This window comes from Bradyrhizobium barranii subsp. barranii (assembly GCF_017565645.3).
Taxonomy (GTDB): domain Bacteria; phylum Pseudomonadota; class Alphaproteobacteria; order Rhizobiales; family Xanthobacteraceae; genus Bradyrhizobium; species Bradyrhizobium barranii.
Genome location: NZ_CP086136.1, coordinates 7,789,545 through 8,239,942 on the forward strand (window position 1 = coordinate 7,789,545; position 450,398 = coordinate 8,239,942).

443 protein-coding genes, 1 tRNA gene, 2 other RNA genes and 21 pseudogenes (2 of these 467 cut by a window edge) are annotated in these 450,398 nt (G+C 62.8%); 212 read left to right on the plus strand and 255 right to left on the minus strand.

Going from position 1 to position 450,398, the window contains the following annotated elements; genetic code table 11:
* A protein-coding gene (locus J4G43_RS37935; RefSeq protein WP_208088043.1) for a hypothetical protein crosses the window boundary here: on the plus strand, nt 1–19 show its end. 356 nt of this gene lie to the left of the window's left edge; 19 of the gene's 375 nt are visible here — the last part of the coding sequence; its start codon lies beyond the left edge, outside the window; the stop codon is at nt 17–19.
* Between the two features lie 2,908 nt (nt 20–2,927).
* Here the strand turns inward: J4G43_RS37935 and J4G43_RS37940 are convergent.
* Nucleotides 2,928–4,196: an IS256 family transposase gene (locus J4G43_RS37940; RefSeq protein WP_038952271.1), complete on the minus strand. Its 1,269-nt coding sequence runs from the start codon at nt 4,194–4,196 to the stop codon at nt 2,928–2,930.
* 194 nt (nt 4,197–4,390) lie between these two features.
* Here J4G43_RS37940 and J4G43_RS37945 point away from each other — a divergent pair, with 194 nt between their 5' ends.
* Complete coding sequence (locus tag J4G43_RS37945; RefSeq protein ID WP_208089623.1) at nt 4,391–4,582, plus strand: hypothetical protein; 192 nt, start codon at nt 4,391–4,393, stop codon at nt 4,580–4,582.
* A gap of 931 nt (nt 4,583–5,513) precedes the next feature.
* A complete protein-coding gene (locus tag J4G43_RS37950; protein WP_208088044.1) occupies nt 5,514–5,744 on the plus strand; it encodes a hypothetical protein in 231 nt (76 codons plus the stop codon).
* Between the two features lie 1,395 nt (nt 5,745–7,139).
* Here J4G43_RS37950 and J4G43_RS37955 read toward each other — a convergent pair.
* The 4 genes from J4G43_RS37955 to J4G43_RS37970 all read right to left on the minus strand — a co-directional run bounded on the left by J4G43_RS37955 (nt 7,140) and on the right by J4G43_RS37970 (nt 9,148).
* Nucleotides 7,140–7,673 (minus strand): hypothetical protein, encoded by a 534-nt coding sequence (locus J4G43_RS37955; protein ID WP_208088045.1) that lies wholly within the window; start codon nt 7,671–7,673, stop codon nt 7,140–7,142.
* Nucleotides 7,670–7,906 (minus strand): helix-turn-helix transcriptional regulator, encoded by a 237-nt coding sequence (locus J4G43_RS37960; RefSeq protein ID WP_208088046.1) that lies wholly within the window; start codon nt 7,904–7,906, stop codon nt 7,670–7,672. Before J4G43_RS37960 ends, J4G43_RS37955 begins: the two co-directional genes overlap by 4 nt.
* A 500-nt stretch (nt 7,907–8,406) precedes the next feature.
* A complete protein-coding gene (locus J4G43_RS37965) occupies nt 8,407–8,853 on the minus strand; it encodes a hypothetical protein (RefSeq protein WP_208088047.1) in 447 nt (148 codons plus the stop codon).
* Nucleotides 8,825–9,148 (minus strand): hypothetical protein, encoded by a 324-nt coding sequence (locus J4G43_RS37970; RefSeq protein ID WP_208088048.1) that lies wholly within the window; start codon nt 9,146–9,148, stop codon nt 8,825–8,827. Before J4G43_RS37970 ends, J4G43_RS37965 begins: the two co-directional genes overlap by 29 nt.
* Nucleotides 9,149–9,926: 778 nt before the next feature.
* Here J4G43_RS37970 and J4G43_RS37975 point away from each other — a divergent pair.
* Nucleotides 9,927–10,227: pseudogene (locus J4G43_RS37975) on the plus strand (hypothetical protein).
* 590 nt (nt 10,228–10,817) lie between these two features.
* On the opposite strand, the gene J4G43_RS37980 reads toward J4G43_RS37975, so the two are convergent.
* Both J4G43_RS37980 and J4G43_RS37985 read right to left on the minus strand, forming a co-directional pair.
* The gene (locus tag J4G43_RS37980; protein ID WP_208088049.1) at nt 10,818–11,279 is read right to left on the minus strand and encodes a hypothetical protein; all 462 of its coding nucleotides are present in this window, start codon (nt 11,277–11,279) and stop codon (nt 10,818–10,820) included.
* Entirely contained in the window at nt 11,246–11,800 is a 555-nt protein-coding gene (locus tag J4G43_RS37985) for a hypothetical protein (protein WP_208088050.1), read from the minus strand. The genes J4G43_RS37980 and J4G43_RS37985 overlap by 34 nt, the downstream gene beginning before the upstream one ends.
* 152 nt (nt 11,801–11,952) lie before the next feature.
* Between J4G43_RS37985 and J4G43_RS37990 the strand changes: the two genes are divergently transcribed.
* The 14 genes and pseudogenes from J4G43_RS37990 to J4G43_RS38050 all read left to right on the plus strand — a co-directional run bounded on the left by J4G43_RS37990 (nt 11,953) and on the right by J4G43_RS38050 (nt 21,944).
* Entirely contained in the window at nt 11,953–12,114 is a 162-nt protein-coding gene (locus J4G43_RS37990; protein ID WP_208088051.1) for a hypothetical protein, read from the plus strand.
* 1 nt (nt 12,115) lies between these two features.
* Nucleotides 12,116–12,469, plus strand: a complete 354-nt coding sequence (locus J4G43_RS37995) for a hypothetical protein (protein WP_208088052.1) — start codon at nt 12,116–12,118, stop codon at nt 12,467–12,469.
* A gap of 50 nt (nt 12,470–12,519) precedes the next feature.
* Complete coding sequence (locus tag J4G43_RS38000; protein WP_208088053.1) at nt 12,520–12,714, plus strand: hypothetical protein; 195 nt, start codon at nt 12,520–12,522, stop codon at nt 12,712–12,714.
* A gap of 464 nt (nt 12,715–13,178) precedes the next feature.
* The gene (locus tag J4G43_RS55415; RefSeq protein WP_256461580.1) at nt 13,179–13,301 is read left to right on the plus strand and encodes a hypothetical protein; all 123 of its coding nucleotides are present in this window, start codon (nt 13,179–13,181) and stop codon (nt 13,299–13,301) included.
* Between the two features lie 84 nt (nt 13,302–13,385).
* The gene (gene tnpA / locus J4G43_RS56130; RefSeq protein WP_018273743.1) at nt 13,386–13,808 is read left to right on the plus strand and encodes an IS66-like element accessory protein TnpA; all 423 of its coding nucleotides are present in this window, start codon (nt 13,386–13,388) and stop codon (nt 13,806–13,808) included.
* Complete coding sequence (gene tnpB / locus J4G43_RS38010) at nt 13,805–14,161, plus strand: IS66 family insertion sequence element accessory protein TnpB (RefSeq protein WP_018273742.1); 357 nt, start codon at nt 13,805–13,807, stop codon at nt 14,159–14,161. Before tnpA ends, tnpB begins: the two co-directional genes overlap by 4 nt.
* 50 nt (nt 14,162–14,211) lie before the next feature.
* The gene (tnpC, locus tag J4G43_RS38015; protein WP_035681142.1) at nt 14,212–15,762 is read left to right on the plus strand and encodes an IS66 family transposase; all 1,551 of its coding nucleotides are present in this window, start codon (nt 14,212–14,214) and stop codon (nt 15,760–15,762) included.
* The gene (locus tag J4G43_RS38020; RefSeq protein ID WP_063712394.1) at nt 15,759–16,409 is read left to right on the plus strand and encodes a UPF0149 family protein; all 651 of its coding nucleotides are present in this window, start codon (nt 15,759–15,761) and stop codon (nt 16,407–16,409) included. Before tnpC ends, J4G43_RS38020 begins: the two co-directional genes overlap by 4 nt.
* A 49-nt stretch (nt 16,410–16,458) precedes the next feature.
* A pseudogene (locus J4G43_RS38025) lies at nt 16,459–17,616 on the plus strand (IS256 family transposase); the annotation flags it as partial.
* Nucleotides 17,617–17,917: 301 nt separating this feature from the next.
* Complete coding sequence (locus tag J4G43_RS38030) at nt 17,918–18,358, plus strand: hypothetical protein (protein ID WP_208088054.1); 441 nt, start codon at nt 17,918–17,920, stop codon at nt 18,356–18,358.
* Nucleotides 18,355–18,621 (plus strand): hypothetical protein, encoded by a 267-nt coding sequence (locus tag J4G43_RS38035; protein WP_208088055.1) that lies wholly within the window; start codon nt 18,355–18,357, stop codon nt 18,619–18,621. Before J4G43_RS38030 ends, J4G43_RS38035 begins: the two co-directional genes overlap by 4 nt.
* A 1,403-nt stretch (nt 18,622–20,024) precedes the next feature.
* The gene (locus J4G43_RS38040; protein WP_208088056.1) at nt 20,025–20,243 is read left to right on the plus strand and encodes a hypothetical protein; all 219 of its coding nucleotides are present in this window, start codon (nt 20,025–20,027) and stop codon (nt 20,241–20,243) included.
* Nucleotides 20,244–20,421: 178 nt separating this feature from the next.
* Entirely contained in the window at nt 20,422–20,646 is a 225-nt protein-coding gene (locus tag J4G43_RS38045) for a DUF3551 domain-containing protein (RefSeq protein WP_321576354.1), read from the plus strand.
* Between the two features lie 1,124 nt (nt 20,647–21,770).
* Nucleotides 21,771–21,944 (plus strand): hypothetical protein, encoded by a 174-nt coding sequence (locus tag J4G43_RS38050; RefSeq protein ID WP_155256390.1) that lies wholly within the window; start codon nt 21,771–21,773, stop codon nt 21,942–21,944.
* 36 nt (nt 21,945–21,980) lie between these two features.
* On the opposite strand, the gene J4G43_RS38055 is transcribed toward J4G43_RS38050, so the two are convergent.
* On the minus strand, nt 21,981–22,190 hold the full coding sequence (locus J4G43_RS38055) for a cold-shock protein (RefSeq protein ID WP_135217327.1): 210 nt from the start codon (nt 22,188–22,190) through the stop codon (nt 21,981–21,983).
* 437 nt (nt 22,191–22,627) lie between these two features.
* On the opposite strand from J4G43_RS38055, the gene J4G43_RS38060 reads away from it, so the two are divergent.
* Complete coding sequence (locus tag J4G43_RS38060; protein WP_208088058.1) at nt 22,628–23,227, plus strand: TVP38/TMEM64 family protein; 600 nt, start codon at nt 22,628–22,630, stop codon at nt 23,225–23,227.
* Between the two features lie 340 nt (nt 23,228–23,567).
* On the opposite strand, the gene J4G43_RS38065 is transcribed toward J4G43_RS38060, so the two are convergent.
* Together J4G43_RS38065 and J4G43_RS38070 are read right to left on the minus strand one after the other, a co-directional pair.
* Complete coding sequence (locus J4G43_RS38065) at nt 23,568–23,795, minus strand: hypothetical protein (RefSeq protein WP_208088059.1); 228 nt, start codon at nt 23,793–23,795, stop codon at nt 23,568–23,570.
* Nucleotides 23,796–23,928: 133 nt separating this feature from the next.
* Nucleotides 23,929–24,186: a hypothetical protein gene (locus J4G43_RS38070; RefSeq protein WP_208088060.1), complete on the minus strand. Its 258-nt coding sequence runs from the start codon at nt 24,184–24,186 to the stop codon at nt 23,929–23,931.
* Nucleotides 24,187–24,489: 303 nt separating this feature from the next.
* Here J4G43_RS38070 and J4G43_RS38075 point away from each other — a divergent pair, with 303 nt between their 5' ends.
* The 4 genes from J4G43_RS38075 (at nt 24,490) to J4G43_RS38090 (ending at nt 27,634) form a co-directional block, all read left to right on the plus strand.
* On the plus strand, nt 24,490–24,843 hold the full coding sequence (locus tag J4G43_RS38075) for a hypothetical protein (protein WP_208088061.1): 354 nt from the start codon (nt 24,490–24,492) through the stop codon (nt 24,841–24,843).
* A gap of 26 nt (nt 24,844–24,869) precedes the next feature.
* On the plus strand, nt 24,870–25,172 hold the full coding sequence (locus J4G43_RS38080; RefSeq protein ID WP_208089624.1) for a hypothetical protein: 303 nt from the start codon (nt 24,870–24,872) through the stop codon (nt 25,170–25,172).
* A complete protein-coding gene (locus tag J4G43_RS38085) occupies nt 25,169–25,465 on the plus strand; it encodes a hypothetical protein (protein ID WP_135217349.1) in 297 nt (98 codons plus the stop codon). Before J4G43_RS38080 ends, J4G43_RS38085 begins: the two co-directional genes overlap by 4 nt.
* A gap of 1,383 nt (nt 25,466–26,848) precedes the next feature.
* Nucleotides 26,849–27,634, plus strand: a complete 786-nt coding sequence (locus tag J4G43_RS38090; RefSeq protein WP_208088062.1) for a hypothetical protein — start codon at nt 26,849–26,851, stop codon at nt 27,632–27,634.
* Between the two features lie 86 nt (nt 27,635–27,720).
* Here J4G43_RS38090 and J4G43_RS38095 read toward each other — a convergent pair whose 3' ends face one another.
* Nucleotides 27,721–28,107, minus strand: a complete 387-nt coding sequence (locus tag J4G43_RS38095) for a hypothetical protein (RefSeq protein ID WP_208088063.1) — start codon at nt 28,105–28,107, stop codon at nt 27,721–27,723.
* A gap of 565 nt (nt 28,108–28,672) precedes the next feature.
* The gene (locus J4G43_RS38100) at nt 28,673–29,710 is read right to left on the minus strand and encodes an IS110 family RNA-guided transposase (protein WP_038381005.1); all 1,038 of its coding nucleotides are present in this window, start codon (nt 29,708–29,710) and stop codon (nt 28,673–28,675) included.
* Between the two features lie 177 nt (nt 29,711–29,887).
* Here J4G43_RS38100 and J4G43_RS38105 point away from each other — a divergent pair, with 177 nt between their 5' ends.
* Both J4G43_RS38105 and J4G43_RS38110 read left to right on the plus strand, forming a co-directional pair.
* A complete protein-coding gene (locus J4G43_RS38105) occupies nt 29,888–31,444 on the plus strand; it encodes an ISL3 family transposase (RefSeq protein ID WP_208088064.1) in 1,557 nt (518 codons plus the stop codon).
* Between the two features lie 105 nt (nt 31,445–31,549).
* Entirely contained in the window at nt 31,550–32,581 is a 1,032-nt protein-coding gene (locus J4G43_RS38110) for an IS110 family RNA-guided transposase (protein WP_208088065.1), read from the plus strand.
* Nucleotides 32,582–32,733: 152 nt separating this feature from the next.
* Here J4G43_RS38110 and J4G43_RS38115 read toward each other — a convergent pair whose 3' ends face one another.
* The 3 genes from J4G43_RS38115 to J4G43_RS38125 form a co-directional block, all read right to left on the minus strand.
* Nucleotides 32,734–32,982: a hypothetical protein gene (locus J4G43_RS38115; RefSeq protein ID WP_208089625.1), complete on the minus strand. Its 249-nt coding sequence runs from the start codon at nt 32,980–32,982 to the stop codon at nt 32,734–32,736.
* Between the two features lie 539 nt (nt 32,983–33,521).
* Complete coding sequence (locus J4G43_RS38120; protein ID WP_208088066.1) at nt 33,522–34,766, minus strand: IS110 family RNA-guided transposase; 1,245 nt, start codon at nt 34,764–34,766, stop codon at nt 33,522–33,524.
* 663 nt (nt 34,767–35,429) lie between these two features.
* On the minus strand, nt 35,430–36,539 hold the full coding sequence (locus J4G43_RS38125; RefSeq protein ID WP_208088067.1) for an IS110 family RNA-guided transposase: 1,110 nt from the start codon (nt 36,537–36,539) through the stop codon (nt 35,430–35,432).
* 932 nt (nt 36,540–37,471) lie between these two features.
* On the opposite strand from J4G43_RS38125, the gene J4G43_RS38130 reads away from it, so the two are divergent.
* Nucleotides 37,472–38,494 (plus strand): tyrosine-type recombinase/integrase, encoded by a 1,023-nt coding sequence (locus J4G43_RS38130; protein WP_225005351.1) that lies wholly within the window; start codon nt 37,472–37,474, stop codon nt 38,492–38,494.
* Between the two features lie 61 nt (nt 38,495–38,555).
* Here J4G43_RS38130 and J4G43_RS38135 read toward each other — a convergent pair.
* From J4G43_RS38135 to J4G43_RS38170, 9 genes and pseudogenes are all read right to left on the minus strand, one after another.
* A tRNA-Lys gene (locus tag J4G43_RS38135) sits at nt 38,556–38,631 on the minus strand.
* A gap of 180 nt (nt 38,632–38,811) precedes the next feature.
* On the minus strand, nt 38,812–39,420 hold the full coding sequence (locus J4G43_RS38140; protein WP_208088069.1) for a Spy/CpxP family protein refolding chaperone: 609 nt from the start codon (nt 39,418–39,420) through the stop codon (nt 38,812–38,814).
* A 199-nt stretch (nt 39,421–39,619) separates the two neighbouring features.
* Nucleotides 39,620–40,633 (minus strand): TRAP transporter substrate-binding protein, encoded by a 1,014-nt coding sequence (locus J4G43_RS38145; protein WP_208088070.1) that lies wholly within the window; start codon nt 40,631–40,633, stop codon nt 39,620–39,622.
* A gap of 222 nt (nt 40,634–40,855) precedes the next feature.
* Nucleotides 40,856–41,317, minus strand: a complete 462-nt coding sequence (locus J4G43_RS38150; protein WP_249814686.1) for a hypothetical protein — start codon at nt 41,315–41,317, stop codon at nt 40,856–40,858.
* A 93-nt stretch (nt 41,318–41,410) separates the two neighbouring features.
* Nucleotides 41,411–41,857 (minus strand): annotated as a pseudogene (locus J4G43_RS56135) (hypothetical protein); the annotation flags it as partial.
* A pseudogene (locus J4G43_RS38155) lies at nt 41,778–44,459 on the minus strand (beta strand repeat-containing protein); the annotation flags it as partial. The pseudogenes J4G43_RS56135 and J4G43_RS38155, both read right to left, overlap by 80 nt.
* Nucleotides 44,460–44,632: 173 nt before the next feature.
* Nucleotides 44,633–46,195, minus strand: a complete 1,563-nt coding sequence (locus J4G43_RS38160) for a 2-isopropylmalate synthase (protein WP_208088072.1) — start codon at nt 46,193–46,195, stop codon at nt 44,633–44,635.
* A 375-nt stretch (nt 46,196–46,570) separates the two neighbouring features.
* A complete protein-coding gene (locus J4G43_RS38165) occupies nt 46,571–47,902 on the minus strand; it encodes a hypothetical protein (RefSeq protein ID WP_208088073.1) in 1,332 nt (443 codons plus the stop codon).
* Between the two features lie 490 nt (nt 47,903–48,392).
* Nucleotides 48,393–48,638 carry a hypothetical protein gene (locus J4G43_RS38170; RefSeq protein ID WP_208088074.1) on the minus strand — a complete coding sequence of 82 codons (246 nt, stop codon included), beginning with the start codon at nt 48,636–48,638 and terminating at the stop codon, nt 48,393–48,395.
* Between the two features lie 305 nt (nt 48,639–48,943).
* Here J4G43_RS38170 and J4G43_RS38175 point away from each other — a divergent pair, with 305 nt between their 5' ends.
* Nucleotides 48,944–50,161 (plus strand): SMP-30/gluconolactonase/LRE family protein, encoded by a 1,218-nt coding sequence (locus J4G43_RS38175; protein WP_208088075.1) that lies wholly within the window; start codon nt 48,944–48,946, stop codon nt 50,159–50,161.
* A gap of 87 nt (nt 50,162–50,248) precedes the next feature.
* Here the strand turns inward: J4G43_RS38175 and J4G43_RS38180 are convergent, their stop codons facing one another.
* Nucleotides 50,249–52,138, minus strand: coding sequence for a peroxidase family protein (locus J4G43_RS38180; RefSeq protein WP_208088076.1), 1,890 nt, complete (start codon nt 52,136–52,138; stop codon nt 50,249–50,251).
* A 225-nt stretch (nt 52,139–52,363) separates the two neighbouring features.
* Here J4G43_RS38180 and J4G43_RS38185 point away from each other — a divergent pair, with 225 nt between their 5' ends.
* The 7 genes from J4G43_RS38185 (at nt 52,364) to J4G43_RS38215 (ending at nt 60,432) form a co-directional block, all read left to right on the plus strand.
* Entirely contained in the window at nt 52,364–53,464 is a 1,101-nt protein-coding gene (locus tag J4G43_RS38185; RefSeq protein ID WP_208088077.1) for an NAD(P)/FAD-dependent oxidoreductase, read from the plus strand.
* Nucleotides 53,465–53,762: 298 nt separating this feature from the next.
* Nucleotides 53,763–54,977 carry an ABC transporter substrate-binding protein gene (locus J4G43_RS38190; RefSeq protein WP_049826257.1) on the plus strand — a complete coding sequence of 405 codons (1,215 nt, stop codon included), beginning with the start codon at nt 53,763–53,765 and terminating at the stop codon, nt 54,975–54,977.
* Between the two features lie 102 nt (nt 54,978–55,079).
* Nucleotides 55,080–55,955 (plus strand): branched-chain amino acid ABC transporter permease, encoded by an 876-nt coding sequence (locus J4G43_RS38195; protein WP_063981675.1) that lies wholly within the window; start codon nt 55,080–55,082, stop codon nt 55,953–55,955.
* Nucleotide 55,956: 1 nt separating this feature from the next.
* Entirely contained in the window at nt 55,957–56,883 is a 927-nt protein-coding gene (locus J4G43_RS38200; protein WP_014493139.1) for a branched-chain amino acid ABC transporter permease, read from the plus strand.
* Nucleotides 56,883–58,361: an ATP-binding cassette domain-containing protein gene (locus J4G43_RS38205; protein ID WP_208088079.1), complete on the plus strand. Its 1,479-nt coding sequence runs from the start codon at nt 56,883–56,885 to the stop codon at nt 58,359–58,361. The genes J4G43_RS38200 and J4G43_RS38205 overlap by 1 nt, the downstream gene beginning before the upstream one ends.
* A 40-nt stretch (nt 58,362–58,401) precedes the next feature.
* Nucleotides 58,402–59,637 (plus strand): ABC transporter substrate-binding protein, encoded by a 1,236-nt coding sequence (locus tag J4G43_RS38210; RefSeq protein ID WP_208088080.1) that lies wholly within the window; start codon nt 58,402–58,404, stop codon nt 59,635–59,637.
* A 186-nt stretch (nt 59,638–59,823) separates the two neighbouring features.
* Nucleotides 59,824–60,432: a methyltransferase family protein gene (locus tag J4G43_RS38215; RefSeq protein WP_208088081.1), complete on the plus strand. Its 609-nt coding sequence runs from the start codon at nt 59,824–59,826 to the stop codon at nt 60,430–60,432.
* Here J4G43_RS38215 and istB read toward each other — a convergent pair.
* Complete coding sequence (gene istB / locus J4G43_RS38220; RefSeq protein ID WP_038952109.1) at nt 60,386–61,153, minus strand: IS21-like element IS1631 family helper ATPase IstB; 768 nt, start codon at nt 61,151–61,153, stop codon at nt 60,386–60,388. The two genes, J4G43_RS38215 and istB, sit on opposite strands and share 47 nt — an antisense overlap.
* A gap of 4 nt (nt 61,154–61,157) precedes the next feature.
* Nucleotides 61,158–62,915, minus strand: a complete 1,758-nt coding sequence (gene istA, locus J4G43_RS38225; protein WP_100214066.1) for an IS21-like element IS1631 family transposase — start codon at nt 62,913–62,915, stop codon at nt 61,158–61,160.
* A gap of 119 nt (nt 62,916–63,034) precedes the next feature.
* On the opposite strand from istA, the gene J4G43_RS38230 reads away from it, so the two are divergent.
* Both J4G43_RS38230 and J4G43_RS38235 read left to right on the plus strand, forming a co-directional pair.
* The gene (locus J4G43_RS38230) at nt 63,035–63,589 is read left to right on the plus strand and encodes a methyltransferase (protein ID WP_208088082.1); all 555 of its coding nucleotides are present in this window, start codon (nt 63,035–63,037) and stop codon (nt 63,587–63,589) included.
* A 161-nt stretch (nt 63,590–63,750) separates the two neighbouring features.
* Entirely contained in the window at nt 63,751–65,061 is a 1,311-nt protein-coding gene (locus J4G43_RS38235; protein ID WP_208088083.1) for an ABC transporter substrate-binding protein, read from the plus strand.
* A gap of 204 nt (nt 65,062–65,265) precedes the next feature.
* Here the strand turns inward: J4G43_RS38235 and J4G43_RS38240 are convergent, their stop codons facing one another.
* The 9 genes and pseudogenes from J4G43_RS38240 to J4G43_RS38280 all read right to left on the minus strand — a co-directional run bounded on the left by J4G43_RS38240 (nt 65,266) and on the right by J4G43_RS38280 (nt 74,238).
* Entirely contained in the window at nt 65,266–66,435 is a 1,170-nt protein-coding gene (locus J4G43_RS38240; RefSeq protein ID WP_028154373.1) for a Gfo/Idh/MocA family protein, read from the minus strand.
* Nucleotides 66,436–66,485: 50 nt separating this feature from the next.
* Entirely contained in the window at nt 66,486–66,800 is a 315-nt protein-coding gene (locus J4G43_RS38245; RefSeq protein ID WP_208088084.1) for a septal ring lytic transglycosylase RlpA family protein, read from the minus strand.
* A 102-nt stretch (nt 66,801–66,902) separates the two neighbouring features.
* Nucleotides 66,903–67,745, minus strand: a complete 843-nt coding sequence (locus J4G43_RS38250; protein ID WP_208088085.1) for a CmcJ/NvfI family oxidoreductase — start codon at nt 67,743–67,745, stop codon at nt 66,903–66,905.
* A gap of 365 nt (nt 67,746–68,110) precedes the next feature.
* Nucleotides 68,111–69,048 (minus strand): annotated as a pseudogene (locus J4G43_RS38255) (ABC transporter substrate-binding protein).
* Entirely contained in the window at nt 69,045–70,145 is a 1,101-nt protein-coding gene (locus J4G43_RS38260; RefSeq protein ID WP_208088086.1) for an LLM class flavin-dependent oxidoreductase, read from the minus strand. The pseudogene J4G43_RS38255 and the gene J4G43_RS38260 overlap by 4 nt, the downstream one beginning before the upstream one ends.
* 29 nt (nt 70,146–70,174) lie before the next feature.
* Complete coding sequence (locus tag J4G43_RS38265) at nt 70,175–71,347, minus strand: acyl-CoA dehydrogenase family protein (protein ID WP_208088087.1); 1,173 nt, start codon at nt 71,345–71,347, stop codon at nt 70,175–70,177.
* Nucleotides 71,341–72,141 carry an ABC transporter ATP-binding protein gene (locus tag J4G43_RS38270; RefSeq protein ID WP_208088088.1) on the minus strand — a complete coding sequence of 267 codons (801 nt, stop codon included), beginning with the start codon at nt 72,139–72,141 and terminating at the stop codon, nt 71,341–71,343. The genes J4G43_RS38265 and J4G43_RS38270 overlap by 7 nt, the downstream gene beginning before the upstream one ends.
* Nucleotides 72,135–73,157 (minus strand): ABC transporter permease, encoded by a 1,023-nt coding sequence (locus J4G43_RS38275; protein WP_063981662.1) that lies wholly within the window; start codon nt 73,155–73,157, stop codon nt 72,135–72,137. Before J4G43_RS38275 ends, J4G43_RS38270 begins: the two co-directional genes overlap by 7 nt.
* Nucleotides 73,135–74,238 (minus strand): ABC transporter substrate-binding protein, encoded by a 1,104-nt coding sequence (locus J4G43_RS38280; protein WP_208088089.1) that lies wholly within the window; start codon nt 74,236–74,238, stop codon nt 73,135–73,137. The genes J4G43_RS38275 and J4G43_RS38280 overlap by 23 nt, the downstream gene beginning before the upstream one ends.
* A 475-nt stretch (nt 74,239–74,713) precedes the next feature.
* Between J4G43_RS38280 and J4G43_RS38285 the strand changes: the two genes are divergently transcribed.
* Entirely contained in the window at nt 74,714–75,694 is a 981-nt protein-coding gene (locus tag J4G43_RS38285) for an ABC transporter substrate-binding protein (RefSeq protein ID WP_208088090.1), read from the plus strand.
* A gap of 128 nt (nt 75,695–75,822) precedes the next feature.
* Here J4G43_RS38285 and J4G43_RS38290 read toward each other — a convergent pair whose 3' ends face one another.
* Nucleotides 75,823–76,317 carry a hypothetical protein gene (locus tag J4G43_RS38290; RefSeq protein WP_208088091.1) on the minus strand — a complete coding sequence of 165 codons (495 nt, stop codon included), beginning with the start codon at nt 76,315–76,317 and terminating at the stop codon, nt 75,823–75,825.
* A 338-nt stretch (nt 76,318–76,655) separates the two neighbouring features.
* Between J4G43_RS38290 and glgC the strand changes: the two genes are divergently transcribed.
* The 4 genes from glgC to J4G43_RS38310 all read left to right on the plus strand — a co-directional run bounded on the left by glgC (nt 76,656) and on the right by J4G43_RS38310 (nt 80,769).
* Nucleotides 76,656–77,918 carry a glucose-1-phosphate adenylyltransferase gene (glgC, locus tag J4G43_RS38295; RefSeq protein ID WP_085401567.1) on the plus strand — a complete coding sequence of 421 codons (1,263 nt, stop codon included), beginning with the start codon at nt 76,656–76,658 and terminating at the stop codon, nt 77,916–77,918.
* Nucleotides 77,915–79,375, plus strand: coding sequence for a glycogen synthase GlgA (gene glgA / locus J4G43_RS38300; RefSeq protein WP_208088092.1), 1,461 nt, complete (start codon nt 77,915–77,917; stop codon nt 79,373–79,375). Before glgC ends, glgA begins: the two co-directional genes overlap by 4 nt.
* A gap of 136 nt (nt 79,376–79,511) precedes the next feature.
* Nucleotides 79,512–79,772 (plus strand): SemiSWEET transporter, encoded by a 261-nt coding sequence (locus J4G43_RS38305; protein ID WP_085401565.1) that lies wholly within the window; start codon nt 79,512–79,514, stop codon nt 79,770–79,772.
* A 313-nt stretch (nt 79,773–80,085) separates the two neighbouring features.
* Nucleotides 80,086–80,769, plus strand: coding sequence for a nucleoside deaminase (locus J4G43_RS38310; protein WP_208088093.1), 684 nt, complete (start codon nt 80,086–80,088; stop codon nt 80,767–80,769).
* Nucleotides 80,770–80,793: 24 nt separating this feature from the next.
* On the opposite strand, the gene J4G43_RS38315 is transcribed toward J4G43_RS38310, so the two are convergent.
* On the minus strand, nt 80,794–81,564 hold the full coding sequence (locus J4G43_RS38315) for a phosphorylase family protein (protein WP_208088094.1): 771 nt from the start codon (nt 81,562–81,564) through the stop codon (nt 80,794–80,796).
* 516 nt (nt 81,565–82,080) lie between these two features.
* The gene (locus J4G43_RS38320; RefSeq protein WP_208088096.1) at nt 82,081–82,875 is read right to left on the minus strand and encodes a DODA-type extradiol aromatic ring-opening family dioxygenase; all 795 of its coding nucleotides are present in this window, start codon (nt 82,873–82,875) and stop codon (nt 82,081–82,083) included.
* Nucleotides 82,876–83,036: 161 nt separating this feature from the next.
* On the opposite strand from J4G43_RS38320, the gene J4G43_RS38325 reads away from it, so the two are divergent.
* Complete coding sequence (locus J4G43_RS38325; RefSeq protein ID WP_014493109.1) at nt 83,037–83,216, plus strand: hypothetical protein; 180 nt, start codon at nt 83,037–83,039, stop codon at nt 83,214–83,216.
* 7 nt (nt 83,217–83,223) lie between these two features.
* On the opposite strand, the gene J4G43_RS38330 is transcribed toward J4G43_RS38325, so the two are convergent.
* Nucleotides 83,224–84,696 (minus strand): carboxylesterase/lipase family protein, encoded by a 1,473-nt coding sequence (locus tag J4G43_RS38330; RefSeq protein ID WP_208088097.1) that lies wholly within the window; start codon nt 84,694–84,696, stop codon nt 83,224–83,226.
* Nucleotides 84,697–84,777: 81 nt separating this feature from the next.
* The gene (locus J4G43_RS38335; RefSeq protein WP_063979742.1) at nt 84,778–85,026 is read right to left on the minus strand and encodes a hypothetical protein; all 249 of its coding nucleotides are present in this window, start codon (nt 85,024–85,026) and stop codon (nt 84,778–84,780) included.
* A 190-nt stretch (nt 85,027–85,216) separates the two neighbouring features.
* Here J4G43_RS38335 and J4G43_RS38340 point away from each other — a divergent pair, with 190 nt between their 5' ends.
* From J4G43_RS38340 to J4G43_RS38350, 3 genes are all read left to right on the plus strand, one after another.
* On the plus strand, nt 85,217–87,907 hold the full coding sequence (locus J4G43_RS38340) for a flavin-containing monooxygenase (RefSeq protein ID WP_208088098.1): 2,691 nt from the start codon (nt 85,217–85,219) through the stop codon (nt 87,905–87,907).
* Between the two features lie 133 nt (nt 87,908–88,040).
* The gene (locus J4G43_RS38345; protein WP_208088099.1) at nt 88,041–88,313 is read left to right on the plus strand and encodes a hypothetical protein; all 273 of its coding nucleotides are present in this window, start codon (nt 88,041–88,043) and stop codon (nt 88,311–88,313) included.
* 111 nt (nt 88,314–88,424) lie between these two features.
* A complete protein-coding gene (locus J4G43_RS38350; RefSeq protein ID WP_208088100.1) occupies nt 88,425–88,730 on the plus strand; it encodes a hypothetical protein in 306 nt (101 codons plus the stop codon).
* 314 nt (nt 88,731–89,044) lie between these two features.
* On the opposite strand, the gene J4G43_RS38355 is transcribed toward J4G43_RS38350, so the two are convergent.
* The 11 genes from J4G43_RS38355 to J4G43_RS38405 all read right to left on the minus strand — a co-directional run bounded on the left by J4G43_RS38355 (nt 89,045) and on the right by J4G43_RS38405 (nt 103,533).
* Complete coding sequence (locus tag J4G43_RS38355) at nt 89,045–89,200, minus strand: hypothetical protein (protein WP_166343542.1); 156 nt, start codon at nt 89,198–89,200, stop codon at nt 89,045–89,047.
* Nucleotides 89,201–89,315: 115 nt separating this feature from the next.
* A complete protein-coding gene (locus J4G43_RS38360) occupies nt 89,316–89,831 on the minus strand; it encodes a septal ring lytic transglycosylase RlpA family protein (RefSeq protein ID WP_085401556.1) in 516 nt (171 codons plus the stop codon).
* Between the two features lie 152 nt (nt 89,832–89,983).
* Entirely contained in the window at nt 89,984–90,151 is a 168-nt protein-coding gene (locus J4G43_RS38365; RefSeq protein ID WP_208088101.1) for a hypothetical protein, read from the minus strand.
* 30 nt (nt 90,152–90,181) lie between these two features.
* Nucleotides 90,182–91,432: a DUF1501 domain-containing protein gene (locus J4G43_RS38370; protein ID WP_208088102.1), complete on the minus strand. Its 1,251-nt coding sequence runs from the start codon at nt 91,430–91,432 to the stop codon at nt 90,182–90,184.
* Nucleotides 91,433–91,434: 2 nt separating this feature from the next.
* On the minus strand, nt 91,435–92,916 hold the full coding sequence (locus tag J4G43_RS38375) for a DUF1800 domain-containing protein (RefSeq protein ID WP_208088103.1): 1,482 nt from the start codon (nt 92,914–92,916) through the stop codon (nt 91,435–91,437).
* 185 nt (nt 92,917–93,101) lie between these two features.
* On the minus strand, nt 93,102–95,114 hold the full coding sequence (locus tag J4G43_RS38380) for a serine hydrolase (RefSeq protein ID WP_225005355.1): 2,013 nt from the start codon (nt 95,112–95,114) through the stop codon (nt 93,102–93,104).
* Between the two features lie 62 nt (nt 95,115–95,176).
* Nucleotides 95,177–97,696 (minus strand): M56 family metallopeptidase, encoded by a 2,520-nt coding sequence (locus J4G43_RS38385; RefSeq protein ID WP_208088104.1) that lies wholly within the window; start codon nt 97,694–97,696, stop codon nt 95,177–95,179.
* On the minus strand, nt 97,693–98,085 hold the full coding sequence (locus J4G43_RS38390) for a BlaI/MecI/CopY family transcriptional regulator (protein ID WP_014493096.1): 393 nt from the start codon (nt 98,083–98,085) through the stop codon (nt 97,693–97,695). Before J4G43_RS38390 ends, J4G43_RS38385 begins: the two co-directional genes overlap by 4 nt.
* A 201-nt stretch (nt 98,086–98,286) precedes the next feature.
* The gene (locus tag J4G43_RS38395) at nt 98,287–99,882 is read right to left on the minus strand and encodes an NAD-dependent malic enzyme (protein WP_210387727.1); all 1,596 of its coding nucleotides are present in this window, start codon (nt 99,880–99,882) and stop codon (nt 98,287–98,289) included.
* Between the two features lie 219 nt (nt 99,883–100,101).
* On the minus strand, nt 100,102–101,100 hold the full coding sequence (locus tag J4G43_RS38400; protein WP_208088106.1) for a tripartite tricarboxylate transporter substrate-binding protein: 999 nt from the start codon (nt 101,098–101,100) through the stop codon (nt 100,102–100,104).
* A gap of 99 nt (nt 101,101–101,199) precedes the next feature.
* Complete coding sequence (locus J4G43_RS38405; protein WP_208088107.1) at nt 101,200–103,533, minus strand: mechanosensitive ion channel domain-containing protein; 2,334 nt, start codon at nt 103,531–103,533, stop codon at nt 101,200–101,202.
* Between the two features lie 722 nt (nt 103,534–104,255).
* On the opposite strand from J4G43_RS38405, the gene J4G43_RS38410 reads away from it, so the two are divergent.
* Entirely contained in the window at nt 104,256–105,140 is an 885-nt protein-coding gene (locus J4G43_RS38410; RefSeq protein WP_208088108.1) for an MBL fold metallo-hydrolase, read from the plus strand.
* 143 nt (nt 105,141–105,283) lie between these two features.
* On the opposite strand, the gene J4G43_RS38415 is transcribed toward J4G43_RS38410, so the two are convergent.
* From J4G43_RS38415 to J4G43_RS38460, 10 genes are all read right to left on the minus strand, one after another.
* A complete protein-coding gene (locus J4G43_RS38415) occupies nt 105,284–105,538 on the minus strand; it encodes a DUF3551 domain-containing protein (RefSeq protein ID WP_071910559.1) in 255 nt (84 codons plus the stop codon).
* Between the two features lie 13 nt (nt 105,539–105,551).
* Entirely contained in the window at nt 105,552–106,589 is a 1,038-nt protein-coding gene (locus tag J4G43_RS38420) for a patatin-like phospholipase family protein (protein WP_208088109.1), read from the minus strand.
* Nucleotides 106,586–107,515 (minus strand): polyphosphate kinase 2 family protein, encoded by a 930-nt coding sequence (locus tag J4G43_RS38425; protein WP_208088110.1) that lies wholly within the window; start codon nt 107,513–107,515, stop codon nt 106,586–106,588. Before J4G43_RS38425 ends, J4G43_RS38420 begins: the two co-directional genes overlap by 4 nt.
* The gene (locus tag J4G43_RS38430; RefSeq protein ID WP_208088111.1) at nt 107,475–108,494 is read right to left on the minus strand and encodes a branched-chain amino acid ABC transporter permease; all 1,020 of its coding nucleotides are present in this window, start codon (nt 108,492–108,494) and stop codon (nt 107,475–107,477) included. Before J4G43_RS38430 ends, J4G43_RS38425 begins: the two co-directional genes overlap by 41 nt.
* Nucleotides 108,491–109,372, minus strand: a complete 882-nt coding sequence (locus J4G43_RS38435) for a branched-chain amino acid ABC transporter permease (RefSeq protein WP_063981643.1) — start codon at nt 109,370–109,372, stop codon at nt 108,491–108,493. The genes J4G43_RS38430 and J4G43_RS38435 overlap by 4 nt, the downstream gene beginning before the upstream one ends.
* 13 nt (nt 109,373–109,385) lie before the next feature.
* Nucleotides 109,386–110,090 (minus strand): ABC transporter ATP-binding protein, encoded by a 705-nt coding sequence (locus tag J4G43_RS38440; protein ID WP_208088112.1) that lies wholly within the window; start codon nt 110,088–110,090, stop codon nt 109,386–109,388.
* Nucleotides 110,091–110,093: 3 nt separating this feature from the next.
* Nucleotides 110,094–110,861 carry an ABC transporter ATP-binding protein gene (locus J4G43_RS38445; RefSeq protein ID WP_028150401.1) on the minus strand — a complete coding sequence of 256 codons (768 nt, stop codon included), beginning with the start codon at nt 110,859–110,861 and terminating at the stop codon, nt 110,094–110,096.
* 15 nt (nt 110,862–110,876) lie between these two features.
* Nucleotides 110,877–112,190 (minus strand): ABC transporter substrate-binding protein, encoded by a 1,314-nt coding sequence (locus tag J4G43_RS38450; protein ID WP_208088113.1) that lies wholly within the window; start codon nt 112,188–112,190, stop codon nt 110,877–110,879.
* A 95-nt stretch (nt 112,191–112,285) separates the two neighbouring features.
* Nucleotides 112,286–112,990, minus strand: a complete 705-nt coding sequence (locus tag J4G43_RS38455; protein WP_208088114.1) for an NUDIX hydrolase — start codon at nt 112,988–112,990, stop codon at nt 112,286–112,288.
* A gap of 29 nt (nt 112,991–113,019) precedes the next feature.
* Nucleotides 113,020–114,045, minus strand: coding sequence for an ABC transporter substrate-binding protein (locus tag J4G43_RS38460; protein WP_071910550.1), 1,026 nt, complete (start codon nt 114,043–114,045; stop codon nt 113,020–113,022).
* A 139-nt stretch (nt 114,046–114,184) separates the two neighbouring features.
* On the opposite strand from J4G43_RS38460, the gene J4G43_RS38465 reads away from it, so the two are divergent.
* Nucleotides 114,185–114,634: a cupin domain-containing protein gene (locus J4G43_RS38465; RefSeq protein WP_015684397.1), complete on the plus strand. Its 450-nt coding sequence runs from the start codon at nt 114,185–114,187 to the stop codon at nt 114,632–114,634.
* Between the two features lie 57 nt (nt 114,635–114,691).
* Here J4G43_RS38465 and J4G43_RS38470 read toward each other — a convergent pair whose 3' ends face one another.
* The 6 genes from J4G43_RS38470 to J4G43_RS38495 form a co-directional block, all read right to left on the minus strand.
* Nucleotides 114,692–115,465, minus strand: coding sequence for an anti-sigma factor family protein (locus J4G43_RS38470; protein WP_208088115.1), 774 nt, complete (start codon nt 115,463–115,465; stop codon nt 114,692–114,694).
* On the minus strand, nt 115,462–115,971 hold the full coding sequence (locus J4G43_RS38475) for a sigma-70 family RNA polymerase sigma factor (protein ID WP_210387729.1): 510 nt from the start codon (nt 115,969–115,971) through the stop codon (nt 115,462–115,464). Before J4G43_RS38475 ends, J4G43_RS38470 begins: the two co-directional genes overlap by 4 nt.
* A gap of 49 nt (nt 115,972–116,020) precedes the next feature.
* Entirely contained in the window at nt 116,021–117,490 is a 1,470-nt protein-coding gene (locus tag J4G43_RS38480; RefSeq protein WP_063981637.1) for a YncE family protein, read from the minus strand.
* A gap of 9 nt (nt 117,491–117,499) precedes the next feature.
* Complete coding sequence (locus tag J4G43_RS38485) at nt 117,500–118,036, minus strand: DUF305 domain-containing protein (protein ID WP_063981636.1); 537 nt, start codon at nt 118,034–118,036, stop codon at nt 117,500–117,502.
* A gap of 102 nt (nt 118,037–118,138) precedes the next feature.
* Nucleotides 118,139–118,924 carry an ABC transporter permease gene (locus J4G43_RS38490; RefSeq protein ID WP_014493076.1) on the minus strand — a complete coding sequence of 262 codons (786 nt, stop codon included), beginning with the start codon at nt 118,922–118,924 and terminating at the stop codon, nt 118,139–118,141.
* Nucleotides 118,924–119,742 carry an ABC transporter ATP-binding protein gene (locus tag J4G43_RS38495; protein ID WP_014493075.1) on the minus strand — a complete coding sequence of 273 codons (819 nt, stop codon included), beginning with the start codon at nt 119,740–119,742 and terminating at the stop codon, nt 118,924–118,926. The genes J4G43_RS38490 and J4G43_RS38495 overlap by 1 nt, the downstream gene beginning before the upstream one ends.
* A 140-nt stretch (nt 119,743–119,882) precedes the next feature.
* On the opposite strand from J4G43_RS38495, the gene J4G43_RS38500 reads away from it, so the two are divergent.
* Entirely contained in the window at nt 119,883–120,665 is a 783-nt protein-coding gene (locus J4G43_RS38500; RefSeq protein ID WP_208088116.1) for an ATP-binding cassette domain-containing protein, read from the plus strand.
* Nucleotides 120,662–122,221, plus strand: coding sequence for a glycine betaine ABC transporter substrate-binding protein (locus J4G43_RS38505; protein ID WP_208088117.1), 1,560 nt, complete (start codon nt 120,662–120,664; stop codon nt 122,219–122,221). Before J4G43_RS38500 ends, J4G43_RS38505 begins: the two co-directional genes overlap by 4 nt.
* 128 nt (nt 122,222–122,349) lie before the next feature.
* On the opposite strand, the gene J4G43_RS38510 is transcribed toward J4G43_RS38505, so the two are convergent.
* Both J4G43_RS38510 and J4G43_RS38515 read right to left on the minus strand, forming a co-directional pair.
* On the minus strand, nt 122,350–124,065 hold the full coding sequence (locus J4G43_RS38510; RefSeq protein ID WP_071910536.1) for a sulfatase-like hydrolase/transferase: 1,716 nt from the start codon (nt 124,063–124,065) through the stop codon (nt 122,350–122,352).
* A gap of 303 nt (nt 124,066–124,368) precedes the next feature.
* Entirely contained in the window at nt 124,369–125,034 is a 666-nt protein-coding gene (locus J4G43_RS38515; protein WP_225005357.1) for a TetR/AcrR family transcriptional regulator, read from the minus strand.
* Nucleotides 125,035–125,140: 106 nt separating this feature from the next.
* Here J4G43_RS38515 and J4G43_RS38520 point away from each other — a divergent pair, with 106 nt between their 5' ends.
* The gene (locus tag J4G43_RS38520; RefSeq protein ID WP_208088119.1) at nt 125,141–125,761 is read left to right on the plus strand and encodes a hypothetical protein; all 621 of its coding nucleotides are present in this window, start codon (nt 125,141–125,143) and stop codon (nt 125,759–125,761) included.
* 7 nt (nt 125,762–125,768) lie between these two features.
* On the opposite strand, the gene J4G43_RS38525 is transcribed toward J4G43_RS38520, so the two are convergent.
* Nucleotides 125,769–126,620 carry an SDR family oxidoreductase gene (locus tag J4G43_RS38525; RefSeq protein ID WP_085399722.1) on the minus strand — a complete coding sequence of 284 codons (852 nt, stop codon included), beginning with the start codon at nt 126,618–126,620 and terminating at the stop codon, nt 125,769–125,771.
* A gap of 155 nt (nt 126,621–126,775) precedes the next feature.
* Here J4G43_RS38525 and J4G43_RS38530 point away from each other — a divergent pair, with 155 nt between their 5' ends.
* Complete coding sequence (locus J4G43_RS38530; protein ID WP_208088120.1) at nt 126,776–126,928, plus strand: hypothetical protein; 153 nt, start codon at nt 126,776–126,778, stop codon at nt 126,926–126,928.
* A gap of 164 nt (nt 126,929–127,092) precedes the next feature.
* Here the strand turns inward: J4G43_RS38530 and ilvC are convergent, their stop codons facing one another.
* The 8 genes from ilvC to miaA all read right to left on the minus strand — a co-directional run bounded on the left by ilvC (nt 127,093) and on the right by miaA (nt 135,082).
* The gene (gene ilvC, locus J4G43_RS38535) at nt 127,093–128,112 is read right to left on the minus strand and encodes a ketol-acid reductoisomerase (RefSeq protein ID WP_208088121.1); all 1,020 of its coding nucleotides are present in this window, start codon (nt 128,110–128,112) and stop codon (nt 127,093–127,095) included.
* 132 nt (nt 128,113–128,244) lie between these two features.
* Nucleotides 128,245–128,847 carry a LysE family translocator gene (locus J4G43_RS38540; protein ID WP_208088122.1) on the minus strand — a complete coding sequence of 201 codons (603 nt, stop codon included), beginning with the start codon at nt 128,845–128,847 and terminating at the stop codon, nt 128,245–128,247.
* Nucleotides 128,848–128,854: 7 nt separating this feature from the next.
* Nucleotides 128,855–129,730 (minus strand): EamA family transporter, encoded by an 876-nt coding sequence (locus J4G43_RS38545; RefSeq protein WP_208088123.1) that lies wholly within the window; start codon nt 129,728–129,730, stop codon nt 128,855–128,857.
* 49 nt (nt 129,731–129,779) lie between these two features.
* Nucleotides 129,780–130,475: a class I SAM-dependent methyltransferase gene (locus J4G43_RS38550; protein WP_208088124.1), complete on the minus strand. Its 696-nt coding sequence runs from the start codon at nt 130,473–130,475 to the stop codon at nt 129,780–129,782.
* 3 nt (nt 130,476–130,478) lie between these two features.
* Nucleotides 130,479–131,021: an acetolactate synthase small subunit gene (ilvN, locus tag J4G43_RS38555; protein ID WP_014493064.1), complete on the minus strand. Its 543-nt coding sequence runs from the start codon at nt 131,019–131,021 to the stop codon at nt 130,479–130,481.
* A 23-nt stretch (nt 131,022–131,044) separates the two neighbouring features.
* Nucleotides 131,045–132,016, minus strand: a complete 972-nt coding sequence (locus J4G43_RS38560; RefSeq protein WP_208088125.1) for a threonine dehydratase — start codon at nt 132,014–132,016, stop codon at nt 131,045–131,047.
* Between the two features lie 4 nt (nt 132,017–132,020).
* Complete coding sequence (locus J4G43_RS38565; protein ID WP_208088126.1) at nt 132,021–133,796, minus strand: acetolactate synthase 3 large subunit; 1,776 nt, start codon at nt 133,794–133,796, stop codon at nt 132,021–132,023.
* Nucleotides 133,797–134,125: 329 nt separating this feature from the next.
* Nucleotides 134,126–135,082, minus strand: a complete 957-nt coding sequence (gene miaA, locus J4G43_RS38570; RefSeq protein WP_208088127.1) for a tRNA (adenosine(37)-N6)-dimethylallyltransferase MiaA — start codon at nt 135,080–135,082, stop codon at nt 134,126–134,128.
* Between the two features lie 11 nt (nt 135,083–135,093).
* On the opposite strand from miaA, the gene serB reads away from it, so the two are divergent.
* The gene (gene serB / locus J4G43_RS38575; protein WP_085399727.1) at nt 135,094–135,999 is read left to right on the plus strand and encodes a phosphoserine phosphatase SerB; all 906 of its coding nucleotides are present in this window, start codon (nt 135,094–135,096) and stop codon (nt 135,997–135,999) included.
* 144 nt (nt 136,000–136,143) lie between these two features.
* Here the strand turns inward: serB and J4G43_RS38580 are convergent, their stop codons facing one another.
* The 12 genes from J4G43_RS38580 to J4G43_RS38635 form a co-directional block, all read right to left on the minus strand.
* Nucleotides 136,144–137,649 carry a Do family serine endopeptidase gene (locus J4G43_RS38580; RefSeq protein WP_166101647.1) on the minus strand — a complete coding sequence of 502 codons (1,506 nt, stop codon included), beginning with the start codon at nt 137,647–137,649 and terminating at the stop codon, nt 136,144–136,146.
* A 157-nt stretch (nt 137,650–137,806) separates the two neighbouring features.
* Nucleotides 137,807–138,013 (minus strand): DUF2065 domain-containing protein, encoded by a 207-nt coding sequence (locus tag J4G43_RS38585; protein WP_025038031.1) that lies wholly within the window; start codon nt 138,011–138,013, stop codon nt 137,807–137,809.
* Nucleotides 138,014–138,084: 71 nt separating this feature from the next.
* The gene (gene hflC, locus J4G43_RS38590) at nt 138,085–138,981 is read right to left on the minus strand and encodes a protease modulator HflC (protein ID WP_063981620.1); all 897 of its coding nucleotides are present in this window, start codon (nt 138,979–138,981) and stop codon (nt 138,085–138,087) included.
* Nucleotides 138,978–140,114: an FtsH protease activity modulator HflK gene (gene hflK, locus J4G43_RS38595; protein ID WP_063981619.1), complete on the minus strand. Its 1,137-nt coding sequence runs from the start codon at nt 140,112–140,114 to the stop codon at nt 138,978–138,980. Before hflK ends, hflC begins: the two co-directional genes overlap by 4 nt.
* Nucleotides 140,115–140,268: 154 nt before the next feature.
* Nucleotides 140,269–140,778, minus strand: a complete 510-nt coding sequence (locus tag J4G43_RS38600; protein WP_085399728.1) for a dihydrofolate reductase — start codon at nt 140,776–140,778, stop codon at nt 140,269–140,271.
* Complete coding sequence (locus J4G43_RS38605; protein ID WP_208088128.1) at nt 140,778–141,263, minus strand: GNAT family N-acetyltransferase; 486 nt, start codon at nt 141,261–141,263, stop codon at nt 140,778–140,780. Before J4G43_RS38605 ends, J4G43_RS38600 begins: the two co-directional genes overlap by 1 nt.
* Before the next feature lie 5 nt (nt 141,264–141,268).
* Nucleotides 141,269–142,063: a thymidylate synthase gene (locus J4G43_RS38610; protein WP_208088129.1), complete on the minus strand. Its 795-nt coding sequence runs from the start codon at nt 142,061–142,063 to the stop codon at nt 141,269–141,271.
* Between the two features lie 170 nt (nt 142,064–142,233).
* Nucleotides 142,234–143,214 carry a tripartite tricarboxylate transporter substrate binding protein BugD gene (locus J4G43_RS38615; RefSeq protein ID WP_208088130.1) on the minus strand — a complete coding sequence of 327 codons (981 nt, stop codon included), beginning with the start codon at nt 143,212–143,214 and terminating at the stop codon, nt 142,234–142,236.
* Nucleotides 143,215–143,349: 135 nt separating this feature from the next.
* The gene (locus J4G43_RS38620) at nt 143,350–144,864 is read right to left on the minus strand and encodes a tripartite tricarboxylate transporter permease (RefSeq protein WP_028147708.1); all 1,515 of its coding nucleotides are present in this window, start codon (nt 144,862–144,864) and stop codon (nt 143,350–143,352) included.
* A gap of 7 nt (nt 144,865–144,871) precedes the next feature.
* Nucleotides 144,872–145,633, minus strand: coding sequence for a tripartite tricarboxylate transporter TctB family protein (locus J4G43_RS38625; protein WP_208088131.1), 762 nt, complete (start codon nt 145,631–145,633; stop codon nt 144,872–144,874).
* A 95-nt stretch (nt 145,634–145,728) separates the two neighbouring features.
* Nucleotides 145,729–146,259 (minus strand): chromate transporter, encoded by a 531-nt coding sequence (locus tag J4G43_RS38630; protein WP_208088132.1) that lies wholly within the window; start codon nt 146,257–146,259, stop codon nt 145,729–145,731.
* A complete protein-coding gene (locus J4G43_RS38635) occupies nt 146,256–146,861 on the minus strand; it encodes a chromate transporter (protein WP_208088133.1) in 606 nt (201 codons plus the stop codon). Before J4G43_RS38635 ends, J4G43_RS38630 begins: the two co-directional genes overlap by 4 nt.
* Nucleotides 146,862–146,957: 96 nt before the next feature.
* Here J4G43_RS38635 and ssrA point away from each other — a divergent pair.
* The 7 genes from ssrA to feoB all read left to right on the plus strand — a co-directional run bounded on the left by ssrA (nt 146,958) and on the right by feoB (nt 152,498).
* Nucleotides 146,958–147,323: a transfer-messenger RNA gene (gene ssrA / locus J4G43_RS38640) on the plus strand.
* A gap of 114 nt (nt 147,324–147,437) precedes the next feature.
* Nucleotides 147,438–147,956, plus strand: coding sequence for an SspB family protein (locus J4G43_RS38645; protein WP_028147704.1), 519 nt, complete (start codon nt 147,438–147,440; stop codon nt 147,954–147,956).
* Between the two features lie 89 nt (nt 147,957–148,045).
* On the plus strand, nt 148,046–149,494 hold the full coding sequence (fumC, locus tag J4G43_RS38650; RefSeq protein WP_208089529.1) for a class II fumarate hydratase: 1,449 nt from the start codon (nt 148,046–148,048) through the stop codon (nt 149,492–149,494).
* 278 nt (nt 149,495–149,772) lie between these two features.
* Nucleotides 149,773–149,961, plus strand: coding sequence for a DUF4169 family protein (locus J4G43_RS38655; RefSeq protein WP_208088134.1), 189 nt, complete (start codon nt 149,773–149,775; stop codon nt 149,959–149,961).
* Nucleotides 149,958–150,212 (plus strand): ribbon-helix-helix domain-containing protein, encoded by a 255-nt coding sequence (locus J4G43_RS38660; protein ID WP_014493044.1) that lies wholly within the window; start codon nt 149,958–149,960, stop codon nt 150,210–150,212. Before J4G43_RS38655 ends, J4G43_RS38660 begins: the two co-directional genes overlap by 4 nt.
* Before the next feature lie 115 nt (nt 150,213–150,327).
* Nucleotides 150,328–150,603 carry a FeoA family protein gene (locus J4G43_RS38665; protein ID WP_208088135.1) on the plus strand — a complete coding sequence of 92 codons (276 nt, stop codon included), beginning with the start codon at nt 150,328–150,330 and terminating at the stop codon, nt 150,601–150,603.
* A gap of 23 nt (nt 150,604–150,626) precedes the next feature.
* A complete protein-coding gene (feoB, locus tag J4G43_RS38670) occupies nt 150,627–152,498 on the plus strand; it encodes a ferrous iron transporter B (protein ID WP_208088136.1) in 1,872 nt (623 codons plus the stop codon).
* 362 nt (nt 152,499–152,860) lie between these two features.
* Here the strand turns inward: feoB and J4G43_RS38675 are convergent, their stop codons facing one another.
* The 3 genes and pseudogenes from J4G43_RS38675 to J4G43_RS38685 all read right to left on the minus strand — a co-directional run bounded on the left by J4G43_RS38675 (nt 152,861) and on the right by J4G43_RS38685 (nt 154,325).
* Nucleotides 152,861–153,010 (minus strand): hypothetical protein, encoded by a 150-nt coding sequence (locus J4G43_RS38675; protein ID WP_208089626.1) that lies wholly within the window; start codon nt 153,008–153,010, stop codon nt 152,861–152,863.
* A 138-nt stretch (nt 153,011–153,148) separates the two neighbouring features.
* Nucleotides 153,149–153,894 (minus strand): annotated as a pseudogene (locus J4G43_RS38680) (outer membrane protein).
* Between the two features lie 164 nt (nt 153,895–154,058).
* A complete protein-coding gene (locus tag J4G43_RS38685) occupies nt 154,059–154,325 on the minus strand; it encodes a hypothetical protein (protein WP_063981607.1) in 267 nt (88 codons plus the stop codon).
* A 397-nt stretch (nt 154,326–154,722) separates the two neighbouring features.
* Here J4G43_RS38685 and J4G43_RS38690 point away from each other — a divergent pair, with 397 nt between their 5' ends.
* From J4G43_RS38690 to J4G43_RS38700, 3 genes are all read left to right on the plus strand, one after another.
* The gene (locus J4G43_RS38690; RefSeq protein ID WP_063981606.1) at nt 154,723–156,237 is read left to right on the plus strand and encodes an ATPase domain-containing protein; all 1,515 of its coding nucleotides are present in this window, start codon (nt 154,723–154,725) and stop codon (nt 156,235–156,237) included.
* A complete protein-coding gene (locus J4G43_RS38695) occupies nt 156,234–157,940 on the plus strand; it encodes an ATP-binding protein (RefSeq protein ID WP_208088137.1) in 1,707 nt (568 codons plus the stop codon). Before J4G43_RS38690 ends, J4G43_RS38695 begins: the two co-directional genes overlap by 4 nt.
* Before the next feature lie 64 nt (nt 157,941–158,004).
* Nucleotides 158,005–158,502 carry a GNAT family N-acetyltransferase gene (locus J4G43_RS38700; RefSeq protein WP_208088138.1) on the plus strand — a complete coding sequence of 166 codons (498 nt, stop codon included), beginning with the start codon at nt 158,005–158,007 and terminating at the stop codon, nt 158,500–158,502.
* A gap of 116 nt (nt 158,503–158,618) precedes the next feature.
* Here the strand turns inward: J4G43_RS38700 and J4G43_RS38705 are convergent, their stop codons facing one another.
* From J4G43_RS38705 to J4G43_RS38715, 3 genes are all read right to left on the minus strand, one after another.
* Nucleotides 158,619–159,110 carry a YkgB family protein gene (locus tag J4G43_RS38705; protein WP_208088139.1) on the minus strand — a complete coding sequence of 164 codons (492 nt, stop codon included), beginning with the start codon at nt 159,108–159,110 and terminating at the stop codon, nt 158,619–158,621.
* 399 nt (nt 159,111–159,509) lie between these two features.
* Nucleotides 159,510–159,938, minus strand: a complete 429-nt coding sequence (locus J4G43_RS38710; RefSeq protein WP_063981602.1) for a universal stress protein — start codon at nt 159,936–159,938, stop codon at nt 159,510–159,512.
* 193 nt (nt 159,939–160,131) lie between these two features.
* Nucleotides 160,132–160,674 (minus strand): TetR/AcrR family transcriptional regulator, encoded by a 543-nt coding sequence (locus J4G43_RS38715; RefSeq protein ID WP_249814689.1) that lies wholly within the window; start codon nt 160,672–160,674, stop codon nt 160,132–160,134.
* Nucleotides 160,675–160,824: 150 nt separating this feature from the next.
* Between J4G43_RS38715 and J4G43_RS38720 the strand changes: the two genes are divergently transcribed.
* Both J4G43_RS38720 and J4G43_RS38725 read left to right on the plus strand, forming a co-directional pair.
* Nucleotides 160,825–161,562, plus strand: coding sequence for a 3-oxoacyl-ACP reductase family protein (locus tag J4G43_RS38720; RefSeq protein ID WP_208088141.1), 738 nt, complete (start codon nt 160,825–160,827; stop codon nt 161,560–161,562).
* A gap of 381 nt (nt 161,563–161,943) precedes the next feature.
* A complete protein-coding gene (locus J4G43_RS38725) occupies nt 161,944–163,269 on the plus strand; it encodes an MFS transporter (protein ID WP_063981599.1) in 1,326 nt (441 codons plus the stop codon).
* A 16-nt stretch (nt 163,270–163,285) separates the two neighbouring features.
* Here J4G43_RS38725 and J4G43_RS38730 read toward each other — a convergent pair whose 3' ends face one another.
* From J4G43_RS38730 to J4G43_RS38745, 4 genes are all read right to left on the minus strand, one after another.
* The gene (locus tag J4G43_RS38730; RefSeq protein ID WP_208088142.1) at nt 163,286–163,519 is read right to left on the minus strand and encodes a hypothetical protein; all 234 of its coding nucleotides are present in this window, start codon (nt 163,517–163,519) and stop codon (nt 163,286–163,288) included.
* A 20-nt stretch (nt 163,520–163,539) separates the two neighbouring features.
* Complete coding sequence (locus J4G43_RS38735; RefSeq protein WP_208088143.1) at nt 163,540–164,658, minus strand: DUF2336 domain-containing protein; 1,119 nt, start codon at nt 164,656–164,658, stop codon at nt 163,540–163,542.
* Between the two features lie 199 nt (nt 164,659–164,857).
* The gene (locus tag J4G43_RS38740; RefSeq protein ID WP_208088144.1) at nt 164,858–168,502 is read right to left on the minus strand and encodes an AsmA family protein; all 3,645 of its coding nucleotides are present in this window, start codon (nt 168,500–168,502) and stop codon (nt 164,858–164,860) included.
* A gap of 132 nt (nt 168,503–168,634) precedes the next feature.
* Nucleotides 168,635–169,864 (minus strand): cytochrome P450, encoded by a 1,230-nt coding sequence (locus J4G43_RS38745; protein ID WP_208088145.1) that lies wholly within the window; start codon nt 169,862–169,864, stop codon nt 168,635–168,637.
* Between the two features lie 129 nt (nt 169,865–169,993).
* Between J4G43_RS38745 and J4G43_RS38750 the strand changes: the two genes are divergently transcribed.
* From J4G43_RS38750 to J4G43_RS38765, 4 genes and pseudogenes are all read left to right on the plus strand, one after another.
* A complete protein-coding gene (locus J4G43_RS38750; RefSeq protein ID WP_166101723.1) occupies nt 169,994–170,605 on the plus strand; it encodes a TetR/AcrR family transcriptional regulator in 612 nt (203 codons plus the stop codon).
* A gap of 311 nt (nt 170,606–170,916) precedes the next feature.
* The gene (locus J4G43_RS38755; protein WP_071910478.1) at nt 170,917–171,207 is read left to right on the plus strand and encodes a hypothetical protein; all 291 of its coding nucleotides are present in this window, start codon (nt 170,917–170,919) and stop codon (nt 171,205–171,207) included.
* A gap of 129 nt (nt 171,208–171,336) precedes the next feature.
* A complete protein-coding gene (locus tag J4G43_RS38760) occupies nt 171,337–172,542 on the plus strand; it encodes an NAD(P)/FAD-dependent oxidoreductase (RefSeq protein WP_208088146.1) in 1,206 nt (401 codons plus the stop codon).
* Between the two features lie 92 nt (nt 172,543–172,634).
* A pseudogene (locus J4G43_RS38765) lies at nt 172,635–173,550 on the plus strand (MBL fold metallo-hydrolase).
* 94 nt (nt 173,551–173,644) lie between these two features.
* On the opposite strand, the gene J4G43_RS38770 reads toward J4G43_RS38765, so the two are convergent.
* From J4G43_RS38770 to J4G43_RS38785, 4 genes and pseudogenes are all read right to left on the minus strand, one after another.
* Nucleotides 173,645–174,187 (minus strand): hypothetical protein, encoded by a 543-nt coding sequence (locus tag J4G43_RS38770; RefSeq protein WP_208088147.1) that lies wholly within the window; start codon nt 174,185–174,187, stop codon nt 173,645–173,647.
* 292 nt (nt 174,188–174,479) lie between these two features.
* Nucleotides 174,480–177,064: pseudogene (locus tag J4G43_RS38775) on the minus strand (EAL domain-containing protein).
* Nucleotides 177,065–177,220: 156 nt separating this feature from the next.
* Entirely contained in the window at nt 177,221–178,522 is a 1,302-nt protein-coding gene (locus J4G43_RS38780) for an MFS transporter (protein WP_208088148.1), read from the minus strand.
* 230 nt (nt 178,523–178,752) lie between these two features.
* Nucleotides 178,753–181,176, minus strand: coding sequence for a bifunctional diguanylate cyclase/phosphodiesterase (locus tag J4G43_RS38785; protein ID WP_208088149.1), 2,424 nt, complete (start codon nt 181,174–181,176; stop codon nt 178,753–178,755).
* Nucleotides 181,177–181,463: 287 nt separating this feature from the next.
* On the opposite strand from J4G43_RS38785, the gene J4G43_RS38790 reads away from it, so the two are divergent.
* Entirely contained in the window at nt 181,464–182,630 is a 1,167-nt protein-coding gene (locus tag J4G43_RS38790; RefSeq protein WP_208088150.1) for an ABC transporter substrate-binding protein, read from the plus strand.
* Nucleotides 182,631–182,785: 155 nt separating this feature from the next.
* On the opposite strand, the gene J4G43_RS38795 is transcribed toward J4G43_RS38790, so the two are convergent.
* From J4G43_RS38795 to J4G43_RS38805, 3 genes are read right to left on the minus strand one after another with little or no spacing between them, the layout of a single operon-like run.
* Nucleotides 182,786–183,763, minus strand: coding sequence for a hydroxyacid dehydrogenase (locus J4G43_RS38795; protein WP_208088151.1), 978 nt, complete (start codon nt 183,761–183,763; stop codon nt 182,786–182,788).
* Between the two features lie 12 nt (nt 183,764–183,775).
* Nucleotides 183,776–185,629: a TRAP transporter large permease gene (locus J4G43_RS38800; RefSeq protein WP_208089530.1), complete on the minus strand. Its 1,854-nt coding sequence runs from the start codon at nt 185,627–185,629 to the stop codon at nt 183,776–183,778.
* 22 nt (nt 185,630–185,651) lie between these two features.
* Nucleotides 185,652–186,683, minus strand: a complete 1,032-nt coding sequence (locus J4G43_RS38805) for a TRAP transporter substrate-binding protein (RefSeq protein WP_208088152.1) — start codon at nt 186,681–186,683, stop codon at nt 185,652–185,654.
* A 428-nt stretch (nt 186,684–187,111) separates the two neighbouring features.
* On the opposite strand from J4G43_RS38805, the gene J4G43_RS38810 reads away from it, so the two are divergent.
* Both J4G43_RS38810 and J4G43_RS38815 read left to right on the plus strand, forming a co-directional pair.
* Complete coding sequence (locus tag J4G43_RS38810) at nt 187,112–188,602, plus strand: caspase family protein (protein WP_208088153.1); 1,491 nt, start codon at nt 187,112–187,114, stop codon at nt 188,600–188,602.
* Nucleotides 188,603–188,925: 323 nt separating this feature from the next.
* Complete coding sequence (locus J4G43_RS38815; RefSeq protein WP_208088154.1) at nt 188,926–190,593, plus strand: SulP family inorganic anion transporter; 1,668 nt, start codon at nt 188,926–188,928, stop codon at nt 190,591–190,593.
* A gap of 234 nt (nt 190,594–190,827) precedes the next feature.
* Here the strand turns inward: J4G43_RS38815 and J4G43_RS38820 are convergent, their stop codons facing one another.
* Nucleotides 190,828–191,001 carry a hypothetical protein gene (locus J4G43_RS38820; RefSeq protein WP_161495774.1) on the minus strand — a complete coding sequence of 58 codons (174 nt, stop codon included), beginning with the start codon at nt 190,999–191,001 and terminating at the stop codon, nt 190,828–190,830.
* Between the two features lie 120 nt (nt 191,002–191,121).
* Here J4G43_RS38820 and J4G43_RS38825 point away from each other — a divergent pair, with 120 nt between their 5' ends.
* The 4 genes from J4G43_RS38825 to J4G43_RS38840 all read left to right on the plus strand — a co-directional run bounded on the left by J4G43_RS38825 (nt 191,122) and on the right by J4G43_RS38840 (nt 195,512).
* Nucleotides 191,122–192,435, plus strand: a complete 1,314-nt coding sequence (locus tag J4G43_RS38825; RefSeq protein ID WP_063981582.1) for an ABC transporter substrate-binding protein — start codon at nt 191,122–191,124, stop codon at nt 192,433–192,435.
* A gap of 149 nt (nt 192,436–192,584) precedes the next feature.
* Nucleotides 192,585–193,514: a carbohydrate ABC transporter permease gene (locus tag J4G43_RS38830; RefSeq protein ID WP_063981581.1), complete on the plus strand. Its 930-nt coding sequence runs from the start codon at nt 192,585–192,587 to the stop codon at nt 193,512–193,514.
* 3 nt (nt 193,515–193,517) lie between these two features.
* Nucleotides 193,518–194,369, plus strand: coding sequence for a carbohydrate ABC transporter permease (locus tag J4G43_RS38835; RefSeq protein ID WP_085399493.1), 852 nt, complete (start codon nt 193,518–193,520; stop codon nt 194,367–194,369).
* A 51-nt stretch (nt 194,370–194,420) separates the two neighbouring features.
* A complete protein-coding gene (locus J4G43_RS38840; RefSeq protein ID WP_208088155.1) occupies nt 194,421–195,512 on the plus strand; it encodes an ABC transporter ATP-binding protein in 1,092 nt (363 codons plus the stop codon).
* A 128-nt stretch (nt 195,513–195,640) separates the two neighbouring features.
* On the opposite strand, the gene J4G43_RS38845 is transcribed toward J4G43_RS38840, so the two are convergent.
* The 3 genes from J4G43_RS38845 to J4G43_RS38855 form a co-directional block, all read right to left on the minus strand.
* Complete coding sequence (locus J4G43_RS38845; RefSeq protein WP_208089531.1) at nt 195,641–196,000, minus strand: hypothetical protein; 360 nt, start codon at nt 195,998–196,000, stop codon at nt 195,641–195,643.
* A 118-nt stretch (nt 196,001–196,118) separates the two neighbouring features.
* Nucleotides 196,119–197,465, minus strand: coding sequence for a Spy/CpxP family protein refolding chaperone (locus J4G43_RS38850; RefSeq protein ID WP_208088156.1), 1,347 nt, complete (start codon nt 197,463–197,465; stop codon nt 196,119–196,121).
* A gap of 104 nt (nt 197,466–197,569) precedes the next feature.
* A complete protein-coding gene (locus J4G43_RS38855; protein WP_208088157.1) occupies nt 197,570–198,994 on the minus strand; it encodes an FAD-binding oxidoreductase in 1,425 nt (474 codons plus the stop codon).
* Nucleotides 198,995–199,078: 84 nt separating this feature from the next.
* On the opposite strand from J4G43_RS38855, the gene J4G43_RS38860 reads away from it, so the two are divergent.
* Entirely contained in the window at nt 199,079–199,573 is a 495-nt protein-coding gene (locus J4G43_RS38860; RefSeq protein ID WP_028147665.1) for a thioesterase family protein, read from the plus strand.
* A gap of 61 nt (nt 199,574–199,634) precedes the next feature.
* On the opposite strand, the gene J4G43_RS38865 is transcribed toward J4G43_RS38860, so the two are convergent.
* Nucleotides 199,635–199,808, minus strand: coding sequence for a DUF1328 domain-containing protein (locus tag J4G43_RS38865; RefSeq protein WP_008556598.1), 174 nt, complete (start codon nt 199,806–199,808; stop codon nt 199,635–199,637).
* A 237-nt stretch (nt 199,809–200,045) separates the two neighbouring features.
* Between J4G43_RS38865 and J4G43_RS38870 the strand changes: the two genes are divergently transcribed.
* From J4G43_RS38870 to J4G43_RS38905, 8 genes are all read left to right on the plus strand, one after another.
* The gene (locus J4G43_RS38870; RefSeq protein ID WP_208088158.1) at nt 200,046–202,658 is read left to right on the plus strand and encodes an ATP-dependent helicase; all 2,613 of its coding nucleotides are present in this window, start codon (nt 200,046–200,048) and stop codon (nt 202,656–202,658) included.
* An 8-nt stretch (nt 202,659–202,666) separates the two neighbouring features.
* Nucleotides 202,667–202,954 (plus strand): type II toxin-antitoxin system HicB family antitoxin, encoded by a 288-nt coding sequence (locus tag J4G43_RS38875; RefSeq protein ID WP_208088159.1) that lies wholly within the window; start codon nt 202,667–202,669, stop codon nt 202,952–202,954.
* A gap of 88 nt (nt 202,955–203,042) precedes the next feature.
* Nucleotides 203,043–203,459: a hypothetical protein gene (locus J4G43_RS38880; protein ID WP_208088160.1), complete on the plus strand. Its 417-nt coding sequence runs from the start codon at nt 203,043–203,045 to the stop codon at nt 203,457–203,459.
* Nucleotides 203,459–204,121, plus strand: coding sequence for an OmpA family protein (locus J4G43_RS38885; protein WP_063981574.1), 663 nt, complete (start codon nt 203,459–203,461; stop codon nt 204,119–204,121). Before J4G43_RS38880 ends, J4G43_RS38885 begins: the two co-directional genes overlap by 1 nt.
* A 151-nt stretch (nt 204,122–204,272) precedes the next feature.
* Nucleotides 204,273–204,809 carry an Mpo1 family 2-hydroxy fatty acid dioxygenase gene (locus J4G43_RS38890; RefSeq protein ID WP_208088161.1) on the plus strand — a complete coding sequence of 179 codons (537 nt, stop codon included), beginning with the start codon at nt 204,273–204,275 and terminating at the stop codon, nt 204,807–204,809.
* Nucleotides 204,810–204,838: 29 nt separating this feature from the next.
* Nucleotides 204,839–205,870: an NAD-dependent epimerase/dehydratase family protein gene (locus J4G43_RS38895; RefSeq protein ID WP_208088162.1), complete on the plus strand. Its 1,032-nt coding sequence runs from the start codon at nt 204,839–204,841 to the stop codon at nt 205,868–205,870.
* Between the two features lie 28 nt (nt 205,871–205,898).
* Nucleotides 205,899–206,525, plus strand: a complete 627-nt coding sequence (locus J4G43_RS38900; RefSeq protein WP_063981571.1) for a methyltransferase family protein — start codon at nt 205,899–205,901, stop codon at nt 206,523–206,525.
* 235 nt (nt 206,526–206,760) lie between these two features.
* Nucleotides 206,761–207,138, plus strand: coding sequence for a hypothetical protein (locus J4G43_RS38905; RefSeq protein ID WP_208088163.1), 378 nt, complete (start codon nt 206,761–206,763; stop codon nt 207,136–207,138).
* A 524-nt stretch (nt 207,139–207,662) separates the two neighbouring features.
* Here the strand turns inward: J4G43_RS38905 and J4G43_RS38910 are convergent.
* From J4G43_RS38910 to J4G43_RS38920, 3 genes are all read right to left on the minus strand, one after another.
* The gene (locus J4G43_RS38910; protein WP_071910441.1) at nt 207,663–207,869 is read right to left on the minus strand and encodes a DUF2934 domain-containing protein; all 207 of its coding nucleotides are present in this window, start codon (nt 207,867–207,869) and stop codon (nt 207,663–207,665) included.
* A gap of 293 nt (nt 207,870–208,162) precedes the next feature.
* Nucleotides 208,163–208,369, minus strand: coding sequence for a hypothetical protein (locus J4G43_RS38915; protein WP_028147657.1), 207 nt, complete (start codon nt 208,367–208,369; stop codon nt 208,163–208,165).
* 323 nt (nt 208,370–208,692) lie between these two features.
* Entirely contained in the window at nt 208,693–209,256 is a 564-nt protein-coding gene (locus J4G43_RS38920; protein WP_225005361.1) for a hypothetical protein, read from the minus strand.
* Nucleotides 209,257–209,664: 408 nt separating this feature from the next.
* On the opposite strand from J4G43_RS38920, the gene J4G43_RS38925 reads away from it, so the two are divergent.
* Complete coding sequence (locus J4G43_RS38925; protein ID WP_408581380.1) at nt 209,665–210,786, plus strand: PQQ-dependent sugar dehydrogenase; 1,122 nt, start codon at nt 209,665–209,667, stop codon at nt 210,784–210,786.
* Between the two features lie 3 nt (nt 210,787–210,789).
* Here J4G43_RS38925 and J4G43_RS38930 read toward each other — a convergent pair whose 3' ends face one another.
* A complete protein-coding gene (locus tag J4G43_RS38930) occupies nt 210,790–211,614 on the minus strand; it encodes an aspartate dehydrogenase (RefSeq protein ID WP_208088164.1) in 825 nt (274 codons plus the stop codon).
* 38 nt (nt 211,615–211,652) lie between these two features.
* Nucleotides 211,653–212,570 (minus strand): LysR family transcriptional regulator, encoded by a 918-nt coding sequence (locus J4G43_RS38935; RefSeq protein ID WP_208088165.1) that lies wholly within the window; start codon nt 212,568–212,570, stop codon nt 211,653–211,655.
* A 155-nt stretch (nt 212,571–212,725) separates the two neighbouring features.
* On the opposite strand from J4G43_RS38935, the gene J4G43_RS38940 reads away from it, so the two are divergent.
* Together J4G43_RS38940 and J4G43_RS38945 are read left to right on the plus strand one after the other, a co-directional pair.
* Nucleotides 212,726–214,024 carry an MFS transporter gene (locus tag J4G43_RS38940; RefSeq protein WP_208088166.1) on the plus strand — a complete coding sequence of 433 codons (1,299 nt, stop codon included), beginning with the start codon at nt 212,726–212,728 and terminating at the stop codon, nt 214,022–214,024.
* Nucleotides 214,025–214,045: 21 nt separating this feature from the next.
* Entirely contained in the window at nt 214,046–215,119 is a 1,074-nt protein-coding gene (locus J4G43_RS38945) for a tartrate dehydrogenase (RefSeq protein WP_208088167.1), read from the plus strand.
* Between the two features lie 55 nt (nt 215,120–215,174).
* Here J4G43_RS38945 and J4G43_RS38950 read toward each other — a convergent pair whose 3' ends face one another.
* The 4 genes from J4G43_RS38950 to J4G43_RS38965 form a co-directional block, all read right to left on the minus strand.
* Nucleotides 215,175–216,122, minus strand: coding sequence for a LysM peptidoglycan-binding domain-containing protein (locus tag J4G43_RS38950; protein WP_208088168.1), 948 nt, complete (start codon nt 216,120–216,122; stop codon nt 215,175–215,177).
* Between the two features lie 141 nt (nt 216,123–216,263).
* On the minus strand, nt 216,264–216,590 hold the full coding sequence (locus J4G43_RS38955) for a hypothetical protein (RefSeq protein ID WP_225005363.1): 327 nt from the start codon (nt 216,588–216,590) through the stop codon (nt 216,264–216,266).
* A gap of 117 nt (nt 216,591–216,707) precedes the next feature.
* The gene (locus tag J4G43_RS38960; RefSeq protein ID WP_208088169.1) at nt 216,708–216,962 is read right to left on the minus strand and encodes a hypothetical protein; all 255 of its coding nucleotides are present in this window, start codon (nt 216,960–216,962) and stop codon (nt 216,708–216,710) included.
* Nucleotides 216,963–217,024: 62 nt separating this feature from the next.
* Nucleotides 217,025–217,888, minus strand: a complete 864-nt coding sequence (locus J4G43_RS38965) for a DUF3313 domain-containing protein (protein ID WP_166353343.1) — start codon at nt 217,886–217,888, stop codon at nt 217,025–217,027.
* 172 nt (nt 217,889–218,060) lie between these two features.
* On the opposite strand from J4G43_RS38965, the gene J4G43_RS38970 reads away from it, so the two are divergent.
* On the plus strand, nt 218,061–218,738 hold the full coding sequence (locus tag J4G43_RS38970) for a TetR/AcrR family transcriptional regulator (RefSeq protein ID WP_208088170.1): 678 nt from the start codon (nt 218,061–218,063) through the stop codon (nt 218,736–218,738).
* A 9-nt stretch (nt 218,739–218,747) separates the two neighbouring features.
* Here the strand turns inward: J4G43_RS38970 and J4G43_RS38975 are convergent, their stop codons facing one another.
* Nucleotides 218,748–219,227 (minus strand): MarR family winged helix-turn-helix transcriptional regulator, encoded by a 480-nt coding sequence (locus J4G43_RS38975; RefSeq protein WP_208088171.1) that lies wholly within the window; start codon nt 219,225–219,227, stop codon nt 218,748–218,750.
* Nucleotides 219,228–219,331: 104 nt separating this feature from the next.
* Between J4G43_RS38975 and J4G43_RS38980 the strand changes: the two genes are divergently transcribed.
* A complete protein-coding gene (locus J4G43_RS38980) occupies nt 219,332–220,540 on the plus strand; it encodes an ABC transporter substrate-binding protein (RefSeq protein ID WP_208088172.1) in 1,209 nt (402 codons plus the stop codon).
* A gap of 16 nt (nt 220,541–220,556) precedes the next feature.
* On the plus strand, nt 220,557–221,735 hold the full coding sequence (locus tag J4G43_RS38985) for a cytochrome P450 (protein WP_208088173.1): 1,179 nt from the start codon (nt 220,557–220,559) through the stop codon (nt 221,733–221,735).
* A gap of 35 nt (nt 221,736–221,770) precedes the next feature.
* Here the strand turns inward: J4G43_RS38985 and J4G43_RS38990 are convergent, their stop codons facing one another.
* Entirely contained in the window at nt 221,771–222,499 is a 729-nt protein-coding gene (locus J4G43_RS38990) for a hypothetical protein (RefSeq protein ID WP_166101856.1), read from the minus strand.
* Nucleotides 222,500–222,787: 288 nt separating this feature from the next.
* Here J4G43_RS38990 and J4G43_RS38995 point away from each other — a divergent pair, with 288 nt between their 5' ends.
* On the plus strand, nt 222,788–223,711 hold the full coding sequence (locus tag J4G43_RS38995; RefSeq protein ID WP_208088174.1) for an ABC transporter ATP-binding protein: 924 nt from the start codon (nt 222,788–222,790) through the stop codon (nt 223,709–223,711).
* The gene (locus tag J4G43_RS39000; RefSeq protein ID WP_166343707.1) at nt 223,708–224,469 is read left to right on the plus strand and encodes an ABC transporter permease; all 762 of its coding nucleotides are present in this window, start codon (nt 223,708–223,710) and stop codon (nt 224,467–224,469) included. The genes J4G43_RS38995 and J4G43_RS39000 overlap by 4 nt, the downstream gene beginning before the upstream one ends.
* A 108-nt stretch (nt 224,470–224,577) precedes the next feature.
* On the opposite strand, the gene J4G43_RS39005 is transcribed toward J4G43_RS39000, so the two are convergent.
* Nucleotides 224,578–224,901, minus strand: coding sequence for a hypothetical protein (locus tag J4G43_RS39005; RefSeq protein WP_208088175.1), 324 nt, complete (start codon nt 224,899–224,901; stop codon nt 224,578–224,580).
* Between the two features lie 315 nt (nt 224,902–225,216).
* Between J4G43_RS39005 and J4G43_RS39010 the strand changes: the two genes are divergently transcribed.
* The gene (locus J4G43_RS39010; RefSeq protein WP_208088176.1) at nt 225,217–226,008 is read left to right on the plus strand and encodes a L,D-transpeptidase; all 792 of its coding nucleotides are present in this window, start codon (nt 225,217–225,219) and stop codon (nt 226,006–226,008) included.
* A 2-nt stretch (nt 226,009–226,010) separates the two neighbouring features.
* On the opposite strand, the gene J4G43_RS39015 is transcribed toward J4G43_RS39010, so the two are convergent.
* Nucleotides 226,011–227,273, minus strand: a complete 1,263-nt coding sequence (locus J4G43_RS39015; protein WP_208088177.1) for a hypothetical protein — start codon at nt 227,271–227,273, stop codon at nt 226,011–226,013.
* 142 nt (nt 227,274–227,415) lie between these two features.
* Between J4G43_RS39015 and J4G43_RS39020 the strand changes: the two genes are divergently transcribed.
* Complete coding sequence (locus J4G43_RS39020; protein ID WP_208088178.1) at nt 227,416–228,399, plus strand: glycerophosphodiester phosphodiesterase; 984 nt, start codon at nt 227,416–227,418, stop codon at nt 228,397–228,399.
* A gap of 134 nt (nt 228,400–228,533) precedes the next feature.
* Here the strand turns inward: J4G43_RS39020 and J4G43_RS39025 are convergent, their stop codons facing one another.
* Nucleotides 228,534–230,816 carry a spermidine synthase gene (locus J4G43_RS39025; protein ID WP_208088179.1) on the minus strand — a complete coding sequence of 761 codons (2,283 nt, stop codon included), beginning with the start codon at nt 230,814–230,816 and terminating at the stop codon, nt 228,534–228,536.
* A 178-nt stretch (nt 230,817–230,994) separates the two neighbouring features.
* On the opposite strand from J4G43_RS39025, the gene J4G43_RS39030 reads away from it, so the two are divergent.
* Nucleotides 230,995–232,605 (plus strand): phytoene desaturase family protein, encoded by a 1,611-nt coding sequence (locus J4G43_RS39030; protein WP_208088180.1) that lies wholly within the window; start codon nt 230,995–230,997, stop codon nt 232,603–232,605.
* 296 nt (nt 232,606–232,901) lie between these two features.
* Here the strand turns inward: J4G43_RS39030 and J4G43_RS39035 are convergent, their stop codons facing one another.
* Nucleotides 232,902–233,057: a Flp family type IVb pilin gene (locus J4G43_RS39035; RefSeq protein WP_094183922.1), complete on the minus strand. Its 156-nt coding sequence runs from the start codon at nt 233,055–233,057 to the stop codon at nt 232,902–232,904.
* Between the two features lie 163 nt (nt 233,058–233,220).
* Here J4G43_RS39035 and J4G43_RS39040 point away from each other — a divergent pair, with 163 nt between their 5' ends.
* A complete protein-coding gene (locus tag J4G43_RS39040; protein WP_208088181.1) occupies nt 233,221–234,108 on the plus strand; it encodes a 50S ribosomal protein L11 methyltransferase in 888 nt (295 codons plus the stop codon).
* 72 nt (nt 234,109–234,180) lie between these two features.
* On the opposite strand, the gene J4G43_RS39045 is transcribed toward J4G43_RS39040, so the two are convergent.
* Entirely contained in the window at nt 234,181–234,360 is a 180-nt protein-coding gene (locus tag J4G43_RS39045) for a hypothetical protein (protein ID WP_028147633.1), read from the minus strand.
* A 185-nt stretch (nt 234,361–234,545) separates the two neighbouring features.
* On the opposite strand from J4G43_RS39045, the gene J4G43_RS39050 reads away from it, so the two are divergent.
* Nucleotides 234,546–236,375 carry an aminopeptidase P family protein gene (locus J4G43_RS39050; RefSeq protein WP_208088182.1) on the plus strand — a complete coding sequence of 610 codons (1,830 nt, stop codon included), beginning with the start codon at nt 234,546–234,548 and terminating at the stop codon, nt 236,373–236,375.
* A 336-nt stretch (nt 236,376–236,711) separates the two neighbouring features.
* Nucleotides 236,712–237,992, plus strand: a complete 1,281-nt coding sequence (locus tag J4G43_RS39055; RefSeq protein ID WP_208088183.1) for a multidrug effflux MFS transporter — start codon at nt 236,712–236,714, stop codon at nt 237,990–237,992.
* Between the two features lie 227 nt (nt 237,993–238,219).
* Here J4G43_RS39055 and ligA read toward each other — a convergent pair whose 3' ends face one another.
* The 19 genes from ligA to rsmH all read right to left on the minus strand — a co-directional run bounded on the left by ligA (nt 238,220) and on the right by rsmH (nt 264,350).
* The gene (ligA, locus tag J4G43_RS39060) at nt 238,220–240,373 is read right to left on the minus strand and encodes an NAD-dependent DNA ligase LigA (protein WP_085399285.1); all 2,154 of its coding nucleotides are present in this window, start codon (nt 240,371–240,373) and stop codon (nt 238,220–238,222) included.
* Between the two features lie 154 nt (nt 240,374–240,527).
* The gene (recN, locus tag J4G43_RS39065; RefSeq protein WP_208088184.1) at nt 240,528–242,198 is read right to left on the minus strand and encodes a DNA repair protein RecN; all 1,671 of its coding nucleotides are present in this window, start codon (nt 242,196–242,198) and stop codon (nt 240,528–240,530) included.
* A 23-nt stretch (nt 242,199–242,221) separates the two neighbouring features.
* Nucleotides 242,222–243,109, minus strand: coding sequence for an outer membrane protein assembly factor BamD (locus tag J4G43_RS39070; protein ID WP_028147628.1), 888 nt, complete (start codon nt 243,107–243,109; stop codon nt 242,222–242,224).
* A gap of 262 nt (nt 243,110–243,371) precedes the next feature.
* Complete coding sequence (gene lpxC / locus J4G43_RS39075) at nt 243,372–244,334, minus strand: UDP-3-O-acyl-N-acetylglucosamine deacetylase (RefSeq protein WP_208088185.1); 963 nt, start codon at nt 244,332–244,334, stop codon at nt 243,372–243,374.
* A 364-nt stretch (nt 244,335–244,698) separates the two neighbouring features.
* The gene (gene ftsZ / locus J4G43_RS39080; RefSeq protein ID WP_071910402.1) at nt 244,699–246,495 is read right to left on the minus strand and encodes a cell division protein FtsZ; all 1,797 of its coding nucleotides are present in this window, start codon (nt 246,493–246,495) and stop codon (nt 244,699–244,701) included.
* A gap of 87 nt (nt 246,496–246,582) precedes the next feature.
* Nucleotides 246,583–247,905: a cell division protein FtsA gene (gene ftsA / locus J4G43_RS39085; protein WP_071910400.1), complete on the minus strand. Its 1,323-nt coding sequence runs from the start codon at nt 247,903–247,905 to the stop codon at nt 246,583–246,585.
* The gene (locus tag J4G43_RS39090; RefSeq protein ID WP_208088186.1) at nt 247,902–248,930 is read right to left on the minus strand and encodes a cell division protein FtsQ/DivIB; all 1,029 of its coding nucleotides are present in this window, start codon (nt 248,928–248,930) and stop codon (nt 247,902–247,904) included. The genes ftsA and J4G43_RS39090 overlap by 4 nt, the downstream gene beginning before the upstream one ends.
* 350 nt (nt 248,931–249,280) lie before the next feature.
* On the minus strand, nt 249,281–250,267 hold the full coding sequence (locus tag J4G43_RS39095; protein WP_071917205.1) for a D-alanine--D-alanine ligase family protein: 987 nt from the start codon (nt 250,265–250,267) through the stop codon (nt 249,281–249,283).
* A gap of 22 nt (nt 250,268–250,289) precedes the next feature.
* Nucleotides 250,290–251,210, minus strand: a complete 921-nt coding sequence (murB, locus tag J4G43_RS39100; RefSeq protein ID WP_208088187.1) for a UDP-N-acetylmuramate dehydrogenase — start codon at nt 251,208–251,210, stop codon at nt 250,290–250,292.
* 274 nt (nt 251,211–251,484) lie between these two features.
* Nucleotides 251,485–252,888, minus strand: a complete 1,404-nt coding sequence (murC, locus tag J4G43_RS39105) for a UDP-N-acetylmuramate--L-alanine ligase (RefSeq protein WP_208088188.1) — start codon at nt 252,886–252,888, stop codon at nt 251,485–251,487.
* Between the two features lie 122 nt (nt 252,889–253,010).
* Nucleotides 253,011–254,111, minus strand: coding sequence for an undecaprenyldiphospho-muramoylpentapeptide beta-N-acetylglucosaminyltransferase (gene murG / locus J4G43_RS39110; protein ID WP_208088189.1), 1,101 nt, complete (start codon nt 254,109–254,111; stop codon nt 253,011–253,013).
* A gap of 114 nt (nt 254,112–254,225) precedes the next feature.
* The gene (gene ftsW, locus J4G43_RS39115; protein WP_208088190.1) at nt 254,226–255,377 is read right to left on the minus strand and encodes a putative lipid II flippase FtsW; all 1,152 of its coding nucleotides are present in this window, start codon (nt 255,375–255,377) and stop codon (nt 254,226–254,228) included.
* A 236-nt stretch (nt 255,378–255,613) separates the two neighbouring features.
* Entirely contained in the window at nt 255,614–257,014 is a 1,401-nt protein-coding gene (gene murD, locus J4G43_RS39120; RefSeq protein WP_208088191.1) for a UDP-N-acetylmuramoyl-L-alanine--D-glutamate ligase, read from the minus strand.
* 7 nt (nt 257,015–257,021) lie between these two features.
* Nucleotides 257,022–258,125, minus strand: a complete 1,104-nt coding sequence (gene mraY, locus J4G43_RS39125) for a phospho-N-acetylmuramoyl-pentapeptide-transferase (RefSeq protein ID WP_028156369.1) — start codon at nt 258,123–258,125, stop codon at nt 257,022–257,024.
* A 161-nt stretch (nt 258,126–258,286) separates the two neighbouring features.
* Nucleotides 258,287–259,666: a UDP-N-acetylmuramoyl-tripeptide--D-alanyl-D-alanine ligase gene (locus J4G43_RS39130; RefSeq protein ID WP_208088192.1), complete on the minus strand. Its 1,380-nt coding sequence runs from the start codon at nt 259,664–259,666 to the stop codon at nt 258,287–258,289.
* A complete protein-coding gene (locus tag J4G43_RS39135) occupies nt 259,663–261,135 on the minus strand; it encodes a UDP-N-acetylmuramoyl-L-alanyl-D-glutamate--2,6-diaminopimelate ligase (RefSeq protein WP_208088193.1) in 1,473 nt (490 codons plus the stop codon). The genes J4G43_RS39130 and J4G43_RS39135 overlap by 4 nt, the downstream gene beginning before the upstream one ends.
* Before the next feature lie 84 nt (nt 261,136–261,219).
* Complete coding sequence (locus J4G43_RS39140; protein ID WP_208088194.1) at nt 261,220–262,968, minus strand: peptidoglycan D,D-transpeptidase FtsI family protein; 1,749 nt, start codon at nt 262,966–262,968, stop codon at nt 261,220–261,222.
* The gene (gene ftsL, locus J4G43_RS39145; RefSeq protein WP_014492951.1) at nt 262,965–263,357 is read right to left on the minus strand and encodes a cell division protein FtsL; all 393 of its coding nucleotides are present in this window, start codon (nt 263,355–263,357) and stop codon (nt 262,965–262,967) included. Before ftsL ends, J4G43_RS39140 begins: the two co-directional genes overlap by 4 nt.
* Before the next feature lie 3 nt (nt 263,358–263,360).
* Nucleotides 263,361–264,350 carry a 16S rRNA (cytosine(1402)-N(4))-methyltransferase RsmH gene (rsmH, locus tag J4G43_RS39150; RefSeq protein WP_208088195.1) on the minus strand — a complete coding sequence of 330 codons (990 nt, stop codon included), beginning with the start codon at nt 264,348–264,350 and terminating at the stop codon, nt 263,361–263,363.
* 430 nt (nt 264,351–264,780) lie between these two features.
* On the opposite strand from rsmH, the gene J4G43_RS39155 reads away from it, so the two are divergent.
* Nucleotides 264,781–265,644, plus strand: a complete 864-nt coding sequence (locus J4G43_RS39155) for an N-acetylmuramoyl-L-alanine amidase (protein WP_208088196.1) — start codon at nt 264,781–264,783, stop codon at nt 265,642–265,644.
* A gap of 106 nt (nt 265,645–265,750) precedes the next feature.
* Here the strand turns inward: J4G43_RS39155 and J4G43_RS39160 are convergent, their stop codons facing one another.
* The 3 genes from J4G43_RS39160 to J4G43_RS39170 all read right to left on the minus strand — a co-directional run bounded on the left by J4G43_RS39160 (nt 265,751) and on the right by J4G43_RS39170 (nt 267,784).
* The gene (locus J4G43_RS39160; RefSeq protein WP_408581382.1) at nt 265,751–266,986 is read right to left on the minus strand and encodes an RNA polymerase sigma factor; all 1,236 of its coding nucleotides are present in this window, start codon (nt 266,984–266,986) and stop codon (nt 265,751–265,753) included.
* The gene (locus tag J4G43_RS39165; protein WP_208088197.1) at nt 266,983–267,333 is read right to left on the minus strand and encodes a YciI family protein; all 351 of its coding nucleotides are present in this window, start codon (nt 267,331–267,333) and stop codon (nt 266,983–266,985) included. Before J4G43_RS39165 ends, J4G43_RS39160 begins: the two co-directional genes overlap by 4 nt.
* Nucleotides 267,334–267,433: 100 nt before the next feature.
* Complete coding sequence (locus tag J4G43_RS39170) at nt 267,434–267,784, minus strand: YciI family protein (protein WP_063981532.1); 351 nt, start codon at nt 267,782–267,784, stop codon at nt 267,434–267,436.
* Between the two features lie 149 nt (nt 267,785–267,933).
* Between J4G43_RS39170 and rnpB the strand changes: the two genes are divergently transcribed.
* Nucleotides 267,934–268,411, plus strand: an RNA gene (gene rnpB, locus J4G43_RS39175) — RNase P RNA component class A.
* Nucleotides 268,412–268,577: 166 nt separating this feature from the next.
* On the opposite strand, the gene J4G43_RS39180 is transcribed toward rnpB, so the two are convergent.
* Both J4G43_RS39180 and J4G43_RS39185 read right to left on the minus strand, forming a co-directional pair.
* Nucleotides 268,578–269,291 carry an alpha/beta fold hydrolase gene (locus tag J4G43_RS39180; protein ID WP_208088198.1) on the minus strand — a complete coding sequence of 238 codons (714 nt, stop codon included), beginning with the start codon at nt 269,289–269,291 and terminating at the stop codon, nt 268,578–268,580.
* A gap of 72 nt (nt 269,292–269,363) precedes the next feature.
* Nucleotides 269,364–269,792, minus strand: coding sequence for a DUF983 domain-containing protein (locus tag J4G43_RS39185; protein ID WP_249814691.1), 429 nt, complete (start codon nt 269,790–269,792; stop codon nt 269,364–269,366).
* 79 nt (nt 269,793–269,871) lie between these two features.
* Between J4G43_RS39185 and J4G43_RS39190 the strand changes: the two genes are divergently transcribed.
* Entirely contained in the window at nt 269,872–271,242 is a 1,371-nt protein-coding gene (locus J4G43_RS39190; protein WP_208088200.1) for an aminotransferase-like domain-containing protein, read from the plus strand.
* 7 nt (nt 271,243–271,249) lie between these two features.
* On the opposite strand, the gene J4G43_RS39195 is transcribed toward J4G43_RS39190, so the two are convergent.
* The gene (locus J4G43_RS39195; protein ID WP_208088201.1) at nt 271,250–271,510 is read right to left on the minus strand and encodes a hypothetical protein; all 261 of its coding nucleotides are present in this window, start codon (nt 271,508–271,510) and stop codon (nt 271,250–271,252) included.
* A gap of 231 nt (nt 271,511–271,741) precedes the next feature.
* Between J4G43_RS39195 and J4G43_RS39200 the strand changes: the two genes are divergently transcribed.
* Complete coding sequence (locus J4G43_RS39200) at nt 271,742–272,485, plus strand: sulfite exporter TauE/SafE family protein (RefSeq protein ID WP_208088202.1); 744 nt, start codon at nt 271,742–271,744, stop codon at nt 272,483–272,485.
* Here the strand turns inward: J4G43_RS39200 and J4G43_RS39205 are convergent.
* From J4G43_RS39205 to J4G43_RS39225, 5 genes and pseudogenes are all read right to left on the minus strand, one after another.
* Nucleotides 272,482–273,762 carry an O-antigen ligase family protein gene (locus J4G43_RS39205; RefSeq protein WP_208088203.1) on the minus strand — a complete coding sequence of 427 codons (1,281 nt, stop codon included), beginning with the start codon at nt 273,760–273,762 and terminating at the stop codon, nt 272,482–272,484. The two genes, J4G43_RS39200 and J4G43_RS39205, sit on opposite strands and share 4 nt — an antisense overlap.
* Nucleotides 273,763–273,852: 90 nt before the next feature.
* A complete protein-coding gene (locus tag J4G43_RS39210) occupies nt 273,853–275,259 on the minus strand; it encodes an MATE family efflux transporter (RefSeq protein ID WP_208088204.1) in 1,407 nt (468 codons plus the stop codon).
* A 57-nt stretch (nt 275,260–275,316) separates the two neighbouring features.
* Nucleotides 275,317–277,114: pseudogene (locus J4G43_RS39215) on the minus strand (ABC transporter ATP-binding protein).
* Between the two features lie 487 nt (nt 277,115–277,601).
* On the minus strand, nt 277,602–279,185 hold the full coding sequence (locus tag J4G43_RS39220) for a DHA2 family efflux MFS transporter permease subunit (protein ID WP_208088205.1): 1,584 nt from the start codon (nt 279,183–279,185) through the stop codon (nt 277,602–277,604).
* Between the two features lie 29 nt (nt 279,186–279,214).
* Nucleotides 279,215–280,525 carry an HlyD family secretion protein gene (locus J4G43_RS39225; RefSeq protein ID WP_208088206.1) on the minus strand — a complete coding sequence of 437 codons (1,311 nt, stop codon included), beginning with the start codon at nt 280,523–280,525 and terminating at the stop codon, nt 279,215–279,217.
* A 199-nt stretch (nt 280,526–280,724) separates the two neighbouring features.
* On the opposite strand from J4G43_RS39225, the gene J4G43_RS39230 reads away from it, so the two are divergent.
* Both J4G43_RS39230 and J4G43_RS39235 read left to right on the plus strand, forming a co-directional pair.
* Entirely contained in the window at nt 280,725–281,360 is a 636-nt protein-coding gene (locus tag J4G43_RS39230) for a TetR/AcrR family transcriptional regulator (protein WP_208088207.1), read from the plus strand.
* A gap of 54 nt (nt 281,361–281,414) precedes the next feature.
* Nucleotides 281,415–281,750, plus strand: a complete 336-nt coding sequence (locus J4G43_RS39235; protein WP_208088208.1) for a DUF6665 family protein — start codon at nt 281,415–281,417, stop codon at nt 281,748–281,750.
* Nucleotides 281,751–281,766: 16 nt separating this feature from the next.
* Here J4G43_RS39235 and J4G43_RS39240 read toward each other — a convergent pair whose 3' ends face one another.
* The 4 genes from J4G43_RS39240 to J4G43_RS39255 form a co-directional block, all read right to left on the minus strand.
* Nucleotides 281,767–282,354 carry a histidine phosphatase family protein gene (locus J4G43_RS39240; protein WP_208088209.1) on the minus strand — a complete coding sequence of 196 codons (588 nt, stop codon included), beginning with the start codon at nt 282,352–282,354 and terminating at the stop codon, nt 281,767–281,769.
* A 1-nt stretch (nt 282,355) separates the two neighbouring features.
* The gene (locus J4G43_RS39245; protein ID WP_208088210.1) at nt 282,356–283,561 is read right to left on the minus strand and encodes an extensin-like domain-containing protein; all 1,206 of its coding nucleotides are present in this window, start codon (nt 283,559–283,561) and stop codon (nt 282,356–282,358) included.
* 341 nt (nt 283,562–283,902) lie between these two features.
* Nucleotides 283,903–284,235, minus strand: a complete 333-nt coding sequence (locus J4G43_RS39250) for a hypothetical protein (protein ID WP_208088211.1) — start codon at nt 284,233–284,235, stop codon at nt 283,903–283,905.
* A gap of 149 nt (nt 284,236–284,384) precedes the next feature.
* Nucleotides 284,385–285,269, minus strand: coding sequence for a DUF2147 domain-containing protein (locus J4G43_RS39255; protein ID WP_208088212.1), 885 nt, complete (start codon nt 285,267–285,269; stop codon nt 284,385–284,387).
* Nucleotides 285,270–285,460: 191 nt separating this feature from the next.
* On the opposite strand from J4G43_RS39255, the gene J4G43_RS39260 reads away from it, so the two are divergent.
* Both J4G43_RS39260 and J4G43_RS39265 read left to right on the plus strand, forming a co-directional pair.
* Entirely contained in the window at nt 285,461–286,222 is a 762-nt protein-coding gene (locus tag J4G43_RS39260; protein ID WP_208088213.1) for a DUF2147 domain-containing protein, read from the plus strand.
* Between the two features lie 314 nt (nt 286,223–286,536).
* Nucleotides 286,537–288,000 (plus strand): FecR domain-containing protein, encoded by a 1,464-nt coding sequence (locus J4G43_RS39265; protein ID WP_208089535.1) that lies wholly within the window; start codon nt 286,537–286,539, stop codon nt 287,998–288,000.
* A 303-nt stretch (nt 288,001–288,303) separates the two neighbouring features.
* Here the strand turns inward: J4G43_RS39265 and J4G43_RS39270 are convergent, their stop codons facing one another.
* The gene (locus J4G43_RS39270) at nt 288,304–288,867 is read right to left on the minus strand and encodes an NUDIX hydrolase (protein WP_208088214.1); all 564 of its coding nucleotides are present in this window, start codon (nt 288,865–288,867) and stop codon (nt 288,304–288,306) included.
* Nucleotides 288,868–288,934: 67 nt separating this feature from the next.
* Nucleotides 288,935–289,798, minus strand: coding sequence for an archaetidylserine decarboxylase (gene asd, locus J4G43_RS39275; protein ID WP_039153070.1), 864 nt, complete (start codon nt 289,796–289,798; stop codon nt 288,935–288,937).
* 35 nt (nt 289,799–289,833) lie between these two features.
* Between asd and J4G43_RS39280 the strand changes: the two genes are divergently transcribed.
* The gene (locus tag J4G43_RS39280) at nt 289,834–291,498 is read left to right on the plus strand and encodes an aminotransferase class III-fold pyridoxal phosphate-dependent enzyme (RefSeq protein WP_208088215.1); all 1,665 of its coding nucleotides are present in this window, start codon (nt 289,834–289,836) and stop codon (nt 291,496–291,498) included.
* A gap of 376 nt (nt 291,499–291,874) precedes the next feature.
* Here the strand turns inward: J4G43_RS39280 and J4G43_RS39285 are convergent, their stop codons facing one another.
* The 3 genes from J4G43_RS39285 to J4G43_RS39295 form a co-directional block, all read right to left on the minus strand.
* Complete coding sequence (locus J4G43_RS39285) at nt 291,875–292,534, minus strand: hypothetical protein (RefSeq protein ID WP_208088216.1); 660 nt, start codon at nt 292,532–292,534, stop codon at nt 291,875–291,877.
* Nucleotides 292,535–292,771: 237 nt separating this feature from the next.
* Complete coding sequence (locus tag J4G43_RS39290) at nt 292,772–293,461, minus strand: class I SAM-dependent methyltransferase (RefSeq protein ID WP_208088217.1); 690 nt, start codon at nt 293,459–293,461, stop codon at nt 292,772–292,774.
* Nucleotides 293,462–293,496: 35 nt separating this feature from the next.
* Nucleotides 293,497–294,549 (minus strand): glycosyltransferase family 4 protein, encoded by a 1,053-nt coding sequence (locus tag J4G43_RS39295; RefSeq protein ID WP_085405124.1) that lies wholly within the window; start codon nt 294,547–294,549, stop codon nt 293,497–293,499.
* Nucleotides 294,550–294,824: 275 nt separating this feature from the next.
* On the opposite strand from J4G43_RS39295, the gene J4G43_RS39300 reads away from it, so the two are divergent.
* The 3 genes from J4G43_RS39300 (at nt 294,825) to J4G43_RS39310 (ending at nt 296,604) form a co-directional block, all read left to right on the plus strand.
* Nucleotides 294,825–295,532, plus strand: a complete 708-nt coding sequence (locus tag J4G43_RS39300; protein ID WP_208088218.1) for a L,D-transpeptidase — start codon at nt 294,825–294,827, stop codon at nt 295,530–295,532.
* A gap of 110 nt (nt 295,533–295,642) precedes the next feature.
* Entirely contained in the window at nt 295,643–296,065 is a 423-nt protein-coding gene (locus J4G43_RS39305) for a c-type cytochrome (RefSeq protein WP_208088219.1), read from the plus strand.
* A 206-nt stretch (nt 296,066–296,271) separates the two neighbouring features.
* Entirely contained in the window at nt 296,272–296,604 is a 333-nt protein-coding gene (locus J4G43_RS39310) for a GIY-YIG nuclease family protein (protein WP_208088220.1), read from the plus strand.
* A 129-nt stretch (nt 296,605–296,733) separates the two neighbouring features.
* On the opposite strand, the gene J4G43_RS39315 is transcribed toward J4G43_RS39310, so the two are convergent.
* Together J4G43_RS39315 and J4G43_RS39320 are read right to left on the minus strand one after the other, a co-directional pair.
* A complete protein-coding gene (locus J4G43_RS39315) occupies nt 296,734–297,003 on the minus strand; it encodes a hypothetical protein (RefSeq protein ID WP_208088221.1) in 270 nt (89 codons plus the stop codon).
* Nucleotides 296,996–297,790 (minus strand): DUF899 domain-containing protein, encoded by a 795-nt coding sequence (locus tag J4G43_RS39320; RefSeq protein ID WP_208088222.1) that lies wholly within the window; start codon nt 297,788–297,790, stop codon nt 296,996–296,998. Before J4G43_RS39320 ends, J4G43_RS39315 begins: the two co-directional genes overlap by 8 nt.
* 150 nt (nt 297,791–297,940) lie before the next feature.
* On the opposite strand from J4G43_RS39320, the gene J4G43_RS39325 reads away from it, so the two are divergent.
* The 8 genes from J4G43_RS39325 (at nt 297,941) to J4G43_RS39360 (ending at nt 306,477) form a co-directional block, all read left to right on the plus strand.
* Nucleotides 297,941–299,161 carry a hypothetical protein gene (locus tag J4G43_RS39325; protein WP_014492918.1) on the plus strand — a complete coding sequence of 407 codons (1,221 nt, stop codon included), beginning with the start codon at nt 297,941–297,943 and terminating at the stop codon, nt 299,159–299,161.
* A gap of 28 nt (nt 299,162–299,189) precedes the next feature.
* Nucleotides 299,190–299,828, plus strand: coding sequence for a Vgb family protein (locus J4G43_RS39330; RefSeq protein WP_085405315.1), 639 nt, complete (start codon nt 299,190–299,192; stop codon nt 299,826–299,828).
* 137 nt (nt 299,829–299,965) lie between these two features.
* Complete coding sequence (locus J4G43_RS39335) at nt 299,966–301,534, plus strand: DUF4403 family protein (protein ID WP_208088223.1); 1,569 nt, start codon at nt 299,966–299,968, stop codon at nt 301,532–301,534.
* A 129-nt stretch (nt 301,535–301,663) separates the two neighbouring features.
* Nucleotides 301,664–302,788 (plus strand): ABC transporter ATP-binding protein, encoded by a 1,125-nt coding sequence (locus J4G43_RS39340; protein ID WP_208088224.1) that lies wholly within the window; start codon nt 301,664–301,666, stop codon nt 302,786–302,788.
* Nucleotides 302,789–302,844: 56 nt separating this feature from the next.
* The gene (locus J4G43_RS39345) at nt 302,845–303,864 is read left to right on the plus strand and encodes an ABC transporter substrate-binding protein (protein WP_208088225.1); all 1,020 of its coding nucleotides are present in this window, start codon (nt 302,845–302,847) and stop codon (nt 303,862–303,864) included.
* Between the two features lie 22 nt (nt 303,865–303,886).
* Nucleotides 303,887–305,149, plus strand: a complete 1,263-nt coding sequence (locus J4G43_RS39350) for an ABC transporter permease (protein WP_208088226.1) — start codon at nt 303,887–303,889, stop codon at nt 305,147–305,149.
* Nucleotides 305,146–305,976, plus strand: a complete 831-nt coding sequence (locus J4G43_RS39355) for an ABC transporter permease (RefSeq protein ID WP_208088227.1) — start codon at nt 305,146–305,148, stop codon at nt 305,974–305,976. The genes J4G43_RS39350 and J4G43_RS39355 overlap by 4 nt, the downstream gene beginning before the upstream one ends.
* Before the next feature lie 252 nt (nt 305,977–306,228).
* Nucleotides 306,229–306,477, plus strand: a complete 249-nt coding sequence (locus tag J4G43_RS39360) for a hypothetical protein (protein ID WP_208088228.1) — start codon at nt 306,229–306,231, stop codon at nt 306,475–306,477.
* A gap of 755 nt (nt 306,478–307,232) precedes the next feature.
* Here the strand turns inward: J4G43_RS39360 and J4G43_RS39365 are convergent.
* Nucleotides 307,233–308,453 carry a hypothetical protein gene (locus tag J4G43_RS39365; protein ID WP_208088229.1) on the minus strand — a complete coding sequence of 407 codons (1,221 nt, stop codon included), beginning with the start codon at nt 308,451–308,453 and terminating at the stop codon, nt 307,233–307,235.
* A 134-nt stretch (nt 308,454–308,587) separates the two neighbouring features.
* Entirely contained in the window at nt 308,588–308,875 is a 288-nt protein-coding gene (locus J4G43_RS39370; RefSeq protein WP_208088230.1) for a hypothetical protein, read from the minus strand.
* Nucleotides 308,876–309,159: 284 nt separating this feature from the next.
* Between J4G43_RS39370 and J4G43_RS39375 the strand changes: the two are divergent.
* Nucleotides 309,160–309,393: pseudogene (locus J4G43_RS39375) on the plus strand (SOS response-associated peptidase family protein); the annotation flags it as partial.
* 170 nt (nt 309,394–309,563) lie between these two features.
* A pseudogene (locus J4G43_RS39380) lies at nt 309,564–310,773 on the plus strand (ABC transporter substrate-binding protein).
* A 371-nt stretch (nt 310,774–311,144) separates the two neighbouring features.
* Here J4G43_RS39380 and J4G43_RS39385 read toward each other — a convergent pair.
* The 7 genes from J4G43_RS39385 to J4G43_RS39415 all read right to left on the minus strand — a co-directional run bounded on the left by J4G43_RS39385 (nt 311,145) and on the right by J4G43_RS39415 (nt 320,546).
* Nucleotides 311,145–313,256: a TniQ family protein gene (locus J4G43_RS39385; protein WP_208088231.1), complete on the minus strand. Its 2,112-nt coding sequence runs from the start codon at nt 313,254–313,256 to the stop codon at nt 311,145–311,147.
* A gap of 14 nt (nt 313,257–313,270) precedes the next feature.
* Nucleotides 313,271–314,347, minus strand: a complete 1,077-nt coding sequence (locus J4G43_RS39390) for a TniB family NTP-binding protein (RefSeq protein ID WP_038935068.1) — start codon at nt 314,345–314,347, stop codon at nt 313,271–313,273.
* A gap of 1 nt (nt 314,348) precedes the next feature.
* Nucleotides 314,349–316,670, minus strand: coding sequence for an integrase catalytic domain-containing protein (locus tag J4G43_RS39395; RefSeq protein WP_208088232.1), 2,322 nt, complete (start codon nt 316,668–316,670; stop codon nt 314,349–314,351).
* Nucleotides 316,660–317,400 carry a TnsA endonuclease N-terminal domain-containing protein gene (locus tag J4G43_RS39400; protein WP_208088233.1) on the minus strand — a complete coding sequence of 247 codons (741 nt, stop codon included), beginning with the start codon at nt 317,398–317,400 and terminating at the stop codon, nt 316,660–316,662. Before J4G43_RS39400 ends, J4G43_RS39395 begins: the two co-directional genes overlap by 11 nt.
* 921 nt (nt 317,401–318,321) lie before the next feature.
* Nucleotides 318,322–318,846 (minus strand): DDE-type integrase/transposase/recombinase, encoded by a 525-nt coding sequence (locus J4G43_RS39405; protein WP_208088234.1) that lies wholly within the window; start codon nt 318,844–318,846, stop codon nt 318,322–318,324.
* A 543-nt stretch (nt 318,847–319,389) separates the two neighbouring features.
* Nucleotides 319,390–320,028, minus strand: a complete 639-nt coding sequence (locus tag J4G43_RS39410) for a hypothetical protein (protein WP_208088235.1) — start codon at nt 320,026–320,028, stop codon at nt 319,390–319,392.
* Nucleotides 320,029–320,072: 44 nt separating this feature from the next.
* Nucleotides 320,073–320,546 (minus strand): hypothetical protein, encoded by a 474-nt coding sequence (locus J4G43_RS39415; protein ID WP_208088236.1) that lies wholly within the window; start codon nt 320,544–320,546, stop codon nt 320,073–320,075.
* 394 nt (nt 320,547–320,940) lie between these two features.
* Between J4G43_RS39415 and J4G43_RS39420 the strand changes: the two genes are divergently transcribed.
* From J4G43_RS39420 to J4G43_RS39440, 5 genes and pseudogenes are all read left to right on the plus strand, one after another.
* The gene (locus J4G43_RS39420) at nt 320,941–321,132 is read left to right on the plus strand and encodes a hypothetical protein (protein WP_208088237.1); all 192 of its coding nucleotides are present in this window, start codon (nt 320,941–320,943) and stop codon (nt 321,130–321,132) included.
* Nucleotides 321,133–321,459: 327 nt separating this feature from the next.
* Entirely contained in the window at nt 321,460–321,738 is a 279-nt protein-coding gene (locus J4G43_RS39425) for a hypothetical protein (RefSeq protein WP_208088238.1), read from the plus strand.
* Between the two features lie 128 nt (nt 321,739–321,866).
* Nucleotides 321,867–322,628, plus strand: a complete 762-nt coding sequence (locus J4G43_RS39430) for a hypothetical protein (RefSeq protein ID WP_208088239.1) — start codon at nt 321,867–321,869, stop codon at nt 322,626–322,628.
* 112 nt (nt 322,629–322,740) lie between these two features.
* Nucleotides 322,741–322,978: pseudogene (locus tag J4G43_RS39435) on the plus strand (hypothetical protein).
* Between the two features lie 79 nt (nt 322,979–323,057).
* Complete coding sequence (locus J4G43_RS39440; RefSeq protein ID WP_157788389.1) at nt 323,058–323,222, plus strand: hypothetical protein; 165 nt, start codon at nt 323,058–323,060, stop codon at nt 323,220–323,222.
* Nucleotides 323,223–324,161: 939 nt separating this feature from the next.
* On the opposite strand, the gene J4G43_RS39445 is transcribed toward J4G43_RS39440, so the two are convergent.
* The 3 genes from J4G43_RS39445 to J4G43_RS55420 form a co-directional block, all read right to left on the minus strand.
* Nucleotides 324,162–324,407 carry a hypothetical protein gene (locus tag J4G43_RS39445; RefSeq protein ID WP_208088240.1) on the minus strand — a complete coding sequence of 82 codons (246 nt, stop codon included), beginning with the start codon at nt 324,405–324,407 and terminating at the stop codon, nt 324,162–324,164.
* Between the two features lie 891 nt (nt 324,408–325,298).
* Nucleotides 325,299–325,514 carry a hypothetical protein gene (locus J4G43_RS39450; RefSeq protein WP_208088241.1) on the minus strand — a complete coding sequence of 72 codons (216 nt, stop codon included), beginning with the start codon at nt 325,512–325,514 and terminating at the stop codon, nt 325,299–325,301.
* A gap of 135 nt (nt 325,515–325,649) precedes the next feature.
* Nucleotides 325,650–325,778 (minus strand): hypothetical protein, encoded by a 129-nt coding sequence (locus tag J4G43_RS55420; RefSeq protein WP_256461336.1) that lies wholly within the window; start codon nt 325,776–325,778, stop codon nt 325,650–325,652.
* A 186-nt stretch (nt 325,779–325,964) separates the two neighbouring features.
* On the opposite strand from J4G43_RS55420, the gene J4G43_RS39455 reads away from it, so the two are divergent.
* The 5 genes from J4G43_RS39455 (at nt 325,965) to J4G43_RS39475 (ending at nt 330,808) form a co-directional block, all read left to right on the plus strand.
* Entirely contained in the window at nt 325,965–327,233 is a 1,269-nt protein-coding gene (locus tag J4G43_RS39455; protein ID WP_208083632.1) for an IS256 family transposase, read from the plus strand.
* Nucleotides 327,234–327,614: 381 nt separating this feature from the next.
* Nucleotides 327,615–327,881 (plus strand): hypothetical protein, encoded by a 267-nt coding sequence (locus tag J4G43_RS39460; protein ID WP_208088242.1) that lies wholly within the window; start codon nt 327,615–327,617, stop codon nt 327,879–327,881.
* 485 nt (nt 327,882–328,366) lie between these two features.
* On the plus strand, nt 328,367–329,041 hold the full coding sequence (locus J4G43_RS39465; RefSeq protein ID WP_208088243.1) for an AbiTii domain-containing protein: 675 nt from the start codon (nt 328,367–328,369) through the stop codon (nt 329,039–329,041).
* Between the two features lie 75 nt (nt 329,042–329,116).
* Nucleotides 329,117–329,380 (plus strand): hypothetical protein, encoded by a 264-nt coding sequence (locus J4G43_RS39470; protein WP_157789278.1) that lies wholly within the window; start codon nt 329,117–329,119, stop codon nt 329,378–329,380.
* 159 nt (nt 329,381–329,539) lie between these two features.
* A complete protein-coding gene (locus J4G43_RS39475; RefSeq protein ID WP_208083632.1) occupies nt 329,540–330,808 on the plus strand; it encodes an IS256 family transposase in 1,269 nt (422 codons plus the stop codon).
* A gap of 10 nt (nt 330,809–330,818) precedes the next feature.
* Here J4G43_RS39475 and J4G43_RS39480 read toward each other — a convergent pair whose 3' ends face one another.
* Both J4G43_RS39480 and J4G43_RS39485 read right to left on the minus strand, forming a co-directional pair.
* Nucleotides 330,819–331,070 carry a DUF6894 family protein gene (locus J4G43_RS39480; RefSeq protein WP_208088244.1) on the minus strand — a complete coding sequence of 84 codons (252 nt, stop codon included), beginning with the start codon at nt 331,068–331,070 and terminating at the stop codon, nt 330,819–330,821.
* Between the two features lie 112 nt (nt 331,071–331,182).
* Complete coding sequence (locus tag J4G43_RS39485; RefSeq protein WP_208088245.1) at nt 331,183–331,326, minus strand: hypothetical protein; 144 nt, start codon at nt 331,324–331,326, stop codon at nt 331,183–331,185.
* 128 nt (nt 331,327–331,454) lie between these two features.
* Between J4G43_RS39485 and J4G43_RS39490 the strand changes: the two genes are divergently transcribed.
* Entirely contained in the window at nt 331,455–331,760 is a 306-nt protein-coding gene (locus tag J4G43_RS39490; RefSeq protein ID WP_208088246.1) for a hypothetical protein, read from the plus strand.
* Nucleotides 331,761–331,789: 29 nt separating this feature from the next.
* Here the strand turns inward: J4G43_RS39490 and J4G43_RS39495 are convergent, their stop codons facing one another.
* Nucleotides 331,790–331,996, minus strand: a complete 207-nt coding sequence (locus J4G43_RS39495) for a cold-shock protein (RefSeq protein ID WP_097668860.1) — start codon at nt 331,994–331,996, stop codon at nt 331,790–331,792.
* A 318-nt stretch (nt 331,997–332,314) separates the two neighbouring features.
* Here J4G43_RS39495 and J4G43_RS39500 point away from each other — a divergent pair, with 318 nt between their 5' ends.
* A complete protein-coding gene (locus J4G43_RS39500) occupies nt 332,315–332,521 on the plus strand; it encodes a hypothetical protein (protein ID WP_208088247.1) in 207 nt (68 codons plus the stop codon).
* Nucleotides 332,522–332,687: 166 nt separating this feature from the next.
* Here the strand turns inward: J4G43_RS39500 and J4G43_RS39505 are convergent, their stop codons facing one another.
* A complete protein-coding gene (locus J4G43_RS39505) occupies nt 332,688–334,031 on the minus strand; it encodes an IS1380 family transposase (protein WP_208088248.1) in 1,344 nt (447 codons plus the stop codon).
* A gap of 569 nt (nt 334,032–334,600) precedes the next feature.
* Between J4G43_RS39505 and J4G43_RS39510 the strand changes: the two genes are divergently transcribed.
* Entirely contained in the window at nt 334,601–334,807 is a 207-nt protein-coding gene (locus J4G43_RS39510) for a hypothetical protein (RefSeq protein ID WP_038937278.1), read from the plus strand.
* 64 nt (nt 334,808–334,871) lie between these two features.
* Here the strand turns inward: J4G43_RS39510 and J4G43_RS39515 are convergent, their stop codons facing one another.
* Entirely contained in the window at nt 334,872–335,075 is a 204-nt protein-coding gene (locus J4G43_RS39515) for a CsbD family protein (RefSeq protein WP_028154667.1), read from the minus strand.
* A gap of 247 nt (nt 335,076–335,322) precedes the next feature.
* On the opposite strand from J4G43_RS39515, the gene J4G43_RS39520 reads away from it, so the two are divergent.
* The 6 genes from J4G43_RS39520 to J4G43_RS39545 all read left to right on the plus strand — a co-directional run bounded on the left by J4G43_RS39520 (nt 335,323) and on the right by J4G43_RS39545 (nt 338,519).
* The gene (locus J4G43_RS39520; protein ID WP_208088249.1) at nt 335,323–335,625 is read left to right on the plus strand and encodes a hypothetical protein; all 303 of its coding nucleotides are present in this window, start codon (nt 335,323–335,325) and stop codon (nt 335,623–335,625) included.
* A 335-nt stretch (nt 335,626–335,960) separates the two neighbouring features.
* Nucleotides 335,961–336,626, plus strand: coding sequence for a hypothetical protein (locus tag J4G43_RS39525; RefSeq protein WP_208088250.1), 666 nt, complete (start codon nt 335,961–335,963; stop codon nt 336,624–336,626).
* A gap of 112 nt (nt 336,627–336,738) precedes the next feature.
* Nucleotides 336,739–337,482, plus strand: coding sequence for a hypothetical protein (locus J4G43_RS55715; protein WP_321576289.1), 744 nt, complete (start codon nt 336,739–336,741; stop codon nt 337,480–337,482).
* Nucleotides 337,483–337,561: 79 nt separating this feature from the next.
* Nucleotides 337,562–337,795, plus strand: coding sequence for a hypothetical protein (locus J4G43_RS39535; protein ID WP_038937285.1), 234 nt, complete (start codon nt 337,562–337,564; stop codon nt 337,793–337,795).
* 205 nt (nt 337,796–338,000) lie between these two features.
* On the plus strand, nt 338,001–338,231 hold the full coding sequence (locus J4G43_RS39540) for a DUF6894 family protein (RefSeq protein ID WP_051664540.1): 231 nt from the start codon (nt 338,001–338,003) through the stop codon (nt 338,229–338,231).
* Nucleotides 338,232–338,300: 69 nt separating this feature from the next.
* Nucleotides 338,301–338,519, plus strand: a complete 219-nt coding sequence (locus J4G43_RS39545) for a hypothetical protein (protein WP_075019321.1) — start codon at nt 338,301–338,303, stop codon at nt 338,517–338,519.
* A gap of 62 nt (nt 338,520–338,581) precedes the next feature.
* Here the strand turns inward: J4G43_RS39545 and J4G43_RS39550 are convergent, their stop codons facing one another.
* The 4 genes from J4G43_RS39550 to J4G43_RS39565 all read right to left on the minus strand — a co-directional run bounded on the left by J4G43_RS39550 (nt 338,582) and on the right by J4G43_RS39565 (nt 343,338).
* Complete coding sequence (locus J4G43_RS39550; protein ID WP_038937287.1) at nt 338,582–338,812, minus strand: DUF6894 family protein; 231 nt, start codon at nt 338,810–338,812, stop codon at nt 338,582–338,584.
* A gap of 2,399 nt (nt 338,813–341,211) precedes the next feature.
* Nucleotides 341,212–342,375 (minus strand): sensor histidine kinase, encoded by a 1,164-nt coding sequence (locus J4G43_RS39555; RefSeq protein ID WP_051664538.1) that lies wholly within the window; start codon nt 342,373–342,375, stop codon nt 341,212–341,214.
* A gap of 448 nt (nt 342,376–342,823) precedes the next feature.
* Nucleotides 342,824–343,066: a DUF6894 family protein gene (locus J4G43_RS39560; protein ID WP_208088251.1), complete on the minus strand. Its 243-nt coding sequence runs from the start codon at nt 343,064–343,066 to the stop codon at nt 342,824–342,826.
* Complete coding sequence (locus J4G43_RS39565) at nt 343,066–343,338, minus strand: hypothetical protein (protein WP_224517054.1); 273 nt, start codon at nt 343,336–343,338, stop codon at nt 343,066–343,068. The genes J4G43_RS39560 and J4G43_RS39565 overlap by 1 nt, the downstream gene beginning before the upstream one ends.
* A gap of 306 nt (nt 343,339–343,644) precedes the next feature.
* On the opposite strand from J4G43_RS39565, the gene J4G43_RS39570 reads away from it, so the two are divergent.
* Together J4G43_RS39570 and J4G43_RS39575 are read left to right on the plus strand one after the other, a co-directional pair.
* Entirely contained in the window at nt 343,645–343,899 is a 255-nt protein-coding gene (locus J4G43_RS39570; protein WP_039147110.1) for a hypothetical protein, read from the plus strand.
* A 453-nt stretch (nt 343,900–344,352) separates the two neighbouring features.
* Complete coding sequence (locus tag J4G43_RS39575) at nt 344,353–344,682, plus strand: hypothetical protein (protein ID WP_038937292.1); 330 nt, start codon at nt 344,353–344,355, stop codon at nt 344,680–344,682.
* A 242-nt stretch (nt 344,683–344,924) separates the two neighbouring features.
* On the opposite strand, the gene J4G43_RS39580 is transcribed toward J4G43_RS39575, so the two are convergent.
* Nucleotides 344,925–345,155, minus strand: coding sequence for a DUF6894 family protein (locus J4G43_RS39580; protein WP_039147108.1), 231 nt, complete (start codon nt 345,153–345,155; stop codon nt 344,925–344,927).
* Nucleotides 345,156–345,448: 293 nt separating this feature from the next.
* Between J4G43_RS39580 and J4G43_RS56140 the strand changes: the two genes are divergently transcribed.
* The 5 genes from J4G43_RS56140 to J4G43_RS55725 all read left to right on the plus strand — a co-directional run bounded on the left by J4G43_RS56140 (nt 345,449) and on the right by J4G43_RS55725 (nt 348,443).
* On the plus strand, nt 345,449–345,736 hold the full coding sequence (locus J4G43_RS56140) for a LuxR C-terminal-related transcriptional regulator (RefSeq protein WP_038937295.1): 288 nt from the start codon (nt 345,449–345,451) through the stop codon (nt 345,734–345,736).
* Nucleotides 345,737–345,839: 103 nt separating this feature from the next.
* Entirely contained in the window at nt 345,840–346,217 is a 378-nt protein-coding gene (locus J4G43_RS39585; RefSeq protein ID WP_038937296.1) for a hypothetical protein, read from the plus strand.
* A 264-nt stretch (nt 346,218–346,481) separates the two neighbouring features.
* Complete coding sequence (locus tag J4G43_RS39590; protein WP_152620958.1) at nt 346,482–346,928, plus strand: hypothetical protein; 447 nt, start codon at nt 346,482–346,484, stop codon at nt 346,926–346,928.
* Nucleotides 346,929–347,926: 998 nt separating this feature from the next.
* The gene (locus J4G43_RS55720; RefSeq protein WP_306326979.1) at nt 347,927–348,142 is read left to right on the plus strand and encodes a hypothetical protein; all 216 of its coding nucleotides are present in this window, start codon (nt 347,927–347,929) and stop codon (nt 348,140–348,142) included.
* Nucleotides 348,087–348,443 (plus strand): ATP-dependent DNA ligase, encoded by a 357-nt coding sequence (locus J4G43_RS55725; protein WP_310473575.1) that lies wholly within the window; start codon nt 348,087–348,089, stop codon nt 348,441–348,443. The genes J4G43_RS55720 and J4G43_RS55725 overlap by 56 nt, the downstream gene beginning before the upstream one ends.
* Before the next feature lie 265 nt (nt 348,444–348,708).
* Here J4G43_RS55725 and J4G43_RS39600 read toward each other — a convergent pair whose 3' ends face one another.
* Nucleotides 348,709–348,990 (minus strand): hypothetical protein, encoded by a 282-nt coding sequence (locus tag J4G43_RS39600; protein WP_038937297.1) that lies wholly within the window; start codon nt 348,988–348,990, stop codon nt 348,709–348,711.
* Between the two features lie 275 nt (nt 348,991–349,265).
* Between J4G43_RS39600 and J4G43_RS39605 the strand changes: the two genes are divergently transcribed.
* From J4G43_RS39605 to J4G43_RS39620, 4 genes are all read left to right on the plus strand, one after another.
* A complete protein-coding gene (locus tag J4G43_RS39605; protein WP_039148842.1) occupies nt 349,266–349,724 on the plus strand; it encodes an Hsp20 family protein in 459 nt (152 codons plus the stop codon).
* Nucleotides 349,725–349,795: 71 nt separating this feature from the next.
* The gene (locus J4G43_RS39610; RefSeq protein ID WP_039148846.1) at nt 349,796–350,119 is read left to right on the plus strand and encodes a hypothetical protein; all 324 of its coding nucleotides are present in this window, start codon (nt 349,796–349,798) and stop codon (nt 350,117–350,119) included.
* A 14-nt stretch (nt 350,120–350,133) separates the two neighbouring features.
* Nucleotides 350,134–350,361 (plus strand): hypothetical protein, encoded by a 228-nt coding sequence (locus tag J4G43_RS39615; RefSeq protein WP_166350999.1) that lies wholly within the window; start codon nt 350,134–350,136, stop codon nt 350,359–350,361.
* Nucleotides 350,362–350,491: 130 nt separating this feature from the next.
* On the plus strand, nt 350,492–350,701 hold the full coding sequence (locus J4G43_RS39620; RefSeq protein WP_028156208.1) for a hypothetical protein: 210 nt from the start codon (nt 350,492–350,494) through the stop codon (nt 350,699–350,701).
* 718 nt (nt 350,702–351,419) lie between these two features.
* Here J4G43_RS39620 and J4G43_RS55730 read toward each other — a convergent pair.
* Both J4G43_RS55730 and J4G43_RS39630 read right to left on the minus strand, forming a co-directional pair.
* Nucleotides 351,420–351,602, minus strand: coding sequence for a pyridoxamine 5'-phosphate oxidase family protein (locus J4G43_RS55730; protein ID WP_321576290.1), 183 nt, complete (start codon nt 351,600–351,602; stop codon nt 351,420–351,422).
* Nucleotides 351,535–351,852 (minus strand): pyridoxamine 5'-phosphate oxidase family protein, encoded by a 318-nt coding sequence (locus J4G43_RS39630; protein ID WP_321576291.1) that lies wholly within the window; start codon nt 351,850–351,852, stop codon nt 351,535–351,537. The genes J4G43_RS55730 and J4G43_RS39630 overlap by 68 nt, the downstream gene beginning before the upstream one ends.
* A 217-nt stretch (nt 351,853–352,069) precedes the next feature.
* On the opposite strand from J4G43_RS39630, the gene J4G43_RS39635 reads away from it, so the two are divergent.
* From J4G43_RS39635 to J4G43_RS39650, 4 genes are all read left to right on the plus strand, one after another.
* A complete protein-coding gene (locus J4G43_RS39635) occupies nt 352,070–352,288 on the plus strand; it encodes a hypothetical protein (protein ID WP_038937325.1) in 219 nt (72 codons plus the stop codon).
* Between the two features lie 568 nt (nt 352,289–352,856).
* A complete protein-coding gene (locus J4G43_RS39640; RefSeq protein WP_038937326.1) occupies nt 352,857–353,060 on the plus strand; it encodes a hypothetical protein in 204 nt (67 codons plus the stop codon).
* A gap of 662 nt (nt 353,061–353,722) precedes the next feature.
* Entirely contained in the window at nt 353,723–354,766 is a 1,044-nt protein-coding gene (locus tag J4G43_RS39645; RefSeq protein ID WP_063701408.1) for an AI-2E family transporter, read from the plus strand.
* A gap of 568 nt (nt 354,767–355,334) precedes the next feature.
* The gene (locus J4G43_RS39650; RefSeq protein ID WP_038937328.1) at nt 355,335–355,856 is read left to right on the plus strand and encodes a YciE/YciF ferroxidase family protein; all 522 of its coding nucleotides are present in this window, start codon (nt 355,335–355,337) and stop codon (nt 355,854–355,856) included.
* Here the strand turns inward: J4G43_RS39650 and J4G43_RS39655 are convergent.
* Nucleotides 355,853–356,424, minus strand: a pseudogene (locus J4G43_RS39655) (cupin). The gene J4G43_RS39650 and the pseudogene J4G43_RS39655 sit on opposite strands and share 4 nt — an antisense overlap.
* Nucleotides 356,411–356,959 (minus strand): phosphatase PAP2 family protein, encoded by a 549-nt coding sequence (locus tag J4G43_RS39660; RefSeq protein WP_321576292.1) that lies wholly within the window; start codon nt 356,957–356,959, stop codon nt 356,411–356,413. Before J4G43_RS39660 ends, J4G43_RS39655 begins: the two are co-directional and overlap by 14 nt.
* A 346-nt stretch (nt 356,960–357,305) precedes the next feature.
* Here J4G43_RS39660 and J4G43_RS39665 point away from each other — a divergent pair, with 346 nt between their 5' ends.
* From J4G43_RS39665 to J4G43_RS39675, 3 genes are all read left to right on the plus strand, one after another.
* On the plus strand, nt 357,306–358,436 hold the full coding sequence (locus J4G43_RS39665) for a YihY/virulence factor BrkB family protein (protein ID WP_038937331.1): 1,131 nt from the start codon (nt 357,306–357,308) through the stop codon (nt 358,434–358,436).
* Nucleotides 358,433–359,038: an MOSC domain-containing protein gene (locus tag J4G43_RS39670; RefSeq protein ID WP_224517050.1), complete on the plus strand. Its 606-nt coding sequence runs from the start codon at nt 358,433–358,435 to the stop codon at nt 359,036–359,038. The genes J4G43_RS39665 and J4G43_RS39670 overlap by 4 nt, the downstream gene beginning before the upstream one ends.
* A gap of 293 nt (nt 359,039–359,331) precedes the next feature.
* Nucleotides 359,332–359,511, plus strand: a complete 180-nt coding sequence (locus J4G43_RS39675) for a hypothetical protein (RefSeq protein WP_208088252.1) — start codon at nt 359,332–359,334, stop codon at nt 359,509–359,511.
* A gap of 652 nt (nt 359,512–360,163) precedes the next feature.
* On the opposite strand, the gene J4G43_RS39680 is transcribed toward J4G43_RS39675, so the two are convergent.
* The 3 genes from J4G43_RS39680 to J4G43_RS39690 all read right to left on the minus strand — a co-directional run bounded on the left by J4G43_RS39680 (nt 360,164) and on the right by J4G43_RS39690 (nt 363,729).
* On the minus strand, nt 360,164–360,367 hold the full coding sequence (locus J4G43_RS39680; protein ID WP_039147083.1) for a cold-shock protein: 204 nt from the start codon (nt 360,365–360,367) through the stop codon (nt 360,164–360,166).
* A gap of 1,888 nt (nt 360,368–362,255) precedes the next feature.
* Entirely contained in the window at nt 362,256–362,750 is a 495-nt protein-coding gene (locus J4G43_RS39685) for a DUF4142 domain-containing protein (RefSeq protein WP_039147080.1), read from the minus strand.
* Nucleotides 362,751–363,516: 766 nt separating this feature from the next.
* Nucleotides 363,517–363,729: a hypothetical protein gene (locus J4G43_RS39690; RefSeq protein WP_038936861.1), complete on the minus strand. Its 213-nt coding sequence runs from the start codon at nt 363,727–363,729 to the stop codon at nt 363,517–363,519.
* A gap of 62 nt (nt 363,730–363,791) precedes the next feature.
* Here J4G43_RS39690 and J4G43_RS39695 point away from each other — a divergent pair, with 62 nt between their 5' ends.
* The 3 genes from J4G43_RS39695 to J4G43_RS39705 all read left to right on the plus strand — a co-directional run bounded on the left by J4G43_RS39695 (nt 363,792) and on the right by J4G43_RS39705 (nt 365,609).
* On the plus strand, nt 363,792–364,385 hold the full coding sequence (locus J4G43_RS39695) for a carbohydrate porin (RefSeq protein WP_223153907.1): 594 nt from the start codon (nt 363,792–363,794) through the stop codon (nt 364,383–364,385).
* The gene (locus J4G43_RS39700) at nt 364,382–365,068 is read left to right on the plus strand and encodes an AAA family ATPase (RefSeq protein WP_208089627.1); all 687 of its coding nucleotides are present in this window, start codon (nt 364,382–364,384) and stop codon (nt 365,066–365,068) included. Before J4G43_RS39695 ends, J4G43_RS39700 begins: the two co-directional genes overlap by 4 nt.
* A gap of 286 nt (nt 365,069–365,354) precedes the next feature.
* Nucleotides 365,355–365,609 (plus strand): DUF2934 domain-containing protein, encoded by a 255-nt coding sequence (locus J4G43_RS39705; RefSeq protein WP_038936860.1) that lies wholly within the window; start codon nt 365,355–365,357, stop codon nt 365,607–365,609.
* Between the two features lie 1,191 nt (nt 365,610–366,800).
* On the opposite strand, the gene J4G43_RS39710 is transcribed toward J4G43_RS39705, so the two are convergent.
* Nucleotides 366,801–367,331 (minus strand): DUF1003 domain-containing protein, encoded by a 531-nt coding sequence (locus J4G43_RS39710; RefSeq protein WP_208088253.1) that lies wholly within the window; start codon nt 367,329–367,331, stop codon nt 366,801–366,803.
* A pseudogene (locus J4G43_RS39715) lies at nt 367,328–367,809 on the minus strand (low affinity iron permease family protein). Before J4G43_RS39715 ends, J4G43_RS39710 begins: the two are co-directional and overlap by 4 nt.
* 204 nt (nt 367,810–368,013) lie before the next feature.
* Here J4G43_RS39715 and J4G43_RS39720 point away from each other — a divergent pair.
* On the plus strand, nt 368,014–369,399 hold the full coding sequence (locus J4G43_RS39720) for a carbohydrate porin (protein ID WP_208088254.1): 1,386 nt from the start codon (nt 368,014–368,016) through the stop codon (nt 369,397–369,399).
* 628 nt (nt 369,400–370,027) lie between these two features.
* On the opposite strand, the gene J4G43_RS39725 is transcribed toward J4G43_RS39720, so the two are convergent.
* Together J4G43_RS39725 and J4G43_RS39730 are read right to left on the minus strand one after the other, a co-directional pair.
* The gene (locus tag J4G43_RS39725) at nt 370,028–370,891 is read right to left on the minus strand and encodes a nitroreductase family protein (RefSeq protein ID WP_038936854.1); all 864 of its coding nucleotides are present in this window, start codon (nt 370,889–370,891) and stop codon (nt 370,028–370,030) included.
* Nucleotides 370,892–371,308: 417 nt separating this feature from the next.
* The gene (locus J4G43_RS39730) at nt 371,309–371,470 is read right to left on the minus strand and encodes a hypothetical protein (RefSeq protein ID WP_175627452.1); all 162 of its coding nucleotides are present in this window, start codon (nt 371,468–371,470) and stop codon (nt 371,309–371,311) included.
* Nucleotides 371,471–371,498: 28 nt separating this feature from the next.
* On the opposite strand from J4G43_RS39730, the pseudogene J4G43_RS39735 reads away from it, so the two are divergent.
* A pseudogene (locus J4G43_RS39735) lies at nt 371,499–371,588 on the plus strand (3-oxoacyl-ACP reductase); the annotation flags it as partial.
* Nucleotides 371,589–371,923: 335 nt separating this feature from the next.
* Here the strand turns inward: J4G43_RS39735 and J4G43_RS39740 are convergent.
* Together J4G43_RS39740 and ligD are read right to left on the minus strand one after the other, a co-directional pair.
* Nucleotides 371,924–375,070, minus strand: coding sequence for a GAF domain-containing protein (locus J4G43_RS39740; protein WP_225005365.1), 3,147 nt, complete (start codon nt 375,068–375,070; stop codon nt 371,924–371,926).
* A gap of 164 nt (nt 375,071–375,234) precedes the next feature.
* On the minus strand, nt 375,235–376,152 hold the full coding sequence (ligD, locus tag J4G43_RS39745; protein WP_039147073.1) for a non-homologous end-joining DNA ligase: 918 nt from the start codon (nt 376,150–376,152) through the stop codon (nt 375,235–375,237).
* Between the two features lie 110 nt (nt 376,153–376,262).
* Between ligD and J4G43_RS39750 the strand changes: the two genes are divergently transcribed.
* Complete coding sequence (locus J4G43_RS39750) at nt 376,263–376,448, plus strand: DUF3606 domain-containing protein (RefSeq protein ID WP_038936849.1); 186 nt, start codon at nt 376,263–376,265, stop codon at nt 376,446–376,448.
* 436 nt (nt 376,449–376,884) lie between these two features.
* The gene (locus tag J4G43_RS39755) at nt 376,885–377,145 is read left to right on the plus strand and encodes a hypothetical protein (RefSeq protein WP_038936848.1); all 261 of its coding nucleotides are present in this window, start codon (nt 376,885–376,887) and stop codon (nt 377,143–377,145) included.
* Between the two features lie 113 nt (nt 377,146–377,258).
* Here J4G43_RS39755 and J4G43_RS39760 read toward each other — a convergent pair whose 3' ends face one another.
* The 4 genes from J4G43_RS39760 to ku all read right to left on the minus strand — a co-directional run bounded on the left by J4G43_RS39760 (nt 377,259) and on the right by ku (nt 379,399).
* Nucleotides 377,259–377,486, minus strand: coding sequence for a hypothetical protein (locus J4G43_RS39760; protein ID WP_038936846.1), 228 nt, complete (start codon nt 377,484–377,486; stop codon nt 377,259–377,261).
* Between the two features lie 77 nt (nt 377,487–377,563).
* Entirely contained in the window at nt 377,564–378,166 is a 603-nt protein-coding gene (locus J4G43_RS39765; protein ID WP_039147069.1) for a cell envelope integrity/translocation protein TolA, read from the minus strand.
* A gap of 31 nt (nt 378,167–378,197) precedes the next feature.
* Nucleotides 378,198–378,425 (minus strand): hypothetical protein, encoded by a 228-nt coding sequence (locus J4G43_RS39770; RefSeq protein ID WP_038936844.1) that lies wholly within the window; start codon nt 378,423–378,425, stop codon nt 378,198–378,200.
* Nucleotides 378,426–378,469: 44 nt separating this feature from the next.
* A complete protein-coding gene (gene ku, locus J4G43_RS39775) occupies nt 378,470–379,399 on the minus strand; it encodes a non-homologous end joining protein Ku (RefSeq protein WP_208088255.1) in 930 nt (309 codons plus the stop codon).
* Between the two features lie 331 nt (nt 379,400–379,730).
* Between ku and J4G43_RS39780 the strand changes: the two genes are divergently transcribed.
* Nucleotides 379,731–379,958 (plus strand): response regulator, encoded by a 228-nt coding sequence (locus J4G43_RS39780; RefSeq protein WP_208088256.1) that lies wholly within the window; start codon nt 379,731–379,733, stop codon nt 379,956–379,958.
* Nucleotides 379,959–380,255: 297 nt separating this feature from the next.
* On the opposite strand, the gene J4G43_RS39785 is transcribed toward J4G43_RS39780, so the two are convergent.
* The 4 genes from J4G43_RS39785 to J4G43_RS39800 form a co-directional block, all read right to left on the minus strand.
* Entirely contained in the window at nt 380,256–380,723 is a 468-nt protein-coding gene (locus tag J4G43_RS39785) for a hypothetical protein (protein ID WP_038936841.1), read from the minus strand.
* A 138-nt stretch (nt 380,724–380,861) separates the two neighbouring features.
* On the minus strand, nt 380,862–381,275 hold the full coding sequence (locus J4G43_RS39790; protein WP_225005366.1) for a PRC-barrel domain-containing protein: 414 nt from the start codon (nt 381,273–381,275) through the stop codon (nt 380,862–380,864).
* A gap of 139 nt (nt 381,276–381,414) precedes the next feature.
* Complete coding sequence (locus tag J4G43_RS39795; protein WP_208088257.1) at nt 381,415–381,636, minus strand: hypothetical protein; 222 nt, start codon at nt 381,634–381,636, stop codon at nt 381,415–381,417.
* A gap of 114 nt (nt 381,637–381,750) precedes the next feature.
* Nucleotides 381,751–382,785, minus strand: coding sequence for a glycosyltransferase family 4 protein (locus J4G43_RS39800; RefSeq protein WP_208088258.1), 1,035 nt, complete (start codon nt 382,783–382,785; stop codon nt 381,751–381,753).
* Nucleotides 382,786–383,822: 1,037 nt separating this feature from the next.
* Between J4G43_RS39800 and J4G43_RS39805 the strand changes: the two genes are divergently transcribed.
* Nucleotides 383,823–386,168: a response regulator transcription factor gene (locus tag J4G43_RS39805; RefSeq protein ID WP_208088259.1), complete on the plus strand. Its 2,346-nt coding sequence runs from the start codon at nt 383,823–383,825 to the stop codon at nt 386,166–386,168.
* On the opposite strand, the gene J4G43_RS39810 is transcribed toward J4G43_RS39805, so the two are convergent.
* Both J4G43_RS39810 and J4G43_RS39815 read right to left on the minus strand, forming a co-directional pair.
* Nucleotides 386,150–386,635, minus strand: a complete 486-nt coding sequence (locus tag J4G43_RS39810; protein ID WP_228411335.1) for a ribonuclease toxin HepT-like protein — start codon at nt 386,633–386,635, stop codon at nt 386,150–386,152. The two genes, J4G43_RS39805 and J4G43_RS39810, sit on opposite strands and share 19 nt — an antisense overlap.
* A gap of 59 nt (nt 386,636–386,694) precedes the next feature.
* Nucleotides 386,695–386,877, minus strand: coding sequence for a hypothetical protein (locus J4G43_RS39815; protein WP_249795787.1), 183 nt, complete (start codon nt 386,875–386,877; stop codon nt 386,695–386,697).
* Nucleotides 386,878–387,279: 402 nt separating this feature from the next.
* On the opposite strand from J4G43_RS39815, the pseudogene J4G43_RS39820 reads away from it, so the two are divergent.
* Both J4G43_RS39820 and J4G43_RS39825 read left to right on the plus strand, forming a co-directional pair.
* Nucleotides 387,280–387,526, plus strand: a pseudogene (locus J4G43_RS39820) (FitA-like ribbon-helix-helix domain-containing protein).
* Nucleotides 387,523–387,618 (plus strand): annotated as a pseudogene (locus J4G43_RS39825) (VapC toxin family PIN domain ribonuclease); the annotation flags it as partial. The pseudogenes J4G43_RS39820 and J4G43_RS39825, both read left to right, overlap by 4 nt.
* Nucleotides 387,619–387,659: 41 nt before the next feature.
* Here J4G43_RS39825 and J4G43_RS39830 read toward each other — a convergent pair.
* The gene (locus J4G43_RS39830) at nt 387,660–388,127 is read right to left on the minus strand and encodes a metallophosphoesterase family protein (protein WP_038936834.1); all 468 of its coding nucleotides are present in this window, start codon (nt 388,125–388,127) and stop codon (nt 387,660–387,662) included.
* A gap of 310 nt (nt 388,128–388,437) precedes the next feature.
* Here J4G43_RS39830 and J4G43_RS39840 point away from each other — a divergent pair, with 310 nt between their 5' ends.
* The 4 genes from J4G43_RS39840 (at nt 388,438) to J4G43_RS39855 (ending at nt 389,796) form a co-directional block, all read left to right on the plus strand.
* A complete protein-coding gene (locus tag J4G43_RS39840) occupies nt 388,438–388,704 on the plus strand; it encodes a hypothetical protein (protein WP_038936832.1) in 267 nt (88 codons plus the stop codon).
* Nucleotides 388,705–388,892: 188 nt separating this feature from the next.
* Nucleotides 388,893–389,111, plus strand: coding sequence for a hypothetical protein (locus tag J4G43_RS39845; protein WP_038936831.1), 219 nt, complete (start codon nt 388,893–388,895; stop codon nt 389,109–389,111).
* Nucleotides 389,108–389,317, plus strand: coding sequence for a hypothetical protein (locus J4G43_RS39850; RefSeq protein ID WP_041959927.1), 210 nt, complete (start codon nt 389,108–389,110; stop codon nt 389,315–389,317). Before J4G43_RS39845 ends, J4G43_RS39850 begins: the two co-directional genes overlap by 4 nt.
* A 176-nt stretch (nt 389,318–389,493) precedes the next feature.
* Nucleotides 389,494–389,796, plus strand: a complete 303-nt coding sequence (locus J4G43_RS39855) for a hypothetical protein (protein WP_028154436.1) — start codon at nt 389,494–389,496, stop codon at nt 389,794–389,796.
* 206 nt (nt 389,797–390,002) lie between these two features.
* Here the strand turns inward: J4G43_RS39855 and J4G43_RS39860 are convergent, their stop codons facing one another.
* Nucleotides 390,003–390,455, minus strand: coding sequence for a PPC domain-containing DNA-binding protein (locus tag J4G43_RS39860; protein WP_038936829.1), 453 nt, complete (start codon nt 390,453–390,455; stop codon nt 390,003–390,005).
* A 5-nt stretch (nt 390,456–390,460) separates the two neighbouring features.
* Nucleotides 390,461–391,021: a type 1 glutamine amidotransferase domain-containing protein gene (locus J4G43_RS39865; protein ID WP_039147055.1), complete on the minus strand. Its 561-nt coding sequence runs from the start codon at nt 391,019–391,021 to the stop codon at nt 390,461–390,463.
* A 156-nt stretch (nt 391,022–391,177) separates the two neighbouring features.
* Here J4G43_RS39865 and J4G43_RS39870 point away from each other — a divergent pair.
* A pseudogene (locus tag J4G43_RS39870) lies at nt 391,178–391,255 on the plus strand (SDR family NAD(P)-dependent oxidoreductase); the annotation flags it as partial.
* 528 nt (nt 391,256–391,783) lie between these two features.
* Here the strand turns inward: J4G43_RS39870 and J4G43_RS39875 are convergent.
* Nucleotides 391,784–391,987: a CsbD family protein gene (locus J4G43_RS39875; protein WP_028154667.1), complete on the minus strand. Its 204-nt coding sequence runs from the start codon at nt 391,985–391,987 to the stop codon at nt 391,784–391,786.
* Nucleotides 391,988–393,030: 1,043 nt separating this feature from the next.
* Between J4G43_RS39875 and J4G43_RS39880 the strand changes: the two genes are divergently transcribed.
* A complete protein-coding gene (locus J4G43_RS39880; RefSeq protein WP_041959923.1) occupies nt 393,031–393,288 on the plus strand; it encodes a hypothetical protein in 258 nt (85 codons plus the stop codon).
* A 577-nt stretch (nt 393,289–393,865) separates the two neighbouring features.
* Here J4G43_RS39880 and J4G43_RS39885 read toward each other — a convergent pair.
* Entirely contained in the window at nt 393,866–394,051 is a 186-nt protein-coding gene (locus tag J4G43_RS39885) for a hypothetical protein (RefSeq protein WP_038936825.1), read from the minus strand.
* 1,550 nt (nt 394,052–395,601) lie between these two features.
* Complete coding sequence (locus J4G43_RS39895; RefSeq protein ID WP_160300709.1) at nt 395,602–396,333, minus strand: hypothetical protein; 732 nt, start codon at nt 396,331–396,333, stop codon at nt 395,602–395,604.
* Between the two features lie 193 nt (nt 396,334–396,526).
* Here J4G43_RS39895 and J4G43_RS39900 point away from each other — a divergent pair, with 193 nt between their 5' ends.
* Complete coding sequence (locus J4G43_RS39900) at nt 396,527–396,787, plus strand: cysteine hydrolase family protein (RefSeq protein WP_408581449.1); 261 nt, start codon at nt 396,527–396,529, stop codon at nt 396,785–396,787.
* 91 nt (nt 396,788–396,878) lie between these two features.
* Nucleotides 396,879–397,334 (plus strand): hypothetical protein, encoded by a 456-nt coding sequence (locus J4G43_RS39905; RefSeq protein ID WP_063777775.1) that lies wholly within the window; start codon nt 396,879–396,881, stop codon nt 397,332–397,334.
* Nucleotides 397,335–397,338: 4 nt separating this feature from the next.
* Here the strand turns inward: J4G43_RS39905 and J4G43_RS39910 are convergent, their stop codons facing one another.
* Entirely contained in the window at nt 397,339–397,563 is a 225-nt protein-coding gene (locus J4G43_RS39910) for a hypothetical protein (protein ID WP_039147044.1), read from the minus strand.
* Between the two features lie 389 nt (nt 397,564–397,952).
* On the minus strand, nt 397,953–398,234 hold the full coding sequence (locus J4G43_RS39915) for a hypothetical protein (RefSeq protein ID WP_148311916.1): 282 nt from the start codon (nt 398,232–398,234) through the stop codon (nt 397,953–397,955).
* Nucleotides 398,235–398,414: 180 nt separating this feature from the next.
* Between J4G43_RS39915 and J4G43_RS39920 the strand changes: the two genes are divergently transcribed.
* Nucleotides 398,415–398,723 (plus strand): hypothetical protein, encoded by a 309-nt coding sequence (locus tag J4G43_RS39920; RefSeq protein ID WP_408581385.1) that lies wholly within the window; start codon nt 398,415–398,417, stop codon nt 398,721–398,723.
* Between the two features lie 19 nt (nt 398,724–398,742).
* On the opposite strand, the gene J4G43_RS39925 is transcribed toward J4G43_RS39920, so the two are convergent.
* Nucleotides 398,743–399,366 (minus strand): AMP-binding protein, encoded by a 624-nt coding sequence (locus J4G43_RS39925; protein WP_208089628.1) that lies wholly within the window; start codon nt 399,364–399,366, stop codon nt 398,743–398,745.
* A 92-nt stretch (nt 399,367–399,458) separates the two neighbouring features.
* Nucleotides 399,459–399,686: pseudogene (locus tag J4G43_RS39930) on the minus strand (ABC transporter substrate-binding protein); the annotation flags it as partial.
* A 59-nt stretch (nt 399,687–399,745) separates the two neighbouring features.
* On the opposite strand from J4G43_RS39930, the gene J4G43_RS56145 reads away from it, so the two are divergent.
* Nucleotides 399,746–399,928 carry a helix-turn-helix domain-containing protein gene (locus J4G43_RS56145; RefSeq protein WP_408581450.1) on the plus strand — a complete coding sequence of 61 codons (183 nt, stop codon included), beginning with the start codon at nt 399,746–399,748 and terminating at the stop codon, nt 399,926–399,928.
* Nucleotides 399,929–400,332: 404 nt separating this feature from the next.
* Here J4G43_RS56145 and J4G43_RS39935 read toward each other — a convergent pair whose 3' ends face one another.
* Nucleotides 400,333–400,503, minus strand: a complete 171-nt coding sequence (locus J4G43_RS39935) for a hypothetical protein (RefSeq protein ID WP_166350983.1) — start codon at nt 400,501–400,503, stop codon at nt 400,333–400,335.
* Between the two features lie 542 nt (nt 400,504–401,045).
* On the opposite strand from J4G43_RS39935, the gene J4G43_RS39940 reads away from it, so the two are divergent.
* Nucleotides 401,046–401,246 (plus strand): hypothetical protein, encoded by a 201-nt coding sequence (locus J4G43_RS39940; RefSeq protein ID WP_148311915.1) that lies wholly within the window; start codon nt 401,046–401,048, stop codon nt 401,244–401,246.
* Nucleotides 401,247–401,350: 104 nt separating this feature from the next.
* On the opposite strand, the gene J4G43_RS39945 is transcribed toward J4G43_RS39940, so the two are convergent.
* The gene (locus J4G43_RS39945) at nt 401,351–401,866 is read right to left on the minus strand and encodes a phasin family protein (protein ID WP_038936820.1); all 516 of its coding nucleotides are present in this window, start codon (nt 401,864–401,866) and stop codon (nt 401,351–401,353) included.
* A gap of 422 nt (nt 401,867–402,288) precedes the next feature.
* Between J4G43_RS39945 and J4G43_RS39950 the strand changes: the two genes are divergently transcribed.
* Both J4G43_RS39950 and J4G43_RS39955 read left to right on the plus strand, forming a co-directional pair.
* Entirely contained in the window at nt 402,289–402,495 is a 207-nt protein-coding gene (locus J4G43_RS39950) for a response regulator transcription factor (RefSeq protein WP_232208671.1), read from the plus strand.
* 41 nt (nt 402,496–402,536) lie between these two features.
* Nucleotides 402,537–402,833 (plus strand): hypothetical protein, encoded by a 297-nt coding sequence (locus J4G43_RS39955; protein ID WP_080588753.1) that lies wholly within the window; start codon nt 402,537–402,539, stop codon nt 402,831–402,833.
* Here J4G43_RS39955 and J4G43_RS39960 read toward each other — a convergent pair.
* Nucleotides 402,762–405,290, minus strand: a complete 2,529-nt coding sequence (locus tag J4G43_RS39960) for an excinuclease ABC subunit UvrA (protein WP_208088260.1) — start codon at nt 405,288–405,290, stop codon at nt 402,762–402,764. The genes J4G43_RS39955 and J4G43_RS39960 overlap by 72 nt on opposite strands.
* A gap of 189 nt (nt 405,291–405,479) precedes the next feature.
* Between J4G43_RS39960 and J4G43_RS39965 the strand changes: the two genes are divergently transcribed.
* The 7 genes from J4G43_RS39965 to J4G43_RS39995 all read left to right on the plus strand — a co-directional run bounded on the left by J4G43_RS39965 (nt 405,480) and on the right by J4G43_RS39995 (nt 410,862).
* A complete protein-coding gene (locus J4G43_RS39965) occupies nt 405,480–406,505 on the plus strand; it encodes an aldo/keto reductase (RefSeq protein ID WP_038936817.1) in 1,026 nt (341 codons plus the stop codon).
* On the plus strand, nt 406,502–408,283 hold the full coding sequence (locus J4G43_RS39970) for a thiamine pyrophosphate-requiring protein (protein WP_039147039.1): 1,782 nt from the start codon (nt 406,502–406,504) through the stop codon (nt 408,281–408,283). The genes J4G43_RS39965 and J4G43_RS39970 overlap by 4 nt, the downstream gene beginning before the upstream one ends.
* Before the next feature lie 444 nt (nt 408,284–408,727).
* Nucleotides 408,728–409,048: a PepSY domain-containing protein gene (locus tag J4G43_RS39975; RefSeq protein ID WP_039147037.1), complete on the plus strand. Its 321-nt coding sequence runs from the start codon at nt 408,728–408,730 to the stop codon at nt 409,046–409,048.
* Nucleotides 409,049–409,085: 37 nt separating this feature from the next.
* Nucleotides 409,086–409,706 carry a general stress protein gene (locus J4G43_RS39980; RefSeq protein ID WP_038936815.1) on the plus strand — a complete coding sequence of 207 codons (621 nt, stop codon included), beginning with the start codon at nt 409,086–409,088 and terminating at the stop codon, nt 409,704–409,706.
* Between the two features lie 73 nt (nt 409,707–409,779).
* The gene (locus tag J4G43_RS39985) at nt 409,780–410,244 is read left to right on the plus strand and encodes a YidB family protein (protein WP_038936814.1); all 465 of its coding nucleotides are present in this window, start codon (nt 409,780–409,782) and stop codon (nt 410,242–410,244) included.
* Between the two features lie 9 nt (nt 410,245–410,253).
* Entirely contained in the window at nt 410,254–410,517 is a 264-nt protein-coding gene (locus J4G43_RS39990) for a GlsB/YeaQ/YmgE family stress response membrane protein (RefSeq protein WP_039147035.1), read from the plus strand.
* 63 nt (nt 410,518–410,580) lie between these two features.
* The gene (locus J4G43_RS39995) at nt 410,581–410,862 is read left to right on the plus strand and encodes a hypothetical protein (RefSeq protein WP_041959914.1); all 282 of its coding nucleotides are present in this window, start codon (nt 410,581–410,583) and stop codon (nt 410,860–410,862) included.
* Between the two features lie 396 nt (nt 410,863–411,258).
* Here the strand turns inward: J4G43_RS39995 and J4G43_RS40000 are convergent, their stop codons facing one another.
* The 4 genes from J4G43_RS40000 to J4G43_RS40015 form a co-directional block, all read right to left on the minus strand.
* A complete protein-coding gene (locus J4G43_RS40000; protein ID WP_041959912.1) occupies nt 411,259–412,254 on the minus strand; it encodes a L,D-transpeptidase family protein in 996 nt (331 codons plus the stop codon).
* Nucleotides 412,255–412,266: 12 nt separating this feature from the next.
* Nucleotides 412,267–413,343: a glycosyltransferase family 4 protein gene (locus J4G43_RS40005; RefSeq protein WP_208088261.1), complete on the minus strand. Its 1,077-nt coding sequence runs from the start codon at nt 413,341–413,343 to the stop codon at nt 412,267–412,269.
* A 140-nt stretch (nt 413,344–413,483) separates the two neighbouring features.
* Nucleotides 413,484–413,693, minus strand: coding sequence for a hypothetical protein (locus J4G43_RS40010; RefSeq protein ID WP_080703855.1), 210 nt, complete (start codon nt 413,691–413,693; stop codon nt 413,484–413,486).
* 375 nt (nt 413,694–414,068) lie between these two features.
* Complete coding sequence (locus J4G43_RS40015; protein ID WP_155794972.1) at nt 414,069–414,221, minus strand: hypothetical protein; 153 nt, start codon at nt 414,219–414,221, stop codon at nt 414,069–414,071.
* A gap of 818 nt (nt 414,222–415,039) precedes the next feature.
* Between J4G43_RS40015 and J4G43_RS40020 the strand changes: the two genes are divergently transcribed.
* The 3 genes from J4G43_RS40020 to J4G43_RS40030 all read left to right on the plus strand — a co-directional run bounded on the left by J4G43_RS40020 (nt 415,040) and on the right by J4G43_RS40030 (nt 417,031).
* Nucleotides 415,040–415,477 carry a YybH family protein gene (locus J4G43_RS40020; RefSeq protein WP_038936809.1) on the plus strand — a complete coding sequence of 146 codons (438 nt, stop codon included), beginning with the start codon at nt 415,040–415,042 and terminating at the stop codon, nt 415,475–415,477.
* A gap of 852 nt (nt 415,478–416,329) precedes the next feature.
* The gene (locus J4G43_RS40025; protein WP_039147026.1) at nt 416,330–416,599 is read left to right on the plus strand and encodes a hypothetical protein; all 270 of its coding nucleotides are present in this window, start codon (nt 416,330–416,332) and stop codon (nt 416,597–416,599) included.
* A 159-nt stretch (nt 416,600–416,758) separates the two neighbouring features.
* Nucleotides 416,759–417,031, plus strand: a complete 273-nt coding sequence (locus tag J4G43_RS40030) for a hypothetical protein (protein ID WP_039147023.1) — start codon at nt 416,759–416,761, stop codon at nt 417,029–417,031.
* Nucleotides 417,032–417,439: 408 nt separating this feature from the next.
* Here the strand turns inward: J4G43_RS40030 and J4G43_RS40035 are convergent, their stop codons facing one another.
* From J4G43_RS40035 to J4G43_RS40045, 3 genes are all read right to left on the minus strand, one after another.
* Nucleotides 417,440–417,592, minus strand: a complete 153-nt coding sequence (locus J4G43_RS40035; protein ID WP_157788456.1) for a hypothetical protein — start codon at nt 417,590–417,592, stop codon at nt 417,440–417,442.
* A 286-nt stretch (nt 417,593–417,878) separates the two neighbouring features.
* Nucleotides 417,879–418,076 carry a hypothetical protein gene (locus tag J4G43_RS40040; RefSeq protein WP_080588752.1) on the minus strand — a complete coding sequence of 66 codons (198 nt, stop codon included), beginning with the start codon at nt 418,074–418,076 and terminating at the stop codon, nt 417,879–417,881.
* Nucleotides 418,077–418,264: 188 nt separating this feature from the next.
* Nucleotides 418,265–418,444 carry a hypothetical protein gene (locus J4G43_RS40045; RefSeq protein WP_038936801.1) on the minus strand — a complete coding sequence of 60 codons (180 nt, stop codon included), beginning with the start codon at nt 418,442–418,444 and terminating at the stop codon, nt 418,265–418,267.
* 538 nt (nt 418,445–418,982) lie between these two features.
* Here J4G43_RS40045 and J4G43_RS40055 point away from each other — a divergent pair.
* A complete protein-coding gene (locus J4G43_RS40055) occupies nt 418,983–419,693 on the plus strand; it encodes a Crp/Fnr family transcriptional regulator (RefSeq protein ID WP_039156768.1) in 711 nt (236 codons plus the stop codon).
* A gap of 67 nt (nt 419,694–419,760) precedes the next feature.
* On the opposite strand, the gene J4G43_RS40060 is transcribed toward J4G43_RS40055, so the two are convergent.
* On the minus strand, nt 419,761–420,009 hold the full coding sequence (locus J4G43_RS40060) for a DUF6894 family protein (protein WP_049803215.1): 249 nt from the start codon (nt 420,007–420,009) through the stop codon (nt 419,761–419,763).
* Nucleotides 420,010–420,883: 874 nt separating this feature from the next.
* On the opposite strand from J4G43_RS40060, the gene J4G43_RS40065 reads away from it, so the two are divergent.
* Genes J4G43_RS40065 through J4G43_RS40080 form a run of 4 tightly spaced genes read left to right on the plus strand, consistent with a single transcriptional unit; the run spans nt 420,884 to nt 423,691 of the window.
* The gene (locus J4G43_RS40065) at nt 420,884–421,846 is read left to right on the plus strand and encodes a hypothetical protein (RefSeq protein WP_039147015.1); all 963 of its coding nucleotides are present in this window, start codon (nt 420,884–420,886) and stop codon (nt 421,844–421,846) included.
* Nucleotides 421,847–421,857: 11 nt separating this feature from the next.
* Nucleotides 421,858–422,538, plus strand: coding sequence for a hypothetical protein (locus tag J4G43_RS40070; protein ID WP_039147013.1), 681 nt, complete (start codon nt 421,858–421,860; stop codon nt 422,536–422,538).
* Nucleotides 422,535–422,951 (plus strand): phage holin family protein, encoded by a 417-nt coding sequence (locus J4G43_RS40075; RefSeq protein WP_038937498.1) that lies wholly within the window; start codon nt 422,535–422,537, stop codon nt 422,949–422,951. The genes J4G43_RS40070 and J4G43_RS40075 overlap by 4 nt, the downstream gene beginning before the upstream one ends.
* The gene (locus J4G43_RS40080) at nt 422,948–423,691 is read left to right on the plus strand and encodes a hypothetical protein (protein WP_039147009.1); all 744 of its coding nucleotides are present in this window, start codon (nt 422,948–422,950) and stop codon (nt 423,689–423,691) included. Before J4G43_RS40075 ends, J4G43_RS40080 begins: the two co-directional genes overlap by 4 nt.
* Before the next feature lie 43 nt (nt 423,692–423,734).
* On the opposite strand, the gene J4G43_RS40085 is transcribed toward J4G43_RS40080, so the two are convergent.
* The 4 genes from J4G43_RS40085 to J4G43_RS40100 form a co-directional block, all read right to left on the minus strand.
* The gene (locus J4G43_RS40085; protein ID WP_038935031.1) at nt 423,735–423,998 is read right to left on the minus strand and encodes a GlsB/YeaQ/YmgE family stress response membrane protein; all 264 of its coding nucleotides are present in this window, start codon (nt 423,996–423,998) and stop codon (nt 423,735–423,737) included.
* 34 nt (nt 423,999–424,032) lie between these two features.
* A complete protein-coding gene (locus J4G43_RS40090) occupies nt 424,033–424,485 on the minus strand; it encodes a YidB family protein (RefSeq protein WP_208088262.1) in 453 nt (150 codons plus the stop codon).
* Between the two features lie 897 nt (nt 424,486–425,382).
* Nucleotides 425,383–425,505 carry a hypothetical protein gene (locus tag J4G43_RS55425; protein ID WP_256461343.1) on the minus strand — a complete coding sequence of 41 codons (123 nt, stop codon included), beginning with the start codon at nt 425,503–425,505 and terminating at the stop codon, nt 425,383–425,385.
* A gap of 202 nt (nt 425,506–425,707) precedes the next feature.
* Nucleotides 425,708–426,451 (minus strand): SDR family NAD(P)-dependent oxidoreductase, encoded by a 744-nt coding sequence (locus J4G43_RS40100; protein WP_244433023.1) that lies wholly within the window; start codon nt 426,449–426,451, stop codon nt 425,708–425,710.
* Between the two features lie 137 nt (nt 426,452–426,588).
* Here J4G43_RS40100 and J4G43_RS40105 point away from each other — a divergent pair, with 137 nt between their 5' ends.
* From J4G43_RS40105 to J4G43_RS40135, 7 genes are all read left to right on the plus strand, one after another.
* On the plus strand, nt 426,589–427,767 hold the full coding sequence (locus J4G43_RS40105; protein ID WP_041959905.1) for a zinc-dependent alcohol dehydrogenase: 1,179 nt from the start codon (nt 426,589–426,591) through the stop codon (nt 427,765–427,767).
* A 26-nt stretch (nt 427,768–427,793) separates the two neighbouring features.
* Complete coding sequence (locus J4G43_RS40110) at nt 427,794–429,062, plus strand: hypothetical protein (protein WP_321576293.1); 1,269 nt, start codon at nt 427,794–427,796, stop codon at nt 429,060–429,062.
* Between the two features lie 202 nt (nt 429,063–429,264).
* A complete protein-coding gene (locus J4G43_RS40115; protein WP_038935022.1) occupies nt 429,265–429,477 on the plus strand; it encodes a hypothetical protein in 213 nt (70 codons plus the stop codon).
* 104 nt (nt 429,478–429,581) lie between these two features.
* Nucleotides 429,582–430,070, plus strand: coding sequence for a YciE/YciF ferroxidase family protein (locus J4G43_RS40120; protein WP_208088264.1), 489 nt, complete (start codon nt 429,582–429,584; stop codon nt 430,068–430,070).
* Nucleotides 430,071–430,162: 92 nt separating this feature from the next.
* Nucleotides 430,163–430,336, plus strand: a complete 174-nt coding sequence (locus J4G43_RS40125; protein ID WP_166350969.1) for a hypothetical protein — start codon at nt 430,163–430,165, stop codon at nt 430,334–430,336.
* Between the two features lie 30 nt (nt 430,337–430,366).
* Nucleotides 430,367–430,708 (plus strand): SemiSWEET family sugar transporter, encoded by a 342-nt coding sequence (locus J4G43_RS40130; protein WP_080588637.1) that lies wholly within the window; start codon nt 430,367–430,369, stop codon nt 430,706–430,708.
* Complete coding sequence (locus J4G43_RS40135; RefSeq protein ID WP_208088265.1) at nt 430,705–431,568, plus strand: transglutaminase family protein; 864 nt, start codon at nt 430,705–430,707, stop codon at nt 431,566–431,568. Before J4G43_RS40130 ends, J4G43_RS40135 begins: the two co-directional genes overlap by 4 nt.
* A 246-nt stretch (nt 431,569–431,814) precedes the next feature.
* On the opposite strand, the gene J4G43_RS40140 is transcribed toward J4G43_RS40135, so the two are convergent.
* The 3 genes from J4G43_RS40140 to J4G43_RS40155 form a co-directional block, all read right to left on the minus strand.
* Entirely contained in the window at nt 431,815–432,213 is a 399-nt protein-coding gene (locus J4G43_RS40140; RefSeq protein ID WP_049802973.1) for a cupin domain-containing protein, read from the minus strand.
* A 129-nt stretch (nt 432,214–432,342) separates the two neighbouring features.
* Nucleotides 432,343–432,927 (minus strand): phosphatase PAP2 family protein, encoded by a 585-nt coding sequence (locus J4G43_RS40145; protein WP_041959903.1) that lies wholly within the window; start codon nt 432,925–432,927, stop codon nt 432,343–432,345.
* A gap of 760 nt (nt 432,928–433,687) precedes the next feature.
* A complete protein-coding gene (locus tag J4G43_RS40155) occupies nt 433,688–433,849 on the minus strand; it encodes a DUF2934 domain-containing protein (protein ID WP_071910726.1) in 162 nt (53 codons plus the stop codon).
* A 442-nt stretch (nt 433,850–434,291) separates the two neighbouring features.
* Here J4G43_RS40155 and J4G43_RS40160 point away from each other — a divergent pair, with 442 nt between their 5' ends.
* The 3 genes from J4G43_RS40160 (at nt 434,292) to J4G43_RS40170 (ending at nt 436,801) form a co-directional block, all read left to right on the plus strand.
* Nucleotides 434,292–434,519: a hypothetical protein gene (locus J4G43_RS40160; RefSeq protein ID WP_041959901.1), complete on the plus strand. Its 228-nt coding sequence runs from the start codon at nt 434,292–434,294 to the stop codon at nt 434,517–434,519.
* 369 nt (nt 434,520–434,888) lie between these two features.
* Nucleotides 434,889–435,680, plus strand: a complete 792-nt coding sequence (locus J4G43_RS40165; RefSeq protein WP_041959899.1) for an alpha/beta fold hydrolase — start codon at nt 434,889–434,891, stop codon at nt 435,678–435,680.
* A 29-nt stretch (nt 435,681–435,709) separates the two neighbouring features.
* Complete coding sequence (locus J4G43_RS40170; RefSeq protein ID WP_208089537.1) at nt 435,710–436,801, plus strand: sensor histidine kinase; 1,092 nt, start codon at nt 435,710–435,712, stop codon at nt 436,799–436,801.
* A gap of 14 nt (nt 436,802–436,815) precedes the next feature.
* On the opposite strand, the gene J4G43_RS40175 is transcribed toward J4G43_RS40170, so the two are convergent.
* The 10 genes and pseudogenes from J4G43_RS40175 to J4G43_RS40220 all read right to left on the minus strand — a co-directional run bounded on the left by J4G43_RS40175 (nt 436,816) and on the right by J4G43_RS40220 (nt 445,637).
* Nucleotides 436,816–437,991: an extracellular catalytic domain type 1 short-chain-length polyhydroxyalkanoate depolymerase gene (locus J4G43_RS40175; protein ID WP_208088266.1), complete on the minus strand. Its 1,176-nt coding sequence runs from the start codon at nt 437,989–437,991 to the stop codon at nt 436,816–436,818.
* Between the two features lie 5 nt (nt 437,992–437,996).
* On the minus strand, nt 437,997–438,416 hold the full coding sequence (locus J4G43_RS40180) for a CopG family transcriptional regulator (RefSeq protein ID WP_208088267.1): 420 nt from the start codon (nt 438,414–438,416) through the stop codon (nt 437,997–437,999).
* Between the two features lie 562 nt (nt 438,417–438,978).
* Nucleotides 438,979–440,709, minus strand: a complete 1,731-nt coding sequence (locus J4G43_RS40185; protein WP_208088268.1) for an FAD-binding protein — start codon at nt 440,707–440,709, stop codon at nt 438,979–438,981.
* 9 nt (nt 440,710–440,718) lie between these two features.
* The gene (locus J4G43_RS40190) at nt 440,719–441,048 is read right to left on the minus strand and encodes a hypothetical protein (protein ID WP_208089629.1); all 330 of its coding nucleotides are present in this window, start codon (nt 441,046–441,048) and stop codon (nt 440,719–440,721) included.
* A gap of 46 nt (nt 441,049–441,094) precedes the next feature.
* Nucleotides 441,095–441,535: pseudogene (locus J4G43_RS56150) on the minus strand (sugar phosphate isomerase/epimerase family protein); the annotation flags it as partial.
* On the minus strand, nt 441,535–442,191 hold the full coding sequence (locus J4G43_RS40200; protein ID WP_208088269.1) for a hypothetical protein: 657 nt from the start codon (nt 442,189–442,191) through the stop codon (nt 441,535–441,537). The gene J4G43_RS40200 and the pseudogene J4G43_RS56150, both read right to left, overlap by 1 nt.
* Before the next feature lie 13 nt (nt 442,192–442,204).
* Nucleotides 442,205–442,699 carry a type II 3-dehydroquinate dehydratase gene (locus tag J4G43_RS40205; RefSeq protein ID WP_208088270.1) on the minus strand — a complete coding sequence of 165 codons (495 nt, stop codon included), beginning with the start codon at nt 442,697–442,699 and terminating at the stop codon, nt 442,205–442,207.
* A gap of 30 nt (nt 442,700–442,729) precedes the next feature.
* Nucleotides 442,730–444,010: a TRAP transporter large permease gene (locus J4G43_RS40210; RefSeq protein ID WP_071915796.1), complete on the minus strand. Its 1,281-nt coding sequence runs from the start codon at nt 444,008–444,010 to the stop codon at nt 442,730–442,732.
* A 22-nt stretch (nt 444,011–444,032) separates the two neighbouring features.
* Complete coding sequence (locus J4G43_RS40215; protein WP_071915797.1) at nt 444,033–444,542, minus strand: TRAP transporter small permease; 510 nt, start codon at nt 444,540–444,542, stop codon at nt 444,033–444,035.
* Between the two features lie 75 nt (nt 444,543–444,617).
* Nucleotides 444,618–445,637, minus strand: a complete 1,020-nt coding sequence (locus J4G43_RS40220; protein WP_208088271.1) for a TRAP transporter substrate-binding protein — start codon at nt 445,635–445,637, stop codon at nt 444,618–444,620.
* A gap of 227 nt (nt 445,638–445,864) precedes the next feature.
* Between J4G43_RS40220 and J4G43_RS40225 the strand changes: the two genes are divergently transcribed.
* The 3 genes from J4G43_RS40225 to J4G43_RS40235 are packed head-to-tail and all read left to right on the plus strand — an operon-like array spanning nt 445,865 to nt 448,619.
* The gene (locus J4G43_RS40225; RefSeq protein ID WP_135217137.1) at nt 445,865–446,524 is read left to right on the plus strand and encodes a GntR family transcriptional regulator; all 660 of its coding nucleotides are present in this window, start codon (nt 445,865–445,867) and stop codon (nt 446,522–446,524) included.
* Nucleotides 446,525–446,574: 50 nt separating this feature from the next.
* Nucleotides 446,575–447,747: a M24 family metallopeptidase gene (locus J4G43_RS40230; RefSeq protein WP_208088272.1), complete on the plus strand. Its 1,173-nt coding sequence runs from the start codon at nt 446,575–446,577 to the stop codon at nt 447,745–447,747.
* Entirely contained in the window at nt 447,744–448,619 is an 876-nt protein-coding gene (locus tag J4G43_RS40235; protein WP_071915801.1) for an SMP-30/gluconolactonase/LRE family protein, read from the plus strand. The genes J4G43_RS40230 and J4G43_RS40235 overlap by 4 nt, the downstream gene beginning before the upstream one ends.
* 12 nt (nt 448,620–448,631) lie before the next feature.
* On the opposite strand, the pseudogene J4G43_RS40240 reads toward J4G43_RS40235, so the two are convergent.
* Nucleotides 448,632–448,931 (minus strand): annotated as a pseudogene (locus tag J4G43_RS40240) (hypothetical protein); the annotation flags it as partial.
* A 282-nt stretch (nt 448,932–449,213) separates the two neighbouring features.
* Between J4G43_RS40240 and J4G43_RS40245 the strand changes: the two are divergent.
* From J4G43_RS40245 to J4G43_RS40255, 3 genes are all read left to right on the plus strand, one after another.
* Nucleotides 449,214–449,669 carry a hypothetical protein gene (locus tag J4G43_RS40245; protein ID WP_155795335.1) on the plus strand — a complete coding sequence of 152 codons (456 nt, stop codon included), beginning with the start codon at nt 449,214–449,216 and terminating at the stop codon, nt 449,667–449,669.
* Nucleotides 449,670–449,817: 148 nt separating this feature from the next.
* Nucleotides 449,818–450,288 carry a hypothetical protein gene (locus J4G43_RS40250; protein WP_225005373.1) on the plus strand — a complete coding sequence of 157 codons (471 nt, stop codon included), beginning with the start codon at nt 449,818–449,820 and terminating at the stop codon, nt 450,286–450,288.
* A 38-nt stretch (nt 450,289–450,326) separates the two neighbouring features.
* On the plus strand, nt 450,327–450,398 hold the 5' end (the start) of the coding sequence (locus J4G43_RS40255; RefSeq protein WP_223154068.1) for a hypothetical protein. Its footprint extends 144 nt past the window's final position; 72 of the gene's 216 nt are visible here — the first part of the coding sequence; its start codon is at nt 450,327–450,329; its stop codon lies beyond the right edge, outside the window.

The following is a 450,398-nucleotide window of genomic DNA, read 5'->3' on the forward strand; positions in this document are numbered from 1 at the left end:
AGCCGGTTTGTCGGAATAGCCACGGCGCGTCTGCCGGAATGACGACCGTAACAAACCCCTAAGCTATTGAAAAGCTTGGTGGGCGTACCAGGGCTCGAACCTGGGACCCGCTGATTAAGAGTCTCATTTTTCAGAAGCACTCACAAACACTTAGCTGTAAAACGCGGCCGAAACAGTACTAGCGAAATCAATAGGTTACAGACGAAGTGTAAATGGCTCGGCCCCTTCTCCATCACCTGCGACCCCTGCGTCCCGAACGCAGTGAATATTTTCTAAGCTCTTGATTTTTATGGGTATGGGAGTGGTTTCCGCCACGTTTTGTTCACGCCTGTTTGGGCCATTTCATTGCGAAATCATTGCGGCGTTTCTCATCTATTCTGCCTGTCGTCTCACAGCAGCCTCATCTCAGCTTCCTCGTCCCAATCGAGATCGCAAAGACCTCAGCTTGGAACGTCGAGGAGCGTCCGCATCTAGATAGGAACGTCTCCTCTAGGCTCGCGTTCGCGTTGCCATCGATACTCTGCTTCGGAAGCTAACATGCAGAGGGAATTTTGGATTGTGATAGGGGCTTTGTCCTCAATCGCTCTGATCGCGAGTATCTGCAACGCGGCGCTGCCGAAAGCTTCGCTCGGTTACAGAGTCCTGCCGAGGTCGGATACGTCAGTGCTCTTGGTGTCGGAGAACAGTCCATATATGCGGAACGAGCGCTAAGGCGCGCTGCCATTTGCGCGTGAGCAGGCTGCCTATTGACCAAAAGCTTGTGCGGTTGACTTAGGCGCGATGCGCAAGCCGCGGCGGCGGGCTCTAGCGCCTATCCTCTCGCCACGTCGAATGATGCCGCCCTCACCCGCCGCCGCTCCGACTATGCGCATGAACAGACCTGGCCCATCTACTTCACCGATGTCCGCGTGGGGACCATTGGCGTGCGCGCCGGCGTACCGTCCAGTCCGATCAATGGGGGATGGTCGTTCGGATTTTATCCCGGCATGGATCATCCAGGCTCCCGCGGCATCGCCGACAATGCGATTGCCGAAAAATTCCCATCTCAGCGGCCCGCAGCGTTCCGTAAGCACGCCACGGGCCTAGCCGGAGCGAGGCCAAGGGAAGTCTGCCTCGCCTTGGCTATGGCTATGTTACGCTTAACTCGTCCAGCCGGCACCTGTTCAATCAGGCCACTGCGAAATTCAACTTAGGCCGCGAGGGGTCAAAGGCCGCAAGCCACCAACTCCACCGGGATGAGTCGGCAAACCTGCGGTGTTTCTGCCGCCCAAGCCGATCGCGCAAGCTATCCAGTTGGCGCAGTTGACGTCTCAAGAGCGGCTTATATCCTTTTCAAGCACGCTTATTGCTACGATTTAACTAGCTGATCCGGCCTGGGTGGGCGATGGGTTACGCCCATCACCACTCGAAAGATCCCCGGCAGCTCATGCCGAACTTCGAAATCACCGAAGAGTGCAGCGCCCTGAACTGAAGAAAAAATGACCGAGGACGTACGAACCGACAAAGCCGAGCGGGCCCCAAAGCCCCTCCCCAGCTTCGACCCTCAAATAGCAAAAGGCGGTCGCTGGTTTGTCGCCGTGACAACCGGTGTTGGTCCGATTTCCCACATCGGGGACTTCGCGACGGAAGCAGACGCCAAGAACTGGATTTCGACCAACTCGAAATACTGGCCCGGCAAACCGCGGCAGAGGCGCGGCCGTCGGTGCTGCGCCAGCTTGAGCTGGGGCGGGTGCTCGGGACAACTCGTGCCGCTTTGGAATTTGTCTGACTCAAATTCGCTAATAAGGTTGGGAAAACGACCGAAGGAATGACGTCCGAGACTGCGCGCGAATGGTTTCCCGATCGCGCCGTTATCAACGTCACGAAAGACCAGCTCATGTCGATGCCAGAGTTCAAGTACTAAGTAACTCTGTCGAAAGGCCTGTGGTGACGGTCGCCAGCTAGGCACGCGATGGAAGCGCTGATCCTGAAATGTCTAGGTTCGGTGCTGGTAGAGAACAGGTTCGCCTCAGTGGAGAGCCCGGAAGCTTCCTATTCAGCCGCGGGGCCGCCAGATGGCTGCGGAACCGGAGAGCCCCCCGGAGTTACGGGCTGCTCCGCGTGCTCCCACCCCGCCGCAAGCTGCATGATCTGCTTGAAATTTAGGATCGACTGCGACAGTTGGCCCTTTCGGACTATTATCGCCACATCGCGATCTTCGGGCAGCAACGCCATCGCTCTCGCGACCGCAGTCGCATCACGCCGTGGTTGGCCAGGACTACAATCTCTTCCGGGTCTAAGACTGCGGGCATTGTCCGTCCCCATGCTGGCCGCAAGCCAGCAACCAGCCGTTGATGATTTCCCACTTGTCTCGCCCCCTCGCATGAAATTTCAGGAGCGGGGAGCGCTTGTCCTGTAATTCGCAAAAGAAACTCAAAGTATCGCGGGCGGTGACCGCCCCACGATCGATTGGCCGAGCCTGAAGCCAACGCCGCCATTCGCGAATAATCAGCAGCTTGCGTTGGGTTTGATAAGTCGACGCGCGTCTCCGCCCCATCAGGCAGGCCCCCGGAAGGTCTGTAAGTCGCGCTGGCTTTGATAGAAGGCTCTATTCGAGAGCGTTAGATAGGCATCCAGACGGTTACCGGGCATCCGCCGTGCCGATGGCACCATCGAACCCTCAATGTGAACGAGAGACCTTAAAGTACTCTAAATCAGGATATGACGCCGTCGGATTTCGACAGACTATGCGCGCCCTAGGACACCTCCGAAATCGAGTGGCCGAGGCGCAGCGACGCGGCTTCTCGATGCAACCGTCCCTTCGACCGTCATGCTGCACGTGCGGACGAAACTCAATTAGCTAGTTTTAGGAACGTGGGGCGCCAAGCGTCGCTTAGTCAGAGCGGCTCAACGATGAGCTATGGCTGATTTTGGGTGACGCGGCCTGATCAGGCGGCGTGGCTTTCAGTGTTCGGAATGACTTCGATTCCGTCGATGAACTTTACACCGGCGATGACTTTCGGCAACTGGTTCGTGCTCTTCAATCGCCGCCAGGTCTTCGATGCGGCGTCGATGAGCTTGAACACCATCAGCTTCGCAGTTTGTTGCGACAGCGATCCCTTGGTCCGCACCGTTCGGTGGCGCACCGTGGCGAAGACGCTCTCGATCGGGTTCGAGCTGCGTAGGTGGATCCAGTGCTCAGCAGGGAAGTCGAAGAAGGCGAGCAGCGCATGGCGATCCTTGATCAGGCACTCCACCGCACGTCCGTATTTGACGTGGTATTTCTCGACGAAGACGTCGATCGCGGTTTCAGCTTCGGCCCGGTGTGGGGCCAGATAGATGTTCCGCAGGTCGTTCTTCATGGGGCCCTGCACGGATTTGGCGACCTTGTCGAGTACGTTGCTCACTTTATGGCACCAGCATCGTTGGTGCCGCGTGCCGGGAAAGGCCTCGTCCAGTGCCTTCCAGAAGCCGAGGGCGCCGTCGCCGATGGCGAGTTGCGGGGCAATCCGTAACCCGCGTTGCCGCAGGTCGATCAGGAGTTCGCGCCAGCTCTGCGCGCTCTCGCGCACGCCGACCTGGAAGCCGATCAGCTCCTTCTTGCCTTCCGGCGTGGTGCCAATCAGCACCAGCATGCATTCGCTGTGATCTTCCATGCGGGCCTGCAGGTACACGCCATCGGCCCAGATGTAGACATAGCGACGCGCCGACAGATCGCGTCTCTGCCAGCGTTCGTACTCGACCTGCCAATCGGCCTTCAGGCCGGCGATCACCGAAGGCGACAGGTTCGGCGCATCCTTGCCGAGCAGCGCCGAGAGTGCCTCCTGGAAGTCGCCGGTCGAGATGCCGCGCAAATAGAGGACCGGGATCAAGGCATCCAGGCTCTTCGTCCGCCGCGCCCATAGCGGCAGGATTGCCGAACTGAAGCGGAGGCGGTCGCCTGGCCCGCTCGCTCCGCGGTCGCGGACCTTGGGACGAGCGACCTCCACCGGACCGATGCCGGTCGCAATCTCGCGCACCGGACCGTGCCCATGTCGGACCAGGCGCGCTCGACCGTCGGGCAGCGTCAGATTGGCCGTGCTGGCCAGAAACGCGCCAACCTCGATCTCGATCGCCCTGGCAAGCAGGTCCCGCGCGCCGGCACGAACGATATCGGTCAGTGGATCATCAACCGCGGACGGCTGACGGAAAGCAAGAACATTGGTAGTCTCGGTCATGGCGTATCGCTCTCCTCGAGAGGTTCTGGCAGGCTCGTCACCCGCCTCGATACGCCGCCTTCCTCACACCGTCATCACCCAGATTCCGCCATAGCTCCTCAACGATGATGCTTGCTGTTGCACTACTAAATCATTTGCCATCGATGTCCTGTGAAGGCGCGCGGCTACATCGCCGTCGTGCGGTGGTTGGATAAGTGCGCGACTTGCGCAGCACGCGCCACGTGTTAGACCGCGCCCTCACATCGAAGCAGCGCGTCTTGGCAAAAAAGAAAAAAATAATTCGCCGCGAGTGGACGAAGAACGATATCGAACTTAAGGCGCACTCCAAACTGCGGACGCCGGTCGCGAAGATTGCGAAGGAAAATGAGCGACTGTTGGTGCGCTAAATGAGAAGCTCTGAATGAGCTCACCAAATTCCGATATTGTTTTAACGCTCACATCTGCGCGATAAGGCGCAGACTGCAACGTCCGTCAGGGGCGCCGGAGAGCTTTCGCGGTCTTGGGTTGAGGGCTCGCCTACGCCAACCCCGGCGAGCCCCATCTCAGTGAGGAAAACTGACGTACTTGGTTATCCCAAAGTGTGAGCTAGATGACATTGCGCCGCGGCAAAGTTGCTGTAGGTTGCCGTTCACCGGGGCTGGCTCCATATTTCACTTAGATCTTTTCACCCGGATTTTTTTGACAATACGCGGGCGGCAGCCTGCCCCCCAGGCTGCGGCCTTTGTGCCTTTACCGGGGCGACAATGGCTATTTCAGTCAACGATCGAGACACACTTCGCCTGATCAGTGCTTTCCAAGAGATCAATAATCGTCGTACACGCCGCGCAATTCTCTTGCTCCTCGAAGAGCTCGCCCAGAAAGAAGATTCAAGCAGGCGCGCCTCCAAGGGAGACCATTAGCGGTCATGTGGTGGTTCTTGGCTGCTTCGCTCTGGTCATCCTGGGAGCCGCAGCGCTGCTGTACTCTACGTTCGCGGTCTTGCCGGAAGATGATCGGCACTTTCCCTTCGATGACTGACAAAAAATCCCGCCCGACGCTGCCGCCGGCGGGAGTTGGCTTAAGACCGCGACCGGGGTTACCCGGATTATCCTTGGGACGGCACTTGCCGCTGTGGCGGCGCTGGCGTGCCGTGCCCACGCTGCAACGTGCCGCTGGAGGGGCAACCGCCTCAGATGCCCGAGGGATTTAGGACAGTGTTCGACAAGGACAGCTGGCGACATTGAGGCGCGCGAACGACGCACCCTTGTGATTTAATTTGACGACGTGATTAATGAGTTTTAATATGCATTAAATTTCGCGATTATATGGAGGCAAACCATGAAAATCGCGTTCGGTGCTCTGCCGACGACAGCTTTGGCCTTCACCCTGATGATTTCTGCGCCGCCTGCGCTGGCCTGCAATGGCAATGGCAACTGCGAAAACGCGCCCGGCCATAACAAGTACAACGTGAGCGGAGCTCCTGGGCCGATTGCGGGCGCTGGCTTACCGATGCTCGCCATTGGCTATGGCGTCTACTGGCTCGTTAAGCGCCGTCGTAAGGTTGACTGACATATATGGTCTCTGGAGACTGCTTCCCGAGGAAAAGCCTGCCATACCTGATATTTTGGTGGGTACTTCAATCGGTCGCAACGGTCTGCAGGCCAAACCCGAATAGCGCGATGGCTAGTCTGCCATAATCAGCAACACCCCGCGGGCGAGGCGCTGGATTGTGATCCCATATTCAAATGAGTGGGTTGCGCTTGGTTCATCGCGAATGTCGAGGCAATTGCCGCGTGGCGAATTCTTCGCGGGGCTATTCGCTCTCGGTTGTGTAAGTGGCCTCGCATCAAGCATCATCCAATCAGTCAACCGGCATGGATGGGCGGAGGCGCTTTTCAATACCTTCGGGATTAGCATAATTGTGTGGATCTCGTGTGCCGCCGGCGTATCTCTTGTTCTTCAAGACCGAACACTTCGGGTGCGTCCGTCGGACCTCGCCATGGGGGCAGGTTTTGTCTGCCTGGTCGTTCTTCCGATCGGAGCCCTGAGCTGGCTCGCGGTAACCGCTCTAAGTCTCTACGTCATTCTCTCCACCAATGTCGCCTCATCTCGACGGGGCGCTTTCATACTACTGGCTACCACCGTGCCCATGCTTTGGAGCCGATTGCTGTTTCAGTTTTTTGCCAACCTAATCTTGCAAATCGACGCTTCACTCGTTGGCTGGATATTGGGCACTCACCAAACCGGGGACATCGTGGAATTCGCTGACGGGTCCGGAGTTCTTGTAATCTGGCCAGCTTGTTCTTCGCTCGCGAATGTGTCTCTTGCAGTCCTGTGTTGGGTTACCGTGAGCCAATTGGTGGGTCCCAGAAATTCCGCTTACGATCTGCTGTGGTGCCTTTTGGCCTGCATTTCAGTAATAGCAGTGAACGTCGCGCGGATAAGTTTGATGGGCCTGAGCCAATGGCATTTCGCTACAGTCCACGGCGCATGGGGAGATGCGGTCGGCAACACAATCATACTCGTCTTGATTGTCGGCTTCAGTGTTCTCGGGGTGAGGCGTGAACTATTCCGGCGCATTTAGATGGTCCATCGCTGCCGTGCTTTTGCTGGTCATTGGATGGAAGATCGCAAACCAGCCCGAAACTCAACCTCATTTGAACGACAACCTTATCAAATTCTTTGAACGGAACCACTTCACCGTCGTCGTGACCGACGGGGTGGTGAATTACACACCGATCATCCGGGCGACCAGAGCCTCGTGCCATCTGCAGGTTGCAACACTTAGTCCTAACGGCTCGGACCGGGATCTCATTCGGCACCTTGCTGTAGGTTTTGATCGTTCATTCGTCGTCTTCCGCGGCACGGTGTACGCCACACAGCCAGTATTATGGACGGTGCTAGATTACTTTTGGTCCCGATTTCTTCGCGAGCTTGGATTGACTGAGCACATTACTTCCATCCTCAGCGTCGCCTTGAACTCATCGTGCAATGCCGAACAACTGCCGTGGGGTGAGCTTCAACGTGTGCATGGATGAGCAATGCTAGTGTGACGAACAGGGCCCGCAAATACTTGACCAGCTTGTCGGTTGCGGCGGGCGTCTCCCTGCGCTTGTCCTGGCTGGCCTCGACGTCCTCTTTCCGGTACGCCGCGAAGGGCATGTTGCCGGCCGTCTGGCAAAACCGATCCAGAACGCTCCGCTTGTCCGCTTGCGTGAGCGGATCGAAGCCCTTGAACTTATTCGAGCGATAATACTTATCGACCAGCCAATAGAAGGTCTTTTCCCGCGGAAGCGTGGGGGGCGCCGACGCTTTCCCCTCGATCGCCTCCAGCGCCTCGAAGTAGGCCTTCATAAACGCCGGGGTGATGCGTCCGTCGCTGTCCTCAAACGTCTCCCTGATCCGGATTTTCCGGTGTCCAGGCTTGCGAACGTAATAGCGATCGTTACCGTTCGGGTCCGGATCATAGACGCAGTATTTCAGCCGCGTCTTGATCACGCGACGAATCCATCGAATGGATTTTTCGAATAGGACCCGTCGCGGAGCCGCTCCCACGCCTCCAAGACTTCTCCCGTGTCCCAGAGAACGACGCCGTCGATCTTGCGGCCCTTGGGCATGCGGCCACTGTCGCACCATCCTTGAAACGTGGTCGTCGACACGCCCAATGACGCCGCAGCCTCATCGCGACGTAGCGCGAAGCGAGGTACGGACATCAGACGGTGGCGCGACATGCTGTAAGGCTCCATGGGCGCTCGGCCGACCAAGCCACAAGCGCGTTCGTGGATCGCATCTCTGCGAAACCGAGGCCCATGAAAGACGGGAATCTGTTTCGCGCTTAACCCTGGTCTGGGGAATGCAGTCGTTAGAAACTCTAAGTGAACAATGGCGAAGCAAGGGCAGAGCGCCGATGAGGGCGTCGACACACTCGCGTCGAGACAGAGCATAGTGTCGGATAGTGAGCGGAAAGTGAGCGGATAGCGAACTCGCCGGGACGTGACCGACGGTGGCGACGAGCCGAGCCGAACGATTTTCCTCATATGACCAAAGACCGTCAGGGTCGCGCAAGGTGACGCGGAAGGTCCTACGTTTCAAGGGATTGCGGGGTGGTTCCCCACGATTTACCGGCAAGAACTGGGGCGCCGCCTCGCGCAAGCACCTGCAGAAAAGCCCGGCGCTGAGGCCGCACCTTGAAACAGCCCGCTTGACGTGCAGCGAGCATGCCTGCATCATATCAATCCAAAGGCGTAAGTTTGTGGACCCTCAAATGGTCTGGGTCATAATCGGCTGCACGTTGCTGATTATCGTCTGCCTCGGCGGCGGCCGGCGGCTCGGCCAGATCATCTTGGGCGCGCTGGCCCTGATCGTGGCCGTCCTTGTGCTTGCATCGGACTGGATCAGGCAGATACCGCCGATAACGATAATCGAGCTGCTGATCGTGGCTGTCGGGTTCATCACGTTCAGGATCTTGCGCCGCCGCAAGGTCAATCTCGACCTCGCCAACATGCGGCGACACGACCAGACTAGGCAGACCGACGAGCCGTAAGCGGCAAACTTCCTCGACGCCGACGGGAAGCGAGCTCGTCGATGTCGTGCTGATATAATGCGCGGGCCTGTTTTCCACACCCACGACGCGCAGTGGCTCGCGCTCTCTAATTTTGGTCTTCGCGGTCGTTGTCATCTGTCCCGGCCTTCGATCGACGCTTCTCGAACAGACGCTTGATTTGATAAGCGGCCTCGATCAGAGGCGGCGTCAACGAGAAGAATGCACCTAGCGCGACGGCGATGATGGTATGCCGGATCGAGACCAGATCCTCTTCGGCGAAATGGTGGCTGTTACGGTCGGCCGGTGCAGGAGCAAGACCCGCAGAGCTCGGGCCGTCAGGCTTCCTCGGTCTCCGGGGCGGCGTCATCCCAACCACAAAAAGTACGTTGATCAGCAGCCACATGCCGATGATGAGGAAAAAGATCTTCATGAAAAACCAGCGCAAAAGCCAAAATAAGAGCTAAGCCCGCTCCTTCAGGCCGCGCAAGTTGTACTTTCGCAATTGACGCGATTTAGTAAACCGCGCCAGCGCCTAAACGGTCGTCGATTCCACCCGGGTAGGCAAGTTAAAGGCCGTAGGCGCTGCCCTTGAGCAGCTCCTACGGCCGACGTCGCGACGTTCCGCACGATCGACGCGGCACGAGGAAGAATACCACGCGGACGGTGCCCGACCCTTGGACCGCCATTAGAATGTGGCTGGCCCGACGCCGGGCCAGCGGAGGGGCCCCTGCCTACCCCTTCCCTGCAGCCGGGGCCGTCTCTCCGCCATCTGTAGTATCGGAGTAAGCGTATGCGTTCCTCGCCGTCCATCGTGCCGACCGATCGTCTCGGTGCATCCGGACCTTTGAGGCACGGCAAGCGTTGACGCTCCGAACACCAGGGCAGGATCGTGAACCTGGAGCGTCGGACGTGAGTATAGTCCCTCTGGAATTTGAAAGACGGTTCGCGCAGCGGTGGGCGGCCAGATTTCAACGGCCCATCTCACCAGTACAGCAAGTGCGTCAGCCCCCCAGCGAAGGTTGGCAGGTCGTCAATAGCTCGAAGCGAAATAAATCACCTGCCAAGAAGAGGCGTCAGCGCATGCAGAGCCCGCAGGCTCAATAGCCGGCGGGACATTCGTCGTTCACCGTCCGAGCGGTCGGCGGTGCGTCATCGGCCGCTGCCGGTCGCGGTTCCTGTGCGTTCGGCGCCAGCGGTTCGATGGCGGCATGCCTCGGAGCTGCCCGTTGCCAGACGCGCAAGCACGCCGGCCGACGGCTCAAGATCACCTTCGGCGAGATGCGAGAGATGGGTGTGCGCGGCGTCCTGGTCTATTGCCATTGTGGCCATCACGTCGCTCTGGACGCCGTCCGCTGGCCGGACGATGTAAGGCTCTCGGATCTCGAGCCGCGGTTCGTCTGTCGGGGCTGCGGTGGCCGCGGCGCCGAGGTTCGGCCAGACTTTGAGCGCGGAACCAGCAGCTTGCAATCGTGGGCCGTGGCAGCCCCAGCACCCGGCCGGGGGACGTAATGATGCTGGGGCCTCCGGACAGGCTCTTGCCTCGTGGGACCGAGACCGTCACCGCAGAACAAAAGTCGCCCGCACCCGGCATGTTCCCAGCCAAGTCCTCATTTCTGCTGCCTCGCAGTTTCGCTGACCCATGGTGGTATCTGGCTTGTAGGAACGGCGGCCTTCCGGACTAGTTGCCCCTGACGCCGAACCAGGGTTTTCGCCATGGGTTTTTGGAACATTACCTGCTCGGTCATCATCGCGATCGTAGCCTGCGGCTCTGCCGCACTTGCGGGGGATGGTGGTCGTGCAGCTGGAGTGGCTGGGGCAAGCCGTCCTGGTGGTGCTAAGCAACGCCTCTTAATCATCCGCCGCCCGCTTCCAATAGAAGGGCCTGCGTCTAACGGCACCGTTGGCGTTGGGGCGTCAAGCTCCAAGCTCAACTCGCGGATCGACAGCAAGATGTAAGAACGCGGGCCAACCGCGATAATTCGGTCAGAAATCAGGGATTTGTCGCGGCCGAATATCCATCAATAGATGCCGTCAGCCTCGCTCGACCTCACCCATGAAAAAGCCCGGCGGTGAGGCCGGGCCGTATTCTTCAAGGGGGGCTATCGCGATAGTGCTTCAGCCTGCGCCTCCGCATCGAGTTCGGCGCGGTTGGGATGGAGGGCGTGGAAAAGCTGACCCCTCCGCTGCTCCACGGATTTGGCGAGCTCGACGATTTTATGGCCAAGCGTCGAGAACATGGTGCCATCGTCGAGGTTAAGTGTATCGGCGACCCGAGCGGTGATGTTCCCATAGTCGACGAGGGCCGTAACATCGTCCTCCATGTCGCCGATGATCTCGTACGGGGTCCGGTCGTCCGAGGTGTCCACCCCTCCCTCCAGCTCCTGAATCACTCGCAGGATCTCGCCCTTGTCGATGCCGCCCTCGGAGGTGTCCGCCTCGTCGAGTGTTTGCGCATCCGGCACCGCCTTGGCGGCCTTCGCGGGCTCGGCGGCAGCCTCCGAAGGCTCGAGGTTGGCTCTCAGCTTCTCTATCCGGTCCAGGAGGTCGTGAACGCTGAACAACAGTATCGACGTCTCCTGCTCTGGGAGACGGTAGTAGTCGGAATCGTCCTCGCAGAGCCGGAGATTCTGCGCTGATCGGATTGCGATGTGGCCCACCACCTGAATGTCGGTAAGGCTTCGGTCGATCCCTTCGAGGTGCTCTTGATGTTGATCGCTGATGCCGACCTCCCGACTTGCTCAGCCAAGAGTTCTTCCGCGCTCGCGAGAACGGCGTACAGAGTTTCAGGTTCTTCGAATGTATTGTCGGGCTTGCCGTAGGGAGAAAGCTTCCCGCTTTTCACCCCGTTTACGTAAGCCACCAACGCCAGCAGGCCTTGCAGCGTCGTTGGAGCGGTGGATGTCAGATCGTCTCGGGTCTTTCCTTCGCGGTTAAGGCACTTCTTTTCTATCTTGGGGTCCGGACCGAGGGTCCCGGGGGCCGTCTTGAGTCCCTGGTAAAGCTCCCTCATCGCCTTCTGATGCTTCTCTATCGCGGCGTACACCGGGTCCGTTGTGGTATTCTGCTTCTTAGCTTTAGCCATGGCATCACCATTGGTTGGAGTCAGCAGTCCGCGGGTGCTTCCAACACCCGCGGACTGCGCTATCACTATGGACAACTAGCACATGTTGTGCTATTCAAAGGCAGATGTCAATCACTTGTGCAGGGTGGTCGATGCTTCTAGAAGCTGACGTCATGAGCGATGATGAGAAAAAAGATATCCGCATTCCCGTCATGATGTCTGCCAGCGAGGTGGCGGCCATTGATGCGTGGCGACGCAAGCAGGAAGACCTGCCCGGCCGTTCCGAGGCCATCCGACGGTTGGTCGAGACGGGGCTGAAGTCGAAGGGAAAATAGAATGTCCAAGGCAACTTTGCTTGGAGTTATAGCTATCACCTTCTTGGCGATGAACGCTACTCGGGCCGCGGACTCGCTCAAGATTACTTGCACTGGCGATATGTTGGAACCCGGAGGGGTCAAGAAATCACCTGCTACTACGTTGACCGCGATTTTGAGTCCCGCAAATAGAGCGACGAAGGTGTCCATTGATTTTGGCCAAGACACCATTAGCCCGCGTGTGTTGAGTAACAATCCGCTTCAACTCAAGTTTCGCACCAAGGACTTCACTGGTGAATATTTCCACTACAGTGGCGATATGTTTCTTGTTTACAGATCAGGAAACCTCGCGCGATTGAACTGCACACCGCGCTGACCGCTTGGCGCGATGCCGTTCGCTTCATGAGCCTCGAGGACGGTAGCTCGATGACTGAACCCATGACCGAAGACCCCATCACACATCCCGAAGAGATCCGTGGAGGTTTTGAGCTGCGTTTGGGCGAGAAGATCAGCCTCAAAGGCCAAGGGCGAATTACGCCAGCAGGAATTGTTTCCGCGGGCATTATCACCGTTGCAATCCTGGTCGCCACGGCTGCCCTAGTCAGAGCGGCTCGACGATGATGCTTGCTGTTGTGCGGACGCCGGTCGCGAAGATTGCGAAGGAAAATGAAGCGCACTGTCGGTGCGCTTCGTGAGAAGAGCCCGCCAGATTCCGATATTGTTTTAACGCTCGCATCCGCGCGATCAGGTGCAGACTTCTGCGTCCGTCAGGGCCGCCGGAGAGCTTTCGCGGTCTTGGGTTGAGGGCTCGCCTTCGCCAGCCCCGGCGAGCCCCATCTCAGTCAGGAAAACTGACAAACTTAGTTATCCTAAAGTGTGACCTAGATGACATTGCGCAGCGGCAAAGCTGCTGTAGGTTGCCGTTCACCGGGGCTGGCTCCATATTTCACTTAGATCTTTTCACCCGGCATTTTTGACGCGGCGCGGGGAGCTATGGCGGAATCTGGGTGATGACGGTGTGAGGAAGGCGGCGTATCGAGGCGGGTGACGAGCCTGCCAGAACCTCTCGAGGAGAGCGATACGCCATGACCGAGACTACCAATGTTCTTGCTTTCCGTCAGCCGTCCGCGGTTGATGATCCACTGACCGATATCGTTCGTGCCGGCGCGCGGGACCTGCTTGCCAGGGCGATCGAGATCGAGGGATAGCGGTACGACGACCCCACCTCGTTTAGGTGGACGGGATGAGCGAGACTCGCGCGTGGATTTGACAACGCGAGGGACGCTCGTTCCATGCATCAAGACAGACATCAAGACGGGCATGATGCCGCCTCCTATCAGCGGATCGAGGTGATCACAGGGGAGAGGCGACGGCGCAGTTGGAGCGATGCGGAGAAGGCGCGGATCGTGGCCGAGAGTGCCGATCCGGAGACGAGCATTTCCGAGGTGGCTCGACGCAACGGGGTGAACCGGGGACTGCTCAGTGTGTGGCGGCGCCAGGCGCGGCTCGCGTCGAGCGAAGCGCCGCAGTTCGTGCAAGTCAGGCTCGAGGCCGCCGTCGAGGCGCAGCCGAACGCGATCGATAAGGCGCATGTTCTGACGGATCCGGCCGAGCGGATCGAGGTGATGATCGCGGGCGCGACGGTGCGCGTGCCCGTCGGCGTCGACGCCGCGACGCTGGAGCGCGTGCTGGCGGCGGTGAGATCGACGCGATGATCTCTTTCGGTCCAATGGTCCGTGTGTTCGTCGCGACGCAGCCGATTGACTTTCGTAAAGGCGTTCATGGCCTTGTCGCGCTGGTAGCGGAGGGATTAGGCGGCAAGCCCTACAGCGGTGACGTTTATGTCTTCCGATCGAAGCGATCGGATCGTTTGAAGCTACTGGTTTTTGACGGCTCGGGAATGGTTCTAGCGACGAAGTGGCTGGAGAATGGGGGCTTTGCCTGGCCACCTGTTCGCGAGGGTACGATGCCGGTGACGGGGGCGCAACTGGCGATGCTGATTGAAGGTCTTGCGGAGTGGTCGCGTGTGGTCCCGAAGGTGACGAAGCGGCCGACGAAGGTTGCCTGAAGCGTCTTGTTTTGCTGGCGATTGCGAGTGCGTTCGTGTAGCTCTGCGATATGGCGCTTCGCCCCGAAGATCTCCCCTCTGACCCTGCGGCTCTTGCCGAGATGGTGCTGGCTTTCGAAGGCGAGAACGATGATCTGCGCGCAGAGATCGCCACGTTGAAGAGCCTGATCTTCGGCGCACGATCGGAGCGCGCGGCGATCGTCTGCGCCGAACAGATCGCGTTTGATCTGGAACGGACCGCCGGCTCACAGCTCCCGGCCAATGACGACAAACCGGACGCGCCGCGGCCGGAGCGGCGCAAAGCGAAGCGCAACATCGGCGCGCTGCCGGCGCATCTGCCTCGGGTCGAGCGGGTGATCGAGCCGGCGTCCACGCTGTGCCCGTGCTGCACGGGTCAGATGCATCGGATCGGCGAGGAGAGCAGCGAAGCGCTCGATCGGGTTCCCGCGTGGCTGCGTGTGCTCCGCACGATCCGTCCAAAATACGCCTGCCGCTCCTGTGAGGGCCCGATTGTCCAGGCCCCGGCACCGGCGCGGCTCGTCGAGGGCGGCATGGCAACGACGGCGCTGATCGCGCATATCGCCGCGGCCAAATATGCCTGGCAATCGACGCTCTATCGCCAGACGCAGATCCTGGCGGGTCAGGGTGTCGTCGTCGACCGTCAGACGCTGGCGCGCTGGATGGGGAGCGCGGCGTGGCTGGTCAGGGGCCTCTACGATCTGCAACTGAAGACTATGCACGGCTTCGAGCGGCTGTTCTGCGACGAGACGCCGATGCCAGTGCTCGATCCGGGACGCGGCCGCACGAGGATCTGCCAGTTCTGGGCGCACGCGACGGACGATCGGGCGTGGAAGGGGCCGGCGCCGCCGGCGGTCGCCTACGTGTTCGCAGGTGGTCGCGGCAAAAAGGAGATCGTGGCGCAGTTAGCCGGCTTCGAAGGCGTGCTGCAAGTCGACGGCTATGCCGCCTACGCCTCGCTGGCGGGCGATGCGATGATGTCGGGCCAGATCCAGCTGGCGTATTGTCTCGTTCACGCGCGCCGCAACTTCGTGAGGGTGCACAAGACGACGAACTCACCCTTCGCCGCGGAGGTCATCGAGCGCATTGCGGCCGTCTACGCGATCGAGGAGAGGATCCGCGGTCTCGATGCTGGGGAACGCCGCGCGACGCGACAGGCCGAGACGAAGCCGCTGATGGAGGCGTTGAGGGCCCGTCTGATCGCGGTGAAGGACGGGATCTCCCGCCGCTCGACGCTCATCAAGGCGATCGACTACATGCTCGAACGCTGGCAGGGCCTGACGACGTTCCTGGATGACGGGCGGCTCGAGCCGGACACCAACACGGTCGAACGATCGATCAGGCCAATTGCGATCGGAAAAAAGAACTCGTTGTTCAGTGGTGACGAAGGCGGGGGCGAGACCTGGGCGATACTCGCTTCGCTTCTTAACACAGCGAAATTGAATGGCCTCGACCCCGAGGCGTATCTCGTCGACGTTCTCGATCGCATGGTGAGCGGCGCCACGAAGACCAACCAGCTTCACGAACTTCTGGCCTGGAACTGGAAGGCCGCACGCGAAGCCGAAAAGCGGGCCGTGGCATGACGAAGCCGAAGCAAGGGCGGGGAACGCGAAAAGCACGCAAGACGACGATGGCGGACTATGCCATGTCGTTCGAACGGCTCGGGCAATGGATCAGCAAGCGCGCCAGGTCGCCGACGCTTCGGCATCCGCGGGCGACGTCGCTCTCCATGCTCGATGGCGCGGTGGCCGCGGTCGTCGCCGGGCCGGTCTCGATGGCGTCCGAGGAATGGGTGTGCCCGCTCCTCGGCGTAGATCCCGACGCCTTCAATCACGACACCGAGGAGTTCTCGGCAATCGCCGCCACGCTGATGCGCCACAACGCTATCAGCGAGACGCTGTCGACGAGACCGGAGAGCTTCGAGCCGCTGTTCGTGCGATCACCGGACGGCGAAGTCGACCCGCAGCCCTGGTGCATGGGCTTCTACGCCGTCATGAAGCTTCGGCTTCTCGTCTGGTCGCGGCTTCTCCCCCCGAATGGAACCGAACACCTTATGCTGCGGCCGATCTTGGTCCATTGCATCGACGACGCCGGTCGACCCTTGCTACCCCCGGCCCGGCGCACGCTGGGAACGCAGCCCATCATCCAAAACGCCTGGCGCAACATTCCAGCAACCGTCGAGGCCCTCCGGCAGTTCTGGATGCCTATACGCTTCAAGCGCGGTGCGTAGGCCGTCCGCACCAAGTCCGTGGCTCCGTGGGCCTCTCGTACCGTTTACGATCGAGGTTGGCGCGTTTCTGGCCAGCACGGCCAATCTGACGCTGCCCGACGGTCGAGCGCGCCTGGTCCGACATGGGCACGGTCCGGTGCGCGAGATTGCGACCGGCATCGGTCCGGTGGAGGTCGCTCGTCCCAAGGTCCGCGACCGCGGAGCGAGCGGGCCAGGCGACCGCCTCCGCTTCAGTTCGGCAATCCTGCCGCTATGGGCGCGGCGGACGAAGAGCCTGGATGCCTTGATCCCGGTCCTCTATTTGCGCGGCATCTCGACCGGCGACTTCCAGGAGGCGCTCTCGGCGCTGCTCGGCAAGGATGCGCCGAACCTGTCGCCTTCGGTGATCGCCGGCCTGAAGGCCGATTGGCAGGTCGAGTACGAACGCTGGCAGAGACGCGATCTGTCGGCGCGTCGCTATGTCTACATCTGGGCCGATGGCGTGTACCTGCAGGCCCGCATGGAAGATCACAGCGAATGCATGCTGGTGCTGATTGGCACCACGCCGGAAGGCAAGAAGGAGCTGATCGGCTTCCAGGTCGGCGTGCGCGAGAGCGCGCAGAGCTGGCGCGAACTCCTGATCGACCTGCGGCAACGCGGGTTACGGATTGCCCCGCAACTCGCCATCGGCGACGGCGCCCTCGGCTTCTGGAAGGCACTGGACGAGGCCTTTCCCGGCACGCGGCACCAACGATGCTGGTGCCATAAAGTGAGCAACGTACTCGACAAGGTCGCCAAATCCGTGCAGGGCCCCATGAAGAACGACCTGCGGAACATCTATCTGGCCCCACACCGGGCCGAAGCTGAAACCGCGATCGACGTCTTCGTCGAGAAATACCACGTCAAATACGGACGTGCGGTGGAGTGCCTGATCAAGGATCGCCATGCGCTGCTCGCCTTCTTCGACTTCCCTGCTGAGCACTGGATCCACCTACGCAGCTCGAACCCGATCGAGAGCGTCTTCGCCACGGTGCGCCACCGAACGGTGCGGACCAAGGGATCGCTGTCGCAACAAACTGCGAAGCTGATGGTGTTCAAGCTCATCGACGCCGCATCGAAGACCTGGCGGCGATTGAAGAGCACGAACCAGTTGCCGAAAGTCATCGCCGGTGTAAAGTTCATCGACGGAATCGAAGTCATTCCGAACACTGAAAGCCACGCCGCCTGATCAGGCCGCGTCACCCAAAATCAGCCATAGCTCCGGCGCGGGCCGCCGCGAGCTGATCGCTGCGGCCTTCGTCTTGAACGCGACAAGCGAACCGGCTGCCCATTTACTCCAGAGGATCAAACCTCGATACGCTCGCGCAACGCGCCAGCGAGCCCACCGAAGTGCGCCCACGGGGCGGGGATCAGTCGCACGAGGCGTGGCGCCATAGCCTGCTGTTGACCAATCCCTTGCGCTCGCTCGAGACCGACCCGCGAGCCCCAGCGGCTGGCCATGCCGCTCGGTCGTCGACTATCTTCCAGCTATGACCGATACCGCCCTCACCCGCCGCCGTAGCGAAAACTCGCACCAAGAAACTTGGCACATCTACTTTGGGGTGCATGTCGGCACGATCGGTACCCGCGCCGGCGTTCCAAAAGACGTAGACCAATGGGGCTGGCATCTCGGCTTCTACCCTGGCACCGAACCGGGCACACACCAGAGTGGATCAGCCGAGAGCTACCCGGCCGCGCGCGCCGAATTCGAACGCGCCTGGCTTCAGCTCGAGCCGACATTGACTGAAGAGAACTTCGAAACCTGGCGCCGCAGCCGCGACTGGCATGCTTGGAAATACCGTATCTCGGGCAACGGTTGTAGGATGCCGACGCAGAACACGAGTGGCTGGTCGAAGTGCTTTTGCGGTGAACAAACTCCGATCGCCTGCGAAGCACATATCTACTCCGCTCACCGAGGCATCGGCGCATGAAGCATTCCCAAGAACGCCCCTATGCGGACCCGGAGGCGGCCGCACGCAAGCTTGTCGAGCTCGCGGCCAGCGTCGAGCCGGTCCAGGACGGCCGCATCTATATCGAGAGGATCAACGAGCGGTTCCTGTTCGAGCTCGGCGGGAAGGGCAGCGAGTTTGGCGCCAGCATTAAGCACGCGGTAGAGAATGGCTGGCTCGAAATACAAGAAAGTGGGACATATGTGCGGCTAATGTCGGCGGGCGAGAATTTGCTCGCGCGCTGATACTAACCAGAGACGTTCTTTTGGAACGTCTGATGTCACCGACACTTCACGTAAGATGGCAAATTATCACCAGATTGATTGAAGAAGTTTTTTAGCGCTCCGAGAGGCTCTCAATGCACAGTGATCGCGTAGTTATCTTTGTTCGCCAGATGACCGAGCTAGCCTCCCAATTATCCGAGCTAGAATACCTTAGAAATCAAGTCGCCGAGGCGCAGCGACGCGATCCCGCCGTGACCATCGGGCATAGTTCTCCAAATCCCATAGCCAAGGTACGAACGAACCTCATCCACTAGAGAGTCCGCAGCAATAAGAGTAGCGTGGGCCGGCGGCATAGCAGCGTCGTTGTTGACGCCACCTACACTCAATGCTTCCGCTTAAGCCTTTCGAACAATTCCTGCACTTCCGGACTCAACTGCTCCGGTGCGGGTTTGAGCAGCGCGTTCCGCATGGGGGCCGAGAGCCCCGGGCCCATCTTGACCTTGGCCAGTGCGAGCGTCTTTGCACGTCGTTCCCCGAGGGCGAGAATTATCAGCCCAGCGACCATCGGGATGACGCCGAGGGGTTCTCCATCGTCATCCGAAACGCACAATAGCAAACCGGCAATGAGTATAGCTGCCCCGAGTATGCGCATCGTCTACCAATTATCGTAATGACGAACCGTATTCGGTTTACAGTGCCACGACAAGCGGAGGGGAGCCGCGGTCCTGCGCGGCGGCGGGGAGGAAACGTTCCTCGCTATTCGACACGCCGGCGGGAGAGCTATTCGTCTCTCAGCCACCGGCGCCTATGGACAGAGCCTTGGATGGTGATGGGGGCAACAAGTCCGCTGTCGGTTGGTTGCGAAGGTTCAATCCGGCGGCCGCAAGTGGGTTGCGTCGCACAATGGGAAAAGCCGCAGCGTGGTTCCAGCCCCACTGCGGCATTCCCGGACAAACTAAAAAATCGGTGATCAAATCGCGCCGGTGTTCCTTCAGTCGAACACCCCGTTCCAAAAATGGAGTCCGGACAACTACCGGCTTGCGGTTTTCTCCGCATTGAAATCTAGAGACGAGCATGGCACGGCTTAGGTTCCAGCCCCGCAATGCTCCCGGCTGCCGCTCCAATTGGGGATTAGAGCGCCGGGAGTGTGCTAGGGCCTCCGGTGCGAACCGGCGGTCCCGTCAGTCGCCTTTCCATTCGCCTCAACGTCTATAGCAACGGTACCGTGGCTTACAATCCTAAGGCGAATTCGAGAACGTTGTCGCAACCATCGCCGCGTTGACACTGTTGGGTGTCGCAGAACATTCTCTCCGAGAACTGAGCGTTTTTTCCGGGCGAGTGTCAGAGCTTCATCGCCGAACGAATCCGTCACAACGGGCCTAGAGTGAAGCCGGTTCGCCGCAACCGCCATTGGGCGAGGCTCTATGTCTGACGACGGCGCACTCAAGAAGGAAATCGACGCTCATCAGCAGCAGATGACAGAGGCTGAACGTAAACTTTTGGTCGGCCTCGAAGAGTTCATCAAGGGCAAGGTCGCGCTAGGCGTGCCCAGAGAGCGCGCCTACGCCATAGTTGCGGAGATACTCCCGTACGCTCGAGAGGTCAGAACACGCGATCTACGCCGCGCGTTTAGGGTCGTCTAAGGCTTCCCGGGAGAGCTAGGCCCGCCAGCGTGACCAGCGGGCTGGTAGCGATCGTCAGGCGCAGTCGCGACCTCCGCGGGGTACGATCGAAGTACTGGCTCGTGGAGCTTCGCGCTTTGTCAATGTCCGAAAGGAGGTTCCAATGCGTACTCCGGCCTTGGCGATTTTGGCAATCGGGATGGCATCAACAGAGCCGGCGGCAGCTCAGACGTATAATCCGGCCTATCCGGTTTGCCTGCACGTTTACCGCGCGGGGGCCAACTATTACGATTGCAGCTACACATCGCTGCCTCAGTGCAATGCTTCGGCATCGGGCCGCGCCGCAAAGTGCGCCATAAATCCATACTTCGCGGGCGTGGAAAACCCCGCAGCTTATCGGCGGCACGGCCGCCGCGCCTACTAGGACAGTTGCGAGAGACGCCCAGCCCGCCATCGTGAATCGGCGGCCCTTTGCTTTTCCACACCCACGACGCGCCGTAGCTCGCGCGCGTAGCCTGCGGGAGTTGACTTGAAGGTTTAGCGACCGGGCTCCGATCGCAGGTGAGATCCTGATAACGGAATTAGACTTCACCGTGGCAGGCGCTGTTCAGCCGCGCCAGCGTGCGACAGACGGCCCTTATTTGCCCTTCCCTTCGCGTCGATGTCGCTCCGCTGGGTGCATAGCGGGGCCGCTTGATTGAGCGCAAGGCACGATATTCAGCCGCCTCAAGCTCCCTCTCGGTCCACGCACCGCGCACCGGCGGCGTTAGCAAATTCTCCGCAAAGCTGTCGCGCATAACGCTAGAAGCACCTGACGCGAATTGTGTCGACTCCCCGGTGAAAAGGATGTCTAGTCGCTCGCATCACCGCCCCGCCCATGGCCTCCGTCGGTGATGAGAACGCCAGTTGCGCTCCCGCCCAATCAAACAGGGGGCACCGTATGAAGCGGAACAGTAGAGTTCTCCGTTCCTGTAACCACAAACTCGAAATAGTTTTGCTCGTCGCTTTGCTGAGTATGATCACTTGGCTTTGGCTCGCCATCTGATCGCAATGTGGTGCATCCTCATCACCGTGGAGCCCCGCGGTGATGGGCCTCAACGGTTCATGCCCCGGAACCGTTATAGGTTCCATCAAATTAGGGACACCTCGCAGACGTCCCTATGGGAAAGGCCGCAGCGCGGTTCCAGCCCCCCACTGCGGCCATCCCGGACAAATTAGAAAATGGTGCTTAAATCTCACCGGTGTTCTCACAGTAGAACACCCCGTTCCGTAAACGGAATCCGTAATACTACCTGAAGGCGATATTCCAGCCATTGTCACTTGAGAGCGAACATGGCACACTTCGCTTTCCAGCCCCAATGCTCCAGGCTGCCGATTCAATTGCGGATCAGAGCGCCGGGAGTGCCTAGGCCCGCCAGCGTATGCCGGCGGGCCTTGTCGTTTTAACGCTCAGCCGGCGGCGATGCGTCGCGAGCCGTTGCCGATCGCGCTCCCGATCCACCGGGCGCCCTCTTTGACCCATGGCGATATATCGGACATACTCGCGCTATGGTTGCTTTGGATGAGATCGAACGAAACGCAGCACAGGCGCAATTAAAACGCCTGGAAGGCCTCGTTGAGGATATACGCAAGGCGCTTGGTGGCCCGAGCAATGCCAGCGAGAAGGTGGCATGGCTCAGGGAATTGCTCGCCGTTCAAGGGTATCGCGTCGACGGCCACTAGGCCCGCCCGCGTGAACCGGCGGGCCATGATCGCGAGTTAGCCAACCCTTAGATTCTCCGCGCTGCTCTTGCCACGCTTCCGATCTACCTGGACCTCATAAGAAATCTTTTGTCCCTCGGCGAGACCAGAGAGACCGGCGCGCTCTACTGCGCTGATGTGCACGAAAACATCCTGGCCGCCGTCATCAGGCTGGATGAAGCCAAATCCCTTCGTCGCGTTAAACCACTTAACGACACCTATAGCCACGTCGTTTCTCCCCATGAATTCGAAACGTGAAAGGATGGGATTACGAATCTGGCGAAACAAAGGGGGGTGCTATACGAGGGCGGCGGCCCAACCATGTTTGCACGGATCGGAGTTATACGCGCATTGAAGCGCCGCCCTTAGACGCGCCTCAACTTTCCGGCTTCGCTTTCCAGCCGCTCGGCCGCGTTTCGATAGTTTTGGGCCATCTCTTCCAGAGCTTCCCGGCCGAGACCCGGAAGGCAGAGCTTCGCTTGCTCCAGACACAGCCGCTACATGGCGCGAAAATATGCGCTCGATTCTCGTCTGCTCACGTGCAATATGACCTAATTCAGCACATATCCAATAGCGGGAAACTGGAACTCAGCGCAACCTGAAAATCGGCTCGCCAGCGTGAACCGGCCGGTCTCGGAGATCCTGAGCGTGCAGCTTTTAAAAGAATGAACTCGCCCATCTTAGACACGATCAGCGCATGGTTTCAAAATCTCGGCAGTCTTACACCGGGTTCGGCAATGGCAGTCGGCCTCGTATTTCTGGCAATGGCCTTTATCGTGCTCCCCCGTACGCCGCTGATTTGTGCCGCCGGTGCCGCCTTTGGCTGGAAAGTCGCCGGGATCATCCTGTTGAGCGGAACCATTGGCGCCATCATGGCCTTCCTGACGTCCCGCTATATCGCATCGAACTGGTTTCGAAAAAGGCTCGAGGGGAAGCCTAATTTCGGCGTCATTGCACAAGCAGTAGATGAGGAAGGTTGGCGCATTATCGCGCTAATGCGGCTGGGTGTGCCCCTTCCAGGCGCGGTCCAGAACTACCTGTTCGGTCTGACGAGGATTGACATCTCAACCTACTCGATCTCAACCTTCGTTTTCACTGCGCCGCAAGTCTTCCTGTATTCCTTTCTGGGCGCGACTGGCCGAGCCTCGCTTCTCGACGAAAATCTAGGCATCTCGCTGATCGCTATGGCGCTGATCATCGCAATTGTGGCCCTGATAGCATGGCGGGTACGAGTTTTACTGTCGCGGCGAGCGCCGCTGGCCTAGACATGCGAGCGCTCGAAACATATTCAACGGCGCCGCAGCTTAAGTTGAGAAAGAGCCCGCCGGAGCGAACCGGCGGGCCTTTTGCTTTTAGCCTCAGCCGGCGGCGATGCGACGCGAGCCGCTGGCAGTCGTGCTTACCCTGCGACAGCCGGCCCTCATTTGCCCTTCCCTTCGCGTCGATTTTCAGCCGCGCTGGGTGGCGGCCCGCTTCCATGGCGCGATAAAAACGCTGGAATCTCCGGTTTTGTCGCGGCGGAATATCCTGTCCGTCGGCCTCCATGAAAAAGCCCGGCGCGAGGCCGGGCTTATGGTTCTATGGCAGCGTTCTGTGGTGGCGCCGCTACTGCGCCATTTCCTTGGGCTCAGCCCGCAGCAGATCATCCTCAAGCTTGCTCGTGCGCGCTAGAATGTCGTGAAGACAGAAAGACAGCGCTTCGTGGGCCTCTTCATAGGCTTGGCGGAACGGCTCACCCAAGCCATCCAGTACTCGAATGCTGACGATTGTCATTTGACGGAGTTCGTACAGTGCATCGCCGGCCTCTGCGGCCGCAGCGGGACGGTTCTTCATGCCGCCGCCCTCCCGATTTGCTCAGCCAGAAACCTTTCGGCGATGGCGAGGACATCGTGGAGCGACTCATCAAAGCAGTTGTCGTGCCTGCCGTCGACACGATCCCTCCCGTCCGACACGCTGTTGACATACGTCACGAGCGCCAGCAGGCCATGCATGGTATCGGCACCGTGGAGACCAGGCGGTCCGTAGCCCTTATTTCTCGGTTACCGTACTTATCCGCCTTCTTTGGATCGGGACTGAGGGTGCCGGGAACGAGTACGCGGAGCACCTCGGCAAACTCCCGCATTGCCCGACGATGTTTCTCGATCGCGGCGTACACCGGATCGGTGATGTTGTTTTCAGACGTGTTTAAGGGTGGCGTGCTAAGATGCGAAACAGCCTTGGTCATTTTGAAAACCCTTCTGTGATCGAGGTCAGGCCTGCCGCCGTGCTTCCAACACGACGGCAGGCCGCTTGTTTTCCAAGCTCAATTAGCGTAGTACGCTTATTATGAAGCCGTCAACTAAAAACGTAGTACGGAAACGTCCTGGCCGGCCGGCCACCGGACAGGACCCGGTGACGGCTATCCGCCTGTCCTCGGAGTTACGGAAGAGCGTCGATGCCTGGGCAGCCAAGCAAGAAGACCTCCCCGGCCGCTCCGAGGCCATCCGCCGGCTTGTGGAGCTGGGGCTGAAGGCAAAGGGAAAATAAAATGTCCAAGGCAACTTTGCTTGGAGTTATAGCTATCACCTTCTTAGCGATGAACGCTGCTCGGGCCGCGGACTCGCTCAAGATTACTTGCACTGGCGATATGTTCGAGCCGGGAGGGGTCAAGAAATCACCTGCTACTACGTTGACCGCGATTTTGAGTCCCGCAAATAAAGCGACGAAGGTGTCCATTGATTTTGGCCAAGACACCATTAGCCCGCTTGTGCTGAGTAACAATCCGCTTCAACTCAAGTTTCGCACCAAGGACTTCACTGGCGAATATTTCCACTACAGTGGCGATATGTTTCTTATTTACAGATCGGGAAACCTCGCGCGATTGAGCTGCACACCGCGCTGACCGCTTGGCGCGATGCCGTTCGCTTCATGAGCCTCAAGGACGGAAGCACGATGACTGAACCGTGCCCGAAGACCTCATCACGCATCCCGAAGAGATCCGTGGAGGTTTTGAGTTACCTTTGGGCGACAAGATCAGCCTCAAAGGCCAAGGGCGAATTACGCCAGCGGGAATTGTTTCCGCGGGCATTATCACTGTTGATCCGTGATCTGGCAACCGAACCCAAGAAGCGAGACCTGTTCACCAAGCTGGCCGAGCATCTGACAATCCTGGCCGACGAGGTTGAACGCGCCATTGCCGCCGCAGGACCTGACCTGAAGCGGAAGGAATGACCGAACGAGGCTGGGGTCGGCGTTTCGATGACCCGATCAGGATCGGCGATCGCGTACTGGTGACGCTGCTCGACGCCGGCGAGTACATCGCCGCGCTGCCGAAGAAAGAGTACGCCGTACCGGAATGGCAAGCCGCGATGCAGGCGCTGATCCTGGTGGCTGAAAGCGGCGGCCCGACGATGTTTGCCCGCATCGGCGTCGTGCGAGCATTGAACCGCCACTACGTCCCGGAGTTTAACCCGAAGGGAAAGAGCCCCCATTGGGGCCAGCGCAAGTTGAAGAGGGATCAATGACCGTCTGGATTTACGACCAAGGCAAAGAGTGATCTGTGACGCGTGGTCCCAATGGAAAAAACCGCAGCGTGGTTCCAGCCCCCACTGCGGCATTCCCGGATAGCTATAAAAAATCTCTCGGTACTTAAATCTCGCCGGTGTTCTCACAGTAGAACACCCCGTTCCGAAAATGCACCGTATGATTACCGGAGTCCGCTGTTTTACCCGTTGTCGTTAAGGGGCGAACATGGCACGGCTTGCTTTCCAGCCCCTCAATGCTCCCGGCTGCCGCTCCAATTGCGGATTAGAGCGCCGGGAGTGCTGGTGCGGCCGAAGTCTAAGGTCCGATCCTCTCAGCCGGGCACCAAGGCGAGCAACCTACCCCAACACCCGCCCCACCTTCGCATTCTTCACCACCACACCGGATCGTGCCTTAACCCGAATGCGTACGGCACCGGCCCGTTACATGGGTATGATCGAAGGTAGTACGGCTGCGCGTAAGCGCAGGAGGAGACTAGGTAGGGGCGATAGTGGAAGCCCACATATGACCGATCAACGTTTCGGTAGCGCGCAATGTGTCGGCGACGCGGGGCAAAATCAACAGTTCTGCAACACCCTGATCTTTGGCTGATCATCTGCTGCTGCGCTGCTGCGGACGTCGTCAGTAGTGCCGTCGATGCCAATGACATTACACCTACGATAAGCGCCACCCCAATCCAGCTTCTCATAAGAACTCCTCAATCAGTCCACCGTGCAGTGTGGCCTGGCGGCGGCTCGCCCGAGTTCGCAAGCCTACTAGGCTTCCTTACTCAAGCCAACACGCGGCGCGTCTCCCAGCGGCCTGAAAGCACAGTGATCGCGTAGATGATTTTGTTCGTCGCATGGCCGAGCTCGCTTCCCAGCTGTCCGAGCTGGAATGCCCAGGGTGTCCACCTTCCGCTGGGTCGAGGGACGGAGGGCCGGTAGGCTTCACTGGTCTGCCCACAAACACTTTGGGGGTTGGAATGGCTTGGATTTTTACGTTTCTCTACGTCCTTTTTTGTGAGCCCGTCAGCTTGGGCCGCAAGCAGCGTGACCTTTGAAAGCCTCATCGGCCTTTGGCCAAAGTGATCGTTCTGCTAACGGACACGTCCGATGGCTGATTAGTGACAGGCCATCGCGCCGCCGCTGATCAATCGCGACAATGCCCTTTTAGCTATCACGGCGCCTGCGCTACTCGGCTTTTATCGGCTTCCGGGCCCAGCTCTGCGCCCCTAAAAGGGGCCTTCTCCTCGCCAGCGCGCTCGGAGGGCACTTTTTCAGCACTTTATCGCGCGCAGGTGATAAATTTGTTCGAGGGCGAGACAGTCAAGCTTTAGCACAGCGCGGCGCCGCCCCTGGGCGCCGCAATACGGAGAGCACCAAGTGGCTTCCACGCTGGACGACGGGATCGCGGAACGGCAGATCGCGGAAGAGCTTTCGAACCTGGAGCGCGCAGCGGAGGTCAGTCCCTCGGACCAGCCGACCACCATGGAAACATCTCGCGCCCAACCGGCAACGAACCATCAATTGGCGAAGCGGCGCTCTGTGGCTTTAATCTGTTCTCTGTTGGCAGCATCCGGTGTTGCTGCTTGGTGGTGGTCGTCCTCCGCTCATCCGGCGATGACGGCCCCCTCGGACCCTGCAGCGACGCTGAGCCCCCGAGAAGCCGCGGGGCGAAAAGACGCATCGCAGTCTGCCATCGCCCTGGTTTCCGACTTGGCGCAGCAGTTCCAGTCGATGACGCGCGATCTCGCTGCCTTGAAGCAAGCGGTCGAACAGCTCAAGGTGACTCAAGAGCAATTGGTCAACGACAATGTAAATGTCGCGAGCCAACTCAAGGCGAGCCAGGAAGAAACGGCACGCAACAAAGGTATCGTCGACGAGATCAAGGCGATGCAGATCCAGATGAGGCGCGAAAGCCAGACGCTCATCGATCGCATCAACGCAAGCCAAGAACAGCTCGCCCGCATCACTGCCAACGCTTCCGCGCCAAACATGATCGAAGAGACTAGATCGATCCCGCAAGAGCCAAGGGTCGTGACAGAAGTACCATTGCCGCGTCCGCGGCAGCCGGCCAAGGTCGCCCAGGCACCAAAGCCGGCGCCAACCCCGGCCCGGCCGCAACCCAAAAAGCCGCAATCGTCGTTGTCCTGGCCATGGCCGCGCTAATGCCGCGACCGCCCCCCAACTCGAGAATGAAAGGGCGGATCGAAACTGCGGCCTCTGAGCAGAAGCTCAGCAAGACGGATCTAAAGCTATGGCGTCGGGCGTCGTTTGACCGAGACTTTGCTCGGTCGGCCGGTCTTCCGCGTGGCCGCTTTGGCGGCAATCGACTTCGCCGTCACGTTCTCGCCCGCCAGGATCTTCGTCTCGAACCGTCGACGCACGGGCACCTGCAGCGACGGGCTCGATACCGCCACGAGAACTCGCCAGTTGCGCACCTTCTTGGTGATGTCCGGGCGATCGCCGTAGCGTTTCCACACCCGGATCATCTCCGCGACTTCCGCGGGATCGTGCCGATCGAACTGATGGCGAGCGAGACGACCGAACTTGGTATTGCTCGGCGTGTTGTCCCGGATCTCTGCGAGTCGGCGGCCAAGCTCAAGTTTTTGAGCAACGCCCCGCCCGCTTGCCTCTTTCAAGGCCTGCCTGGCAGCCTCTGTCGCCCGCCTCTTCGCCTCGCGGATCTCCTCTTTGCTCGGAGGCGGCGGCGGCGAGGCAGGAGGCGGCGAAGCTTGTGCTTTAGTATCCGCTCCAACGCGGCCGTCGCCTCGCTCACGTAGAAATATTCCAGCGCCCTCATCTGTTCAAAGACGCTGAGCAGCGGGATTTGGTCGAAAGCTTCGATGAGCGCGAGACCGCGATCCTCGAATGGCCCGATCGCTCTGGAAACGGCTCGCAAGTTCATCTCGGAGAGCGCTGTCATTCGGCCTGCAATTTTGGCTCTTCTCTATTCGGCCGGATTTAGTCAAGGGCTTGATTGGGTGCCTCCTTGGGTTCGGTACCGCTCGCGGGGCCGTGCTTCTCTTCGGGATCAGCCGTATGGCTCTCCCAGCATGGGATCAGTAGAACGAGACGGAACAATCTGACTCGCGTGCTGATCGCAAGGACGCGACCGTACAAGAGCCCAAAGCGAACTCATCTCGTCCATCGTCCCGCGAGGGACCTCCTCCCGCTAAACAACGGGTGCGTGGGCCGCGCGTCGCACTATTGTGCCGCGGGCGTGGCCTCCCGTGTCCAGCGGAATTCCGTTCCGTCGCTCCACATGCGGTGCATGATGACGGCGAGCCGCCGCGCCAAAGCGACGATCGCCTTCTGCTGCCCGCGTCGTTTGGCGATCTGCATGGCCCACGCCTTGAGCCAGGACCATTTCTGCACCCGCGTCAGCATGACCTGTGCGGCCTCATAGAGTAGCGCTCGCATGGCTTCATCACCGCACAGCGAAATCCGGCCGATGCGGTGGCTTTCGCCGGACTGGTTGAGAACTGGCGTCAATCCAAGGGACGGCCCGACGGCTTTCGAACTCTTGAAGCGGGCGGGAACGTCGATCGTGCTGATAAAGGCCAGCGACGTGACGGGGCCGACACCAGGGATCGTCATCAACCGACGACAGACCTCGCTTTCCCGGGCAAGTAGAAGCACTTTGCGATGCAGTTGTGTGAACTGTTCGCGTAAAACGCGTCGGGCGACGAGAAGCGGTTCCATGAGTTCGGCCAGCTCCGGCTGACCGCCGACGAGTTCGTGGATACGTTGTTCAAAGCCGATCACCCCCACAATTCCGACCTTCAAGCCGAAGTTGCGTAACAGCCCACGAATGTCATTCTCGATGGCAATGGCCTTCTCCTGAAGCAGCTTGCGACCGGCAAGCAGGACCCGTCGCTTTTGGCTGATCAGGGTCTTGACGTGGACAGGCCGGAACAAGCCGACGCGCATCATCTGCGCAATGCCACGCGCATCATTGCGGTCGCTCTTGTTCACCTGCGCCTTGAGGAACGCCTTGGCATGTCGCGTCTCGATGCAGATTACCGGCAGGCCAGCCTCCGCCAGCCCGCTGAACAGCCATTGCGACAGCGGTCCAGCCTCGAGCCCAATCCGATCAAACCGCCAAATCGGATCGTTGAGTGCAGCAAGAAGATCGTCCGGGTGACTCACCAACTTCGCTTCCCGGCAAATGCGGCCCGTTTCGTCGACAATGCACAGGGACGTCTCTTTGACCGACACGTCCAGTCCAGCGTAATGTTTCATGCTGCGCTTCTCCGTCTGATGCTTGTGGCTGTTCGAAAACAGACCACGTTTATCATCAACCTGAAGCGCAGCACCCTGCTAACGCGGGGCTCAGCAACAGGCCGAATACCCCATCTGACTCACTTTTGATGCAGTTTGGGGGATGCGTGGCGCTTTGATTGGAGGAGAATCAACGCCATGCAGCAAGCACTCCACCGCTCCAGTCTGGTGCCGCGTGGGTTTGTTGTAGAGAGTGCGTACTACGAAGGTGATAAGGCCGTGATTGAGATCCGGGCGTCCGGAAGCGTCGGTCTGTGTCCCTTGTGCGGAACAGTTTCTCGGCGTGTCCATAGCCGGTATCGGCGACGCGTGACTGACCTCCCGCTTTCGGGGCGGATCGTACAGCTCCTGGTGGTCGCCCGCCGCTTCCGCTGCGACGCCGTCCTGTGCGGGCGCCAAATCTTTACTGAGCGCTTCGACGAAGGGGTGCTGGCTCCATCAGCGCGACGCACGGCGAGGCTGGACTCCATTGTCCATCACCTCGGTCTGGCTCTTGGCGGACGACCGGCGGCAGGCTTCGCAAAACGGCTGATGCTGCCGGTGAGCAAGGATACGCTCCTTCGCGTGGTTCGACGCCGTAGCCGTCCGCCGGCTGACCCGCTCAGGATTATCGGCATTGATGATTGGGCCTGGCGGCGCAATCACCGATACGCCAGCATCATCTGCAACCTGGAAAGGCGCCGGGTGGTCACCCTGCTGCCGGACCGTGAGCCCTCGACCGCCCAGGCCTGGCTCGCCGCCCATCCCACGATCGCGATCGTCGCCCGCGACCGCGGCGGAGGATATGGCGAAGCCGCAGCAAAGGCCCTGCCGCACGCGGTACAGGTCGCAGATCGTTGGCATTTGATGGAGAACGCCAGCCGGGCCTACCTCGATGCCGTCCGAAAATCGATGCGCCAGATCCGCAGCGCAATCGGAGCAACTACGATCAATCCCGAGCTGCTAACAGCTGCGGAGCGTCTCCAATATGAGGGCTATCTCCGGCGCGAGGAGGCTAACGCGACCATCTTGAGCCTGTCGAAAGGTGGGACGCCGATCAAGCAGATAGTGCGCCAGACGGGCCACAGCAGGGGGCTGGTGCGACAGGTGATCCGCGGCGAACGCCATGATGTCTTCCGGACCCGGGAGAGCTCTCTCGATCAGCACCTGCCATGGCTCGACGACCAATGGGCAGCCGGTTGCCGAAACGGCGCTGAACTTTGGCGCCGCTTACGGGCGCGCGGTTTCCGAGGCTCCCTTCGTGTTGTCGGCGAGTGGACGACTCGTAGACGGCGGGCCGAAAAGACTGATGTCGAAACCCTTCATCGGATTCCATCGGCCAGAACGATCGCTCGTCTCATGACCGTCGGACGGGATACGCTATCGAAGGCAGAGACGGTGACCGTCGCTGCGGTAGAAGCTGGCGTGCCACCCTTGGTCGAGGCACGCGAGATCATCGCCGAATTCCACCTGATGATCCGACGCAAGACCGAGGCGGGCCTCGTCCCATGGATCGAGCGCGCTCGCGCCAGTCTTGTTGCATCGTTCGCCCGCGGCGTAACGAACGATGAAGCGGCGGTTCGGGCGGCGATCACCTCGCCCTGGTCCAACGGACAGACTGAGGGGCAGATCACGCGCCTCAAGCTCGTCAGACGCCAAATGTACGGCCGTGGCAAAATCGATCTGCTTCAAGCCAGACTAATCGGCGCAGAATAAACCCAGCTGCACCAAAACTGATGGTGTGGAACGGCCCTTCGAACCGGCTTTAAAAGTGCCTAACGTGGTCGCGTAGAGAGGGCGCCACAAAGGAAGGACCATTCCATGGAGACGATTATCACGGTGGGTTTGGATTTGGCCAAATCGATCTTTCAAGTTCACGGCATCGCCGAAAACGGGAAAGTCCTGGTCCGTCGCACATTGCGGCGATCGCAGGTTCTGCCCTTCTTTCGGAGCCTTCCAGCTTGCTTGGTAGGGATGGAGGCCTGCGGGACGGCCCATTACTGGGCGAACGCGATCAGCGAATTCGGCCACACCGTCCGCTTGATGCCGCCTGCCTATGTGAAAGCTTACGTCAAGCGAAACAAGACCGACGCAGCCGATGCAGAGGCGATCTGCGAAGCCGTGTCGCGCCCGACAATGCGCTTCGTGCCCGTCAAATCACCTGAGGAGCAAGCTGCCGGGATGGTTTTGAAGACCCGAGAGTTACTTGTTCGTCAGCGAAGCCAGACTGCGAATGCTATGCGTGCCCACATGGCGGAGCTCGGGATCATTGCCGCGACCGGCATGACCAGCATTGCCAAGCTCGTTGCCGTACTGCGCGACGATCAAGACAGACGCCTCCCTGCTTCGGCTCGAGCCGCGCTTCTGGAGATGGCCGAGCAAATCGAAAGCCTGACAACACGGATCGATATGCTCGACACCAAAATTGTCGCGGCCGTGAAGGCCGATGATGCCGCCCGTCGTCTGACGACCATTCCTGGCGTAGGCCCTATTATCGCCGCGACTGTTCGCGCCGTCGTCCAGGATCCGGCAGCCTTCCGAACAGGGCGGGATTTGGCCGCCTGGATCGGCATCACCCCAAGGGCGAACTCCAGCGGAGGGAAAGAGCGGCTCGGCAAGATCTCGAAGCAGGGCAACAAGCAGTTGCGAACTTTACTGATTGTTGGTGCGACGTCGATCCTCAAGCAGGCCCGCAGAGGCGTGAAGCTACCTGCCTGGGTCGTATCCATAATTGCGCGCCGTCCCTATAAGGTGGCCGCAGTGGCACTTGCGAACAAGATGGCGCGCATCATATGGGCGCTTCTCGTCAAGGGCGGAACCTATCAATCACCGACGACGCCGGTGACGGCTTAATCCACAATTCCCAGCGCCTTGGCGTTGGGATAAAGCGGCAAGGTGCCAAAGCGTGATGAACCCGAGGGGCGATACCCCGATGCCGATCAGACCGTCTGACGCAGTGCGCGACTGAGCGCGTAAAATTGATTAGGCGACCGGCATCGCGGATCTCATCGTGGCCAGCGGTCAATGACCGTGCGGATAGGCCGGACATATGACTGCACCGTCCGACGGTGATACACGCTGAAAAATACCTTGCTAACCGGGCCGTTCCACATATGCGTCAGAGCCACATTTACAGGCCGATTGACACTATGCGGCGTCTTGCGCGCATTGTTCGGGGACATTTTGAGCTTGTTGAGCGGTATGAAAACTTCCGTTCCGCTCGCGGGAATGATTTCAACTGATTTGACCGACATGATCATTCTTCCTTTTGCTTCCATGGGTGCAGCGCGCACTCCGCGCCTGCGCCCCTGCCCGTCGGCGAGACCGGGGGTAGCAAGTGCCAGGGCGACCCGAGCGGAGGGGACTCCCCACCTTTTGCAAGAGCCATTTTCTCGCAAGTTCGGCCAAACATTTGCAGCTTCCCGTTCTCACCTTTTGGGCAGGGTGAAGAGCGCAACATCGCGCTCGAAGCCCTGCCTCGCGGCGAGCAGCGGGTGTGCAAGCGGAGCGAGTGCCTTCGCGGGGAACCGGCTGCAGGGAGCGTGGATATCTGTCGCCGATCGCGTCAGTCAGAAGCGACCGAAGCTGGGCGGAAAGCACTCCGCAGCGCGCTGAGGGCGGAGCCCTAAGCCTTCGCCGCGCGAGCGCAGCGACGCGCAAAACAACGCCGGCACGGCGACAACACTCATAAGTGCCATCGCTCGCTGATGTGAAGAACGACTGGTTACATCCGGGCCTGTCGTCGTCGCGACGCTACGCAATTTGGAAGGTTCGCGTCTCGCCGACGGCAGGATCAGGCCGCCGCGGACTGCGGCGGTCGGCCGTTGTCGAAGAGTTCGCCGGTCCTGAGCATGGCACAAGCAACGCCAATCAACCTGCTGCCGATTGATCGGAGCGCGCGGGCATGGGAATGTCCACGCTTGCGTAAGGCGGCATATCGATTGCGTGTTTGGAAGTCATGCAGCACCGCAACGCGTGCCCAATGATAGACAGCGGTCCTCAGACGGTGCGGACAAGACTGCCTCATGACCACGACAATTTGCTTACCGCTGCGTCTCGTGACGGGCACGACGCCCGATAATCCCCGAAGCGCCTGAGCGTCTCGACGAACGATCGCATCGTGTCCTTCGGACAGAAGTGCCGCGAGGACGATCGTTCCGATTCCAGGCATCGACCGCAAGATCTTGGGATCGGCGTGAGGCGCGATGCCGGTCGCTGATGGAAGTTCGGCCACCGCCGAACACAGGCGCTCGAGTTCCTTCATGGCGAGCTTCATCTGCTGCATAACCAGCCGCAGACGGCCTAGAATGAGCTCGCAATGCGCCACGCAGGCTTCCGTGACACCGGATGCAACAGATATCGGTGTGCTGCGGAGATGATTGAGCAAGGTGTCCGCAGTCCACCTCTTTACCCTGCTCTCCTTAAGGCGCCTTGCGATCGTCGACGTCCTCACGGCCCGCGCCCTCGTCGGTGTGGGGATCAGATCCCAAAGATCCAAAATCCACTGCTGCGACCAGTCTTCCGCGAGCTCGAGCATTTGCGGGAAATAGCGCCAGAGCTGATGACGAAAGCGGTTGGCCAGGCGATTGCGTTCGGCGGACAAGTCCTCCATCATGCGCGACCACTCACGTAGCTGAATGATCGTCGGATGCACTGGCTCCAGGAATCGATAGAAACGGCTATCGGTCCGCAGAGCATCAGCGAGCACGAAAGCGTCGAGCCGATCATCCTTGGCGCCTGCCATGGTGAAGCGATCTCGAAATCGATCAAGCTGCTTTGGATTTAGCGCATGAACCAGGAAACCCGAATCCATCAGGCTCTCGACGACGGGCCCGTGCGGGACCTCGATGCCAATCGCGATCCGGCCTGGCTCGGCACCCGTCGTGCGCTGAATCCAGTCTGCCAGTTCAGCCAACCCGTCACCGCTATGTTGGAACGAACGATGGCCGAGTTTTGCTCCTTGGGCATCCAAAGCGTAAGCGTAGTGTGTCGCCGATGCCCAATCGACACCCACGTAGGCAGCTATGTCTTCATTCATTCCCTTCCCTCCTTCGCAGTCGGGCAGCTGCGATCTTCGCCGGCCCTGTTCTGGCGCTCAAAGGCGCAACTCCCCACGGGGCGTCGAACGCAGCTCATCCGTCGGGGCACTCGTCCCCTCTGGGCGCTCACGGCGCAGGATCGCCAGGTGGCTCCCAACGAATCAGCCCGTAGGCCAACGATAGCCCCGTGAGGAGCATTTTGATTGGAACAGGGATCGCCCGCCCGCAAGGGCCGCTCGCAAGAGCGGGTCTGCACGGGCGCATGTGAGCCGTTCGAGAGATTGCAGACCTTTTGAAAGCACGGAAGACCGGGGAGACCGCTCGGGTCGGCGCCGGCGCCAGCCGGCGCTTTACCCTGGCACGCGCGAGGGGCGGAGCCCATTCCATGTCCTTTTGCAAGGAGAAAGACGCGGAGCGTCCATCACCGCACGAGAGGTGCGGCGTTGAGCACGATCAAGGTGATGCTGTCAGGTCGGGAGCAGAACGACGATGGCGACGGTCGATCAATCTTCCATTCGCGGGTCGAGACCGCATGACCGTTTTCCGTCGCAGGCCTACCTCGGACTTAGAACGGGCGTCGGGGTGAACCGGCCCAATGGGCTCTCGAGGGTTGCCTTGACCGAGTGTCCCGCTCCCGGCCAAACAGGCCGGCGCGAATTTGACTACGTTGTCGCCGGCTTCACCTCTCGGCCGATCGCCCAGATAAAGCCGCAGAGCTCTCGCGCGATTGCTGCCACGACGACGGTAGGCTTCTTTCCAGCGGCGCTCAGCGTCCGATATCGTTTGCAGAGCCGGAGCTGCGCCTTCCATGCAATATCCCGGACTGCTTTTGGAAGACGTACGATCACTTCAGCCTTCTCTTTCGCGACACGAGGCGGATAACGATAGCTCCAGGCGGCCTCGACGAGCATGCGCCGAGCCTCGGTGTTGCCAGTCTTAGTAATACCGCCACGACGGATCCGTTCACCACTCGACTGCTCCGAAGGCATCGGGCCGAGATAAGCCATCAAATGGCGAGCACTCTCGAAGCGGGCCAGATCACCGATCGCCGCGACAAACGTTGCAAATGAGATAAAATCAAGCCCTCGCAACGCGCTTAGCGCTTCCACGAGAGGTCCCATCGTCCAATCGGCAGCTATGGCGCTGATGCGGCCGACGAGTTGGTCGCGCCGTTCCAGGGTTGTCAAAACTGCTTCTAGATAGTCCTGGAAGACAATCTGGTGCGCGGGCTGATCGAATGTCTGGCCTGCAAGCCACGAGCGGTGTCGTTGAGTCCAGTGTTTGCCGGTATCGTAGGCGCGGCCGTGGCGCAGCAAAAATGCCAGCAATTGCTGTCGCGCCCGCATGAGGTGCATCGATGCGTCTATCCGAGCCCGGATGAGATCACGCATGGCCTCATGTCCCTCGTCTGGGACCCATACCCGCGTGAGGTCGCCAGAGCGGTGCAAAATTGCCAGCTTCTGGGAGTCGCGGCGATCAGTCTTGATCCGTTCCCTCGGCTTGCGCGGGATCATGGATGTTGCGGCGACAGTGCAACCGTGTCCCAGCGTGTTCAGCTGGCGATAGATGACATAGCCGCAAAAGCCAGCTTCGTAACAGAACTCCAGTCGATGGCCGTCCTTGGGCAAGCGTTTGCTCAGCTTGGATAGCGCTGCCGGCGTGTTTGGTACGGCTCCGATGAAATTGACCGCTCCTTCGCGTCCGTCTTCTGCCACCGTTACCGAAATGCTGACTTTGTGAACGTCGAGCCCTACGTAAAGAACCTTCTGCATCTGCACCCTCCGATGTCGAGCCGCCGCGCCTTCATACGCGGCGGCGGCTCGACTGTGACGGAGACCGGTGGCGCCGCTATGCTGGCGCTAAAGGACATACGGACTTAGATCTCAAGCGTCGGAATGTTGAGCAAGTCAACGCAGGCGAGAACAAGAGCAAGAGTGAGAGAATCAAAAGAGGCACCCGCAGGAGGGTCAGCATAGCGCCGACGCGGTACGCGGCGGGACCCGGGACCGAGTGCAGTCGCGAGACCGGTTAACAAGGCACCCGCGCGACGGGCAGTGATAGCGGTGCCGCGAAGCGGCAGCCCTTCGTGCGAGTGCCTCCGGCGAGCGACACATTATATTTGCTTGCGCGAGGGATCGAAGCCGGATGGCCGAGACGCGGACGCGGCTCGGTTCACGAGAGCCAGATGCGGCGACAGCCGCACGCGTACGAAATCAGGATCAAATAAGACAGCCGCGGAGAGTGAGCCGATCCAAGATTCCATCTTGGGCCCTCGAAAGATTTCGTCGCATCTCAAGACAATGTGAGCCGCCTGATCGAGTTTGATTCCTCTTGCGTGATCGCATTCCTACAAGGCGGCAGCTTGATCTCCGTGCCGGTGCTTGCAGTTGCGCCAGCCGACGAAAGTGCGATCTTCCAATTGCCTTGGCACGGTGCTGTCACGACTGGATAATTCTGATGGATTCTGTTAGGGGGAATATTGGCCAGCGCCTGGTGTCGCGCGACCAAGCTGCCTCATACTGTGGTCTGTCCGTTAGCACCTTCTCAAACTGGGCAAGGATCGGAAGACTACCTTCCGCACTTTCTGGCACATCGCGATGGGACTTGAAAGCGATTGATCTCGCGTTAGACTCGCTGAGCGGATTACCCATCACTCAAACTTCCGACGATGCAGCATCCGCCCTGGACGAGTGGAGAGCGAAGCGTGCGCGTCAATCTCGAAGGCATACATAAAGTAAAGGTGACGCTCTCAAGCGGCGAGCCAAAGACGTACTATTACGCCTATCGCGGCGGTCCCCAGATCAAAGCAGAGCCAGGCACGCCAGACTTTATCCAGCAATACCAAGAGGCGCATTCGAACTTATGGCAGCCTCGGGCCGGCACCTTCGTGTCAGTCATCGCACGATACAAAGCGGCACCGGAATTCACCAAGATCGCGGCGTCCACCCGCCGTGACTATTTGAGGTACATCAAGCTCATTGAGGATGAATTCGCTGACCTGCCGATCGCCGCTCTCGCCGATCACAGGATTCGCGGCGACTTCAAAGGCTGGCGCGACAAATTCGCCAACACGCCGCGCAAGGCTGATCTCGCCTGGACGGTGTTGGCGCGCATTCTGTCCTTCGCGAAAGATCGCGGCATTATCACCAGCAATCCTTGCGAGCGTGGTGGTCGGCTCTACGTCGCAGACCGCCGAGACAAGATCTGGACCGAGCAGGACATTGCCGCAGTTCTATCAGTTGCATCTGAAGAGATCAGGTTGGCGCTGATCTTGGCTTTATGGAGCGGTCAACGACAAGGCGACCTTTTGCGCTTACCTTGGTCAGCCTACGAGAGCCCTCATATTCGTCTCCGCCAGTCGAAAGGCGGGCGCCGCGTAGTGATGCCTGCCGGCACTCCCTTGAGAGCTCTGCTCGACACCACGCAGCGTCGGGGACCTCTTATCCTGACGAACACGCTCGGCCGGCCCTGGACTTCCGACGGCTTTCGAACATCGTGGGCAAAGGCCTGCGAACGGGCGGGCATTGGCGACCTGACGTTTCACGATTTGAGGGGCACCGCAGTGGTTCGGCTGGCGATCGCTGGCGCCAGCGTACCGCAGATCGCGGCCGTGACCGGCCACTCGTTGAAGGACGTCGAGAGCATTCTGGATGCGCACTATCTTGGTCGCGACATTCAGCTTGCAGAAGCTGCGGTACTCAAGCTCGAAGCGAGAACAGAACTGTAAAACGACCTGTAAAACGAGGTCGCCTACTCTACCAAGCCAGATGCTAAGTGCTTGATTTATATGGTGGGCGCACCAGGGTTCGAACCTGGGACCCGCTGATTAAGAGTCAGCTGCTCTACCAACTGAGCTATGCGCCCGAAAGGCGGTCAATGCCTTGCGAGGCCGGTCGTTTAGCAAAGCGATCCGGGTATGGCAAGCGATGTGGCGCATGTTTTCCAAGGTTCTTCCACAGGCCCGAAAATGCGAAAAGCCGCTGGATTCCAGCGGCTTCGCCAAGGCCAATCCCGGGGTTAATTCCTCGGGAAATACGGGGTGGCTCAGAGCCGGCCCTCGCGATCCCGGTCCGGGCCGCCGTCACGGTCGAAACGGTCGCCGTGGAAGCGGTCCATGCCGCGCTCCATCATGCGGTCCATGCCCCGTTCCATGAAGTGTCGGGACGGGCCGTCCCCACCGCCCCCGAACGGGCCACGGTGGCGGGTCAGCACGGCAAGGCGCCGCTTCTGGCCCTCGTCGAGCGTCTTGTAGAGCGGATCGGCGACATCGGCGATCTTCTTCAGGGCGGCGGAGGTCGCGCCCATGTCCTCGGCGCGCTGGCGCAGGCGGGCGACCGGATCCTCGGGCTTGTCGGCGTTCTTGCTGGCGTCACCCGGGCCGGCATTCATCCGCGCGTTGGCGCGGTCGATGCGCAGCTTGGCGAAGTCGCGCACGGCAGCCTCGACCGGCGGCCACAGCTTCTCCTGGTCGGCGTTGAGCTTCAGCCCGGCATGGACGGCGGCGATCCGCGCGTCGACGAAGGCGGCACGGTCCTCCGGGTTCATGCGGACGTGGCGGAAGTGCTCCATCCACGGGCGATGAAATTGGGCATAGACCGCGCCCGAGCCGGCGATGCTGAGCACGGCGATGGCGGCGATGGTGAACTTCCTCATACGGACCTCCTCTGGAAGGATGCCGGTGAGGATGAGCGCCGGACGGCTGACGCGCAACTTACAACTTGGACAGAGAGAGCGTTCTTACGAAGATGTAACTCCCCTGAATGTCCATTCAGATGCAGACTGAAATGTTTTGCAACAAAAAGGGCCTCCGCGCAGGCTGCACGGAAGCCCCTTCATTGATGGTCGATCCTGATCAGTTCGTCGTGCTCTTCGATTCCTTGAGGAACTCGTCGATTAGCGGCTGGCCGACGCGGCCTGCGGCGTCCTTGTAGACCGGCTCCATCGCCTTGCGCATCGCCTCGTCCTGCTGCGGCGTGAGCTTGATGATCTCGCTCTTGCCGCTCTTCTTGATCTCGGCCAGCGCGTCGTCGTTCTCCTTCTGCGACTGCGCGTTGTTGAAGTCGGTCGCCTCCTTCATCGCCTTCGACAGCTGGTCGCGGATGTCGGCCGGCAGATCGTCCCAGAACTTCTTGTTCACGATCACGACGTAGCCGATGTAGCCGTGATTGGTCTCGGTGATGTACTTCTGCACCTCGTGCATCTTCTGCGTATAGATGTTCGACCAGGTGTTCTCCTGCCCGTCGACGACACCTGTCTGCAGCGCCTGATAGACTTCCGAGAACGCCATCACCTGCGGCAGCGAGCCGAGCGACTTGAACTGGGCCTGCAGCACGCGCGAGGACTGGATGCGGAACTTGACCCCCTGGTAGTCGGCGGGCGTAACCAGCTTCTTGTTCGCGCTCATCTGCTTGAAGCCGTTGTCCCAATAGGCAAGGCCGGTGATACCCTTGGAGTCCAGCAGCTTGAGCAGCCGGAGGCCGAGCGGGCCTTCCGTCACCTTCCGCAGCGTCTTCAGGTCCGGAAGGATGTAAGGCAGATCGAACACCTCGAATTCGCGGATGCCGAGCGGGCCGAACTTCGAGTTGGACGGCGCCAGCATCTGCACACTGCCGAGCTGGAGCGCCTCGAGCTCTTCCTTGTCCTTGTAGAGCGTCGAGTTCGGGTAGACTTCGATCTTGACCTTGCCGCCGGTGTACTTCTCGGCAAGCTCCTTGAACTTCTCCGACGCCTTGCCCTTCGGCGTGTCGGTGGCGACGACGTGACTGAACTTGATGATGATCGGCGATTGGGCCGATGCCGGCCCGGTCAGGGCCAACGCCCCGGTCAAGACCGCAACCGATGCCGCAGCCCAAATGAAATTCCGCATGCTTCCTCCCGCACGTTTTTTGGTGGGGCACGAACCGTCGCCCCCAAAGCCCTAGATTCAAGACTTGAAGGCAGGATTATAGGGAAGCGGACACAGGCGCCATTGCCCCTTAGCAGGGGGCGGCTTGCAAAAATGCGGTATCCGGAGGCGAAATCTGCCGGACTGGCTCACGCAGGGCGATGCAAGGAAACCCTGCCATCGCCGTTGCCGCGTCTCGCAACCTCAGCCGTGCAGCGCCGGCGCGAGCTGGGCCTGCTGCGCGACCGCCGGATCGGTGATCAGGGTGCCGCCGTGCCCGTCCGAGGACAGCGCGAAGTCGGCCGCGCTGTACTGACCGAGCAAGTGCAGCGTCGCGACATGGGTGCCGTCGGAGACTGTCAGCGTGCCGCCGGTGTTGTCGTTGTTCTGCGCATAGGCCATCGAGGTCAGACCGTCGCTGAACAGGATGTCGCCGAGATCGAGACTGTCATGGTCCTGCCAGCCGGAGATCGTTCCCGTGAAGGCCGACGCCTGGGCCAGCACCAGCGAGGCATTGGGACCGGCGAAGATCACATCGTCGATCGTGCCGCCCGCGTGGACAAAGGCGAGCGCGCCCGAGCCGATCGTGGTGTCATCCGCACTGCCGCCGGCCTGCACGTGCTGCGTGCCGGACAGGACCGTCGTGCCGGTTGCGCTGCCATACACATATTGCACGCCGCCGTTGACGATGGTGGCGCTGGCGGCGCCCCAATCGACCTGGACTCCGCCGGCATTGATCGTGGTGCCGGTCGCCGTGCCGTCGGCGTAGACGCTCTGCTGGCCGCCGGCGTTGACCGTCGTCATCGACGCGTTGCCGTGGAGATACTGGAGGGCGCCATTGCTGATCGTGGTCTGGACCACCGTGCCGCCATAGACCGACTGGACGCCGCCATCCCATAGTGGTGTTGATCGCGGTTCCACCCAGATAGACGTCCTGCCCGCCGCCATGGATCGTCGTGTCCGAGGCCGTGCCGCCGCTCTCGACGGCCTGCAGGCCCGAATTGATCGTCGTGAGGCTCGCCGACCCGAACACGTACTGACCGCCACCGCTGATCGTCGTGATGATCGTGAAGCCCCAATCGATCTGGATGCCGCCGGCATTGATGGTGGATCCGGTCGCACTGCCGTCGATGTAGACGTTCTGCTCACCCCCGGCATTGACGATGGTGTTGAAAGCATTGTTGTGAACGTGCTGGAAGCCGCCATTCGCGACCGTGGTCTGGATCGCGACGCCGAAGACGTTCTGGGTGCCGCCGTCCACGGTGGTGTTGGTCGCGATACCACCGCCAAGGATATCCTGGTCGCCGCCGGCCTCGATCGTCGTGCCGTCGGCCGCGCCGCCGATCTGGATGTACTGATTGCCCGAGATCACGGAGTTCGAGGCCAGACCGAACACCAGCTGCGCGGCGCCCGCGGCAATCACCATTCCATTGGCCGAGCCCTCCAGCACGACCGCCGCGCCGCTCTCGACCTGGATGTCGGAATAGCCCGACGCGTCCTTGATCCGCCAGACGCCGCTCTGGACGTCGAGCTTCTCGACATTGACGACGGTGCCAAGGAGCGAACCGGAGCCACTTCCCGACAGCACCAGCGTGTCGACGCCGTCGCCGCCGTCGATCGTGCCGGTGACGATCGAAGCAGTGGCGAGATTGATGCTGTCGTCGCCTGCGCCCATCGAGACGTCGCCGATGATGGAGCCGCTGTTGGTGAGCGTATCGTTGCCACCGTCGGTGGCGATGCTGCCGAAAATGCCGCCCGTGTTGGTGACCGTGTCGCCGAAGGTGCCGACGATCGAGATCGCCTCGCCGTTGTTGCCGCGGATCGTGCCGTCGTTGATGATGGTCATGACGCCGAAGGCGCTACCGTCATTGCTGTCGTCCACGGTGATCGCGCGCTGATCGCTGATGATCAGGCCGCCCACCTCGTTGTGGAGGAAGCCGCCGCCGATCGCGAGCGCCTCGTTGAGGCCGTTGGCGCCGCTGGTCAGGCCGACCGCCGCGATCGTCCCGAAATTGTCGATCGAGACCAGACCGTCGACATCCACGCCGTCGGCGTCAGCACCGCCGACCGCCGTGCCGGTGATGGTGCCGCGGTTGGTCACTGTTGTCGTCGTGTTAGCCGCGCTGTCCATGTTGATGCCGGAGCCGCTGCGGCCGATGATCGTGCCGTCGTTGTTGACGGTGATCGGCTGGTCGCCGGTGATGGCGTGGCGGGCGCCGTCGATGATTCCGCCGGCGTAGTTGTTGACCACGCCACCGGTGTTGACCGACTGGAAGTCGATCGCGTCGTTGCCGGACGAGGCCGCCGAGGCATTGTGGCTGACGATCTGACCGTAATTGTTGATGGTGGCGTTGGCGCCGGGCCGGATCGCGTCGGCATCGGCCGCCGAAATCACGCCGCCCGCCGCATTGTTGATGACGGTATTGGCGCCGCTCGAATTGATGTCGTCGAGATCGAGCGCCTGGCCGGCATTGCTGCCGGTCCCGGTCGACGAGATCGTGCCCTCGTTGTTGACGGTGAAGGTGCCGCTCTTGCCCGAGACCAGGTTCGAGATCTTCACAGCGTCCTTGGTCGCGGTGATGGTGGCGCCGGCCTTGTTGTTGATGGTGAGGCTGCCGCTGGTCGAACCGCTGGTGGCGATCGCGCGGCTGGTGCCGGTGATGGTGCCGGAATTGTCGATCAGCGCGCCGGGCGAGGTGCTGCCGCCGATCCAGGTAACCGGGGTCGAGCCCGACAGGGTCGCGCCGGCGAGGACGGTCAGATGATCGTTGTTCGCCAGCGTGATCGGGTTCGACGAGTTGCCGGAGACGAGAGTGCCGTCGTCATTGGCGATGGTGCCGGTCGCCGTCGCGGTGCCGATCGTAACCGCCGCGCCCGGATTGCTGGCGCTGGTGAGCGTGAGCGTAAAATTCTCGTCGGGCTCCGCGGTGGTGTCGCCGGAGATCGTGATGGTGATGGTCGCCGAGGACGCACCGTCGGCGAAGCTGCCGCTGAAGGTCGAGGCCGGCAGCGTGCCGCCGAAATCGGCCGCATCGGTGGTGCCGGCGGCGAAGCTGCCGGAGAAGCTGAGCACGCCGGTGGTGCCGCCGGTGCGCGCAATGGTGAAAGTCATGGTCTTTGTGCCGCTCTGCCCCTCGGCAACCGACACGCTCGGCGACGAGAACGAGATCGTCTGCGTGGCGGGAGCCGCGACGGTGAAGGCGGCGGTCGGGAACGGCGCGTCGGGCGTGGTGCCGTCGGTGCTCTGGTCGCCGCTGCCGTTCTGGGTCGCCCAATTGGCGGTGTTGCCGATCGCGGCGAGGTAGTCGGCGAAGCTGGCGAAGCCCGAGCGCGGGCCGTTATAGCCGACGATGTCGAGGCCGCCGGTGAAGCCGACCGCGGTCTGGCCGGCGACGAGGCCGGTGCCGGTCAGCGTGCCGTCACTGGTCGCATAGCCAACATTGGAGATCGCGGCGAGAAAGGTCGGCGCGGTCGAGCTGCCGACATAGGCGTAGACGACCTCGCTGTCGTTGGACAGGCCGGTATTGTTGGCGTTGGTGAAGGTGGCCGAGCCGGCGCTGGTGCCGAACGTGCCCTTGCCAATGTTGTTGATGTCGATGACGGTCCCAGCGGGAATCGCGCCGGTCGCGGTCCAGGCGATCGTGCTTTCGGCGTCGCTGCCGGTTGCGAAGGCGGAGCCGTTCCAGTTGCTGTCGGTGAAATTGATGACAGTGCCCTGCGGGATGTCGGTCAGGGCGACAAAGGACAAATTATCGTTGCCGTCACCGTTGAAACCGGTGAAGGCGATCGAACCAGCGGAAAGGGGCATTCCAAATTCTCCAGCAGCAAGGGCGCGCGACGCTGCCGGTTAATGGAATGTTAACATGACATGTTAATAACATATTTATTGCGATGCACCCCCACATGACGGGATCGTGTGCCAAACGAAAAACGCGGCGCCGAGGGCGCCGCGTTTGCCGATGAACTGGAGAGGATGAAGCGTCAGCTCGCCGCTGCCGTCGTCACCGTATCGCGCTGGCGCTTCATGACGATCTTGTTGAGCGCGCCGAGATAGGCCTTGGCCGAGGCCACCAGCGTATCCGGATCCGCTGCGCGTGCCGTCATGGAACGGCCGTCATGGGACAGCCGCACCGAGACTTCGGCCTGCGCGTCGGTGCCTTCGGTCACCGCATGGACCTGATACAGCTCGAGCTTTGCCTCATGCGGCACCAGCGCCTTGATGCAGTTGAAGACCGCGTCGACCGGCCCGTTTCCTTCGGCTTCCTCGATCCTGATCTGGCCGTCGACGTCGAGCTTCATGGTCGCGCGCTGCGGGCCGTGGGTGCCGGCGATCACGGTCAGCGAGGTCAGCTTGATGCGGTCGTGGGAGGCCGCCATCTCCTCGTCGACCAGCGCCTCGATGTCCTCGTCGTAGATGTCCTTCTTGCGGTCGGCCAGTGCCTTCATCCGCGTGAACGCATCCTCCAGCTGGTTGGCGCCGAGCTTGTAGCCCATCTCCTCCAGCTTGTGCACGAAGGCGTGGCGGCCGGAATGCTTGCCGAGCACCAGCGACGACTGCTTCAACCCGACCATCTCGGGCCGCATGATCTCGTAGGTCGAGGCGTCCTTCAGCACGCCATCCTGATGGATGCCGCTCTCATGGGCGAAGGCGTTGCGGCCGACGATCGCCTTGTTGTACTGGACCGGGAACGAGGTTGCGGCCGACACGACCTTCGAGGCGCGCGTCAGCTGCGTGGTGTCGATCTTGTTCCACCACGGAAACACGTCGTTGCGGACGTTGATGGCCATCACGACTTCCTCGAGGGAAGCGTTGCCAGCCCGCTCGCCGATGCCGTTGACGGTGCACTCGATCTGCCGCGCGCCGCCGGCAATGCCGGCCAGCGAATTCGCCACGGCCATCCCGAGGTCGTTATGGCAATGAACCGAGAATACCGCCTTGTCGGAGTTCGGCACGCGCTCGATCAGCGTGCGCATGAAACGGGCATATTCCTCGGGCGTGGTGTAGCCGACGGTATCGGGGATATTGACGGTGGTCGCGCCGGCCTTGATCACGGCCTCGACGATGCGGCAGAGATAGTCCATCTCGCTGCGGGTGGCGTCCTCGGCCGACCATTCGACGTCGTCGATCTGGTTGCGGGCGCGGGTCACGTTGGCGATCGAGAGCTCCATCACCTGCTCCGGCGTCATGTTCAGCTTGACGCGCATGTGCAGCGGCGAGGTCGCGATCACGGTGTGGACGCGGCCGCGCCTGGCGAATTTCACCGCTTCGGCGCAGCGGTCGATGTCCTTCGGGTTGGCACGCGACAGGCCGGCGATCACCGAGTTCTTGGAGCGGCGGGCGATCTCGCTGACGGCCTGGAAGTCGCCTTCGGAGGTGATCGGGAAACCGGCCTCGATGACGTCGACGCCCATGTCGTCGAGCATCTCGGCGATCTCGATCTTCTCCTCGAACGTCATGGTGGCGCCGGGGCACTGCTCGCCGTCGCGCAGCGTGGTGTCGAAAATGATGACGCGGTCCTTATCGGACTTGTTCAGGGGGGCCATTGCAAAATTCCTTTATGAGCTTTTTGCGCCGTCAGCCTGCTGGGCGCTTGAGGTGTCCGGTGATCTCGACCAACCCCTGAGCGCCCAGGCGCATGGCGCCCAGCCGGCCCTCAGGGGCAAGTAAGAAGAAGGCCGCCAATCAGGAGGGTGGGCAGCAGCGCGGCCGGGATCGTGGCGGCGGCCAGAGCCACCTCCCCCGAAATCCCATCGATTTGGCCGCGAATCAGCATTGCCAGACCCTTTTGAGCCCTCAAATCCTCGGTCAAAACCGTTGACGGTTGGTTGCCGGGAGGCTCGATGCGCTGTTTCTAGACGAGAAATGGTTGCAACCGCAACGCCAAAAGATGGTCAGAACGATTGACCTGGTTTCCCCGGCTATTGCCGGGGCGGCGGCACGAGGTCGAGCAACCGCTTGCGGACGCTCGCTTCCAGAGGCGCGTTGCAGACCGGCCGATTGTAGAAACCGCTGCTGCGACACAAGGTGGGCGTCGGACCGCGAAGATCGCCGGCCTGGCAGGCGAGGCAAATTCGGAACGCCGCCGCCTCGAGCTGGAGCGAATAGTCGAGCGTCGATGCAGCCGGCTCGGACGGCTGGAAGAGCTGGCTGCCCTTGATGTTCTGGAACCAGGTGTCGATGTGGGCCTTTACCTTCGCAGGATTGGCGACGTCGTCCATGTTGAAGCGATTGTCGAGCAGCCCGATCGAGGCGCGCGGCGTGCGCGCCGCTGAGTGGCACGACAGGCAGGATGAGCGGATATTGTCGGCAGGTCCGTTGGCGCGCCCCATGAAGCCCATGGTGAGACGCTGGTCCCAGCCATAGGTCACGTTCCGCAAATCGGGATTGATCCAGCTCTCACGGATCGCGCCGTCGTAGACACCGGGGTCGTTGCCCCATTGCAGCGATACCGGCACGAGATTGTCGAACAGCGCGTCGCCCTTCGCCGGGCCGCGCCAGACAAACGTCCCGAACACCCATCCGGTGTCCAGCGACCGGCCAGTCTTCGCTGAATCCTTCACTGAAATATCGACCTGAAGCAGGCGCACCGACCGGATCGTGCGGGTGCTGGGATCCTGACCGCCGGAGCCAGCGCCCAAATTGTCGATAAAGGCGTCGTATTCCGGTGCGCCCTGGAGGTAGGCGACTTCGTCGGGTGAGGCATCGGTGAACAGAAATTTGACGGAGACAGTGTCATTCGGAAATTTCATCGCGACCGGGAAGGACGGATTGCAGGGCTCGGCGAAGACCTCCCCGAACACTGCTGCTCCCGGCTTGTTGTAGAAGCCGACCGCCCAGACCTGGGAACCTCGTGTGTTGGTCTTGGACAGATCGCCGGGATCGGGGCCACGTTCCTTGGTCAGCCCCATCAACGGCTCGCGCCCGGAGTTTCCGTAGTCGAGCCATTGCGAGATCCACCACTCCTCCTGACCGGTGCCGACGAGCCTGCGATCCGCGATCTTGAAGGACGTCTTCGCGGTGTTGAGCACGGCATTCATGTAGTCAGCCGGCTTGGTGCGAAAATCGACCGATTCCCAAGGCTGCGGATCGTTGGGATTGGGGCGCACCGGCGGATAGTCGACTCGCCACTTGGCCGCGGCAACCGTGCCATTCGCCTTCATTGTACTCGCCGAAAAGCTCTGACACTCATCGGCCTGGCACGACGAGCCCGCGATCATGGCCAGAACGACGACAACCCCTGCCGCTCTCATGACGGCCTCCTTTGCGCCTGCCGGTGAATCCAGTCGAACCAGAACTAGGCGCAATGCGGCATCAGGTGTGTTAACTGGTTCACACAACCTGGGCGAATTGCACGAGCAAATCGCCGCATGTCGCGCGAGGTGGCACTGCACGCGCGCTTTCGCCGGCTGCCCGCTTTGGCAACATGATGGCCCGCGTCGCCCCCGGTCTATATCCGACGCCGGTCGTCGTGAGGCAGCCGGTTTTTGTGCCGGCACCGGTCGTGAGGGAGACGATCTGCTTCAGCGTCCGGCAACAACGACCGTCGTTGCGGCCGCCCCGGCGCCGGTCGTGGCGCCCGCTCCGGTCGTCAACAACACGTGCAACCGCCTGGTGACGGAATATCGGCAAGCCGGCGTCGTGGCGTTCAAGGACGTCTGGGAGGTGGACTCGATGCGCAGACACGCCTCTGCGCTCCGAGCCACTCGGGACAGACTGATCGGCCGTCAGGCAATCTGGCCTCTATCCCACTCGGCGGGCGCGCGCCCGGCTTTCCCAACGGTCCAGCATCTGGCCGAGCTCGCCGGTGGCGACGGGGGCGGCCTCGTTGGTGTTGGCGGGTGCGGCGGCGCGGAGCCAGCCCGGCTCGGTATATTCGCGCCAGCGGCGCGCCTCCGCGCGTCGTTTGCGGGAGGCGAGATCGCGGGTGAAATAGCCGGCGGCGAACGCGATGGCGAGCGCAATGACCAGTGCGACAACGGCTAACACAATGAACTCCGGCTGATACCCCGGAAACGTTCTGCCATCATCGCGCGTGAGGTCAAGGCTTGACAGGTCCTAAAAACCGCACCGGTTGACCGCGCAAAGCCCGACGACAGGCCCCGAACGACGAGACCGGGACCAATTGCCGCTTCTGCCCTCGCCTCGCCGCAATGCCGCCGCGTTCCAGCCTTCCCAAGCCTGCCATCGCGCGGAGGATGCGTACCTGCCCCTCGCAACCGGCCGCGGACCGGACTAACCTCCGCCCGCTCGGCCGGATCAACCGGCCAGCCGAACATAACCGGGAGGACGCGATGAAACGCCCAGAGCAGCGTGACCAGGATGCTGCGCTTTCACGACGAACACTCGTGCGGGGACTTGCGCTCGGCGCTGCGGCGACCGTAGCCGGCCCCGCGCTGGCCCAGACCGGACCTGCCGCCCCGCCAACGACGATCACCACCCCGCCGCGCGATTTCGGCCCCAACGGCGCGCCGACGACTTATTTCTCGGACCCCGACATCATCACCGTCGATCCGTCCTTCGACGATCTGGCGCAGCCCAACACCGCGATCAAGCGCCTCTACACCGGCTTGTTGTGGGCCGAGGGCCCGGCCTGGAGCGCGCAGGGCCGGTATCTCCTCTGGAGCGACATCCCCAACAACCGGCAGATGCGCTGGACCGAGGACGACGGCCGCGTCAGCGTGTTCCGCGCACCCTCCAACAATTCCAACGGCAACTCGTTCGACTTCCAGGGCCGGCAGCTTTCCTGCGAACATCTGACCCGACGGGTGACGCGGTACGAACATGACGGCACGGCCACGGTGCTCGCGGACTCCTATCAGGGCAAGCGCCTGAACTCGCCGAACGACGTCGCCGCGCATCCCGACGGCAGCTACTGGTTCACCGACCCGCCCTATGGCGGCCAGCTCTATGAAGGCGAACCCGACGTCGCCGGCGGCCCGAGCAATGCAGGCGGCAAGCTCAATCCGCGGATCGGACAGCCGGCCGGCTTCGTGCCGGGCAAGCGCGAGCTGCCCACCAACTGCTATCGCATCGATCCAAGTGGCCGCATCGACCTCGTCGTCACCGAGGAGCAGGTGCCCGATCCCAACGGCCTGTGCTTCTCACCGGACTACAAGAAGCTCTACGTCGCCTCGACCGGCAAGGGACCGGGCGACACCGGGCCCGGCGGCAAGGGCGAGATCTTCGTGTTCGACGTCGGCGCCGACAACAAGCTCTCCAACGCGAAGAAGTTCAGCGACTGCGTGATCGACGGGGTGAAGTGCGGGCCCGACGGCCTGCGCTGCGACGTCAACGGCAATGTCTGGTCCTCCAGCAACGCCGGGCGCGCCGTCGGCTATAGCGGTGTGACGGTGTGGTCGCCGGCGGGCAAGCTGCTCGGCCGCATCCGCCTGCCGGAAGTGTGCGGCAACGTCTGCTTCGGCGGCCCCAAGCGCAACCGCCTGTTCATGGCCGCGAGCCAGTCGCTCTACGCGGTGTACACGGCGACGCAAGGCGCCGGCCCAGGCTGACGCGGGACGAGCAGGATCACGACACGGCGCCGGCGTGCCCCGCCGGCGCCGAATGATGCTGTATTGCTCGTTTGAAGCGACCCAGCATTATCCCCATTCGTGAAGATGCATCTCATGCGGCTTTACGCCCAGCAGGTCGATGGTCTCGGAGCCGACCTGCAACAGCGTTCCGCCATGATGGTCAGATGATTTCGTGACGTGAACGTCGTTCGAAAATTGCAGTTTGTCCTGTTTGGGATCGAAGTCGGTGATGACCGCGGTGTTGTGCTTACCTGCGAGATGACCAAGGTCGAATTCGAATGTGTCGGCACCGGCACCTCCGGTCATGGTCATGCGGCCGGCCGCGGCGACCAGCGTGTCATCCAGATCTCCGCCGGTCAGGGTATCCCTGCCGGGAGATCCGACCACAAGCTGCGCCATGCCTGCTGCAGCCTTTTCTCCGGTCGGGTCTACGCCGCCCAGCGTGCCGCTGTGCCGCTCGGTGGCGACGAAGGCATCGCTCTGCATCGCAGTGGTATCGGTGTCGCGCAGAATGAGGTCCGACAGCGTGGTGTTCTTTATCTCATTTAGGGTCTGCTTATCGAAGCCCTGGTTCTCGAAGTAGTAGCGATCGCCGTCGCGCAAAGCGGCGAACTGGTCGGCGATGATTATGCCGAAGGTGGGCCCGATGACGGCTCCTGGCGCATGATCCTCAGCCAATCCGCCGGCCCACAAATCGACGGCATCGATCGAACCATAGGCTTTCTCGAACGCTGCTGCCGTCGCCGGATCAGAGCTGAACTGATCGAAGCTGGTGTAAGGCGCAAGCCCCAGCGCCTCCCGGGTTTGGTTCAGTGTACCCAGCCCAAGATCATGGCCGCGTTGGATATTGATCGCTGCCAGATCCATGCCGTCCGGAGGATCGAACAGGAGGTTTCGCAAGCCATCGACAATGTGAGCGTCCAGCGGGTTGGCCAGGTCCCCCGACAGATGCCGCAGCAGGCCATCCGCACCAGTCGCCTTGAAAGTCGCCGTGTCTTCGAAGAACGATTGCGCCAGCGTCTGCTCCGACGTAAAGGCACCCAGATTGCTGGTCGCACTGATCTCGTCGGAGACGATGGAATGACCGAAGCGAAAGGCCGCACCGGCAAACTCTTCGGTGATCCGCGCGTCCGCCGTGCGGTCATAGCCTTGGTACGGCTTGATGGCGTCCTCGCCCAACAGATGCGGCAGGAACTCGTTGTAGGTGATGTTGACCATCTCGGCCGTGGTGATGGCCTTGGCCGTCTCGTATAGCTTGTCGCCGCTCCAGTTCGGATGGTCCTCGTGCAGTCGATCGACCTGGTAATTGTGCTCGCGCACAAACAAGACTTGCAAGGCGGTCAGGTCGGGATTCTCCTGCGCCCGGACGTCACCGGCCGCAAAGACGTTGCCGTGCTCGGTCTCGACGATCGGGAGATTGTCTCCCGCCGACACCTTCATATGGCCGTCGGCCGTTCGCAGGCTCGCTGCGGTGGCGGCGTCGGAACCGTAGATCTGCGATCCGTCCAGCCAACCCGTCACCGTATTGATCGCGGCTGCCGGATGCCCGGTGCCCCCCGTCGCAGGATCGATCGCCACCCGCGTCAACGCGATCATGCTGCCGGGCGGCAGAAACTCATCATCAGCCGGGACCTTGATCGAGATATCATCCGTGCCTGTGCCCTCCTTCTGCAGATCCAGATCGTGATCGATGAACTGGCCCCACGCATACATCATGCCTGACAGCGCGACGCCGGCGTCATCCACCAGATGCGGGCCTTCCTCGCCATCGCCAATATCCGTCTGCGCCACGACAATGTTGCTGATCTCGCGCGGATTCGGACCTGGCGTCATTTCATTGACCCCATCGACGAAATTTGCCGGCCCCAGCCGAGCAAAGTCGGTGTCGGCCTGGTTCAAGGTGGGATCCGCACGATTGTTGTTGGAGCCGTCGATGCTGCGGAATCTGAGCGCCATGGTTTACCCTCCCCGTAGAGTGTTCGCCCCAGCGCCTGCTCCATTGGCGGCTTGCGGCATGACGCTTTTGTGATTCTTTATGACGCTCGCATGATCGTTGAGTGACGACATTCGATATACGACAGAATTGCACCTCTAGCGGCGAAGCGGCAATCTTCGCCTGAACGATCGTGCCGAACAGGCGATGTTGCGCACATCAGCGCAGCACTATCCAAGGAACAAGCCATGCGCGTCATCATCTGCGGCGGCGGCGTGATCGGGGCCTGCACCGCCTTGTTTCTCCGGCGCCACGGCATCGAGGTCATCGTGGTCGAACGGACCGAGGTCGCGGCCGCCGCCTCCGGCAAGGCCGGCGGCTTTCTGGCGCGTGACTGGTGCGCCGGCTCGCCGCTCGACGCACTCGCGCGGCGGAGCTTTGCGCTTCACGCGCAGCTGGCGCAGGAGATCGCGGGCGATTGGGGCTATCGCCCGATGACCGCGTATAGCGGCTTTGTTGCGTCCGACGGCGATCCGCGCCGGAATGCACCATCCGCGCTCGGCTGGCTCGCCAACGGCGTCGTCATCGCGCAGCGCATCGGTACGACTGAGACGACTGCGATCGTTCATCCCCGCAAATTTACGTCGGCCATGATGAACGCGGCAGTCGCGCAAGGCGCCGAGCTTCGCGTCGGCCGCATCACGGGCATCGTGCGCGATGCGAATGGCACGACCGCGAAGGGTGTCGAGGTCGAAGGCAGCCTCGTTGAGGCGGATGCCGTCGTGATCGCGATGGGGCCATGGTCGCTGCTCGCCGCGCAATGGATGCGCCTGCCCGCTGTCTATGGCCAGCGCAGCCCGAGCATCGTGTACGATCTCGGCCCCAACGTGCCGGCCGATGCGTTGTTCCTGGAGTATGACGAGGACGGCAGCGCCGTGTCGATCGAGGTCTTTCCACGCGCCGATGGCAGCACGCATATCACCGCACTCTCTGACATCGCGCCGCTGCCGCTCGATCCGGCAGCCGTGACGCCAGACGTCGATGCGATCGCGCGCCTGCAAATCATGTGTGAACGGCTGTCGCCATTGTTTCGTCCCGAAAAGATCATCGCGCAGCAGGCCTGCTTCCGACCGGTGACTGAGGACGGCTTGCCGTTGATCGGCAAGGTGCCGCAGAGCGAAGGCCTCTATGTTGCGACCGGGCACAATGTCTGGGGCATCCTCAATGCGCCCGCCACCGGCGAAGCGCTGGCGCAGCTGATCGCCAAGGATGCGACGCGTGTAGACTTGTCGCCATTCGATCCGGCCCGATTGAGGCCGCTCGATCCATCACTGCTGCAAGCGCGCTGAACCGGCATCGCTGCTCGTCTTGTAGGCTACCGCCCGCTCCAAGGCTTCGACTCCAAGGCTTCGACGCTCACGCATGCCCGCCGGCAGAATCTGCATGCCTGCGCGCGTCATGAGTGTCTCGCACCTATCCTGCCCGCAATTTGCGCAGCGCTAGACTTTAGTCCGTCTCTACCAGCCCTGAACGCGGTTTCACTTGCCGAGAATGCCGTCGCCGTTATAGTTGCGACATAATGGCTCACAAGAGGCCTGTTCAAAGGGAGAGAACAACATGAAAAAACGACTCTCTGTTGCATTGCGAATGGCGCTCGGTGCGGCCGCAACAGGCGCGATGATGGCAGCGTCAGGCGCGGCACTTGCAGCCGATCCCCTCAAAATCGGCGTGATCGCGGAAGCGCAGGCGATCGCCGGCGCCTCCATTCCACAGGCGGCGCAGCTTGCCGCCGACGAGATCAACGCCAATGGCGGCGTCGACGGCCGCAAGATCGAGATCATCTCTTACGACAATCACTCTTCGTCGGCCGATTCAGTGCGTGCGTTCCAGCGCGCGGTGAACGAGGACAAGGTCAACGCGGTCATCGCCAGCTATATCAGCGAGGTCGTGCTGGCGCTGGAACCCTGGGCCTCGCGGCTGAAGACGCCGTTCGTTACGCCGGGCGCCGCCTCCAACGAGATCAGCAAGAGCGTCCACGCTGATTACGAGAAGAACAAGTACACCTTCCACGGCTATCTGACCTCCGCCGCGCTGGCGCTCTCGGTCTGCGACGGCGCCAAGGACCTGCTCGTCGACAGGATGCACATGAAGACCGCGGTCATCATGAGCGAGGACGCCGCCTGGACCAAGCCGCTCGACATCGGCTACGAGGAATGCCTGCCCAAGATCGGGCTGAAGGTGCTCGACCACATCCGCTTCTCGCCCGATACGACCGACTTCACGCCGATCTTCAACAAGATCGAGGGCTCCAAGCCCGATGTGATCATCACCGGCATCTCCCATGTGGGCGTGCAGCCGACGGTGCAGTGGAAGAACCAGCAGGTGCCGATCCCGATGTTCGGCATCTCCTCGCAGGCAACCAACGAGACCTTCGGCAAGGACACCAACCAGGCGGCCGAAGGCGTGCTCTATCAGGGCGTCTCCGGGCCCGGCGTCGCGGTGACGCCGAAATCGGTGCCGTTCGCGGAGAACTTCAAGAAGAAGTTCGGCAATTATCCCTCCTATGCCGGCTACACCGCCTATGACGAGGTCTACTACATCGCCGACGCGGTGAAGCGCGCCGGCTCGAGCGACGCCGACAAACTCGTCGCCGCGCTCGAGAAGACCGACTGGGAAGGCACGATCGGTCGCGTCCAGTTCTACGGCAAGGACGATCCGTTCACCCACTCGATCAAATATGGCAAGGGCCTGATCACCGGGCTGATGCTGCAATGGCAGGACGGCAAGCAGAGCGCGGTCTGGCCCAAGGACGTCGCCAAGGTCGACGTCAAGTTCCCGAGCTTCATCAAGCTCAGCAACTAGCAGGACATGCTCCCGGGACCACCTCCCGGGAGCTTCCACATGCGGCTCTCCGCAGCACCTTTCCTCAAAGCGGCAGCTCGGCTGCCACCCGGCCAATCATAGATGCGAGCTTTCCAGATATTGATCGATGGCTTTGCCATCAGCGCTCTCTACGCTCTCGGTGCCACCGGCTTCACCCTGATCTTCGGCGTCTCCGGCGTGCTCAACCTCTCCCACGGTGCCATCATGGTGGCCGCAGCGGTGGCGGCCTGGGCCGCTGCCAGCATCCTCAACGTCGGCACCTATGCCGGTGCGTTGATCGGGGTCGCCGTCGCCCTCCTCACCGCCTTTGCGACCTATTTCGCGGTGGTGAAGCCCATTCAGGACTCCCGGCGCATTCCCAACGAGGAGAAGGAGATCTTCGTCCTCACGGGAACGCTGCTCTGGGGCATCATGATCCAGGAGCTGATCGCCTATTTCTTCACCAACAACGCCAAGACCGTGCTGCCGATCGTCGAGGGCGTCGTCGAGATCCTCGGCGTCCGCACACCGAAGAACGAGATCTTCACAGCCATCGTGTGCTGCCTCGTCATCGCACTGCTGTGGCTGCTCGTGAACCGCACCCGCACCGGCAAGGCGGTGCTGGCGGCGTCGATGAACCCGCGCGGCGTGACGCTACTCGGCCTCGAGCTCACCAACATCTACATCGTGGTGTGGGGAATCTACGGCATCCTCGCCGGCATCGCCGGCGTGCTGCTCGGGATGTTCCTGGGCGTCAGCTCCTACAGCGTCGGACCGCTGACCGCGAGCGCGTTCTCGATCGTGGTGCTCGGCGGACTCGGCAGCGTCTCCGGCTCGCTGATCGCGGCCTTCGTGGTCGGTTATCTCGAGACGCTGACGGCCTATCTGGTCTCGCCGGCCTACCGCACCATTCCGGCGCTGCTGCTGCTCGTGTTCGTGATGTATATCCGGCCCCAGGGCCTTCTGGGGAGGCGCTGAGATGTCCACCTTCTTCACCTCCCGCCTGTTCTTCATCTCGGTCGCGCTCGTCATCATCGCGGCGACGCTGCCGCTTTACGTCTCCGGCTACGTGCTCGGCCTGCTCACCGTCGCGTTCTATTTCGGCGTGTTCGCGATGGCCTGGGACCTGCTGTTCGGTTTCGCGGGCGAGGTCAATTTCGGGCCCACTTTCCTCATCGGCGTCGGCGCCTACACCGCCGGCATTCTCAACGCCCAGTTCGGCTGGTCGGTTTATCTCTGCATCGTGCTGGGGGCGCTGGCCTCCGTCATCGCTGGCCTCGTGCTAGCGTTGCCCGCGCTCCGGGTCCGCGGACCGTATTTCGGGCTGACCACGCTGGTCGCGGTGTTGATGTTGCAGAATTTCATCGTGGTGTTCGCCGATCTCACCGGCGGCGAGATCGGCCTGACCATCCCCGACGTCATCACCATCAACGCCGGCGCCAATTACTGGATCGCGCTCGGCTTCATGACGATCTCGGCGGCGATCCTCTACGGCCTGTCGCAATCGCCGATTGGCCTCGTGCTCCAGGCCAGCGGCCAGGATCCGGTGCAGGCCGGCGCGCTCGGCTTCAACATCGTCAAGCACAAGCTCGCCGCCTTCATCGTCAGCGCGTTCTTCTCTGGCTTATCCGGAGCACTGCTGGTGTTCTATTTCGGCACCGCCTCGGTCGGCACCGTCGTGGACGTCGCGGTCGGCGTGAACGTGATCGTCTCGGCCGTGCTCGGCGGCCGGCGCACCGTGCTTGGCGCGGCGCTCGGCGCGATCTTCCTGATCGTCGCCGGTGAATTCTTAAGGCCGACCGGCGAGCTCGCGACCTTCATCGTCTCGGCGGTTGCGCTGCTCGTCGTGCTGTTCTTCCCCGGCGGCTTCCTCGGAGCGGCCCTCTCGCGTGAGGCGCGCTCGTGATGGATATGATCGCAAACCGGCCCGTGCTCGACGTCCGCGGCCTGACAAAACGGTTTGGTGGTTTGACGGCGGTGAAGAACCTCGGCTTCGAGGTCAACGCCGGCGAGATTTTTGGCCTGATCGGGCCGAACGGCTCCGGCAAGTCGACCGCGATGAAGAGCGTGATGGGCATCGAACGCCCGACATCGGGCGAAGTCATCTTCGAGGGCGAGAACGTCGCCGGCCTGCCCGCGCACAAGATCGCACGCAAAGGCTTTGGCATGGTGTTCCAGCACTCGCGGCCGCTCAACCGGCAGACGGTGCTGGAGAACATCATGGTCGCGCTGCTGCCGGACAGCCTGTTCATGCTGTTCCCGGACAAGGCGCTGGTCGAGCGCGCCAAATGGATCGCCGACCGCGTCGGGTTGGGCAGCGTGATGAACCGCCGACCGCCGACGCTGCCCTTCGCCGATCTGCGCCGGCTGGAGCTTGCGAAAGCGATCGCGCGTGACCCGAAGGTCGTGCTGGTGGACGAACCCTTTGCCGGGCTGACGCGGGCGGAGGTCGACGTCTTCTCCGACCTGATCCGCAGCTTTCGCGACGAGGGCCGCGCCGTGATGCTGGTCGACCACAACGTCAAGAGCGTCGCCGCGCTGGTCGACCGCGTGCTCGCGATGTATCTCGGCGAGGAGATCGTCACCGGCAAGGCCGACGACGTTATGAAGAACGAGACGGTGCGCCGGGTCTATCTCGGCGGCGCCATCGAGACCCATGCGCGGCCCGAGACCAGCTTCAAGGACAAGGTGCCGCTGCTCCAGGTCGAGAATGTCAGCGTATTCTACGGCAAGGCGCAGGCGCTGGAGAACGTCTCGATCCACGTCCACGAGGGCGAGTTCGTCTCCGTCGTCGGCCTCAACGGCGCCGGCAAGACCACGCTGTTCAACACCATCTCCGGCTTCCTGCCCTATAGCGGCGAGATCGTGCGCGGCGGCGACAGACTGCGCGGCACGAGCCCGGCGAAGATCGCGCGCAGCGGGCTCGTGCAATGCCCGGAATCCCGCGAGCTGTTCGGCGAGATGAGCGTGCGCGAAAACCTCGATCTCCGCGGCCAGCATCTCTCCGACGACAAGCGCGCCGCGCAGCTCGCCTGGCTGTTCGAGCTGTTCCCGATCCTGAAGGAGCGCCAGGGCCAGATGGCACAAACGCTCTCCGGCGGCGAGCAGCAGATGCTCGCGATCGGCCGCGCGTTGATGATGCAGCCGCAGATCCTGATCCTGGACGAGCCGACGCTGGGTCTCGCTCCCGTCATCCTCGAGCAATTGTCCAAGGCGCTCACGAAGCTGCGGCAGACCACCGCGATCACGGTGCTGCTCGGCGAGCAGAACGTCACCTTCGCGCTGCCGCATGCCGACCGCGTCTATGTGCTGGAGCACGCCCGCATCGTCTGGGAGGGCGATCCCGGCCGCTTCGCGAGCGAAGCCGGCGCCGATTTTCTTTAAGTCCGTCAACATCAATAAAAACATAGAAAGGGAAACGACTATGCGACCTTCAATCCTCGGCAGCAGCCTCCTCACCTCCGCGCTGGCGCTGTGCCTCGCCGCCCCCGCCTACGCGCAGTCGAACGATCCGATCAAGATCGGTGTCATCGCCGAGGTGCAGTCGATCGCGGGCGCTGCGACCCCGGGCGGCGCGCAGATCGCTGCCGACGAGATCAACGCCAAGGGCGGCATTCTCGGCCGCAAGGTCGAGATCGTCACCTATGACAACAAGAGCTCGTCGGCCGACTCGGTGCGAGCCTTCCAGCGCGCGGTGAGCGAGGACAAGGTCTCCGCCGTGATCGCGAGCTATATCTCCGAAGTCGTTCTCGCGCTCGAGCCCTGGGCGGCGCGGCTGAAAATGCCGCTGATCACACCCGGCGCCGCCTCGAACGAGATCACCAAGGCGATCCACAACGACTACGAGAAGAACAAGTACACCTTCCACGGCTATCTGACTTCGGCCGCGCAAGCCCAGCTCGTCTGCGACGCCGCCAAGGATCTCCTGGTCGACAAGCTCAAGATCAAGACCGTCGCGATCATGAGCGAGGACGCGGCCTGGACCAAGCCGCTCGACGTCGGCTACGAGGCCTGCCTGCCCAAGGCGGGCCTGAAGGTCGTGGAGCATGTGCGCTTCTCGCCCGATACCACCGACTTCACGCCGATCTTCAACAACATCGAGGGAAAAAAGCCTGACGTGATCGTGACCGGGATCTCGCATGTCGGCGTGCAGCCGACGGTGCAGTGGAAGAACCAGCAGGTGCCGATCCCGATGTTCGGCATCAGCGCGCAGGCGCTGAGCCCGACCTTCTGGAAGGACACCAATGGCGCCGCAGACGGCGTGCCGTCGCTGGCAGTGGCAACGCCCGATGTTGCCGTGACCGCCAAGACAAAACCGTTCGCGGCCGCGTTCAAGGCCAAGTTCGGCACGCCGCCGGCCTATACCGGCTACACCGCCTATGACGAGGTCTACTTCATCACCGAAGCGATCAAGCGCGCAGGCTCGACCGATCCCGACAAGATGGTCGCTGAACTGGAGAAGACCGACTACGAGGGCACGATCGGCCGCATCCAGTTCTACGGCAAGGACGACGAGTTCACCCACGGCATCAAGTCCGGTCCTACGACCGTGTCCGGCCTCGTCTTTCAGTGGCAGGACAGCAAGCAGGTCGTGGTCTGGCCCGAGAAGATCGCGGAAGGCAAGCTGAAGTTTCCGAGCTTCGTGAAGCTGTCGCAGTAACCGGCTCGTCCCGGCATCAGGCCCACCGCTCATTCGCGAGCGGTGGGCTTTTCTTTGCCTTCAAGACTCTTTGTCCTTCAGCAAGCATGCTGCGCCGCGACCGGCCCGTAGCGACCTTGGGTCACGTTGACGTTTTGCCGCAACCTCCGCCATGTACCCCACCGGTGATGAAGCGGAGCATCTCAGATGGACGCAGGCATCTCTCCCGGACAAGCTCCCGCACCTCAAGATTTTGCCCAGATATTCAGGCTGATCGGTGGGTACCGCATTTCGCAGGCCCTGCGCGTTGCCGTCGAGCTTGGCATTCCGGATCACCTGGCGGCAGGCCCGCGCCATTGCGACGATCTCGCGACAACGACCGGAAGCCATGCTCCGACCCTTTACCGGCTGCTTCGCTTCCTGGCCGGTGCCGGCCTGCTCGACGAGACGTCTCCGAAGCAGTTTGCGCTGACACCGCTTGGGTCTACCCTCCGCGCCGATATCCCGGCTTCGATCTGTCCGGTGGTGCGGCTATGGCTGAGCGAGTCGCACTGGCAATCCTGGAGCCATCTTCTGCACTCTGTACAGACCGGCCAGCATGCCTTCGATCACGCACACGGGACCGGGGTCTTCGACTATTTGCGCGAGGACGCCGAGCTATCTGCGATTTTCAACGCGACGATGACAACCAGCTCCCCGCGGGTCACTTCAAATTCCTCCGGGTGTGGTCAGTCAAATTCCTCCACCCGCGAGGCAGGACAAGGGACTGTTAGTTTGAGTTTGTTTCCCGGGCAAGAGCTTCAGCGGCTTCTTTGAGCCGATAGCTGCGTCCGTCGAACTCAAGCAGATGGCAATGATGCATAAGGCGATCGAGGATCGTCGTGCTCATAGTGTTGTCCCCAAGGTATGCCCCCCAATCCTGCACGACGCGATTGGAGGTGACGATGACGCTGCGGCGCAGTTTGTAACGCTGATGGATCAGGGTCTGCAGCAAAGTGCCGGCGTCGTCGGGGATGGCGCGTGCGAGGAATAGATCGTCCAGCACGAGGAGATCGCAGTCGATGATGGTTCGCAGCCGGACCTCGCGTTGTGCCGGAGAGTTCAGGGCGTAGCGGTGGAAGAAGTCGTCGGTCTCAAGATACTGGACCTTGTGGCTTTGCAGGATCGCCTGATAGGCAATCGCCTTGGCGATGTGCGACTTCCCGGTGCCAGGTTTGCCAACAAGCAGAGCGTTCTCGCCAGCGGCAATGAACGCCAGGGTGTGGAGCTGGAAGCAGGTCTGACGTGGCAGTTTGGGATTGAAGGACCAGTCGAACTCGGCGAGCGTCAGCTTTTCGTCGAGCCCGGATTGCTGGTATCGCCGCTCGATAAGACGGGACTGACGACGGTCCAGTTCATCCTGCAGGATAAGGGAGAAGGTCTCGAGGAAGGGCTGGTTGGCGCCCTGCGCCTGGAGCACGCGCGTCTGCAGCGTGTCGCGGACACCCGACAGGCGCAGCTGTCGTAGGCAACGCTCAATTTCCGGCATGGTCATCATGTGGCTAGGTCTCCAGTTTAAGGTGAGAAGGTGCAGCGGGAGCGCTCGTGGCGCCGGAGTTGGCCGGGGTTGCGCAGGCGACACGAGCGCGGATTGCCGTGGCGTGATCGTCGTGAGCCTCGGCCTGCCGACCATTGTCGTCGGCGTCGCGCCGCACAGCGCGGCTGAAGAGGTCGCCGTATTCCGCGGGGGTACGGATCAGCGGATGATCCTGGGTGAGCGGCGATGCCGGCTGTGGCGTCACTCCAACCTGCTCGATCGCCTGTTCGAACAACCGCTCGACGGTCGCACGCACGTGCTTGTAGCGGTAGATGCGGTTGTCGATGGCGTGCGCGCAGGCCTGCTCGACCAGCCGCGCCGGATACTTCCGGCCCAGCCCGACAATGCCCCACATCGCGCGCTGTCCGGGGCGCCCTTCGGTGTCGAACACCTGCTGGCACAAGGCCCTGGTCTGCGGTCCGATGCGCTCGGCGCTCGCCAGCAGCACGGCGGTTTGCCGCGACGGGTTGAACGGCCGTTCGCTGGTCGGCAGGACGACAGAACCGGGGTGCGCCATCCGGGAATGAACACGCAGCAGCGCACGGGTGTGGCGATCACGGATCTCGATCGTGGTGGTGTAGATGCGCACGACGACCTGGCTGCCGATCGGCGCGGGCCGCGCGGCGTAATAGCTGTTGTCGACGCGTACGGTGGTGTCGTCGCAGACAGTCCGGACGACTTCGGTGAAGATGCGGAAGGGAGCGACAGGCAGCGGCCGCAGGTGCGGCTTCTCTTCCTGGAACATCGCCTCGACCTGACGGCGCGTGCTGCCGTGGATGCGTTTGGAAGCCCAGTTCTCCTCCCAGTGCCTCAAGAACTCGTTTTGCGCCTCCAGCGTCTCGAAGCGCCGTCCGGCCAGCGCAGTGCCCTGGGTATGTTGAATCGCATTCTCGACGCATCCTTTCCGATTTGGATCGGCCACGCGCGCGGGATCGGCGACCACGGCGTAATGAGCCAGCATCGCGCTGTAAATCGGGTTGAGCTGGGGCTCGTACAAATCCGGCTTGAGGACGCCTTCCTTCAGGTTGTCGAGCACGACATAGCTGGGGACCCCGCCAAAATACCGGAACGCCTCTTCGTGGAGCTGCGCCCAGACTTGTTGGCTGGACTTCCAGACTACCCGCCGGAAGCTGCGCCGCGAGTAGCGTAGCGTCATCACGAACAGGCGGGGACGACGGTACCGCCCGCTCTTCGGATCAACCGTCGGCGCGCCCTCGCCATAGTCGACCTGAGCTTCCTCGCCGGGGAGGAACTCAAGACGATCAAACTGCTCAGGATCAGCGTGCCGCAACCGGCGCACAAACCGCTTGACACTCTGGTAGCTGGACGGAAAGCCAAATTGATCAACCAGGTCCTGGTAAATCGCCTGCGCGTTCCGCTTCAGCCGGACCTGTTCTTCGATCCACGTCCGATGCGCTTCGCAAGCCGAACGGGCCAGGCTGCTGGTGACCGTCGCTTCCGATGTCCCAAAAGCCGGTGGTCGGGGTGGAGGAATTTGGCCGTCCGCGCTCACCGAGCCGGTGGTCACTTCCCCGGGGGAATTTGCCTCCGCACCGGCCCGCAGCGCCTGATAACGCCGGATCGTCTTGCGATCGACACCCGTCAGCCGGTGAATCTCGCGCTGGCTGGTGTTGCGATCAAGTAATGTAAGTACGGTGCTTTGCAGATGTCGCTTCAAGACGTTCAACTCCCCGGCCCCTTGCTGGCTAAAGGGGTCGAACATAAACGTCCTGCCTGACCGGCTACTGCTGTTCAGCGGCGCTGACGGCGATCATCAGGTGGGGGAGTTTCAAGTGACCATACCCGGGGGATTTTGACCGACCCACGGGGAGCTCCGCCCGGTTGGCCAGCGCGCTGCTCAAGCACTACGATTTTCACGGGATAAGCCGCATCGTCGACGTAGGCGGCGGACATGGCTTCACGCTCACAACGATTCTGGCCGATCACCCGACCATGCAAGGCGTGCTGTTCGACCTTCCCGATGTCGTAGCCGGTGCTTCTCTGGAGGCGATTGGAGGCAGGAACCGATGTGAGATCATCGGCGGGAGCTTCTTCGAAGCCATTCCGGCAGACGCAGACGCCTACATCCTGAAGCAGATCATCCATGACTGGGACGACGATCAATCGCTGGCGATCCTGCAAAATGTTCGCGCGGCAATGTCAGGACATGCTCGGGTTCTGCTGATCGAACGACGGATCGAGCCAGATCATCGCGACGCCATGCGCGTACTCCATATCGACATGGAGATGCTGGTCAATGTCTCCGGCATGGAGCGCACCGACGCCGAATATCGATCCCTGCTGGAGCAGGCCGGATTCCGATTGGCGAGGGTAGTGCCGTTGCTCGACGGTGCAGGCTTTGCGGTATTCGAGGCCATGCGCTCCGACACGAACTGAGATCGGGCAGATCGCTCGATGCAGTCCGTCTTCGCAGTTGCGTTCTGCGCCATGCCCCGCCTATCGACCTTTCGCCATGTTGACTTTCCATCGTCCCGCTCCCCATAATTCGTAAAAAAATAACAAGACCAATCAACAGACGGGTTTTGAGGGAGGATAGGATGCCGACATCACGCAGGCAGTTGCTGAAGAGCTCGGCGGCTGCCGCCGCCGCACTCAGCCTCGATTGGACCCGGGCCCAGGCGCAAGCCGAGAATTTGCGCATCGGCCTGATCTACGACCTCACCGGCCCGTTCGCGGCGGGCGGCTCGGTCGCCTCGTCAATCGGCGCGCAGATCGCGATCGATCTCGTCAACGAAAAAGGCGGTGTCGGCGGCAAGACCAAGATTGCTCCGGTCGCCGCGGATTCCCAGAGCAAACCCGACGTTGCGATCAACGAGGCCGAACGCCTGATCAGTCAGGAGAAGATCGACATCATCAACGGCGTCTATGCGAGCTCGCATGCGGTGCCGCTCGCGGCCAAGGTCGAGCAGCAGAAGAAGATCCTCTGGATCACGACCGCGGTCTCGACCGCCGTGTTCAAGGACAAGAATCTGCAATACGTGTTTCGCGCGCAGATCCATTCCGACCAGTATGGCCAGGCCTTCGCGAGCTTCCTCGCCGAGCATGCGCAAGGCAAGCTCGGTATGGATCCGAAGGACGTCAAGGTCGCGCTGATCCACGAGGACGGCCCGTATGGCGTCGGCGTCGCGGCGGCCGACGAGGCCTACGCCAAGCAGGCCGGCATCCAGGTGGTGCTGCGCGAGGGCTACTCCGCCTCGGCGCCCGACCTCTCGGTGCTCGTTACGAAAATCAAGCGCGCCAAGGCCGACGTGATCTCGCATGCCGGTTACAACCCCGACATCACCCTGTTCCTGCGCCAGGCGCGCGAGAGCGGATTGCGCTTCAAGATGCTGTTCGGCGCCGGCGCCGGCTACAGCCAGCTCGACAAGCTGCGCGCCACCTTCGGCGCCGACATCGACAATTTCTGCAACATCGATCCGGTCCCCGCGCAATTGCTCGATCCCGCAAAGCTCGCGCCGGGCATCGGCGATCTGACCAACGCCATGGTCACGCGCTACAAGGCCAAGACCGGTGCAACCGAAGTGCCGCCGCATTGCTCGATGGGCTTCAACCAGACCTGGGTGCTGCTCAACAACGTGCTGCCGGTCGCCAAGGAGAAATACGGCAGCTTCGATCCCGAGGCCATCCGCAAGGCCGCGCTCGACGTCGACATTCCCGCCGGCGGCACCATCCAGGGCTACGGCGTCAAATTCTTCCCGCCGGGCACGCCGCTGTCCGGCCAGAACGAACGCTCGACGCCGGTCGTGATGCAGAACGCCGGCGAGCGCATCTCGGTGGTGTGGCCGACGAACATCCGCACGCAGGACCCGGTGTTTCCGCTGCCGAAGGGTTCGACCTACGGGGCGTGAGGTGATGCGGACGGTCTCTTCCCCTCTCCCCTTGTAGGAGAGGGTGGCTCGCCGCGTAACGGCGAGGCGGGTGAGGGGTTATCTCCGCAAGCAAATCTCTTACGTTCGAACTCGCGGAGAGAGACCCCTCATCCGGCGCTCCGCGCCACCTTCTCCCACAAGGGGAGAAGGGATGGCAGCGTGCCTGCGGTCTCTTCAGCGGCCCTACAACACCACCCGCCGTCCCTCCTCCGCGGCCCAGTAGCCCGCGTAGTTCACCTTGATCGTCTCATACGCCAGCGCGAGGTCCGACAGCGGCTGCCGTCCGCTCGCCGCGCATTCCATGAAGTCCTGGATCTCCTGCAAGTACCCGCGCGTCCACTCCTCCTCGAGGCAGACATATTGCCAGCCGGTTTTGCGGTCGACCTTCTCGGTGATGTAGACGCTGGCGAGCTTCTCCTCGCTGGTCTGGTAGCTCATCAGATGCGTGTTCGGGGTGATGTTGGCGAACAGCGAACCGCCCGAGGTGTAGGTCTCGATCAGATTGCGGACGCCGCCCATGATCATGTCGCCGGAAAACACGGTCGCCTTGGTGCCGTCGGAGAAGGTCGCCGTCAGCGTGCCCCAATCTTCGACATCGACCGGATTGGCCTTGATGTAGGTGCGCTCCTCGGGCTTCAGGACGGCCGTGACGTTGCCGACATCGCCGGTGACGCTGGCGACGCGGATGGTTTCGCCGCGCGCCTTGGCCTCCACCTGCTTGAGATAAAGCACGGCCGAGAGCGGATGGCAGCCCATGCGGATCAGCGAGCCGCCGCCGGTCATCGCCCATTGCGCGGCATGCGCGGCGTGCGAGCCGGAATGACTCTCCTCGCCCTTCATGAACAGGATCTTGTCTTTGGTCGCCCTGATGATCTCCGCGGTCTTGGTCACCGCGGGCGCGTAGATCCAATCCTCCGCATACATGAAAAGCTTTCCGGTGCGCTCGATTGCGGCGCGGGTCGCGTCCATCTCCTCCAGCACCCGCTCATACATCAGCGCCTTCGGTACATGCTTGCCGATCGGCTGCGCGTCGCCTGCCCGGCCGAAATAGCCGGCGAACGGCTTTTCGCAGATCACGTGCTTGCCGGCCTGCATGCTGGCGACGATCATGTCGGCATGGAGATTGGGCGGGGTGCAGATGTCGATGACATCGAGCTCGCGGTCCGCGATCAGTTCGGCGAAGCTGCGATAGACCCGCGGAATCCCGTGGCGGCCGGCGAATTCAACGACATGATCGCCGCGCGCCGCGACCGCCGCGACCTCGACATCCACACCATAGACGCGGCGGAACGCATACATGTGCAGCTCCGACACGAAGCCGCAGCCGACAAGCCCCACCCGAATCCTGGCCATAGCACCCCCCTTAGCCTTGCGTTGGGCGGCACTATAGCGCGACGGCCAGCCTATTCCACCGAGACCCGCACCACGCCGGCGCTCATCATGCCGAGCGCTTTGGCCGCCGGCACCGAGAGATCGACGATCCGGCCGCGGATAAACGGGCCGCGATCATTGACGCGGCACTGAATCGACCGGCCACCGTAGGACACCGTCAGCACGCTGCCGAACGCGCGCGTGCGGTGAGCGCAGGTCAGTTCGCCGCCCTTACCGGCTTTTCCGTAACCGTAGTATGAGGCAAGCCCGCTTTCGGCTTGCGCGACAGAAAATGCAGAAAGCGAAAAAGTGGCCAGACTGAAGATAAGCGTCGTCTGCGTTCGCACGGCACCGCTCCCGGTTGCCCTGCCCGGCGCTGCAAACGTCGATTTGTTCCGGTAAGTTCCAGGAACACTGCCGGGCGCGCCCGGCAGTGCCATCACACATTGTTACTGTTTATGGAACACCAGCGTGCGGACCTCGATGCTTTCGCGCGGCGCCGCGTCGGCCGGCGTGGTCGGATCGACGAAGGCCGTATGCGGTCCGAACCGGGTCCGGCCGTCTGCGGAATCATAGCACTTGAGCAGCAGCGCCTCGTCCGGCGTCATCTCCGGAAAATAGAACCAGCGGTGGTTCGGATTGTATTTCACCGAATAGGTCTCGCCGCGGCGATTGGGATAGATCAGATCGGAGGCGACGAGATCGTCGGGCGCGATCGTCCTGCCGTCGGCCATCGCCAGCGGTGAATCGCGCAAGGGTCCGCGGATCGGCCGCCACAGGTTGATCACCTGCACCCGCCCTTTCAACAGCGCGTCGGCTTCGTCGGGCAGATGCTCGCGCACGCGGTTGGCGCCGGAGATGGCGGTCTGGTCGACGTGGACGCGGGTCGCAGGCTGGCGCGGGCCGCCGTCACGAATGTCCGCGGCGCCGTCGACGCGCCTACGCACGGTGTGATCGAAAATGAAGACGCGATCAGCCTTCAGCGTCGCCCGCAAAAAGGCCTCGACGGCGGGATAATAGACCGCCCGTATTTCCTCGTCGTTGTAAAAATCCTTCACCTGCGTCGGGTGACGCACCAGCGCAAAGCCCTCGCGATCGAGCGAGAAATTGTCCGCGATCAGGCGCGCGTCGAAGATCGGGACCTGATGCGGCTCCGGCAACGACGTGCTCTTGGGCTCGCCGGGCGGCGGCTCGAAAGCATAGGTGCGCGGCTTGCCGGAAACCGGCGCGAGGTAGTTGAGTTCAGCAGTGACGAAGGGAAGCGATTCGATTTTTGTTTCTTGCAGGCCCATGGCCGGTCTCCCGATGTGGTCGTCTGAATGATTTTTGCGGGGATGCGGCGCGGTGCAAGGGAGGCGGTGCAAATAGCAATGAGGGTGTTGTCGTCAGTTCGAAATGCAGAAGGAATGTTTCGAGGAAGGCGATTGCGCTGGAAACGTCCTCCTTTTCTCACGATCCCTTGAAGCGCCCGTGAGAGCGTTCTTCCTTCTCCCCTTGTGGGAGAAGGTGGCGCGAAGCGCCGGATGAGGGGTATCTATCCGCGAGCTCCATCGCGAGAGGTGGTACGCGGAGAGAGACCCCTCACCCGTCTCGCCGCTACGCGGCGAGCCACCCTCTCCCACCACCCTCTCCCACAAGGGGAGAGGGAAAGCGCGCACTACAGCCCCGCCTTCGCAATCGCGTCCGCAAACGAGCGATCCACGATCTCGGCCGCATCGAGCTTCTGCTTGATCAGGCCCCAGCGGAAATAGAGGTCGATCGTGCTCTGCTCGTCCGCGATCACGCCGTCGTTGATCGGCGCGATGCGGATCTTTGCGCGCGACAGCCAGTTCTGCGGCACGGCCGTCGGGATGTTCATCAGCTTGCCCCAGGTCGCGGCATAGCTGTCGACGTTGCTCAGCGACCACGCCCGCGCCGCCGTGAGGCGCCGGATGAAGTCCGTCAGCTCCGCGCGCTTGTCGCGGATCGCGTCGGGCCGTGCGACCTGGAAGCTCAGCCCCGGCGTCAGGCCCTCAGAGGTGATGACGCGGCGCGATTTGAACAGCACCTCTTCCTGGCTGACATAGGGCTCCCACGTCGACCACGCATCGACCGAGCCTTGCGTGTAGGCGATCTTGGCATCGGACGGCGCCAGGAACGCGATCTGCACGTCGGACGCAGCCCAGCCGTTCTTCTCGAGCGCAGCGAGGATCAATTGATGGCCGATCGAGCCGCGCCCCGTCGCGATCTTCTTGCCGCGCAGATCGGCAAAACTCCTGATCGGCGAATTCTCGGGCACGAGGATCGCGAGTCCCTCGCGGGTCTGACGGATCGCGGCGATCGCCTTCACCGGCGCGCCGGAGGCGGCGGCGAAGGTGAAGGGTGCATCGCCCACGATACCGGTCTCGATCGCGCCGGCGCTGAGCGCTTCCAGCAGCGGTGCCGCCGCCGGAAACTCCTTCCACTCGATCTTGTAAGCACGTCCTTGAGCACGCCCGCCGCTTCCATCACGGCCTGCGAATTGCCCTTCTGGTCGCCAACGCGCAAGGTGGTTTGCGCCGCCGCGAGCTCCAACGAGCCGAACAGCAGCGCACCGGCCAGCATGAGGCGGATCATTCCGCCGCCTCGCCGCGAACAGCCTGGCGCTTGGCGACCAGCTCGCGCGTCAGCGGGATCAGCTCGCGGCCATATTCGATGGCGTCGATCAGGGGATCGAAGCCGCGGATCAGGAAGTGGCTGATACCGAGATCGTAATAGTCGCCGAACACTTCGGCGACTTGCTCGGGCGTACCGACCAGCGCGGTGGTGTTGCTGTTGGCGCCGGTGAGCTTTGCGATCTCGGTCCAGAGCCGCTTGTCAATGCGGCTGCCCTGGTCGGCGAGCGCGAGCAGGCGCCGCGCGCCGGCCGTGGCATGGCCGTCGGCGGGCTTGCGGTAGCCGGTCTTGTCCTGGAGCGCGGTGGCGCGTGCCAGAATCTCTTCCGCCTTCTCCCAAGCCTGCTTCTCGGTCGGGGCAATGATCGGCCGCACCGAGAGGCTGAAACGCGGCGTCGGCCGTCCCTGACGAACCGCCGCGTTGTGGACGCGGGAGGTGACGTCGCGCACCTGGGCATAGGATTCACCCCACAGCGCAAAGGTGTCGGCATGCTTGCCGGCGACCTCGATCGCCGCATCCGAAGCGCCGCCGAAATAAGTCCGGATGCCCTCGGGGCGATACGGCTTCACCTGCGAGAACGCATTCTCGACCTGGTAGTACCTGCCTTTGTAGGTGAACGGCTTGTCGCTGGTCCATTCCAGCTTGAGGACGTCGAGGAACTCGGAGGTGCGGGCGTAGCGCTCGTCCTTGTCGTCGAGCGTGTTGCCATCCTGCCGAAGCTCGGTCGCATTGCCGCCGGTGATGACATGCAGCGCGACGCGGCCGCGGGAAAACTGGTCGAGCACGGCGAACTGGCGCGCCAGCAGCGTCGGCGCAGTGAAGCCCGGCCGCTGCGCGATCAGCACATTGAGGCGGTCGGTGACGCCCAGCACGTGCTGGGCGATCTGGAGCGCATCCGGCGTCGTCGAATGAAACGCCAGCAGGGCGCGGTCGAAGCCGGCATTTTCGTGCGCCTTGGCCACCGTCTCGATATGGGTGGGGTTGAGGACCGGCCCCTCGCGGACGACGGTCTCGGACGAATTGTTGTTGCTGATGAAGCCGATGAACTCGATCGACATGATCGTCTCCCTGTTTGTTTTCCTGAAAGCTAGAGGCCCAATGCGGCGCGGCCGAGGCCGGTGCGGGTGGCATCGTCCTGCGGCGTGTGCACACGGCCGCACAGCACGTCGCGATAGTGCCGCTCCAGCGGATTGGCGCGGGACAGGCCGTGATTGCCAGTCAGAGACAAGGCATCCTCGACCACGGCGACGGCGTTGTTGGTCACCGTCAGCTTGATGACGTTGGATTCACCGGTGGAGAGATCGACCCCGTCATCGAAGTCGCGGGCGAACGTCTCGATCAGCCGCGCATTGACCGCGAGCCTGGCCTCGATGGCACCGAGGATCTCCTGCGCGCGCGGCAAGGTGGCAAGCGGCGCGCCGAGGCTGGCGGGCACGCGCTGCTTCAGGAACTGGACGAACCAGTCGCGCGCGGCGCGGGCAATGCCGTCATAGATCGCCGCGACGAACACCGTGTGGACGGTCGCCTGCGCAATGTCGGGCACACGCCACTCCTGGGGATTGCGGACATCGACCTCGGCATCGAGCGGGATCACGACGTCGTCGAAGATGACATCATGGCTGCCGCTGGCGCGCAGGCCGTGATGATCCCAGGTCTCGACGATGCGGGTGCCCGGCAGTCCCGCCGGCACCAGGAACTGGCCGACGCGCGGCTCGGCTTCGTCGGTCCGCGCCCAGACCAGATACCATTTCAGGATCGGCGACCCCGTCGAATAGATCTTGTGACCGGTCAGGCGCCAGCCGGCCTCGGTGCGCCGCGCGATCGTCGCCGGCAGGCCGCCGCGCGCGGGCGAGCCGAGCTCGGGCTCGACGCGGAGCGCGTTGACGAGCGCGAGGCCCTCGACGCTCTCACGCGCAAGCTTGCGCGAGAGCTTCGCCGGCCAGGTCGGGCTGCGCCCCATCACCAGATGGTTGATGTAGTGCATCGACAGCACCAGCGCGGTCGAGGAATCGGCCTTGCCGATGATACCGATGACCTGCGCGGCATATCGTGCGCCCGCTCCGGCCCCGCCATGAACGGTCGGCACCGTCAGCGAAAGCAGGCCCGCCTCGGAGAGCTCGCGAAAATTCGCGAACGGAAAGCTGCCGGCGCGATCATGCTCGGCGGCGCGCGCAGCAAAGCCTTCGGCCAGCGCCTCGGCGCGCGCGATGTAGTCGGGCTCGCTATGGGCCGCCCGGCCCTTGGCTACGGACGTTACCATGTGGCATCTAATCCCAAGAGACCTAAGATCTGGCGGCGCAGATCCGCCAGATATGGATCGCCGCGATGGCGCGGATAGGGCCGGTCGACACGGATGTCGGCCTTCACCCGCGCCGGGCGGTCGCTGAACACGATGACGCGGTTGGCGAGCACCAGCGCCTCCTCGGCGTCGTGCGTCACCAGCAGCGTGGTAAAGCCCTTGCGCTGCCAGAGCGAGACGAGCTCGGCCTGCATGGTGATGCGGGTCAGCGAGTCGAGCTTGCCGAGCGGCTCGTCGAGGATCAGGATTTTTGGATCATTCACGAGCGCGCGGGCGAGCGCGACGCGCTGCGCCATGCCGCCGGAGAGCTGATGCGGATAGGCATTGCGGAACGACGACAGCCCAACGAGATCGAGCGCGTCATCCACGCGCTGCCGCTGGCTCTTCAAAATGCCCTGGGCCTCGAGGCCCAGGGCGACGTTGTCCCAGACCGACCGCCAGGGAAACAGGGTCGGATCCTGGAACACGACCACGCGCGAGGGATGCGGGCGGGTGATGCGCACCTCGTCCTCGCGGAGCGTTCCGGCCTTGGGCTTGTCGAGGCCGGCGACGAGCCGGAGCAAGGTCGACTTGCCGCAGCCGGAGGGGCCGAGCAGCGCGACGAACTCGCCCGGCTCCACGGAGATGCTGACGTCGCTGAGAACAGGCAGCTCAGTGCCGTCGATGTCGAAGGCGTGGCTGACCTGCTCGATGTCGAGCGCGGCGCCGGCGGCCGGCGGAGGCGCGATTTCGGCCAGTGCGGTTGCGGCTACCATTTCACGGTCCCCTTCTGCCAGACCAGCAGGCGATCGCGGATGGCGAACAGCAGCGTGATGGCGCCGGAGCAGAGCAGCGACATCACGATCAGCGCCGCATACATGTTGGCGTAGGCGGCCCAGCCCTGCGCCCATTGCAGGTACCAGCCGAGCCCGGCCTTCACGCCGATCATCTCGGCCACGACCAGCACGGCGAAGGACGAGCCGAGGCCCATGAACAGGCCGACGAAGACGTGCGGGAGCGCCGCAGGGATCGCGACCTTCAGCACCAGGAAGGACGGCTTTGCGCCGAGCGTGCGTGCGACGTCGTAATAGGCGTTGCTGACGCTCGCGACGCCAGACCAGGTCAAGACGGTGACCGGGAAGCCGGTCGCCAGAGCGATCAGGAAGGTCGAGGCGCTCCAGCTCGACGGGAACGTGAAGAATGCGATCGGCAGCCAGGCGGTCGCCGGCAGCGGGCCGATGAAGCGTAGCACCGGATGCACCCAATAGCCGACCGCGCGCGACCAGCCGATCGAGACGCCGGTCAGGAAGCCGACCGTGGCGCCGATCAGATAGCCGCCAAGCTGGAGCTTGACCGAGGCGAAGACGCTGTCGAGCAGCTTTGGCAGATCGTCGGTATAGACCTCGATGATCGACTGCGGCGGCGGGAAGAACGGCAGCGGCAGCCAGGCGAATTTTGCGGTGGCAACTTCCCACAGCGTCAGGAATGCGCCGAGCGCCACGAGCCAGGGCGCGCGCTGGCGCAAGGCCTTACCGGCGGAGCCGAGGTAGTCGGCGCCGACGGTGCCGAACAAAGCGATTGCGGCAACGATGAAGGCGGCGATGCCGAGCGAGTGCGTCCGCGACCAGTCGCCGACATCCTCCCACCACAGGCAGGACAGGCCGAACGCGATCCACGCGACGCTGGCGAGAATGCCGACGCCGGATTCCCGAACCCAGCTCGCAAGAACCGGCGCGCGCGAGAGGCGCGGCGCGCCGGAGGCGAGGCCGTCAGACAGCGAATACGTCGACATAGATGCGCTCCGCGAATTTGGCGGTATCGGTGCTCTGCTTGAAGACCTGGACGCTCTTCAAATCGTCGGCATAGGACTTCAGCTCGCGCTTCAACACCTCACCCACGGGATGATGATGGTGGGTGTGGTAGCGCACCATGCCCTCGATATCGGCGAGCGACGCCGTCTTCGGCGCATAAGGCTGGAACGACTTCGCCGTTACGGTCGGGTTCTGCACGGTGAACATCGCGGCATCGAGCAGCGCCTGCGTCAGGGCGCGCGCGACCTGCGGCTCCTCGCGCACCAGGCTGCCGCGCAGGCCGAGGATGCAGCAGCTCTTGTCGCGATATTCGCCGTCGAGATTGGAGGCGACTTCCTTGTACTGAGTGTCCTTGAGCCAGAGATAGCCCAGCGGATCGGAGGACAGGAAGGCCTGCACCTCGCCCTTCTCGACGGCGACGTTGAGCAGGTTGCCGGGATAGGCGCGCCAGTCGACATCCTTGACCGGGTCGATACCGAGCTTGGCGAGCTGAATGGAGAAGAAGTTCTTGTCGGGGCCACCGAGGTCGCCGACCGCGACGATCTTGCCCTTGAGGTCGGCGAGCTTGCTCACGTTGGAGTCGGCGCGGGTCAGGACGCGCATGCAGCCGCCATGGGTGCCGGCGGCGATCTTGACGTCAAAGCCCTGCTCCAGCGGCTTCAGCCAGCGCAGCGCCATGCCGAGCCCCGCATCGCTCTTTCCCGTCGCGATCGCCTCGAGCAGCTGATCGGTCGAGCCGGAATAGTTGATGAGCTCGATGTCGAGATTGTGCTTCTGGAAGAAGCCGTGCTCGATGGCGACGGGCACCGGGGCGAGACAGACCGCGCCGGCGTTCCAGGAGAGTTTCAGCTTGCGCGGCGCGCCGGTGAGGACGGGGCCATCCGCGGCCGTCCGGCACAGCGGAAACTCAGAGAGATCGACACCGGGCGCGATCGCCTGCGGCGCAAAGGCCTGGGCTGCACCAAAGGCACCAAGCGGCGCGGCGAATGCCGCCGCAAGCCCCGCCTGCAGCAAATGGCGCCGGTCGAGGCCAGATCCGCTGCGCTTGTTGTCGTCGCCCATCAGTCCCCGCTCCTGCGCTGGCACAGCTCCGCCATTCACGCAACGCCTCGCGTTGCGCATGTTCCATGTGGAGCCGCGTTGAGAGAATAATTTCGCCGGCGCTTCCCGCGCCGCTTTGATGCGATGCGCAAATCATGCGGCGCGCCCGCCGCATCGTCAATGAAATGGAATTTCGAATGTGACGCGAAGCGAGGTCATTCTCTCCATCAGCGCATGGGACAGCGATGAAACGATTTTCGTTGCTGCATCATCCTGCAAGGATGCGCCGCGACTCCGCAGCCTGCATCATTCTTGCGCATCACCCGCCGCGCACGCGGTGCGTCCTCGAAAGCGGCGTTACGCTGAAACGTCATTGCCCGACGCATCTGCAATACGGATAGCCATTTCATTGACTGCGCATTGCGCCGTCATAGACTTGATCGTCTCGCTGCATCGCTCGCTCACGCGTCGTGGGCAAAGCAACAAGACAGGCCACATGAGCATCAACTTCGACGACCATTCCATCACACGCCGGCTCGCAGCATCGCTGTTCGCCGCAGCCATCACCTTGTCGACGGCTGCTGCCTCGTTCGCGGCCGACACCGTCGTGCTGCGCGTCGGCGACCAGAAGGGCGGCAACCGCTCGCTGCTCGAAATCTCCGGCTATGCGAAGGACCTGCCCTACAAGATCGAATGGTCGGAATTCCCTGCCGCCGCTCCGATCCTGGAGGCGCTGAACGCCGGCGCGCTCGACGTCGGCTACACCGGCGATCTCTCCTTCCTCTCGGTCTATGCGGCCGGCGCGCCGATCAAGGCGATCGGCGGCACCAGGTCGGATGCGAAGACGCAAGCGATCCTCATGCGCCAGGATTCGCCGATCAAGTCGGCCGCCGACCTCAAGGGCAAACGCCTCGCCGGCACGCGCGGCGGCTGGGGCCAGTTCCTGATCGACGCGACGCTGGAGAAAGCGCAGATCAAGCTGGAGGACGCGACCTTCGCGCCGCTCGGCCCGGTCGACGCCAAGATCGCACTCGTCGCCGGCTCGATCGATGCCTGGGCGGTGTGGGAGCCCTACGTCTCGTTCGCGACGCTGAAGGACAAGGCCCGCGTAATTGCCGACGGCGAAGGCCTAACACCCACCATCACCTTCATCGTGGCCTCCGACAACGCCATCGCCACCAAGCGCGCGGCGGTGCAGGACCTCGTGCAGCGGCTGAACAAGGCGCGGCTATGGTCGCTGGATCACATCAGTGAATACGCAAAGAGCACGGCCGAGCTGACCAAACTGCCGGAGGACGTGCTGCTGTCGGCCTACACCGCGCAGCGCACCAGCCCGATCGTGATCGACCAGAACGTGGTGAGGGAGGTGCAGGAAGCCTCCGACCGCTCGACGCGCTACGGCATCCTGCCGAAGACGCTCGATGTGAGCAAAGCCGTCGACCGCAGCTTTACAGCCGCGGCCGCGGGGTCAAACTAGCGCGGGGCGCGGCGGGATGCGCAAGTCCAGTCTCAAGGCCGGCCCGTTGCATCTCGCCGCGATCGTGCTCGCGCATTTCGCCTGCATGAGCCTGATCGTGTGGCTCTCGCTCTAACCGCGCAGGGTCCTTACCAATATCCGCGATCATAGGCCCGGTACGGCCGGTAGTAGCCGTAGCGAGGGCCGTAGTATGGACGATAGGCTCGATAGCCGTAGTAGCTGGGACGCGCGTAGTAGCCGCCATACCCATAGCTCGGCCCGTAGCCGCCGTAATAGGCCGGCGCATAGCCATAGGACGGAGCGTAGCCATAGCCGTAGCCCGAGCCATAACCATAACCACCATAACCGCCGTAATACGGGCCGCCGCCATAGTAACCATAGGGCGCGCTGCTCGCGATGGCACCGCCGATGATGGCTCCGGCGAGGAGGCCTCCTGCGCCCCATCCCCAGCCTCCTCCGCCCCAGCCACGGCCGCGCCAATACACCGGGGTGACATCGTCACCGACGGCGGCCTTCATGGTCGCGACGTTGGTCGGCAGCGGAGCCGCTGCCGCCTGCTCGATTTGGCCGGCCATCACCGCGCCCGCCAACGAACAGGCAATTGCCGTTTTCCAGATACTCATCGTCTTGCTCCCTGTCTGACGTTTTGCTTGGAAAAGGATCGCAAGGCCATGATCGGGCATCCTTGCCCCAAGTCAAAGCCTCCGAAAGTCACAGCCTGCACTGCGTGCACCGCACAAGAATACAAGCGCATGCCTCGATTGTGGTCCGGCCAACGCCAGCGCCCGCACGAACATGACACCGGTGCGACGGAGCCACAGGCCACAGCAAAGCATTAAGCTTCCCGGGCGTTCGCAACCAACAAGCACCTTCCCGATTTACTATTCGTACCGTTACTATCGGTTCCAATGTGCGCGGCCGGGAGGCTTCTCGCAAAGCGCCAGAGTTGTGGGAGGATGACATGAGTGCCGCGAGACCCGAGCCGCTTGCCCGTCAGGCGCTGGCGTTCGTCCTGGCCGGCGGACGCGGCAGCCGGCTTCTGGAACTGACCGACCGGCGCGCCAAGCCCGCGGTCTATTTCGGCGGCAAGTCCCGCATCATCGATTTCGCGCTGTCCAATGCGGTCAATTCCGGCATCCGCCGGATCGCGGTCGCGACCCAGTACAAGGCGCACAGCCTGATCCGGCACCTTCAGATGGGCTGGAACTTCTTCCGCCCCGAACGCAACGAGAGCTTTGACATCCTCCCGGCCAGTCAGCGCGTCTCGGAGAACATGTGGTATGTCGGCACGGCGGATGCGATCTATCAGAACATCGACATCATCGAGTCGCACAACGCACGCTTCATCGTCGTGCTCGCCGGCGATCACATCTACAAGATGGACTACGAGGTGATGCTGCGCCAGCATGTCGACAGCGGCGCCGACGTCACCGTCGGCTGCCTCGAGATGCCGCGCGCGGAATCTTCCGGCTTCGGCATCATGCATGTCGACGAGAACGGCTGGATCCAGCAGTTCCTGGAGAAGCCGGCCGATCCGCCGCCGATGCCGGGCAAGCCAGACGTCTCGCTCGCCAGCATGGGCATCTACGTGTTCGATACGAAATTCCTGTTCGACCAGCTCAAGCGCGACGCCGAGGATACGAACTCCAGTCACGATTTCGGCAAGGACATCATCCCCTATATCGTCAAGAACGGCCGCGCCATCGCGCATCAATTCTCGACCTCGTGCGTACGCTCGGGCAGCGATCCCCGCGCCTACTGGCGCGATGCCGGCACGGTCGATGCCTATTGGGCGGCCAATATCGACCTCACCGACGTCGTGCCGGAGCTCGACCTGTTCGACCGCGCCTGGCCGATCTGGTCCTATGCGGAGATCACGCCGCCCGCCAAGTTCGTCCATGACGAGGAGAGCCGGCGCGGCCAGGCCGTGAGCTCGCTGGTCTCGGGCGGCTGCATCATCTCCGGCGCCTCGCTGCGCCGCTCGCTGCTGTTCACCGGCGTGCGCGTCAACTCCTACGCCACTGTCGAGAACGCCGTGATCATGCCCTACGTAAACGTCGCTCGCGGCGCTCGCTTGAAGAACGTCGTGATCGACCGCGGCGTCGAAATCCCCGAGGGGCTCGTCGTCGGCGAGGACCCGGAGCTCGACGCCAAGCGCTTCCGCACCACCGAGCAGGGCATCTCGCTCATCACCCAGACAATGCTCGACAGGCTCAATACATGACGCCTGTTCGCGTCCTCGCGGTCGCCTCCGAAGTCTACCCGATCGTCAAGACCGGCGGCCTCGCGGATGTCGCCGGCGCACTGCCGCTTGCTCTGAAGGCGCACGGCGTCGAGATGCGCACGCTGATGCCGGGCTATCCCGACGTGATGCGGATGCTGGGGGGAGCCGGCGAAATCCGGCGCTGGCCGGATTATTTCGGCGGCCCCGGACGCCTGCTCGCGGGCTCGCATAACGGGCTCGATCTGTTCGTGCTCGACGTGCCGCATCTCTATGCGCGGCCGGGCGATCCCTACGTCACTCCCGAGGGCGTCGACTGGCCCGACAATGGCCTGCGCTTCGCCGCGCTGTCACGTATCGCCGCCGACATCGGCCACGGCCTCGTCCCCGCGTTCGTGCCCGATGTGGTGCACGCCCACGACTGGCAGGCGGGGCTTGCGCCCGCGTATCTGCACTATGACAACCGTCCGCGCCCCGGCACCGTGATGACCATCCACAACATGGCCTATCAGGGCAAGTTCGATCGCACGCTGACAAGCGCGATCGGCCTGCCCGCGGCGGCGGCGTTCGACGTTCACGGCCTCGAATATTTCGGCGGCATCAGCTTCCTCAAGGCGGGGCTTCAACTCGCCGATCGCATCACCACGGTATCGCCGACCTATGCGCAGGAGATCCAGAGCGATGAAGGCGGCATGGGGCTCGGCGGCCTGCTGCGCGAACGCGCCGATGTGCTGAGCGGCATCCTCAACGGCATCGACACCGACGTGTGGAATCCGCAAACCGATCCGCACATCGCCTACCGCTTCGGCGCGGAGGATCTCACGTTCCGCGCCGCGAACAAGGCGGTGCTTCAGCAACAGTTCAGTCTCGATTCCTCGGACGAGGCACCGTTGCTCGGCGTCATCAGCCGCCTGTCCTGGCAGAAAGGGCTCGATCTCCTGCTCGAGGCCATTCCGACCATTTTGGGCGACGGCATGCAGCTCGCGCTGCTCGGCAGCGGCGATCGCGATCTCCAGGATCGCTATCAGGCCGTCGCCCGCGCGAACCCCGGGCGGATCGGCGTCGTGATCGGCTATGACGAGATTCTGGCGCACCTGATCCAGGCCGGATCGGACGCGCTCATCGTACCCTCGCGGTTCGAGCCGTGCGGCCTGACCCAACTCTACGCGCTGCGCTACGGCGCTGTCCCGATCGTGTCGCGCGTCGGCGGCCTCGAAGACACCATCGTCGATATCGGCGAGGCCAACACATCGGACCGCGACCCGACCGGCTTCAAATTCGCGCCCGTCACCGTGGAGGCCCTCACCGGCACGCTGCGCAAGGCCAACACCGCCTTCCACAACAAGGCGACCTGGCGCCGGCTGCAATTGAGCGGCCTTGCGACCGACGTCTCCTGGCGCAACCGCGCCGGCGACTATGCCGTGCTCTATCGCGATCTCATGGCGGCGCGCCGGACGTAGCGTTTTCGAGCGGAGTAGATACCGGTTCGCGTAAAGAAAACGCGTCAAAACAAGAATCCAGAGCCCCGTTCCGATTTCATCGGAACGGAAAAGGCTCTAGCCATGATGACCACCGAATCCATGCTATAGAGCCGGCATGGACCCTTTCGCGATCAAGCTGATCGGCTTTGCCGCCGCAACCTGCACCACCGTCGCGTACGCGCCGCAGTTCATCAAGGTCTGGAAGACCCGCTCGGCGCGCGACATTTCGCTCGGCATGTTCCTGGTCATGGTGCTGGGCCTGGCGCTCTGGCTCATCTACGGCCTGCTCTCTGGCGACGCCCCGCTGGTCGCGGCCAACGCCATCACCATGGTGCTCGCCGGCGGTATCCTGTTCATGAAGCTGAAGTATGGGTGAGGTTGAAGCTGCGTAGGACGGATTGGCGCGTGTACCCATAAAATCCGGGATGTCCATTTTTGAGGGACCCCGGAGCCGACACCGACAATCGATCATCGTGTGGTCCGTGCGGTACCTGAAAGGTAACGGTCCTTGATCCAGATCAAGTCAGACTGTTTGTAGCCCGCTGCTTAATTGCCAATATGCCAGGCCGCAGGAGCCGCCTCCGTTAGCGGCGCCGGAAACATTCTTCGTCGCTACGACGCCGCCGTAATATGAAGGGGCAGCGACAGACGTATCTCAACACCGATCTCGCGTTCCCAAGGGGGCGCCTATGAGTAGATCAGAAGCTGACGTCCAAGATCTGCGAATGATGGAAAGATGCCTCGAACTCGCTCGGCAAGGGGTGAAGCAAGGAGAGCTGCCATTCGGCGCCGTAATCGCGTTTCGAGGACAGGTCATCGCAGAAGCGACCAACCACGTTTCATCGGAATGCGACGTGACCCGACACGCGGAACTCGTGGCTCTTTCAGAGGCGCAGAAGATTCTAAGACAAAAGCGTTTGCCGGATTGCACCTTGTATTCAATCGTCGAACCTTGCCCAATGTGTTCTTTCCCGGCACGGGAGGCGCGGATTGGTCGCGTGGTGTTCGCCATTTCATCTCCGATCATGGGCGGATTTTCGAGATGGGACGTTCTGTCGGACAACAATCTGTCGAGCAAATTGCCGGAGGTCTTCGGACCTGCGCCGGAAATCGTCTCTGGCTTGCTATCCCAAAGGGCCGAGCAGGTTTGGCGCGACTGGAACCCGCTCGCCTGGCGATTTATGAGACGACGAGGCTGCTTCGGACGAGCGGCCGAGCAGACTTCGTGCCACGCGGGCGCGCCTCGGCCAACGTTTTCCTGGAACGCGCTGGCGGATATTTTGGCCGCGCCGGCTCTTTCGGTGAGTAACGTCTTCCTGCGCCGGCGTGCAGATTCAAACACCATCTCGGACCTGGACAAGCCTGGAGTCTGAGATCGGGAGCGCGCTGCTGCAGGATCAGGCGCGTGTGGCTATCGTTTCAAGTGCACGCGTCGGAATGGGGACTCGGTCTCGTGAACACAGGTGCGGGAAACCAAAGTGAGCTCCGAGCCGTCGCTTGGCGCTGCGCAAAGCCATCACCGCCATGACAGAGTCAACGGCGAGCCGGCCAAGACCAGGGAGTTGCCCCGGGTCTTGAACAAGCGAACGTCCAATCTTGCGCAGTTCAGGCTTACCTGCTGGCCCGATATCTATGAGCGCTGCCCTCGGAAGTTTTCGATGAGCGGGGTTTAGAACAACACGACAGACGGCAAAGGGAATTCTGAGTTCGGAAGCAATTCGAGCGACGATCTGCGACTCCATATCGGCGGCAACCGCCCCGGTGATGCCATGGAAATCCCGTCTCTCTTCAAGACTTGTCATCGGGGAAGCGACACCAGCTATCGCAGAGTAGCTGGCACCCGGGATCATCCGAATGAGTTCCTCGGCCCAGGGGAGGTCAGCTGGATAAGCTTCATCTTTCGCGGCAAATACCGACGAGGCGATGACGATGTGACCTGGTCGGAGCTTCGGATCTAGCCCGCCGCACACCCCGAAACTTATAATGCCGCGCGCGCCATGTCTGATGGCGTCACGCAAGTAAAAGGCGGTCCGGTCACCTTCAGCGATCATCGCTGGCACGCCGGCTATTCTGGCCTCGATCGCAAGTCCAACTACGGCGACGACCGCCTTCACGTCACAGCGGGGGGCGCCAGTCTGAGCGTCGTTGACCGTGACATGCAGCGTCATCAGAGGCGTCGATAATCCCAAAACCGAAGTATTTCCAGACTCGGACAATCAAGAGTAAGCCGGCACTAGCACTGTCCGTCTAGACAAAATCGACAGGCCTCCCGATTGGAAGCCAGTTGTTGGAGAACTGTGCCTCGGACACCACAGCTGCCGCCTGATCGCGGCGGAGACTCGCACCTTCAATGGCGCAACGAACCCAAAGCGGACTCCTCGCAAATACCGTGAATCGCTGTGCTTCAGCGAGAGCGATGCCATGATCGAATTTTGCCGCTGTTTTGCCCGACGTGTCAAACCCGTCGAAATACCGCTCGCGTATCCTGCCCGGCAAAAGTACTCTGCTAAGCCATTCTATTTGCTGGGCCGTTCTACTGTGCATGGGGTTGTTTTCGACATTTTTAGTCGGAACCCCGTAGGGTGGATTAGCCCGCGGCTGCGCGAAGCGCAGTCCGCCAGCGTAATCCACCACCTTCATTGCGGCTCGATGGTGGATTACGCTGCGCTAATCCACCCTAAGATTCATCCAAACACATACGACGCCATCGCGACGTTCGCGACCTCGTCGACGAAGACGCGCTTGCCAACGTCGCTGCCGGCGGCACCTGCCGCCACCATCAGCGGCAACAGATGGTCCTCGCGGGGATGCGCGAGGCGCGCGCTCGGCGCGTTCTCCCAGTCGACCAGCATCGCGTTGCGGCGCGCCGCATCCGGGTTGCTGATCGCCTCGTTCAGATAGGCCTCGAAATCATACGAGACCGGCTTCGACTCCGGCCGGTTGAAGCCGCGCATGTTGTGATAGGTGAGCCCGCTGCCGACGATCAGGATGCCTTCGTCGCGGAGTGATGCGATCGCCTGTCCGACCTTGATGTGCTCGGCCGCATCGTAGCTCGACTTCAGCGACAGCAGCACGATCGGCATGTCCGCGTTCGGATACATCAGGCCGAGCGGCACGAAGGTGCCGTGATCGAAACCCTGATTGGGATCCTCCCGGCAATCGAGGCCCGCGTGCTCGAGCAGCGCCCTCACCTCCGCGGCGAGCTCGGGCTTGCCCGGCGCCGGATATTTGAGGTGATAGGTATGCTCGGGGAAACCGGAATAGTCGTACACCATCGGCGGATGCGCCGAGGTCGACACGGTGAAAGCGTCGGCCTCCCAATGACCGCTGATGACGAGCACGGCCTTGGGCCTCTCGGGAAGAAGCTGCGGCAGCCGGCCGAACTCCGCGGCCGTCTTGGCATATTGCACCCGCCGGTCCTCCATGAAGGGCCAGGGGCCGCCGCCATGCGACAGGAAGAGGGTTGGAAATCGCGTCATGGATGCCGGCTCGTCTCGTTTACAACATGCGCGTGCGAGCTGCCCGCGCGAACGGCGGCGAGCATAGGCAAACCGGTATGGTTAGCAAGTCGTTAACGATTTGCCGCCCACAATCCGGCCGTGGCCGAAGGGAGTCGGCCTGAAGACAAGCGGGACGTGAGATGAAGAAGTTTGCGCTGGGGGACGTCGTCAACAGTGACAAGGGCCGCCGCGGCGTCGTTCGCGCCGCCTACAGGTCCAAGGACGGCCAGCAGTTCTACGCCGTCGAGAAGGACGGCGCGATGGACCACCTGGAAGAACACCGGCTGAGCCCGGCGCCGCGCGTCGAACTCGCGGCCTAAGCCCAACTCATTTTCTGCTCTCACTTGCAAGCCGGTCCAGGCGATCCGACCAGGGGTCGTCTCCGCTCGCGATGCGATCGTTCGTGATCAGCAGCAGGCGATCGCGGCCTGCGGCCGCGTCCCAATGCGGCAGATCCGGGCCGTTGGGATTGCCAGTCTTCGCAAAGTTGATCCAGTAACCGCGCATGCGGTTCGCGACCTCGCGATCCCCCCATGTGAGCGGTCCCGCGCCGGGCACGCCTTCCGCGCCGAAGATGAATTGCAACTCGCGCCCGTGCCCTTCGTCGGGATTTGTGCGCCGGGCCTCGGTCACGTAGGCGAAGCGATAGCGAAACGTAGGCGCACCGGTTGCCGCATGGAGGCGGGCAAGCAGCCTTACCGGCTCGGAGAAAACCTTGTCGGTGTAGAATCTGGCTGCGCGCTCCGATGGTCTGGCGATATCAGGGTAGAGCTGGCGCAACTCATCGCTGCTCTCGCCCGAGGACGCCAGCGTCTCCTTGATCTCCCGCTCGCCGTCGAAACGCGTCTCGTCGTCATTCGAGCCGATCATAAGTGGAATGCGGCTTTCATGTCCTGCTGCAAATCCCGCGGCCACGTCTTCGCGCACCAGGATTCCATCCATCGCGGGCGCGAAGCTGCGCTCGGATTTGGCGAGCAGTCTTTGTTCGGCCGCAAGCAGCCGCGCCGGCGCGGCGACGCGCAAATCCGCCTGCTGCCCCAGCGCCGCCACGAATTGCCGGCCCATGGTCTCCGCCTCCTGCACCGGGCGCAGGCGCGCGCGGCCGGGCAGCGATTGCAGAATGGCTTTCTGGAACAGGTCGCGCGATTGCGCACACAGCATCAGCAGCGCGATCGACGTCGCGCCTGCGCCGCCGCCGAACAGGGTGACGTTGTTCGGATCGCCGCCGAAGGCGGCGATGTTGTCGTGCACCCAATGCAGCGCCGCGATCTGGTCCATCAGGCCGTAATTTCCGGAGCCGCCTTCCGACAGCGCGGGATGAGTGAGCCAGCCGAGCGCGCCGAGACGATAATTCACGGTGACCACGATGAGGCCGGCTTGCGCGAGCTTTGCACCGTCGAACAGCGGATCGTTCGCGGTACCGCTGACGAAGCCGCCGTCATGGATGAAGACCATCACCGGCAGCGGGCCGTCGACGCCGAAGGGACGGAATACGTTGAGCGTGAGGCAGTCCTCGCTCGTATCAGGCTGCGAGGGCTGAAGGCACGGCGCGCCGTACTCATAGGCGGTGCGCATCTCGGGGTTCTCGGCCGTTGCCTGCGGTGGGCGCCAGCGCAGTGCGCCGACCGGAGCCGCCGCGTAGACCAGCCCCTTGAACGACGCCACCTCGCCCTCGACCGCACCGAGCATCTGTCCTTCACGCGTCAGCGCGAACGGAAACTGCCCGACCGCCTGAGCGACGGCCGCACCGTCCCAGCAAAGGAGTGAAGACGCCACAACGAGCGCAAACTGGAGTCGCATCCTGGGGGATCTCGATGCGCCAAAAGGTTCCTCGACAGGTTACGTCTGCGGCCCGCGGTGAGGCAAGCTCGGCGGCGCCGGCTAGCCGCCCTTGGCGACGATCTCCGCCAGCGCGCGGCGTGCGACGATGCCGAGCTCACCAAGCGTGGAATGGCCTGATTGCGCCGCCTCGATCAGGCGCTCGGCGATGAACCTGCGGCTGTCGTGATCGCCGCCGTGCGGCAATTGGCGGCACGTCTGCTCCAGGACGACGTCCATGTTGGCTTTCGTCCGCTCGCTCAACTCTGTCATGACGTCCGGTTGGTACGCGTGGCTTGTAACCGCAAGCATACACAGAAGGATGTGGTCTGATTAGCCCGGACAATCCCGGCGGTTGTGCATCGCGGTGCGTGTATCGCGGCAACCTTCGCGCGGTCACGATGGTGCCGCAAACGACTACCGAAGATTGTACCTGTCCTGATGACAAGCCAAGCCTGCGGCGATAGCCTGCCGGCAAAACAAAAGACACGGGAGGAATACCATGCCAGACGCAATGGTCGCCGCACGTGAGTCCAAAGCGGCGAGTGGAACAGCCCAACAAGTCGACGTTGCCGTGGTCGGCGCCGGATTTGCCGGCCTTTATCTTCTCCATCGCCTGCGCAAGTCCGGCCTCACGGCGGTCGCCCTCGAGGAAGCCGGCGATGTCGGCGGCACCTGGTACTGGAACCGCTATCCCGGCGCCCGCTGCGATATCCAGACCATCGACTACAGCTACACTTTCGATCCCGAGCTCGATAACGCGTGGACCTGGTCGGAGAAATACGCGACCCAGCCCGAGATCCTGCGCTATCTCGGCTTCGTTGCCGACCGCTACGATCTGCGCCGCGACATCCGCTTCAAGACCAAGGTCACCGAAGCCAAGTGGGATGAAGCGACTGAGCGCTGGCAGCTCACCACGAGCAGCGGCACGCCGGTCTCCTGCCGCCACTACATCATGGCTACAGGCTGCCTCTCCGCGCCGAAGCCGCCGGAGATCGACGGCGTCAAGGATTTCGAGGGCAAAGTCTATTTCACCGGGCGCTGGCCGCATGACGGCGTCGATCTCGCCGGCAAGCGCGTCGCCGTGATCGGCACAGGCTCGTCGGCCATCCAGTCGATCCCGCTGATCGCCGAGCAGGCCGCGCATCTGACCGTGTTCCAGCGCACGCCAAACTTCGCGCTGCCGGCGCATAACGGCCCCTCGCCATCCGATCGCATGGATATTTTCCAGAGCGACCGCGCGGCCTATCGCGAGCAGGCGCGACAGTCGATGACCGGCGTGCCCTATCCGCAGCAGACCGTCGTGAGCTGGCAATTGAGCGATGCCGAGCGTCGTGAGCGGTTCGAACGTGCCTGGGCCGCCGGCGACCTCGTCCACATCCTGACGCAGCTCTGGGCCGACCAGGGCGTCGACTTCAACGGCAATGCGCTGATCGGCGAGCTGATCCGCGAGAAGATCGGCGCTGCCGTGAAGGATCCGGAGACGGCGGCGGCGCTGATGCCGCACGACCATCCCTTCGGCGCAAAGCGCCCCTGCCTCGATACCAATTACTACGCGACCTACAATCGGCCGAACGTCACGCTGGTCAATCTGCGCCAGGAGCCGATCAAGGCGATCACCGCGAACAGCATCACGACGGCCAGGCGCAGCGTCGATGTCGACGTCATCGTGTTCGCGACCGGCTTCGACGCCATGACCGGCGCGATCCGCGCCGTGCATCCGATCACCGGACGCGGCGGCAAGTCGCTGACCGATGTCTGGGCGCAGGGGCCGCAGACCTATCTCGGGGTCACGGTCGAAGGGTTCCCCAACTTCTTCATGATCACCGGGCCCGGCAGCCCGTCGGTGCTGTCGAACATGGCGGTGTCGATCGAGCAGCATGTCGACTGGGTCGTCGACCGCATCGCTGCGCTGCGCTACGCCGGCTTCACCACGATCGAGCCGACCGAGACCGCGCAGGCCGGCTGGGGCCGGCACATGACGGACTGTTCGATGGTGACCCTGCACCGGCTCGCCAACACCTGGTACACGGGCGCCAACGTCCCCGGCAAGGTGCAGGGCCTGATGCCTTACACCGGCGGCGTCGGCCCCTATCGCAGCATTTGCGACGAGGTCACGGCCCGCGGCATGCTCGGCTTCAAGCTGACCGGCCCCAACGGCGCCGCGCAATGCAACGACGGCGAGGTGGTATGCCTGCAGCCGGATGTGCGGCTGGTGCTGAACCTGCTGGCATCGCTGAACCTGCCGCCGATCGAGTCGATGGGCGCGCTCGGCGCACGCGCCTTCGTCAACGAGTTCAACAAGGGCCGGCCCGCGGGACGGCTGATCGGCGATATCGTCGACGGCACGCTGCCCGGCACGGACGGCCCGCTGCCTTACCGGATCTACAAGCCGGCAACGCCGGGGCCGCATCCGGTCGTGGTCTATTTCCACGGCGGCGGCTGGGTGCTCGGCGACGAGCAATCGGACGAGCCGCTCTGCCGCGATCTGGTGCGGCGGACCGGCATGATGTTCGTCAGCGTCGGCTATCGCCACGCGCCCGAGCATCGTTTCCCGACCGCGGCCGAGGACGGCTATGCGGCAACACGCTGGATCGCCGAGCACGCGACAGAGCTTGGCGGCAGGCCGGGCCCGGTGCTGGTCGCGGGCTGGAGCGCCGGCGGCAACATCGCCGCCGTCACCTGCCAGCTTGCGCGCGATCGCGGCGGGCCTGAGATCGCCGGCCAGCTCCTGGTCTGCCCGGTCACCGACTGCACCTTCGACCGGCCCTCCTACAACGACAACGCGACCGGCTATTTCCTGACGCGCTCGCTGATGTACTGGTTCTGGGACCTCTACTGCTCACCGGCCGACCGCACCGATCCGCGCGTCTCGCCGCTGCGCGGCAACGTCGCCGGTCTGCCGCCGGCCTTGGTCGTCACCTGTGAATTCGACCCGTTGCGCGACGAGGGCATCGCCTATGCCGAGGCAATGGCGGCCGCCGGCGTCCCGGTCGAGCAACTCAGGGCGCGCGGCCATTTCCACTCGTCCTTTGCGATGGTCGACGTGGTGATCACCGGTGTAGCAGGCCGGGTGCAGATGGCCGAAGCCCTGCGGCGCTTCGCCGGGCTTCCGCCGGAAGTCGGCCGCGGCGATGAGGATAGCCACGCTCATGCCAGCCCGGGCCACAGAATCGCGGCGGCCGCGAGCTGATTTGCGACAAGGCGGCCGGGAACCTTTTCCCGGCTGCTGCGTTAAGCGCTTGGCATTAAGATGCAGTGATAGGTGTGGGCCCCGGCACGCAGATCCGCGTGTTGGGGCAATTTTTGTTGCGTGAGGCGGGACGATGGGAGACGTGGTTGCGGATTCAAAGGTCGATTTCGGAGCGCCTGCAACCCTGCATAAATGGCCGTCGCTTGCGAACCAGCGCCGACCGGACAGGGATTCTTATCCGATAAGCGAAGGTACACTCGACCAGTGCATATCGGCCTTCATGGAGAAGCCGGCCACGACCAGGCATCTCTATGAGATTCACACGATTGCGCAGCCGCCGCTGGTCACCGATATCCTCTCGCCCGAGCACGTCATCGAGCTATCGCGGTTGAGAGAATTTCTCTGATTGCGTGCAGACGCGGAAGCTGCACGCGCGCGACAAGCTTTTCATTAGGCAGGAACCTTCTACCGGATTTTCCCGTTAACCGGGATCGAAAGTCGAGACGAGAGCCCCAAGATGCTTGAAGCCGGCGTACCATCCGCGGTCGTGCCCTATGGCGCAGACCAGACCCTGTTCGTGGTGATTGATCGCCGCGACAAGGCGACTGAAATCCACATCGAACGAAGCGATCTTGAAGCCACCATCGGCGAGCTCGTCGCCGGCTGCTTCAACGATCCGATCAAGGTGATCTCGTTCAACACGCTCGAGCACTGGATGAAGGACATCTCGACCGAAATCGCCGGCGAGATCAAGGCGCGCTGCGACATCGATGGCGTCCGGCTTCCCGACTATCTCAGCGACTTCGTCGAGAGTCATACCTGACCGCGCCCCGTCCTCGTCGATACGCTCCAAATCGCAAGCAAAATAAAGCGCCGCGGAAGCGGCGCTTTTCGTGTGGCAGCATTATTGTGTGAGCATGATCTTATCGGAAAACCACTCCACGCTTTGCCGGATCAGTGGTGCCAGAACAACGCCAGCAGCAGAACGATCGGCAGCGGCACGCCAAGCAGCCAAAGCAAAGCACCTCGTCCAAAACCCATGACTTCCTCCTCCACATTCATCATTGACATGACGCCAGAGACGAACAGAAGTTCCGCGCCTCGCAGCAAGGGGCGAATGCGTTCAGTGCATGGTTATCAGGCGCGCCGGTACCTGCCGGCGATGACCTCGATTTCGCGGCGACGTTCGCCGGCGAAGGTCAGGAGCTTTTCGATCGTCAGCGTATCCGTGATCCGTTTGGCGAGCCGCTCGGCGCGCGCGGCCTGATCTTCGAGATACTGGATCGTGTTCAAACGCCGCCTCCCCCGAGGACCCCAAATTGGAGCCCCGACTTGTTTGGGCAGCCATGGTGCGTCAGGGCGACTAACACTCGGTTAAGCGGGGCGGCTCAAGTCAATGAATCGCGTTCTATCGCACCACGTCGAGCCGGACATTGGTGATGCCCTTGTCGACCATGCCGAGCGCCTCGGCCGCGGACGGCGAGATATCGACCACGCGTCCGCGAACATAAGGCCCGCGGTCGTTGACCCGGACGGTCACGAAGCGGCCTGAGGAGACGTCGGTGACGCGCAGCTTCGTGCCGAACGGCAGGCTGGGATGCGCCGCGGTCAATTCGTTCTTGTCGAACCTCTCGCCGCTCGCGGTCTCCGTGTCCGAATAGAAGCTGGCAACGCCGTGCGAAGCGGTTTGCTTTGCGTCACGGTCGGGGACGCGTACCCGGCTGATCGGACGCGGATGCAAGGCCGCTACCCTATGGGGCCGCTGGACCGCAGCCTGCCGATTGGTGCCAAGATCGGCCTTCTGGCGGCCGACCGGCGATTGTGCGCAGGCGGCGAGCGATGCGGCACCGACGATGGCGAGCAGCAACCGGCATGAGCTTGCGAGGGAAATTCGGGCACTTTCGGCACGTGCAATGCGAGACATGGTACGCCCTCCGAACTGCCCGGAGTTTCGGCGGGCAATGAGGGCAGAACCTTGGCTGAAGGAAAGCAGGCTTAGGGCCACGACCGTTTCGCGCCGGCTGTGGCGATTCCACCACAGTGGCGTGTCCTAAGTCGAGCCAGACTCGCGAAAAACTAACCCGATACAACGCGCCAGACGATCGAGCGCGTCTCCGGCTGCGCGTCGCTCGCCTCGGTGTCACCCTGCAGGAGCCGCATCGGCTCGCGCCGATAGAGCCGCCGCCAGCCGGTTTTCAGGCTGGCGAGAAAGTCGAGTTCCCGTTGCGTCAGTGTGCACATCATGGACCCGATCCGGTTGCGAAGGCCGCGCCGTCAGCCGACGAGGCCTCCCATCGGCTTGACGTCAGCACTGCCGGGGAAGACCGCATCCGCCAGCACCTTCTCCTCGACGCGCAGATGATCCCTGAGCAGACCCTTCAGCACGGCGCGGAGATCGGTGGTCGGCTTGAGGTCGCGATCCTCGAACAGTTGCGCGGACTTCAGTCCCGGCCAGTCCGCGATCACGCGGCCGCCGGTGAGCGCGCCGCCAATGAGGAAGGCGACCGTGCCCGTGCCGTGATCCGTGCCCTGCGTGCCATTGATGCGCGCGGTGCGCCCGAACTCGGTGACGACGGCGACGACCGTCTCGCCCCACACCTCGCCCATGTTGCTCTCGATCGCGGCAAACGCACCGTCGAGCGCGCCGAGCAGATTGTAGAGCTGGCCTGACGCTGCGCCTTCCGCGATGTGCGTATCCCAGCCGACGAAGCCCATCGCGCCGACGCGCGGGCCGTCGGGCTTGGCGAGATAGCGCGCGGCGGTGCCGGCGGCTTCGGCGAAATAGGCGCGCACGCGCGCGATGCCGGGCGGCATCAATGTCGGATCGTCCGACATCGGATCGCCCGTGCCGGGCGCGCCGCCGAGCGAGGCGAGCTTCATGCGTGCCTGGAGCACGGTCGCAAGCTTTGGATCGGTGTGCTGGTAGAGATCGAGCAGGCGGTTCTGCGTGTCCTCGCTCGCCGGCAACAGTTTTTGCGGCACCCATGTCATGACGGGCGCCGAGCCGCGCACCACCAGCGGCGTCACCGAGCCGATGCCGAGCGCACGGCTGCCGCGCGGATCGACGCGCCCACCCGACTCCGTCGCGAGCAGCGCGCGGTTGAGCCATCCCGATGCGGTGGCACCGGGCTTGGTGAACCCGCTCTCCAGCACGTCCTGGCCGTCGAAATGCGAGCGTTCGCGGTAGGGCGTCGCGGCGGCATGGACGATTGCGGCCTTGCCGGTCTTGTAGAGCCGGTGCAGGTTCGGCATCGCCGGGTTGAGCGCGAAGAAGGAATCGAGCGGCAATGCCGGCGGCTTGCCGTCCAGCACCAGCGCGCGATCGCCGCGCAGGCCGACCCAGTCGGGATCGCCCACCGGCGCGACCGCACCGAGACCATCGAGCGCGCCACGCAGGACGACGACGAGAAGGCGCGGATCGCGCCCTTCGGCGCGTGCGATCCGCGGCATCTGGCTCCACGCGAACAGCGCACCGGAGCCGACCAGAAGTTCGCGCCGCGTGGGCAAATGATTGTCGAAGCCCATGCTCACCTCCTCTGAAAATCTGCCGACATGAACAGCAGCGCCAGCGCCTGCTGGCGGCTCTCGGCGCGGCCGACCGCCTGCTTCACTTCGGGCGCGATCTGCGATGCGAAGACGTCCTCGATGATCCCCTGCGGATCAGCAGTGGCCGCCACGCGCTCGGCAAAATTGTTGGCGATGTCGAGCCGCCGACCGATGCCATCGATCCAGCTTGCCTCGTCATCCGGATAGCCCTTGGGCGCCGACGGCCGCCACAGCCCTTCGCCGAGCAGCTCCTGGCCCGCCGTGAAACGCGTGGGGTCGACGACCGTAATCCCCGTCGCGCGCACCATGCCAACGCCCCATTCGCTCGGACGCTTCAGTTTTGACGGCGACCCGCGCCACGCGTCGTCCGACGAGACCATCGTAATCGCGACCTGCTTGAGATCGCCCTCGGTGTCGCGGAACGTCTTCGCCATTTGTTCGACGAGTGGCGGAGGCGGCTCGTCGGCCACGAAATGCCGTGCGAGCTTGGTTGCGACATGGGTCGCGGTCGCCGGATGCGCAGCGAGGTCGCGCAGCACGGCGCGGCCCTGCTCGGCGTCCTCCTGCTCGTAACGCTTGCCGAGCACCGTCTGCCCGCCGGGCTCGTGGAGCCGCGGGTTGAAGGTGAATTCGCCGCCGTGCTCCGGATTGTCTCCAGGAGGAACAAGCGTCCATCCCGTCAACACATTGGCGAAGCTGATCACGTCGTCCTGAGTGTAGCCGGTCCGCACACCCAGCGTGTGCAATTCTATGATCTCACGCGCAATGTTTTCGTTGAGGCCGCGGCTGCGGTTGATGCCGGCGATCGAGTTCGCGCCCATCGAGCCCAGATTGTCGAGATAGAACAGCATCGCCGGGTGGCCTTCGACCGCCAGCAGAAGATCGACGAAGTGGCCGAGCGCATTTGCGCGAATGGCCTCGCGTTCGTAAGCACCCGACATGCTCTGGATCTTGTAGGCCGAGATGCAGAAATGGTTGGACCAGAACCACACCAGCCGCTCGGCGAAGCCGATGTCGGCGGCGAGCGCGGCTTCGGTGCGCAGCTTGGCTTCCTGCAAGTAGATCGGACGGCCGGGATCGGGAACGGCGTCGGCTGCCTGCTTGGCCGCCATCTCGGCAGCATCCTTCTCCTGGCCCTGTGCTGGCGCTTGCCCCTCGGTCTGCGCCTGAGCCTGAGCCTGGTCACCCGGAGCAGTTGGCACCGCAGCCACCTGCTGCTTCTTGGCCTGTTGCTGCGCCTGCTTGGCGCGCGCGGCTCGCCGTGCATTGGCATCGGCCACTGTGCGATAGGCCTTCGCACTGGTGGGAAGGCTGGCGGCGGCGCTCAATGCGAGCGGCCGATCGAGCTCTGCGATCAACGCGCCGCGCGGGTCGGTCCCGACAGCCGCGAGTGATCCCGGTCGCGGCCCCATCCCGAACCGATGAAGCGCCAGCACCGCTTCAGCCTTTGCAGAATTGCTCATGGCGAACGCCCAATTCTCCGAGCCACCCGACGGCAGCGCGATGTTGCCGCGTGCGGACTACGAACCGTAATGCTACAGACCGTAGCACTAGAGATCGGCTTGCGCAAGCCGGGATTGAAAACGCCGCTGCACTATCTCGGTAGAACAAGCGCGCATCCGCTGCCCGGCGGACGCGCGTGAGAGGCCTAGAAATTCGGCCCGAGCGCGATCTTCGCCGCGTGCTGCTCCCAAGGCCCAGGATTCAAGATGAGCCCAGAGACTTTGCCCGCGGCGTCCCTGACGAAAGCGATCCGGGTACGATCTTCGTCGGCTGCGGTGAATTCGTTGCTTGATGTCGCCACGAACGAGGTCGCCTTGCCCTTCTCGAATTCGAGGACCGGCCAGACCCCCGTCGCTCCCGCGACGAGCTTGCCTTCCGCGACGCGAACCTGAAGCCGGACCGAATTGACACGGCGGTCGGCTCTCACGACACTGAGGTCGTTCACGCCGTCTTGCCCCTTGTGGACGAGCCTCATCTTGATCGTCGAGTTGGCTGGCCCTCGCAGCTTGGCCAGGACATCGGCGAGCGCGAGGCCTCTCAGCGGCGCGCCGTCAATTTCAGTGATGAGGTCACCCGCCGTCACACCGGCCTTGGTTGCGGGGCCGCCGCCAGGGTTCGGCTTGTTGATCCTCAGCCCCTCCTGTTCCATGGCGACGAAATTCCCGATTCCAAGCCATCCGGTCTTGCCATCGGCCAGGCCCTGCCTGTCACGCGAGCTCACCGTGGCGCCGAAGTCATAGGTCCCGGCATAATCGGCGAGCGCTTCCGGGCTCAGGGTCACCGGCGCAGCCGGCGGGACGGCGGTCGACTCGGGAATCGTCAATGCGCCATAGACGAGGTGATTGATCCCCGAATACAGCACCGCCTGGCGCGCTTTGCTGCCGGGCGTCGCCTGGACCATCTGTACGCCGATCAATTGCTCGGCCGGATCGATCCAGAAATACGTGCTCCAATGTCCAGCCCAGGAAAAGCTTCCAACCGCTCCCGGTATCCAGCTTTGGACCGGATCGGCGCGGATGGCGAAGCCAAGCCCGAAGGTTGTTCCCGCGCGGGCGCCAACCTCGTCACCTCCGAAGATGGTGACACCCGATGGCAGTGCGTTCGTCGTCATCTGCTTCACCGCATGCGGGCTGAGCACGCGCACGCCATCGAGCTCGCCGCCATTGAGCAGCATCTGGCAAAAGCGGAGATAGTCGGGCGCGGTCGATACGAGTCCGCCGTCGCCGGAAAACAACTTTGGCGGCGTCGTGACATCCCAGATCGGCGGCCGTTCCGGCATGGGAAAATCGACCAGCCGATCGAGCTTCTCCTTCGGTACAAAGAAGCCGGTGTCGACCATATGCAGCGGCCCAAAGATGCGGCTCTCCAGGAACTGATCGAAGGGCTGACCGGACGCCACTTCAACGACCCGGCTCAGCACTTCGGCGCTCCAGCCATATTCATGGACCTCGCCGGGCTCGTGCGCGAGCGGCAGGCGGGCCAGGCTCGACACGAATTCCGCCAACGTCGTGTCGCGTCTCCGCACGGCCCTCAAGGCGTAGAGCCCATGGATCGTCCGGATCCCGAAGTCGGCGCTTGCGTCGGCAAGGCCCCGTTCCGGGTAGGCAAAATCGAGCTCCGGATAGATCAGGCCAGACGTATGGCGCAACAGATCGCGAACCGTCATCGCACGTTTTGCTGGTTTTGGCAGACCGAGCCCGTACTCCATTTCGCCTGTCGCCGGGTCCGCCTTCTGGAAAGCGACCCGCATGTTCGCAAGCTCCGGCAGATATTGCGAGACGGGCGCGTCGAGGTCGAGCTTGCCCTCATCCACCAGAATCATGGCGGCGACACTGGCCACCGGCTTGGACATCGAGGCGATCCAGAAGATGGAATTCGTCTTCATCGGGACGGTCTTGGCGCGGTCCTGAAATCCGATGGCCTGCAAATAGGCGAGCTTGCCGCCCTTCGCGATTGCGACGACCGCGCCGGGCAAAAGGCCGTCCGACGGCGAGAAAGAATCGAAGCGCGCCTGATACCACGGCGCGATCCGCGCCAGACGCGCGGCCGAGAATCCCAGGCTTTTTGCATCGCCCGGCGTCGCGAGGTCATCGGCGAACGCGGTCCCCAACAGGCACAGTCCAACGGGAATCGCCCACATCGATGCGACGAGTCTCATTCCGCAGTCTCCGCAGAAGCACAATAAGTCTGAGCAGGCACTCCTGCGGCAGATGTGAACCGCTAGAAATTGGGTCCGAGCGCGATCTTCGTGATCGTGCCGTTCCTGACGCCGATGCGCCATTCCGCCGAGCCGTTGGCGAACTGGGCGACATAGATGTCGCTGTCGAGCGCGGTGACGCCACGGAACGAAACCGCGCGCAATGCGCCGAGCCGCGCCAGGATCGCCTGGTCGAACGGAAGCTGCTGACGCGTGATGTCGGCCACCTCCGACGTCATGCGCTCGTAGTCCGGCTGGCCCTTGCCGACGCCATCGATGTAGCGGCGCAGCATCTCCTCGCCATTGGCGATCGGAACGGCGCGGCGCGCCGCGCGCCCCGGCCGCGCGCCGATGTTCGACGCTTCGACATTGTGGAAGCGGGTCTGCCGCCCCGGCAGCAGGACCTCGAGGCACCGCCCAGACTTGTCTGCAATCACCCAGGGATTGTTCACGGTGGTCGTGGACGCCCAGGACACGTTGGGCCTGACGGTGCTCTGCATCCTGCGATTGCCATCGGCGTCGAGATTGAAGACCTGGATGTCGTCGCCCATCTCGTTATAGACCATGATCCTGATCGGCGAAGTGCCGGCGTGGCCACGCACGCGCGCTTCCTCCGAGCAAGGCACGATACCGCCGAGCTCGTCATTGCCGTCGGGCCGGAAGATCACGTCGCCGGCCTTGCCGTCGGGCTCGATCATCAGGCGGAATTCGGCCGTGCCGTTCTCGAACTTCGCGCCATAGATGTCATAGCCGCCAGGGCCGACGCCGCGGAAGAAGATCGATTCCACCACGCCGAGCGCCTGGAAGGCCTCGCGCATTTCATTGAGCTGCCGGTGGACCTTGGCCGCGAGCGGCGCGCTCATGCGATCGTAGTTCGGCGTTCCGGCGCGCAGGTCTTCGATCCCGCGCAAGATCATCTCCTTGCCGCCCGCGACCGGGACTTGCTCCCTGAACCTGTCAGGAACTTCCGCAAGGCGGCGCGTGAAGTCCGCCTCGACCGCCTGCGCCACCGCCGCATCGACGCGAGGCGCGAGGCGAGCGCCGAACATCGCGCTCTGCACCAGCACGCGTGCAACCTTCGACTGCTCGTCGCGCAGGAAGATCAAGAGATGGTCGCCGCGGAAGGAGAAGGCGTCAGCGCCCTCGGCGAGGACCTGCGTTGCGCCCTGTCCCGTCTCACGCAACCAGAGATCATCGCCGTCACGCCGCAGCGTGAGCACGCGGTTCGGCGCGATCCTGTACCAGCCGACATATTGATCGAGCGATGCGGGATCGACGGCCGCGGTCGGCATCTCGGCGACGCGAACCGCGCGGATATCGCGGCCGTTCATGCGCAGCGTCAGCTCGGAGGAGCGGCGCTCCGCATCGAGCGGGAACGTGATCTCGCCGGACGAGGCCGCGTAGGCCGCGGTGCCGTCACTGCCAACCGTCAGGCGCAGCCTGCGCTGTCCGGTGAGCTGGCCGTAGAGGTCGTCGCCCTCGCGGAAGATGGCGAACACCGAGGCAGGACCCATGGCGTAGAAATTGACGAAGGGGCGGTAATGCTGGGCCGGCACCTCGCCGGTATCCGCGGCGACGGGCACGGGATCCGGGGTGCGATAGGCGATCATGCCGGCGGACACGATCACAGCCGGAATGATCGCGGCTGCGATCCACAGCCGCTTGCGCCAGCCGACCGCGACGGGCATGGCGGCGGCCGCGATGATGCGCTCGACGCGTGCGCGCACGGTCGATACCCGCGCCATTGCGAGCTCCACCGGCCGCGGATTTACGCTGGTTGCAACATCGAGCAGGATTTCGGCATAGGACCAGCGGTCGTCGATGACTTCGATCGCCTCGGCGTCGCTGATGATCTCGGCGAGCTCGGCAAGGCGCACGAGCTGCCACCACGAGAACGGACTGAACCAGAACATTGCACGGTTGAGCGAGGCGAGCAGCAGGACATAGAAATCGCGATTGGCGACGTGCGCGCCCTCATGCGCAAGCACCGCGAGGCGCCTCTTCGCATCCCAGCCGGAGAACTGCGGCGGCACCAGAATGGTCGAGCCGAACGTGACGGGACCGCCGACCTCGCGGCTGACGCGCACGTCGGCGTCGATCAGCTGCGGGCCGCTCATCGGCCTTGCCGCGCGTGCCAGACGCCAGGTCAGGCAGAGACCGATGGCCAGCCGCAGCAGCAACGCGCCGGCGACGCCGGCATAGACGATGGTGGCGACCAGCCACCAATTGATCGATACAGCAGCTTTTGCCGGCGCCACGACAGCCGCGCCCGGCGGAATCGGCAGCGCCGGTTGCGGGGCCTCCAGCATCGAGATGTCGGCCGGCAGGAAATCATCCGGCACGGATACCGGCAGAGGCATCCGGGTGATCGTCAGCGTCGGCCAATGCATCACGAAGGGCATCGCCAGCGATGCCAGCAGCACGACGACCCACGCCGTCATGTGAACGTGCGGATTGCGCACGCGAAACAGGTTGAGACCGAACCAGACGACGCCTCCCAGCACGAAGGAGCGTAGCGCCGCCTCAGCCAGAGTTGCGATCATTCTTTCTTCACTCCCCTCGCCTTCTTCGCCTTGGCCACCTGGTCGGCCAGTGTACGCAGCTGCTGCTGGTCGAGCATCGCATTGTCCACCATGCCGACGAGGACTTCCTCCATCGAGCCGTTGCAGAACCAGTCGACGATACGCTGCACCGCCTTGGCCGCGACCCGCGCGCGCTCTTCTGCAGCGTGGTAGACATAGGTGCGTCCGTCCACGGTGTGCCGAGCATAGCCCTTTTCTTCCAGCCGGCGCAGCACCGTGCGGACGGTCGATTCCTTCAGACGCCGCGACAGCCGCTCGCGCACGACCTCGGCCGTAACGGGACCATGGGCCCAAACCAATTGCATGACCTCGTGCTCGAGGTCGCCCAGTTCGGGCAAACGATCGTCCATGGCATTTGACCTTGCGGATTGAGATTTCTTGTAACGCTACAGATCGTCGCATATGCGGCCGCGCCGCGCAACGGCGATTCCACCTGAAATGGTGTTGCTATGCCGTCATGCCCGGGCTTGTCCCGGGCATCCACGTTCTTCGTCCCGCGCGGCAAAGCGTGGATGGCCGGGACAAGCCCGGCCATGACGATGTGGAGGCAGTCAGTACTTCGGCTCGTACATCTGGGACTGGATCAGGCCCTTCACGTCGTTGGGTGCGGGTCCGTCGGCGAGACCGCGCTGGTAGGCGACGTCTGCCACCGCAACGGCGATGCGGGCCGAGACCTCGCGAATGCGAGGGAGCGCCGGATAGAGGCTGCCCTGCGCGAGGTCCTCCTTGCCGACGCAATCAGCGAGCGTATGGGCGGCCGCCATGAACATCTCGTCCGTCACCAGGCGCGAGCGGCTGGCGATGACGCCGAGGCCGACGCCGGGGAAGATGTAAGAGTTGTTGCCCTGGCGCGGCACGAAGGTGCGGCCGTTGAGCGTCACCGGATCATAGGGACTGCCGCAGGCGAACAGTGCGCGGCCCTCGGTATAGCGGTAGGCATCCTCGGCCGAGCATTCCGCCTTCGAGGTCGGGTTGGAGAGCGCGAACACGATCGGCTGCTCGTTGAGCGCGGCCATCGCCTTGAGCACCTCGGGCGTGAAGGCGCCGCCGACCGCGGCGACACCGATGATCGCCGTCGGCTTCAGCGTCTTGATCGCGGAGAGGAACTCGGCGATCGGCGCCTGGCCGGCATGGGCATAGCGCAGCTTATGGCCCGAGAGGCCGTCACGGCCGCCGACGACGAGGCCGCGGGAATCCACCAGCCAGTTGCGCCGGAGAGCTTCCGCCTCGGAAATCCCCTCCGCCATCATGGCGGAGACGACGAGATCGGCGATGCCGGTTGCCGCCTCGCCCGCACCGAGGAACAGGATGCGCTGATCCCTGAGCTTGCCGCCATTGACGCGCAGCGCCGAGAACAGGCCGGCGAGTGCCACGGCCGCGGTGCCCTGGATGTCGTCGTTGAAGACGCAGGCCTCGTCCCGATATTTGTGCAGCAGCTTGAACGCCGAGTGATTGGCGAAATCCTCGAACTGGATCAGCACGCCCGGAAACGTCTTTCGCGCGGCCTGCATGAACTCGTCAACGAAGCTATCATAGGCCTCGCCGGTGAGCCGCCGCTCGCGCAAACCGAGATAATAGGGATCGTTCAAGAGCTCTTCGTTGTTGGTGCCGACGTCGAGCACGATCGGCAGGCAATGCTCGGGATGCACGCCGGCGCAGGCGGAATAGAGCGAGAGCTTTCCGACCGGGATGCCCATGCCATTGGCGCCGAGATCGCCCAGCCCGAGGATGCGTTCGCCATCGGTCACGACGATCAGCTTGGCCGGATAGGGCCAGTTCTTCAGGATCTCGGCGATCTGGCCGCGATCGCGCGATGAGATGAACATACCGCGCGGCCGCTGGAAGATCAGGCCGTATTTCTGGCAGGCGAGCCCGACCGTCGGCGTGTAGATGATCGGCTGGATCTCGTCGATATTGTCGACGACGACGCGGAAGAACAGCGCCTCGTTGCGGTCATGCAGCGCATTCAGCGCGACGTATTTTTCAAGGTCCGTCGGCAGCGTGCGCAGATTGGTCAGCACGCGCTCGACCTGGGTCTCCATCGTCAGCACGCAAGGCGGCAGCAGGCCGCGCAGGCCGAGCGCGTCGCGCTCCGCTTCCGTGAAGGCGGTGCCCTTGTTGAGCAAGGGATCGCGCAGCAGCGTCATGCCGTGAGCGGGGTCGGATGATGTCGAATGGGCGCTGACCCGAGCAGGTCTATTCACGAATTCCCCCAGGGAGTTTCTTATTGAAGGGCAAGCATTGTCGGCCAGTGCTCACCTGAGATCAAGGACGTAGAGACTCAAGGCTCGATTGTGATCTCGCACCGCAGCGAGATTTCGCGAAAAGCCGGCATTTGCGCGCGAGAAGAGGTCAACGCAGCAGGACTACTCGGGCTTGATGTCGGCGGCCTTCACGATCGGCCACCATTTCTCGGTCTCCGCCTTCTGGAATGCGCCGAGCGCCGAAGGCGATTGCTGGTCGGCAGGCGGAATCTCCTGCCCCAATTCGGCGAAACGCTGCTTGACAACGGGATCGGCAAGCACCGCGACGATGGCCGCGTTGAGCTTTGTGACGATCTCCTTCGGCGTGTTCTTCGGTGCCCAGATGCCGTGCCAGTAGGAGATGTAGAGACCGGGCAGGCCCGCCTCGTCGACGGTCGGGATATCAGGCGCGGACGCGAGCCGCGTCGGCGACGTCACTGCGAACGCCTTGATCGCGCCGTTCTTGTATTGCGGCAGCGAGTTCGAGGCCTGATCGAACATGATGTCGATCTGGCCTGCGACGAGATCGATCATGGCGGGTCCGGCGCCGCGATAAGGCACGAACTGGAAATCGGTGCCGGTCTTCTCCTTGAAGAAGACGCCTGCGACGTGCGCGCCCGTGCCGGCACCAGCCGTGCCAGCAGTCGCCTTGCCGGGGCTGGCCTTCAGCCACGCAATCATCTCTTTCAGATTGTTGGCCTCGAGCGACTTCCGGCCGACGATCAGCTGCGTTCCCATCGCGATCGTCGCGACCGGCTCGAAATCGGCGATCACATCATAGGGCAGCTTGAAGATCGCGCCGTTCAGCACATGCGTGCCCCAATGGCCGATCGTGATCATCGTGCCGTCAGGCGTCGCGCGCGCGACGCGGGCGCCCGCAATGCTGCCGGAGGCACCGGCCACGTTCTCGACCACGACGGTTGTGTGCAGCTGAGCGGCGATCCGCTCGGACAGGATCCGCGCCAGCGTGTCGGTCGGGCCGCCCGCCGCGAACGGCACCACGAGGGTGATCGGGCGCGACGGGAACGGCTGGGCGCCCGCCGGTACGGCCCACGCCGCGGATCTGATCAACGCGCAAATGACGATCACATGACCGCGTAGTCCGGCCCACAGCCCCTGCATTCCATCCACCCTTTTTCATCGCCCGCATGTTGTCAGCGGGCTGGGGCCGGAGTGAACGCTGCCGGGCGGGCAGAGGCAAGCTGGAAATTATGCCGAGCGCTAACCAGCCGCCCGCCGCGGGGCCAGATTGGCGGCGCCATCAGCCGGCGGCGCGATCTGCATCAGGATGGTCTGGACCGGGGACGCGACCTCGATGCCGTTCTGCTGGAAACGCAGCTTCATGCGGCGGTTGAATTCGCGCTGGACCGGCCAGCGGCCGGCCTCCGTGCAGCGGATCTGGCCGACGATCGACACCATGGCACCATCGACCTTGTCGATGCCCCACAGTTCGAGGTCGCCGCGAATTGCCGCGCGAAACTCCGGCTCGCGGCGCATCTCCTCGACGATGTCCTTGAGGATCTGGCCGGCGCGGTCGGTGTCTTCCTTGTAGGCGACATTGACGCTGACGGATGCATTGCCGGCGCCGCGGCTGGCATTGGTGATGGTCGTGACCGCGCTGAACGGCACGATGTGCACGGCGCCGTCGCCGGCGCGCAGACGAATGGTGCGGATCGAGACGTTCTCGACCACGCCGGTCAGCCCCGAGACGCTGACGCTATCGCCGACCTGGACCGTGTTCTCCAGCAGCAGGAACAGGCCGGTGATGAGATCCTGCACCAGCTTCTGCGAGCCGAAGCCGATGGCGATGCCGACGATGCCGGCGCCGGCCAGCAGCGGCGCGACATTGACGCCGATCTCGCTCAGCGCGGTAAGGCCGACGACGGTGGCGATCAGGCAGAGCAGCGCCGTTCGCAGCATCGGCTGGAAGGTGCGCAGGCGCGCCGCGCGGGCGTAGTGCCCGTCGCGTGACAGCGTATTGATCTGGCGGTCCAGCAGCGCGTTGCTGGCTTCCCAGATGGCGGCAGCAATGAGCACGGCGATGCCGATGGTCGCCACCGCCGAAATCAGCCGGCCGCCGATCTGGCCTCCATAGAACCAGACGATGGCGTCGACGCCCCAGACTTCGAGCACGGCCACGAAGCCGATGAACGCGATCATGCTGGATACGATCTTGCGCAGCAGCGGCAGATAGCGGTTGGCGCGGATCTCGAGGCCCGGAAAGCGCTGGAGGATCTCCGGCTTGATGCGGAAGCCGCGGTCGATCAGGCTCAGCGTCACCATGATGGCGACGCGCGTGATCAGCGCGACCACGACGGTGCCGACGAAATATTGCAGCAGCAGCGAATAGCCATTGCGGATGTTGAGCGCCCAGACCGCCCACAGCGCGAGGTCGAGCGCGATGGCGAGATAGTGCCAGCCGCCGGCAATGCGGTTGCGCAGTCGCGCCGCGATCCCCTGCCGCTCCGCCGGCGCGCGGATGGCTTCGGCGACCTGGCGGCGGCATTGCAGGATGATGACGACGACGAAGAGATGCACGACCAGCAACACCATGCGCAGCAGCGCGGCATAGCCGGCACGATGCAGGCCGAGCAGCAGCGCCACATTGGCGAAGGCGATGCCGGAGACGCCGACGCCGACGATGCGCCGCGCCCAGATCTCGATATAGGCCGCAGTTTCTGCCCGAACCGGAACCAGGCCAAACGGCCCCGCCAGCGCGCGGACGACGCAGATGAGCCCGCGCGAGAACGCGTAGGCATTGACGACGGCGAGGATCACGAGGCGAACGGTTGCGGGATCGCCGATCTCCGTGCCGAGCAGTGCGGTTGCGACGCCGATGAAGACGAACACGGGGAGCAGCTCGAGCAGGAGACGCCCGAGCACGAAGGGCAGCCGCAGCAGCAATTGCCAGACACGTGCGAGACTGTGGCGGCGCTTGTGCAGTTCGGGCGCAGGCGTGACATCGGCGACCGATGACGGCGGATCGGCGAAGGGCAGCACCTGCGCCGGCAGGCGCGCGGTTTGCGGGACGCGTCCTTCCAGGAAGGCAACGGGCCGCCGGATCGCGCGGAAGATCACCCACTCCGCTGCAATGGCGCAGCCGAGCACCAGCGCGAGCTTCCACGCGATCTCGATCAGGAGGTTGTAGGCGACGGGATCGTTGGCGGTCCGTACGATCCAGTAATAGAAGGCGGGGAAATGCGTCAGCGTCCGCGCCACGTCGGCGATCTCGCGCGAGATCTCGCCGATCTCTTCCGACACCGTGAGCAGGAGCTGTGCGCCAAGGCCGTCGGCCGAGAGCGGGATCGGCGATTTCTGCTCGGGCGCGGCGGGCACGGGCTGCTGCTGACCGGGCACATTCGCGATCACGCGCAGCGTATCGATCATCTGCGCACGTTTTTTGTCGTCCTGGAGCGTCTCCAGCGCCCGCTTGGCTTCCTCCGGCGACAGTGCGGCGGCCCTATTGGCGGCCGGCGGCTCGGCGCGAACGGTGGAAAGAGATGAGATCGCGATGAAGAGAGCGGCGAGGAACGCCGGGGCAAGCTTGTGCGACACGAGGATTCCCTGGAAAAGCGCATGCGCCGGCGGAGTCGGGACTGTCGCCGCCGAAGCAGTGCGTCATGTCGTATCGACGCTATTCGCCCCGGCGCTGTGTCGGAAGTTGGCCAACGAGGCGACATTCTCTTGGCATTTGCCGCAATGCAGGAACGGGAACCGTCGGCTCCGCGCGGCCGGACATCAACCGAGTGCGATACGCACAACAAAATCCTCCCGTCATTCCGGGAGTCGGCCCGGAATGACGGCGAGGAGGAGGAGAAAGCAGGATGTCAAAGCGCCTGTCATAGCGGCCGCATCACGGCCATCCGACACGATCGGTGTGATGCAAAATACAGCGCCGGGTAGGTAGGGGCTTTGCCTCACTGATGCAGCCCGCTAAACCTTTACCCGGCGTGCCGTTCGCGGTTTCTGCCGCTATGCGATAGTCCGAACGAGCTCCATCGCACTTAACGCGGCTGGATCTGCGGAGGTGGTGTCATAGACCTCCCCTTGCTCTTGAGGTGGACGACGCGTCGCTTGTTTGCGACCAACAGCATGCTCCTCCCGTGACATAAAACTGTCAAGCAGGATCAATGGTGCCGGTATCACATTTGAGGACGTGTTCCCTCCCACCGCGACAGATTGATCGCAGTGGATCAGGGAATAAATTCCCTCCCGCCGCGTTTGTGTCAGAGAGTCCATTCGCCTTCCGCATTCCATCCATTTCCAGAAAGCCAGACATGAAAGCATTACTTTGCATCCCCGCTGTTGCGGCCCTCCTGACTGGATCAGCCTTCGCGCAGACCCCGCCGCAGACCTCGACCAAGAAGGTCGACGGCACCGAGAACGTCTACGTCTTCCGCTATGGCGGTCATCAGTCGATGTTCATCGTGACGCCGCAGGGCGTGATCGCGACCGACCCGATCTCGTATTTGCGTCCGGCAAAGCCCTATATCGACGCCATCAAGGCCGTCACCGACAAGCCGATCAAATACGTCGTCTACAGCCACCACCATTACGATCACATCGCCGGCGGCCAGCCCTTCAAGGATCTCGGTGCCACCTTCATCGCGCACCGGCGGACCAAGGAGCGCCTGCTCGAGCTGAAGAAGCAGAATTCGCTGCTCGCCGATGTCGTGATGCCGGACCAGGTGATCGGCGACAAGAAGAGCATCACGCTCGGCGGCACCACGCTGGAGCTGAACTATGTCGGCCGCAACCATTCCGACAATTCGCTGGTGATGCGGCTGCCGAAGGAGAAGATCGTCTTCGTCGTCGACTTCGCGCCGATCGAGTCCGTGCAGTTCCGCAACATTCCCGACAACGCCTCGCCGGTCGAGTATATCGCCTCGCTGAAGAAGCTGGCGTCGCTCGACTGGGAGCGGATGATCCCCGGCCATCCCTATGCCGGCGGGCGCTTCGGCACCAAGAAGGACGTCGAGGACGACATCGCCTACATGGAGGACCTCTCCGCCGAGGTGAAGAAGGCCGCCGATGCCGGCAAATGCTTCGACACCGCGATGAAGGAAGTGAAGCTGCCGAAATACGAGAAATGGGCGAATTACGAGACCGCCCTTCCCGCCAATGTCGAGCGCTTCTGCTACTGGTGGGGCCGCGGGTATTGAGGGTCGGCTTGCTCAGACGCGACGAGCTTCGCTCGCGCTGAGATCGTAGGGTGGGCAAAGGCGCTCTTGCGCCGTGCTCACCACCTCTCGCCGGATGAAGATTGGTGGGCACGCTTTGCTTTGCCCACCCTACGGGATCGCCGCTAGCGAACGCGCCGCCCTGTCCTCGCCGACGGCGCCTGCGCGAAATACGGATTCGTCAGACATGTCGCCGGACGCCCCTGCGCGCTTGCCTGGCACTGGGCGAACGAGGAGAAAATGCAGTCCATCCGCTCGCCCTCCAACTCGCCGAAGACGTGCAGGCAGACCGGCGCATCGCCCCCATAGGTCTGGGCGCGCGCGGAACCGGCGATCAAGAGCGCGGCGAACAGGGAAACGACGACAGCAGGCTTGTACACGACAACCTCGAAATCAGAGAAACATTTCAGTCAAATCAACCGTCGACGCGCTGCCGATCCAGTCAAAGTTTTGCGTCAGCCAGATTCGCGCGGCCTCGCGCCCCTCGTCACGCAGGCGGCACAAGAGGCTCCATTCGGGATGGAACTGCGTGGCCGTTCCGAGCTGCGACATCAATTGGTCGTTTCCAATCCAGTGCATGAACATGCGACTGTGCGTGTTGCGATCGAGCTCGCCATTATCGATCAGCCGGGTCGCGAAGGCAATCGCGCGCATCTCACGCATCAGTGACGAATTGAAGCTGATCTCGTTGATGCGATGGAGAACGTCGGCGGCGCTCGCCGGCAGTTCGTCACGCCGGATCGCGGTCACCTGCACGATGATGACGTCTTGGCTACCTTTTCGATAGATCAGCGGAAAGATCGCGGGATTTCCGAGATAGCCGCCATCCCAATAATGCTCGCCGTCGATCTCGACCGCCTGGAAATATGGCGGCAGACAGGCCGAGGCGAGCACGGTCTCCGCGCTGAGCAGCGGCGTCTGGAACACCTTGATCTTGCCGGTACGGACATTGGTGGCGTTGAGAAATAGCTGTGGTGCGTCCGGCGATGAATTGAGCCGATCGAAATCGACCACGCGTAGCAGCAACGACCGGAGCGGATTGAAGTGGAGGGGGTTGAGCAGGTTCGGCGGCACCGTGTGCGTCAGCGTGTGGATGAAAGCATGGACAGGGTGATATTCCGGCGGCAGCTTGAGGGCCTGGATCAACTGGTTGAGTGGCGAGAACAGGTCATAGACCTGATCCATCCGCGAGACCTCGTACCAGAACGCATGCAGGTTCTGCCGCGCCCCCTCGGCTCCGCCGATGGCCATGCCTGAGGCCAGCACCACCGCATTCATCGCGCCCGCGCTTGTAGCGCTGATCGCCTCGATGGCGAGCCTGCCGTCCTCGAGCACGTGGTCCAGCACGCCCCAGACGAAGGCGCCGTGCGCGCCGCCGCCCTGAAGCGCGAAGTTGACGTTCTTCTGGTTGCTGGTCTCACGGGCGGTCACTTTGCGGGCTTCCTGCCTCCCTTCCCCTCGCTCTCCAGCGCTTTGCGCACTTCGGCGAACTCACGCAGCGAGGCCTTGTCGGCGCGGGGGAAGCGCAGGTCCAGCTTTTCGAGCGCCGCGACGATCGCCGAGCCGATCACGACGCGCGCGAACCATTTGTGGTCGGCCGGCACGACATACCAGGGCGCGTGCGACGTTGCCGTTTGCCGGACGATATCCTGATAGACCGCCTGGTAGCGCGGCCACAGCGCGCGCTCCTTGATGTCGTCCATCGAGAACTTCCACTGCTTGGCCGGTTCCTCGAGCCGCTCAAGGAAGCGCTCGCGCTGCTCCTCCTTGGATAGATTGAGGAAGAATTTCAGAACCACCGTGCCGTTGCGGCTGAGATGGCGCTCGAAAGCGGAGATGTCCTCGAATCGCTCCTTCCAGATGTTCTTGGTGACGAGCCCTTGCGGCAGCTTCTGCCTGGCAAGAATCTCCGGATGCACCCGCGTGACCAGGCACTCCTCGTAATGGGAGCGGTTGAAGATGCCGATATGGCCGCGCTCGGGCAGCGCGATCGCGTGGCGCCAGAGGAAATCGTGATCGAGCTCCTTGGTGCTCGGCGCCTTGAAAGCATGGACCTCGCAGCCCTGCGGGTTGATGCCCTCGAAGATCGCCTTGATCGCAGAATCCTTGCCGGCGGCGTCCATGGCCTGGAGCACGATCAGCACCGACCAGCGGTCCTGGGCGTAGAGCTTCTCCTGAAACTCGATCATCCGCTTCTTGTTGGCGTCGAGAATCTCCTGCGCCTTCTCCTTGTCGAGATCGCCCTTCTCGTTGGTCTTGTAATCCTTGAGGTGAAACTTGCCCGATCCGTCGTAACGGAACGGCGTGATGTAGCTGTCAAGTTCCTGGGCGAGCGATTTGGACGGCTTCTTGCTCATGAGCGCGGGGCACCTTGCGTTGCGGCTTCAATCGGTCGAGCAGGCTACCAAGGATGCCCTTGGGAAGGAATATGATGAAAAGGACCAGCAGCACGCCATAGACGAGGTTGTCCCAGCCGACCGCCTTGGTGCCGAAGCCGATCCGTAAGGTCTCTGCGAGCAGGATGGTGATGACCGCGCCGACGGTCGGCCCGAGCGAGACGAACAGGCCACCGACGATGGCCGCGAACACCATCTGGAGCGACACCGCGATGCCGCTGACCGTGTCGGGCGTGATGAACATCTGGTACTGGACGTAGATCGAGCCCGCCAGCGCCGTCATCAATGCGCTGATCAGCGTAATCTTCAGCTTCTCCGCGGTGACGTTGACGCCGGCGGCGGCCGCGGCATCCTCGTCCTCCGAGATCGTCTCCAGCGCGTAGCGGCTCATGCTGCGGTCGATCAAGTGCCAGACGACAATGCCCGCCAGCCACACGCCAAGCGCGATCAGGTACCAGGTCGTCTTGTCGTCGAATTGCAGCGCAAGCAGCTTGTTGCCCGACGCGCGGTTCGGCGTATAGCCAAGCGAGCCGCCGGTATAGTCGCGCGTGGCCGTGATGACCTGGAGCACGATGCCGGAGAGCGCCAGCGTCACCAGCACGAAATAGTGCCCGGTGATGCGGAAGCGGAAGCAGGGATAGCCGACGATCAGCGCCAGCACCCCGGCCGCGGCCATGCCGACGGGAATGCCGATCCAGGGCGACACGCCGAGATGATTCCAGAGCAGCGCCGTGACATAGGCGCCGATCCCCATGAAGCCGCCATGGCCGAGCGAGACCAGACCGAACCGTCCCATCATCGACCAGGACGTGTAGGCGAACGACCAGATCAGGATCAGCACCAGGATGTGCAGATGATAGGGATCGCGATAGACGAAGGGCAGCGCGACCAGCGCCGCCAGCCCCACCGCCCATGCCGCAAGCCGCCCCTGCCCCATCATCGGCGCCTCGCAAGCAGGCCCGCGGGCCGGATGAACATCATGACGATGAAGAAGGCGAAGGCGAGCACGTAACCCCATTCGAGGTCGGAGAACAGGCCGCCGAGCGATATGATCTCGGCGAACACAAAGGCGGCGATGAAGCCGCCGATGAAATTGCCGAGCCCCCCGAGCACGCAGATCAGGAAGGTGATCGGTCCGAAGGAGAGGCCGACGAAGGGATGCACGTCATATTGCAGCACCAGCAGGCAAGCGGCGAGCCCAGCCAGCGCGCCGCCGAGCGCGGAGGTAATGAGATACATTCTCTTCGTGTCGACGCCCATCAGCGCCATGATCTGCCGATCCTGGGAGATGGCGCGGATCGCGGTGCCGGTGAAGGTGCGGGTCATGAACAGGTACACTGCGACCATGCCGACCAGCGCGGCCAGAAAGGATAGCAGCCGCGCGTAGCTGAAATTCATGTCGCCGAAGGCGAGCACCGGCAGGCGGATGCCGAGATTGCGGAAGTCGATGCCGAAGGCGACGGTGGCAAAGCTCTGGAGCACGAACAGCACCCCGCCTGTCGCAAGCAGCTGGTTGATCGGCGGCGCGGTGAGCAGCGGCGCGATCACGAGGTAGTGCAGCGCGGCGCCGAGGATCGCGACGAGCAAAATGGTGAACGGCGCTGCGATGAAGTAGCTGAGGCCGTAATACTGCACGATGAAATACATGGCGTACATGCCGATCATCACCAGCTCTGCGTAGCAGATCCAGGTCACGTCGATGACGCCAAAGATCAAATTGAGCCCGAGCGCGAGCAGTGCCAGCACGCCGCCGAGCAGGATGCCGTTGATCACGGCCTCCAGCAGATAGATGTCGAAAATGCCCAAAAAAGCTTGCATGCCTGCATGAACCTCATACCCCGAGATACGCTTCCTTGACCGTGTCACTCGCCAGCATCTCGGCCGAGGTGCCGGACGCCCGGATCGTGCCCGCCTCGATCAGATAAGCGCGATCAACCACTTTCAGCACCTGCTGCACGTTCTGCTCGACGATCAGCACCGTCAGGCCACGGGCGCGGATCCGCTTCACCAGCTCGAACACCTGCTGCACCACGACTGGCGCCAGCCCCGCCGACGGCTCGTCGAGCAGCAGGAGTTTTGGATTCGACATCAGCGCGCGGCCGATCGCGCACATCTGCTGCTCGCCGCCGGACATGGTGCCGGCCATCTGGTGGCGGCGTTCCCTCAGGCGCGGAAACAGGTCGAACACGACATCCAGCCGCTCGGCATAGTGGCCGCGCGCCTCCTTCATGAAGGCGCCCATCTTGAGATTGTCGTCGACCGTGAGCTGCGGAAACAGCCGCCGGTTCTCCGGCACATGGGCGATCCCGAGGCTGACGATCTTGTGCGGCGGCGTCGCCACGACGTCGACGCCCTCCATCCTGATCGACCCGCGCGTGGGACGGATCAGGCCGGAGATGACGCGCATCAGGGTGGTCTTGCCGGCGCCGTTCGGACCGATGACGCCGACGGCCTCGCCGGCCTTCACGTCGAGATTGACGTCGAACAGCGCCTGGAATGTGCCGTAACCCGCGCTGACCGAACGAAGCTCCAGCATCGTCTAGCCTCCCGAGCGGCGGCGCGCTTCCGCCGCCGCGGCCTGCGTGGTCTCGGCATCGGTGCCGAGATAGACCTCGATGACGCGCGGGTCGCCGGCAACCGCGCTCGGCAACCCTTCCGAGATCTTCTCGCCATGGTCGAGCACCATCACGCGGTCGACGACGCGCATCAGCACGCCCATGATGTGCTCGACCCAGATGATGGTGATGCCGAGCTCGTCACGGATGTTGCGCAGCATGTCCGCCGCCTGGTCCATCTCGGTCTCGTCGAGACCGCCGAGGCTCTCGTCGGCGAGCAGCAGTTTTGGCGCGGTGGCAAGCGCTTTCGCCAATTCGAGCTTCTTCAGGCCGGCCGCCCCGAGTCCATCGACGCTGGCATGGCGATCGGTCGGCAAGCCCACCATCGCAAGTGACCGCTCGGCCGCCTCCTCCGCCCTGGCACGACTGTGGCGGCCCTGGCCGTAGAACCCGGCCAGCGCGACATTCTCGAAGATTGTCAGGCGTCGGAACGGCCGCGGAATCTGGAAGGTGCGGCCGATGCCGCTGTTGATGATCCGGTGCGGCGCAAGGCCCGCGATCTCGGCGCCGCCGAACAGGATCGAGCCGGATGTCGGCGCCAGCGTGCCGGAGAGCATATTGAAGATCGTGCTCTTGCCCGAGCCGTTGGGGCCGATCAGGCCGAGGATCTCGCCCTGATCAACCCGAAACGACACGTTGTTGACGGCGGTGAAGCCACCAAACCGCTTCACCAGCCCGCTGACTTCCAACACCGCCCTGCTCCGCCGCTACTGGTTGCTGTAGGTGGTGCCCTTCGGCAGCGGCAGCACGGCCTCGCGCTGCGCCTGACTCTTGGGCCACACCACAGAGGATTTGTCGTCGATGTACTGGATCACGACCGGGAATGAGCGCTCGTTCTGCCCGGCCATCGGCGTGCCCTCGCCGTAGAACTTGACGCCGAAGCCCAGCATGGTCCCGCCTTCGGGGATGTCGGTGTCGAGCGCGGCCTTGCGCAGCGCGTCGGGATCGACGCCGCCATACTTCTTGATCGCGCGCGGCAGCACATCACTCATGAACACGTAAGTGTTGGACGCGCCGATGCCGACATGCGCCGAGCGGATGGCAACGCCGGGCCTGATCTTGTCGAACTCCTCGCCGACCATCTTGATCACGGGCGGGAGCTTGGGATCCATGGTCTTCTGGTTGGCGAGCCAGATCGAGATTGGGTCGGTGTTGAAGATGTAGGTGGCGTCAGCCCCCATCCCCTCTTTCAGCTTCTCGTAGACGCCGTAGCCGGCACCATGGCCCATCAGCGCGCCGAACTTCAGCCCCTGCTCGCGAGCCTGGCGCAGCAGCAGCGTGATGTCAGGGTTGTAGCCGGTGTGGAAAATGACATCGGGCTTGGCACGCTTCAGCTTGGTCACCAGCGCGGAGAGATCGGGCGCAGTCGCCGAATAGCCTTCCTTCATCACGACGTTGAAGCCCGCCTTCTTCGCGCCGGCCTCATTGCCCCTGGAGACGTCGACGCCATAGGCGCCATCCTCGTGGATGATGGCGACGCGCAGGTCCTTCGGCTCCTTGTCGAACTTCGCCTTGGCATTCTGCGCGATGAAATCCATCGTCATCATGCCGAACTGGTCGCCGCTCGCCTGCGGGCGGAACACGTATTTGTAGCCCTTGTCGTTGAACACGGCCGACGAGATGCAGGTCGTCATCCACATGAACTTCTTGAGCTGCTCGACGCGGGCGGCGACCGGCACGCATTGTGCCGAGGAGAAGAAGCCGAGCACCATGTCCACCTTCTCCTGCTCGAGCAGGCGGACGGATTCGTTGATGGCGATGTCGGGCTTGCTCTGCGCGTCGGCGGCGTAGACCGCCTCGATCTTGTAGCCTTCGACGCCGGTCTTGGCGAAATGGTCGAGAATAATTTTTGCGCCGATATAGCCGAGCTCAGATCCACCGCCCGCGAGAGGCCCGGTCAGGTCGAAAACAACGCCGATCTTGATCTTCTTCTCTTGAGCCTGGGCCGAAGCCATCAAGCCCGTCGCTGATATCGCGACCAACAGCCCACGTACCAAGCGGGCAGCCATGCGCAGGCGCATCAAAACCTCCCTGGACGATTGTGCATTGCAGTCTTGTTGCTTTTGCTTTTTGGCCCATCACATGGGCTGGGGGCAGCGATGTCAAGCCTCGCGCTTCAGCGCGACGCGAACTGCTGCTCGATAAAGGCCGTGACAAATCGCGGCATGGTCGGCGTGAGATCACTCATCCCGCGCACGAGATGAATGGCCGACAACTCCGGATCGGCTTCGCGGGCGAGATTGGCCTCGATCCGGGCCCGGGCCACGTCACCCGGCATGTCCAGGTTGATAATCTGAATCATTGCAATCGACGGACCGGTGACGACGCAGTGCCAGTCCGGCTGGGCCCGGTAGTCGGCCGCGGTCAAGCCGGTCTCTTCCCCGAGTTCGCGGATGACACTGCCGGGAATGTCGAGCGCGCCATCACTGACGTCGTCGAGATCGGGCGTGCCCGAGGGGAAATAGATGCGGCCCGCATTGGCGGTGTGCTGCGCCATCTCGCCCATAATGAAGGCGCCGTCGGAGGCGCGCAGCGCGCCCATGCCAAAACCGTTGAACACCGCCTTGTCGGGAAAGCCCCAGTCGCGCCAGGCGAGGAAGCTCGCGAAATCCGTCTCGAAATAGGTGGCGGCGAGATGGCCGTCCGTGAACACGGCATCGCGCCCGAGCAGGACGCGGCCGTTCCACATCTTCGGCCGCTCGCGCTGCTTCTCGGCGAAATGCGCAGCAATTTCGGCGCGGCGCTCTTCGGCGAACGGCCAGGCGATCGGCCGCACGGCAAGATCAAGCGTCGTGACGCGATGAATGACCAATGACGTCATGACAGCTGATTACAATGCCTTCGCGTCAGTTATTTGGCGTTCCCTGTGGTCTTCTTGGCCTGATCGACGTACTTGTTGGTAAAGGTCTTGCTGACGTCGATCTTGGCGGCGGCCACCTCGGGCGAGCCGACGCTGAACACCGCGAGCACGGCGTCTGCGCCCTTCGGGTCCATCTTGCCGGTTTCGGAGAACATCGGGATCGTGTTCTTCAGCGCGGCGAGATAAAGCTCCTTGTTCTTGCCGACCATCTCGTCCGGCATCTTCGCCATGATCTCCTCCGGCGAATGCGAATGGATCCAGCCGATCGTGGCCAGCATTGCGTTGGTGAGCGCCTGCGTTTCCTTCTCGTGGCCGTTGATCCAGGCCACGGTCGAGTACAGCGCGCCGCCCGGATATTCGCCGCCGAACGTCTCGAGCGTGTCCTTCTGGGTCCGGGTGTCGCTGAGGATGCGCAGATCCTTGTGGCTGCCCTGGAGCACGGTGACGGAGGGATCGAGCATCACGGCGGCGTCAATCTGCCCCTGCTCCATCGCGGCCACGGCGGTGGCGCCGAGGCCGACGCCGATCACGGCGGTGCCGGCGGGATCGAGCCCGTTCTTCTTGAGCAAATATTTGAGGAAGAAGTCGGTCGAGGAGCCCGGTGCGCTGACGCCGACCTTCTTGCCGGCGAGATCCTTGATCGACTTGATTTCGTTCGTGTGCGACGGCGAGACCACCAGCACGAGGCCGGGATAACGGTCATAGACCACGAAGGCTTGAAGCTCTTGCTTCTTGGCGGCGAGGTTGACGCAATGGTCGAAATAGCCGGAGACCACGTCGGCGCTGCCGCCGAGCACGGCCTTCAGCGCGTCCGAGCCGCCCTTGAGGTCCACGAGCTCGACATTGAGGCCCGCCTTCTCGTATTCGCCGAGTTGCTTGGCCAGCACCGTCGGCAGATAGCACAGGCAGGCGCCGCCTCCGATCGCGATGGTCACCTTGCTTTGCGCCGCGGCAAGACCGGTGGTGAGCGTCAGCGCGAGCAGCGCGCCGGCGAGCCTGGCAATCGTGTTCTTCATTGGTTTCCTCCATTCGGCCGGCGGCACCATAGAGCAGCGGGACTGGCTTGAGAAGCACTGCCAAAGTGCGACTCGCCATCAGCCTTTCGGCACAATAGCATGGGTCCACAAGAACAATTCTTGATGGGGAGGATCATCCATGAATCGCCTTGCAATCGGCCTGTCGATCGCCGCCGCTTTTGCCGCCGGATGCGGCGCAAACCAACTGCTCCGGCCGGCGCTGGCCGCGGAGAACGTCACCGCGCAGATCATCCATACCGGCGAGATGGAAGGCGACGCGCTCGGGCCCGCCAACAATGTCGGCTACCGTTCCAAGATGTTTGCCAGCGCCGACGGCGCCACCATCTCGATCCAGGTCGGCAATGTGCCCAAGCACATGCATCCCAACACCAACGAGATCCAGTACATCCTGGACGGGACCGGGACGATCTGGCTCGGCGACAAGGAGGTGACGGTGAAACCTGGCGACCTCGTCATCATCCCCAAGGGCACGCCGCATGGCGGCACCAAGCCGATCAGCGGTCAGGTCAAGGCCATCGCGATCAAGACGCCGCCGCAGGCGCCCGATGACACCAAGCTGCTGGATTAAGCTTTCGCAATATTGGGGCTCGCGCCAACGCGCGGGCCCGTTCCGTGAATCCCGGCGCTAGATCGGGCGCGTCTGCTTCCGGATCTCGTTCGCGATCGGCTTGAGGGTGTCTCCCGGAAGCTGGCCGACGAGCGTGTAACCCATGCCGCCATCCGCCCACACGAAGCCCGCGACATCGCCGGTCGATTGCGGCATCATCGGCGTATCCAGATTGCGGTTGCTCATCGGACGCGTCAGCACGACAAGCCGGTCGCCGCGATCGTCATCGTACATGAACATCGCGGCCGGGCCGTGCGACGTCGCAACCAAGCGACCGCCCATCAGCCGATAGCCTGAGACAGAGAGGTCCGGCACCTTGACCGGCTGTTTCAGCCGATTCGATACCCATCGCGTGAGCTCGGCACTGTCGGACGCGCGTATCTCGACCGGCCGCACGCCGTCCGGTGCGTAAACGCCATACGAATAGGCCGCCTCCTGTGCCAGCGCAGACAGTCCGTTCGAGCCCTCCTGCAAGACGCCGCGCATGGTCCATCCGCCGAGACCGCCGATGCCGAGAAGCAACATCGCAGCGATCGCCCACCACGCCCGCATGGGAGACCGCCTCCGGCTTTCGATGATGTGCGACAGATTCAGCTCGGCCGGCAACAGCTCGTCGGCGATCGACGCAAATGCCCCGCGCAGCTGCTCGCGCTGGGTGGCGAAGGCCGCAACGCGCGCGGCGACATCCTGATGATCGTCCAGATAGGATGCGACCTCCGCGCGCCGCTCAGGCTCGAGCGCCTGGTCGACATAGGCGTGGAGATCATCCTCGGTGATCGGCCGGCGGTTCATTTCACGCCCCGCAATGCCACGACGTTCCCTGGAGCCACGCCCTCCATCTCCTGCAATAGCCTCTCCCGCGCGCGCGACAGGCGTGACATCACGGTCCCGACCGGGATCTTCAGCACTCCCGCGGCGTCCGCGTAGGATAGATCCTCAACCGCAACAAGCAACAACACGGCACGCTGCTCTTCCGGCAGTCTCGCAAGCTTTTTCAGGACATCCTGATAGATCAGCCTGTGCTCCTGCGCGGCGGCACTGACGAGCTCACGCTCGCCTGCATCGTCGATCGGCATATGCCTGCCCCGCGCCGTCGCCTGACGGAATTGCGTGACCGCCAGATTGTGGAGGATGCTGAACAGCCAGGCGCGCACGCTGCCGTCGCGCCGCTGATGCCAATGGCTGACGGCACGCTCCAGGCAATCCTGAACCAGATCATCGGCAGCCACGCGATCGCGCAAAAGCGCGCGCGCGTAGCGGCGGAGCGCGGGGATAAGCGGCTCGACCTGAACCAGCATGTCCTTCACGAGCCGCTCCACCTGCCCTTTGCCGACGTCGGACGGCGCGTCATCGCGCCTCGATCTGGACCGCCTCACCAGGCATGGCCGCGTCACCGGCCGCAATCACCAGGTACCGCCTTGCTTCAGCGGCGGACTGGTCGACGATCTGCCGGATCGGACCGGCCACATTGACGATGGCAGATCCAGCCGGATTGGTCATGAACGCCGCCAACGGCTGCAACGGGCCACTGCCGTCGCCATGCTCCGCCAGGGCAAGCACATATTTCTGCTTGGGCTGAAGTCCCGTCACCGAAGCCTGCAAGATCTGAATCAGGCCCTGATCGAACAGCGACACGCTGGTCGGCGCCGTGCCGTCCTTCGCACCGTCCTTCGACGCAAGCGTGAGATGAGCGACTTGGCCGGCAACGCCGAGGGCCTGCAAATTCTGGCGGTCATCAGGGTTAGGCGCAGCATTTGGAACATACGCGATTGCCTGCGGCGCCTGGCCGATCGGAACGTTCCCGACCACCTTATTGGTCGCCGTGTCGATGGCCGCGAGTGCGTCCGCGTTCTCCAGCCCCACATAGATGCGCGTGCCATCGCCGGACGGCCAGACGCCGTGCGGCAGATTGCCGACCGGGATCGTCGCGACCTGCGAGAAATCGTCGGTGCGGAACACTTTTACTTCGTTCAGGCCACCGATGGTGACGTAGGCGAACGTGCCCTTGGCGGTGTGCGCGAAATTGACGTGGTTGGTGATCGGCCCGGTATCGATCGTCTTGATCGCGTTGAACGGTGGCCTGGCGTTGAACACCTGTGTCCGGCCGACGTCCTTCAGCGTGAACCACACCTGGTTTCCATCCGGCGTCGCCGCGATGTTCGGGCAGAATGGGCTCTCCTGCTTCACCGTGGCGATGATCTTGTGCTCGGCCACCGAGACGACGTCGGTCTCGGGATTGAACGACGAGCAGATGTAGCCGTATTTGCCGTCGGGTGAGAAAATCTGCATGCCCGGCCCGTTCGGGGTCGTGATGCGAGTCTTCTCCTTGAAGCTGATCGGATCGATGACGGAGACGTAGTTCTCGCCGCGAACGGTGACCCACACTTCCTTGCCGTCCGGCGTGAAGAACGCCTCGTGCGGCGATCGTCCGACGTAAGTGATATGCTTGACCGCGTTGGTCGCGGTGTCGATGAAGCTCACCGAATTGGAACCGATCGACACCACGGCGAGCGTCTTGTGATCGGGCGAAAAGCCCATACCGTGCACGAGCACCTGCCCCTTGTAGAGCGGGCTGAAATTGCCTGGCTGCGGGTCGCCCAGCCGGATCACGCCAAGCAGCTTGTTATCGACGGGATCGGTGACCGAGACCGTATTCGAGAACTGCTCTGCGGCGTACACACGGTCGTGGTGGCTGATCGGAATATCGGGGCCGGACAGCGCGCCCGGCGCCTGCCCCGCCCTCGCGACCGAACCCGTCGCAAGCATCGTGGCCGCCAGGAAAATGCTCTTCATCATGGTGCTTCGTGACGTGGTCATCTGCGACTCCTACTTCTTCATTCCCGTGGACATATCCATCTGCATGCCCGGATGATGATGGACGGTTGTGTTGGGAGCGGAGGGCGGTTGGGTCGGGGCGGGCGTGGTGTCTGTCGCCGGCTCGCCGATCGCGAGCTTCATGGCCGCGATCTCCTGCATCTGGTCGACGATGATTTCCTGGGCGATGCGCCGCAGCTGCTCGTTCTTGCCATAGCGCAATTCGATGACCGCCATCTCGATCGCGCCCTGATGATGCGGACTCATCATTGCGACGAAGTCGCGATCGATGTCGCCGGTCGGCTTGGCCGCCATGTCGTTCATCATCTTGGTCATCGCCGCTTCGTTTTCTTCCAAAAACGCACGCTCCTCCGTGCTCACCGCGGCCGGCGGGGCGGCCGGATGGGATTCATGCGCGAACACGAGCAGCGGGAGTGCGGACGCGACCAGAATTGGCGCGGCAAGGAACGCCGTACCGAGGCCGGGCCTGGGCCATCGGCATCTGCCTGCGAACACCGCTACGGCGCGGCGGAACTGTGAGGGGGGCATCCTGAACTCCCATGCAGGTGGTTGCATGGGGGTATGACGTATGGCCGGGCGTTCTATTCCGGGCGGTCAATCACATAAACGTCAGCAGCCAAACGAGGCGGACTACCCCCGCCCGTCCACGGTCGGGCGCCAGACCAGCAGCCTGCGCTCAACCAGCGTCACCCCGAAGTCGATCAGGATGACGAAGGCCGACAACACGAACATGCCGGCGAACACACCGGCAACGTCGAAGATGCCTTCGGCCTGCTGGATCAGATAGCCGAGCCCCGCCGCCGATCCCAGATATTCGCCGACGACTGCGCCGACCACGGCGAAGCCGACCGAGGTGTGCAGCGAGGAGAACATCCACGACAGCGCCGACGGCCAATAGACATGCTGCATCAGCTGCCGCTCGCTCATGCCGAGCATGCGGCCATTGTCGAGCACGGTGCGGCTGACCTCCTTGACGCCCTGATAGACGTTGAAGAACACGATGAAGAACACCAGCGTCACGCCGAGCGCGACCTTGGACCAGATGCCGAGGCCCAGCCACAGCGCGAAGATCGGCGCAAGCACGACGCGGGGCAGCGCGTTGACCATCTTGACGTAAGGGTCGAACACCGCAGCAACCAGCGGCTGGCGCGCGAACCAGAAGCCGACCAGCACGCCGCCGAGCGATCCGATCACGAACGCCAGAATCGATTCCGTCAACGTGATGCCGAGATGCTTCCAGATCACGCCGGACGAGAACCATTTGACGATCTGGCTGAACACGTCGACCGGGTTGGAGAAGAAGAACGGCGGCAACAGGATTTTTCCGAACACCGGCACGGTCGCAAAGAGCTGCCACAGTACGAGGCAGACGACAGCGACCAGGACTTGCAGCGCAAGCAGCGTCACGCGCGACATCAGATCGCCTCCGCCGCTTGGGTCGATTGCGCGTAGCCCTTCATCACCTCGTCCTTGAGCACGCTCCAGATCTCGCGGTGGAGCGCATGGAACTCCTTGTCCAGCCGCACCTCGAAAATATCGCGCGGGCGCGGCAAGCTCACGCGCCAGTCGCCGATGATGCGCGAGGACGGCCCCGCCGACATAATCACGACGCGATCGGCGAGTGCGATCGCCTCTTCGAGATCATGGGTGACAAACAGCACGGCCTTGCGGTCGGCATTCCAGAGGTCCAGCAGCAGATTGCCCATGACCTGGCGGGTCTGCGCATCGAGCGGCCCGAACGGCTCGTCCATCAGGAGTATCTTTGGGTCGCGGATCAGCACCTGCGCCAGTGCCACGCGCTTGCGCTGGCCGCCGGAGAGCATGTGCGGATAGCGGTTGGCAAAGGCGCCGAGGCCGACGGAAGTCAGCCATTTTTGCGCGCGTTGCAGTGCCTCGGCGCGGGGCGTGCCCGCGATCTCGAGCCCGATCGCGACATTGTCGAGCGCGGTCTTCCAGGGGAACAGCGCATCGGCCTGGAACAGGTAGCCGGCATCCCGGTTCAGCCCCGCGAGCGGCCGGTCGAATATCTTGATGCTGCCGGCGGCGGGCTTGAGCAGGCCGGCCGCGACGTTGAGCAGCGTCGATTTCCCGCAGCCGGTCGGCCCGACGATGGCGACGAACTCGCCCTGCGCGACCGAAAGATGGGCCTTCTCCACCGCCGTATAGACCCGGTCGTCCCCCAGCCGGAACGCGACCTTGGCGTCTTCCAGCGCCACTGCCGTGGGCGTCGTCATGTGTTCCCTCCGAACTTGGCCCGATGCCTTAGCCGCTCGCGCGGCCAAGTTCAATCGAGCCGCCAAGCGTGCTACGCATGGGTCCTGCCGTGCTCTTACCCTCCCCTGGAGGGGGAGGGTAAGAGAGTGAGCCCCGCCCAATGTCTTCCAGGCCGATGATTGGCTATTCCCACGTCAGCAAGAACTTCGGCTCACTCAAGGCCGTCGACGACGTGTCGCTCGACATCGCCGAGGGCGAATTTCTGGCCATCGTCGGCGGCTCCGGCTCCGGCAAGACCACGCTGCTGCGGCTCGCCAACCGGCTGATCGAGGCCGATGCCGGCACGATCACGGTCGAGGGCGAGGATGTGCAAGCCGTCGATCCGGTCGCGCTGCGGCGCCGGATCGGCTACGTCTTCCAGAGCGGCGGGCTGTTTCCGCATCTGAGCGTCGCCGACAATATCGGAATCACGCCAAGGCTGCTGGGCGCACCGGCAGCGGACATCACCGCGCGGGTCGACGAGCTGCTCGAGCTCGTGCAACTCGACCGTCGCGCGCATCGCGATCGCCTGCCCGAGGCGCTCTCCGGCGGCCAGCGCCAGCGCGTCGGGGTGGCGCGAGCGCTCGCGGCACGGCCCCGCATCGTGCTGATGGACGAGCCGTTCGGCGCGCTCGATCCCCTCACCCGCGATGCGCTCGGCGAGGATTTTCGCGAACTGCATCGCAAGCTCGGCCTGACCACGGTCATGATCACCCATGACATGACGGAGGCGATCCTGCTCGCCGACCGCATCGCGGTGATGCGCAGCGGACAGCTGCTGGCGCAGGGCACGCCCGCGGAGCTCTCGAACAGCGGCGACGCCTATGTGCTGGAGCTGCTGCGCACGCCGCGACGCCAGGTCGAGCGGCTGAACGCGCTACTGCCACAGAGCGGTGCGGCATGAGCCTGTTCGCTGATCCGCGCTGGGGCGAGGCGCTGTCGCATCTGCCCGACTATCTCGGCAACCATGTGCGTGTCAGCCTCGCCGCGCTCGCGCTTGGCCTCGCCATCAGCCTGCCGCTGGCGATCCTGACGCGCAACCGACCGGCGCCGCGCGCCATCCTGCTCGCGCTCGCAAGCATCGTGCAGACGGTGCCCGGCTTGGCGCTGCTCGCGCTGTTCTATCCGCTGCTGCTGCTGGCCGCGTCCGTGACACTCGCCTGGTTCGGAATCTCCTTCTCCGCTTTCGGCTTCCTGCCGGCGATGCTGGCGCTCGCGCTCTATTCGATGCTGCCGGTGCTGCGCAACGGCATCACAGGCCTCAACGGCATCGATCCTGCGCTGATCGAAGCCGCCAAAGGCGTCGGCATGACCGCGCGGCAGTCGCTCATCATGGTCGAGTTGCCGCTGGCGCTGCCGGTGATGATGGCCGGCATCCGCACCGCGGCGGTGTGGGTGATCGGCACCGCGACCCTGTCGACGCCGATCGGGCAGACCAGCCTCGGCAATTACATTTTTGCCGGGCTTCAGACCCAGAACTGGGTGTTCGTTCTGTTCGGCTGCTTTGCCTCGGCCTTGCTCGCGCTCGCCGTCGATCAGCTGCTCGGCCTGATCGAGAGCGGCTTGCGCCACCGCAGCCGCCTGCCTGCCGCGCTCGGCGGCATCGGGATCGCGGCGCTGGTCCTCGCAACGCTGGTGCCGACGATGGGACGCTCGTCGCAGAGCTATGTCGTCGGCGCCAAGACGTTCGCCGAGCAATATGTGCTGTCGGCCCTGCTGAGGGATCGCCTCCAGGCCGCCGGTCTCCCCGCGACCGCGCGGTCGGGTCTCGGCTCCAGCGTGATCTTCGAGGCGCTCAAGGCCGGCGACATTGATCTCTATGTCGATTATTCCGGCACGCTGTGGGCCAACCAGCTGCACCGCACGGACATCAAGCCGCGCGCGGAGTTGTTGGCGGAGCTCAAGACAGCGCTCGCAAAGGACCATATCACCCTGCTCGGCGAGCTTGGCTTCGAGAACGCCTATGCGCTGGTGATGCCGAAGAAGCGCGCCGAAGCGCTCGGCATCCGCACCATCGCCGATCTCGCCGCGCATGCACCGGCGCTGTCCATCGCCGGCGACTACGAATTCTTCTCGCGCCCCGAATGGGCAGCGCTGCAAAAATCCTATGCCCTCTCGTTCCGCGCCCAGCGCCAGATGCAGCCGGATTTCATGTATGCGGCCGTCGGCAGCGGCGAGGTCGACGTGATCGCCGGCTACACCAGCGACGGACTGATCGCGAAATACGATCTGGTCGTGCTGGACGATCCCAGGCACGCGATCCCGCCCTACGACGCGATCCTGCTGCTGGCGCCGAAGCGGGCCGGCGATGAGCGACTACAGGCCGCGCTCAAGCCGCTGCTTGGCAAGATCGACATCGCCACAATGCGCGAGGCCAATTTGCGCGCCGGCGGCAACGACGCGAATTCATCGCCGGATGCGGTGGCGAAGTGGCTTTGGGAGAAGGTGGGCAAGCGGTAGGCCCGGATTTCGTAGGGTGGGCAAAGGCGCGTAAGCGCCGTGCCCACCGTCTCTCAACACGCGCAACAGGATGGTGGGCACGCTTCGCTTTGCCACCCTACGATCTGGGTCTTGCGTAGCGATCAGCGCTACAGCCCCCGGATGATCCCGGCATTGATCAGCAGCCGGTTGAGCCGCCGCGCCTCCGCACCGTCCTTGCAGCCGTAGAAGATGCCTTTGCAGCGGAGCATGATCTGCTTCTGTTCGGCAAAGGAGGGATCGAGCGGAATGCCGGCGGCTTCCTGAATCACCAGCGGGAGATAAGGGCCGTCGACCGTGTCCATCACGGCCTCGCTCTTCACCGGCTCGAAATTGATGGCGTCGATCGCGTAATAGGTCGCGTAGAGACGCGGGTCGTAAGCGTCGAGCTTCTTGCCGAGGGCGCCCTCGTCGAGCCCGGGCTCGAGGAGGTTCGGCGCAAACTCGGGCTGGTGATCGCCGTAGCGCACGATCAGGAAGGGCTCGCCGGGAAAATTTTTCTTCAGCCCCGCCACAAACGCTCTGTACTGCTCGGCGCTCATCGCCTGCCGGCGCAGATATTCGTCGATGGACGCCACATTATTGCCCGGCGCGCGCCAGTTCGGCAGCAGATCGGGGCGGAAGCGCGTCTCCCAGGGGAAATGATTGGCGCCGAGATAGATGAAGGTGAACAGCGGCTTGTTCGGCGGCTGCTGGCCCATCAGCTGGAGCGCCTTGTCGTAGAAAAAGGAGTCCGGCTCGACGTCCTTAGCGCCGAGATCCTTCGAGTCGAGGAAGCGTTCGACGCCCGTCGTCACCTGAAAGCTGCGCGCGCCCATGAAGCCGCCATAGGCGGGATAGAGCGATAACGTGTCATAGCCGCAGCGGCGCAGCGCCAGCGGGAGGCCCCGCTCGACGCGGTTTGAGGCGATGCGCGTCACGAAATAGGCGAAGCGGCCGAACGAGCGCGAGGAGAGGCCAGCGAGCACGTTGTATTCGGTGAACCAGCTCGGCCCGCCATTGCTCTCGGCAAGGAACGTGCGCTGCTTGCCGTCAAAGGATTTGAAATGATCGCCATAGCGCGGCGGCACCTTGATGCCCTGGGCGGCGCGGATGTCGAAGCTAGATTCATCATGGACCATGATAATGTTCGGCCGGCGGCCCGCGGGGTGGCAGGCATCCACCAGCGGCATGTTGAGCCGTTCGTTGGTCGAGGCCGCCGACTCCATGAAGCCGTATTGCGCGAAATCGGAGACCGCGCTGACGCCGGAGCGGAAGAATTTCGAGAGATAGCCGTCGTCGTAATAGCCGCGCCAGGCCTCGTCTGGATGATAGAGCGAATAGCCGACCAGTGCGGCAAGACAGGCGAGCGTGGACGCGAACGCCGGCAGGCGGCGGATGCGAAACGGATCGAGCCACCACAGCGCATACATCAGCGGCAGCGTGACGAGGCCGGCCCCGATCACCGACCAGCGCAAGTTCGGGAAGATCGTGAACAGGAACGCCACGGTGTCGCGGTCGATCATCATCAGGTCGATGAAGTTGACCGTCATCTGCACGACGTCGTGCTTGAGACGCGACAGCAGCACCAGCACGACGACCATGGTCAGCGACAGCGCACCCGACAGTGCCGGCCGCCGCAAGAGCGTGATCCAGAAGAAATTGAGGATGCCCCAGGCGAGCACGAACGAAAGCCGCGAACCGAAATCGGTCTCGGTCTCGTACATGAGCGCGAGGGCGGCAAGATGCGGCGCGGCAACCGCAAGCAGGCGCCAGATGCCGAGCGCGGCAACGCTCGCCAGCACGGCGGTGGTGGCAGAAGGACCTGGATTCGGCGCGGACGCCATCGACGGCACGCAACTTCTGGTCCGGCGCGATGAATACCCAGCCGTCGGGCCGGCCTGCGGCGTTCGGCGCAGCCGGAAGCCTGCACCGTGTCATAAAACTGTAATTGAATGGTCACGGACAAGCAACGCGTGTCGCGGTCCGACCTTCGCTTAATGTTAGCAGGCGGCGAACAGCCGCACGGCCAACTCCATCCCCTCACCCTGAGGAGCCTGCGAAGCAGGCGTCTCGAAGGGCGAGGCCCGAGTGGGCCTGCATGGTTCGAGACGGCGCTACGCGCCTCGTCGCCATGAGGGTCAGTCAGTTCAGGAGCCGCGGCCCGACTTCGCGATCCCCGCGATGAAGAGGTCGATCACCCCTTCCGCCATCCGCTCGGTCTCGCCCTCCTCCACCCCCCAGCGCGGAAAGTGGCCGTCGAGGTTCATCCGGGCAAAGCCGTAGACCAGGGCGCGGCCGGCGATCTGGATGCGCTTGAGGTCGGCCGACCGCAGCAGGCCCTGCTCCGCCGCGTCTGCCAGCATCCGTTCGGTTAGAGCGATCAGTTCGGCATTGTCGCGTGTCAGCTCCGCGGAGCTGCCGTGGGCGAAATAGCGCCCCGTGGAGATGATCTCGAAATGCGCGGGGTTGCGCATCGCCCAGCGCAGGTAGGCAAGCCCGAAGGCGCGGAAGCGGCCGAGCGGGTCGGTGGCCGGCGCCTGGCCCAGCGCCACCTCGATCTCGGCACGAAAGCGCCGCTGCGCCTCCCCGGCCACCGCCGCCATCAGCGCGTCGCGGTTGGGGAAGTGCCGGAACGGCGCCCCCGGCGAAACCGCGGCCCGGCGTGCGGCCTCGCGCACCGAGACTTCGGCATCCTCCGCCGCCAGTTGCAACGCAGCATCGATCAGCACGCGGCGGAGGTCACCGTGATGATAGGGCCGGGCTTCCGGCGTTTGGCGGCGGGCGCGCGGCTTGGACGGCTGTCGGGCAGGCATGGCGCTTCCTAGCATCACCTCAACGTGAATGTAAGCATCGATTACACCGTTGACGACTTCGCCAGCCTGAAATGTAATCGATGCTTACATTAGGGAGGAGACCGCCATGTCACAACGTCAGAACTGGTTCGAGGGCTGGCGGCTGCTCGCCGTTCTCACCCTGAGCCTCATCGCGCTCAGCCTGTGGATCGCGTCGATGCGGCAGTTCGAGGTCGAGGGCGTGCGGATGGTGATCCGTTTCACGGCGCGAAGCTCGCTGCTGCTGTTCTGCCTTGCCTTCAGTGCAGCGGCGCTCGCCCGGCTGTGGCCGAACGCCTGGACCCGCTGGCAGCGCCGCAACCGTCGCTATCTGGGCTTAAGCTTTGCGGCCTCCCACGCCATCCACGCGGTTGCGATCGTTGCGTTCGCCAGAATGGACCCGGCCGGCTTTGCGGTGGCGACTTCGGCCGCGTCCTACATCTTCGGCGGCATCGGCTATGCATTCATCATCGCCATGAGCGCGACCTCGTTCGACCGCACCGCCGCGCTGCTCGGACCGCAGGCCTGGCGCGTGCTGCACCTCGTGGGCGGCTATTACCTCTGGTTCCAGTTCATGGTGTCGTTCGGCAAGCGCGTGCAGGCGATGCCGCTCTATGCCGCCTTCCTCATTCCGTTGTTCGCCGTGATGGCGCTGCGGCTGATCGCGATGGCCGCCCACCCCCGCCGACGGACGGCCGAAGCGAGCTGAACGTCGATCAGCCCTGCGGCAGGAACCCCAGGCGCTTTGCGATGATGCGATCAACCGTCCGTTTCGGCAGCAATGCGCCGACCAGATGGCGCAACGGATCCGGCGTGATCTGGTAGCGCACCTTGGGGCTCGCGGCGGTCAGCGCCTCGAACACGATTTCGGCGATCCGCTCGGCCGGCAGGCCCTTCGCACCGAGGTCCATCATGAACGCCATGACCTTGTTCAGCGCCGGCAGATAGGGCGAGTTCTGGTAGACGGAGAGATCGATCTCTTCGGCCTTGCTCCAGATCGGCGTCTTCACTGCGCCCGGGGCGACGATGATGACGTCGATCCCGAACAGCATCAGCTCACGCCGCAGGCTCTCCGACAGGCCTTCGATGGCGTGCTTGGAGGTGCAGTAAGGCGCCGACAGCGGATTGCCGTTCTTGCCGGCGACCGAGCTGATCATCACGATCCGCCCCTTCGGCCCCTTCAGCGATGGGTCCGCGCCGAGCAGCGGCCCAAAGGCTTGCGTCGCGATGACCGGGCCGATGACGTTGATGTCCATCTGGCGGCGGAAATCGTCGACCGACAATTCCAGGACCGGCCCCGCGACCGCAATGCCGGCATTGTTGACGAGCCCCGCCAGCGTGTCGCCAGCCAGCGCCTCGCGAACCTGGCGCGCAGCGGCGAGCACGGCGGCCTCGTCGGTAACGTCGAACAGGAGCGGCGTGAAGTTCGCGCCGAACTCACCCCTGAGCCGGTCGGCGTCGGCCTGCTTGCGGACGCTGCCGAAGACGCGGTAGCCGCGCCCGATCAGAAATTTCGCAATGGCCCAGCCGATGCCGGTGGACGCGCCGGTGACGACGACAGATCGCATAGACCCCTCCCCCTCAAGTTCCCGCGATCACGGAGAGAAGGATGTGTCAGCGCAATGCCACCCAACGCTCAAAGGGACGTCGCGGGTGTCGATTCTTAAGATGAAGCGGCGCGCGAGCTTCGCGCCATGAGATTGATTGCGCCCTGAAGATGCAGATGAAGATCCGAATCCTCGATCTTGAAGACGCTGGGCTTTTGGCGATCGCGAGCTTCTGGAAAGGTTCTGAAACGACGCGAGACCAAGAATGTGGTTTAAGCGTCAGTTCTTCGCGCTCAGAGGGCATGTCAGCTCGCGAAGAATTTGAATGAAGCGGCAATGCTTCGCGCGAGATGAAAGGAGCGAGACCGCCGTTCGCGATCTCGCTCCGATGTAGTCGAGAAGGTTTAAAATTTGGTTTGGCGAGCGAAGCTTGTGTTTCGCTCGTCATTCCGGGGCGCGACGAAGTCGCGAACCCGGAATGACGGCGCACCCGTCAGTTCTTGCTCTTGTCGACCAGCGCGCCCTTCTTGATCCAGGGCATCATGTCGCGCAGTTTCGCGCCGACTTCCTCGATCGGGTGCGCGGCGAGCTTGGCGCGGGTCGCCTTGAACGAGGTCTGGTTGACCTTGTTCTCGAGCATCCAGTCGCGGGCGAACTTGCCGCCCTGGATGTCGGCGAGAACGCGCTTCATCTCGGCCTTGGTCTCCGCGGTGACGATGCGCGGACCGGTGACGTACTCGCCGTACTCCGCGGTGTTGGAGATCGAGTAGTTCATGTTGGCGATGCCGCCTTCATAGATCAGGTCGACGATCAGCTTCACTTCGTGCAGGCACTCGAAATAGGCCATCTCCGGGGCGTAACCGGCTTCGACCAGGGTCTCGTAGCCGGCCTTGATCAGCTCGACCAAGCCGCCACAGAGCACGACCTGCTCGCCGAACAGGTCGGTCTCGCACTCTTCCTTGAAGGTGGTCTCGATGATGCCGGCACGACCGCCGCCGACGGCGGAGGCGTAGGAGAGGCCGAGGTCATGGGCGTTGCCCGAGACGTCCTTGGCGATCGCGATCAGGCAGGGCACGCCGCCGCCGCGCTGATATTCCGAACGCACCGTGTGGCCGGGGCCCTTCGGCGCGATCATGAGCACGTCGAGGTCGGCGCGCGGGTCGAGCAGGTTGAAGTGGACGTTGAGGCCGTGCGCGAACACGAGGGCGGCGCCCTTCTTCATGTTGTCGTGCAGGTGCTCACGATAAATGTCGCCCTGGAGCTCGTCCGGGGTCAGCATCATGACGAGGTCGGCCCATTTGGCGGCGTCGGCGACTTCCATCACCTTGAAGCCGGCGGCTTCCGCCTTCTTGACCGAGCCCGAGTCCTTGCGCAGCGCAATGGCGACGTCCTTGACGCCGGAGTCCTTGAGGTTGAGCGCATGGGCGTGGCCCTGGCTGCCATAGCCGACGATGGCGACCTTCTTGCCCTTGATCAGGTTCAGGTCGGCGTCGCGATCGTAATAAACACGCATAGTCGTTTCCTCGTTCAGGGCCAGAATCGGCCGATAGTCAGTGTCCGAAGGGTGAAATTTGCGGATTTCGGGGGCTGTCTAGAGCATTTTCAGCCCCTAGGGAAACCCGTTTCTGCATGGAAATCCGCGACATCATGCATCCATGAAAACGGGGTAGAGGGAGGCGAGCAGCAGGAGCGCCATCACGATATTGAAGGCGCGGACCAGCCGCTCCGAGGTCAGTACCGGTCGTAGTGCAGTGCCGAACAGGGCCCAGACCACCGTCGAGACCGTGCCAACGAGCAGGCTGATCAGGGTCTGGATCGCGATGTTCAGGGGGAATTGGGCGATGGCCGCATAGGCGGTGATGGTGCCGATCACGATCACCCAGCCCTTGGCGTTGATCCACTGGAACATCGCCGCGCCCCAGAAGGTCATCGGGCCACGGCCGTCCTCCTCGCCCGGCTTGGCCGGACCCGAGAAGGCGATCACCGCGGCGAGGTAAATCAAGTAGGCGGCGCCGGCATATTTCAGGATGGCCTGGAGGATCGGATAGGCCAGAAACACCGTGCCGAGCCCGAGGCCGACGGCGCCGACCATGAAGGCGAAGCCGATCGTGATGCCAGCGATATGCGGGATGGTGCGGCGGAAGCCGTAAGTCAGTCCCGACGACAGCAGCATGATGTTGTTCGGCCCCGGCGTGAAGAACATCACGAGGGCGAAGATGATGAAGGCATAGAGCAGCGACTGGGACATGCTCACCTCACGCGGTCTTCGGCAGCGGCTGCGGGCGTCTCGCCAGCACCATCACCGCGATGCCGCCGATGACCGTCAGCATCCCGGCCAGCCGCAACGGGCCGAACTTCTCGCCAAACACGATGCTGGAAGCAGCCGAGCCGACGAACGGCACCAGCAGCGCGAACGGCACCACTTGAGCGGCTGGATAATCCCGCAGCAGCCGGCCCCACAGCCAATAGGCGATGCTGGTCGAGATGGCGCCGATCGCCAGCAGGCAGACGAGGCCAGTCGGCGACATATGGATCAGCGACTGGAAGGTTGGCGCCGGCCCGTTGACGACCAGCGCCAGCGCGAACAGCGGCACGGCGGCGGTGAGGCAGAGCCAGGCGAACAGGTCGAACATCGGCGCGCCACGGGCGCCGCGCAGCAGGACATTGCCGACGGCAAAGCAAATCGGGGCGATCATCAGCACCGCGAAGGCACCAACGCTGAAATCGTAACCGACGGTACCGCAGATCAAGAGCAGGCCGACTGCGGCGACGACGATGCCAAGCGTCTGCACCGGCGTCGGCCGCTCGCCAAATGCGATCGCGGCAAAGCCGATGGTGAACAGCGCCTGGCTCTGCACGACGACGCTGGTGAGCCCCACCGGCACACCGTGGGCGATGCCATAGGCCTGGCTCAGGAACTGGCCGAGGAACAGCGTGAAGCTGATCGCGATCAGCAGCGACCAGGCGATCTTCGGCTTGGGAATGAACAGGCACGGCACCGCGGCAATGGTGAAGCGCATCGCCGTCATCAGCTCCGGCGAAAATTCGTCGAGCGCGATCCGGCTCGCCACGAAGGCAAGCCCCCAGATGACCGCCACCAGAATGGCGATGAGGATATCGGCCGGCTTCATTGTTGTTCTCGGTTCTGCTTTGTCGTGCAGCCCTGTTTGTTGTTCTGTTCTAGCCTTGCTCGCCGGCTTTCGGTTTCCGCAGCAGATAAGTGCCGTGCATGGGCGCGTGGTAGTCGACCGAGACCAGCGTGAAGCCGACATCGGTCAGCATCCGCTCCATCACCCAGCCGAAGGTGGAATATTCGTCGCGCATGTGCGTGACGACGCTTTCGCGCGAAAAATCGTGGTTCTTGATATGGAAGTCGGCCCATTGCTCGACGTCGCGCTCGATGGCGTCGGGCATCGAGGCGTAGACGATGTCGCGCAGATAGAAGCTCGCGCCCGGCTTCAGTGCACGGTAGATCCGCGACATCGCCACCGCCTTCCAGAAATCCGGCAGATGGTGCAGCGTGAACTCGCTGACGATCAGATCGTAGGATTCCGGGCGGGAGGCGAAGCTGAGCAAGCCGGCCGACTGTGTGCGCACGGGCGCCTTGCGGTCGCGGGCGTAGATCTCGGCGAGCGCCAGCATCGCCGGCGAGATATCGATGGCGTCCACCTCGGCACCCATCAACGCCGCTTCGGTCGCGAGCACGCCGTTGCCACAGCCGATATCCGCGATGCGCCAGCCGCGCTGTACCCCGAGCATTTTCAGCGCGGCGCGCGCCCGCAGATCGGCATCGTCATGGGCGTCGTAGATCGAAGCCACTGCGGGCTCGATCCCCATCCGGTTGCGCTCGTTATAGTACCAGTCGCGCGCCAGCATGGCTCACATCCCCTCAGGCCCGCGGCCAATCGCGGCAACGCCGGTGCGCGACACCTCGACAAGGCCGAGCGGGCGCATCAGGTCGATAAACTGGTTGATCTTGTCCGTATTGCCTGTGATCTCGAACACAAAGCTCTCGGTGGTGGCGTCGATCACGCGGGCGCGGAACGCATCCGCCAGCCGCAGCGCCTCGACGCGATGCTCGCCCTGCCCGCGCACCTTCACCATCGCAAGCTCGCGCTCGATCGAGCGCTTGGTCAGGGTCATGTCGACAACGCGATAGACCGGGATCATGCGGTCAAGCTGGTGCTTGATCTGCTCGATCACCATCGGCGTGCCCGTGGTGACGATGGTGATGCGCGACAGGTGCTTCTGGCTCTCGGTCTCCGAGACGGTGAGACTTTCGATGTTGTAGCCGCGCCCGGAGAACAGCCCGATGACGCGCGCGAGCACGCCCGGCTCGTTCTGCACGAGCACCGAGAGCGTATGCGTCTCGTTGGGATCGTGGCGATCCTCGATGAAATAGGCGGATGCCGGCTGGTTCATGGTCGTCCCCTCTTGTCTCTCCGTCACGCCATCGCTGGCGCCTCTGCCCCGACCCAACTGCGGAACAGATCGAAATCGATATTGCCGCCGGACAGCACGAGACCGACGCGCTTGCCTGACAGTTTAGCTTTCTCCTGAAGCGCCGCAGCGAGCGCGGCGGCGCCGGCGCCTTCAGCGAGATTGTGCGTGTCGGTCCAGTAGGCGCGGATCGCGTCGGCGACCTCGTCGTCGGAAACCTGCACGATGCGCGCGGCACCCTTGCGGATCAGCGCGAACGCGTCTGCATCGGGAATGCGCGTTGCCATGCCGTCGGCCAGCGTGTTGCTGGTCTTCGTCGTCACGACCTTGCCGGCCGCGAACGACAGCGCGTAGGACGGCGCTTCGGTCGACTGCACGCCGACGATCTCGGTCTTCAGGCCGAGCAGGTCACGCGCCATGATGCAGCCGGAGATGCCAGAGCCCTGCCCGATCGGCACATAGAGAACATCGAGATCCGGCGCCGTCCGGAACAGTTCGAGCGCATAAGTGGCGACGCCGAGCACGAGATCCGGATGAAACGACGGCACCATGTGCAGGCCGGTAAATTGGGCGCGCCGCTGCGCCTCTTCGGCGGCCGCCTGAAAGTCCTCGCCATGCTCGACGAGCTCGGCGCCAAACGCCTTCATCGCCCGGTTCTTCTCGACCGAGTTGCCGCGCGGCACGTAGATCACGGCCGGCACGCCGTGGCGGCTCGCGGCAAAGGCCAGGCTCTGGCCGTGATTGCCGCGCGTCGCCGAGATGATGCCGGGTGTGTTCGGCCGCTCGCGCTTCAGTCGTTCGAGATAGACGAGACCGCCGCGCACCTTGAAGGCGCCGATCGGCGTATGGTTCTCGTGCTTGACGATGACCTGCGTCCCGAGGCGCTCGGCGAGCAGCGGCCAGCCGCGTGCCGCCGTCGCCGGCACCGCCTGCCCCACGATCGCATGTGCGCGCTCGAGCTCCGTCAGGTCGAACATGACGTCACACCAGCGCCTTGCCGCCGGCGAACGCCTTTGCCGTGGCCTCGTCGTTCGCCTGCTCGGGCAACAGCATCTCGTTGTGCGCCTTGCCGGAGGGGATCATCGGGAAGCAGTTTTCGAGCGCCGCGACGCGGCAATCGAACAGCACCGGGCGCTTGACCGAGATCATCTCCTGGATGGCGCCGTCGAGATCAGAGGGCTTGTGCACCTGGATGCCGACGCCGCCATAGGCTTCCGCGAGCTTGACGAAATCCGGCAACGCCTCCGAATAGGAATGCGACAGCCGGTTGCCGTGCAGCAGCTGCTGCCATTGCCGCACCATGCCCATGTACTGGTTGTTCAGGATGAAGATCTTGATCGGCAGTTCGTACTGCACCGCCGTCGACATCTCCTGCATCGTCATCTGCACCGAGGCATCGCCCGCGATGTCGATGACGAGGCTGTCCGGGTGCGCCACCTGCACGCCGACCGCCGCCGGCAGGCCATAGCCCATCGTGCCGAGCCCGCCCGACGTCATCCAGCGATGCGGCTCCTCGAAGCCGAAGAACTGCGCCGCCCACATCTGGTGCTGGCCGACTTCCGTCGTGATGTAGGTGTCCTTGCCGCGCGTCGCCTCGAACAGGCTCTGGATCGCGTGTTGCGGCAGGATCACGTCGTTGCTCTTCTTGTAATAGAGCGAGTTGCGGGCGCGCCATTGCGCGATCTGCTGCCACCACGCCTTGATGTCGGGCTTCTTCGCCTCCGCCTTGAACACCTGGAGGATATCGCCGAGGATGTTGCCGCAGTCACCAATGATCGGCACGTCGACCCGGATGTTCTTGTTGATCGAGGACGGGTCGATGTCGATATGGATCTTCTTCGAGCCCGGCGAGAACGCATCGACGCGACCGGTGATGCGGTCGTCGAAGCGCGCGCCGACGCACAGCATGACGTCGCAATCATGCATGGTCATGTTGGCTTCATAGGTGCCGTGCATGCCGAGCATGCCGAGCCAGTTCTTGCCCGACGCCGGATAGGCACCCAGGCCCATCAGCGTTGAGGTGATCGGGAAGCCGGTGACCTCGACCAGCTCGCGCAGGAGCTTGGTCGCCTCGGGGCCGGAATTGATGACGCCGCCACCGCTGTAGATCACGGGGCGCTTGGCATTGGCGAGCAGCGACACGGCCTTGCGGATCTGCGTCGCGTCGCCCTTCACGCGCGGCGCGTAGGAGCGGTGCACGTCCGACTTGCGCGGCGGATGATAGGTACCGGTCGCGAACTGCACGTCCTTGGGCACGTCGACGAGCACCGGGCCGGGACGGCCGGAGGTCGCGACATAGAAGGCCTCGTGCAGCACCTTGGCGAGATCGTTGACGTCGCGCACCAGCCAATTGTGCTTGGTGCAGGGCCGCGTGATGCCGACCGTGTCGCACTCCTGGAACGCGTCGTTGCCGATCAGATGCGTCGGCACCTGGCCGGAGATGCAGACCAGCGGGATCGAGTCCATCTGCGCGTCGGTCAGCGGCGTCACCATGTTGGTGGCGCCGGGACCGGAGGTCACCAGTGCAACGCCCGGCTTGCCGGTCGAGCGCGCATAGCCCTCGGCGGCGTGGCCCGCGCCCTGCTCGTGGCGGACCAGGATGTGCTGGACCTCGCTCTGCTGGAAGATCTCGTCATAGATCGGAAGCACGGCGCCACCGGGATAGCCGAAAATGTCGGTCACGCCATGATCGATAAGCGCGCGAACGATCATCGCGGCGCCGGTCATCTGGTTCGGATCGTGGCTCTTGTCGCTCATTGTCTTGCTCCGGATGCGCTGTTGTCAGCGGCTTCGTTCGTGTCGGGTTCGGGAAATAAAAAAGGCCCCGAAGAGGGCCCATGCACACCGCCTGTCTTGTGGATGGCAGCTAGCCACCCCCGGCGGTGTGCCTGGGTACGACGGCGATAAGGAGTTTGGTAATAATGTTGCGCATGGCGGACGCTCGACTTCCCAAAGGTTGCGCGAAACATAACGGTCAAAGCCCGGATGTCAAGGCAATGCGACCGTTCCCGCGCGATTTTGGCAATGTAGCGGTGTTCCCAGGGTTCGGCGAGAGGTAAATTCGGGAACCCGGGTACAAAAGCGCGTCAGCGGTGGTCCCGCTCCGCCTTCACGATGGCAGCGAGCCACCCCCTCGCCTCCTCCGGCTTGACCCATTCGAATTCGGGCAATTGGTGCCGGAACCAGGTGAACTGCCGCTTGGCGTAGTGGCGGGTATCGGCGCGACCGATCATGGCGGCATCGTCCAGGCCGATCTCACCGCGCAGATGCCGGATCAGGGCCGGCACGCCATGGGCTTTCATCGCCGGCAGCAGCGGATCGAGATGTCTGGCGGCGAGCCGCTCAACCTCCCTCAACGCGCCGGCACCGAGCATGGCATCGAAACGGGCATCGATGCGGGCATAGAGCTCGTCGCGCTCGGGTGCGAGAAACGCCGCGTGAAAACTATCCTTGGGCAGCAGCGGCGGCTGGCCTTCATGGTGCCAGTCGAGCAGCGAACGGCCCGTCGCTTCGATCACTTCGAGCGCGCGCGCGATCCGGGTGCGGTCGCGCAGGTTTAATCGTTCCGCGGCGCGCGGATCACGGCGTGCAAGTTCCTCATGCAGCGCCTCGACGCCGTTCCGCTCCAGCCGCGCGCGCACGTCCTCACGTATTTCGGCGGGAATAGGCGGCACCACGGAGAGGCCCGCCGTCAGCGCCTTGAAATAAAGGCCCGTGCCGCCGATGAAGATCGGCAGGCGGCCTTCGGCTTTCGCCTCTTCCAGCGCCTTCGTCGCGTCGACCACCCATGCGCCGGCCGAGAAATTCACGGCCGCATCGACGTGGCCGTAGAGACGGTGCGGCGCGCGTCCTTCCTCGCCATGTGTAGGGCGCGCGGTGATGATGCGGAGGTCGCGATAGACCTGCATGGAATCGGCATTGATGACGATTCCGCCCGTACTCAGGGCAAGCTCGAGCGCCAGCGCCGACTTGCCGCTGGCGGTCGGGCCTGCGATAAGCACGGCCTTGCCAACATGTCTTCTGCTGACTTGTCCCTCGCTCACGAAAACCTCAAATGTCCCTCGTCGCCACGCTGATCTGCAATCCCGACAATCCCGCGCTCGACAGCACCATCGTCGACGGCGCCCGCGCCGTGCTGCCCCAGGCGCAACCTGCGCACTGGCTGTTCGACGGGGTTGCGGTCGACATTCCCTTCGGCGCGCAGGATAACCTCCAGGGCGACCGTCACGCCATCGAACAGCGGTTGCGCGAGCTTCGCGGCGACCTTCCCATCGACATCGTGGTGCAGCCAGTCGGCTTCCGGCGCAAGAAGCTTTTTCTCGCCGACATGGATTCCACCATGATCGGCCAGGAATGCATCGACGAGCTCGCCGATCTGGTCGGGATGAAGGCCCACGTGGCGGCCATCACGGAACGCGCGATGCGCGGCGAGATCGAGTTCGAGCCGGCGCTGCGCGAGCGCGTCGCGCTGCTGAAGGACCTTCCCGCCAGCGTGGTCGACGAGGTGCTGGCCAAGCGCATCACGTTGACGCCGGGCGGCCGCGAACTGGTCGCGACCATGCGCGCCCATGGCGCCTATACCTGTCTCGTCTCCGGCGGCTTCACGCTGTTCACGCGCGCGGTCGCCGCCAAGATCGGCTTCCAGGAGAACCGCGCCAACGAGCTCGTCGTCCGCGACGGCAAGTTCACCGGCGAGGTCAAGGAGCCGATTTTGGGCCGCGCGGCAAAGCTCGCGACGCTGGTGGACCTGATGGAGTCGTTCGATCTCGACGACATCGACTCGGTCGTGGTCGGCGATGGCGCCAACGATCTCGCGATGATCCAGGCGGCGGGCCTGGGCGTGGCGTATCACGCCAAGCCAGCGGTCGCGGCTGCGGCTGCCGCGCGGATCGACCATGGCGATCTCACCGCGCTGCTCTATGCTCAGGGGTATCGGCGGGACGAGTTCGTGGAGGCTTAGCCTCTCCCGTCGTCAGCACTTGCGGCACGCCCAGCGGCCGTAGGGTGGGCAAAGGCGCTTGCGCCGTGCCCACCACTCTTGTCGCGATGGTGGAAAGATGGTGGGCACGCTTCGCTTTGCCCACCCTACTGGATTGTGCGGCGACTACTGCACGCTCAACGCCACAAACCGCAGCTCGCCGTCGGCGTTGGAGACGAGCAGCAGCACAGACTTCTTGCCGTCCTTCTTGAGCTGGTCGACCCGCTTCTGGATGTCGGCGCCGCTGGAGACGGCCTCCTGCGCGACCTCGACGATGACGTCGCCGGCGGAGAGGCGCTTCTCGGCAGCATCCGAATTGGCGTCGACATTGGTGACGACCACGCCCTTGACGCTGTCCTTGATCTTGTAGCGCGTGCGCAAATCCTTGCTGAGCGCGGCAAGATCGAGACCGAGCGCCTTCTGCGTCACCGGCTTCTCGGGCGCCGGCTCGTCGGTCTTGACCGCGGCCTGCACCTTGTCGGGATCCTGGAGACGGCCGAGCGTGACCTTCTTGGTCTCCTCCTGGCCCTTGCGGATGATGACGACATCGACTTCCTTGCCGACCGCCGTGTCGGCGACGACGCGGGAGAGATCCTTGGGGTCCTTGACGTCCTTGCCGTCGAACTTGACGACGACGTCGCCGGGCTCGATGCCGGCGGGCTTGGCCGGGCCCTTGTCATCGACGCCGGCGACCAGCGCGCCGCGCGCGGGCTTGATGTTGAGGCTCTCGGCGATCTCGTCGGTGACGCTCTGGATGCGCACGCCGAGCCAGCCGCGGCGCAGTTCGCCGAACTGGCGGAGCTGGTCGACCACGGCGACAACCGTCTTCGAGGGCACGGCAAAGCCGATGCCGATCGAGCCGCCGGAGGGCGAGATGATCAGCGTGTTGACGCCGATGACGTCGCCATCGAGGTTGAACAGCGGACCGCCGGAATTGCCGCGGTTGATGGAAGCGTCGGTCTGGATATAGCTGTCATACGGCCCCGAGGAGATGTCGCGGTTCTTGGCCGAGACAATACCGGCCGTCACCGTGCCGCCGAGGCTGAACGGATTGCCGATCGCGATCACCCAGTCGCCGAGGCGCAGCTTGTCGGAGTCGCCGAACTTTACGGCCACCAGCGGCTTCGGCGGCTTGATCTTCAGCACGGCGAGGTCGGTCTTCTTGTCGACGCCAACCAGGTCGGCCTTGATCTTGGTGCCGTCGTTGAGGATGACGTTGATCTCGTCGGCGTCCGCGATGACGTGGTTGTTGGTGACGACGACGCCAGCGGTGTCGATGATGAAGCCGGAGCCGAGCGAGTTGGTCTTGCGGGGCGGGTTGTCACCGCGCTCACCGCCCTTGCCGCCGCCGCCGGGGCCGCGGCGGTTCTTGAAGAAGTCGTCGAAGAACTCCTCGAAGGGCGAGCCGGGCGGCAGTTGCGGCATGGTGTTGCTGCCGCCGCCGCCGCCCTTGGCTTCGACGGTCTGCGAGGTCGAGATGTTGACGACCGCGTCGATCACCTTCTCGGCGACGTCGGCGATCCCGTCCGGGCCACGCGCAAGGGCCGGCGTGCCGAACGCGCTGAATGCACTGACGGCGAGCGCGGCCAGCCCTAAGCGCAAGCGGGTCGGGGCAATGGTGGCAGCGGTCATTGGTATCTCCAGAGAAAAGGATCAGGCCCCAAGGATTCGCCTCCAAGACTGCGCTCGAACGGGGGGACGGCGCAAGCGCCGAGCTTAACGGGCCTCAAGACCCGGATAATACGGCGAAAACCAGTCTCTCGCCTTCACTTTGGCGTTGGCGTGACGCCTAAATCGGACGGCGCATAACCCAGATCAAGACCAGGCCGGCCACGGCCGAACCGATCCCAACCGCCCGCAGGATATTGTCCGGCGTGGCGATGGCGCTTTTCATGGCCTTGCGCATCCAGTTGGGACTTGCCGCGAACATCAAGCCTTCCAGCACGAACAGGATGCCTAAGCCGATGAGGAAGTCGGCGAACGCAATGGACCTCATCGGAATGGAACCTCCCGTTGTGCTGTTCTTGTCTGGACGAAGGGCGGCAGAACTGCCGCCCTCTGTCTAGCTCACGGCTTCGCCGGCGTCTCGGTCGCCGTCTTGCCGGACGGGTTACCAAAGAACCGGAAGAAATCCGAGTCCGGCCGCAGCAGGAAGCGGGTGTCGTTCGCGCGCAGCCCGTTCTCATAGGCTGTCATCGACCGGTAGAAGGCGAAGAAGTCGGCGTCCTTGCCGTAGGCTTCCGCGAACAGGCGGTTGCGCTCGGCGTCGCCGACGCCGCGGATCTGCTCGGCCTGCGATTTGGCTTCCGCCTCGATCACGGTCGCCTCGCGGTCGGCCTTGGAGCGGATCTCCTGTGCCTTCTGGCCGCCCTGCGCACGGAACTCGGCGGCTTCGCGCTCGCGCTCGGTCTTCATGCGCTGGTAGACCGCCTGGCTGTTCTGCTCCGGCAGGTCGGCGCGGCGGATCCGGACGTCGACGACCTGGATACCGTAGCCGTCGGCCTCGCGATCGAGCTGGTCGCGGATGCGCTGCATCAGCTTCTCGCGGTCGTCGCGCACCACGTTGATGAAGGTGACCTCGCCGAGCACGCGGCGCAGCGCCGCGTTCAGGAGCGTGGTGAGCTGGATGTTGGCAGCCTGGATCGAGCCGACGCTCTGGTAGAAGCGCAGCGCGTCCTTGATGCGGTAACGCGCGAAGGCGTCGACCACGAGCCGCTTCTGGTCGGACGCGATCGCTTCCTGCGACGGGTTCTCCAGATCGAGGATCCGCTTGTCGATGTTGATCACCGAATTCCACGGCGCCTTGAAGTGCAGGCCGGGCGCGGTGACGACGTCGACGGGACGGCCGAACTGCAGCACGATGGTCTGCTCGGTCTGTTGCACCGTGAACAGCGACATGTAGCCGACGATCACGACGAGCAGGAGGGCGAGCAGCGTGACGATACCTGTGACCGGAGACCTCATCGGTTGCCTCCACTCGACTGCTGACCGGTGGTAGGCGGCCGCTTGGTTGTCAACTCACTGAGCGGCAGATAGGGCACGACGCCCTGGCCCGAGGGGCCGCCGTCATAGACGAGCTTGTCGGCGCCGCCGAGCACGCGCTCCATCGTCTCCAGATAGATCCGTTCACGCGTCACGTCGGGCGCCTTCTTGTATTCCTCGTAAACCTTCAGGAAGCGCGAGCTCTGGCCCTTGGCCTCGGCGACCGTCTGCTCCCTGTAGCCTTCGGCGGCCTGCGTGATCTGCGCCGCACGTCCGCGTGCCTGCGGCACGACCTGGTTGGCGTAGGTCTGCGCCTCGTTCTGCAACTGCTCGAGATTGGCGCGCGCCGCCTGGACGTCGCGGAACGCGTCGATCACCTGCGCCGGCGGGTCGACCTTCTGCATCTGCACCTGGCTGATGAGAATACCGGCGCCGTAGCTGTCCAAAGTCCTCTGGATCAGCTCCTGCACGCCCTGTTCGGTAACGTTGCGCGCCCCGGTCAGGATCGGCTGGATCTGCGAGCGGCCGATCACCTCGCGCATCGCGCTCTCGGAGACCGCCTTCACGGTGCCTTCGGGATTCTGGATGTTGAAGAGGAAGTCGCCGACGCCGTCCGGCTTGATGCGCCAGAGCACGGTGAAGTCGACGTCGACGATATTCTCGTCGCCGGTCAGCATCAGGCTCTCTTCCGGCACGTCACGAATGGAGCGGCCGCGCCGTGCCGGATCGTCGATCAGCGTCATGCCGATTGAGATCGTGTTGACGCGCAACGCCTTCGGCAGCAGCACGGTTTCGATCGGATAGGGCAGATGATAGTTCAGACCCGGCTGCACGGTGCGGACATGCTTGCCGAAGCGCAGCACGACGCCGAGCTCTTCGGATTGCACCCGGAAGAAGCCCGACAGCAGCCAGAACGCGATGATGAGCAGGACGATCAGCGTGATGCCGATGCCGGAGAAATAGCCGCCCGGCATGATCTGCTGGAGGCGGTCCTGGCCGCGCCGCAGAAGGTCTTCCAGATCCGGCGGCCTTGGCCCGACCGGTTGCGGGCCGTTGCCCCATGGTCCCTTCGGACCCGAGCCCCATGGGCCACCGCCCTGATTCTTCCACGGCATTCGACGCTCTCCTCGGCAGGGTGAAAATCGCCCCCGCCCGCTTTGTCCGGTCCGGCTTTATAGGGGACAGGCAAGTCCCTTACAACGCGGCCCGGGCTGTCCTTCGAGCTATGCTCGGGCACGAAAAAGTCAATGTAAACATTGACGAATGCGGTTAATTGCCCGCCCGCCGACGATATGTCACATAGGAGTAGTCGGCGCTGTCGTCGGGTCCGGCAGGATGCCGGATGCGCCCAACCTCATCCCACTCTGCCTTGTCGATGTCGAAATGCGTGTCGCCTTCGGGACGCGCATGCACTTCGGTGATTTCGAGGCGATCGGCGCGATCGAGCCATTGCCGATAGATCTCGGCGCCACCGATCACCGCGATCTCGGCGACCGAACGCCGCAGGGCGTCGCCAAGCGCAACCGCGCCCGCATCGGCAGCCGATGTCGTGACGATGGCGCCATTGGCGCGATAATCCGCATCGCGCGTGATGACGATGTTGGTACGGCCAGGAAGCGGCCGGCGCAGGGTTTCGAAGGTCTTGCGGCCCATGATCACGGGCTTGCCGATCGTGAGCGCCTTGAAGCGCGCCATGTCGGATTTCAATCGCCACGGGAATCCGTTGCCGGCGCCGATGACGCCGTTCTCCGCGATCGCGACGACGAAGATGATCTCCATCAGGACGCGCTCCCCGCAAGTCGTGTCAGCGCGGGGCCGGTGACGCGGCACAGCGTCCAGTCGTCCATCATGACGGCGCCGAGCGATTTGTAGAACGCGATCGACGGCGCGTTCCAGTCGAGCACCGCCCATTGCAGCCGCGACCAGCCGTTGTCGACGCATTCCTTGGCGAGATGGACCAGCAGCGCCTTGCCGAGGCCCCTGCCCCGATGCGACGGCCGCACATACAAATCTTCGAGATAGATGCCGTGGCGGCCGCTGAAGGTGGAGAAATTGAGAAACCACACCGCGAAGCCGACCGGCTCGCCGTTCCACTCGGCGACCGCACAAAAGAGCCGCGGATCGTTGCCGAACAGCGCCTCCGCAATCATCGCCTCGGTCGCCTCGACTTCGTGCGAAAGCTTTTCGTATTCGGCAAGCTCGCGGATGAGAGCAAGAACCAGCCCGGCTTCACCGGCGCGCACACGGCGGATGGTCAACGACATCAGCGCTAGACCGCGACTTCCGCCTTGATGTGCGGATGCGGATCGTAGCCGACGAGCTCGAAATCCTCGTAACGGAAGGAGAAGATGTCCTTCACATCAGGATTGATCCGCATCACCGGCAGCGTCCGCGGCGCGCGCGTGAGCTGGAGCTTCGCCTGCTCCAGGTGATTGGAATAGAGATGGGTGTCGCCGAGCGAGTGGACGAAGTCGCCGGGCTTCAATCCCGTGACCTGCGCCACCATCATGGTGAGCAGCGCGTAGGACGCGATGTTGAAGGGCACGCCGAGGAAGACGTCGGCCGAGCGCTGATAGAGCTGGCAGGACAATTTGCCGTTGGCGACATAGAACTGGAACAGCAGGTGGCAGGGCGGCAGCGCCATCTTTTCGACGTCGGCGGGATTCCAGGCGGTGACGATCAGCCGGCGCGAATCCGGGGTGCGCTTGATCATGTCGATGACATTGGCGATCTGGTCGATGCTGCGCCCGTCGGCCGTGGGCCAGGAACGCCATTGATGGCCATAGACCGGTCCGAGATCGCCATTGGCATCGGCCCACTCGTCCCAGATGGTGACGCCGTTGTCGCGCAGATATTTGATGTTGGTGTCGCCCTTCAGGAACCACAACAGCTCATGCACGATCGCCTTCAGCGGCAGCCGCTTGGTGGTCAGCATCGGGAAGCCGGCAGACAGGTTAAAGCGCATCTGATGGCCGAACACCGACAGCGTGCCGGTGCCGGTCCGGTCGGTCTTCTCGGCGCCGTCTGAAAGAATCCGCTCGAGCAGGTCCTGATACTGGTGCATGTGCCATTGAGCCTTTGGGGAGGCGGCGAACTTAACGGCGCGCCCCGCGCTACGACAGCAGCGATTCGCTGTTTAAGCCCATTATACCCCGAAAAGTGACTGTTCCCGGTGCAAACAACAAGGGGCGGAACTTGCGTCCCGCCCCTCGCCTATCGGCTTGAAAGTGCTCGTTAAGTTGCCGGCTTGAGCACCGGGGTCCACTTCGCGATCTCGTTCTTGACGAGGATCGCCAGCGCCTCCGGCGTCCGGTCCTTGGGCCCCGGAATGACGCTGCCGAGCTCGAGCAGGCGCTTCTTCACGGTCTCGTCGTCGAGCGCCTTGATGGCGGCGGCATTCAGGCTCGCAATGATCGCGGGCGAAGTTCCCTTCGGCGCGAACATCGCGTTCCAGGCCTGGGCCTGGAATGCAGGCAGGCCGGCCTCCGCCGTCGTCGGCACGTTCGGCAGCGACGGATTGCGCTCGGCCGTCGCGATCGCATAGGCCTTGATGGTGCCGGCATTGATCTGCGGCACCGCATTGACGATCTGGTCGCACATGTAATCGACCTGTCCGGCGACCAGCGCATTCATCGCGGGGCCCGTGCCGTTGAAGGGCACGCCGACCGGCTTGACGTCGAGGATCGAGTGCAGGAGCTCGCAGGAGACGTGCGAGACCGAGCCGACGCCGGCATGCGCGGCGTTGACCTTCTCGGCGTTCGCTTTCACGTAGGCGACGAACTCCTTGAGGTCTTTCGGCGGAAAGTCCTTGCGCGCCAGGATCAGGATCGGCGTGCCCGCGAGCAGCGCGACCGGCTCAAAATCCTTTTCCGGGTGGTAGGCGAGTTTCGGATAGAGCGGCACGGAGGCGGCATGCGTGCCCATATGCCCGGTAATGAGCGTATAGCCGTCATTGGCCGCGCGCGCAGCGCGCGTGGTCGCGGTGGTGCCGCCGGCGCCGACCACGTTCTCGATGATGATGCTCTGTCCGAGCGTCTGCGCCATGTGCCCGGTGACGATGCGCGAAATCACGTCGGTCGGTCCGCCGGCCGCGAACGGCACGATCATGGTGATGCTGCGCGTCGGATAGGTCTGCGCCTCCGCCGGTGCGACAAAGCCGCACAACGATGCGAACGCCGCAGCGCATGCGCCCGCAAGCGCGCGAATGGAAGTCATCTCGATCCCCTCGGACGTAAAACAAAAATGCCGGCCACAGGGCCGGCATTTTCATTTCACGAAGCGGTCACACAAGTCGATTCGACTTCCGAATGCGGCGTGCGGACGCAGGGCGCCGCGACGACGCAGGCGCGGTCAGTTCTCGGATTCGGTGAACACCTCGTCGCGTTTGGCGCGCAGCACGGGCAGGACCGTGAGGATCAGCAGAAACGCCGCGATCGCCAGCAGCACCGCCGACAACGGACGCGTCAGGAACACGCTCCAGTCGCCGCGCGAGATCAGCAGCGCACGACGCAGGTTCTCTTCCATCAGCGGTCCGAGCACCATGCCGAGCAGCAGCGGCGCCGGCTCGAAATCGTGCTTGATCAGCCAGTAGCCGACCAGACCGAAGACGCCCGCGAGGATGACGTCGACCGGTGCGTTGTTCACCGAGTAGATGCCGATCGCGCAGAAGATCACGATCGAGGGGAACATCAGCCGGTAAGGCACGCGCAGCAGCCGCACCCAGATTCCGACGAGCGGCAGGTTGATGATGATCAGCATCAGATTGCCGATCCACATCGAGGCGATCATGCCCCAGACCAGATCCGGCTGCTTCTGCATGACCTGCGGGCCCGGCACGATGCCGTGGATGGTCATCGCGCCGACCATCAGCGCCATCACCGCGTTCGGCGGGATGCCGAGCGTCAGCAGCGGAATGAACGAGGTCTGCGCCGCGGCGTTGTTGGCGCTTTCCGGCCCCGCCACGCCCTCGATCGCGCCGCGGCCGAACCGCGACGGGTTCTTGGCGAGCTTCTTCTCGAGCGTATAGGCGGCAAACGACGCGATGACCGCGCCGCCGCCCGGCAGAATGCCGAGGATCGAGCCGAGCACCGTGCCGCGCAGGATCGCCGGCGCCGAGTCGGTCAGGTCTTTCCTGGTCGGCATCAGGCCGGTGATCTTCTGCTGCACGAGATCGCGATTCATCTCGGCGCCGGCGTCGAGATTGCGGATGATCTCGGCGAAGCCGAATACACCCATCGCCACCGTCGCGAAGCCGAGGCCGTCGGCGAGCTCCGGAATGTTGAAGGCCATGCGCGAGGCGCCGGTCTCGATGTCCGAGCCGACGATCGAGAGCAGCAGGCCGAACACGATCATCGCGATCGCCTTCAGCACCGAGCCTTTGGCCAGCACCACCGCGAAGATCAGGCCGAGCACCATCAGCGAGAAATACTCGGCCGGACCGAACGCCAGTGCGAGCTTCGTGAGCGGCGCGCCGAGGACGGCGATCAAGACGGTCGCAACGCAGCCGGCGAAGAACGAGCCGATCGCGGCGATCGCCAGCGCCGGGCCGGCGCGGCCCTGCTTGGCCATCTGGTGGCCGTCGATGGCGGTGACGACCGATGTCGCCTCACCGGGTATGTTGACCAGGATCGACGTGGTCGAGCCGCCGTACTGGGCGCCATAATAGATGCCGGCGAGCATGATCAGCGCGCCGACCGGCGGCAGGCCGAAAGTGATCGGCAGCAGCATCGCGACCGTCGCGATGGTGCCGATGCCCGGCAACACCCCGACCAGCGTGCCCACGAGGGCACCGATCAGGCACATCAGCAAGTTGATCGGAGAGAACGCGACGGCAAAACCGTGAGCGAGGTTGGCAAAGAGCTCCATTACACCCTCACTGAACCAGGAAACGCGGGAACATCGGCATCGGCAACCCGAGCACGTACGGGAACAGGATTGCGCAGCCGAGCGTCAGGCAGGCGCCGACGATGGCGGCCTCCAGCCAGCGCGTCTCATGCGAGCCCAGCGCTGCAATCATGAAGCTCACGAAGGCCGTGACCACGAGGCCGAGCGGCCGGATCGCCAGCGCGAAAAACAGGATCGCGACCATCACGAACAGAGGCCCGCGCCAGGAATAATGGGCCATCGCCGGCCCATCGGTCAAAAGACCGGTCAAGGCGATGGCGGCCGACAAGGCCACCAGCAATCCACCGAACATCCGCGGTGCCGTGCCGGCGCCGAAGGAGAAGCCGCGCATGCCCTGCAGATCGCTCGACGCCCACAGCGCGAACAGGGCGAGCGCCATCAGGATGACGCCGCCGACATAGTCCTGCGCCGACCGGATCGTCATGAACAGCGTGAGGATCGCCACCGCAAACAGCGGATAGGAATAGATCAGCGCCAGCAGCACATCGGATGACGCCTTCTTGGTGCCGCCACCGAACGATCCGAATATGGCACTCGGCGCGCCGGCGAGCAGCGCCGTCGCATGGCCGGTTACGACCTGCAATGGGCCGCGCCCGGCACCCCAGCCAAAGATCGTCCCGATTGACCAGATGAATTCGAAAATCTGCGGCGCTATCGCCAGCAGGCAGAAGCCGATCGCCACCGAGGTGTTTCGGGTGGCAGTCGCCGAGTGGCCCATCGTGTCGGCCATGCTTGTCTCCTCCGCGACTTCTAAGTCACGAGCACTGTTGTTCTAATCGGCTGGAAAAGGATCCCCCCGCCCGGATCACTGCCTAGCGATTTTCATCACACAATGCCAGCAAAACCAAACAGGCCACCGGCGAGCAAAAGCCAGAGTGGATTGATGCGCGAGATGGATGCGACCACCGCAACCATAGCGGTCAGAAGCAGCGCAGCAACGGTGCGATCGGTCGACTGGGCCAGGATCAGGGCGCTGGCTGCCATCAATCCAATCGACAGCGGAACCAGTGCAGTCTGAATCAGGGCGGGCCAGCGCGATTGGCTGGGCCGGCTCAGCAGACGGCTGACATAATAGGCAAGCAACGCCGTCGGCAGGCACATCGCCAGCGTTGCCGCCAGCGCGCCGGGGATGCCGGCGACGGCATAACCGATTAACGTGACGATAAGTACGTTCGGACCTGGCGAGAGCTGCGCGATCGCATAGGCGTCGGCGAACTGCTTCTCGGTCATCCAGTGATGCACGTCGACCGCGATGCGGTGCATCTCCGGCACCGCCGCCGCAGCGCCGCCGACTGCGAACAGCGACATTAGACCAAAGGTGGAGATCAGCGCCCAGATCGGGTTTTCGCTGTTCATGCTGCTACCTTCCGCCGCATCAAATATGTGACGCCGATACTGACGGGGATCGCGACCAGCAGCACCGCCTGGAGTGGCAGGCGGAGCACGCCGATCGCAACGAACACGCCGAGCATGAGAATGAGCACGACGACGTCCATCCGCTTGAGCAATGGCATCATCATGCGGAAGACCACCGCGATCAGCAGCCCGACCGCCGCGCAGGAGATGCCCGCGAGGATCCGGCGCAGCACCTCCACATCGCCGAACCGGGCGTAGATGATCGCAAGCACGGTCATGATCACCGTCGGCGGCAGCAACAGCCCGGTAAAGGCGGCAACGCCGCCGGCGATGCCGCGCAACCGCGACCCGAACACCATCGACAGGTTGACGATGTTGGGCCCGGGCAGGAAATGGCAGAGCGCAAAGGTCTCGTTGAACTCGTCCGCCGTCATCCAGCGGTGCTGATCGACGATGGCGTGGCGGGCAAACACCAGGACCCCGCCGAAGCCGGCCAGCGACATCCGGGCGAAGGCCAGGAACAGCGCGACGAGGCCGGGCGGAGGAGCGTGGGCGGCTGGATGGTCCGGCTCTTGGGCGGCCGGTGCTGAATCCATGGACATGTCAGGAGCTTAGAACGCTGGCCGTCCCAGGGCCAAGATCATACCGAGGCCCGCCCGGGACCTATCCAAAGGGAACCGTGGGATCGCCGCTCGAAACACCTGTCATTTGAAACCTTTGCCCCCTATATTGGGGGTGCCGGTTCGCCGGCTATGGAAATAAACGGTCGTCGCAATAAACCATTCGGACCCGGGGGCGGTACCCGGCGCCTCCACCAAAGCCCACCAGCGGGCTCACCCAGAGCGGGTTTTGGCGGGGGCGAAATAGGATCGACGAGGGCGTAAAGGGCGTGCTTTTTCCCGGTATTGTTCCGCCGTTATCGGGCTACTGCAATAGTTGCCAACGACAACTTTGCTCCGGTTGCTCAGGCTGCGTAACGCAGTTTGAAAGACCATCTTAAAGTCCTAACGGGTTAAGCTCCGTTAGGCGGGGTTCGGAGGCACCTGGCAACAGAAGCCTCCACTTACCTCTTATTTCCTTCCCGGCGGGGACTCCTGCTGACCCGTCAGGCGCGGTACTATTGCGGCTTGGCGAGTCGGGCCGGCAGGGCCCAACTCCTGGAATGCAACAGGACCACCATGGCGACCGATCATATCCGATACGATGTGCTGGCCCGCGACGCGCTGCGCGGCGTGCTGCGGAAGGTGCTGACCGATGCCGCGTCCCATGGACTGCCGGGCGAGCACCATTTCTTCATCACTTTCGTGTCGAAGGCCGAGGGCGTGAAGCTGTCGTCGCGGCTCCTGGCGCAATACCCGGAAGAGATGACGATCATCCTCCAGCACCAGTTCTGGGATCTGACCGTGCTCGAGGACCGCTTCGAGGTCGGCCTGTCCTTCGGCGGCATTCCGGAGCGGCTGATCGTGCCGTTCAGCGCGATCAAGAGCTTCCTCGATCCGTCCGTGAAGTTCGGCCTCCAGTTCGACACCTCCGATGTCGCCGAGGTGTCGCCCGAGACATTGCCGGCCGCTCCCGCGCCGTCGGCCGTCGCGGTGCCCGCGCCTGCCAGCGAGCCGGCGGAAAGCGCCGAGGAGCCGACCGCCCCGAACCAGGGCGGCGCCGAGGTGGTGCGGCTCGATCGTTTCCGCAAGAAATGATCTAGGTTGGACCCGAAACGGTCGCGCCCGGCCAAACTGCCGATATAGAAGAGCACATGAAGAGGCTGCACGGCATTCCGTGCCGCAGAATGGATGTGCTCATGGCCAAGACCGCTCGCTCGAAGACTGCTCGCTCGAAGACTGCCCGCCCCGCCAGCCGCACCGAGACCGACAGTTTCGGTCCCATCGAGGTCCCCGCCGATCGCTATTGGGGGGCGCAGACCGAACGCTCGCGCCAGAATTTCCGCATCGGCATCGACCGCATGCCGATCGAACTCGTGCATGCGCTCGGCATCGTCAAGCTTGCCGCCGCACAATCCAACCTCGCGCTCGGCCTGCTCGACCAGCGCCGAGCCAACGCCATCATCCGCGCCGCGCGCGAGGTGATCGAGGGCAAGCTGGACGATCATTTCCCGCTTGTCGTGTGGCAGACCGGCTCGGGCACGCAGAGCAACATGAACCTCAACGAGGTCATCGCCAACCGCGCCAATGAGCTGCTCGGCGGCGAGCTCGGCGCCAAGAAGCCGGTGCATCCCAACGATCACGTCAACATGAGCCAGTCGTCGAACGACTCGTTCCCGACCGCGATGCACATCGCGGCCGCAAGCCGCATCAATGCCGATCTCGTCCCTGCCCTCGGCGAGCTGTTGCGCGCACTCCGCAAGAAGGAGAAAGAGTTCGCAAAAATCGTCAAGATCGGGCGGACACACACCCAGGATGCGACGCCGTTGACGCTCGGCCAGGAATTTTCCGGCTACGCCGCGCAGGTCGAAAGCGGCATCGCCCGCCTCAAGGTGGCGGTGAAGGACCTCTATCCGCTGGCCCAGGGCGGCACCGCCGTCGGCACCGGCCTCAACTCCAAGCCGCGCTTCGCAAGGCTGTTCGCAAAGCACGTTACCGGGATTACGAAGCTGCCCTTCACCAGCGCCGCCAACAAATTCGAGGCGCTGGCCTCGAACGACGCCTATGTGCTGGCGCACGGCGCCATCAATTCCGTCGCGACAGGCCTGTTCAAGATCGCCAATGACATCCGCCTGCTCGGATCGGGCCCGCGCTCGGGCCTCGGCGAGCTGATCCTGCCGGAGAACGAGCCGGGCTCCTCGATCATGCCCGGCAAGGTCAACCCGACGCAGTGCGAGGCGATAACGATGGTGTGCTGCCAGGTGTTCGGCAATCACACCGCGATCACAGTCGCCGGCAGCCAGGGCCATTTCGAGCTCAACGTCTACAAGCCCGTGCTCGCCTACAACATGCTGCACTCGATCCGGCTGATGGCGGACGCCGCGCGCTCCTTCACCGAACATTGCGTCAGCGGCATCCGCGCCGACGAAAAGCGCATCAGGGAGCTGATGCAGCGCTCGCTGATGCTGGTGACCGCGCTCGCCCCGAAGATCGGCTACGACAACGCCGCCAAGGTGGCGAAGACCGCGCATTCCAACGGCACCACGCTGAAGGAGGAGGCGCTGCGGCTCGGCTTCGTCTCGGCCGACGAGTTCGACCGGCTGGTGCAGCCGGAGAAAATGACGCGGCCTGGATGAATTCCGAATTCCGATAGTCATCCGTAATGATACGGTGCCCTGGGGCTCATAAATATAAGGCCTAAGGGCCGGGATTTGATTACCGTCAATGTTGTGGCGAGGCGGCGTGCTACGCAGGCCTCTCTGCCCTTTGACGGGGCTAATTCATCGTTTGATGGCCCGAGGGGCCAATTGACGAGGACGAGCGAATGGCGATCAAGTCTCATAGGGCGCAACACGGCACCCAGTTTCTGAATGTTTCATCCTGCCAGAAGAGGAGCGGATGATGGAGACGCGGCATGGGGAACGTCATCAACCTGAATCGTTTCAGGAAGCGCGCCGAGCGGGAAGCCACGGCGAAGCAGGCGGACGTCAACCGGGCGAAGTTCGGCCGCACGAAGGCGGAGCGGTCGGCGGAGGAGACGCGCGCGGACCAGGCGAAGGCGCGTCTGGACCAGCATCAGATCGATCGCGAGGATCAGTCATGAAGTCGCCCGTCGTGAAACGGTCGATCGTGGTCGCCGGCCACAAGACCAGCGTCAGCCTGGAAGAGGCGTTCTGGAACGGCATGAAGGAGATCTCGGGCCTGCGCAACATGACGCTGTCCGAGCTGGTCGGCGAGATCGACGGCAACCGCCAGCAGGGCAATCTGTCCTCGGCGATCCGCCTGTTCGTCCTCGACTACTTCAAGAGCCGCGCCATGGCCGCCATCCAGCCGGAAAAGGTCCCGGCCCAGTAGCCGTTGGGCGTCCCCCAACGGCGCCTCACGGTTCTGCACTTTAAAATCACTCTAAGGTGCAGTTTCAGCCGACCCGCGCGCTTGACCTCACTGCCCTGCGTTGAAAATACAGGGCATGACCGACACCAATGACACGCGTTCGCGGATGCCGCTGGGCCTGGCCCAGCGCGGCTATATCGGCGTCATCCAACATCTTTCCGCCAGGGATGCGGGCTCGGCGCTCTCGGACATCGAGCTCGAGAGCCGGCTGATCGAGCTCGGCTTCGTCGAGGGCGCCCGGGTCGAGGTCCTGCACAAGGGCCTGGTCGGGCGCGACCCGATCGCCGTCCGTGTCGACAACATCACGATCGCGGTCCGCCGTCGTGAAGCCATGGCCATCATTGTCGCCTAGATAGCGACCGGAAATCTGATCCCATGGAAGCTCCTCTGCTGCATCTCGCCCTGGTGGGCACGCCGAATAGCGGCAAGACATCGCTGTTCAACGCGCTGACCGGCAGCCGACAGAAGGTCGCGAACTATCCCGGCGTCACCGTCGAGCGCAAGGAAGGCTTCTTCGTCACGCCCCTGGGACGCCAGGTCTCGGTGGTCGACCTGCCCGGCACCTACTCGCTGCGCGGCCGCAGCCCGGACGAGGAGATCACCCGCGACTTCGTGCTCGGCAAGGCGTCCGGCGAGACCGTACCCGACCTCGTGCTGTGCGTGGCCGACTCGACCAATCTGCGCCTGACCATCCGCCTGCTGCTGGAGCTGAAGCGCACCGGCCGGCCGATGATCCTCGTGCTCAACATGTTCGACATCGCGACCCGCCGCGGCATTACGGTCGACGTGGAGCGGCTCGCCAAGGAGCTCGGCGTGCCCGTGGTCACCTCGATCGCGGTGCGCAAGAGCGGCACGGCCGATCTGTTGGCGCTGACGGACGAGATCTCGGCGAAACTCGCCGCGGAGCCGCGGGAGAACAGCTGGCGCGCGCTCAGCGTCGCCGAGCTGCGAGCCACCCAGCGCGAGGCCGACCGCATCATCGCCGACTGCGTCAGCCTGCCTGCTAGACCCGACACCTGGACCGCGCGGATCGATGCCGTGGTGCTGCATCCGGTCGGCGGGCTCCTCGTGCTCGCGCTGATCCTGTTCGTGATGTTTCAGGCGGTGTTCGCCTGGGCGCAGCCGCTGATGGACCTGCTCAACAACGGTTTCGACGCGCTCGGCGAATTCGTGCACGCCACCCTGCCCGCCGGCCTGCTGCAGAGCTTCCTTCAGAACGGCGTGATCTCAGGCGTCGGCAGCGTCATCGTGTTCCTGCCGCAGATCATCATCATCTTCCTGTTCATCCTGCTGCTGGAAGACTTCGGCTACATGGCGCGCGCCGCGTTCCTGATGGACCGCATCATGGGCGGCGCCGGCCTGCACGGCCGCGCCTTCATTCCGCTGCTGTCGAGCTTTGCCTGCGCCATTCCCGGCATCATGGCGACGCGCGTGATCGACAACAAGCGCGACCGGCTGACCACGATCCTGATCGCGCCGCTAATGACCTGCTCGGCGCGCATTCCCGTCTACACGCTGATCATCTCCGCCTTCATTCCGGCCAGGGACGTCTGGGGCTTCATCAACCTCCAGGGCCTCGTGATGTTCGGCCTCTACGCCGCCGGCATCACCAGCGCGCTTGCGGTCTCGTTCCTGATCAAATTCTTCATGCTGCGCGACTATGCGCCTGCGCCGTTCATGCTGGAGCTGCCGGACTACAAGATGCCGCGGCTGAAATCGATCGCGATCGGCGTCTACACGCGGGCAAAAATGTTCCTGCACCGCGCCGGCACCACGATCTTCTCGATGATGGTGCTGATCTGGTTTCTGGCCTCGTTCCCGCAGCCGCCCGCGGGCGCCACCGAACCCGCGATCGACTTCAGCCTCGCCGCGATCATCGGCAAGGCGCTCGAGCCGCTGCTCGCCCCCGTCGGCTTCAACTGGCAGATCGCGGTCGCGCTGATCCCGGGCATGGCGGCGCGCGAGGTCGCGGTCGCAGCGCTCGGCACCGTCTACGCGATCGAAGGCGGCAAGGAAGCCGCCGAGCAGATCGGCCAGGTGCTGGCGACGAAATGGTCGCTTGCGACCGCGCTGTCGATGCTGGCCTGGTACATCTTCGCCCCGCAATGCGCATCCACGCTCGCAGTGATCCGGCGCGAGACCGGAAGCTGGACCTGGATGGCCGTGACGTTCTTCTACATGCTCGTGCTGGCTTATGCCGCGAGCCTTCTGACCTACAACGTCGCGGTCGCACTCGGCGCGGGGTAGCGCCCTCTCTAAACTAAAATTGCGAAAACAACCCCATGCACAGTAGACGGGGGTTGTCGGGCTCGTGACCGGTGACGTCAGTGAAGTCGTTGATGCATCCGAGGAAACAGACGTAGCCCGGATGGAGCGCAGCGAAGTCCGGGAAAGCGCATCCGGTGCGAGGATTCCCGGATTGCGCTTCGCTCCATCCGGGCTACGGACTACGGCGTGCCGGTTGCGCCGTCGGGCAAAACAGGAGCATGATGGCATCCTCCCGGGATTGCCATCTCGACTGCGCCACCACACGACTGGACGCGTTCGGTCCGAACCAAAATCAACAAATCAAATGGAGGCGGCGCGAGGCCGCCTCCGGTGCCTCATCATTACTGGCAAACATACATGATGCCGTTGCCGCCCTTGACGAGCGCGCCTGGCGTGCAGCCGATGCCGTTGCGCGCGGCGTAATCGGACCAGCCACTGTAGCCATAGGTCCAGGGGCCATCATCGGCTTCATCGACAACAACCAGCGTCACGTCGTCCTGCTCGACAGGAAGCAGCTCTCCGCGCTCGACCGCAGGAATCGATGCCGGACATCCGCGCGCTTTCTTTCGCTCCCCATGAAAAAGGCCCCGGTCGATGCCGGGGCCTAAGTTCACTGGGAGGACTTTGGATCAATAGCGCGGCGCGCCGTAACCGCCGAAGCGATAGTTCACGCGAACCGTGACCATGTCGATATCCTGAGTGACTCCGCTGCCGGTGAGGGTGAACCCACCGGGTGTGACCACGCCTGCGAAGGAGGTGTTGTCACGCCCCATCCAGAGGTGGTCGTATTCGACACCGACCGTCCAGTTCGGGGTGAAGCCATACTCCCAGCCGACACCCAGAGCACCGCCCCAGCGCGTGTGACCCGCCGAGGCGAGGCCGACGCCGGTGACATTGTTGAAGATGTCAAAGCGATTGCGCGTCACGGCGGCGCCGCCCTTCACGTAGAGCAATGAGGCGTTCCATGCCCAACCGAGCTGAGCCGTGAACAGCCCGATCGCATCGGTCTTGCCCGTGGTCGAGATCAACGGATCGATCAAACTGACGCGTGTGTTCTTGATCTCGGCCCAATCACCCTGGGCTTCCAGGCCGAGCACGAACTGATTGGTCTGCCAGCGATACCCGATCTGTCCGCCGACGAGGCCTCCGGAGCGATCGGCGCAACCACTTGCGACGTTGCCTGCGGGCGTTATCAAATCCACGCAACCGTGGCTCTGCCCCCAGCCTCCGTTGGCGCCGATATAAATCCGGTCCAATTGTAAACCGCCATCATCGGTGCCGGCGGCGGCGCCTTGACGGCCATATCGGCCGCCATGGCCGGAGGCGCCATGCTCAGCGCCGCGAAGCCGATCGCCGCGATCGAAAGCTTTTTCATCGTCTCATCCCCTTTGCTCAAATCTCGTCCGTCATAAAAGCGAGCCCTTATGCAGGCTGGCGTGCATAAGTGCTGCGAACAGCCTGAAGTCTATGCGCGAGGGGATTCCTGGCCCGTACCAAAATGGCAACACTCAAACGCCATCGCTGTGCACAGAAGAGTGCTTAGTCAGTCTTTGAAGTGCCGTGCGCTCCAGCACCGTCCTGTTCGTCAGCAAGCCACGCGCCGATGCCGGAGGATGGGATCACCCGCTTCGGCAGGTGCGGGTTGATCGTGCCTGCAAAGACGGAAAGTCCCTCATCGCGCTTGGCGCGCGCAAACAGCTTGGCTTCATGCTCAGTCGCGAAGGTCTTCGTCTCGCGCGGACTTCGTTGTCTCGGCAGAACGCCTCGCCGTTGCACTTCGAAGGTGACGTACCAGGTCGGACTCATTGCGCACACCAACATGTCACCAGTCCCTGGACTCGCGTTGTGGTGCGGCTGTCATCCGCCTGTTTGATTCAGATCAAGCAGCGACTTGACTGCGAACGCTTGACGCGCCGGGTCGCGAACTGAGGGTCGGTTGACCCGTCGGGCAACACAGGAGCACGATGGCATCATCGGCTTCAGTGACATCCGGCTCCCGACCTTCTCCGTCCCGCGAATGGCGATGCGATACCGTCTTCGGGCTGGATCGGCGCCGTGATCAGGGCCGACCGCCACCCCATCAGCAGGGAACCCGGCGCCGATCTGAGAGTTCGTTCCAAGGCCGTTCGGCTTAACCGGGCGCGAGCCCTGGGACTCGCGCAGGGGCGGTGGCGCCCTTCTCTCGAAGCGTCAAAGGGGATCAATGAGCAGTCCATCCAGCACTGTTACGGACAGTGCGCCCCGAGAGCTGTCCAGAATATCGACCGGCAGCGCCGGGCTGGACGACATCCTGGGTGGCGGCTTCGACGCCAACCGGATGTATCTCTACGAGGGGCAGCCCGGCACGGGCAAGACCACCATCGCGCTTCAGTTCCTGCTGAGGGGGGTGCGGGACGGAGAGCGCGTGCTCTATATTTCGCTGTCCGAAACCAAGCGCGAGCTGGACGTCGTGGCGCAGCGGCACGGCTGGACGCTGGACGGCATCGACATCTTCGAACTGGTTCCGCCGGAGACGACGCTCGATCCGGAGCGCGAGCTCACGGTGTTTCATCCCGCCGAAATGGAGCTGAGCGAGACGACCGGCCTGATCTTCAGGGAAGTCGAGCGGGTCAATCCCAACCGCGTCGTGCTCGACAGCCTGTCCGAACTGCGCCTGCTTGCCCAGAACCCGCTTCGTTACAGGCGCCAGGTGCTGGCCCTGAAACATTTTTTCACCAACCGCAATTGCACAGTGGTCCTGCTCGACGATCTTTCGTCATCTCAGGACGATTTGCAGCTCCATTCCATTGCGCACGGCGTGGTGATGCTCGAACAGGTCGCGATCGATTACGGCGCCGAGCGGCGCCGGCTCCGCGTGATCAAGATGCGCGGCATCCGGTTTCGCGGCGGGTTTCACGATTTCACGATCGAGCGAGGCGGCCTGCAGATATTCCCCCGCCTGGTGGCGGCCGAACATCACAAGACCTTCGTCGGCGACTTCACCCCGAGCGGCAACGCCGAGCTCGACCAGCTCCTGGGAGGCGGCCTCGAGCGCGGCACCAATGCGCTGCTCATCGGCGCCGCCGGCGTCGGCAAATCATCGGTTGCGCTCACCTACGCGATCGCGGCGGCCGAACGTGGCGAGCACGCGGTGTTCTTCGCGTTCGATGAAGGCCGCGGCACGGTCGAAGCGCGCGCCCGGACACTTGGCCTGCACCTGCAAGAACACGTCGATTCGGGGCTTGTCCGGTTTCAGCAGATCGATCCCGCCGAGCTGTCGCCGGGTGAGTTCGCCGCAAACGTGCGAAAGAGCGTCGAGGCCGACAATGCCCGTCTCGTCATCATCGACAGTCTGAACGGCTATCTGGCCGCGATGCCCGACGAGCGATTTCTCATCCTGCAGATGCACGAACTCTTGAGCTACCTGGGGCAGCAGGGTGTGCTGACCATCCTGGTCCTCGCCCAGCATGGCCTCGTCGGTCCGATGGATACGCCTCTCGACATCAGCTATCTCAGCGATTCCGTGGTCATGCTGCGCTATTTCGAGGTCGGCGGAACGGTGCGGCGCGCTCTGTCTGTCGTCAAGAAGCGCAGCGGCCGACACGAGCATACCATCCGGGAATTTCGGCTTAGCAGCGCCGGCATCACGCTCGGCCCGCCCCTGAGGGAGTTCAGCGGCATCTTTTCCGGCAATCCGCATTATACCGGGGCACCTAAGCCCGAAGGGTCGGTTGAATGAGCGTTGAGCGAGATCACCATGTTCTCGTCTTTGCTCCGATCGGGCGCGACGGACTTGCCTCCGTTGAGTTGTTTCGGAGTTCGCACCTGGAAGCGACCAGCTGCCGCAGTCTGCCCGAACTCGTCAGCGAGATGGCAGCCGGCGTCGGCGCCGTTTTCCTTGCCGAGGAAGCTCTGTTCGGGAAAGACACCTCGCCGCTGGCACAATGGATCGAGAGCCAGCCGCCCTGGTCCGACCTGCCCTTCGTCGTCCTGACCAGCCATCGCGAGCAGCCGGCCGTCCTCGCCTGGCGCCGCAGCATTGTCGCGCTTCTCCGTAACGTCTCGCTGCTCGAGCGGCCGGTTCAGCCAATGACGCTGACCAGCGCCGTTCAATCGGCACTGCGCGCGCGGCGGCGCCAATATGAAATCCGGGCCCTGTTTGCGGCGCGCGAACAGGCGGCTCAGGAGCTCGAGACGCTGGTGGTCGAGCGCACGCGGGCCCTTGCGGAAGCCGTCGAGCAACTGCGCGTCGAGATCGACGAGCGGGCCCGGGTCGAGGAGACGCTTCGGCAAGCCCAGAAGATCGAAGCCATCGGACAGCTGACCGGCGGGGTGGCGCACGACTTCAACAATCTGCTGATGGTGATCTCCGGCGGCCTCGACATGCTCGACCGTCAGACCGATCCAGACCGTCGCCGCCGGCTCATGGACGGGATGGTCCAGGCCGCCCAGCGCGGGGCCAGCCTGACCAGGCAGCTTCTCGCGTTCTCCCGCCGGCAGACGCTCCGGCCGGAGCCCGTCGATGTCGCCTCGCAGATGGGCGGCATGCGCGAACTGCTCGATCGAAGCCTGAGAGGCGACGTCCATGTCGAGTTCGATTTTCCGGACACGCTCTGGCCGGTGGAGGTCGATCCCGGCGAGCTCGAACTCGTGATCCTCAATCTCGCCGTCAACGCGCGCGACGCCATGCCCAATGGCGGCACGATCCTCGTGCGCGGGGAAAATCTGCCCGATCTGAATGACGAGCAGATCGCCGGGGACTATGTGCGCCTGTCCGTCGTCGATACCGGTGTCGGCATGAGTCCGGAGATCCTGTCACGCGTTTTCGAGCCGTTCTTCACGACCAAGGAGGTCGGCAAGGGCTCGGGGCTCGGGCTTGCCCAGGTTCATGGATTCGCGACGCAGTCGCGGGGGACGGTCCGCATTCGATCGGAAGTCGGCCGAGGCACCAGCATCGAACTCTATTTGCCGCGATCGCTCAGCATTCCTTCCAGGGAGCGACACCTGATCGATCTCAACGTGGTGCGGCCGAAGAAGAGCAATCACGGCCGAATCCTTCTGGTCGAGGACGATGACGAGGTTGCCGCGCTGGTGAGCGAGATGCTGGGCCAGCTCGGTTACGAGGTCACGCACGCGGCGAGTGGCGCGGCCGCGCTCGGTGCCCTGGCCGACGGCCGCGCCGTCGACCTCGTCTTTTCCGATATCATGATGCCCGGCGGCATGAATGGGGTCGAGCTGGCGCGGGAAATCAAGAGAAGGCGAAGCGACATCCCCGTGCTTCTGACCAGCGGATACTCCGAAGCCGCAGTTCAAGACGCCGAATTGGCGGGTCTGCAGATTCTGCCGAAACCCTACCATATCGACGAGCTGGCCGCGGCGCTCAGCGCGGCCAAGTCAGAACCCGGGCGCGACATGGAGTCCAAGCGGTCCAGCCGCTGCTAATGGCGTGCGGTGTCGCATCGCGAAAGCGATCGACGACCGGCCTCCAAAGCGGCTATCAGTCTCCATGGACCGCTTCAGCACCGACAGATTGACCGCCGAGAGGCTTCGCGAAGACCACCTCGACGACCTCGTCACGCTGCATCTCGATGCCGAGGTGTCCCGCTATCTCGGCGGCGTGCGTGCACCCGAGGTCACCAAGACCTATCTCGCGACCAACATGGCGCATTGGGACCAGCACGGTTTTGGGCTGTGGGTACTGCGAACGAAGGACGGCGCCTTCGCCGGGCGAGCGGGCATCCGGCACATCCTCGTGGACGACATCGACGAGATCGAGATTGCCTACGCATTCAAGCGCGAGTTCTGGGGCCGCGGATTTGCGAGCGAGGTCGCAATCGCGCTGACGGAAATTGGGCTGTCGCACCACGAACTGCCGTCTCTCATCGGCCTTGTCTATGTCAGCAACGGCGCATCCCGCCGCGTGCTGGAGAAGGCCAATTACATCCTCGAGAAGAGCACGACGCGTCATGGCAATGATGTCGTGATTTACCGCGCTCGGCGGTGAGATGCGTCTCGCAGGATGGGTAGAGCGAAGCGAAACCCATCCTTGCTTCCGGGCGCGTTGAAGCGTGATGGGTTTCGCTGTGCTCTCCCCGTCCTACGGGCTATCGCAAAGCCGCTTTAGGCTCCGCCGGTGCGGAGCCGGACAACCGATTGCGGCAACGAGGCGAGAAACAACACCGCGCAAACACACAGCAGGACGATGTCCTTGAACAGGAACTCGCCGGCCAGATTCCACGCCATCGGATCGGTTGACAGGCTCCATGTGACGACGCCCGGCGTCGTGAAGAAGAACGACCACGTGATCGCGAAGGTCATCATGCCCATGAACGAACCCAGCGCCGACAAGACCGGACTGAAGCTGCCGGCCACGAGCAGCGCCGCGATCACGAATTCGGCGACACCGAGAACATAGGCCTCTCCCCTCAGGCCGAATACCGACAGCCAGGAGATGAACGGGCTGTGGCTGATGAACTGGGCGATACCCTGTGCGGATTGCAGTGTGAATTTCTGCATTCCAAACGATACGAATATGACCACCATGACCCAGCGCAGAATGGCGAGCGGACGATAAGAGCCTCCACCATTCTCCGCGACGTTGAATCCCATCATGCGACGATTTCTCCCCGGATTGCGCATCCATCTGTTGGCGAACGAAGCGTCCGCTACGGGCTATTCGGAGGGGAGCGTCTGTCGTTACATCCGCGGCGGGGTTCCACGATCACAGCTGCGTGCAACGCGCGTGTTCGCGCCGCGGTCGAGACTCGCGCATTTCGGATCGACAGGCTCTAGCCGTCGCCGCAATTGCGGTGACAGTGCATTCAATTGATGCGCACGGGGTCCCCTGCTTCGAGTTAAGTGCACTGTCACCGGCTACCCGGGTGCCGGGCCGACAAGGCCTGACCGGCAGGTAAGGCCCGCAGATGACGAAAGCAGACAAGGCGGTTTATGCGGCCGTTGAGTTTTCTAGTCCTCGCGGCGAGCGAGAACTCTGTCAGCAGATCCGCACATTCACGGACAAATCAGTACGGGAGTTTTCGCCTGTGCCAGCACCTTGTTTGTCACGCTACCGATGAGAAGCATGGAGAGTCCGCTGCGGCCATGGGATGACATCACGATGAGATCGCAACCTTTATTCTCGGCTGCTGCGATGATGGCTTGATGGGGTTGCCCGTTCTCCACTTGAATCGGTTCGCAGGAAACGCCGGCCTCCTTGGCCGCATTTGCCGCGCGATCCAACGCGCTCGTGGCCTGTTCCTTGCGCAGCTCGGCATATGTTGCGACTGCTTCACGGAACCGCCCTGTCATTTCTGAAAACGGCTCCACAACGAAGATTAGAGATACCTTGGCTCCAAGGGATTTCGCCAGCGCCAACCCATGCGCCACGCCGTGCTCCGCTAGCTCCGACCCATCTGTCGGAATGAGAATATGCCGGTACATGCTTCACCTCCCGCCTGTCTGGACGTATCGCTGCCTTCCGAAGGTAAGCTGGGCCCGCGTTTCGGATACGGTCTTGAGATAGATCAATCTCTCGGCCCAGCTCGTAGGATGGATAGAGCGGAGCGAAACCCATCAACACGCCTGGATGGAACGATGGGTCTCGCTGCGCTCTACCCATCGTACAGGCCGCGAGCTACCGCTCGCCCGGCCACATCGCCATGGCCGCCTTCGCTACGCCTCTCAACTCCTCAGGCGTCGCGTCGTCCTTGGCCTGGATCGCCATGCCTTCGAAGACGCTGAGGTAGAACCGGCTCAGCGCATCGATGTCGGTTGCGGCAGGCAGTTCGCCGCTCGCGACCGCAGCCTCCAGCCGCCCGCGCAAATTGCCGAGCATGTCGAGCCGGGCCTTCTTGATCTCGCGGGCAATCGTTGCCGGCCATTCGTCGCTGACGGCGCCCAGCACGGCCATGCAGCCGGCCGGCGCTCTCCGGGATTTCGGCAGGGTCTCGGCCGCCCGGATCAGCAGATTCTCGATGCCGGCGCGCGCGGTCGCGCCTTCCGCAAGCCGGTCCCAGACCGGCTGGCCCTGGGTCTCGACGTAATGCTCGATCGCGGCAAGGTAGAGTGCCTCCTTGCTTTCGAAGGCCGCATAGAGGCTGGGCGAGCTGACGCCCATGGCGTCGCAGAGGTCATGCATGGAGGCTGCCGCAAAGCCCTTGCGCCAAAACAGCAGCATGGCGGCCTCCAACGCCGCGTCGCGATCAAATTCCCGTGGCCGACCTGCCATCGCCCGTCTTTCTGTAATGATCAACACATAATTCACTTGACCGCGGCAATCAAGACTCCACATATTCTGTGTCGATCATTACAGAATTGGAGAGATCACATGACACTGGCAGGAAAACGGGCCCTGGTGACGGGCGCAAGCAGGGGTATCGGTGCAGGCATTGCAAAAGCGCTGGCCGCGGAAGGCGCCGATGTCGCGATTACTTACGAGAAGTCTGCGGAGAGCGCCGCCAAGGTCGTGGACGCGATCAAGGCGACGGGCCGGAAAGCCGTAGCGATCCAGGCCGACAGCGCCGATGTCGCCGCCGTTCAGGCTTCGGTCGACAAGACCGTCAAGGAGCTGGGCGGGCTCGATATTCTCGTCAACAACGCCGGCATTCTGCGACTGGGCGGCCTCAACGACATCTCGCTCGCCGACATCGACGCGCTGCTGAACGTCAACGTGCGTTCGCCGATCGCCGCGAGCAAGGCCGCGCTGCCGCACCTTGGCAAGGGCGGCCGCATCATCACCATCGGCAGCTATTTTGCGGACCGCGTGCCCTCGCCGGCGCTCGGCGTGTACGCGGCGTCGAAGTCGGCGCTAACCGCATTCACCAAGGCGCTGGCGCGGGAGCTTGGCCCGAGGGACGTCACGGTCAACCTCGTGGCACCGGGCTCGATCGACACCGACATGAATCCGGCGCACGGCCCGACCGCGGAGACGCTGAAACAGTTCATGGCACTGGGCCGGTATGGTGCGACGGATGACATCGCGAATGCCGTGGCATTCCTGGCGAGCGCGAAGGCAAAATACATCACCGGCTCGACCTTGACCGTCGACGGCGGCGCGAATGCCTAGACATTCTGGCGCTTCGCGTTCGTCCAACAGGAGGTTGAGAAGCTGGCCATGACTGCGATCGAGCTTCCGCCGACGCGGAAAGGCGCGAGCTTCAAACGCGATGCCGCCAAGGCGAGGATCAAGTCGGCCAGGACGGCGATGGCAAAATAAGATGATGTTCGCGATCATCATGGCGGGCGGCCGATGCCTCGGCCGCCCCCGAGCGTTAGATGGAGCGTGTCGCGTGCTTCGTCTCTCGTCCAGCTTCGAGCATGACAGCACGACTGTCACTTTGGCTTGAACGTCAAAATGCCGTTTGCACTCATCGTTCGCACCCGTCATTGTTTCGCAACGCCGCCCAGATGTTGAGCGGGTTCCGGTGATCAAGCGGGAGGCCTTGCCATGCAAGACGTCGAGAAGCGTGTCATTGGCAAGGTTATGTGGCGGCTTATACCGTTCCTGATCGTCTGCTATTTCGTGGCCTATCTTGACCGCGTCAATGTCGGCTTTGCCAAGCTGCACATGAACCAGGCGCTGGGTTTAAGTGAAGCGGCGTTCGGACTGGGCGCGGGCTTGTTCTTCGTCGGGTATTTCCTGTTTGAAGTCCCCTCCAACATCTTCCTGGAACGAGTCGGCGCGCGCGTCTGGATCGCCCGCATCATGATTACGTGGGGGATCGTCTCGGCGGCCTTCGCATTCATCCCATCGATATCGGCAGCAACGGGAATACCGACGACGGGCGTCTTCTACTCTCTTCGGTTGCTGCTCGGCGCCTGCGAGGCGGGATTCTTTCCGGGCATCATCTTCTATCTGACCCTGTGGTTCCCGGCGGTTTACCGGGCTCGGGTCATCAGCCTGTTCATGCTGGCGATCCCGATTTCGTCCATCATCGGGTCGCCCATCTCCGGACTTCTGCTCGGCGTGACCGGTTGGGGATTGGAAGGCTGGCAGTGGCTGTTCATTCTCGAGGCGCTGCCGTCGGTCGTGGTAGGCATCTGCGTCCTGCTCTATCTGACCGATTTTCCGCGCCAGGCCCGCTGGCTGCAACAAGACGAGATTGCCTGGCTGGAAGACGTGCAGGCCACCGAGAAGCGAAACAAGGAGAAGGTCGAACACCTGTCATTGGGTCAGGCGCTCACCGATTACCGCATTTTGTTGTGCGCTCTGGTGTACTTCTGCCTGAATGCTGCAAGTTACGGCGTGGCGTTCTTCCTGCCGACCATCATCAAGGGTTTTGGCGTCAGCGATACCCAGACCGGCTTGCTCGCAGCGCTGCCCTTTATTTTCGGGGCCGCGGGCATGGTGCTGCTTGGTCGTCATTCCGATCGGACCATGGAACGAAAGGGTCACGTCGCCGCGGCACTGTTGATGGCAGCGGTGGGCATCGGAGTGGCAGGTCTCGTTTCCAACTCCGTCCTTGTCATGGCATTGCTTTGCTTCGCACAGATCGGCGTCTCCGCGGTCCCCCCGATGTTTTGGCCGCTGCCGGCGAGCTTTCTAACGGGAGCATCGGCTGCCGCCGGCATCGCCGCGATCAACTCGCTTGGAAATCTTTCCGGTTTCGCCGGTCCTTACGCAATGGGCTACCTGAAGGATTTAACCGGCAGTTTTACCGCAGGTCTTCTGTTGCTGGCGGGTTGCGCGCTGGTGGGCGCAGTCGTTGTCGTGCTGCTACGCATCGATGCAAGGCGCGAGCAAGTGTCCGGCGAAATCGCGATGGCGCACTAGACGCTGGTGATCATCGCTACCTGAAATAGCCGAGCACGAGATCGATATCCGCGCTGCCGGCAACCGTGCCGTTGAGCTCGGCGTCGATGACGCGGCGGCAGGCCGCTATCGCGGCGTGATCGCCGAGATCGTTGGCGGCTTCCAGCACGAGCCAGGCGGCGTCGACGGAAGCCTTCTCGGGAGCCGAACCGCCGGCATCGACGGGCGGGCTCTTGTTCTTGCGAATTGCGGTGCCGAATTGAGGCAACATGGCAAATACTCCCCTCTGGCTCAGTGCACCTGGAGTTCGGGCTGACGGCCCGTATCGGCACCCGCGCCGGTCTTGCGCGACTGGTAGAACTTCAGAATGCTGCGCGACGTCTCGATCTTGAGCTTGCCGAACTCGCGCTCGCTGTCATGAAGCTCGCGCGCCGTGATCAGATGATCCTTGGCGCCGAGGAACAGCAGCGACATGGTCGTGTCCCACGAGAAGTCGAGCGCCTTGCACAGCACCAGAAGTATCTCGCGATTGCGGTCCATCATCGCGCGCTCGATCACGTCGACCGGAAGCGACGACAACAGCGACAGACCGATCTGCACCTCGTCGAAACGGTGCTGGCGCGCATAGTTCGAGATCGAGTCCTGGTTGAGGTTGCCCTGGCGGTACTGCGTCGTCACCACGCGCTTGGCGACGAAATAGCTGCGCGAGGACGGACCGAACTTGGACTGCAGATCGCCGGTGACGTCGGTCACCGAGCTCTGGATCTGCGCCATCATCTCGGGCCGCTCGTGCTCGAGGCGGCGGCGGACGTCTTCCGACGCCTTGGAAATGAGCTGCTGGAAGATGTGGCGCGGCACGTCCTTGCGCAGGCCGAGCTGCTCGGCGAGGATCGAGTCGCCCTCCGCGCGCCGGACCATGTGCAGCAGGCCCGAGCCCGAGAAGCGCGCGCCCTCGTTCGTTGCGACGGAGGTCACGACCGCCTGGTCGCCGCGCTTGACCAGCACGTCGGTGACGGCTTCGCCGATCGACTTGCGCTGGGCGATCGCAAGCAGATGCGCCTGGCCCTTGGTCATGGCGCTCTGGACCAGCATCTTCTCGTCGATACGAGCGGAGTCGCGCAGCACGGGACCGGCCACGTCGATCTCGTCGTCGAGGGCGAGCTTTTCGATGACATTGAGCGGAGCGTGGTCGCAGGCCGACATCAGCTCGGAGAGCTGCGCCCGCGCGGCGACCTCGATCTCGTCGGCGAGCCGCCCGATGACCTCGCCGAACATGCTGATCTCGTCGTCGCTGTAGCGGCCGGTGATCAGGATGTCGGTCGCATGCCACAACGCCTTCGCCCGGCTCTCGTCGGTGCCGCGCGCGATCGCGTCGTCCAGATCCTGCAGAAGCGATTTCGCCCCGTTCATCTCGTTACCCCAGTTCTTGGTTAGCCATCCTGCTTGTGCTGGCAGGACGCCGAATTCCTCTGGGAACCGACACTAGAGATCAAACGCGAGAATCCAGTAAAGTCGGCAGATCAGTTTTGCCGAGCAAAATTCGTTAAAATGTGCGGGAATGGGTTTACCGGCGGGCAAGGGCCAGCGCTTGCCGAACAGGCTGCCGCGTTCACGGATTCGACGGCGTCAGCACCAGCGGTGGCTTCGGCTTGGGTTTTGCGGGCGGCGGGCCCGGCGCCGGCCTCACCTCGATCGGCGGCGGCAGCGGGGCGATCTGCTGGCTCGCGAGCGGCGGGCTTGTAAGTGGAGGACTTGGCGCTGCAGGGGCGGCCAGCGGCGCCTTCGGCGTCGGCGCGGCCTTTGGCTTCGGCGGCGCGCGGCGCGGATCGCGGCCGGGCAACGGCACGTCGGTCAGCGACGGCTCGGGCACCGGATCGGGCGAGACCAGCGTCGGCAGCGCCGCGGTCGCCGGCGGCGGCTCGCCGCGCTCGATCGCATCCAGCCGGCGCGTCTCGCGATCGATCGTGCGCACCGCGAGCCATGACGACAGCGGCGCGAGATCGACGGTGCGGTTGAGCCTGTCGGGGGGACCCGCCGCGAACAACTGGATCTCCGGCGGCGCGCCCGAAAGTCCGGTCATGATCGGCGTCAGGCTGGCGCGGATGTCGGCCTGGTCGGCGGGAATGTCGTAGCCGCCCGAGACAATGGCCCGCGCGTTCTTGGCCTCCAGCGGTGTCGCGCCGACGCGCAGGCGCCCGTCGCGGATCGTGAACGGGATCTGCGCCGAGGCGACCGCGATCGCACCAGCCGACAGCGCGGGCTCGACGAGCTGCCGCAGCCTGTTGTCGTCGGCGACCTGGCCGCCGTCGCTGGCGCGGATGGCGATCTCAAAGGCACGCGGATTGAGGCCGCTGATTTCCGCGGCCTCGAGCGTCACCGTGCCATTGCCGGCGAGCGCACCGGTCAACGCCGCAACGCTGCGGCCCTGGCTGGTCAGGGCCATCTGCACCGAGGCGCGTCCCTTGGGCAATGCGAGATCGCGGTAGCGCAGCGCCGCCGCATCGACATTGCGCAGCTCGATACGCGCGTTCAGCGCAACGCCATTGGCACCGTTGCGCGCGTCGAAGCTCGCCGACATCTCACCGCCGCCGACCCCGCCCTTGAGCGCGTCGAGCGCGAGCGACTGGCCGTCGCTACGGATCGTGCCGCCGACGGGGCGCAGCTCGATGCCGTCAGGCAAGGTGCCGCGTAAAGCCTGGAAGGCGATGCGGCCACGCCAACCGCCGAGCAGCCCCGCACTCAGGGGATCGCCGGCATCACGTCCGGCGGCGCCGATGGCCATTGCGAACGCCGGCGCAAGATCGAGCGCGTCGAGGCCGATTTCGCCATCGACGCTCTTCTCCTGATCGAGCGTCACCGCGAGATGCCCGCGCAGATGCGAGCCGGCCGCGCTGCTGTCGAGATCGTCGAAGGTCAGGCGGTTGCCGGAGAGGCCGACGCGCGAGGACAGGTTGACGCTCTGCACCGATCTGTCGGTTGGACTGGTCCCGAACAGCGGCGCCAGATTGGCATTGCGCACGCGCAAATTCACGCTGGCCTTCGGCTGGGACGAATTGGGGTCCGACAATTCGATGCTGCCTTGCGCATCCGCATCCAGCCCGCCGCCACTGAGCTTTGCGTTCAACTGCAACGGCCGGCGCCACGCGCCGCTCAACCGGCCTTCGAACTGCGAGGGGCCCTCGCCCGCGGCGGCGACGCGATCGAGGCCCAGCAGCGCCAGCAATGCGCCCGCCTTCGGCGTCGAAATTTTCGAGTCCAGCGTGAAGTCGCTGTTGCGCAAGCGGTCGATGTCGATGCCGTTGACCGCCGCGACCGGCGTCTGCCCGGCCAGCGTCGCGGTGGCCTTGAGCTGCGGCGCATCGAGATCGAGCACGGCGCGCGCGTCGTTGCGATCGGCATGGTCGGCGTTCTTGTCGAGGCTGAGGTCGAGCTTCAACCGCGTCGCACCGGGCAATGACGGGATGGCGTCGAACCGTGCGCGCACCGAAGGCGCAATCGGCTCGAGCAGGGCGGTGAGCTCACGCAGCGAATTGGCCGAGGATTTCAGCGCGAGCTTGCCGGTGGCGTGAACGCGGTCGAAGCTGCCGCTCGCTTCGGTGGTCACGCCGCTCGCCTGACCAAACCGCAACTGTTCCAGCGACAGCGCCGCCGGGCCGTAGCCGAGTTTTGCCGTGAACGGCCGCAGCTCCTGTCCGGCCGACATCGCGCGGCCGACATCGAGCGCGAGCCTGGCTTCCTCCGGCCATTCGCCCTGCGGCCCCGCGAGCGCGCGCACGAAGCTTGCGGCGGCATCGAGGTCGAGACGGTCGGCCTTGAGCTCGGCGTCGATCCGCGAGCCCTTGCTCGCGCCGGTCTGGACGAAGGCGATGCGGCCCTCCACCGCGCCGCCCTCGATCTCGGCCTTCAACCTGTCGACGGCGAGATGGTTGGCGGCGATGGTCACGTCGCCAGCAAGGCGCAGCGGCCGCGTGCTGCGGCGGTTGATCTCGCTGCGACCCTGGAGCCACGCCACCAGCGTATCGGGATCGGACGACTCGACGCTGAGACGGCCGCTAAAACTGTCGGCGCCGGGCGTTGCGCCGTTGAGCGAGAGCTGCGTCATGCCGGGTGCGCGCAGCTCGAGCCGCTGGAAAGTCCAGGACCTTCCGTCGGTCTGAAGCTCCGCCGTGATGTTCTGGAGCGGACGCCCGCCCAGCATGATCTGGTCGGAGTTGAACTCGATCTGCGCCGGCATCGGCGCCTGTGGGATCGCCGCAAGGCCCGCGCGCAGCGCCGGCAGGACGCGCTGCGGCTCGGCATCGTCCTTGCCCGCCAGCTTGTCGGCATCGACCTGGCGCGCCGACAGCACCGCGCGCAGCAGCGGCGAGGCGCCGAACCTGACATCGCCGACACCGCCAAACTTGAGCGCATTGTCCTCGGCGCCGAAGCTCGCATCGATCTGATCGAATTTGGCGCCGGCCGGATCGGCCTTGAGCTTTGCCGTGAGCTTCCAGGGTGTCGGCCCCGCCGTGCCCGCCTTCTTGACCGGGGGCACGGCGAGCGTCAGCGCGCCGTCAAATTTCGGCAGGCGGTTGTCGAAGGCGAGCACGCCTTCGAGATCGGCCAAGATCGCACGCTCGCCGGGATCGATGTTGAGGTGGAGACGGGTGGCGCTGCCGTCGGCGCTCGGCCCGGAGGAGACGCGGAACGGATAGCGCACCCCAGTGGCGGTGAAACTGCCGTCGCCGCGGACCGAGCCGGCCAGCGAGCGCACGTCGCCGGAAAAGGTGATGTCGTTCAATTCCAGCGTCGAGCGGCTGGCGGCATCGTGCAGGGCGATGCGGCCGGTGAGGTTCAGGCGTTCGATCGCAAGCGAGGCCAGATTGAAGGTGCCGCTCGCGGTGGACGGCAAATCGACCCGCCCCTTGGCATCCAGGCCGAGATCCACCGCCATGCCGTTGACGGTCAGCTCGGTGGCGCGCCATTCGCCGCGCATCAGCGAGCTCAGGCTGAACTCGACGTCGAGCTTGTCGGCGCGCAGGCGGCCGAGATCGTTGTTGCCGCCGAAGGTCACCGAGCGCAGCCGCAGCGTCGGCGCCGGCAGCAGCCGCGCATCCAGCTCGCCCGCCACCCGCACCGGCACGCCCATGATCGTGCCCGCCTCCGCCTCGAACTGGGGCCTGAACTGGTTCCAGTCGATGAAGTAAGGCCCGATCAGCGCGGTCAGCAGCGCAATGATGAAGGCAATCGCCAATCCGAGCAGCGTCGTCTGCACGGGTCTCCCCTCGGCCAAACCGGCCCGGGCCAAACCTGAGGGCCTCAGGCGCGCCGGAACAGCCCCTTATATAAAGGGAAGTGTGGCGAAGTCACAGCGACTGTTGCGCGCGGAGGTTAACGCCGCCGGCCATCACCAGCTTGCCGGCAGGCGTTTCAGGCCGCGCAGCACGAAGGTCGGCCGCCATTCCGGGTTCTCGACGTCGTCGATGCGCAGATCCGGCAGCCGCCGCAACAGCGTCGCGATGGCGATTTCGGCCTCGATGCGCGCCAATTGGGCGCCCAGGCAGAAATGGATGCCGCCGCCGAACGACAGCGGCTTGACGTTGGGCCGGGTGACGTCGAGCTGGTCGGGGCGATCAGGGTAGACCGCCGGATCGCGGTTGGCCGAGCCGAGCAGGCACAGCACGGTCTCACCCTTCGGGATACTCTTGCCGCCGAGATCCGCAATGTCCTCCAGCGCCACGCGCCCGGTCATCTGCACCGAGGAATCGTAGCGCAAGAATTCCTCGATCGCGTTGACCATCAACTCGGGCCGCGCCTTCAGGAGCGCGAGCTGATCCGGATTGCGGTGCAGCGCGAGCAGGCCGTTTCCGATCAGATTGACGGTGGTCTCGTGGCCGGCGCCGAACAGCAGGATGATGTTGGCGGTCAATTCCTCGTTGGTGAGCTTGTGGCCGTCTTCCTCGGCCTGCACCAGCTGGGTGGTGAGATCGTCGCCGGGATTGCGGCGGCGCAGCTCGAACAGCTGCTGGAAATACATCTGCGCCATCCGGTTGCCGGCGTTGCCCTTCGCGATCTCCTCCGGCGTCAGCGGCACGGGGTCGAGCAGCCGCCCGCCATCGCGCGAGCTGTTGTAGAAGGTCTCGCGATGATCCTCGGGGATTCCGAGCATGTCGCAGATGATGGTGACAGGCAGGCGGAAGGCGAAATCCTCGATCAGGTCCATGTGGCCGCGCTCGATCACGGCATCGATGGCCTGGTCGACGATCTCCTGGATCCGCGGCCGCATGTCCTCGACGCGGCGGGCGGTGAAGGCTTTCACGACGAGGCCGCGCAGGCGGGTGTGGTCGGGCGGATCGGATTGCAGCATCCAGTGGCTCATGCTGCGGAATACCGGCTCGTCCATGATGGCAGGGCTGTAGCGGCGCTTGGAGCGCTCGACAAAGTCCTTGCCGAAGCGCTTGTCGCGCATCACCAAGCTGACGTCGGCGTGGCGGCTGGCGACGAACTGGCCGAAAGGCGTCACATGGATCGGCTCGATCGTGCGCAGCCGGTCGTAATGCGGATAGGGATCGCGGATGAAGTCCGGCGACAGCGGATTGAACAGCGGTCCGCCTGCGGGTTGCACTTGCTCGTTCATGGTGACCTCAATCGGTTGCCGCATGACACGAATACGCCGGCAGTCCCCTTGCGCGCGGCGTAACCATCCCCAGGATTATAAACTCGATACATTGTTGTATCGAGTTGCATTCTGCCCTAACCTGCGCCGATGTCAAGGCTGAGAACCAGGCCGACCAGGGACGACACGCGCGACAAACTGTTCGAGGCAGCCGCGCGCGTGTTCGAGGCGGACGGCATCGGCGGCGCCAGCATCGAGGCGATCGCGGCCGCCGCGGGCTTCACCCGCGGCGCATTCTATTCCAACTTCAAGAGCAAAGACGAATTGATCATCGCCATGCTCGAGGATCATGTCGAGCAGTCGATCCGGCGCAACCTCGACATCCTCGCGCAGCACGACAATCTCGACGATTTCATCGCGGCGCTGAAGACGATGGATCGCAGCCGGCAAGACCCGCTCGGCCGCTCGCCCCTCCTGCACATGGAGATGATCCTGTTCGTCGCGCGCGCCGAGAAACGCCGCCCGGAGCTTGCCAAGCGGCTGCGCGCGCGGCGCAAGCTGGTGGCCGACATCGTCGAGGCCACGTTGAAGAGCAACGGCAGGAACGATACGCTGAATCCGCCGTGGATGGCCTCCGTCGTGCTGGCGCTGGAAGACGGCTTTCGCCTGCACCGCCTGATCGATCCGGAGACGACGCCGGCCGACAGTTTTCTGCGCGCGATCACGGATTTAAGGCGCAGGACCGGATTGTCGTCGAACTAGCCTGGATCGCCGATATCAGGCCCACGACCGGACCGTCATCCGACCGGCGTTGAATTCTCCGACAACTCCCCGCCCGCCCCAATCGTGCGTTTTTGAAAACGTGCGCCTGCTTGCAGCAGGATCGGACAAGGCATGGCCGCTTCGGGAAATACGCCGGGCCTCCGCGCCGCTGACCGGCTAGGCGCCGGGCGATTGGCGCAGGCGCGTGGGTTAGCAGCAATCTCTCGACAGGGACGGCAATCGCTCTGGCGCAGTCGACGATCCGGTTGGCTAAACATCGCAACGTCACATCATGGGGACGGAGACAAACGATGGACAGGAAACGGCTTGCAATCGCGCCACGGCGGAAGGCCGTCTCGACGGCGCTCATGTACGGGCTTTCACTGACCGTGCGTTTCACCTCGCCGACGGCCGATGAGGCGCCGCCACAGATCGCACAAGACGCCAAGGTCTCGACGTCGATCCTGATCGATCGGGGCTGGACCAACAAACCTGCGCTGCCGGTCGCCCTGCGCGGCTGGCCATCGGGCCCGCGAAGTTGCCGCGCTGGATGTGAAGGCCCTGCGCTGCTGTCCTCGCTGCCGAACTGCACCGCGCCGTAAGGGCCCGGCGGTCTCCGTCTCACCTCTTCGCGTCATCATCGCTCGCAACAGGCACTGCTCGCATCGAGCGGCGGCGACGGCGCGCGTTTCGAACCAACAACCCCAGAACCAAATCCAGGAGTGAACCACATGCGACTGCTCATCATTGGCGCCGGCTTCGCCGGCATGTACGCCGCCCTCTCCGCCGCCCGCCTGCGCGACATTCAGGGCGTCTCGCCGGAAGAGCTCGAGATCGCGCTGATCGCACCCGAGCCGACGCTGGTGGTCCGCCCTCGGCTCTATGAGCCGAATCCGGAAACCCTGACGGCGCCGTTGCTCGATGTCCTCAAGGCGATCGACGTCGATTACATCCAGGGGAGCGCTGAGACTGTCAACACCGAGGCGCTGACGGTGCAGATCTCGACTCCCAAAGGCACCCGCAAGACCCTGTCCTACGACCGCCTGGTGATCGCTACCGGCAGCCGCCTCTTCCGACCCAACATTCCCGGCCTTGCCGAGCACGGCTTCAGCGTCGACTCGCTCGACGATGCGGTTGCCCTCGACAAGCATCTGCATGGCCTCGCCGACCGGCCGGCCGTCAATGGACGTGACACGGTCGTGGTCGCCGGCGGCGGCTTCACCGGCATCGAGGCGGCGACCGAGCTGCCCGCGCGCCTGCGCGCCATCTTCGGCCAAAACGCCAGAACGCGCGTGATCATCGTCGAGCGTAACGGCGCAATCGCTCCCGACATGGGCGAAGGCTCCCGCCCGGTCATCGAGCAAGCGCTGCGCAAGCTCGGCGTGGAGACAAGGCTCGGCACCGGCGTTGCCTCGCTCGACAAATCCGGCGTGACGCTGTCGACCGGCGAACACATCGAAACCGAGACGGTGGTCTGGGCAGCCGGTATTCGCGCCGCGCCCCTGACAGCGCAGATTCCCGCCGAGCGCGACAATTTCGGCCGGCTGCTGGTGGACCGCGATCTGCGCGTGCCCGGCATCGCGGGCGTCTTCGCCACCGGCGATGCCGCGCGGGCCGCATGCGACGACGAGGGCAATTACGCGCTGATGTCGTGCCAGCACGCCACGCGGATGGGCGCGTTTGCCGGCAACAATGCGGCAGCCGAACTCCTGCGCGTCCCGACCAGGCCGTATCACCAGAAGGCCTACGTCACCTGCCTCGATCTCGGCGAAGCCGGCGCGCTGTTCACGCGCGGCTGGGAGCGCAAGGTCGAGATGGTCGGCGACGTCGCCAAGAAGACCAAGCAGGAGATCAACACGGTCTGGATCTACCCGCCCCGCGCCGAGCGTGCCGCAGCGCTCGCGTCGGCCGATCCGGAGCGTGTGACGAGCCTCTAGAAGCACGAAACGATCACGGCCGCACCTCCCTGGCTGCGCGGCCTGCTCAACCAAGTCCAGCCGGGAGCCCTACCTTGAAACAGGAGACCAACATGAACCTGCACAACACCTCATACCCCGCGACATCGAAGCCGGAAGAGCTCGTTCCGTCGCGCTACGCGCTGAAGGTCGGCGAGATCGACGTGCTGGTGGTCAGCGACGGCGTGCTGCCGCTGCCAACCACGATGCTGGCGCACAATGCCGACCCGGCCGTCCGGGCGACCTGGCTGCACGACATGTTCCTGCCGCAGGACGCTTTCGACTGGGCGTTGAATGTGGTCGTGGTGCGCAGCGGGGACAAGACCATCTTGATCGACGCCGGACTGGGGTCCGACCCGGATCTGCACTTGCCGCGCGCCGGCCAGTTGATCAGGCGACTGGAAGCAGCCGGCATCGACCTTTCGTCCGTGACCGATCTGGTGCTGACTCACTTGCACATGGATCATTGGGGGACTGCTCGTCGATGGGGTGAAGGAGCGGCTGCGCAAAGACCTGCGGATCCACGTGGCGGCCGCCGAGGTCAAATTCTGGGAGGCGCCCGATTTCTCCCACACCGCCATGCCGCCGGGCTTTCCGGACGCGCTTCGGGCGACCGCCAAACGGTTCGTCAAGGAGTACGGAAGTCAGTTGCGGCAGTTCGACGAGCAGCACGAGGTTGCGCCGGGCGTCGTCGTTCGTCGCACCGGCGGTCACACCCCCGGACACAGCGTGGTTCGCGTGGCATCCGGCGGCGACGGGCTGACGTTCGCCGGCGACGCCGTGTTTGCCGTCGGATTCGATCAACCCGACTGGCACAACGGTTTCGAACACGACCCCGAGGAGGCGGCGCGCGTTCGGGTCGGTCTGTTGCGAGAGATTGCCGCGAGCGGCGAGATGCTGGTGGCGACCCACATGCCGTTCCCGTCCGTCGGCCATGTGGCGGTCGCCGGCGACGCCTTTCGCTGGGTGCCGGTGTTCTGGGATTACTGATCGCTCGCTGAGCCAACGTGAGACCAGGGCGCGCATTCATGGCGGGCCCTGGTTTCGATGCGGCGAACCGAGTCAGCGCGGCGCGCCGCCGATATCAGATCCGATCGTTGATCAGGACGCCGGACAACGACGGATCGTTCGCATTGGTCGTATCGCCTGCTTTCGTCGCGCTATAGGTCGAGTCCGCAAGCGAGCTTTTCAGCTGCTGGAGAAACTGTTGCAGCAGCTCCGCCGTCGAATTGCCGCTTGACGAGTCGTCCGGAGGCTCGCCGGATGGCGGTGGCCCGTCCGGCGGCGGTCCACCCGCTCCGTGCGGTCCATGCGAGAGCGCCGCCTTGAAAATTCCTTGCAGCTCGGTGGCCTGCTCGTCCGTCAGCTTGCCGGCCGACACTTGCTGCTGGATGAGGCCATTAATCTTCGACGCGAAGGCGTCGGGCGAAGATGTCCCGCCGCCGGATTGATCGCTTGCGCCGGTTGACTGCAACGCGGAGCCGATGCTGCTGAGCGCGGCCGACAGCGCCGACTGATCGGACGCATCGATCGCGCCGGAACCGACTTCCGTTTGCAGTTCGTCTTGCAGCAGTTGCAACGGTGATGAGCGGTGGTGATGGGAGGAGAGCGCAGAAATCGAGGTCATGGTGGCTTTCCGTGCTTTTGGCGGACCCGAGGTGACGTTGCCCCGAGTCCCATCCAGTCCTGAGTTCGCCCTGGCAGTTGGATTTGCCCGGTTGCGCGGTGGTAGGAACGGGAGCTGGCGCGGAGCATTTGGCAGAGCGCCGCTCCGGTTGCTCGGTATTGCCGATCGGCAATTGGAAATATCCAGAAACAGAAATCCGACCAGCGGATCATCGGCTGGGGCTGGGGACGGGGCTGGAGCTACCCGTTGAAAGGGATGACTGCCGGATTGTGCGCGAACGCCCTGGAGCCGACTATGCCGACCGCTTCACCGCGTCGCGACCGGCCGGCGTAACATCGAGCCGCCCCAGCATCGCCCTCGCCTGCTCGGCGCAGTGCTCGATCAGCCAGCGCTCGAACGCGACCGGCGGCAGCGCGGGCGCGTAGAGGAAGCCCTGGACGACGTCGCAGCCGAGCTCGGCCAGCGTCTTGCGCTGGCCTTCGGTCTCGACGCCTTCGGCGACGACGGTCATGCCGAGGCCCTGTCCGACGCGCACCACGGCGGTGGCAACCGCGAGCGCGCCCGCGTCTCTCTCGATGTCGCGCATGAAACTGCGGTCGATCTTCAGCTCGCGGATCGGCAGATGCGCGAGCCGGCTGAGGCTGGAATAGCCGGTGCCGAAATCGTCCACGGAAAGCCCGACGCCGAGCTCGCGGATCGCGTTCATTGTCTCCAGCGCGGCAACGCTGTCCCGCATGAACGTGCCCTCGGTGATCTCGAGCATCAGCGCATCCGGCGGCAGATCGTATTCGGCGAGGATGTCCTTGAGCCGCGCCGCCAGCGTAACGTTGCGGAAATTGATCGGCGACAGGTTCACCGACACGCTGGGAATGTTGAGCCCGGCGCGGCGCCAGTCCGCCATCTGCCGGCAGGCCTCACGCACCGACCACAGGCCGATCTGCTCGATCAGGCCGCACTCTTCGGCGAGCGGGATGAACTTCGCCGGCGAGACGTCGCCGAGCACGGCATCATGCCAGCGCGCCAATGCCTCGACGCCGTGGACGGCACCGTCGCAACTGCTGATCTGCGGCTGGTAGCTGAGGTCAGCGCGCCCTCGGCGATGGCGCGGCGCAGCGCTGCGATCAGCGCCAGGCGCTGCTCGGTGAGCCCGTTCATTTCGGCGCTGAAGATGCGATGGGTGGAGCGGCCGGCCTGCTTGGCCATGTACATGGCCGCATCCGCCTGCTGCATCAAGGTGTCGATGTCGGTCGCATGGTCGGGATAGAGGCTGATGCCGATGCTCGCCGACATCTGCAGCTGCCTCGAGCCGAGCCGCAGCGGCGCGGCGAGCGCCTCCGTGAGCCCGGCCGCGACGCGTTCGGCGCTCTCGGCGTTGCGCTGCGGCAGCAGGATGACGAACTCGTCGCCGCCGAGCCGTCCCAGCATGTCCTCAGGGCCGATCTGCTCGCGCAGGCGCTGCGCGAGCTGGATCAGCAGCTCATCGCCGGCGGCGTGGCCGAACGTGTCGTTGACGTCCTTGAAATGATCGACGTCGAGGAAGGCCAGCGCGACGTGGCTGCCGGTCGGGCAGGCATCGATGGCCGTGGTGATCAGGTGCCGCAGTTGCGCGCGGTTCGGCAGCCCGGTGAGAATGTCGTGATAGGCGAGCCGCGCGATCTCCGCCCGCGCTTCCTTGCGCTCGATCGCGAAGGCGCCGAGGTCGACGCAGGCGTTGACGATGCGGCGGTGCCAGTTGCTCGGCGCGCGCGGTTCACGGAAATAGAAGGCGAAGGTGGCGATGACCCGGCCGTCCTTGGCCTTGATCGGTGTCGACCAACAGGCGCGCAGGCCCACTTCGAGCGGACGCGTCTTGTAGGGCTGCCAGCGCGGATCGGTGTCGAGATCTTCGGCCAGCACCGGTTCACCGTAGAAGGCCGCGGTGCCGCAGGATCCGACATTCGGACCGATCGCGATGCCGTCCAGCGCACGCGAATAGTCCTCGGGCAGGCTGGGGCCGCCGAGCGGATGGACGAGGCCTGCGGCATCGACGTGAAGCAACGAGCAAACCACGTCGGGCGCGATCTCCTCGACCCGGCGGCACAGCCTGTCGGCGATATCGGTGATCGGAACCTCGTCGGCCAGCGCACTCATGATGAGCTGCTGGAGCGAGCGCAGCTGCCTGGTCTCGGTGATGTCCTCGAGCAGCGCGAAGATGTGCCTGGCACGGCCCTTCTTGTCGCGGAAGACGTCGATACGGGCGCAGACCCAGATCTCCTCGCCGTCCTTGTTGTAGACCAGCGTCTCGATTTCGCCGCGGCCGCCGCCGGTCATCAGGCGCTTGACGAGCTTCGCGACGGCCTTCCGATCGGTGTGGCGGCCGGCGATCAGCGCGCCTGCGCGGCGGCCCTCGGCCTCCTCGCTGGTGTAGCCAAACAGCGTCGCGAAGGTCGAATTGACGTAGACGATGTTCTGCTCGGTGTCGGTGATGAGCACCGCGCGGTTGGTCTGGTCGGAGACGGCGTGGAGAAGCCCGATTCTGACGCGGCGCTCGGCCTCCGCGGTGACATCACGCGCGAACACGACGTGATGGTTGACGCCGCCACGCGTGACGGATGACAGCGAGATGGCCGCCCGGATCCGGGTGCCGTCGCGCCGCACGAGGCTGATCTCGTCGCGGAACTCCGCGACCGGATCGGCCTGAAGGCATTTGAGCGTGAGAAGTTCGGCGTCGCGGCCGAGCGCCTCGGCGCGCGCGAGTTTCCAGATCCGCTCTGCACCGGCATTGAAATGCGTGATGCGACGCGCGCTGTCGACGATGACGATGCCGCCGTCGGCGCATTCGAGCGCAGCCAGCAGCACGTCCGGAATTTCTGTCATGGGACAATCGGCGGCAGACATCGTTGGACCCGGATGCATCGGGAAGATGGCAAGGGGGGCCGAGGCTAGCGCCGCGATGGTGTCCAAGACGTTTTTGCAACCGGGTCGCGTCCGGCCAAGACGCGACATGATTAACGGCTCGCGAAAGCTGCGAAGACAATCCGATGCATTCGGAACCTATTCGGCCGCGCTTGTGGGCTTGAGCTTGTGCAGCCGGCCGGCCACCGCCCGCACCTTGCGGGGAGCGGCCTGCCAGACCGAGAGCGCCGACAGTCCACTCACGACCATGGCGATGGCGAAGGCGAGCGTGTAGTCGCCGGTGCGATCATAGAGAAAACCCGTGAGCCAGGGACCCGCCGCGCCGCCGGCCAGGGCCGCCAGCATGATCGTTCCAAAAATGCTGCCCTGGTGCCTGCCCTGGAAGATCTCGAACACCACCGCGCCCATGATCGAGGTGAGGCCGTAGCCGAGCGCGCCTTGCGCGAACACCATGACATAGACCAGCCACAGCGACGGCTGGAATTTCAGCGCCATCAGCGCCGCGAAACAGATCGCAAAGCCTGCGCAGCTGATCGCCCATACCCATTCCCGCCCGATCCGGTCGGAGACGTGGCCGAGCAGGATCTGGCCGGGAATGCCGAGCAGGCTGACGATGCCGAGCGCCCATACCGCGACACCGGGGCTGAAGCCGATGTCGAGCAGGAATTTGGTCTGGTGCACCTGCACCGCGTACCAGATGTACAAGCCGCTGAAATAGCCGAGCGCGATCCACCAGAAGCGCGCGGTCGCAACCGCCCGCTTGAGCGTCCAGTCGGTGCCGACCCAGACGGGATCGACGATGTTGGAGACCGGTGTCGCCGCGCCCGCCGCCGGCGTGGCATCGCCGTCCGGCTGGAGGCCGATGTCTTCGGGCCGCTTGTGCAGGAACAGATTGATCGGCGCCAGCACGACGAGGATGAGCAGTCCCATCGCGGTACAGGCGGTGCGCCAGCCGGTCTCTTCGATCATGTGCTGCACCCAGGGCAGCAGCGTCACCGAGCCGATGCCGACGCCGGCAAAGGCAACCCCGATGGCGAAGCCGCGCTTGCGGATGAACCAGTTCGGCAGGAACAGCGATTGGCCGGAATAGCCGAGACACACCGAGCCGGCGCCGACCATGACGCCGATGGTCACGTAGAGATGCCAGGGCGTGCTGGTGAGCGGCGCGAGCAGCAGTCCGCCGCCCATCAGCACGACACCGAGCTCCATCACCGCGCGCGGGCCGGCGCGATCCATCAGGCGGCCGATTAGCGGGCTGACGATGCCCGACACGACGAAGCCGAAGGAGAACGCGCCGGCAGTGACGCCGCGTTCCCAGCCGAATTCGGAGATGATGGGAGGAAAGAACAGCGAAAACGCGGTGCGCGCGTTGACGCCGATCGCCATGGTCACGAAGGTCACCGCGACCACGACCCAGCCGTAGAAGAACGGAAGCCGCATGTTGTGCTTATTTCATCCCTAGATGGTGCTACCGACCATCCAGGGCCGCCTGGGTCAAGTGATTTTCGCGAATGTGTTTCTTGGCGGGTCGCAGAAGTTGCCACATCGTCATGGCCGGGCTTGTCCCGGCCATCCACGTCTTCGCTACGCGGAACAATGAACGTGGATGCCCGGGACAAGCCCGGGCATGACGACCTCACGTATATGTTCAAATGTTGCGAGGCTCGCGCTCAGGCAGCGTCGCGCTGCGAAGCCCGGACGGGCGCGTCGAACTCGATCTGGTCGACCGGCTGCGGGAACAGATAGCCTTGCGCAAAATTGACGCCGAGCGCCGTCAGCCGCTCGAACTCCTCAGCTGTCTCGACGCCTTCGGCGGTGACCGACATATCGAGTCCGCGTGCGAGCGTCACGATCGAGGCGATGATCGCGGAGCTGCGCGGCTGATGCGTGAGGTTGCGGATGAAGGATTTGTCGATCTTGATCTTGTCGAACGGGAACGTGGTCAGATAGCTCAGCGAGGAATAGCCGGTGCCGAAATCGTCGAGCGCGAGCTCGATGCCGATGTGCTTCAGCCGCTCCATGAAGGCGAGGTTCTCGACGCCGCGTTCGAGCAGCACGGACTCGGTGATCTCGATCTCCAGCAGCTGCGGCGCCAGGCCGGAATCTGCCAGCGCCGCGCAGATCGTCTCGAACAGCTCGGCTTCCTTGAACTGGATCGGTGACAGGTTCACCGCAACCATGAGATCGCATGGCCAGGCGGCGGCGTCCGCACAGGCGCGCCGCAGCACGAATTCGCCGAGCGGCACGATCAGCCCGGTTTCCTCGGCAAGCCCGATGAACTGGTCCGGCGGGATCAGGCCGCGGCTCGGATGCCGCCAGCGCACCAGCGCCTCGAAGCCGCGACGGCCACCGCTGGCGACGTCCATAAAGGGCTGATAGTGCACTTCGAGCTGGCACTGCGCGATGGCATCGCGCAAATCGCCTTCCAGCGTATTGCGGGCCTCGAGCTCGGCCGACATCGCCTCGTCGTAGATGGTGAAGCAGTTGCGGCCGGCCGATTTCGAGCGGTAGAGCGCGAGGTCCGCCTTCTTCAGCAACTGCTCCTGGTCGCTGCCGTGGTCCGGTGCGATCGCGATGCCGATGCTGGTGCCGATCTCGACGCGATGGCCCGGCAGCAGGAACGGCTCGGCCACCAGCTTCGCGATCCGCGCGGCGAGCTCGGTCGCGCAGGTCCGCTGATCGTCGCAAGCCTCCTGGATGATGGCGAACTCGTCGCCGCCGAGCCGCGCCAGCACGTCGGTGGCGCGCAGCGCAGATCTCAGCCGCAGCGCCACCTGGCGCAGCAGCGCATCGCCCGCACCGTGGCCGAGCGAGTCGTTGACGTTCTTGAAGCGGTCGAGATCGAGCATCAGGATCGCGAACGGCAGGCCCCGCACGCTCAACTGGCTGTTCATCATGTCGAGCCGGGTCAGGAAGAAGGCGCGGTTCGGCAGCCCGGTCAGGATATCAGTCTGGGCGAGCTCCAGCACCCGCCGGTTCGCCAGCGACAGCCGCCGCGAGTTGCGGCTTGCGAGCATGAGATAGGTTGCGAGCGACAGCGTCAGCAGCATGCCGACGACGATGACGGCAACGGCGCGGTCGTAGGCCGTCTCCAGCGAACCGCCGGCCGTTGGCATGGCGCGCACCTGCCAGTCGGTATCCCCGATCTTGAGGCTGCCCGACCAGTGCAGCGCCCGGGCGACGTCCCCCATCGACTGCGGCGACGTGGCGGCCGACGAATAGTCCGGCAGGGTTTGTTCCAGGCTGACGATCTGTCCCGTGAAGGGCGGATAGACGTTCACGCTGATTGCGGGGCTTGCTCCCGTGGTCACGCGAATGGACTGGATCAGCAGCGGCAGGTCGAAGACGCCGACGACGAAGCCCGCCAGATTGCGGCGCCGGTCCGCCACCGCCTCGCGCGAGGTTCCCTTGGCGTAGACGGGAATGGCAACGAGCACGTCGGGCTGCCGGCCGCCCTCCTTCGGTTCGTAGAGGCGCGTGCGAATGGCGGCGACGCGGTCGTTGTCGCGCGCGCGCTCGAGGGCTGCGCGGCGCTCTGGAACGGTCGCGTAATCCATGCCGTAGACCGACGACGTCTTCGGCTGGGTCGAGTAGAACACCGGGAAATATTCATCGGCTTGCGGCGCGGTCGCGAAGGTCTCGCCCTGGAGCGACTTGATGCGATAGCCGGACACGCCGTCCGTGGCCGCGGCGGCCTCGTATTCGGCGCGCTCCTTGCGGTTGACGCGCGGCAGCCAGGAGATGCGCAGCATGCCGGGATGACGTTCAAACAGCCGGGAGCTGAACGTCTCGAATTCGCTGCGGGTGATTTCCTCGTTGGTCGATTCGAACAGCGTACGCAGCGCGACGAGCCTGGAGATGTACTCGCTCATGCCGTTCTGCATGACGATGGCTTCGGTTTCCGCGGCGTTCTCGAACTCGATCCTGTTGACGCGGTCTTCCCATCGCGCCACGGCGGCGGCGCCGACGAGCGAGAACAGAAGACCGACGCCGACTGCGACGAGCGCAGGACGATAGAGTCCGAGCAGCGGCGCGGCGCGCCACCATCCGATCCTACGTTCCCGATCCTGATCGTTCTGACCCCGACCGCCCATCTTGATCCCGCAAGTCCCCCTCGGCGCGGCAACCCACTTCTGGTTGAGCTGCCGGAACTGCTATCGGACAAGGATCGGGGTTAAGAACCGCACAATTTCAGAACCGGGTCGTCGCAGATTGCGCGGCTTAGTTAACGATTGGCCTGCAAGCAGGGCCCATTGTGGGAGTAATTTGCCGGTTTTCCCCGGACTCTTACGGAGCACCGTTACATCGGGGGTTAGCGAGCTGTTCAGGGCGACGGGACTATCGTTTCCGGCAGGTATTCCCTTATCCGGCAAACATCCTCATGACACGATCGCGATCAGCGGCCTGCGTCGCTCTGGCCGTCGCGCTACTCGCCGCGGCCAATCCTGCAGCGAAAGGCGACGAGGTCGGCGTCAGCGACGATACAATCCTGTTCGGCCAGGCCGCCGCGCTCGAAGGCCCCTCCTCCGCGCTCGGACAGCGCATGCGGCAAGGCATCGTCGCGGCATTCACCGAGATCAACGAAAAGGGCGGCGTCCACGGCCGCAGGCTCCAGCTCATCAGCCGCGATGACGGCTACGATCCCGACCGCTCGGTGGCGCAGACGCTGCGGCTGATCGAGGACGACAAGGTGTTCGCGCTGATCGGCGCGGTGGGCACGCCGACCGCGATGGCGACGATACCGATCACCAGTACCAGGAACATTCCCTTCATCGGTCCGTTCAGCGGTGCCGAATTCCTGCGCGACCTCGAGCTTGCGAACGTCGTCAACATTCGCGCAAGCTATGGCGCTGAAGCGGAGGCCTGGGTCAAGCACCTCACCGAGGATCGCCACTTCACCCGCATCGGCATCTTCTACCAGGACGATTCCTTCGGACGCGACGGCCTTGCCGGTGTGAAGAACGCGCTTGCCAAGCGCGGCCTCGAGCTCGCCGCCGAAGGCACCTTCGAGCGCAACACCCGCGCGGTCGGCTCGGCCTGGCGCATGATCAAGCGCGCCGAGCCCGAGGCCATCGTCATGGTCGGCACCTACGGTCCCTGCGCCGAATTCATCAAGCTCGCGCATCGCAGCGGCTTCCATCCGACCTTCGTCAATATCTCCTTCGTCGGCGCCAATGCGCTCGCCCGAGAGCTCGGCCCCGACGGCGAAGGCGTCATCGTCTCGCAGGTCGTGCCGTTTCCCTGGGATCGCTCGCAAAAGCTCGTCGCCGACTACCAGGCGGCGCAGAGGGCGTTCGACCCGACGCTGACACCGGACTTCGTGTCGCTCGAAGGCTATCTCTCCGGCCGCCTCGCGGCCGCGGCGCTGGAGAAGGCCGGGCCGCAGCCGACCCGCGCGAGCCTCCTGCGCGCCATCAACGACGTCGGCCGCTTCGACATCAGCGGCAGCATCGTCACCGTCGGCGCGCGCATGACCGACGCGCCGCCGAAGGTGTTCTTGACCGTGATCCAGAAGGACGGAACGTTCAGGGCGGTGGATCGGCTTTAGCTGCAGCAGGAGGTCGTCATGCCCGGGCTTGTCCCGGGCATCCACGTTCTTGGCATCGCAGGCAAAGGCGTGGATGGCCGGGTCAAGCCCGGCCATGACGATGCGGAAGCTTTGGTGCGCACAGCGACTGTATAACTTGCGTTAGCTCCGCAGCTTCAAGGCCGGCGCGTCCAGCACTCCGCGTTCACTGCGCCTTGCGGGACCTCGCCTTTGACGATCGCCTCGACCTGCCGCACCGTTTCCAGCGACTGGTATTCGATCGCCTGTGGCGTCAGCCCGCCGACATGTGGCGTGACGACAACGTTGGGAAGCCTCGCCAGCTCCGGGCTCGGCATCTGATCGGGCGCGCGGCCGACATCCATCGCCGCGCCGGCGATGCGGTTCTCGCGCAGCGCCCTCGCCAGCGCGGCCTCGTCGACGAGATTGCCGCGCGAGAGATTGATGAACACTGCATGCTTCTGCATGCGCGCCAGCGCCGCCTCGCCGATCAATTTCTCGGTCTGCTCGTTGGCGATGGCGAGGCAGACGACGTAGTCGGAGGCACCAAGAAGCTCGTCGAGACTGACCTGCCGGATCGAACCGTCGCTGACATCAGCGAAGGGATCGGAGACCAGCACCTCCATGCGCATCACCTTGGCGATTTCGGCGAGATAGCGCCCGATGCTGCCATAGCCGATGATGCCGATCCGGCTGCCGGCGAGCTGGCGGCCCATCCGCGCCTCGACCTTGCGGCCGGCCTGGTAATCCGCCGTCGCCCGGGACACGCCGCGGGAGAGATCGACCATGTAGCCGATCGCAAGCTCGGCCACCGCCTGCACGAAGCCGGGCCCGGCGCGGGTCACGAGCACGCCGGCGTTCGAGGCCGCTTCCACATCGACGTTGCGGATGTCGACGGCGCAGCGGACGAAGGCACGCAGGCGCGGCAGTTGCGCGAAGATCTCGCCGCGCCCTTCCGTCATGCGATCGGCGACGATGATGTCCGCATCTTTCGCCGCACGCACGAGGGTAACCGCGTCCAGCGTATCGTCGCTCTCGTGCAGCATCACCTCGGCGGCTGCCCGCAGGCCGTTCAGGCTGCGGTCGCCGTAGTAATTGCGACGCATCTCCGGCGTATGGGCGAGCAACACTTTCAAGACAGGACTCCCTTAGTAGCCGAATGCCCGCGGCAGCGCGGTCGAGAGCCATGGCACGAAGGCTATGACGAGCAGGCAGAGGAACAACAGGCCGAGATAGCCCATGATCGGCTTCACCGTCTGCTCGATCGGCACGTTGCCGATCAGGCAGGCGCCGTAGAGTCCGAGCCCGAGCGGCGGCGCGAACAGGCCGATGCCCATTGCGATGACCAGCACGACGCCGAAATGCAGGGGATCGACACCGAGCTGCACGGCCACCGGCAGCAGCAGCGGCCCGAAGATGATCAACGCGGCCGCGCCTTCCAACACCGAGCCCATCACGATCAGCACGCCGATCGCGAGCAGGATGAACAGCCACGTCCCTGATGTCTTGGACAATCCCAACATGAAGTCGCCGACCGCGTGCGGCACCTGCTGCAGGGTCAGCGTGAACGCCAGCGACTGCGCGGCGGCGACGATGAACAGCACGAGCCCCGCACGCGTCGCGCCCTGCACGAAGCTGTGTGCGGCCGACTTAAAGGTGAGCTCGCGGAACACGACGCTGCCGACGACGAGCGCATAGGCCACGGCAAACGCGGAGATCTCCGTCGCCGTCGCAAAGCCGCTCTTGAAGCCGAAGAAGATCATGAAGATCAGGCCGAACGAGGCGATCGCGCCGCTCCAAAGGCCAGACACCGGCATCTGCGGCGCAACGTCCTCGGTATCCGCCGGCCGCTTGCCGAAGATGATGGACACCGCGATCAGGACCAGCGCCATCAGCGCCGCCGGCAGGAGGCCAGCGACGAACAGGCCGCCGATCGACAGGTTCGCGACGAAACCCAGGATGATCAAATTGATGCAGGGCGGAATGGTTTCCGCCATCACCGCGGATGCGGCAAGCAACGCCACCGCGCCGCCCGGATTCTGCTTCGAGCGGCGTGCGGCCGGGATCAGCACCGAGCCGACCGCGGCGACGTCGGCCATCTTCGAACCGGATATGCCTGAGAACAGCACCATCGACGCCACCATCACGACGTTGAGCCCGCCGCGCATACGGCCGACACCGCGTTGCAACAGCTCGATCAGGCGCACCGACATGCCGTTGGCTTCCATGAGGTAGCCGACGAGGATGAAGAAGGGGATCGCGAGCAGCACGAAATTGTCGATGCCGCGCGCCATCTGCTGGGCGAAGATCACGCCGGGCAGCGCGCCCTCGACCCAGATGAAGATCAGCGCGGCCAGCGCCAGCGCGAACCCGATCGGCAATCCGCCGAACAGGGTTGCGAAGAAGCCGATAAACATCAGCGTACCCGCTGACGGCACCGTGGACGGCGACAGATAATCCCAGGCGAGATAGAGGCCGCTGACGATGACGACCGCAACGAGGCCCCTGACGATGTCAGGCAGCGGCCGCGCGCAGAGCTGGTCGATCGCGAACACCGTCATGAACAGCGCGCCGATGCCCATCGGGTAGAAGGTCAGCTCCAGCGGCAGGCCGGACCCGGTGGTCTGGCCTGAAGTCAATGATCCCAGCTTGATCGCGTTGTAGGCGACATAGCCGGAGATCAGCACGACCAGAAGCGCGCTCGCGGCATCCACCAGCGTGCGCAGCCGCACCGGCAGCAGATCGCGGAAGAAGGACACGCCGACATTCTCGCCGCGCGCCAGCGCGCTCGCCGCGCCGAAGAAGGCCGAGCCGACCATCAATCCGCGCGCGACGTCGTCAGACCATTCGACCGGCGCATTGAAGCAGAAGCGCAGCAGCACCGACGCGCAGACGACCACGAGATCGGCGGCCAGGAGGATCGCCGCGATCGCGTCGCTGAGGCGAAGCAGCAGCGTAACGCTCCCATGGCGGCCGCCTGAGAGGGGCACGGCGGCTGTCATGGTCAGTTCAGATTTGGTCATCTCAAGCTTGCGTCGCGCGGATGATGTCGATGACCGGCTTGGACTCCGGCCGCGCCTTGATGAAGTTCTCGTGCTGCGGCGCGACGCGCTTCTTGAAGGCTTCGCGGTCGCATTCGGCCACCGTCACGCCCTTCTCGGTCAAAGCCGTCAGCGCCTCCTTCTCGACGGCAAGCCCGTGGGCGCGCGTGTCGGCCGCGGCCTTCTTGGCGGCATCGAGGAAACCCTCGCGCAGCTTCGGATCCATGCGGTTGTAGGTCACGTCGCTGAAGTAGATCGCAAGCGGCGAGAAATTGTGCTGCGTCAGCGCGTAGAATTTTGCCGTTTCGAAGAACTTGCTGGCCAGGATCGTCGGCGGATCGTGCTCCAGCCCGTCGAGCACGCCGGCCTGGAGCGCCGTGTAGATCTCGCCGAAGGCCAGGGGCGTCGCGGCGGCGCCCATCAGGCGCAGGCATTCCGTGATCACCGGATTCGGCAGCGTCCTGATCTTGAGGCCGGCGAGATCCTCCGGCGTCTTCACCGGCTTCCTCGCGAGCACGCTGCGTGAGCCGAAATTATAGGCCCAGGCGATGATGCGGATGTTGCCACTCTTGAGCAGCGCGTCCTCGATCGGCTTGGCGGCGCCGGAATCGAACGCCTTGGTCTGCTGCGGGAAGCTCGAGAACAGAAAGCCGAGGTCGAAGGTGCCGACCAGCGGGACCAGGTTGGCCGAGATCGACGAGCCCGACACCATGAGGTCGATGACGCCGAGCTTCACCGAATTGATGACGTCGATCTCCTGCCCGAGCTGGTTGTCCGGGAAGAAGGCGACCTCGACCTGCTCGCCGAGCCCGTTGCCCTTCAGGTTCTTGACGAGGTTGTCGTAGTAGACGCGGCCGTTGGCGTATTTCGGATCGTTCGGCAGCGAGGAGGAGCATTTCAGCTTCAGCGTCGCCGCTTCGGCGCGACCGATGATGGCAGGAGAGAGAACGAGGCCGGCGGTGACCGCCGTCGACGACTTGATGAACGTGCGACGGCTCACGGGCACGATGGTCATGGCGCGGTCTCTCCCCGAATATTCTTGTTTACGGCCGAGATCGCTGCCGCGGCCTGTTGCGCGGACTGTATGGCCAAAGCGACGGGGCAGGCAAGGGTTGCAGCCGGCCGCCGCAAAGCGGCGGGTTGCGAACATCAACGGCATCGGCGCCGTCAAAACGACCATGTTTGTCCGGGATTCTCGATCGGATCGGCCTCGGGGCCGATGTGCGACAGGACGCTTCGCGCAGCAGCACGGATCAATCCAATTGGTGCATGGATCAATGCGCAATTCACATGGATGCCGCCCGAGCGATGCCCCCGCGGCTCCGGCAGACGCCCTGCCCCATTTTGCCGCAGCTTGCAGCGTGATCCAGTGCACAGACAGACGCGTGGCGGCGACCTAGGAATGATGACATCATCGCGCGCATTGCCGATGGAGGTGACACCATGCGCCGTCCGGTCCTTCGCAATTTGTTTCTTGCCTCCAGCCTTGTCGCGCTCGCGCAATTGATGACGCCGACCGACGCCGACGCCGAGGCGCGGCTCGCACTCGTGATCGGTCAATCGGCCTATCGCACCGTGCCGGAGCTGCCCAACGCCGCCAACGACGCCAGGGGCATGACGGAGCTGCTCGGCAATGCCGGCTTCACCGTCACCACGGCGGCCAATTTGGCGCAAAACGAGATGCGCGCTGCGATCTCCGATTTCGCCGGCAAGGTCAGCGCCAGCGGCGCCGACACCGTCGCACTGGTGTTCTATGCCGGCCACGGCCTCCAGATCGACGGCGAGAACTATCTGGTGCCGGTCGATCTCGATCCCAAGCGCGAGGCCGACATTCCGCTCCAGGGCGTGCGACTGAACGATCTGCTCAACACGCTCGGCGCGCTGCCGACGCGGGCACGCATCTTCATGCTCGACGCCTGCCGCAACAATCCGTTCCCTGCGCTCAGCGGCGCCGGCCACGGGCTTGCAATCGTCGACACCAAGGCCGGCGCGCCCGGCTCCTTCATCTCCTATTCGACCTCGCCCGGCGCGGAAGCCGAGGACGGCTCCGGCGTCGACAGCCCCTACACCACGGCCGCGCTGACCGTCGCCAAGCAGCCGAACCTGCCGATCGAGGAAGTGTTCAAGCGCATCCGCATCGCCGTGGCGCAATCGACCGACGGGCGGCAGATCCCGTGGGAGAGCTCGTCGCTGACGACCGACTTCAGGTTCTTCGGCGGCGAGAGCAGCGGCGGACAGCCTTCTCTCCCGGGCGCATCCGCCATGGCACTCGCCAGCGGCACGCGCAGCGTCGCGGACTGGCGCAAGGATTTGCAGGGCAAGGAGCCGAAGGCTGCCTATGAGCTGGTGATCGCCGACGACACCGTCGAGGCGTATCAGGCCTATGTCGAGCTCTACGCACAGGCCTCCTACACGCCGCGCCTGCGCACGATCCTGGAGCGCCGGCGCCAGATGCTGGCCTGGGAGCGCGCGACCGCGATCAACACCCGCGCCTCGTTCGAGGCCTACCTGGCAAATTGGGACAACAGCGACCTCGCCGCAACCGCGCGCCGGCTGCTGCTCCGCGTGCAGAACCGCAACTATGCCTTGCCGGTCGCGGCCGCAGCGGCCCCTGCTCCGGTCGCCGTCGCAATGGCCCCGACCTGCCCGTGCTCGGCGCCGTCGACACCGGCAACGCCGGTCAATCCGGCGGTGGCGCCCGTCATCAAGAAGCGCGTCGACGACACGCCGCCGAAGCGAAAGGTGGTGGAGACGCCGTCGAAGCCGCGCCGGCCGCCGCCCGACGAAGTGGTCTACGAGCGCGCGCCGCCCCCTGGCCCGCCACCTGAAGCCGTGGGCGTCGGAATTGGCGTCGGGATCGGTCTCGGCATGGGCATGGGCGGCCGTGGCGGAGGCGGCTACGGACGCGGCGACTACAACCGCGGCAGGTACTGAGCCCCAGTTCACCAAGCGAATGGATGTCCGCAGGCCCTGCCTGCGGACATTTCTGTTGATGGTGAGCGGCCAGCAACTCTCGTGCCCCGGACGCAGCGCAGCGCTCCCGGGGATGCGACGCATCGTCCGGTGCGGTGCGCTGCAGAGGCGGGGCCCATGTACCAGCGAACTGTGCGGCGCGATGGGTCCCGGCTCTGCGCAGCAACGCTGGGCGTTGCAGCGCGTCCGGGACACGAGAGTTGCGGATATTTCGCCTTCTGTGGCCTTCCGGAAGTACTGTAGGCTGATCTGCCGACGCCAGCCTTTCCGGGGATTCCATATCGATGCCGCACGACGCGCCCGCCAAGAGCTCATGGCCGCTGTTCCGGTCACTCGCGTCCTATGCCCTGCCCGGCGACCTCATGGCGGGCCTGACGCTGGCGGCGATTGCGATCCCCGAGCAGATGGCCACGGCGCGGCTCGGCGGTTTTGCGCCGCAGATCGGCTTCTTCGCGTTCATGGCCGGCTCGCTCGGTTTCGCGCTGCTCGGCGGCAACCGCTTCCTGTCCTGCGGCGCGGATTCCACGATCACGCCGATCTTCGCCGGCGGACTTGCCGCGCTCGCGGCCACCGGCTCGCCTGAGTATCAGGGGCTTGCCATCGCGCTGGCGCTGATGGTCGGCGCGATGATGCTGGCCAGCGGCGCTTTCCGCCTCGGCGGCATCGCCAATCTTCTGTCCGTACCGGTGATGGTCGGCTTCCTCGCCGGCATCTCCGTCCACATCATCGTCTCGCAACTGCCGGGCGTGCTCGGGCTTCCATCACCAAGCGGGCCGACACTCGAACGCATCGGCGTGCTCGCGACCGAACTCGGCCGCACCAACCCCTTCACGCTCTGCATCGGGCTCGGTGTGCTCGCCGTGGTCTTCATCGCCGAGAGGGTCAGCGCGAAAATTCCGGGCGCGCTGATCGGGCTCGTCGCCGCGACGCTGGCCACAATCGCGCTCGGCCTCGAAAGCAAGGGCGTCAGCGTCGTCGGCGCGGTGCCCGGCACGCTGCCGCGACCGACCTTGCCTGACCTTGCGCCGGAACTGTGGGTGCGCCTGGTGCCACTCGCCTTCGTCATCACGGTCGTGGTGATGGTGCAGACCGCGGCGACGACGCGGTCGTTCCCGTCCGATCCCGACAAGCCTGCCGATGTCGACCGCGACTTCCTCGGTGCGGGCGCCGGCAGCGTGCTGTCCGGCCTGTTCGGCGCGTTTCCGGTCAATGCCAGCCCGCCGCGAACCGGGATCGTTGCCGAGACCGGTGGACAATCGCAGCTCGCCGGCCTTGCGGCCGGGGCAATCGTGCTGGCGCTGCTCGCGTTCGGGACGGGGCTGCTGCAGCACGTTCCGGACGCCGCGCTCGGCGGCATCCTGCTGTTCGTGGCGCTGCGGATCATCCGGGTGAAGCAGATCGCCATGATCTACCGGCAATCGTTCAGCGAGTTCCTGCTGATCGTCGCCACTGCCGCGCTGATCATCGTGCTGCCGATCCAGCAGGGCGCCTTCCTCGGCATCGTGCTGTCGCTGCTGCACGGCATCTGGAGCACGACGCGCGCGCGGCTCGTCGAGTTCGAGCGCGTGCCGGGCACCACGATCTGGTGGCCGGCGCATCCGCACATCACCGGCGAGCGCGTCGCCGGCGTCGCCGTGATCGGGCTCCAGGCGCCGCTGTCCTTCCTCAACGCGCCGGGTTTTCGCAGCGACGTGGCGAAAGTGCTCGGCACCTCGACGCCGCAGCTGCTGGTGCTGGAGGCGAGCGGCATGGTCGAGATCGACTTCACCGCCGCGCAGATCCTGCTCGACGTCTTCAAGGCGTGCAGCGAACAGGGCGTCACCGTCGCGCTGGCGCGGCTGGAATCGGCGCGCGCGCAGAACGCGTTCGAACGTTTCAGACTGTTCGACGCCCTGCCCCGCGAACACGTCTTCCACAGCGTCGACGAGGCCGTGCGCAAGCTGGCGAAATAACCACCGCCTTCACTCGGTCCGCCGCCCCAAAGGGAGCGATACTTTTGGTCGCCGGCCAGTTCGCGGAGTAAGACCATGGCCGCCGCGTCAAAGCTAGCACTTGATTTCCTGCTGCGACGGGCGACAATGATGTCGCGCCAGCTTCCGGTACCGAACTTCATATAAGACGGGGAAAACCCGCTTGGCCGCGGCTATACCGTCGCTGCGCGGGAGGGATCGTTATGACGGTAGGGTTCAAGCGCTGGCTGCAGCGCCGACATGATCCAGGCCGCCGATCGTATCGCCGTTACGATTGGGTGCGATGCAATCGCGCCGCTGCTCCGCGAAGAACGCCCCCTGGTTCGCGGCGAACTCGCCACCCCGGCGCTGCAAGTGGAAGGCCACCAAAGGATCATCGAGCCAATGCAATGCGCACGTTGTCGCGTGCGCATGCGTTGAGCCACGGAGGCGCGATAGACTGAAAGGCACTCCAGGCCGGCGTTAGACTGGCCAAAGGATATTAGCTCAGACACACCGAGGGAGGAATGCATGACGACGGTAACCCGACGTAACATCCTCAAGGGCGGCACGGCGCTTGTGGGCGGCATGGCCGGCATCCTGGCCACTGGCAGGGCTCCCGTTTTTGCACAGGGCACCACGGTACACTGGCTGCGTTGGAATGACTTCGTGCCAGCTTCCGATCAGCTATTGCGCAAGGAGCTGCTGCCTGCTGCCGAGAAGGCGCTGGGAATCAAGATCAATCTTGAGACTGTGAATGGCAACGACCTGCAGCCGCGCATCACCTCGGCGATCCAGTCGGGCTCAGGTCCCGACATCATCATGCTCTTCAATAACCACCCGCAGATCTATTCGGAGAGCGTCATCGACCTGTCCGACATCGCAGGTCGTGTGAGCGAGGCCGAAGATGGCTATTATGATCTGTGCAAGTCCAACTCCGCCGACGGCCAAAAATGGATCTCTTTGCCGTGGACCATCGTCGGCGCCATGATCGCCTACCGAAAATCCTGGTTCGATGAGATCGGCTCATCGACCTTCCCGGACACTTGGGAGAAGTATCGCGAGGTTGGCAAGAAGCTCAAGGCCCAGGGCCGGCCGATCGGTCAGACGCTCGGCCACACGTTCGGTGACGCGCCGACGTTCAGTTACCCGTACATGTGGTCGTGGGGCGGCACCGAGGTCGAGAAGGACGGCAAGACTGTCAACATCAACAAGAAAGAGGTCATCGAGTCCGTCAAGTTCATGACGGCTTTCTGGAAGGAAGCCCACGACGAGGGCGGGCTTGCCTGGGATGACACCAACAACAACCGTGCGTTCCTGTCGCAAACCATCTGCGCCACGCTCAACGGCGCTTCGATCTACATCGAATCGCTGCGCAACCCCGACAAATATATTACTGAAAAAGGCGCACAGCTGAAGACCGACATCCAGCACTCGCCGTTGCCCAAAGGCCCGGCCGGCCAATTCGCCATGCACACCTATTTCTCTCACGTCATTCCGAACTATTCGAAGAATCAGGACGGTGCGAAGGCGTTGTTGAAGTGGGTCCATACCAAGGCGAACTACGAGCCGTGGTTCGTCTCCCAGAAAGGTTTCGCGACACCGCCGACCCACGAATGGGAGAAACACAAGTTGTGGGAAGAGGACAAGGTCATGGCGCCCTTCAAGATCGCCGGCCTCCTGGGTCAGACGCCCGGGTACCCTCTGCCCTCATCAGGCAAGAAGGCTGCCGAAGTGCTCACCAAATACATCATCACAGATATGTACGCCAAAGCGATCCAGGGCGCTCCGGCGGAGGATTCCGTGAAATGGGCGGAAGTCGAACTCAAGAAGGTCTATTCTTGAAAGTACGTGCGCAGCACGTCGCACGGCTGCGAAGTGGCTGCCGCGCGCCCCGCGTCTCGGACTTGTACGGTGCGCCGTCTCTCTGTGAGGCGGCGCGATCAAAGTTTCGCATGACGCGTCTGTTGGCGTGCGCTTAGAGGTGAAGCGAGATGGCGATCGCCGAGACCCAAGTCTACATGCCGCAGGCGCCGCGGCCCAGAATCCGGCTGCTTGAGGACGAGCGTTGGCTCGCATTCGTGCTGCTGGTGCCGACCCTGGCGCTGCTCGGTACGTTCATCGCCTATCCGTTCTTGCGCGGCATCTTGTTGTCGGTGACCAACTCGCGCGTCGGCGTTCCAGGCGAGTTCGTCGGCCTCGCCAACTTCTACAAGATCTTCAATGACGGGATCTTTCGCACCTCCGTCTACAACACGTTTCTTTATACGGGCGTAACCACCGTCTTCAAGCTGGCGCTCGGGCTGTGGCTGGCCATGCTGCTCAACCGGAATTTCCGCGGCAAGGCTTTCACCCGTGCTTTCATCCTGCTGCCCTTCATCATCCCGACCGTGCTCTCGACTTTCGCCTGGAAGTGGATGTTCGACCCGACATTTAGCGTCCTCAATTGGCTCCTCTACCATCTCGGTTTGATCAGCGGTCGGATCAATTGGCTTGGCGATCCAGACCTCGCCATGATCTCGATCATCATCGTCAACATCTGGCGCGGAGTGCCATTCTTCGCCATCAGCCTGCTCGCCGGCCTGCAGACCATCAGTCCCGAACTTAGCGAGGCCGCCGCCATAGACGGTGCCAGGCCGTGGCAGCGGTTCTGGCACATCACCTGGCCCCTGCTGCTGCCCGTGACCATGGTCGTGGTGCTGTTCTCGGTGATTCAGACGTTCGCCGACTTCCAGATCGTCTATGTGATGACAGGCGGCGGACCAGCCAATGCAACGCACCTGTTCGCCACCTACGCCTATCAGATCGGCATCGGCACCGGCCTCCTAAGCGAGGGCGCTGCCATCTCGCTCGCCATGTTTCCGGTCCTGTTTCTGGTCGTTATCATCCAACTTCTCTACATCCGCCGCGTGGAGGTCCGCTGAGCCATGATCGAGGGCGCAAGGTGGCGAAAGTGGGCGTTCTTCTACGTCCCCATGGCGATGTTCCTGCTTTTCCTGCTGTTCCCGTTCTACTGGATGGTGATCACTTCGGTGCGGCCGGACGGCGAGCTTTACCGACCCTGGAATTCGATCAACTACAATCCGTTCTGGACCTGGAACCCGACCTGGGACCATGTCAGGTACCTGTTCGAGGAGACGCTGTTTGCATCGTGGCTGTGGAACACGACGTTCATCGCGCTCGCGTCAACCGCCATCTCGCTCGTGTGCGGCGTGTTCGCCGGCTATGCTCTCTCGCGGCTGAACTTTCCATTTGCAGGCAGCCTGGGCACCGGCATCTTCATCACCTATCTGGTGCCTCAAACGCTGCTCTTCATTCCGCTGGCAGAGATCATCCGCAACTATCGGCTGGGTGACACGCCCTGGTCATTGATCCTGACCTATCCGACCTTTCTCATTCCGTTCTGCACCTGGCTCATGATGGGCTACTTCAAGGCGGTGCCCAAGGAGCTCGAGGAATGCGCGCGCATTGACGGCGCCTCGCGCTGGCAGGCCATGCTCTACATCGTCATCCCGGTGGCGATCCCGGGCATCCTCTCGGCCGGCATCTTCGCTTTCACCCTGTCGTGGAACGAGTTCATCTACGCACTTGTCTTCCTGTCCTCGCCTGGACAGAAGACCGTGCCGGTCGGCGTCACATCGGAGCTGATCCGCGGCGATGTATTCTTCTGGGGACCGCTGATGGCTGGCGCCCTGCTCGGATCGATCCCGGTTGCTATCGCCTATTCGTTTTTCGTCGAGCACTACGTCGCAGGACTGACTGGATCGGTGAAGGGCTGACAGCACCCCGGATCATCAGGAAAGTGGGCATGCGGAAGGCGGGTGGAGCGAATGGGCCAGGTCGCCCTCAAGGGGATCAACAAGTTCTACGACAGCGTGCACGCTGTCAAAGACGTCAATCTGCAGATCCGCGACAAGGAGTTCGTGGTGTTCGTCGGACCGTCCGGCTGCGGCAAGACCACGACGCTGAGAATGATCGCCGGGCTTGAAGCGATCAGTTCCGGCGACATTTCCATCGACGGAAACGTGGTCAATGAATTGGCGCCGATGGACCGCGACATCGCCATGGTGTTCCAGAACTACGCCCTGTACCCGCACATGAGCGTGCACGACAACATGGCGTTTGGCCTGAAGATGCGCAAATTCGAAAAGCCCGAGATTGACAAGCGCGTGCGGGAGGCGGCCGACATCCTCGGCATCGGTGAATTGCTAACGCGCAAGCCGCGCCAGCTGTCCGGCGGCCAGCGCCAGCGCGTGGCGTTGGGTCGTGCCATTGTGCGTCACCCCCGCGTGTTCCTGTTCGACGAGCCGCTGTCGAACCTCGATGCCAAGCTGCGGGTGCAGATGCGCGTTGAGCTGAAGAAGCTACATCTGCGTCTCGGGACCACAGCCATTTACGTTACCCACGATCAGGTCGAGGCCATGACGCTCGGTGACCGGGTCGTCGTCATGAAAGACGGCGTGGTCCAGCAAGTGGGGGAGCCGCTCGAACTGTACAATCAGCCCGCCAACAAGTTCGTCGCCGGCTTCATCGGCTCCCCGGCCATGAATTTCGCCGCCGTTACGGTGACCGAGGCAAACGGATCGCTAATTGCCGAGAACTCCGGCCTGCGCATCAAGCTGCCGGACGAGACCGCGCAGCGGCTGCGCGGCCATATCGGACGCGAGGTCATGCTCGGCGTGCGGCCGGAGGACCTTACCGTGGCGGGTAGCGCTGATCTCGGCCACTCATGCTTCGATGCTGTGATTGAGGTGGTCGAGCAACTCGGCTCGGAAATCCTGCTCGATATGAAGGTCGGCGAGAGTATCATGGTGGCGAGCGTCGAGCCGACCGCGAGGGTGAGGGTGGGCGACAGGCTGCGCGTTGCCATGCGGCCTTCCAGGCTTCATGTTTTCGACGCGCAGACCGAGGCGGCCATCTAACCCCGGCAGAGGATCAATTCCACCGGTGAGCGGGAATTCGCCTTCTTGTCACCAGCTTCGATGACGCCCGGAGAGCGCGATGGCACTTGGCTCGCTGCCGGGCACACCGGATCTACGAGTACACGCCTCTAGGCCAGTGTCGGATGATCCCGCTGCACGGCCTCGCGGATCCAGCTGGCATGGATCGCGCGAAACAGGATCTGCGCGGTCTTGAGGTCGTTCGCTGTCATGCAGAGATTCACGATGCGATGGACGGCGGCGTCGCGCATCAATCCATCCGAGATCTTCATCGCGATTTCCATCGCCACCTTGGCCGCGCGTTCATAGCGCTCACCTTCGCGCGTGTCGTTGCGCGCCGAACCGGCCGCGCTCGCGGCCGCGGCGTCACAGATCGCGCGGATGCGCTCGGCGGCCTCGATATCGCCGAGCGGTCCTTCGATCGTCTCGTCCCAGATGTCCGCCGGCTTCTGCTTTGCGAACCACTTCATCGCCCCGTCACCAATGGTCTTCCAGCCGCCGTCGTTCCGGCCTCCCGCCTCGCCCAGCATAGAGAGGCCCATCGAAATCGGCGAGGCGATTTTTCCGCCACGCATTATCGATATGCGGTCAGGACGTCCGACGTGGTCCGATGGCCTCGAACTGCGCCTTCTGCTCGTCATTCAGCGTGGCGTAGAAATCCTCCAGCGCTGCGCGAACCGACTTGACGCCGTCGAGCATCGTGTCGAGCCGCTTGCGAACCGCCGCCATTCGCGCCGGCGGCGTCATCACGTCGCTGGGCTCGCAGGCCGCCTTGAGCGATGCGCTGACCTTGGCGCTGGTATCCTGGAGCACCTGTAGCGCGGCGCGCTGGGTGTCGTTGGGATGAAGCCTCGCCTCGATGTCAGTGCTGGGCCAATCGAGCGCAGCAGGCGTCGCGCAATTCTGGACCAGCGATCCCCCGGTGTTACTGGAAGCCGTCGCACGACGCTGATCCTCGGCCAGCGCATTGAAGCGCGCCTTCTGCTCGTCGGTGAGCGAGCCGTAGAATCGATCGAGCGCGGGCTGAACGAGATCGACGGCTTTCTCCATCGCCTCGATGCGCTGCTGCATCGCCGTCAGCCGACCTGGCGCTGTCGCCGCGACCTGCGACGGGCAGGACGCGCGGATCATCTCGGACGCCTGGATCGAGGCATTGCCGAGTTCGTCGAGGCTTGCGCCTTGCGCCTCGGTCGGCTGCACCGCGGCGGCGATCTGGTCGATCGGCAGACCGACGATTTCGCGGCGGTCGCTGCCGCAGAGCCGATCCAGCGGGACGCCGCGCGCCTGGCGCCGTCCCTGCGGCCGCTGCGGCAGATAGGCCGAGAGACCGTCATAGCCGTAGGGCCCGAAGATGCCGGCATAGATGTCCGGATAGCCGTAGCCCCAGAAGCCGAGACCATCGCCCCAGATCGTGTAATCGTAGAGATCGTTGTAGGCGAACGGCCAGAACAGCGGTCCGACCCAGCCATAACCGCCGCCCGCATGTTGCCACCACCCGCTGCTGGCGCCGTGCCAGCCGGCCAGTGCGGCCGCCGCTGCGATCTGGGCTCGCGCGGTCGGATTGCTGATCAGACGGCCGTTGCGGAAGGCGCTGGAATGCACGTTGAGGGCGTTGCGAAAATTCGCAGGACGGACGGCCGCATTGCGGATCTGGCCGAAGTTCGGGCCGCGATGTCGCGCGCCAGTTGCGAAGCGGGGCCCGCCATGATGCCCGCCGCCATGCGCGTGCCCGAAGCCATGACCGCCAAAATGGCCGCCTCCATGATGACCACCACCATGATGACCGCCGCCGTGATGGCCACCGCCATGCCCGCCTCCATGCCCGCCTCCGTGCCCACCACCATGGCCGCCACCGTGCCCGCCCTTGCCCAGAGCCGTGCCCGCCAGCATGCAGGCAAGCGCCATCACGGCAATTCCAATGACAGGTCGCAACATCGCATCCTCCCGCAGAGCCGCGCCATCGAGGCATCGGAAATTGACGGGATTGGAACCGGCCTGACTGCCGAAAGTTCCGCGACCGCGTCGCAGCCGGCCGCGCGCTATGCCTCCGGCACGATCTTGCCGGGATTGAAGATATTCAGCGGATCGAGCGCCTTTTTCAGCGCCCGCATCGCGTCGAGCGCTTCGGGGCCGAGTTCCGCCTTGAGATATTTCTGCTTGCCCTGGCCGATGCCGTGCTCACCGGTGCAGGTGCCGTCCATCGCCTGCGCGCGCTCGACCAGGCGATGCATGAACTCCTCGCCGCGTGCCATCTCGTCGGCATCGTTGGTGTCGCAGACCAGCGAGCAGTGGAAATTGCCGTCACCGACATGGCCGACGATCGGCGACAGCAGGTTGAGCCGCTTGAGATCTTCCTCGGTCTCACCGACGCAATCGGCAAGCCGCGAGATCGGCACGCAAACGTCGGTTGCAACCACACCGATGCTGTCGCCGGGACGCAGCGCCTTCACCGACCAATAGGCGTCGTGCCGCGCCTGCCACAGCTTGGTGCGATCTTCCGGCTTGGTGGTCCAGGAGAAGTCGCCGCCGCCGCAATCCTTTGCGATCTCGCCGAAGGCCTTGGACTGCTCGCCGACCTCGACCTCGCTGCCGTGGAATTCCATCAGCAGCAGCGGTGTTTCCGGCAGCGTCAGCTTCGAATAGGCGTTGCAGGCCTTCACCTGCGCGGCGTTGAGCAGCTCGATGCGCGCCACGGGAATGCCGGTCTGGATCGCCAGGATCACGGCCTGACATGCCCCGTGCACGGTCTCGAACGACACCGCACCGGCCGCGATCGTGTCAGGGATGCCGCGCAGGCGAATGGTCAGCTCGGAGATGATGCCGAGCGTGCCTTCGGCGCCGACGAACAGATGCGTCAGGTCGTAGCCGGCGGATGATTTCTTGGCGCGCGTGCCTGTGGTGATGATCTCGCCGTCGCCACGCACGACCTTCAGCGCGAGCACGCTATCGCGCATGGTGCCGTAGCGCACCGCGTTGGTGCCGGAGGCGCGGGTCGAGGCCATGCCGCCGAGCGAAGCATCCGCGCCGGGGTCGATGGGGAAGAACAGGCCCTGGTCGCGCAGATGCTCGTTCAGCGCCTTGCGGGTGACGCCGGGCTGGATCACGCAGTCGAGGTCCTCGGCATGCACCGCGAGCACCTTGTTCATGTCGCGCAGGTCGATCGAGATGCCGCCGGCCGGCGCATTGACCTGGCCCTCGAGCGAGGTGCCGGTGCCGAAGGCGATGACGGGCACGCGGTTCGTGGCGCAGATCCGCACCACGTCCTGGATGTCGGCGGTCTCCTGCGCCATCACCACGCCGTCCGGCGGCTGGTTGACGATCCATGTGGTGGTATGGCCGTGCTGCTCGCGAACGGCCTGCGAGGTGATGAGGCGGTTGCCGAACCGTGCGGCAAGCTGCTCCAGCGCGCTTGCGAGGGCTTTCGGCTCGACCCGCGGCGGATTATTGGTGATGGTCGTACCCACGGACATTCCTCCCGACAGAAGAACCGTGGCAAAGGACATCTGACCGGTCAAGTCAAGCGACCGCGCGCATAGCAGGAAAGACACATGCCGGAGACCGCCGCTGCCGAGCCGTTCCGCTCGTCGATCATGCAGATCGAGCCGCAATGGATCGACTATAACGGCCATCTCAACATGGCCTATTACAACGTGATGTTCGACCGCGCGATCGACCAGATGTGGTTACAGCTCGGGATCGGGCCGGGCTACATGAAGGAGCGAGGCGGCTCGACCTTCACCGCCGAATGCCATGTGCGGTATCTGCGCGAAATCCACCTCGGCGATCCCGTGCAGGTGTCGGTCTGGCTGCTCGAAGCCGACGACAAGCGGCTGCATACGTTCCAGGAGTTGCGGCACGCGACCGAAGGCTGGCTGTCGGCGACCTCCGAAAACATGTCGCTCCACATCGACATGGGCTCGCGAAAGGTGGCGGCCTTTCCGCCCGATATCCGGCAGCGCATTGCAGCCGTCGTGGGCGCCCACGGCGCCGTGCCGCGGCCCGAGGGCATCGGCCGAAACGTGGCGATGCCCTCGAAGCGGTAGTGCATGATCCGGAAAAGTGTGAAGCGGTTTTCCGGTAAGATCATGCGCCAATCAGACCGCGCTATATCCTGTTGCGGCCTCGGGCAAGGCCCACCACGGCCGAGACCAGGAACAGCACGACCGCGATGAAGAAGATGATCTTGGCGATCTCGATCGAGGCGCCGGCGATGCCGCCGAAGCCCAGGATGCCGGCGATCAGTGCGATAACCAGAAACGTCACAACCCAGCCTAGCATGGTCAAATCCTCGTCTTGATGTCTGTCTGCGTCGGCGCGGCTGGCCGCGCCACCTGTCCAGACAATCTCGACGCGGGAACGATGGTTCCGGCCCACGCAAGCTGGAAATTCGCCCTCGCGGAGGGAACAAATCGGCCCGCCGCGCACGTGGAAAACCTTGCCCCGACGCCCCATATAGGCAGCAATCCCTGTTAAGAAGGCTCCCTTCCACCACCCCGCGGTGCCATCGTGGGGCCAATGATTCGCATGACCGAGCCGAGCAAAATCACCAGCGTACCCGACCACCAGCCCGCAGCCGGCGGCATCGCCGCGCGTGCGCGCGCCTCCGTGGGCCCGAAATATCTGTCCGGGCTCAATCCCGAGCAGCGCGACGCCGTGGAGACGCTGGACGGCCCGGTTCTGGTGCTGGCCGGCGCCGGCACCGGCAAGACGCGCGTGCTGACCACGCGCATCGCCCACATCCTCAGCCAGGGCCGCGCCCGCCCCGCCGAGATCCTGTCGGTGACCTTCACCAACAAGGCCGCGCGCGAGATGAAGCACCGGCTCGGCCAGATGCTCGGCCACGCGGTCGAAGGCATGCCGTGGCTCGGCACCTTCCACTCCATCGGCGGCCGCATCCTGCGCACCCATGCCGAGCTGGCGCAGCTCAAGTCGAACTTCACCGTGCTCGACACCGATGACCAGGTGCGGCTGCTCAAGCAACTGCTGCAGGCCGACAATATCGACGACAAGCGCTGGCCGGCACGCATGTTGGCCGGCCTGATCGACGGCTGGAAGAACCGCGGCCTGACCCCGTCGCAGGTGCCGTCAGGCGAAGCCGCCGTGTTCGCCAACGGCAAGGGCGGCAAGCTCTATGCGAGCTACCAGGAGCGGCTGAAGATCTTGAACGCCGCCGATTTCGGCGATCTGCTGCTGGAGGACATCCGGATCTTCCGCGAGCATCCGGACATCCTGCGGCAGTACCAGCAGCGCTTCAAGTTCATCCTGGTCGACGAATATCAGGACACCAACGTCGCGCAATATCTGTGGCTGCGGCTGCTGTCGCAGGCGCCGGCGTCTCCCTCCTTCACCTCTCCCCGCGTGCGGGGAGAGGTCGCATCGCAAAGCGATGCGGGTGAGGGGGACTCTCCGCAGACTGAACTCGTGGAGACAGCCCCTCACCCCGACGCTCTCAGCGCGAGCGAAGCTCGTCGCGACCCCGCAAGCGGGGCGAGGGAGCAGACGCCCCACGTCAAAAACATGTGCTGCGTCGGCGACGACGACCAGTCGATCTATGGCTGGCGCGGCGCCGAGGTCGACAACATCCTGCGCTTCGACCACGATTTCCCCGGCGCCAAGGTCATTCGCCTCGAGCGCAATTACCGCTCGACCGGCCACATCCTCGCCGCCGCCTCGCACCTGATCGCACACAACGAAGGCCGGCTCGGCAAGACGCTGCGCACCGAGGACCATGACGGCGAGAAGGTCACGGTGACGGGCTCGTGGGATTCGGAAGAGGAAGCCCGCGGCATCGGCGAGGAGATCGAACAGATCCAGCGCCAGGGCGACAAGCTCAACGAGATCGCGATCCTGGTGCGCGCCTCCTACCAGATGCGCGAATTCGAAGACCGTTTCGTCACGCTCGGCCTGCCCTACCGCGTGATCGGCGGCCCGCGCTTCTACGAGCGCGCCGAAATCCGCGACGCGCTGGCTTATCTGCGCGTCATCAACTCGCCCGCCGACGATCTCGCCTTCGAGCGCATCGTCAACGTGCCCAAGCGCGGCCTCGGCGACGCCACCGTGCAGATGCTCCACGACCACGCCCGCAAGCGCCGCATCCCGCTGTTCGAGGCGGCGCGCGCGGTGGTCGAGACCGACGAGCTGAAGCCGAAGGCGCGCGGAAGCTTGCGCGACGTCGTCGCCCAGTTCGACCGCTGGCGCGCCCAGCGCGAGGTCACCGCGCACACCGATCTCGCCCAGATCGTGCTCGACGAGAGCGGCTATACCGAGATGTGGCAGAAGGACCGCTCGGCGGACGCCGCGGGCCGGCTGGAAAACCTGAAAGAACTGGTGCGCTCGATGGAGGAGTTCGAGAACCTGCAAGGGTTCCTCGAGCACATCTCGCTGGTGATGGATCGCGACAACGGCGCCGAGGAAGATGCGGTGTCGCTGATGACGCTGCATTCGGCCAAGGGTCTCGAATTCGACAACGTGTTCCTGCCCGGCTGGGAGGAAGGCCTGTTCCCGAGCCAGCGCACGCTGGACGAACAGGGCCGTGCCGGCCTCGAGGAAGAGCGCCGGCTCGGCCATGTCGGCCTGACCCGCGCGAGGCGCCGCGCAAAGATCTATTTTGCGACCAACCGCCGGATCCATGGCACCTGGTCGACCACGATCCCGTCGCGCTTCCTCGACGAATTGCCGTCCGCCAATGTCGAGATCACGGAATCCAAGGGCGGCTCGGCCTGGGGCGGCACCGGCGGCTACGGCGCCTCGCGTTTCGACGACATGGAGGCGTTCGGTTCCACCTATTCGACCCCGGGCTGGCAGCGCGCCCAGGCCAACCGGAACCGGGGCGGTGGACGCAGTGGCGGCGGCCAAGGCGGCTTCGAGGAACAAGCCTCGTCGTTCTCCTCCTCATCCGGCCCGGATTTCGGCAGCTTCTCCTCACGCCGCCGCGGGCCGATGACGATCGAGGGCGAGCTGGTCGCCAAATCCACCGGCACCACCTCGGAATTTTCCCTCTCCGACCGCGTCTTCCACCAGAAATTCGGCTACGGCCGCGTCACCAAGATCGACGGCAACAAGCTCACCATCGCCTTCGACAAGGCCGGCGAGAAGAAGGTCGTGGACAGTTTTGTGCAGCGGGCGTGACGCCTGATATGCCTCAGTACGTCGCCATCATCGAGGACGCCGACCCGGACGACGCCGTCAGCTTGTGGTTTCCGGACTTGCCGGGCTGCATTTCCGGCGGCGACGACGTCGACGAGGCCCTGGAGGGTGCGCCCGAGGCGCTCGCATTTTATGCGCAGGAGCTGAGCGCGGACGGCCGCCAGCTTCCCCCGCCGCGGACGTTGGACGAGCTCAAGGCCGACCCTGCTGTGGCCGACGACCTCAGGAAACACACGGTCGCCCTGATCGAATGGCCGCCCCTCCCTGAGGCCGAGTGAGGACTGTTCGCCGCACTGGCCGGACGTTCGACAGTTCTCGCCCGAACGCCCCTTGACCACCGCGAACTTCCCCGTATCAGATGCGCCCATGGTCCGGGGCTCCATCACACTGATCTTGCTGGCATTGGGGATGCCGCCGCTAGCGGCGGCGGAGACCATGAGCTTTGGCGATTCGATCGGGCTCCTGGCCAAGAGCTGCGGCGCGGAAATCGTCGCCAATTGCCGCGGCGTCAACCCGGACTCGACCCGGCTGAAAGAGTGCCTGTCCCGCAACCGCGACGTGCTCTCCCAGCAATGCCAGAGCGACTATCTCGGCGCCTTCGATGCCATCCAGAAGCGCGTCGCCGCGCGCGTCACGGTGGCGAACGCCTGCCAGCGCGAGATCGTCAAGGTCTGCGGCGGCTCGACCAAGGAGACCAGCAAGTCGATCCCCTGCCTGGTCTCGACGCCCAAGGGCATCAGCAACAACTGCCTGAAGGCCGTCGACGACGCGGGGTATCGGTGATGCGCGCGAACGGAATCGCCATCACGCTGGTCGTGGTCTTGGCCCTGCTCGCGGGCGCAGCAAGCGCGCAGACGGCGGCGCCGACCCGTGACGACATTGTCGGCAAGCTGAACCATTTCGAACAGGCCGCCGAGGTCGACCTTCCCGCGCTGAAGCAGCAGGTGATGGAGCGCGCCAAGGCCAGGATCAAGAACGATCCGGGTCCGGTGAACCGGCCGCTGATCGCGCCTGACCTCGCCAACCTGCCCGCCTTCAACGCGCAGATCCAGTTCGACGCCGACACGCCGATCATCCAGCCGGCGTCCTATCAGACCGTCGGCCGCATCGCGGACGCGCTGGTTAACTCCTCGCTGCTGCCGTACACGTTCCTGATCGTCGGCCATGTCGAATCCAATGCGAAGACGCGCGAGGCCAATGCGATCCTGAGCCAGCGACGCGCCGATGCGATCCGTGACGTCCTGGTGAACACCTTCAAGATCTCGACCAAGCGGCTGCATCCGATCGGCCTCGGCGAGGAGCAGTTTCTCGACCGGGCCAAGCCGACCTCGGCCGTCAACGGCCAGTTGCAAATCCTGACCTATGCCAAGGTGCCGGAGGAGGCGCCTGCGCATCCGGCTGCGGCGCCCGGGCCTGCGGCGAAAAAGCCCGCCAAGAAGCGCTGAGCAAGATCGCTTCCCCTGACGGAACTCTTTGAAGTTCCAACCGTTTTGCGGCCTGTCGAAAGCGCAACAGCCATGCTTTGCGCGACACGCGATCCGGTTTGTGCACTGCCCTATCAGGTGCTATAGCCTGTTCTCGCCCTTCCCCGCCCCCATGCTGCACGAGACCGAGATGGCTGGTTATTTTCAACGCCAACTGGCCGATTACGTCGAATATCATCGCGATCCCTGGAACTGCGCGATGCACGTGGTCGGAATCCTCCTGCTCTTCACCGGCGCCGTGCTGCCACTCACTCTCGTGCGTTTTCCCATCTTCGGGATCGAGGTGAGCCTGGCCGTGGTTGCGGCCCTGCCGGTGCTGGTTTACTGGCTGATGCTGGACGCCGGGATTGGGCTCGGCATCCTCGCCGCGATGATCGTGCTGCTTTCGGTCGCAACCGCAATCGGCAATCAGGCCTCGATCGTCATGATGTGGTCGATTTTTGCGCTGCTGATCGGATTTGGCGTCGCAGCGCAGATCGTGGGCCACAGGGTTTTCGAGGAACGGCAGCCGTCGATGGTCGACCACCCCGCGCATTTCCTGCTTGGACCGATGTTTGTCATGGCGAAATTATTCATTGCACTGGGCTTCCGTCGCGACCTTGCCGCGATTCTGGCGCCTGTTCCGACCAATTCCCTTTCAACCCGATAGCTCTAGAAGCGAAACAGCAAACCTTCTGCATGGCTCTCGTACTGGTTACCGGTGGCAGCGGCTTCATCGGACATCATCTTGTAGAAGCGCTCCGCGCCCGTGGGCAGCGGGTACGCGTTCTCGATGTCCGTGCGCCGGCCGCGGCGAACGCGGACGTTGAACACGTCCACGGCTCGGTGCTGGACGGTACCGCGGTCGAGGCCGCGATCGCCGGTGTCGATCAGGTCTATCACCTCGCCGGCCTGCCCGGCATGTGGGTCGCCAACAAGCAGGACTTCCACGACGTCAATTGCCGCGGCACCGAAATCGTGCTTGCCGCGGCGATGAAGCGCGGCGTGTCGCGCTTCCTGCACTGCTCGACGGAATCGATCCTGTTCCCCTATTCCGACCTCAACGGCGTTGCCGCCGAAGAGGCGCTGCAGCCGGCCGATGCGATGCCCGGCGCCTATACGCGGTCGAAGTCGCTCGCAGAGCACCACGCCGCGAAGGCGGCGGCCGCAGGGTTTCCGCTCGTGATCGGCACGCCGACGATGCCGATCGGCGCCGCCGACCACAACCTGACGCCGCCGACCGCGATGCTGTGGTACTTCCTCCAGAAGAAGGTGCAGCCGCATCTCAACTTCCTGGTCAATCTCGTCGATGTTCGCGACGTCGCGATGGGCCTCGTGCTGACCATGGAGCGCGGCCGCATCGGCCAGCGCTACATCCTTGGCGGCGACTGCGTTCCGCTCGGCAACATCCTGCGGATGATGTCGGCGATGAGCGGCCGCCGGCAGTTCCCTGTCGTCGTGCCCGGCAAGATCGCCGAGCTCTCCGCGATCATGCTCGAACATATCTCCGATCGCATCACGCGCCGGCCGCCCAACGGCACCGCCGAGGGCGTACGCATCGCGCTTGCCGCGAGCGACCTCTCGATCGGCAAGGCGCGCACCGAGCTCGGCTACGCGCCGCGCCCGATCGAACCGGTCTTGCGCGAAACCATCATCCATCTGCTCGCCCGCAACGGCCAGCGGCCCTCCGGCGCCATCGAGCATCACGCGCTGTCCTCGCGCGCGAGCTAAGGCCTCCGCCCAAACGCAAAGAACCTTCATGTCCTTCGATTTCAGCAAGCTTCTCTCCGTGGCCTGGGGTGGCTGGACCACGACCTGGCCGACCGAACTCCTGGCCTTGATCTGGCTCGCCTTTCTCGCCAGCTGGGTCGGCGCCTCGTTCTGGCAGGGCCGCACCCAGAAGCAGGTCATGACGCTGGAGTCGCAGCGCTATCGCCTGCCGATCCTGGTCGGCGGAATCCTGTACACGCCGTGGGTTGCACAGGTCCTGGGCTGGAAGCCGCTCTGGGTGCTCGGCAACACCGGCATCTACATCGCCGCGGTCCTCTCGGCCGCCGGCATCGCCTTCGCCTGGTGGGGCCGGCTGCATCTCGGAAAATTCTGGTCCAACACCATCACCCACAAGGAAGACCACCGCGTTATCGACACTGGCCCCTACGGCATCGTGCGTCACCCGATCTACACGGGACTGATTGCAGGCATGCTCGTCACCGGCATCGCGATCGGCCTCGTAACGACGATCCTCGGCGCCATCCTGATCTCGCTCGGCATGTGGCAGAAGGGCCGGATGGAAGAGGTGTTCCTGTCGAAGGAGCTCGGCGAAGACGCCTACGGCGCCTATTGCCGCCGCGTGCCGATGATCATTCCGTTCCTGTCGCCGCGGTGAAGCGTCCTGAAGGCGCGGTCGCTGCGTTCCGCTTTCTCTGCACGACGTTACTGCTAGTGTCGGACTTGCGCTCGATCCAAGCTTTACCATCAGTCGCTTGCTTGTCAGCCAAGCAAGGGACGATACGAAATATCTCGCAGGACGAGAGCGGGTCTGCGAGGGCATGCGCCTAGCCCTAGCCGGGGTGCCAGAGGAGTGATGTCCGTAAACTGACAACGCTACGGAGAAGCCTATTATGCAGTTGTCAAAGGTCGCCGCGTTGGCGCTCATCGCTAGCTGTCCAAGCCTACTGTCTGTATCTCGGGCGGCGGCCGTTTCTGAATGCTCAATCTCAGGCACACTAGCGGATTGGGGCGAGAACTCGACGGCCGACATTGACCTCACGTCCGGAGGAAATTGCCAATTTCCAATCAAGATACGCGGCACGGTGAGTGGCTCGGACATCTCTCAAAAGCCGTCACACGGCAAGCTGAAAAGGCTCAACCTGTCTACGTTCGAATACAAGGCGAAGGCCAAATATAAGGGTAGCGATACCTTTGCCATCAAAGCGACGGGTCAGGGACCGACAGCTTCTGGCACGTCGGTAATCACTGTGCACGCGACGATCAAATAGCGTTCCTCGCTCGATTGCATGGTGAACGCGGAAGCAACAGCCGCCCGGTGTCTCGCGCCAATGGCACCACAATGAAAAGGGACCATCGGAGTAACCGATGGTCCCAAAAGCCTCAAAGGCTCTTCGCTGGCAAAGGCCTTGCCGTGTCTTGCCAAGTTGGGCTGCGAGCAGACTTGGCGGGCTGCTTGCAGGGTTGATGCTCGCTCTACGCTGGCCTTCTGGACCCTGGCCTCCTTGACGCTGGCCTTATGGACGCTGGTCCCGTCGGACACTGGTTGCCATGGGCTCTGGTCACGTCGGCGCTCGTCGCTCTCGGCGCTGGATGGTGCGAGAAACCGGCTCGATCAACCAATGCCAATTGAACTGCCGACCCGACGAATAGTCTAGGTGTTGTTGTCGGTTCCTCTCGAAGAAATTTGGGTTAGCGAGGCTGCCAATTCCCGCATCGTTGGATGTCATTTCTAACGACAACCGGCAGCCCGCCGACCGAATTGCGAATGGCGCACGTCCTCGCGCTGGACCCGTCAGCGCGAGTTTTGCTTTTTCGGGGATCGCACCCTTCTGGCGGGTTTTGTCACTGCGATGTCAGCCACAGCAGGGTTTGCGACTGACGCCTCGAGAATTTCGTATTGAGCATGCATCCAATGGACTTCCGCCTTTCCGTCGGGTTGCCCATCGGCGACCCAGAGGTGGTAGGCGCGCTCGCGAATTGCCTCTTCCAGATTTGGCATGGGATTTTCCTTGCGAATGATCCGCCCGGCCCCAGCCAAAAAACTTGCTCTCGTAGGGTTAATGAAATCTTAACGGGGCAGCGGAAGCCAAGCGTCGCGCGGGTGCCGCTCAAGGGCGGTCGGCGCTCATTGCGAGAGATCTCGGCAGCGCTCGCGGACGCAGGTCGCAACGAACGGTAATCCGCATGCGGCGACCGGCATCAAACTCATGCTTACCGAGGGTCGACGAGGCCGTGCACGGGTCGCCTCTTTGGGGGCTCGTGGCCCGATTGACACCAGCACAGCGAAACTAGTCAGTCGATTGGCGCGAGCCGTTCGTTCCACCGCGCCGCAAGGTTTTTGATCTGCTCGAAATGCAGGATCGCCGGTTCACCCTCGCGGACGATTGTCGTCCGCTTGCGTTCCTTGGGTGGCAACGTCATCGCGCGCGATACTGCCGCGCGCAGTTTCATCGAGCCGTGATCTGTCAGGGTGACGAGTTCTTCCGGGTCAAGGGCCATGGGTCCACGCCTACGCTACCGGCTGGCCCGCAAGCCAGCACACGCGCCCCGAATGCCCAATTCTCCAGATAGCCCAACATGGTTAATAGTTCGTTATCGTTTGGCTCTGTCATTTGGATTGGCGCGCGGGTCACGCGGCGTCTTGTCCCGCAAGTAAAATGAGCCTCTCAGGCTGCACCAGCCCCTATTTGGATCGAACCCAATCCCAGCCGATTTCAAATGCTGAAGGCGGTGGCTACCGCCAGGCTTGCAGCAGGGGTAGTTCGCCCGTGCCGCGCCGGTCCGCGCGGTAGCCCCCAGTGAGCCATTGCAGTCGCAATTGATCAGGCTACCGCTGCCAACCTGCCATCGGCATGCGGATTTGCGCAAAGCAGACGCTTGCGAATGGCCTCTTCAACGAGCGCGAGCGCTTCCTTGGCTTGTCGCGCTTCGGCTTCCGCAACTTCGGCGCGAAGCTCTACGGCCGTCAACTTATCCTTCTGAGCTTCAATGCAGCACTGGGCTTGCTCCAGCGCTCGGCAAGCATCTTGCAGCTTACGTTGGGTGGTTACGGTGAGTTCACGCTGTGCCCGCTCGGCGGCCTCCGCTCGCCCTTCGGCCAGCCGCAATCTTTCTATGGCGCTCGCGCAAAGTGATTGGGCACGGGCTTCGGTCTCGCGGGCGTGCTTCTCCATATCGCGGAAGACATCGGCCGCTTGATATACCAGATCGAGAGCTGTTGCTCCCTTGTCTGGTGCCAGCGGTGAGGGAAAGCTCAGGACGCCCTCATCCCCTCCAACTGGAGCTCTGGAACCACGCTGCGCCATGCAGATCAAGCTCGTCGCGAACACACATACACGGGCAGTATCATGAATAGCTATGGTTAACGGATGGTTAAACAGTTGCATGCCTGGAGATGTCGTCACGGCGCGCGGCGGGCAATGGCACCGAAAATCAGTCAGGTCTTTGGGCGTGCCTAGCGTAGCAGCAGAGGCTCGCGCCGGCGGCTGGACCGGCACATCGGCCGCTGACTTTCCTCTCCATGCAAATTTGGTCGGCTGCCATTCCTCGGGAATAGGCGCTGGTCGAGTTCCGTAACGGTTGACCTTTTTGCCGCTACCCAGTTGGATGCGCGCGCAAAAAGGCACGACGACATCCCATCGTGGATCTGGAGAGGTCGACGATAAGGTCTGAGCCCGCGCGGGGCTTTGGGCGATCCGTCGTTGGACTGTGCCGTACGTTCAACAGGGGATTTCCATGACCTTTTCCAGCATCTTCGCGCAGTTCGTCGCGCTGATCGGCGGTGCCGCGCTGCAATGGCGGCGGCTGTCGGGCACCGCGCCCGCGCCGGCCTGGGGCCAGGCGCCGGGCTCGACCATCCGCGCTGGATCGAGGTGCTGCCGAATGGCGACGTGCTGATCGCGGAGGCGACGCAGATTGCGGGCGCGCCGAGGTCGGTGTTTCACTATGCGATGCAGGCGACGATGCGGCGCGCCGCAGCGCTCGGCGTCAGCGCCAATCGCATCACGCTGCTGCGCGACAAAGACGGCGACGGCGTCGCCGAAGTGCGCGGCGCCTTCATGGAGAACCTCAGCCAGCCCTTCGGCATGGCGCTGGTCGGCAACACATTCTATGTCGGCAACACCGACGGCGTGATGGCCTTCCCCTATGTCGCCAATGCCGACCGCATCACCGCGCCGGGCAAGCGGCTCACGACGTTCAAGCCGAGCGGCCACTGGACGCGCAGCCTGCTCGCAAGCCCCGACGGCAAGAAGCTCTATGCCGGTGTCGGCTCGCTCAGCAACATCGCCGAGATGGGCATGGAGGTCGAGGAAGGCCGCGCCGCGGTCTATGAGCTCGATCTCGCCGCCGGCACGCATCGCATTTTTGGTGCGGGACTGCGCAACCCGGTTGGACTCGCGTGGGAGCCCAATACGAACGTGCTCTGGACCGTCGTCAACGAGCGCGACGGGCTCGGCGACGAGACGCCGCCGGACTATCTCACCTCGGTGCGCGACGGCGGCTTCTACGGCTGGCCCTATTGCTACTGGGGCAAGACGGTCGACGATCGCGTGCCGCAGGATCCCGCGATGGTCGCCAAGGCGCTTCAACCGGACTATGCGCTCGGCGGCCACACCGCTTCGCTCGGCCTATGCTGGATGCCCGCCGGCACGCTGCCGGGCTTTCCGGACGGCATGGTGATCGGTCAGCACGGCTCGTGGAATCGCAGCACGCTGTCCGGCTACAAACTGGTGTTCATCCCGTTCGAGAACGGCAAGCCTTCCGGCCCCGGTCGCGACATCCTGTCCGGCTTCCTGTCCCCGGACGAGAAGGAATCCTACGGCCGCCCGGTTGGCGTCGTGATCGGCCCCGACAAGAAGTCGCTGCTGATGGCCGACGACGTCGGCAACGTGATCTGGCGCGTCACGGGCGCGTAGAGGTTACGTCCCGACACAAAGCGTGGCGCGCTGCTTGCGTAGCAGCGCGATCACGGAGAGCGCCGTGATCAGGCCCGTCTTGGGATTCTCCGACGGGATGTTCTCGATCGACATCGAGAAGCGCGCCGAATCCGCTTCGACCTCGATGCGGTGAACGTTGCGCGTCACGGTCGGATCGGCCCAGATCTGCACCGAGGTGCGGTCGGGCCCGACGCCCGCGAGCGACAGCGCGACCGCGACGTTGAGATTGGCCGGAAAGCCCTTTGCGGCCTCGCGCGCGGTGCCCTCGAACAGCTTGAGCGGCTCGCGCAGATTGTCGATATCGATGTTGTTCTCGACGATGAAGGGCGCGCCCTTCAAGCCGTCGATCGGCTTGCGCGTCACCATCTTCACCGAGTTGATGGTGCCGATTGCGGCGGCGTTGACGGCGTCCAGCCCGATCAACGCCCCGGTCGGCACGATGATGCGGCCACCATTGGCGCGGGCGAGATCGACGAGATCGAAATTGTCGAGCAGCCCGCCGACGCTGACGACGACCGCGGCCTTGCCGCGTTTCACCGCGGGTTCGACGATCGCGCGCAACTGGCTGCTCGGCGCGCATTCGACCACGATGTCGGCGACTTCGCCGAGCTGCTCGATCGGCACGATTTGCGGCGGACGGCGCAAACCGCCGATAAAGGCCTGATGCTTTGCGGGATTGCGCACCGCGACGGCCGACAGGGTCAAGCCCTCGATACCCTGATCGAGCGCCGACGCGATCTTGGTGCCGATCGAGCCCAGGCCTGCGATGGCAACCCGCAATTCGTTCGAAGCTTTCTGTCCAGTCATCGCGTCCCACCTTCTCGCCACGCCCATGTCATAGCCGCTCACGCCTCCCGCGCATAGCTGCGCAGGCGCGCCTCCAGCACCGCCAGCATGGCATCGCGGGCCGGGTCGCGCGAACCGCGCAGCCATGCGGCGGCAAGCGGCAGCCGGCCAATGGGGCCGCTCTGCTTCGGCCGCAGCGGCACGAAGCGCACGCCCGTCACCGCCATCCGCGTGGTCCAGCGCGGCACGATCGCAACGCCGAGCTTCGTTGCCACCAGATGGATGATGGTCTGCTTCTCGTCGGCGACCTGCACGATGCGCGGCGTCAGCCCGGCCTGCTCGAACAGCTTGATCGTGAGGTCGTGGCTGTGCGGCCGCGAGCGGCGGTCCGGCACCAGCATCGCCTCGTCGGCGATCTGCGCCAGCGTGATCGACTTGCGCTCGGCCAACGCATGCCGCTGCGGAAACGCCACGATCGCGGTCTCCTGGAGCAGATCTCGGAATTCGAGCCGCTTGTCCGCACTGTCGGGCGGGCGGACGAAGGCGAGATCCAGCGCGCCGGTCAAAATCTTCGGCAGCAGCCGGACGGTCTTGTCCTCGAGCAGCTGCACCGCGATCTCAGGATGCTTGTCGCGGAAATCGCGCAAGAGCGGCGGCAGCAATCCCGCCGCCGCGCTGTCGATGGCGCCGACCCGCAGACGCCGCGCGGCGCCCGCGCGCGAGCGGTTGCGCAGATTATTCTCGACCGCCTCGACCTTGGCGAGGATGGCGCGGGCATCGCGCAGCAGCGTCGTGCCGTCTTCCGTCAGCGACACCGCGCGCGTGGTCCGTGCGAACAGCCGCGTTCCCAGATCTTCTTCCAACAGCCTGATCTGCCGGCCGAGCGCGGAGGGCAGCATCTGGAGCTGCTGCGCCGCATGGCCGAAATGCAGCTGCTCGGCCGCCGCCACGAAGCATCGCAACTGATGCAATTCCATCCAAGGTCCTCTCGTCTCGCCAGGCGAGGATTATATCATTTTTTTGTATAAACCAGCGCCAATTGAGTATGCCTCCTTCCCCGCCTAGGCTCGTTGCCGGCGTGGACCTCCGGGTCCGCCGATACAACAACAAACCGGAACTCGAGGAGGCCAGGGTGGCGAGCGAGATTCAGACGCGCGTGCTGCGCAAGATCACCTGGCGCATCGTTCCCTTCATCATGCTGCTGTACTTCGTGGCCTTCATCGACCGCGTCAATATCGGCTTTGCCTCGCTGACGATGAACAAGGACATCGGCCTGTCGCCCGTGGTCTACGGCTTCGGCGCCGGCATCTTCTTCTGGGGCTATTTCCTGTTCGAAGTGCCGTCCAACATCATCCTGCACAAGGTCGGCGCGCGGATCTGGATTGCGCGGGTGATGATCACCTGGGGCCTCGTGTCGGCCGCGATGGCGTTCGTGCAAGGCGCGACCAGCTTCTACGTGCTGCGCTTCCTGCTTGGTGTCGCCGAAGCCGGCTTCTTTCCCGGAATCATCCTCTACCTCTCCTACTGGTTCCCGGCGCGCCAGCGTGCCGCGGTGACCGCGCTGTTCATGGCGGCCGCGCCACTCTCGACCGTGCTGGGCTCGCCGATATCAGGCGCGCTGCTGGAGATGGACGGCCATTTCGGCTTCAAGGGCTGGCAATGGCTGTTCGTGCTGGAGGCGCTGCCGGCCGTGGTGCTCGGCTTCGTCGTGCTCGGTTTTCTGACCGATCGCCCCGAGAAGGCGAAATGGCTTGCGGAGGACGAGCGGCGCTGGCTGGTCGAGACCATGAACGCTGAGACCACCAGCAAGGCCGCGACCGCGAGCCACAGCATCTGGCGCGGGCTTGCGGACCCGCGAGTGCTGGCGCTGTCGCTGATCTATTTCGGCACCTCGGCCGGCCTCTACACGCTCGGCGTCTGGGCGCCGCAGATCATCAAGCAGTTCGGCCTGTCCTCGCTTCAGGTCGGCTTCCTCAACGCCCTGCCTGCAACCGCCGCCGTCGTCGCCATGATCCTGTGGGCGCGGCACTCGGACCGCACCGGCGAGCGTACCTGGCACGTCGTATGGGCCTGCCTGATCGCCGCTGCGGGCCTCGCCTATGCCGGCCTTGCGACCGGCGTCGTCGCTGTGCTGGTCGCGCTGACGCTGGTGAACATCGGCATCTCTTCGGCCAAGCCGCCACTGTGGAGCATGCCGACGCTGTTCCTGTCCGGCCCCGCGGCCGCGGCCGGGATCGCCACCATCAACTCGATCGGCAATCTCGGCGGCTTCGTTGGTCCGGCCATGATCGGCTGGATCAAGGACCAGACCGGCAGTTTTGTCGGCGGACTCTATTTCGTCAGCGGCCTGCTCGTTCTCTCGGCGGTCCTGACCCTGCTATTGTCGCGCGCGCAGACCGCGCCCGTCGAACCCGTCCCGCAGTCCCACTGACATCTCAAACGGAGCATCTTCATGCGCACTCATTCGATCGCAGCAATTCCGGCCGACGGCATCGGCCCCGAGGTCATCTCGGCCGGCGTCCGCGTGCTGGAGGCTCTGGCAAAACGCAGCGGCGACCTCGCCTTCAACGTCAAGACGTTCGACTGGGGCTCGGACTATTACAAGAAGCACGGCGTGATGATGCCGGCTGACGGCCTTGCCGAGCTGAAGAAGTTCGACGCGATCTATTTCGGCGCGGTCGGTGCGCCCGACGTGCCCGATCACATCACGCTGTGGGGCCTGCGCCTGCCGATCTGCCAGGGCTTTGACCAATACGCCAACGTGCGGCCGACCAAGATCCTGCCCGGCGTCGCCTCGCCGCTGCGCAATGTCGGCGTCGGCGATCTCGACTGGGTGATTGTGCGCGAGAACTCGGAAGGCGAATATGCCGGCATGGGCGGCCGTGCGCACAGGGGCCTGCCGGAAGAAGTCGGCACCGAGGTCGCGGTGTTCACCCGCGTAGGCGTCACCCGCATCATGCGCTACGCGTTCCAGCTCGCGCAGTCGCGGCCGCGCAAATTCCTAACCGTCGTGACCAAGTCGAACGCGCAGCGCCACGGCATGGTGATGTGGGACGAGATCGCAGCCGAAGTCGCGACCGAATTCCCCGATGTGACCTGGGACAAGATGCTGGTCGACGCCATGACGGTGCGCATGACGCTGCATCCGAAGAGCCTCGACACCATCGTTGCGACCAACCTCCACGCCGACATCCTCTCCGATCTTGCCGGCGCGCTGGCGGGAAGCCTCGGCGTCGCGCCGACCGGCAACATCGACCCGCAGCGCCGCTTCCCCTCGATGTTCGAGCCGATCCACGGCTCGGCGTTCGACATCACCGGCAAGGGCATCGCCAACCCGGTCGCGACCTTCTGGACCGGTGCCCAGATGCTCGAGCATCTCGGCGAGAAGGACGCGGCAATACGGCTGATGTCGGCGGTCGAGCGCGTCTGCGCGGCCGGCGTGCTGACGCCCGATGTCGGCGGCAAGGCGACGACGAAGGAAGTCACGGACGCCGTGATCGACGCGATCCACGGGACGAACGTGTAATCGCTACTCGACGTCATGGCCGGGCTTGTCCCGGCCATGACGAGTTGTGGATCAACTACTTCCGCCCTTGCGGCGGCGGCGCCGGCGCCGCCATCGCGGCCACAGGCTCCGGCGGCGTCAGATGGCGCGGGACGATGATGGACTGGCCGGGGGTGAGGGTCGCGTTCTCCGCCAGCGAGTTGCTCTGCGCCAGCGTCCACAGTGGCACGCGGCGGGCAGCGGCGATGCTCTCCATGGTGTCGCCGGTGCGCACGGGCACCCGCACGCCGCTGTCCCACAATTCGACCGGCGTGTTCGCCGGAACGAGATAGCGCAGCGGCACCGCATCGGCCTGGCTCTGCGCGGGGATGCGTGGCAGCTGCGTCACCATCTCGATGATCTGGCGATGGATGTCGTCCGACTTCTCGATGTTGATGTGCGAGACGCGGCTGTTCTCCTTGAGGTCGTAGCTCGCGTAATGGCCCCGATAGCCGGGCACGGCCACGACGTCGCCGCCGCCGAGCACGCTGTCGGAGAGGAAGATGTTGATGAAGCGCTCGACATTGAGCGGCACGTCGCCGGTCGCATGCGCGGAATCGATGGCGATGACGAGGCTGATCCGGATGTTCTCCTTGGCCGCCATCTCGGAGATCACGACCGAGCACAGCCCGCCCATTGAGTGGCCGATCAGCACGATCGGCGCCGGGCTCTCCTTGTAGCTGGAGATGACACGATCGCCGATCCATCGGCAGATGGTGAATTCATAGACATCGGCCGAGAAGCCGGCCTTCGTCAGCTTTTCGCTGAGCCGGTCCATGCCGGTCGAGAAGATCGGCCCCATGGCGCCGCGGAACAGGTAGATCTTTGGCGGCGGCAGCAGCTCGACCGGCGGAGCGGGAGGCGGCGGCGCAGTGGTCGCGACCGCGGGGCGCTTCGGCTTCGCAGGTGAGGCAGCGGCCATGCCGGTGCCTAGGGCGAGCAGCGCAACCGCTGCCAGCACGACTAGCCGCCTCAAATCGATCATCCGTCCAGCAGTCCCACCATGGGAGGCAAAGGGCTCCTCCGCGGGCTTAGTGACCACCGATTGGGTGGATTTTGGGGCACGGAACCGGGCCCGTGACGCCCGTCGGTCGAGGTTCTCATCCTGCCCCTTACATCCCCGGCATCAATTGAAGGGAACCCATGGCTGGGCTTCGCAGGTATCAAGGATCACCGAGCTCTGGACTCCCTTGTAGGCGTCATCGTCGAAAAAGACCGAATAGGCGGTGTGTCTGTCAGACGAACCAGCGCCCTGCCTCAGGCAGACGAAATACGCCCCCGGCCCGTGGTCAGTAGGGTGGACGGCGGATGTCTCGAGTCCCCCGGTCAGCTTGACTTCGGCGGCTGCCTTCCTGACGCCCTCCTGCACCGCCTTGGCACCAGGCGGACGCGGAGGATGATAGACAGGAGGCAAATTCCCGCTCGACGCGCATCCCGCCAGCAGCAGCGTCAAGATGGTGGACAAAGCCGCGAGAGATCTGCGGCGGCCGAAGACGGACCTTCGCGGGCCGCACGCCAACTCATATCGTGAATGCATCGCTTGTCCCCGGTGCCGCGCTCGCTGCGCGCCTCATCCCTGGGTCAGGACGAGATAGAGGCAGCCGGCGACCGTGGGCAGGAACGCGACCAGGGCCGTCATCCAGAAGCCGGGTTCGAGCATCGAGTCCTGGTCATCCCTCTCGTCGACTGCACGCCGATCTGCATTCGTCCGGCTCCACACTTCATCGGCCGTGAACAGGGGGACGCTGCTCGCGCGCGCATCGTTGCGCGCCGCGCTTGGGCGCAAAGCGCGTTGGGAAGGGCGAGTTATTCCGGATGTCAGCATGCCATTGTCTCTGATCGGCTACCAATATGTCGAGCTCGGATGTTGCGGGGCGCGCGGCCGCATCACTGTGTCAGCGCCTGCTCTGAATTCGCTCCGGGCACAGGCGGCGGGGCCGGATTGTTGGCCGGGCTCTCCTTGGCGCCGGAATCGGTCCAGGCCGGCGGCAGGCCGAGCCCCTGCCCCGCGAAGCCGGTGATGCCGGGAAACCGTCCGAACGCTTCGCAGGCGACATATTTGGGCGCACCGCCGAGCCGCACGGGAATGCTGTCCATCGGCGGCAGCGCGGGGATGCCGCCGAACGGCGACTCTCCGGTCGTAACCAGTTTTGCGAAGTCCGTGCCGAAATCGGCGGCGAGATCGTAGGCATCGCCCTCATTGGCGACCCGCGGAGAGTTGGTAATCGAGTTGGCGCCGCGCGCCCAGACCATGGCCGCCTTCTGAAATCCTGCAAAATCGCGCGCTTCCGCCTCGACCGACAGGCTGCCGAGCCCGACCGGAAGCCTCGGCACCGGTACAGGCACGCCGGGAAGCGCAACGGTCTTGGCAATCGACAGGGCTTTCGATGCGCCGGAGGCGGTCGGGCTGGTCGGCGCGGCATGCGTCACCGTCGCCTGCACCGTGAGATCGGCGTCGTCATCGGATGAGACGATACGGAAGCGCTCGCTCAAGCGGAGACACAGCTCGCGGCTGATGGCGTTCGCAACCAGGCGACGTTCCTTTTCGTTCAACACGACATCGGTGCGCGCGGGAAAGACGGTCGATGCGATCCGGATCGTCTTCGCCGCCAGCACATCCTGCTTGTTCACGCGGATCTTCGATCGCGTCACCAGCCCGTTCGCTTCCGACATCCGGTCATAGCTCCTGAGCGAGCCGGCCTGTTCGAGCGGCGCGGTCGCACACCCTCCGAGCGCAAGCGCGGCACCCATCAGGGCCGTCCGTGGAAAGCGCATGGTCCCATTCCCGCATCGGCAGCTTATTAGAGAGATCGCTCTAATAATCACTTCTCACGCCTCGCAACATCCGTCAACATAAATAGATGGAACTCTCTAATTTCGATTTTCTCGTGGCGGACCGTCGTGCTAAACGGGGCGAGCGTGAATGGAGATGTCCGGTTTGAGGAAAGTCGACCCCGTCAAGCACGAGCAGAAGCGCGGGGAAATCCTCGGCGCGGCGATCCGCTGCTTCATCAGGGACGGCTTCCGCGGCGCCAGCACGACAGATATCTGCACCGAAGCCGGCATCAGTCCGGGCCACCTCTATCACTACTTCGCGAGCAAGGAGGCGATCATCGAGGCGATGATCGACCTCGGTCTCGCGCGGTCGGCCGAGCGGTTTGAGAAGATTCTCGCGGCCGCCGACGTGATCGAGGCACTGCTCGTCGATATCGAAGAAACCAGCCTGCGGTTTCGTCCCGCCCAGATCCTCAATCTGGATGGTCTCGCGGAGGCCGCCCGCAATCCTGAATTCGCTGCGATCATCGAACGCCACACCGCGGCGGTCCGCCGCATGTGGAGCGACTTCCTGCGCCGCGCGCAGCAGCAGGGACGGGTGGATCCTGGGTTAAATCCGGACGCGACGGCAAACATCTTGATCGCCCTCGTCGACGGATCCCGCGCCATGCCGATCCGCAATCCGAAGCTGGATATCAAGCAGAGCGTAGAGCATCTGAGAACGATGCTCGCGCGCTTCCTGAACCCGCCCGACGCACAGAGCGCTGCGATCAAGCCCCGCATTCAGAAGGCCGGTCGTCCCCTGAAGCTGGTCAGGAAGCGATAGAGCCCGACCCTAGAGCGGCAGGAGCCGGTTCAGCAATTCCAGCAGCGTGCGCTGCTCGGCCGCGCTGAGCGGGGCCAGCATCTTTTCGTTGTAGGACTCCGTCAGCCTTGCCCCCTCGGCAATGAGCTTTGCACCCTTCGGCGTCAGCATCAGCTCGACGGCGCGGCGGTCCGCTTTCGAGCGGTTGCGCTTGATGAAGCCGGACGATTCGAGCTCGTTCAGGATCTTGATCAGGTTCGGCAGGCGCAACCGGAGCAGGCTGGCGAGGCTGCTCGGCGGCACGCCGGGATTGTCACGAATGACGGCGAAGATCGCATAGGTTGCCGGCGTCAGGCCCAACGCGGCGAACTCCTCGTAAAAGCCTTCGAAAAACTTCAATTGCGCGAGGCGCAGCATGAAGCCGGGCGTCCGCCGGAGCGCGCGCAGGTCCAGCGATTTCTCCGGCTGCTGATCGGACTTCAACCCGGGTCTTACGGTTTTCGAGCTCATGATCCTCAATCCGCGGCGGCCACAGCCGAATTGACACTCCCAAAAATAGCTATAAAATATAACTATTATTTAGCGGCACCAAGACCGCATATGGGAGGGACACAATGAACAGAAAATTCCTGCACAAATTGTGCATTTTGGCTTCGATGCTGGTTGCCGCGCCGGGCTTTGCCCAGGATGCCGTGAAGATCGGCATCCTGAACGACCAATCCGGTCCGTTCGCGAGCTATCAGGGTATCGGCTCGGTCGTCGCCGCAAAAATGGCTGTCGAAGACTATGGCGGAAAGGCTGCCGGCAAGCCCGTCGAGGTCGTCGCGGCGGATCACCAGAACAAGACCGACATCGGGATCGGCATCGCCAGGCGCTGGTACGAGAATGACGGCGTCGACGCGATCTTCGACATCCCGAACTCGTCGATCGCGCTCGCTGTCGCCGGCATGAGCGCCGAGAAGAACAAGGTCTTCGTCGGATCGGGCGCCGGCACGGTGCTGCTCACCGGCGAGAAATGCACGCCCAACACCGTGCACTGGACCTACGACACCTATGCCTACGGGCGTGGCCTCGGCAAGGCGATCGTGCAGCAGGGCGGCAAGAAGTGGTTCTTCATCACCGCCGACTACGCGTTCGGCCACGATCTGGAGAAGCAGGCCGCGGAGGCCGTGAAAGCGTCCGGCGGCGAGGTGCTCGGCAGCGTGCGGCATCCGCTGGGAACGGCCGACTACGCCTCCTTCCTGCTCCAGGCCCAGGCTTCGGGCGCGAACGTCGTCGGCTTCGCCAATGCCGGCGACGATACCATCACCTCGATGAAGCAGGCCGCCGAGTTCGGGCTGACCAAGGACCACAAGCTGGTCGGATTGATCCTGGGGATGAACGGCCTTCCCTCACTCGGACTGAAGTTTGCGCAGGGCGCGCAGATCATGAACCCGTTCTACTGGGATCTGAACGACGGCACGCGGGCTTTCGCCAAACGCTTCGCCGAGCGCATTCCCTCGAAGGCTTATCCCAACGACATGCAGGCCGGCGTCTATGCCTCGGTCATTCACTACCTCAAGGCGGTCGACAAGGCTGGCGGCGCCAAGGACGGCAAGGTCGTCGTCGCCGCGATGAAGGAGATGCCGACGGACGATCCGCTGTTCGGCAAGGGCTACATCCGGAAGGACGGACGCAAGATCCACCCGCTCTATTTGCTCCAGGTCAAGGCGCCCGAGGAGTCGAATTCGGCCTGGGACCTGCTGAAGGTCGTCGCCACGATCAAGGGCGAGGACGCATTCCGCTCGGAGAGCGAAGGCAAGTGTCCGCTGACCACGCAATAACGGCCGGGAGCTGACCATGAGCGGCATTGCGTCCAGTCCGATCGACCCGTTCGCGCCTGACTTCCTGATGGATCCCTATCCCGCCTATGAAGCGCTGCGCGCGCTCGGGCCTGCGTTCGCGCTGGAGCGTTACGACGTGTGGGCCATGGCAGGCTATGCCGAAGTCGAGCCGGCCCTGAAGGACTGGAAGACGTTCATGAGCGGCGAGGGTGTCGGGCTTCACGGGATGAATCCTGCCCTGCCGAAACCGCTGACACTCCAGATCGATCCTCCCGATCATGACAAGGGCCGCCGCGTCCTCGGCCGCCCCCTGTCCCCGGGCGTCGCAAGGAAGCTGCGCGAGACGTTTCAGCAGGAGGCGGAGAGGAAGGTCTCGGAGCTGATCGACAAAGGCACCTTCGATGCCGTGGCCGATCTTGCGGAAGCCTATCCCATGAAAGTGTTTCCGGATGCGATCGGCATCCGGCCTGACGGCCGCGAGAAGCTGCTGGTCTGGAGCACCTTCGTGTTCGACAGCTTTGGCCCGGAGAACGAGATGCTGGCCACATCGCGCAAGGCGGGCCTCGCCGCACAGAGCTGGATCATGGAATGCTGCGCCCGGGACGCGTTGCAGCCAGACGGGCTCGGCATGATGATCTACCAGGCGGCCGACGACGGCGAGATCACCGAGCACGAAGCAACGCATCTGGTGCGGCCGTTCCTCACCGCCGGGATCGACACCACCGTCAACGGCATCGGGAACACCCTGCTGGCACTCGCCACGCATCCGGATGAATATCGCAAGCTGCACCACAAGCCGGAGCTGGCGCGCAACGCTTTCGAGGAAGGCCTGCGCTACGACTCACCGGTGCAGACATTCTTTCGCACCACCTCGCGCGATGTCGAGATCGGCGGCGGCGTGATCCCCGCGCACCGCAAAGTGCTGCTGTTCATGGCCTCCGCCAACCGCGATCCCGCGCGCTGGGACAACGCGGACCGCTTCGATGTCGAACGAAGTGCGACCGGACATGTCGGCTTCGGCGCCGGCATTCACGCCTGCGTCGGCCAGATGATCGCGCGTCTGGAAGGCGAATTGATCTTCGGCGAGCTTGCAAGGCGCGTGAAGACCATCGAGCTCACGGCAGAGCCGAAACGCAGGCTCAACAATTCCCTGCGTGGGCTGGAGAGCATGCCGGTCCGCGTGACCGCCGCTTAGGCGGCATCACGCGGTGCTGCGGGCGCGACGCGCCCTCAGTTCCTGGCCGGAGCCGTCGCCGCCGCCGAGCGCGCCTGCCGCGGGGCCCTGGGTGCGCCGGGTTCGGCGACCGGACCTGCCGGGGCGCGCGAGCGCAAGATGGCGGCGTCGATCTCGCCGATGACGCGGCGCTGGATCGCCTCGTTCTTGTCGATCGAGATGTGGCCGACGCCGGTGCCGCGGACGTCGACATTGTCGAGCTTGCCACGGAGACCAGCCGCAGCGCGCACAGGCTCGCCGGGACCGTCGCCGATATAGATGTTGATGTAGCGTTCGGCGCCGGTCGACAGCCTGGTCTTGAATACGGAATCGAGGCCGATCGCGAGCTTCACGGGCACGCCGAGCTGGTTGAGCTTAGCGATCATGTCCGGCAGCGCGGTCGCGCCGGAGGAATGGCCGACCAGGACAATGGTCTTGACGCGACCGGCCCTGTAGTTGGCCGCGGCCTCATCAGCGAGCGAGGACCAGGACACGAAGTTCGCGACGGTCACCTGGACGCCCTGCGCCTGGAGGCGGGAGCCGATCGTATCGAGCCCGAGCGAGAAGATGTTGAGCACGCCGCGGAGCAGGTAGACATGGGTGGTCGCGGCCGCGGACTGGCTCGGCGCCGCCCTGGCGGTGGTCGGGCTGATGGCAACAGCTGACAGCAGGAGCAGGCAGATCGCCCACACACGGAGGGCGGGCAACTGGCTGGCGCCGGCGGTGTGACGGCCGTTCGGTCTCATCTCGATGTTTTCCCTGGGGACGATACGCTTTGCGATTAGCCGGAATCGTAGCCACGGCCTGCTCGCAGACGCAACAAAGAGGCGCGTGAGCGGCAATCTTAGCCACAAGCCGTGACCATCCCGCAACACTTGCCGGGAACCTGCCACCGAAGGGGCTGTTTTGAGACCATTTTTCTCCAGCCAATTGCGGCCGGGCAAGTGCATTCCTATTTCAGGGCTCCGCTGACCTCCTCCCGGACGGTTCCAGCCTCCCCTCCCCAGTCCTTACCTTTCAGCCCTGCGGCCATCATGTCCTCCATCATTTCCGTCGCCAAATTGTCGAAGACCTATGGGTCCGGCTTCAAGGCGCTCAAGAACGTCAATCTCGACATCAAGCGCGGCGAGATTTTCGCGCTGCTCGGCCCCAACGGCGCCGGCAAGACCACGCTGATCTCGATCATCTGCGGCATCGCCAACCCAAGCGAAGGCACGGTCCTCGTCGGCGGCGAGAACATCCAGACCTCGTACCGCAAGGCCCGCTCGCTGATCGGCCTCGTGCCCCAGGAATTGCACACCGACGCCTTCGAGAGCGTGTGGGCGACGGTGAGCTTCTCCCGCGGCCTGTTCGGCAAGCCGAAGAACCCCGCCCATATCGAGAAGGTGCTGAAGGACCTCTCGCTCTGGGACAAGAAGGACAACAAGATCATCACGCTCTCCGGCGGCATGAAGCGCCGCGTGATGATCGCGAAAGCGCTGTCGCACGAGCCGCAGATCCTGTTCCTGGACGAGCCGACCGCCGGCGTCGACGTCGAGCTGCGCAAGGGCATGTGGGAGGTGGTGCGCACCCTGCAGCAATCCGGCGTCACCATCATCCTGACCACGCACTACATCGAGGAAGCCGAGGAGATGGCCGACCGCATCGGCGTCATCAACAAGGGCGAGATCGTGCTGGTCGAGGACAAGGCGACGTTGATGGAGAAGCTCGGCAAGAAGCGGTTGACGCTGCATCTGCAGGGCAAGGTCACGACGCTGCCGGACAGCCTCAGCCATTACGAGCTCGACGTCTGCGACGGCGGCGCGACGCTCGTCTACGACTACGACACCAAGGGCGAGCGCACCGGCATCACCAGCCTGCTCAGCGACCTCCGCAACGCCGGCATCCGCTTCAACGATCTCGACACGACGCAATCGTCGCTCGAGGACATCTTCGTCGACCTCGTGAGGACGTCATGAACCATCGCGCCATCCGCGCCATCTATCTGTTCGAAATGGCGCGCACCTGGCGTACGCTGCTGCAAAGCATCGTCTCGCCTGTCGTCTCGACCTCGCTCTATTTCGTGGTGTTCGGTGCCGCGATCGGCTCGCGCATCAGCCAGGTCGAGGGCGTCAGCTACGGCACCTTCATCGTGCCGGGCCTGATCATGCTCTCGGTGCTGACACAGAGCATCGCCAACGCTTCCTTCGGCATCTACTTTCCGAAATTCACCGGCACGATCTACGAAATCCTGTCGGCGCCAATTTCCTATGGCGAGATCGTGCTCGGCTATGTCGGCGCCGCCGCGACGAAGTCGATCATTCTCGGCCTGATCATTCTCGCCACCGCCGGGCTTTTCGTTCCATTGCATATTCACCATCCGGTGTGGATGCTGGCCTTCCTGGTGCTGACGGCGGTGACGTTCAGCCTGTTCGGCTTCATCATCGGCATCTGGGCCGACGGCTTCGAAAAGCTCCAGATGATCCCGATGCTGGTGGTGACGCCGCTGACCTTCCTCGGCGGCAGCTTCTATTCCATCGACATGCTGCCGGCAGGCTGGCGCACCGTGGCGCTGCTGAACCCGGTCGTCTATCTGATCTCAGGCTTCCGCTGGAGCTTCTACGAGATTGCGGATGTCAGCGTGTCCGTCAGCATCTGCATGACGACGGCGTTCCTGGTGATCTGCCTCGCCGTGATCTGGTGGATTTTCCGCACCGGATATCGGCTGAAGAATTGACCGCAGATCCGTAGCCCGGATGGAGCGCAGCGAAATCCGGGACGAGCGTCACCTCACGCACCAGCGGCCCCGGATTGCGCTTCGCTCCATCCGGGCTACGGCACTACCTCACCTGTAGCAGTGGAAGCGATGGTAGCCGTCATAGTAGCCGCGGCAGCGGTAATGGCGGTGATGCGGAATGCCGAACACGCCCTCCACCGCACCCACGGCCCCGCCGACACCGGCGCCGACCGCGCCGCCAACTACGCCACCGACAGGGCCGGCGATCCGGTTGCCTTCATAGGAGCCTTCCTGGGCGCCGCGCACGATACCCTGGGTGTGGCCGGCTTGTGGCAGCGACAACAGCGCGAGCAGGATGGCGGTGGCTGCGAACAGCAGGCGGACGGGCAAACCGGCCGGCAATTGCACGGCGGCGATACGGGCTTTGTTCATCTTCGGTCCCAAGGGAATTAAAGGGGAAAGGGCAGCGGAAGCCGCCCGTCGAGGGCAGCCACGATCAACGCCTGAAGCGGCCGAATGGTTGCGGCTTTGTGACGAATTGTCGGCGTTGTGACTGCTCGGCACGCTCGCGAAAATGTCAGCGCCGCCGCCAGCCACGCGGCACAAAGCAGCCTTGCTTACGCCCGGCATCGCGTTAACGATGGACGGGCAGCCCGCTGGAACGAAAGCCGGATTGCAGGCATATTGCACGCCGGGGGACGGAGAGCCGCGGCGCCTAGCGTGAACAGGCCGGAGGCCAGAACTCAAATGCGTTTCCAGATGCGTTCCTTTTTCATCGCTTTTTCCTCATTGATGTTTTTGAGCGCGGGCGCCGCCCAGGCCAAGGTCGAGATCACCATCGACAAGGACAATCAGCAGATGACCGTCGCCGTCGACGGCGTCGCGCGCTATCGCTGGCCGGTGTCAACAGGCATCCCCTCGCGCGAAACGCCGGGCGGCGCCTTCCGCGCCTTCCGCATGGAAGAGGATCACTACTCCAAGGAATTCGACGACGCGCCGATGCCGCACGCGATCTTCTTCACCAAGGTCGGGCACGCGATTCACGGCACCGACTCGGTCGGCCGCCTCGGCTCGCCGGCGTCGCACGGCTGCGTGCGACTGTCGCGTCAGAATGCCTCGACGCTCTATGCGCTGGTGCAGCAGCAGGGCGTCCTCAACACCACGGTGACGCTGACCGGCTCGGCCCAGGTGGCTCTGGCCCGCAACCCGCGCGGCCGCAACCCCACTGCAGTGGCCCGCGCGCCGCAGCCGGCCGAAGAGCAGTACGCCACCTCAGGCGATCCCGTGAATCTCGCACCGCCGGCGCAGCCCGCCCGCCGCTACATGCCGCAGGACGACAATTACATCTACCCGGCTGACGGCAGCGACACCGGCACGCGCTATCCCGCGCCGCGCTCGGCCAGCCGCCCGCTGTATGACGCGCAGGTCTATCAGCAGCAGCAGCCGCAGCAGTACTACAATCAAGGCTACGGCCAGCAGGGCTACTATCAGCCACAGCCCCGGCAATACTATCAGCCGCGCGGTTACTATCAGAACTGACGCTACCGGAACGCGGCGTTGCCGCGTTCGACGATCTTTCGCGCAGCGTCGACGAAGGCGCGCGCGACCGGCTCGAGGATCTCGGGCCCGGTCGCGGCGAGATCATCCGACGGCGTATGAAACGTCCGATGGCGCCCGGCCATGCCGAGGAAATTGGCGTAGCCCGCCGCATGCACGTCGCGCAGCTCACCGACCGCCTGCTTCTCCGTCACCAGACGCTTGGCCTCGACATTCGCAAAAGCCTCGTCGGTCAGTGCGACGGCGGATTTGCTCAGCACGAGATAACGCTCTTGCTCGGGCCGATCGGTGCGGGCGCCTTCCGCGAAGGCATAGCAGGCGTTCGACGAACCGAAATGAATCCACGCCAGCGTGTCCTTCGGCGCCGGCGCTCCGTGCTTCAAAAATAGCTCCATGCCGCCATGGCCGATCTCGTGGCCGGCGGTGGCGATGAAAACAAGATGCGCCGGCCATTTCTCGGCGGCGACGGTGCGCGCCAGTGCGAGAAAGTTGGCGATGCCGGGGCCGCGCTCGCAGACGCACGAGTACCAGCCGGTCATCGGCGTGGAGACGACGATGACCGGCCCACGGCCGGCCCCGATCTCGGCGATGACGTTGCGGCCGACAACATCGCGCTCGTAATGGCCCTTGACGTCGAAGGTGACAGGCGCGCCTGAGGCGAGCGCGCGCTCGAACACCGCTCGCGACGCCGCGCCGACCACGATCACCGGCACCGGCCAGGGCGCATCCTCCTGCGTGACGTTATAGGCGAAGCGGTCGTCGGCGGGATTGCCGATCATCAGCAGGATGGCCGCCGGCTTCCTTGCCGCGGCTTCCGCGATCGCCGCACGATGGGTCGGCCCCAGATAGGCGCCGCGATCGAACGGCAGATCGAGCAGAAGGATCCTGCCGGTGACATCGCCATCGCGCGCGAGCGGCGCGGCGAGATGGAAGCTGGCCTTGTCCTCCGGCGGCCGCCAGAATGGCGTCGCCTCGACAGAGATGCCGGCAGCTTCAGCGCTGGCCCGCTCGACGACATATTGCCGCCCGAGCACGACGGGCTGGAAGCTGATTTCGAAACCCGCCTGCTTCATCTCGCCGGCGATCCAGTCGGCCGTCGCGCGATCGCCCGCCGAGCCGAAGCGGTGCAGACCGAAGGAGGCATAGCGCGCCACGTCTTCGTAGAGGCTCGCACCCGAGAGCACATCCTTGGCTAGCGCCTGTCCGACCATGAGAACCGCCATCGTTGCGATGAAGATAAGCCGCATATGAATGGCTCCCTGAACCGTTGTTTTTTGAGAGCCAGTTTCCGCCTTCCCCAGCCGCCGTCAAGCGCCTGTCGACCGCGAAGCTGGACGAACCGGGCGAAGATTTCATAAGCTCCTCCTTTCACCTGGGCTGCGAACCTTGATGCCGTCACGTACCGCGACAATCCTGATCGTGCTCTCGGTTCTCACTGCGGGACAAGCCATGGCCTTTGATCTCGAAGCGCACCGCGGCGGGCGCGCGCTGTTGCCGGAAAACACCCTGCCGGCCTTCGCCAACGCGCTATCGATGGGCGTGGACACGCTGGAGCTCGACGCCGGCGTGACCGCGGATGGCGAGGTCATCATCTCGCATGAACGCGGGCTCAATCCCGACCTCGCGTGCGATGCAGGAGGTGCTTACGTCGTCCCGCCCGGCACGCCGTTCGTGAAGCTGCAGTTGGCCGATGTCAGGACCTATGACGTCGGCCAGATCCGCCCCGACAGTTCCTACGCGAAGCAATTCCCCGACCAGCGGGCCGTGCCGGGGACACGCATTCCCACCCTGGGCGAGCTGTTCGCGCTGGTGCGCAAGGCCGGCAACACGCGCGTGCGCTTCAATATCGAGACCAAGATCGATCCAAACCATCCGGACGAGTCGCTCGATCCGCGAGGCTTTGTCGCAAAGCTGCTCGGGCTGATCGAGGCCGAGGGATTTTCCGATCGCGTCATGATCCAGTCGTTCGACTGGCGGACCCTGCTGCTCGTCCAGCAGCAGGCGCCCAACATTCCGACGGTGTATTTGACGCTCCAGCGCGGCTCGGGCCAGACGGTCGCGTTGGACAAGGCGACGAACTGGACGGCGGGTTTCAGCCCGGCCGATCACGGCGGCTCGCTGCCGCGGACGATCAAGGCTGCGGGCGGCGCGGTCTGGTCGCCCTATTTCGGCGATGTGACCGAGGCGGTCATCTCGGAGGCGCACACGCTCGGACTGCGCATCGTGGTCTGGACCGTCAACAAGCGCGAGGACATGGCGCGCATGATCGAGCTCGGCGTCGACGGCATCATCTCGGACAGGCCGGACCTGCTGCGGCAAGTCGCGGGCGAGAAGGGAATTGCATTGCCGGCGGGAACGCCGGTGATGCCGTGAAGTCTATCCGCCGTCATGGCCGGGCTTGTCCCGGCCATCCACGTGTTGCGGCATCGTCGGAAGAACGTGGATGCCCGGGACAAGCCCGGGCATGACGACCTCTCGTAAATCTGCGCGCCGTACCTTTGGCGTCCCTACTCCCCATCCCGCAGACGCCGGTACAGCGCGCCCAGAATATTGGAATAGTCGTCGGTCCAGACCCGCACCCGGTCGTCGGCTTCGGTCAGCTCCCATGACTTGGAGGAGGCGAGCCGGCCGACGTCGGCCTCCTCGCGCGCGGAGATGACGACGTCGGTCGAGAAGATGTAGTCCCCGTCGCGTCCGGAATCCTCGTTGAAGACCCAGCTCTTCAGATCGTTGGCATCGGCGATTCCGACCACGACGGTCTCGAGATCGAGGTGCCGGTTGGAGACGTGCATCACCACGGCGCCGTGCGGCGCCAGCTTGTCCTTGTAGATATTCATCGCCTCTTCGGTGGCGAGATGAATCGGAATCGCATCCGACGAATAGGCGTCGACGATGATCAGGTCATAAGCGCCGTCGGGCTCTTTCGCGAAGGTGAGGCGAGCATCGCCGATCACCGGCTTCAGGCCCGGCATGCAGCTCGATATGTAGCGAAAGTTCTTCGGATCGCTCGCCGCGTCGACCATGGACTGGTCGATCTCGAAGAAGGTCCAGCTTTCGCCGGGCTCGGCGGCGCAGGCGAGCGTGCCCGATCCGACGCCGATTGCAGCGACCTTCAACGGCTCGCCCTTGCGCTCGCGGATCGCGGTGATGGCCTGCCCGATCCCGCCGTCCTTGTGATAATAGGTGATCGGCTCGGGCCGGCCTACGACCGGCGTGCCGTCATTATTGCGGAAGCGCTCGGCGCCGTGGATCGTGGTGCCGTGCATCAGCACGTGGAAATAGCCGCCGGGCGTCACCACGATCTTGTGCACGCCGAAGAAGCTGCGCACCGTCGTGACGCGGCCTTCGTCCGCCGGATAAACGCGGATCAACGCCAGCGCGAGCGCGGCGGTGGCGAATATCTTCCAGCGGCTGGCGTTGAGCGCGACCGCCAGAAGTGCTGCGAGCACACCGACGGCCCCCGCGACCCAGACGCGATGATCCTCGAACCAGGTCGAGAGATCGCCGGTCATGTAAGACGGCGCGACCAGCGTCACCGCGAGCACGGCGAGTGCCAGCCAGTACCATCTGACGATGCCCGCCAGCCGCTCGTTCGCCGGCGGCCGGCACAGCGCGGCGAGCGCGACCAGGATCGGGTATTCGGCGATCCAGGAGAAGGTGAATGGAGCAACGAGGCCGGCAAAGAGGCCGCCGACCATGCCGCCGAACGACAGCGCGACATAGAAGCCCGTGAGATATTTGGCGGCCGGCCGTGTCCGCGCCAGCTCGCCATGGCAGGCCATAGCGATAACGAAGAAGCACAATTGGTGGCCGCCGAGGGTCAACAGCAGATTCTGTTCGCCACCGAACGCCAGCAGGACGATGACGCCCGCGATCGCGACCGGCTGGAGCATCAGCATCCATTTGTGCGGCAGCAGCGGCCGCGACTGAAACACCACCACCCAGGTGAGCAGATACAGCGACAGCGGCAGCACCCAGAGCAACGGCGCCGCCGCGACGTCGGTCGAGATGTGCGCCGTGACGGCGATCAGCAGGCCGGACGGCACCGCGGCGAGGAAGATCCAGCGCAGCCGCGTCACGAAGCCTGGCGCCGGCGCATTGATGTCCTCGGTTTTTGCGTCGACCACGGCCAGCTTCGGCGAACGCAGCAGCAGCAGCACGCCGCAGGCGGCGATCAGGAGGATCAGGAGGCCATAGCCAAGGGTCCAGAACCGGTTCTGCGTGTGCAGCGTGAAAATCGGCTCCAGCAGGAACGGATAGGACAACAGCGCGAGGAAGCTGCCGATGTTGGAGGATGCATAGAGGAAATAGGGATCGTGTCCGGCAGGATGGCCGGTGCGGACGAACCAGGCCTGCAGCAGCGGATTGTTGGCAGCGAGCGCGAAGAACGGCAGGCCGATCGAGACCACGAACAGGCCGAGCAGCCAGAACGCATAGCCCGACGCCGGTGGCTCGCCATAGGCGGTGGCGATGCCGAGCGGCAGCGTGGCGAAGGCCAGCGCCAGCAACACGAGATGCACCACCACGGGAACGATCCGGCTCCTGATCTGCATCAAGAGATGCGCATAGGCATAGCCCGCCAGCAGCAGCGACTGGAAGAACACCATCGCCACCGACCACACTGCCGGCGAGCCGCCGAGCCGCGGCAGCACCATCTTGGCGAACAGCGGCTGCACCGAGAACAGCAGCAGCGCGCTGACGAAGATCGCGGCGGTGTAGACCGTCAGCAGCAGCCGGTTGCGCGACGAGGACGGCTGCTCCGTGGCGGCGGGTTGCACGATCGAATCCATGGAAGCTCCGGCTTAAACCCCGGCGGGCGCCGGACGCGCGCAATGGAGCACAAGGCGCCTGAACGGGCAATAAAGGGTCTCGTGATGTTGCAGCGACGATTGCTTGATATACAGATGTCATTCCGGGTCTGGTCCTTCGGACCATCCCGGAAAGACCGCGGAACATTTTGAATCCTTCATGAGCGAAACCGACGTCATCATCATCGGCGCTGGCCATAACGGCCTCACCTGCGCGGCCTATCTCGCGATGGCCGGCCTGCGCGTGCGCGTCGTCGAGCGCCGCAAGGTCGTCGGCGGGGCCGCGGTCACGGAGGAGTTTCACCCCGGATTCCGCAACTCGGTCGCGGCCTACACGGTGAGCCTGCTCAATCCGCAGGTGATCCGCGACTTGGGCCTCACTGAACAGGGCCTGCGGATCGTCGAGCGGCGCGCCCAGAATTTCCTGCCCGCGCCCGACGGCAGCTATCTGCTCACCGGCGAGGGGCGGACGAAGGAGTCCGTCGCGCGGCTGAGCACGCACGACGCAAGCGCGCTGGACGGGTTCTCGCGCGAGCTGGAAGACATCGCCGACGTGCTGCGGCAGTTCGTGCTGCGTGCGCCGCCGAACCTGCTCGACGGTTTTGGCACGAACGCGATCCGCGAAGCCGTGAACGCGTTCCAGAGCGCCAACATCCTGCGTGGGTTGACGCTGGAGCAAAGCCGCAGCCTGCTCGATCTCTTCACCCGCTCGGCCGGCGAGATGCTGGACGAGCGGTTCGAGCACGATCTGGTCAAGGCGCTGTTCGGCTTCGATGCCATCGTCGGCAATTATGCCAGTCCGTACGCGGCGGGCTCGGCCTATGTGATGCTGCACCACGCCTTCGGCGAGGTGAACGGCAAGAAGGGCGTCTGGGGCCACGCCATCGGCGGCATGGGCGCGATCACGCAGGCGATGGCGCGCGCCGCGCAGGGCCGCGGCGTCACGATCGACACGGATGCGGGTGTGCGCGAGATCATCGTCGAGCGCGACCGCGCCGTCGGCGTGGTGCTGGAGAACGGCACGTCCATCCGCGCAAAATATGTCGCGGCCAACGTCAATCCAAAGCTGCTCTATACGCGGCTGATCGCGGCCGACGCCCTGCCCCCGGACTTCCTCGCGCGCATCCGGCACTGGAAGAACGGCTCCGGCACCTTCCGCATGAATGTGGCGCTGGACCGCCTGCCCTCCTTCACCGCGCTCCCGGGCGACGGCGATCACCTCACCTCCGGCATCATCCTGGCGCCAAGCCTCGGCTACATGGACCGCGCGTATCTCGACGCGCGCGCGCTAGGCTGGAGCCGGGAGCCTGTCGTCGAAATGCTGATCCCCTCCACGCTCGACGACACGCTCGCACCGACGGGCAAACACGTCGCGAGCCTGTTCTGCCAACACGTCGCGCCCGAACTGCCCGACGGAAAGTCCTGGGACGACCATCGCGAGGAGGTCGCCGATCTCATGATCGCGACGGTGGACAAATACGCACCCGGCTTTGCGGCAAGCGTGCTCGGCCGCCAGATCCTCTCCCCGCTCGACCTCGAACGGCAATTCGGCCTGCTGGGAGGCGACATCTTCCACGGCGCGCTGACGCTGAACCAGCTGTTCTCGGCGCGGCCGATGCTGGGCCATGCCGACTATCGCGGTCCCCTGAAGGGCCTCTATCATTGCGGCTCCGGCGCCCATCCCGGCGGCGGCGTCACCGGCGCCCCCGGCCACAACGCCGCGCAAGCGATCTTGAGGGATCACCGCTCGCTGTTCGGAAGCCGTGGATAGGTCTGTGGAAAGAGCTGTGGACAGGCTGTTGGCAAGGCTGTTGGCAACGCTGTGAGAAAACAGTGGACAGCCTGCGCGCGGCAGGCCCGGCGCGCCCCGTACAAGGCGGTGGAAAAGCTGGGGACGAGTGGCGGGATAAAGCCGTGGAAAACTTTCGGGAAACGAGTGGAGGGCCTGTGGGCATTCCGGTGCCCTCAAAACGACCTCGCCCGCCGGGGGCAAATCCCCGTGCGGGCGATCGTCAGGTAACAGCCTCTAAAGAAAAACAGCCCCCGCCAGGAAATGGGAGGCGGAAATTACTTCAAGGAACTGCTAATCGAACCGAACTTATCGTTCAAGCTGGTGCCCAGGCTGTTCACCACGGTGATGATCGCCAGCGCGATGCCCGCTGCGATCAGGCCGTATTCGATCGCGGTTGCACCGGATTCGTCCGACCAGAACTTCAAAACCATGCTCTTCAAGACTCGCCTCCGTTTCAATTCCAAGATGCGTTGGCTGTATCCAACACCCGGAAATGTACGGGGTACAACCTGCAGTCAGGTTAAATCGGAACCTGCAAGTTATGCGGAAAATTGGGAACAAAAGTCCCAAAAATTGAACTGACGGAACCCTAGAATGCAGCTTTCTCCCACTCATCGCGCCTGCTTTTCGATCGGCACCGAGGCCGCGGCCAAGCGCGTCGTCGACGTGCTCACGGAGGTCTTTTTCGACGGCGATGCGGCGGTCGCCGCCTTCGAACGGCCGGACGGACAGTGGGACGTCACGCTCCATTTCGCCGAGGCGCCCGATCAGGCATGGCTGCGGGAACTCATTGTAACTTCGGCAGGAAACGAGATCGCGGACACGCTCATCTTCGACATTGTCGAGGCCAAGGACTGGGTCAAGGCGAGCCTCGAGGATCTCGTCCCGGTACCGGCCGGCCGCTTCGTCGTGCACGGCAGCCACGATCGCGACCGCGTCGCGCCGAACAAGCTTGCCATCGAGATCGAGGCGGCGCTCGCCTTCGGCACCGGCCACCACGGCACCACCCGCGGCTGTTTACTGTTGCTTGACCACGTCCTGAAGAGTTCTCGGCCGAGGAACCTGCTCGACCTCGGCACCGGCACCGGCGTGCTTGGCATCGCCGCAGCGAAAGCGCTGCATCGCGCAGTGCTCGCCTCCGACATCGACCCGCCGTCGGTGCGGGTGGCGGCCGAGAACGCGACACTGAACCACGTCGGCAACCAGGTGCGGGTGATCCGCGCCACCGGATTTGCCGCACCGGACTTTGCCAGATGCGGCCCGTTCGACCTGGTCCTGGCCAACATCCTTGCCAACCCGTTAAGGCAATTGGCCGGCCCGATGGCGCGGCATCTCGCGCCTGGCGCGCGCGTCATCCTCTCGGGCCTCTTGACCCACCAGGCCCCCGCCGTGATCGCCGCCTACCGCGCACGCGGCCTCGTGCCGGTGCGGCACCTGCGGATCGAGGGGTGGAGCAGCTTGTTGCTGCGGAAGATGGGGTGAGGCAGCGTAGGCGCCGTAGGGTGGGCAAAGCGGCTTGTCCGCCAAAGCTCGAAGAGCGACGGCGGAACGCCACTACTCCGCCGGCTTCTCGTCCCGGCGCGTCGCGCGCTTGCCCTGCAAGGCGCGCCTGGCGCGGCGCTCGGCGAAACGGTCGATCATCTGGCTGATGAGGCCGCGCGGCTTCTTCGGTGTCGTTGCGGCCGGGGCGCGGTGGGCCGGCGGCGAAATCTTCTCAAACATGAACGCTGGCATCGTGTGTCCCCTCGCCGTTGAGATGAACCACCCGCTCGAATTTCCCTGTTATCCGGACGAAGCGCAACTGCTGCATCCTGTACTCCACTCAATTCGAATGGACCATTTTCAAGCACGGTCCGTGCCAGATGCGACCCCAAATGCGTCTACATTGCGGACTGATCGTCATGATCCTAAACTGAGCCATGTTCGAAGCACACTTCCAGACATTCGAGGAGCCCGAGGCCGGCGTCGCATTGACGGCGCGCCTTGCCGCGCTCCGTGAAGAACTCGCCCGCCGCAAGCTGACCGGCTTCGTCGTTCCGCGCGCCGATCAGCAGCAGAACGAGTATGTGCCCCCCTCGGAAGAGCGGCTGGCCTGGCTGACCGGCTTTACCGGTTCCGCAGGATTGGCGGTGGTGCTGACGCATGAGGCCGCGGTCTTCGTCGACGGCCGCTACACGATCCAGGCGGCCAAGCAGGTCGACGCCAAGGCCTGGGCGGTGGAATCGCTGATCGATCCGCCGCCGGAGAGCTGGGTATCGACGCACCTGAAGGCCGGCGACCGCCTCGGATTTGATCCGTGGCTGCACACTTCTTCGGCAGCCGAACGCCTCGCCGCCGCCTGCACCAAGGCCGGCGCCGAGCTGGTCGCGGTCGACAGCAACCCGGTCGACGCGATCTGGCAGGACCGGCCGCAGCCGCCGCTGGCCCCGGTCGCCGTGCACAGCCTGCAAAATGCGGGGGTCGCCGAGGCCGAGAAGATCACGCAAATCAAAAGCGAGATCGCCAAGCTCGGCGTCGACGCGCTGGTGCTCTCCGACAGCCACGCCGTGGCCTGGACCTTCAACATCCGTGGCGCCGACGTCGCCCATACGCCGTTGCCGCTGTCCTACGCGCTGGTGCCGAAAGACGGCCGGCCGACCGTGTTCATCGACCACCGAAAACTCTCCAATTTGACCCGCGACCATCTGGAGCAGTCCACCGACGTGCGCGAGCCCGATGCGATGGTGCCGACGCTGATGGCGCTGGCCAAGAGCGGCGCCGCGATCGCACTCGACAATGCCACCGCGGCCGACGCGCTCAGCCGGCTGATCGCAAGCGCCGGCGGCAAGCCGGTGCGCGGCAGCGATCCGATTGCGCTGCTCAAGGCCGTCAAGAACGCGACCGAGATCAAGGGCACACGGACGGCGCACCGCCGCGATGCCGTGGCGCTGGCGCGCTTCCTCGCCTTCGTCGATCGCGAGGCATCAAGCGGCAAGCTGACCGAGATCGACGCGGTCGAGGCGCTCGAGACGTTCCGCCGCGACACCGGCGCGCTGAAGGACGTCTCGTTCCCGACCATATCAGGCACCGGTCCGAACGGCGCCATCGTGCACTACCGTGTCACCCGCAAGAGCAACCGGCGCATCGCGCCGGGCGACCTGCTGCTGATCGATTCCGGTGCGCAATATGAAGACGGCACCACCGACGTCACCCGCACGATGGCCGTGGGCGAGCCGACCGGCGAGATGCGCGACCGCTTCACCCGCGTGCTGCGCGGCCACATCGCGATCGCGCGCGCGGTGTTTCCCGACGGCACCACCGGCGCACAGCTTGACACGCTGGCGCGGCAATATCTCTGGGCCGCCGGCGTCGATTTCGAGCACGGCACCGGCCACGGCGTCGGCAGCTATCTCAGTGTGCACGAAGGACCGGCGCGGATCTCGAAGCTCGGCACGACGCCGCTGAAACGCGGCATGATCCTCTCCAACGAGCCCGGCTATTACAAGACCGACGGCTTCGGCATCCGCATCGAGAACCTCGAGCTGGTGGTCGCCGCCGACATCGAGGGCGCGGAAAAACCGATGAACGCGTTCGAGACGCTGACCCTAGCGCCGATCGACCGCCGCCTGGTCGATGTCGCGATGCTCGGCAAGGACGAGCTCGACTGGCTCAATGCCTACCACGCGCGCGTCCGCGCCGAGGTGCGGCCGGCACTGGACGAGGCGACGAAGGCCTGGCTCGATCAGGCGACGGCGGAGCTGAAGGCATAAGCTCGCGCCGGAGATGCATGGCGCTACGCGATTTGCGCAACGCTCTCACCTCACACTCGCTGTCATGCCCCGCGAAGGCGGGGCATCCAGTACGCCGCAGCCTCTCGATTCAATCACTACGGCCTCTGGAATACTGGATTCCCCACCTTCGCGGGGAATGACACCGAAGATGTGGCACGACCGCACAACATCTCGGCACACGCGCCCCGTAGGATAACGGTCTCCACACGCTGTTATCGTAACCGTCCCGAAATCCGAATAGCCGCATTCCGAAACGCCGATATCCGTCTTGCGCGAGCACGCTACAGTCGATTCGACTTCGAAAGACGGACGACTATGCACGGCATGATCAGCAGGCCGCCGGACGCGGCGACGAAAAACATCGCGACCTCGCGCGTGGTGTTGCTGCTGCTGGTCGTCATGACCGGGATCGCACCGATCTCGCTCTACATCCTGGTTCCGGCGCTGCCCGTGCTGGCGACGACGTTCGGCCGCGACATCTCGATCGCGCAGATGACGGTGTCCCTGTACATGGTCGGCATCGCACTGTCGCAGCTCATCATGGGACCGCTGTCGGACAGGCTCGGCCGGCGTCCGGTGCTGCTTGGCGGCCTCGCGCTGATGGTCGCGGCGAGCATCGCCTGCATCTTCGCCGAAACCCTGCCGCAACTGATCGCAGCGCGCTTCTTCCAGGCGCTCGGCGGTGCCTCCGGCATGGTGGTGAGCCGCGCCATCATCCGCGATATCTACGAGCGCGACCGCGTCGCCTCCATGATCAGCCTCGTAGTCGCAGCGCTCATGATCGGCCAGATGGTCTCACCGCTCACCGGAGGCCTGATCGAGACCGCATTCGGCTGGCGGGCGATCTTCTACGCCGTCACGATCGGCGCGATCGCGGTCGCAATCGGCATCGCGATCGCGTTGCCCGAGACCCGCCGCGATCGCGCGGTCGGCAGCGGCGGCTTTCGCAGCGACGTCGGCACCCTGATCAAGAGCCGCGCCTTCATCGGCTATGTGATGTGCCAGGTGCTGGCGTCCCAGATCATCTTCACCTTCGCCGGCGGCGGTCCCTACATCGTCGTGACGCAGATGGGCCGGACCAGCGCCGAATATGGCGCCTGGTTCGCCACGACCGGCTTTGCATATCTCGTCGGCAATCTGCTCTGCGTGCGCTTCGCGCCGCGACACTCGCTGGAAAGACTGATCTGGTTCGGGCTCGGCCTGCAACTCTGCGGCAGCCTGTTGAACCTGCTCTGGAGCTTCACCGGCTGGAACGAGGCTCCGAGCTGGCTATTCGGCACGCAGATGATCGTGATGGTCGGCAATGCCTTCGTGATGGCGAACTCCGCGGCCGGCGCCATCAGCATCCGCCCTGAAGCCGCAGGCACCGCATCAGGCGCAATGGGCTTCCTGCAACAGGGCATCGGCGCGCTGATGTCGCAATTCGGCGCCTATCTCGGCGGCCACTCCGCCACCACGCTGCCGCTGACCTCCGCGGTGCTGGCGATCTCGCTGCTCTGCGCCTGCATGATGATCTTCGTCGTTCCTCGTCGCGAGGTGGTGGTGAGCGAGGAGTTGATCGAGCAGGCGGAGGAGGAAGAGAGCGGGATGATGTGAGGGGAGCGATTGGCCTCGCGCCAATCTCGGTGTCATTCCCCGCGACCCGGCTACGCCAAGGCATCGCCGGGGCTGAGGTCCAGGGCCGCCGAAGCCTTAGCGTAGGCGGCAAGCGGGGAATCCAGTACGCCGCGGCCCATCGGTTCTATCACAGCCGTCTCGGAGTACTGGATCGCCCGGTCAAGCCGGGCGACGACAGCGGAGTGAGTGGCGCGAGCGCGCCCCTCTCACTCCCCGATCAGCGTCAGCCACTCGTCTTCAGTCAACACCTTGACGCCGTGCTTGTTGGCTTCCGCGAGCTTGGAGCCCGCGCCCGGGCCGGCGACGACGAGGTCGGTCTTCTTCGACACCGAGCCCGACACCTTCGCCCCGAGACGCTCCGCGGTCGCCTTGGCCTCGTCGCGCGTCATCTTCTCCAGCGATCCCGTGAACACCACCGTCTTGCCGGCGACGGCGGAGTTGCTCTTCGGCTTCTCGGCGTCGATGATCTCGACTTCCTTGGTCAGCCGCTCGACGATGCCGCGATTGTGGCTCTCGCCGAAATAGTCGGCGATGCTCTTGATCACGGTGTCGCCAATCTGATCCAGCGCGTCCATCTCGGCCATCGCCTCCTCGTCGCCCTTGGCGACCTTGAGACAGGCGTCGTGGAAGGCGTCCCACGAGCCATAGCCGCGTGCGAGCGCCAGCGCCGTGGTCTCGCCGACATGACGCATCCCGAGCGCATAGACGAAGCGCTCCAGCGCGATTCTGCGCCGGCTTTCGATGGCGCCGAACAGGTTGCGCACCGACGTTGCGCCGTAGCCCTCGATCTCCTCGAGCTTCAGCTTCGCATTGCGCTTCTCCAGCGTGAAGATGTCGGCGGGCTCCTTCACCCATCCCTCGTCGAAGAAATACTGGAGCTGCTTCTCGCCAAGACCGTCGATGTCGAAGGCGCGCCGCGACACGAACAGCTTGAGGTGCTCGATCTTCTGATAGGGACAGGCGAATTCGCCCGTGCAGCGGGCGCGCGAGCCCTCTTCGCCGGCCGCCGTCTCCTCGCGCGTGACGTCGGTGTGCAGCGGGCACGGGCACTTCGTCGGGAAGTGGAATTCCTTTGCGCTCTTCGGCCGCTTGTCGAGGACGACGTCGACCACCTGCGGGATGACGTCGCCAGCACGCTGGATCACGACGGTGTCGCCGATCCTGATATCGCGCCCCTCGCGCAGCACCTCGCCCTTGTTGCCGATGCCCTTGATGTAGTCCTCGTTGTGCAGGGTGACGTTCTGCACGATCACGCCGCCGACGCCGACCGGTTCGAGCTTGCCGACCGGCGTGAACGAGCCGGTGCGGCCGACCTGGATCTCGATGTCGCGCAGCACCGTCACGGCGCGCTCGGCCGGGAATTTGTGCGCGATGCCCCAGCGCGGCGTGCGTGAGACGAAGCCGAGCCGTTCCTGCCAGTCGATGCGGTCGACCTTGTAGACGACGCCGTCGATGTCGTAATCGAGCTTTGCGCGCTGCTCCTCGATCGACTGATGGAACGCGAGCAACTCCTCGACGGAATGACAGAGCCTGGTCAACGGATTGGTCTTGAAGCCGCAGCGCTCGAACCAGCCGATCATGCCGCTCTGCGTACCCTCCGGCATCGCGCTCATCTCGCCCCAGGCATAGGCGAAGAAGCCCAGGGGGCGCGAGGCGGTGATGGTCGGGTCCTTCTGCCGGAGCGAGCCTGCGGCCGAATTGCGCGGATTGGCGAACGGCGCCTCGCCGGCCTCGACCTGCTTCTTGTTGAGTGTCAGGAAGGCCCTCTTGGTCATGTAGACCTCGCCGCGCACCTCGCAGATGTCAGGGACGTTGCGGCCTTTCAGCTTCTGCGGCACGTCTTCGAGGGTGCGGATGTTGGCGGTGACGTCCTCGCCTTCGGCGCCATCACCGCGGGTCGCCGCGGTGACGAGCTCGCCGCCCTCGTAGCGCAGCGACATCGAGAGGCCGTCGATCTTCGGCTCGGCCGAGAAATCGACCTTGTCGTCGTCGAGCTTCAGGAAGCGCACGATGCGGCCGACGAAGTCGCGGACGTCCTCTTCGGCAAACGCGTTGTCGAGCGACAGCATCGGAACGGAATGCCGGACTTTCCTGAAGCGACCCGACGGTGCCGCGCCGACTTTCTGGGACGGCGACTCCGCGCTGACGAAATCCGGAAAGCGCTTTTCGATCGCGTTGAAGCGCTGGCGCAACGCGTCGTACTCGGCGTCGGTCACGGTGGGCGCGTCGTCTTGATAATAGCGCCTGTCGTGCTCTTCGAGTTCGAGTGCGAGCCGCATGTGCTCGACCTTGGCCTGCGCCTTGGTGAGGTCGGCGACGTCGCGAAGCGGCCTTGCTTTGGATTTTGCTGCTCTTGCCATGGTGCTTGGATACGACGGAGCGGGCGGGAGGGTAAAGGCGGTTGGTCTCGTGCCCCGGACGCTGCGCAGCGCGGAGCCGTGCGCTGCAGAGCCGGGGCCTGTGTGGCGGCATTCCGTGTCCCGGCTCGCGCTACGCGCATCCGGGACACAAAGTCTAACTCGCCGCCTTGAGCAGCCGATCGGCGGCCGCCCTCGCCTCGGCCGTGATCTCGGCGCCGGCGAGCATGCGGGCGATCTCCTCGCGGCGGTGGTCGGCGGCCAGCGCATTGACGCGGGTGGCGACGCGCTTGCCCTTGTCGAGGGCGTCCTTGGAGATCAGCAGATGCTGGCCGGCACGGGCGGCGACCTGTGGGGCGTGGGTCACGGCCATCACCTGCACCTTGCCGGCAAGCCGCGCGAGCCGCCCACCGATGGCGTCCGCGACCGCACCGCCGACCCCGGTGTCGATTTCGTCGAACACCAGCGTCGGCGCCGAGCCGCGGTCGGACAGCACGACCTTGAGCGCCAGCAGGAAGCGCGAGAGCTCGCCGCCGGAAGCGACCTTCATCATCGGACCCGGCTTGGTGCCGGGATTGGTCTGCACCCAGAACTCGACGCGGTCGAAACCTTGCGGGCCCGGCGCGGCCTCATCGGTCTCGACTTGCGTCATGAACTTGGCGCGTTCGAGCTTGAGCGGCGCGAGCTCGGCGTTGACCGCCTTGTTGAGCTTGTCCGCCGACTTCTGCCGCGCCATCGACAGTTTCTTGGCGGCAGCGGCATAGCGCGCGTCAGCCTCGATCGCTGCCTGCTCCAGCTTCTTCAACCGCGAAGCACCGGCATCGATCAGGACGACGTCGGCAGCATATTTGGCGGCAAGCGCGGCGAGGCCATCGACCGGCGTCGAATATTTGCGCGAGGCGGCGCGTAGCGCGAACAGCCGCTCCTCGATGCGCTCGAGCTCACCCGGATCGAAGTCGGTCGCGGCGAGCGCGGCCAGGAGATGCTGGTCGGCTTCCTCCAGCGCGTTGATCGCGGTGTCGATCGCCTTCACGGCAGGCTCGACCAGCGCCGGCGAATTGACACCGCGCCGCTCCAGCCGGCGCACCGCGGCCGACAGGGAGGCGACCGGCGAATGATTGCCGCCGACGGCTTCCTGCGCCTCCCGCAAATCGGAGGCGATCTTCTCGCCCTGCATCATGGTGGTGCGGCGACCGGCGAGCGAGGTCTCCTCGCCATCCTTGGGCGCGAGCTGCTTTAGCTCGTCGGAGGCGTGGCGCAGATAGTCCGCCTCGCGCGAGGCGCGCTCCATGGCGGCGCGGTGCTCTTCCAGCGCGGCGCTGGCCGTGCGGCGCGCGTCCCAGAGCGCTTCGACCGCGGTGACGTCCTTTTCGAGCCCGGCAAAGGCGTCGAGCAGGCGGCGGTGGGTGGCGGCATCGACCAGCGCGCGCTCGTCATGCTGGCCATGGATCTCGACCAGGGCGCCACCGACCGCCTTCAGCGTCTGCACGCTGATCGACTGGTCGTTGATGAAGGCGCGGGTGCGGCCGTCGGCGAGTTGCACCCGGCGGAGAATCATCTCGCCGGTATCATCCAGGCCGTTCTCGGCCAGAATCTTCATCGCAGGGTGATTTTTGGGGATATCGAAGACGGCGGTGACCTGCCCCTGCTCCGCGCCATGGCGCACGAGCCCGGCGTCGCCGCGGCCGCCGAGCGCCAGTGCAAAGGCATCGAGCAGGATGGATTTGCCCGCACCGGTCTCACCGGTCAAAACCGCAAGTCCGGTGGCGAATTCGATATCGAGCCGCTCGATCAGGACGATGTCACGGATCGACAGACGCGCCAGCATGGAATCAAATTTCCTAGCCGAGACTATAGGCCTATCTTCTTGAAGGCCCTGCTCATCCAGGAACCCTGATTCTCGCTCGGCTCGAGACCCCCGGATTTTACAAGATTATAGGCGTCCTTGTACCAGCGGCTGTCAGGAAAATTGTGGCCAAGCACCGCGGCTGCGGTCTGCGCCTCGGCGACGATGCCGATCGTCATATAGGCCTCGGTGAGCCGGAACAGAGCCTCCTCGACATGGCGGGTGGTCTGGTACTGCGTGACGACGGCCTTGTAGCGGTTGATCGCCGCCGTGTAGTCGCGCTTCTGCATGTAATAGCGGCCGACATTCATTTCCTTGCCGGCGAGCTGGTCGCGCGCACCCTCGATCTTGGCCTTGGCCGAGGTCGCATATTCCGAGTTCGGATATTTGCGGTTCACCTCTTCCAGCGCGGCGATCGCCTTCTCGGTGCGGGCCTGGTCGCGGCTGATGTCCGGGATCTGATCGTAATGGGAGGCGGCGATCAGGTATTGCGCATAGGCCGCGTCCGGGCTGCCGGGATGCAGCGTGACGTAGCGGGTCGCGGCGCCGATGCAGCCGTCATAGTCGCCGCCCTGGTAGGAGGCATAGGCCGACATCAACAGCGATTTGCGGGCCCAGTCGGAATAAGGATGCTGGCGGTCGACCTCTTCGAACTTCTTGTTCGCCCCCTTCATGTCCTTCTTCTCGTTCATGAGGTACAGGCCCTCATTATAGATCTTGTCGGCGGGCTCCTCGGTGAAGGTGTCGTCCTTGGCGGTGAACTTGTCCCAGAGCGCGCCGGTGCCGCAGCCGGCCAGCGGCAGCGCGAGCACCACGAAGGTGGCGGCTTGAAGCAGCCCGCGGACTCCAGGCGAGACCGAGAGATATCCGCGCGTCATACGCTGTGCCGACATGAATTTAAGCCCTGACGCCCTGTGATGCGGTGTCCGCCAGCCCATGAACCCCGTCATGGGCGCGAAATGTAGCCGTGGCGCCTGCCATGCGACCACGCCGTGTAACCGAAAAACGATCTCGAACCAACCGGATAGGCAGGCATTTCGCCCGGATTAAGGCGAACGCGCCGCAATCCTAGCCGATCATCGTTACCAGGAGTTTCCCTGGGAAAGCCGCCGCCAAACGCCGACGGCAACAGAACGCCAGTGGCGACAGGTCTCTTCAGGACACGTCCGGCCCGTAGGCTGCGGCGATGCGCCCGCCGACGATGCCGCGACCGACTTCGCCCACGGGACGCGTGGTGCGGCGGACCGCCTCGCCCTCGACCACCCGCCAGGCGGTACGGTCGGCGAGCAGCGCGGTCAGGACAGCGTGGTTGAGCTTGTGACCGCCACGCACCGAGCGGTAGGCGCCAAGCAGCGGCAGGCCGGCCAGCGCGAGATCGCCGATCACGTCCAGCACCTTGTGGCGGGCGCATTCGTCGGCGTAGCGCAGGCCCTCGGTGTTGAGCAGCCGCTCGTCGTCGAACACGACGGTATTGTCGAAGGAAGCGCCGAGTGCGTAACCCGCGCTCCAGAGCCGGGCGACGTCGCACATCAGGCCGAAAGTCCGGGCACGGCCGACTTCGCGGCGGAAGCGCTCCGGGCTCAGATCGAAGCCGTAGCTCTGCTGGCCGATGACGGGATTGGTGAAGTCGATCTCGATATCAACGCGGAATCCGTTGGCGTGGGGCCGGATCTCGCCGAAGGAGTCACCGACCTTGGCCGAGATCGGCTTCAAGATCTGAATGAAGCGGCGCTGTGCCGGCTGGCTGACGATGCCGGCCTGGTCGATCGCGGCAATGAAGGCCGCGGCGCTGCCGTCCATGATCGGCACTTCCGGTCCGTCGATCTCGATGGTGGCGTTGTCGACGCCCATGCCCCGCAGCGCAGCGAGCACGTGCTCGGCGGTCGAAACCAACGGGCCGTCACGATCGCCGAGGACGGTGGCGAAGTCTGTCGCGATCACCTGGTCGGCGGTCGCCTGAATCTCACGGTCACTTCCCTCGAGGCCGGTGCGGACAAAAACAAACCCCGCATCGACGGGCGCAGGCCCCAGCGTGAGAGTGACGGGAAGCCCGGAATGAACGCCAACGCCGGCCACGGTGGCTTGCGCACGAAGCGTTGTTTGCCGGCTAAATTTCATCAGGAATCCGCCCCACTACGACCCACTGCGACTTATACTAGGCCCGCTTGGCCGGCCAGTGCCGACGGTTGCGAATCTCCGTATCCCCAAGTCACGGCAAACCATAGTCACAGCCTCAAACAGCGCCAACTCACGCTTTTTTACCGATTGTTACCCCAAACCTGCCGTATTCGCGCCAAGGCTTAACCAAATTGCGCCGGAGTTTGGGGCCGTTATCGGCAGTTTTACTGAACCACCAAATGCGTAATTAATGATTTAAAATCAGTTGTTTGATCCCGCAATCCGGGCATGCACGGGACCAAAGGAAAGGTCCCGGCAAGCTTCCCGCCGGGACCTTTTTTCGTCAGCCGTATTGTAACAATCCTCAGGTCGCCTGACGCCTCAGGAAGGCCGGGATATCAAGATGGTCGTCACCCTGTGGCGCCGGCGCAACAGGCGCCGGGCGGCCATGCATGTCCAGGCCCTGAGGCGCAGGACGGCGGGCATACTCCGATACCGGCTCGCTTGCCGCGATCTGCTGCGCCACGCTCTTCTGGGGCCGGCGATCGGGCAACGGCGGCATCGCGGGACCGGCGGTGCGGGCTGCGACCGGCGCCTCACTCTCCTCGTCGCGGCGGCCGAGGCCGACATTGGCGAGGCGCTGGAGCAGCGACAGGCGGGTCTTCTGCGGGGTCTCTTCTTCAACCTCGCCGCGGGCCTGGCGAAGCTCAGCCTGGGCCGGCATCGGCAGTTCGTCGATACGCGGCATCCGCGGTGCACGGACCGGCCCACGCTCGGCCTGCGGCGGGATGAAGGTTTCCGGCGTCATCGGCTCCTGCATCGCGACGGGGGCCATGTCGGGCTCCGGAAACAGCGTCGGCTTCTGCGCGATCGGGCGTACCGTGACGTCGCCATAGGTCTGCATCGGCGCGGGCGCCTGCGGGACCTCGGCAACGGCAGCCGCGATGGCGGCCAGCGCGGCGCGCTCGACATTCGGACGCGGCGCGGTCGGGGCGGCGGCCGGGATCTGGGCTTCCAGCTTCTGGGCGCGCTCGGCCATGCGCTGATTGTCGGCGCGCAGACGCGCGGTCAGATCGGCGAGACGGCTCTCGGCAGCGGCGGCCGGAGCAGCGGGAGCCTGCTGCACCTGTTGAATCTGCTGCGGCGCCGCGTTCGCGACCGGGGCGCTGGTGGCCTGGGTGTTGCGGGCGATCGTTGCCTGCTCGATGCCGGTGGCGACGACCGAGACGCGGATCAGGCCGTCGAGCGCTTCGTCGAAGGTCGCGCCGACGATGATGTTGGCGTCCTGATCGACTTCCTCGCGGATGCGGGTCGCGGCTTCGTCAACCTCGAACAAGGTGAGGTCCTTGCCGCCGGTGATCGAGATGAGGAGGCCCTTGGCGCCCTTCATCGAGCTATCGTCGATCAGCGGGTTGGCGATCGCGGCTTCAGCAGCGGTCAGCGCGCGCTTGTCACCGGAAGCTTCGCCCGTACCCATCATCGCCTTGCCCATCTCGCGCATGACGGCGCGAACGTCGGCGAAGTCGAGGTTGATCAGACCTTCCTTGACCATCAGGTCGGTGATGCAGGCAACGCCGGAATAGAGCACCTGGTCGGCCATCGCGAAGGCGTCGGCGAAGGTGGTCTTCTCGTTGGCGACCCGGAACAGGTTCTGGTTCGGGATGATCAGGAGCGTGTCGACGACCTTGTGCAGTTCGTTGATGCCGGCCTCGGCGGTGCGCATGCGGCGTCCGCCCTCGAAGTGGAACGGCTTGGTCACGACGCCGACGGTGAGGATGCCCATGTCGCGCGCGGTCTTGGCGATGACGGGTGCTGCACCGGTGCCGGTGCCGCCGCCCATGCCGGCGGTGACGAACACCATGTTGGCGCCCGAGAGATGGTCGCGCAGTTCGTCGATCACCTCTTCCGCCGCCGCCGCGCCGACGTTCGGCTGCGAACCCGCACCGAGGCCTTGCGTGACCGCAGTGCCCATCTGCACGATGCGCTGCGCCTTCGACATCGTCAGCGCCTGCGCGTCGGTGTTGGCGACCACGAAGTCGACGCCCTGGAGGCCCGCCGTGATCATGTTGTTGACGGCGTTGCCACCGGCGCCGCCGACGCCAAACACGGTGATCCGGGGCTTCAATTCGTGAATATCAGGAACATTGATGCTGATGGTCATGTTTGCCTCTCGATCACGCGCGCGTGGGTTCGCCCCGGCCGGCGGCCGCGGGAGTTGGTGAAATGCGAAGGTTGCGGAACCGGTTCATCAGAAGCCCTCGCGTAGCCATCGTCCGACCTTTCCAAAATAACCGCCCGTCCCTGTCTTGACCTGCTGCCGCGTATGCCGCGGTTCGACATGCTCGTGATGAACATATTGCGGGTAGACGAGGAGCCCGGCCGGCACCGCAAACGCGGCGTTCTTCGCTTCGTTGGGCAGCCGGCCGAAACCGAGCGGACGTCCGACCCGCACGGGCCGGCCGAGAATCTGCGTGCCGAGTTCGACGAGGCCGGTGAGCTGCGAGGCGCCGCCGGAGAGCACGACGCGGCCGTTGGGCTCTGAGGCGAAGGGCGAATCCTTCAGCTTGTCCCGAACCATTTCGAAGACTTCCTCGGCACGGTGCTTGACGATGTTGGCGATGGTGGCGCGGGAGACGATCTGCGGCAGATCCTGCTCGTCACCGGCTGTCGGTACAGACATCAGCTCACGCGAGTCCGATCCACCGGTGATGACGGTCCCATATAACGTCTTGATTCGCTCGGCATCGGCAATGGTCGCGGAGAGTCCGCGCGCGAGATCCATCGTGATGTGTTGCCCGCCGACCGCAAAGCCCGCCGCATGCACGAAGCGGCCGCCGGAATAGACCGCGATAGTGGTGGTGCCCGCGCCCATCTCGACGACGGCCGCACCGAGATCGGCCTCGTCGTCGGTCAGCACCGATAGGCCGGCCACATACGGGCTCGCCGCCATGGCTTCGACATTGATGTGGCAGCGCTCCACCGCCAGCATCAGGTTACGGGCAACGGTGGCCTCGCAGGTGACGACGTTCATGTCGACGCCGAACTGATGCGCGACCATGCCGCGCGGATCGCGGATGCCCTTGACGCCGTCGAGCGTGTAGCCGACCGGCAGCGCGTGCAGCACGGTGCGGCCCTCGCCGGTGGCGTGGCGCATGCCGGTCGAGGTGACGCGGCTGACATCGGCCGGCGTCACGGCGCCGCCGCGGATGTCGGCCGCAGCTTCGACCAGCTGGCCGGAGAGCCGGCCGCCGGAGACCGACAGCAGCACGGACTCGACCCGCACCTTGGCCATCTTCTCCGCCAGCCCGACGGCCTGCCGTACCGCCTGCTCGCATTCGGCAAGATCGATCACCGCGCCGGCCTTCATGCCGCGCGACTGGATCTGGCTGTAACCGATCAGCTCCACCGCGTGGGTACGGTCGCGCAGGGCTTCGCTCGGCGCCGACGGCCTCAGCCGCGCAATCATGCAGGCGATCTTGCTGGTGCCGATATCGAGGCAGGCGACGATGCCGCCGCGCTTGTGCGGCATCGGGCGCGTCTTCGGGGTCTGGGTGCGATCAAGACCGGTCATGCGGCGTCCCCGGCCTTCTTTTTCTTCTTGTCCTTGAACAGGTCCTCGCGTGCCTTGGCGGCGTCGTCGGACAGCTGCACCACCAGGCGATCGGGCAGGCGCATGTCGACGGCGACGATGTCGCGGGAGAACAGCTTGTCCTCCTTGTCGAGCCTGGACAGCGTCGCGAGGGCGTTGCCGACGTCCTGCTCGGGCAGACGGATGTCGAGGCCATCCTTGAGCCTCAGGTTCCAGCGCCGCTCGCCGACATAGATCGCGGCCTTGATCACCGAATTGATCTGCGGATAGCGCGCCAGCAGCGCCAGGAAATCGCGCGCCTGGGTGTCGGCGCCTTTGCCGACCACGAGCGGCAGCGACAGGAACCGGCGCGAGACGTAAGGCTCGAGCACCGCACCATCATCGGCGATGACGGAGAGCCGGCCGGCCTCCTGCCACAGCGCGAACGCCTGGCGCTCGGTGATGTCGATCATGAGCCGGCCCGGATAGAGCTTCAGCACGGTCGCGTCCGCGATCCAGGGATTGGCCTTGAGCTTGTCGCGCACGACGTCGGCGTCAAGAAACAGCAGCGAGGAGCGGCCGCTGACCCCGCCGACCGCGAGGATCTCGTCCTGGCTAAGCTGCTTGCGGCCGTTGATCACGACAGAGGTGATGCGGAAGCCGGCGGAATTGGCCAGCGCGTTGCGGGTGTCGCTGACTGCGGCGATGAAATCCTGGAGGTGCCCGCCCCTGACGATGCCGAAGCCGCAGCTTCCGACCAGCAGCAGAACGGTCATGGTGATCCCGATCCGGCGCGGCGCATAGCGCTCGACCAGCGCGACCACGCGCGGCGGCGGCTCGCGCTCGACGACGGGCTTGGCTTTGGTCTTGGACCTGATCTTGTTCTGGGCGACAGCGCGCTTCTGGTCGCGCTTATCCTGCACCCACTCGCGCAGAAGCACGACCGCTCCGATAGCGGCCGCCTTCAGGTCAGCTTGGGGCCTCAGCGATCTCAGAAACGACCGGGTGAGGCTTCCTGCACCATCCATTGCACGAGCTCGTCAACAGTTAGCCCGCGACATCGCGCGGGTCCTGGCGAACATGACGTCTCGGACTTGCCGGGCCGGGTGCTGGTCTTCAGAAGAAGAAAACCTCTCCCCTTCAAAGCGTTCGCTGGAGGTGACATCACCCGCAACAGCCCACGCGCCGGCAGCCAAAGCGTCATATGCGCCGCCAGCGTTAACCTTCGGACGTCCTGGTAAACAAAAGGTAAACTTCGTTAACGCGGGATGCGTTTTGCCCAGGCATGTGAGGCATTTATGCCGCGATGTCCGGCATTTTACCGGTTTTGGGTTCCAAAACCGGGCATTTCGCCGGTTCGGCCGTTAACCAGTCCTAATTATTTTCTTACGCCCCGCTCGGCGAGCTCGACCAGGCCGCGCAGGAAGTCGACGACCTCGATGCCTTCGGCTTTCAGCGCCTTTGGGTAGAGCGAGGACTTGGTCAACCCGGGCAGCGTGTTGGTCTCGAGATAGATCAGGCCCCTGTCGGAGACGATGAAGTCCGAGCGGGAATAGCCGGTGCAGGACATCGCGCGATGCGCCAGCATCGCCTGCTCCTTCAGCGCAGCGGTGATCTCGGGCGAAAAACGGCCGGGGCAGATCTCCTGGGTCGACTTCAGGAGATATTTTGCGGCGTAGTCGAAATTGCCCTCGCCCGGAATGATCTCGATCGGCGGCAGCGACATGATCGAGCCGTCGGCGCGCTCCAGCACGCCGCAGGTCGCCTCGACGCCCGCGATGTAGGGCTCGATCACATAGTCTTCGTGCTTCGCCGCATTGCGGACGGCGACGAGATCCTGCCTGGCGTTGACGAAGATCAGGCCATAGCTCGAGCCGTCGCGCGCCGGCTTTGCGATCAGCCGGCCGTATTCGGCGAAGGCCTCGTCGATCTTGTCCAGCGCAACATTGGCCGGCGGCGTCACGCCGCCGAGCGCGGCGAAATGCTTGGCCGCAATCTTGTCGAAGGCGAGATGCGAGGAGGCCGAGCCCGATCCGGTGAAAGGCACGCCGCGCGCCTCGCACATCACCTGCAATTCGCCGTTCTCCGCGCGCCCGCCATGCAGGCCGAGCACCAGCACGCGGCCTTCCGTCTTGGCCTGGTCGAGCGCCTGCCCCAGCGGAATGCCCGATGTGCCGGGCTTGAACTCGTCCTCGAATGGACGGGCGTGTTCGAGCAGTTGCTTCGACTGCACGACATGCACCTTGTCCTCGACGTCCCACCACCAGAGATCGGCCTCGGGCAGCGCCTGATGTAACGCCTGGGCTGAGGCGACCGAAACCAGACGCTCCCGGTTGGAGCCGCCGAAGAGGATGGTGATGCGCATGTTCTCTCGTCGCCTGTCCAGGTTAGCCGGGAATTCCAATCCGCTTGATTTCCCAATGTAGCCCAATTCCGGAGTTTGCCTTCACCCGTTCGCGCACGGTCTCGCCCAGCGTCTCGATGTCGTGCGCGGTGGCATCGCCCGTGTTGATCAGGAAATTGCAGTGCATCTCCGAGACCTGCGCGCCGCCGACGCGCAGGCCGCGGCAGCCGGCGGCGTCGACCAGCTTCCAGGCGGAATGGCCGGGCGGGTTCTTGAAGGTCGAGCCGCCGGTCTTTTCGCGGATCGGCTGCGCGGTCTCGCGGTGGGTCTGCACCTCCGCCATGCGCGCGCGGATCGTATCAGTATCCCTGATCTCTCCGCGAAAGCGCGCGGAGGTGAAGATGATGGAGGGGTCGACGCCGCTGTTGCGGTAGACGAACTTCATGTCGGCGTTCGAGAACACGTGCTTGCTGCCGTCCCTCGCAACGCCGGTCGCCTCGATCAACACGTCCTTGGTCTCGCCGCCATTGGCGCCCGCATTCATGCGCAGCGCACCGCCGATGGTGCCGGGAATGCCGAAATAGAATTCGAGCCCGCCGATATTGGCGGAGGCCGCCACTTCCGCCACGCGCTTGTCGAGCGCGGCAGTTCCAGCGGTGACGACATCGCCGCTCGCGCTCGCCTCGCCAAAGGCGCGTGGCGCCAGCCGAATCACCACGCCCGCAATGCCACCGTCACGCACGATCAGGTTGGAGCCGACGCCGACGATATAGACGGGAATGTCGGACGCAAGATGCGCGAGGAAGTAAGCGAGATCGTCCTCATCCGCCGGCGTGAACAGCATCTGCGCGGGACCACCGACGCGAAACCAGGTGAGCTCGGCCAGCGACTGGTTGGCCAGCATCCGGCCGCGCAGCTCCGGCATTGCGGCTTTGAGTTCGGGCGTGATGTCGGGGAAGCTCATGGCGCGCTGACCGACATGCGAGCTAGATTGAGATTGCGCCGTGTGACGTTGTCCGCCAGCGCCCGGGGCTTACCCCTCTCCCCAACCCTCCCCCGCAAGGGGGGAGGGAGCCTGACCAGCGTGCTCACCTCATCCAGCGTCACAGCTGCGCTCTGATCCTTTGCGAGAGTCAGGGAGGCGCCGGCGGATGGGTTCCCTCCCCCCTTACGGGGGAGGGTTAGGGAGAGGGGTGGCCACACGGGCGGTGGTCGACGATGACTTGACATCCGCTCGCTCACCCCAGCGCCTTCAATTCGCCGGGCAGCGCATACGCCCATTGCGTGATGTTGCCGGCGCCAAGGCACACGACGAGATCGCCGGGCTTCGCAAGGCCCTTGACGATACCTGCGAGCTCCGGCGCGGCCGGCAGCGGGATCACCTCGCGGTGGCCGTGGGCGCGCAGGCCCGCGACGAAATGATCACGGTCGATGCCGTCGATCGGCGCCTCGCCGGCGGCATAGACATCGGCGACAACAACCGCATCCGCATCGTTGAAGCAGGTGCAGAATTCCTCGAACAGCGATTGCAGGCGGGTGTAGCGATGCGGCTGCACCACGGCGACGATCTTGCCGTTGGTGGATTCCCGCGCCGCCTTCAGCACTGCCGCGATCTCGACGGGGTGATGACCGTAATCGTCGATCACCGTGACGCCGTTCCACTCGCCGGTCTTGGTGAAGCGGCGCTTGACGCCGCCGAAGCCTGCGATCGCCTTGCGGATCGCCTCGTCCGACACGCCGAGTTCGCGCGCGACCGCAATCGCGGCCGTCGCGTTGGAGGCGTTGTGGCGTCCCGGCATCGGCAACATGAGATCGGCGATCTCGTGCACGGCGCCGGTCTTGCGATCGCGGAACGCCACCTTGAACTTGGAGCCACCGCCCATCGGGGTGAGGTCAAGCAACCGCACATCGGCCTGCGGATTCTCGCCATAGGTGATGATGCGGCGATCCTCGATCTTGCCGACGAGGCTCTGCACGACGGGATGGTCGATGCACATCACCGCGAAGCCGTAGAACGGCAGGTTCTCGACGAAATGCCGGAACGCGTCCTGCACCGCCTCGAAGGTCTTGAAGTGATCGAGATGCTCGGGGTCGACATTGGTGACGATCGCAACGTCCGTCGGCAGCTTCAAAAACGTGCCGTCGCTTTCGTCGGCTTCCACCACCATCCAGTCGCCGGCACCGAGGCGCGCATTCGAGCCATAGGCATTGATGATGCCGCCATTGATCACGGTGGGATCGAGGCCGCCGGCATCGAGCAGCGTTGCGACCATCGTGGTCGTGGTGGTCTTGCCGTGGGTGCCGGCGATCGCGACGCAGCTCTTCAGCCGCATCAGCTCGGCCAGCATCTCGGCGCGGCGCACCACGGGAATGCGCCGTTCGCGCGCCGCCATCAGTTCCGGGTTGTCGCGCTTGATCGCGGTGGAGACGACGACGACCGCAGCGCCGTCGACATTCTCGGCCTTGTGGCCGACCGAGACCTTGGCACCTGCCTTGCGCAGACGGTCGAGATTGTAATTGTCGGAGGCGTCCGAGCCCTGCACGGCGTAGCCGAGATTGACCAGCACCTCGGCGATCCCGCTCATGCCGATCCCGCCGATCCCGACGAAGTGGATGGGTCCGATCTCGCGCGGCAGTCTCATGCTCTGTTCCCTGACCTTGCCGCCGGAAAGGCGGCATCTGGCGAAGGTCACGGCCAAATCAGCCGCGCGCCTTTCCTACTGGATGCCCCGCTTTGGAAGGCCAAGACAAGGGCTTTTTCGCGTCAGATTCCCGCGACTTTGACCACCAGATCGGCCAAACGTTCGGCCGCATCGAGCCGCCCCGCCCCCTTCGCGGCCGCGGCCATGGAAGCAAGATGCGCGGGCTCGGCGGCGAAGGCGGAGATCTCGGCGGCGAGCCGGTCGGAGGTGAACTCGTTCTGCGGGATACGGATCGCGCCGTCGACCTTGGCCAGCACGCCGGCATTGGCGAACTGGTCCTGGTCGATCGAGCCGGGCAGCGGCACCAGGATCGAGGGCCGTCCGATCGCGGCGAGTTCGGCGACCGTGCCGGCGCCTGAACGCGACACCACCAGATGGTTGGAGGCGAGCCGCGCCGGCAGATCGGTGAAGAACGGCGCGAGCTCGGCGTTGATCTTGAGCTTGTCGTAGACCGCGCGCACGCGCGCCATGTCTTCGTCGCGCACCTGCTGGGTCAGGACGAGCCGGCTCCATAGCGCAGGCTCGAGGCGCTCGATCGCACCGGGGACGACGTCGGCCATAATGCGCGCACCCTGGCTGCCGCCGACGACGAGCAGGCGCAGCGGTCCGTTCGCTTCAGGCGCGACATATGGCACGGCGGCTGCGGCGAGGATCGCCGGACGCATCGGCGTGCCCACGGTCGTGGTCTTGCCTGCCAGCGCCGGATCGCGGTCGAGCACGCCGGGCAACGACGTCGCGATGGCGCGGACGCGGCTCGCCAGGAACCGGTTGGCGCGGCCGAGCACCGCATTGGCGTCGTGGATGACGCTGGGGACGCCCGCAAACTTCGCAGCGACCAGAGGCGGCAGTGTCGGATAACCGCCGAAGCCGACGACGGCGACGGGCTTCAATCGCTTGATCAGGCTATAGGCAGACAGCGCGCCGGCGGCGAGCGTGAGGCCGGCATAGGCAAGCTGCAATGGATTGCGGCCACGCGCGGTCTCGCTCGAGACGACGTCGATCATGTCCTTGCTGAACAGCCCGCTATAGCGCAGCGCCCGCTCGTCCGTGACGAGGCGGACGCGAAAGCCGCGCCGGATCAGCTCGACGCCGAGCGCCTCGGCCGGAAACAAATGGCCGCCGGTGCCGCCCGCGGCGAGAAGAATCAGGGGGGAAGTGTCCATGAAGACTGCTTTTACAAGGTCTTTCTCTTCATTGCGAGCGAAGCGAAGCAATCCGGACTGCCTCTGCGGAGACAGCCTGGATTGCTTCGTCGCTTCGCTCCTCGCAATGACGGCTTACGCGTAACTGCGCATCGCCTCGGCGTGGCCGCTTGCCTCGACTTCGGTGCGCGGGCGCAGCCGCGTCAGCGCCAGCATCATGCCGACGCCATAGGCCAGCGACACGATCGAGGAGCCACCGTAGGAGATGAAGGGCAGCGTCATGCCCTTGGCGGGGATGAGCTGGAGGTTGACCGACATGTTGATCGCGGCCTGCACGCCGAACAGGATCGCAAGGCCGGACGCCGCAAAGCGCGAGAACATGTCCTCGTTGGCGTAGGCGCGCGACAGCGTGCGGATCACGACGAAGGCGAACAGCGCCAGCATCGCAAGGCACAGGATGATGCCGAACTCCTCGGCGGCAACCGCGAACACGAAGTCGGTGTGACTGTCCGGCAGACTGCGCTTGGCGATGCCCTCGCCCGGCCCGAGCCCGAACCATCCGCCGTTGTAGAAGGCTTCCATGGCGGTATCGACCTGGAAGGTGTCGCCGGAAGCCGGATTCATGAAACGCTTGATGCGGCCGGCGACGTGCGGGACGAACAGATAAGCGCTGAACAGACCGGCCGCGGCGGCGCCCGCCAGGCCGAACACCCAGATCATGCGCATGCCCGCGATGAAGAACAGCGAGCCCCACACCATCAGGATCAGCATGGTCTGACCGAAGTCGGGCTCCATCACCAGCAGCGAGACCAGCATCAAGAGCAGCACCAGCGCCATCGAGGTCGCCGGCATCTCCGGCCGCCTGGTCGATTCCGCGAACAGCCACGCGGCGATGACGACGAACGACGGCTTTGCGATTTCGGAGGCCTGGATATTGACGCCGAGCAGCGTGATCCAGCGCCGCGATCCCTTCACTTCGGGGCCGATCGCGAGCGTCAGCACGATCAGGATGATGCTGGCCGCGAAGATGATCAGGGCCGAGCGGCGGATCGCGCGCGGCGTCAGGAAGGACACCCCGAGCAGCACCAGGCAGGAGGGCGCCAGGAACATCACGTGCCGGCTGAAGAAGTGGAACGGATCGAGCCCGATGCGGGTCGCGACCGGCGGGCTCGCCGCCAGCGACAGGATCACGCCGGTGAGCATCAGCGCCAGGATGGCGCCCATCAGCGGCTTGTCGACGGTCCACCACCACTCGGAAAAGGGGGTGCGTTCTTCACGGGAGAGCATGGGCGGCCGCTTTCGGACAGAGGTCGGTCCATTGGTCGCCGAGGTTGGTTACCGGGGGGTTAAGGAAACGCGGATGTTTGGAGATAGGAGCGAGCGCCGACCTCACATGCTCGTCATGCCCCGGCTTGACCGGGGCATCCAGTACGCCGTGGCCTCCCGGCTCAAGCACCGCCTCTGGGATACTGGGTCGCCCGGTCAAGCCGGGCGACGACAGCGGAGCAAGGAGTAGCCGCGCCCTACACCACCGGCTTCACACCCGGCAGCGCCTGCACCAGCTCGCGGAACTTGGTGCCGCGGATCTCGAAGTTGCGGTACTGGTCGAAGGACGCGCAGGCGGGTGACAGCAGCACCACCGCATCCGCGAGGCCCGAGGCTTCGGCATCGCGCGCGGCGTGCTCGACGGCGACGTCCAGCGTCTGGCTGATCTCGTGCGCCACTTGCGTGCCCAGCGTTCCCGAAAATTCCTGCGCGGCCTCGCCGATCAGATAGACCTTGCGGATGCGCGGGAAGTAGCCGGTCAGGCCAGTGATGCCGCCCGCCTTGGGCTTGCCGCCGGCGATCCAGAAGATCTCCGAAAAGGACGACAGCGCATGCGCAGTCGCATCCGCGTTGGTGCCCTTGGAGTCGTTGACGAACAACACGTTGCCGCGGCGGCCGACCTGCTCCATGCGATGCGCGAGGCCGGGAAAGCTGCGCAGCCCGTTCTGCAGCACATCGAGGCTGATGCCCATCGCGAGCGCGGCGGCGGCGGCGCAGGCCGCGTTCTGCGCGTTGTGCTGGCCGCGGAGCGAGCCGATGCCGCCGAGCTTTGCGACCTCGCTCCGCGCGCCGCCAGCGGTGCGCACGATATTGCCGTGCTCGACATGGATGCCGGAGGCCAGCGGGTTCTTGACGGAGATCCGCACCACGTTCTTGCCGGCGCGGTCGAGCCGGTCGGCGATGTCGCGGCAGAAGCCATCGTCGACACCGACGATCGCGGTGCCGCCTCCTTGCACGCTGGCGACGAGACGCTCCTTCACCGCAGCGTAGTGCGCGAGGGTGCCGTGACGGTCGATGTGGTCCTCGCTAACATTGAGCAGGATGCCGACGGAGGGATCAAGCGAGGGCGTGAGGTCGATCTGATAGGACGACATCTCGATGACGTGGACGCGGCCCGTGCGCGGCGGCTCCAGCGACAGGATCGCGGTGCCGATATTGCCGCCCGTCTGGGTGTCGTAGCCGGCGACCTTTGTCAGATGCGCAATCAGCGCGGTCGTGGTCGACTTGCCGTTGGTGCCGGTGATCGCGACGAACGGCGCGTTGGGCGCGTGACGGCGACGCTCGCGGCAGAACAGCTCGATATCGCCGATCACCTCGCAGCCGGCCTCGCGCGCCTTCAGCACGCTCCAGTGCGGCACCGGATGCGTCAGCGGCACGCCGGGCGCGAGCACCAGCGCCGCGAAATTCGCCCAGCTGACATTGCGCAAATCGGCCGTGATGAAACCCGCTTGCGCGGCCTTGGCGACGTTCTCGGCATTGTCGTCGGCGGCAATCACCTCGGCGCCGCCCGCTTTCAACGCGTGACAGGACGCAAGCCCCGAGCCGCCGAGGCCGAACACCGCGACCGTCTTGCCGGCGAAGGATGTGACCGGGATCATCGATCGATCACCGCAGCTTCAGCGTCGACAGACCGGCGAGCGCCAGCATCACCGAGATGATCCAGAAGCGGATCACGATCTGCGGCTCGGTCCAGCCGAGTTGCTCGAAATGGTGATGGATCGGCGCCATGCGGAAGATGCGCTTGCCCGTCATCTTGAACGACACCACCTGCACGATGACGGAAACCGCTTCCAGCACGAACAGGCCGCCGATCACCGCGAGCACGATCTCGTGCTTCACCGCGACCGCGATTGCGCCGAGCATGCCGCCGAGCGCGAGCGAGCCGGTGTCGCCCATGAAGATCGAGGCCGGCGGCGCGTTGAACCAGAGGAACCCGAGACCGGCGCCCAGCAGCGCGCCGCAGAGCACCGCGAGCTCGCCGGTGCCGGCGACATATTTGATCTGGAGATAGTCGGCGAACACCGCGTTGCCGGCGAGATAGGCGATCATCGCAAAGCTCGCGGTCGCGATCATCACGGGCACGATGGCGAGGCCGTCGAGACCGTCGGTGAGGTTCACCGCATTGCCGGCGCCGACGATGACGAAGGCGCCGAACACGACGAAGAACCAGCCGAAATGCAGCACGGTGTCCTTGAGGAAGGGAATCGTCAGCGCGGTCGACGCGGGATCGCGGTTCAACCGCACCAGCGCATAGCAGGCGACCAGCGCGATGGCTGCCTCGATCAGCAGGCGCAGCTTGCTGCCGAAGCCCGTCGTGGTCTGCTTGGTCACCTTGAGGTAATCGTCATAGAAACCGACGAAGCCGAAGCCGAGCGTCACCGCCAGCACGATCCAGACATAGGGGTTGAGCGGATTGGCCCACAGCACGGTGCCGACCGTGAGGCCGGACAGGATCATCAGCCCGCCCATGGTGGGCGTGCCTTTCTTGGCGAGATGCGATTGCGGGCCGTCGGTCCGGATCGGCTGGCCCTTGCCCTGACGGATGCGCAGATGGTCGATGATCCAGGGCCCGAACAGGAACACGAACAGCGCGCCGGTGACGACGGCGCCGCCGGTGCGGAAGGTGATGTAGCGGAAGACGTTCAGGAAGGTGCGAACGGCACCGAAGCCGGGAAATGTGTTGGAGAGCTCGATCAGCCAGTAAAACATTCAGACGGTCCTATGGCGCCTTTGCACGCGGCCCTGGTGTTGGCCTTGACTTGCCTCACGCGCATTCGCGGGTCTTCTTCATGGGGTCGGGCGACCTCTGGGAAAACGGACGGCTTCGCGCCGCAAAGGGTGGGATTCGGGAACAGCGCCTTCCAAGCAGTTTACGCCTTTGCCTGCAAGGCGGCCACTAGGCCCGGCACAAACTTGTTGACCCAGAACATCTTCTTGCTGCCCTTGACAACCACGACATCGCCTGCCCTCAGCAGATTTGCGACCTCGCCCGGCTTCAGCGTGGCGGGGTCGTCGTGCCAGCCCAGGCCCTTGCCCGCCGGCAACACGTCGTACAGATGGCGCATCAAGGGACCTACGCAGTAGACGCCGTCGATGCCGTCGAGATGCTTGGCGAGGGCCGTGTGGTAGCTTGGTGCGTCATCGCCCAGTTCCAGCATGTCGCCGAGCACCGCAATGCGGCGGCCGCCGGTCACGTTGCGCGCCTGGAGGCTTTGCAGTGCAGCAGCCACGCTGGCCGGATTGCCGTTGAAACTGTCGTCGATCACGGTGACGCCGCCGATCGCCTGCTCGACGCCGCGGCCGGTCATGATGCCGACCCGGTCGAGCTTGATCGCGAGCGTCGCCGCATCGAGGTTCGCGGCGCGGATCGAAGCGAGCGCAGCGAGCGCATTCTGCACGCGGTGCGGTGCGCCCGGCGTCAGGCTGAAGGCGATCTCCTTCTTGCCGAGCGCGGCCACGACCTGCCAGCTCTCGCCATGCGGCGCGTGCGCGACCTCGTGCACCTCGGCTTTCTCGCCGAAGCGTACGACCTTGCCCTTCCAGTCCGGCGCCTTGATCCCGGCAGGCAGCACCAGCACGCCGTCCTCGGGCAGGCCGAGCGCGATCGACACCTTCTCGCGCCTGATGGCTTCGAGCGAGCCGAGCTTTTCCAGATGCACCGGCTGAACGTTGACGACGAGCGCGACGGTCGGCCGCGTCAGCTCGCTGAGCCGCGCGATCTCGCCGGTCTGGTTCATGCCCATCTCGACGACCCAGAGGCTGGCATCGGGCCTCGCGTTACACAGCGTCAGCGGCACGCCCCAGAAATTGTTGAAGCTCGACGGGCTGGCATAGGCGCCGGGGTAGGCCGCGAGGAATTCCTTGGTGCTGGTCTTGCCCGCGCTGCCGGTGAGTCCGATCACCGGTCCGTTGAAACGGGCGCGTGCGGCGCGTGCGAGGCCCCAGAGACCGTCGATCAGCGTGTCCTTGACGACGATTTGGGGAATGCGGATGCCGGCGATCTCGTGCGGCACGATCATCGCGACCGCGCCCGAAGCTTCCGCCTTGTCGGCGAACTCCCAGCCGTCACGCGCACTCGCAAAGGCCGAGATGAAGCCGCCGCTCGGCGTACCGCTGAGCGCGACGAACAGACAGCCCGGCTTCACCAGACGGCTGTCCTGGGTGACGAAGTCGATCGGCGTGTCCCGAAATGATCCCGCAGCGCCCAGCGCACGCGCCACTTCGGCAACCGTCCATATTGGCGCGCTCATGCATCCCTCGACGCTAATGCGGCGGCGACCGCCTCGTGATCACTGAAGGGCAGCACCTCGCCGCCGACGATCTGCCCGGTCTCGTGGCCCTTGCCGGCGACGAGCAGCGCATCGCCGTCTTCCAACTCCTCGATCGCGGTGCGGATCGCCGCGGCACGGTCGCCGATTTCGCGGGCACCTTTTGCAGTCGCGAGGATTTCGGCGCGAATGGCTTCCGGCTTCTCGCTGCGCGGATTGTCGTCGGTGATGATGACGCGGTCGGCGTTCTCGGCCGCGATCTCGCCCATGATCGGGCGCTTGCCGGCATCGCGGTCGCCGCCGGCGCCGAACACGACGACCAGCCGGCGTTTTGCGTAAGGCCGCAAAGCCTGCAACGCCTTCTCCAACGCGTCGGGCTTGTGGGCGTAGTCGACGAAGATCGGCGCACCGTTGCGCTCGCCGACGCGCTCGAGCCGACCCTTGGCGCCTTCGAGATGTTCGAGGCTCGCAAACACGTTGGCCGGATCGCTGCCGGTGCCGATGGCCAGACCGGCCGACACCAGTGCGTTCTCGATCTGGAATTCGCCGGCCAGCGGCAGCCGGACCGCATAACGCTTGCCGCGATGTTCGACGGCAAGGACTTGCGAAAAACCTTCGACCTCGGCCGCGGCGAGACGAATGCCCTCGCCTCCCCCGTCGCCGTTGCGGCCGACCGCCATCACGCGCAGGCCGTGCGACCTGGCAGCATCGATTGCTTCCGCCGAGCAATCATGATCGGCGGAGATCACCGCCGCCCCATCCGCCGGTACCAGTTCGCGGAACAGGCGGAGTTTTGCTGCGAGATAATGCGCGACGGTTGGATGGTAATCCATGTGGTCGCGCGAGAGATTGGTGAAGCCGCCGGCGGAGACACGCACGCCGTCGAGGCGGTACTGGTCGAGCCCGTGCGAGGACGCCTCGAAGGCGAGATGCGTCACGCCTTCGCGCGCGATCTCATCGAGCTGCCGGTGCAGCGCGATCGGATCCGGCGTCGTCAGCGAACCGTAGACGGTACGCTTGGGCGAGACGAGACCGATGGTGCCGATGCTGGCGGAGGCATGCCCCAGCCGCTCCCAGATCTGGCGCGTGAACGCGGCGACCGAGGTCTTGCCGCTGGTGCCGGTCACCGCCGCGATGGTCGCCGGCTGTGCGGGGAAGAATTTGGCCGCGGCCAGCGCCAGCGCGCGGCGCGGATTGGCCACCGTGACGAACGGCACCTTGCTGCTATCAGGTGCATGGTCGCCGACGATCGCCACCGCGCCTGCTGCAATCGCGGCATCGACGAAGCGCGCGCCGTCGGTCTTGCTGCCCGCGAGGGCGAAGAAGAGATCGCCGGGCTTGACCACACGGCTGTCGAGCGCAACGCCGGTCACATCGAGCGCCGCGACAGCGGGCTCGATTGCGGCATCATTGCCTGGAATGTCCTGACCTAGGAGGTCGCGCAGCTTCATGGTCTTCCAGTCGACATGCCGTGCCGGAAAGCCGAATCTTCGGAAAAGCCCCGACTCAGCAGCGGCGACGGCCTCCCCCGTTGATTACTGGGTTGTCCTGGATGCTGCAAGAATAAGGCGGTCGGACGGCGGCAGGTCAAATCGTGGCTCGATGCCCAGAAGCGGCGCGATCCGCTCGATCACCTTGCCGCCGGTCGGCACTGCGTTCCAGCCCGAGGTGATGAAACCATGCGTTTCGGGCAGCGCCTGCGGCTCGTCCAGCATGATCAGGATCTGATATTTTGGATTGTCGGAGGGCATGATCGCCGTGAAGGAGTTGAGCACCCGCTTCTTGGCGTAGCGGCCATTGATGACTTTCTCGGACGTGCCGGTCTTGCCGCCGACATAATAGCCCTTGACGTCTGCCTGTCTCGCCGACCCGACCTCCGCATTGAGCCGCATCAGATACCGCATCTTGTCGCTGGTCTCTTGCTTGATCACGCGCTTGGCCATCGCCGCCGCTTCGGATTCGCTTCGCTTCATGAAGGTCGGCGGAATCAAATAGCCACCGTTCATCAGCGCGTTGATGCCCATCACCGCCTGGAGCGGCGCCACCGACAGGCCCTGGCCGAACGCGATGGTGACGGTGTTCAGCTCACTCCAGCGGCGCGGCACCAGCGGAGCCGCGCTCTCGGGCAGCTCGGTGCGCAGCCGCGTCAACTGGCCCATCTTGGCAAGGAACGCCTTGTGCGCCTCGACGCCCTGGCCGAGCGCGATCCGCGCAGCGCCGATGTTGGAGGAGTAATAGAACACTTCCTTGGTGTTGATGAAACGTCCGAGCGAATGACTGTCGTGGATGGTGAACTTGCCGTAGTGCAGGTTTCCGCGTGCATCCCACGACGAGTTCAAATTGATCTTTCCGGAATCGAGCGCCATCGCCAGCGTGAACGCCTTGAAGGTCGAGCCCATCTCGTAGACGCCCGTAGTCAGGCGGTTGATGCGGTCGGGGTCGTGCGCTTCCTTCGGATTGTTGGGATCGAAATCCGGAAGCGAGACCATCGCCACGATCTCACCGGTCTTGACATTCGAAACGATGCCGGAAGCGGCCTTGGTGTGGTACTTTTCCTTGGCCTTCAAGAGCTCGTCGCGCAGCGCGTGCTCGACGCGCAGATCGACCGACAGCTCGATCGGCTTTTGCAGCCGGTCGGTGGCAAAGCCTGCGCGGTGGAGATCGGCGAGCCCTTGATTGTCGAGCCACTTCTCCATGCCGGCGATGCCCTGGTTGTCGATGTTGACGAGACCGATGAGGTGGGCGACCTCGTTGCCGGTCGGATAGACGCGCTTGTTCTCGCGCAGGAAGCCGATGCCGGGAATGCCGAGCTTGTGGATGTCCTGTTGCTGCCTCGGCGTGATCTCGCGCTTGAGCCAGACAAAACCCTTTCGCGCCGACAGGCGCTCGCGCACCTCGGCCTCGTCGAGGTCGGGCACGGTGGCGGTGAGAAGCTCGATCGCCTCGTCCTTGTCGATGATGCGGCGCGGCTCGCCGAACAGGCTCGCGGCCTTGACGTCGGTTGCCAGGATCGCGCCGTTGCGGTCGACGATGTCGGGCCGCGCGGTCGCGACCACCGCGGCAGCACGGCGCGCGCTGTGGGCGTCGGCACCGATCGCGAACATCACGAGCCGGCCGCCGATCAGGACGTAGACCGAGGTAAAGGCGATCATCGCGAGGCCAACGCGCGCGCGCGCCTTCGCGGCGCGGTCAACGTTGCGCCCGTAGAGCAGACTGCGGATCAGCCGCTGCCGCCAGGGCTCGGTCGGCTTTTGAGTTGACTTGGCCGGGGTCACAGCGCTCATTGCTTGTCCTCGGGCTGAGGAACGGAGCCCGTCACCGTATCCGGATCGCTCGCGGCTTCGATGGTGTTGAGCATGGCCCCGATCGGATCCGGCTCGCCCGGCCTGAACATCCGCGGCGGACGCTCCGGCAGGTTCTTCAGCGAGTCATATTGCGTGCCGTTGACCGGCTTGAGCGGCAGATGCCGGTCGGACAGGCCCTGCAGACGCAAGGGCGCATCGAGCTTGGCCCATTCGGAGCGCAGCGCCGCGATCGCATCGCGCTGCTCGCGGATCTCCGCATGCAGCCGCAGCACCTTTTCGGTGCGCGCCGTGGAGTCCATCTTGATCCGGTAGACGTAGGCCGCCGCGAAGATCAGCGCGCCGATGACGAGGAGGTGGATGAAGCGCATGCGCTAGCCGCCCCTCATCACGTCGGAGAGCTTTGGCCAGGACGAGGTCTCGCCGTCGTCGTGCGCGGGCGCGGACGTGCGCTCGGCGGCACGCAGTTTTGCGGAACGCGCGCGTGGGTTATGGGCGACTTCCTCTTCGCCAGCGATCACCGGCCGCCGGGTCAGCAGCTGGAAGCTCGGCGCGGTTTGCGCCACTTCCGGCAGATGCCGCGAACCGCCGCCGGTCTTCGAACGCTCGGCGAGGAAATTTTTGACGATGCGGTCTTCCAGCGAATGAAACGAGACCACCACGAGGCGGCCGTCCGGCCTGAGCACGCGCTCGGCCGCAGCGAGCGCGGTCTGGAGTTCCTCGAGCTCTTCGTTGACGAAGATGCGCAGGGCCTGGAACGTTCGCGTCGCCGGATGAATATCGCCGGGTTTCGAGCGCACGACCCTGCCGACGATATCGGCGAGCGCGCGCGTTGTCGTGAACGGCGTCTCCTGCCGGTCGGCGACGATGGCGCGGGCGATGCGGCGCGACTGCCGCTCCTCACCAAAGAGATAGATGATGTCGGCGAGATCGCTTTCCGAGGCGCGCGCGACGATGTCGGCCGCCGTCGGCCCCGCCTGCCCCATCCGCATGTCGAGCGGACCGTCGAGACGGAAGGAGAAGCCGCGGCCGGCCTGGTCGAGCTGCATCGAGGAGACCCCGACATCCATCACGACGCCGTCGACGGCATCGACGCCTTGCGCCGCACAGACCTCGGCGAGATTGGAGAAGCGGTCCTCGACCAGCGTCAGCCGGCCCGCGGAGCGTTGGACGAGCTCAGCCCCGCCGGCGATCGCCGTGCGGTCGCGATCGATCGCAATCAGCCGGGTTCCCGGCACGTCGAGAATGGCGCGGCTGTAGCCGCCGGCACCGAAGGTGGCGTCGATATAGATCCCGCCCGCGCGCGGCGCGAGATGATCGACCGCCTCGCGGCCAAGAACGGGGATGTGCGGAACCGAGCTCATGCGCCACACCCGCAGAGCGTCCATGCGAGATCTGGGACGAGCGAGTCCATTACGCCTCGAATAATTCCGCGTCGCGGCGGTTCCACGACCCAACCCTCGTCCAGCATGGTTACCGAGCCCGGTCATCCCGGGCCGCAAACCCAGTGTTCCCAGTGGAATTTGTCGGGCAGCCATGGGATTTCGAGCCAAAATACGCTTTGGCCGCCTCCGGACGCGGGTCGGCTCTTCAATCCTCAGTAACGGCCCTTAGCGTTAAGAAACCGTTGATCGGCTTGTTACAAGTCGAAAAGGTGACGCGTCGGTGATGCTCCATCCACACACATGCGCCAAAATGCATCCATTAACCGCGCCGCGCGATTGCGCGCGGCGGAGGGTAAAGGAATAGTAAAGAGAAGGGCTTGGCCCACTCTCTGTCCGACTTGAGCTGTCTATGTCGTCCGGTCCTTCCACGCCGTCTGGATCTGATTCGAAACGTCAACGCGTTCTCCCGGTTCCCAAGGCCGCGGCGAACACGCGGACGTTCGAGCCGGATTCCTCGATCGTCTCCGACATCATCCCTTCGCCGAACCATGGCGACCGCAACAAGGGACGGCAGCCGGATATGATCCTGCTGCACTACACCGGCATGCCCGACGTCGAGGGCGCGCTGGCGCGGCTGTGCACGGCGGGCACCGAAGTGTCGGCGCATTACGTCGTGCTGGAGGACGGCCGCATCGTGCAATGCGTGCCCGAGGCCAAGCGCGCCTGGCACGCGGGCGTCTCGTCCTGGGCCGGCGAGGACGACATCAACTCCTGCTCGATCGGCATCGAGATCATCAATCGCGGCCATGACTGGGGCTATCCGGAATATCCGTCGCGCCAGATCGCCGCCGTGATCACGTTGTGCCGCGGCATCATGCTTCGCCGCAACGTCGCCGCGCACCGGGTGCTCGGCCATTCCGACGTCGCGCCGGCGCGCAAGAAGGATCCCGGCGAGAAATTTCCGTGGCATTCGCTGGCCAATTCCGGCGTCGGACACTGGGTGACGCCCGCGCCGGTCGTGCGCGGCGAGAGCCTGATGCTCGGCACCATCAGCGACGAGGTGCTGAGCCTGCAGCAGGCGCTCGCCCGATACGGCTACGGCGTGCCGCTGACCGGCAAATACGACGCCGCGACGATGGAAGTCGTCACCGCCTTCCAGCGCCATTTCCGCCCCGCGCGGCTCGATGGTGTCGCGGATCACTCGACGCTGTCGACATTACAGGCGTTGCTCGCGAGCCTGCCGGCGAATGCAACGGCGGTCGCGGCGAAGTAACGGCGTTCGTCATTGCGAGCGCAGCGAAGCAATCCAGACTGCCTCCGCGGAAAGAGTCTGGATTACTTCGTCGCTACGCTCCTCGCAATGACGGAACGTGCGGCGATTACTCCATCTCCCGCATCCGTCGCGCATAGAGCCGCCGTAGCGGCTCCAGCTGCGTCGCCGCCGTCGCGGCGACATACGCCTCGCGCGCTTCGTCCTTGCGCCCAAGCCGTCGCAACAGATCCGCGCGCACCGCGGGCAACAGCTCGTAGCCGCCAAGCCCGCCGCGCGCGGTGATCGCGTCGACGAGATCGAGCGCGCGCGCCGGGCCGTCGACCATCGAGACTGCGGCGGCGTGGTTAAGCTCGATCACCGGCGACGGATTGATGCGCAAGAGCACTTCGTAGAGGCCAGCGATCTGCGGCCAGTCGGTCTGCTCGTAGCTCGGCGCACGGGCATGCAGCGCGGCGATCGCGGCCTGCACAGCATAGGGCTGCGGGCGGCCAGGCACGCGGAGCGCGTCGTCCACGAGACGCAGACCTTCCTCGATCTGCACACAATTCCAGAGCGAACGATCCTGCTCTTCCAGCAGAACGACGTCGCCGGCTGTGGTCTCGCGCCCGGCACGGCGCGCATCGTGCAGTAACATCAAGGCGAGCAGGCCTTTGATCCCGGCGCGATCCGGCATCAGCCGGTCGAGCAACCGGCCGAGCCTGATCGCTTCGACCGCGAGATCGGGCCGCATCAAATCCGCGCCCGAGGTCGCAACATAGCCTTCGGTGAAGACGAGATAGATCACGGCGAGCACACCGTTGAGCCGCGGCGCAAGCGCGGCGTGCTCGGGCACTTCATAAGGAATGCCGGCGAGCCTGATCTTCTGCTTGGCGCGGACGAGGCGCTGCGCCATCGCATCCTCGCCGACGAGAAAGGCGCGCGCGACCTGCGCCATGGACAGCCCGCAGACGGTGCGCAGCGTCAGCGCGACCTGGACCTCGATGGCGAAGCCTGGATGGCAGCACGTGAAGATCAGCCGCAGCATGTCGTCATCGAGCGTTGCTGGCGGCTCGTCGGGCGCCTGCGCGTTGAACTCGAGCTCATGCACGAGCGCCCGCTGCTTGCCGCGGAACACGGCCTGCCGCCGGATGCGATCGATCGCCTTGTTGCGACCGACATTGACCAGCCAGGCGCGCGGATTATCGGGCACCTCGCCCGCCGACCAGCACTCCAGCGCGACCGCGAAGGCATCCTGGAGCGCGTCCTCGGCGAGATCGAAATCGCCGACGAGGCGGATCAGCGTGGCAAGCACCCGCCCCGCCTCGTCGCGAAAAATCCGAGCGATGTCGGCAGGACAGATCACTTGTAGATCATGACCGGCCTGACTTCGATGGATCCCTCTTTGGCCTCGGGAATCCGAGCAGCCAGTCCGACGGCGGTGTCCAGATCCTTGGCCTCGACCAGATAGTAGCCGGCGAGCTGCTCGCGAGTCTCCGCGAAGGGACCGTCGGTCGTCAGGGTCTTGCCCTCGCGCACGCGCACGGTGGTCGCCGTCGTGGTCGGCTGAAGCCCGTCGCCGGCCTTGAAATGGCCGCTCTGGATGATGGACTGCGTGTAAGTGCCGTACTCCGCCGACAGCGCCTGACGGTCCGCGGGGGACATGTTGATCATTTTCGCTTCGTTCCGGTAGATCAGCAGTAGGTACTGCATGGCTTACTCCTGTTGTTCGGCCTGATTGCCGACATCCAGTCGAACGGGGCCAACATCAAACGACATCCTCGGGATAATTATTCGATATCAGGGGACGAGATCATTTGTAGATCATCACGGGCCTGACTTCGATCGAGCCGTCCCTGGCTCCGGGAATCCGCGCGGCCATCGCGATCGCTGCGTCGAGGTCTCTCGCCTCGACGAGATAATAGCCGCCGAGTTGCTCGCGCGTCTCGGCGAACGGACCATCGGTCGCGAGTACCTTGCCGTCGCGAACGCGAACGGTGGTCGCAGTCGAGGTCGGCTGGAGCCCGTCGCCGGCCTTGAAGTTGCCGCTCTGGACGATGGACTGGGTGTAGGCGGAATACTCCGCCAACAGCTTCTGGTAATCTGCGGGGTCCATCTTGCTCTGTTGAGCTTCGTTCCGGTAGATCAGCAGCAAATACTGCATCGCTTAACTCCTGTTGCTCGGCTGGATTGCCGGCATCCAGTCGAACCGGGCCCACGCCCAACGACATGTTCAGGATAAATTATTCGCAGCCGGCGTGCGCGGCGATCTCTGCTTGACGGAACCGTCACAAATGCCCCATGCGTAGCCGGTCAGTCGGCCGGACGGCCGCTCCGGCAGGTGCCGAAAGGCCGCCGGGGAGGAAAGTCCGGGCTCCCTTGACATACGGTGCCGGATAACGTCCGGCGGGGGCAACCCCAGGGAAAGTGCCACAGAGAACGAACCGCCCGCCTTCGCCCTTTGGGCTTCGGCGCGGCAAGCCCTCGGGCCTGCCGTGCCATAGCAGCGCAAGCTGCGTAGGCAGGTAAGGGTGAAAAGGTGCGGTAAGAGCGCACCGCGGCTCCGGCAACGGAGCCGGCATGGTAAACCCCACCGGGAGCAAAACCGAATAGGGACGGCGTAGCGGGCTGTTCGCGCAAGCGATAACGCCGCGGGGCGATGTCAGGCCCGCCGTCCGGGTAGGTTGCTCGAGGCCATGTGCAAACATGGTCCCAGAGGAATGGCCGTCACGTATCGTTCGCGCAAGCGGACGGTGCCTTACAGAACCCGGCTTACAGGCCGGCTGATATCTTGCAACGAGGGGTTCGATGCTAGCGCATCGAGCCCCTCACCATTTTGGGCCGGCTGCCATTCCGGGGCGTGCGCAGCACGAGCCCGGAATCCATTCATCCACCGACTCTGCCGCCTGATGGATTCCGGGCTCTCGCTTCGCGAGCCCCGGAATGACGGCTGCGAACTAAGCGACAATCTCGTTCAACACGCCCATCAAAGCCTCGGGCGCCGTCACGTTCGGCGCATGACTCGCATCGAGCTCGAAATAGCGCCAGCCCTCCTCGCTCTTCGTGCGCTTCGCGAACTGCCCGAACACATCGCCCGGCGGAATGCGCCTGCAATAGATGTAGCTGCGCGGCATCGCCGGTTCGCCGTGTTCGAGCTTGAGCCTGGTCTCGAAACATTTGATCGGCATGTTGATGCGGCGCGCATTGAGCCGGTCGAGATCGGCCTGCGGCGTATCCGGCGGCGGCGGATTCGGCGGGATGCGGTAGCCGTCGCCCGCGGCTGCCGCCTTGCGCATCGGCTCGCGACCGCCCTCATTGAGATCGAACAGCGACTGGCCGTCACGCGGCACGAAGGCGTCGAGATAGATCAGTTGCGTGACGCGCTCGCGCGCGCGGTCGGCAACACCGGTCGCGACCATGCCGCCATAGCTGTGGCCGAGCAGCACGATGTCGTCGAGGTCCTCGAACTTGATGACGTTGAGGATGTCCTGGATGTGCGTATCCAGATCGATCGCGGGACTGGCCAGATGCGCGCGCTCGCCGAGCCCGGTGTAGGTCGGCGCCACCAGGCGGTGGCCGGCCTGCGCCATCAGCGGATGCATCTTCTTCCAGGCCCATCCGCCGGACCATGCGCCATGACAGAGCAGAAAAGTCTTCGCGCGTGCGGCCATCGGCGTTTCCATCGTTCTTGTTTCTACGATGGAGTGTAGCGGCCGCGCGCGCGATGTAAACGCTGCGGCCTCTCAGGCCGCGCGGGTGTTCACCTTCACAAGGACGGGCGCGACCGCCTCGCGCCGCAGCTTGCCCGCCTCAAAACCATGCATGCCGATCTGCCATTGCAGGCCGACGATGGCGCCCTTGGTCGGCTGCAGCAGCGCGAGCGACGCGAACAGCGTCACGGGCAGCCACACGGCCAATTGCAGCCAGACCGCCGGCGCGTAGGCCGTCTCGACCGCGAGGATCGCCGGCACGACGAGGTGACCAACCACGACCATCACCAGATAAGCCGGGAAGTCATCGGCGCGCTGGTGAAACAGCTCCTCGCCGCAATGGTCGCAGCTGTCGGCCACTTTCAGGAAGCGCCCGAACATATGTCCTTCGCCGCAGTTCGGGCACTTGCCCAAAAAGCCGCGCCACATCGCCTTCGAGAGAGAGACTGAACCGGTTGCCATGACAGCACCTCTTCCTTTTCGCTGATCCATACAATAATATCTTGTATCCATACATTCAAAGGATATGGGCCTAAATTGCATGGATTGGACCCCTACAATCTCGGAGCTGAGCGGGCCGCGCTACCAGCGCATCGTCGAGGCCATGGAGGCCGACATCGCCGCGGGTCGGCTGGTGCGTGGCCAGCAGCTGCCGACGCAGCGCGCGCTGGCCAAGGCCCTCGGCATCGACCTCACCACGGTGACGCGTGCCTACACCGAAGCGCGGCGCCGCGGCATCATGGAAGCCCGTGTCGGACAAGGCTCATTCGTATCCGAGACCAGCGCGCGTCGCGCGGTCGACTTGCCGCATCCGGTCGCGATCGATCTCTCGATGAACGTGCCGCCGCATCCGCTGGAAGCGCAGCTCGACGAGCGGATCATTGCCGGGATGGAAGCCATCCGCGCGCAATCGGGCCTGACGGCGCATCTCAACTATCAGCCGCCCGGCGGCAGCGCGCATGAGCGCGAGGTCGCGGCCCGCTGGATGCGTGCACGCGTTTCGCACGCACACGCCGACAGGCTCGTGATCTTTCCCGGTACGCAGACGATCCTGTTCAACCTGCTCGCTCAGCTCGCGCGGCCCGGCGACGTCGTGCTGACGGAAGCGCTGACCTTCCCCGGCATCAAGGCCGCCGCGGCGCGGCTCGGCGTCAAGCTCGTCGGTGTTGCCATGGATGACGGCGGCATCCTGCCCGATGCGCTGGCGAAAGCCTGTCGCGCGCACAGGCCGAAGGCCGTCTATCTCATTCCGACGCTGCACAATCCGACCACCGCGACGCTTTCCGCCGAACGGCGCAACGCCATCGCAAAGATCATCATGGATGCCGATACGATTCTGATCGAGGACGATGCCTACGGGCTGCTCGACCGTTCGGCATCGCCGATCGCAAACCTCATTCCGGAGCGGACCTATCTCGCGACCACGCTGTCGAAATGCATCGCACCGGCGCTGCGCGTCGCCTATCTCGTGGCGCCCGACAACGCCGCGCAGCGCGACATGCGTGCCGGCTTGCAGGCCACCGTGCAGATGCCGGCGCCGCTGATGGTCGCGCTGGTGACGCATTGGATCGAGAACGGCATCGCCGATCGCATCATCGCCGCCATCCGCAACGAGGCGATCGGCCGCCAGCAGCTTGCGCAGCGCGCGCTGAAAGGCTTTCAGTTCCTGGCAAAGCCCGCGGCCCATCATCTCTGGCTGCGGCTGCCGGAGGGCCGCCCCGACGTCGCCGCGCATCTGCTGCGGAATGGACTTGCAGTCGTCGCCGGCGACGCTTTCACCGTGGACGGAACACCGCCGCATGCCGCGCGCGTCTCGCTCGGCGCCGCGCGCAATCGATCGGAGCTGACGGAAGCGCTGCGCATCCTGGTCGGCGCGCTGCACAGGCCGGCCGACACGAGGCAGATCGTCTAGGCTCTCCTTATTGGTGGTGACGGCGGTGGCGCGGGCGAACGACCGGCGTCACACCAGACGGATAAGCCGCATAGGCCTCGCTCGGTGCCACTGTCTCGCCACGAGCCTGGCGCGCCGCAGGCGTGAGCTGGCCGCCGTTCAGCACATCGCGGTCGGGATGGGCGGCCTGATAGGCCGCGGGTTCGGAGAACTGCGCCTGCGCCATCGTCGGCATCATGGCCGCCGCAGACAGCAGCGCGGCTGCAACGGCAATCTTCGTGCGGGTCATGGTCGTTCTCCATCATCTCGTTCGGGGAAAGGCCAATGAAAGCGCATCATGGCGTCGGGCACGCCCCCGGATTGAAGTATGGTCATCATGTAGGCCTGCCATTGGCGAATGCCCGCGTTTGGGGATCACGCTTGCGTGCGGTTTTGGAATTGACCTGCACGGCCGCAGCCGTGCTATGCGGGCGTTGGCGATCAACAGTTCGGGATCGTCCGTTGCGACAAGGACAATCTGTTGGAAACGCTCACTTATGCGCTGCTGCTGTTCGGCGCGCTGGCCGGCGGCTTCGTCTCGGGACTGGCCGGCTTCGGGACCGCGCTGATGGCGCTCGGCATCTGGCTCTACGTCCTGCCGCCCTCGCTCGCGGTGCCGCTGGTGCTGATCTGCTCGGTGATCGCGCAGACCTCTACGCTGCCGTCGATGTGGAAGAGTTTTGACCTGTCGCTGGTCTGGCCGTTCCTGATCGGGGGCCTGATCGGCGTGCCGCTCGGCACCATGCTGATCGCCTCCGCCGCTCCAAAAGTGTTCAAGCTGAGCGTCGGCGTGCTGATCCTGATCTTTTCGACCGCTCTCTATCTCAACAAGAGGCCCCTCGCCGTGACGTTCGGTGGCCGCATTGCCGACGGCGCGATCGGCTTTGCCGGCGGCATTCTCGGCGGCCTCGCCGGATTGTCCGGGCCGCTGCCGATCCTCTGGGCCAATATCCGCGGCTGGAACAAGCACGAGCGGCGCGGCATCTTCCAGCTCTTCAATTTCACCGTGCTCGCGACCGCGCTGGTGTTGCAGACGGCGTCGGGCCTCGTCGAATTCAAGGTGGTCTGGCTCGCGCTGGTCGCCTTCCCGGGCACGCTGATCGGCGCGTGGGCCGGCGCCCGCGTCTATCACGCACTCAACGACAAGCATTTTGGCGACGTCGTGCTCGGCCTGTTGTTCCTGTCGGGCCTGACCCTCGTCTGGAACAGTATTGCCGCGCTCTAGGTGCGCGTCCTCTTCGCCGCGAGCGCCATGCCGCCGGCGACGCCGACACCGAGCACGTAGATCCAGCCCGAGGTGAAATCGAACAGATGCGTGTTGAGCAGTGAGGACAGCATGTTCTGCACCACGACCAGCATGCCGATCCAGCAGGCCAGTCCCTCGCCGCGAAACATAAAGAGGTGCGCGATCCACAGCGCGTAGAGGACCAGCACGCCGACGATGCCCCATTGCACGGCGTTGCTGAGGGTCTGATTGTGCGGGTTGCTGACGATCTCGCCGCGCAGCGGGTCGTCGTGCGGATTGGCGGCCACGCCGGCGAACAGACCGCGGATCGAGCCGGTGCCGTGGCCGATCAGCGGCGCGTCGGCGATAAACCTCAGGGACTTCCGCCAGTATTCGAGGCGCGAGCCCATGCCGCTGATCGAATTATTGTCGGCCTCCAGGCTCCTTTCATAATCGCTCTGAAACTTGCCGACGGTCGCGCGCAGATGCGGCGAGACGGCCCAGAGCGCTACGGGGATCAACGCCGTCGCAGCGCCGGCGACGAGCGCCGCCCGCCAGCGCAGATGCAGCAGTGCAAACACCACGAGCAGGACCGGCAGCGTCACCAGCGCCGTGCGCGAGACCACGACGAACATCATGTTGGCGAGGAAGCCGAGCGCCAATACGGCGAACAACGCCGCGATCCGAACGCGGCCCTGCTGGACAAGCGTCACGATCGGGTAGACCAGCGCGATCGCACAGAGCGCGAATTCCTGGCTCTGGTCGATATAGTTGCGCACGGCGATCCCGCTCTCGACCTGGTAGGACCCGCGCGACAGATAGAGCTTCAGCGAGAGCCTGGGATCGATCGCAACAGTGAAGGAGTACAGCATGAGCAGCGTGCAGGAGACCAGGAACGCCGCAAAAACCCATTTGCCGTAGGGCCAGCGCTCGAACTGGTAGATCAGCAGCGGGATCACCAGCAGTTTTGCCGGCGGCCCGAGCGCGTGCAGCCGCTCGGCCCAGGGCGCAACCGACCAGAGCGTGCCGACGAGTGCCAGCACGAACAGCGCGATCGGCAGCAGGCAGATCGGGCGCAGCAGCGAGCGCGGGAGCTCGCGAAGGTCGATGAAAGCAAAGGCGATCAGCCACGGCACGAGAGCAAAAGTCACGCCGGTGGTGCTCCAGGGCAGCAGCAACGCGACCAGCGCAACGAAGCGGGCCGGTGTGCGGTAGCGCGCCGCCCAGATCGCGGAGAGCCAGGACGCTCGTCCCCGCTCGTTCAACACCTCGGTCATTCCTATCCCTTGCAGATTCGCGGCCCACCCACGGCGCGGCAAACTAGCCGGAGCCGTGGGTGGGCGACAAGCGCGCGTCCGTTCGATCTGCTACGCGGGCTCGCGCATCGGAGGCACAACCGGCTCGGAATTTGCCGGCTTCGCGACCTTCTCCTGTGCCGGCAGCGCAAGGCGTTTTCTGAACTCCCGGAGCAACAGCCACACGCTCAGGGCGGCCTGTAGCGTGGTCGTCGCGATCGACAAATACCAGACGTGCTCCATCCGGAAGCCCGGCCACGTCGAGAGCCAGATCGACGGCAGGGAATAGGTGAGAACCCGCGTCGCCGAGGTCCACAACACCGGCTTGGTGTTGCCAAGCCCCTGAAACATACTGGAGCAGGTAAAGATCAGCCCCTGCGCCACCATGTTGAGCGAGACGAGGCGCAGGAACAGCGACGCAACCCCCATCGTCTCCTGATCCCTCGAGAAGCCGGCAAGCAACAGACCGGGCGCGAACTGCGCGAGGATCATGAAGACAATCATCACGGCGGTCGCGATAAGCGACGCCTTGACAAAGGTCTCCCGCACACGTGCTCCATTGCCGGCGCCGAAATTCTGGCCGGCGATGGGCCCTGCTGCGAGGGCGATGGCGAGCGCCGGCATCTGGATCAGCCCGAGGAGACGCGTCCCGATGCCAAACCCCGCCTGCGCCGCCGGGCCAAAAATGCTCAGCACGTAATAGCCCACGGCCATGATGATGAAGATCATCGCAAATTCCCCGCCGGCGGGCAGGCCGACATTGAGGATTCTCTTCCACTGCCGCAGCTGCGGCCGCCATTGCTCGGGGTGAAACGCGACGTAGCGCTCCAGCTTGAGGAAATAGCCGAGCAGCATCAGCACGCCGACGAAGACGGCGATCGAGCTGGCAAGGCCGGCACCGGCCACACCGAGCGCATGTCCGGTGCCCCAGCCCGTGATCAGCACCGGCGCCAGCGCGATGTTGATGATCACGGCCAGCGCCTGCACCAGCATGCTCGGCCGCACGATGCCGGTCGCCCGCAATGCGGACGCCATCACTTGCGTGGCGAATTGCAGCGCCAGCGCCGGCATGAACCAGAGCAGATAAACGGTACCGGCTTCGACCGTAGCTTCGTCGGCTGCAACCGCGCGCATGTAGGGGCGCGACAGCGCGAAGCCCGCGACCAATGTCAGGATCCCGAACAGCACCGACAGGACGACCGACTGGTTGAAGACCAGATTGGCGTCGTCGCGGTCTTTCCGCCCCACGGCGTGCGCCATCAGCGCAACCGTGCCGACGCCGAGCACCTGCATCAGCGCATTGACCAGAAAGCCCGCATTGCCGGCCGCCGCGACGCCGGCGATCGCCGCCTCGCCCAGACCCGAGACGAAATACAGATCGACGAGCTGACAGATCATGATCGTGATCATTCCGACCACGATCGGAGGCGCCATGCTCAGGATGTGGCTCACGATGGAGCCGCGCGTCAGGTCCTTCATCTCATTCCATCCTTAACGGCGTGACCGCGGGACTTGCGTCCCGCCGCCGCGCGCCTCTCATTCCGCCGCAGCGATGCGCCCGAGCTCCACCACCTGGCGCTCGAACAGACCGCGATAGATGCCGCCGGGCTTGCCCGCGAGCACGGCGTGGGTACCTTGCTCGACGATCTCGCCGCGGTCGAACACCAGGATCCGATCGAGACTGCGCACCGTCGACAGCCGGTGTGCGATCACGATCGAGGTCCGGCCCTTCATCAGCCGCTCCATCGCCTGCTGGATCAGCGCCTCGGATTCCGAATCGAGGCTCGAGGTCGCCTCGTCCAGGATCAGCACCGGCGCATCCGCCAGGAAGGCGCGCGCCAGCGCCACGCGCTGCCGCTCGCCGCCCGACAGCTTCACGCCGCGCTCGCCAACCAGCGTGCCGTAGCCCTTCGGCAGGCGCAGGATGAAGTCGTGCGCATTCGCCAGCCGCGCCGCATGCTCGATCGCCTCCAGGCTGGCACCGGGCCGGCCATAGGCGATGTTCTCCGCAAGCGTGCGGTGGAACAGGATCGGCTCCTGCTGCACGATCGCGATCTGGCTGCGCAACGATTGCTGCGTAGCGTGCGCGATGTCCTGCCCGTCGATCAGCACGCGACCACCGGAGACGTCGTAGAGCCGCTGCACCAGCTTGACGAAGGTCGTCTTGCCGGAGCCGGAGCGGCCGACCAGGCCGACGCGCTCGCCGGCGCGGATCGTGACCGACAATCCGTCATACAGTGGCGCGCGGTGGCCGCCATAGTGGAACGTGACGTCGTCGAACACGATCTCGCCGGCCTCGATCGCGATCGGTCGCGCACTGGCCGCATCGGCAATCCCGATCGGCTCGCCATGGATCGCCACCAATTCGTCCATGTCGTTGACCGAGCGCTGGAGGTTGTTGATGTGCATGCCGACGTCGCGCAGATAGGCGTGGATGACGTAATAGCTCGTCAGCACATAGGTGACGTCGCCGGGCGAGGCGTGCCCGGACATCCACAGCAGCACCGCGCCGCCGATCACGGACGCACGCAGGCATAGCAGCAGCGAGAGCTGCGCCATGGCCGTGTAGTTGTAGCGAAACCAGGTCCGCCGCACGCGCACGCGCCAGCGGTTGATGACGCGGGCGAGCCGCGTATCCTCGCGCGCTTCGGCGCCGAAGGATTTCACCACGGCGTTGCAGGTCAGCGCGTCCGCCAGCGTACCGCCGACCTTGGTGTCCCAGGCGTTGGAGACGCGCGCGGACGGCGCGATGTAGCGCGTCGAGAACAGCACGGTGATGGCGACGTAGAAAAGCGCGCCCACCGCGATCACCGCGCCGAGCGACGTCCAGTGCAGGCCGATCAGGACCATGGAGCCGATCAACACCAGCAGAGACGGCGCCAACGCCATCAGGATGGTGTCGTTGAGCAGGTCGAGCGCCCACATGCCGCGGGTGACCTTGCGCACCGTGGAGCCGGCAAAGGAGTTGGCGCCAGTCGGTCGAGAAGCGCTGCACGCGCGTGAAAGCCTCCTGGGCGACATCCGACATGATCTTGAGCGTGAACGGGACGATTGCCTGGAGACCGATCAACCTCAGCACCACGGACGCCGCACCGAGCGCCACGATGGCGCCGAACGCAACCAGCGCCGCGCGGCGCGCGTCGGGATCGGACGAGCCGCGCGTCAGCGCATCGACCAGATGTCCGGAGAATACCGGCATGAACAGATCGGCGATGGTTGCGCCCAGCAGGCCGCCGGCCACGATCAGGCCGCGTCCGGGCTGCTTCAGCCAGTGCCGGAATACGAAGGGCAGCACCACGCGTATGGCCGCGGGCCTTTTTGAGAGAGAGGTCATGACATTATCCGGCCGCTTTCGGCGCGGGCCGGCTCCATCGACGGACGCAAGTCCGCCACGGAGGGCTGACCGGCGTCACTCACAACTGATTTTGACTTGGGAAGTGGAGAGATCGGGACTCGTGACCCGATCGAATCTGGCGGAGGGGCCTCTAACAGGCCGCCGACATACCGAACCAGAACATCGAACGCGGGCGTACGATCTGCGAGTGCGACGAAATCATGCAAATCTCTCCCTGGCTCGATTGAATGAGGTGCGCTTTATAGATGTGTCACGGCTGATTTGCAACGGGGCTCCCGCAAGATCACACGCGAGTGTTGCAATTTGGTGCGGGTCGCCTAAGTGGAGCCGCCGCCCCCTCCATCTCCGCCGTCATGCCCCGCGAAGGCGGGGCATCCAGTACTCCGCGGCTTCTCGGTTCTAGCCGCGCCGTCTCGGCGTACTGGATCGCCCGATCAAGTCGGGCGATGACACCGATTGTGGCGCGCTAGTGCGCGTCGCCGCCACCGGTCATCGAGGCCGGTTTGCTCAGCAGCGTGACCAGCAGGCTGAGGCCGAGATAAAACAGCGTCAGCGCGAAGAAGGCGTCGCCAAAGCTCATCACCACGGCCTGGCGGTGCACGATCTGGCTGAGCTGCTTCATCGCCATCAGCGTGGAATCGCCGAGCCCCTGGAATTTCTGCATGAACATGGTCAGGGTTTCGGTCGCGGTCGCATTGCCCCAGGTCACCCGCTCCTGAAGGCGGGTGATGTGCAAATCGGTGCGGTTGTTGAGCACGGTGTTGATGACGGCAAGGCCGACCGCGCCGCCGAGATTGCGCATCAGGTTGAACAGGCCGGAGGCGTTCTTCACCCTGTCGGGCGCCAGCGTTCCGAGCGCGATGTTGTTGGTCGGCACCATCGCGAACATCATGCCGATGCCGCGCAGGATCTGCGGCACCAGCAGCTCGTAGAAATCGTAGTCGCGCGTGATCCAGGTCATCTGGTAGGAGCCGATCGCGAACACGATGAGGCCGAACGCGATCATGTAGCGCATGTCGACCTTCACCATGAGACGGCCGACCAGCGGCGCGACCAGGAACATGGTGATGCCCGAGACGAACATGGTCTCGCCGATCATCAGCGCGCTGTAGCCGCGCACTTCGGCGAGGTAGCGCGGATAGATGTAGGTCAGGCCGTAGAGGCCGATGCCGATGCAGAACTGCAGGACGCAGCCGACCGCGAAATTGCAGTTGGAGAAGGTGCGCAAATTGACGATCGGTTCGGCCGCGGTGAAGACGCGCCAGAAGAAGGCGATCGCCGAGATCGCGCAGATCCAGGCGCAGATCGCAACGGACGTGTCCTGCATCCACTCATGTTGCGGACCTTCCTCCAGCACGTATTCCAGCGTGCCGAGGAAGCCGGCCATGAAGAGCAGGCCCCACCAGTCGAAGCGGTCGAGCAGCTCGAAATGCGGCTCGTCGAAATCGACCAGCGCCAGCACGCCCAGGGTAATGCCGATGCCGGGCACGACGTTGATGAAGAACAGCCAGTTCCACGACATCAGATCGGTGATGTAGCCGCCGACCGTCGGGCCGATCGTGGGAGCCAGGGTCGCAACAAGCCCGATGATGGGACCGACGATGTGGAATTTGGAGCGCGGGAATACTGTATAGGCCGAGGCGAACACGGTCGGGATCATGCCGGCGCCCAAAAAGCCCTGAAGGGCACGCCAGAGGATCATCTCCTCGATCGTGGTGGCGAAGCCGCAGAGCAGGCTCGAGGCCGTGAAGCCCGCGGCCGAGATCGCGAACAGCAGCCGCGTGCCGAAAGCGCGCGACAAAAAGCCCGACAGCGGGATCGCGATCACCTCGGCGATCAGATAGGCGGTCTGGACCCAGGCGACCTCGCTGGAGCTTGCCGACAGGCCGGCCTGGATTTCACTGAGGGACGCCGAGACGATCTGGATGTCCAGGATCGACATGAACATCCCGAACACCATGATGATGAAGGCGAACAGCCGCTTCGGCGCGATGCGCTCCGAGGCGGGGTTCGCCATCATGGCGGGTGAAGCGGTGGTGGCGTTGGCCATGGTCTGACCTCGCAGCGCTCGATTTGTGGCTACTGCGGGTGGATCGCGGTGGGATCGTCGAGATCGATCTCGCTGTCGGCGTCGGCCGCGCCCTTGTTGGTGTCGACGGTCGCATAGACCGACATGCCGGCGCGGAGCAGGTTCTGCTTCGCCACCGATTTCGGCACGCGGATGCGGACCGGCACGCGCTGCACGATCTTGGTGAAGTTGCCGGTGGCGTTGTCGGGCGGCAGCAGCGTGAACACCGAGCCGGAGCCCGCCGCGATGCTGTCGACGATCCCGGAGAACTTGCGCATGCCGTAGGCATCGACCTTGATCGTCACCGGCTGGCCGGGACGGATGCGCTTGAGCTGGGTTTCCTTGAAATTGGCGTCGATATAGACGTCGTCGAGTGGCACGATGTTGCCGAGGCGCTGGCCGACCGCGACGAAGTCGCCGGCGCTGACCAGGCGGTTCGAGAACGTGCCGTCGACCGGCGCGCGCACCGCGGTGAAGGCGAGATCGCGCTCGGCCTTGGCGAGCGAGGTCTTGAGCTCGGCGAGCTGCGCCTGCGCTTCGGCCTGCTGCGCCTTGGTGACGTCGACATTGCTGACCGCGACGTCGTAGGCGGCCTGGGCGGCCTTGACCGCGGCGGCGCCCTGGTCGCGTCCGGCTTCCGAGCTTTCGAACGTGGCGCGCGAAGCAAAGCCCTTGCTGCTCAGCGCCTGCTGGCGCTCATAATCGAGATCGGCGCGCTTGAGGCCCGCCTCGGCCGAGACGAGCTGCGCCTTGGCCTGTGCAACCTGGCTGTCGAGCGCTGCAATCTGGCGGCCGATGCGATCGATGGTGGCCTGCTGGGTCGCGATCCTGGTCGCGGCGGCATCGACCGCGATCTTGTAGTCGCCGTCATCGATGCGGAAGACGACGTCGCCGGCGCGCACGGTCGTGTTGTCGCCGGCGAGGATCGAAGAGATGTGGCCAGCAACGCGCGCGCCCAGCATGGTGTTGTTGGCGCGGACATAGGCGTCGTCGGTGGCGACGTAGAAGCGGCCGACCAGCGTGTAGTAGCCGGCATAGCTCGCGGCCGCGAGCGCCAGCACGAGGCCAACACCCATCAGGACGAATTTGCGCTTGCCGGGCTTCGGCGCGTCGGCGGCAGCAGGTGCAGCCGGCTTGTCGGTCACGGGCGTCTCCGGCGCCTCATTGGTGCGGCGCTTGGTTTCCTCGGCCACATGAGAGCGCAACTGTTCGGCAAGGGCGACGGATTTCTCGGTCGCAGCTTCACTGCCGGCCTGCCCCGGCGTCGTCTCCACCGCTTCCTGGCGAAGGACACGCGCAGCCTGGTCTCTCGATACGGCCATAAAGGCCTCCCCAACAAAAAAGCAGCGACCAGGGACGGCCGTCCTGCGGCCGGTTCCCTCTCGCCCATCCCAAATATCATTGACCGAACGGTTCGGTCAACATAGATAATATTCCCGGGCAGGACCCTACTGGCCCGAATCCTTTATTTGGGTTTCATGGGTCGGGCCCGATCCAGAAACCTTCCGAGACGCTGAACCAATGGTTGTAGCCGGCCGCGAAAATCTCCACGTCGTCCAGGAGGAGGACAGCTCCAAGCGCCGCCAGATCCTGGACGGAGCCCGCAAGGTGTTCATGGATCTCGGTTTCGACGGCGCCAGCATGGGCGAGATCGCGCGCGCGGCGCAGGTCTCCAAGGGCACGCTCTACGTCTACTTCGCCGACAAATGCGCGCTGTTCGAAGCGATCCTCGAGCAGGAGGCGCTCCAGCACGGCCAGGTCGTTTTCAATTTCGATCCCGCGCGCGATGCCGAGACCACGCTGAAGGATTTTGGCCGGGCCTATATCCATCTGCTGTGCCGGCCCGGCGGCGGTTCGGCGATCCGCACCGTGATGGCGATCGCCGAGCGCATGCCCGATGTCGGCCGCCGCTATTATCTGCGCGTGCTGGACAAGACCATCAACCGGCTCTCCGAATATCTTAAATTCCATGTCGCCTCCGACGATCTCAAGATCGACGATTGCGATCTGGCGGCGTCGCAGTTCATGGAGCTGTGCAAGGCCTCGCTCTTCCTGCCGTTCGTTTTCCAGGCCGCGCCTGCGCCGTCGGAAGAGCGCATGACCGAGGTCGTCGACAGCGCGACGCGGATGTTTCTGGCGGCGTACCGGGCGAAGTAGCAGCGGCGGGCCACGCGTTGCGCAGCCCGCTGCCGCGGCATTATACTAAGCGCCATGTCCCGTGATCTTCGCCCGCCCGTCGATATCCTCCATTACGAGATCGTCCAGGAACAGGCCTCAGCGCTTGGACGGATGGGCAGTGCACTCGAACAGAGTCTTGCGCGCTTGCGCGAATTCGACGTCGCGCACGCGGAGGCGCCGGCCTCAATGCAAGCGGCGCGGCGCAAGCTGGTGCTGGAAGCCGGCCAGGCGCTCTGGATGTTCGTGGTGCAACGTGAGGCGTCCGGCTTGCGCGACAGCCGCCATATCATGCGGACCTACAACGTCCCGGGCGAGGTGCAGCGGTGCATGGGGCTGGTCCCCGCACCGTCGAAGCCGGCAGCGAAATGACTGTCCGGCACCCGAGCTAGGTCTCGATCTCTTCCATCTTGCGCCACCCATGCAGGACGCGGCGCCCGTCCCGGGTGAATGCGAAGCAATTGCCGCCGCCGGCCGCCTGATCGTGAACGCGATCGATGGCATGACCGGCTTGGTGACAGAACAGCAGCGTGCCGACGGCACCGTGGCCAACGAAGAGAACGTCGCCCGGGCGATTGCGGGATAGCACCGCCTCGGTCTCGCGCACGATGCGCGCCTGCGCATCGACGGCGCGCTCCCAGCCGCGGACGCTGAGATGTGGCTGCGCGAAAAACTGGTCGGCGACCTCCTCGAACTCGGCCGGTTTCAGGAAGCCGGTCGCTGAACGGTCGTTCTCATGCATGGCCTCGCGGATCTCGATCATGAGGCCGAGGCGGCCTGCGATGATCTCCGCGGTCTCGATCGCCTTGCGCTCGGCGCTCGAGACGATCTGCGTGGTGCTCGCGAGCCAGCCCGCATTCGCCAGCGCTTCGGTGCGCGCAAGACCGACCGGGCTGAGGCCCCATTGCGGCACGGGTACCGCGGGATCGATTTGAACCTGCGGATGGGTGAGATAGCGGACGATATCGGCGGGCATCTTACTCGTCGGCGTACTCGTCCTCTTCCTGTTTGCGCGTCGCGCTCTTGCGCGTTCCGAGCGAGCCCGTGACATAGGGATCACGCCGACCGGCGTAAGGGTTGCGCTGCTGGGCGCGGCCGGCGACCTCGTCGCCCGAGACGGCGGCGGGCTGGCAGATCAGGCGGCGGCTGGCGCGGCGCATCAGATCCACATGGATATGATCGTAGTGATAGACGTTCGAGCCCGGCGCGAGCACCGTGGTGAAATGCGCGCACGCGCCCGACTGCACGTCGCGCAGGAACCCCTGCTCTTCCGGCATGCCGCGCCAGCCGTCCTTCACGGTGACGCGGCGACCGTCGGCGAGCACGAAGGCGGCGATGTCGAGCGCGTTGCCGAAGGCGTGCTCGGAAATGTGGGCGTGCGAGTTGCCGTTCATGCCACGGCAGGAATAGGCGGAGATCTGCTTGATCTCGACGACGCGGGCGCCGAACCAGCGCATCGCCGATGGCTGCACGGTGTCGGCGAGCCAGCGATCGAGCTCGGACACGATCGGGCAGGCGAGCGTCGCAGTCGGCTTGATCGCGACGGGGCCGACGGCGATGACGGGATTGCCCTGCGCCGGACCAAGACGCGGCAAAGGTTGCTGCGCGGGCGCCTGCGAGTACGGCGCCGGCCGCGCCGGATAGCTCGGCGCATTCATGTAGCGTGCGGCGCCCGCGGCATCGGTGCCCTCGGGCGGCAAGTCGATCTCGTCCTCTTGCTGTGCCACGCCGGGCGCACTCAGCGACATCGGGCCGGGCGCGTTGCCATAGCCGGAGGGCTGGCGCACCGCGCTCTCGGGATAGTTCGACCGCTGCGGATAGGAGGATGACGGATAGTTCTGGTTCTGCGGAGCGTTCGATCGCGGCTGCGTCACCGGCCATCGCGGCTGGCCGCCGACACTCCCCGGCGGACGCAGTTCCTCGTCGGCAAAGCCATAGCTGCCCGAGGCTTCGCCGATGGCGGCGACCTTCAACGGGAACTCGGCGCCGCACATGCCGGGGCCCGAGATCGGCTCGATGCGGACGAGATCCGGCCCCTCTTTCACCGCGCCCGATTTCAGGCATGCGGCTTCGGCCTCGGCCCGCCACGGTTCGCGTTCGGCCTGGAAAAAGCCGCGTCCGCAACCCGCAAGCGAAACAAGGACGATGGAGCCGACGAGATACAAACGAACTCCGCGCGTCATGCACGCACGTTCGGTGAATTTACTTAAAGACTCTTCAACGTGTTGATTTCAGTGTTCTTTAACCATACCGGCGCGCACGCGCGTACGCCGCCAGACAGCAGCGGAAGCAAGGCTGACTTTTTCGGAGAGAGACTCTCTGTTAACCATGATGCGCTCGCACGGGGGACAGCAGCGGGAGCGACCTTATGACGTTCGCCGGGAGACTGAGCGTTATCACCGCGTGCCTCGCCATGGCCTTTGTCGGCGCCATCGTGCTCGGCATGATCTAGAGACATCACCGACCGCATCACGGGCTTGCCCGACGGCGCCGGATCATCCGGCCGCCGTGCGTTTTGCCGTGCTCAGAAATTCGAGCAGGACGATCCCGTGACGCCGCCGATCTTGAAGTCGTGACAGACCAGACCGGGATTATCGGGATCGGGATAGCCGTCGTCCTTCTCGCGAACCGTATGACTGAAGCGCCAGCCCCGCGTGCGCATGCAGCGCTTGTATTGCGCTGAGGTCACCGTGCCGTTCTGCGGCGCGCCGAGTTGCGCGTCGCAGAACGCGCTGTCGACATGCAGCGCATCGTCGCCGCGCTGCTGCTTCAGCACGTTGTTCCAGATGTCGGTGTCGGCGTGGGCCGGGATCGCGCTGCCGATCAGCAGCGCGGCGATGAGGCCGAGACGTTTCATGTTGGCTCTCCTTGCATGCGTCGTCAGCCATCGGTCGCGTGCAAGCGAGATGCAGGTTCGGTGCGGGACGATTACAAATTGGACAGGGGATCTTTCTTTTCCTTCTCCCCTTGCGGGAGAGGGTAAGCAGCACGCCTGCCCGCGAAAGACTACGACCTTGCCCCCCACTGCCGTGATGTCGTGATCACCTTCTGCTGCCGCTCCTCGACGTGCGTCCAGTCGTTGCCGGAGCACCAGAAATGGCCGAGCGCGCAGGCTTCGACGCGAAGCCTGCCGGAAGCCGTCAGCGTCATCGTCCCATAATAGGTGCTGCCGCTGGAACGGCTGTAGATGCTGCCGGTCCAGGCGTTGTGCGTTTTCGGCTTCATGTTGACGAGCACGCTTTCGCCCCGGCTCGAGGCTTCGGTCAGCGCATAGCCGCACAGCGCGGCGCCGCAGCGTTCGATGCGAACCGTGCCCTTCGCGCCTGCGCTCTCCCATTCGCCGAGCGGCGAGTATGCCGGCTCGTCATCGCTGCGCTGTGCGATCGATGAAGTCTCGTTGATCTCGGGCCTCGGAGCGACGGCTGTCGCCTCCACACGCGGCCGATCGAGCAGGACGGCATTCGGCGGATCCATGCGCGGCAGCTCAACTCTCGGCGGATTGGGGCTCGGCGCCTCGAGTCTTGGCGGCGGCGGCAGGACGACAGGCTGCGATGTGGTCGCGGCCATGACGGGGGCGGGCGGCGCGGGCGGTGCCACGACGACGGCCGCTGGCGCCGGCCTGACCGGAGCTACCGGACAAGCCGGTTGCTGCGGCGCGACCGCGAGCGGCGGCGGAGCAGGTGTGGTGTCGACATCGTTCCTCGGCCGGAGGCTGCGATTGGATGAAACCGACACGCAGGAAGCAGCCCGGCAAGTCCGCGGCGCCTCGACATGAAACCGGTGGCCGCCGATCGAGAAGGTGTAGGAACCGGCGTAGGAACCGGCTTGGGCTGAAGACGCCATCGCCACCAAAGCGATCAATGTGCCAAGCGAAGTCGCAAGCCGCTTCATCGGCGCCTCCCTCTGTGTCGCGACGAGGTTACGCGGGCTGACTTGCCGCTGAATGTGCGCTGCCTCACCCAGCCGACGCGGTCCGTTGTGACGTCCATCACAGAAGTCGGGACAGGCCCCGGCGTAGGGTCGAACCACGCTTCATCCACCAGCGACACCAGTTCAGACCGGCACAATTTTCAGAGGTTGCCATGAACAAGCTCACCATCGCCGCCACCGCGCTCTTCCTCGCCTCGACCGCCGCCGCGCATGCCGGCAACTCGATTGCGTTCCAGATCGAAGGCCAGCACATCCGCATCGAGACGCCGCGCAACTGCGCCTCGCTCGATTGCGTGACGATCGTCGCACCGGGCCTGTCGGACAAGCCGATCAAGCTGAACAACATCAACCTCAAGGGCCTCGGCGGCTCCAAGGACGACGACGACACCACGCCAGCTCCGTCCACGACGACCGCGCAGCCGGCGCCGGCTCCGGTGCAGCAGCAGCCCGTGCAACAGGCGCCGGTGCAGGCGACCGCGCCGGCCGCGCCAGCTGTCGCCGCCCCCGCGGCTCCCGCCACGACGGTTGCTGCCGCTCCGGCCGCCGGCTACGACAACACCGCGCAGACCGCGCCCGTCGCAGCTCCCGTCGCCGCTCCGGCGCCGGTTGCTGCCGCGCCCGTGCAAGCCGCCAATACGCCGATCGGCGTCTGGGCGACCGAAGAGAACAAGGGCAATGTCCGCGTCGAACAGTGCGGCGCCAATCTCTGCGGTTACGCCGTGAAGTCCAACGAGCGCATCCTGATCAACATGAAGCCCGACGGCGCGAAGTGGAGCGGCCGCATCCACGATCCCGACTCCGGCCGCAACTACGACTCCACGATCGCGATGAAGGGCCCGAATGCGATGCGCGTGCAGGGCTGTGCCTTCGGCGGCATGTTCTGCGGCGGCCAGACCTGGAAGCGCGTCAGCTGACACCGGAGGTGTCATCCTCGACAGGTGCACAATGATCGTCATGCCCGGGCTTGTCCCGCCTGCGCGGCCAAAGCCGCTTCGGCGAGGCGAAGGCCCGGGCATCCACGTTCTCGGTAGCGCGCGTTAAGACGTGGATGGCCGGGACAAGCCCGGCCATGACGCAGTAGAGAGGGCCGAGCTCATTCGCTCGTATCGCAGGTCGTTTGAACGTTCGCCCCGTCCATGCGACACATGTTCATCCACCATTCAGCTAACCCCAGCTGATATCGGCCGATCTCGCCTCGCGTTCTCACCGGGACTTCCTCGTGACATCAATGGTGGCTTGGCGCCGCTTCGTCTTTGCGCTTCCGTTGCTGGCGTTGCCGCTGGCCGGCGCGAGCGTGGCGCTCGCATCCGATGCAATCGAGCTTGCGCAGGCCCAGCCCCAGGCGCAGCCAAATCCCGCCCCCTCCCCGACGCCGTCGGCTTCACCTGCGCCCGCCACGGACGCGCAACCCGCCGCCGTCGAGCCCATCGGCAACGTCGCGACCGTGACGGGGATCGCGACCGTGGTCCGCGACAGGAACTCGTATCCGCTGCGCGTGCGCGACGACATCTATCTCAACGACGTCGTGCAGACCTCGTCGAACTCCTCGCTCGGCATCACCTTCAACGACGCCACCACGTTCAACCTCTCCGCCAGCGCGAAGATCACCATCGACAATTACGTCTATGAGGACGGCGGCAAGCAAAATTCGGCGATCTTCGACATCGGCAAGGGCACCGTTGCCTTCGTCGCGGCAGCCGTGGCGAAGACCGGCGACATGAAGATCGCGACGCCGACCGCAACGCTCGGCATTCGCGGCACCACCGGCGTCGTCGACGTTCCCGAAGGCGCGGCGGCCAGTGCTGCGAACAACGTCAACATCAAGCTCTATCCCGACGCCGACGGCCGGGTCGGCCACATCGAGGTCAACGACCGCACCAGCGGCACGCGACTCGGCGCGCTGACGCAGGCCGCAAGCGGTTTTGCGATCCGCCCGGGCGCCGGAGGCACAGGCGGTATGCGCTTTGCCGCCGTGCCGATCACGATCGCTCCGCAGCAGATCGCGCGCGACCGCGGCTTCGTCAGCCAGGTGCATCTGGCGCAGACCACGGGCCGGCAGATCGTCACCGAGCAGCGCGACTTCCGCCGCGCCAATCCGGCCGCGATCAGCCGCATTCCACGGCCGAGCCAGCCACCACAGCAGCAGCAATTGCGACCGACGACAGCGCCCGGCCAGCAGCCGCAGCGCCCGAACGGCCAGCCTGGCCAGAACAACCGTCCAGGTCAGCAGCAGCCGGGCACGCCAGGCCGCCAGGGCGCGCAGCCGCCGCAGCGGCAAGGACAAGGCGGCGCCGTGCAGCCGGGCGCGCCGCGCGCGGGCCAGGGGCAGCAGCAGCGAGGCCAGCAACCACAGGGCCAGCAGCAACCAGGTCAGCAGCAAGGTGCGGGACAGCCGGCAGGTGCGCCGCGCACTGGACAAGGCACGCAGCCCGGCGGCGCGCTGCAGACGCAGCCGCAGCGAAACGGACAGACCCCGGCGCAGCCCGGCGGAGTCGTACCGTCGCAGCCGGGCACGGCGCCGCAGCCGCAAACGCCGCGCACCGGATTGCAGCCGGGCCAGCCGCCTGCGGCTCAGCAGCCAGGCGGCATCCAGCGCCAGGGCGGATTCCAGCAGCGCCTCCCCGCCGCGCAACGTCCCGCAGCACCGCGCAGACCGTCGCCGGCTCCGAAGGAGAAGAAAGAGCGGCGGTGAACGGTGCCTCCCCTCACCCTGAGGAGCTTGCGAAGCAAGCATCTCGAAGGGCGAGGCCACAGTCGGGCCGCATGGTTCGAGACGCGCGCGGTGCGCGCTCCTCACCATGAGGGCCGACGTCGAGTGGGCGGCCCTCTCCTCCATCATTGCGAGCGAAGCGAAGCAATCCAGAATCTTTCCGCTGAGGGACTCTGGATTGCTTCGCTGCGCTCGCAATGACGACTTGGAGGGAACTAGGGCTCCCACAAACTTGCTAGCTCGCGGATGTTTCCAAACTCGCGAGCAGAGCAGCGTGAAGACAACTCACGCTTCGCCGCGCAGCCAGGCCTTCACCTTCTGCAACAGGCCATGACGCAGTTCGTCGACTGAGGCGGCTTCAGCTGGTGTCAGGGGTTGCAAAGCTACATCGATGTCGTCGGTTGCTGGCGCCGGCTCGGGCACCGGCACAGGCGCCAGTCCTGCCGCTGCAAGCGCGATCGGACCGACCTGTACCAGGAATGCTCGCTCATATTCGCGCGACAGGCGCGCGAGCGCATCCTCCAGCGTCAGCCAGTCGACCGCCTTGATGTCGTTCATCAGCTTGCGAACGGGACCGCCCTCGGCCTCCATGCGCCAGAAATGCACGACCTTGGAGCGCCCTCCCGACTGGTAGACGAGCGTGCCGAGGAATTCGTGGATGGCCACATTGTGGCCGGTCTCTTCCAGCACTTCGCGGTGCGCGGCTTCCTTCGGCGTCTCGCCGTCGTCGAGCTTGCCCTTGGGCAAAACCCATTCGTTCCGCTTGCGCTGGCGCACGACCGCAACCAGCGGCGGCGCGCCACGCCGCAGCACAATACCACCCGCCGCCATCACCGGCGCCCGCGCCATCACAAGATTCCGTGTCGATCCAATCGGCCCGCCGACGATATAGGCTGCCGACGCGGCGGATTGAAGGCTAGTTCTTCTTCAACAGCGCTTGACCTGCGCGAATGCGGGTGCCCTCGCCAATGCCGTCGCAGAAGTTGAAATCACCGGGCGCCAGGATGATGATGGTGGAGCCGTGCTCGAACCAGCCGAGCTCCTCGCCCTTGGTCACGTTGACGTCGCAGGGGAAATTGACCGGCCCGCGGGTCTGCGCGTTCAGCACCATGTCGAGGAAGTGCAGGCGGATGCTCGCGACCAGGATCGCGGCGACCGGCACCAGCGTCACGGCTTCGCCGGTCGACAAATGCGTGCGGATCACCGCGCGCTCGTTCTTGCAGAACAGGCGCTCGACCCTCTTCAGCGCGATCGGGTTGACGTTCCAGACGTCGCCATGGATCAGCGTGACGCGTTCGATATGCGCGTCAAAAGGTGCATGGAAGCGATGATACATGCTCGAGGTCAACCGCAGCGTGACGAAGGAGCCGTTGCGATGTTGATCCACGAGAGCGGAGTCGCCGAGCAGGTCGAGCAGCGAATAGGGCGCACCCTTGACCTGGAACAGCTCGGTGTCGGCGATCCGGCCATGGGCGCCAACGATGCCGTCCGAGGGGCTGGCGACAATGGAAGGGTCGGGATCGAAGGGGCGCAGCCCGGGCTTGAGCTCCCGGGTGAAGCAGTCGTGCAGGCTCTTGAAGTGGGTCTTGCGCGCCTCCGACAGATCGAGGTCGGAAAACAGCTTCCACAGCGCGATCGAGAAGTCCCTGACGAGCGGGTTCTCGATCTTGGAGAACCGGCCCATGAAGCGGGTCAGGGCCGCGCGGGGGATGCGGTTGGTCAACAGGAAGTTGAGGTCTTCCTGCTGGGTGAAAGAGGCGATGAGGGCTTTGACTGTCATGAATCTGTCAGCTCGCAGTATTAGCGCTTGTTGTCATGGAAACGACACTCCCGATTCTCTCATTTTCCGTGGCCGCCGCAGCGTCCGCTGCCGCCGCCTTCCCGAAGCTCAAGGCGCGGATCGAACTCTCCCGCGCCAAGCACCGGTCGCTCGCCGGACACTCCAAGATGTCGCGCCGGGTGGCCAAGCTGCTCCCGTTCTACGAGTTCGAAGGTGACAAGTATTTCGGCTGCGACGGCGCGCCTGATAACGTGGTGAAGCAGCGCAAGGACGCCTTCTTCCGCCTCGCCAGCCTTTACGCCGAGCGCTACCCCAAGGGCCGCGCGATGACGAAGGAAGCGGCGGAAAAGATCTCCGACCTGCACTTCACCGAGACCTACCGCGTGCCGTTCCAGTTCTCGCGCCTCGTCCGCGAGCATCTGGGCACCTCGACCTTCCTGGAATCGTCCAGCGGCGTCACCGTCACGGATGTCGACGGCAACACCTCCTACGACCTCACCGGGTCCTACGGCGTCAACATCTTCGGCAACGACTTCTACAAGGAGTGCATCGAGGGCTCGGAGAAGCGGGCGCACGCGCTCGGTCCGGTGCTCGGCCCCTACCATCCCGTTATCCTCGAGAACGTGCAACGGCTCTGCCAGATCTCGGGCCTCGACGAGGTCTCGTTCCACATGTCCGGCACCGAGGCCGTCATGCAGGCGGTGCGGCTTGCGCGCTACCACACCAAGCGGACGCATCTCGTTCGTTTCGCCGGCGCCTATCACGGCTGGTGGGGCGACGTGCAGCCCGGCGTCGGCAATCCGATTCCCGCGCACGAGACCTACACCCTCGCCGAGATGTCCGAGAAGACATTGCACGTGCTGCGCACGCGCAAGGACATCGCCTGCGTGCTGGTCAATCCGTTGCAGGGCCTGCATCCGAACGGCAACGCGCCCGGCGATTCCTCGCTGGTCGATTCCTCCCGCGGCGGCAACTTTGACCGCGCGGCGTATACCGAGTGGCTGAAGAAGCTGCGCGAAGTCTGCACCGAGCGCGGCATCGCGCTGATCTTCGACGAGGTCTTCGTCGGCTTCCGACTCGCAGCCGGCGGCGCCCAGGAGTACTTTGGCGTCAAGGCCGACATGGTGACCTACGGCAAGAGCCTCGCCGGCGGCCTGCCGGTCGGCGTCGTTTGCGGCAAGAAGGAATTGATGCGCCGCTTCCGCGACGATCGCCCCGCCGACATCTGCTTCGCCCGCGGCACCTTCAACTCGCACCCCTACGTCATGACGGCGATGGACGAGTTCTTGAGCCGGCTCGCCAGCCCGAACTTCCGTGCCATCTATGATGGGCTGGACACTACCTGGAACGGCCGCGCGCAAAAGCTCAACCAAATGATGACCGACGCCGACCTGCCGGTGCGGTTCGCCAACTTCTCGTCGATCTGGACGGTGAAATACACCACCCCGTCCCGCTACAACTGGATGCTGCAATATTACCTGCGCGCCGAAGGCCTGTCGCTGAGTTGGGTCGGCACCGGACGGCTGATCTTCAGCCTGAACTACACCGACGCCGATTTCACCGAGGTCGCCGAGCGCTTCGTCCGGGCGGCCGAGAAGATGAAGGCCGACGGCTTCTGGTGGCACGACGGCGTGCTCACCAACAAGAATATCAAGCGGCAGATTTTGAAAGAGATGCTGGCCAAGCGTTTTGGGCGCTGAGGCTCTTCCACCCTTCGCCACGAACACCGCCTGCCCTTCTCCCTCGCCCCGCCCTTGTCCGCCGAAGCCTTGGCGAAGGCGGATGCGGGGCCGCGACGAGCTACGCTCGCGCTGAGAGGGTCGGGGTGAGGGGGACTCTCCGCGCGCGCGGTGAGAATTAGCGAACGATCCGGAAGCAGTCCTCCCGCGGAGAGCCCCCCTCACCCGGCTTTGCGCTACGCGCAAATCCGACCTCTCCCCGCAAGCGGGGCGAGGTGAAGAGAGCGCTGGTCTCCGCTGAGTCACTTTAAAGGTATCCCCAAGACGTGGATGCCCGGCACGAGGCCGGGCATGACGCAACCATCAGACATCGGAGTGTTGTGTGAGAACAGCGCGCTCAGGCGTGCTGCTCTTCGAGCGTGGGCTCGGAGATGAGGCCCAGCGTGTGCTCGGGGTTGAGGTGCAGACCGGGGTCCATCAGCTCGCCGCGCATCAGGGCGAGCGGCGCGCTACGATAGAGCATCAGGTCGTGGAAGGGATCGGTCAGGATCTTGGTCATCCAGACGAGACCGGTCTCGACGTCGCGGATGAAGAACAGGTGCACGGTGCGGAACAGAAGACCGCCGCCGCCGATCACCAGCCAGATCTTGGCGACCTGCCGCATGAAATCGGTCGCGCTCGCCCAGGGCGTGAACAGGCCGAACAGCGTCGGATCGACGAACAACACCAGCGGCGAGGCCGCCCAGATCGCCATCAGCACCACCTTGCGCTGAAGGTTGTACCCGACCTTGATGTCTTCCTTGTACTCGTGCGTCGCCTGGTTGATATGGTCGTAATCGTGCGGCTCGAAGAAGAAGTGACCGGCCTGGCGCGAGGTCATCGAGACCAGCCAGCCGACCAGCGCCGAGATCATGGGATCGACGAACAGCCAGACGTAGGCGAAGAGAAAGCTCAGCGCGCTGACGAAGTGCAGGCTCTGATTGATGCGGCTGTGGTGATAGTAGCGATGGTCGTCCCAGCGCTGGATCCGCAGCTGCTCGAGATAATTCTTGATCATGCTCTCCCCCAAAATGCTTTCGGGTTCTGGATTTACAGGGATTCGATGTAGGCCGTGTGACATCATCATTTTGTCATGTGACGATGTGCAGCGGCGCGATGACGCACGGGTTACTCTCTCCCCTCATCCTGAGGAGCGCGGAACGCGCGTCTCGAAGGATGAAGGCCGAGCTGCATCAGCCGGGCCTTCATGGTTCGAGACGGCGCTTACGCGCCTCCTCACCATGAGGAGTGACGGTCAGGCCGCCTTGGCGACGTCGACCTTGCGGAAGCGCACCAGCGAGAAATGGCCGAGCGGCGGAATCAGGCGGCGCTCGGCGAGCTCGATGCCGTTGGCACCGGCCAGCCACTTCGTATAACGCGACCAGGCGAACTCGGCGGTCCGGAAGCCGAGCGGGCGCACCACCGGCTGGAGCCTCTGCTCGATGAAGCGGCGCATGCCGGTGTCGGCGCTGACGCGGGTCAGGATGATCAGCTCGCCGCCGGGGCGCAGCACGCGCGCGAATTCGTCGAGCGCCTTCTCCGGGTTCGGTACGGCGGTGACGACATATTGCGCCATCACCACGTCGAAGGAATTGTCGGGGAATTCGAGCTTCTCGGCGTCCATCACCGCGAGGCCCTCGACGTTCTTCAGCTTGCACTCGCTGACCCGCTGGCGCGCCTTGTCGAGCATCGCTTCCGAAATGTCGGTGCCGAAGATGCGCAGATGCGGCGCGTAGAGCGGCAGCGAGATGCCGGTGCCGACGCCGACCTCGAGCACGCGGCCCCCGATCTTGTTGGTGGCCGCGATCGCGGCCTGCCGGCCCTTGGCGAACACGCCGCCGAACACGAGATCGTAGACGGGCGCCCAGCGGTCATAGGCCTGCTCGACCGTGCCACGGGTGAGGTCGAGCTGCTGGGTGCCGTCAAGGTTCATGATCTTAGCCATCGATGAGGTTCTCGCTGTGGGTCAAACGTTGCAGATCAGCCGCGCACCGGCCGCCGCGCCATGACCGGCGAGGCGCGCAGGATGCGGCTGGGCTGAAGTGAGGTGAGATTTCCGACGAACTGACGCGCGCTGTTTTCCCAGGAACGCTCCAGCGCGAAGTTGCGGCAGGTCTCGCGCGACATGGTGAGCGCGCGCAGGCACGCGGTACGCAGATCATGGTCGATCGCGCCGATCGGGTGATCGGCGATGACGTCCTTGGGGCCTGTCACCGGAAACGCCGCCACCGGCGTGCCGCAGGCGAGCGCCTCGAGCTGCACCACACCGAACGTGTCGGTCAGGCTCGGGAAGACGAAGACATCGGCGGCGGCGAGATGCGCGGTCAGATCCGCGCCCTTCTTCTCGCCGAGGAAGACGGCATCCGGATATTTCTTTTCGAGCGCCGCCTTCTGCGGGCCGTCGCCGACGACGACCTTGGTACCGGGCAGGTCGAGCGAGAGGAACGCTTCGAGGTTCTTCTCCACCGCAACGCGGCCCATGGTCATGAAGATCGGGCCCGGCAAATCGAGCTTGGCCGGACTGTCTGGATGAAACAGCTCGGTGTTGACGCCGCGCGTCCAGAAGCCGAGCCGCTTGAAGCCGCGCTCGGAGAGCTCCTGCCGCAGCGAAGGCGTCGCCACCATTGTCATCGCGGCGGCATCGTGGAAGTGGCGCAGCACGGCATAGCCGACGGCATCAGGGATGCCGGTCCGCACCGAGACGTATTCGGGAAAGCGCGTCGTGTAGGAGGTGGTGAAGGCAAGGCGGTTGCGGCGGCAATAGGCGCGCGCGGCCCAGCCGATCGGCCCCTCGGTCGCGATGTGCAGCGCTTCCGGCGCCGCCTTCTCGATCCGCCGCGCGATCTCCTTACCGCTCGGCAGCGCGATGCGCAGGCCCGGATAGGTCGGCAGCGGCCAGGACCGAAAGCCGTCCGGGGTGAGGAAGTCGATCTCTACGTCGAGCGCCTTGGCCGCGTTCGCCAGCGAGGTCAGCGTCCGGACCACACCGTTGACCTGCGGATGCCAGGCGTCAGTCGCGATTAATACCCGCATGGGGAAATCCCGAGAGTTTGATGATTCTCGGCTTAGGACCATCAACCACGGATATTTCAGGCGTGTGACGTCACAGAAGTGTCGGCCCGCTGTTTTGTTGGTTAACGGGTCCGCGCCGCCACGAAACCGTCATGAAACAAATCCTTTCCGCCATGAAACCGTTTTCGGTTTTCCGCGCAAAGCTCCCGAAACGTTTTGTCGTTAGTGATTTGGGCAACGGAGCACCGAAACGGTGCCGCGGTGGTCAAGAAACACCGATCAAACAGGGGCGATCAATGATCAATCTGGACACGTTCAAGACGTATTCGCGCGCCGTTGCGCTCAGCGCCATCGCGATCTCCGCAATCGCATTTGCCGGTCCGGCCAAGGCTGCGCCCGTGCAGCTCTTCCCGTTCTTCCAGCCGCTGCCGCCGATGGCCGCGCCGCAGCCGTACCAGCCCTATCAGGCGACGCCTTACCAGGCCGCGCCGTCCCAGGATCAGGATGCGGTCGAGATGCCGGCCCGCTTCCGCCGCCAGACCGTCTCCTACGCGACACGCGAGGCGCCGGGCACCATCATCATCGATACGCCCAACACCTATCTCTATTACGTGCTCGGCAACGGCCAGGCCGTTCGCTACGGCATCGGCGTCGGCCGCGACGGCTTCACCTGGTCAGGCGTGCAGTCGGTGACCAAGAAGGCCGAGTGGCCGGATTGGACCCCGCCGCCGGAAATGATCGCCCGCCAGCCCTATCTGCCGCGCCACATGGCCGGCGGCCCCGGCAATCCGCTCGGCGCCCGCGCCATGTATCTCGGCGGCACCATCTACCGCATCCACGGCACCAACGCCCCCGACACGATCGGCAAGCACGTCTCGTCCGGCTGCATCCGCCTGACCAATGACGACGTCACCGACCTCTACTCCCGCGTCAACGTCGGCACCAAGGTGATCGTGCTGCCGATGACGGAACGCCGCGCGGACCTCGGCGCCGCGACGCGCTAACGCGACAGGACATTGTGACGCAAACGGCCCCGGAACCCACCGGGGCCGTTTTCGTTTGCATCATGCTCTCCGGGCGGCCTCGCCTGGAGAAGCACTGTTCGGAGGCGCGGATGCGATCACGCCTGCAGATGTCGCCCGGTCCATGGCTGCGCCCGATCGTCGGTGCCGGCGCATTGACGCTGCTCCTGTCGGCGCCCTATTCGCTCGCCCAGCAGCCGGTGAACGACGAGGCGGCCCAGCGGGCTTTCAACAATTCCTGTCGCACCTGCCACTCGGTGAAGGATGGCGACAATCGCCTCGGTCCCAATCTCAACAAGATCGTGGGACGCAAGGCCGGCTCGCTGCCGAACTACAACTACTCCCCGTCGATGAAGGACGCCGGCTTCGTCTGGGACCGGGACAAGCTGACCCGCTTCATGGTCAAGCCGGATGAGGTCGTGTCCGGCAACAAGATGCAGCCATATGGCGGCGTCTCCGCGGAGGACGCGGCCAAGGTGGTTGCTTATCTGCAGGCGACGTCGGGTTCACAGTAGCGGGCCACGGTGCACCGCTGCATTTTGGTTTGCGATGCGATTGTGGCGCATCCTTCGAGACGCCCGCCTCCGGCGGGCTCCTCAGGATGAGGGCGGAGTGCGTGGCCGCAAATCTGTCCACAGTGCTTGCACCACGTCACGGATGCCAGTTAGCCTCATCCTGAGGAGACCGCGAAGCGGTCGTCTCGAAGGATGGGGCGGGCACGATGACAGAAGGCGCGTACCTCTACATTCTCAGATGCGTCGACGGTAGCTATTACATCGGCACGACGCGTACCGAGCTTGAGCTCAGAATCGCGCAGCACAACGCCGGCACGTTCGGCGGCTATACGAAGTCACGCAGGCCCGTGACCCTGGTCTTCTCGCAATGGTTCGTCCGGATTACTGACGCGATCGAATGCGAGCGCAAACTCAAGAAATGGAGCCGCGCCAAGAAGGAAGCCTTCATGCGCGACGATTTTGCCGAGCTGCATGAATTGGCGAAGCGCGGATCTCATCATCCTTCGAGACGCCCGCCTCAGGCGGGCTCCTCAGGATGAGGGCGGAGTGCGCAGCTCGAGGTTTTCCTCGAAGGACCTGCACGAACCTACGAGGGCTGGTTAGCCTCATCCTGAGGAGCGCGCTCTCGCGCGCGTCTCGAAGGACGAGGCGTTCACACCGGAAGCCGCTTACCGCGCCCTTCGCCGCTCCGCGATCAGCCTCAGCCAGGCCGCCGAATGAAACGCGCTCATCAGCAGATACATCGGCACCATCCCACTCAGCACAGGGCCGTACCCGGCGGCACACAGCATGTCCGCCGGGCCTCCGAGCACGGCCGTCAGCACGGCCATGATCGCGAAGGTCGGCGTCGCCGCCAGAGCCAGCCATCTGGCGAGGTGGCGTGCGGCCACCACGCCATCGCGGCTCGCGCCGGCGGCCACGTTGGCGGGACTAGTCACGGCCTTCCGCGGCCTCCTCGCGAAAAGCCTTCTCGCCGGCCGTCGAGATCTCGACCCACTTCTTGTCCGGCGCGGCGCCTTCCGCGTAGCTGTCGTGCCAGTTCCACCATTTGTAGGTTGGCGTCTGCGGATAGCCCTTTGGCGAGTCCTCCCAGACCTCCTGCCGGCCGAGCGGGGTGATGTCGAGATAGTTCCAGGTGCCGCCCATCTGCTCGTCGCCGCGGCTCTTGATGAAGTAGGTGCGGAAGATGCGGTCGCCGTCGCGGTAGAACACGTTGGTGCCGTGCCATTCGTCGACGCCGAAATCGGCATCGAAACTGTCGGTGACGGTGACCCAGGGCATGGTCCAGCCCATCCGCTGCTTCAGCCTGATGATGTCGGCCTGGGGCGCGCGCGAGGCGAACACGAGCGTGGTGTCGCGGGCGTTCAGATGCGAGACATGGGCGACCTGGTCGGCCACCATGGAGCAGCCCCGGCAGGCTTGATCGGGCCAGCCGAACACGCCCGGCTCGAAGAAGGCCCGGTAGACGATCAGCTGCCGCCGGCCCTGGAACAGATCCACCAGACTGATCTTGCCGCCGGGCCCCTCGAACGCATAGATTTTGGTGACGTCCATCCACGGCATGCGCCGGCGCTCGGCGGCGAGGGCGTCGCGGGCACGGGTATGCGCCTTTTCCTTCACGAGCAGTTGCTGACGGGCGGCCTCCCAGTCCTGCGGCGACACCACCGGCGGTGTTTGCATGGCGGCCTGTCCGTTAGTCCCTGCGTTGTCTGCTGATGTCATCATGGCTCTCCATTCCTCTTGTCCGGGCGGTCATTCCGCGTCGCGCTATGACAGACGCGGAACCGCTCGCCCCTCGCCGCACATTGTCGGCCGTCAACGATTTCTGGCACCAAGCGGTTGCGCGGTGGGAGTAACAAGTGTGGCGGGATTTGAATGGAGTCGCTGATCACGGCCGCCGCGCGCGCGTTAGAGGCCGGCGATCCGCTCGGCGCGCTCAACCGCGTTGCGCTGCGCAACGATGCACCGTCGCTGGCGCTACGCGGCATCGCGATGGCGCAGCTCGGCGATCTCGCGAAAGCGAAGACGCTGCTGCGGAGTGCCGCGCGCGCGTTCGGTCCAAGAGAGGCGGTGGCGCGCGCGAGATGCGTGGTGGCCGAAGCCGAGATCGCGCTCGTCTCGCGCGACCTGAGCTGGCCGGTGAAAACGCTCGCGGCGGCCCGCGCAACGCTCGAACAGCACGGCGATCTCGCCAATGCAGCCCATGCGGGCCACATCGAGGCGCGCCGCCTCCTCCTCGTCGGGCAGCTCGACGAAGCCGAGCGCACGCTGGCCGAGCTCAGCCCCTCCCCGCTCCCGCCTGCATCGCAAGTGGTCCGCGAGCTCGTGGTCGCCGGCATCGCCATCAGACGGCTGAGAGCAAAAGATGCGCGCGCGGCGCTCAACCGCGCGGCCCACGCAGCTCGGCAGGCGAAGATCCCGGCGCTCGTGGCCGAGGTCGACAGCGCGAACCTCATCCTCGACACGCCGGCGGCGCGCCTGATCGCGCGCGGCAGCGAACACCCGTTGCTGCTCGGGGAGGTCGAGAGACTGGCGACCTCGACGGCGCTCGTCGTGGACACCTTTCATCATGCCCTGCGCAGGCAAGGCCGCATCGTATCGCTCGGAACGCGCCCGGTGCTGTTCGCGCTCGCCCGCCTCCTGGCGCAGGCATGGCCTGCCGACGTCTCGCGAGAGGCGCTGATATCAGGCGCGTTCCGGGCGAAGCACGCCGACGAATCGCATCGCGCGCGGTTGCGCGTGGAGATCGGGCGGCTCCGCACCCAGCTCAAGCCGCTGGCCGACATCAGCGCGACGAAGCAGGGTTTTGTGCTGGCGCCGCGCAAGACGCGCGACGTCCTCGTGCTGGCACGCCCCGTCGAGGAGAAGCACGCCGCTGTGCTCGCCGTCCTCTCCGACGGCGAGCCCTGGTCGAGCTCGGCGCTCGCGCTGGCGCTGGGAACAAGCGCGCGCACGGTGCAGCGGGCCCTCGACGAGCTGGCGCGGTCGAACAAGGTGCAATCGTTCGGACACGGCCGGGCGCGGCGCTGGATGACCCCGCCCGTCCCGGGTTTCCCGACAGGCTTGTTACTCCCCGGACCGCTCCTGAAGGCGTAAATTGGATCACATCACAGGGATCAAGCACATGAAGCGTTCCGCCGCCGAGATCGTCAGGGAGTACGGACCTTTCGCGGGTGTCGAGGCCGTGCATGGCGTCACCTATGACGGCACCCATGTCTGGTTCGCATCCGGCGACAAGCTGAATGCGGTCGATCCGGCCAACGGCAGGATCGCACGCTCCATCGATGTCGCCGCGCATGCGGGGACGGCATTCGACGGCCGGCACCTGTTCCAGATCGCCGAGGATCGCATCCAGAAGATCGACGCCGCGACCGGCAAGGTGATCAGCACGATTCCGGCCCCGGGCGGCGGCGGCGATTCCGGATTGGCCTGGGCGGAGGGCTCGCTGTGGGTCGGTCAGTATCGCGAGCGCAAGATCCATCAGGTCGATCCGGAAACGGGAAAGATCCTCCGCACCATCGAAAGCAAGCGCTTCGTGACCGGCGTCACCTGGGTCGACGGCGAGCTCTGGCATGGCACCTGGGAGGGCGAGGAAAGCGATTTGCGCCGGATTGATCCTGAGACCGGCAAGGTGCTGGAGCAGCTCGACCTGCCCGCCGGGACGATGGTTTCAGGATTGGAGTCCGACGGCGGCGACCGCTTCTTTTGCGGCGGCGGCGATCGCGGCAATGTGAGGGCGGTCCGCCGCCCGAGGCGCAGCTAGGTGCGCGATGACGGATGCGCGGCACCGATGCTGCCGCAGCCGTTAATCTGTTCGCCCCAATTCCACCCCACCCGTGCGCTCTAGCGCCCCCCTCGCCTGCCCTGTAGACTTCCGGACCTGGGCGGCTTGGGGGATTGATGCGACTGACGCTGAACTTGAAGACTGTCTTGATCGCCGTGGCGGTGCTCGCGGCGTCGTTTTTCGTCAGCCTGAAGGCGATGGACTGGCTGTCGCCGCGCGCGGCGACGACTGCGCCGCCGGTCGCACAATTGCCGCCGCTGCCGCAGGTCGCGAAGAGCTCGATCGTGGTGGCGCCGGTTGCGATCGCGATATCGGCGATCCGTGAACAGGCCGAGAAAGCCGCGCCGCGCAATTTCGCCGGCAAGGCCGACAACCCGATTTCGCAGATCCTGGAGAATGCCGACATCGGCTGGTCCGCCGTGCGCGGGCCGATGGCGGCTGCCGGCGACAAGGACGTGCTGACGATCTCGACGCCGCTCAACGGCAAGCTCAACGTGACGGGCTCGCTGTCGTCGAAAGCCACCGGCGCGCTTGGCGACGCGCTGGGCAGCGTGCTCGGCGGTGACGCAGCGAAACGGATCGGCGCGGTCAACATCAAGAATTTGAACGCCAGCGCCGAGATCAAGGGCAACGTGGTCGTCACCTCGCGCCCGAAGCTCGCGGCCAACTGGCATCTCGAGCCAAATCTCGGCGCCCAGGTCAATCTCGGCGACACGAACCTCAACGTCTCCGGCGCCAAGGTCAACGTGCCGGCGCAGGTGAAGCCGCTGATCGACAAGAATGTCGGCGAGCAGATCAACATCGTCTCCGAGCGCATCCGCAACGATCCCTCGCTGCGCGACAATGCGAAGCTGCAATGGGCCAAGGCCTGCCGCTCGATCCCGCTGCAGGGCTCGGGCTCCTCGGCCGCGCTGCCGCCGCTCTGGCTCGAGATGAAACCGACCCGTGCCATCGCGGCGCAGCCGCGCGTCGACGCGCAGAACGTGACGCTGCTGCTCGGCCTCGAGCTCGAGACGCGCGTAACCTCGACGTCGACCAAGCCGGACTGTCCCTTCCCCGACAAGATCTCGATCGTGCCCCCGACCGGCACCGGCGTGAACATCGGCGTGCCGATCGACGTGCCCTTCACCGAGATCAACAAGCTGATCGCGGCGCAGATGGTCGGCCACACCTATCCCGAGGACGGCTCCGGTCCGGTCGACGTCACCGTGAAAGGCGTCAACGTGGTGCCGTCGGGCGATCGTCTCCTGATCTCGCTGCTGGTGCGCGCCAACGAAAAGAAGAGCTGGCTCGGTCTCGGCGCCGAAGCGACCGTGCACATCTGGGGCCGACCGATGCTCGACCAGGCGCAGCAGACGCTGCGGCTCGCCGACATCCAGCTCGCGGTGGAATCCGAGGCCGCCTTCGGCCTGCTCGGCGCGGCCGCACGCGCGGTGGTGCCGCAGATGCAGCAGGCCTTGGTGCAGAAAGCGACGCTCGATCTGAAGCCAATCGCCGCCAATGCGCGCGAGAAGATCGCGGCCGCGATCGCCGACTACCAGAAGAGCGAGGATGGCCTCAAGGTCGACGCCAAGATCGACAGCCTGACCCTCGCCGACATCGCCTTCGATTCCAAGACGCTGCGCATCGTCGCCGAAGCCGGCGGCTCGCTGAACGTCTACGTGACGAAGCTGTCGGGGATGTAGCGCGTCTTCACTCGCCGGACCCGCGCGCGTCGCTTGCGCCGCTGGCATTCTCGTCGGAGGATGCTAAGCTGTTTCTCGCAACCTCGAACGAGGTGCTGACAGCACTGCAGGGGACAACGCGAGGACAACATGGAAGCCGGCATGGTCACGCCTGCGCCGGCGCTGGTGCGCTTTTCCGGCATTCAGAAGACCTACGATGGCGAGCACCTCGTGGTGAAGAACCTCGATCTCGAAATCAGGAAGGGCGAGTTCGTCACCCTGCTCGGTCCGTCGGGCTCGGGCAAGACGACCACGCTGATGATGCTGGCCGGCTTCGAGGTTCCAACCCATGGCGAAATCTACCTCGCCGAACGGCCGATCAAGAACGTGCCGCCGCATAAGCGCGACATCGGCATGGTGTTCCAGAACTATGCCTTGTTCCCGCACCTGACGATCGCGGAGAATATCGCCTTCCCGCTATCCGTTCGCAACACGGCCAAGGCCGAGGCGCAGGAACGCGTCAACGCGGCGTTGCGCATGATCAAGATGGAAACCCTGGCGCACCGGCGGCCCGGGCAGCTGTCCGGCGGTCAGCAGCAGCGCGTGGCGCTGGCCCGCGCGCTGGTTTTCAATCCGCAGCTCGTGCTGATGGACGAGCCCCTGGGGGCCCTCGACAAGCGCCTGCGGGAGCAGATGCAACTGGAGATCAAGCAGCTGCACGAGACGATGGGCATCACCGTCGTCTACGTCACCCACGATCAGAGCGAAGCGCTCACCATGTCGGATCGCATCGCCGTGTTCAACGACGGCATCGTGCAGCAGATCGACCGGCCCGACGCGCTGTATGAGCATCCGGTGAACAGCTTCGTCGCTCACTTCATCGGTGAGAACAACGTGCTGTCCGGCACCGTCGAGACGGTCGAGAAGGACTATTGCCGCGTCACGCTGGCTGGTGGCGGCGCCGTGACCGCACGGGCGGTCAATGTATCGGGCGCGGACGCATCGACCTCCCTGTCGGTGCGGCCGGAGCGGATCGCCATCATCCCGGACGGCACCTCCAGCGAGGGACCGAACCGGCTGCCGGCCAAGGTGCAGAACACCATCTATCGCGGCGACCACGCGCTGGCCGTGCTCGATGTCGCCGGCAACGGGGAGTTCATGGTTAAGCTTCAGCCGGGGACGCATGACGGATTGAGACATGGCAATCTAAGATCTGGTGAAAGCGTATTCATCACCTTCCGTCCCGAGGACTGCCTGGCCCTCGATCCCGTCTGATCCGGACCGGCATCGATCAACCTCAACGCAACGCAGATGAAGAAGGAACAAGGACCATGCTGAAGCGCAAGACTGGCAAGATTGCTCTGGGGTTCGCCGTGGCGTTCAGCGCCAGCGCCGCGCTGGCCACGGTCGCGCAGGCGCGTAACCTCACCGTCGTATCGTGGGGCGGCGCCTATCAGGATGCCCAGAAGAAGGTCTATTTCGAGCCGTTCAAGAAGGCAGCCGGCGTCGCGATGAACGACGAGTCCTGGGACGGCGGCGTCGGCGTGTTGCGCGCCAAGGTGCAGGGTGGTGCCGCCACCTGGGACCTCGTCCAGGTCGAGAGCGACGAACTCGCGGTCGGCTGCGAGGAAGGCCTGTTCGAGAAGATGGATTATTCCAAAATCGGCGGCGAGGCCGCCTATATCCCGCCGTCGGTCAATCCCTGCGGCGTCGGCGCCATCCTTTACGATTTCGTTCTCGGCTACGACAAGGACAAGCTGAAGGACGCCCCCAACGGCTGGGCCGACTTCTTCGACACCAAAAAGATTCCGGGCAAGCGCGCCTTGCGTCACGGCGTCGCACCGAAGGACGTCTACAAGGTGCTGGCGACCGACGAGGGCGTCGAGCGCGCGTTCAAGAAGCTGGACACCATCAAGGGCGACATCGTCTGGTGGAAGGCCGGCGCCCAGCCGCCGCAATTGCTCGCCTCCGGCGAGGTGGCGATGACCTCGGTCTACAATGGCCGCATCGACACCGCGAACAAGAACGACAAGAAGAATTTTGGCATCGTATGGGACGGAGCGCTCTTCACCCTCGACAGCTGGGTCATCCTGAAGGGCAGCCCGAACAAGGACGCGGCCTACAAGTTCCTGGACTTCGCGGGCAAGGCGGAGAACCAGTCAAAGCTGTCGCAGAACATCGCCTATGGCACCTCGAACAAGGACGCAGCCGCCCTGCTCGCGCCCGCCGTTCTCAAGGACCTGCCGACAGCGCCTGACAACATCAAGAACGCGGTTGAGATCAATGTTGGCTTCTGGCTCGAGAACATCGACCGCCTGACCGAGCGCTTCAACAAATGGGCCGCGAAGTAACGCGCCCTGCAAGGCTCGACCAATGACGGATGCGCTCCTGACCGGCGCCAATGCGTCGACCGAGGTGCCGCTCAAGCGCCGATTGAGGCGTGCGGAGCGGACACGACAGGTCAAGGCATTGGCGCTGGTGCTGCCACTTCTCGTCTTCCTGCTCTTCACCTTCGCGGGCCCGATCGCCGGCATGCTGTGGCGCGCGGTCGATGACCGCGAGGTGCGTCAGGTTCTGCCGCAAACCATCGCTGCTCTCGCCGACTGGGACGGCAAGGACCTGCCGGACGAAAAGGCCTTTACGGCGCTGGCAAGCGACATCCTGGCGGCGCGCGCCTCCGGCGCCATCGCCATCGCGGCCAAGCGGCTCAACTACGCCCTGAACGGTTTTCGTACGATCCTGGCCAGCACGGCACGCAATCTGAAGGCGGCGCCGGAACCCGGCACCGCCAGGGAGACACTGGGCAAGATCAATCCGGCCTGGCGCGAACGGGCCACCTGGACGACGATCAAGGATGCCAGTGGCCCGGTGACCGGCTTCTATCTGCTGGCGGCGCTCGACCTGACGCGGAACGTCGATGGTGCGGTCGTCGCGGCCGCATCAGACCAGGCGATCTACCGCAACGTCTTCGCCCGCACCTTCCTCATCAGCTTCAGCGTCACGGTACTCTGCCTGATCCTCGGCTTCCCGGTCGCGTACCTACTGGCAACGCTGCCGCCGGGCCGGTCGAACCTGCTGATGATCTTCGTCCTGCTGCCGTTCTGGACGTCGCTTCTGGTCCGCACCTGCGCCTGGATCGTCTTGTTGCAGAGCAAGGGCGTCGTGAACGACAGCCTGCACTGGCTTGGCATCATCGACGAGCCGTTGCGGCTGATCTACAACCGCTTCGGTGCCTGCGTGGCCATGACCCACGTTCTCCTGCCGTTCATGATCCTGCCGCTGTACAGCAGCATGAAAGCGATCTCGCCTGCGTACATGCGTGCCGCCGCCTCGCTCGGTGCGCCACCGACCACTGCCTTCCTGCGGATCTACCTGCCTCAGACCCTGCCCGGCATCGGCGCGGGAAGCCTGCTCGTCTTCATCCTGGCGCTCGGCTACTACATCACGCCGGCCCTCGTCGGCGGCGCCGCCGATCAGATGATCAGCTACTTCATCGCGCTCTACACGACCGAGACGGCCAATTGGGGCCTTGCTTCGGCGTTGGGTGCGGTGCTGCTGCTGGCCACTCTTCTGCTCGCTCTCGTTTACGGCAAGCTGGTGCAGGGACAGCAAGTCACGGGAGGGATGAAGAATTGAGCGATCATTCTTCCCTCCGCACGCCCAGCCAGCGCATCGCGTGGACCGCGACCATCATCATCTCCACGCTGGTGTTCATCTTCCTGATCGCGCCGATCCTTGCGATCATGCCGCTGTCCTTCAGCTCGGGCTCGTACCTCACCTATCCGCTGCCGGGCCTCTCCCTGCGCTGGTACGACGACTTCATCAATTCGCCTCGCTGGATGAATTCGCTGAAGAACAGCATGATTATCGGCGTCGCCTCGACCCTGCTGTCCATGGTGCTTGGCACACTGGCCGCGCTGGGGCTGGCGCAGTGGAAGAGCCGGTTCAAACCGCTCGTGCTGGCTTTCGTGCTGTCGCCGGTCGTCGTGCCCGGCGTCATCACCGCGGTCGGTCTTTATTTCTTCTTCGCGCCGATCGGACTGACCGGCAGTTATCTCGGCTTGATCCTGGCCCACACCGCGCTGGCGACGCCCTTTGTGGTGATCACGGTCGGCGCGACGCTGCAAAGCTTCGACACCAATCTGGCACGCGCCGCCGCCTCGCTTGGCGCCTCGCCGCTTTATGCGTTCCGCCGCGTGATCCTGCCGCTGATCCTGCCCGGCCTGGCCTCGGGTGCGCTCTTCGCCTTCGCGACCAGCTTCGACGAGGTGGTGATCGTGCTGTTCATGGCAGGCCCGGAGCAGCGCACGCTGCCGCGCGAGATGTTCAGCGGCATTCGCGAGAACATCAGTCCGACCATCACGGCAGCGGCGGTGATCTTGACGACGGTATCGGTCATCCTCCTCGCGACCCTGGAAGGCTTGCGCCGACCTAACGAACGGCTCAAGGGCAGCAGCGCCTGAAAGGCGTCTTTCTTCCTTCTCCCCTTGTGGGAGAAGACGTTTTTGAAAACCCCATTAAACTCTTTGAATTTACAAGGGAATTTTTCAGGCAGGGTTTTTCATGTATCCTTGTGTGTATCCTATTCTGACGTGAAGCGAGAAGGCTCCAGCGTGCGCAGGGACGCGCGCCACGGGGCGTCCCTGCGGGGTCTGTCGATGACGCCCGAGACGGTCTGCACCCGCTTCTGTTACGATCACCAGATGATGCGACCAATGGCCGAGACGATCGTGCTGGCGCTGTTGATGCTCGCGATGATCGGCGCAGCGCAGGCGCAACAGCGCACGATCTACGACGCTTCCGGCAGGGTAGCCATTCGGTCGGCGATCGACAGCCAGGGCACGGTCATCAACTACGACAGAAGTGGCCGGGTCATCAGCCGGGAGACGACGACCGGCAACACGACGACGATCTATGATGCGGGCGGTCGCAACGTCGCAAGGTTCACAACGAACCGACAATAAGGCACACCGTGATGCTGACCATGCGGATGATCGGCGTGCGGGACGAGTGCGGAAGTGCTCGGCTTCAAGGGGCGAGCGCCATAAACGTTCGTATAGGTCCGTCATCCCTTACGTTAATTGAGCCGCTGATCGCGATCGTCTTAGCTGGGGGTATGCGGTAGCCACCTCGCTATCGCTGCCCTCCTTGGGCGTTTCCTCCCTAGACTTGGGCCGCTTGTGGCAACGCAGGCGGCCTTTTCTTTTGAGATAAAATGGCGGCAACATGAAGCGGCCGACCGATGACCAAATCCTCACCGCGCTGTGCTGTGTCCGAAATGCAAGATCGCAGGCTCAGCGTCCCTCCCATTGCGATTGAGGACCTCTCTGGACCCAATCGGGGCTGGGGTTCTCTGAGGGGCATAGAAATGTGGGGGTACCGCGCGACCCCACCCTTTCAATATATTTGCCCTGGCGGTTTCCCGGGTTGCGTTGCGGACCCAATCCAACATTTCACTTCGGATAGCGGCCATCGCCCGGACGTGCCCGTTGGTACTTTGAGGTGTGCTTTCTAGTGCAGATGCCGGATGAACGACGGCTTACCGTTGCCGGGCATGGCGCAGCCGGGTAGTACAATCCAGTTTCGTCGCAGCACATCCGCCGTCGCTTTTTGACGGACCATCCATCGCCGTGCTGCCATTCCAGAACGTGAGCGGTGATTCTGAGCAGGAATTATTTTGCTGATGGCATGGTCGGTTGCTTGGTTTACATTTCTGCCGTCATGAGCGACCGAATGTACGGCGCGAGTAGCTTGAGATTACAGACGTGACCCGTCTGCGAAAATCTCGCACGTCGGTGGGTTCCCTGAAATGCGCATCCTTGATCACGGGCGTCAGCTCGTTGCGAAGGGCTTCAGGCAGTGCGGCCATAAGTTCGTTCAGCGGTCCGTGAGGTGGAATTCGGACTAAATGTCCCCCAATTATTGCTACCCCGGGACCGCAGTTGATCACGCCCCAGAGGATGATCGCGATAATATCGTCCCGCTTGCCGCGCGGAATTCGGAGAGGTGGGGGACTCAACAAAAATCCACGTCCGGCGGAGGAACCAGCGTTGGTATGTAGTTCACCCCAGCCAACAATCGCCCCGGAATCATTCATTCGAAATGCAAAGTCTGGACTCCAACCGGATCCGGACGGGAAGAGATCGCTTACTGCTGTGATAAACCCTCCGCTTTGAAGATAGTAGTTAAATTCGTGCTCCAACAAGATTTGACCGTTAGCATTGAGGTCAACAATGCGGCCATTTGAGAATGGCGTGAGTGTGTCGGTGGTGGCATCGTAAATTGCCTCTACTTCGGGGCCGCCCCGACCAAAAAACCAAACCCACAGCTTGTCGTCGTTGGTGATGCGAATTCCATTGGACATGAAGGTGGGATTTGCCACCGCGCGCAGATTTGCACCATCGTAAAAGACGGGCACTTCGAGCTGATCGAAGCCTAGTACCCACCCTTGAACTCCGATCGCGTGGCCAAGATCGTTGATATCTTTCAATTCAAGGAAGGCCGTCGATCCGGGTGGTTGCGACGGTAACGTTGGCAACACCCAAGTAACCGCCTGGGTGTTGCGGTTGAAGATAAAACCTCTCATATCATCCGAGACGTTCAGGCTCTTTGCCGCTGTTCCCACCACATCGCCGGAATTATTCAGCACCGGCTGTACAATTGTGGGATAACCCGGAATTGCGATCGGCTCGGTCGTATTCGTTTCAAGATTGTAAAGCGAGTACTCCCGCGCGGTGGAGCCCTGCACGAGGGCGAGGACAACGCGATCGTTGTTGATGGCCTGTACAGCTATGATCTCAGATGGAAGAGTGATGAGAGTGCCGTCCACGAGGCGGACAAAGTGTGGCGGGTTCAACCCGGAGCCCGTCAGGATGACGTCGCCTCGATTGCTTATTCCTTGTGGCTGCATCGGACCAAGATCTACGACAGAATAGCCCATGGGGTGTCTCCTGCAGATTTCTGATTATCCGGCTCCGGCGGTGCGCAACACCGACATCGGGCGCAAGTTGAGCATGATGCGCTGGGGCATCCGCCACCACCGCAATCCCCTTTCGCCATCCGGGACACCGACCGTCAGGCAGCAGCTTTGTTCTTGATTGCACCAATGAGCGCAGTGAGTATGGCTCCGCCAGCGCCACCGGCAACTACTTGCGAGATAACGCCGCCGACAGTCAGATTACCCGACTGGGCTGCGGCTACGACCGATGGCAGTAACAACGTCACGACCTGCCCGAGAACCCCGCCTCCGACCAGACCAGAAATGATGTTACCAGCGGTCCCAAGATCAAATGTCGGCGATGACTTGCCTGCGCCAACGCCGCCAAGCGCTCCTGCAAGAAGGTTTATCAAAATCTGCTCCATTTCGATCTCCTGTGATCTGCAGCATTGGTAATCTCACACAAGACGAGACGGCTCCCGACGCGGGGTTTAGGGGGCGAGCGTCGGAGCCGTCCCGCTCCGCCGACCGCTCGCGTGCGGGTAGTCGATCCAAATGGTCGTCGGTGGGGTTGTAGCAAGCGGCAGGATCGCCCAACGACCATTGATTTATGTCAACGCACTAAGGCAACCGAGACCACGGTCGGAGCGGCTAATAGCCGAAGCGTATGCCAATCGCCATAAGACTTGGGCTTGCGGCATCAGCGTAAAAGGATGCGGTCTGGTTCGTACTGAATGAGCAGCGTCTGCTGTTCGCCTTCGCTGGCATCTGGACGACGTTCAGCGGTGATCGCGGCACGAAGTCGAAGCCGGTGCCGGGGCCGCATCAGGTCTACGGGTTTCTCACGACATCGCCCAACGCGGTGGTCGGGCCGATCCATCCCAAGGCGATGCCGGTGATCCTGACGACCGACGAGGAGCGCGACGTTTGGATGCGCGCGCCGTGCGCTACGCGGCGAGCCACCCTCTCCCACAAGGGGAGAGGGTAAGAACATCGCAGCCCCCTACTTATTCTCAACCCTCCTCGCGCATCTCGGGCTTTGCCGCCGCGACCGATTGTCGCTAGAACGGTCCCCGCAACAAAACCCAAACAACAACGCTGAGGGAGAAACACATGCAAAAACTCATCGCCGCCGTCGCGGCCGGATTTGCTCTCGCCGCCACGTCAGGCGCCGCGCAGGCGCAGATCTCAGACGACGTCGTCAAGATCGGCGTGCTCACGGACATGTCGAGCCTCTATGCGGACGCGACCGGCAAGGGCTCGCTCGCCGCCGTCGAGATGGCGGTTGCCGATTACGGCGCCAAGGTCGCCGGCAAGCCGGTGCAGGTGGTCGCCGCCGATCACCAGAACAAGCCCGACGTCGGCGTCAACATCGCCCGCAACTGGTACGACAACGACAAGGTCGACGCGATCTTCGACGTGCCGACATCCTCGGTGGCGCTGCCGATCTCGGCGCTGACACGCGAGAAGAACAAGATCAACATCAATTCCGGCGGCGGCTCGTCCGACATCACCGGCGTCGCCTGCTCGCCCAACACGGTGCACTGGACCTACGACACCTATGCGCTGTCGAACGTCGCCGGCAAGGCGATGGTGAAGCGCGGCGAGGACACCTGGTTCTTCGTCACCGCCGACTACGCCTTCGGCATGGCGCTGCAGCGCGACGCCGCCAACGTGGTCAAGGAGAGCGGCGGCAAGGTGCTCGGCGAGGTCCGCCATCCCCTCAACTCCTCGGACTTCTCGTCCTTCCTGCTGCAGGCCCAGGCCTCCAAGGCCAAGGTGGTCGCGCTGGCGAATGCCGGCGGCGATACCACCAACGCGCTGAAGCAGGCGGCCGAGTTCGGACTCGTTCAGGGCGGCCAGAAGATGATCGCGCTGCTCCAGGAGATCACCGACACCCATTCGCTCGGCATCAAGGCAACGCAGGGCCTGATCGTCACCGACGCGTTCTACTGGGACATGAACGAGGAGACGCGCGCCTTCTCGAAGCGGTTCAACGAGAAGGTCGGATATGCCGACCATGATCCAGGCCGGTCTCTACTCGGCGACCATGCACTATCTGAAGGCGATCGAGGCCATCAAGACCGACGAGGCGCCGAAGGTGATGGAGCAGATGCGCAAAACGCCGGTCAACGACTTCTTCGCCAGGAACGGCAAGATCCGCATCGACGGCCGCATGGTGCACGACATGTATCTGTTCGAGGTGAAGAAGCCGGAGGAGTCCAAGGGCGAGTGGGACCTCTACAAGCTGATTGCCACCGTCCCCGGCGACGAAGCCTTCCGCCCGCTCGACAAAGGCGGCTGCCCGCTGGTGACGCACTGAACGTCCTCTCCCTCTCCCCGCAAGCGGGGCGAGGTGAAAGACGAAAGACACGACAGCGCGCCCGGCGAAAACCGGGCGCGCTTCGTTTCGGCCTGTCCAACTGCCGAGAACCTGAGTCAAAGCTGCTAAGGTAACCCACAGTAAATGCGACGAACTCTCGGTTTCGGCTCCATTCTTTGCGAGTCTAGTTCGCGAAAAAGGCGAGCCATTTGATCATAAGCATCATATAAGCCGAGTCATTCGGTCGGCCACAATCGTCGGGCCACGCCGTCGCGTCCGAGGCGGGTTCGGTTGCTAAAACTCTATAGAGGAAGCATCGCGGCGCCTCGGTTTTGCCGAACCCCGGGCATGCGGCCTTTACCATCGCCGTATCATCGTCCGTTTCTACGTTCTCTACGACCAACCGGGACACGCCGTCGCCACGATGGCACACTGATGCCGGCCCGCGATGCTTCCAGCCTAGCAAAGACGCACTCGCACTTTCGAAAGATCTCGTGGCGATCATAGAACACAGCGCCACTCTTCTCTAAAATTAAGATGGGCCGCACACCCAGACGCGACACACGCCGCCCAACGCGTCCTGGGAAAGTACTAAGGAACTCAGCCGCGGCCTCTTCCGATATGTACGCCTCCGCAATTCTGAGAACGTCGACGCGCCTAACCCTTCGGCTTTTTACACTTTTGCGCCCACCATTCTTCTCGATGTAAATACCAGATCTTTCCAGTAGCTCTCTTGCCACTGACCACCTCAGCTTCAAGATTTCGGTCGCCATTTGAAGGGTAATAGTATCCCCGCAAACACCCTTTGGAACCTTCGAGTAAGCATACGAGCGGAATTCTGACTCTTCGACCAACAGGCGATGCACAGCGCTGGTCTGGTTGGTATCGACCCCGACACTGATCTTGCCCTCCAGGACCGCCTTCAAACCCAGATATGTGCCATCAGGCACCTTAGCCACTCCATTCACGAGGTGAACGGGTTGCATCAACTTTCTGGCCTTCGCTTCGATTTGTTCAAAGAGGGCCTTGATCCGACTACGATAAAGGTAAGACGCTGGCCTGATCGACGACTTCCCACGCCAGCACAATGCAACTTCCGGCCCGTCCGCATAACTGAGAAAGCCATCTGAAATGATACGCCGCAAGTTCGTTACGCTTAATCCCATCTCGAGCGCAGCGTTCGAAAATGAGACGAGATCCCAAAAGCGCTGCACCGCTCCCCCAACCTGCCGGGCGTCCAGCAGTACTGGCACGCCAGGCATGCGCGCCAGACCTCCGGGCGTTTTCACGAAACCCGGCACCTTCGTTAATTTGGAGATGCGGTTATAGTTCAGCCCATACAGCCGATACCTCTTGCAGGCCTCGGTTATTGAAATTGTGTCGTGCAGATATTTGGGCTCTCTGGTCTTCACCTTTGTATTTAGGGTCACACTCGAGCGTCGATTCAATGCATCTGGAATGTAAGATCTGAACTTGTTGACGACGCGGACCGAAAACGGCTTTTGCTCGGTTAATTCGATCAGTACTCCAACGTACTTCTCACAACTCCAACGACCAGGTCGCTCCGGCGCTCGCTCTATCATCATATCCAGCAGTTCATCGAATTTTGCAGGAAACCCCAGTACAATCTCTATACCGGCCACCAACTCCTCAGTCGTCCAGCTCACAAAATTTCCATTGCACAAGCTCATTCGTCGTCTTCTTGCGATCGAACCGATTGGATCGCTACGCGCGACTGCAAACAGAATAATGAGTTCGAGAAGTTCGGCGCTGGAGAGATCTGACAACTCAGCTGGGATTTGGCGCCTCGCGGCTTGCTGCTCCTTAACGTTCGGAGAATATAGACTGGCGAGAACTCGAATTTGCCGAAGCTGCTCCGGCTCGACAAACGAAGCGATCGTCTCCCTAAGATCGAAGCGGCATGCGGGATCGCCGCAGTTCTGTAGATTGTTTTTCCCCCACGTAAGGATCCTCCCGCACACGCATCGATCAATCAATTTCTCGCCGGTTTCGACGCAGCAAGTAAGCGGTAGCACGTCCCATATTGAACGGTGATATCCATGCTCGGCTACACTCATCGGTGCAATACGGCGGCGACCAGTTGAGAGACATTTGCGAGGAATTTCTTGGCCGTTTAGCCAAGCGACTTGACGCGGGGATGCTGCGTTGCTCGGACCTGTATATAGTTTGGCCCGCAGTATATCGAGCGGTACATTCAATAGCTGCGAAAGCGGCTCCAGATCAATTCCCGAAAACGGCAGGCTACATCCGATAAGTTGGCCAGGAAACGAAATCCGGAGGACTTGGTCGAGGTAGTCACGCCCATTTTCCGTTCCTACACGAGCGACATAACTCAACAGGCTTTCGTGCGGGTACGGGAACTCTAGTTGCACGGGAAAGGGCCGCGTCTCCCGCTGCTTTCCCTCTACAGGGTCATCTAGAAAGAGTCCGCGAGCGTCAAGCCAATTGGTTCCTTTGGACATCACAAGCGGCCTCGCTATTTCCAAGAAGCACGATCATATCGCTTAAACTTTCGGCGTCGCTCTTCTTCCAATCGTTCCAGGAGGGCCGCGAATGTTTCGTCGTCCAGCCACACTTCCTTGGCAGCCAGCAGACCTCCACGAAACGGATTTTTTCCCGCCCGCTTCATGAACAGCATCAAGCTATCAAACGCTCGCGCGAAATGCTTGATCTCCATTTTTGATGCACCTTCCTCAAGTCCTATTCTCGCTGCTGCGTGGATGAGTTTCGCTGTGAAGCCGGGCCAGCCCTGACTCGCCAAGAGGATCCGCGACGCGAACTCCACTACAGCCAGCCCACCGATTTTTGAAAACGCGCCCGTTGCCACTATTTCATGGTCAAAGCTGGCCAGATAACCGCGATATTCTTTGAAATCCTCAGGGTCATAAACGTTGTAGGGGTCCACTCGGAACTCATAGTCGCCAATTCGTCCGGTCAATTGGTCGTTGACAAGAAAAATCCTTGCCAACCGCTCCGTTCCGGCGACGACGAATCCGCATGAGACATCATTGATTAGCTGTTTTATCCATTCGGCTGAGTCATGATTTACTTCGTCATTCTTTCGACTGACCAAGTGATGCAGTTCATCAAAAATAATCATCCTGACGTTCAGCTTCTCAATGTAGTGGTGTATTCGGCGGAGACGCTGCTTTTCCGTGCCCTGCGTGGGATCCGGATCGCCAAGTGCCCACAAGACGGCCGCCGCAATGTCGTTTACGCTGGCTCTAGCTGGAGTAGGAACATAGAGTACCGGCACTTCCTTGAACCGCCCCTTCTCGTCCAGATGCGGCGGATGAAGCGCTAGGAACAACTTGATAGCCGTGGTTTTCCCAGCTCGGGTTGGCGCGATAAGCGGCAGACACGTCGACTCTGCCGTGCCGCCGCTTGACGCGAGCAGAAATTCGAGTTCATTCATGATTGCGTCGCACCGATCGTTCAGCACGATCAGACCTTTAATAGCCCTGTGAAGCGCCGCGCTCCTCCGAATAGCCGCATCTCCCTTCGAGCGATGTCTCTTGAGCGCTTCCAAATCAATCCCCGTCGTACGCTCCATTCTAGTTCACCTTCCTATTAAGAGTCGGGCGCTTAAGCGCGGCCATAACTTTACGCTGCTCTTCCGTGGCCTCTTCGTCCGAGATTTGAACATCCCCTTCGCTCTCGGTTGACGCCGATCGCCTGGCCCCTCGCGCCCGCCGCGATCTCGACTTGGACTCAGTCTTTCGTCGGGGCACACGACGACCGAACTGGGACATTCCAGCACCGCTCTGTGTCTCGGAGTTAGCGGTCCGGGCGCCGGCAACGACCGGCTCGTCCTCGTCAGAAGGAAACACTCTCTCGGCCTTGACAAACTCCTGCTCCAGCCATTCTTCGTCGGCAGCGTCGCCGTAGAGCTCATTTAATATTGTTGGATCAGTTTTTGAATCTCGTCGGACCTCCGCTTCGCGCGCCGCGCGAGTCCGTGAACGGAGCGAGGCCTTGGAGTTGAGCAGTCTGGCCAACATTGAGTCGCGGATTTCCTTTTTGGCGATGAGCCAGTTCTCGCGGTCCGCCAGATCATAACCCTTCAATCGCATCCACTTCAGCATGTTACGGTGCTCCCACAGCGAAGTGTCGTCGTCTCGACAAGGGAGCACGACTCGGCAGGGGAGCACTACGCGTTCGCCCGTTGTGGGGTCCCTCACCACGATTTCTCGTAAGCTGTCCGGATCTACCATGAAGAGGACGCGAACCTTCGGCTTCTTCGCTCGAATGAGCATTGCCGACACCTTTTCCTTGTCGCAGTACCTGCGGTGAAGGAACTGAATTCCCTTTCGATCCAGCGTTCTCCAGAACGACATTCCTAGGACAGCTAAGTCCGAGTCTCTTGCTGGCACGCGCGGTATCTTCAGCCGAATGCCACGCTCATATACGTCCCCGGGACGATCCAACAGTCCGGTGTGTCTCTTGCGAGGGTAGACGGCAATCACCCATTTGTGGAAGTTGTATCGGAGCTCCTCACAGGAAATCTCTGCCTCCGCAGAAGGGTCGCGCTCTTGCTTCGTTAGCTTCCGTGCGTCGCCCTTTGTTGAGCCAGGAAGCAGCTCCACGAAATTGGTGTTAACCGTGCGAATGGCCCTCTCGATAATCCCTTTCCATTGGGGAGTTCTCCTCGGGCACCAAACAACTTCGATTGCCAATTGAGCGCATGCTAGTTCAAATGAGCGACCGGTGAACTCAAGCGCACGGTCAACGACCACAACGTCGGGCAATCCGAATGAGAGCCATAAGCGATCGATGGAGGGATACTTTTTTCGAACGTAGCTCTTCGACTTGATCGCGTTTTTCAACGCCAAGGCCACGGAGTGTATCGATGGTGGTATGTATCCGATGTAGAACCCGACGATCAGCCGGCTGTAGGCGTCGACAACCACCGTAAGCCACGGCCTGCCCATCGGAAGTTTAGTCTTGCCATTGTAGGCCAAATGGCCGTCTAGGCGTGTGTGATCAATATACCAGACGTGATTTGCATGTTTTGCAATCGGAGGCGGCTTATCGACACCGATATACTGCCCATCGCCGGCATTTTTCCCATCGCGCTTCTTTTTCGTTTCGTAGCCTTTGTGCCGATCGATACGTCGAGAGATTGTGGTCGGATGGGGCTCGATGAGGAAGCCGAGCTTCCTCCGTTCGTCTTTGTCCAATGCGTTGTAGGTTGCATCTTCCATCTGCAATGCGGTTCGAAGCGTCTTGTTGCGCTTCGCGATCTCGCCGCCTATTGCCTCGATGATCTCATTCGGCCGCAGCTGGCGATTGTTCTTATAATAAAGCTCAATCGTCTCTTCGGTGATCAGATTTTCCTCTTCCTCGAGCCAGTCGGTGCGACCCTTCAACTCATCATGATCCCTCATAAGACGGGCAAACCTGTGCCCAGGCGCTCCACGCGTTCGCATCCACGTCGCGAGTGTCTTTGGAGCTGGACGCTCTAAATCCCCGATTTCCTCGGCCACGCGATCGACGACGGGCTGTAAGCCTTCATTGGTTTTGGAAGCGCCAGCGCGATCAGCTGCGATGAGATATTTGAAGCGCCGAAACGCGGGCCAACCATCGCGAGTGACCGTTGGCTCCACATGGTCGAGGGCGGATCGGAACCGCTCTGGGAGCTCGTCGAAGGCGTGATCGTCAATTGCGAGCTCGTCGTCGTGGTATAGCTGCCAGAATTGCTCGGAAGATAACGCGTCCGGCTCGCCAGTCTCTTCATCCTGCACCAAAAGACGCCGCGGCTTGCCCTTGGTAAGCCCAACGATGGCATGGACACGCCCACGAATCTCCAGAGTTGTCTGCCCCTTCTGAAATTTCGGGAATGGCAGCTCTGAGTCGGGGTCGAGTTCAGGAATCATGATTGCGTGCTGCGAGCAATGGGGACGACGACAGCCGCCGCAGACGAATGAGGGTTGTTTCGTCCACAGTACCGCTCATCTCCGCCTCGATCCGGCGCGATCGCAGTATTATCGACAGAACCCCATTTATGGGTGCAGCGTGAGATTGCACGAGAGCAGCGCAGGCTCCGAGTGGCAATTCGCCGTATCTGCGAAGCGCAGTGAGAACCCGATATTCATCGAGCGGATCAATCTCCGTCTTACCCAGGCGCGAGATCTCGGCAGCCGACTCCATCCAATCTGACGACGGGAGCCTGTCCTTATCCAAAACCCAGAATGGAATCCCCCTGGACTGGTAGAGCCGCTTGACCACCAAAAGCTTTTTTGCGAGCTGCGGATTCCTAAGGAGTAATTTCTTCGGCTTCGTCTCTACGCGAACATTCCAGGGAGCAATCCTCAGCTCGAAGTCGGGCGTATACTCGACTGGCTGACCGTCTAGAGCAAACTTCAGCGTCAGCGGCTGTGATCGATAGGACTCAACAGCCCCATCAACCTCAAAGACTGTCACGTACTGGCGCTCAAGCTTGAGCGTCGTGTAAATTGGGCAGCGCGACTTCCACGACGGAAACATTCGCGTTTCGAGATTAGGATGGAGGCGAACTACATCTCTCATGGGGCCCCCATCGCGTCGGCGAATCTCGCGTACATCGACGCCGAACTCAATATCGTCGTACTCGGAATTCTCGATCATTTGCCCTCCGCCTGTTTTACCCGCGGCGGCACATCGGCGCGTGGCGTCACCATTTTAGAAGCTGGAACCTGCCGCTGAGCTCAGTTGTCGGAGGATTGGGCAAGCAACCGTTGCTCAATTGAGCGGAGCCAGTCTGCTTCCCGCGAATTTAAAGCCCTCATTCGCATGTCCCCTTTCTTGCTTGCCGATCTGCCAAGCATTGGGAGCTGGAGCTCAGTGCGTTTTCCCGCCGCCCCACTTGCGACCGATAGATATCCCAGTAACAAGCGGCAATTCGTTAGATCCGTCGGAAGGGAGCTTGATTGCCGGTCTCCATCCGAACTCGATAGCAGTTTTGGAGAGGAGCCCCGGCCAATCACCCGAGGAAAACGCGGCAACATAGAGGGGGCCGGAATCGGTCCATGAAATGCTGAAGACCTTTCTGTCTCGCCAAACGTCGAGCTGCCACTCACCCCCAAAGGGCCGGCTGCGCATGATTTCCAAGCCATTGATCTTCACTACCTTGCACCGATGGCAATTTCCGCTCGAGTCAGGGATCATTATGTCTGCGCCGAAACGCTCCAAGATGCTGCAAGCAGCGTTTCGCAGCTCCAAAGATTCTTCCATCCGACTTCTCGAAACCTTCATCTGCAACTCCTGTTGTTCGTTGAGGCCGACGCATTCTCGAGTTTTTCGATCCGTCTTAAAACGGCGAACAGGCCTTCGCAGACTTACCGCATCGACAGCCTCAGTCAGAGAAGACTGATCCCGTAGACTCCGGTCGAAGTTTTTAATCGGGCAAGCATCGCGCAGAGCGGCGATCGAATAGAGCCCCAGATTGATTTAGACTGATACCGCTCTTTGGAACCACCGGAAGAGTTTTGGGTCCTCTCACAACGATGGCTTGGTTGTGCAATCATGATTCAGCAGCATGATCGACGGTCATCGCCAATCGTTACGGCCGGCGATGTTCGTTGTAGGATTTTCGCCAACCTCCATCGTCTTCTTAGCGTCTGCTAGATTCATGAACTGGAGTGCGTTTAGGCATTTGGGCCGAAATCGGCCAATGAACGCCTCGATGTTGCCTTTGATGCTCGGATTGATCCAGGAAGTGTAACGGAGCATAACGTCATGCTCGCCGGCCCAACGATCCAACTCACGTGACGGAAGCACAAATTCGCTGTGTTGATCGATCACGATTGTCGGCGGCAGCCAGACCTGCTTGCAGACTGCCTCCAACCTCTTCACGACGTCAGTGCCACGGAATGTGAACCGCGGCTCCAGCGCCAGCAAAGAGCGCGAGAATGCATCGACGATCGTCAACACCTGAATCTTGCGCCCGGTGGCTAATCGCTCGTAGACGAGGCTCACTACCCAGAACTCGTGGGCTCGCACGGCGGCCTGGAAGCTATCGCGCAGATCAGGCTTGACAACGAACTTTGGCTGATGGGGCTTCCTTTTGTTCATGGCGATACCCTCGCGCTACCAAAGGCGCGCAGCCGTAGATTCCCGAACCACTGACAAATGAACGCCAACTCGCGCAACCCCGTGCATGCGCATTCGACGTCCTTGACGTGGCGCTATCGAGATTGCCTCAGCGAAAGCCTCTTCTTCGCGACTCCATCTACGAAGGAAGCGCAGGATGCTGCGCCGCACAACAGTAGTACAATTAAAAGTTGTGGCATCTCTATACAGCTTCAGGGGTGGTTTTAGCAGGAATTTGGCTATTTGTCACCCGTTTTCATTCCTTGAGCCCGAGACCTTCGCCTTGAGAGCCCGCGACGTCATTCCAATGATTCAATTACGGCGTGTAATCGAATCCTTGAGAGATCAAGGATTCGATTACGTGAGATCCTTGATGGGGCGAAGGATCGGCAGCCGCGCATCGCTTTGGGAGCGCACTCTCGCCATGCAGTGCGGGTAGAATTCGCCGGACACGAAGAGCCGGCCTCATCTAGGAGGACGTTTGGAGGGGAGGCTTTTTAAACAGGCGTTCATTGAATCCTTGGGCTAGATCTTTCGCGGAAAAGGGATGAGCGGCTCGACTCTAACCGGCAAGACCCCGCGGGATTTCACGGTAGTCGTCGGGCCGAGCGGCTGGGTTTCTAGATCTAGCTCTATGACATCGGCACAAGCTAGCGCCATAACGGCCCGACTTCCTCGAGAACGGGTTTCTTGAATCTCTTCGAGGAGCTTTCTCAAATGCATTGATGGATGACCGGCAAGCACGGTCAATATCTGCATGCGCAGATCTAGGGGCACATGATGTCGGTTGTACAACCAAACTAGTTTCGAGTTGCTATATCGAGGCTCACGCATTAGGTCTTCTGATGTTAGTCGCTGCGTCGGGAGATTCAGCTCTCCAAGAGCAATGAGCGCAAGCCCTTCCTCCTCCAGGTCACGCAACGGCCGAGCAGGAATGACGTCAAGGAGAACTGAACCACCCTCGCCGCGCACCACGATTGCGTCGAGATCCACCTCATCCGCCCCAACAACAGCCGATTCGACGTAGTCGATGAAGCGAATGGCAGGATTGAGGGAGCACTGGATGAGAACATCTCTGATCGCTGGATGACGGACAGGAATAGCCCCGGTTGTTTTAGCTGAGGTGAAGTGCTCGGGCCCTCTAACTTGACTGTTGTCGGACATGTCATCTCTCGGAGGTACTGAAGAAGCAGCTCGATCGTCGCGGACTATCGGGGCGCAAAAGGAATTAGGATGTCTTCCTGCGCTGATGTGCCGACGACGTCCCAAACACCACCGCGGCTGACTTTGGATTCTACAGGTATTGATCCAACGGATTCGACCAAAGGTCTGGCTTGCACGCCTTGGGTTGGCGAGCAGATTTCAACAAACTCATCGCCGGCCCGGTCGTAGCGACAAACGACGACTTTGGTGCCGCCATCAATTACCTTCTGGACGAGATGGACGTTCTCAAAGCCAGACTCGCTTGGTATGGGATGCCCTCTAGCGTGCACGGCGCATCGGGTCATCATCACGGTTGTCGTCCGATAGAGGCAGCCTGCCTCACCGCATTCCTCACATGTGCAGTGCGAACGTGCCTCGGCACGATTGATGGCATCGACGATTACTGCACGCGATGAGGCCCGAAGCTTGCCACTCCAGTAGAAGCGCACCGTCCCGCGACGCTGGCTGATTTCTCTCACTGAGAACCTCTCCCCCTTCCCGAGTGCGGCCTCGATCCGCTTGCAGGCGCACTCCAGAAGGTCGCGCCACCCATCACCACACTTCGGAACTTCCGCGAAAGATCCGGCCTACTTGCGGGTGGATGGAAAAGCTGCGGATGAGATCCGACTAGAGTGATTCGCCAATCCCTCATTCCCTGCTCCCCGATCAAACAGCACGTCTTATATAATTATATAAGACTATAAGATTACGCAAGAGCAACAAGATTTTGATATGTATCAACCAGATACGGGCACCGCTCGGGGTATTCGCCGTCCAAATTTCGGTCGTAGCTAACAGACTGCGGGCTCCGCTTGCGGTCATGTGCAAGTCGTGGGACCTTGCTGCTGTTAGGCGAACAGCACGAAGCTGGGGATGATCGAAAAGAAGAAAGCGGCAAAGCGGGGCAAGAGAACGCCACTGGGACATCGCCGCCAGTTTCTGACGATGATGGACCCCGATGTGATCAAGGCCGTCAAGCAAGCCGCCCTGGAAGATGATCGTGCCGCTTGGGACGTAATGGAGGAAGCTGCTCGGCAGTGGCTGGACCACCGCAAGAGTAAGTAGATCGCGCATCACAACGTGGATGCGGAGCGATTTTAGCGCTCCTCTCGGCTCGTTCATTGAACGCTGTTGCCTGGAAGCCAGCGCGGTGCGTCGAGACTGACCGCAATTCGACCGCCCGTTAACGGGCAGACCTAAATCCCAAATGATCCGCCGGTGGCTCGCAGCGATCGCGCGGAGTGATCTGCAAAATCTTATATAATTATATAAGTGTGTTGACTTGCGCGTATGTTCGTGATTTGTTCTGTCCATCGTTTATTGTTGAGGTGCGCGCGATGGTGTCACAGCGCGTTCGAAGGTGTGTTTCGCTGGCTCGCGGGGACAAAAAGGATGCTGGTGATCACGGTCGATCTCGTGCCGGGCGGGTACGAGCCCATGCGGCGTACGATAGCTGCAATGAGCATCGCGAACATTTCGGATCTGGCTCAAATCTCCGACTATCGGATCGAGGCAAACGAGACCAGCAATCCGCTTGTCGGCACTCCGTCGCGCACCGTTCGATGCGTCATCCGTGGGCACGCTCGCGCGCAATCGGTATGGGCTCTGCTGGCGAAAGCCTCGGCGGAGGTCGTGAAGGCTACCCCGCCGAATTCGAGCGACGTCGGGTAAGGCTACGTCGAGTCCACCCGCGAATTGCTCGTCCGCCGCATGATCGAAAGGGTTGGCGCGACTTACTGGCCGAGATCACAGACCTGGGAAGTGCGCTCTGCCGATACTGTCGGTGACAGGAGTTCGAGATGAGTGAGGGCACGTCAGACGACGACGATTGCGACCCAATGGGATTGGCAACCGACCACGCGGAATTGAGCCCGGTCCTTGCCGCATTCGAGTCAGAGGGCATTCCCGCATCCGCAGCGACGATCCGGCAGGAGCACAGCTGGGATCAGAAGGCGGTCCGATATGTTATGGGGCCTCGCGTCAAGCTCGAAATACGCGATGCCCGCACTTGGGCCATGAACGAGTGCGACCGGATCAGGCTGGACGCAAAGCTTCGAGCGGCCGCGTCGTCCGAGTGGAACGGGCCTGACTTAGTCGTTTTATGGCGTCGGCCGGTGGCCGGCGAGTGGGCGGACGCCTGGCTCGATGCGATCGATAGGCTCTGGCGCGACTGGCGTCGCCGGCGCGTCTCGGATGACGCGTTTGAGGACGCGCGAGAGGCCCCCTCCGTCCGGGTGTGGGACGCAGCAGAAGACCACGGCCCGCTGCTGCCGAGGATCGGCGAGATCCTGACCGAGGCACGGAAACATCCGCCAGCGATGAGGCAGTTTCCGCCACTGCCGCCGGACCAGGTTGGTATGGCCGAGGTAATGGCCGTCTTGCGGCGCATCGCCAACGGGTCCGCGCACCCGCAGGTCGGTTTTCCAGCGAATGGCTGGAAACATCTATGGCATGGCGTCGGCGAGTTCATCGCGGATGGTTGGTCGATTGAGGCGTTCAAGCGCAATTTCGGGGATGAAGTACGTGCAGAGGGCTCGCGCGCCGGATGGGCGAACCAGTGACTACGAATCGTTTGCGGCGCGCGAAGGCAACCCGTTCAGCCCGCTCGAGGACGAGGAGCAGGACACCCTCTGCGAAATCCTGGAAAGGCTTTAGGTATTTGGGAGATCCCTTATGTCCGAGGTCACCTACTACGTCTGTCGCCACCGGTGACGGCATCGCGCCTGGCGAGGCTGTCGAGTGCTTTAATCCGAACTGTGCGGTGATGCGCGCCGAGGCGTTCTCACACAAGCCGGGCTATGTGGGCGCGCTCGCCTTCAGCCGGACGGGTAACCCGGCGACGGGGGATTTCCGAGACGCCAGGATCATCCGCAAGTTCGGTGACGTTCCAAGCGATCTAAGCATGTTGTGATGACGCCTTGCGGTTCCCAGCGCCTCCGCGCTGAGGCGATCTTATGTGAGCACGACCCTCGCACAGTGAGGAATTCAGCATGACCCAAGTGGCGACCCACGGCTCATCGACGCCCCTGCCGGTCGCGCTCCTCTGGAAGCGCGGATGGCCGCCCGCGGCGCTGCTCTTCTGGTCGCGCATTGGTGAGATCGAGAACCTATCGCGCGATCAGGTTGCCGTAGATGCGTCTCACCAAAAACGATGATGTGATCTAAGCACTCGCGGCGGATCGATCCGATCAACCGTTCGGCAACTCCATTCTACCACGGCGAGGCCGCTGAAGTAGGCCTGTCGCGGATGCCCATGGAGCGCATTCGGCGCGTGACGACGCTGCCATAGATCCGATCGCGATCCCGGATGAGGTAGCGCGGAGCCTGATCCCAGGGAAATGCCTCCGTGATTTGACGCGCAACCCATTCCGCCGTCGGATGTGCGTTGATCCAGACGAGGGCTCTGCTGGGCGATCACGAAGCCTATGGCGAGGACATCGACGGCACCCTCGAGAAGACGCGACACTCTGGACCCACTTCGCCCCTGCGATACACCGTGGGCCATGGACGTTGCCGCAGACGAGATGAACGACTCTCGCAAGATCCGGTCCGGCCGCTATGTCGAGCGCTTCCGGGCACCGCATACGCTGCCCTATGGCAACGCTTACAGTAACACTCGGTGACGCGCCTGAGCGTCGCTAGAAAAATGCAGGGAATCAAAGCCGGATGGCGCGCCCGGAACGATTCGAACGTCCGACCCTCAGATTCGTAGTCTGGTCAGAACCGTTGAAATTGCTGGGGTTTGTTACCGTAACGCGAAGCTCAATCCCTCAAAACCGCGCAATTTCAGCCTTGTCGCTTGGGCGATGTTACCGGGCATCAATCGGCGCTGATTGTTAGGTGGCGGAGAGGGAGTGATTCCCGCCAAGGTTGAATACTTTCCTTTTAAAATCAAAGATTTGCCCGAAGAGCCCTCTCACCCCCGAGCGCCATAGTTCTAGTCAAAGAAGCACGATCAGATGTCTTACCCAGAAGCGTGCGTGGTCTAAAGCGTAACATTACTTTGGGTCTTCGAATGAGGGCCGGCCAATCTTTGCCGTCAGCTCGGCTAATAGCGCGAAGGAGACTGACCATCCGCAAGGGTTGCGGCGCACCTACGTAGACTGAAGTCGCTCGCTTTCAGCCGTGTTCGCAGCCCTCAGAAGCTCTTTGTAGGCGGCGATGTCGCCAATCGCCGCCCGCAAATCGGCCTCCGAAATGCCCTGCCCTTTGGCAGCTCCGATGAGACGCCGCGTTAGTTCCGCCACATCCTGCGACGCGCCCGCAGTCCGGTACTGCTCGACAGCGTGGATGCTGTTCTCAGCCCAGAAATCGATAAACTCGCGGGCCTTGTCTGACATGTGACGTCCCCTGCTGGTGCACGCTTAGCGCGCTTCCGGGGAAAGCGGTAGCCCGCCCCAGCTTCGCGACTGGAGCGGTCCTTGGCAGCATAGGTGAGACTGGGGTCACGGCCGGAGCCGCCGATGGCGGACCCTAGAGATAATAGAGGCGGCCCGCCATCCTCATTGGCCGCGGATGACGGGCCTGGCGGCGGTGGAGGCTGGGGGCATCGTTGCCGCCGGCATCTAGCTTAGCGCAACGCCTCAACAGCAGCCAGCACCCGATCGCCGGTCCGCCACACGGGCCGCCTATTGCGGTGGGAAGTAGGATCCCCACCCCTTTGCGAGGCCCCGTTCGGGACTCAACTGGTTCGCCGTTAAAGCGAGTTCCTATTCCCTTTGGCGCGCTGCGATATATTCTCCATCTATGGCAACGGCGCCAGACTATTACATTGAGATCACCGATACTGGATTGCGTCCGCACCCTTGGCGGTGGGAATTGCATAGGCGCAGCACGCCGATGGGGATCAGGATCGGCGCAGGTGGTTTTCAATCACAAATGGCAGCCGAACATGCGGGCAACCAAGCGCTTGAGCGGTTTCTAGACGAGCTTTCCAAAACGGAACGACGGAAGCGATAGGAACCGATCTACCCGTCCGCGAAGTCGGAACGGAAGGACAACGCCCCGCCCTGCAAAGAAAAACACTCCCGCCTTCGGACGGGGTGCCTTCAGCGGCGTGGGGACGCCCTCAAGAAGCGCCGGGCGCTGATGGATGATTGGGCCGCCTACTGCGGTGGAAAATAAGGAGCCCGCCCCAGCTTCGCGACTGGAGCGGGCCTCGGCGGCGCGGGCTCGATGGGTGTCAGGTACGACCGGCCGCCGATGATATAGTTTAGCGCAGCAATCGCCAGTTAGCTTTGCTTCCCCTGCATGCAGGCTCGCACAAACTCTCTCTTGGCGCGACCTTGTCCCTTCATTATTCCGCCTGCGCTCGAAAAGCCGCGTTCGGTAGCGAGCTGCCGGCACTTCTCCCATTTTTGCGGGTTGCGAAGCGCGCCCTGCTGAGCCTGTCCAACGGCGGCGGTCAGAACCAAAGCAACAAAAGCAATCAAAATTAGCTTAGTCATTCCGGGACCCCTCCTGAAATATTTACTGAAAAATTGCTGTTCGATTTTAGCATCCGCAATATCAGCGGAAGACAAAGCTAAGTAGCACAATAAGCCCGCCCCAACTTGCGCTGAGGCGGGCCAGTGACCTTTCAGCTACTGACGGATGCCGAGCGCAATGATCTCGTCGTCTGAAGTCCGCTTGGCCCGCGCAGCGCGCGCACACTCCAGCCTCAGCGCGCCGTCCGGATCGTGCCGCGCAGCCCATTTGTTGAGGTTGCTCACCGAGGACTCCCCGAGATGGATGTGAAGAGCGTAAACGACGGGGTCGCAGCCCGCGTCTCTTAGGCCGGTATAGTAGGTCTTTGCACAGAGAGCTATGGCGGAATCTGGGTGATGACGGTGTGAGGAAGGCGGCGTATCGAGGCGGGTGACGAGCCTGCCAGAACCTCTCGAGGAGAGCGATACGCCATGACCGAGACTACCAATGTTCTTGCTTTCCGTCAGCCGTCCGCGGTTGATGATCCACTGACCGATATCGTTCGAGCCGGCGCGCGGGACCTGCTTGCCAGGGCGATCGAGATCGAGGTTGGCGCGTTTCTGGCCAGCAAGGCCAATCTGACGCTGCCCGACGGTCGAGCGCGCCTGGTCCGACATGGGCACGGTCCGGTGCGCGAGATTGCGACCGGCATCGGTCCGGTGGAGGTCGCTCGTCCCAAGGTCCGCGACCGCGGAGCGAGCGGGCCAGGCGACCGCCTCCGCTTCAGTTCGGCAATCCTGCCGCTATGGGCGCGGCGGACGAAGAGCCTGGATGCCTTGATCCCGGTCCTCTATTTGCGCGGCATCTCGACCGGCGACTTCCAGGAGGCGCTCTCGGCGCTGCTCGGCAAGGATGCGCCGAACCTGTCGCCTTCGGTGATCGCCGGCCTGAAGGCCGATTGGCAGGTCGAGTACGAACGCTGGCAGAGACGCGATCTGTCGGCGCGTCGCTATGTCTACATCTGGGCCGATGGCGTGTACCTGCAGGCCCGCATGGAAGATCACAGCGAATGCATGCTGGTGCTGATTGGCACCACGCCGGAAGGCAAGAAGGAGCTGATCGGCTTCCAGGTCGGCGTGCGCGAGAGCGCGCAGAGCTGGCGCGAACTCCTGATCGACCTGCGGCAACGCGGGTTACGGATTGCCCCGCAACTCGCCATCGGCGACGGCGCCCTCGGCTTCTGGAAGGCACTGGACGAGGCCTTTCCCGGCACGCGGCACCAACGATGCTGGTGCCATAAAGTGAGCAACGTACTCGACAAGGTCGCCAAATCCGTGCAGGGCCCCATGAAGAACGACCTGCGGAACATCTATCTGGCCCCACACCGGGCCGAAGCTGAAACCGCGATCGACGTCTTCGTCGAGAAATACCACGTCAAATACGGACGTGCGGTGGAGTGCCTGATCAAGGATCGCCATGCGCTGCTCGCCTTCTTCGACTTCCCTGCTGAGCACTGGATCCACCTACGCAGCTCGAACCCGATCGAGAGCGTCTTCGCCACGGTGCGCCACCGAACGGTGCGGACCAAGGGATCGCTGTCGCAACAAACTGCGAAGCTGATGGTGTTCAAGCTCATCGACGCCGCATCGAAGACCTGGCGGCGATTGAAGAGCACGAACCAGTTGCCGAAAGTCATCGCCGGTGTAAAGTTCATCGACGGAATCGAAGTCATTCCGAACACTGAAAGCCACGCCGCCTGATCAGGCCGCGTCACCCAAAATCAGCCATAGCTCTTGCACAGAACTGCGTGGAGAGATCGATACCCGCGCTAGCATTAAGATCTAAGTCAGTCATTTACTTCCACTGTCGTCCGGCTCATTTGACTGGCTCCAAAATCGTGGTACCACAGATTATATGAAGCGCCAAGCCGTGAAAATACGAAAAAAGCGAGGCCCTCCCGCGACCGGTAAGGGTGCACAGATACAGGTTCGCTTGCAGCCCGACGACCTGTCAGCCGTCGACAATTGGATTGCTGAGCAGGATTCTGCCCCGACGAGACCAGAAGCCATTAGGACGCTAGTGCGGCAGGCGCTACGCGCTAAGCAAACCTGATCGAAAGCACATCTCCCAACAAAAGAATCATGTCCCGCATCAATCACGAACGCCCGATTCTTCAATTGATCGACGATATCAAGAGGCGGCGCGCAGCGGCGAAGTCGCCGGCTAGATCGGCGGGAAAGCAAATCGTCAAGCGTGATATCGCGGCGCTGGATGCCACATCAAAGGCTCTCGTCCATGACTGTGCAGTACGCGTGCTGGATCATTTTGGCACCCATAACGACGCGCGCATTCCTCAAAGATTGTTGGAGGCCGTAGACGAGACTACTAAAACGAGTCTCGCGTCCTGATTCGCCGAGTTTTCCAGTCTAAGAATATCGGACGAGGATGGAAAACTGATATTTGACAGATCGCGGGCACACCGCCCGGGCGCGGCCATTCAAACTCCCTATTGGAAGTTGGCTAAATCCACATCACCACGTAGACCCTTTGACTTTGCTGATGATCTAACGGTGTTTCTCCGACGTTCGAAGAAAACGATCGAGGCTGGCGCGGCTGAAATGGCGCTATTAATCAAGATCGAAAGACTGCTGGACGAATGGTCCCGCCGATTCTAGCGCGCCCTGGTCTCGCCAACCTAAAACTGGAGTGAAGCGATGCGTTGCGCAGTCTGCGGGAAACTTGCTGAGCCGCTACCGAAAACTCATGACGGCGATGGTTTTCACTGCGCTGCATGCGGAGATTATGTGGTCTCTGGGACCGTCATCACTTCCAGATTGCTGGAGGGGCGGTCAACTGCATCAACAAAGGCGACTTTTACGGTCTTACGGTTAGAATGCAGAGTCATCCCTTTTCCTTGCTGGTGTTGTCACCTGAGCATCGCAAGATGATGGAGAGGGTTCATCTGCATCAGCCGGCCGCCTCCTACGAGGCGCGACCGAACCAGGACAGCGACGCCCACTTGCCCTGGAATCAGGCGCTCGTCGTTAAGTATTCGAGGCTGATTTTCGAGGGTGGCGAACCGGCCCTGATGCGCGCATGGCAAGACATTCCGGGTTCAGTCCTCGTTGCCCTGCTTGAACAGGTACGTACGCGGGTTCTACGCTTCGCCCTAGACCTCAGGGACAGTCTGCCGGAAGACGCGTCCTCGGCATCTGTCGTCCCAGCTGCCGACATCGACCGATCCGTAGTCCAGATATTCTATGGGGGAAACAATCTCATCGCGACAAACACCGCCCACGCTTCGCAAGTAGTTCAGCAGAGCGTCAATCAGAACGACCTAGGTTCACTCATCCACGCCCTCAAGGAACTCGGCATTACTGATGAAGGCGTTGATGAACTGCGCAAGAGCATTGAACACAAGACTGCGGATACCAAGGCCGAGAACGCCAGGACGTGGGCAGCAGACATTGGCAAATACATCGGCAAAGAGGGTGTCAGGATGGGCGTCGAGGTCGCAAAGCGCACTGCCCTGCACTGGTTGAGCCAATATCTTGGTATCCCGCTATAGACCTTACAGCGACCCCGCCGCCCGCGCCTCAAACAGACAAGGCGAACTAGGCGGCAATTACCTGGCGAGGAAGAGATGACTGATAAAATTGAAATGCGTTCAGAAGAACTGAACGGACCGCAGAATGCGCTGGTGATCTTGCATCTGTGGACGGCGCTTAGACAGGCAGTCGTCGAGATGCACGCGCTGAACGGCTCACAGGTTGTTATCGACTTTCAGCAAAAACTTATTCTTGGTGCCAAGAACGGTGAAGTCACCGGCCTCCCGTTTGAACAGGAGAAGGCAGTCATTGATACTGTCGTCAGGCTTTTTGAAGGGCTCGTTTCCTTCGATGGATAGACTGAACCTAGACGCAATTAGAATGAATTCGCTCACTTTCTAAGCCCCCTCACCTCCACCGCGAGCTATGGCGGAATCTGGGTGATGACGGTGTGAGGAAGGCGGCGTATCGAGGCGGGTGACGAGCCTGCCAGAACCTCTCGAGGAGAGCGATACGCCATGACCGAGACTACCAATGTTCTTGCTTTCCGTCAGCCGTCCGCGGTTGATGATCCACTGACCGATATCGTTCGAGCCGGCGCGCGGGACCTGCTTGCCAGGGCGATCGAGATCGAGGTTGGCGCGTTTCTGGCCAGCAAGGCCAATCTGACGCTGCCCGACGGTCGAGCGCGCCTGGTCCGACATGGGCACGGTCCGGTGCGCGAGATTGCGACCGGCATCGGTCCGGTGGAGGTCGCTCGTCCCAAGGTCCGCGACCGCGGAGCGAGCGGGCCAGGCGACCGCCTCCGCTTCAGTTCGGCAATCCTGCCGCTATGGGCGCGGCGGACGAAGAGCCTGGATGCCTTGATCCCGGTCCTCTATTTGCGCGGCATCTCGACCGGCGACTTCCAGGAGGCGCTCTCGGCGCTGCTCGGCAAGGATGCGCCGAACCTGTCGCCTTCGGTGATCGCCGGCCTGAAGGCCGATTGGCAGGTCGAGTACGAACGCTGGCAGAGACGCGATCTGTCGGCGCGTCGCTATGTCTACATCTGGGCCGATGGCGTGTACCTGCAGGCCCGCATGGAAGATCACAGCGAATGCATGCTGGTGCTGATTGGCACCACGCCGGAAGGCAAGAAGGAGCTGATCGGCTTCCAGGTCGGCGTGCGCGAGAGCGCGCAGAGCTGGCGCGAACTCCTGATCGACCTGCGGCAACGCGGGTTACGGATTGCCCCGCAACTCGCCATCGGCGACGGCGCCCTCGGCTTCTGGAAGGCACTGGACGAGGCCTTTCCCGGCACGCGGCACCAACGATGCTGGTGCCATAAAGTGAGCAACGTACTCGACAAGGTCGCCAAATCCGTGCAGGGCCCCATGAAGAACGACCTGCGGAACATCTATCTGGCCCCACACCGGGCCGAAGCTGAAACCGCGATCGACGTCTTCGTCGAGAAATACCACGTCAAATACGGACGTGCGGTGGAGTGCCTGATCAAGGATCGCCATGCGCTGCTCGCCTTCTTCGACTTCCCTGCTGAGCACTGGATCCACCTACGCAGCTCGAACCCGATCGAGAGCGTCTTCGCCACGGTGCGCCACCGAACGGTGCGGACCAAGGGATCGCTGTCGCAACAAACTGCGAAGCTGATGGTGTTCAAGCTCATCGACGCCGCATCGAAGACCTGGCGGCGATTGAAGAGCACGAACCAGTTGCCGAAAGTCATCGCCGGTGTAAAGTTCATCGACGGAATCGAAGTCATTCCGAACACTGAAAGCCACGCCGCCTGATCAGGCCGCGTCACCCAAAATCAGCCATAGCTCCTCCACCGCTTCCGCCCGCCTCAACGCCATGCCGCGCGACCTCTGCACCGGAGTCGTCGAGCACGATCACAACCGTGCCTGCACCACGGTCATATTCGGGATCGCTGGCGATATCTTTAGCGATACGGGCGCTGTATTGGACCGCTAGTTCAGCGGAGCCAAATAGTTCTCCGACCTCGTCCGCCTGTGTCTCGCCGTTGTGGAAGATTGGGAAGTAGTAACGTCGCATAGCCGCGGCCCTTTAGCCCCGATCATGCGCTCATCTCGGGAGGTCCGCACCTGTCAAAAACGACAGGGTCCGTGCGACAGCGGCGCTAGCAAACGGGCTCGCGTCATCCACCTCACGCCGCCCTCCTCCGCGTCTTTGCGTCCTTCACTGCCGCAACAACGCGGGTGGGCAGTTCAGCCTTAAGCTGGGCAATCTGCGTCTGCAGCCGTGCAAGGCCGGCGGCATCGGCGCCGCGAGCATCGATGCTGATGGTCACGGGCGCCACCACGCCGCCACCGCTGGCACCTGCGCTGGCAGTGCGAGATTGGATTTTTTGCTAGCTTTTCCCGCACGAGGGCTTCAGACTTGCTCCCATTGAGAACTTAATTTTTCAAGGACATTACGATGGGAAAACCTGCCGTTTCCCGTGATGCCTTTCGCGGATTGTTCGCTTTTTATGCGGCGAAGGCTCATCACGACCATAAACCTGAGGGCGAACATTGCCTTTTGAAGCTATTCGGATCTGCGGAAGACATTCCCGATAGTTTGCTGCTGCAGTGGTCAGACAGAGTTGAGCTACTCGGCTCCGAAACCGTTGGCCGCTTAATAGAGCCGCGCGCCCGTCAAATCACAGATGGCAACGCGCGATACGACCATGCCAGTGACTTTCTCCACGCGCTCCTGAGAGACCTCGGACAAAAGGTGCAGTGATCAACCGCACGCTATGGTCGCGGCAGCCGTCAGACGCGAAGATTTTCCGCGCTGCTCTTGCCTCGCTTGCGATCAACTTGGATTTCGTAAGAGACCTTCTGCCCCTCAGCCAGGCCCGATAGGCCGGCGCGCTCTACTGCGCTAATATGCACGAAAACATCCTGTCCACCGTCATCGGGTTGGATGAAACCGAATCCCTTGGTTGCGTTAAACCACTTCACAATGCCCGTCGCCACGTCCGCCTCCCGGTTGAACCAGAATATAGCCTAGGTCGACCGCCTTGGGGCTGACAAGCAAAATCCCGCAGCGCTGGAACGTCGAGCAGCGTATTCGAAGCAATCAATGGTCTGATAACGGGCAAGCGATCTGAAGGCGACGGCCCGGCGCTGGGAATGTGAACTAGTTCACAGATTGGGAAAGAAAAGCTCACTACCATGGACGCGAGCGGGCGAAGATACTCCGCTCCTGCGATGTCTTGCCGTGCTGCGCGGGGTCGCGTGCCAAGTCAAGCAAGCGATGGAATGGGGTTAGTGTATCCATTACAGGAAGACACGATGATCGACGACCATTTGGCGCGTGCACATCGCAAAAATATTCAACGCTATCGCCTTTTATTGCAAACCAATTTGACGGAGTCCGAGCGCCAGTTTGTCGAGCGGCGCCTAAGCGAGGAGCAATCCAAGCTGGAGATGCTGGTCGGCTCGTGCTCAAGCGAAGCGCAGTGCGATCAATCAAGTGCCCCAGGTAACCACGCTGGCTAGCCCGTCCTATTCGTGAGAGTGCGGCTTTTGGGCCCGATTGATGCGGCCGCACATCTTGTCTGACGAGGCGCACAGGATTGCCTTCGGCTTTTCGCCGCCTGACGACCGGTACTTTGCAACGCGCTTGAGGGATGGGTTGGGCGAACGGGGGCGGACGCCCCGCCGGTCAAGGACCGAGCGGCAGCAGCGCGCCGGGCAAGCCGCAGATCAGGTCGGCTTCGGGACATGCCGCGGCAAACGCAAGGCGAATGCGGCTCGTGGTCTCGACGACACGGGCGGCGATTTTCAAGAGCCGAAGACGCAGCGTCGCGAACTCGGCAGCGGCCAATTCCCGGGCTTTGGGAATGGCGTCGCGCACGGTCAGCATCAGCCAATAAGCGGCCGTATGGAGCACGAGACGGACCTGGTTGGCGAGCGCCGAACGGCAGCTGGTGCGATCGGAGGCGAGCTGCGTCTTATGCAGCTTGATCAGATTCTCGGCTTGGCCGCGCGCGCAATACAGGCTGTCGTAGATCCACTCGGCCGAGCCGACATCGAGGCTGGTGACGACGAAGCGGATGTCGAGGCCGAGCATCGTCGCCTCAATACGGGCGACAGTGCGCCGTTCGCGATCCCAGGACTTTGCCTTGTGGCGGGTCTCGGTATAGCCACGCAGAACCGGCAGGTTCTCGATGGCGCGTCGGGTGCGGATGTCGTCGGCGACCTCGTCGACTTTTCTGGCGAGAGGCTTGGTGCCGGACAGACCGAAGATGTAGTCGATGCCGTTGGTCTCGCACCACGCCATGGCCTCCGGCCGGGCATAGTGCCCGTCGCCACGGAACGTAATTTGCGTGTTGTGCCATCGCGTGCGGATATGCCGTACCAGGCGGCGCAGATGGGCACGCACCTCGACGCCGCCCGGCGTCTTGCCGGGCCGCAGCACGACGGCCACGGGCCGGCTCTTCTCCGTGTCGTAGACGTGGATCGGCAGGAAGCAGCGTTCGTCATAATGAGCGTTGAACAGCGAGAGCTGCTGATGGCCGTGGACGACGTCGCAGGTATCATCGATGTCGAGCGTGACGGATGCCGGCTCGCGCGGGTAGCTATCCATCCATGCGTCGACCAAAGTGTAGGTCAGCCGGATCACGTCGCGCAGGCGCGGAGCATTCTCCAGCCGCGACAGCGTCGGCTGGGAACACAAATCCCGGCCCGTGTCCGGTAGGCGACCGCAGGCCAGTTTGAATGCCGGATCGGACCTCAGATGATCGAGGTCGTCGGCGTCCTCGTAGCCGCAGCAGATCGCGAACATGCGAGCGCGGAACATATCGACCAGGCTGTGCACGACCCGCGTCGGATCGCGCCGATCCGGGAACACCCGGGCCAGATTGTTGGCCAAACCGAGACGCCGCTCGGCCATCGCCAGAAGCATCACGCCCCCGTTCGAGGTTAGGCGCCCACCATCGAAGGCAGCTGTGACTTTCTTGGCGTGAACGGCTGGAAACGAGACGGGCGGAATCGTATCGTCGGTCATGGCGGGCGTGGCGTTCGCGGTTGGAGGTGATGGGGTTGGCTTCGCAACCGAATCCTACGCCGCATCAGCGCTTTACCCCTCAGGCGCACTCTTACGAATAAGACGGGTTAAGTTGAAGAAAGATTGAGTGACTCCCGATCATTTCTGTGCCGAAACGTGGAGTCGCGGTCGTGCCGCGTCCAAAGAAACCGGCGCGAGCGGCCTATTAGACGCGGTAGGTGATCAGCCTCCGAAACGAGACTATCAAGCATGAAGAGATCGAGCGCGAGGCAGAGGTTTTATTTGTGTTGAATTCTTGCTTCTCGATAGTGGTCTGAAATCGTATCATCGGTCATGGCGGGCGTGGCGTTCGCGGTTGAAGGTGATGGGGTGGCTTCGCAACCGAATCCTACGCCGCATCAGCGCTTTACACCACGCTCGCCAGCCTCTCAGGCGCCCTCTCGCGAATAAGACGGGCTAGGAAATCACCGGCCAGAACCCGCGCCAGTCTTAGTGGTACGCGGCCGACGGGACATTAGGAACGTTTTAGGCGCGAGAGAGTCGGATGGCGACAATCCGCGCTTCGAGCGATGGACAAAGCGATTGCCAAGGCGATCTCGGTAATCATCGTCGTCTTCGGCGCTGCGCCAGAAAGCGTTGAAGCTTGGCATTCCGCTGGGGCACATGCGCTAGCCGCTAACGCCCGCTTCGTGGTTCTAGCCGCTCTATTGCTAGAGATGATCGGCCCCCTACGCATCGCCGACCGCCCTAAGAACCAAATCATCAGATCGGCGTAGTAATGAACAAGGGCCGCTGCTCCGAGACAGCGGCCCTTCGGACTTCAGCCAGCAATGTCCGTCATCACCATTTTTGGCGACCGTACCATTCATCCACTTCCTTTTGCGCCTGATCCTTGGCGTAGCCGTACCGTTGCTGCAATCTCCCTTCGAGTTGCTCTTGCTTCCCGTTGATCACATCGAGATCATCGTCGGTAAGCTTGCCCCACTGTTCCTTTACTTTGCCCTTCATCTGCTTCCAGTTGCCTTCAACGCGGTTCCAGTCCATGGCGATCCTCCTTGAACGACTAAGATCGATCAACGGAGCTCGCCGACGCTTGGTTCCTCGGTGAGGATAGCGTCAATCAGGCGCGGGCGCAGTGTTTAAAAGTGGACCGACGCGCCGACGGTGAGTGCCGGGTAGCGCCAGGCTGTCTTTCGACCTTTGGTCCTCTTAGCATTTGTTGTACAACTCAGTGCTATTGCTAAGCACAGCACACTCCACGGGGTGCAGTCGGTGGCCGCAAGCCACTATTGTGTTCACCGGGTTAGCACTGATTATTCTGGGTGTGCTGGCCACTGGCGCGCAATTGACGGCGGAATTCATTACTCCCGGCGAGTCTCCGCGAGCAATGCAATCGATAGTCGTCTCGCCCAACCGGCTCGAAGCGGGGACAAGGTTTGTCGGCCTCGAATTGATAATCGTCGGCGCGCTTTTGCAAATTGTTGGCTTTCTCTCCACGCGACCATGGAAGGCGGAAGCTGGCACCGCCGAGAAAAATTTCGAACTGAGCCACTACCAGACTGGGATGCCATTGGCTCGAACAGAGGTGCGATGAATCGCATCGGTCGCCGGACGCTGATATGCATGGGCGCGCTTGTGCTCTTTCCGGTCGCCTGGAGCTTGCTGCGGCATTGACCGCCCTCGCCACCTGCGGTCTCGTCAGCGTAAGTTGCCCCCGACGCGATTGCTGATGTGCCTCTCCCGGTCTCGAGCCGCGGACATTCGCCTGGCATGGGAAAGGGCAGATCAGTTTCCATAGTTGGCAGCAATCCGGACGATAAGCCGCATTGACGGCCGGAAGAAGTGCCGCAATTTTCCGGCATCACGCGCGATTGCATTTGCTTTGTCCCGAGCTACCCCAGGGATTGACACCGTTTCAGGGCGTTGGCAATGGCGGCACCCGTTTACGATCGAGCGCGAGCGAACGCTCATCCTGCATTTGGATTGCACTTCCGTAGGTATGCGCCTTTCTCGACCTTTGGCTTTGGGTTTGAAGGCGACAATCGCGGACCTTCCACATCGTTGAAAGCAACTTCGCGCACCTATGGTTGCGTGATGTTCAATAAGGTCGAAGTTTTCTACTGGTTTGGTGGCACCTCCGGGACGCATCGCAGTACACTTCTCTTTGGTGAGATCATCGGCCACTCGAAAGTTCGTATGAGTGTGACGACTATTCCCTCGACTCGTGCCGGTCAGGTCATCTTCAAGGCAAGCACGGCGGGAAATATGCCGCTATTACCCAAAACCCCTGATATCGACACAAGCGTGTATCTCGCGATTGAACTTGGCTCCCAAACGATGCACGTGGAGGGCTCGGTCTTCGGCGATACCTTTCCAAACCTTGAGGTGTTCCTGCATAGTTACCGTTCAGAGCACGCAGCACTGTTACTCGATGGTCGAACAACCGGAGGCAAGAACCTAGGCCCCATCAGCCGACTGCCTGGGGCTGGCGCTTCAATATTTCTCGGTCAGTTCGACAGAAATTTCTCGCTGAACGAGAAAGGAGAGCTAGCCCAGAATTACACAACGTTCGCTACAACGCTGCCGACGCTATGAGATCCGCCCACCTTCGGGAAACACCCTCGAGCAGGGCTTCGGCCCGCCCATTCTCCGGAACTAAACCCATACCGCCCTCGACGCTGGCTGGGCCGGCGGCATAATTTGTCGCATGATCAAGCCAGCCCTCACCCGTCGCCGCTCCGACAATCCGCACGAGGAGACCTGGCACATCTATTCCGGCGACGTCCGCATCGGGACCATCGGCGTGCGCGCCGGCGTGCCTGTGCACGCCGATCAATGGGCTTGGTCGATCGGCTTCTATCCCGGCATGGAGCCAGGCACATGGCGGAGTGGCATAGCCGCCACCTTCGAAGTCGCACGCCAGGCTTTCGAGGCCGCGTGGTCCGAGCTGCGGCTCACCATTCCAGACGCCGCCTTCGCCGAATGGCGTCAAGACCGCGATTGGCGGGCCGAGGTTGCGGCCAAGCGGGCGCGGGGCGAGAAGCTCGACAGCGAAATCCGGAGCACGCTGATGCGCTGCGTCTGCGGGACCACGTTTCGACAGCTGGAGGCCGGCGGAGAGCTATCCCGACCGCCAGCACAGCTACGCCGCGCAGGCGGCCATTGGGACAAGCCGATGAAGCACGCCGAAGAACGACCCTACGCAGATCCCGAGGCGGCCGCGCGCAAGCTCGTCGAGCTCGCAGCCACCGTCGAGGGCGTGCAGGACGGCCGCATTTACATTGAACGGATCAATGCGTCGTTCATGTTCAACCTGAAGGGCAGCGGCAGCGAATTTGGCGCCGGGCTCAAACACGCGATCGAGCGCGGCTGGTTGTGGAAGCACGAAAGTGGCACCTACGTGAAGCTGATCCCACCCGGTGAAGATCTGCTGACTAATTCCACCGCGTAGGCCAATCCGCCCCGTGCTGCCCTGGAGGTTGGCTCATTCGCCGGCAATTCCTTCAGGGTTGCAGCCGTGAGAGCAGACGTTGACGATCCTGATCGCGACGCCGCTGCTCGTCGCGCATCCGTTCAAGTTCGGCTTCAGCTTTGGCCGTATCAAGGTCCTGCCGCTTCAGTTCAATAACAAGCGCTTCTTGCTCTGCCAGTCGCCGCTCTCCTTCAACGACATCGCGCTCTACCTGTCTCAGCTCATCGCATATCGCAGTCGTGTACATCGCGATCCTCACGCGGCCGTGCTGCGCATGCACGTTGGAGCGTAGCTGCGCCGCGCGCCGCGCACATTAAACTTGAACGCGAGGCGCATGACTTTCAACTCAGCCAGCTTCTTGAACGTTCCTGCTAATGCCATTTTTTCCCGATCTGATACGGGAAATGCAATTTACAAAAACCCTATTGCTGGCCGAACGGACAGGACGATGGTCGGGAAAAATAGGAACTGGGCTTTTACGGACAGGTTGATGCTCCATGCCCAAGTACTTCTTCGACCATCACAGCAACACCAGTATCGAAATCGACGATGACGGCATCGATCTCCCGGACGTTGATGCTGCCAGAAGGCTGGCGCTTGAGGCATTGGGCCAATCGGTGTTGGATGGCGCGCCTCGTTCTCTGATGGGTCGGCTCGCTATCGAAGTGCGAGATCCTCACGGCCCTATCTTGCGCGCCTCCGCTACTGTTGTGCTTGAAGAGCTTTGAGGCTGTCCCGCAGACGAAGGGCTGCCTAACCGTACGTGATCGACAGATCTAAGGCGCTGGTGGACCACCATGAATGAGCGTGCATCTTCACAGTCGAGATTTCTTATTCGGCAGGGTGGAAACGGCTGGATGGTTTATGATCGAGAACGTAAGGGACCTGCTCTGATCGGGACCGACTTGGCGGCAAACCTTACCATGACGGAAGCCGAGCGCGTGAAGCAGATGCTGATCAATCAGCCGGATGGGAAAGGTCTGATTTTGAGTGCGTTAGTTTGGCGCACCGTCTGATCGTCTTGGACAACCTGCCGCGCTTTCATCCTCGCGTTGGATGTCTTCGCTCTTGTCAGCGTTCACTTTGGCTTCTCAGCTTGGATGTGCAGGACGTAGATCGTGTTCTGAAACTCGTCCGTCACTTCCATACGCCAATCGCGCCCCGGCTTCAGCTTTCCGTCTATGCCCTGAAGCATCTGCCCGGCCGTGACTGTGGCCTCCTTCCACGCGGCGTGCTTGTCCCGAAGCTCCTCTCCCACGTCATCGATCTCGGTGCGTTCGTGGATGATGTGGAAGAAGTATCTTGGCATGCCCGAAAAATGCTTAACGGCAGGTTCGCGTTCCTAGCGGTCGACGCGGCTTGGGTCTGGTTGCCGCATCGCGGAAGAGGTCAGCCAATCACTCAAGTGCGCACCGGTCTCGGCGGTGCGTGCTCGCTTCAGCAGGGCTTCACGTTCCGGCCCGGCGGGTAACTGGCTGTGCTTTTTGAGTTTGGCGGCCTGCTCGCCATTCGTTCTTCGAGGGAACGGCCATCCTCCGCTGACCCTATGCAGAACGTGCTGGGCGCACGAGAGTGCGCGCAGGAGATTTAAGGGCCTGCCCGCGCTGAAGTGGGCGCCGGGCGACGGACGCGTCAGCGTTCGGTCCTCGTATACAAATGAACTCAGACCTCAGTCGAAAAGATCCGCAGCGGCATTCAAAGAATGTGATGCTTCACCTCGCGGATGCCCAGGCCTTGTTTTCCAATTTCCGAAGATGCTCCAGATAAATACGCTCAACACGATTGAAACGGCGAGCAGGAGCAAAAGGTCACGGACCATGATGTCCTCCCCTTTGCTGTTCAATCGGGGAATTAGCCCAACGTTCCTATCCAAGCCACTTGCCTCCACTCACGCAGCGGCGTCAGCCCCTGGCCACTGGCAAACCGGAAAAACCCGGCGGCCCTTGGAGGAGACCGCCGGGCTGATCCGCCGATCACACCACTTCAATGGCTGACAGGCTGAATAAATGGCGCTGGCTCGTCTGTCCGAATCCCGACAAACCGTCTCGGTTTAGTCGGACGTGTGGCCGACAAGCCACGTCCGGGCCCGCGTTCCTGAACGGAGCCACCGCCGAGAAGGCGACATGAAGCTGGAGATGACGAACGAGCCCGGCTGGATCAGAGACTTCTCCCGTCATCAGGCCAAAGGTGTAGCTCTGGTATGTGGGCATCCCTGTAAGGGGCGCCTGCTTGGCTGTGCTAGCTCATTTCGTATCGGCTATTCGCAGGGGTGATTATTCGTCGCCTCACCAGCGGGATGCTGCCGTTCTGTTTTTGGACGAAGCAAGTCACGTTTTGAACCGGAGTGTCAGGTCCAACTACATAAAAAGGAGTGCGCCGAACGACGCCAACAAACCTGCACCACCCATGATCGCTAGTCCGATGAAGAAGCGCTCGACCACGTCCATGGCGGCCTCCGTTCAAAAGTGAACGCTGGTTCGATTCGATTGCCCATTTTTCCCGTTGGAACAAATGTTCACTGTAGCACTTAGGAACCTGCAACTTCGAGGGGGTGAGAGTCATGAGCGACCCCGAGCTTTCATCGTCGCGGGCACCTCAACTCGGACCGCCATGTCCTAAATGCAAGCTCCCCGCGCGTTACATCACGTCGGTTCTGGACGTAAAGCGCGACCGAGCAGTGATGGTTTACCGCTGTGCACCATGCGGTGAGGAGATCTGGAAGGATTAGGGCGACGGCAAGTTTTCCAGGCGCGCTTGTCCTTCCCTGCTGCGCGTAAGAAAGCTAGACCGGTTTTGTCTCGGGCTAGCGCCGCTGGCCTGTTTCCGACCTCAGTGGTGTAATTTGAAATTTGCAGTGGCCTAATTTCGATAGTGACGTGATTTTAGATCGGCTCTAAATTCGTTCCTGCTTGGGGGTGTTTTAGAGCGGGATCATGCGAGAGTTTCGGGCATATATAATCGATGGCGCGGGGCACATAACGTTCCGCGTTGATATTGTGGTGGAGGACGAGGCGGAAGCTCGGGAACGTGCCAAATTGCTTGTAGACGGGCGCGCGGTAGAGCTTTGGGAAGGCGCAACGAGGCTCGATAGATTTGAGCCAATCAGCAGGCACTAAGGCCGCCTCAGTCGGCGGCCCAAACAAAAGGCTCCAGTCCGGGGCTGGCAAGGTGGAGCCTCTGAGAGCCTCAGCACGCGGTGAGTGGCGCGCTCGGCTAGCTGTTCATTCTATCCAAATGATAGGGGCCGCGCTATGGCGGCCCCTGCCGGCGCAATAATTGTTCGTGATGAAATGCCAGCTCCGGCATCCCAAAATTAGAATCACCAAACGTCCAAAATCGAGTGTCCTAATTCGTCGCAGGAGGTTGTTACTCGGGGGAGCGCGAGGCGCAGCTCACTGCACCGTTGACGTTCTTTGGCGGGGGAGTTTCAGCGAGCTAGGAACATCATGGACCTTGCCAAGTATTCCCGACGCCCTCGAGGCTCGTCGAGGGTAACCTCTAGGCCCCGGCTCATCCCCCATTTGAGCTGGGGCCCTTTTCTTGCGGGACAAGGACTCAAAGGGAACACAAGGGTGCGCGAATGTTGGAATCGTCGCTGGCTCGCTGCCACAGCCGGCGGAGCGGCCCCGGCCTACCCCCTTAAGGCAGCCGGGGCCGTCTCTCCGCCCAGGACAGCCTTGAAGTTTGCGTAGCCCTGCTCCTGCGAGTTCAACTGCGCGGAAGTCGGAGGGAGAATGTCGTTCCCGTTTGTTCGTTAGAGGCGACAGAAATTTCGCCGCCGTGGGCTTCGACGATTAATTTTGCGATATAGAGACCGAGGCCCAGATGTGTACTGTGCTCAGACTCATCGCTGATGTCCTGGCCGCGCATCCAAGACTGAAATACTAATTTTTGTGTGTCCGGGGGGATTGGTGGACCCATGTTGTGCACGGCTATTGTGACGGTGTCGGGGTCGTTGCCTGCGATCCTCACAGTGATAGGCTGCTCTCGGTCGCCATATTGGATGGCGTTGCCCATCAGGTTCGACAGCACCTGCCCCAGGCGCGCAGCGTCACACGAGCACGTAGGATCTCCGTCGTGCGTGACCTCAAAATCACGATTCGTGTGGATGGCGCGTAGCTCATCCGCAATCTCCTGACAGAGCGCCACCATGTCGATTTTGGTCTTTACAACTGGAATTTCAGTACCGAAGGACGAGCGCGTGAGATCGAGTAAGTCATTTAAAATTTGCGTCGCCCGGCCGGCCGCCGTCCTAATCTCCGAAACCACCTTTGCCTGTTTCGGATCTGTTATTCCGGATCGCTCCATCCACTGAGCACCCATCGAAACCGCGCCTATGGGGTTGCGCAAATCATGACCCAGCACGCCCAAGAACAAATTGCGGGAGTCATTAATCGTCTTAGTGTAGTGAGCTACCGACTCCGTGACAGCCTGATCAATCGCTTCATTGAATCGCGTGAGGTCTTCAACATCGGTTGCAGCCAGCCCTTGATGATGAGCCACCCATTGCTTCACAACACTTGCGCGAAGCGCCCGGTATTCGGAAACCATCTGGTCGATGTCAAAACCATCGGCAAGGCGAAGAGCGGCATGAACCTCAGCCGCGCTCTCGGAAAACGGATTTTCTGGAGGGCCCACGCCGCGCGATTTATCAAACCTCTCTCGCGGAGTCTGCGCAGATTCGAGGTCGTCTGCAATAAACCCGAGAATATCCACGACATGATCTTGCAAAGCTAGCTTCGTCATCTTGTCGCTGGCCGGCGATATAGTTCGCGCGAAATCGATCCATTCCTTGACGATAGCGGCGTGGTTTTGCCGAATGAAGTCCGCCAGCCGGCGTTCATGCCCTCGTGTCTCACTTGGATTGGTCACAGCCGGCCCCTTTGCGCATGTTGAGTATTCTGCCGTGGTTTTTTTGTTTAGGTGAAAGCCCGGCATGCTTCGAGCGAGTTCAGAAAACGCTGTTAGCGGCGGCGCAGGCTGAAGAGGTCAATGACCGAAGCCGCCAAACTTAGGCGGCCCTACTCTTTCGAGTCGGGGGGGTGATTGGCGGCCTTCGCTTCCGTCGCCTGTGCGATCAGGATTGCAATTCCGTCCAGTGTTTGCCGGTCGTTGATCCCGAGTGACAATCGTCGATATCGGGCGATCTTATCGTCGTACAGAGTGCACTTTTCACACATGCTTCCGCTCGCATATAGGGCGGGAGCATGAAGCACTCTCAGTCACCGACGGACGCCTCGGACTGGGCGGTGATCTCGGGACCATAAACCAGAACTCGGGTTCCCGACAGAAGGAACACAGCCCGCCAACGGAGGCGGCCTCAATGCCTGCGCCGTTCCACCGCGAATGTGAATTTGAGGTGGAGCACCGGACCGCTGTCGTCCCGGACTTCAATCGACATCTGTCGGCCACTGGTCCCTAGGGTGCCGACGGCATCTCGGGCCATATCGGCCACCGAGCGCGCCGCCTCTTCCTGCACCTTCTCTATGGTTGAGAGCTCCAGACCTTCCTCATCCGGGAAAATCTCGTCACCCTCTCTGATGTCAAAGTAATACCGTCTCATCAGACCAGAACGACGCCGACCTCAAATTGTTCTTTTCGTAAAGCAGGCCATCCCCAAATCAAACTAGGCCACTGAGGCCGGAAGCAGGCCATCACCCCCAACCTCTGTTCGTTCCTCGTGAGGGAAGCCAGTCTATCCAGTTGACCAGCCAAACCCACATAAGTTCGGGCAATGTTTTTACGGACGTCGGAGCGATCCTTGGAAATGCCGCTCGCGCCAGAAAGTCTCTTGTAGAGGTCAGCATGTTCTCGGCACTCAGCAATGTTGATCACTGGCTCACCCTCCCTTTTGCCGGCGCGAGTGATAGAGCGCCTTTCCCCGCTGGCTTGCATATACCATGCTAAGGCCCGTCAAAGGTCAGCTTCAGACATTCAGGTTAAGTACGGCCAGCGCCTAAGGTCGGGCACAAGCCAGTACCCATTTTGGGAATGATGGTCTCAATAGGAACGACGAGCGCGGCCGAATATTTGAATCGTCGCTGGCTCGCTGCCACAGCCGGCGGAGCGGCCCCGGCCTACCCCCTTGATCCCCCCGCAGCCGGGGCCGTCTCTTCGCCCTTTGTCGTATCGGAGTAGCGTATGCGTTCCTCGCCCTCGATTGTGCCAGCTGACCGACTCGACCGCGACATGGTGCTTGAAGACTTCGGCGTGCGCGCCGGTTGCGCCTGGCGCGAAACAGATGAAGCTGACACCGACCTCGAGGGCGTCCTGCAAAATCTCCTGTCCGGCTGGTACGCCTATCCGGTATCGGGATTTTTGTTCGGATTGTTCACCTTGGCCTCGGTCAGTCGCAATCTGCCTAGAGTGAGCGAATACGAGTGCATGCTCAGGTGACCGGCGAAACGGCCCCAGCGCACTGTTGCCGGACAGTGCGCTGAGAGGCCAGTCACGACGGGTTCGCCCCCTTGTGGGGGCTCGGGAAAACCTTGCAACCGGCCGGTCGTTCCTAAGAGAGGGGCCACTCCCCGACGAGGCGCTCGGCCCGCTGCGTTAGCTTCGCGCAGGTGCCGCGCGCTCGAAAAGCTCTGCGCTCACGTCATGGCTTCGACGGCCACCGCCGCCGGCCTTGCCGAAGGCAACCCTGCGTCCCGTAGTGGCACGTCCGCCCCGACCCATTTGAAACCAGAACCCGGCGTAATCCGTTAGGGTCGCGCCTCCACGGCCGCCCCCAAGCTTCCGGCGCTGTTGGAGGGGACGGGTGCGCTCAAGGGCGTGCCCGTCTTATCAATCTGGTTTCGCTCTGTGCGCCCGGCCCCGAAGACCATTTCATGAAACGGAGGCGACCTTATGGAGAATCCCGATCTCAAAGCGTGGGTCGATGGCTGGATGGAGAAAGTGAAGCAAGGCGCTGAAGTCCATCGCCAGCAAGGTCCGTCACCGGAGGATGCCGAAGCCCGCGACTATGCCCCCGCTGACGTCAAGATCCTCACCATCGCCCACGTCCCGGAATCCCTGCAACAGGCGTGGCTGCAACATCTGCGCGACTTCGACGTCGCGCATCCCGGCTGTCATTTCGAGGTGATGGTGGATGCGCCCGAGATGCCGCTGCCCGACATCATCAATATGCTGGCGATCAATCCCGGGCTGACCTTCACCAAACTGCTCGAACGCAAATGAGCTGGCCCGACCGGCAGTGCCATACCGAGCCCGGCTTGGGGCCTGAAATCAGCGGCGCTTCGCTCGCCGTTTTCCTTGTCTCCGACCTGCTTGCTCCCGTGAAGGCAGGTCGGCATTGAACCAGAGTGGTGGTTGTCTCGGAGCGGCGGTGGTGTCGGTGATGTTTCTGGGATCGCTCATCATCATCGCGCTGTGGTTCTTTTACTAGAACAGCACGATGAATCCGCCAACTGAGCCAGGGCTTACGTTCGCTTCTCGGCATTAATACGCAGGACATAGAGTGTGTTTCGGGACTCATCCACGACTTCGATCCGCCATTCGCGGTCGGGCGTTAACTTTCCATGGAGGCCTTGGAGTATCTGCCCAGCCGTTACCGTGGCTTCCTTCCAAGCGGCGTGCTCGTCAGGTAGCTCATAGCCTTCGCGGTCGAGTTCGCGGCGTTTGTGGGTGACGTGGAAGAAATAGCGCGGCATGGTGCTGTCCTGCCCACAACGAATTCGCGGCGAACTGGCATCTAGGACGTTGATTTGGATCAACCATCCCGCGAATAAGCGGGACGCCTACGGTGCACAAGTGAACAGATGGAACAGGCGGTGGTGGGACATGCTCACTTCGGTGCGCTGGGCAAGCGGCGCGCTCGCGGCCCCAGCGTCCCGCTCTTGTTGTTCTCCTCCCGGCGACGCTTGGGGCAGTCGCGCGCTGATCATGTACGTGCCGCGAAACGGCGCTACAAAATGCGCGAGGTTGTCGGCGGTGGGGACACACGATGCGCGACTTGCTTAGTCCGCGTGAGAAGCGATTATTGAGGCGCTTGGCTGCCGAAAAGACTGACAAGGAGATTGCGAGGAGGCTCGGCGGCACCGCCAAGCAAGTCTCACAGCAGAAAGCCAGGCTGCTCGCGCGATTGCAGATCAATCGCCCGTCGAGATCGCCGACGCAGCAGAGCGATAGGGCGGCCTGGCCGCGCTATCGAGGCATCCATAGAAATCTCGCAGGCGAAACCACGCGCACGTCTCTTGTCGGAACGGTCGGCGCACACCAGACGATACATTGACCTAAGGATCAAAGATGCGCCGCTGCCACTGGTCCAGGGTTAACGAATGGTTAAGCCGGATCTGGGAGGTTGCAAAGGGGGTGACCCTAAAACGAGGTCCACCATGTTGAGGCTGAAGAAAGCTGCCCCGGTATCCGGCAATTTGAACAACGGCCAGATCGACACCGCCGAGTTGCTGCTGCACCGCGTGTACGCCTTTGGAGCGGCCGAGGGACATGCCTCCGGCGAGTCAGTGGGGCAAGACGCTGCGGGCTGGGAACGGGCAGAAATGGCTCTGCTACAGGCGCAGATCGACACCCAGCGCCAAATTATCAAGCTGCTCCGCAACGAATTGTCAGACGTGAGGAAGGAACGGGACGCTTGGCGCAGTCGGGCTCACAGGCTGTGCCGATCGGTTTCGACTGACCTCACAGCCACCCCGCGCCCCGGATCGTTTGCGGCATTGCTCCAGCAACGTCGAATACATTTCCGGCAGCATTGACTCAAACAACTGCCGCAAGGACCGCACCTCGCGCCGATAATAAGGGGGGCCCCTGGGTCATTGTACTGGAGGTGCAATGTGAGTCTGACGAGACGGCGGGTCGCACGGCCTAAAGCCAATCCGCATTATGTGCGCTTTGCCGTGCACTTAGTTCCCTGCAATCCGCACTTAGAAGCAAATACATGGCCGTAAAAATAGGCGATGGCAGCGTCAGCGGCGCCATCTGCCTACTAATGCCGGAGAATTTGTTGACGCGCTTTGCAAATGGCATACGTGATTGCGATCCTTCCGGCGTGGCTGTTGGCTGCGGTTGATTGGTGGCAAAGCCGTCTTTTGGCAACGACGATCGCGGGAGCCGCTCTCAGCTGTGCTGCGGCCTTATGCATTGGATTTCCCTTCATCGACCCGTTTGCCGTGATGATGGCAGGGCTGGTTGCAGCACTACCAGCTGAGGTGTTTTTTTGGCTGTCGAATATGAACGAGGTTAGGATGAGCGCCTATCCGGAAAGACAACCAGGCATGTTCCCTGAAACAGCGCGCATGTTTTCGAAAAAAAGTCCGCAACGGGTCAAAACCGGCAATACTCCGATTGAGCAAAGAATTTCTCCTTGGACCCAAAAGCTGACTCTCCTCCTTATGGGTACACGCCCTAGACATCGCCATCATCCAGCGCTTCTAATCCCCGCTCCTCCAGCCACCGCCTCGACTTGAGCCGCAGCTCCATCGGCAGCGACCGCACAGCGGTGATGCACTTGTGCATCGTGTTCCCGGTCGCAGCTCGTCGTGAAAAACGACGCCCTTGCGGGTTGCCCATTGCTTGAAGCGCTCGACAGCAGGATAGCGTTACACACCTGATTGTAGCGCGCGACGTCATCGGTGCCTGACGCATCGTTCATTTTCTTTCGACCACGTCGTGAGTTTCGTCCCAATCCGTTTTCATCTGTTGGGCGACTTCATCGATCAAAGCGAAGGCCTGCTCGCGTGTGGTTGCGATCTTGTCGATGTTCTCGGTGATATGCGATCTACACACCCCGATGATCGCGCAACGCTCACTCCCATCGTCGGCACCCCAGCCAACATGTTGAGCAGCTCGTTAACCGCGTCGAGAGCGGTGACTTTGAGGGCGGTATAATCGGACATGAACCTTGGTTGGCTCAAGTTTGATCGCTCCCTTTGAGAAGTTCCTGCGCCGTGGCGAACGCAGCTTCCTTCGAAAGGTTGCCATCCATTGCGCGCCAGCTTGCGTTCTCTGCGCAATCTCGGCCACAACGCCGCCGAACAGTACCATGCCAGTTGTAAAATGATCTGGGCCGGAATTTCAATGATCACCGCTTGATCCCCAATGGGGTGAGATCTCCAGCGCCCGGCACAGACCTACACCGTCAGCCATGTAGATCAACTGCTGGAAGCTCGATTGTATGGATCGCAACCCGACAAATGCTCATGTCGTTCGCCAATGGCGAACACGTCATCGCCATCGACGAATACCGCGGACGTCTCTGCCATGTTTCCACGAACATTTACGACCATACTGGCGCCTCTGGTGGTTCGCCAATGATGCGCTGAATTTGGTTTCTGCAATGGGACTGGCTATGAGGGCTTCAAAAATCCGCTCCCGCCCCTATCTCAGCCCTATGCGTACAGCGTTCGAATTCTGCCTGCTGACCGCCGCCAAGGTGGTGCCGGCCGGACGCGACTGGATCCACGAAATGAAATATGACGGCTATCGTCTGCGCGTCGAGCGCCAGGGCAAGACCGTGCGTCTCTTCACCCGCAACGGGCACGACTGGACCAAGCGATACCCCCTGGATCGTCGAGGCCGCGCCGAAGAACCGCGAGCAGCAATTCGCCATCGACGGCGAGGCTGTGGTGCTCGGCGTCGATGGCGCCTCGGACTTCAACGCCCTGCACTCGCGCAAGCATGATCACGAGGTTCAGCTCTATGCGTTCGACATCCTCGCGCTTGGCGGCGAGGACCTGCGCCAGCTGCCATTGACGATGCGCAAGACCAATTTGGCGCGGCTGCTGCGCGGCCGGCCTGATGGCATATTCGTCGCGCCGTTCGAGGCTGCCGAGATCGGTTCGGATCTATTCGCCGCCGCCTGCCGCATGGGCGTCGAGGGCCTGGTCTCGAAACGTCGCGACCGGCGTTATGGCGTCGGCCGCTCGAAAGACTGGATCAGGGTGAAGAACCGGACCCATCCGGCAATGACGCGAGAATTCTGAGCGTTCGGTCGCGCGCCTCCTGCTCAATCGGGGCCCGGCGGTTCAATTGCCCCTTTCCGTCCATCCCCTTTCTGGGCCCTTCGGTCGGCTGCGGGCAGCGTTCAGTCTCTCGGCCTCTGCTTCGGCAGTGGAGTGCGACAAGCCAGACAGAGGCTTCCCGCCTTTTCCGATCGCAGGCACATCTAGTGAAAGATCCAGTACGGTGAACCGGCCGGTTACCGGTCTCTCATACCAAGCAACGTACCGCGCCTTCATTTCGGTCATTCTAGACCCCCTCGGTAGCGGATCGATCCTCGAATAGATCAACGTATCGCGCATGGAGAATCACGTAGCCCTTGGCACCGTCTAAGAGCACCTTGACCTGAGTGGCCGTCGCTCCCTGACCAAGAACGATGCCTTTCTTACCGCTAAGACGCGGTCCAGCCAAAGCAGCAATGACGATCCGTCGACCAGCAAGAAGCTCGTCCTTGGCGGCCAATAGGTCCGCAGATCTCGGCAGGTTACGGTTTGTGCTACGCGGCATGGCTTTAAAATAGCGCAGCACCATTGAGTTAAAAAGCCCGTGTGTCGGTGGACCACGGCTTGCGCGTCCGCTTTTCGAGCGGTCATCCGTTCTTCAAGGGGCTGCGCGAGGACCTGTAACGGCGCGGCGATCGGTGACATTTTTTTTCGGCCCCCTCTTGAAACCAAAACCGGCTTTGCTAATTTTTTTGTCGCCATCTGACGATGGTGTCCGGGCGCCTCATGGGCCCGGACCAAGAGACGGGCACCGGTTGTGTCCGGTGCCGCTCGTAGACATCTTGCTCTTAGGAGGATTTGGCTATGCGCACCTACGATTTTGCCCCCCTCTGGCGCTCGACCATTGGTTTCGACCGCCTTTTCGACCTCGCAGAAACCGCTCAGCGGGCCAGCGAGGACAACTATCCACCCTACAACATCGAACGGCTGGCGGAGGATCGCTATCAGATCTCGCTGGCGGTGGCGGGTTTCTCGCCCGAGGATATCGTCATCACCGCCGAGCAGAACGTGGTGACGGTCGAAGGCAGCAAATCCGACAAGACCGAGCGTGATTTCCTCTATCGCGGTATCTCGCACCGCAGCTTCAAGCGCCAGTTCAGCCTCGCCGAATATGTCCAGGTGAAAAGCGCCGCGTTCGACAACGGCTTGCTGACCATCGAACTCGTCCGCGAGATTCCGGAAGCCATGAAGCCTCGCCGGATTTCGATCGGCGATGCCTCGGCCGGCAACGTGCCGAAGCTGGAAGCTAAGGCCGCCGCCTAGCGCAGACGCCATTGGAGCCGCGCGACGAATCGTGCGGCTCCCATCCATTCGTCAATGAATAGGAGAGGACCATGCGGCCGACGACCGCTGACGACAACGTTTTCGATTTCGACGCTCTTCTTCATCCCGGCACGGTGTTTGAAGCACCGAGAGACGTGCTGGATCATCCGGCGCTGACGTTGAGCGAGAAACGCGCAATCCTGGCATCATGGGCGTCCGACGCGTCCGCGATCGCCTCCTGCCCGTCGATGCGCGCACCTGCCGGCCTCAAGAAACCGGTATCGATCGACGAGATCTTGGACGCGTTGCGCGCCCTGGACGGTGGCCCCCGGACGCCGCCCGGCGGAAAGCCTTACCGTCTCCGTTCGACCGAACGTGCGGCCGCCGCGGCGTAATTTCGGAGGCCCAGATGACGACGGACGAAAACCTGACACGCCTTCGTGCCCATCATAACAACATCAGCCGCTACCGTCGGCTCCTGCGTACCAGGCTTTTGCCTTTGGAACGCCAGTTCATCGAACGGCGGCTTTCTGACGAGGTGGCCGCTCTGCTGAGCCTTTCCGCTTCGACCTTCCCGATCGCCTTCAGTGAGCCAAGGCCTGGACGACCGCTGCCGGTTGCAGAGGTGATGCCATGAGCACGACCATCAATCTGGGCCGACCGGGCTCAGGCTCCTTCCCTTTGCGCGCTCCTCGGAAGGTTATTCGTGCGCGAATATTGGAGACTCCGGCTGCGGACGGCGTATCATCGGCCGTGGAGATCTAGGGATGGCTCTCTCGACCAACGAGCGTCCGATGTGTCCTGTGTGCAAACACCGGATGGGGTTGGCGCGCATCTCTCCCGGCCCGCGCGGATTCGACGAGCGTACCTTCGAATGCTCGACTTGCGAGCGTACCGAAGTGGTTCGCTTGGCCGTGGATCCGATGCAAACGGACGCGGTCGGCTGGCTCGCCGGTGAGCTGAAGCCGCCCAACTGAAGTTCGGTGTGAGTGGCGCGATGGATGAGGACTTCTGCAAAGAACAGACGCAAAGGCGCTGCCTGTTGGCGCTGGACAGCCCAGACGCCCCGGCCGGTCCCTTGAGGGCAGCGGAGCGGCCGCTGCCGGGGTCGGGTCGGCGAGGCGTGACCAAGAGCGCGATCGAAGTCTCGTGAGACACTTGCGGCGGCGGGGGCTCCGGGCGCTTGACATGGCAACCATGAATCGAGGAGGCGGGAATGGTCCTGATAGGATTTGGCGCCCTACTTGTTATCGGCGGAATTTTGTACATGGGGATCGCTTAGTCGGCCCGCCGTGCCTACCGCTACCGCCTCGCGAGCCCTGCTGGCGCCGTTACAATACAAGCCCGCGGCGACATCTGGCTCCCGCTCCCGCGTGCGGAATCTTTACCGTCGTTTAAAAAGGGTCGTGAATTCGTAGAGAAGAACGACTGCACCGAGAGAGCGCCGCCAAGGATTGACGCCACGGACGATTTCATCCACCGTCCAGAGAACGAGGCCACCGTTGACCGCGATCGTCAGGGCCAAGTTTGCTTTGCCTGCTGATGGCCATACCCAGAGCAAAAGGCCGGCCACGATCACAATCCACAGAATGAGATTGGGTGACTGTACAATCGTGATAGCGCCGGTCTTGCGATTGCGGAAAAATCATCGAAAGAGCTGGCCCCACTAGGGTTTCGCCCCGGTTGAATCTTCAGTCAGAGTCCAACCTCACCTTCTTCGCGACCTTTCCAATAGGTCGCGCGGTTGAGTTTGACCTTGATCAGGACAATGCCTGGCGTATCCACGCCATTTTCGAACCATTTGTCGAGATCACTTGTCCAGTGCTGATGAAAGACGGCCTTGTCGCGGATCAGTTCGGCAGTCCCTTCGACGGCCACATAGATCCCTTCGGCGAATAGACCGGCCTCGGATGAGAATCCGAGCGCGACATTTAGGATTCCGTTGGATGTCAGAAACCGTCCGCGACTTTTCGTAAGTGAAGTAATGAGATGTGCCGTCGTAAGCCACGTCGCCGTTGTTACTCATGGGTCGATTGGCGATCTCACCGTTTTCTGTGTGGGTCGAAAGAATGGCGATGTCGATGCCGGCCATTTCCTTCGCGATTTCAGCGAGCGATTTCTTGGACATCTTTCCTTCACCATTTGCCGGGGAGCAACCGCGGGGTTCAACCTATGTTCCCTTGAGGTCCGCGACTGGTTAGCCGTGGGAGCGACGACAAGCGATTACGCCGCTCATTGCTCTCGGACGCCGGCCGATGGCCAATGGGATGCGTCTACCTCGACCACGCATTGCGTCCTCCGAGGTGGCCTAGGAACCCTGGGAAGGAGCAAGCGTTCGGCTCACTATGGCCGACATCCTACTTTCTCATCTTGTTGAACATTCCGTCCAGATTGCTTGGGAGTTCCTCGAGCGCTCGGGCGACCTCGGCGACGCTGCCGAAGCCAGCCAATTTCTTTCCCATAAGATCGAGCAAATGGTCCGGAACGGTGAACGTAGCAGGTTGCTGCTCTCGAACCGGGCGATCGATGCTTACCGGCGGCAATTCGGCGTCCTCGACGCCTAGCACGCATAACTCTAGGAACGAAACCTCGAGAGCCCGCTTGGTCGTTAAAGGTGTCGCGACATGAAGCTCTCTCGTTGTGCCTTGGCCTTGGCGATTATCCTTCCCTGCGCTGCTTTCGCTCAAGGTGGCGGTGGTGGAGGCAGTGGCGGTGGGTCCGCGGGCGGAGGAGCCGCGGCCGGCACCGCTGCTTCCTCGGGCTCTTCGGCCGCGGCTGCGCAGACCGCGCCTGCCGGTGGGATCGGAAGGCCTGCGACCACCAACCAGCAGGATAGCGACGCCAAGATCGATCAAGAGAACAGCAACACGGACAGGATGGTGGGGTCGATCTGCAAAAACTGCAAATGAGCATCGTGTTGATCTCATGTCGGGGCCTTTTTTGATGGAGCCGATTTCCGCTAGTGGAAAACGGCCCGGATCGCATAGACAATACCCGACGCGGAGCAAATCGGTACGATTGGACCCGAGAAGGATCTCTGTGGGACCCGACCGACCGCGCCCTCGAGAAGATCAGAAGCATCTGCCGGGACTGTTAGCCGCTCAAGTGTGATGCGCCTGGAGAACCCGCCGGATGAAAGCAATCGTGTATCAATATGAGCTCGCCGCCGAACTCGAGAAGCGGTCTGGCGTAACCGGCCTCAAGCTGATCCGCGTAAAGGGTTACAGCCCCAGTTGGCAACTTGGCGGTATCCGGCAGAAGCCTCTGGAGGAATCCGCCGAAGCGGCTTTGGGTGAGGAAGTGCGAAAGTTGCAGACAGAGTTTGACATGGCCTAGGCTGGCGCTCGCCCATCAAGGCTTCGCTTTTCGGCAACCTCTAACGGAAGCGGCACCGGCGGACGGATTGATTTCTCCGACAGGCGGAAGTGACTTTAGACTTATTCCGGCGCCCCACCCGACCCGTAGATCTTCCGCTGACACTTGCCGAAGCGTCCAGCCTTCAGCTCGCAGCCGATGCGCGCCCATTCCACGGAAAAGAGTGACCGGACTTTATCAAGCATCGACTGCGGATCTCATCTCAAAGCGTCAAGCGGTTGGACAAAGGTTCGCCGAGTTGAAGGCACGGTGCTGGCGAGTAGGGTCCGATGCAGGTGAGCGCTCACAGCCCACGTGGGCAGCCCGGCCTTGTTAACGCGGCGCCCGCCTGTTGCGTGAACAATGGTCCTTTTACTGCCGTAAGAGCGATGAGAGGCCGCGTACATTGGATGGAACCTTGATCAAGCCTCGGATGTTTCTGACGAGCGGCGCCTACTTCACGGCAAGATTAGCGACCCCGGTAGGATCGACGAGCGCCGGACCGCCAAGCGAGGTAGCAAGTGGGTCGCCCGAACACGGTTAGCAAGCGGATAGCAAAGCCCGGCACATCGACAGCTTCGGATCGCGACGCATCTCGCAACCCGGTGCAGCAAAAGCCGCTCCCACTTGGTTCGGGCGCGCGCATGAACGCCCGGGTGGTCTTTGCCGTAGCGGTGGTAGCGCTCTCCCTGTGGACAGCGGGGGGATTCCTGCCACCTTTGATCTGGGCGACCATTCTCGCCGTCACCTTGTGGCCTCTCTACATCAAGTTCGCTGCACGGCTCACCTCGGGCCCAACAAGGCTGGCAGCCGTCGCCTTTACGGCGATCGTTGCGCTCATCCTGTTTACGCCCATGGCGCTTGCCATCTACCAGGTGGCCGAGCAAAGCGGTGACATCGCGAACTGGCTGAAGAAGGCCAGGGAGAGCGGAATCGAAGTGCCCGACTGGATCGCTCGCCTGCCGGTCGTAGCAGAAATCGCGCAGCAATGGTGGCGCGATAATCTGTCGGATCCGAAAGCCGCGACTGCTTGGCTCAAGACCATCAATGCGGATGATGCGTCTGGTCTATTCAACACTTTCGGCGGTCAGCTGATGCGTCGCCTGTTCATGCTCTTCTTCTCCCTATTTGCCTTGTTCGTGCTGCTCAGCAACGGCCGCTCGGTCGCTAACCGTACCATCGAGACGTGCGATCGCATCCTGGGGCACCCCGGCGAGGGCGTGGTGCAGAAGATCGTGGATTCGATCCGAGGGACGGTGAACGGTACCGTGATCGTCGCTATCGGCGAAGGCTTGTTGATCGGCGTCGGATACCTTGCTGCAGGCGTACCAAATGCCGTGATGTTTACCATCATAACCACGGCCTTTGCGATGCTCCCATTCGGTGCCTGGGCAGTGTTCACGGCTGCCGCCGCGACACTTTTGTCCGGCGGTGGCAGCGGGATCGCAGCCGCAGGCGTCTTTTTCTGGGGCGCGGCCGTCATGCTTGCAGGGGATCACTTTGTGTGGCCAACTCTGGTCGGGGGCGCGGCGCGGCTCCCTTTCCTCTTTGCGTTCGTCGGAATTTTCGGGGGGCTGGCTGCCTTCGGCCTACTCGGTTTGTTTTTAGGACCAGTCATCATGGCCGTACTATTGACGGTTTGGCGAGAGTGGATTTTTCGGCCTGAAGAGCGAAGCAGGTCTGACTGATTGCGCCGGCGTGCGGGCTGCCCATTACCTCGGCGCGTACTCGTCGTGGAAAATGATCCTCTCATCCGTGAATTCGCTGTCGACGCTCTGCGCGAGGAGGCCTTTACGTGTTCCAGCCGATGGCGACGAGGCGCTTGCCTGTTGCAAGCGGCGGGTCGCGGAGGTGCTCATCACCGACATCAGGTTACCCGGGAAGATCGACGGATGGCAGATCGCCAAACGCTGCCGCGAGCATCACCCGGAACTGCGATACCGGTGGTCGTGATCGTGTTTCCAGCCATCTTCGCCCCCATGTACGCTATCCGCAGCGACATCATATATCTACCGCGCGCCGGCGTGTTCCTGGGAAGGGTTGACCGGATGCAACGTGCGGGATGACGATCGTGCAGCAGGTGCGCGAGTTCTTCGCGCTCGGATTCTCTATCCTTCATCGCGGTTTCGAACGGGCTATGGCCGCCCGTCCCAGCAGGACGGCGAAGCTTCCGGTCTTGTCTTCATCGGCGTCTTAGTGGAACAGCGGAAGACCTCCCGCGTTCCATTGCCATCATTGCGAGAGGAGAAATCGATTATGGGTATCTTCACCAAGGACATCAAAACCATGGATGACTTGCTGATCCATGGGCTTCAGGACATCTACTATGCCGAGCAACAGATCACGAAGGCGCTGCCGAAGATGATCGACAAGGCCACTAACCGCGATTTGGTCACGGGCCTCAAGAACCATCTCGAAGAGACCAACAAGCAGATCGAGCGGCTTCAGAAGGTCTTCGAGAAGCTAGGCAAGGAACCCAGTGGTGCGCAGTGCCCGGCCATCGACGGCATCATCAGGGAAGCCGACGAGACCGCGGGCGAGATCGAGGACAAGGCGGTTCTGGACGCCGCCATCGTCGCGAATGCGCAGGCGGTCGAGCACTACGAAATTTGCCGGTACGGGACACTGATTGCCTGGGCCGAGGAGCTCGGCCACGACGAGATCGTACGCTTCCTCACGACCAACCTGAACGAAGAGAAGGCGGCGAATACCAAACTCAATACGGTGGCGCTGCGCAAGGGCGTGAATGCCAAGGCCTCCAGCTCCAGCGCCGCCTAAGACGTGTCTCCCGGCCCTAACGACCCCGACATCGCGGGGTCGCTATTTCGTCGCGGCCGGTGGACCGCTCGCAGCTTGCGTCTTGCGAACCAGCACGTGATCGAGACGACGAGCCAGGCCAGCGACGCCGCGGCGAACGCGCCGGCCACGCTACGCTCGACGATCCACCAGAACACGGCCGCGAACGCCAACATTCCGACAGCCCCAAGCGCTGCACCGGCGGCGTCGAGCGCGGCGGCCTCCTTCCCGCGCGTGATGCCGAGCACCTCATGGATTCTGGAGTGATAGTGGGCATAGTGGCATATCCCGTCACGCCAGGTATCGCCCCAGCCATTGGCCTCGAACAGGTCTTCCATGACGGCCGCCGGGTCGTCCCTACTCCGAAATCGACTCCGCCTCGGTAAATGACGAAGGGCCAGCGAGGATGGTTGGGGATGAGACCGTCGTCCTTGAACCGGACGGTGTGAGGCCTTCTTGGCCGCGCCAGGCCCGTGGCTTCGTCGCGCCCCGGGCGGCGCAGCCCGGTCGCTCGTCGCACATACTCCTTGAGCTCCTCAAGAACTGGCATCGCGCCCTCTTCCGATGGATTGCAACGGATATCCTGTCCAGAGGCGCAGCAGCCGTTCCATGACGGCACCGAGCGCAAAGCCAGCAACCACGTCGCTGGCCCAGTGCGCCAGCACCACGATCCGCGTCAGGGAAAGGCCGACCGCCAAGGTCTGGATCACCCGCCGCGGCAGAGGCGGCAACGTGTCCGCGGCAGACGCCAGGGCGCCCATGTGCAGCGCGTGGCCCGACGGAAAGGCGTCTTCGCGCTTGCCCGAAAACGAGACACCGTGGACGTGTCCCAGCACCGTCTTGCGGTCGGGGCGCGTCTGATCAACTAGCGATTTCATCACATGCGGCAGCAGGGACGCCGTGACGGTGACGATCAAAGCATGGTCGGCTGCACGCCGAGAGGATTCGTCTTTCGTTCGCGTCGCGACCCAGCCGGCCGCGGCGAGCACCAGCAAGATCTTCTCGTCGGCCCCCCATGTCAGCCCGCGCGCCACCACCTCCGCGAGCGGACTGGTGTTGCGCGCTACGGTCCTCGCGATCGCCATATCGGGCGTCGTCGGCTTTACCTTCAAAAGAGCCATCGCCTCGTCCGCACCGGCAGCGGTTCGGCCGACATTCGCCCGATCGAGAACTGCCTCGATCACAACTCTCAAGCCGGTTCCCGGTTCGATTTTACGGCAGGCGACGACGCAGCACGCGCACGTTGGCGTCTTTCGAGCGTCGAGCAGCGGCGATGGCCTGCAGATCGCGCTGCGTAAAAGGCTTCTGAAGCCGCGGGGTTACAGCGTCCGGATCGCGCTGCCGCTCGGCCCGTTGCGCGGCTGGCCGACGGCGCACACATTGACAGGAACTCCCGCTCCGCGCCCGCCGTTGGATCCCCCGGAGGAGTTCATGATCGATCCGGAACGTGCGCGCGGCCAAGAGAACAGCTTGACCCGATGGAGTCTTGCCGCAGCGCTGGGGCTGATGGCGGCGGCGTTTCTGATCGATCGCGTCGCGCCACCGAAGGACGACCCGGCTCCGTTGCCGTCCAAGGAAAAGCGGGACGCTTCGCCGGCCGGCCTGGCCGCGGAAAGCGGCGACCACGGCAGGCAGGCCAAGTCGCCCGCGGAGATCCCGGCGAAGGGATGGAAGGACATCCTGCTTCGCGTCTACGGCAACATCGGCGACCACCGGATTCTGGCTCTGGCCGCCGGCATGACCTATTACAGCATCCTCGCGATCTTTCCTGCGTTGGCCGCCCTCGTCGCGATATACGGATTCTTTTCCGACCCCGGCAGCATCGCCAAGCACCTCGACGATGTCTCGGGCTTCATTCCGGGGGGCGCCGTCGAAGTGGCGCGCGAGCAATTGACACGAGTCGCAACGAAGGGCGACCGAACCCTCGGCTTTACTTTCGCGATCGGGCTTGCGATCTCGCTCTGGAGCGCGAACGCCGCCATGAAGTCGTTGTTCGACACCCTGAACATCGTGTACGGCGAACATGAGAAGCGCGGCTTCGTCAAGCTGAACGCGATGTCGCTGGGATTCACCGTCGGCGCGATCGCCTTCGTCGTGGCGGCGCTTGGCGCCGTCGTCGTCATCCCCGTTGTGTTGCAGTACGTCGGATTGTCGAATGCGGCGGACCTCCTTGTCCGGATCGGACGCTGGCCTGCACTCTTCGTGGCTCTGGCCTTTGCCCTCGCCTGCATCTACCGGTTCGGCCCCAGCCGCCAGGCGCCGCGGTGGACGTGGATCACCTGGGGCGGCGCGGCTGCGGCCTTGCTCTGGCTCGCGGCATCCGGTCTGTTTTCTTTCTACGCCGCGAACTTCGGCACCTTCAATGCCACCTATGGGTCCTTGGGCGCCGTGATCGGCTTCATGACGTGGCTCTGGATCTCGGCGATCGTGATCCTGCTCGGAGCCGAGCTCAATGCGGAGATGGAGCACCAGACGGCGCGCGACACCACGACGGGACAGCCTAAGCCGCTCGGCGCCAGAGGCGCCAAGATGGCAGACACCGTAGGAGCCCCCCGATCTTGAGGCACACCGTCGAGGGCGCGGTCTTGGCAGTGGCTGCCGACAGCGGACACCGTTTCAGCAAGCCGGTGCAGGACCACATCACACTGGTGAAAGGGCACGGCGTCGACGGTGACGCCCACGCCGGCCAGTATGTGCGGCATAGATATCTTGCGCGGCGCCACCCCTGCCTGCCCAACCTACGTCAAGTCCATCTCATCCCAAGCGAACTCTTCGCGACTGTCCGTGTGGCGGGTTACGACATAGAGCGCGGACAACTGGGCGAGAACATCACTACAGCCGGCCTGGACCTTGAAAAGATACCGCTCGGCACGCGCATCGAACTCGGGCCTACAGCGGTGGTCGAGCTGACCGGCCTGCGGACGCCCTGCGTGCTCATCGACCGCTCCAGAACCGGCCTAAAAAGACAGGTCTTGTCGTCGGCAAAAACGGACCTGCATTCGATGCGCCGTCCTGGGCGTGGTGCGAGCTGGCGGACAGGTGGCAGCCGGCGATTGCGCGCGCGTTATTCTGTCCGACGGATGTCAGAAGCCGCTTCCTTCGCTGTAGCCTTAGGCAAGCCGAAGGAACCAAGCCTCTACGTCACAGTTGGAGGTGACTTTTGAGGACAGGTCCATGACGAAGGGTGACGAACTCCGCTACGGCGCTCCCTAGGAATGCTGACTTACGTCGGCTGCAGGATTACGCCAGCCCGCCCATGGCAGAACCAGCCAACGACAACCTGCCCGGTGGCGTTTCGATTGTCTTGCTGGTTTTGCATTTTCCCGCGTGTCAGCCGAAATAGATAGAACTAGCTGTTCGTTATCGGCCATTAAATCTCCGTAAGTGCGCAGAGCGTTTGTTGCGTATATTGCGCCATGTTGTTAGACCGCGCCTTCAACATGGAAGGAGCGCCGTTTTGGCCAAGAAGAAGAAGCTGGTTCGCCGCGAGTGGACGAAGGAAAATATCAAAGAATTGAAGGCGCACTCCAAGGCGCGCACGCCGGTCGTCAAAATCGCCAAGATGACCAAGCGAACCGAGGGCGCGCTACGTCAGAAGGCGATCGTGTTGGGTATCGGCCCGGGGCATCAGCGGTAAATTGACGCTGGCTTCGTTGAGGGGGTCGCCAAATTTCGATATTGTTTTAACGCTCGCATCTGCGCCGATCAGGTGCAGACTACTGCGTCCGTCAAGGCAGCCGGAGCTTTTAGCTTTCGCGGCCTTGGGGTTGAGGGCTCGCCTTCGCCAGCCCCGGCGAGTCCCACCTCAGTCAGCGGAGCTGACGCATTTAATTGTCCCACAGTGTAACATCGACGACATTGCGCCCAGGCACCCGCGCTGTACGCTTTATCTCGCCGGGGCTGGACTCAATATTTCACGTCTTATTTTTAACCCGGCTGGCCGCAGTGGTTCGCCGCTGCGGCCATTTCGCATTGACGAATGCTTGGCAAACAGACGCGCTGACCAACAAGCCTCACTTCTTACGCTCATCGCCCAAGCTGGCGCCTTCGGCCAGCTTCATCCAATCAGCTGCAAGCCTTAACCAGGCTCCCTTGTCCGGCTGTTTAATTGCCCTTTCGGCTATGCGGCGGCATCCTCGGCTTCGACTCGATAGCGATCCGCCTCCTCCTCGCTCATCATTCGACTCACCCAGCCAACCAACGCGGGATGGTCGACGAGGAAATCAGAGGATATTCGACGATAGACCCAAGCGGCTAACTTGGAACCGTCGCGTCGCGGTTTGGCAGGCTCACCCGGCGCGCAGATTTTCCGCCGAGTCCTTTCCGCGATTATTCACGACGTCGAAGCTAACCTTCGCCCCCTCTGCCAGCGAAGTAAAACCAGCCTTCTCAACTGCCGAGATGTGAACAAAGACGTCCTTCCCGCCTGAATCCGGTTGAATGAACCCATACCCCTTCGTCGGGTTGAACCACTTCACTGTCCCCATAGCCACTTAGCTTCTCCATTCTTTGAAAAACCAAAACTAGTGCCTGAATCTCGACAAAAGAAAGGCTGGTCGCAACCGCGCTCATGCGCCGGAAGTACGCGAGCCGAGGATGTCGTTTTACGTCGTGTGAACCTCTTCACATGGGTATGACATCAGGACGGTTAATCTCCAGTCGCTGGCGGGAGGTTTCAGTTACAGCGGGAGGCGGCCGTGGCAGCAGACACAAAGGCGGACGACTGGTTTATTGCTGCGCACGTGCTGAGGGTACGCACGTCGTAGGGCACCGCATCGATATCGTTTAAGATTGGCAGTAGAGTAGCTAATATCGCAGCACTTTTAGGTTGCTCCGGACCAATCTCTGGAAGCGGTGTTTCGGACACGGACTTCCAATTAGATTCGCAACTTATGCGCAACATCAGCGGTCCATGGTCATTGAAGGACGTCAAGGGCCACCGAGGTGACGTCACGCAAAACGTGTCATTTTTTCCTGATGCGTTGTCGGGCGCGGCGTTTAATAAGAGCGGAAGCGTCTTTTTTAATTTCGAGATACCAAACCCGAGCTCCATGACCTTTACGATCAAGGGCCAGTGGATGGTAAAGATGGTCCTCAATCTTGGCACGACGTTTGTAATTTAGTCCGATCCTCGCGTCTTGACATGAAAGTTAGTCGAACAGGTCATCGGCTTCTTCCTCTGGCACACGCCTTCGCTTGTCGGGCAGTTCCTCCCTCATTTACCCTACCGCTCAAGCTTAATTTCAGCCTTCGATTGCGCTCGTCGGTTGCCCGATTACGCTGTCGTCACCGGACGAGTTGCCCTGTCCGGATTCAGCATGGCGACGCCGGCGTGCCATCATACTCGGCGCGCCGGCTTCGTTCTTTCCAACGGAGACCTAAGTGTGGCCCTACGGAATCGCGGCGCTGTGCGTCGTGCTCTTGATCGTCGGAGCGGTCGCCCTCACTTTTCTCAGCTTCGATTTTCCGGACGAGCCTAAGGCCTAAGTTTAGCAATGAGGCCGCCTACGACCCGTGTCGCAAAGGCTATAAAGCTGTTCCGCCTTGACCCCCAAACCGCCGCTCGACTCGCTGATGCTCTTGATGCTACCTGCTCGGTCGCCGTTGCGAGCTGACGCTTTGAGCTGACCGATTTTGTCTGCTGAAATCCTCTTTGGTCAATTTGTCTCCAAACGATCGTCTAACGTAATTCCGTCGCGCAACACTACGTGCCTTGACGATTTGATGATCTCGTGAAGTAAATGAACGTTTCGAGGTCCAAATGATCTGCGAGATTGTGGCTGTCGCGCTCGCCGTCTTGGCTGTCAGGCTGCTGATTGCAAACTACATGGTACGACGACGAGACATTTTGCGTCGCGTCCGGCGGCGCTAGGTTTCCACCATGCCTCCGCCAAACAGACGCAGCCTGCCGACCCTACTAGACCTCAGACTCCTCAAAAACGAGCTGGTGAAAGGGCAACGGATCATCGTGAACGCAGCGGCGGGTCCCAGAATGGCCGGCCGACATGGCGTTGTTCGCGGATCTAGGGGAACGCGCCACCGCGTTCGCGTTTTGCTTGACGGGTCTAAGAATGAAATGACTTTACACTCCCGTTTTCTCGATGTGGAGAACGAGCCAGGTCGTGACCCCTGAGAGTCACTGATCTTGCGACGAGCCGGGGTTGGAGATTTTCTGATGAGTTTGTTGATTATCGCGGCATACGGAAATTGCCTGCTAGCACGAACCGCTGACTGAATTGATAAACGTGAGCCCGCGCCGTCCTTGACGACAAGAAGGGTCTGCGTGCTTCGAATTATGACCTGCTGGTCCGCCCGAAATCGCGGCGTTCTGGCAAATTATTTGTCTTGCCGCGCCCCCGTCGACGCAATTCCGGCGTCCGATTAATTACCGGCTTTCAACGATTTTGCGGTGTCCAGGTGCTTTTGCAACGTATCTATCTGGCCAGAAGCATATTCTCCAGCAGCATCCTTACTTTTTGATGCCTTCTTGTACTCGGCGATATCCTTCTGGTGGTCTGCGACCATGTGGGTAGCGAACATCTTATCGAAACCTGCGCCGGTCATTTTTGACATCTTGTCATGGTCAGCTTTTTGCTTCGCATTCGGTCCGCCTGGTGAGTTCATTCCCAGTGCTTGGGCAGCATTTAATGCCTTCTGATTGGCGGCAGCGTGGTCTGTAGAGAGCATTCTGCCAAACGATTTGACGGCGTCGCTTTGACCGTTCTGTTGCGCCAGCTCTCCCATGCTCACTTCAGCGAAATTGCCCTCGATTGCCTTCTTAAGAAACGTTTCGCTTTGCTTATCTTTCGCAGATGCGCTGGCAATTGAGATTGCCATCAAGGTTGCTGTCCCGAGTGACATAAGCATTCTGTTCATCGGCAACTCCTGTGGGTTGTCTGTCGATGAACACGCCTGAAGCCCGGGAGGTTCCAATTAGGCGCACGGGGCGACATTGGAAGTTTCGCATCGCAATATTCAAACGTCCGCAGAGCACCTGACTAGTGGCCTTTCGACCACTTACATGACCGTAGATGGCAAGGCGCGCATCGAGTGGGAAGCTCGAGCGCAGTGGAAGGAGAAGCCGTTGGAGGGCGCTGTGGATAAAGGCCACTCAGTGGGCGGCCTCATGAGAACGCCTCTATTTCGGTGTCCCGGTCTGGCTACCCGAACCGGTGGTCTGCTCCCTTCCCGGTTGGCCGGGAGAATGCGCAGAAGCGCCCGGCTTCTCTTGATCGCCACGTAACCGGACGCTCCGGAGTTGCGGGTCTTGATCCCTTTGTCCGCATCGCGCTGCATCTGCTCGTTGGGCTCGCTAGCCTTGAGCCCTCTCCTCCTTGGTTTGCACACTGGGCGCGAGAAGACATGCAATCCGCTATAGCGCCGTCCGAGCGCCGCGACAGCGCGGGAAATGTGGCGCGGATTGATGCTCGCGCTCGCCGTGGGAACAATAGGCAACGTTTCGATTTGAACTCTCACAACACAGGGAGACAACGCCATGAACGGTATTATCTACTTGGTCGGACTTGTCGTCGTAATTGGCATCATTCTGTCATTCTTCGGCTTGCGTTGAGCACAACCGTCCACCGACGACGCCGTACCGCTGGGCGTAGTGGGCGCAATGGGCACGGTTACATCAGTCTCGTCACTTCCCCGGCTTTGAAGGGATCTGCGACAATACTTCTGCGACCTCGGGACGGTTAAGGAAATCGTTGTCCTTAGGAAACAGTGCCTTCCACAACGCCACCAGCGTGCGAAGATCAATATCTTTCTCGATCATAGTTTTGAGAAAATATCTCTTGTCGTCCCCTTCGGAGTCACCGATCCCCAGCTTCTTGGCATCGACATCGGTCGCCAAGAAATGGAGGACAAGAAGACCGACGACGACAAGCCCGCCGATCCCGACACGGGCGGAGCACGGTGGAGGAGAAAACGCTCGGTCTTCTACCCAATCCGCTGCAGAGGTACGGCGTGAAATTCGCGGCGACCTACATCGGCGAGGTACTCGGCAACGCTTCCGGAGGATTAAAGCAAGGCACGATCTACGAAGGCCGCCTGAACCTTGCCGTCGATGTCGATCTGCAGAAGCTTGTCGGGATCAACAAGCTCACCTTTCATGCCAACATGTTCCAAATCCATGGCGACGGGCTGTCGCGTAGTAATCTGCAAAATTTGTTTGTCGTCAGCGGAATTGAGGCTCTGCCATCGACGCGGCTGTACGAAGCCTATTTCGAGAAGCAGTGGGGCGCGAAGAAGGTCTCGCTCAAATTGGGTCAGTTCGCCGCCGACAGCGAATTCTTCAACACCAAGTACACGGATGTGCTCACCAACGCCTCGATGGGCTGGCCGGCCATCAGGTCGCTCGACCTGCCCAGCGGCGGACCGTCGCCGCCTTTGGCCGCCCTGGGAGCCAGGCTGCTCGTCAACGTGACGGACCAGCTTTCCGTGCTTGGCGGAATCTTCACGCGGCCGGCGAAAGCCCGACCGACGTTCAGGCGCGGTGGCTCGGCGTGACTCAAGAGATGGGAATCGACCCGGACACCATGGACGTGCATTTCATCAACGGTGTGGTGAAGATTTCGGAGAACGTCGCGAACATCGAAGCCGAGGTGGCAGCGAAGAAACTGCAACCCACCCTGGTCATCGTCGACACGGTCGCCGCGTATTTCGAGGGCGACGACGACAACGACAACGTCCAAATGGGCAACTATGCGCGATTGCTGCGGTCCATGACGAACCTGCCTGGCGGGCCGTGCGTGCTCGCCCTGGCGCATCCGACAAAGCGCGCGGCCGATGACGACCTGATCCCAAAGGGCGGCGGGGCGTTTCTAAATGAGGTTGACGGCAACGTTGCCTTGCGTCGGAACGGCCAAGTGATCGCCTTCGAAGCCCTCGGCAAGTTCCGCGGCCCGTCGTTCGAGCCGGTCCATTTCGAATTAGTGACCGTGCAGCACCCTAAGCTCAGGGACACCAAGGGCGCGCCATCCCGACCGTCGTTGCGCTGTCGGTCTCGGATTTCGGCATTGTGGAGCGTGAGCGGGCGAACGAGCGTGACGAGGACACGTTGCTGCGCGCTATCGATCAGCACCCCGCAAGAGCCGCCGCGACGTGGCGAAGCTGCTCGGAATGAGCGACAGCCGCGTGTACCGGATCGCGCGGAAGCTGGAGCAGCAAAAGCTGATCCGCGCGGAGCGTAATGGCTGGACATTGACCGGTGCCGGCGAGCGGGAGCTTAACGCCATGGATTATGGCCGCGACACGGGAACTCCTAATGCCGGAAGTGCTTTAGGACTTGCCTGATCTTCCGACGCAAGTCCAGGACGAGGTCTTCAGCGGCTTGCCAGGCATGTTGTGTGCAGAAGTGAACGCACGATATCACGCGGGATCGGCAGCCCTCGCAATTTAGGCCCGGGGCGATTGCGTTCGAAACCATTGCGCGGCCCCGGAGTCGTCTCCCTCGAGAGGAGGAAGGAGGCGGCGACCATGGACGACCGGAAAAAGCTGGAGCACCAGATCGCACTGGCTACCCGCGTAGCGGCCTGCACCGCTGACGAGAGCACCGCGAGCAGGCTTAGACGTTTCGCAGATCAGCTGAGGCGGAAGCTATTCCCATCTTCCCAGCGGCGCCAGATCACGGCGCGCGCCTATGAGCTGTGGGAGCAGGCTGGGCGCCCCGCTGGGAAGGACTTGGATTTTTGGCTTGAGGCGGAAAGGGAAATCAGCGCGCGGGGCGAGTAGACCGAGCGTTGAGTGGTGTGACAGGCGACGATCGCTCGGAGTTGCACTGGCGTCCATTCTGGGCGCTGCGCTTTCGCCATCAATGACCGCGGTCTTCGCATCCTCTTGGAGGAACATGCTCAGGTTCTCAAAAAGCACTCGCCCTGTTGCAGGCGCGCGGTGGAAACCGACTAGGCACCGGCATGATGAAGGAAATCGAGAGCACCCGCATTAATCCAGGTGAACGCAAGCAGTCACCCACAACCCATTCCGGAACGTTCAACGGTGCCGGTGATTGGGAAGCCATGACCAGGTCCATCATTCTCATTCCCAGCATGCTCAAGCCGCTACGGCAGGTCTAATGGTCTGGCTGATCCTTACGCTCTAAGCTGTGGTCATAAGTACGCAGTTTCAGAATGCTTATTGTCCGAAGGGGAGCCTTTACCCAACTCGCGCCGAGGACGATACATGCGAGGCGAGCAGAGGAGGGCGCTCTGAGCAGGCTAGTGGGGCGGCCGCGTCAGGCCCGCGCCAGCTGAAGTCCGGTCTAACCTGGGCGCCCCTATTCGACTCCCGGCTCGTGCTGTTGGGCCTCCATGACGACAGCCAACAGCCCGAGCACGCCAACTGCGATCAGCACCGCGACAGAAACCCGCTGGGAGCTTTGCCCATGCGTTCAAACACCCCCACCCCGCGGTCAGACGACCTCCCTGGCGAAATAAGGCGTCGGCGGCCGGTTTCTGGCGATCTGTCGGGCAAGCTCACAGAGACGTCTAGCGAGATCCGCAAGTTTCGCATCAAGGAGCTGCGCGCGGCCGCTGATCGGCTTGTTCGCCGTGCGGAGGCGCTCCGGGTGGAGGCAAAGCGATTACTCAAAATAGCGCGGCGGCGCGCCGGCCTAAGGCTTTGCTGACTAGCGGATAATTTGTCCGCGCCCCGATTGTTTCAATAAAACATCCCGTACCGAAATGGAATTCCGTAAAATGCCGGCTCAACAAAGCTCGAGATTGCAGTTAGAGGGCGAACGTGGCACGGCTCGCTTTCCAGCCCCTATCCCGGCTGCCGATCCAATTGCGGATTAGAGCGCCTGGAGTGCCCTGATTGGCAGATCCCCCAGTGCCTAGATTTCCTTGCTGCTTTTTTGGCTGCGCGGAGATGGCATCACGTTCAGCTTTCTAGCTCCAGAGAGCTGACTTTCACCTCACCCAAAGGTTAGAAGGACGTCTTGTCGTTCTTGGAGCGTATATCGCGCGCAATGCTTTCCACCTGGGTATCCTTCGCAAGCTCTGTGGCCTCGAGATCCTGTGGTAATTCCACGCCGAACTTCGTAGCGATGGCATCCAACTTATGGAGAATGCTGGTCGCCTCTTTCTCCGCCAGGAGGTTGATCTGAAGATCGAGGTGATTACGCTGCTCGGAGCGTTGATCCATGGCGTTCTGGCGGATCAGAACGAAGGACGTCAAAAGCACGGCTTCGAGCGCGAGGACCGCCGACAGGAAATTGAACGGGTAAGGATCGAAGCGAGCGGACCCGTAGGTATTCCAAAGGACCCATCCGACGACGAGAAGGAGCTGAAGGATCACAAAATGAATGGTCCCGACGAACCATCCGACCATGTGAGAAGCCCTATGAAACCTCGATAGTTTTCGTTCCTCTTCCTTTTCCAGCTCGACAACGCAGTCAATATTCCTCGAAACCGCGCTGTGTCGGATACCGCGGTCATGATCGGCTTCACCGTTCATTCGGTGACGAGGTCCGCGGCGCGACGCGCTTTCTTCCTGGCACTCTCTACGGTCTGCTCTCCGGCTTTTTCGGCCTTGGCCCGGACCTCGCATTTCGAGCGTATTTCGTCGAGCTCATCGTCGGTCAGGTGCTCGATCCCGACGAACGAGTTGTGCACGGCACTCACCCTGACGAGCTCGTCCAGCTTCACCTGGATCGCCGCGCTATCGCGATTCTGGGAATTCTGGATCAGGAAGACCATCAGGAACGTCACGATCGTAGTGCCGGTATTGATCACCAATTGCCACGTGTCGGAGTAATGGAAGATTGGGCCCGTGATCGCCCAAATGATCACAACGGCGGCGGCAATCATGAAGGTCAGTGCGCGGCCGGCGGCCTGGATGTGCGGTTGGCGATGTCGCCAAAGAGCTTTCCGGCGCGCTCGCGCGCCGAACCGCTGGAGCCTTTGTCACTGCGTTTTTCGGTCGCCGCCGACATCATCAATCCTATCTGATCTTCCGAAAACCTACGCGAGATAACGGGAGCGGAACTCGAAGGTTCCACTTACGAAACGAGCATCCGAGAAGGGGTGGTTGCGGGCTGTGTACACTTTGTAACTCACGAGGATGGTGTCGGCGGTGCCGAAAGGACGTTGTGGCGGCCCGCCGAACACTGCACCATGCGGGAGGGGTAGGTCGAACGATGCGCGCTTGGCTGCTGGCACTGACGCTCGTTGCGCTCCTTCTAGGGAGCGCCTTCGCGCAGGAAGACAAGAAGACCGACGATCTGAAGCCATCCGATCCCGATACCGGCGAGAGCACGGTGCAGGAATCGACCCTCGGCCTTCTGCCAAATCCTTTCGAGAAAAACGGCATCAAGTTTGCCGTGACATATATCGGCGAGGTACTCGGCAATCCCTCGGGCGGCGCGAAGCAGAGTGCGATCTACGAAGATCGCATCAATTTTGCCATGGACGTCGATCTCCAGAAGATGGTCGGGCTGAACGGAGTTACGTTTCATGCCAACGTCTTCCGGATCGACGGGGGCGGCCTCTCGCGCGGGTCGTTGCTGAATTTCCTCGATGTGAGCGGCATAGAGGCACTTCCGACCACGCGTCTCTACGAAATGTGGTTCGAGAAGAAGTGGAACGACGACAAGCTCGCATTGCGCGCCGGGCAGCTTGCTGCCGATTCCGAGTTTGCGACCGCGAAATACACTGATGTGTTCACGAATGCCTCACTCGGTTGGCCCGGCATCTTCGCCTTGAATATGCCGAGCGGCGGCCCCTCACCTCCACTGGCAGCCGTCGGCGCGCGGCTCCGTGCTGATGTGACTGACAATTTGACCCTTATCGGAGCGGTCTTCGACGGCAATCCCGCCGGCCCGGGTTCCGACGATCCGCAGCTTCGCGACCGGTACGGGCTGAATTTTCGCGTCAACGATCCTCCGCTGCTGCTCACTGAGGCTCAGTTTCAGTGGAATGCGAAGAAGGGCGATCCCGGTCTCGACGGCAAGCTCAAGCTAGGCGGCTGGCGTCATCTTGGCAGTTTTGACAGCGAGCGCTTCGATACAAGTGGGCTTTCGCTCGCAGACCCCGCGACGTCGGAAACGCCGGCCAGGTTCGGGGGTGACTACGGGATCTACGGTGTCTTCGAACAGAAGATTTTCCGCGTTCGTGGCGACGACGACCGCGGCATCGGCGTGTTCGCACGTGCGTCGTACTCGCCACCGGACCGCAACCTGATCGATGTCTACGCCGACGGGGGATTTGAATTCGTCGGTCTCGCGGATACGCGGCCGCACGATAAGTTCGGCGTCGCCGTCGCCTACGCCCATGTATCGCAATGGGCAACGGCGTTGGACCACGACTTCCAGTCTCGGTACGGACCCAATTGGCCGGTGCGGACGTCTGAAGGCCTGTTGACCGCCGTCTATCAGTATGAGGTGCGCGCCGGCCTCACATTGCAACCTAACTTCCAGTACATTCGCCGCCCCGGTGGTGGTGCAACCAGCCCGACCGGGACCATGCCGGGCGTGTCGTTGAAGGACGCCATCGTCCTTGGGATGCGAACGGTTGCGAAGTTTTGAAGCGGCTAGAGGTTGGGGCCAGCTAAGAGTCCACCAGCTGAGGTCGGCAGGCAGTGCGGCAAGGTTAGCTAAGGTCAATCGCGTCGGTTTGGTTCTCAACCGCAAATTTCCGGTCTATCCCTATCAACCGATCTACAACCGCACTGTGTCACCGGGATGGGCGAATAGACGCCCCTCCTATGACAAGTTTTTGGCGGGCGCGAGCAGCCTTCTTGGACGTCAGATTTCTGCTAGCTTTTTAACGCCATTGTCCAATGAGGTGCCATGATCATGCAATTTGACTTTTAGGACATGGAGCCGATAAATCGTTATGAACTCTTGCTCGGTACGGTTCTTCCGCGGCCGATCACGATCGTGACGACCCTTTCAGCCCGCGCGCCGTCTTCAAGGCTGCGGTCCACCACAGCAGATCGTCAATCAGCGTGCCAGCGGGTGCCGCCAAGTCAGCCAGTCCAGCCTCGACATCACCGCCTTGGTAGTGAGCCCGAAGTGTGGCGAGGGGAATGTGGACTGACGATCGAACCGGGGCGAGCTGAAGCATTACAGCCGTAATGCGGGCCGCCGCACTCTCGTCACGTATTGGTGCCGATGCGTGGGCCCCCGCGGTTCTGAGCACCTCGGGAAACTCTCAGCTGTTGCGGCGCTTTGTCGCCTGACCTATCACCCTCGGGACGGAGAAGTCCGCCTCTTGCTCCAACACTCCATCCGGATTGGCCATGTCGCCTGCAAAAGCCTCTTTCCACTCTCCGAGCATCTCGTCCCGGTCCGGCCAAGAGTCGACGGACTCGTCGCCGCGATACATCGCGAAAGGACGTAACGTGCTTTCGTAAAAGTCGACCTGCGCGTGTCGACGGTACTGGCGGGGTTGATAGCCATTCCAATGCGCCAGTTGCTCAAGAGGCCGACGATATCGACGGTCTTGATCGACGGCCGGATAGCCGATTGGAATCGTGCCGTAAGCCTTCATCCAAATCGGATAGCCCAGAACCTCCGCGAGCTCCCGATTGGTCAGATCCTCGCCACCACCCGAGAGCCATGCGGACGTTAGCCCTTCTGCCGCAACGCCAAGTTGAATGTTCTGGATCGCGGCGCCAAGCGAGCAAAGGAAGATAGCCTCATTGTTAGCGCGATATTCGGGATCCCACTCCCTAGTAGTGGCTTGAGGGAAGCAGACCTTCCAGCGAGGATCGCCGAGCACCAGAATGATCGCGGCGGTATTCGCCAAATAGGTTTTCTTGACCGCAGGAAATCCCTTCGCGTGGTCCACTAGGCGCTGTGCCTGCCGCAGGAACACGCCCGTAACTCGATCACGCACGACCGGGTCGTCGACAACGATGAAATCCCAGCATTGAACGTTGGCGCCGGAAGGAGCCCATCGGCCGCAATCGACGATCCTTCGAAGAATGTCCCGATCGACATTCCGGCCAGGTTCAAACTTGCGTACGCTACGTCTTTTCCTGATGACGTCCTGAAAAAGTGCATCATTCGACATTAGGGCCTCCGGCGCGATCGCTGCTCAACAGCGGGTTGCGCGATACGTCGAGTCCGACATAGTATTCCATTGCCGCTTTCCAATCGTTGCAAGGCCACATGAGCCTGGCCACTTACGTTCCTGGAGAGCTGATTCCTTCGCCTTGGCTCAATCCTGGAATTACCCCAGGTTGAAGAAGTCTTTTGGGGTGGCGAACGAAAATTCCTAGAGCCGCTGATGCCTCTTACGCGCGGCGACGTGAGGTACCATATCGATTCATCCAAAATCGACCACTGACCTCGTCGCGGCGTCGAAAAGCGACGCAGCAGCAGAGAAGTCCAAAGATCAACTGCCACGAGATTTTTGAGGTTATTCGATTTTCGACTTTGCAACAATATCGACCCAACTCGGACTTTGGTCTGCATCTTAAGCCGCACATCAGCCGCCCCCAAACTTGGTGGCTTCCTGTACAATGAGATCGATCAACATTTTGGCGGGCATCTCCCGGGCGAGCGCGGCTGCCTGGCCTGACCAGAGTGGCGTGAAGTCGGTGCTGCCATTCTGCTCAGCAGCGGCACGCAGCGGATGCAGCTCGCCCATGGGCAACGGAAAGCCCGGCGCCACATCCGTCGACGCCGTGATGTATCTGGAGCGCGCGGCTTTCGTCACCGGCGAGATCATGCATGTCGATGGCGGCGCGTCCGCCGGCCACTGGTAGGAGGTGTGCGATGTGGTCTAACCGACGTCTTGTTGAACTGTTCAAGATCGAGCATCCGATCGTGCTGGCACCGATGGCCGGATTTTGCACGGTAGCAGCGGACCGTCGGTTTCGGCGAATTTCACGCCCAAGAACACGGTGTCGCCTATTACCGTCGCAACGCGCGCCTGGATCGCGTAGTCCTGAATGACGCTCAATTTCAAAGTCAGCATCCGCGCAAGTCTTAGGTCGGCATGGTGTTCGCTCGATAAGACCTTGGGCCTGGCCGGGCACGGGCATCCAACCGGTCTCGATCTCGGCCGACTCTACGCGGTCGTTTAGACGTCACCAGCGAATCAGAGCCCGTCAAGCAGCTTGCGGACCGCGGCGGAAAGCTCTTCGATGTTGAACGGTTTGGGGATCAGATTAGTGCCGGGATCGAGCACCCCGTTGTGTACGATGGCATTGCGCGTGTAGCCGGTCGTGAATAGTACCTTCATCGCTGGGCGGAGTTTCAGTAGCGCCGTAGCAAGTTCGCGGCCGGTCATCTCCGGCATGACGACGTCCGTAAACAGGAGATCCGGCGCGACGCCACCTTCGACGATGCGGATCGCTTCGCGTCCACCGCCTGCTTCGACGACGGTGTACCCGAATTCCCGCAAGGTGGCGCAAGAGATCGCGCGGACGCGCTCGTCGTCTTCCACAACCAAGATCACCTCAACCGGCGCACCGCTGTTAGACGGTGTTTCGACTTCCGCCTTCGAGGCGCTGCCTTCGTCGCCGACCTGGCGAGGCAGATAAATCTTGACCGAGGTGCCCACTGCCGGTTCGGAGTAGATCTTCACATGGCCGCCCGATTGCCGAACGAAACCATATACCTGACTGAGGCCCAGGCCGGTGCCTTTGCCGACTTCCTTGGTGGTGAAGAACGGATCGAAGGCTTTGGAAACGACGTCCTCGGTCATGCCAGCCCCGTTGTCCGTGACGGCGAGGAGGACGTACTGCCCGGATGCGAGGCCGTAGTCGTGAGCATACTTCGCATCGATGAACGCGTTCGACGTCTCGATGGTCAGCTTGCCGCCGCCCTGCATCGCGTCGCGTGCATTCACCGCCAGGTTCAAAACCGCGCTTTCGAGTTGACCGGGATCGGCGCGCACACGCCACAATCCGGCCGCGAGCACGGTTTCTATTGCGATCGTCTCCCCCAGCGCGCGGTCCAGCATTTCGTTCATGCCGGCGATCATCCTGTTGACGTCGAGGGTCTCGGGTTCGAGCGGCTGCTGCCGCGAGAACGCGAGCAGACGCTGCGTGAGTGTCGCCGCTCTCGATGCGGCATCGACCGCGCCATCCACGAACCGGTCGATATTGTAGTCGCCCGCACGCATTTTTCGGCGCGCTAGGTTGAGGCCACCTAAGATCACGGCAAGCATGTTGTTGAAGTCGTGCGCGATGCCGCCGGTCAATTGCCCCACGGCCTCCATCTTCTGAGCGTGTCGGAGCTGCTCCTCGGCCTTAAGACGCTCGGCTATCTCCGACGCGACGCGGTTTGCGAGATCGGCGTTCAGCGCTTGCAGCGTGGTTTCCGCGGTGCGCCGCTGCTTGAGTTCGAGTTCGGCCGCTTGGAAGAGCCGTGCGTTGTCGATCGCGGTCGCGCCGTGACCGGCGATGCCCAAGAGCGCCGTTTCGTGCTCCTCTCCGAAGCGCCCGGGCTCGCTGTGTCCGAAGAACAGGCCCCCGAGAACCTCGCCGGACCGTGAGATGACAGGCACCGCCAGATAGGACCGAACGGGAAGATGCCCTTCGGGCATGCCGCGCCTCGGCGCGTTCTTGCCGTATCGCGGATCCAGCAGGATATCGTCGGAGCGGACAATTGCCGTTCCCAGAAAAGTCGGCTCGAACACGGCCGTCGCCCGTGGCATCGGGAAATTCTCGAAGGCCGATCGCGGCACACCCGAGAGCGCGTATAGCATGTAGCTTCCGCCGTCCTCGGACAGCACGTTGTAGAAAAAGGCGCCGAACTGCGCGCCGCTCAATTCGACGCCGGCGTCCGTGACGATCTGGACGATCTTCTCGAGATCGAGCTCTTTCGCGAGCGATGCCCCGGTGTCGTTGAGAATCCGAAGGTGCCGCTCCGATTTTTTGCGGGCGGTGATGTCGAGCACCGTGCCGATGAAGCGGACCGCGCGATCATGCTCGAAGATGGCCTCCCCCGAGGAAGCGACCCAGCGTTCGACGCCGTCGTCCGCACCAATGGTGCGGTACTCGACCTCGAAGCTGCCTCCGCTTCCGACGGTGAGCACCCGTTGCACCGCCTCGTCCGCTTGCTGCCTGTCATCGGGGTGCAAGCCATGCAGGAATGTGTCATAGGTGACCGCCGCGTCTTCCGCCAACCCGAAGAGCGCCTTGCAGCGGCGGTCCCAGCGCAGAACGTCGTTCACCGGATCGTAGTCCCAGGTCCCGATACCTGCGGCCTTGGTTGCGAGCTCCAGGCGGTCCGCCGCCTCCTGCGCGTCGCCTTCGGAACGTACTCGCTCGATATGCGCCCAGGAACGTTCGGTAACCTCCGCCAGCAGCGCGAGCTCGAGGTCGGTCCACCGATGAGCGTGCCGATGATGGATCGCCATCAGCGCGGTTAGGCGTTTTTCCTTGACGAGCGGCATGCAGATGGTGGCGCCGATACCGATATTCTGGAACGTCGCGGCTTCTTCCGGCGCGAGCTCCTTGAGATTGTCATGGATGACCAGGGGCCGCCCTGCTCTAAGATCTACGACCGCGCGCCTGCCGAAGTCGGCAAGACTGTAGTGGCCGAGAAGGTGCATCGCTCCCGGCGCCGCCCAGTCGCCCCGGATCGTGAATCCATCCTGATCCGGATCCATGTCGGCGTAGGCGCAACTCGACACGCCGAGATATTCGCCGAGCATGCGGGTCGTGACATCGAGGATCGCATCGGCGTCCCGGCTTTTGCCGGTCTCTCTGGCGAGCGCATCGAGGAAGACGAGCCTCGTCTCGTTCTGCTTGACGGTCGTCTCGGCGCGACGCCGCTCGACCGCCGTCCGCGTCCGCTCGGCGACTTCCTGGATCAGAGCGATGTCGCGGTGAGACCACTTCCGAGGCTCGGCGTGGTTGAGATACAAGAGGGCGACCAAGCCGTTCGGCTCCGAGATCGGCATGTTGACGATCGCGCGCGCGGAGATCGCCTCCAGTGCCGCCGCGTGATCGCGCGTCCGGGGGTCCGATCTCGCATCTTCGAAGATGACGGTTTCGCCCCGCTTCAGATCGTCGATGTAGGATCCGTAGTCGCGAAACTGAAGCACGCCGGCCAGGCTCTGAACGCCGGGTGCGTTCCAGTCCCGCGCGATGGTGATCGTTTCCTTGGTGGTATCGATCGTGCCGTAGCCGGCGCGGCTGACGCCAAACGTCTTCCCGAGTAGTTCTGCGGCGGCATACGCCAGATCGTCGGCGTTCGATATCTTCCGGATGATGTCGCCCAGGGCCGCCAGCACTGACGAGGGGTCGGAGTCGCGGGGGGACGAATGGCTATCCGAAATCGACTCTGTATCCACCCAGAACGCCTCCGGCTACGATGATCGCTGCGTGCCCCAAAACTATGACGACAAACGCGGAAATCGCAAAAACGTTTCTTCGCGCCGGTTAGCCCTTACGCGCCTTACACGTGTTCCCGCAGCCCCTTGAAGAACGGGTGCCGGACCTTCCCTTCCGCCGACTTCGCGCGGTACTCGATCTCCGCCTTCAGCCGGGGCTCGCCCCAGATGCCTTTGTGCGCGACCCGCTTCGCGAAGGCCTGCGTCTTCCGGACTAGCGGCTCCAGCCGCTTTCGGAGCTCGGCGGCAGAGACCTTGTCGAAGCCGTGGTCCACCTTACCGGCGTAGACGAGATCGTTGCCCTTGTGCCGCCCGACGTAGAGCCCGTCCCACTTGGTGCCGTCGAGGGCGAAACCAGCGATGGTCAGCGTCTCGCGCTGCGCGCAGGGCTTCTTGACCCAGTCGTTGCTGCGGCCTCTCGGATAGGTCGAGTCGCCGACCTTCGAGACCACACCTTCCATCCCGAGCTTGCAGGCGTGGGCGAACATCTCGGCGCCTTCGATTTCGAAGCTTTCGCTAAATTGGACGTCGGTGCCCGCGACGATTTTCTTGAGCGCGGCCTTGCGCTGCCAGAGCGGCAGCCTCCTGAGGTCGCGGCCATCCAGGTAGAGCAGGTCGAAGGCGACCAGCACGATCTTGTCGGACGAACCCTTGAGCTCGTTCTGAAGGACCGAGAAATCGGTGGTACCGTCGGCTGCGGGCACGACGATCTCGCCGTCGACGACCGCGGACTTTGCCTTGATGCGCCAAGCGTCGTGGGCAGCCTTCTTGAAGCGATGCGTCCAGTCGTGACCGCGGCGGGTGAAGATCTTGACGGCATCGTTGAGGATGTGGGTCTGGTCGCGGTAGCCGTCGAATTTGATTTCGTGAATCCATCGCTCTCCGGACGGCACCCTCTCGATCGAGGATGCCAGGGCCGGCTCGACGAAATCCGGGAACGGTGCCTTGACTCCATCGGCCGGCTTACTACGCGCAGACGCCACGAACTAACTCCACGCAACAAACGCGATTCAAGATTACACGTGCGGAATAGTTCCGGAACCAGTTAATCCTTGTGACGTTGCTTCGGCATCGTTCAATGAAGGAGCCGACCATGGCAAAGGCAGCGAAGAAGACCACGCGAGGACGCAAGCAGGACCGGGCCCGCGTCGCCGGCGGGCAGAAGCACGAAGTCGGCTACGAAGCCAAGAAGACCAAGCGCTCGGCCTCCGCGGTCAAGAAAGCGGTCAAGAAGGTCGGCAACACCCGCAAAAAAGTGGAGAAGCGTCTCGGCCGGTAGGCCCGCGATCACGGGCGTCGAACACCTGACCGCATAGTCAAACCCTGCAACTTATGGAGAAAGTCCGGTCTTTTCCGCTGCGGCGAAGACCGTCTCAATGGCCATTGGCGGTCGAGCAGAGACGCCCGCAGCCTTGGCCGGATGGTTGTGCTCGTTTTACTCCGGCCCCCATAGAGGCCGACGAACCTATTTCCGCTTGAGACCTTGAACGAGCTCTGCCGTAGCAACCTCACGTGATTTCCCGATCCTCCGAATCCGCAAAGAACATGGCTCGATGAACCTGACCGCCGAGGAAGGCTGATTGCCTACGCTTATGGCACGGTCGGGTGGAACAGGTGGATAGTCGTCCGCAATGCTGATTCTGAATCCCAATCCCGTGCTAACCGTCCGGAACGACCGAGGAGGTGGAAGGATTCGTCCGGGCAGGAGCGACGCGATGCTAATGACGAAACACAGACGCCCGGAGATCCGAACACTGCGAGGCTGGGCGCTCGCCGTATTGCAAGAGGCCGGTGCGATCCACGAATGCGAAGAGCACGGCTGGGCACAGGATCGCGCCGATCCTCATGCCCTAGAACGTGCCTTCGACATCGCCCGCCTGGATCCGCCTTCTGGTGTCTCGCCGGAGGGGGCCGTCATGGAGATCAGCGACGTGCTCGGATCAATCGGCGACACTTGCCCGGAATGCACGGCCTAACACCGAGCGCGCCAGCGAGCGCATACAACGAGTTTGCCGCGCCGCAACGCGCTCGGGTTTAAAAATGGAAATGCCCGTCGCGCGCCGACTTGGCGCGCGAAAATCCAAACTGATCACTTCTGATCCGCAGGTGCCTGAGCGTTTGCCTTATTGGCGTCGGCCTTGTTCGCTTCGTGATGACCGACGACGCAGCCGGCCGCAGCGCCGAGCTTGCCGTGTCCCGCCATGTGTCCGGCGACACCACCAACGATGGCTCCCTTGATGCAGCCCTTGGCGTCCGCACTGGGCGTCAGAGTGAGAGAAATCGTAGCTGCGCAAGCCGTTGCCAAAATCCATTTCATGTGCGGTCTCCGATCGTGAAAGATGTACGGATCCAACGGATCTGGACGCACTCCGTTCCGACTCGCAAAGTTCAGCACTACTCGTTCTGAGCGCGTCGCAAAGCATCGGTCAGCTTCCCCTTCTCTCTCTGCCAACGAGCCTCCTCGTCTTGAGCCCTTTTCCCGACGGCGTCGCGCTCCGCTTCGATGTGGCCTGCTCGGACATCATGTTCGCGCTGGGCTTTATCGAATGCAGCCTGCGCCTTGGCGACCGCTCGATCGCGACGCTCGCGCTTCTTGGCGTCCTCAGCGAGTTCGCTCCGGCGCGCTGCGTCACGCTGCTTCCGCTCCCGCTCGAAATCGACCGCGGCCCTGCTGACCGCTTTCTCGCTGATCTGCGGGCCTGTGGACTTCTTCGCCTTCGATCGGCTCGTGTGAGGATGTTCGACTTCCTCGCTGGTCGGCAGGTCGGAATGCTCGGCGAAGCGTCCGTTCGATCCGGCGGGGCGCCTAAGCACCACGCCAGGCTGCGCCATCGTCGCGGCAACGGCGTCGGGGTCGTCCGTCTCCTTCGCGGCGCCCTGATGAAAGAGGTTGCTACCCGCGCCCCAGGCGTCCAGCGCCGCTTTCATCGATGGCGCCGAGATCGCCAGATCATAGAATCCCAGCGAGGTCTGGTAGGTTTTCAGTTTTCTTGGCATGGAGCCTGCGGGCCGGTGGTGACGTTAGATCTCAACGCCGACGGGCGAACCAAACTCCCAGCACGAAAGCCGCCAAGAGCGAGCGCAACGGCGCTTCCACCGTCACCTTCCGGAGCCGCTCGGCCAATTCCTCCGCCCACCGTCCGAGGTCCACTTGCTTCTTAGTCCATGGCTTCTCCCGAAGAGAATTCTCAAGACCGTGCTGATCATTCGTCAACCCGGAGGCTTCTGTCATCGCCGCGGTTTCGCTTGCATCCATACACTCCTCCTACGTCTGCCAAAGTCCTCGGGACCTATCGGTTCCTAAGCCGACTTTCGCCGTGCTCCGGCGGCCGGCTTCTTTACGGCCGCTTCCTTCGCCGCCTTCTTGCCGGCGATCGGCATCAGCATCTCCTTTTGGCCCGCCGAGGCCTTCTTCGCCTTCTTGACCGGCTTTTTCGGTGCCTTGGTCTCGGCCGCGGCGCCGCCGACGCTCTTCCGCGGCGCGTCCATCAGATCGACGACGTTCTCGCCCCTCGGCCGTTCTTTCGGAGTGATCGGCTTCCCCGCGCGCTTCAGATTGATGAGGTCGACCAGCGCTGTCTCGTAATGATCCTCGAACTTCTCGGGATCGAACCGACCCGCCTTCTGGTTGACGATGTGCCTGGCTAGGTCGAGCATGTCCTTCGTTACTTTGACGTCCTGGATATCGTCGAAATATTCCGCCGGATCGCGAACCTCATACGGATAGCGCAGCAGGGTGCCTATCAGCCCTTTGTCTCTAGGTTCAAGCGCGATGATGTGCTCGCGGTTGGTCAGCACCACGCGTCCGATAGCGACCTTGTCCATATCTCGGATGGTCTCGCGAATGACCGCGAAGGCGTCGTGGCCGACTTTCCCGTCCGGACGCAGATAGTAGGGCCTGATCAGATACCGTGGGTCGATCTCGGTACGGTCGACAAACTCGTCGATCTCGATGGTCCGGGTCGATTCCAGCGCGAGCTCCTCCAGCTCCTCCTTGGTCACCTCGATGAACTGGTCCTTCTCAAGCTGGTAGCCCTTAACGATGTCCTCGCTGGGGACCTCGTCGCCGGTATCGGCGTCGACCTTCAGGTACTTGATCCGATGGCCAGTCTGCCGATTGAGCTGATTGAAGTTGATCTTCTCGCTCTCGGACGTCGCCGGATAGAGCGCGACGGGACAGGTAACGAGGGACAGTCGGAGGAAGCCCTTCCAGTTCGATCGCGGGGCCATGGTGAACACAACGCTCCAGGGTACGGGGACTTCGACTCAAGACGAACGGGGGCGACCCGTTCCGACACGCGAACCGCTCGTCCCCGAGATTCATTCTAGGCCTCAGCCGGGTCTACGGCACCCTGCGGCAGTCCGGCGGCGCAGCCGAGATCGAGAGCGCGCGCGGACGAGGAACGACGGAGCGGCTGCTTCTGCGCAGGACCGACCGAATCCCATCGAACGTCGAGAAGGCCACGGTCGAGGCTGAGCCCGAAGCCCGACGAGCGAGCGTCCTAGTCGTGGACGACGATCCGGACTTCCGCGCTTTCCTCAAGGATTCGCTGGAAAGTACTTGGCTACCGGCCGTGTCATCACCGAAGGCGGAGCCACGGCCACCGAGGCCATCGGCGCGGTAACGCCGGACGCGGCGATACTCGATTTCGCGATGCCCGGAATGAGCGGCGCGGACGTCGCTCGGCGCCTGAGGCGATTGCCCGACCTCCCCGTGATCTTCGCCAGCGGCTACTCCGAAACGGCCGCTGTCAGCCGAACGCTCCCGCCTGTTGCGGAATCCCTTTAAGGTCGACGAACTTCAGGTTGCTCTTCGCGGACTCGTGGACGACCCCCAGCTCCCCCAGCCGTAGCGGGTTCCGGCTCGTCCCTTCCGACACCGTGTATGAATTTGTACTCTCGCTCGCCAGGAACGGAAACGCGTGCCCGGAGTCATGCTCGAAAATCAGGAAACAGTAACATAACACGTCGCAGTCGCACGACCGGCAAGCCGCGATCACGCTCCTCAAAATAACCAAAGCTACCTCGGATCAGGACACGGCAGCGCGCCTGGCCACTTCTGGAGCGATCACGGTTCCTGAGGCGGCTAGTCGCCACGAAGCGATAGGCTTATCCGGGTCACGATCCCGTCCCAGTCGCGCTCTTCGCTGGCCGGATAGTTGATGAGCACGCAGTGGACCATGCGGCCGGAAAAATTGCAGCGGTCGTACCAGACCTTGTCGCCCTTGTAGCTCGAGACCGCGAAAAAGCGCGACGTCACGCGCTTGTACTGGATCTGCGCGGGCGGACGCTTCTTGGCGAGGAAAGCGGCCGGGGAATCGTTCGAAACGTTGGGAGCCGCCTGCACCGTGATGTCCGCTCGGCCGTCGGGGGTCCGGAACCGCTGACCGTAGCCGTCGGGCTTGCTCGACTGTTCGGTGAAGATCGAGGCCGGGAAATCGACCGCGGTGCCGGTCTCGGGAATGGCGTAGGTCGTCCATCGGACGGGCTGTGCCGTCGCGGCGCAGGCCGTGGTGGCAAGAACCAGTGTGGCGGTCAAAATTACCTTCTTCATGGCGTCCCTGTTCCTCGCATTCAAGCCGACTGCGTTCGCCTGCTGTCAGGGAAAAGTCGGCGTCAACAGCTCTGTTCCACTTCGAGCCGGGATCCACAAAAGAGGGCTCATTAGTCTGAATCGGCGGGAACGCGCTCTTCACCTTCGGCAACAGGCGCTCCAGTGGGGTGCCTGCGGTTCGTGGTGGTCGTCGATGCGGCGCCGGTGGTTGTATCCGCGCGGCGTGGTCGAGGTGCTGCTCGAGCTGGTCCGGACCGGCTCTTCGACGAACTTGAGCTTGTCCATCGGGACGGCGATGTCGTGCTCGCCCATGCCGAGGAAGCCGCCGATGCCGATCACCGCCGCGTCGATCCTGCCGCTCTTGTCGACGATCAGTTCGTTGATGTCGCCCAGCTTCTCGTTGGCCTCGTTGTAGACGTTCAGGTCCATCAGCTTGGAGGCGCGCCAATTTCCCTTGAGTGCCACCATCGCGTCTGAGGGCTGAGCGGTCGCCGCCGGAGCGGCGCGATCGGACGGCTGAGTGGATTGCGCGAACGCAGCGTCGCCGATCACGGCGGTGCAGAGCAAAACGACGGCAAGAAAGCTTTTCATCGATTGGATGCCGGCCCCCAACGTCCGGAATTGCCGCTTGTTCCCGATCGAGGAACAGTGCGACCAAGGACTCGAGGTGGCCCGTGCTTTCCGGCGTCCTTCACCGACGTTCGGTGGTCACAAGCCGTACGACGATCCGCTTGCCTACCGAGTGGAGGCAGGCTTCCGAGAAATTGGGCCACACCTGTTTTGCGCAGTCTTCCGCTTGCTTCGCGGACTCTTCGGATGCACGACCGTTCGGGTGCGCAGAGGACGGTTCGTCCGCAAGAGCCGCCGTAGCGAGCAGAACAAGAGCTGCCGTCGCGGAGAAGATCGTCTTCATTGGAGCCTCCTGGTAGGCAGCTCAACGAGCTGGAATCCAAGCCGTTCCCTGAAAGGCGAGAACAGGCCGACCCTTTTCGGATCCTTTGCGTCCGCGCGAGCCGGAAGTGCTGTCTTACGCAAGGCGTCCTGCGAGCAGCCCCCGATATCGGCTTTCGTACTCATTCGCCATCCGGCTTGCGGCCAAGCGCTCCTCGAACCGGGCGCGGACCACTCGTATGTCCAGCCGGCCCAATTCTTTCACGGCCTTGATCGCCTGCTCCTCCCCGTCGACGATGAAGCCGGTGACGCCGTCGTCCACCACTTCCGGCACCGAGCCTGATCGATACGCGATCACGGGTGTCCCGCACGCCATTGCCTCGATCATGACCAGACCGAACGGCTCGGGCCAACCGATTGGAAACAGCAGGCCTGCTGCGTTCGCGAGGAACGGCTGCTTCTTCGCGTCGTCGACCTCGCCGACGAGTTGGACCTGCTGGCCATCGATGTTAGGCTCGAGGTGATTTTTGAAATAGGCCCTCTCCGCGCGAGGGATCTTGGCGGCTATCCGCAGCGGCATCCGCGCCCCGCGCGCGATGCGCATGGCGTCCTCGGGCCCTTTATCTGCCGTCAACCGACCGAGAAAGGCCAAGTACGAACCTGATTCACAAGAGGGCCGAAACAGGTCCTTGGGCAGTCCATGCTGGATCGTCGCGATCCAGTTCGCCTCCGGTAGCGGCCGACGCTGGTCGTCCGAAATCGAGACGAATGGAGCGTCCGCAAAAGCACGCATAACCTGGGGCAGGCCTAGGAGATCGAGTCGGCCGTGCATTGTCGTCAGGAAAGGCACGCCGGTCCGGCGCAGCACCGGAAGGGGCAACCAGTCGACGTGGGAGTGGATCACGTCGAAGTCGCGCGCGCGCTTGGCGATGGCCTCGATCAGAAGCGCGCAGGCGGCATTCGGGTCCGCACCCTTCCGCCCTAGGCGCAACGCGCGCGGCCACACCGCCTGGAGCTTTCCCTTCGTCTTCGAGTCCCCGCTTGCGAACAGGGTGACGTCGTGTCCGAATTCGACCAGTTCGTCCACCAGCCAAGCGATCACACGCTCGGTGCCGCCGTAAAGCTTTGGAGGGACACTCTCGGCCAACGGAGCAAGTTGGGCAATCCGCATCGGCTAGGCCCCGGACACGAACCGCAGAACTAGCACGACAACTGCGGACATGAGGAATGAAATCGCGAGCAGCGTCCATGCCGGTCTCGTGCTTCCGCGAGCCACTCGCGCCGCGAGCATTTTTATGGCCGTCAACATTCGTCTCCAGCAAGCCGCTGCAGGTAAGCTATCCCGAAGCCAGCGAGTTCTTCGGTATCGCTCCTCCACGCTTAGGACTTGCTGTAGAGGTGGCGCTCCAGCAGGAGCGCCGGCTATCGTGTGCATCGACATCGGGGTGCCGCGCGCGGTACACCGTCCAGGCGGTCTCCGTGGCTTTTCTTCAAGACGACTTCGTCGACCATGCTCACTCTCCGGTGACCGAACCCAGTCGCTGCCAACTCAAAGCATTCCGGAAAGTTTCCGGTTTTTCCCGATCCTAGACAACGGGCTGGTCAGGATGCCTTCGCCCGCGCTCGCTCACGTGCCGCCCGGCGGCTCTGCAGGCGTTGGCTCGGCCGGCCCTTATGGAGCCAAGAAGCCTGGGCGCGGCCTCTGCGCCGTCGTGGCGTTCGACGGAGCAGCCCGTTCCAGCTGCGGCTCGGAAGGCCTGGCTTCCATGAAGTCGAGCACGGTCCGGCCTTGTCGGTGATCCGAACTACCGCCTGTTACCGCGACTCCTATCCGGTCGTTCGGCACGACTGGCATCGGCACTATCGGCACTGGTGAGAGCTGTCGGTCCGCTCGAAAGCGAGACGCCGGTCGGGGATCCTTTTCTGTAGCGTTGCCGGGATAAAATAGCTTTGAGCAGCGCTTCACTCCTCGATTGCACAAGCGGGATCACGAGCAATCATCTTCAAGCTGCAGCCCCCTCCCCGACTTGGAGCGGTAGACCTCTGACGGACGGCTAAGAGCCGAGCCATATGGAGCTGTCACTAACTGATTGAACTCATCGTCAGAAGCGTCCGCACGAACCATTATGACAATTAGGAACGCAATCAGTCGAGCGGAGTTAAGTCGCCGCTTCGCATGCTGTGCGCGAGGCCGAGCGAAGGAAGCCCATGCGTCGCGTTCGACTTGTGATAGCAGATCGACGTCCCATTGTTCTGCAGGGTTTTGCATCGCTGCTCGGAGCGCAGCCCGATTTCGAAGTAGTCGCATGCTGTCTTGATGGAGCAAGTTGCCTTGCGGCCATTCGCAGTTTGACCCCCGATGTGGTGTTACTGGAGGACGGATTCACCGATGTAACCGCCTCCGACATCCTCGCCGTCGCGGACGACGAAGGTCTTTCCTCCCGGCTGGTGTTCTTCACTGCTACTGTCGCCTGCGGCGATCTCGCCAGGGCACTGGCGACCGGTGCTTGCGGCGCGATTTCGATGAACGCCAAACCAGAAGCGCTGCTGCAGTCCCTGAGGTTGGAAAAATCGGGGTCAGACCTGGCGAGGGTCGGTAACGAAGCTAATGGAATCGCCTCGTTCGGCAATAACGTTCTGGGGGTTCTGACCGTCAACGAGCGGACGATCATGGATCTCGTCGCCGAAGGTTTGTCGGACAGTGAAATTGCTCGGATGCTCGGTGTCTCTCTGGAGATCGTGAGGATTCACATCGACCACGCGCGAGAGAAGCTCAGAATCAACAGCCGGACGGAGCTCGCCGCGCTTGCATTGTCGCGCCGTTATGGCGCGATGAGTATCCTGGCAGCTGCGATCTGGGCAGCGTTGGACGATTCGCCCGGTCACGCCGCAACCGAAAGTTTCACGGTCATGGCCGCAAACGGCTGCGCGGAAGTCGTCACCATTAAAATTAGCCGCAAGGAAGCAGTATCAGGTGGCACCCCGGCCAGAGGCGCGAGCAAGGACCGCGCCGGCGCCGCAAGCGGGACGTCATCGCCGACCGGCAAACTCGTCGACCCCGTGGCCGAGATTGCCGCGAGCCAATTTGTGCAGGCAGCACTGAACGCGCCGAGGTCGGGTTCGAGCAGCTACAACATCTTCATGGTTGCAGCTTTCGCCGCCTTGATCTACGAGGTCGATGGTGCCAACCACGCCGTGCAAGCGTTCGATTTCGGCGATGACATCGTTACTTCATCAACCGCAAGCGACGCCAACGGACCGGCATCCGCACTTCTCGGCTGCGCAAATTTCGGCGGTACGGCCGTGTACGGTGGGGCGTTCGCATTCGAGTTCGCCCAAGGCGATACAATCGCCACAGACGGCAGCGAGCTTTATGTCGGCAACGCCCATGCGGAGGATCGCGGCAGTGGCCGAGAAACTGCTATTCCCCGAGGTTCCGGGACCATTGATGTTGTTGCGGCGGCGGCGAACGAAGCCGCGCAACGTGACCCCACGCAGACAGGCCGGGAAAACGGGTCAAATCAAGGTCGATCGCAATCCGATTTGCGCGCTCCCGACAACAACTCCGAAGCCGCTAAGCTTGAGACCGCGGGAGACAGTTTAAATCACGGTCAATCGCAGAAGGCCCTGCATGAGTCCGACGACGGCTCCGTGGCCGCCAAGGGGCATGCCAAGCATGAGACCCTGGGAGACGGTTCAAATCACGGTCAATCGCAGAAGGCCCTGCATGAGTCCGACGACGGCTCCGTGGCCGCCAAGGGGCATGCCAAGCATGAGACCCTGGGAGACGGTTCAAATCACGGTCAATCGCAGAAGGCCCTGCAGGAGTTCGACAACGGTTCCGTGGCCGCCAAGGGGCATGCCAAGCATGAGACCCTGGGAGACGGTGCAAATCACGGTCAATCGCAGAAGGCCCTGCAGGAGTCCGACAACGGCTCCGTGGCCGCCAAGGGGCATGCCAAGCATGAGACCCTGGGAGACGGTTCAAATCACGGTCAATCGCAGAAGGCCCTGCAGGAGTCCGACAACGGCTCCGTGGCCGCCAAGGGGCATGCCAAGCATGAGACCCTGGGAGAAGATTCGAATCGCGGACAGGCGCACGGCGATTTGCAGACTTTTGAAGATGGCTCCGCGGCCGGCAAGCAACACGCACGGCATCCACAGGCAGGTGATTTAGATAGTGGCAAACCGCAGCACCATATACCAATGGCGTCCGTAAATTCTGCCAACGACGCACATTCGGCATTGAAGATTAAGACTGAAGGAAAGGGCGGCCCTTCTTCCGACAACGCAGATCAGGCCAAATCAGCGGTTGGCACCGACCTTGGCGATTCCTTTCATTTTAAGAGTGGCGCCGACAATACGTCTTCAGGCATGTATGACCTTCAGCAACTGAGCCACGGAAATGGAAAAGCCTATGGAGATGGTCAGCATGCTGTTGCGCGCGAGGGGCCGGAGCCGGTCCAGGATGCTGACGGGATTGATATTTCAAATGCGCACCACGACCACTCCTGGCACGCCAATCTCCATGCGGCTCACGATTTGATTGTGTAGCAATTTACTGAATGGACGGGCCGTGTTTTAAGTGCGCCACCCCCAGACCCATCCCCACCGTCATTTTCATCCTTCGGATCGGGGTCGATCTGCTTCTTGAACCGCGCGGCGACATCCTTGATGCGAGGGAGTACCCGGCGCACTGCCTCGATGGGTTCGGCCTTGCTCGCGACGAACTCGTCGTATTCGCTGTGCCGGACGCGATGCCGCATCGTTAGGCACTCGAGAAGATCGCGGCGCATTTCAGCGTCGAAGAATGCCGGCCTGGCGTTCTCCCCCGTCAGCAGCCTCGATAGGCGGTCGATGAGATCCTTGTGCCATGCCTCGCCGGATGGCGAGAACCCGAGAAGCGCGTTCTCGATCGACGTATAACCCGCTCCCATCGCGTGCATGAACGCTCTCGAATTCCTGTAGCCATCCAGGTCGGGCGCATCGAAGCCTGCGGCCTCGAAGAGACGGATCGCCATGCCGTGGTGCATCAGCGCGTAGTCGAGGTCCTTGTCGACGTCCGTCCATCTGGCGTCGCTCATGGCATCTGCACCATATGACCGCGGATGCGTTCCAAAAAGCGCTCGCTCGACCTGGATTTGAGATGGATGTCCGCCGGAAGGTCCTGCCTACGGCAGGCGTCTTCCACGAATTCGAGGGCCTCCGATTCCAAATCGGCGGGAAAATCGACGACAACGTCGAGGTCGCTGTCGAACTTCATCCGATCCTCGGCAGCCGAACCGAAGATCAGAAAGCTTCCGCCACGCTCGGCGCCCAAGGCCCTCATCTCGGACATGACGAGATCGGCCGGGGCCCGCCGTCTGGCGGTTTCGCGGGATTTCCTCTCGGCAACTGTAACAATGCCGGACACGGGATGTCCTCAACGAAAACTGGGTGTCGTTGGCCAAAATAAGCACTCCGTCAGCAACAAAAAAGGGCACGACTCCGGCCTCGACGGCGATGGCTACTGCTTCACGCTCCGGGCGGGAGGCTTCCCGTTCTGGCGGTAAAATCGAAAGGTACGTGCAGCTGGATCTACCGATCTGAGGCTATTATCCCTTGAAGAATGCCATCAAATATTTGACTTTGATAGCATCGCCGGCCGTCTCTGGAGGACGCCATAATGGCCGATGTCACCATCCGTAACCTCTCCGAGGAGACGCATCGTGCTCTGAAAGTCCGCGCGGCGCAGCACAATCGCAGCGCGGAAGCGGAAACATTCTTGAGGCCGCCGTGCGTCCCGAGGGTCGGCTGCGGCTCGGCACCGCCCTTTCGGAGATGAGCCGGAAGATCGGCCTCAACAATGCCGATGTCGAGGCACTTGAACATGGCCGTGCGCGCTTCCCGCTGAGCCGATGCACTTCGAATGATCTTGCTCGATACCAATGTGGTCTCCGAGGCGATGAAGCCCGAACCGCATCCATCGGTCCGTAACTGGCTCGACGCCCAGGCGGCCGAAACGGCACCGAGAGTTTCGCCTGACTGGACGTGCCGCAGCAGGGCCTATCCGACGGCAAGATCGTGGATGATTGGTTTCAGTCCGTCGGACGTGACTTCGAGGCTCGCAAGCGTAATCGGTAGCTTGAAGCGTCGGCGCCCAGCACTTCCTGGATTTACGTATAGCAAGCCGTCGACGGTGTTGATCTTCGGCACGTGGGAGTGGCCGGAAATAATGACATCGATGCCCTCTGCTACGGGATCGACCTGCAAGGTGTTGAGGTCGTGCAGAATGTAGAACAGCCGTCCGGCGAGCCGCACGAACTCGGTTTCGGCAAATTCGGTGGCCCACTCGCCCGTATCCACGTTCCCTCTGATCGCCGTGACGGGGGCAATTCTACGCAGTACGGTGATGATCTCGGGATCGCCGATGTCGCCGCAGTGAATGATGTGATCGACATCGGCCAGCACGCGCAGCGCCTCCGGCCTAAGCAGGCCGTGCGTGTCGGAGATGATACCGATCGTGAAGATCATCGAAGCGTCCGGACGAAGCACCCTATCGCGCCGATGTCCCGAACAACAGCCGCCTAGGCCGACTTCCGCCGCTCGCCCGTCGCGGGCTTCTTGGCCGCCGCTTCCTTCTCCGGCTTCTTGCCGACGATCGGCATCAACATCTCTTTTTAGCCCGCCGCCTTGCGGGGCTTCTTGGCAGGCTTGCCCGCCTTCAGGTGCCGCGGAACACGTGGACAAGCTCCGATCCCGCCGATTGTGAATCCCTGCCCTGTGCTAACCGCCTGGAACGACGGAGGGGGCGGAAGGATTCGTCCCGGCAGGAGCAACCTCGATGCTGATTACGAAAGAACGACGGCCGGCGATTCGCACCCTGCGAGGTTGGGCCATCAACGTGCTGCAGGAGGCCGGCGCTATCCACGAATGCGAAGAGCACGGCTGGGCGCAGGACCGCGCCGATCCTCATGCCCGAGAACGCGCCTTCGACATCGCCCGCCAGGATCCGCCGTCCGGCATCTCGCCGGAGGAAGCCGTCACGGAGATCTGCGACGTGCTCGGATCGATCGGCGACACTTGTCCCGAATGCCCGCCCCAACACTGAGCGCGCAAGAAAGAAAACATTTTTGCGGCGCCGCAACGCGCTCGGTTCCAAATCGTGAAGCTGCTCACGTCGTTTTTCTTCTTGGCGGCTCCGATCGCCTGGACCTAACTTAATCCGTCGCCGCGCGGCCCGAGGCACTATCGGCGACGAGAACACGCGTTGTGGTCCGCCCTAGGAGGAAGCTGCGCATGTCGAAACGGCGTCGTTTCAAGCAATCAAATTTTCTCAAAGACCGGCTTGCCATTTTCGCGAAGGAAGCCCTTAAGAAGGCATCGAATCTTCCGCCCGGCACCGCTCGCGAAGAGATGCTCAAAAAAGTCCGCCAAGCAGACATCGCGTGCCACGTGGACGAATGGGCCCACTCGCGCGGACCGCAGCCGCCGACCTGGAGCAACGACGATCCATGAAAGCGCTCGACGACCGGACGATTGCCAATCTCGAAGTCGCCCTCGAAGAAGCTTGTCGGTCTCTCCCTCACGGCGGTGCCCATGAAATCAGAAGGGAGATCGCACAAAAGCTGCTCGATAGCGCCGCCCACGGGAATAAGACCTTGTCCGGATTGATAGAGGTCGCGCGCGCGGCACTGGCCGAAGCGATCAAGGAATTCGCCTAACTGCGCGATTCCGTCGATGCTCCGCCTCCTGATCAGCGAGCGAGGAGCGGGGCCGCGTTATCGGCTCGCATGCCTTGGACCTCGCATCGCTCCCGCGTTAAGAGACGTCCTGAGATTGGAACCGGCGGCCGTTCCCAGTCTTAAAACGAATATTTCCGTTCTACGGGAGGAGCATCATGCCTCGTGGCGACAAGTCAAGTTACACCGACAAGCAGAAGCGACAGGCCGAGCATATCGAAGAAGGCTACGAACACCGTGGCGTTCCGGAGAAGGAAGCCGAGCGGCGCGCGTGGGCGACCGTAAACAAGGAAACCCACGGCGGGAAGAAGAGCGGCTCGGGTCGCGGCACTGAGGAAGATCATTCGCCGTCCCGCAAAGGTGGTCGATTGGGTGGCGCGGCTTCGGCCAAGCGGCCGGCATCGGAGCGTTCGAGGTCCGCCAAAAAGGCGGCCAAGACCAGAAAACGACGCGCTGCGTAAAGTCGCCGAAAGGAGAGCAAGATAGGTCTCGAAGCTTTTTCCTTGGAGCGATTGTCCTCCTCACGACACTGATCTTATGGCGTTCTCAGCTATCGCTATCGAACCCGGGCGCTGGATCGCGTAGAAGGCGTCACGCGCAAAGGTACCGAATGAACGAAACCTAGCCCGACCCGATCGGCCTAGTCGACGTCGATTACACCAACTCGTCACATCTTTCCTGCCACGATATCGATCAGAGCTATGCCGAGATCTGGCTTCTTCTTCCGTCTGAGGTGAGCTGGCGTGTCCGCGACGATAACCTCGAGCGTCGGTCGAACCTTTCCTTCGAGAAGATGCCCGCCCCGGGTTGTACCGTCGGCCAGACCCAGGACCACATGCACGTGGAGGCTTGCCTTTCCGTCGTCGCCGACCGCAATATCGCCGATCGCGCTCAGCACCTCGCACTGCTCCGCGATCTCGATCTTCTTATAAGTCTTTTTCTCGAAATCGAACCAGCCAACGGTCGCCCTTTCAAAAGCGCCGATGGCGGTGAGCGACGCCGCCGTGATTCCAGCGTCGTTTGCGAATTTGGTGAGCGTAGTGAACGCTTCCTCCCCGGAATCGAGGATGACAACGCGGGCTTTCGAACCCGCCTCGCCTGATAATTTGGTGCTCTTCATCGTCGTTAGGCCGCGCTGCGCTGGGTATGTCGACCTTCCTTGACCTCTTCCACGATCTTGGCGCAGAAGGCCTCGAGATCGCCGGGGTTGCGAGAAGTGATGACGCCCTGATCGACGACGACCTCTGCATCTTCCCACTTCGCACCGGCGTTCGCGACATCCGTCTTGATCGACTTGAAGGAGGTCATCTTGCGACCTTTCGCGATGCCGGTCTCGATGAGAAGCCAAGGGGCGTGGCAGACGGCCGCGACGATCTTCTTGGCATCGAAGATATCCTTGATGAACTTCAGCGCTTTGGACTCGACCCGCAGAAGATCCGGATTGATCTGCCCGCCAGGCAATACGATCGCGTCGTAGTCGGCGGCCGATGCCTCGTCGCGCGTCTTGTCGACCTTCACCGGTCGCCCCCAATCCTTCTTGTCCCAGCCCTTGATCTCGCCTGCGGCGAGCGAGACGACATCGACCGTTGCGCCAGCCTTCTTCAAGCGCTCCTGCGGCACTTCCAGCTCGGCCTGCTCGAAGCCGTTCGTGGCGAGAATGGCGATCTTTTTGCCGGTCAGATCCATGGGTCCAATCCTTCGTTTCGGGGGTTGTCCAACAATCGACCGTCTCGAACATCGTTCCTGAAAAGCGGAAACAGTCGAGAATTTGGATCCGACCGCCGAGACGAAGGTTATGAGGGTTAGAAGCCGGAGCGTCTCGCATGACCAGCAGGTTCCACGGAGGTCGTCAACGTCACAGGAGCAGCTTCCGGCATCGGAGAAGCGACAGCACGCCGCTTCGTTAAAGAGGGCGCGAAGAATAGCCGCGCAGCGCCTTTCACCGTCCTACTTTGCGAGCGCCGTGTCGTCGAAGCGTGCATAGATAGTGCTCGGTCCGGAGTCCGAATCGAGCAGCTTTAGTCATACTGCTGTCGCTCTGGCCATCGCCATTGGATCGGCAATCACGTCAGAGCGCCTCGGCCTCCCGAAGGACGACCTGTTGCGATTCCACAGCTAGGCCACACCCGCCGCTGGATCGTGCGGCAGGTGAACCAATACAAGCGGTAGGCGGATCGCCTAGAGCGAGTGTTCGGCAGCGTCCCTGACCGAACACTCTCCACCACCAAACTAGTGTACGGCCTGGCTAGTGCGTCCTCGGCCTTCGGAACATCCTCAGGCAGTGGTAGCGGCGCCGCGGTTGCTTCCACGGTGGAATGCGAGGCGTAATGGTGCAGCAAAGCAGTTCACGACCTTTACTATACCGACTACTCCGGGCGCTTTAGTAATGAACAAGGGCCGCTGCTCAGAGACAGCGGCCCTTCGGATTTCAACCAGCAATGTCCGTCATCACCATTTTTGGCGACCGTACCATTCATCCACTTCCTTTTGCGCCTGATCCTTGGCGTAGCCGTACCGTTGCTGCAATCTCCCTTCGAGTTGCTCTTGCTTCCCGTTGATCACATCAAGATCATCGTCGGTAAGCTTGCCCCACTGTTCCTTCACTTTGCCCTTCATCTGCTTCCAGTTGCCTTCAACGCGGTTCCAGTCCATGGCGCTCCTCCTTGAACGACTAAGATCGATCAACGGAGCTCGCCGACGCTGGTTCCTCGGTGAGGATAGCGTCAATCAGGCGCGGGCGCAGTGTTTAAAACTGGACCGACGCGCCGACGGTGAGACGCCACGCGCTTGGTCCGCGAGGCGATCAACTCCGTTCCGGCGAAGCGGCCCACATGGTAACTTAACCCACTCTGGCGCTCGCCCTGCGGGAACGCGGCGCTGATTTACTCTGCCGCCTTTTAGCTGCACGTTTGATTTGCTCTGCCTCAAATTGCGTCCGACCAAAAGAAAAGCCCGGCAGTGATGCCGGGCTTGAGGTCATGAAAAACGTTTACGTGATGCAGGTTAGTAGCGATAATTTTTCCCCTTATTCCAATATCCTTTGATGAACACGCGTTCGCGGATGACGAACGACAAGCGATAGCGAGGGCTCAAAGCGATCAGAACCGCTGTGCATCGGTACGGCGGCTCCTGGGCAGCCTATTGACCAACCTATTGGGTCCGGGCCGGGTCCCTCCGGCAAGCACCAGCGGCTGGCTCGGCATCCGATGAGCGCCTATCCTGTCGTCATGATCAATAACACCGCCCTCACCCGCCGCCGCTCCGACAATCCGCACGAGGAGAGTTGGCACATCTATTCCGGCGACGTCCGCATCGGGACCATCGGCGCGCGCGCCGGCGTGCCTGTGCACGCCGATCAATGGGGTTGGTCGATCGGCTTTTATCCCGGCATGGAGCCAGGCACATGGCTAAGTGGCATAGCCGCCACTCGAAGCCGCGCGCGAGGCTTTCGAGACCGCATGGTCGGAGCTACAGCCGAGCATTCCCAACAATGCCTTCGCCGAATGGCGCCACGATCGGGACTGGCGGGCCGAGGTTGCGGCCAAGCGGGCGCGGGGCGAGAAGCTCGACAGCGAAATCCGGAGCACGTTGATGCGCTGCGTCTGCGGCACCACATTCGACAGCTGGAAGCCGGCGGAGAGCTACCAGCACCGCGCAAACATCACCGCCGCGCGGGCGGCCAATGGGATACGCCGATGAAGCACACCGAAGAACGACCTGACCCGGAAGCGGCCGCGCGCAAGCTCGTCGAGCTCGCAGCGAGCGTCGCCCCTGTCCAGGACGGCCGGATCTATATCGAGAGGATCAACGCGCCCTTCTTGTTCAAGCTGAAGGGCAGCGGCAGCGAATTCGGCGCCGGGCTCAAACACGCGATCGAGCGCGGCTGGCTCCAGATGCACGAGAGCGGGACTTACGTGCGCTTGCTAGGCCCGGGCGGCCTACTCACTCAATAGATCAGGGTAAAGGACAACCAGCCCGAGAGAAGCGCGCAAAAACCAATTCCCACATAAGGCAATGCAAGGCGCATCGGGTATTCCCTCCGAGTCGCGAAATATGCCGCCAATCTTTGATGGCAGTTGGCCAGCGACAACGAATCTGAAGTTGTATCTTCGGGAGGAAAGAGGCAGCCAACTGCCGCGGCCTTAGTTCATCTTGCGCCTGAGCTTCCGAACGATCTCACGAAGCTCAGCGACATAATCCTCAATGATCCGCCGCGCTTCCTCCAAGCGAGACGGCTTGGGCTCTTTGGGCTCGCTCTGTTCCTCAGGCTTTCCCATGAGGCCCAGCGTGTCTGATGGCGGCCAGCGTCTCTTGATCTAAATCAAATCAGGCCGAGCCGCCAACTGAGGCGGCCTCAAATCGTCAATATTAGCCAAACGATTAGGCCAGCGTTCACGGTGCCTACGGTGACAATGCCTGCCTGAATAAGTCGCTCGGTCATGGCGTTCCCTCGCGAATTTGAGGGAAAATTATGCACCAACTAAAATTAGGCACCAACTAAAAGTGGTGTCCATGCAGATTGTGCCACTTCTAAGTTCCGTCACGGACCTTGCGTTCGAGCATGGCCGTCTCGACCTGATCGGCGAGAACCGTAAGATGGCTGGCCAGCTTCTCGAACAAGTCCCGCTTGGCTTTGTCAGTAGCAAGATCGCTGATGAGCTTGCACTCGGCCGCGTCGGTCCGCAGCTTTTCCAATTGCGCTTGATAGTCCCGCATAGCACGCCCCGCCGCGTACCTCTCCCTCGGCTGAATTTTACCACAGCCTTAGGCGCGCTGTCAGCGCTCACTTTGGCGGCTGCAACCCGGGGGACTTGAGCCATTCGCTTATATGCGAGCCGGTCTCAGCCTGTCTGGCTCTGCGGATAAGGGTTTCGCGCTCAGGACCGCGCGGGAGCTTCTTCGCTTGCTCGCTCAGGCGTTCGGCTTCTGCGGCAAGGCGCTCTTCGAGGGATTGGTTTGCTTGAACCGGCGACGGTGCTTCATGATTGGCCTCGTGCATACGGGTCCTAACCGTAGGGTTTGCAAGCACAATTTAGCCTGTTCCGCGCTGGGCGGCATTAACATGCTTGAAAAGCTAGTTTGGCCGCGACGGTTCGGAGCTCGGCGAGCTCTCCGCCCATCTGGTGGTCTAGGCCGAGGTTGGACGGAGAGCCGCGCGCCGGAGCCCCGTCGCATGACATGCTAGGAACGTGCCATGACAGCTGAATGAAGCTGCTGGCGCGACTCAGTGGATGTTGAACTTAAGAGGACGGCGAAGCTCTACAGCGCGCTCAGCCTGATCCTTCTTGCAGAACTGGTTTTCGGCCTGCTCGAACCTGGCTAGTTCTTTCTGCGCGCGCCTCTAGGAGGCGATTGCGCCGAGCTGCATCGCGCTGTGCGTTTTCCGTCATTGGCCGGATTCCTCAAACTACAAACGGCACCATCCCCAGATAGGCCGGACCACGGCAAAGGTTCGGTGGAAACTGCGAATTTCTGACGGCGGCGCGAGCACGGAAAAAAGCCACTGTGATTACGCCACTTGGCCCGGAAACAGGCCAATGCGAGCCACAAGACAAGGGCCGCTGCCTTGGTACAGCGGCCCTTCTTCCGGGTTTCAAAATTTACGAAATGAAATCTGCCAGCCTCCCCGGTTTTGCCAAGTTTTCCCGAATACCTCTGTTCCGTCAATAACATTTGTGAGGCGCGCCGGAGGAAACGGCTGCGGATAGCGGGGCAGAAGGCGCACGCACCGGGACTTGCCCGACGCGCCACTACCGAAGTTTCCCGGCAGCTGGTCGGCACCTTGTTTCGGGAAGTGACCGGCTCAAAGGAACCGCAACGGTGGCGAATATTTGAGTGGTCGCCGGCTCCCGGCAGAGCTGGCGGAGCGGCCCCGGTCTACCGCCTTGAACCCCTGCAGCCGGGGCCGTTTTCTTCGCCTGTGTGTTGTATCGGAGTACCCTAGACGTCCCGCCTCAGGTCTCTAGCCCGGTGGAGGCCGCCGTGAACGAGCGAATGTTCATCGTGCTAATTATCCTGCTGGGCATGATTGCACCGGCATTGATGGTCCTCGCACTGCTCTATCGCTGACGCGGCCGCGACGGGAGGCCTGGGACAGGAGCCGGGACGCCGGGGCCGCGAGCGCGCGGCTTGTCACGCGCACTGGCAGCACCCTCTGCTTTCGGTGCGTCCGCGCGCTCTCAAATGATACCTTGCCACATTAAATTTTTGGGGTAGCCCGCCCAACACGTCTTCAATAGGAACGCTGGCGTTCGACAGCATTTGAATCACGCTTCGCGCCGGTCCAATTCGTCCCGGAGCGCTTTGCACATCGTGACTGCGCGGCTCCAGCATGCTCGCGACCCTACCGCTGGAGCCGCCTTTTTTGGCGCGGTGAGGGTCACAATCTTCGTTCGCTTTAGGCAGATCGCGACCTGACCGGGGCCCATATGAATAATCCAAACAACAACCCCAATTGCGACAGCGACAAGTGCCGCTACTCCGCGGGAGAGGTCCGGAGCTACCCCAACAGCCATACTCCGCTGACCCTGTGCAGAACGTGCCGGGCTCACGAGAGTGCGCGTAGGAGATACAATACTGGCCGTCTGCAGGTGCAGGAAGAGAGCAGTGAAATGCCTGCAACATCGCCAAAGACGGAGCGATCCTTGTGCCAGCCGATGCCGGCGCCGGGCGCGTACTCGGTCACGAGGACCTGCTGGAAGTTGTGAGACGCAAGGGCCGGCCAAAGCTTCGGCACGGGTGCGGAGCGCCGTCAGGAATTCCGGCATGTCGTCGGTTCTTGTGAGGCCGCCGCCGTTGACATCATAGCGCCGACCAAAAGAAATGGTGCGGCTTTTGCCGGTGAAGCCGCGGAATTCAAATTCTCTGAACGGGAGCTTCTCAATATCAGCCAGAAGCGCACGCTCTTCATCAGCAGAGAGAAACTCCGGCTGATACTTCATACCTTCCGGCAGGAAAACGCCTCCGAAGAGATCGAGGGTTGCGTTACTTTCGGGCACTCGATTCTTTCCGTCCCTTGGAGTTGACGGGCTTGCGGTCGCCCCCGGTCACGCTGCCCCGCTTTCGCTTTTTTGTTCGCCGTCTTGCGGCGATCCTGAGAAAGCGAACGGCTCACATCATCGCCTTCCTTGATACGGCCTCGCATCGCGGCGAACATACTCGCCGTGGACAGGAAGCGATCTTCACGAGCAGCTGCGCGCGGCTCATGTTGATGCGATCATCGTCACCGGCGGCGAGACCGATGTCTGCGTGCTGGCCACCGTGCTCGGCGCCGTCGACTGGGGATACCGCGTCATTCTTGTCACTGACGCACTGTGCAGTTCGGCTGACGAAACGCATGATTCCATGATGAACATCTACATGAACCGCTTCGGGCAGCAGGTGGAATGCCTAACGACCGAAACGCTTCTCGGCAGCTGGCCGGGCAGCGCCAGGGCAAGGCTTGTAAAATGAGTAAATCCTACCTCGTGCAGATTCTCCTGCCGAAAGAGCAGGAGACGGAGAGCCGGTTTCGCAACGCTGGTTCGAGGAATTCCTGGAAGAAATGACCGGAAAATTCGGCGGCGCGACCAGCTTTGTCCGGGCGCCCGGCCAGGGCCTATGGCGCAGCGGCCACGAGACCGAGCGGGACAATATCGCGGTCATCGAAGTCATGGCGGCAAAGCTCGCACCCGAGTTCTGGCGCACCCTGCGCGAGCGGCTGGAACGTGAGCTTTCGCTGGTTTCGGAGAGATGCGTCTGGAATCCGGCCGCCGTGTCGATTATCGCAGCCGCCATGGTGGCGGCGAACTGGAACGCGCGCATCACCGTGTGCGGGTTCGCTCTCTTCATCGCAGCATCCATCGCATGGATCGCCAACGGGATATTTGAGCCGAAGAACTGGCTCATCATCCAGAACGCCGTTCTTCTTGTGATCAACCTGCTGGGCGTATGGCGCTGGCTGCCGCGCGCCGGCAAGGAAGCTGCCGCGTCTCGGCCTGCGGATCGCGCGGCCCGGTAAAGGTTCAGGCCTGCTTCCTGTCTGAAATGGCCCGGCGTGCGAGCGCAGCCTCCCCCGCCTCGGTCAGAGCGCCGATCGACGTCTGCCCTTTCCTCGCGCAGGCGACTATGCTGTCGGCAATCAAGGATCTTAATTCGTGATCAGCCCCGTCCGGTCTGGCGTCGCAGATCCGCTCAAGCGCGGCTTCCATGTTGGCGAGTGTACGGCGATCGAAGCTTTCAAGGATCATGGCGCTTCTCCTATCCCGGCTGAACGAACTCCAAAGCCGGAAGTTCCAAGTTGGGAACCGACGTTGGAAACAAGCGGCATTCCCGATTATTGGACCTGAATGACGCGAAAACTCAGGTTTTTACAGACGTCACAGGGCTTTTTTGATCTCGATCTCCGCGCCGTCGATGGCCGAACCTCACCCAGCTGGCGGTGGCATCGACAAAATTCGAATTGGTAATTTGCGACCGCAAATAGGGTCTTAGCGTGCCGGCGACGCTTCTCGCTGGTGCCGACGATGTAATCGAGTGACGTGAGGCATCGGGTGGCTAGCGGTGTTAATTTGCTCAGCTTGCGTTATGCCACTCATCCTAAGCAGACATACAAATTGCGGTTGCATCGCCGTTGGCCTTATTCTTTGGTATTTGGCTGGCCGGTGGTGGTGTGGTCTTCCACCTTCCCTTCGCTCTTGAGCTTTGCGGCTCTGTCCTCGTTCTTCTTTGCTGACTCTTCCTTATCGCCTGGAGTAGCGCATTGCGAACCGGCCTTGAGATCGCCCCTCACTTGGGCCTCGTCGGCTGAGTTCTGCTGAGATTTATCCTGCTGGAGCTTGTCCTCGCATTGCTCGGCCGATGCCGTGGCGGCGACGCAAGAAAAGGTCATTGCGAAAGCGATTGCGATCGATCGATGCACGGCGGGGTTCCCTGATATTGGCTATTTACGCCGCAGCGAACGAGCCCGGCGCGGGTTCATTGAACTTAGTATCCTTCGCAAGGTTCCGGACGCTGTCGGTTGTCCCCACCATCGCAGTCGCGGGCATGGCGCTCATCCTCGGCATCGACCGGTTCATGAGCGAGGCCCGCGCTGGTCAACGTGATCGGCAATGGCGTGGCGACGATCGTGATCTCGCGGACCGAGGGCAAACTCGATCTGGCCCGACTGAACGCAATCCTCGAAGGCCGAGCGGCAGGCGCCGACGAGGAGGCAGTTCCGACGGATCTGGTCGACGGCACCCCGCTGCCCTCTCGCAATCAGGCTTACTCCCGTCCGCCTGCCAAGGCGGCATACCACGCCCCGGTTCTGGCACGCGCATTGAAATCGGCGCGCGCAAACGTCGACGTCGCGCTGCAGTCGACGGAGCGGCTGCAACTGGAATATGGCAATGCCCTCTGGCTGCGATGAACTCCGGTAGAGCAATCGCCTAAATGACGATCACCTGGCCGCATGGCTCGGACGAATAGATCAGCTCCATCTGCGCCGCCCGGTTGGTGAGGACGGCGCGTTGATTGATGTAAGCCTTGTCGGTGATCTCGCCGGCCGCCAGCGAGGGCGGTTCGTCAAGGAGCGTGAAGGCGCAGATACGTTCGCTGCTTCCGACACTGGTATTGTAAGTTCGGAGGCATTGTTGGAGAAAAGCGATCACGCCGGGGTCGCAATTCAGGTTGCCATCGGCGTTGGCGGCGTGCTGCCTGGCCATGACCGGATTCAACCAAGTCAGCACAGCGCAGAATTGACGATTTTCGCCGGCAATGACGACGTCCTGCACACCGGGGGTGGCCGCCAGTGCCGCGGCCCGAATATTGCCGACCGCCACCCATGTCCCGTTGGCGAGTTTGAAGTTTTCGGAAACCCGGCCGGTGAAGCGCAGACCACGGCTCGGGTTGGCAGGATCGACGAACGAGATGGTGTCGCCGACCCGGTAGAACCCCTCTTCATCGAAGGCCGCCGACGTCAAATCCGGCCCGCCGAGATAGCCTGGCATCACGTTAGGGCCGCGCACGCGGGCCTCAAAAGTATCGCCGGCGGGGATAAGCTTCAATTCCACCCCGGGCGCCGGAAGTCCCAACTCACCCGGCGTGTGAGTCGCCCAATGCGTGGTGGCGATGGTGGGCGCCGTTCGGTGGTGCCGTACCCTGCCGCTTTCGGCGGACTATAGGCATCGTCCATCGCGATGTAACTTATCTTGCGGCCGTTGATGCCGCCCTGATCGTTGATCGACTGCACGTAGGCCGACACGCCCTTACCGATCAGGCCGATCGACGATGCGGGACCGCAGAACGGGAATATCCCGCCGATGTTGATTTCGGTGGCGCTCACGCCGGACTCATCGGCCGTCAAGGCCGGCTGAGGCGCGCTTCTGCCGATAGCTTCTACAAACGGCTGACACCGCAGGAAGCAACACCATCAATCTAACACAACAGTTCCTGGCCGAGATGCTGGGCGTGCGGCGCACCTCGGTCACAGAGGTCGCAAGAAGAGTACAGAGCACCGGCGCCATCCACTACGCCCGTGGAGAAATCAGCATCCTCGATCGGCAGATTCTGGAACGCTTATCTTGCGAATGCCACACGACGCTGGTGGAGCAACCGAAGAGCTTGAGCAGATAGGTCGAAGCAGTCTCTGGTAACAACGCCTTCCGAGACGGCCTTGCTATGTCTTCTTCCCAACTTTAACGTCTGCCCGGGAAAGAAGTACGAGGCGTTTCGGTGAGCAAGGTCCGCGAGTACATCGATTTTTGGGTTGAGAACAGTTTTCACGCCGCGGAGCAATATTCGACGCCCGGCGCAACGTGCACGATCTCGTGCGCCGCCTCGTCGAGGGGGCAAGCGGTCAAGGTGTCTCTGAGGAAGCCATGATCAACGAAGTTGGCGACCTAACGAAATACATAAGAGACAAGCTTTCCGCCGCTAACGAGGCAGAAAAAGAGACCGGAGCAAATGAGTTCGATCTTCGAAAGATCGGATGACGCCCGCGTCGCCCGGCCTATTTTGCACCTGCGAGTGACCAGCAATTAGCCGGCGGGTTTTTCTTTGTCCTCGTGCGGCTCGCCACGGTTTTCGGCGGTTTGTTCCGAATCCCCGGGCTTCTTTCCGGCCATGTTCCCAGGATTGAAATGGTACTTGCCGTCCGGATTCTCGCCGGGCTGTTTCTCATTTGGATTTTTGGTGTTCTCGTCGGCCATGAGGCTGTTCCTTAGAGGGAGGAACAACATGCAACAGGGCGAGCAATCCCTTGGTTCCTACCAATGGCCTAATTCTCGTTCGCGAGCCTATTTCGGTCGGTATCCGACGTTCCGCACGATCGGCGCGGCACGCCCTGTTGGCTAGCATGAGGGAACACAATGGCGGCGAATATTTGAGCCATCGCTGGCTCGCTGCCACAACCGGCGAGGCCGCAAGATCGGCGTGCATCAGGCGCTACCCTGCTCCGTTGAGTTTGTTGGCCGCGGGGGTTCACTGCCGAGCCAGGAACATCGTTGCATTTGCCAAGTTTTCCCGACGCCCTCGATGCTCGTCGAGGGTAACCTCTAGGCCCCAGCTCATCCCCCATTTGAGCTGGGGCCCTTTTCTTCTAAGACAAGGGACTCAAGGGGAACGACAAGAGCAGGCGAAGATTTGAATCGTCGCTGGCTCGCTGCCAGAGCTGGCGGAGCGGCCCCGGCCTAACCCCCTTGTTTCCCCGGAGCCGGGGCCGTCTCTCGCCCTTGTCGTATCGGAGTAGCGTATGCGTTCCTCGCCCTCGATCATGCCGGCCGACTGCCTCGACCGCGACATCTATCTGGTGCTTGAAGACTTCGGCCCGCGCGCCGGTTGCGCCTGGCGTGAGACAGATGGGGCTGACACCGACGTCGAGATCATCCTGCAAAATCTCCTGTCTGGCCAGTACGCCTACGCGGAACGAGCGCTAAGACGCGCTACCATTTAGCACGAGTATGCACGCCATGCAGGATCCTAACGCGCGCAAGCGCGGCGGCATCGCCCCATTCGAAATCCGCGTTTGCGTCCATCCTTTGCCGCAGCGGGTACGGCTTACAGTTGTCGTCCCGGCAGAGCCGTCAGCTCTTGGGGGCGCTTGATGCGCCAGAACGGATATGCCGCCAATTCTTTCGAATGCTGCCCGAACATATCGACCCGTCTGCTTGTAAACTCCGTAATGACGCCGAAAAATTCAGTTGGTGACCTGATCGTCGCAAGTCTCAGGCCGAATTCAAAAGCAAATTGCGCGTTGGCCTCGGCTATCTCAAGAAGCCTCGCTTGATACGCCTGCATGTTTGCCGTCGCTAAAGCAAAGCCTTTCGTTGGATCGCTATCCGACATTCTCTGACTGAGGTCGTCTGGTAAGGCATCCACCGGAGGCTCAATGATAGGAACCTCGTGTTTAGGATCATGAAGCTTAGGAGGCGGTTCGATCGAGACTGCCGCAACAGAGCGAAGTAAATTCTCTTTCGGGCTTCTAACAATGTTCTGCTTGTTCCGTTGGGCCCGCATGGCCATTTTCGGATTGCGGGCGCGCTTTGGCGCTGTCGCCGGTTTGCGTTTGTTCATCTGACGCTCCAAGAAAATGGGGGTGCGACCACAACGGTCATTTCTGAGACGACAACAGGCTTTGTGACGTGGCGTTCCAAACCCGTGCATTGTTGGAGTTCCGCATCAACTGAGATCAATCGCACGTTCTGCGATGTCGACGATGATTTTAGGTCGCAACTCCAACCGACAAACGTCTAACTAGCGATGTTCCTGACCTATGCTCAACGGCGTCAGTCTGAGAACAATCAGCCCTCCGCTCGTGTGCTGTCCAAAGACCGCTTTAAGTTGCGGCGACTATACAAGCGTTCATGCCTTGATTTTCGCGAGACTTCCTTGAAGCGAACCTTCGGCCATTGATAGGCCGTATCGCTGGAGCAAGTTGAATGCTCTATCACTAGCAGTAGTACTATCAGTTCGCGGTGGAGGCTTTGCGAGAGGAAGTGTACGAGGTCATCCATGTGGCTGACGGCGAAGAAGCGTTGGCGTGGTACGGGCGGCGGGTCGGCGACGTTCTCATCACGGACGTCAAGCTGCCCGGAGGCATCGACGGATGGCAGATCGCCGAACGTTGCAGAGAGGAGGATCCCAAACGCCCGGTGATCCATGCGACCTGTTTTCCTCCCGTCGCGCCCCGCGCTGGCGGATAGAGGCCGGTTCGGCGACACCAAGCTGATCCGGAAACTCGGCGATGTCCGGCGAATTCGTCGATATGATCGAAGCGAAAATAGCTCAAACATTCAAGAAGCAATACGCGCAACTGGCGCCCGACGAAATCATGGTCCTGGCCTTTTTACATAAGCGCCTGGCGGCGTTGAAGGCGGCAGAGGCTAAATGGAATGTCTCGCGACCGGCTACCACGAGCTCGGCGACGCTCACCAATCGAACCCATAACGACGTCCGCGGATTCAGGATGTTAGAGAACGGCTGCGAGATAATTCGCTGTCCGGCTCCGCAATTTCTTCGCGACCTGCGACGGCGTGCCTGAAGCCACTATCCGACCCCCTTCGTCGCCGGCACCGGGCCCGATGTCGATGATCCAGTCGCTGGCGGCAGCCACCGTCATGTCGTGCTCGACCACGACGACCGTGTTGCCCGCCGCGACGAGGCCGTGCAGTTGTCTCATCAGCTTGGTGACGTCCGAGGGATGCAGTCCGGTCGTCGGTTCATCCAATACGTAGAGTGTCTGACCACGCTGCGCCCGTTGCAGCTCGGTGGCGAGCTTGACCCGCTGCGCCTCGCCTCCTGACAGTTCGGTCGCCGACTGGCCGAGCCGGATATACCCGAGCCCGACGTCGCGAAGCACGCCCAGACAACGACGTAGAAAATCCTCACTACTGAAGAACTCGAACGCTTCGTCCACAGTCAACGCCAGCACGTCAGCGATTGATTTGTTCCGGATCTTGACCTCCAACGTTTTGGCGTTGTACCGCGCGCCTTTGCAAGTCGGACAGGGAGCGTAAACGCTCGGCAGGAAGAGAAGCTCGACACAGACGAAGCCTTCCCCTTGGCACGTCTCGCAACGGCCTTTCGCTACATTGAAGGAGAACCTGCCCGCGTCATAGCGCCTTGCACGCGACTGTTTGGTTGAGGCGAATATCTTGCGAACATGATCCAGCAGGCCGGTGTAAGTCGCGAGATTCGATCTCGGCGTACGGCCGATCGGCTTCTGGTCCACGACTACCAATCGCTTGATGTCATCGAGGCCTTCCGCAATCTCGCCACCTAAGGTTTCGACCGGAGTCTCTAGCTTGTCGTCCTCGTCGCCCGCCTCTTTGCGCTGGCCCAGTTCGTCGCCCACGGCATCGACAAGAAACTGACTAATGAGGCTCGACTTGCCGGATCCCGAAATCCCCGTGACGCTCGTAAACACGCCGAGCGGAATTTCCGCGTCTAGCCGATTGAGATTGTTGCGCGTAACACCGCGAAGCTTGAGCCATCCGCGGGGGTTTCGTGGAGGCCTTGCCACCCTCCCGTGCTGGCCACAGAGGTAAGGTCGCGTCCGAGACGCTTCCACGTCTTTCAGTCCTGCCAGGGGACCGCTGTACATAATACGCCCTCCCTGCGCGCCTGCGTCGGGGCCGACGTCGACGATCCAATCGGCGTGCCGCACCACATCGAGCTCGTGTTCGACGACGAAGAGCGAGTTGCCGGCCGACTTCAGGCGGTCGAGAGCGCGCAACAAGGCTTCCGTGTCCGCCGGATGCAGTCCCGCAGAGGGCTCATCCAGGACATAGACCACTCCGAACAGATTAGAGCGGACCTGCGTCGCCAATCGAAGCCGCTGTAGCTCGCCTGGCGACAGCGTCGGCGTGCTGCGTTCGGGCGTCAAATAGCCAAGACCGAGATCAAGTAGCACTTCAAGGCGTGCCGACATGTCCTCCGTTATCCGTTGCACCACGAGAGCCTTCTCAGGATGGCCGACGAATTGATTCCTTTTCTTGTCGAGATGCCCGCCGAGCAACAAGCGGAGCTGGTTCAACGGCAGTCGCGAAACCTCGGCAATGTCCATTCCGGCGAAAGTGACGGACAGCGGCTCGGGTTTAAGCCGCTTCCCCTTGCAGACTGGGCAATTCGAGCTCGACAAGAATTGCGCCACCCGGCGTTTCATCATAGCGCTTTGCGTCGTGGCGAACGTCTGCAGCACGTATTTGCGCGCGCCAGTAAAAGTACCTTGATAGCTCGCCTCCTCCTTCCGCTTCAGAGCCCGCCTCGTCTCGGCAGGCGTATAGCCGGCGTAGACCGGCACGGTCGGCTGCTCGTCAGTAAACAGAATCCAGTCCCGATCTTTCTTCGGCAATTCGCGCCACGGCCTGTCTACGTCGTAGCCGAGGGTAACGAGAATATCGCGCAGGTTCTGGCCTTGCCACGCGCTTGGCCACGCGGCTATGGCCCGCTCGCGGATGGTCAACGTGTCGTCGGGAACGAGCGAACGTTCGTCGACCGCATGGACGCGTCCGATGCCATGACAGTTGGGACAAGCGCCCTCGGGCGTGTTGGGCGAGAACGACTCCGCATATAGCAACGGTTGATGCTGCGGATAGTCGCCGGCGCGCGAGTACAGCATCCGCAGCAGATTGGACAGGGTCGTCACGCTGCCGACTGATGACCTTGTCGTCGGCGAGCCTCGCTGTTGCTGCAAAGCGACCGCGGGGGGAAGCCCCTCGATCGAGGCCACTTCGGGCACTGCCATTTGGTGGAAAAGGCGGCGGGCGTACGGTGAGACCGATTCCAAGTAACGCCGCTGGGCCTCTGCGTACAAGGTCCCGAAGGCGAGCGACGACTTCCCGGATCCGGACACGCCCGTGAACACCACGAGCGCATTTCGGGGTATCTCGAGCGAAACGTCCTTCAGATTGTGCTCGCGGGCTCCGCGGACGCGGACGAAACCGTCGTCTGTATGGATATTCTGCTCGCCCTTATCGCCGATCAGCGACTTGTCCATCGTACGGTTCCTCGCCACTCGCGGAAACGCTGTGGCCGTCTCGAAGAGGAAAGTCTCCGGGAAATGACCGGTTCCGTAACGGTCACCGGCCGTCCCTTAGCGCCGAAAGCCCGAGCTCCTGTGATTTTACATCTAGGAACCGGCTCTCGCGCCCGTCGTTCAATTCCCGACAAATATAGAGGATTTTCTATGAATGACCGCGCGCGACAGATCTTCAAACCGGAATTCCGATTCGGCCTCGGTGGCGTTTCCCTCGGGAACGAGTTCAACAAGCATACCGATAAGGAAGCCGAGGCAACCCTTGAAAGCGCATGGGCGATGGGCGTTCGATATTTCGATGTGGCGCCTTGGTATGGGTTCGGACTCTCCGAGCGTCGCTTCGGTCATTTTCTGCATAACCAGAAGCGCGAAGATTATATGCTCTCGTCGAAGGTCGGGAAGCTTTTCAAGGCGTCAAAGAACAACAAACATGCGGATATTTATCCGCTGTCAGATTCGCCCAATGACATCATTTTTGACTATACGGGGGACGGTGTGCGCCGCTCGATCGAAGACAGCCTGCAGCGCCTCGGCGTCGACAGCCTGGACGTGGCTTTCGTGCACGACATCTCGCCGGATTTCGCCTTCTTTCCGAACGGCTGGGAAGAACAGTACGAAATCGCCCGTAAAGGCGCGTTTCCGGCGCTCTCCAAAATGCGTGACGAGGGCATCATCCGCGCTTGGGGCATCGGCGTGAATACCCCGCTTCCCATCCTCAAAGTCATGGAAGATGCGGATCCTGACGTCTGCCTGTGCGCCCGCCAATACTCGTTGATCGATCACGCAAGTGCGGTGAACGAACTTTTCCCGGTCGTGCGAAAAAAGAACGTTTCGCTCGTCATCGGCTCCTCTCTCAACGCCGGCTTCATCTCAGGAAGTCCACGTTACAATTACGGAAAAGAGAACTTCAAGATTCCCGCAGCTGTCATCGAGAAGCGGGAGAAGCTCAGGACGATCGCCTCTCGGTATGGCGTGGACCTCCGAACTGCCGCACTTCAGTTTTCGGCGGCGGCCGACGTCGCGGTCGCTCTGGTCGTGGGGGCACGGAGCGCTCAACAGATCCAGGAGGACTGGAATTCGCTCCAGGCCAAGATCCCTTCGGATTTCTGGGGTGATCTCAAACAACAAGGCCTCATCGAGAAAAGCGCCTCGCTCCCTGCTGCTTCGGAGGCTTGAGCGTGAAGGTCGGCGATTTTGTGGTCGAACGGCTCCACGCTTGGGGCGTGCGCCGCATCTATGGCTATCCGGGCGACGGCATCAACGGTGTGATCGGCGCGCTGCAGCGCGCCGACAGCATTGAATTCATCCAGGTGCGGCACGAGGAGATGGCCGCCTTCATGGCGGTCGCGCACGCCAAGTTCACAGGTGAATTAGGGGTGTGCTTGTCGACCGGCGGCCCGGGAGCAACTCATCTCATCACGGGATTGTACGATGGTAAACTGGACCATGCTCCCGTTCTTGCTATCTGCGGGCAAGCTGAAGCAACCGTTCGAGGTGCCAGTTACCAGCAGGAACTTAACTTAGACCGGATGTTTGCGGACGTCGCCGGCTTCGTACAGGAAGCCTCGTCCCCTGCCCAGGTGCGGCACCTCCTTGACCGCAGCATCAGGGTCGCTAAGGCCGACAACACACCTTCCGTCATTATTTTGCCGAAAGATATTCAGGACGAGGAATACGAAGAGCCCGCGGTGGCGCACGGATTTACGCGGTCTGGAGTGGGCTATTCCAAACCCAAGATCATTCCAGAGGATGCGGACTTATCCGAGGCGGCCGAGGTCCTGAATGCCGGCAAGAAGGTAGCCATTTTGGTCGGCGCGGGCGCTCGTGGCACCGCTCCTCAACTCATCGAAATGGCGACCTTGCTCGGCGCCGGCATTGCGAAGGCATTGCTGGGCAAGGATGTGTTGCCGGACGACCTGCCGTTCGTTACCGGCGCGATAGGCCTGCTCGGGACCGAGCCAAGCTGGGATCTCATGCAAGGCTGCGATACGCTACTGATGGTCGGCACGGGCTTTCCCTGGTCGGAGTTCTTACCCAAAGACGGGGCCGCACGCGCCGTCCAGATCGACATCAAAGCCTCGATGCTGTCGCTGCGGTATCCGGTCGACGTCAGCCTCCACGGCGATGCCGCAGCAACGCTAAAGGCGCTCCTGCCCCTAATCCAGCGCAAGGAGAACCGGGAATGGGCGAAGACGATCGAGACCAACATAACTGGGTGGTGGAAGAAGCTGGAAGGTCGGGCTAAGGCGGAAGCCAATCCCGTCAATCCGCAGCGCGTCGTTTGGGAAATGTCACCCTTGCTACCTGCTAACGCCATCGTGACCAGTGACAGCGGATCCTGCGCCAACTGGTATGCCCGCGATTTCCGGGTGCAGCAGGGCCAGGTTGCATCGCTTTCGGGAGGCTTGGCGTCGATGGGCGCAGCAGTCCCCTATGCCATCGGGGCCAAGTTCGCCCATCCGGACCGGCCGGTCATCGCACTTGTGGGCGATGGCGCAATGCAAATGAACAACATGGCCGAACTCATCACGGTCCAGAAGTACTGGAAGCGTTGGGCGGATCCGCGATGGATCGTATGTGTATTCAACAATCAGGACCTCAATGAAGTCACTTGGGAGCAGCGGGTCATGGAGGGAAACCCCAGATTCGAGGCTTCGCAGGATATCCCCGACTTTGCCTATGCCAAATTTGGCGAACTGCTCGGGCTCAGGGGGATCTTCGTTGATTCCCCGGGCCGCCTGGCATCCGCATGGCAGGAGGCCCTTTCGAGCGATCGCCCTGTCGTGCTGGAAGTGAAGACAGATTCTGAGGTGGCTCCGCTGCCGCCGCACGTCACGTTCAAGGAGGCCCTCTCCTTTATGTCTGCAATGGCTAAAGGAGACAGAGGCGCTGGCCGTGTCATCGGCGACACCGCAAGACAAGTTGTCGACGGCCTATTCGGCAAGAGAGATTGAATTTGGGGCCCGCGGCGCTTCAACGCGTTGCGACCTCCGCCGACGGCGGGTAGCTTACTTAATTTCCAACTTTGAAGGCGATGCGGTGTTCCGAATCAAAAGACACGGTGCACGCCTGAACACAGCTAAGGGCGGATCACACGTTGCGCTTTGGGATACCGCGCCTGCCGCAACAGCCTCAGCAAATGTACTATAACCCCGCGCTGCGCTTCGTACGAGGTTCGCTATTACTTCTGACAGGGGCGCGTTGGCGCACGTCGCCCTAGGTCCGAGTTGGACCACGTCAGGGCTCTCCTTCTAATAGGTTCAAGTACGCGCCCCGGAGCTCGCTCCCGCTTTCTTGTAGATGCTTTTTTAGATCCTCCATGCAAGCCCTGCGGACCGGGAAAACTTGGAACTTCTCAGTTCAGCGTATGTTGGGCCTTGCCACTACAGGAGGACGATATGAAAAAGACATTTCTTTTGCTGCTGACGGCTGCTTCGCTTCTGGCGGGTCCGTCGTTCGCGCAAAATCCGCCGGCGACCGATCGGCCCAACAACAATGCGGTCAACAGTTCCGGCCAGAACAATTCCAGCAAGCCGGTTGAAGGCGCCAACAGCTTCACCGAGGGCCAGGCCAAGTCGAAGATCGAGGACGCGGGCTACAGTAACGTCACATCCCTGAAGAAGGACGACAACGGCGTTTGGCGCGGAAAGGCCAGCAAAGGCGGTGCCTCGACCAATATCAGTCTGGATTTCCAGGGCAACGTGAACGCGGCCAAGTAACCTGGCGACCACCAGCGAAAATTAGGAGGGATTCAGCATGACGGTTACGATTTCACGTCTCTACGATAACTACTCCGATGCGCAGCGCGCGGTGACGAGCCTGGAGGCCGCGGGCGTGCCGCATTCGGATCTGAGCATCGTCGCGAACAATTCCGACAACTGGTACAGCACCGACAAGAAGGTCGATCGCGATCGCGATGGGGTGGACGATCGGGCGGAAGGCGCAGCCACGGGAGCGGGCGTCGGCGCAGGTCTTGGTGGCGCTGCCGGCTTGCTCGCGGGCCTTGGTTTGTTGGCTATCCCCGGCCTGGGTCCGGTCGTGGCGGCCGGATGGCTCGCATCGACCGCGCTCGGTGCCGTTGCCGGCGGCGCCACAGGCGGGGTCGTTGGGGCGCTGACGCAGGCCGGCGTATCCGATGAGGAAGCACCACTCTACGCCGAAGGTGTGAGGCGCGGCGGTACGCTGGTTTCAGCTCGTGTGCCGGATGCGGATCGGACGCGATACGAAGCGATCTTGAATCAGTCCGCCGTCAACCTGCGCGACCGGAGCGCAGCCTGGCAGAAGGCAGGGTGGAAAAATTATGATCCATCCGCCCAGCCTTATGGCGCGGAGGAGGTCCGGAGAGAGCGCCAGCTCTACGGCACCGGCCTGCGATGAATTACCCGGCGGCCCGCCAAGGCGGGTCGCCCTTTTCTTGCGTACGTTTGCCCATCGAACTCAGGAGCCGAAGATGAGTCGCGGAATGCCATCAATGACCGCCCTCTTGGGTTTGCTCGCAATCGCCGGTTACCAAAATCGGGACAAGCTCGCCGACATGTTTCGCAACGCTACCTCCGGTCAGCCGGCGGGTGCCAAGGATTCCCTGAGCGGTATGCTCGGCAATCTTGGCGGCCTTGTAGGAGGCGGCGGCGTGAGTTCGCTGCTGAACGGCGGGATCGGCGAGTTGCTCGAGCACTTCAAGCAGAACGGACAGGGCGATGCGGCCCAATCCTGGATCAATCAAGGGCCAAACCGGGAAGTCACCCCGCCCGAACTCCAGCAGGCTATCGGTCCGGACGTCCTTCAAAAACTGGAGCAGCAGACCGGCCTGTCGCAGCAGGAGATTCTCGACCGATTGTCTCGCGAGCTGCCGGCAGCGGTGGACAAATACACGCCTGACGGACGTCTTCCGGCTCCATCGGGATCGCAAGGCTAGGGGAGAGATATGAGCATCATCTGGACGATCATCATTGGCTTCGTCGCAGGCGTCATCGCGAAGTTCATCATGCCTGGCGACAACGAGCCCTCCGGCTTCATCCTGACCACGATCCTGGGAATAGTGGGAGCGTTCTTTGCGACCTATCTTGGCCAGTCACTAGGCTGGTATCGGCCTGGAGAAGGCGCAGGGCTGGTGGGGGCGGTCGTGGGCGCTATCATCGTGCTTTTTGTCTACGGTTTTGTGGCCGGTCGCAGTCGACGGGCTATCTAACCGCGGTGACCGGAAATTCTTCGCGTAAACGCGAATATCCGTCCGGCGCGAAAGGCACAGCAGATGAAATGGATGCTCGTTGTCCTGGTAGGAGGCATGACACCGGTCAACACCGACCTGGTCTTCGACAAATTCGCCGATTGCCTTGCCGCCGAGGAGCAGATGCGAAAGCACTACACCGACGCCTTCAAGGTCTGGGACCGATGGGCCGCGGCAAATATCGAGCGACGACGCGAATACTCAAAGATGCGCGACCTCCAGGCCAAACGCCTGCTTAGCAACATCGGTACGTGCGTTCCTCATGCAGGCGGCGATACCATAGCGCCGCAGCAGCCGAGCAATTGATGCCCTCTCAGCCTCTCAAGCCGCACCCACGCCGCCGCCAAGTCCGAAACCGTGACGTCTGAACGTTTGGAACATAGGGGTCGCAAACGAGTGTTGTAGCTGCCTTGAAAAAGCTCTTCACCGCCGTTGCCGTCGGCGGGCGTAAGCTCCAGCGGCTTAGTGTGCGTCGCGAGGCAACCTGGTAGGGAAGCTAGCGCTCGAACCTTCGGCCGTATCCATTCCACTCCTCCTCCAATGGCTCCTCGATAAACAGCCGGCGCCAACCAGGCTACTCAACGCCAGAACAGGTTCCGGGTTCGATGCTGCGCTTACCTCGATAAACACTCGCCGACCTGACCGACCGGAGTCATTCACGCCAATCGGCGCCGGGGGGCCACGCTCGCGGTGCATTTGCTGTCATCGTGAGCCGTCGACGAAGGCGATCGGAGTGCCCTTCGCGACGCTCGTTGCAACCCGCTCCGCATCCCAGTTGGTCAGACGGACGCAGCCATGGGATTCCGCCTTCGAGACCTTGTCGGGCGACGGTGTGCCATGAATGCCGTATCCTTCAGCGGTGAGGTTGATCCACACCGTTCCAACCGGATTGTTGGGGCCCGGCTTGATGGTGAAAGGTTTTCGGGATTGAACGCCCTTAAAGTGGTAGGCCGGATTGTAGCGATAGGTCGGATTTCGGTCGACCTCGGTCACCTTCAGAGTGCCGGATGGCGACGGCTTCTCCTCGCTCCCGACCGTTGCCGGATAGAAGCCGATAAGCACGTTAGACTTGTCGAACAGCTTCACGGTCTGCCGACTCTTGTCGACCTCGACCCTGTCCGCCCTCGACGGCGCGCCGGCCTCTGCACTGCCAGTATCCACAACGATGATGTCGTCGCCGGGGCGGTCGAAGCGCTGCCCGGGATTGAGCGCCGCCAGCAGTTGCTCGCTCATATGAAATTTCTCGGCCAGTCCTTCTCGCGGACTGGTGAAACCCAGCTTCGGCAGGTCTTTCATTTCCTCCATCTTCGACGGGAGCTTGCTAAGAAAAGGTCCGGCGACATCCTGCTCGGTGATCGTGTAGTTCGCCGTGACCCGCCGATCGTCCGCGCGCAGTGCGTTCCAGACGTCCTCGGTCGGAACGTCCGAGCTCGGCAATTGCCGCGCCTCCGCGAAGGCGCGTAGGGCCTTCTTCGCGTTCTCGCCGAATCTGCCGTCGATCTCACCTGGCGAGAAGTGGGCCCGGTCGAGCAGGACTTGTAACCGAACCCCCGCCGGCGTCGGCTTCTCGTTCGACAAGATCTTCTTCGATGGTTCGGCGGCATCGATAGCAGCCGCGCCCATTTCGGCGCACCGCGCCGCCGGGCCGGCCATCACGGCCAGGAGAACAATGATGTGTTTCACCTTTCGAGGCCACATCACCAAATCCTTTCATGGTATCGACGGCTGAGCACCTGGGCAAAGGTCCGTTTCCTTCACGCCGGGATCGACGATCAAGCCTCGGTAGGCGCGCTCATACTCTCGCGCCATCCGGCTTGCGGAGAAGCGCGCTTCGAAGCGGGCGCGGACTACCCTCCGGTCGAGACGGCCAAGCTCTCCAACCGCCCTTACCGCCTGGTCCTCATTCTCGACGATGAAACCCGTCACGCCGTCCTCAACGACTTCCGGCACGGATCCGGATCGGTAGGCGATCACGGGCGTCCCGCAAGCCATCGCCTCTATCATGACGAGACCGAAGGGCTCAGGCCAATCGATCGGGAACAGGAGGGCCGCTGCGTCGGCGAGGAACGGCTGCTTTTTCGCATCATCGACTTCCCCCACAAGCTGAACCGTTCGACCATCTATGTGCGGCTCAAGCTTCTTCTTGAAGTATCCGGTCTCACCGCGCGGGATCTTGGCGGCGATGCGCAGTGGCTCTCCGGCCGCCCGCGCGATCTGGATCGCGTCCTCGGGACCTTTCTCCGCCGTAAGGCGACCGAGGAAGGCGAGATAGGATCCCTCATCGAAAGACGGGCGGAAGAGGTGCGAAGGCAGCCCGTGCTGTATCGTGGCGATCCAGTTTGCGTCAGGAAGCGGCACGCGCTGGTGCTCGGATATCGAGATGAAACCCGCGCCGGGAAACTCGCGCACCACGTCCGGCAGGCCGGGGAGGTCTAGCCTACCATGCATCGTGGTCAGGAAGGGCACGCCGAGCCGGCTGAGCAGCGGAAGCGGCAACCAATCGATGTGTGCGTGGATCACGTCGAAGTCTTTCGCGCGCCTGGCGATGGCCTCCAGCAGCACGGCACTGGCCGCATTGGGGTCCACGCCCTTCCGACCGAGGCGCAGCGCGCGTGGCCATACGGGTTGGAGTTTGCCTTTCGTCCTTGAGTCGCCGCTCGCGAATAGTGTGACCTCGTGACCGAGTTCTACCAACTCGTCCACCAACCACGCCACGACCCGCTCGGTGCCGCCGTAGAGCTTTGGGGGAACGCTTTCGGCGAGGGGAGCAAGCTGAGCAATGCGCATCTTGCCGATCCTCTAGACTGGAAACATCAATAGGAGGATCAGCATGATGGCAGCCGAAACGAGCTCGGAGATGATCAACAGCGTCCAGACCGGCCTCGCGGTGCTTGCCACCAATTGCCTGACGAGCTTCTCCATAAGCCTCAACATTCGTCCTTGGGGAGACGGTTCGAGTAGGCCAGGCCGAATCCGGTCAGTTCTTCGACCTCGCTCACGCGCGCTTCCCATCTTCCTTGAAGGTGGCGCCGCAGCAGACAACGCCGGCTGTCCGCGGCATCCACGTCGCGATGCTTCGCGCGATGGAGGGACCAAACTGTATCCACGGCTCGCCGCCGCAGGGCTTCGTCGACCATGTTCCGGGTCCAACAAAATTGACATCGTGGGACGGCAACTCATCGCCCGAGCGGAGGTTTCCAGTTTTTCCCGAAAATCTTAAGCTCAGTGACGGAGCTGGACCGTATCGAGGCCGTGACGGCTCACGGGACACTTGGAGTTCGCCATCGCCGTCCAAGCGCAATCCCATCGCTTCGAGCTCCAGTGCCCGAATGCTAAACCATGGCCGATGCGAGTAAGATCGACGAGCAAGAGCAAACCCTGCGCCGGATTACTTCCATACTTGCCGAGCGGCCGGAGAAGACCCTCGACCCACTTAGATTCAATGGTGTTACTTTTAAGGGCAGCGCGGCAACGTACAGCACTCCCCTTGGTTCCGGTAGAGACGGAGCGCCTTAGTGCTGTTCTAGGGCTCTGATGTCGTCGACGAGGGCGACTTCAATCTGGCGCAGGTGCTCTGCGGTTAGGTCGTTCGGAAATTCCTTGGCGAGCCGCCGGCAGCGCTCTAGGCGCTCTTCCAGTATCCGCTTTTCCCGGTTCTTGTTCATGGAGCGAGCTAGCCCAATCGCGTAAATTCAGCGTCCTTCGTGTCGATTAATGGAGGATCAATCCGTGTGTTCCAGCGCACGTTAAGATAGTGCGGTGGGAAAATATGGCAATCGGGGTCCAAGCCTGATGCTGCACCCGCGAGATGCTGCACTCGGGATCGTCGGCTTCGGGTCAAGCAAGTTCATAGCCGCAATGGGCCGTTTACCAGCACCTCGACGTAGTCCCGGAGCTTGCCGCTTTTCCGACACTGAAATCCATCGGGTGCGATCTGACCAAGGATTGGCAAAGCTTCACCTGCAAAGATGGCTGGATCGGGCACGTCATCTCGACCGTTCTTAATCTGCCGATACGCTTCCTTGAAGCGCGAGAGCTTACGTTCGGGGCCCGAGTGTCATCCGGTCGTGACTTCACGGCCTGTGACCAACGCAGGGATTTCCGACCTAGGCAATGGTGTGCCGCGTCTCCCATTTGTCAGCGCCGTTGACGGTAATTGCCCGGAATTGCTGTTCCGCGAACTATTGGGTGGAATCCTCCCAACCAACCATGATGAATGTGCCTTCGCAGAACTGGTCATGGTGGTTGAAGTTCGGCGCATGTGTGACCGGTTGCATTAGCGGTGTCATGGCGCGCGATGTGGACTCCCGAGGTGATTGGCGCCGTTGAAGTTAGCGCCGCCTGCACCTCCTTCCTAACCAATGGCCGCTACAGCGCGACCGGCGACGGTGTCTCATGCTGGCGGGAGCACAGCCGCGCGGCAGACTACCGGACTCATTATCTGAGCGATCTGGCAAGGCGTTTTATCCAAAAGGAGTATCCTATGAGGTGGGCTCAAACATCAGCACTAGTCATTTGCCTGCTCGGCGCGCCGGGCGTTTCGTTGGCCGCGGACGCCAAGGGGGACGTGGAGAAGGCTTACGCCGCCTGGGATGCCGCATTCAACAAGCAGGACGAGAAAGCCATCGGGGCTTCCTATGTCGCGACGGCAAAATTGATGCCGCCCACACATCAGGTCGCGTCGGGTCCGGCTGAGATCGAAAAGTTCTTTGCCGGACTCTTCGCCAACGATGTAACGGGTCACAAATTGGAGATGGTCGACGCCGGCGGAGACGACAAAATCGTATTCGGCACAGCCAAGTGGAGTGCCACGGGTAAGGACAAGGAGGGCAAGCCGTCTCCCTTCAGTGGCTTGGCGACGCACGTCTTCGAACGCCAAGCCGATGGATCCCTCAAATTGAGGCTGCAAACGTTCAACTAAAGCGGTCGAGCTTCGTCGGTCCGGTCAGGCGGTGGCCTTGCCGGACACCCAAAAGGGTTACTTGGCCCAGTGCTAGAGATGCCCGCTTTGGCTCAAAACCGGCAATATTCTGGTTTCAGAAACTGCTTGAATCCCCTAAGCCGACGTCGGCGCCGTTGATTAGCCCTGATAGGAACGACTCACCAAGCCTTGCGTTGGCGTTGCCATCGATACTCTGCTTCGGAACGCTGACATGCAGAGGGACCTTTGGATTGTGATAGCGGCCTTGTTTTCAATCGCTCTGATCGCGAGTATCTGCACCGCGGCTCTGCCGAAAGCTTCGTTCGGCCACAAGGGTCTGCCCAGTTCCGATCCGTCAGTGCTTTTGGTTTCGGAAAGCAGTCCATATATGCGGAACGAGCGGTAAGACGCGCTACCACTTAAGCACGATTACGCACGCCTATTGACCAACCTCTTGGGGCCGACCTAGGCCCATGCGCAAGCCTCGCGCCGGCGTGCCTGTGCACGCTGATGAATGGGGTTGGTCGATCGGCTTCTATCCCGGCATGGAGCCAGGCACATGGCCGAGTGGCATAGCGGCCACCTTCGAAGCCGCGCGCGAGGCTTTCGGGGCCGCATGGTCGGATCTACAGCCAAACATCACCCACAATGCCTTCGCCGAATGGCGCCAAGACCGCGACTGGCGCGCCGTGATGGCGGCCAAGCGGGCGCGGAGCGAGAAGCTCGACAGCGAGATCCGAAGCACGCTCATTCGCTGCGTCTGCGGCACCACATTCGACAGCTGGAAGCCGGCGGAGAGCTATCCCCACCGCCAGCACATCTATGTCGCCAGGCGGCCAATGGGACATACCGATGAAGCACACCGAAGAACGACCCTACGCAAATCCGGAGGCGGCCGCGCGCAAGCTCGTCGAGCTCGCAGCGAGCGTCGAGGCCGCTCAGGAAGACCGCATCTTTATCGAGAGGATCAACGCGCCCTTCTTGTTCAAGCTGAAGGGCAGTGGCAGCGAGTTCGGCGCCGGGCTCAAACACGCGATCGAGCGCGGTTCGCTCCAGCTGCACGAGAGCGGGACTTACGTGAAGCTAATGCCGTCCAGTGAAGACCTGCTGGCCCGCAAATAAAAGCCTTCTGGCAGCTCTTCCGAAAGCCTGGGCGGTACGGTCCCGACCCGGATTGGTTTCAGAACCCCTGGTAGATTTTCTTTCCTTCTGAACGGACGGTTTAGGAACGTGGCTTCTGCGCTCCCGTTGGCCCCGCACGAATCCAAACAGGAGTTTTCGATGAAGAAGATCATTATGGCTACCGCCGCCCTCGGCCTTATGTGCGGTACCGCCTTCGCTCAGAATTCCAGGCCCGCTTCGCAGTCCGACAACATGCAGAAGCCCGGCATGCACAATACGGACAAAGGTTCGATGACCAAAGGCACCACCGGCATGAGCAAAGACGGCATGGCCAAGGGCGGAATGGTGAAACCCGATGCATCCGGCCAGGGCGGCTCTGGTCCCGGCAGCGACCAAGGCGGCACGAAGGTGGCGCCAGGTAACATGAAGTAAGCCAGTCTCTTCCTGGCTTTACTTCTACGGCCGCGCCGCTTGTCCATGCTGGCGCAGGCGGCCCTACCGCATGCCCATGAACAGCGCCGCAACAAACGGTGCGGCGCCAAAGGCTGCAACGCCAAGGCAGATGCGCGCGTGGACTGAATACGGATTGATGTGGGGCTGTTCGACCAAGGCACGCTCCCATGCTACGCAGGCGGGAGCCCAATCGGTCTCTCAGTCACCGACGCCTAAGGCGGAGTACGGCCGATGATGCGGTGACAATCGATCGCTTGCCAATCGGTTCCAAGCAAGAGTGTTAGTTCGGCGGAACGCCCATCAGAATGGCGCGACGCCATTAAGGCCGCTGGCCTATGCGGAAAAACGAATGCTGCTGATTGAAAAAAGCCGCCAACTAAGGCGGCTTTACTCGTCGATGGATCGCAGCCGGCTTTCCAGATCCGCGATCATCTCTTGGATGCGCGCCTCTGTCTCGGGGTCTAATGCCATCTGTCGGAGGAATGCGCGGTACTTCATGATCTTCATTTCGAGTTCGACGCGTTCGTTTTTTATGACCACCTTGCTTCTCCCCGTTTTAAATATGACGAGGGAGAAGCAAAATTGTTCAATATTAGCAATGTACGGTAGTGGACGCTGCGCGACGCCGGATTGCCTCAATGCATCGTAGGTTTTCTCATGATCTCTATGTAGTCGCGAAAACCGATCCGATGAAGTTTGATCATGACCCTCGCTATTTGTCGAAGCTCGTTTCTGGCGCCGCCGAGGGGAAGTTCGCGAGCGCGCCGCAGCAGTTGTGCAGCGCCTTCAATCAGGGGCGTACCTTCAGGTACCTCTTTGGCTGGTCTCATTTCGGGGCCTGTAAACCGGGCGACCTCAGCCACTCGCTCATTTGAGAGCCGGTCTCTACTTGCCGGGCCTTGCGGATTGCGCGCTCCCGCTCGATACTTGGCGGAAGCGAGCGAGCCTTCTCACGAAGGCGCTTCGCCTCATCTGCAAGGCGATCTTCAAGGGGGACTGTTTGCTTGAAACGGCGTCGCTGCATGGCGCTGCTCCATTCCTGAGGAAGGCGGTAGCGCTAATGGCGTTCTCATCACCGATAAGAGCCAAGGACCGTGCGGTGATGACCGACGTTAGCATTGTTCGATACCGGACATAAGTTCACTTTTGCACCAACGCCAAAAGTTAATGAAACAGACTCCGGAGCTCCCAAAATCAAAGCAGGACGAGCAGCTAGTCAATCGCGGTCTTGATTTGCCCGACTTTTCTCGCGAGTTGCCAGATCTCGACGTCGTGACCGTCGACGAGGCGCCTTGCCTTTTGCAAGGCTTCTTCATCGTCCACAGCATCGAAGCCATGGGCGCCGAAAATGTGTCCGTCCTGATCGAGGAGGTACGCGCGGTAATCCTTCACGTGGGCGCGCGAAGTCCGGGAGACAGCAGCCACTCACTTATGTGCGAGCCGGTCTCCGCTTGGCGCGCTCGGCGAATGGCTTCGTCGCGTAACCTGCCAAGTGGAAGACACTCGGCTTCTTCTCGCAGGCGCCTCGCCTCTTGAGCGAGACGTCCTTCGAGTGAGAGTATTTGTTTGAAACGGCGTCGCTGCTGCTGCATGGCGCTGCTCCCTGTGAGAGAGGGCGGGAGCGCAACCGGCGTTCTCATCACCGATAACAGCCAATGTCCTCGCGGTGACCCCCTGAGTGTCCGATATCGGACCAAGAAAAGCGAGTCCCAAATACTTCGCCGCGGCCAGGAACGAAGTCTCGCCCTAGACTTTGCCCTATGTAGAGGGTTTTTCCCGTCGTGAGTTTCCCCGACCTGTAGCGTCGCTGTGACGGAAATCGGACCGACAGGCTGACCTAAAGTTCCCTATACAAGCTATTCCCGCTTGCGTGCTCTCGGAGCGCATCCGTCCCGCGGAGATCGGCCCGACCGACCGGGCGGGAGCCGCATTGGCCAAAAACAGCGCTTCGGCGAAACATACCAACAATCTTCTCGGATCTTTGCCGCACGCTCAATTTAGTTTGCTCTCACCTTACATGGTCGTCGAGCAACTCGACCAGGGTGTAATCCTCATCGAAGCCGGAGACGAGACCGAAAACGTCTACTTCCCACACCTGGGCATGCTCTCGCTGCTAGCCGTCTTGAAGGACGGCAGGGCGATCGAAACCGCGACCGTTGGCCGGGAAGGCGTTGTTGGAGCCATGGCCGGACTTGGCGCGCATATTTCTCTTGTTCGGGTCGTTGTGCAGCTCAAAGCCGAGGTGACAAGAATTCCGGCAAGCCGATTTCGCAAGGCAACGGGAGAAAGCACCACACTGCGAAACCTCTGCGTAGGCTACAACGAAATCCTGTTATCTCAAGCCCGGATCAATGTCGCTTGCAATGCCGTTCATGTCATTGAAGCGCGCTTCTGCCGATGGCTCCTCCAAACGGCTGACACCGCAGGAAGCAACACCATTAATCTAACCCAACAGTTCCTGGCCGAGATGCTGGGCGTGCGGCGCACCTCGGTCACAGAGGTCGCAAGAAAAATACAGAACACCGGCGCCATTCACTACGCCCGTGGAGAAATCAGCATCCTCGATCGGCAGATTCTCGCACGTTTATCTTGCGAATGTTACACGACGCTGGTGGAGCAATCGAAGAGTTTGAGCAGATAGCCGCCACCTTCGAAGCCGCGCGCGAGGCCCGATGCCTTCGTCGCGCGACTGCGTCCACAGAAAGCACCTAAGTGGGGTTGATTTCAGCGGTTAGCGTGAGGGTGAGCAAAGTTCGACCTTCCTTGGGCGAAGGGCCGTCCGTGACCTTCAACTCCCATGGTATCCCCTTCCACATGTCGGTGGGATGCTCAGACGTCAGGACATTACCTGCGTACTTCACTGCCTCAAGTTTCGCTGCCTCGGTGTCGGCCACTTCAACGCCGACGTCATCGATAAGCATTTTTCCGTTCAAAATATGGAAGTAGTAGCGCGGCATAGACGCTCCTCCGTTTGGGCGGGAGCGCGGTCGTGTCTCTCAGTCAGGGGTTGCCTTGATCGGTCCCGGTGATAGAGGGACAAGAGCAGCTACAGGGTGGCGTTCCTAATTAGGCCACCGCGCTCGGAAAGCAAATACCGAGACAGAAGAGCTCGCCGACCAGCTCGCCGAACGGCTCAACGAGCATGCGCACCAAGAAGAGCACGATCGCTGGTCCGCTTGAGAAGTAAGCGCCACCCCGCGTTGAGCGGCAGCTCCGTTAGCGCACGTTTAAGGTGGTCCCCGCTCGCGCTGAGCCCTCGAGCGCTCTGTGCCGGCCCAGACAACACTGGTCAACTATTCCTGGGAAAGCATTTCGCGGAAAATCGACACTTGAGCACGCCTCTCCAGCGAAAAGGCCCAGTCTCGATCGCGACCTCCCGGCCAGGACGTCGTTCGTTGAACTCAAACCCGTCCCAAAGCCCGCGCTCCTCGCGGTACAGGGAGTATGCCCGGTAACAACCACAAGGCTCCTGGCTTAGGTGGGAAGCGAATTTGCTCGAACGCATTTCCGCCAGCCGCGGCAGAATGTCTCGATTTGAGCTGCGATAACTTTAACAAGGCAGGCAGTGCCGCCGATCGTATCGGATCGCTTGTGCCCGCCCGCGCAAGCGCGAGTCCTGCGAGATCCTACGATCGGACGCGACATTCCCCGAGCTCCCCTCTCGGCACGCCACCGCTGCTCCGACTTTTTCACGTACCAAAGTCTTGCGCGCAGCGGAGAGTTTGGCCGGCGGCGCGTCACCCTTGTTCAGTTAGGAACGATTCAACAAAGCGTGTGTTCGTCCTTAGATCCAAGAAATGAAGCACAAGAATAAAGCAAGAGGGTGAAGCGATGGCGCGATCAGTGGAGGAGTTGAGGCATGAGTCCGAACGCAGCCGCGCAGAGCTGGCAGCTACGGTAGGGCGACTAAGAGACCAGATATCGGACACCGCCGAGGACATCCGCCACAAGGTCTCGCCGCAGCACATTAAATCCGAAGTCTCCGAATATGTCAGCCACAAGACCCAAAGCTGGATTGAAGGGCTCAAGCAGCAGATCATGAGCAATCCCATGCGCGCAGTGGCCGCGGGCGCTGCGGTAGGAATTCCGCTGCTGCGATTGGCGCGAGGTGTCCCGTTGCCACTTCTGATGATCGGCGCCGGGCTTGCCCTGACCTCGAAGACAGTGCGTGATCGCGCTGCGGACGCTTCCGGTCCGGCAATGGATAGAGCGGGAGAAATGCTCGAGGAGTTGACGGAGGGTGCCCGGGCCATGCAGGGCGACGCCACAGAAAAGCTATCCTCCGCTCGAAGCCGAGCCGCTGGCATGGCTGAAGACGCACAAGATCGGGCCGTCGGCCTTGCGGATGATCTGCGGACAGGCGCAACAAAGGCTGCCAGTTTTGCAGGTGAAAAACTCAAGAGTGGCATCGACGCAGCCAAGGATGCGGCGACGAACGCGCCTGACCAGGCCCGTCAGACCATCGGCGACAATGCTGCTCTGATCGGAGGCTTGGGCATCGCGATCGGCGCTATCATCGCTGCGGCTCTTCCCGAGACCAAGGTTGAAGGCAAGGTGATGGGTCGGGCCAGCGATGGCGTGAAGCAGGCTGCGGCCGCTGCGGCCCAATCCGGATTCGAGGCAGCGAAAGAGACAACCACGTCGGCAGCCGACGCGGCGGCGCAAAAGGTCGCCGAGGCCGATCTCGGCACCCACGCCAGTCGTATGACGCAGGATGTCGCGGGCATTCTGAAAGAGGCTGCGGACGACGTCGTCAAAGCCGCCTTTAGCCCCTCCCAAAACACCAACACCTGAAGGAAACCATCATGAACGATGTGGACCCGAACAACATTACGCAGTTCGCGCCTAACCGAGACAAGGGCCCCTCGAAGGATCTGAAGGAACAGATCGGTGAAGCCGGTGCAGAGATGAAGCAGCGCGCTGGCGATGCCTTTCAGGCAACGGCCGATCTCGCGCGGGACAAATTCAGCGAAGCGGCGGATGCAGCAAAAGGGGTGACGGAAGGGACTGTGGACCAGATCCAGAGCCAGGCCCGCGAGCAGCAGCGGACGGGCGCCGATTTCGTTGAGCGCCTCGCAGGCAACATGCGTGAAGCCGGCCGAGCATTCGAGAGCGACGTACCGTTCGCTGCACGCGGCATCGGTTCTGCTGCCGACTATGTCGAAGAAGCCGCCCAGAAGATCCGCGATGGCAGCTTCCGGGATCTCGTAGAAGGCGCAACTGATTTCGCCAAGCGTCAGCCCGCGGCCTTTCTCGGAATATCAGTGCTGGCAGGCTTCGCAGCGGTCCGCTTCCTAAAAGCATCCGGCGAGCAATCGTCATCATCAAAGCGGAGTGGCACAGCGGACAAATCGTCGTCGGAAGACGCTCATAAGTCCCGTGACGCCCCGTTCTCGGCGAGAGAAGAAACTTGGCCTCAAGGTTCCGCGCGGCCCGGTCCGAGTTCGCAACAGACGTCATCCTCACAGGGCAACACCGTACCATGAGCATCGAGCACGATATCAAAACCAGCCGGGGCGAGTTTCGGGCCATCTCGACGCTGCTGGGCGATACCATGTCGCAGTTTGCCAAGCTCTTCCAGAACGAAATAGACTTGGCCAAGGCGGAGGTTGGCGACAAGCTTCAGAAACTCGGTGGCGCGCTGGGTTTGATTGCAGGTGGTGCCGTTCTGGTGATTCCGGCGATCGTCATGGCACTGTTTGCCCTGTCCGCGGCGTTGGTCTCCGCAGGATGGTCACAACCGGTATCGTATCTCACATCGGCGTTCATAGCGGCGGTAATCGCTGCCGTGCTCTTTGCAGTCGGCATCAAACGACTTGATATGCGCAATCTGGCACCTCAAGAAACGATCGGCCAGCTTGAAAAGGATAAGGACACCATGAAAGGAATGGTGCGATGAGCAACACAAAGAGCGGTTTTATCGACAATTTGGTGACGGCGGCCCGGGAAAACCCCCTTGCCGCTGCGCTTATCGGAGGTGGAGCGCTTTGGCTGGTGGCTGGCGACCAGAAGCTGAAGACCGCGACCCGCTCGGCTGTGGATGCAGTTTCACCCGTGGCCGATGCTGGGACGAGTCCTCTCAGGTCGGCAGCGTCGGCTATTAAGCAGACTGTGGCGCCTCCAACGGCACCTGAAATGGACGACGAGGGATCGCTGGGCGTCGGCGAAACTTTGCGCGGCGCCACCGCAGCGGATTCCGATGCAGTCTCAGGAGCTGCCGACAGCGTTCAGGATCGGTTCGACGATGGCGTCGCCTTCTTGCAGGAGAACTTTGGCAAGCTCGGCAATGCGCTTCCAGGTAAGGAAGCACTCACCGGTGCGCAATCGTCACTAACTGAGTTGCTTGAAAGACAACCCCTAGTGCTTGGGATTGTGGGCATGGCGATCGGGGCAGCAGTCGCAGGCGCGTTTCGCGCTTCCGAAATTGAGAACGAATATATCGGCAAAGTCGCCGACGAAATGAAGGCCGACCTTAATCGTCGCGCCGGCGCGGTATCGCAGGCCTTGCGTGAAGCCTCAGATACAGTGATCGCAGAAGTCGGCGACAAAGGTGCCGAAGCCCTGGATAGGGTAAAGCAAACCGGCATGGATGCCGCCGAGGCAGCCACCGCCAAAGTAAGGTCCCCCCTACCCGGCTAAGGTTGCGGAATGAACGGAGCTCGCCTTGATGCCCCCACTTTCATCAGATTGGTCTTCGTTGTCTGCCGACCACAAAGCCATAGACAAATAGCACGATGACCGCGCCGACCACGGCGCCTATCAACCCTGCGCCTTCGCCAGGACGATACCAGCCAAGGGCTTGCCCAAGGTAAGTCGCAACGAAGGCACCAACGATCCCAAGGATGGTCGTTAGGATGAACCCGGCTGGTTCGTTGTCCCCCGGCATGATGAACTTGGCTATCACCCCGGCGATGAAGCCAATAACGATGGTCCAAAGAATGCTCATTCTTCATTCCTTTCAAAAGCGACGTGGCGGCAGTTCAATTGGGTAGGCGTCCCTCCGGCGTATATTTGTCGACTGCTGAGGGGAGCTCCCGGGATAGCCTTGCGAGAATCTCCTCTTGAGAAAGCCCGGTCTCCAGTTCAAGCTTTTCCAACACGTCTGGGCCTATTGCTTCCCTCAGCTGCGGAGGCGAAATGTTCTTATTGGGCCCTGCGCTGATCCAGGACTGAGCTACGTCACCGCGGCCATTTTGATTGAATTTCTCCAGCAGCTCGCCGATCCCTCCTTGAAGCAGTCCGCTGACTCCGGCCCCGCTGAGCATGCCCGTAAGATTGCTGAGCAGCCCACCAAGCGGCTGTTGAGAACTACGGGGCTCTAACGCCCCCGCTCCCGAGCCCTTTAGCAACTCCGCCAGCTTGTCTCGATTCTGATATCCGGCAATGGCGAGCAGTCCTAAAAGCGCAGTCATGGACGGCATTCCGCGGGTCATTTTGCAACTCCGTGATAAGGTTAGACAGCTCGAACTCTGACGCATCGGTTCTGTTCCTAGGCACGCGAACGCAGCCTACCGCCCGGAAGTCTTAGGCCGAAGCCGCCTTAGTCGATGGGAGAACAGAAGCGCAGGTCATCTCTGAGGGTTGTATGCGGGGGCCGTCATGGCCGTTAGATGTTCCAACGTTCTGGGGCCAATGTCGATGATTCTCGCGCTTCAACCTTATCTCGACAATTCCCTGCGAACTGCTGCGGCGGAGTTTCCGATGCCTCGCTTTGGGTTCTTCGCGATGCTGGAAAGGCTTCCGTTCGTGAACAACTCTGCACAGTACTCAACACGCACACCCTTACGCTTGCACAAGAACTCATAATACGCGCTCTCATCAATGTCCTGGAAGCGCCCCCAACGGCTGACGTCGTAAACGAGTATGCCGCCAAAGTCCGCGCGCCCACACTGAACGTCGTCGATCCGATCTAAAAGACCCTTCCTATTCTTGATTTGAAGTCCGCTTTTGGCGGCGATTGCCGCCAATCTGAGGCCCGATTGACTATAACTGATAGTCGGTCGACATCCTAAGTACTGCGCTGCACGGCGTGCTCGCTGTACCTTTGGCAACTAGCTCTTGTGCTGAACCAGCGAGCACCGCGAACGCGCACGTAGCCGTGCGCCGGTCGGCCCACGACTGGTTGTTCCGTCCATTTCACCGCTTCATCCATCAATGAACTCCTCGCCCTCCACGCCGAGGAAAGACAACCGCTGTGTAACCCTACGATCCTATGCGCCGATACGGCGACGGCAGAATATATGGATCCTCTGGCTTTCCTCTACTAGACGGCGAGCACGAGAAGCAGGGCCACCACCAACCTCTCGCGCTCGGCCTGGGAGTTTTTCCGCCTAGCAATCATTGTCGCGGGCGCCGGTGGTCGTCTTCGACTGTTCAGCTGCCGTCGGCTGGCTTTGCATCTGGCGCTGGGCGTCCTGCGACGAGGTTGCGGTGTTCTCGCTCGACTTGCTCATGGCAGAAGTTGGCGGATGCTCCTTGGCGTTTGGCGAGGGGGTGCCCGTGCTCGTACTCGCTTGGCCCGTCGTGACGGGTCCAGAGCCGGCATCGCGGTTAGCTGTATTGCAAGGGCCGCCGAAAGCGATAGTTGAGCTGAAAGCCAAGACGGCGCCAACCAGCATTGATTTCGTAAGCATGACATTTCCTCCTGTTCGCCGGCTAATGCTTGGCGGAGCCAGGTTCCGCCATTTTACGATGCTGTTTTGCGAGCATCTCCGCGGGCGTCACATTTGCCACTGCAGACTGGACAACATCGCCCTCGCCTTTCACCATGGCGTCGAAGCCCTGGCGCGCGACCATGGCAGGATCGTCTTTGTCCTCTGAGCCCACCTTGGTGTCGAGCATGTCGGCGCGCTTGAAAAACTCGGTCTCGGTCGCGCCCTGCATGAGGCAGGTCACGCTGATTTCGGTATCGCGAAGCTCCTCGCAAAGCGCAAACGACAGTGAATTCAGATAGGCCTTCGACGCGTTGTAAACGGCCTGGAAGCTGCCGGGCGTAAAGCCGGCAATCGAGCCCGTGATTAAAATGCGCTCCTGATTACGCCGGCTCATGTCGTTTCCGAGCCTATGCAGCAAACAAGTCGTCCCGGTCACATTCGTGTCGATGACATCGCGAATGCGGGCGAGGTCCTGATCGAGAAACGGATGCCCAAGTCCACGCCCGGCATTCGCCGTGAGCACGTCGATCGGACGGCCCCCGATGGCCGCGTGGAGCTTGTCGATGCCTTCCTGCTTGGCGAGGTCGAGGTGGAGCGCCTCGACGACCTCCGCGCCAGGCTCACGTCGCAGGTCGGCGGCCGCCTTTTCAATTTCCACCTCGTCTGCGGCAATCCGAAGGTCATACCCTTCGCGCGCACATATGCGCGCAAACTGGTAACCGATTCCCGTCGATGCGCCGGTCACGATTGCCTGTCCATCTCGGCTCTCCGCTATCTCCCAAGTTACCTTTCCAATCGCGCTAGGCAGCCGCCGTTCCTAACGCGATAGGACTTCGAGACGCAAGCAAGCTTAGCCGTCATCATTCGCTTGGAGTTCCCTAGATGAAAGCTCTCACCTGGCACGGCAAAGGCGACATCCGGTGCGAGACCGTGCCGGATCCCAAGATCGAGCATGGACGCGACGCCATCATCAAGGTGACTGCCTGCGCGATCTGCGGTTCGGACCTGCATCTGCTCGACGGCGTCATGCCGAGCATGGAAAAAGGCGACGTGGTGGGCCACGAGACGATGGGCGAGGTCGTCGAAGTCGGCAAAGCCAATACCAAGCTCAACGTCGGCGACCGCGTCGTGGTGCCCTTCACGATCTCCTGCGGTGAATGCTTCTTCTGCAAGAACGGCTTCTACTCCGGATGCGAGCGGTCCAACCCCAACGCCAAGATGGCCGAGAAGATGTGGGGGCATTCTCCGGCCGGTTTGTTCGGTTATTCGCATATGCTCGGTGGTTTTGCCGGCGGTCAGGCGGAGTACCTGCGCGTGCCCTACGCCGATGTCGGTCCTTACAAGGTCCCGGAAGGTCTCACCGATGAACAGGTGCTGTTCCTGTCGGACATCTTTCCGACCGGCTACATGGCCGCCGAGTTCTGCAACATAAAGGGCGGCGAAACAGTGGCTGTCTGGGGATGCGGTCCTGTCGGGCAGTTCGCTATCAAGAGCGCGTTTTTGTTGGGGGCGGAGCGCGTGCTAGCGATCGATACCGTTCCTGAACGGTTGGCACTCGCCAGACAATCGGGTGCAATCACACTCGATTTCCAGAACGACGACATCTACGATCGCATCCAGGAGTTGACCGGCGGGCGCGGCGCGGATGCCTGCATCGACGCCGTTGGCACCGAGCCTGAAACCACTGCCAGCATTGGCTCTGTGATCGACCGGATCAAGGTCGCGACCTTCATGGGAACGGACAGGCCGCACGTTCTTCGACAGGCGATCGAGTGCTGCCGAAATTTCGGCACGGTTTCGATCGTCGGCGTCTATGGCGGGTATCTGGACAAGATTCCTATGGGCAGCGCCATTAATCGCGGCCTCACCTTCCGGATGGCCCAGACCCCCGTCCAGCATTACATGCCGAAGCTTATGGAGCGCATCCAAAAGGGCGAAATCGATCCATCCTTCGTCATCACCCATCGGGCAACACTCGAGGAGGGGCCGGAACTTTACAAGACCTTCCGGGACAAGAAGGACGGTTGCATCAAAGTTGTGATGAAGCCTTTCGGAGCCTGACGACTGCCGGCTATCCGAGCAGGATTATGATGGAGAGCACAGACGCGTATTTCGATCGCAAGCTGGAAGAACTGAAGCTTCTGAACAGCTGCCTGGCTGCACCGCTATCACTGGATCTCCCTGATTCGGTCGCCGAAGTCATTCGTCGTAAATTTCAGCTAACCGCAGCCCTCAGAGCCGCGCATGAGATGCAGGAGTGGAACGCCACCGAGACCGCATGGGCCGGCAGCGCGCGTCCATCCAGCGGGCCCTTCAAGTTTCAATATGACTATCAACGCGCTGACCTGGCCGTAGAAGGACCGTCATTCTATGCGCTCGATGAGCGGCACGTTCGACAAACGCTCTACACAGCATCGGGAATGGGGGCGATTGCTTCGCTACTCCTCGCACTCTCCAAGTCGATGAAAGGTGGCGAGGTCGTTGCGCTGCCAGGCTCTTACGGGGAAACATTAGAACTGATCGACGGCTATGCGCAGCAACTGCACCTGGTAATCGGGTCGATCCAGAGTTTCTCGACGGACAGTACCTCTCGCAGAGTCCTGTTGCTGGATTCATGCATCGCGTCTCGCGATTTCGGCGATGTCGTCAATTGCGGAAAGCCGCATTTCGACCTCATCATCTTCGACACAACATGTTTCACCGGCAGTTCGGGACGTATTGAGCAGGTAATCAGGTGGTCGAGGCGCCGGGGCGTTCCGCTGATCCTGGTCCGGAGCCACAATAAGTTGGATTCGTTGGGTGCGGAGTACGGGCGGCTAGGTTCCATTACGTTGATCCGCAGCGATTTCGCGACACAGCGGATTCCTTCCTCATGCCTCGAAGAGCTTATGGCGGAAACGCGCAACGCCATAAGGCTCCTGGGCAACGCAGCCTTACCCGCGCACTTTCCGCCATTCGTAGGCACATCCGCTTACCGTCGCCTGACGAGGAGGCGTATGGCCTCGATCCTTCGCAACGGTCGTTTCTCCTCCCGGCATTTCGCCTTGAGGCTGCGAGGCGTGCCGTCGCAGTTGCAGCCCGTTCACGGACTATACGTCACGTTGGGATCTCGCGAACCTCTCGACAAAGCGGCAGCCCGGCAGGCGGCCGCAGCCATGAGCGAGGAGCTAAGCGAAGTCGGCTTTCCAATCCGTCACGCTGGAAGTTTCGGCTTTGATTTTGCCGCGACCGAATGGTTTCACGACCTGACGACCGACCGTTACAGCGTCCGCATCGCCGTGCCTGATCTCCCCTCGAGCCTTTGGATCGCTCTGACGCGAGCGATCGGCGACTGGTGGCTTGCTTCAGTTTCCTGATCCTGAGCGTTAGAGACAATGCTCAGTCAAGGTCAGGCTCGTTATATTGGCCTTTCAATCCTGGACTGGCCTGCACGGGAAGGCCGTTGGACCTGGAATGCCCATCTCGACCCATGACTGACGAACAGTGAGAGCACGAAGCTCTGCCGTGAGGCCGATACCCCGGACAAGTCGGGCCAGCTTCTCGCACGTCAGGGCGCACATGATCTCATCGACGATTTTCGTACAGAAGGCGCAACCACAAGAATTCGTCGTGCGCCTGACCCTAGTTTTCTCTGAGTTGCGCAACGATCCGTTTGCCGAGCATGGGCTGGATATGCGTAGCGCCTTCGACAACCCGCCAGCCCGCATCCCGCTTGCACATCAGAGGGCAAGCGGCCCGATCGTCAACATCTTTGCAGTTCTTGCGACGTAGGGCGGCTCGCTGAAGCCAGAATCGGCCGGGCTGCTTTTGGCTAGGAACAATCGTCTCAACCTCATGTTGCCGTGCATCAATCCTTTTACTTATGGAGCGTTCCAATGGCCGACAAAGATCTAAATGCGCTTTTCCTCGATACGCTCAAGGATATCTACTACGCCGAAAAACAGATCTATAAGGCTCTGCCGAAGATGGCGAAGGCCGCCAATTCCGATCAACTTCGGGCGGCATTTGAAAAACATCACGATGAGACCGAAGGTCAAATCGTTCGCCTCGAACAGATCTTCGAGCTTCTCGAAAAGCCGGCGCGCGGAAAGAAGTGTGACGCGATCGAAGGCATTCTCGATGAGGGCACCGAGATCATGGACGAGTACAAGGGTGAGCCGGCACTTGATGCCGGGCTCTTGGCTGCCGCTCAGGCGGTCGAGCATTATGAGATATCCAGGTACGGGACGCTTAGGAGCTGGGCCACGAAGCTTGGTATGAAGGATGCGGTCAAGTTGTTGGATCAGACGTTGGCCGAAGAGAAGAAGACCGACGATGCGCTGACAAAGCTTGCTGAGACGGCAGTCAACGCGGAAGCAGCCTGAACCACCCTGTAAGGATCGGGAAGCGCCGCCCTTCGGACGGCCCTTCCCGGCTCTCAATGCAGCGTTGCGTTTCGATTTAGAAAGACAATCACATGAGTGAAAAGTTCAATTCGGCGCCGACTGACAAACACGCCGCCGATCCCAAGCAGGAAATGCGCCGTGATAAGAAGCAAGACGATGAACTTGAGAGAGGCTTGAAAGACAGCTTGCCGGCTTCTGACCCGGTGAGTAGCACGCAGCCCACAAAGGCCGCGCCTAACGCCTAGTTGGTCTAGTTGGCCGTATGACTTAATCGGATGCATGGCACTTGGCACGTCGTGGGTCGCCCGAACGTGCTCGATGGCCCGGTTTGCTATCTAGGCGGCATACCGGCGTTACTCGCGTCGCTTTCCTATGTGCCGCAGGTCCGCGAGGCGTGGCCACGCGGGTCCACGGAGGATCTCTCGCTCTTCATGCTCTGGGCGCTGACCCTCGGTCTCGGGTTTTGGATCGTCTACGGTGCTATTCGATTGGATGATCGTCGGCGCGAACGTGATTTGCGCCACGCTCGCGGCCATCGTTTCTGCTGCAAGATACGGGATCTCAGGTCGCGAGGCCGCTGTAGAATCCATGGGCCTGACAAACGGAGGCCGAGATGACGGCGCTACGAATCCGCCATACGACCACCTATCGTTTTAGAGAGGCAGTACATCTCGCTCCACACCGCCTGATGCTACGCCCTCGCGAAAGCCGCGAATTGCGGCTGATGTCACACATCTTGACGATCACGCCGGACGCTGTGACCAAGTGGGCCCAGGATGTGTTTGGCAACACTGTCGCCCTGATCAACTTTGCAGACACAGCCCCGACGCTCGTTATTGGCAGCGAAGCCGATATTCTTCTCGATGCAGTCGATTGGCCGGTGTTCGATATCGCTGCCTCGGCCATTTCATACCCGTTCCGCTACTCCGACGAAGAATGGACCGACCTCGGCGCATTAACTATTGCCCAATACCCTGATCCGGGCGGGCGACTGCAAAACTGGACGAGAGGGTTTATACGTAGCAACCCAACCGATACGCTTTCACTGCTCAAAGACCTGAACGCCGGAGTCGCCCAGCGCGTTCGGTACCAAAGCCGTGAAATCGAGGGCACGCAATCTCCCGAGGAGTCACTCGACCGCGGGTGGGGATCGTGCCGCGACTTTGCAGTCTTGTTCGCCGAATCCGCACGAAAGCTCGGCTTCGGCGCGCGGCTCGTCTCCGGCTACCTCCACGACCCGAGCCATCAGCTCCTAGGTTCGGGCGATGCTGGCTCGACCCATGCTTGGGCCGAGGTGTTCCTACCAGGTGCGGGCTGGGTCACCTTCGACCCGACGAACCGCAGCGTCGGTGGTCGAAATCTGATCCCCGTCGCAGTTGCCCGCGATATCAGCCAGTGCATGCCAGTATCAGGAAGCTTCTTTGGCCCAAGCGATAGCTTCTTGAGCATGGGCGTGACTGTCTCGGTCACCGCCTAACGCATCTCCGGATTATTCCACCGATCGATACGTCGAGTGCACGGCAGGATCGTCCCCGAGTCCAGTATCGGCAGAGTAAATGGCAGCGCCTTACTCTTGGGCTTTGAGATCGCAAATCCTGCAGGCGGCACGTCATGGCCGTCCACTTGCTTTTCGACCCGCTCCTTGGCCTCTTCAAGGGGAGATCGACAAGCTGCTAACTAGGCCATCCGGGACTAGGATGTAGGCGCGACATCCTCCGGCATTTCAGATCGATCTCCGCGGGTCGAGAGCCCTTCGGCGCGCGCGGCCGATCCTCGACCTTCGTGCATTCGTCGTAGGTCCCGGTGGATAGGCGCCGACGACGAGGAAGTCCTCTTCGGCGAACAGGCATTGATGGCCGGTACCGGCGGGCAGGATCGCGACGTCGCCAGCCTTCAGCGTGAATATCCGGCCCTTGTTGCCGCCGAAGCGTACCCGGCCCTTGCCGCGGGCGATGCCAAGCACCTCATGAATTCGGGAGTGATAATGCACATAGCTGTAGATGCCGTCGCGCCAAGTGTCGCCCCAGCTGTTGGCCTCGAAGAGATCCTCCATCACGGCCGCCGGGTCGTGCCCGTCGCCAAAATCGACGGCGCCACGGTAGATGATGAACGGCCATCGCAAGTGATTGGGTCCGAGCCGTCATCCTTGAAGCGGAACGTGTGAGGCTTTCGGGCACAAGCGAGTTCCGGAGCTTCCTTCCTGCCTGGACGGCGCAGGCCGGTCGCGCGCTGCATGTATTCCTTGACGTTCTCAAAAATGGACACGGTCGCTCTTCTCCGATGTCCAAAGCGGATAGCCGGTCCACAAGCGCAGCAGCCGCTCTATGATGGCACCCAGCGCGAAGCCCGCGACCACATCGCTAGCCCAGTGCGCCAGCACGACTATCCGCGTCAGGGAAAGGGCGATCGCTAAGGCTCGAATCATTCTCCGCGGGAGAGGCGTTAAAGTGCCGGCGGCGGAGGCCAGCGCGCCCATATGGAGGGCGTGTCCCGAGGGAAACGCGTCATCGCGCTTTCCGGAAAATGAGACCCCGTGCATGTGACCCAGCACAGTCTTGCGGTCCGGGCGGGTCTGATCGAATACCGACTTCATACCATGAGGCATCAGCGAGACCACGACCGTAACGAGCAGCGCATGATTGCCCGCCCGCTGCAGCTGCTCCGACCTACCACGCGTCGCAAACCAGCCGACGGTCGCGAGCGCCAGAAGGATTTTCTCGTCGGCGCCCCAAGTCAGCCCGCGCGAGACCATCTCGGTACGATGATTGGTGTTGCGCGACACGGTCCGCGCGATCACCACGTCGGGCTTCGTGGGTTTGACCCTGACTGCTGCCATCACCTCGTCACTCTGCGATCTGCCATCGTTAACTCCGGTGCAGGTTCCAAGTTCATTGTGCTGTCATCGCGAGGTGTTTCACCGCGCGGCAAGGTGACTTGTGCGGCACCGATACGCAGGTCGTGCAGTTGTTTGGCGCCCGCTTATCGGGTGACGCTCCGGATAGAGTGAGCGTGCCGGATCATGTCCATCAGCCTGATGGTTTCTTCTTAAAGAGCGCTCTCAGCTGCTCCCACTTGGCCTCGATCCACCTCAAAGCCATGAGAAGAGGCTTCTGTAGAATAGGGATGTCCTGTGCGATAAGAAGAAGGCCTAGAGGCAGCATCCAGAGGCCGAAGATAGGCAGAAAGCTGAAGACGCCTCCTAGGATGAGCAACCCGGCGACAACGACACGGACCCAAAACGAGGATGGTTCTCGTAGCCACAGAATGAAGGCCGACACCTTCGTAGGCACCCGTCGCCGGAACAATTCAAAGTATCTATCCAATTCCGCTTTGACAGAAGCCATTAACTCGATCTTCTCTCTATCAGGGTGCCGCAACCCTCCGAACAAGCGCTTGAACCGCGACTAAATCAAAAGATCTGTACGGAAAGCGTTCCAAACCCTTTGGCTTCCCGATGGGGATGACGGACGATCCGTCTGCGGCCAGTCCGTTGCCGGTTCTGCCTTGTGTCTTCGAAAGACCGCCCGCCAAATTACCTAAGCGTCGCGCAGGACAGTGATAGCCGGGAAGCTCGGGTATGACGGGTAGCTCCTCGCCTAAAGCGTATCCGGTGTGCGTCGAGGTGAGCCTTGATCCTCGTTGAGCAATTCCTGTTCGGCCAAGCGCCAAAAGTCTTCTTCTCGGCCGTCCGGCTTGCCTGCCTGCTCCCACAACTCGTAGGCGCGGGCCGCAACGGCTTCATCGATTCGCCTATTCATGGGCCTTCTCCAGCCCAAGTAGGGGCAATCGGAGGGGTTACTAATCCGGTCATCCCCCCATAAACCTGCCTGTGAACCAAAGAAGCCTCTTGTTCAGGCCGTCGCGCTGTTTTGCCGACTCTGTGTTGCGCTCCAACTGCGTACGCACTGTAACAGCGACGAATCGGACGTCGACAAATTGAATCCCGGTTCCGTCGTGTGAGTTGCTTATGCGTCAGTCTCGACGGCTTATGTCGATCGCCCCGAACGGTGACGAGACCGTCTATTTGGTCGCAGACGACTTTGGCCGCTGTTCTTCGGAAAAACGCCCTCATTCGGCGTCGGCCGCCGTCGTGGCGCAGAGCCACCATAGGTACGGCTGCCTAAATTGCCGGTGCGGGCGCCACGAATCGGAGAGCACGGAGACGCAAGGAACTCGCCAAGCTTAGGGTCGTTTCCTCGCATGAGTGAGCCCCTGCCCGTTATCATGGAAAACTCGATCCAGATCGCCTGGGATTACCTGGAGCGGACGGGCAACCTCGGTGATCCCGAGGTTGCGAGCAAGGTGCTGCTGGAGTCGGTGGAAGCAATGGTTAGGCGTGGTGAACACCGTGTCTTGATGCTCTCGAACACAGCCATCAGCGATTATAAGAGATTGTGTGCCGACTGTTCGTTGGAGTTAGTCACCTGATAGATCCCGACTGCCAGATCTGCTTTGGGCTGGGCTGCGTGTGCGAGAACCACCCTTTCCAAGCTTGGAATGAGAAGGGCTGTCAATGCGGCGCCGGAATGCCGTGCGAATGTCAGCAGGCCGAGGGGCTCGAACAACCAGACTTTTCAAAGGTAATACCTCGGCCGCCAGGATGACGGCCGGTAGGGCCACAACTCGGTTTGTAGATGCACTCAACGACGGCAAGGAGACCTGGCCAGCATCAGTCGGATCGAACTGGTCCGTCGAACAGCGATAAATGACAGGGTTCCGCGCTAAGGACTCGCAAGCTCGACCTGATCCCGGATAAGGTGCAGATGGGGCATCGCGCCGTAATTTCCGAGGTATTCGATGTCAGGCGTAATCGAGCGAAACAACGTGAATGTTCGAGGAGCCGGGGACCGGGCTATCGTGTTCGGTCACGGGTTCGGCTGCGACCAAAACATGTGGCGGTTCGTGGCTCCGGCGTTCGAGAACGACTTCGAGACGGTAACGTTCGATCAGGTCGGCGCAGGCGGGTCGGATCTCGCCGCTTACGATAAGACCAAATACTCCAGCCTATCGGGGTATGCCGACGACCTTGTCGAAATCGGGCGCGAACTCGAACTGGAGGATGCCATCTTCGTCGGCCACTCCGTCAGCAGCATGATCGGCGTACTTGCCGCTCAGAAGGCTCCCGGAATGTTCGGCAAGCTGGTCCTAGTCGGCCCCTCTGCCCGGTACATCGACGATGACGAATACGTCGGCGGCTTCGGTGCCGCGCAGATCGAGGAATTGCTGCAGTTCCTTGAGTCCAACCACATGGGCTGGTCGACCCAGATGGCGCCCGCAATCATGGGCAATCCCGACCGGCCCGAACTCGGCGAAGAACTGACGAACAGCTTCTGCCGAACCGATCCGGAGATCGCCAAGGCGTTCGCCCGAGTCACTTTCACCTCCGACAACCGCAAGGACCTGGCCGGCGTCGCCGTTCCAACGCTGATCCTCCAGTGCAAGGAGGACATCATCGCGTCGCTTGAGGTCGGCGAGTTCGTCCACCGCAACATCCCGGGCAGCCGGATGATCGTCCTCGACGCGACCGGACACTGTCCGAATCTCAGCGCCCCTAAAGAGGTGGTCGACGCCATGAGAACGTTCGTCTAGTGAGCGTCGCCGGTCTCGACTTCGACGACATGATCGAAAATGCGCCGTGCGGCTACATCACGCTGCGCGCCGACACGCGCATCGAGCACGTGAACCGGACGTTCCTCGCATGGACCGGTCACGACGCGGACGCGATGCTCGGGAAGCGCTTCAGTGATTTCCTCACCTTTCCTGGGCGTATCTATTTCGAAACCCATATCGCGCCCCTACTCCGGATGCAGGGTTTCTTCAACGAGTTCGCGATCGACATGCTTACGGCCGCGGGCGATCCGCTGCAGATCATCGCGAACGCCAATGAGCGCCGCGATCCGAACGGGAACGCGCTGGGCATCCGCATCGCGCTGATCAAGGCGACCGACCGGCGCCGGTACGAAACGGAGCTTCTGTCGGCCAAGGATCTGGCCGTGACGGCGGAAAAGGCCACGCAGGAGGTGCTGCGGCTGGAAAATGAGACGTCGCGGTTTCGCGAACAATTCATCGCCGTTCTCGGTCACGATCTGCGCAATCCGCTCGCCTCGATTAGCGCCGGCGCCCGTATCCTCGATCGGACGGTACAGAGCGAGCAGGAGCACCGGGTCACCGCGATGCTGCAGTCGACCGTCATCCGGATGAGCGCGATGATCGACAACGTGCTGGACTTCGCGCGTGGCAGGCTGGGCGGTGGCATCACCCTGCGGCGCGACACCCGAAAGCCACTCCAACCTGAACTCGAGCAGGTCGTAGACGAACTGCGTATGGGATCGCCCGGGAGGGAAATCCTTGCGGACTTCGCGATCGACCGGCCGGTTGATTGCGACCGGACGCGTGTTGGTCAGCTACTCTCCAACCTTCTAGGCAACGCCTTGACGCATGGCACCTCTAACCAGCCGATCGTCGTTCACGCCGAAACGCGCGGCGGTTCTTTCGAGCTCTGGGTCGCCAACGCCGGCCAGCCTATACCGGAAGCGGCGATGGAGAAGCTGTTCGAGCCGTTCTTTCGTGGCGAGGCCCGCGCAAGCAGGCAAGGACTCGGATTGGGGCTATATATCGCTTCTCAGATCGCGAAGGCGCATGACGGCTCTTTGACCGTCTCGTCGTCGCCGAAGGAGACGCGCTTCACATTCACGATGCCGTCGGAGTAGCTCCGCTTCAAGATTCATCCGGCGTGCGGATGCTCCAGAAAGAATCGCAGCATTTCCTTCGTGGCATCCGGCCCCTCTGCGTCCGTATAGGATCCGGCGGGGCTCCCTCCGGACCAAGCGTGGCCGGCGCCGTGGATGTTCCAGTGCTCCAAAATCTCCCGCTGGCCGTCGACGTGGGTCGTTCGGGTATATCCATGCCCTCCCGGAATTTGCCCGCGATGCACTTTCTTCTGCGTCTTGGTCGCTCCGATAGTCTGTTCGACGACCTGGGCGCCATTGCCTGGATGCACGGTGGTGTCGCGATCGCCGTGAAAAACAATGGTCGGGATCATCGGGCCAGTCGCCGCAGGACGAGCGCCTTTGCCCCCTTGCCGCATGGCGGTGAACGCCGAGGGCATATCGGTGGCGGCTCCGCAAGGGAGGCCGGAATGGATCCCGACTGCAGCGTATAGATCACTATAGGTGGCTCCCATGATTGCTGCAGCGGCGCCTCCAGCTGAGAGGCCGGCGACGAAGACGCGCTTTGGATCGATTAAGTAGTCACGCATGACTTGGCGAGTGATGCCCGCGATCAGCGAGGGCTCGCCTTCGTCGCGGCGCTGGTCAGCCGCGCGAAACCAGTTCCAGCACTTGGACGGATTAGCGCCGCCATGCTGTGCCGGATAAACCACCAGGCAGTTCTGTTCTTCCGCGATGAAGTTCATTCTGGTGCCGGCTGCGAAATCGTCCGGCGACTGCGTGCAGCCATGCAGCATGACGACCAGCGGATGCGGTTGACCTCGTTGGTAGCCGCTGGGGACGAACAGCTTGTAGCTTCGGCTTCCGGCCTCGTTGCTGTAGGTGCCGTCGATAAACTTCGTTCCTTCCGGCGCGATGTCGGTGATCGAAGCAGGCGCGTGCTTGGCACCCCGCAGACCAAGCCAGGTGCCGCCCTTGGCCCGATCGAACAGCGGCCGGTGCAAACGTGCCGTGGTAGCCGGAGCTTTGAGGTCGGCCCAGCCGAGGCGGCTAGACTTGAGGTCGATGGTGGGCGGAACGCCGTCTGGAAGGCCGACGAGCTGCGGGACGAGCGATGCCGCAGCGGGCGCATGCTCGCCTTTGAGCATGCGCTGCAGCAGCGCCGTGGCTTCGGTCAGTTGCCCCGCTCGCGTCAACCGCGTGGCTTCGCGCAGCGTGTCGTGATTCAACATCGTGTTCACCTTGTTCTGTCGGCGAGAGCGGCCTTGACCGCGGGGGTGGCATGGAGGGCTCCGAGCACGGAAACCGAGCCGATAGTTGCGCGGGCGAGTTCGGCCGTAACGTCCTGCGCGATGCTGGCAAGGCCAAGCACATTGATGTGCAGCATCTCGCCGGCTCGCTGCGCCGCTTCGAGATCCGCGCGCGTGTAATTCCGGAGGCCGAGATCCAAGCCTTTACGGGCGGTAGATTGCTTGACCACGTCGGCGTGACGCTCGAGCTGATTGCGGATCGCCGTCCGGATGAAATCCGTGCGGTTCGAATAGAACCCGTCCTTCACCATCAGATCGACGTGGCCCAGATCGACGAAGCCGAGATTGATGGTGATCTTTTCGGTTTCCGGAGGCTTCGGCCTCAGTTCTTGAATATTCGAAGGCATGCTTCTCGCCATCCATTTACCATCTGTATGGCTGGTATATGGATGGCACGCGGTCCTTACAAGAGGGCACGTGATGGAACTTTGGAGAAAGTGCCGGGCTTTGTCCGCGGCGGCGAAAACCGTCTCGATGACGATCGAGACGGTCGAGCAGAACGCAGGGTAAGATGCCTGCGGCCTTAGCTGGATGGTTGCCTTCGTTTACTCCGATCCCGGCATGGGAGGCCGACGAACCTAATTCCGCTTGAGACCTTTAACGAGCCCTGCCGTAACGTCGAGCGCGGTCCGCTCGACTGACGGCGCGGAGGAATTCAAAACCATCACGATCTTCTGCGGCGGTGGACAGCTGCTTTCGCTCGTCGCGGCCATGATCTACCACCTGGATTTCACGGCCTTCTGGCGCGCTTACGCCTTCAGGACGCGGTCGCTAGAGCTCGTTCGCGTCCTTCGCGACGACGCTCGCGCCGTTCCCGCCTTCGCTTCGCCCGCTCCGCGAGCGGAGGCAGCGGTGGCATGGGTGCATTGACCATCTCGGACGGCGTCGCTCAGGCGGGGGCCGTAGCTTCTAGCGCGGCGCCAGATCGAGAAGCCCGCGTAGCTTTGCCGCTGCGTCCATCGCGGCGCACCAGCCGAAGACCATGGCCGGGCCGATCATGGTGCCGGGCCCCGGATATGTGCCGCGGAAGATCGAGGATGAATCGGTCCCGACGGCGTAGAGACCGAATAGAACCGTGCCGTCGCGAGACAATACGCGTGCGCAGGAATCCGTGCGTAGACCGGCGCTGCTGGCGAGGTCCGAGGGCCATACGGCGACGGCATAATACGGTCCTGGGCCGATCCGGCGCAGACAAGGGTTCGGCTTGCTCCGGGCGTCGCCATTGAACCGGTTCAATTCGCTTGAACCGCGCCCGAAATCTTCGTCGACCCCGCTCTCGGCATACCGATTGTATCGTTCGACCGTTTCAGCAAGCTGATCTGGATCGATAGGGATTTTCTGTGCCAGTTCTGCGATCGTTTCGGCTTCGATCAAATAATTGGTTTGCAAGAACTCGGTCAGGTCTTTGGTCCCGGGATGAACCAGTCCGATGCCAAAATCCTTGATGAAGGCCCTGTCGCAGATCAGGAAGGCCGGCGTGGCTGACGAGGCAGATGCGTTCGAACGCAGCATCGCGGCGACGAAGTCGTGATAGGAGTCCGCTTCGTTCACGAAGCGTCGGCCGGATTTGTTGACGGCGAGCAGTCCCGGCTTGGCGCGATCGAGCATGATGTGCGGGAAGACCGAGACGTGGCCGTCGGCTTGCGCCATCACCGAGCTCGGCATCCACAGGGCCGGGCTCTCGAGGTCACGCTCGATGATGGCGTTGACACGCTCGGCGGCTTGGATTCCGTCACCTGTATTGGATGAGGGCGCGAGCGAAAAGCGGCGCGCGGCATGTGGAAACAGCCGTTCGCGAAGCTCGCGGCTCCAGCCGATGCCGCCAGTTGCCAGCACCACGCCCTTGCGGGCGCGTATGGCGACCTCTCCGGTCGGAGACGTGAGGACCGCACCGACGATGTCGTCGCCCTCGCAAATGATCTCGCGAAGCGCCGTCTCACATCGCAGCTCGACGCCGGCGCGGCGGATGCTGTCGAGCAGTCGCGCGACCAGCGCATTGCCCATGATCAGGCGCGTTCCTCGCTTGTGGCGCAGCCGATCCAGCGCATGCCGGGCGAGAAGGCCGACGGCGTGTCGAAAGTTGGTCCAGTTGCGGAAGGGCGCCAGCAGCGCCGGAATGTCCGCCTTCCCGACCATCATGCCGCCGAGGACCATGAATTCGCGACGTGGCGGCCTGACTCGCACGAAATCGTCGCCGAGCTCGCGGCCGTCGAACGGCACGGCTCCGAGCGCGCGACCGCCGATCGCAGCGCCACGAAGCTGCTTGTAATCGGGATGGACCGGCGGTGCCGCGAACTTCACGCTCGTCTTCTGCTCGAGATAATCGAGAACGATCGGGCCGGCCTTCAGGAACATATCCACGCGCTGGTCGGTCGCGTGCTCGCCGAGCATCGCGGCGAGATAGGTGCGCGCGGCCTCGACCGTATCAGGCGTTCCAGCGCGCCGCCCTTGCCGGTTGCCCGGGATCCAGACGGTGCCGGCGGAGGTTGCGGTCGTGCCGCCCACCATGTCCGACTTCTCGCTGAGGATAACGCCGAGCCCTTCGAGGGCGCCGACCAGCGCCGCCGTCATGCCCCCCGCACCTGCGCCAATGACCAGCAGGTCGGTCTCGATGTCCCAGACGCGATCGGCTTGCGGCATCCCACCCTCTTACGAAGCGGCGCGCGCCCTCTCGACCACGGCCCTGCCCGCCGCGAGCGCCCGGCGTGCCCGTGTTACGGCATCGACGGTCTTCGCCAGCTGAACGGTCGGGACCTCGATGCTGATGGTCAGGCTGTCGGGCATGGCTTGTGTCAGTCCGACGAGATCGATGCCGCCCTCGCCTGGAAACATCCGTTCCTCGCGTGCGGCATGAATGAGCTGCTCGGTCGTCGCCGGGCGTTCGGCCGGACCGTCGCAGAGTTGCCAGTAGTGAAGCTGCTTCGCCGGGATAGCCTTGATATCCGCAAGCGCTTTGCGATCGATCGAAATGCAGCGCATCGACCAGAACGCCGGCCGCGGGGTGATCGATATCGGCGACGATCCGCATCGCGGTCTTCAGGTCCGGAACGCTGGTCCAGGGCATGAATTCGAGATCGGATGTCAGGCCGTGCTGTGCAGCCGCTTCGCAAAACTGCCGGTAGCGGTCCGAGAACCGTGCCAGGTCCGGATCGTAGGCCGCAACGAGAATATGTTTGGCGCCGAGGCGCGCGCCCGCCTCGAAGAAGGGCGTGAAGGACGCGACGTCCGTCGCCGGCCTGAACGCGACGACTTCGATATCGGCGACGGTCACGCCCGTCGACTGCAACCGCTGCAGCGTCTCTCGCATCTGCGGCGCATCGTCCATCAGGCGATAGGCAATTCCGCCTTGCGTCGCGGGCAGCAATCTGAGCCCGACTTTCTCGTAGCCGCAGCGGGCCGCCAGCTCGATCATCTCGGGCGGCGCGAGATCGAGCACGGTCAGGGCAGCGAGCGAGAAGACGGCCATCAGCCGAAGTCCGCGATGCGGGCGTCGAGCGCGAACATGCCTTGGTAGACTTCCGGCTCGCTCGCCCGGCCCAGGATGTCGGGCGCAATCGCGCGCGCCTGCTGCAAGGCGGCCTGCAACGCGGCGACGTCGAGCGCCTCGATCAGCAATAGGCCTGCGAAAAAGCCCTCGTCCTTTCGCATGCCCTTTTCGGCCGTCGGCACCGATGTGCGCGCCTCGTCGGTCGCGCCGATCTGAATGGCGGCAATTCCGTCGCATGCAACGAGCGCCTCAGCCAGTTTTCGGGCGTCCGCGGGCAAAGCCTCGATCCGCAGCGCCATGATCGTGGCCCCCTCGCCTCGCCCCGCGCGCGCGACCATGATGCCCCCGCCCCGCATGAAATTGCTGAGCTTTGGCATGATGCGCTGCGACCAGGGCGTCGGCGCGTTGAGGCGCGCGAGGTACGCTTCGCCGTCGAGCACCTCGGGCGCATCGAGCTCGTACAGGATGAAGAAGCGGTTGATGTCGTCCCTTGCCGCGCGGAAGACGCGCACCCCGCGGAAGCCCTTGGTCGTCACGCGCTCGGTGGTGTGCTCGCGCGTCAGCCAGTGCCGGTAATCGGTCAGGTCGTGCGCCTCGACGTCGCTCCAGATGGCGAGAAATCCTGCACCGCGCATGTTGCTCTCCTCCTTACGCCGTGGCAGCGGCGGCAAGCCCGTGCAAGGCCTGCGGAATGGTTTCAGGCAATTGTCCAAGCCGTTGAACGGCTGCCAGGATCGCGGCGAGATAGCCGTACGGACCCAAGCCGCAAATAACCGACGTGCAGGCACTCGACGTGATCGAGTGGCGGTGAAGCTCGTCCCGGGCATGGATGTTCGAGATATGCACCTCGATCTTGATACCCTCGAAGATCTTCAGTGCGTCGATCAGCGCGATCGAGGTGAAGGAATAGGCCGCCGGATTCATGATGATCGCATCCGCGTTGCCATAGGCGGACTGGATCAGATTGACGAGCTCACCCTCCATATTGGTCTGGTGGAATGAGATCGATACGCCGAGCTGGTCGGCCAGGGCCTGGCAGCTGACCTCGATCTGCTTCAGCGTCGTCCGGCCGTAGATGTGCGGCTCCCGGATGCCGAGAAAGTTCAGATTGGGTCCATTGAGGATCATGATCTTAGCGGCCATTGTTCGCCTCTCCTTTGTCGACATATGTGACTAGCCGCCGAACCATTTCGCCGGAATCGTCACCAGTCCCGGGAATAGCACCATCGCGAACAGGACGATCAGTTGCGCGATCATGAACGGCCAGACGCCCTTGATGATATCCTCCATGCTGATCCTCGAGACGCCGCAGACGACGTTGAGCACGATGCCGACCGGTGGCGTGATCAGGCCGATGGCGTTGTTGATGATGAAGAGGACGCCGAAATAGACGGGGTCGATGCCCGCCGCCTTGATGATCGGCATCAGGATCGGCGTGAGAATGAGGATCGTCGGCGTCATGTCGAGCGCCGTCCCCACGATGACCACCACGACCATGATCGCGAGCATCAACAGCGTGTTGTTGCCCATGAAGGGCTTCAGCAGGGTCACGACCTGTGCGGATATCTCGGACACGGTGATGAGCCAGGACGATACCAGCGCCGCGGCGACAAGGAACATCACGATGCTCGTCGTCACGGCAGAGGAGACGAAGATGGCGTAGAGCTGCGACAGTTTCAGTTCACGGTAGATGCAGGTCGCGACGAACAGGGAGTAGACGGCGACAACCACCGCGGCTTCCGTCGGCGTGAAGATGCCGAAACGCAGGCCGACCACGATGATGACCGGCAGCATCAGCGCCCAGAAACCATCGACGACGGCCTTGATGATCTCAGCCCCCGAGGCTCGCGGCGGCGGCGTCAGGTTCTCTTTCCGCACCACCCACGCCCACGCCATGCAAAGCCCAGCGCCGAGCAGCAGCCCGGGCACGATGCCGGCCAGAAACAGTTTCGAGATCGAAACGCCCGCGGCGACGCCGAAGATGACGAAGCCGATGCTGGGCGGGATGACGGGGGCAATGATGCCCCCCGCCGCCACGAGACCCGCCGCATAGGACTTCTTGTGCCCTGCCGCAACCATCATCGGCACCAGTAGAGCCGCGAGCGCAGCCGCATCGGCCGCGGCCGAACCCGAGAGCGAAGCCAGGATGCAGGACGCGAGGATCGTGACGTAGCCAAGCCCCCCGCGGAAATGGCCTACGGCAACGAGCGCGACATTGACGATACGCTTGGCCAGGCCGCCCTTGTTCATGATCTCACCCGCGAGCATGAAGAAGGGAATGGCCATCAGCGGAAAGCTGTCCGCGCCGTTGATGACATTCTGCGCCACGATCTGGGCGTCGAACATGTCGATCGTGCTCATCAGGGCGACGCCGCAGACGATCAGCGCAAAGGCGATCGGCATGCCGAGCGCCATGGCGCCGAGCAGCGATAAGGTAAAGACGGCGATCGTCATAGCGTGATCCCGATGGTCAGCATCAGTGCTCTTCCGATTCCTTGACTGCCACCATATCGGCCTCGCTGGCCTGTCCCGTGAGCACGCGGACGAGGTCGTAGAGAAGGATGACTGCGGCCGATACGCCGAAGATCACGCCGACCGCGTAGAAGATGGCCATCGAAAGGCCGGTCGCCGGCGCGCGATCGTCGATGTTGATGATGGTCTGGCGCCAGCTGCCCGAGAGCAGCAGCCAATCGGCAAACAGCATCAGGCAATAGTTGATGATGAAGCAGATGCGTTTTCCGTAAGCCGGCAGCATGCGGACCAGGCTGTCGACGCCGAGATGCGCGTGCTCGCGCAGCGCGACGATGGCGCCGAGGAAGGTCAGCCAGACCAGCAGCCAGCGCGACAGCTCCTCCGAAATCGTGATGCCGGAGTTGAAGCCGTAACGCAGGACGACGTTGCCGAACACCAGCACCACCATCACTGCAAGACACGCGGCAATGACGGCTTTCAGGAACGTGCAGTAGAGGTCAAGAGCTCGCGCCATGCGTGACGTCCGGGCAAATGAGGGGTGTGAGCCGGCCAGTGGCCGGCCCCGCCGCCTGCGTGATGGAGACGTCGGCTACTTCACGTCCTTGCGGATGCGCTCGACCTCGTCGTTGAAGAGCTTCACCGTCTCGGACCGAAGATTGGCCGAGATCTTGTCCACGACCGGCTGCACTGTCTTACGCATGCGATCGGTCTCTTCAGGTGCGATCGCATTGTACTGCATGCCCTTGGCCTGCAATTCCGCCAGCGCCTTTTCGGTCTGAAGGCGCGTCTGCTCCTTCTGGTAGTCGCGGCTCTCTGCATAAGCCTCGCGCATCAGGCGCTGCTCGGTCGGCGACAGCTTGTCCCAGAACACCTTGCTCACCAGAATGATGTTCAGGGTGAAGGTGTGGTTGGTCGCGGAGACGTATTTCTGCACTTCGTAGAACTTGTTCGAGAGAATGACCGTGTAGGGATTCTCCTGGCCGTCGACGGTGCGGGTCTCGAGCGCCGAATACAGCTCGCCGAAGGCCATCGGGACCGGATTGGCCTTAAAGGCGCTGAAACTTTCGAGATAGACCGGGTTCGGAATCACGCGAAGCTTGAGCCCGCTGAAGTCCTCGACCTTCGTGATCGGGCGGGTGCTGTTGGTGACATTGCGGAAACCCAGGCCCCAATAGCCGAGACCGATCAGCCCCTTCGACGGCAGCGTGTCAATCATCGCGTTGCCGAATTTACCGGTCGCGAGCGCGTCGGCCTGCTCGGTCGTGTTGAAGAGGAACGGGAAGTCGACGAGGCCGAATTCCGGAATGACGGTTGCGAGCGAGGTGGTCGAGGCCGACAGCATCTCCTGCGTGCCGCCGCGCAGTGCCGATTGCTGCTGCAACTCATTGCCGAGCTGGGAGGCTGCGAACTCTCGCACCTTCATCTTGCCCCCGCTCTTCGCCAGCAGGATCTCGGCAAACTTCTGCACGCCAAAGCTGACAGGGTGATCGGTGTTGTTGAGGTGGCCCCACCTGATCGTCCGCTCCTGGATGTCGTCAGCGGCGGATGCGCCGACCGTCAGCGCCACGCAGATCGCCGTCGCAGACAGCGCCCGTATCAACAAGCTCATCGTTTCCTCCCTGTTCACCGGGGCACGAACGGCGGCTTAAGGCCTTGTTTTCCGTACCCTCCGTTTATTTACACATCATACATATATTTCCATGTCAAACGACAAAATCAATTTCATATGAGATTTCAGTAGACGTCATGTGTCGTCGGTCTGCTATATTGCTGGCAACATTGATGGTTCGGCCGCCGCACGGCGGGCCGGCAATCCGGACAGCGGGACTAGAGCGCATGACGACACTCGAGGAACGGCCAATGTCGGCAGGCGACAGCGGCTATCAGCGCATTCGCTCCGACATCATTTTCGGCGTGCTCACGCCTGCCGGGCGTCTCAAGCTCGATGCCATGAAGGAAGATTACGGCGTCAGCATCTCGACGCTGCGCGAGATCCTCAATCGCCTCACGTCCGAGGGTTTTGTGGTCGCCGAAGGCCAGCGCGGCTTCGAGGTGGCGCCGATCTCGATCCAGAACCTGCGCGAGCTCGCCGAGCTGCGCATCCTGCTGGAGCATCACGCGATGGCCGAGTCATTCCGGGCCGGCGACGTCGAGTGGGAGGGCCGCGTCGTGTCCGCGCATCACAAGCTGGCGGCGACCGAACGCACCGTCCTCAAGGAAGGCGACGATCCCGAGCTGCGCAAGCGCTACGACGGCGAATTCCACCAGGCGCTGATCTCGAGCTGCGGGTCGCGCGAGTTGATGCATACCCATGCGATCGTGTTCGACAAATACTTCCGCTATGCGCTGCGCTACCGCGGCACGGAGACGATCAACCAGCACAAGGCCTTGCTGGAAGCCGCTCTGAAGCGTGACATCAAGAGCGCCAGGGCCGTCCTCAGCGACCACATCAATGGCTGCGTCGCGCATGCGCTGTCCTCCTGGAAGGACAGCTGACCGCCTTCGCCCGCCCAAGAGATCAAGTCGTCAGCGAAGAAGAACGATCAATGAGTTCGAAAATTCCGTTCTCCACGGCAAGGCTCGACGGCCTGCTCGACGATTTCGGCATCGACGTGCTGATCGTCACCGCGAAGCACAACATTCAGTACCTGCTCGGCGGTTACTATCACTTCCAGTTCGATTACATGGAAGCGATCGGCATCAGCCGCTATCTGCCCATCTTCGTCTATTTGAAGGGCGCCCCGGAGAAGTGCGCCTATGTTGCCAACCGGAACGAGCGGGACAGCGTCGAGAACAGGACCGCCGCCGGATACTGGATGCCGCCGGCCGTATTCGGATCGTCGACCTCGGTCGAGGCGATGGCGCTCGCGCTCAGGCATGTGAAGGCGGTCGCGACGACGGCGCTGCGTGTCGGCGTCGAGATGTCGTTCCTGCCCGTCGATGCCGCCGATGTACTGCGTCGGGATCTCGCCGATTCCCAGCTCGTCGAGGCGATGCGCCCGCTCGAGAAACTGCGGTCGATCAAGACCGCAGCCGAGCTGGAGATCCTGCGCGAAGCGTCCGAGCGCGTGGTCGCCTCCATGATGGATGCGGTGAACCACGCCCGGCCCGGACACAGCAAGCGCGAGATCATCGGGCATTTGCGGCAGGCCGAATTTTCCCGCGACATGATCTTCGAATACGCCCTGGTGACGATGGGAACGAGCCTCAACCGGGCGCCGTCCGAGCAACGTCTCGAGCGCGGCGATATCGTGTCACTGGATTCGGGCGGGAATTACAAAGGCTATATCGGCGATCTCTGCCGGATGGCCATGCATGGGGCGCCGGACGGCGAGCTCGTCGATCTGCTCGGCGAAATCGACCTGATCCAGCAGGCGGCCCGCGCTCCGATCCGCGCCGGTCTCATCGGCGCCGATATCTACGCTGCAGCGAACGAAGCGCTTGCGCGGTCTCCTCACGGCAAGCACATGCACTTCGTCGCCCATGGCATGGGCATCGTCAGCCACGAAGCGCCGCGCCTGACGGCGAGCGGACCCATTCCCTACCCCGCCGACGACGCCAATGCGCCGCTTGAGGCCGGCGTGGTCATCTCGATTGAAACCACGCTGCCTCACAAGCGACGGGGTTTTATCAAGCTCGAGGATACCATCGCCGTCACCGCCGATGGTTATCAGGCCTTTGGCGATAGCGCGCGCGGCTGGAACCGGATTCCGGAATGACTGCGAAAACGATTCCCGCGCACAGGGTCGAGACCGCGGTCGCCAGCGCGGACATTCTTGGCGAAACGCCGCTGTGGTGCGACCGGTCCCGCAAGCTGTGGTGGATCGACATCGACGGCCGGCTTCATCAATCCTTCGATCCCGCGACGGGCGCCCATTACAAAGCCTCCTATGATTGCCAATTCGTCGGCAGCCAGGCCCTGACGTCAGACGGTTCGCATCTGCTCGCGCAGGACTTGACCCTCGACCATCGCCAGACCGTCGTCGAGGTCGAACGCGGCCTGGACAACCGCCTCAACGACGGCCGCGTGGACGCGCGCGGCCGCCTGTGGATCGGCACTATGGACAATCAATTGCACCGGCCGAACGGCTCGCTGTACCGCGTCACCGGAGACGGTCAGGTGACGCGCCTGTTCGACGACGTCATCGTGTCCAATGGGATCGCGTTCTCGCCCGACAATCGGACGTTCTATTTCACGGACACGCGGCGTTACTGCACCTGGGCGTTCGACTTCGATCTCGACGACGGCCTGATCAGCAACAGGCGCCTATTTGCGGATTACAGCGCCTCCGGAGAAAGACCTGACGGCGCGTGCGTTGACGTCGATGGCGGGCTGTGGACGGCGTTCTTCTCGGGCGGTCGGGTGGTGCGTTATCGGCCTGACGGGACGATCGACACGGTCATTCCCCTGCCTGTCACCAATCCGACCTGTCTTTGCTTCGGAGGAAGCGATCTCAAAACGCTGTATGTGACGACGGCCAGAAAATTCCTGGATCGGCAGCAGCTTGACGTCGAGCCGCAGGCCGGCCATCTCCTGGCCATTGACGGCGTCGCGCAGGGGCTGCCGGAACACCGTTTCCGGATCGGTTAGTTCCGAGGGATCCTACCGCGCGAGCAGCAGCTCCAACTGGCCCCGCGCCTTCTTCACGGCCGCCGCGAACCAGCTTTGACCTGGCGCCTCCTTGGCAAAGCATTTTGTGTAGGCGTCCATGGCCCCGTCTTCCTTGGCCATGGAATCCTCCGGTGTCTTCCTCGCCATCATTTGCTTCCAGACTTTTTCGCAGGCCGGAATCTCGGCCGTCTTCACCGCATTGGTGACAGCGAGAAAGAAGACCTTGTCGCCCTGGATCGCGACGACGTCGATTTCATGGGGCGGCCCCTTCAGGTCGCCATTGCCGCGTAGTAGCTGGCCGACTGTAACAACGACGCGATTGACCCAAAGCGGAACTCTGCGATAGAGGTCCACCGCTCGCAGCTCTCCACCGGAAGGATGGTAACGTTGCACTTCATCTCAAGTAATTCACATTGGAGCGTGCGCAATTCCGAGTGAAGCTGGATCACGTTTCCGATCAGCCCAACGCGCTTGATCTAGATCAAGAAGTACGTCGCCATTGTGCAGCATGCGTGAGACAACGTCGTAGAACTGGCCCAAGGCAGTTGTTTCGAGGGCACAGGAGCTACCGGCATGCCGTTGCTGGCATATCTCTGGAAGGTCGGAGCGGCGTTGCTCTTACTGCTCTTTGTCGCAGACTATTGTGTTCCGAGGGGGCAAATCCCTGAACAGGTGCCGGCTGATCGACCAGCAATACGCATTCACTCCGATCGCAAATGGCCGGAGCGAATTGTGCTCGATGCCCGGTCGCCGACAATCGTTTCCGCCGCACCCGCGGTCAAGATCCCAGATGTCGCGATGTCGTCAGGCGTCACCGAACCGCCCGTCAACCGGATCGATAACCCGACAGTCGCGAATGCACTCGCAATGCTGCCGCGTCCAGATGCACGCCCGCCCGAATCTATCGATCGCAAGCGACAACACAAGACATCAAACGTCGCCGCCCGGCCGAGACGGCACGTCAAGCCGCAGATGCTTCTAGTGGCACGACAAGGACAGTTCGGCTGGTTCGGCTTCAGAACCTGGTGATCGGCGTCCGGGCAAAATCCAAACGCCGAGTCTCGCGGCCCCTATTCATACATCGCACAGACACCTCCACGTCGCATGTCGAAGGCTGGAGCTGGAAGCCAACAGGGGGAACGGTATGAAAGTAGACCTTCTGCGAGAACGGATGCGCTTGAGCATCAACGATTGGCTGCTGACGCTACTCACAATTCTCCTCGTATCGATCGTCTTCGTCTTTGCGCCTCTTCAAGCGACCGGCCATTTTGTTCTCCATGCCGGGGCAATTACCATCTTGCTTGCTGTGATGGCGAGCATGGCGATTATCTCGAAGAGCAAGATCGCACTTGGAATGATGTTACTTGGGCTTATTGCGAACGTCATCGTGCTCTTGCAGCGCTATTACTACGCTTGGCCCTACAACTTGCATCTGCTGGCGGCGTCATGGTTGCTGATCGCCATAGCCTTGGGAGCTGTCGTTACGAGGGCCGTATTCGGTCCAGGCTACATCACCTATCACCGCGTCGTCGGCGCTGTCCTCGTATATCTTTTGATTGCCGTGGGATTTGCCTGCCGGCCGCCGATGCATTCAAAGGCATCGAGTTCGTGGATGACTGATCGCTTGCGAGCAAGGTTTTCTATTTGAGCTTTGCCACGCTGACGACGACCGGATACGGCGACATCGTGCCCGTCCATCCATGGGCAAGGAGCCTCTGCAACATCGAAGCGGTTATCGGGCAACTGTATCCGGCGACG

Coding starts and splice junctions, on each gene's coding strand:
- J4G43_RS37940 (WP_038952271.1), bottom strand. CDS start 4,196: ATGACCGAGACTACCAATGTTCTTGCTTTCCGTCAGCCGTCCGCGGTT.
- J4G43_RS37950 (WP_208088044.1), top strand. CDS start 5,514: ATGAAAATCGCGTTCGGTGCTCTGCCGACGACAGCTTTGGCCTTCACC.
- J4G43_RS37960 (WP_208088046.1), bottom strand. CDS start 7,906: ATGTCGCGCCACCGTCTGATGTCCGTACCTCGCTTCGCGCTACGTCGC.
- J4G43_RS37965 (WP_208088047.1), bottom strand. CDS start 8,853: ATGACAACGACCGCGAAGACCAAAATTAGAGAGCGCGAGCCACTGCGC.
- J4G43_RS37970 (WP_208088048.1), bottom strand. CDS start 9,148: ATGAAGATCTTTTTCCTCATCATCGGCATGTGGCTGCTGATCAACGTA.
- J4G43_RS37985 (WP_208088050.1), bottom strand. CDS start 11,800: ATGGCTAAAGCTAAGAAGCAGAATACCACAACGGACCCGGTGTACGCC.
- J4G43_RS37990 (WP_208088051.1), top strand. CDS start 11,953: ATGAGCGATGATGAGAAAAAAGATATCCGCATTCCCGTCATGATGTCT.
- J4G43_RS37995 (WP_208088052.1), top strand. CDS start 12,116: ATGTCCAAGGCAACTTTGCTTGGAGTTATAGCTATCACCTTCTTGGCG.
- J4G43_RS38000 (WP_208088053.1), top strand. CDS start 12,520: ATGACTGAACCCATGACCGAAGACCCCATCACACATCCCGAAGAGATC.
- J4G43_RS55415 (WP_256461580.1), top strand. CDS start 13,179: ATGACCGAGACTACCAATGTTCTTGCTTTCCGTCAGCCGTCCGCGGTT.
- tnpA (WP_018273743.1), top strand. CDS start 13,386: ATGCATCAAGACAGACATCAAGACGGGCATGATGCCGCCTCCTATCAG.
- tnpB (WP_018273742.1), top strand. CDS start 13,805: ATGATCTCTTTCGGTCCAATGGTCCGTGTGTTCGTCGCGACGCAGCCG.
- tnpC (WP_035681142.1), top strand. CDS start 14,212: ATGGCGCTTCGCCCCGAAGATCTCCCCTCTGACCCTGCGGCTCTTGCC.
- J4G43_RS38020 (WP_063712394.1), top strand. CDS start 15,759: ATGACGAAGCCGAAGCAAGGGCGGGGAACGCGAAAAGCACGCAAGACG.
- J4G43_RS38030 (WP_208088054.1), top strand. CDS start 17,918: ATGACCGATACCGCCCTCACCCGCCGCCGTAGCGAAAACTCGCACCAA.
- J4G43_RS38035 (WP_208088055.1), top strand. CDS start 18,355: ATGAAGCATTCCCAAGAACGCCCCTATGCGGACCCGGAGGCGGCCGCA.
- J4G43_RS38040 (WP_208088056.1), top strand. CDS start 20,025: ATGTCTGACGACGGCGCACTCAAGAAGGAAATCGACGCTCATCAGCAG.
- J4G43_RS38045 (WP_321576354.1), top strand. CDS start 20,422: ATGGCATCAACAGAGCCGGCGGCAGCTCAGACGTATAATCCGGCCTAT.
- J4G43_RS38050 (WP_155256390.1), top strand. CDS start 21,771: ATGGTTGCTTTGGATGAGATCGAACGAAACGCAGCACAGGCGCAATTA.
- J4G43_RS38060 (WP_208088058.1), top strand. CDS start 22,628: ATGAACTCGCCCATCTTAGACACGATCAGCGCATGGTTTCAAAATCTC.
- J4G43_RS38065 (WP_208088059.1), bottom strand. CDS start 23,795: ATGAAGAACCGTCCCGCTGCGGCCGCAGAGGCCGGCGATGCACTGTAC.
- J4G43_RS38070 (WP_208088060.1), bottom strand. CDS start 24,186: ATGACCAAGGCTGTTTCGCATCTTAGCACGCCACCCTTAAACACGTCT.
- J4G43_RS38075 (WP_208088061.1), top strand. CDS start 24,490: ATGTCCAAGGCAACTTTGCTTGGAGTTATAGCTATCACCTTCTTAGCG.
- J4G43_RS38080 (WP_208089624.1), top strand. CDS start 24,870: ATGAGCCTCAAGGACGGAAGCACGATGACTGAACCGTGCCCGAAGACC.
- J4G43_RS38085 (WP_135217349.1), top strand. CDS start 25,169: ATGACCGAACGAGGCTGGGGTCGGCGTTTCGATGACCCGATCAGGATC.
- J4G43_RS38100 (WP_038381005.1), bottom strand. CDS start 29,710: ATGAAACATTACGCTGGACTGGACGTGTCGGTCAAAGAGACGTCCCTG.
- J4G43_RS38105 (WP_208088064.1), top strand. CDS start 29,888: ATGCAGCAAGCACTCCACCGCTCCAGTCTGGTGCCGCGTGGGTTTGTT.
- J4G43_RS38110 (WP_208088065.1), top strand. CDS start 31,550: ATGGAGACGATTATCACGGTGGGTTTGGATTTGGCCAAATCGATCTTT.
- J4G43_RS38115 (WP_208089625.1), bottom strand. CDS start 32,982: ATGTCGGTCAAATCAGTTGAAATCATTCCCGCGAGCGGAACGGAAGTT.
- J4G43_RS38120 (WP_208088066.1), bottom strand. CDS start 34,766: ATGAATGAAGACATAGCTGCCTACGTGGGTGTCGATTGGGCATCGGCG.
- J4G43_RS38125 (WP_208088067.1), bottom strand. CDS start 36,539: ATGCAGAAGGTTCTTTACGTAGGGCTCGACGTTCACAAAGTCAGCATT.
- J4G43_RS38140 (WP_208088069.1), bottom strand. CDS start 39,420: ATGAGGAAGTTCACCATCGCCGCCATCGCCGTGCTCAGCATCGCCGGC.
- J4G43_RS38145 (WP_208088070.1), bottom strand. CDS start 40,633: ATGCGGAATTTCATTTGGGCTGCGGCATCGGTTGCGGTCTTGACCGGG.
- J4G43_RS38160 (WP_208088072.1), bottom strand. CDS start 46,195: ATGGCCCCCCTGAACAAGTCCGATAAGGACCGCGTCATCATTTTCGAC.
- J4G43_RS38165 (WP_208088073.1), bottom strand. CDS start 47,902: ATGAGAGCGGCAGGGGTTGTCGTCGTTCTGGCCATGATCGCGGGCTCG.
- J4G43_RS38175 (WP_208088075.1), top strand. CDS start 48,944: ATGAAACGCCCAGAGCAGCGTGACCAGGATGCTGCGCTTTCACGACGA.
- J4G43_RS38180 (WP_208088076.1), bottom strand. CDS start 52,138: ATGGCGCTCAGATTCCGCAGCATCGACGGCTCCAACAACAATCGTGCG.
- J4G43_RS38185 (WP_208088077.1), top strand. CDS start 52,364: ATGCGCGTCATCATCTGCGGCGGCGGCGTGATCGGGGCCTGCACCGCC.
- J4G43_RS38190 (WP_049826257.1), top strand. CDS start 53,763: ATGGCGCTCGGTGCGGCCGCAACAGGCGCGATGATGGCAGCGTCAGGC.
- J4G43_RS38195 (WP_063981675.1), top strand. CDS start 55,080: ATGCGAGCTTTCCAGATATTGATCGATGGCTTTGCCATCAGCGCTCTC.
- J4G43_RS38200 (WP_014493139.1), top strand. CDS start 55,957: ATGTCCACCTTCTTCACCTCCCGCCTGTTCTTCATCTCGGTCGCGCTC.
- J4G43_RS38205 (WP_208088079.1), top strand. CDS start 56,883: ATGGATATGATCGCAAACCGGCCCGTGCTCGACGTCCGCGGCCTGACA.
- J4G43_RS38210 (WP_208088080.1), top strand. CDS start 58,402: ATGCGACCTTCAATCCTCGGCAGCAGCCTCCTCACCTCCGCGCTGGCG.
- J4G43_RS38215 (WP_208088081.1), top strand. CDS start 59,824: ATGGACGCAGGCATCTCTCCCGGACAAGCTCCCGCACCTCAAGATTTT.
- istB (WP_038952109.1), bottom strand. CDS start 61,153: ATGATGACCATGCCGGAAATTGAGCGTTGCCTACGACAGCTGCGCCTG.
- istA (WP_100214066.1), bottom strand. CDS start 62,915: ATGTTCGACCCCTTTAGCCAGCAAGGGGCCGGGGAGTTGAACGTCTTG.
- J4G43_RS38235 (WP_208088083.1), top strand. CDS start 63,751: ATGCCGACATCACGCAGGCAGTTGCTGAAGAGCTCGGCGGCTGCCGCC.
- J4G43_RS38240 (WP_028154373.1), bottom strand. CDS start 66,435: ATGGCCAGGATTCGGGTGGGGCTTGTCGGCTGCGGCTTCGTGTCGGAG.
- J4G43_RS38250 (WP_208088085.1), bottom strand. CDS start 67,745: ATGGGCCTGCAAGAAACAAAAATCGAATCGCTTCCCTTCGTCACTGCT.
- J4G43_RS38260 (WP_208088086.1), bottom strand. CDS start 70,145: ATGTCGATCGAGTTCATCGGCTTCATCAGCAACAACAATTCGTCCGAG.
- J4G43_RS38265 (WP_208088087.1), bottom strand. CDS start 71,347: ATGGTAACGTCCGTAGCCAAGGGCCGGGCGGCCCATAGCGAGCCCGAC.
- J4G43_RS38270 (WP_208088088.1), bottom strand. CDS start 72,141: ATGGTAGCCGCAACCGCACTGGCCGAAATCGCGCCTCCGCCGGCCGCC.
- J4G43_RS38275 (WP_063981662.1), bottom strand. CDS start 73,157: ATGTCGACGTATTCGCTGTCTGACGGCCTCGCCTCCGGCGCGCCGCGC.
- J4G43_RS38280 (WP_208088089.1), bottom strand. CDS start 74,238: ATGGGCGACGACAACAAGCGCAGCGGATCTGGCCTCGACCGGCGCCAT.
- J4G43_RS38285 (WP_208088090.1), top strand. CDS start 74,714: ATGAGCATCAACTTCGACGACCATTCCATCACACGCCGGCTCGCAGCA.
- J4G43_RS38290 (WP_208088091.1), bottom strand. CDS start 76,317: ATGAGTATCTGGAAAACGGCAATTGCCTGTTCGTTGGCGGGCGCGGTG.
- glgC (WP_085401567.1), top strand. CDS start 76,656: ATGAGTGCCGCGAGACCCGAGCCGCTTGCCCGTCAGGCGCTGGCGTTC.
- glgA (WP_208088092.1), top strand. CDS start 77,915: ATGACGCCTGTTCGCGTCCTCGCGGTCGCCTCCGAAGTCTACCCGATC.
- J4G43_RS38305 (WP_085401565.1), top strand. CDS start 79,512: ATGGACCCTTTCGCGATCAAGCTGATCGGCTTTGCCGCCGCAACCTGC.
- J4G43_RS38310 (WP_208088093.1), top strand. CDS start 80,086: ATGAGTAGATCAGAAGCTGACGTCCAAGATCTGCGAATGATGGAAAGA.
- J4G43_RS38315 (WP_208088094.1), bottom strand. CDS start 81,564: ATGACGCTGCATGTCACGGTCAACGACGCTCAGACTGGCGCCCCCCGC.
- J4G43_RS38320 (WP_208088096.1), bottom strand. CDS start 82,875: ATGACGCGATTTCCAACCCTCTTCCTGTCGCATGGCGGCGGCCCCTGG.
- J4G43_RS38325 (WP_014493109.1), top strand. CDS start 83,037: ATGAAGAAGTTTGCGCTGGGGGACGTCGTCAACAGTGACAAGGGCCGC.
- J4G43_RS38330 (WP_208088097.1), bottom strand. CDS start 84,696: ATGCGACTCCAGTTTGCGCTCGTTGTGGCGTCTTCACTCCTTTGCTGG.
- J4G43_RS38335 (WP_063979742.1), bottom strand. CDS start 85,026: ATGCTTGCGGTTACAAGCCACGCGTACCAACCGGACGTCATGACAGAG.
- J4G43_RS38340 (WP_208088098.1), top strand. CDS start 85,217: ATGCCAGACGCAATGGTCGCCGCACGTGAGTCCAAAGCGGCGAGTGGA.
- J4G43_RS38345 (WP_208088099.1), top strand. CDS start 88,041: ATGGGAGACGTGGTTGCGGATTCAAAGGTCGATTTCGGAGCGCCTGCA.
- J4G43_RS38350 (WP_208088100.1), top strand. CDS start 88,425: ATGCTTGAAGCCGGCGTACCATCCGCGGTCGTGCCCTATGGCGCAGAC.
- J4G43_RS38360 (WP_085401556.1), bottom strand. CDS start 89,831: ATGTCTCGCATTGCACGTGCCGAAAGTGCCCGAATTTCCCTCGCAAGC.
- J4G43_RS38365 (WP_208088101.1), bottom strand. CDS start 90,151: ATGATGTGCACACTGACGCAACGGGAACTCGACTTTCTCGCCAGCCTG.
- J4G43_RS38370 (WP_208088102.1), bottom strand. CDS start 91,432: ATGGGCTTCGACAATCATTTGCCCACGCGGCGCGAACTTCTGGTCGGC.
- J4G43_RS38375 (WP_208088103.1), bottom strand. CDS start 92,916: ATGAGCAATTCTGCAAAGGCTGAAGCGGTGCTGGCGCTTCATCGGTTC.
- J4G43_RS38380 (WP_225005355.1), bottom strand. CDS start 95,114: ATGAGACTCGTCGCATCGATGTGGGCGATTCCCGTTGGACTGTGCCTG.
- J4G43_RS38385 (WP_208088104.1), bottom strand. CDS start 97,696: ATGATCGCAACTCTGGCTGAGGCGGCGCTACGCTCCTTCGTGCTGGGA.
- J4G43_RS38390 (WP_014493096.1), bottom strand. CDS start 98,085: ATGGACGATCGTTTGCCCGAACTGGGCGACCTCGAGCACGAGGTCATG.
- J4G43_RS38395 (WP_210387727.1), bottom strand. CDS start 99,882: ATGACGCTGCTGCGCGATCCCTTGCTCAACAAGGGCACCGCCTTCACG.
- J4G43_RS38400 (WP_208088106.1), bottom strand. CDS start 101,100: ATGCAGGGGCTGTGGGCCGGACTACGCGGTCATGTGATCGTCATTTGC.
- J4G43_RS38410 (WP_208088108.1), top strand. CDS start 104,256: ATGAAAGCATTACTTTGCATCCCCGCTGTTGCGGCCCTCCTGACTGGA.
- J4G43_RS38425 (WP_208088110.1), bottom strand. CDS start 107,515: ATGAGCAAGAAGCCGTCCAAATCGCTCGCCCAGGAACTTGACAGCTAC.
- J4G43_RS38430 (WP_208088111.1), bottom strand. CDS start 108,494: ATGATGGGGCAGGGGCGGCTTGCGGCATGGGCGGTGGGGCTGGCGGCG.
- J4G43_RS38435 (WP_063981643.1), bottom strand. CDS start 109,372: ATGCAAGCTTTTTTGGGCATTTTCGACATCTATCTGCTGGAGGCCGTG.
- J4G43_RS38440 (WP_208088112.1), bottom strand. CDS start 110,090: ATGCTGGAGCTTCGTTCGGTCAGCGCGGGTTACGGCACATTCCAGGCG.
- J4G43_RS38450 (WP_208088113.1), bottom strand. CDS start 112,190: ATGCGCCTGCGCATGGCTGCCCGCTTGGTACGTGGGCTGTTGGTCGCG.
- J4G43_RS38455 (WP_208088114.1), bottom strand. CDS start 112,990: ATGACGTCATTGGTCATTCATCGCGTCACGACGCTTGATCTTGCCGTG.
- J4G43_RS38460 (WP_071910550.1), bottom strand. CDS start 114,045: ATGAAGAACACGATTGCCAGGCTCGCCGGCGCGCTGCTCGCGCTGACG.
- J4G43_RS38465 (WP_015684397.1), top strand. CDS start 114,185: ATGAATCGCCTTGCAATCGGCCTGTCGATCGCCGCCGCTTTTGCCGCC.
- J4G43_RS38470 (WP_208088115.1), bottom strand. CDS start 115,465: ATGAACCGCCGGCCGATCACCGAGGATGATCTCCACGCCTATGTCGAC.
- J4G43_RS38475 (WP_210387729.1), bottom strand. CDS start 115,971: ATGCTGGTTCAGGTCGAGCCGCTTATCCCCGCGCTCCGCCGCTACGCG.
- J4G43_RS38480 (WP_063981637.1), bottom strand. CDS start 117,490: ATGACCACGTCACGAAGCACCATGATGAAGAGCATTTTCCTGGCGGCC.
- J4G43_RS38485 (WP_063981636.1), bottom strand. CDS start 118,036: ATGCCCCCCTCACAGTTCCGCCGCGCCGTAGCGGTGTTCGCAGGCAGA.
- J4G43_RS38490 (WP_014493076.1), bottom strand. CDS start 118,924: ATGTCGCGCGTGACGCTGCTTGCGCTGCAAGTCCTGGTCGCTGTCGTC.
- J4G43_RS38495 (WP_014493075.1), bottom strand. CDS start 119,742: ATGACGACGCCCACGGCAGTGGCGCTGGAAGACGCCAAGGTCGCGTTC.
- J4G43_RS38500 (WP_208088116.1), top strand. CDS start 119,883: ATGTCTTCCAGGCCGATGATTGGCTATTCCCACGTCAGCAAGAACTTC.
- J4G43_RS38505 (WP_208088117.1), top strand. CDS start 120,662: ATGAGCCTGTTCGCTGATCCGCGCTGGGGCGAGGCGCTGTCGCATCTG.
- J4G43_RS38510 (WP_071910536.1), bottom strand. CDS start 124,065: ATGGCGTCCGCGCCGAATCCAGGTCCTTCTGCCACCACCGCCGTGCTG.
- J4G43_RS38515 (WP_225005357.1), bottom strand. CDS start 125,034: ATGCCTGCCCGACAGCCGTCCAAGCCGCGCGCCCGCCGCCAAACGCCG.
- J4G43_RS38520 (WP_208088119.1), top strand. CDS start 125,141: ATGTCACAACGTCAGAACTGGTTCGAGGGCTGGCGGCTGCTCGCCGTT.
- J4G43_RS38525 (WP_085399722.1), bottom strand. CDS start 126,620: ATGCGATCTGTCGTCGTCACCGGCGCGTCCACCGGCATCGGCTGGGCC.
- J4G43_RS38530 (WP_208088120.1), top strand. CDS start 126,776: ATGAAGATCCGAATCCTCGATCTTGAAGACGCTGGGCTTTTGGCGATC.
- ilvC (WP_208088121.1), bottom strand. CDS start 128,112: ATGCGTGTTTATTACGATCGCGACGCCGACCTGAACCTGATCAAGGGC.
- J4G43_RS38540 (WP_208088122.1), bottom strand. CDS start 128,847: ATGTCCCAGTCGCTGCTCTATGCCTTCATCATCTTCGCCCTCGTGATG.
- J4G43_RS38545 (WP_208088123.1), bottom strand. CDS start 129,730: ATGAAGCCGGCCGATATCCTCATCGCCATTCTGGTGGCGGTCATCTGG.
- J4G43_RS38550 (WP_208088124.1), bottom strand. CDS start 130,475: ATGCTGGCGCGCGACTGGTACTATAACGAGCGCAACCGGATGGGGATC.
- ilvN (WP_014493064.1), bottom strand. CDS start 131,021: ATGAACCAGCCGGCATCCGCCTATTTCATCGAGGATCGCCACGATCCC.
- J4G43_RS38560 (WP_208088125.1), bottom strand. CDS start 132,016: ATGTTCGACCTGACGGAGCTCGAGCGCGCACATGCGATCGTGGGGCAG.
- J4G43_RS38565 (WP_208088126.1), bottom strand. CDS start 133,796: ATGAGCGACAAGAGCCACGATCCGAACCAGATGACCGGCGCCGCGATG.
- serB (WP_085399727.1), top strand. CDS start 135,094: ATGTCCCTCGTCGCCACGCTGATCTGCAATCCCGACAATCCCGCGCTC.
- J4G43_RS38580 (WP_166101647.1), bottom strand. CDS start 137,649: ATGACCGCTGCCACCATTGCCCCGACCCGCTTGCGCTTAGGGCTGGCC.
- J4G43_RS38585 (WP_025038031.1), bottom strand. CDS start 138,013: ATGAGGTCCATTGCGTTCGCCGACTTCCTCATCGGCTTAGGCATCCTG.
- hflC (WP_063981620.1), bottom strand. CDS start 138,981: ATGAGGTCTCCGGTCACAGGTATCGTCACGCTGCTCGCCCTCCTGCTC.
- hflK (WP_063981619.1), bottom strand. CDS start 140,114: ATGCCGTGGAAGAATCAGGGCGGTGGCCCATGGGGCTCGGGTCCGAAG.
- J4G43_RS38600 (WP_085399728.1), bottom strand. CDS start 140,778: ATGGAGATCATCTTCGTCGTCGCGATCGCGGAGAACGGCGTCATCGGC.
- J4G43_RS38605 (WP_208088128.1), bottom strand. CDS start 141,263: ATGTCGTTGACCATCCGCCGTGTGCGCGCCGGTGAAGCCGGGCTGGTT.
- J4G43_RS38610 (WP_208088129.1), bottom strand. CDS start 142,063: ATGCACCAGTATCAGGACCTGCTCGAGCGGATTCTTTCAGACGGCGCC.
- J4G43_RS38615 (WP_208088130.1), bottom strand. CDS start 143,214: ATGACTTCCATTCGCGCGCTTGCGGGCGCATGCGCTGCGGCGTTCGCA.
- J4G43_RS38620 (WP_028147708.1), bottom strand. CDS start 144,864: ATGGAGCTCTTTGCCAACCTCGCTCACGGTTTTGCCGTCGCGTTCTCT.
- J4G43_RS38625 (WP_208088131.1), bottom strand. CDS start 145,633: ATGGCCGACACGATGGGCCACTCGGCGACTGCCACCCGAAACACCTCG.
- J4G43_RS38630 (WP_208088132.1), bottom strand. CDS start 146,259: ATGAACAGCGAAAACCCGATCTGGGCGCTGATCTCCACCTTTGGTCTA.
- J4G43_RS38635 (WP_208088133.1), bottom strand. CDS start 146,861: ATGTCCATGGATTCAGCACCGGCCGCCCAAGAGCCGGACCATCCAGCC.
- J4G43_RS38645 (WP_028147704.1), top strand. CDS start 147,438: ATGGCGACCGATCATATCCGATACGATGTGCTGGCCCGCGACGCGCTG.
- fumC (WP_208089529.1), top strand. CDS start 148,046: ATGGATGTGCTCATGGCCAAGACCGCTCGCTCGAAGACTGCTCGCTCG.
- J4G43_RS38655 (WP_208088134.1), top strand. CDS start 149,773: ATGGGGAACGTCATCAACCTGAATCGTTTCAGGAAGCGCGCCGAGCGG.
- J4G43_RS38660 (WP_014493044.1), top strand. CDS start 149,958: ATGAAGTCGCCCGTCGTGAAACGGTCGATCGTGGTCGCCGGCCACAAG.
- J4G43_RS38665 (WP_208088135.1), top strand. CDS start 150,328: ATGACCGACACCAATGACACGCGTTCGCGGATGCCGCTGGGCCTGGCC.
- feoB (WP_208088136.1), top strand. CDS start 150,627: ATGGAAGCTCCTCTGCTGCATCTCGCCCTGGTGGGCACGCCGAATAGC.
- J4G43_RS38685 (WP_063981607.1), bottom strand. CDS start 154,325: ATGAGTCCGACCTGGTACGTCACCTTCGAAGTGCAACGGCGAGGCGTT.
- J4G43_RS38690 (WP_063981606.1), top strand. CDS start 154,723: ATGAGCAGTCCATCCAGCACTGTTACGGACAGTGCGCCCCGAGAGCTG.
- J4G43_RS38695 (WP_208088137.1), top strand. CDS start 156,234: ATGAGCGTTGAGCGAGATCACCATGTTCTCGTCTTTGCTCCGATCGGG.
- J4G43_RS38700 (WP_208088138.1), top strand. CDS start 158,005: ATGGACCGCTTCAGCACCGACAGATTGACCGCCGAGAGGCTTCGCGAA.
- J4G43_RS38705 (WP_208088139.1), bottom strand. CDS start 159,110: ATGATGGGATTCAACGTCGCGGAGAATGGTGGAGGCTCTTATCGTCCG.
- J4G43_RS38710 (WP_063981602.1), bottom strand. CDS start 159,938: ATGTACCGGCATATTCTCATTCCGACAGATGGGTCGGAGCTAGCGGAG.
- J4G43_RS38715 (WP_249814689.1), bottom strand. CDS start 160,674: ATGCTGCTGTTTTGGCGCAAGGGCTTTGCGGCAGCCTCCATGCATGAC.
- J4G43_RS38720 (WP_208088141.1), top strand. CDS start 160,825: ATGACACTGGCAGGAAAACGGGCCCTGGTGACGGGCGCAAGCAGGGGT.
- J4G43_RS38725 (WP_063981599.1), top strand. CDS start 161,944: ATGCAAGACGTCGAGAAGCGTGTCATTGGCAAGGTTATGTGGCGGCTT.
- J4G43_RS38730 (WP_208088142.1), bottom strand. CDS start 163,519: ATGTTGCCTCAATTCGGCACCGCAATTCGCAAGAACAAGAGCCCGCCC.
- J4G43_RS38735 (WP_208088143.1), bottom strand. CDS start 164,658: ATGAACGGGGCGAAATCGCTTCTGCAGGATCTGGACGACGCGATCGCG.
- J4G43_RS38745 (WP_208088145.1), bottom strand. CDS start 169,864: ATGAACGAGCAAGTGCAACCCGCAGGCGGACCGCTGTTCAATCCGCTG.
- J4G43_RS38750 (WP_166101723.1), top strand. CDS start 169,994: ATGTCAAGGCTGAGAACCAGGCCGACCAGGGACGACACGCGCGACAAA.
- J4G43_RS38755 (WP_071910478.1), top strand. CDS start 170,917: ATGGACAGGAAACGGCTTGCAATCGCGCCACGGCGGAAGGCCGTCTCG.
- J4G43_RS38760 (WP_208088146.1), top strand. CDS start 171,337: ATGCGACTGCTCATCATTGGCGCCGGCTTCGCCGGCATGTACGCCGCC.
- J4G43_RS38770 (WP_208088147.1), bottom strand. CDS start 174,187: ATGACCTCGATTTCTGCGCTCTCCTCCCATCACCACCGCTCATCACCG.
- J4G43_RS38780 (WP_208088148.1), bottom strand. CDS start 178,522: ATGCGGCTTCCGTTCTTCTACGGCTGGGTCGTGGTCGCGGTGACCTTC.
- J4G43_RS38785 (WP_208088149.1), bottom strand. CDS start 181,176: ATGGGCGGTCGGGGTCAGAACGATCAGGATCGGGAACGTAGGATCGGA.
- J4G43_RS38790 (WP_208088150.1), top strand. CDS start 181,464: ATGACACGATCGCGATCAGCGGCCTGCGTCGCTCTGGCCGTCGCGCTA.
- J4G43_RS38800 (WP_208089530.1), bottom strand. CDS start 185,629: ATGACAGCCGCCGTGCCCCTCTCAGGCGGCCGCCATGGGAGCGTTACG.
- J4G43_RS38805 (WP_208088152.1), bottom strand. CDS start 186,683: ATGACCATCGTGCCCGTGAGCCGTCGCACGTTCATCAAGTCGTCGACG.
- J4G43_RS38810 (WP_208088153.1), top strand. CDS start 187,112: ATGCGCCGTCCGGTCCTTCGCAATTTGTTTCTTGCCTCCAGCCTTGTC.
- J4G43_RS38815 (WP_208088154.1), top strand. CDS start 188,926: ATGCCGCACGACGCGCCCGCCAAGAGCTCATGGCCGCTGTTCCGGTCA.
- J4G43_RS38825 (WP_063981582.1), top strand. CDS start 191,122: ATGACGACGGTAACCCGACGTAACATCCTCAAGGGCGGCACGGCGCTT.
- J4G43_RS38830 (WP_063981581.1), top strand. CDS start 192,585: ATGGCGATCGCCGAGACCCAAGTCTACATGCCGCAGGCGCCGCGGCCC.
- J4G43_RS38835 (WP_085399493.1), top strand. CDS start 193,518: ATGATCGAGGGCGCAAGGTGGCGAAAGTGGGCGTTCTTCTACGTCCCC.
- J4G43_RS38840 (WP_208088155.1), top strand. CDS start 194,421: ATGGGCCAGGTCGCCCTCAAGGGGATCAACAAGTTCTACGACAGCGTG.
- J4G43_RS38845 (WP_208089531.1), bottom strand. CDS start 196,000: ATGAAGTGGTTCGCAAAGCAGAAGCCGGCGGACATCTGGGACGAGACG.
- J4G43_RS38850 (WP_208088156.1), bottom strand. CDS start 197,465: ATGTTGCGACCTGTCATTGGAATTGCCGTGATGGCGCTTGCCTGCATG.
- J4G43_RS38860 (WP_028147665.1), top strand. CDS start 199,079: ATGCCGGAGACCGCCGCTGCCGAGCCGTTCCGCTCGTCGATCATGCAG.
- J4G43_RS38865 (WP_008556598.1), bottom strand. CDS start 199,808: ATGCTAGGCTGGGTTGTGACGTTTCTGGTTATCGCACTGATCGCCGGC.
- J4G43_RS38870 (WP_208088158.1), top strand. CDS start 200,046: ATGATTCGCATGACCGAGCCGAGCAAAATCACCAGCGTACCCGACCAC.
- J4G43_RS38875 (WP_208088159.1), top strand. CDS start 202,667: ATGCCTCAGTACGTCGCCATCATCGAGGACGCCGACCCGGACGACGCC.
- J4G43_RS38880 (WP_208088160.1), top strand. CDS start 203,043: ATGGTCCGGGGCTCCATCACACTGATCTTGCTGGCATTGGGGATGCCG.
- J4G43_RS38885 (WP_063981574.1), top strand. CDS start 203,459: ATGCGCGCGAACGGAATCGCCATCACGCTGGTCGTGGTCTTGGCCCTG.
- J4G43_RS38890 (WP_208088161.1), top strand. CDS start 204,273: ATGCTGCACGAGACCGAGATGGCTGGTTATTTTCAACGCCAACTGGCC.
- J4G43_RS38895 (WP_208088162.1), top strand. CDS start 204,839: ATGGCTCTCGTACTGGTTACCGGTGGCAGCGGCTTCATCGGACATCAT.
- J4G43_RS38900 (WP_063981571.1), top strand. CDS start 205,899: ATGTCCTTCGATTTCAGCAAGCTTCTCTCCGTGGCCTGGGGTGGCTGG.
- J4G43_RS38905 (WP_208088163.1), top strand. CDS start 206,761: ATGCAGTTGTCAAAGGTCGCCGCGTTGGCGCTCATCGCTAGCTGTCCA.
- J4G43_RS38910 (WP_071910441.1), bottom strand. CDS start 207,869: ATGCCAAATCTGGAAGAGGCAATTCGCGAGCGCGCCTACCACCTCTGG.
- J4G43_RS38915 (WP_028147657.1), bottom strand. CDS start 208,369: ATGGCCCTTGACCCGGAAGAACTCGTCACCCTGACAGATCACGGCTCG.
- J4G43_RS38920 (WP_225005361.1), bottom strand. CDS start 209,256: ATGCAACTGTTTAACCATCCGTTAACCATAGCTATTCATGATACTGCC.
- J4G43_RS38925 (WP_408581380.1), top strand. CDS start 209,665: ATGGCGGCGGCTGTCGGGCACCGCGCCCGCGCCGGCCTGGGGCCAGGC.
- J4G43_RS38930 (WP_208088164.1), bottom strand. CDS start 211,614: ATGACTGGACAGAAAGCTTCGAACGAATTGCGGGTTGCCATCGCAGGC.
- J4G43_RS38935 (WP_208088165.1), bottom strand. CDS start 212,570: ATGGAATTGCATCAGTTGCGATGCTTCGTGGCGGCGGCCGAGCAGCTG.
- J4G43_RS38945 (WP_208088167.1), top strand. CDS start 214,046: ATGCGCACTCATTCGATCGCAGCAATTCCGGCCGACGGCATCGGCCCC.
- J4G43_RS38950 (WP_208088168.1), bottom strand. CDS start 216,122: ATGATCGATTTGAGGCGGCTAGTCGTGCTGGCAGCGGTTGCGCTGCTC.
- J4G43_RS38960 (WP_208088169.1), bottom strand. CDS start 216,962: ATGCTGACATCCGGAATAACTCGCCCTTCCCAACGCGCTTTGCGCCCA.
- J4G43_RS38965 (WP_166353343.1), bottom strand. CDS start 217,888: ATGGGTGCCGCGCTTGCGCTCGGAGGGTGTGCGACCGCGCCGCTCGAA.
- J4G43_RS38970 (WP_208088170.1), top strand. CDS start 218,061: ATGGAGATGTCCGGTTTGAGGAAAGTCGACCCCGTCAAGCACGAGCAG.
- J4G43_RS38975 (WP_208088171.1), bottom strand. CDS start 219,227: ATGAGCTCGAAAACCGTAAGACCCGGGTTGAAGTCCGATCAGCAGCCG.
- J4G43_RS38980 (WP_208088172.1), top strand. CDS start 219,332: ATGAACAGAAAATTCCTGCACAAATTGTGCATTTTGGCTTCGATGCTG.
- J4G43_RS38985 (WP_208088173.1), top strand. CDS start 220,557: ATGAGCGGCATTGCGTCCAGTCCGATCGACCCGTTCGCGCCTGACTTC.
- J4G43_RS38990 (WP_166101856.1), bottom strand. CDS start 222,499: ATGAGACCGAACGGCCGTCACACCGCCGGCGCCAGCCAGTTGCCCGCC.
- J4G43_RS38995 (WP_208088174.1), top strand. CDS start 222,788: ATGTCCTCCATCATTTCCGTCGCCAAATTGTCGAAGACCTATGGGTCC.
- J4G43_RS39000 (WP_166343707.1), top strand. CDS start 223,708: ATGAACCATCGCGCCATCCGCGCCATCTATCTGTTCGAAATGGCGCGC.
- J4G43_RS39005 (WP_208088175.1), bottom strand. CDS start 224,901: ATGAACAAAGCCCGTATCGCCGCCGTGCAATTGCCGGCCGGTTTGCCC.
- J4G43_RS39010 (WP_208088176.1), top strand. CDS start 225,217: ATGCGTTTCCAGATGCGTTCCTTTTTCATCGCTTTTTCCTCATTGATG.
- J4G43_RS39015 (WP_208088177.1), bottom strand. CDS start 227,273: ATGCGGCTTATCTTCATCGCAACGATGGCGGTTCTCATGGTCGGACAG.
- J4G43_RS39020 (WP_208088178.1), top strand. CDS start 227,416: ATGCCGTCACGTACCGCGACAATCCTGATCGTGCTCTCGGTTCTCACT.
- J4G43_RS39025 (WP_208088179.1), bottom strand. CDS start 230,816: ATGGATTCGATCGTGCAACCCGCCGCCACGGAGCAGCCGTCCTCGTCG.
- J4G43_RS39030 (WP_208088180.1), top strand. CDS start 230,995: ATGAGCGAAACCGACGTCATCATCATCGGCGCTGGCCATAACGGCCTC.
- J4G43_RS39035 (WP_094183922.1), bottom strand. CDS start 233,057: ATGGTTTTGAAGTTCTGGTCGGACGAATCCGGTGCAACCGCGATCGAA.
- J4G43_RS39040 (WP_208088181.1), top strand. CDS start 233,221: ATGCAGCTTTCTCCCACTCATCGCGCCTGCTTTTCGATCGGCACCGAG.
- J4G43_RS39045 (WP_028147633.1), bottom strand. CDS start 234,360: ATGCCAGCGTTCATGTTTGAGAAGATTTCGCCGCCGGCCCACCGCGCC.
- J4G43_RS39050 (WP_208088182.1), top strand. CDS start 234,546: ATGTTCGAAGCACACTTCCAGACATTCGAGGAGCCCGAGGCCGGCGTC.
- J4G43_RS39055 (WP_208088183.1), top strand. CDS start 236,712: ATGCACGGCATGATCAGCAGGCCGCCGGACGCGGCGACGAAAAACATC.
- ligA (WP_085399285.1), bottom strand. CDS start 240,373: ATGGCAAGAGCAGCAAAATCCAAAGCAAGGCCGCTTCGCGACGTCGCC.
- recN (WP_208088184.1), bottom strand. CDS start 242,198: ATGCTGGCGCGTCTGTCGATCCGTGACATCGTCCTGATCGAGCGGCTC.
- J4G43_RS39070 (WP_028147628.1), bottom strand. CDS start 243,109: ATGTCGGCACAGCGTATGACGCGCGGATATCTCTCGGTCTCGCCTGGA.
- lpxC (WP_208088185.1), bottom strand. CDS start 244,334: ATGAAATTTAGCCGGCAAACAACGCTTCGTGCGCAAGCCACCGTGGCC.
- ftsZ (WP_071910402.1), bottom strand. CDS start 246,495: ATGACCATCAGCATCAATGTTCCTGATATTCACGAATTGAAGCCCCGG.
- ftsA (WP_071910400.1), bottom strand. CDS start 247,905: ATGACCGGTCTTGATCGCACCCAGACCCCGAAGACGCGCCCGATGCCG.
- J4G43_RS39090 (WP_208088186.1), bottom strand. CDS start 248,930: ATGGATGGTGCAGGAAGCCTCACCCGGTCGTTTCTGAGATCGCTGAGG.
- J4G43_RS39095 (WP_071917205.1), bottom strand. CDS start 250,267: ATGCGCATCACCATCCTCTTCGGCGGCTCCAACCGGGAGCGTCTGGTT.
- murB (WP_208088187.1), bottom strand. CDS start 251,210: ATGAGCTTCCCCGACATCACGCCCGAACTCAAAGCCGCAATGCCGGAG.
- murC (WP_208088188.1), bottom strand. CDS start 252,888: ATGAGACTGCCGCGCGAGATCGGACCCATCCACTTCGTCGGGATCGGC.
- murG (WP_208088189.1), bottom strand. CDS start 254,111: ATGGACACTTCCCCCCTGATTCTTCTCGCCGCGGGCGGCACCGGCGGC.
- ftsW (WP_208088190.1), bottom strand. CDS start 255,377: ATGCTCTCCCGTGAAGAACGCACCCCCTTTTCCGAGTGGTGGTGGACC.
- murD (WP_208088191.1), bottom strand. CDS start 257,014: ATGATCCCGGTCACATCCTTCGCCGGCAAGACGGTCGCGGTGTTCGGC.
- mraY (WP_028156369.1), bottom strand. CDS start 258,125: ATGTTTTACTGGCTGATCGAGCTCTCCAACACATTTCCCGGCTTCGGT.
- J4G43_RS39130 (WP_208088192.1), bottom strand. CDS start 259,666: ATGAGCGCGCCAATATGGACGGTTGCCGAAGTGGCGCGTGCGCTGGGC.
- J4G43_RS39135 (WP_208088193.1), bottom strand. CDS start 261,135: ATGAAGCTGCGCGACCTCCTAGGTCAGGACATTCCAGGCAATGATGCC.
- J4G43_RS39140 (WP_208088194.1), bottom strand. CDS start 262,968: ATGAGCGCTGTGACCCCGGCCAAGTCAACTCAAAAGCCGACCGAGCCC.
- ftsL (WP_014492951.1), bottom strand. CDS start 263,357: ATGCGCTTCATCCACCTCCTCGTCATCGGCGCGCTGATCTTCGCGGCG.
- rsmH (WP_208088195.1), bottom strand. CDS start 264,350: ATGAGCTCGGTTCCGCACATCCCCGTTCTTGGCCGCGAGGCGGTCGAT.
- J4G43_RS39155 (WP_208088196.1), top strand. CDS start 264,781: ATGTCGTCCGGTCCTTCCACGCCGTCTGGATCTGATTCGAAACGTCAA.
- J4G43_RS39165 (WP_208088197.1), bottom strand. CDS start 267,333: ATGCAGTACCTACTGCTGATCTACCGGAACGAAGCGAAAATGATCAAC.
- J4G43_RS39170 (WP_063981532.1), bottom strand. CDS start 267,784: ATGCAGTATTTGCTGCTGATCTACCGGAACGAAGCTCAACAGAGCAAG.
- J4G43_RS39180 (WP_208088198.1), bottom strand. CDS start 269,291: ATGGCCGCACGCGCGAAGACTTTTCTGCTCTGTCATGGCGCATGGTCC.
- J4G43_RS39185 (WP_249814691.1), bottom strand. CDS start 269,792: ATGGCAACCGGTTCAGTCTCTCTCTCGAAGGCGATGTGGCGCGGCTTT.
- J4G43_RS39190 (WP_208088200.1), top strand. CDS start 269,872: ATGGATTGGACCCCTACAATCTCGGAGCTGAGCGGGCCGCGCTACCAG.
- J4G43_RS39195 (WP_208088201.1), bottom strand. CDS start 271,510: ATGACCCGCACGAAGATTGCCGTTGCAGCCGCGCTGCTGTCTGCGGCG.
- J4G43_RS39205 (WP_208088203.1), bottom strand. CDS start 273,762: ATGACCGAGGTGTTGAACGAGCGGGGACGAGCGTCCTGGCTCTCCGCG.
- J4G43_RS39210 (WP_208088204.1), bottom strand. CDS start 275,259: ATGAAGGACCTGACGCGCGGCTCCATCGTGAGCCACATCCTGAGCATG.
- J4G43_RS39220 (WP_208088205.1), bottom strand. CDS start 279,185: ATGGCCAACGCCACCACCGCTTCACCCGCCATGATGGCGAACCCCGCC.
- J4G43_RS39225 (WP_208088206.1), bottom strand. CDS start 280,525: ATGGCCGTATCGAGAGACCAGGCTGCGCGTGTCCTTCGCCAGGAAGCG.
- J4G43_RS39230 (WP_208088207.1), top strand. CDS start 280,725: ATGGTTGTAGCCGGCCGCGAAAATCTCCACGTCGTCCAGGAGGAGGAC.
- J4G43_RS39235 (WP_208088208.1), top strand. CDS start 281,415: ATGTCCCGTGATCTTCGCCCGCCCGTCGATATCCTCCATTACGAGATC.
- J4G43_RS39240 (WP_208088209.1), bottom strand. CDS start 282,354: ATGCCCGCCGATATCGTCCGCTATCTCACCCATCCGCAGGTTCAAATC.
- J4G43_RS39245 (WP_208088210.1), bottom strand. CDS start 283,561: ATGACGCGCGGAGTTCGTTTGTATCTCGTCGGCTCCATCGTCCTTGTT.
- J4G43_RS39250 (WP_208088211.1), bottom strand. CDS start 284,235: ATGAAACGTCTCGGCCTCATCGCCGCGCTGCTGATCGGCAGCGCGATC.
- J4G43_RS39255 (WP_208088212.1), bottom strand. CDS start 285,269: ATGAAGCGGCTTGCGACTTCGCTTGGCACATTGATCGCTTTGGTGGCG.
- J4G43_RS39260 (WP_208088213.1), top strand. CDS start 285,461: ATGAACAAGCTCACCATCGCCGCCACCGCGCTCTTCCTCGCCTCGACC.
- J4G43_RS39265 (WP_208089535.1), top strand. CDS start 286,537: ATGGTGGCTTGGCGCCGCTTCGTCTTTGCGCTTCCGTTGCTGGCGTTG.
- J4G43_RS39270 (WP_208088214.1), bottom strand. CDS start 288,867: ATGGCGCGGGCGCCGGTGATGGCGGCGGGTGGTATTGTGCTGCGGCGT.
- asd (WP_039153070.1), bottom strand. CDS start 289,798: ATGACAGTCAAAGCCCTCATCGCCTCTTTCACCCAGCAGGAAGACCTC.
- J4G43_RS39280 (WP_208088215.1), top strand. CDS start 289,834: ATGGAAACGACACTCCCGATTCTCTCATTTTCCGTGGCCGCCGCAGCG.
- J4G43_RS39285 (WP_208088216.1), bottom strand. CDS start 292,534: ATGATCAAGAATTATCTCGAGCAGCTGCGGATCCAGCGCTGGGACGAC.
- J4G43_RS39290 (WP_208088217.1), bottom strand. CDS start 293,461: ATGGCTAAGATCATGAACCTTGACGGCACCCAGCAGCTCGACCTCACC.
- J4G43_RS39295 (WP_085405124.1), bottom strand. CDS start 294,549: ATGCGGGTATTAATCGCGACTGACGCCTGGCATCCGCAGGTCAACGGT.
- J4G43_RS39300 (WP_208088218.1), top strand. CDS start 294,825: ATGATCAATCTGGACACGTTCAAGACGTATTCGCGCGCCGTTGCGCTC.
- J4G43_RS39305 (WP_208088219.1), top strand. CDS start 295,643: ATGCGATCACGCCTGCAGATGTCGCCCGGTCCATGGCTGCGCCCGATC.
- J4G43_RS39310 (WP_208088220.1), top strand. CDS start 296,272: ATGACAGAAGGCGCGTACCTCTACATTCTCAGATGCGTCGACGGTAGC.
- J4G43_RS39320 (WP_208088222.1), bottom strand. CDS start 297,790: ATGATGACATCAGCAGACAACGCAGGGACTAACGGACAGGCCGCCATG.
- J4G43_RS39325 (WP_014492918.1), top strand. CDS start 297,941: ATGGAGTCGCTGATCACGGCCGCCGCGCGCGCGTTAGAGGCCGGCGAT.
- J4G43_RS39330 (WP_085405315.1), top strand. CDS start 299,190: ATGAAGCGTTCCGCCGCCGAGATCGTCAGGGAGTACGGACCTTTCGCG.
- J4G43_RS39335 (WP_208088223.1), top strand. CDS start 299,966: ATGCGACTGACGCTGAACTTGAAGACTGTCTTGATCGCCGTGGCGGTG.
- J4G43_RS39340 (WP_208088224.1), top strand. CDS start 301,664: ATGGAAGCCGGCATGGTCACGCCTGCGCCGGCGCTGGTGCGCTTTTCC.
- J4G43_RS39345 (WP_208088225.1), top strand. CDS start 302,845: ATGCTGAAGCGCAAGACTGGCAAGATTGCTCTGGGGTTCGCCGTGGCG.
- J4G43_RS39350 (WP_208088226.1), top strand. CDS start 303,887: ATGACGGATGCGCTCCTGACCGGCGCCAATGCGTCGACCGAGGTGCCG.
- J4G43_RS39360 (WP_208088228.1), top strand. CDS start 306,229: ATGGCCGAGACGATCGTGCTGGCGCTGTTGATGCTCGCGATGATCGGC.
- J4G43_RS39365 (WP_208088229.1), bottom strand. CDS start 308,453: ATGGGCTATTCTGTCGTAGATCTTGGTCCGATGCAGCCACAAGGAATA.
- J4G43_RS39370 (WP_208088230.1), bottom strand. CDS start 308,875: ATGGAGCAGATTTTGATAAACCTTCTTGCAGGAGCGCTTGGCGGCGTT.
- J4G43_RS39385 (WP_208088231.1), bottom strand. CDS start 313,256: ATGTCCAAAGGAACCAATTGGCTTGACGCTCGCGGACTCTTTCTAGAT.
- J4G43_RS39390 (WP_038935068.1), bottom strand. CDS start 314,347: ATGGAGCGTACGACGGGGATTGATTTGGAAGCGCTCAAGAGACATCGC.
- J4G43_RS39395 (WP_208088232.1), bottom strand. CDS start 316,670: ATGATTCCTGAACTCGACCCCGACTCAGAGCTGCCATTCCCGAAATTT.
- J4G43_RS39400 (WP_208088233.1), bottom strand. CDS start 317,400: ATGATCGAGAATTCCGAGTACGACGATATTGAGTTCGGCGTCGATGTA.
- J4G43_RS39405 (WP_208088234.1), bottom strand. CDS start 318,846: ATGAACAAAAGGAAGCCCCATCAGCCAAAGTTCGTTGTCAAGCCTGAT.
- J4G43_RS39410 (WP_208088235.1), bottom strand. CDS start 320,028: ATGTCCGACAACAGTCAAGTTAGAGGGCCCGAGCACTTCACCTCAGCT.
- J4G43_RS39420 (WP_208088237.1), top strand. CDS start 320,941: ATGATCGAAAAGAAGAAAGCGGCAAAGCGGGGCAAGAGAACGCCACTG.
- J4G43_RS39425 (WP_208088238.1), top strand. CDS start 321,460: ATGCTGGTGATCACGGTCGATCTCGTGCCGGGCGGGTACGAGCCCATG.
- J4G43_RS39430 (WP_208088239.1), top strand. CDS start 321,867: ATGAGTGAGGGCACGTCAGACGACGACGATTGCGACCCAATGGGATTG.
- J4G43_RS39440 (WP_157788389.1), top strand. CDS start 323,058: ATGACCCAAGTGGCGACCCACGGCTCATCGACGCCCCTGCCGGTCGCG.
- J4G43_RS39445 (WP_208088240.1), bottom strand. CDS start 324,407: ATGTCAGACAAGGCCCGCGAGTTTATCGATTTCTGGGCTGAGAACAGC.
- J4G43_RS39450 (WP_208088241.1), bottom strand. CDS start 325,514: ATGACTAAGCTAATTTTGATTGCTTTTGTTGCTTTGGTTCTGACCGCC.
- J4G43_RS39455 (WP_208083632.1), top strand. CDS start 325,965: ATGACCGAGACTACCAATGTTCTTGCTTTCCGTCAGCCGTCCGCGGTT.
- J4G43_RS39460 (WP_208088242.1), top strand. CDS start 327,615: ATGTCCCGCATCAATCACGAACGCCCGATTCTTCAATTGATCGACGAT.
- J4G43_RS39465 (WP_208088243.1), top strand. CDS start 328,367: ATGCAGAGTCATCCCTTTTCCTTGCTGGTGTTGTCACCTGAGCATCGC.
- J4G43_RS39470 (WP_157789278.1), top strand. CDS start 329,117: ATGACTGATAAAATTGAAATGCGTTCAGAAGAACTGAACGGACCGCAG.
- J4G43_RS39475 (WP_208083632.1), top strand. CDS start 329,540: ATGACCGAGACTACCAATGTTCTTGCTTTCCGTCAGCCGTCCGCGGTT.
- J4G43_RS39480 (WP_208088244.1), bottom strand. CDS start 331,070: ATGCGACGTTACTACTTCCCAATCTTCCACAACGGCGAGACACAGGCG.
- J4G43_RS39490 (WP_208088246.1), top strand. CDS start 331,455: ATGGGAAAACCTGCCGTTTCCCGTGATGCCTTTCGCGGATTGTTCGCT.
- J4G43_RS39500 (WP_208088247.1), top strand. CDS start 332,315: ATGATCGACGACCATTTGGCGCGTGCACATCGCAAAAATATTCAACGC.
- J4G43_RS39505 (WP_208088248.1), bottom strand. CDS start 334,031: ATGACCGACGATACGATTCCGCCCGTCTCGTTTCCAGCCGTTCACGCC.
- J4G43_RS39510 (WP_038937278.1), top strand. CDS start 334,601: ATGGACAAAGCGATTGCCAAGGCGATCTCGGTAATCATCGTCGTCTTC.
- J4G43_RS39515 (WP_028154667.1), bottom strand. CDS start 335,075: ATGGACTGGAACCGCGTTGAAGGCAACTGGAAGCAGATGAAGGGCAAA.
- J4G43_RS39525 (WP_208088250.1), top strand. CDS start 335,961: ATGGCGGCACCCGTTTACGATCGAGCGCGAGCGAACGCTCATCCTGCA.
- J4G43_RS55715 (WP_321576289.1), top strand. CDS start 336,739: ATGATCAAGCCAGCCCTCACCCGTCGCCGCTCCGACAATCCGCACGAG.
- J4G43_RS39540 (WP_051664540.1), top strand. CDS start 338,001: ATGCCCAAGTACTTCTTCGACCATCACAGCAACACCAGTATCGAAATC.
- J4G43_RS39545 (WP_075019321.1), top strand. CDS start 338,301: ATGAATGAGCGTGCATCTTCACAGTCGAGATTTCTTATTCGGCAGGGT.
- J4G43_RS39550 (WP_038937287.1), bottom strand. CDS start 338,812: ATGCCAAGATACTTCTTCCACATCATCCACGAACGCACCGAGATCGAT.
- J4G43_RS39560 (WP_208088251.1), bottom strand. CDS start 343,066: ATGAGACGGTATTACTTTGACATCAGAGAGGGTGACGAGATTTTCCCG.
- J4G43_RS39570 (WP_039147110.1), top strand. CDS start 343,645: ATGCGTTCCTCGCCCTCGATTGTGCCAGCTGACCGACTCGACCGCGAC.
- J4G43_RS39575 (WP_038937292.1), top strand. CDS start 344,353: ATGGAGAATCCCGATCTCAAAGCGTGGGTCGATGGCTGGATGGAGAAA.
- J4G43_RS39580 (WP_039147108.1), bottom strand. CDS start 345,155: ATGCCGCGCTATTTCTTCCACGTCACCCACAAACGCCGCGAACTCGAC.
- J4G43_RS56140 (WP_038937295.1), top strand. CDS start 345,449: ATGCGCGACTTGCTTAGTCCGCGTGAGAAGCGATTATTGAGGCGCTTG.
- J4G43_RS39585 (WP_038937296.1), top strand. CDS start 345,840: ATGTTGAGGCTGAAGAAAGCTGCCCCGGTATCCGGCAATTTGAACAAC.
- J4G43_RS39590 (WP_152620958.1), top strand. CDS start 346,482: ATGGCATACGTGATTGCGATCCTTCCGGCGTGGCTGTTGGCTGCGGTT.
- J4G43_RS55720 (WP_306326979.1), top strand. CDS start 347,927: ATGAAATATGACGGCTATCGTCTGCGCGTCGAGCGCCAGGGCAAGACC.
- J4G43_RS39600 (WP_038937297.1), bottom strand. CDS start 348,990: ATGGTGCTGCGCTATTTTAAAGCCATGCCGCGTAGCACAAACCGTAAC.
- J4G43_RS39605 (WP_039148842.1), top strand. CDS start 349,266: ATGCGCACCTACGATTTTGCCCCCCTCTGGCGCTCGACCATTGGTTTC.
- J4G43_RS39610 (WP_039148846.1), top strand. CDS start 349,796: ATGCGGCCGACGACCGCTGACGACAACGTTTTCGATTTCGACGCTCTT.
- J4G43_RS39615 (WP_166350999.1), top strand. CDS start 350,134: ATGACGACGGACGAAAACCTGACACGCCTTCGTGCCCATCATAACAAC.
- J4G43_RS39620 (WP_028156208.1), top strand. CDS start 350,492: ATGGCTCTCTCGACCAACGAGCGTCCGATGTGTCCTGTGTGCAAACAC.
- J4G43_RS39630 (WP_321576291.1), bottom strand. CDS start 351,852: ATGTCCAAGAAATCGCTCGCTGAAATCGCGAAGGAAATGGCCGGCATC.
- J4G43_RS39635 (WP_038937325.1), top strand. CDS start 352,070: ATGGCCGACATCCTACTTTCTCATCTTGTTGAACATTCCGTCCAGATT.
- J4G43_RS39640 (WP_038937326.1), top strand. CDS start 352,857: ATGAAAGCAATCGTGTATCAATATGAGCTCGCCGCCGAACTCGAGAAG.
- J4G43_RS39645 (WP_063701408.1), top strand. CDS start 353,723: ATGAACGCCCGGGTGGTCTTTGCCGTAGCGGTGGTAGCGCTCTCCCTG.
- J4G43_RS39650 (WP_038937328.1), top strand. CDS start 355,335: ATGGGTATCTTCACCAAGGACATCAAAACCATGGATGACTTGCTGATC.
- J4G43_RS39660 (WP_321576292.1), bottom strand. CDS start 356,959: ATGGCGATCGCGAGGACCGTAGCGCGCAACACCAGTCCGCTCGCGGAG.
- J4G43_RS39665 (WP_038937331.1), top strand. CDS start 357,306: ATGATCGATCCGGAACGTGCGCGCGGCCAAGAGAACAGCTTGACCCGA.
- J4G43_RS39685 (WP_039147080.1), bottom strand. CDS start 362,750: ATGAACAGAATGCTTATGTCACTCGGGACAGCAACCTTGATGGCAATC.
- J4G43_RS39705 (WP_038936860.1), top strand. CDS start 365,355: ATGGACGACCGGAAAAAGCTGGAGCACCAGATCGCACTGGCTACCCGC.
- J4G43_RS39710 (WP_208088253.1), bottom strand. CDS start 367,331: ATGAACGGTGAAGCCGATCATGACCGCGGTATCCGACACAGCGCGGTT.
- J4G43_RS39720 (WP_208088254.1), top strand. CDS start 368,014: ATGCGCGCTTGGCTGCTGGCACTGACGCTCGTTGCGCTCCTTCTAGGG.
- J4G43_RS39725 (WP_038936854.1), bottom strand. CDS start 370,891: ATGTCGAATGATGCACTTTTTCAGGACGTCATCAGGAAAAGACGTAGC.
- J4G43_RS39730 (WP_175627452.1), bottom strand. CDS start 371,470: ATGGGCGAGCTGCATCCGCTGCGTGCCGCTGCTGAGCAGAATGGCAGC.
- J4G43_RS39750 (WP_038936849.1), top strand. CDS start 376,263: ATGGCAAAGGCAGCGAAGAAGACCACGCGAGGACGCAAGCAGGACCGG.
- J4G43_RS39755 (WP_038936848.1), top strand. CDS start 376,885: ATGCTAATGACGAAACACAGACGCCCGGAGATCCGAACACTGCGAGGC.
- J4G43_RS39760 (WP_038936846.1), bottom strand. CDS start 377,486: ATGAAATGGATTTTGGCAACGGCTTGCGCAGCTACGATTTCTCTCACT.
- J4G43_RS39765 (WP_039147069.1), bottom strand. CDS start 378,166: ATGCCAAGAAAACTGAAAACCTACCAGACCTCGCTGGGATTCTATGAT.
- J4G43_RS39770 (WP_038936844.1), bottom strand. CDS start 378,425: ATGGATGCAAGCGAAACCGCGGCGATGACAGAAGCCTCCGGGTTGACG.
- ku (WP_208088255.1), bottom strand. CDS start 379,399: ATGGCCCCGCGATCGAACTGGAAGGGCTTCCTCCGACTGTCCCTCGTT.
- J4G43_RS39785 (WP_038936841.1), bottom strand. CDS start 380,723: ATGAAGAAGGTAATTTTGACCGCCACACTGGTTCTTGCCACCACGGCC.
- J4G43_RS39795 (WP_208088257.1), bottom strand. CDS start 381,636: ATGAAGACGATCTTCTCCGCGACGGCAGCTCTTGTTCTGCTCGCTACG.
- J4G43_RS39800 (WP_208088258.1), bottom strand. CDS start 382,785: ATGCGGATTGCCCAACTTGCTCCGTTGGCCGAGAGTGTCCCTCCAAAG.
- J4G43_RS39805 (WP_208088259.1), top strand. CDS start 383,823: ATGCGTCGCGTTCGACTTGTGATAGCAGATCGACGTCCCATTGTTCTG.
- J4G43_RS39810 (WP_228411335.1), bottom strand. CDS start 386,635: ATGGCGATCCGTCTCTTCGAGGCCGCAGGCTTCGATGCGCCCGACCTG.
- J4G43_RS39815 (WP_249795787.1), bottom strand. CDS start 386,877: ATGAAGTTCGACAGCGACCTCGACGTTGTCGTCGATTTTCCCGCCGAT.
- J4G43_RS39830 (WP_038936834.1), bottom strand. CDS start 388,127: ATGATCTTCACGATCGGTATCATCTCCGACACGCACGGCCTGCTTAGG.
- J4G43_RS39840 (WP_038936832.1), top strand. CDS start 388,438: ATGCTGATTACGAAAGAACGACGGCCGGCGATTCGCACCCTGCGAGGT.
- J4G43_RS39845 (WP_038936831.1), top strand. CDS start 388,893: ATGTCGAAACGGCGTCGTTTCAAGCAATCAAATTTTCTCAAAGACCGG.
- J4G43_RS39850 (WP_041959927.1), top strand. CDS start 389,108: ATGAAAGCGCTCGACGACCGGACGATTGCCAATCTCGAAGTCGCCCTC.
- J4G43_RS39855 (WP_028154436.1), top strand. CDS start 389,494: ATGCCTCGTGGCGACAAGTCAAGTTACACCGACAAGCAGAAGCGACAG.
- J4G43_RS39860 (WP_038936829.1), bottom strand. CDS start 390,455: ATGAAGAGCACCAAATTATCAGGCGAGGCGGGTTCGAAAGCCCGCGTT.
- J4G43_RS39865 (WP_039147055.1), bottom strand. CDS start 391,021: ATGGATCTGACCGGCAAAAAGATCGCCATTCTCGCCACGAACGGCTTC.
- J4G43_RS39875 (WP_028154667.1), bottom strand. CDS start 391,987: ATGGACTGGAACCGCGTTGAAGGCAACTGGAAGCAGATGAAGGGCAAA.
- J4G43_RS39880 (WP_041959923.1), top strand. CDS start 393,031: ATGAAGCACACCGAAGAACGACCTGACCCGGAAGCGGCCGCGCGCAAG.
- J4G43_RS39885 (WP_038936825.1), bottom strand. CDS start 394,051: ATGCGGGACTATCAAGCGCAATTGGAAAAGCTGCGGACCGACGCGGCC.
- J4G43_RS39905 (WP_063777775.1), top strand. CDS start 396,879: ATGACCGGAAAATTCGGCGGCGCGACCAGCTTTGTCCGGGCGCCCGGC.
- J4G43_RS39910 (WP_039147044.1), bottom strand. CDS start 397,563: ATGATCCTTGAAAGCTTCGATCGCCGTACACTCGCCAACATGGAAGCC.
- J4G43_RS39935 (WP_166350983.1), bottom strand. CDS start 400,503: ATGGCCGACGAGAACACCAAAAATCCAAATGAGAAACAGCCCGGCGAG.
- J4G43_RS39940 (WP_148311915.1), top strand. CDS start 401,046: ATGCGTTCCTCGCCCTCGATCATGCCGGCCGACTGCCTCGACCGCGAC.
- J4G43_RS39945 (WP_038936820.1), bottom strand. CDS start 401,866: ATGAACAAACGCAAACCGGCGACAGCGCCAAAGCGCGCCCGCAATCCG.
- J4G43_RS39955 (WP_080588753.1), top strand. CDS start 402,537: ATGTCCGGCGAATTCGTCGATATGATCGAAGCGAAAATAGCTCAAACA.
- J4G43_RS39960 (WP_208088260.1), bottom strand. CDS start 405,290: ATGGACAAGTCGCTGATCGGCGATAAGGGCGAGCAGAATATCCATACA.
- J4G43_RS39965 (WP_038936817.1), top strand. CDS start 405,480: ATGAATGACCGCGCGCGACAGATCTTCAAACCGGAATTCCGATTCGGC.
- J4G43_RS39975 (WP_039147037.1), top strand. CDS start 408,728: ATGAAAAAGACATTTCTTTTGCTGCTGACGGCTGCTTCGCTTCTGGCG.
- J4G43_RS39980 (WP_038936815.1), top strand. CDS start 409,086: ATGACGGTTACGATTTCACGTCTCTACGATAACTACTCCGATGCGCAG.
- J4G43_RS39985 (WP_038936814.1), top strand. CDS start 409,780: ATGAGTCGCGGAATGCCATCAATGACCGCCCTCTTGGGTTTGCTCGCA.
- J4G43_RS39990 (WP_039147035.1), top strand. CDS start 410,254: ATGAGCATCATCTGGACGATCATCATTGGCTTCGTCGCAGGCGTCATC.
- J4G43_RS39995 (WP_041959914.1), top strand. CDS start 410,581: ATGAAATGGATGCTCGTTGTCCTGGTAGGAGGCATGACACCGGTCAAC.
- J4G43_RS40000 (WP_041959912.1), bottom strand. CDS start 412,254: ATGTGGCCTCGAAAGGTGAAACACATCATTGTTCTCCTGGCCGTGATG.
- J4G43_RS40005 (WP_208088261.1), bottom strand. CDS start 413,343: ATGCGCATTGCTCAGCTTGCTCCCCTCGCCGAAAGCGTTCCCCCAAAG.
- J4G43_RS40010 (WP_080703855.1), bottom strand. CDS start 413,693: ATGGTCGACGAAGCCCTGCGGCGGCGAGCCGTGGATACAGTTTGGTCC.
- J4G43_RS40015 (WP_155794972.1), bottom strand. CDS start 414,221: ATGAACAAGAACCGGGAAAAGCGGATACTGGAAGAGCGCCTAGAGCGC.
- J4G43_RS40020 (WP_038936809.1), top strand. CDS start 415,040: ATGAGGTGGGCTCAAACATCAGCACTAGTCATTTGCCTGCTCGGCGCG.
- J4G43_RS40025 (WP_039147026.1), top strand. CDS start 416,330: ATGAAGCACACCGAAGAACGACCCTACGCAAATCCGGAGGCGGCCGCG.
- J4G43_RS40030 (WP_039147023.1), top strand. CDS start 416,759: ATGAAGAAGATCATTATGGCTACCGCCGCCCTCGGCCTTATGTGCGGT.
- J4G43_RS40040 (WP_080588752.1), bottom strand. CDS start 418,076: ATGCAGCGACGCCGTTTCAAGCAAACAGTCCCCCTTGAAGATCGCCTT.
- J4G43_RS40060 (WP_049803215.1), bottom strand. CDS start 420,009: ATGCCGCGCTACTACTTCCATATTTTGAACGGAAAAATGCTTATCGAT.
- J4G43_RS40065 (WP_039147015.1), top strand. CDS start 420,884: ATGGCGCGATCAGTGGAGGAGTTGAGGCATGAGTCCGAACGCAGCCGC.
- J4G43_RS40070 (WP_039147013.1), top strand. CDS start 421,858: ATGAACGATGTGGACCCGAACAACATTACGCAGTTCGCGCCTAACCGA.
- J4G43_RS40075 (WP_038937498.1), top strand. CDS start 422,535: ATGAGCATCGAGCACGATATCAAAACCAGCCGGGGCGAGTTTCGGGCC.
- J4G43_RS40080 (WP_039147009.1), top strand. CDS start 422,948: ATGAGCAACACAAAGAGCGGTTTTATCGACAATTTGGTGACGGCGGCC.
- J4G43_RS40085 (WP_038935031.1), bottom strand. CDS start 423,998: ATGAGCATTCTTTGGACCATCGTTATTGGCTTCATCGCCGGGGTGATA.
- J4G43_RS40090 (WP_208088262.1), bottom strand. CDS start 424,485: ATGACCCGCGGAATGCCGTCCATGACTGCGCTTTTAGGACTGCTCGCC.
- J4G43_RS55425 (WP_256461343.1), bottom strand. CDS start 425,505: ATGAGCAAGTCGAGCGAGAACACCGCAACCTCGTCGCAGGACGCCCAG.
- J4G43_RS40105 (WP_041959905.1), top strand. CDS start 426,589: ATGAAAGCTCTCACCTGGCACGGCAAAGGCGACATCCGGTGCGAGACC.
- J4G43_RS40110 (WP_321576293.1), top strand. CDS start 427,794: ATGATGGAGAGCACAGACGCGTATTTCGATCGCAAGCTGGAAGAACTG.
- J4G43_RS40115 (WP_038935022.1), top strand. CDS start 429,265: ATGATCTCATCGACGATTTTCGTACAGAAGGCGCAACCACAAGAATTC.
- J4G43_RS40120 (WP_208088264.1), top strand. CDS start 429,582: ATGGCCGACAAAGATCTAAATGCGCTTTTCCTCGATACGCTCAAGGAT.
- J4G43_RS40125 (WP_166350969.1), top strand. CDS start 430,163: ATGAGTGAAAAGTTCAATTCGGCGCCGACTGACAAACACGCCGCCGAT.
- J4G43_RS40130 (WP_080588637.1), top strand. CDS start 430,367: ATGCATGGCACTTGGCACGTCGTGGGTCGCCCGAACGTGCTCGATGGC.
- J4G43_RS40135 (WP_208088265.1), top strand. CDS start 430,705: ATGACGGCGCTACGAATCCGCCATACGACCACCTATCGTTTTAGAGAG.
- J4G43_RS40145 (WP_041959903.1), bottom strand. CDS start 432,927: ATGGCAGCAGTCAGGGTCAAACCCACGAAGCCCGACGTGGTGATCGCG.
- J4G43_RS40155 (WP_071910726.1), bottom strand. CDS start 433,849: ATGAATAGGCGAATCGATGAAGCCGTTGCGGCCCGCGCCTACGAGTTG.
- J4G43_RS40160 (WP_041959901.1), top strand. CDS start 434,292: ATGAGTGAGCCCCTGCCCGTTATCATGGAAAACTCGATCCAGATCGCC.
- J4G43_RS40165 (WP_041959899.1), top strand. CDS start 434,889: ATGTCAGGCGTAATCGAGCGAAACAACGTGAATGTTCGAGGAGCCGGG.
- J4G43_RS40170 (WP_208089537.1), top strand. CDS start 435,710: ATGATCGAAAATGCGCCGTGCGGCTACATCACGCTGCGCGCCGACACG.
- J4G43_RS40175 (WP_208088266.1), bottom strand. CDS start 437,991: ATGTTGAATCACGACACGCTGCGCGAAGCCACGCGGTTGACGCGAGCG.
- J4G43_RS40180 (WP_208088267.1), bottom strand. CDS start 438,416: ATGCCTTCGAATATTCAAGAACTGAGGCCGAAGCCTCCGGAAACCGAA.
- J4G43_RS40185 (WP_208088268.1), bottom strand. CDS start 440,709: ATGCCGCAAGCCGATCGCGTCTGGGACATCGAGACCGACCTGCTGGTC.
- J4G43_RS40190 (WP_208089629.1), bottom strand. CDS start 441,048: ATGCGCTGCATTTCGATCGATCGCAAAGCGCTTGCGGATATCAAGGCT.
- J4G43_RS40200 (WP_208088269.1), bottom strand. CDS start 442,191: ATGCGCGGTGCAGGATTTCTCGCCATCTGGAGCGACGTCGAGGCGCAC.
- J4G43_RS40205 (WP_208088270.1), bottom strand. CDS start 442,699: ATGGCCGCTAAGATCATGATCCTCAATGGACCCAATCTGAACTTTCTC.
- J4G43_RS40210 (WP_071915796.1), bottom strand. CDS start 444,010: ATGACGATCGCCGTCTTTACCTTATCGCTGCTCGGCGCCATGGCGCTC.
- J4G43_RS40215 (WP_071915797.1), bottom strand. CDS start 444,542: ATGGCGCGAGCTCTTGACCTCTACTGCACGTTCCTGAAAGCCGTCATT.
- J4G43_RS40220 (WP_208088271.1), bottom strand. CDS start 445,637: ATGAGCTTGTTGATACGGGCGCTGTCTGCGACGGCGATCTGCGTGGCG.
- J4G43_RS40225 (WP_135217137.1), top strand. CDS start 445,865: ATGACGACACTCGAGGAACGGCCAATGTCGGCAGGCGACAGCGGCTAT.
- J4G43_RS40230 (WP_208088272.1), top strand. CDS start 446,575: ATGAGTTCGAAAATTCCGTTCTCCACGGCAAGGCTCGACGGCCTGCTC.
- J4G43_RS40235 (WP_071915801.1), top strand. CDS start 447,744: ATGACTGCGAAAACGATTCCCGCGCACAGGGTCGAGACCGCGGTCGCC.
- J4G43_RS40245 (WP_155795335.1), top strand. CDS start 449,214: ATGCCGTTGCTGGCATATCTCTGGAAGGTCGGAGCGGCGTTGCTCTTA.